Here is a 374,999-nt window from a genome sequence, read left to right as displayed (position 1 = left end):
GGCGGACTCCACTCGAACAATAAAAGAAAACTATTGAATATTCATGATTGTTGGCGCACATCGACATGACCCTGTGCAAAAGGGTGATGTGCGAACCGCTATCTGCGGTTATACCCGGCCTGGATCGCTGGATCCCGATCGGGACCGCGGATCATAGCCTAAACTGAGCCAGAGATCTTCTGTTTCTCACAGATTCTTCCCGATTTATCCACAGGAAGATCCGGAACCGGGTAAGTGTAAACGATCCTGGCGCGAGTGCCCCGCGATTTAGTCCGCATATTGGAAAAATTAATGAGCACAGACAATTTATTGCTTAAATGATCTAACGAAGATCCGGGACGATCCTTGCGCTTTGTTGGCGAGGCCGTATAATCCTCGACCCGGCGCGTGATGCTCATCTTCCTGCGTCGTCCGTTGCTCATTTTCCACGCGAAAACGTGCGGAAATACGCGGGAAATAAGGAAAGAGAATTGACTCCGGAGTGTACAATTATTACAATCCGGCCTCTTTAATCACCCACGCTGAGGCGTTAGTCGTTCGAAACTCGTTCGGGTATACGCAAAAGTCAGTGAATTTATTCAAGTTTAGGTAGAAATCGCCATGAAACGCACTTTTCAACCGTCTGTACTGAAGCGCAACCGTTCTCACGGCTTCCGTGCTCGTATGGCTACTAAAAATGGTCGTCAGGTTCTGGCACGTCGTCGTGCTAAAGGCCGCGCTCGTCTGACCGTTTCCAAGTAATAAAGCTAACCCCTGAGTGGTTAAGCTAGCATTTCCCAGGGAGTTACGTTTGTTAACTCCCGCTCATTTCACTTTCGTCTTCCAGCAGCCATTACGGGCTGGCACGCCGCAAATCACCATCCTCGGCCGCCAAAATTCGCTGGGGCATCCCCGCATCGGTCTCACAGTCGCCAAGAAAAACGTTAAGCGTGCGCATGAACGCAATCGGATTAAACGTCTGACGCGTGAAAGCTTCCGTTTACGTCAGCACGAACTGCCTTCTATGGATTTCGTGGTGGTGGCTAAAAAAGGGGTTGCCGACCTCGATAACCGTGCTCTCTCGGAAGCGTTGGAAAAATTATGGCGCCGCCACTGTCGCCTGGCTCACGGGTCCTGATAGCCCTCATTCGGGTCTATCAACGCCTGATTAGTCCGCTACTCGGGCCGCACTGCCGTTTCACACCAACATGCTCAAGCTACGGAATTGAGGCATTGCGCAGGTTTGGAGTGATAAAAGGCAGTTGGTTGACGGTGAAACGCGTATTAAAATGCCACCCTTTACACCCCGGTGGAGACGACCCCGTCCCCCCAGGACCCTTTGATACCAGAGAACACTAACGATGGATTCGCAACGCAATCTTCTTATCATCGCTTTGTTGTTCGTGTCTTTCATGATCTGGCAGGCATGGGAGCAGGATAAAAATCCTCAACCCCAGCAGCAGACCACGCAGACTACGACCACCGCAGCGGGTAGCGCCGCCGACCAGGGCGTACCGGCCAGTGGCCAGGGGAAACAGATTACGGTTAAGACCGATGTGCTTGAGCTGACAATCAACACCCGTGGTGGTGATGTTGAGCAGGCACTGCTGTTGACCTACCCGAAAGAGCTGAAGTCTTCCGAACCGTTCCAGTTACTGGAAACCACGCCTGAGTTTATCTACCAGGCGCAAAGCGGCCTGACCGGTCGTGATGGCCCGGATAACCCGGCTAACGGTGCGCGTCCACTGTATAACGTCGAGAACGACACCTTTGTGCTGGCTGATGGTCAGAACGAACTCGTTATTCCGATGACTTACACCGACGCCGCAGGCAACACGTTCACCAAAACCTTCACCCTGAAACGCGGTGAGTATGCAGTGAACGTGGGCTACAGCGTACAGAACGCCAGTGCGAAACCGCTGGAACTGTCGACCTTTGGCCAGCTGAAGCAGTCCATCAATCTGCCGTCTCACCGTGACACCGGAAGCAGCAACTTTGCGCTGCATACCTTCCGTGGCGCGGCGTACTCCACGCCAGACGCGAAGTATGAGAAATACAAATTCGACACCATTGCCGATAACGAAAACCTGAACGTCAGCGCTAAAGGCGGTTGGGTGGCAATGCTGCAGCAGTATTTCGCTACTGCGTGGGTGCCAAATAACGACGGTACCAACAACTTCTATACCGCGAACCTGGGTAACGGTCTTGCAGCCATCGGCTACAAATCCCAGCCGGTTCTGGTTCAGCCGGGTCAAACCGGTAAGATGGCAAGCACCCTGTGGGTCGGCCCGGAAATTCAGGACAAAATGGCCGCTGTTGCGCCGCACCTGGATCTGACCGTCGATTACGGCTGGTTGTGGTTCATCTCTCAGCCGCTGTTCAAGCTGCTGAAGTTCATCCACAGCTTCCTGGGTAACTGGGGCTTCTCCATCATCGTTATCACCTTCATCGTTCGTGGCATCATGTACCCGCTGACTAAAGCGCAGTACACCTCCATGGCGAAGATGCGTATGCTGCAGCCGAAGATTGCGGCGATGCGTGAGCGTCTGGGCGATGACAAACAGCGTCAGAGCCAGGAAATGATGGCCCTGTATAAAGCAGAGAAAGTAAATCCACTGGGTGGTTGCTTCCCGCTGCTGATTCAGATGCCAATCTTCCTTGCGCTGTACTACATGCTGATGGGCTCCGTTGAGCTGCGCCATGCGCCGTTCGCACTGTGGATCCACGACCTGTCTGCACAGGACCCGTACTACATCCTGCCGATCCTGATGGGCGTGACGATGTTCTTCATCCAGAAGATGTCGCCAACCACCGTGACCGACCCGATGCAGCAGAAGATCATGACCTTTATGCCGGTCATCTTCACCGTGTTCTTCCTGTGGTTCCCGTCAGGTCTGGTGCTGTACTATATCGTCAGCAACCTGGTGACCATCATCCAGCAGCAGCTGATTTACCGTGGTCTGGAAAAACGTGGCCTGCATAGCCGCGAAAAGAAAAAGTCCTGATCCGTTAAGTTAACGCTAAAATAAGGGCGGTCGATTGACCGCCTTTTTTATTTGTATTGAACGAGAGCAACCATGAGCCATAACGACACTATCGTCGCCCAGGCAACCCCACCGGGACGCGGTGGTGTAGGCATTCTGCGTATCTCCGGCCTGAAGGCACGCGAGGTGGCCGAAGCGGTACTGGGTAAGCTGCCAAAGCCGCGCTATGCTGATTACCTGCCGTTTAAAGATACCGACGGCACGCCGCTGGACCAGGGCATTGCGCTGTGGTTCCCCGGCCCGAACTCCTTTACCGGCGAAGACGTGCTCGAGCTGCAGGGCCACGGCGGCCCGGTCATCCTCGACCTGCTGTTAAAACGTATTCTGACCCTGCCAGGCCTGCGCATTGCGAAACCTGGCGAATTCTCCGAGCGTGCCTTCCTCAACGACAAGCTCGACCTGGCGCAGGCCGAGGCGATTGCTGACCTGATCGACGCCAGCTCTGAACAGGCGGCCCGCTCCGCCCTGAACTCGCTGCAGGGGGCATTCTCCGCGCGCGTGAATCATCTTGTGGAAGCACTTACTCACCTGCGCATCTACGTCGAAGCGGCTATCGACTTCCCGGATGAGGAGATCGACTTCCTCTCTGACGGCAAAATCGAAGCCCAGCTCAACCAGGTAATGAGCGATCTCGACGCCGTGCGTGCCGAAGCACGTCAGGGCAGCCTGCTGCGTGAAGGGATGAAGGTAGTGATTGCCGGTCGCCCTAACGCCGGGAAATCGAGCCTGCTGAACGCCCTGGCGGGCCGTGAAGCGGCGATCGTGACCGACATTGCCGGAACCACCCGCGACGTGCTGCGCGAGCATATTCATATCGACGGGATGCCGCTGCACATCATCGATACCGCCGGTCTGCGTGATGCCAGCGACGAAGTTGAGCGCATCGGCATCGAGCGCGCCTGGCAAGAGATTGAGCAGGCTGACCGCGTGCTGTTTATGGTGGACGGCACCACCACCGACGCCGTTGACCCGGCTGACATCTGGCCGGACTTTATCGCCCGCCTGCCGGCTAAGCTGCCAATCACCGTGGTGCGTAACAAAGCAGACGTAACGGGCGAAACGCTGGGCATCAGCGATGTGAATGGTCACTCACTTATTCGCCTGTCGGCGCGTACCGGTGAGGGCGTGGACGACCTGCGTAACCACCTCAAACAGAGCATGGGTTTTGACACCAGCATGGAAGGCGGCTTCCTGGCGCGTCGTCGTCACCTGCAGGCGCTGGAAGAGGCGGCAAACCACCTTGTTCAGGGTAAAGCGCAGCTGATTGGCGCGTGGGCGGGTGAACTGCTGGCGGAAGAGCTGCGCCTGGCGCAGCAAAATCTGAGCGAGATCACCGGGGAGTTTACGTCGGACGATCTGCTGGGAAGGATCTTCTCAAGCTTCTGTATTGGTAAATAACTACCGCTGATTAATGGTGATTTCCTCCTGGGAAATCACCATTGTCCAAATGGCAACTCGCCTAATTCCCTGTCACCCCCTATCCTGCTTGCCTGCATCTATGGGGGATTTATGGCTCGTTTTCTGTTTTGTAGTTTTGCGCTGGTTCTGCTTTATCCATCTGGCATTGATATGTATCTGGTGGGATTACCGCACATCGCCCGCGACCTGGGGGCCAGCGAAGCGCAGCTGCACATCGCGTTTTCGGCCTACCTCGCGGGGATGGCGTCGTCGATGGTTTTTGCCGGAAAGATAGCGGACAAGGCAGGCCGTCAGCCTGTCGCCATAACGGGCGCCATCATTTTTGCCCTGGCATCGCTTCTCTGCTCGCAGGCAGAGAACAGCACCTTGTTCCTTGCTGGTCGGTTTATCCAGGGGACTGGCGCGGGCGGTTGCTACGTCGTCGCCTTTGCGATTTTGCGCGATACCTTAAGCGCCCAGCGTCGCGCTAAGGTGCTGTCGATGCTGAACGGCATTACCTGCATCATACCGGTGCTGGCTCCGGTCGTGGGCTATCTGATCATGCTGAAATTCCCGTGGCAGAGCCTGTTCTGGACCATGGCGGCCATGGGCGCGCTGGTATTTGTCCTGTCGATCGCCGTGCTGAAAGAGACCCATCCCGGATCGCAGAAAACCGGTCATACCCCAACAATCCACCCCGCCGAGAAGCTGCTTAACCGCTTCTTCCTCAGCCGTCTGGCCGTGACGACGTTAAGCGTGGCGGTGATCCTGACCTATGTAAACGTTTCCCCGGTTTTACTGATGGAGACCATGGGCTTCGACCGCGGCGAGTATTCTACCGTGATGGCGTTAACCGCAATGGTGAGTATGGCAGTCTCGTTTTCTACGCCTTTTGCGCTGAACGTCTTTCGCCAGCGCACGCTGATGCTGACCTCACAGGTTTTATTCCTTATTGCAGGCGTTATCCTGGCGACCACCAGCTCACATGCGGTGATGCTGGTGGGGATTACCCTCATTTGCGCGGGGTTCTCGGTTGGCTTTGGCGTGGCGATGAGTCAGGCGCTCGGTCCGTTCTCGCTTCGGGCTGGCGTGGCAAGCTCGGCGCTGGGTATCGCGCAGGTCTGCGGCTCGTCCCTGTGGATATGGCTGGCGGCAGTTATCGGACTTAACGCCCTCAATATGCTGATCGGGATTCTGATTGGCTGTAGCATGCTCTGCATCATCTTACTTATGGCCATTCAGCCCGCGGCGCACTATGAAGAAGCCCATCAGCAGTCTCGATCTTAACCTGTTGCTTTGCCTGCAGCTTTTGCTGCAGGAGCGCAGCGTCACCAAAGCGGCGAAGCGGATGAACGTGACGCCGTCGGCAGTGAGTAAATCACTGGCTAAACTGCGTGACTGGTTCGACGACCCGCTGTTTGTCAAAACGCCGTTAGGGCTGCTGCCGACGCCGCTGACGGTAAGCCTGGAGCAGGATCTTGCCGACTGGATGCAAATCGGCAACCAGATCCTCGATAAATTCCACCATGACTCCCCTGGCGGGCTGACGTTCGTGCTGGCCGCCGAAACGCCGCTGATGCTGATCCGCTTTAATGCCCTGCTGGAGCAGGTGAACCAGCGCTATCCACAGGCTACGGTGAAGATGCGCCACTGGGATTACGACTCGCTGGACGCTATTACGCGTGGAGAGGTGGATCTGGGCTTTACCGGACGCGAAACGCATCCGCGTTCTCGCGAGCTGCTGAAGCTGTTGCCGTGGTTTATCGACTACGAGATCCTGTTCAGCGACCGTCCGTGCGTGTATCTGCGTGAGGATCACCCCGCGCTTCAGGATGAATGGAATCTCGACACCTTCCTGCGCTATCCGCATATCAGTATCTTCTGGGAACGCAGCGACACCTGGGCGCTGGACGAAGTGCTAAAGGAGATGGGTCGAGAGAGAAATATTGCCATGTGCGTGCCGGGCTTTGAGCAGTCGATGTTTATGGCAGCGCAGCCCGGGCATAACTATATCGCCAGGGCTCCGCACTACTGCCACTACTACAATCAACTCCACCAGCGGAAGCTGATCGCGCTGCCCATTCCCATTGACGAAGTGCAGGCTGAAAAGCTCACCGTTCCCTTCACGCTAATCTGGCATAAACGGAACAGCCATAATCCGAAAATCCTCTGGTTGCGGGAGACCATCAAGGCGCTGTACGGTGCGAGCGATCCAATTTTTGCCTAAGAAAATGTAAAGTTCGGTCCTAAGGCTTCTCTTACTCCCATTTACTGATTAAAACAGGAGTCAAGTTAAGCGATAATCATGTAACCGTTTAACCGATTACGACCATTATCAAGGAGCGAACAATGGCTACGCACTTTGCAAGAGGGATACTTACAGAAGGACGTCTCGTATCGGCCAGACTATCTTCATCCTGCCACAGTGAAGCACTCACTCTCCCGGAACACCGCAGGACGCGCTTTTTAGCGTCCCGGGCGCTTCTCGCGGAACTGCTGTTTATGCTGTACGGCACCACCGAACTGCCGGACATCATTACCCAACCAGAAGGCCGCCCGGTCTTTGCCGACCCGGAGCTCCCGCGATTTTCCATTGCCTACACGGGCAATATCATTGGCGTCGCGCTGGCCACCGAAGGGGATTGCGGGCTGGATATGGAACTTCAGCGCGCGACGCGAGGCTTCCACGGCGCAAACCCGCACGATGACTACCCGCTCTCAAGCAACGAACAGCTGTGGGTGCGCAACCAGAACGATCCTATCGAGGCCAGAGCCCAGCTCATCACCCTGCGCCAGAGCATTCGCAAGCTCTGCGGCTGCGCGTCAGACGACGCCAGTCTGCTGCAGCTGCTGCCAGGCTCCGGACGCCTGCGTGCCGCCAAAGCCACGCTGGTAGAGGCGCTCAGTGACGCAGAGGATGTGCTCATTTGGTCTATTGCGGTGACCCCCGCCATCGAACGCATGAAAATCTGGGAATTTGACAGTCAACAGGGATGGCGTAGCCTTCCTGATGTGCCCGAGCGCGCCAACGAGCCCGCCGCACGCCTGATGCGTTTAACCAGTTTACCGGCAGAAAAAGCATATACCCTTAGCTGATCCAATCAGGGTCATCATGATGAAACAGGAGTAATCATGTCTGATACGTTGAAAGTAGTTACGTTACTGGGAAGCCTGCGCAAAGGTTCGTTTAACGGGATGGTTGCCCGCACGCTGCCGCAGCTGGCACCGGCAGGTATGGAAATTAGCGCCCTGCCGTCTATTGGCGATATTCCGCTCTATGATGCAGACGTGCAGCAGGAAGAGGGTTTCCCGCAGAGCGTTGAGGCGCTGGCAGAGCAGATTCGCCAGGCCGACGGCGTGGTCATCGTCACGCCGGAGTATAACTACTCGGTTCCGGGTGGCCTGAAAAACGCCATTGACTGGTTGTCCCGTCTCCCGGAGCAGCCGCTCGCGGGTAAACCGGTGCTGATCCAGACCAGTTCGATGGGCGCCATTGGCGGCGCGCGCTGCCAGTATCATCTGCGTCAGATCCTGGTCTTCCTGGATGCGATGGTAATGAACAAGCCGGAATTTATGGGCGGAGTGATTCAGAACAAGGTCGACCCGCAGACGGGTGAAGTGGTGGATCAAAGCACGCGCGACCATCTCTCTGGCCAGCTGACGGCGTTTGGGGATTATATTAAGCGGGTTAAAGCCTGATAAAAAAGCCCGGTGGCGCTAGCGCTTACCGGGCCTACACTAGTCAGTAGGTCAGGTAAGCGAAGCGCCACCTGACACCACAAACCGCACCTTAGTGCGCGTCAATAAACACAATCTTCAGCACAAACAGCAGCGCCACAATGATGACGCACGGGCTGAGGTCGCGGAAGCGGCCGGTACCGATCTTCATTACGCAGTAAGAGATAAAGCCGAGCGCGATACCTTCGGTAATCGAGAAGCTGAATGGCATCATCACGGCGGTAATAAACGCCGGCACCGCTTCGGTTAAGTCATCCCACTTCACGCGCGACAGGCTGGAGGTCATCAGCACCCCCACGTAGATCAGCGCGCCCGCAGCCGCATACGGTGGCACCATGCCCGCCAGCGGAGAGAGGAAGATCACCAGCAGGAAAAGAATCCCCACCACCACCGCCGTCAGACCGGTGCGGCCACCTACGGACACGCCGGAAGAGGATTCAATGTAAGCGGTAACAGACGAGGTCCCGATAAAAGCACCGGTAACCGAAGAAATACTGTCCACAAACAGCGCCTGCTTCATGCGCGGGAATTTCCCTTTCTCATCTGCCAGACCCGCTTTGTCGGTCACGCCAATCAGCGTACCGGAGGAGTCAAACAGGTTGACCAGCATAAAGGAGAAAATCACGCCCGCCAGACCCAGGTTCAGGGAGCCCGCCAGATCGACATGACCAATCACGGTAGAGACGCTCGGCGGCGCAGAGACGATACCGTTATAGTGAACGTCGCCCAGCATCCAGCCCAGCAGCGTGGTGACCACGATAGACACCAGCACCGCCGCGTGAATATTGCGGGAAGCCAGGATCGCGATAATGAAGAAGCCCAGCACGCCCAGCAGCACGTTATGAGAGGTCAGGTGACCGATGCTCACCAGCGTATCCGGGTTCGCCACGATGACGCCGGCGTTTTTCAGACCCATCATACCGATGAACAGACCAATACCGCTGGTGATGCCCACGCGCAGGCTGACAGGAATGTTAGCAATCATCCAGTAACGCACGCGGAAAATGGTCAGCAGCAGCAGGCCAACCGCGCCCCAGAAGATCGCGCCCATGCCAACCTGCCACGGCAGGCCCATCGCCTGAACGACCACGAACGCGAAGAACGCATTCAGACCCATTGCCGGTGCCAGCGCAACCGGCAGGTTAGCGAACACGCCCATCAGTATGCTGCCAAGGGCGGCAATCAGACAGGTGGTCACGAAGACGGCGCTGGTATCCATGCCAGCAACGCCCAGAATTTGTGGGTTAACAAAAACGATATAAACCATCGTCAGGAAGGTGGTGAAACCGGCGATCACTTCGGTGCGTGCCGTTGTGCCGTGCTCGCGCAGTTTAAACACGCGCTCAAGCAGACCCTGACCAGATGTCTGGGTTGTGTGTTGTTGACTCATCATCAATTTCCGAACAAGGAGGGAAAATTCGTCGCTATCCTATACCAAAATGCGACAATAGTGGCGGTTATGAGATACTTTTTTCATTGATTTTGCTTATACGGCAACGATTGCGTCTCGTTAAACTGCCGTACGTAAACGTTAAACTTGTTAAAAGGGAAAGGCATGTCCGGAATTGAAGCGGTATTTTTCGACTGCGACGGAACGCTGGTCGACAGTGAGGTCATTTGTTCCCGCGCGTATGTCACCATGTTCCAGGAGTTTGGCATTACGCTGGAACTCGAAGAGGTGTTTAAACGCTTTAAGGGCGTAAAGCTCTACGAGATCATCGACATCATTAACCAGGAACACGGTGTGGATCTGGCGAAAGCCGATCTGGAACCGGTATACCGCGCCGAGGTCGCACGCCTGTTCGACTCCGAGCTGGAAGTTATCGCCGGGGCTAACGCGTTGCTGGATGCGATGACGGTGCCAATCTGCGTGGTCTCTAACGGCCCGGTCAGCAAAATGCAGCATTCGCTGGGCAAGCTCGAGATGTTGCACCATTTCCCGGAAAAGCTGTTCAGCGGCTACGATATCCAGCGCTGGAAGCCCGACCCGGCGCTGATGTTCCATGCGGCAAAAGCGATGAACGTTAATGTAGAAAACTGCATTCTGGTGGACGACTCGTCTGCGGGCGCGCAGTCTGGGATTGATGCGCGGATGGAGGTGTTTTACTTCTGCGCCGACCCGCACAACAAGCCGATCGATCATCCTAAAGTGACGACGTTTACCGATCTGGCGCAATTGCCAGAGTTGTGGAAAGCGCGCGGTTGGGATATTACGCGTTAAACCGATCCCTCCCCGGGCGGGGAGGGTGAAAGCTTACCTGAAAAGTTTTTGCACAAACTCAGCATAGGCCGGACGCCAGACGTCCATTTCGTGATTCAGGCCAGGGTACATTTTGTAGTCAAATTTGATGCCCTGTTTTTCCAGCTCCGCCTTCAGGCCGGCAATATCTTTGCCGGTCACCGAATCGCGCTCTCCCACGACAACGGTAAAGTTATGCAGCTGGCGGTTAATCGCCTCCGGGTGCGTGAATCGTGCAGCCACGCCAGCGTCAGGCACGGTTGTGGTGGTGACGCCGCTGAACGTTCCCAGCCAGCCGAAGCTTTCCGGATGGTTCATACCGGACACCAGCGCCTGATAGCCGCCCTGTGACAATCCCGCCAGCGCCCGACCGTCAGCATCTTTACGCACGTTGAAGCGCGTATCCACCAGCGGAATAATTTCGCTCATCAGCTCACGGTCTGCGGCTTTCGCATTGAGTGGATAGAAGGATTTCCGTCGTTCTGCGGGCGGGAAGCTCTCGGGAATGGCCTCAGCGCTCTCCGTCTCCGTGTCGGGTACGACCACCAGCATCGGTTTGATTTTTCCCTCAGCCATCAGGTTATCCATGATTTGCGGCAGACGGACCTGGTCGATTGCCGAGAGTCCGGTATCGCCAAAACCATGGTAGAAGTAGAGCACCGGTAAGGGTTCTCCCGTACCGTTATAGCCTGGAGGTGACCAGACATAAACGCGGCGCTCTGAATTAAGCGATGGCGAGTGCCAGGTCAGCGTCGTCAGATCGCCGTGCGGTATCGGACGATCGTCAAGAATACTGCCGGGGACCAGAATCAGGCTGGTGTTCACCTGTCGCTGAGGTTTTTGATAGCGGCTGCCCGTGTCGACCGAGCGAAAACCATCAATGTCGTAATAATATTCGTAGAGATTCGGGGTCATCGGCTCGCTTTTCCATGACCAGACGCCGTGGTTATCTTTCGTCATATCATGGGAAATCTGGCTTTCGGGCATCGAACCCGTCACCACGGAAACCCGCTTTGCGCCAGGTGCAAACAGGCGAAAAGTGATGCTTTTATCCGCATTGACCTGCGTCACATAGTGGCTGACCGGAGTAGTCTGGTCAGGTGTCACCGGCAACGGTGCGGCAATAACGTCTGCCCCAGTACCGATCCCAATGCTGATGGCCACTGCCAGGCACGCTAATGATTTTTTCATATACCATCCTTTGCTGTTTTCGTCTCACGTTAGCGCGTTTCGGACGTCAGGCAACGGATGGAGGAGAAGAGTGTGATTTCGATAGAAATAATAACGCCGGTGAGTACCGGCGTTATTATCAGATGACAGGATTACTCTTTCGGATCTTTCCCCGCCAGCAGCTTGTCCAGCTCGTCGCCGCCCACGTGACGGAAGTCCTGACCTTTCACGAAGTAGAAAATGTATTCGCAAATGTTCTGGCAGCGGTCACCGATACGCTCGATAGAGCGCGCGCAGAACAGGGCCGTCAGCACGCTTGGGATCGTACGTGAATCTTCCATCATATAGGTCATCAGCTGGCGCACGATACCTTCATACTCCTGGTCGACCTTCTTGTCTTCACGGTAGATACGCACCGCTTCGTCAAGATCCATACGCGCAAAGGCATCCAGCACGTCGTGCAGCATCTGCACGGTGTGACGGCCCAGCGACTCGAGGCTCACCAGCAGCGGCTGGTGCTGCTGAGAGAACTTCTCCAGCGCGGTGCGGCAGATTTTATCCGCAACGTCACCAATACGTTCCAGCTCGGCGATGGTTTTGATGATTGCCATCACCAGACGCAGGTCGCTCGCCGTCGGCTGACGTTTCGCGATAATGCGCACGCAGGCTTCGTCGATAGCCACTTCCATCATGTTGACGTTTTTGTCGCCTTCAATGACGCGCTTCGCCAGCTCGCTGTCCTGGTTGTGCATTGCCGTAATCGCATCAGAAAGCTGCTGCTCGACCATGCCGCCCATGGTCATCACCTGGGTGCGAATACTTTCCAGCTCTGCGTTGAACTGGCCGGAAATGTGTTTATTAAGATTGAGGTTGTCCATGGTTTCTCCACATGCACTAAGGCAAATCAACCGTAGCGGCCAGTAATATAATCTTCGGTTTGTTTCTTCGCGGGCTTAGTGAACAGATCGTCCGTGTTGCTGAACTCAATCAATTCACCCAGGTACATAAACGCCGTGTGATCGGAACAACGCGCAGCCTGCTGCATGTTGTGGGTCACGATAACCACGGTGTAATCCTGCTTCAGCTCGGTGATCAGTTCTTCAATACGACCGGTTGAAATCGGGTCCAGCGCTGAACACGGCTCATCCAGCAGCAACACTTCCGGGCGAATCGCAATACCGCGTGCAATGCACAGACGCTGCTGCTGACCACCGGAGAGAGAGTACCCGCTCTGGTGTAACTTATCTTTGGTTTCGTTCCATAATGCGGCCTTGGTCAACGCCCACTGCACGCGCTCGTCCATATCGGCACGGGAGAGCTTTTCAAACAGGCGCACGCCAAACGCAATGTTGTCATAAATCGACATCGGGAACGGCGTCGGTTTCTGGAACACCATCCCCACTTTGGCGCGCAGCAGAGCGATATCCTGAGCCTGGGTCAGAATATTTTCGCCGTCCAGGATGATTTCACCTTCAGCACGCTGCTCCGGATAGAGCGAATACATTTTGTTAAAGGTACGCAGCAGCGTGGATTTACCACAGCCGGACGGACCGATAAATGCCGTGACCTGGTTCTTCGCGATATCCAGGTTGATGTTCTTCAGGGCATGGAATTTGCCGTAGTAGAAGTTCAAATCACGAACCTGAATCTTACCCGGGGCAGTATCAACCATACTCATTGACTCATTTCCTCATTCGGCGCCGCGAGCTGCCGCGCCGTAAAAAATTAACCGTGTTTCTTCTTCGCGAAAATGACGCGCGCCAGAATGTTCAGCAACAGTACGCAAAGGGTAATGATCAGCACCCCGGCCCAGGCCAGCTGCTGCCATTCCGCGAAGGGGCTCATCGCAAACTTAAAGATCGTCACCGGCAGGTTGGCGATCGGCTGCATCATGTCCGTGCTCCAGAACTGGTTGGAGAGTGACGTAAACAGCAGCGGCGCCGTTTCACCTGCGATACGCGCAACCGCCAGCAGGATACCGGTCATGATTCCGGAGATGGACGCTTTGAGCGTAATCGCAGAGATCATCTTCCACTTCGGCGTACCCAGCGCATAAGCCGCTTCACGCAGGCTGTCCGGCACCAGTTTCAGCATGTTCTCGGTGGTACGAATAACAATCGGCACCTGCAGCAGCGCAAGTGCAATCACACCCGCCCAGCCGGAGAAGTGTTCCATTTGCGCCACCACCACGGTGTAAACAAACAGACCTACCACGATAGACGGGGCTGAGAGCAGAATGTCGTTAATGAAGCGAATAACTTCCGCCAGCCAGGATTTACGACCGTATTCCGCCAGGTAAATACCCGCCATGATGCCCAGCGGCGTACCAAACACCGTCGCCCACAGGATCAGCAACCCGCTGCCCGCCAGGGCATTCGCCAGGCCACCACCCGCCGTATTCGGCGGCGGGGTCATTTCGGTGAACAGCGCCAGTGACATCCCGTCAATCCCGCGCACGATGGTTGAGAACAGGATCCAGACCAGCCAGAACAGACCGAACGCCATCGTCGCCATTGAGAGCGTCAGCGCAATGCGGTTTTTTATGCGGCGTCTGGCCTGCATTTTGCGGCGGGACTCCGCCAGCTCAGCGGTAGCTTGCATTTCGAGAGTTGCCATTAGCGTGCCCCCTCATTTTTAGCGAGGCGCATAATCATCAGCTTGGAAATCGCCAGAACGATGAAGGTGATAACGAACAGAATCAGCCCCAGCTCCATCAGTGCCGCGACGTGCAGGCCCGATTCCGCTTCGGCAAATTCATTCGCCAGCGCAGAGGTAATACTGTTACCCGGCATATAGAGCGATGCGCTGTCGAGCTGATAGGTGTTGCCGATAATAAAGGTCACCGCCATGGTTTCACCCAGCGCACGGCCTAATCCCAGCATCACGCCCCCGATCACCCCGTTTTTGGTGAACGGAAGGACAATGCGCCAGATAACTTCCCAGGTGGTGCAGCCGATGCCGTAGGCTGACTCTTTCATCATCACCGGCGTTTGTTCGAAGACATCGCGCATGACCGCCGCAATGTACGGAATAATCATGATGGCGAGGATCACACCAGCCGCCAGAATACCGATACCGAACGCCGGGCCAGAGAACAGGGCCCCCACAAACGGAATGGCGGAAAGCACGTTACCGACCGGCTCCTGGAAGTACGTTGCGAACAGCGGCGCAAAGATAAACAGGCCCCACATGCCGTATACGATACTCGGGATAGCCGCCAGCAGTTCGATGGCGATCCCCAGCGGACGACGAAGCCAGCCAGGCGCCAGCTCCGTCAGGAACAGGGCAATACCAAAGCTTACCGGTACCGCAATCAGCAGGGCGATAAACGAGGTCACCAGCGTGCCGTAAATTGGCACCAGCGCACCGTAGATATCGTTCGGCGCATCCCACTCTTTGGTCCACAGGAAGGAGAAACCGAATTTCTGGATGCTCGGCCAGGAGGAGAAAATCAGAGACACGATAATGCCGCCCAGCAGCAATAGCACAATCAGCGCAGCCAGTTTTACCAGCGCGCTGAAAATCATGTCACCTTTTTTACCCGGAGGGTTAAATGCAGGCTTGGTTGCAGCCATAAATCACTCTTCTGTTAAACGCGTTTACGAAATCGCCGGGTGGCGCTTACGCTTACCCGGCCTACAGTCGGAACCGTAGGGCGGGTAAGCGTAAGCGCCACCCGCCATTTTCGTCAGAATGCTAAATTAATACAATGCTTTACCGCTGCTGTCTTTCACGTTGGTTTTCCATGCAGCGCGAATCTGCTCAACCACGTTGTCCGGCAGGGTGGCGTAATCCAGGGCGTTAGCCTGTTTGCCGCCGTTTTTGTACGCCCAGTCGAAGAACTTCAGCACTTCAGCGCCCTGCTCAGGTTTCTTCTGCTCTTTGTGAACCAGGATGAAGGTGGTAGAGGTGATTGGCCATGCACCTTCGCCCTTCTGGTTAGTCAGGTCCTGCGCGAAGGATTTGCTCCAGTCAGCGCCTTTTGCGGCATTAGCAAAGTTCTCTTCGGTCGGGCTAACCGGTTTGCCATCGGCTGAAACCAGTTTGGTGTAGGACAGGTTGTTCTGCTTAGCGTACGCATACTCTACGTAGCCAATTGAGCCCGGCAGACGCTGTACGAACGCAGCGATACCGTCGTTACCTTTACCGCCCAGACCGGTTGGCCAGTTAACGGTAGAGCCGGAACCGACTTTAGATTTCCACTCTTCGTTCACTTTCGCCAGGTAGCTGGTGAACACGAAAGAGGTACCGGAACCGTCAGCACGACGAACCACAGCGATATTCTGCGAAGGCAGCTTAACGCCCGGGTTCAGTTTGGTGATGGCTTCGTCATCCCATTTTTTGATTTTACCCAGGTAGATGTCACCCAGGGTTTTGCCGTCCAGCACCAGCTCGCCTGACTTCAGGCCAGGGATGTTAACGGCCAGCACAACGCCGCCGATCACGGTCGGGAACTGGAACAGGCCTTCCTGATTCAGTTTTTCATCAGACAGAGGGGCATCTGACGCACCGAAATCTACGGTATTAGCGGTAATTTGTTTTACGCCACCGGAGGAGCCGATACCCTGATAGTTAACCTTGTTGCCGGTTTCTTTCTGGTAGGTATCCGCCCATTTGGCATACACCGGCGCAGGGAAGGTTGCACCAGCGCCAGTCAGGCTTGCTTCTGCAAAAACAGAGAACGCGCTCAGAGATAAGGTCGCGGCGACAACAGTTGCGACAGTGGTACGCATAACTTTCATAATGTCTCCTGCAAGATTTTCGTAAATCGTTGTTTAGTGGCTACGATGAGCAAAATAGGACAAACAGGTGACAGATAAATGTACGAATTATGACAGTTTTATGACAGCGGAAATTTAACTTAAAAATTCGCAAAACAATGCTTAATTTTCATCGTGTTAGCCAGTTTTATGACAGGGCGTTTTCAGAAATATTTTCTTTATGTGACACTGAAAAAATAGCTGAAGATGACAAATTGTCATCAATAAAAACGTGAAGGAATTGATTAAAAACAAACCGGGCGGGGTAAAAAAGCTCCACCCGAAGGTGGAGCCTGAAGGGGTTATTCTACGGTGACAGACTTCGCCAGGTTACGCGGCTGGTCAACGTCGGTGCCTTTGATCAGCGCCACGTGATAGGCCAGCAACTGCAGCGGAACGGTGTAGAAGATTGGCGCAATCACCTCTTCCACATGCGGCATCTCGATGATGTGCATGTTGTCGTTGCTGACAAAACCGGCATCTTTATCGGCGAAGACGTACAGGACACCGCCGCGGGCGCGCACTTCTTCGATGTTAGATTTCAGTTTCTCCAGCAGTTCGTTGTTAGGAGCCACAACGATGACCGGCATATCGGCGTCAATCAGCGCCAGCGGGCCGTGTTTCAGCTCGCCTGCCGCATAGGCTTCTGCGTGAATGTAGGAGATCTCTTTCAGCTTCAGCGCGCCTTCCAGCGCAATTGGATACTGATCGCCACGACCCAGGAACAGGGCGTGATGTTTGTCAGAGAAATCCTCCGCCAGCGCTTCAATGCGTTTGTCCTGAGACAGCATCTGCTCAATACGGCTCGGCAGCGCCTGCAGACCATGAACGATGTCATGCTCAACAGAGGCGTCTTCACCTTTCAGACGCGCCAGCTTCGCCACCAGCATCAGCAGTACGGTCAGCTGGGTGGTAAACGCTTTGGTGGAGGCCACGCCGATTTCGGTGCCCGCTTTGGTCATCAGCGCCAGATCGGATTCACGCACCAGCGAGGAGCCCGGAACGTTACAGATAGCCAGAGAGCCCAGGTAACCCAGCTCTTTTGAGAGACGCAGCGCGGCAAGGGTATCCGCCGTTTCACCAGACTGGGAAAGGGTGATCATCAGGCTGTTACGACGCACCGCGGATTTGCGATAGCGGAATTCAGATGCGATTTCGACGTCGCACGGCACGCCCGCCAGGGATTCAAACCAGTAGCGAGAGACCATACCGGAGTTGTAGGAGGTGCCGCAGGCCACGATCTGAATATGCTCAACCTTGCCGAGCAGTTCGTTCGCGTTTGCACCCAGCTCGCTCAGATCCACTTCACCGTGACTAATGCGCCCGGTGAGGGTGTTTTTGATGGCGTTTGGCTGCTCGTAAATCTCTTTCTGCATGTAGTGACGGTAAGCGCCTTTGTCACCCGCGTCGTACTGCAGGTTAGATTCGATCTCCTGGCGTTTAACCTGCTCGCCTTTGGTATCGAATACGGTCACGCTGCGGCGGGTCACTTCGGCAATATCCCCCTCTTCCAGGAAGATAAAGCGACGTGTCACCGGCAGGAGCGCCAGCTGGTCAGAGGCGATAAAGTTTTCACCCATTCCCAGACCGATAACCATTGGACTACCGGAACGCGCGGCCAGCAGCGTGGACGGATCGCGTGAGTCCATGATCACCGTACCGTACGCACCGCGCAGCTGAGGGATAGCGCGCAGCACTGCGTCACGCAGCGTGCCGCCCTGCTCCAGCTCCCAGTGCACCAGGTGAGCAATCACTTCGGTGTCAGTTTCAGAGACAAAGGTGTAGCCGCGCGCTTTCAGTTCTTCGCGCAGCGGTTCGTGGTTTTCGATAATGCCGTTATGCACCACCACGATGTGTTCAGACACATGCGGGTGTGCGTTACCTTCAGACGGTTCGCCATGCGTCGCCCAGCGGGTGTGCGCAATACCGGTACCACCGTGCAGCGGATGTTCTTCCGCGGCCTGGGCCAGCATCTGCACTTTACCGAGACGGCGCAGACGGGTCATATGACCTTCTGCATCGACGACAGCCAGACCGGCAGAGTCGTAACCACGGTATTCCAGACGACGTAAACCTTCGAGAAGGATTTCAGCAATATCACGCTGCGCAACTGCGCCAACAATTCCACACATAGTTTTAGATTCCGAATTTAGGCATGATGCCTGCGTTGTCGCTGACCTGTATTTGCCCTTTCCGGGCGCCCCGAGCCTTGTAGAGAGTGGGGTTATTTTTATGGGTACTGCTTGTGGGGGGAGGATTATATTATCCTCTCACCCCGGCCCTCTCCCCAAAGGGGCGAGGGAGAAAAACACCGCACCGAACGATCCCCTCTCCCTTTGGGGAGAGGGTTAGGGTGAGGGGAAAATCCGTTACTTTTTCTTCACCGGGCGTTTCCAGCCCTGCTTATTTATCTGCGGCACACGGCTTAATACCAGCTCGTTCTCGGCCACATCGCGCGTGACGGTCGTCCCGGCAGCAATCGTTACGCCGTTACCCACGGTAACAGGCGCTACCAGTTGGGTGTCGGAACCGACGAATACATCATCACCGATGATGGTTTTAAACTTATTCGCGCCGTCATAGTTACAGGTAATGGTCCCTGCACCAATATTCACGTTGTCGCCAATTTCCGCATCGCCCAGATAGGTTAAATGGCCCGCTTTGGAACCTTTACCCAGACGCGCTTTTTTCATTTCAACGAAGTTGCCCACGTGAGCGCCTTCCAGCAGCTCAGCGCCAGGACGCAGACGCGCAAACGGGCCGATGGTACAAGCCGCGTCCAGGCGGGCATCTTCGACCACGCTGTACGGGCTGATTTCGCAATCATCACCGATGATGCTGTTTTTAATCACGCAGCCGGTACCAATTTTGACGCGGTTCCCTAACGTCACGTTCCCTTCAACGATAACGTTAGTATCAATTTCAACGTCACGCCCGTGAGATAACGAGCCACGCAGGTCGAATCGAGCCGGATCGCGCAGCATCACGCCCGCCAGCAGCAGTTTTTCTGCCTGCTCGGACTGGTAAATTCGCTCGAGACGGGAGAGCTGCAGACGGTTATTAACGCCGTCCGTTTCGCTGATGCGCGCCGGATGAACGGCGGCAATTTCACGACCTTCGTGATGCGCCATCGCAATGATATCGGTGATGTAGTATTCACCCTGCGCATTGTTGTTGTTGAGCTTCGACAGCCAGCGCTTCATGTCTGCGCCGTTGGCAATCAGGATACCGGTGTTGATCTCCGGAATCTGACGCTGTTCATCGCTGGCATCTTTATGCTCAACAATCCCGGTTACCTTGCCGTTTTCACGCGTAATGCGGCCATACCCACTCGGATCGTCCAGCACAACGGTTAACAAGCCGATGCCGCCCTGCGGTTTGGCTTCACGCAGGCGGGTCAGCGTTTCCACGGAAATCAGCGGGACGTCGCCGTAGAGCATCAGGATATCTTCGTCATCGGCAAAGAACGGCGCTGCCTGCTGCATCGCATGTCCGGTACCCAGCTGTTCAGCCTGAAGCACCCAGTTGAGGTTGTCATCACTCAGCGTCTTTTTAAGCAGATCGCCACCGTGGCCGTAAACCAGATGTACCTGACGGGCGCCCAGTTCATTAGCGGCATCAATGACATGCTGCACCATCGGCTTTCCTGCCAGGGTGTGCAGCACCTTAGGAAGATCGGAATACATGCGGGTGCCTTTACCAGCGGCAAGGATGACCACGCTCATCGTATTGTTCAACATACGCGTCCTGACTGTAATTTAAGTGAGAAGTAAAAACGTTTGATGCTTAAAATTCTACATCTTTTTCATCATGAATTAAGCGCCAAAAAAAAAAGCCAGCCTGGGATCCAGACTGGCTTTTGTGCTTTTCAAGCCGGTGTTACATCGCTTTTTTGGTCAACTCGATAACGCGCAGTTTCGCGATCGCTTTGGCCAGTTCCGCAGACGCCTGAGCGTAATCCACGTCACCATGAGAGCTGCTAATGTGCTCTTCAGCCTTACGCTTCGATTCCAGGGCTCGCGCTTCGTCGAGATCCTGGCCACGAATAGCGGTATCGGCCAGAACGGTCACACTGCCAGGCTGCACTTCAAGAATGCCGCCGGACAGATAGATAAACTCTTCGTGACCGAACTGTTTAACGATGCGGATCATACCAGGCTTAATGGCGGTGAGCAGCGGTGCGTGACCCGGGAAAATACCCAGTTCACCTTCACTACCCGTTACCTGGATTTTCTCGACCAGACCAGAGAACATTTGTTGCTCTGCGCTGACGACGTCCAGGTGGTAAGTCATTGCCATATCACCCTCCGATTAAGGCGTTAAAGTTTTTTGGCTTTTTCCACGGCTTCGTCGATGGAACCAACCATGTAGAACGCCTGCTCTGGCAGGTGATCGTATTCGCCTTCCATGATGCCTTTAAAGCCACGGATGGTGTCTTTCAGGGAAACGTATTTACCCGGAGAACCGGTGAATACTTCCGCAACGAAGAACGGCTGGGACAGGAAGCGCTGGATCTTACGCGCACGTGCTACCACCAGTTTATCTTCTTCAGACAGTTCATCCATACCCAGGATGGCGATGATGTCTTTCAGTTCCTGGTAACGCTGCAGCAGGGACTGTACGCCACGCGCGGTGTCGTAGTGTTCCTGACCCACAACCAGTGGATCCAGCTGACGGCTGGTGGAGTCCAGCGGGTCAACGGCTGGGTAGATACCCAGAGACGCGATCTGACGGCTCAGTACCACGGTTGCATCTAAGTGCGCAAAGGTGGTGGCTGGAGATGGGTCAGTCAAGTCATCCGCAGGTACGTATACCGCCTGAACGGAGGTGATAGAACCGGTTTTGGTAGAGGTGATACGTTCCTGAAGAACACCCATCTCTTCCGCCAGCGTAGGCTGATAACCTACCGCTGAAGGCATACGACCCAGCAGTGCTGATACTTCAGTACCGGCCAGGGTGTAACGGTAGATGTTATCGACGAACAGCAGAACGTCACGGCCTTCGTCACGGAACTTCTCAGCCATGGTCAGGCCGGTCAGCGCAACGCGCAGACGGTTTCCTGGTGGCTCGTTCATCTGACCGTAAACCAGGGATACTTTGTCCAGAACGTTGGAGTCAGTCATTTCGTGGTAGAAGTCGTTACCCTCACGAGTACGTTCACCCACGCCCGCAAACACGGAGTAACCGGAGTGCTCGATCGCGATGTTACGGATCAGCTCCATCATGTTTACGGTTTTACCTACACCCGCACCACCGAACAGACCAACTTTACCGCCCTTCGCAAACGGACACATCAGGTCGATAACTTTGATGCCGGTTTCCAGCAGTTCCTGAGAGCTGGACAGCTCTTCGTAGGAAGGTGCCGCGCGGTGGATAGCCCAACGCTCTTCTTCACCGATGTCGCCTTTCATGTCGATTGGTTGACCCAATACGTTCATGATACGACCCAGTGTTGCTTTACCTACCGGGACTTCGATCGGGTGCTCAAGGTCTTTTACTTCCAGACCACGACGCAGACCGTCGGAAGAACCCATCGCGATGGTACGCACGATACCGCCGCCGAGCTGCTGCTGAACTTCCAGCACCAGGCTCTCGTTACCATTCTGTACCTCAAGCGCGTCGTACACGCGTGGTACGGCGTCCTGAGGGAACTCGACGTCCACCACGGCGCCGATTACCTGGACAATCTTTCCAGTAGCCATCTTGAATCCTCTACGTAATTCGTAAACCTGGTTAAACCGCGGCGGCCCCCGAGACGATCTCGGTGAGTTCCTGAGTAATGCTGGCCTGACGAGCTTTGTTGTAAACCAACTGCAGCTCTTTAATCAGGCTGCCGCCATTATCGGTCGCGGCTTTCATCGCCACCATTCGTGCGGCCTGCTCGCTGGCCAGGTTTTCTACAACGCCCTGATAAACCTGTGATTCAACGTAACGACGCAGCAGGGTATCCAGCAGCGGTTTCGGATCGGGTTCATACAGGTAATCCCAGGCTTTTTGTTTCAGCTCGTCATCTTCTGATGCCGGTAACGGCAGCATCTGAGTGAGCGTTGGAACCTGAGACATGGTGTTAATGAATTTGTTGCTGACAACGTACAGTCTGTCCAGACGGCCTTCATCATAAGCCTGCAACATCACTTTAACCGGGCCGATCAGTTCGGACAGGGACGGGTTATCACCCATACCGGTCACCTGAGCGACAATGTTGCCGCCCACGGAGTTAAAGAAAGACACGCCCTTAGAGCCGATCATTGCGATATCGCACTGAACGCCTTTCTCGGACCATGCTTTCATATCCGCCAGCAGTTTTTTGAACAGGTTAATGTTCAAGCCGCCACACAGACCACGGTCGGTCGACACCACCAGGTAGCCCACGCGCTTAACGTCGCGTTCTTCCAGGTAAGGGTGCTTATATTCCAGATTACCGTTCGCAAGGTGACCAATCACTTTGCGCATGGTTTCTGCATAAGGACGGCTGGCCGCCATGCGATCCTGCGATTTACGCATTTTGGAAGCGGCGACCATCTCCATCGCTTTAGTGATCTTTTGCGTGTTCTGGACGCTTGCGATCTTACTACGTATCTCTTTTGCGCCGGCCATGAGCTTCTCCTCAATGCCAGGCGGCTTGTCCTGAGACAAGCCGCCGGACGATTACCAGGATTGGGTTGCTTTGAAGGAATCGAGGATAGCTTTCAGCTTGCCTTCGATTTCGTCGTTATAGCCACCGGTCTGGTTGATCTCTTGCATCAGCGGAGCGTGATCACGGTCGACGTAAGCCAGCAGAGCGGCTTCGAAGCTACCGATTTTCGCCAGTTCCACATCTTCGAGGTAACCGCGTTCAGCCGCGAACAGTACCAGGCCCTGCTGAGCAACAGACATTGGAGCGTACTGTTTCTGCTTCAGCAGCTCGGTCACTTTCTGACCGTGGCTCAGCTGTTTACGGGTTGCTTCATCCAGATCGGATGCGAACTGAGAGAACGCAGCCAGTTCACGATACTGTGCCAGCGCGGTACGGATACCACCGGACAGTTTCTTGATGATCTTGGTCTGAGCAGCACCACCAACACGGGATACGGAGATACCCGGGTTAACTGCCGGACGAATACCGGAGTTAAACAGGTTGGTTTCCAGGAAGATCTGACCATCGGTAATGGAGATTACGTTGGTCGGAACGAACGCAGAAACGTCACCCGCCTGGGTTTCAATGATCGGCAGAGCGGTCAGAGAGCCCGTTTTACCCTTCACTTCACCTTTGGTGAAGTTCTCGACATATTCCGCATTAACGCGGGAAGCACGCTCCAGCAGACGAGAGTGGAGGTAGAATACGTCGCCAGGGAACGCTTCACGTCCAGGTGGACGACGGAGCAGCAGGGAAACCTGACGATAAGCAACAGCCTGTTTAGACAGGTCATCGTATACGATCAGCGCATCTTCACCGCGGTCACGGAAGTATTCGCCCATTGCGCAACCTGCGTATGGTGCCAGGTATTGCAGTGCAGCAGATTCAGAAGCAGTTGCTACCACAACGATGGTGTTAGACAGTGCACCGTGCTCTTCCAGTTTACGAACCACGTTAGAAATGGTGGACGCTTTCTGGCCGATGGCCACGTACACACATTTGATACCGGAGTCACGCTGGTTGATGATGGCGTCGATAGCCATTGCGGTTTTACCGGTCTGACGGTCACCGATGATCAGTTCACGCTGACCACGACCGATTGGGATCATGGCATCAACGGACTTATAACCTGTCTGAACAGGCTGATCTACGGACTGACGGTCGATAACGCCTGGTGCGATAACTTCGATTGGGGAGAAGCCATCGTGCTCAACCGGACCTTTACCGTCGATTGGCGCACCCAGGGTGTTAACAACGCGACCCAGCAGGCCACGGCCAACCGGCACTTCCAGAATACGGCCAGTACACTTAACCTTCATGCCTTCGGCGAGGTCAGCGTATGGACCCATCACAACTGCACCTACGGAGTCGCGCTCCAGGTTCAGTGCGATAGCGTAACGGTTACCCGGCAGGGAAATCATCTCACCCTGCATACAATCGGCCAGGCCGTGGATGCGGATAACACCGTCACTTACAGAAACAATAGTACCTTCGTTGTGAGCTTCACTCACAACATTGAACTGAGCAATGCGCTGCTTGATCAGTTCGCTGATTTCGGTGGAATTCAGTTGCATGCTCCAGTCCCCTTAAGACTGCAAGACGTCTGCAAGGCGTTCAAGACGGCCGCGTACGCTACCATCAATGACCATATCACCCGAACGGATGATTACGCCTGCCATTACAGACTTATCGATTTTGCAATTCAGCTTAACTTTGCGTGACAGACGTTTTTCCATCGCGGCGGTGATTTTCGCAAGCTGTTCATTACTCAGTTCAGTCGCAGAAGTCACTTCGACTTCGGCAGTAGCTTCACTCAGCGCACGTAAGTGCTCAAACTGCTCGAGAACATCCGGGAGCACACGGAGACGACCATTTTCAGCCATGACCTTAATCAGGTTCTGGCCATTGGCATCCAGTTGCTCTCCGCACACGGCGATAAACGACGCGGCGAGGGTATCAGGCGCTAAAGCACCAGACAGCAACTCGGCCATTTGTTCGTTTTTCGTCACCTCAGCGGCAAACGCCAGCATATCCTGCCAGCGATCGACATTTTGGTGTTCGACAGCAAAGTCAAAAGCTGCTTTGGCGTAGGGGCGAGCTACCGTAACAAATTCAGACATCAGCCCCTCCCTCCTTACAGTTCAGCGACAAGTTTGTCCACGATGTCGCTGTTAGCAGCTTCATCCACGGAACGTTCGATGATCTTCTCGGCGCCAGCAACAGCCAGAATCGCAACCTGCTTACGCAGTTCTTCGCGAGCACGTTTACGCTCGGCATCAATTTCAGCCTGAGCTTGTGTCACGATCTTAGTACGTTCCTGTTCTGCTTCAGCTTTGGCTTCGTCCAGGATCTGCGAACGGCGTTTGTTAGCCTGTTCGATGATAACCTGAGCTTCCGCTTTCGCTTTTTTCAGCTGGTCTGTCGCGTTGGCCTGTGCAAGGTCCAAATCTTTCTTAGCGCGTTCTGCAGAAGCCAGACCGTCAGCAATTTCTTTCTGACGTTTTTCGATGGCAGCCATTAAAGGCGGCCATACATACTTCATGCAGAACCAGACAAAGAGAATAAACGCGATGGCCTGGCCGAGGATTGTTGCGTTCATGTTCACAGCACAATACCTCTTTAATTTCTGTGGCTTAGGGTTTTAAAACTACTACTACGCGACAGCAAACATCACGTACAGACCCAGACCTACAGCGATCATTGGGATAGCATCCACCAGACCCATAACGATAAAGAACTGAGTACGCAGCAGAGGAATCAGATCAGGTTGACGCGCTGCGCCTTCCAGGAATTTGCCCCCGAGGATGCCGATACCGATCGCAGCACCGATAGCCGCCAGACCCATCATCACAGCGGCAGCCATGTACAGCAGATCCATATTCAGGTTTTCCATGACAGTCTCCAGTTTGTTTCAATTAAAACGTAGTAGTGTTGGTAAAAAATCAGTGCTCTTCAGACGCCATCGACAGATAGACGATCGTCAGAACCATGAAGATAAAGGCTTGCAGCGTAATGATCAGGATGTGGAAAATGGCCCATGGCACATTCAGAATCCACTGTGACCACCACGGCAGAAGACCCGCGATCAGAATGAAAATCAGCTCACCCGCATACATGTTGCCGAACAGTCGCAGACCCAGTGAAACAGGTTTGGACAGCAGGCTAACGCCTTCCAGGATCAGGTTGACCGGAATAAACGCCCAGTGGTTGAACGGCTGCAAGGTAAGCTCTTTCACAAAGCCGCTTACGCCTTTCATTTTGATGCTGTAGAAAAGAATCAGGATAAACACGCCCAGCGCCATCGACAGGGTGATGTTCACGTCAGCAGACGGTACAACACGCAGCGCAGGCAGGCCGAAGATGTGCTCGCCGATAAACGGCAGCAGATCGATTGGCAGCAGGTCCATCAGGTTCATCAGGAAGACCCAAACGAACACGGTCAGGGCCAGCGGAGCAATCAGCTTGCTCTTACCATGGTACATGTCTTTGACGCTGCCATGGACGAAGCCGATGATCATTTCGATGAAGGTCTGGAATTTCCCTGGTACACCGCTGGTCGCTCTTTTAGCAACACCGCGGAACATGGCCAGGAACAGAAGACCCAAAACCACCGAGAAGAACATGGAGTCGATGTTGATCGTCCAGAAGGTGGCCGGGGGGTTATGTGGATCCACCAGCGAGAATGTACGCAGGTCCAGCTGAAGGTTATTCAGATGGTGACCTATGTAATCCTGCGGCGTCATATTTTCTGAAGCCATGATGCCTTTTACCCTTTGTTATTGATTACAGCTGGAGCCAGAACTTGTACCACCAGCACCAAAACCCACGTTGCTATCAGCGGCATGAAGACCACTTTCAAAACCGCCAGCGCCATCACCAGTAGAGCAAAGGTCAGCAACACCTTACACACTTCGCCGAGGGCGAAGGACCAGGCCACGCGGCCTTTGGCGGGTGTATGCGCCTGATGACGCCAGGCAAAAATCATAAACAACACGTTTGGCAGCACAACCGCCAAACCCCCACACACGGCGGAGATGCCCCAGAAGGGGTCTTTGAGGCTAAACAGCAGTCCACTTGCTATCACAGCCAGAAACTGAATGAACAGAAGCTTACGAGCAACGTTTCTACTCAAGAGCGACACAGACATCACGTTTTTACTCCTGCTCCCTTCGAGGTATGCCGCGTGTCGTATAAAACGTCCTTTAAGGCTCAGAGTCAAGCATCAAAAAGCGGTCAAATTATACGGTGCGCACCCGTGATTTCAAACATTAAGTAGCGAAAAGGTGAATAAATGTTTAAATATTTTTCCCCACCGCTATTTTTTAACTTTCGCTGAAAGCGCAAACCTTCGACCAAAACTGCAAACAGCGCGAAAACGTTGACGATAAAGCGTGCACGAGATCACAAAACACACATTTGCGATAAGGTTGTATTTATCAAAGACGCAAATCGCATAATTTTATCTTTATGAAATTAAAAGCAAAACGTCGTAACTATTTTCAAAACAGCCCGGTACACAATAAAAACCTTTTATTGACATTCTTAATAAATAATTAACATTACGTTCTGGTTGCTGCTTCCCACTTTTAGCAGACTTATATTTTCACAGATGACTATCTTCACGGTAAATAACAGGCGCTACGTTAACCGTAAGAAAAACCTTAGTGAAAAAGAGGTTAAAAGCTCACCGGTAAAACCCCGGTAGTTGTGCTGTTTTTTAACATGGTAAGAACAGCACAAATTCCACATTTTTTATTAAATTTTTAAAAATTGTTTGGCTTAATTATCACCAGATGGCGTTCCCCATCGAGCTGAGGAATGTTTAATTTCTCGATGGATTCAACAACAAAACCGTCCGGAAGCTGTTCAATTTCATCGCCTGGCAGCTGCCCTTTCAGCGCATAAAAGCGGCCATTCTCTGCGGGTAAATGCTTACACCAGCTCACCATATCATTGAGTGAAGCAAACGCGCGGCTGATAACACCGTCAAACGGCGGCTCCGCCGGGAACTCCTCAACCCTGCTCTGCACGGGTGTGATGTTCTCAAGCTTCAGCTCATGCTGCACCTGACGTAAAAAGCGTACGCGTTTGCCAAGGCTGTCCAGCAGCGTGAAATGACTCTCAGGGCGAACAATCGACAGCGGAACGCCCGGCAGACCAGGGCCCGTCCCCACGTCGATAAAACGCTCACCTTTCAGATACGGCGCAACCACGATGCTATCGAGAATATGGCGAATCAGCATCTCGTTGGGGTCGCGTACCGACGTCAGGTTGTACGCTTTGTTCCATTTGTTCAGCATATCGACATAGGCCACCAGCTGATTTTTCTGGTGATCGGTGAGCGAAATACCTGCCTGATCCAGCAGACGAGAGAGTTTATTGAGCACGGTGGGTACCTGTTTAGAGATTTTTCGCCCGGTGGCGCTGCCGCTTACCGGGCCTACGAATAAGTAGGGCGGGTCAGCGAAGCGCCACCCGCCAAAAACAATGTCAATTACGCGCTGCGGCGCAGCATACCTTGCTTTTTCAGCCAAACCAGCAGGATCGAAATGGCCGCAGGGGTAACGCCCGAGATACGGGACGCCTGGCCAATCGACACCGGTTTATGATCGTTCAGCTTGGCGATCACTTCGTTGGAAAGACCCGTGACCTGACGGTAGTCCAGCATTTCCGGCAGCAGCGTGTTTTCGTTGCGCTGCTGTTTTTCAATCTCATCCTGCTGACGCGCGATGTAGCCTTCGTATTTCACCTGGATCTCAACCTGCTCTGCCGCTTCAGCGTCTTCCAGGCCCGGCGCGAATGCGCTCAGTTTCACCAGATTCTCATAGGTAACTTCAGGGCGACGCAGCAAATCTTCACCGCTGGCTTCACGCGAGAGCGGCGCAGTTAAGTGAGCGTTCACTTCAGCAGCAGTTTCCGCCTGAGGATTCACCCATGTCGTTTTCAGGCGCTGACGTTCCTGTTCAATACGCTCCAGCTTCTCGTTGAAGCGTGCCCAGCGCTCGTCATCGACCAGACCCAGCTCACGCCCCATTTCGGTCAGACGCAGATCGGCGTTATCTTCGCGCAGCATCAGGCGATATTCCGCGCGAGAGGTAAACATGCGGTACGGCTCTTTGGTACCCAGGGTGCAGAGATCGTCAACCAGCACGCCCAGATACGCCTGAGAACGGCCTGGCGCCCAGCCCTCTTTCTCGGCTGAGAAACGTGCGGCGTTCAGACCGGCAAGCAGGCCCTGAGCAGCCGCTTCTTCGTAACCGGTGGTGCCGTTAATCTGACCCGCGAAGAACAGACCGTTGATGAATTTGCTCTCGAGGGTCGGCTTCAGGTCACGCGGATCGAAGAAATCGTACTCAATAGCGTAGCCAGGGCGAACGATTTTCGCGTTCTCCATCCCCTGCATTGAGCGAACAATTTGCATCTGCACGTCGAACGGCAGGCTGGTGGAGATGCCGTTCGGGTAAATTTCGTTTGAGGTCAGCCCTTCCGGCTCCAGGAAGATCTGGTGCTGGTTACGATCGGCAAAGCGCATCACTTTGTCTTCGATCGACGGACAGTAGCGTGGTCCGATCCCTTCGATCACCCCTGCGTACATTGGGCTACGATCGAGGTTATTGCGGATCACGTCATGGGTTTTCTCGTTGGTGTGCGTGATGTAGCACGGCACCTGCTGCGGATGCTGCGCCGCATTGCCCAAAAACGAGAAGACCGGCATTGGGTTATCGCCGTGCTGTTGCGCCAGCACGCTGAAATCAATGGTGCGCGCATCAATACGCGGAGGCGTGCCTGTTTTCAGGCGGCTAACGCGTAGCGGCAGTTCGCGCAGACGGCGAGACAGTGGAATAGACGGCGGATCGCCAGCGCGGCCACCGCTGTAGTTATCCAGACCGATATGAATTTTTCCGTCCAGGAATGTCCCGACGGTCAGCACAACCGCTTTTGCGCGGAACTTGAGACCCATCTGGGTCACGGCACCCACGACGCGATCGTTCTCGACGATAAGATCTTCAACAGCCTGCTGGAAGATCATCAGGTTCGGTTGGTTCTCCAGCGCAGTGCGCACAGCCTGGCGGTAAAGCACGCGGTCTGCCTGTGCACGGGTCGCACGAACAGCAGGCCCTTTACTCGCGTTTAGTATCCTAAACTGGATGCCTGCATGATCGATCGCTTTCGCCATCAGGCCGCCAAGTGCATCCACTTCTTTTACCAGGTGTCCTTTCCCAATGCCGCCAATCGCCGGATTACAGGACATTTGTCCCAGCGTGTCGATATTGTGTGTCAAAAGTAGGGTCTGTTGACCCATACGCGCTGCGGCCATTGCGGCCTCAGTGCCTGCATGACCCCCGCCAATGATGATGACGTCAAAAGGATCCTGATAAAACATGGTGGTCTGCCTCGCGTAAAGCGGTATGAAAATGGATTGAAGCCCGGGCCGTGGATTCTACTCAACTTTAGTCTTTCGAGAAAGCATTGGGATCCTGGGCTATTAAAAAGAAGATCTTTTTATTTAGAGATCTGTTCTATTGTGATCTCTTATTAGGATCGCGAACCTGTGTGGATAAGTCCGATCTCATAAAGAAGATCATACGGTTAGAAAGGATCGTTTGCTGTGAATGATCGGTGATCCTGGGCAGTATAAGCTGGGATCAGATCGCGACTTTATACACAGGGAAAAAACTAAACAACAGTTGTTCTTTGGATAACTACGGGTTAATACGAGCTTTTAACCAGAGTTATCCACATCTGTTCGCGCGATCTTTAATCGATTTTGAGTAAATTTTTCCATTCCGCGACCCAGATCTCGGCCGGATCCTCCGGAATGTCATGATCGAGGATGTTGATCTTGAGCGTTTCACCCAGCTGTTTTGCTCCGCAAGAGGTGACAGCGGCTTCGACTTTCTCTATTGCCCCGCAAAAGGTGTCATATTCGCGGCTGCCGATCCCCACTGCGCCAAAACGGACGTTTGACAGGTCGGGCTGCTGTTCCAGCAGTTCGTCATATAAAGGTTGCAGATTATCCGGCAGATCGCCCGCGCCGTGCGTGGAGGTGATCAGCAGCCAGACCCCGTCAGTCGGGAGATCTTCAAGCAACGGGCCGTGCAGGGTTTGTGTGGAAAAGCCCGCCTCTTCCAGCTTTTCAGCCAGATGTTCCGCTACGTATTCCGCACCGCCAAGGGTGCTGCCGCTGATAAGGGTTATGTCCGCCATTGATCGCTCGCCCAGATAAAGAGACGGCCATTGTACGCTGTGAACGAGCTGGGATCTACCTGTGGAAAATGTGGGAATGAATTTGCCCGATCACGGGCGGATGGTACGCATGATCGGGTTTTGCAGGGAGATCAGTGTCTCGGTGGACTGAATTTCATCGATTGTTTGGATCTTGTTGATAAGTACCTGCTGGAGGGCGTCGATGGATCGGCACATGACCTTAATAAAGATGCTGTAGTGCCCGGTGGTGTAGTACGCCTCGGTGACTTCATCCAGCGCGTTCAGCTTCGCCAGGGCGGAGGGGTAGTCTTTAGCGCTTTTTAGAATGATGCCGATGAAGCAGCAGACGTCGTAACCCAGCTGCTTAGGACTGACGTCAATGCGCGCGCCGGTAATGATCCCCGCCTGCTTCATCTTCTCTACGCGAACGTGAATGGTTCCCGGGCTGACGCCAAACTGTTTCGCCAGTTCGGCGTAGGCGGTACGGGCATTGGCCATTAAAGCCTCCAGAATGCCGCGGTCGAGATTGTCGATCTGATAATTTTCCATAGCTTTTTCTTATGAAGATTAATGAATCACTCTATTCTAGCGTCTAATTTTATCGAATCAAAAGTGAAGGCGGCTTTTTGTTGATAGGTTATTGAATCAGGTGCCATTTCTGTTGCTTAATCAATACCAACAGGACGCAGGAGTATAAATAATGAAAACCGCTTACATCGCAAAACAACGCCAGATCAGTTTCGTTAAATCCCATTTTTCCCGCCAGCTGGAAGACAAGCTGGGTCTGATTGAAGTTCAGGCACCTATTCTCAGCCGCGTGGGTGATGGGACGCAGGATAACCTCTCTGGATGCGAAAAAGCGGTACAGGTAAAAGTGAAAACACTGCCAGACGCCCAGTTCGAAGTGGTTCACTCCCTTGCGAAATGGAAGCGCCAAACCCTGGGACAACACGACTTCAGTGCGGGCGAAGGGCTCTACACGCACATGAAAGCCCTTCGCCCCGACGAAGACCGCCTGTCTCCAATTCACTCCGTTTACGTTGACCAGTGGGACTGGGAGCGCGTAATGGGGGATGGCGAGCGTCACGTGTGTACGCTGAAAGCTACCGTTGAGGCGATCTACGCCGGGATCAAAGCTACCGAAGCAGCAGTAAGCAAAGAGTTTGGTCTGGCACCGTTCCTGCCGGAAACGATCCACTTTGTGCACAGCCAGGAGTTGCTGAGCCGTTTCCCGGATCTGGATGCCAAAGGTCGTGAACGTGCGATCGCCAAAGAGCTGGGGGCAGTGTTCCTGATGGGTATCGGCGGCAAGCTGTCTGATGGCAAACGCCACGACGTTCGTGCACCGGATTATGATGACTGGAGCACGCCGGGCGAGCGCGACTATGCCGGTCTGAACGGCGATATTCTGGTCTGGAACCCGGTACTGGAAGACGCATTCGAACTTTCTTCTATGGGGATCCGCGTGGATGCTGACGCGCTGAAGCGCCAGCTGGCGGTCACCGGTGATGAAGATCGTCTCAAACTTGAGTGGCATCAGGCGCTGCTGCGCGGGGAAATGCCGCAGACCATCGGCGGCGGTATCGGCCAGTCCCGCCTGACCATGCTGCTGCTTCAGCTGCCGCATATCGGCCAGGTTCAGTGTGGTGTCTGGCCGCAGCAGGTGCGCGAAAGCGTTGGCTCTCTTCTGTAATTAACGCTGCCAGCGTCTGAGCAGGCGGCTACGCAACCCGGTATCAAAGCGCCAGATATGATCGAAGATGCGCATGATGCCGGGTTTTCCATGGGCGGACATCGCCACCGCATGGAAACGGTGCTGATGCACCCGCTGCAGCTCCTTCACTTTATTGACTACGTCGTCCGGCAGCCGCTGGGCAATAAAATCAGAAATCACCACCGCATCAGCGTCGTACCAGTCGCCCCCCTGCATCCGCTCAACGATGCTGCGAAAACAGCTGGCCAGATCGGTACCGCCGCGAAAACGCTGGCTTAAAAAGCGGATCGCCTGTTCGAGCCCCTGCTGGTTGGTTAGCTCATAGCCCACCACTTCGCTGGAAAAGAGCATGATGAAGCAGCGACGGCGATCGGCGAGCGCCACGCGCATCAGCGCCAGGCAGAACGCCTTCGCACACTGTTCGTTAAACCCGCCCATCGATCCGGACGTATCCACGCAAACAATGAATGGCCCGCGCGGCTGTTCATCAAAATCCTGATTAATAACCGGCCGCTGGCTGAGCTTCTCGCGCCAGGCTTCGCCGTGCAGTCGGTAGGTGAGGAGCTGCTTTTCCACCAGTCGACGGTAAAACTCATATTCCAGCTCGGTCATCCCGAGCGTGCTCAGCTCCGTGGGCAGCAGGCGCAAAATGTCATCGCTCTGCTGGATCCCGTCGACCTGTTCGGGCACGGTAGCCGGTTCACGCACCAGGGTGCGGAAGGTTTCCATTGGGGCATCTTTCTTTGGGACCGACTTTGCCTCCCTTGATCGCCCCAATTGTTCTGCAAGCTTCATCAGCTCAGGCTGCTGCGCCAGAAAATCGCCGTACTTGACGATCAGCTGATAATCCCCGCGGCGAATCTGGCCGGCGCTCATGTCCCAGAGACGCCCTGCGGCGTTCTCATTTTCCACCAGCACCTGTTCGAGCTGGCCGCTTAAGGTCATGCGCTCCTGAACTTCACTGAGCAGCTGTTCGCGCTCTTCATCCAGCAGCTGCTGGTTTAGCGTCGTGGCCTGAACCACCAGGCTCAGGCGCCAGCGCTGTAGAAAGAGGGTATGCAATGCGGGGGTAAACGTGGCGTTATCCGTGACCAGCGCCCGGGCCTGGCTGGCAAACGGAGAGTGGACCTTGTCGAGCAGCGTCAGTGTTTGCGGAAGCTGGACGATAAACTGCGAGGTGGAGAGCCGCTGGCACTGCTGATAGCAGGTCACCTCGTCCGTTAACTCCGGCGGAACCTCGGTCTCTTTGAACCGCTGACGCAGATTTTCCCGCCAGCGCGGCAGATCGTCCGTCATCGCTTTTTTAAGCTTCGGGAATTTTTCAAAGAAGGCTGCCAGCTGCGGCGAAGCCAGAAGGGTTATGACCACCTCTTCGATCAACCCTTCTTCGCTGACGGCCAGCATAACGTTAAGTGTATCCAGGGTTAGCATTGACGCGCCTGTTTGATCTGTGCGCTTACATCCTGCAGGCTGGCTTCGATACGACCTAACCAGTCGCTATGAATAAAGAGGCATTTTTGCTGCTCGCTGAAGCGCGTGTGCTGCTGGTGCCATTCCGTATCCAGCGCTTCCAGCTGCTGCTTGATCTCTTCCGGCACGCTATCCGAAGCGGTTCCCGGAAGCGCAAGGCGCGAGCCCTGCAGGCTTACGTCGCGGATCACCAGGTGCTGGCTGCTGTCCACTTCCATATTCAGCGGCTGCGCGAAGCCGATGCCGTTGAGCTTTCCACGGATCTCACCGCCCTTGTCCAGCCACTGCGCCAGCGCCTCGCGCTCAATGGTAACGTGCACCACCTGCATATCGTGAAGTTTGAGCGGCTGCTGGAGCAACAGCGTCAGCGTCGGGCCAGTCAGTTCAGCGGGCAGTTCATAGTGCGGTTTGCGGGCGAACATGCCTCCCAGGCGATTCACTTTCAGCGCGGTTTTATCGCTTTGCTGCTGCTGGAGCTGGATGCGCCGCTGGGCAATCGCCCCCAGCTGGTTGAGCATCGCTTGCTGCCCCCAGGCGTGTCCGGTCATCAAAACGTCAAGCTGCTGCTGCATCAGGTTCATGCCTTCCGCGTCGTGCCAGAGGCAGTCTTTCAGCAGGATCAGATCGATTGGCGCTACGGCATCGCGCCCGCTGAACAGGGCGCTGGCCTGCAGCAGGCGGATCGCCTTTTTCCAGCGGCGATCGGAGACATAGGGCGCAGAGGGGAGCAGATCGAGCTGCTGGCGCAGTTGATAGATCAGCTCGAAGACCGCGTCCGGCAGTTTGATTTTGCCAATATCCTGCTGCCACTGGTGATACTCCTCATCCGTGACCTGCAGCGAAGCGGATACCGGGTTTTCACTTTCATCCTGCTGGCTGACCAGCATAGAGCGGAAGTTGGATTTATCCTGTACTTTGTCCAGCCACAGGCGGATCAGCATGCGGTCATACAGCGCTTCCAGGCTGCTGTCGGCTTCAGGCAGTTCGTTTGACGCGGCCACCAGCAGGCGCATCGGGATTTTCTCTTCGCTGGCGCCGTTGCGGAAGCGCCGTTCGTTTATCGCCGTGAGCAGGGTGTTCAGAATAGCCGGCCCCGCTTTCCAGATCTCATCGAGAAAAACAATCTCTGCCTCAGGCAAATATCCCGCCGTCAAACGCTCATAGCGCCCTTCGTCTTTCAGCGCCTGAATAGATAGCGGGCCAAAAACTTCTTCAGGGGTAGAAAACCGGGTCATGAGGTATTCGAAGGCGCGGGCGTTCTGAAACGCAAACTTTAACCTGCGGGCAATCAGGCTTTTGGCAATACCCGGTGGGCCCAGCAAAAATACGCTTTCACCGCTCAACGCCGCCAGTAAACAGAGGCGAATGGCGTGGCTGCGCTCGAAAAGGCCTTTTTCCAGCGCGCTGCTGAGGCGGGAAATTCTTTCTGCTAATAAATGTGAGTGAGCCATAATAGTTTTGCATCCTTTCGCCGTCGTGGCGGCCAATTGAAGCGAGTATAGACGTTTCAGTCAGGGCTGGTAATAGACTGAAGTGCGGCGCAATTTTCTTTGCGCTACATTAATGCGGTTGCATTTAGGGGTACGATTTTGCAATGAATCGTGCATACTGTGCGCTTTTTGTGGGCCAAGGGACTAGGCACACATTTGTTATTTAAACGAAAAGACTAGTCTATGAGCACTGATAATAAGCAATCATTACCCGCAATAACGCTTGCGGCGATCGGGGTTGTCTACGGTGATATCGGCACCAGCCCGCTTTATACGCTTCGTGAATGTCTGTCCGGCCAGTTTGGCTTTGGTGTTGAACGCGATGCCGTGTTTGGCTTCCTGTCACTCATCTTCTGGCTGCTGATCCTGGTGGTTTCCGTTAAATATCTCTCTTTCGTGATGCGTGCTGATAACGCGGGCGAAGGCGGTATCCTGACCCTGATGTCCCTGGCAGGGCGCAATACCTCAGCCAGAATGACGTCCGTGCTAGTCATTATCGGCCTGATTGGCGGCAGCTTCTTCTATGGGGAAGTGGTGATAACGCCTGCTATTTCGGTGCTCTCGGCGATAGAGGGGCTGGAGATTATTGCCCCGCAGCTTGATTCCTGGGTTGTTCCTCTGGCCATTATTGTCCTGACGCTGCTGTTTATGATCCAGAAGCACGGTACTGGGCTGGTGGGCAAACTGTTTGCACCGATTATGCTGGCCTGGTTCCTGATCCTCGCGGCGCTTGGCTTGCGCAGCATTATCGCGAACCCGGAAGTGCTCCACGCGCTGAACCCTTACTGGGCAGTGCATTTCTTCCTTGAATACAAAGTGGTTTCCTTCGTGGCGCTGGGTGCGGTCGTGCTCTCCATCACCGGGGTTGAAGCGCTGTATGCTGATATGGGGCACTTCGGGAAACTGCCTATCCGCGTGGCATGGTTTATTGTGGTGCTGCCGTCGCTGGTGCTGAACTACTTTGGTCAGGGCGCGCTGTTGCTCAAAAGCCCGGAAGCGATTAAGAACCCGTTCTTCCTGCTGGCGCCTGACTGGGCGCTGGTGCCGATGCTGATTCTGGCAACGCTGGCGACCGTTATTGCCTCCCAGGCGGTGATTTCCGGCGTGTTCTCTCTGACGCGCCAGGCCGTGCGTCTGGGTTACCTCTCACCGATGCGCATCATCCATACCTCTGAGATGGAGTCGGGCCAGATCTACATCCCGTTCATTAACTGGCTGCTCTATTTCGCTGTTGTCATTGTTATCGTCAGCTTCGAGCACTCCAGCAACCTGGCGGCGGCGTACGGCATTGCGGTAACCGGTACGATGGTGCTGACATCGCTTCTCTCCACCACGGTGGCGTACCGAAACTGGCACTGGAATAAATTCCTCGTGGCGATGATTCTGGTGGGCTTCCTGTATATCGACGTGCCGCTGTTCTCGGCGAACCTCGACAAAATTGTCTCCGGGGGCTGGCTGCCGCTGACGCTGGGTCTGGTGATGTTTATCGTCATGACCACATGGAAAAGCGAGCGTTTCCGCCTGCTGCGCCGCATGCATGAGCACGGTAATTCTCTCGAGGCGATGATAGCGTCTCTTGAGAAATCACCGCCGGTCCGCGTGCCCGGCACCGCGGTGTATATGTCTCGTGCCCTGAACGTGATCCCGTTTGCGCTGATGCATAACCTCAAGCACAACAAGGTTCTGCATGAACGCGTCATTCTGCTGACGCTGCGCACCGAAGATGCGCCGTATGTTCACAACGTGCGACGCGTGCAAATCGAGCAGCTGTCGCCGACATTCTGGCGCGTGGTGGCGAGCTACGGCTGGCGTGAAACGCCAAACGTGGAAGAGGTGTTCCACCGCTGCGGTCTGGAAGGGCTGAGCTGCCGGATGATGGAGACGTCATTCTTTATGTCCCACGAGTCGCTGATTATCGGCAAGCGCCCGTGGTATCTGCGCCTGCGCGGCAAGCTGTACCTTATCCTGCAGCGTAACGCCCTGCGCGCGCCTGACCAGTTTGAGATCCCGCCTAACCGCGTGATTGAGCTGGGGACGCAGGTCGAGATTTAAGTCTTTGTGCGGCCTGATGCCCTCACCCCGACCCTCTCCCACAGGGAGAGGGCGCAAACATAAAAAACGGTAACCTTAGGGTTACCGTTTTGCATTTACCTCCACTCCATTTCACTTAGCGAAACGTTTCGACGTCGATCACAAATCTGTTACGCCATGGTGGTTTTCTGAACATTCTTGAGATTAAACTGACATCAGCGAAACGTTTCGCTAGTGGAGCAAGAAAATGAAGAAAGGCACGGTACTCAACTCAGAAATCTCATCGGTTATTTCCCGTCTTGGGCATACCGATACGCTGGTGGTTTGCGATGCAGGCTTACCGGTTCCGCGCAGCACAACCCGTATCGATATGGCGTTAACGCAGGGTGTTCCTTCGTTTATGCAGGTACTGGACGTGGTGACCGCGGAGATGCAGGTTGAGGCGGCCATTCTCGCAGCGGAAATCAAACAACATAATCCGCAACTCCACGAAACGTTGCTCAGCCACCTTGAGCAGCTGCAACAACACCAGGGAAATACCATAGAAATTCGTTACACAACGCACGAACAATTCAAACAACAAACCGCAGACAGTCAGGCGGTGATTCGCAGCGGGGAGTGTTCCCCGTATGCGAATATTATTCTCTGTGCTGGCGTCACCTTCTGAGGCCATCATGGACGCATTACTGCAACTCAAAGGGATCGATAAGTCGTTCCCGGGCGTAAAAGCCCTCTCCGGCGCGGCGCTGAACGTCTACTCCGGGCGCGTGATGGCGCTGGTGGGTGAGAACGGCGCCGGCAAATCCACCATGATGAAAGTGCTGACCGGTATCTATCAACGCGATGCCGGCTCACTCGTCTGGCTGGGTAAAGAGACCACCTTCAACGGCCCGAAATCTTCTCAGGAAGCCGGTATCGGCATTATCCACCAGGAGCTCAACCTGATCCCGCAGCTCACCATTGCGGAGAACATCTTCCTGGGCCGCGAGTTCGTAAACCGGTTCGGCAAAATCGACTGGAAAACCATGTATGCCGAAGCGGACAAGCTGCTGGCGAAGCTGAACCTGCGCTTTAAGAGCGACCGCCTGGTCGGCGATCTCTCGATTGGCGATCAGCAGATGGTGGAAATCGCGAAGGTGCTGAGCTTTGAGTCGAAGGTCATCATTATGGATGAACCGACCGACGCCCTGACCGATACCGAAACCGAATCCCTGTTCCGCGTCATACGCGAGCTGAAATCGCAGGGGCGTGGGATTGTCTATATCTCTCACCGCATGAAAGAGATCTTCGAGATTTGCGATGACGTTACCGTCTTCCGCGACGGGCAGTTTATTGCCGAGCGCGAAGTGGCCACGCTGACAGAAGATACGCTCATCGAAATGATGGTGGGACGTAAGCTTGAAGATCAATACCCGCACCTGGACAAAGCGCCGGGTGAGATCCGCCTGAAGGTGGATAATCTCTGCGGTCCGGGTGTGAACGACGTGACCTTTACCCTGCGCCAGGGCGAGATCCTGGGCGTGGCGGGCCTGATGGGCGCCGGCCGTACCGAGCTGATGAAGGTGCTTTATGGCGCGCTGCCGCGCACCAGCGGGTATGTCACCCTCGACGGTCATGAAGTGGTGACTCGATCGCCGCAGGATGGCCTCGCAAACGGCATCGTCTATATCTCCGAAGACCGCAAGCGCGACGGCTTAGTGCTCGGGATGTCGGTAAAAGAGAACATGTCGCTTACCGCGCTGCGCTATTTCAGCCATAGCGGCGGTACCCTGAAACACAAGGACGAACAGCAGGCGGTCAGCGATTTTATCCGCCTCTTTAACGTCAAAACCCCGTCGATGGAGCAGGCCATCGGCCTGTTGTCCGGCGGTAATCAGCAGAAAGTGGCTATTGCGCGCGGGCTGATGACGCGCCCGAAAGTCCTGATCCTTGATGAGCCAACCCGCGGCGTGGACGTCGGGGCCAAGAAAGAGATCTACCAGCTGATTAACCAGTTCAAGGCCGACGGTCTGAGCATCATTCTGGTCTCTTCCGAGATGCCAGAAGTATTAGGCATGAGCGATCGCATTATCGTCATGCATGAAGGGCATCTCGGCGGTGAATTCACTCGCGAGCAGGCCACCCAGGAAGTTCTGATGGCTGCCGCTGTGGGCAAGCTTAATCGCGTGAATCAGGAGTAAGAAGATGACTACCCAGGCTGTTTCTGGTCGCCGCTATTTCACAAAGGCATGGCTGATGGAACAAAAATCGCTGATTGCCCTGCTGGTGCTGATCGCGATTGTATCGACCATGAGCCCGAACTTTTTCACCGTTAATAACCTGTTCAACATCCTGCAGCAGACTTCCGTAAACGCAATTATGGCGGTCGGGATGACGCTGGTGATTTTGACCTCAGGTATCGATCTGTCCGTCGGTTCCCTGCTGGCGCTCACCGGTGCGATCGCCGCTTCAATTGTAGGAATTGAGGTCAACGCGCTGGTGGCCGTGGCCGCTGCGCTGGCTGCCGGGGCAGCAATCGGTGCCGTGACCGGGGTCATTGTAGCGAAAGGCCGCGTTCAGGCGTTCATCGCGACGCTGGTGATGATGCTGTTGCTGCGCGGCGTGACCATGGTTTATACCAACGGCAGCCCGGTGAACACGGGCTTTACCGACAACGCCGATCTGTTTGGCTGGTTCGGTATCGGTCGTCCGCTGGGTGTCCCGACGCCGGTCTGGATCATGGCTATCGTCTTCCTGGCGGCGTGGTACATGCTGCATCACACCCGTCTGGGTCGTTATATCTATGCGCTGGGCGGTAACGAAGCGGCAACGCGCCTGTCCGGGATTAGCGTTAATAAAGTCAAAATTATCGTTTACTCGCTGTGCGGTCTGCTGGCGTCTCTGGCGGGCATTATCGAAGTGGCGCGCCTCTCCTCCGCGCAGCCAACGGCGGGTACGGGTTATGAGCTGGATGCCATTGCGGCAGTGGTTCTGGGCGGTACGAGTCTTGCGGGCGGTAAAGGTCGCATTGTTGGGACATTGATCGGCGCACTGATTCTCGGTTTCCTGAATAATGGTTTGAATTTATTAGGTGTTTCCTCCTATTACCAGATGATCGTTAAGGCAGTGGTGATTTTGCTGGCGGTACTGGTAGACAACAAAAAACAGTAACTGACGACACTACAGGACATCTTAGATATGAACATGAAAAAACTGGCTACCCTGGTTTCTGCTGTCGCGCTGAGCGCAACCGTAAGTGCTAACGCCATGGCGAAAGACACCATCGCGCTGGTTGTCTCTACCCTGAACAACCCGTTCTTCGTCTCCCTGAAGGACGGTGCGCAGAAAGAAGCGGACAAGCTGGGCTACAACCTGGTGGTACTGGATTCACAGAACAACCCGGCGAAAGAGCTGGCTAACGTTCAGGACTTAACCGTTCGTGGTACCAAAATTCTGCTGATCAACCCAACCGACTCTGACGCCGTCGGTAACGCCGTTAAAATGGCAAACCAGGCGAAGATCCCGGTAATCACCCTGGACCGTCAGGCAACGAAAGGCGAAGTCGTGAGCCACATTGCGTCTGATAACGTGCTGGGCGGCAAAATCGCCGGTGATTACATCGCGAAGAAAGCAGGCGAAGGCGCGAAAGTTATCGAACTGCAGGGCATTGCCGGTACGTCTGCAGCCCGCGAGCGTGGCGAAGGCTTCCAGCAGGCAGTGGCGGCGCACAAATTCAACGTGCTGGCGAGCCAGCCGGCAGACTTCGACCGTACTAAAGGTCTGAACGTCATGCAGAACCTGCTGACCGCACACCCAGACGTGCAGGCTGTGTTCGCACAGAACGACGAAATGGCGCTGGGCGCGCTGCGTGCCCTGCAGACTGCAGGTAAATCTGATGTGATGGTTGTCGGATTTGACGGCACGCCGGATGGTGAAAAAGCGGTAAATGATGGCAAACTGGCTGCGACCATCGCTCAGCTGCCTGAGCAGATTGGCGCGACTGGCGTCGAAACTGCCGACAAAGTGCTGAAGGGCGAAAAAGTTCAGGCCAAATACCCTGTTGACCTGAAGCTGGTTATTAAGCAGTAAAAGGCGATTCAGGCAGTCGCTGGCTGCCTGAGGGACACCAATAAAGAAAAGTGTGGCATACGCCACCGGGTAACACCGGTGGCGCTCTCAGATGGACAACCCAACCATGAAAACCGCAGGCAACCTTGTCGTCCTTGGCAGCATCAATGCCGATCACATTCTTAACCTTGAATCGTTCCCGACGCCGGGCGAAACCGTCACGGGTAACCAGTATCAGGTGGCATTCGGCGGTAAAGGTGCTAACCAGGCCGTCGCCGCCGGGCGCAGCGGGGCAAATATCGCGTTTATCGCCTGCACGGGGGATGACGATACCGGTGAGCGAGTGCGCAAACAGCTCGCCAGCGATAACATTGATATCGCGCCGGTCAGCGTTGTTGCAGGGGAATCGACTGGCGTGGCGCTGATTTTCGTCAACGCGGAAGGTGAGAATGTCATCGGTATTCATGCTGGCGCCAACGCCGCATTAACTACCGAGCGTGTTGAAGCACAGCGTGAGTGTATTGCGAATGCCGAAGCGCTACTGATGCAGCTTGAATCCCCGGTCGAAAGCGTGCTGGCCGCTGCCAAAATTGCGCATCAAAATCACACCACCGTCGTACTTAATCCTGCCCCTGCCCGTGTATTATCAGACGAATTGCTGGCGCTGGTGGACATCATCACGCCTAATGAAACCGAAGCCGAAAAGTTGACGGGCATTCGTGTTGAAAATGATGACGACGCGGCGCGTGCGGCAAAAGCGCTGCACGATAAAGGCATCGGTACCGTGATTATCACCCTGGGCAGCCGCGGGGTGTGGGCAAGCGTAAACGGTGAAGGCCGTCGTGTGCCGGGCTTTAAGGTGAAGGCGATTGATACCATCGCGGCGGGAGATACCTTCAATGGTGCTCTGGTGACCGCGCTGCTGGAAGGCAAGAGAATGGATGATGCGATCCGCTTCGCGCACGCAGCCGCGGCGATTGCGGTGACGCGCAAAGGTGCCCAGCCTTCCGTTCCGTGGCGTAAAGAGATCGATGAATTCTTAAGTCAGCAGGGGTAACGCTTGGCCACAATGAAAGATGTCGCCCGCCTGGCGGGTGTTTCTACCTCGACAGTCTCTCACGTGATTAATAACGACCGCTTCGTCAGCGAGGCGATTCGGGAGAAGGTCGAAGCGGCAGTTAAAGATCTCAACTATGCGCCGTCGGCGCTGGCGCGCAGCCTCAAGCTGAACCAGACGCGCACCATCGGCATGCTCATCACCGCCAGTACTAACCCCTTTTATTCTGAGCTGGTTCGCGGCGTAGAGCGCAGCTGCTTCGAGCGTGGTTACAGCCTGGTGCTGTGCAATACCGAAGGGGATGAGCAGCGCATGAACCGTAACCTGGAAACGCTGATGCAAAAACGCGTCGACGGGTTACTGCTGCTCTGCACCGAAACGCATCAGCCCTCAAAAGAGATTATTCAGCGCTACCCTTCTATTCCTACGGTGATGATGGACTGGGCGCCCTTCGACGGCACCAGCGATCTTATTCAGGATAACTCCCTGCTGGGCGGGGACATGGCAACCCAGTATCTGATCGATAAAGGCTATACCCGTATCGCCTGCATTACCGGTCCGCTGGATAAAACTCCCGCGCGTTTGCGTCTGGAGGGATATCTGTCGGCGATGGCGCGGGCGGGGCTTGCCATTCCTGAAGGCTACCGTATTACGGGTGATTTTGAATTTCACGGTGGCTTTGAGGCGATGCAGACATTACTGGAGCAAGCGCAGCGTCCACAGGCCGTATTTATTGGCAACGATGCGATGGCGTTTGGTGCCTATCAGGCGTTGTACCAGGCAGGCCTGCGCGTGCCGGACGATATGGCGGTGATCGGCTACGATGATATCGAACTGGCAAGCTACATGACGCCGCCGCTGACCACCATCCATCAGCCGAAGGATGAACTGGGCGAGCTGGCCGTCGATGTACTGATCCACCGTATGGCGCAGCCCACGCTTCAGCAGCAACGTCTGCAGCTTACTCCTGTTCTGATGGAACGGGGTTCGGTTTAGACTTTGCTTTATGGCGTTCTTTGATCAGGTTGCGCCCATCTTTCGGTTTTAACAGCATAAAGACCAGCGCTGAAACCACGGTGAGCGCACCCATGGTGATAAAGGTATAGTGGAACTGCTCAACGGTATTCGCGCTGTCAAAACCCTCATAAAATCGCAGCACCGCTGCACTCACGGCAACCCCTAAACTGATCGACAGCTGTTGCGTTACCGCCAGCACGCTGTTGCCGCTACTGGCGTTCTCGTCAGTCAGATCGGCGAGGGTGATGGTGTTCATCGATGTGAACTGCGTCGACATCGCCATGCCCAGAACAAATAGCGGCAGGATCAGCATCCAGACGGGAAGCGAGGCGGATTGCAGCGAGAACTGCGCAATCATCAGACCGATAAAGACCGTCACGCCAACCAGCGTCTTACGATACCCAAACCAGCGCAGCACTTGCGTAACGGTTGATTTGGCCAGAATCGAGCCCATCGCCGTGGGCGCCATCATGCAGCCAGCAATCAGGGCCGGGTAGCCGAAACCCACCTGCAGCATTAGCGGCATCAGGAACGGTACACAACCCGTCCCCAGACGTGACGCAATGTTGCCCGCAATCCCGACGGAAAACGTTCGGGTGTTAAAGAGCCCGAGGGAGATTAACGGCGTCGGGTGACGGCGCGCGTGACGTATATAAAGAAGGAACAGCAGAATTCCGCTGAGGATGACGGACAGGGCCAGCCATGTCGCCACGATTTTCTCACCGAACAATTCCATCCCGCTGGAGAACAGAACCAGGCTCAGGCCAAACAGGAAAAAGCCGCCCATGTCAAAGCTGCGCCTTGGCGTGGTGAAGTTCGGCATATATTTGCGGGCGTACAGCAGCCCCGCAACGCCAATCGGAATATTAATCAGGAAGATCCAGTGCCAGCTTGCCCAGGTAACAAACACGCCACCGAGTACCGGGCCAAGTATCGGGCCGACCAGACCCGGCATGGTGACGAAGTTAAGCACGGGAAGCAGTTCGCTTCTGGGGTAGGCTCGCAGCAATGCAAGACGCGCCACGGGCATCATCATCGCGCCGCCAATGCCCTGTAGTACGCGGAAGATAACCAGCTCCGTCAGGGATGAGGAGAGCGCACAGGCCAGCGAACCGAGCGTAAAGAGCGTCACGGCCAGCATGAAAACTCTGCGGGTGCCGAAGCGGTCGGCCAGCCAGCCGCTGACCGGGATTAACATCGCGACCGTCAGGGTGTAGCTGATGATGGCGGACTGCATCGCCAGCGGGGAACGGTTAAGGCTTTGCGCAATAGCGGGAAGCGCTGTGTTGAGGATGGTGGCATCCAGTGCCTGCATAAAAAACGCCATGGCTGCAATCCACGGCAATCCGGCCATGCTGCGCGCTTTTTTCGTTGTCATTTATTTACCTGCTGGTGGTTTGGTGCGGCCAGCAATGCCTGGCACGCATTCAGGGCTCGCTGCCCGTCGCTTTCCTGAATGGCATCCACTATCGCCTGATGCATATCCAGTTTTACCACTTCGTCTTGTGTAATAGAGGTAAAGTAGGTGTGGTAGACCGAATGGAATAAAGAGGCAAAAGAGGTGAGGAACGGATTGGCGCTCATCATATAGATGTGTTCATGCCAGGCCATATCGACTTCAACCCAGCGTTCACGGTTGAAGTGTTTTTTCAGGAACACCATCTCTTCCATCAACGCGTTAAGCTGCGCTTTCTGCTCTGCCGTACCAAGCGTGGCGGCGAGAAGACATGCCTGTGGTTCAAGGCTGCTGCGCATTACCAGAAAGTGATCGACGACCTGATGAAAGTTATCTTCCGTCATCCACCAGGAGAGCAGCTCCTGATCGAGAAAATTCCAGTTACTCTGGGGCATCACGCGTGTGCCAATACGAGGGCGTGGAAGCACCATACCTTTTGCCGTTAGGGTTTTGACCGCTTCGCGCACGGCGGTACGGCTCACCCCAAACTGCTCACCCAGCTCTATTTCACCCGGCAGGATGCTGCCCGGGGCATATTTTCCCGCTAAAATCCGCTGAGCCAGCTTTTCTGCCAGCACATACGACAGGTTTTTTTGGGCGGCCAGCTGTTGTGCGCTTAATGGCATCGCTTTTATTCCTTAATGATTCATGCTGATAATTATGCCATCTCATATGTGATTGTGGTTGCAGATACATCAAATAGAACAATTTGTAGCTTGATCTCACCGCTATTGGTGAAAAAAAACACGGATAGAAACTTTTTTTAAATTTCCTCTTGTCACACCGGAATAACTCCCTATAATGCGCCTCCACTGACACGGAACAACGGCACACACGCCGCCGGGTCAGCAGAGAAAAGCGAAAATAAACGCTTGACTCTGAAGCGGGAAGGCGTAATATGCACACCCCGCGCCGCAGCGAAAAGCGAAGCGGCACTGCTCTTTAACAATTTATCAGACAATCTGTGTGGGCACTCAAAGTGACATGGATTCTTAATGTCTTCGGACAATAAATGAATACCAAGTCTCTGAGTGAACATACGTAATTCATTACGAAGTTTAATTCACGAGCATCAAACTTAAATTGAAGAGTTTGATCATGGCTCAGATTGAACGCTGGCGGCAGGCCTAACACATGCAAGTCGAGCGGTAACACAGGGAGCTTGCTCCTGGGTGACGAGCGGCGGACGGGTGAGTAATGTCTGGGAAACTGCCTGATGGAGGGGGATAACTACTGGAAACGGTAGCTAATACCGCATAACGTCGCAAGACCAAAGAGGGGGACCTTCGGGCCTCTTGCCATCAGATGTGCCCAGATGGGATTAGCTAGTAGGTGGGGTAACGGCTCACCTAGGCGACGATCCCTAGCTGGTCTGAGAGGATGACCAGCCACACTGGAACTGAGACACGGTCCAGACTCCTACGGGAGGCAGCAGTGGGGAATATTGCACAATGGGCGCAAGCCTGATGCAGCCATGCCGCGTGTATGAAGAAGGCCTTCGGGTTGTAAAGTACTTTCAGCGGGGAGGAAGGCGATAAGGTTAATAACCTTGTCGATTGACGTTACCCGCAGAAGAAGCACCGGCTAACTCCGTGCCAGCAGCCGCGGTAATACGGAGGGTGCAAGCGTTAATCGGAATTACTGGGCGTAAAGCGCACGCAGGCGGTCTGTCAAGTCGGATGTGAAATCCCCGGGCTCAACCTGGGAACTGCATTCGAAACTGGCAGGCTAGAGTCTTGTAGAGGGGGGTAGAATTCCAGGTGTAGCGGTGAAATGCGTAGAGATCTGGAGGAATACCGGTGGCGAAGGCGGCCCCCTGGACAAAGACTGACGCTCAGGTGCGAAAGCGTGGGGAGCAAACAGGATTAGATACCCTGGTAGTCCACGCCGTAAACGATGTCGACTTGGAGGTTGTGCCCTTGAGGCGTGGCTTCCGGAGCTAACGCGTTAAGTCGACCGCCTGGGGAGTACGGCCGCAAGGTTAAAACTCAAATGAATTGACGGGGGCCCGCACAAGCGGTGGAGCATGTGGTTTAATTCGATGCAACGCGAAGAACCTTACCTACTCTTGACATCCAGAGAACTTTCCAGAGATGGATTGGTGCCTTCGGGAACTCTGAGACAGGTGCTGCATGGCTGTCGTCAGCTCGTGTTGTGAAATGTTGGGTTAAGTCCCGCAACGAGCGCAACCCTTATCCTTTGTTGCCAGCGGTCCGGCCGGGAACTCAAAGGAGACTGCCAGTGATAAACTGGAGGAAGGTGGGGATGACGTCAAGTCATCATGGCCCTTACGAGTAGGGCTACACACGTGCTACAATGGCGCATACAAAGAGAAGCGACCTCGCGAGAGCAAGCGGACCTCATAAAGTGCGTCGTAGTCCGGATTGGAGTCTGCAACTCGACTCCATGAAGTCGGAATCGCTAGTAATCGTAGATCAGAATGCTACGGTGAATACGTTCCCGGGCCTTGTACACACCGCCCGTCACACCATGGGAGTGGGTTGCAAAAGAAGTAGGTAGCTTAACCTTCGGGAGGGCGCTTACCACTTTGTGATTCATGACTGGGGTGAAGTCGTAACAAGGTAACCGTAGGGGAACCTGCGGTTGGATCACCTCCTTACCTTAAAGAACCTGCCTTTGTAGTGCTCACACAGATTGTCTGATGAAAAGTAAATAGCAAGGCGTCTTGCGATTGAGACTTCAGTGTCCCCTTCGTCTAGAGGCCCAGGACACCGCCCTTTCACGGCGGTAACAGGGGTTCGAATCCCCTAGGGGACGCCACTTGCTGGTTCGTGAGTGAAAGTCACCTGCCTTAATATCTCAAAACTCATCTTCGGGTGACGTTTGAGATATTTGCTCTTTAAAAATCTGGATCAAGCTGAAAATTGAAACGACACACATGTTATGTGTGTTCGAGTCTCTCAAATTTTCGCAAGTCGACGGTGAATCGAAAGAAACATCTTCGGGTTGTGAGGTTAAGCGACTAAGCGTACACGGTGGATGCCCTGGCAGTCAGAGGCGATGAAGGACGTGCTAATCTGCGAAAAGCGCCGGCGAGGTGATATGAACCTTTGACCCGGCGATGTCCGAATGGGGAAACCCAGTGCAATTCGTTGCACTATCGTTAACTGAATACATAGGTTAACGAGGCGAACCGGGGGAACTGAAACATCTAAGTACCCCGAGGAAAAGAAATCAACCGAGATTCCCCCAGTAGCGGCGAGCGAACGGGGAGCAGCCCAGAGTCTGAATCAGCTTGTGTGTTAGTGGAACGGTCTGGAAAGTCCGGCGATACAGGGTGACAGCCCCGTACACGAAAGCACACAGGTTGTGAACTCGAAGAGTAGGGCGGGACACGTGGTATCCTGTCTGAATATGGGGGGACCATCCTCCAAGGCTAAATACTCCTGACTGACCGATAGTGAACCAGTACCGTGAGGGAAAGGCGAAAAGAACCCCGGCGAGGGGAGTGAAAAAGAACCTGAAACCGTGTACGTACAAGCAGTGGGAGCACCTTCGTGGTGTGACTGCGTACCTTTTGTATAATGGGTCAGCGACTTATATTCTGTAGCAAGGTTAACCGTATAGGGGAGCCGAAGGGAAACCGAGTCTTAACTGGGCGTTAAGTTGCAGGGTATAGACCCGAAACCCGGTGATCTAGCCATGGGCAGGTTGAAGGTTGGGTAACACTAACTGGAGGACCGAACCGACTAATGTTGAAAAATTAGCGGATGACTTGTGGCTGGGGGTGAAAGGCCAATCAAACCGGGAGATAGCTGGTTCTCCCCGAAAGCTATTTAGGTAGCGCCTCGTGAACTCATCTTCGGGGGTAGAGCACTGTTTCGGCTAGGGGGCCATCCCGGCTTACCAACCCGATGCAAACTACGAATACCGAAGAATGTTATCACGGGAGACACACGGCGGGTGCTAACGTCCGTCGTGAAGAGGGAAACAACCCAGACCGCCAGCTAAGGTCCCAAAGTCATGGTTAAGTGGGAAACGATGTGGGAAGGCACAGACAGCCAGGATGTTGGCTTAGAAGCAGCCATCATTTAAAGAAAGCGTAATAGCTCACTGGTCGAGTCGGCCTGCGCGGAAGATGTAACGGGGCTAAACCATGCACCGAAGCTGCGGCAGCGACGCTTATGCGTTGTTGGGTAGGGGAGCGTTCTGTAAGCCGTTGAAGGTGTGCTGTGAGGCATGCTGGAGGTATCAGAAGTGCGAATGCTGACATAAGTAACGATAAAGCGGGTGAAAAGCCCGCTCGCCGGAAGACCAAGGGTTCCTGTCCAACGTTAATCGGGGCAGGGTGAGTCGACCCCTAAGGCGAGGCCGAAAGGCGTAGTCGATGGGAAACAGGTTAATATTCCTGTACTTGGTGTTACTGCGAAGGGGGGACGGAGAAGGCTATGTTAGCCGGGCGACGGTTGTCCCGGTTTAAGCATGTAGGCGGAACGATTAGGTAAATCCGGTCGTTTATTAACGCTGAGGTGTGATGACGAGGCACTACGGTGCTGAAGTAACAAATGCCCTGCTTCCAGGAAAAGCCTCTAAGCATCAGGTAACATCAAATCGTACCCCAAACCGACACAGGTGGTCAGGTAGAGAATACCAAGGCGCTTGAGAGAACTCGGGTGAAGGAACTAGGCAAAATGGTGCCGTAACTTCGGGAGAAGGCACGCTGATATGTAGGTGAAGCCCCTGCGGGTGGAGCTGAAATCAGTCGAAGATACCAGCTGGCTGCAACTGTTTATTAAAAACACAGCACTGTGCAAACACGAAAGTGGACGTATACGGTGTGACGCCTGCCCGGTGCCGGAAGGTTAATTGATGGGGTTAGCGGCAACGCGAAGCTCTTGATCGAAGCCCCGGTAAACGGCGGCCGTAACTATAACGGTCCTAAGGTAGCGAAATTCCTTGTCGGGTAAGTTCCGACCTGCACGAATGGCGTAATGATGGCCAGGCTGTCTCCACCCGAGACTCAGTGAAATTGAACTCGCTGTGAAGATGCAGTGTACCCGCGGCAAGACGGAAAGACCCCGTGAACCTTTACTATAGCTTGACACTGAACACTGGTCCTTGATGTGTAGGATAGGTGGGAGGCTTTGAAGCGTGGACGCCAGTCTGCGTGGAGCCGCCCTTGAAATACCACCCTTTAATGGCTGGTGTTCTAACGTAGACCCGTGATCCGGGTTGCGGACAGTGTCTGGTGGGTAGTTTGACTGGGGCGGTCTCCTCCCAAAGAGTAACGGAGGAGCACGAAGGTTAGCTAATCCTGGTCGGACATCAGGAGGTTAGTGCAATGGCATAAGCTAGCTTGACTGCGAGAGTGACGGCTCGAGCAGGTGCGAAAGCAGGTCATAGTGATCCGGTGGTTCTGAATGGAAGGGCCATCGCTCAACGGATAAAAGGTACTCCGGGGATAACAGGCTGATACCGCCCAAGAGTTCATATCGACGGCGGTGTTTGGCACCTCGATGTCGGCTCATCACATCCTGGGGCTGAAGTAGGTCCCAAGGGTATGGCTGTTCGCCATTTAAAGTGGTACGCGAGCTGGGTTTAGAACGTCGTGAGACAGTTCGGTCCCTATCTGCCGTGGGCGCTGGAGAATTGAGGGGGGCTGCTCCTAGTACGAGAGGACCGGAGTGGACGCATCACTGGTGTTCGGGTTGTCATGCCAATGGCACTGCCCGGTAGCTAAATGCGGAAAAGATAAGTGCTGAAAGCATCTAAGCACGAAACTTGCCCCGAGATGAGTTCTCCCTGACTCCTTGAGAGTCCTGAAGGAACGTTGAAGACTACGACGTTGATAGGTCGGGTGTGTAAGCGCAGCGATGCGTTGAGCTAACCGATACTAATGAACCGTGAGGCTTAACCTTACAACGCCGAAGGTGTTTTGGCGGATGAGACACGATATTTTCAGCTCTGATACAGATTTAACAGAATTTGCCTGGCGGCTTTAGCGCGGTGGTCCCACCTGACCCCATGCCGAACTCAGAAGTGAAACGCCGTAGCGCCGATGGTAGTGTGGGGTCTCCCCATGTGAGAGTAGGGAACTGCCAGGCATCAATTAAGTAGAGAGGCCATCCGCAAGGATGGCCTTTTTGCGTTTTTGAACCACCGAATTTTGTAGGCCGGGTAAGGCAAAGCCGCCATCCGGCAAGTCAGACCGCACTCCACGCCACAATAAACTCCGCAATCCCATCCACATCATTTAAATCCAGCAGCGGAACTTCAAGCGACAGCACAACATCACTGGCTACGGCAATCACGTGCTCATCAAGTGCTAACTCGCTGACATCATGCCCGGCATCGCTTCGGAACAGTAGGATCTTAGGCACGGCCTCATGCTTAAAACCCTCAACCAGCACCAGATCCAGCGTGGAATGATCCATCCGGCTAACCAGATAAGCCAGATCCAGCGGTGCCTCATCCGGCGTTTCTGTCATTAATGCCCAGCGCTGAGTACTTGCCACCATCGTTTGCGCGGCACCCGCTTTACGCAACTCATAGCTATCTTTGCCCGGATTATCGATATCCATATTATGGTGGGTGTGCTTGATCAACCCGGGACGAATACCTCTGGCACAAAGGGAAGGAATGAGCTTCTTCAGCAGCGTGGTTTTCCCGGTCCCGCTCCAGGCGGAAATGGCTACAACAGGTATCATCTTTTCTCCTGCATCATCTGCAAATCTTCACTTGTATTCACGTTCATGAACGCTGGTTTCAAATCGCTAAAATCAACGGAATGGCCGCCAGATTCGCGCATAAAGACCATCACCCTGCGCTCTCCCGCAGCCAGATACGCCTGCAGGGCCGGCGCTAACGATCGGTGCATCAACGCGATAGCAGGATGGTCACGCTCGCCGTCATGTACCCAAACCACAGGCGCTGCGCCACGGAGCAGTAACAAACGCTCGACAAGGCAGGACGGAATAAACGGCGTATCGCAGGGGCAGAACATAAACCACTCTCCGTGAGACTGTTGCATAACCGAAAGCATACCGGCAAGCGGTCCCGGGTAATTCTCAAGGCTATCCTGATAAACGGCGTACCCGCTGCGCTGGTAAGTGCCAATATGCCTGTTCGCACTGATGACCATTGTCGTCACCTGGCCTGCAAGCGTATCAGCGACGCATTGCCATAAGGGTTTGCCGTTAAGGAGTTGCAGCCCCTTATCTTTTCCCCCCATACGCGTTGCTCTGCCACCCGCCAGAACCACGCCGATGATTTCCAGACCCCGATTCACGAATATCGCCTCTTTTATTGTGGGATTGACCCTGCTAACGTGTCACTCTAAATGAAAGGAGCACCACCATGAAATGTAAACGTCTGAATGAAGTTATTGAACTCCTCCAGCCCGCCTGGCAAAAAGAGCCAGAGCTGAATCTGATGCAATTTTTACAGAAACTGGCGAAAGAGTCAGGTTTTGACGGCGAACTGGCAGACCTTTCTGACGACATCCTGATCTACCACCTCAAAATGCGTGACTCTGCCAAAGATGCTGTTATTCCTGGTATTCAGAAAGATTATGAGGAAGATTTTAAGACCGCATTATTGCGCGCCCGAGGCGTAATTAAAGAGTAAAAGCTTGTAAGCGGCGGCACCGAAATCGCCACAAGATGATATCCTGAATCATTCGTATAATTTCCGGATGATCGGATGAACGACCAGGCTTTTACTTTCCAGACATTACACCCTGACACCATTATGGATGCCCTGTTTGAACAGGGCATTCGCGTGGATTCCGGGCTAACGCCGTTAAACAGCTACGAAAACCGCGTCTATCAATTTCAGGATGAGGATCGTCAGCGCTTCGTCGTAAAGTTCTATCGTCCTGAACGCTGGTCCGCAGAACAAATTCAGGAAGAGCATCAGTTTGCTCACGATCTGCTGGATGATGATGTCCCCGTTGCCGCACCGCTAAAATTCAATAACCAGACGCTCCTCACGCACGAAGGGTTTTATTACGCGGTATTCCCGAGTCTGGGTGGTCGCCAGTTTGAGGCGGATAATATCGATCAAATGGAGTGGGTGGCTCGCTATCTGGGACGTATACACCAGACGGGACGCAAAAAAGCCTTTACTGCCCGCCCGACTATCGGGATTCAGGAATACCTTCTTGAACCGCGTGAAATATTTGAAACGTCTGCAATGATTCCCAATGCGCTGAAGGGAGATTTCCTCAGCGCCACCGATAAGCTGATTGCTGCGGTTAAAACCTGCTGGCGCGATGATATTTCCGTTTTGCGCCTGCATGGCGATTGTCACGCCGGCAATATTCTCTGGCGCGATGGCCCACTGTTTGTCGATCTCGATGATGCGCGTATGGGCCCAGCGGTTCAGGATCTGTGGATGCTGCTCAATGGCGACAAAGCCGAGCAACGCATGCAGCTTGAAACCATTATTGAAGCCTACGAAGAATTTAGCCCGTTTAATTCAGACGAAATTGCCCTGATTGAGCCTTTACGTGCTATGCGTTTTGTTTATTATCTCGCATGGTTAATCAGGCGTTGGGACGATCCCGCATTTCCTCGAAATTTCCCGTGGCTTACCGGAGAGGATTACTGGCGTAGCCAGATATCTACATTTACTGAGCAGGTCAAGGTTCTTCAGGAGCCCCCTCTGCAATTAACGCCGATGTATTAATTAGACACACCCAGGAGAGAGTTAATCATGAAAAAAATTTGGCTGGCGCTGGCAGGTATGATTCTGGCATTTAGCGCTTCTGCGGCGCAGTTTACCGACGGCAAACAGTACATCACGCTGGATAAGCCTGTCGCTGGCGAGCCACAGGTTCTGGAGTTCTTCTCGTTCTATTGCCCACACTGCTACCAGTTCGAGCAGGTACTGCATGTTTCTGACAACGTGAAGAAAAAGCTGCCGGAAGGCACCAAAATGACCAAGTACCACGTTGAGTTCCTGGGCCCATTGGGTAAAGACCTGACTCAGGCGTGGGCGGTAGCTATCGCGCTGGGCGTTGAAGATAAGGTAACGTCCCCAATGTTTGAAGCCGTGCAGAAAACCCAGACCGTTCAGACCACTGCGGATATCCGTAAAGTGTTCGTAGATGCCGGCGTGAAAGGTGAAGATTATGACGCGGCATGGAACAGCTTTGTGGTGAAGTCACTGGTGGCTCAGCAGGAAAAAGCGGCGGCTGACCTGCAGCTGCAGGGCGTTCCGGCAATGTTTGTTAATGGCAAATACCAGCTGAACATGCAGGGCATGGACACCAGCAGCATGGATATCTTTGTACAGCAGTACGCCGATACCGTGAAATACCTGGTTGAGAAGAAGTAATTTCGCTGATGTAAAAACGCCGGTCACTGACCGGCGTTTTTGTATGAAGATTTAATGCTGTCTATCTGTTCGTCTTTCTCTTTCCAGAGCGCATTAAGCCACTGCTGGAAACGACGCTTGAAATTCTTATCGTTAACATAGTCGCCATGCAGTCCGGCATCTATCGGGACCAGATCGACACGCACAACAATGCGCGTCAGTTTGCCGCTGAGCATATCGAAGAACGGCGTCCTATCGTTTTCCGGATAGCAGAGCGTGACGTTAAGGAGCTTATCGAACTGCGTGCCCAGCACATTAAGCGCCATCGCAATGCCCGCGGCCTTTGGCGGCAGCAGGTTCTGATAAGGGGAACGAGTTTGTTGGTGCTTCTCCTGCGTAAACCGGGAGCCTTCTACAAAGTTCACGATGGTGGTTGGATGCGCGCGAAACTTTTCGCAGGAACGGCGTGTGGTCTCCACATCTTTACCGCGACGCTCCGGATGACGAATCAAGTAGCTCCGTGAATAGCGTTTCATAAACGGCATATCCAGCGCCCAGCAGGCCAGGCCGATAAAAGGTACCCAGGCGAGCTGCTGTTTCAGGAAGTATTTGTTCATCGGGATGTGTTTGCGGAAAAGCACACACAACACCACGATATCAGCCCAGCTGTGGTGATTGCAGATCAGCAGATACCAGTTTTTTTTGTTGAGGCTCTCCAGCCCTTTGATATCCCACTTCAGATGCGGGTTCAGGCACAACAGGATCGCCAGTCCTTCACACCAGCAGTACATCATGAAGTTACAAAATGCGGACACGGCTCGCCACACCGCGGGTACAGGCAGCAGCAGTTTAACGAGCCCGGCGATAATGATCGGCACAGAACAGGCGAAAGTCACCAGGATAGTTAAAATGATGCTTAACAGTAATGTTATTGCAGCGAGCAATCTCGACATGATGAGCTTTTTCAAATGGTTAGCTGTAAGTGGGCAGCCGGCTATTCGGCGCTGGGCGCTGATTTTATCAGAAAACAGACAAAGTAATGGGGCTTTCACGTGAGGAACTGGTGGCTTTTCCTCTGTCGCAGAAGATTTCTCTGTGATTCTGCGCTAATCAAGGCTTATATCCACATAGACTAAATTGCCACCAGTTGACCATATAGAGAAGATCTCACAGCATAACAATATGATAATTAAGATCTAAATATTAACGCCTATATGTTTTTAGCGTCTGTTATTCATATGAATTGAAAATATACACAAACTTATCCACAGTTTTAATTTTGCGAGCGATCCTCACGATCGCAAAATCTTTTCCGGTATCTGGTGCTAATAACTGATGTTTTCATCCTTATGTGGCATCCTTTACGCATAAATTGATTAAAGGCACGGACATTATGGTTCAGATCCCAGAAAACCCTCTTATTCTCGTCGATGGCTCTTCTTACCTGTATCGGGCGTATCATGCGTTTCCTCCTCTGACCAACAGCGCAGGAGAACCTACCGGCGCAATGTACGGCGTGCTGAATATGCTTCGCAGCCTTATTCTTCAGTATCAGCCAACCCATGCGGCAGTCGTTTTTGATGCGAAAGGCAAAACGTTCCGCGACGAGTTGTTTGAGCATTACAAATCCCACCGTCCGCCAATGCCTGACGATCTGCGAGCGCAGATTGAGCCGCTGCACGCCATGGTGAAGGCGATGGGCCTGCCGCTGCTGGCCGTCTCTGGCGTCGAAGCCGATGACGTCATCGGCACGCTGGCGCGTGAAGCTGAAAAAATGGGCCGACCGGTACTGATCAGCACCGGCGATAAAGATATGGCTCAGCTGGTGACGCCGGGTATCACCCTGATTAACACCATGACGAACACCATTCTGGGGCCTGAAGAGGTGGTTACAAAGTATGGCGTGCCGCCTGAACTGATTATCGACTTCCTCGCGTTGATGGGTGACTCCTCGGATAACATCCCTGGCGTGCCGGGCGTTGGTGAAAAAACCGCGCAAGCTCTGCTTCAGGGGCTGGGCGGGCTGGATACGTTATATGCGGAATCGGATAAAATCGCCGGGCTCACCTTCCGTGGTGCAAAAACCATGGCCGGAAAACTGGAAGAAAACAAAGAGGTGGCTTATCTCTCTTATAAGCTGGCAACCATCAAAACCGACGTTGAACTGGAGCTGGGCTGTGAACAGCTGGAGGTACAACAGCCTTCCGCTGACGATCTGCTGACCCTGTTTAAGAAATACGAATTTAAGCGCTGGATCACTGACGTAGAAGCCGGTAAATGGCTGCAGGCAAAAGGGGCTAAACCGGCTGCAAAGCCGAAAGAGACAATTGTTGTTGATGCAGAAGAGCAGGCGGAAGAAGAAGCCGTGGCGCTTTCCTTCGACAACTACGAAACCATTCTTGACGAGTCGCAGCTGATTGCGTGGATCGAGAAGCTGAAAAAAGCGCCGGTCTTTGCCTTTGATACCGAAACCGACAGTCTTGATAACATCTCTGCCAATATGGTGGGCCTCTCCTTTGCCACTGAGCCCGGTCTTGCGGCCTATGTGCCCGTCGCGCACGATTACCTGGATGCGCCGGAACAGCTCTCCCGTGAGCGCGTGCTTGAGCTGCTGAAGCCGATCCTGGAAGACGAGAAGGCGCTGAAGGTCGGGCAAAATCTCAAGTACGACCGCGGCATTTTGCAGAACTACGGCATTGAACTGCGCGGGATTGCCTTCGACACTATGCTCGAATCCTACATTCTGGACAGCGTCGCGGGCCGTCATGATATGGATTCCTTATCTGACCGCTGGCTCAAGCACAAAACGATCACGTTTGAAGAGATTGCCGGTAAAGGGAAAAATCAGCTTACCTTTAACCAGATTGCTCTCGAAGAGGCAGGGCGCTACGCGGCGGAAGATGCTGATGTCACGCTGCAGCTGCACCTGAAGATGTGGCCAAAACTGCAGAAGCATGAAGGACCGCTGAACGTGTTCCAGCATATCGAGATGCCGCTGGTTCCCGTACTGTCCCGCATCGAACGCAACGGCGTGAAGATCGATCCAACGGTGCTGCATAACCACTCCGGTGAGCTCGCCCAGCGTCTGACCGAGCTTGAGCAAAAAGCGCATGAGCTTGCCGGCGAGCCGTTTAACCTCTCTTCGCCGAAGCAGCTGCAAACCATTCTGTTTGAAAAGCAGGGTATCAAGCCGCTGAAGAAAACCCCTGGCGGCGCACCGTCAACTTCTGAAGAGGTGCTGGAAGAGCTGGCGCTGGATTACCCGCTGCCAAAAGTGATTCTGCAGTACCGTGGCCTCGCGAAGCTGAAGTCTACCTACACCGACAAGCTCCCGCTGATGATCAACCCGAAAACAGGCCGCGTGCATACCTCATATCATCAGGCTGTAGCGGCGACGGGGCGTCTCTCGTCAACCGATCCAAACCTGCAGAACATCCCGGTACGTAACGAAGAAGGCCGCCGTATTCGTCAGGCTTTTATTGCGCCCGATGACTACCTGATTGTCTCGGCTGACTACTCGCAAATTGAGCTACGCATTATGGCGCATCTCTCCCGCGACAAAGGTTTGCTGACGGCCTTCGCAGAAGGGAAGGATATCCACCGGGCGACCGCGGCGGAAGTTTTCGGTTTGCCGCTGGACAGCGTGACGAACGAACAGCGCCGCAGCGCTAAAGCGATCAACTTCGGCTTAATTTACGGCATGAGCGCGTTTGGCCTTTCGCGCCAGCTCAATATTCCGCGCAAAGAGTCGCAAAAGTATATGGACCTCTACTTCGAACGCTATCCGGGCGTGCTGGAATACATGGAGCGCACCCGCGCGCAGGCGAAGGAGAAAGGTTACGTTGAAACCCTTGATGGCCGCCGTCTCTACTTGCCGGACATCAAATCCAGCAACGCGGCGCGACGCGCTGGCGCAGAGCGTGCGGCGATCAACGCCCCGATGCAGGGTACCGCGGCGGACATTATCAAGCGCGCAATGATCGCCGTTGATGCCTGGCTAGAAAAAGAGAAGCCTCGCGTGAAAATGATCATGCAGGTACACGATGAACTGGTATTCGAAGTGCACAAAGACGATCTCGACGTCGTATCGAAAAAGATCCACGAACTGATGGAAAGCAGCATGACGCTGGACGTGCCGTTGCTGGTGGAAGTGGGAAGTGGTGAAAACTGGGATCAGGCTCACTAACGCTTCTGCGAAGAACGCGCGTTTTATGTAAGTTTGCAACATAACAACGCGCGTTTTGTGACGATCATTAGAATTCCCTATGTAAAGAATGAAAAAAAACTACAAAAAGTGCTTTTTCTGCAGCACAAAAAGGGGTAGAGTTATCGACGTAGGGTACAGAGGTAAGATGTTCTATCTTTCAGACCTTTTACTTCACGTAATCGGATTTGGCTGAATATTTTAGCCGCCCCAGTCAGTAATGACTGGGGCGTTTTTTATTGCGGCAAAGAAAAAATCAGGGCAAAAAAAAGCGCGGCCATCGCCGCGCTCGGTATTACTCTTCTTCCGCTTCCGTTGCGGGTTCCAGCTCGTTAAACCAGGTATCGAGCTTCTGACGCAGCTTGTCCACGCCCTGCTTTTTCAGCGAGGAGAACGGCTCAACCTGCACATCACCGTTGAACGCCAGTACTGCTTCGCGAACCATATTCACCTGCGCTTTACGCGCACCGCTTGCCAGCTTATCGGCTTTTGTCAGCAGCACCAGCACGGCGATATCGCTTGCTACCGCCCAGTCGATCATCTGCTGATCCAGATCTTTAAGGGGATGGCGAATATCCATCAACACCACCAGACCTTTCAGGCACAGGCGCTTTTCCAGGTATTCACCCAGCGCACGCTGCCATTTGATTTTCATCTCTTCCGGTACCTGTGCGTAACCGTATCCCGGTAAGTCGACAAGGCGTTTGCCTTCTGCCACTTCAAACAGGTTAATCAGCTGGGTACGGCCAGGTGTTTTTGAGGTACGCGCCAGGCTCTTCTGATTGGTCAGCGTATTCAGGGCGCTGGATTTCCCCGCATTGGAGCGGCCAGCAAAGGCCACTTCAATGCCGGTATCAGAAGGAAGGTGGCGAATATCGGGCGCACTGGTGACAAAATGCGTCTGTTGGTAGTTCCAGGTAGTCACGTGGTCGTCTCCAAAATCGTAATCTGAGGGAGATTATACCCGAATGCAGGCAAAAGGCTTTCTGATTACATATGACCTGTAGGCTAAAGCCCCAAACGGTGTGAGAGATCGGCCAGAGATGCTATGGGAGATTTCAGAGAATTCGCAGGCGTTAAAAAATGCAAACTGTTTTAAATCATGAGTTTATTCCCGGGTAATTATCTGAAAATCTCTTTTTATACTGTTTCGTTGCTTGTTAGTTTATGCGAACAAGGTAAAGTGTGCGTCAGGGCGAGGAAGCCATCAGGAAATCGACTTAAGGATTAGGGTCAGGAGCGCCAGGAGGCGAAGACGCAGGATTGTCAGGATGACCAGCGCCTGGAGGCGTTTTAACAGGAAATGGAACCGTATCACGGACGGTATTAGCCAAGGGATAAACAGGGTTTGTTGTTGGCAAACACGGATTGTCTGACCCGCTAAGGGTTGTGAGTCAGGAAAAAAGGCGACAGATTGCTCTGTCGCCTTTTTTCTTTGCTTGCTTTCTGCTAGATTTCGCCGCAATTCTATACTGAAGAAAACGACTTAAAGATAAAACATCATGAAAAAACCAACCTCCGCTGCGGGTGCGAAACGCCCTGCAAAAGCACGCCGCAAAACGCGCGAAGAACTGAACCAGGAAGCGCGCGATCGTAAACGCGATAAAAAACATCGCGGTCATGCTGCGGGTAGCCGTGCCAGCGGCGTTGGTGCAGCGGGCGCTTCTGCAAAAGGCAAACAGCAGAAAGATCCTCGTATCGGCAGTAAAACTCCCATTCCACTGGGCGTGACAGACACCCCGGTCACTAAGCAGCACAAACCAAAGAGCGAGAAACCTATGCTTTCACCGCAGGCTGAGCTGGATTTGCTGGAGAACGATGAGCGCCTGGACGCGCTGCTGGAACGTCTTGAAGAGGGTGAAACCCTGACCGCCGAAGAGCAGTCATGGGTTGATGCCAAACTGGATCGCATCGATGAACTGATGCAGAAGCTGGGCCTGTCATACGACGATGACGAAGATGAAGAAGAAGAAGACGAAAAGCAGGAAGATATGATGCGTCTTCTGAAGGGTGGAAACTAACATTTGCACCCGGCAGGCACGATAGTCCTGCTTATAACCCTTCCGGTTATATGTTATCTGGTGTGGTTATTCGTTAAACTACGGCGGTTGTCGCGGCGACAGAAGTGGCTGCGCACCCGAGTGATGGTCCGCAATAGGGCCGGAACGGGCCGCCGTATACGAACGCGACACCAACGGAAGGAGTGAGCATGTCAGTACCATCTATCGACTGGGATTTGGCCCTAATCCAGAAATATAACTATTCCGGGCCGCGTTATACGTCATACCCCACCGCGCTGGAGTTCTCCGATGCCTTCGGTGAGGATGATTTTCAGCAGGCTGTCGCGCGCTATCCTGAGCGTCCGCTGTCTCTCTACGTCCATATTCCGTTCTGCCACAAGCTCTGCTACTTCTGCGGCTGCAATAAAATCGTTACCCGTCAGCAGCATAAAGCCGACCAGTATCTTGATGCGCTCGAACAAGAAATAGTGCATCGCGCGCCGCTGTTTGCTGGCCGTCACGTCAGCCAGCTTCACTGGGGTGGCGGCACGCCAACCTATCTGAATAAAGCACAAATAAGCCGCCTGATGACCTTGCTGCGCGGCAATTTCAGTTTTAACGACGACGCTGAAATCTCGATCGAGGTCGATCCGCGTGAAATTGAGCTGGATGTGCTGGATCATTTACGTGCAGAGGGCTTCAATCGCCTGAGCATGGGCGTGCAGGACTTCAACAAAGAGGTCCAGCGTCTGGTGAACCGCGAGCAGGACGAAGAATTTATCTTTGCCTTACTCAACCATGCGCGTGAAATTGGCTTCACCTCGACCAATATCGATCTGATCTATGGCCTGCCAAAGCAGACGCCGGAAAGCTTCGCCTTCACGCTGAAGCGCGTGGCCGAACTTAACCCTGACCGCCTGAGCGTCTTTAACTATGCGCATCTGCCGACGCTCTTTGCCGCTCAGCGTAAAATCAAAGATGCCGACCTTCCTTCTGCCCAACAGAAGCTGGATATCCTGCAGGAAACCATTTCCTCGCTGACCGAGACCGGCTATCAGTTTATCGGTATGGATCATTTTGCCCGTCCTGATGACGAGCTGGCCATTGCCCAGCGTGAAGGGGTACTGCACCGTAACTTCCAGGGCTACACGACCCAGGGCGATACCGATTTACTGGGGATGGGCGTCTCCGCTATCAGCATGATTGGCGACTGTTACGCGCAGAACCAGAAAGAGCTGAAGCTCTACTATCAGCAGGTTGATGACACAGGTAACGCGCTGTGGCGCGGCATTGCGTTAACGCGCGACGACTGCATCCGTCGGGACGTGATTAAGGCGCTTATCTGCAACTTCCGTCTCGATTTCAGTGATGTGGAAGCGCAGTGGGGTCTGCACTTCAGCGATTATTTTGCAGAAGACCTGAAGCTCCTGGCGCCGCTGGCGAAAGACGGGCTGGTGGATGTATCGGAGAGTGCGATTGAGGTCACGCCGAAAGGGCGTCTGTTGATTCGTAACATCTGCATGTGCTTTGATGCCTACCTGCGGCAGAAAGCGCGTTTGCAGCAGTTCTCGCGGGTCATTTAAGCCGCATTGATGAAAACGTAGGCCGGGTAAGGCGTAGCCGCCACCCGGCTTTTACGTTCAACTCGCTAGCTAAACAGCCCGACCAGCGCCGCACATAGCACGGCCGCAACGGCGGTTTGTGGCGTGTGGCTTTCAGCGGCTCCGCTAGAGAGCATATTCACTAATGTTTCCAGCATGATGTTCACCCTCAATTTCCGGGCACGATCATACAAAACTTAACGGAACAGTAAAGCGCAAAATAACACCACTTTGCGCTCAATTAATAATCTTTACGCTGCGGTAAAGGTCACTCCATTCCCAGCTCTTTAAGCTTGCGCGTCAGGGTATTACGTCCCCATCCCAGCAGGCGGGCGGCTTCCTGCTTATGACCCTGAGTATGACGAAGCGCGGTGGTTAATAACGTACGCTCCATCTCAGGCTGAGCTTCAGACAGCAGGTTTTGATGACCGGAACGCAGCGCACGGTCGGCCCACTGCGCCAGCAGCGTCGCCCAGCTGTCCGGCAGCGTGTGCCCGGTACTGCTTTCAGGCGCGGTCGCTTCAAACAGCTCGGCCGGTAAATCCTGAATCAACACTTCCTGTCCGGCGGCCATCACGGTTAACCAGCGGCAGGTGTTTTCCAGCTGACGTACGTTGCCCGGCCACGCCAGACGCGTCAGAGCCGCATCGGTTTCCGGGTGAAGCTGTTTGGCTTCCACACCGAGCTCCCGGGCAGCCACCTGCAGGAAATGACGCGCCAGGCGAGGGATATCTTCACGGCGTTCACGCAGCGGCGGCAGATGAACGCGAATCACGTTTAGGCGATGGAATAAATCCTCGCGGAATTTTCCCTCCTGCACGCGTTGCTCCAGGTTCTGGTGGGTCGCAGCGATAATGCGCACGTCCACCTTCACTGGCGCATAGCCGCCCACGCGATAAAACTGCCCGTCGGCCAGCACGCGCAGCAGTCGGGTCTGGACATCCAGCGGCATATCGCCGATCTCATCCAGGAACAGCGTGCCGCCATCAGCCTGTTCGAACCGCCCCTGGCGAATGGTATTTGCCCCGGTAAACGCCCCTTTTTCATGACCGAACAGTTCCGATTCAATCAAATCCTTCGGGATAGCCGCCATATTCAGGGCGATGAAGGGCGCTTTAGCCCGCGGGCTGTGGCGATGCAATGCATGTGCCACAAGCTCTTTACCGGTTCCCGATTCACCGTTAATCAATACGCTGATGGACGAGCGGGACAAGCGGCCAATAATGCGAAACACATCCTGCATTGCCGGCGCTTCGCCGATGATGTCAGTCGTTGGCCCAAAATCGGGCGCGTGGCGCGGCTGTTGCTGCTCCTGATAATGGCTAATCGCGCGCTCAACCAGCGCCACCGCTTCGTCAATATCAAACGGTTTGGGCAGGTAATCGAACGCCCCTTGCTGATAGGCACTCACTGCGGCATCCAGATCGGAATGTGCCGTCATTATGATGACCGGAAGCATAGGGTGGCGTTGTTTGATCTGCTTTAAAAGCGCCAGCCCGTCCATGCCCGGCATGCGAATATCCGACAGGAGAACATCCGGCGTTTTGGTGGTGAGTGCGTCGAGCACTTCGCTGCCGCTCTCAAACGTCGTGCAGCTTAATCCCGCCCCTGTGAGCGCGCGTTCAAGCACCCAACGGATGGAGCTATCGTCATCGACTACCCAGACTATCCCTCGTTGCATAAACGTCACCTTTATTTTTTAATCGGCAGGAAAACCGAAAACTCGGTATGTCCCGGCCAACTGGTAAATTCAATTTTGCCAGAGTGTTGATCGATCAAACTGCGGGCAATGGATAAGCCCAGGCCGGTCCCGCCTTCGCGACCGCTTACCATCGGATAGAACAGGGTGTCCTGCAGATGCGATGGAATACCAGGCCCGTTATCCTCGACGTCGATTCGGGCCGCCAGGCGATAGCGCACGCCGTGTAACGTGAGCTGGAAGGCGGTGCGGGTGCGTAAAATAATCTCGCCCCCTTCCGGCCCCAGCGCCTGCAGCGCGTTGCGCACAATATTCAACAGGACCTGCTCGATCTGATCCGGGTCATGCGCCAGTTCCGGCAGGCTTGGGTCGTAATCACGTACCAGCGTGACGTTCTCCGGCAGCTCCATCGAGACGAGCTTCACCACCCGTTCGGCCACTTTATGGATGCTTTCTGTGACATGCATTCCCGGCTGCTGCGGCCCGAGAAGGCGGTCAACCAGATTACGCAGACGGTCCGCCTGCTCAATGATGACGTTGGTGTACTCCGCCAGAGCAGGGTCGGGCAGCGCCTTGGTCAGAAGCTGCGCCGCGCCGCGTAACCCACCCAGCGGGTTTTTGATTTCATGTGCCAGACCGCGCACCAGGTCTCGGGCGGCAATTTGCTGCGCATGCTGAAGCTGCTCCTGGCTCAGTCGACGCTGATTATCCATCGGCGCCATCTCAAGCAGGATCATACCTTCGGGAAGACGCTGCGCGGTCAGCGACAGGATATGCGAGCGCCCGTCGATCACCAGCGTCACTTCGTTATCCGTGAACCCTTGACCCGCCTGCAAACTTTCCTGCATCAGGCCAATATTCAGCGAAAAATAGCTCAGGAGTTCCGGAAGCGGGGTGCCAAACAGTTTGCGTGCGCTTTGGGCAAGCAACTGCTGCGCCGCCGGGTTGGCGTAATGCACCGCCAGTTCGTCATCGACCAGCAAGATGCTGTTAATCAAAGAATTGAGGATCTGCCCAGCATCGGGCAGCGTGCCAGTTGCCATTCAGCAGTCTCCTGGAGTCGTTTGCACTAATTTAGTGCAGTATAGCGTTTTCGGCGTAAAAAGCGCGTGAGATCAGGTTGTTGGTGGAGAAAAAAGCCCATCCGGAGATGGGCTAAAAGTTTCCACGGCAACTACTCCCGGCGCTTGTCACGCCGGGTAAAACAACTTTATTAAACGCTGTAGTACAGTTCGAACTCAACCGGGTGCGGAGTCATACGTACACGGTCGTTCTCTTCAGTACGCAGGGCGATGTAAGCGTCAATCGCTTCATCAGTGAACACGCCACCGGCAGTCAGGAACTCACGGTCTGCATCCAGAGCCTGGAGGGCTTCTTCCAGAGAGCCAGCAACCTGTGGGATCTCTTTCGCTTCTTCTGGCGGCAGGTCGTACAGGTTTTTGTCCATCGCTTCGCCTGGGTGGATCTTGTTTTTGATACCGTCCAGACCCGCCATCAGCAGTGCTGCGAAGCACAGGTATGGGTTAGCCGCTGGATCCGGGAAGCGCACTTCGATACGACGCGCTTTCGGAGAGGCAACAACCGGGATACGGATAGAAGCAGAACGGTTACGAGCAGAGTAGGCCAGCATCACTGGTGCTTCATAGCCCGGGACCAGACGCTTGTATGAGTTAGTGGTAGGGTTCGCCAGGGCGTTGATCGCTTTAGCGTGTTTGATAACACCACCGATGTAGTGCAGCGCCTGCTCAGACAGACCCGCATACTTGTCGCCAGAGAACAGGTTGGTACCGTTCTTGGACAGAGACATGTGGCAGTGCATACCGGAACCGTTGTCGCCAAACATTGGTTTTGGCATGAAGGTTGCGGTTTTACCGAAACGGTGCGCAACGTTGTGCACAACGTATTTGTAGATCTGAATCTCATCCGCTTTTTTGGTCATGGTGTTGAAGCGAGTTGCGATTTCGTTCTGGCCAGCGGTCGCCACTTCGTGGTGGTGAGCTTCAACAACCAGGCCCATCTCTTCCATGATCAGACACATGGTAGAACGGATGTCCTGTGAAGAATCGACCGGAGGAACCGGGAAGTAACCGCCTTTCACGCCAGGACGGTGACCTTTGTTACCACCTTCGTATTTGGTGGAAGAGTTCCATGCACCTTCGATGTCATCGATAGCCACGTGGGAACCAGAAATTGAAGCGCCGAAACGGATGTCGTCAAACAGGAAGAACTCTGGCTCTGGCCCGAACAGAACGGTGTCTGCGATGCCGGTAGAACGCAGGTACTCTTCAGCGCGTTTCGCGATAGAACGTGGGTCGCGGTCGTAACCCTGCAGAGTGCCTGGCTCGAGGATGTCGCAACGGATGATCAGTGTCGGTTCTTCGAAGAACGGGTCAATGAGCGCAGTGGTCGCATCTGGCATCAGAACCATGTCGGATTCGTTAATGCCTTTCCAGCCACCAATGGAGGAGCCGTCAAACATTTTGCCTTCTTCAAAGAATTCGGCGTTCACCTGATGAGCAGGGATTGTGACGTGCTGTTCTTTACCTTTGGTATCGGTGAAGCGCAGATCAACAAACTTCACTTCATGTTCGTTCAGCATCGTCAAAACGTGTTCAGCGGACATACTTAACTCTCCAGATTGGTCATTGTCGTCGTGGTAACGAGGTCTTCAATTTCTGTTTGTACTGGCTGTCGCCATGTTTTTTTTATAAAGCGAAATCTGTGCCAACTTTTAAAACACCCCAAAAAGGCGTTATCATGCGCACCATAGTGCAAAAGGGCTGCACCACAATGGATTTGTTGCACCAGTATAGTGCTTCAATGTGAACATTGAGCACCATATTGGTGCAATTTACGTTAAAGTGCCCTTTTACCGCTCCGTGAAAGCGATCACAAAGCATCTCTGCAATACTTGTTTGCGGGGGATGTTTGTGATCCTGTTTTGTAGTGCGATTAATCCGTGTACAATAACGCGCTATTTCTAAATGCCTGAGGCAAAGTTGTGATCGAAAATTTGCGTAACATCGCCATCATCGCGCACGTTGACCATGGTAAAACTACCCTGGTTGATAAGCTGCTGCAGCAATCCGGTACGTTTGATGCTCGTGCCGAAACCCAAGAACGCGTGATGGACTCCAACGATTTGGAGAAAGAGCGTGGGATTACCATCCTCGCGAAAAACACCGCGATTAAATGGAATGACTACCGTATCAACATCGTTGATACCCCAGGGCACGCCGACTTCGGTGGTGAAGTTGAACGTGTAATGTCCATGGTAGACTCCGTTCTGCTGGTCGTTGACGCAATGGATGGCCCAATGCCACAGACGCGCTTCGTGACCAAAAAAGCATTTGCCCATGGTCTGAAGCCAATCGTTGTTATCAACAAAGTTGACCGCCCTGGCGCGCGTCCTGACTGGGTTGTTGACCAGGTATTCGACCTGTTCGTTAACCTGGACGCGACCGACGAGCAGCTGGACTTCCCTATCGTTTACGCGTCTGCGCTGAACGGTATCGCAGGTCTGGACCACGAAGACATGGCTGAAGACATGACCCCGCTGTACCAGGCGATTGTTGACCGTGTTCCTGCGCCAAACGTCGATCTCGACGGCACCCTGCAGATGCAGATCTCTCAGCTCGACTACAACAACTACGTTGGCGTAATCGGCATTGGTCGTATCAAGCGCGGTAAAGTGAAGCCTAACCAGCAGGTCACTATCATCGATAGCGAAGGCAAAACCCGTAACGGTAAAGTAGGCAAAGTGCTGACTCACCTGGGTCTTGAGCGTATCGAGAGCGATGTGGCAGAAGCGGGCGACATCATCGCTATCACCGGTCTGGGTGAACTGAACATCTCCGACACCATCTGCGATCCGCAGAACGTCGAAGCGCTGCCAGCCCTGTCCGTTGATGAACCAACCGTATCGATGTTCTTCAACGTCAACACCTCTCCGTTCTGTGGTAAAGAAGGTAAGTTCGTTACCTCTCGTCAGATCCTTGACCGCCTGAACAAAGAGCTGGTGCACAACGTTGCGCTGCGCGTTGAAGAAACCCAGGACGCTGATGCGTTCCGCGTTTCTGGTCGTGGTGAGCTGCACCTGTCTGTTCTGATCGAAAACATGCGTCGTGAAGGTTTCGAAATGGCGGTTTCCCGTCCGAAAGTTATCTTCCGCGAAATCGACGGCCGTAAACAAGAGCCGTTCGAAAACGTGACGCTGGACGTTGAAGAGCAGCACCAGGGTTCTGTAATGCAGGCACTGGGCGAGCGTAAAGGCGACCTGAAAAACATGAATCCAGATGGCAAAGGCCGCGTACGTCTCGACTACGTGATCCCAAGCCGTGGTCTGATCGGCTTCCGTTCAGAGTTCATGACCATGACCTCTGGTACCGGTCTGCTGTACTCCACCTTCAGCCACTATGACGACGTTCGTCCGGGCGAAGTAGGCCAGCGTAACAACGGCGTGCTGATCTCCAACGGTCAGGGTAAAGCGGTTGCGTTTGCGCTGTTCGGTCTGCAGGATCGCGGTAAGCTGTTCCTGGGTCACGGTGCTGAAGTTTATGAAGGCCAGATCATCGGTATTCACAGCCGTTCTAACGACCTGACTGTAAACTGCCTGACCGGTAAGAAACTGACCAACATGCGTGCGTCCGGTACTGACGAAGCAACGGTTCTGGTTCCACCTATCAAGATGACCCTGGAGCAAGCTCTGGAATTCATCGATGACGACGAACTGGTAGAAGTGACTCCTCAGTCAATTCGTATCCGTAAACGTCACCTGACCGAGAACGATCGTAAACGTGCAATGCGCGGTGCGAAAGAAGAGTAATACGGTCAATCCGTAGTAAAAAAAGCCGCTGATATCAGCGGCTTTTTTGTTGTTATTTGAAGCTGTATTTCACCCCCAGCATTCCCTGCGTCTCGCTGAAGCCTTTATCGCCGACCTGCTGAGCCATGTTGCCCCAGACGCTAAGCTGCGGCGTGATCTGTCCCTCCACACCCGTTTTAAGCTCACCGATGTTGCGCGTACCGCGCATCTCGTTGCTGACGTCATCCATGCGGATGCGCGTGGTCTGAGTATTGTGGATCCAGTTCGCCTCGATGAACGGCTGGAAGGTACGGGATTTATCGTCGTCAATCGCGTTATGCCCGCTGATGTAGGCCTTCACGCCGAGACGGGTCATCAGGTTTCCCTGGGTTTCGTCTTTCACCCGCGTGCCGTTGCGTTCGCGATGGTCGTCAGCCTGCACGTCCATCCACACCACCTGTGCTTTTGGCTGGAGCCAGTAGCTGTTGCGACCGCTTTCGCCCACCTTGAAGCTATATCCCGCTTCGACAGAGGCGGTTACCCCACTTGAGCGATAACTTTCCGTGGCCTGATCCTGCCCCATGACCTTGTTATCGAACCAGTTATACAGCATCCAGCTATCAACGTAGGTGCCGCTTTTATCCGCTTCGTTTGCATACCAGGTTCCGTACAGGCCTACGCTATAGCCATTAACTTCGCCACGCGAGTGGTATCCGGTCAGGCTGGAAACGCTCCGGCTCTGGCTGTTGCCGTAGCCGGCCATCAGGCCAAGATGCCAGCGATCCAGACCGTCGGAACTCCATTGCGCCACATCTCCCCCTATCTGGAGCACGTAGCGATTGGCAGTGGTCTTTAACTGGCCGCTGCCGTCTTTAAACCGCGTATGGCCACCGACGTTACGCATCCACAGGCTTGTTACTTTTTGCTCACCCGTCAGGATGTCGGTGTACTGCGTTTCACCCAGACGATCGTGCAGACGGGTCATAAACAGCGTATTTGCCGCATAGCTGTTCGCCTGATAGCTGCCAAATTCCGGACGATACTGATGCTCGCTTTTCGGTGGCGCAGCAGGCGGTACCGGTTCCTGCGGTGGAACAACCGGGTCAACCGGTGGGTCTACGGGGTCGACCGGCGGAATCACCGGGTCAACCGGTGGGTCAACGGGATCGACCGGTGGAATTACCGGGTCAACCGGTGGGTCTACCGGGTCAACTGGCGGGTCAACAGGGTCAACTGGCGGGTCAACAGGGTCGACTGGCGGGTCAACAGGGTCAACTGGTGGGTCAACAGGATCGTCCGGTGGGTCAACGGGCTCAGCCAGGCTGGTCAGGAACCAGTTTTTACCTTTTTGCACAACGTTATAGTCATAACCCCCTGCCACGATACGGCTGGTCTTTGCGAACGTCCCGTCAGAGTTGCCGCCAACGCTGACAATCTCAATCCCTTCTACGGTTTGTGCGCCGGTACCGCCAATGTTGTTCACTTCCACCCCGGTATGACCGGAAGTATTCCCTTCAACGATCAGCTTGTCCGTTTCAGAAGTATCGTCAAACAGCACGGTATTGAAAACCAACTTGCCGCCGTTGCCGATGTAATCATCGTTGATGGTCAGGGTTTGCCAGGTTGCATTTTCGGGATGCTGGAAATTAATCGTGCCGCCCGCATTCAGCGTCAGGCTGGTCAGCGTGGAGCTGTCGCGCATATTCCATACGGCATCATTCATCGTAAGTGCGATGACACCGCTGCCTGCGGCATTGCTCTCAATGAAGGACGCTCCGTTCCACAATGAGTTGTCATTCATTGTCAGCGTAATGGCGCTGTTTTGTGCCGGTAGCGTGCTGGTGGCCGCGATGCCGCCCGCGGAGAGAATATCGCCGTTGAGGATGAATTTGCCACCAGCGGATGCATCAATAACCCCGCCATTACCTGCGTTCAGGGCATAGCTGCCGCTGTCGCGCTGGCCAGCGGTGGTAATGGTTGCGCCACCCGCCAGCGTTATCACGCCGCGTGACCAGGCGTAGAGCCCGTGCGGGGCCTGCGCGGAGCTGCTTGTTTTAGCGCTGCTGTTTACCGCAATAGTGGCATTATCACCAAGGTTTACCGCACCGGTGTAGGCATAGACACCATGCGCGCTGGCGCCGTTGGTGGTAATGCTGGCGCCCTCATCAAGGTTGATGGTCGATGAGCCGGTTGAATAGATCCCGGAGGCGCTATTCTGGTCAGTAATAATGGCCGCGTTTTTTCCTAGCTCAATTTTTGACGCAGAACCCGCATACAGGCCGTAGGCCGATGCGCCGAACGTTTCAATGGTTGCCTCATCACCCAGACGGACATAAGAGCCGCTCTGGTTGGTGCGGATCCCCTCGGCGTAGGTGCCCCGCGTAACAATATGCGCACGATCGCCGACGATAACGTTATTTTTGGCCTTCGATGCGTCATTTAGTGCATAGGCGCTAATCCCGCGACCGGTGCTGCCGGTGGTTTCGATGTAGAGATCGTCGCCCACATAAATATTGGCGGAGCCGAGAGAGCCCTGGCTGAAGGAGCTATACCCGGCATTAATGCCGTCGCCGCTTTGGCCATTGACGTAGATGTGTGTGCGATCGCCGGTAATGATAAACACCGGATTGTCCGGCGTGTTCATACCATGGGTACGAATGCCGTCGACATCTTTACCATTATTGGCGGCCACTTTTGACTGGGTGCGAATAGTCAGATCGTCACCAAATATTACGCCCGGGCTGCCGGACGTGGAGTTCTGAATAACGGTAATGGAATGCTCGAAGGCTTCCGCCCCTGGCCCTTCGAGCGTGATCCCATCTCCGTAGATCGGGATATTACCCGGGCTGTACTGATAGACATAGTTAGGATCGGTGGTATTTTTGCTAAAGTTCGCATTTGCCGTTGCCGGTATTAGCGCCTGTATTTCTGCAGGCAAATCCGTTACCGCTCCGGAGGTTGGTAAATTAGCAAAATCTATTACCGCAGCATGTACGGCGAATAGCGCTGACGATAACGCCAGCGAAATCGCAACCGCGACAGGTGAGTGTTTCATTAAATATGGCATAACTGCCCCTTTCTTTCAGGCGTAAAACATCCTCCACACTATTAAATGTGGGTATGTTAAGAAGTTAATATTACAAAATAGAAACGAGAAGTTTATGAATACTGGTCCCTAATTTCCTCTCTAGTCGAACTTTATGAACATAAATTTGTTTCACATTAATGCTGTTTGTTTTTATTATCTCCTGAAGGCACTCGCCTGACATAAATCGGTTAAGCAACATGAATTCGACAGCATTCAAGGTACTTCTTCGCCTGTTGTCTACACGTCTACCGGAAAAAAGATAGTTTATCTTTTCCTGTAATTTAACGTCATTATCGTCAAAATATACAATTCCCTTTATTTCACTGTATTGTGCGATAAAGTAATTAGCCAGTGCCTCCATTTTTCGGTCCGTAATAATAACAATGTTCATGTTAGTTATCGCCAGACGTTCAATCCATTGCGGATCTGCAAGCACACGCAGGTTGTATATCGAAAAATCTACAAAAATAAACCCGCGTGATAAGTGATTATTGTTTCTTCGCAATATCTTATCTTGTACTGCTATTTCTAAAAAATGATTACCAACCGGCCAAACGGCAAACGAGGCGTTGTCACAGTATTGTGATCGTACTGCGTTATCTGGAAATAACTGACAGGACAATTCACAGCTTATACAGCGGACAACATTTTGTGACGATGATATCATCAAGTCCACTCCTGTCTTATTTTCATTTTCAATATTTCACTACCGTTCAAATGTGTCAATCTTGAAACATATACAGCGCTCTTGTCTTGTTTGTGAAAAATAGCTTCAGGGAAAATAAATTCCTGGTGGCATCTATTTTGATAGGCCGTCGCCATAGCAAACAAACAAAAGATCGTAGCAGTATTCCAGGAATATCCCACAATCCATTAAGACTATTCTGCAAAGAAAATCCGGGAAGAAAAATCCGGAAATGGCACAAATAGCTAAAGAATCGTTTCGTAAATCTACATAAGCGTCAGTCTTTTCCCTGGTGGTGCCCCAATATAAGTATTTGGCCTGGTGAAGTGTAATGAAATCTTATTAGATCGTTTTAGATGAGGTGAATCTAAGAAAAATCACTTATAACCAATTGAAATTTAATGCTTTATTTTTAATCTTAAATTAGATGATGTCGCACCATGATCTTCTCTGGCCTATATTGTTGTTAAATATAAGTATGCCCTTTGAGCGGATGGCGTTAAATCTTGTTATTGCAGAGGAAAAGAAAGCTGTATCGCATTAACAAGCTGGTTGAGTATGACGCGGATAATAAAACCCTGGTCAATCATATTTCCGGGCGCTTGATACCATTGCAGCTATCATCAGAAAGCGCGCGGATTAAATAACGATCGCATTGTTAAAACCTTTGCGGATGCGGCGGACGAGGCTGATATCAACGCCACGCTGCCGGGCTTTTATCACACGCCGTAAAAATCAATCGCACACCTTCGACCGCGCGCATAGTCAAATCTCTTTATTCCCGCTACAGTTACTTCTCCACGGCGAGCAGGAGATAAACATGCTTTATATCTTTGATTTAGGAAACGTAATCGTCGATATCGATTTTAATCGGGTGCTGGGCGCATGGAGCGATTTTAGCCGTGTCCCGCTGGCGACATTGAAGCAGAGTTTCGCGATGGGCGAGACCTTCCATCAGCATGAACGCGGCGAGATTAGCGATGAAGAATTCGCTGAACGTTTCTGCCAGGAGATGGATCTCCCGTTAAGTTACGAGCAGTTTTCACACGGCTGGCAGGCGGTATTTGTCGCCATACGACCGGACGTGATCGACATCATGCATAAACTTCGCGAGCAGGGGCATCGGGTGGTCGTCCTGTCGAATACCAACCGCCTGCACACCACCTTCTGGCCTGAGGAGTACCCTGAAGTTAAGGCCGCGGCAGATAAGATCTATCTTTCGCAGGAGATGGGTATGCGTAAACCTGAAGCCCGGATCTATCAGGCTGTTCTCGACGCAGAAGGTTTTACCGCGGCCGATGCGGTCTTTTTCGACGACAATGCCGATAATATAGAGGGAGCTAATCAGTTGGGCATCACGTCAATTCTGGTGACCGGAAAAGAGACGATACCAAACTACTTTGCGAAGCAGTTATGCTAAAAACCGTTCATCAAAAAGCCACGCATCATACTCGCCCGCTGAGGGCCTGGCTGAAGCTGCTCTGGCACCGCATTGATGAGGACAACATGACCACGCTGGCGGGTAACCTCGCCTACGTGTCGTTGCTCTCGTTAGTGCCGCTGGTGGCCGTTATCTTTGCCCTGTTTTCCGCTTTTCCAATGTTTGCGGACGTCAGCCTGCAGCTTCGCCATTTTGTCTTCGCAAATTTTATCCCTGCAACCGGGGATGTCATCCAGAACTACATTGAGCAGTTTGTCGCCAACTCCAGCAAGATGACGGCAGTGGGGGCATGCGGTCTTATCGTCACTGCGCTGTTGTTGATGTACGCCATCGATAACGCGCTGAACACCATCTGGCGGAGTAAAAAGACACGGCCAAAGGTCTATTCCTTTGCCGTGTACTGGATGATCCTCACGCTGGGGCCGCTGCTGGCCGGAGCCAGCCTGGCAATCAGTTCTTATTTGCTTTCCCTGCGCTGGGCGAGTGATTTAAACGGCGTTATTGATAATGGGCTCCGCATTTTTCCGCTGATCCTGTCGTGGCTCTCGTTCTGGCTGCTCTATAGCGTCGTGCCGACCACGCGCGTGCCTAACCGCGATGCGGTCGTGGGGGCGCTGGTGGCGGCATTGCTCTTTGAGCTGGGCAAAAAAGGGTTTGCCCTCTACATCACCATGTTCCCGTCCTATCAGCTGATATACGGCGTGCTGGCGGTGATCCCCATTTTGTTTGTCTGGGTCTACTGGACCTGGTGTATCGTCTTGCTTGGTGCTGAAATAACTGTCACTCTCGGTGTATACCGCGAACTTAAAAAAGCAGCAGCAGCTGAAAAACAACAAGAAGCAGACCAACCATGATTGCATTGATACAGCGCGTAACCCGTGCCAGCGTCACCGTGGAGGGAGAGGTGACGGGTGAAATTGGCCCAGGACTTTTGGTGTTGTTAGGTGTCGAAAAGGATGATGACGAACAGAAAGCCAACCGCTTGTGCGAGCGCGTGCTGGGCTACCGTATTTTCAGCGATGCGGAAGGCAAGATGAACCTGAACGTCCAGCAGGCGGGCGGCAGCGTGCTGGTGGTTTCCCAGTTTACGCTGGCTGCGGATACCGAGCGCGGTATGCGCCCGAGTTTTTCTAAAGGCGCCGCGCCGGATCGTGCAGAAGAACTTTATGAATACTTTGTTGAGCGTTGTCGCCAGCAGGAAATGAATACGCAAACCGGACGATTCGCTGCAGATATGCAGGTATCGCTGGTGAACGATGGCCCCGTCACATTCTGGCTCCAGGTATGAGCCAACTGGCGGCGTGGCCGCGGGTAACAAGAGAGAGTACAGCTATGTATCACCTTCGAGTACCGCAAACGGAAGAAGAGTTAGAAGCTTATTACCAGTTCCGCTGGGAAATGCTACGCAAGCCATTACATCAGCCAAAAGGGTCTGAACGCGACGCCTGGGACGCGATGGCCCACCATCAGATGGTGATGGACGAAGAGGGCAACCTCGTCGCCGTCGGGCGTTTGTATATCAACGCCGATAACGAAGCCTCGATTCGCTTTATGGCGGTTCATCCCTCCGTGCAGGACAAAGGTCTGGGGACGCTTATGGCGATGACCCTGGAATCCGTCGCTCGCCAGGAAGGCGTTAAGCGCGTCACCTGTAGCGCCCGCGAAGATGCCGTCGAGTTCTTTGCCAAGCTCGGTTTTGTGAACCAGGGGGAGATCACGACTCCGCAAACCACCCCGATTCGTCATTTTTTGATGATCAAACCCATCGCCACGCTGGATGATATTCTCCATCGCGCTGACTGGTGCGGACAGCTGCAGCAGGCCTGGTATCAGCACATTCCGCTCAGCGAAAAAATGGGCGTGCGTATTCAGCAGTATACCGGACAAAAATTTATTACCACCATGCCGGAAACCGGCAATCAGAACCCTCACCATACGCTTTTTGCCGGCAGCCTGTTCTCGCTGGCCACGCTTACCGGCTGGGGGCTTATCTGGCTAATGCTTCGCGAGCGCCATCTGGGCGGCACGATCATTCTTGCCGACGCTCATATTCGCTATAGCGCACCGATTAGCGGCAAGCCGAGCGCCGTGGCCGACCTGGGTTCACTGGGTGGCGATCTCGACCGCCTGGCTCGCGGTCGCAAAGCCCGCGTCCAGATGCAGGTAGAACTGTTTGGCGATAAAACGCCGGGCGCGGTGTTTGAAGGCACCTATATCGTTCTTCCGGCGAAGCCCTTTGGCGCGTATGAAGAAGGTGGGAACGAGGAAGAGTAATCTCTTCAGCGTTATCGCCGGGCGGAGCTTATCCGCCAGGCGATGTCCCGCATCACATCTCGCGCTGACTGGCTAATTCCACCAAGCTGGAAAAAACCATGTATGACCCCCAGCCATCGCTGAGCGGTACACCTCACCTCCTGCTCTGCCAGATACTGGTACAACATTTCTCCCTCATCGCAGAGCGGATCGTACTCGGCGGTAATAATGTGCACCGGCGGAAGACCGTTAAAATCATTCCGCCACAGCGGGCTGGCTTCGGGATGCTGACGGTCGGTGTCTGCGAGATACATTTCATATCCGCTGAGCAGGGTATCGCGAGTAATTACGTAATCCTGGCCATTAAGGGTATAGCTTTCAAAACTGGCTGTAGCGTCGAGCATGGGGTAGATAAGAATGAGCTGGGCCGGGTTCCAGAGGCCTTTGGCCTTAATGCGCAGAGCCGTCACCAGCGCCAGATGCCCCCCTGCGCTGTCTCCGCAAAGGGTGATGCGGTTTTTGTTCACGCCAAATACTGCTGCATTTTGCCAGACAAGCGCTGCCGCTCGTTCTGCGTCGTCATGCGCAGCAGGGAACGTATGCTCGGGTGCCAGTCTGTACTGAACCGCTATGACCCGGCAGTTACCGTAAAACGCCAGCTGGCGGAGCTGGTTATCATGGGTTTCAAACCCTCCGCTGACAAAGCATCCGCCGTGATAATAGAGGGCACCGGGTAACGTTTCGGTGGCATTGAGAGGCGAATAAATCTGAAAGGTGAGATCATCAATGACGCGCGTTTCAACCTGGACGCGAGCTTCTTTTTTCCCGGCAAGTACCGTACTGGCAATATACCCTTTTCTTCGGACATCAATATTCTGGTCACGCGAAGAGGGCTTTCCTGCATCAATAAAGTCCTTAACTAACTGCGCGATCCCGTTTTCCAGAGCCATAATAACGTTCTTTTTAGCTGTATGAATGTACAGTTATAGCCTGGTTTCATGCGTAAGAAAACAACAAATTTTGTGAAGTCAGGGATCTGGAAAGCGGCTCGCAGAAAAGAATATTACCCAATGAAACAAATGGATAATTTCTCTGAAGCCCAATAACGTAACTCGCACAGAGTACGTCATTGACGTACGTTGAACACTTGTTACTATAAGTCAATGGCGTATAATTTATGTTATTCATTGAAACGGATATCTTCACAGAAGACGTCAAAGCGCTACTGGATGATGACGAATACCATAAACTTCAGGTTTTCCTTGCAACGCAGCCTGATTATGGCGATGTGATCCAGCATACAGGCGGTTTACGAAAAATTCGCTGGCTTGCCAAAGGGAGAGGAAAACGCGGGGGCGTACGCGTTATCTATTTTCACCGTACGTGTGAGTTTGAAATTAGGCTGCTGCTCATCTATCGCAAAGGAATCAAAGATGACCTGTCAGCAAGCGAGAAAGCCATTCTGAAAAAGATGATTGAGAGGTGGTAAATGGATAAGGCGCTGTTTGAGCGGTTAACCCAAAGCATGGCGCAAATGAATGAAATCGACGAGGGCAAACGTGAGCCATCGCGCACCTTTCAAATCGATGCGATTAAAATTAAAGAAATTCGTCAGGCATCCGGTTTATCACAGAGTAAATTCGCGAATCTCATCTCTGTCAGTGTTGATACGTTGCGTAACTGGGAGCAGGGCAGACGTTCGCCTACGGGGCCGGCTAAAGCGCTGTTACGTGCTATTGCCAACGATCCTCAGCATGTCATCTCTGCTCTCTCACAGTAACCAGCCCGGCTCCAGAAAGGTTTACCGGGCATTTAGAGAAATTACTCCCCTTCACCCGGGAACAGGAACGGGTTGATAGAGCTGCGGGCAAAGCCCTCCTGCTCCATTTTCGCGTCTAGGATCAGCGAGGCGAGATCGTCAGCGACCGCTTCAACTTTCGGGTCTTTTTCCTGATAGAGAATCTTCAGGTAGGTCCCGCAGTCACCGCAGCTTTCGGCTTTCACCGCCGCTTCTTCGTTTTCCAGCGACCAGTAGTTCAGATCGCGGGTCTGCTCGCAGTTGCTGCACTTGATGCGCACCACGTGCCACTCGGTTTCACACAGGTTGCAGTGCAGGTAGCGCAGCCCCTGAGTGGTGCCGATTTGCACCATGCTGGAGACCGGCATTGAGCCACATACCGGGCAGAACTGGCGTGCTTCACCGTATTCGGCGCGGGCTTTCCCGGGGATCAGGCTGGCCATTTGCGCCCAGTAAAGCGACAGCGCAGCCCAGATAAACGGTGCTTTATCGCTGCTGACCAGCGAGAAGTCGGACGCAAACAGCGCGCTCGCCATCTCTTCCAGCTCCTGCTCGGACGCTTTTTCCAGATTCTCGATGACCGCCAGCGCGGTGCCGCTCATCTCGGGCTTCAGCTCGGCAATCAGCGAATTCAGCAGCTTGTGCCAGTGCTTGTCGCGCGGCAGGACGTGAATATCCAGCGGCGGCTTGCCCTGCGCATTGGCTTCTTTGATGCGTGCGGTCAGATCCATTTGCAGCGGGTGGTCGTACAGCACCACTTCCTGCGCGTGGGCGACCAGCGCGGCAAAACGCAGAAAATCGCCCAGCGGGTTGTTCTCTGCCAGCTCGCGCAGACGCTCTGCGCGGCGGTTGTAGAGGTTCTTGAGTCTGGGGAATAACAACGGCGGAATATAATCCGCCGTGCGTTTCTCGCTCGACCCCAGCTCATCTTGCGGGATTATGCGAATACTCATTCAGATGACTTTTCCTGTTTCTGGCGGACCTCACGGTACCAGCGCGGGTGATGTTTCTTCGCCCACGTGCTGGTTACCCATCCTTCCACCATCGCGGTAATGGTGCCTTTCACCCAGAGGGCGGCGTAAATATGCACCATGATAACCACAATTAACGCCACTGCGGCAAATGAATGCAGCATCAGCGCGAATCGGATCACCGGGATTGAGAAAGCAGGCGCAAAGTACGGACGCCAGATGATCACGCCGCTGACCAGCAACAGGACCAGGAAGATAATCGCCGCCCAGAATACGCATTTCTGGCCGAAGTTATAACGCCCGGTGTCACCTACTTCCTCGTTGACGACGATCTTACGAATATTCTTCGCCCAAAAGATATCATCCCGATTGATTAGGTTATGGTGCCAGTAGCGGAAAAACATGATGATGAACGACGCGAACATGATGACGCCCACAAACGGGTGCAGGATACGCGCCAGCTGTGGTGTCCCCATGATCTGCATCAGCCAGTTGAAGGAGGGGAAGAAGAACCCCAGCCCGCTTATCGCCGCCAGCATGAAGCAAAAGGCGGTGACCCAGTGGTTGATACGTTCCGGTGCGGTGTAGCGCACGATGGTGTCACGTTTTCTCATTTGCGCACCTCGTCTTTCTCTTCATGCAGGTTGTCGTCTTCCTCTTCCGCACGGTTCGGACCAACGCCGACGTAGTGGAAGATGCTCGCTGCGAAGGTGGCAGCAAAACCTACCGCTGCCAGCGGTTTCCAGATGCCTTTCCAGAACTTCACGGTGGCGCTGATTTCCGGGTTCTCCGGCAGGCCGTGATACAGGTTCGGCTTGTCGGCGTGGTGCAGCACGTACATTACGTGCGTACCGCCAACACCGGCCGGATCGTACAGGCCCGCGTTGTCGTAACCACGGGTTTTCAGCTCGCCCACGCGCTCTGCCGCCAGCGTTTTCATATCCTCTTTGGAGCCAAAGTGGATAGCGCCGGTTGGACAGGTCTTCACGCACGCTGGCTCCTGGCCGACGGTTACGCGGTCTACGCACAGCGTACATTTGTAGACGCGGTTGTCTTCCGGGTTCAGGCGCGGTACGTCGAACGGACAGCCCGCAATGCAGTAGCCGCAGCCGATGCACTGTTCGGACTGGAAGTCGACGATGCCGTTAGCATACTGAATGATAGCCCCTTCTGACGGACACGCCTTCAGGCAGCCCGGATCCGCGCAGTGCATACAGCCGTCTTTGCGGATAAGCCATTCCAGCTTGTCGTTCTGCTCCACTTCGGAGAAACGCATCACCGTCCAGGACTTGGCGGTCAGGTCAGCCGGGTTGTCGTACACCCCGACGTTGTGACCGACTTCGTCACGGAGGTCGTTCCACTCTGAGCAGGCCACCTGACAGGCTTTACAGCCGATACAGGTGGTCACGTCGATGAGCTTCGCCACTTCCTGCTGATGGTCCCGCGCCTGAGGCGCGGGCGTGAAACTGTTTGTCGCGGAACGACGGATAATGTCCTGAGATTGATAAGCCATAAGTCGTCTCCGTTACACCTTTTCCACGTTCACGAGGAAGGCCTTAAACTCCGGCGTCTGCGTGTTCGCATCGCCGACGAACGGCGTCAGGGTGTTCGCAATGAACCCTTTCTTCGCCACGCCCTCATAGCCCCAGTGAATAGGAATACCAATGGTATCCACCTGCTGGCCATGAACGTTCAGCGTGCGAATACGCTTGGTCACCACCGCCTTGGCTTTGATATAGCCGCGGTTAGAGGAGACCTTCACGGTATCGCCATGAGCGATGCCGAGCTTGCCCGCCAGCTTCTCGCCGATCTCCACAAACTGTTCCGGCTGCGCGATGGCGTTAAGCAGCGCGTGCTTGGTCCAGTAGTGGAAGTGTTCGGTCAGACGGTAGGTGGTACCCACGTACGGGAACTTGTCTTTTTTACCCAGCGCGTCGAAATCGCCCTTGAAGATACGGGCTGCCGGGTTAGAGACCACATTCGGGTGCAGCGGGTTGGTGCCCAGCGGCGTCTCAAATGGCTCGTAGTGTTCCGGGAACGGCCCTTCCGCCATCTTATCGATAGCAAACAGGCGCCCCATCCCTTCAGGCTGCATGATAAACGGCCCAACGTCGCTGCCAGGTGCGGCAGTGCTGTAGTCCGGAATATCCACGCCGCCCCATTTGGCGCCGTCCCACTTCAGTAGCTGACGCTTCGGATCCCACGGGTTGCCCTGCGGGTCAGCGGATGCGCGGTTATAGAGGATACGGCGGTTGAGCGGCCACGCCCATGCCCAGCCCAGCGTATTGCCGAGGCCCGACGGGTCGGCGTTATCGCGGTTGGCCATCTGGTTGCCTTTCGGCGTCCAGCTACCGGCGAAGATCCAGCAGCCGCTGGAGGTTGTGCCGTCATCGCGCAGGTGCGCGAAGGTGCTGAGCTGATCGCCTTTCTTCGCCAGCACGGTGCCGGTGGCCGGGTCGATAACGTCCGCCAGCGCCTTACCGTTGCTCTCCATCGCCACTTCTTCCGGCGCTGGGTTTTCTGGCGTCGAATAGTTCCAGGTCATGTTCAGAACCGGTTCCGGGTTCGCGCCGCCTTCAGCCGCATACATCTTACGCAGGCGTAAGAAGATACCGGCCAGGATCTCGCCGTCGTTCATGGCGATGCCCGGGGCGTCCGCACCTTTCCAGTGCCACTGCAGCCAACGTCCGGAGTTGACGATAGAACCGTTCTCTTCTGCGAAGCAGGTCGATGGCAGACGGAACACTTCGGTCTGAATCTTCGAAGGATCGACGTCGTTCGATTCACCATGGTTCTGCCAGAAGGTCGAGGTCTCGGTATTGAGCGGGTCAATCGTCACCAGGAACTTCAGTTTCGACAGGGACTCAACAACCTTGTTCTTGTTCGGGAACGAGGCAACCGGGTTAAAGCCCTGGCACAGATAGCCGTTCACTTTGCCCTGATGCATCATCTCGAAATACTGCAGAACGTCGTAACCTTTATCCCACTTCGGCAGCCAGTCAAAGCCCCAGCTGTTTTCCGCTGTCGCTTTGTCACCGAAGAAGGCTTTCATCATCGAGACGAAGAACTTCGGATAGTTGCCCCAGTAGTTCACCTGGCCTTCGAGCAGCGGCTTAGGCGTGCTGGCCGTCAGGTAGGTTTGCAGGTCGGTCTGTTTCTCGCTTGGCAGGTTCATATAGCCCGGCAGGCTTTGAGACAGCAGGCCGAGGTCGGTCAGACCCTGAATGTTGGAGTGACCGCGCAGGGCGTTCACGCCGCCGCCTGCCATCCCCATGTTGCCGAGCAGCAGTTGCACCATCGCCATGGTACGGATGTTCTGCGCGCCGATGGAGTGTTGCGTCCAGCCGAGGGCATACAGGAACGACGCGGTTTTGTCTTTGGCGCTGGTTTCAGCGATAAGCTCGCACACCTTCAGGAAGTCCGCCTTCGGCGTACCACAGATGTTTTCGACAACTTCCGGCGTATAGCGGGAAACGTGCTCTTTCAGCAGGTTCCACACGCAGCGCGGATGTTGCAGGGTGGTATCACGCTTCGCAAAGCCTTTCTCATCCAGCTCGTAGTTCCAGCTGGTTTTGTCGTATTTGCGTTTTTCGGCGTCGTAACCGCTGAACAGACCATCTTCGAAGTGGTAATCCTCACGCACGATCAGGCTGGCGTTGGTATAGGCTTCGGTGTACTCGCGGTTATATTTTTCGTTGGTCATCAGGTACAGCAATACGCCTGACAGGAAAGTGATGTCAGTACCTGAACGAATAGGGGTGTAGAAATCCGCCACTGACGCCGTACGCGTAAAGCGGGGATCGATCACAATCAGTTTCGCACCGTTGTGGATTTTGGCTTCCATCGCCCAGCGGAACCCGACAGGGTGCGCTTCAGCGGCGTTACCGCCCATCACCACAATGAGGTTGGCGTTCTTGATGTCGACCCAGTGGTTGGTCATCGCACCGCGACCAAATGTTGGAGCAAGACTTGCTACCGTTGGTCCGTGTCAGACACGCGCCTGGTTGTCGACCGCGAGCATACCGAGTGCGCGCGTGAATTTCTGGGTTAAATAACCGGTTTCGTTGCTGGAAGCAGAGGCACACAGCATCCCGGTGGAGAGCCAGCGGTTGACCGTAACGCCATCGGCGTTCTTCTCAACAAAGTTGGCATCGCGGTCTTCTTTAATATGTTTTGCGATGCGATCAAACGCCTCTTCCCAGCTGATTTGCTGCCATTTGTCGGAGCCAGGCGCGCGATACTCAGGGAATTTGAGGCGGCTTTCGGAGTGGATAAAGTCCACCAGACCAGCCCCTTTCGGGCACAATGCGCCGCGGTTGACCGGATGATCCGGGTCGCCTTCGATATGGAAAATAGACGCTTTGGCGTTTTTAGCACCGTCGCCGAGGCTATACATCAACAGCCCGCAACCGACAGAGCAGTACGTACAGGTATTACGGGTTTCACGGGTGCGCAGCAGTTTATACTGCCGCGTTTCCGCCAGCGCTACGCCGGGCGCAAAGCCCAGTGCCGCTGCCGTGGTGCCTGCCATACCGCCAGCGCAGATCTTAAAGAACTGCCTTCTGCTGACCTGCATGGGTCACTCCTTGTTTCGACATTGCTTACATATGTAGTTTTGACTTCACGGCTGAAAAATGACCGCAAAGGAAAAAATTTGCGTTAATCCCTCAATTCCACGAGGGATATCATCAGAATACCACAATGTCGGTACAGCTGTTCTAATGGCGTTAATACAAAGTGAACGTATTATCACCATGTTGATTATAAAGTGTGATATCGATCACATTAATAGCTCGGCATGTTAAAGCGGTGTAGCGGGCGTCAGGTTGCACCCCTTCTAAATGAGTAGGAGAATGGTTGTCGAAAAGTTGATCCATACTATGCGTAACGCCTGTAGTTTGTGCTGCAATAGCAGGCTCGCTTCCGTGGTTGTTCAGGAATACCGCTGTGTCTAAACAAAACCGTGCTCACCATCCGTCACCCCTGCCTGCCGGCATTGTGGAATTGTCTGTACACAGGCCTCCGCACATTACCCATGCCACACCTGATTATCTGGCGGAAGAAGTGCCCGTTGCGCTCGTTTACAACGGCATCTCGCATGTGGTGATGATGGCTTCGCCGAAAGATCTTGAACTGTTCGCGATAGGGTTCTCCCTTTCGGAAGGCATCATCGAGCAGCCACAGGAGATCTACAGCATGGACGTGGTGCAGGCATGCAACGGCCTTGAAGTGCAAATCGAACTCTCCAGCCGCCGCTTTATGGGATTAAAAGAGCGCCGCCGGGCGCTGGCCGGGCGCACCGGCTGCGGCGTCTGCGGCGTTGAGCAGCTCAACGATATTGGTAAGCCTCTTGTACCTCTGCCGTTTACTCAGACCTTCAATCTGGCGAACCTCAACCATGCGCTTGAGCACCTCAACGACGTACAGCCCATCGGCCAGCTGAGCGGCTGCACGCACGCGGCAGCGTGGGTATTGCCGTCGGGCGATATCGCCGGGGGACATGAGGACGTTGGCCGCCACGTGGCGCTGGATAAGTTGCTCGGCCGCCGCGCGCGTGAAAGTGACGTCTGGCAGCAGGGGGCAGCGCTCGTTTCCAGCCGGGCCAGCTATGAGATGGTGCAAAAATCGGCGATGTGCGGGGTAGAGATCCTGTTTGCCGTGTCGGCGGCAACCACGCTGGCGGTGGAGGTGGCGGAGCGCTGCAACCTGACGCTGGTGGGCTTCTGCAAGCCGGGAAGGGCGACAATATATACCCATCCTCAGCGATTAATAGTTAATCAGTAATTTTGAATGATAATAGCAAATCCTTCCGCTTTTAGTTGTTCACGATGAGGTCTAGTATTTATCTCATCAAGGCACGGTGCCTTACCTAAACAACTTAATGAAAGGGTTTAAATCATGAAAAGCATCAAAACTTTTGTCGCTGTAATCGCTCTGGCTGCTTCTTTCGGTTCTTTTGCCGCGCAGACCGTGACCGCAACCGCATCCACCATTGACGGTGCAGAAGCGAAAATCGCGGCCCAGGCTCAGGAAGCAGGTGCATCATCGTACAAAATTACCCAGGCATTCAGCGGTAACCGCGTACACATGACCGCTGAACTGACCAAATAAGCTGTCATACCGTCGAAAGAGCGCCCCCGGGGCGCTTTTTTAGTTTATGCCCGCCAGACGCAGCAGCGCCGTCACCACCGCCGCCGCAACGATCACCACAATTAACGGCATCTTCCGCCAGGCCAAAAACACCGCAAACGCCACGCCCAGCACCCGCGCCATCCCGGCGAAATGTTCGCCTTCATAAAATGTGGTCGCCAGCGCCACCGAAAACAGCAATACCGTTGCCGCATCTGACAGCAGCGCCTGTGAACGCTCTGACAATGCCAGCCTGCTGCCCAGTTTCGCCCCGCCGAGGCGCATCAAATACGTTCCCGCAGACAGGATCGCGATGCCGAGAATAAAGACCGTCATGTTTTCCATTATTTTTTCCTCGCGGCAAGACCCAGTAAGGAGAGCAGCACCGGCAAGCCCACCGGTGCAAACGGCACGGCGGCCAGCGACAATACGGCACCGCTGCAGGCGCGGATTAGCGTGGTGCGGTTTTTAAACGCAGGCACCACTAACGCCAGCAAAATGGCGGGAAATACCGCATCCAGCCCTATGGTTTCTGGGTCTGGCAGCAATTTGCCGACCATGGCGCCTAGCAGCGCGCCCAGCGGCCAGATGATTGCCACGCCCAAACCGCACAGCCAGTAGGCCGCTTTACGCTGTTCTGGGGTTTTCTGCGACAGGCCGAACACTACGCTTTCATCGTTCATGATGTGGCAGCCCAAAAAGCTCAGGCCGCGCTTGCCCACCAGTTCCCGCACCGTCACGCCGAACGGCACGTGGCGGGCGTTCACCAGTAATCCGGCTGCAGCTGCGGCTAGCGGGTTCCCACCGCTCGCCACGATGCCGATAAACATAAATTCCGATGCGCCCGCCAGAACGGTAAGGGAGAGCACAAACGGCACCCACAGCGGGAAACCGTAGGCCATCGCCAGCGAGCCGTAGGACATCCCGACTACGCCCACCGCGAGGCAAACCAGGATGATTGCTTTGATCGTGTCGCCTTTCAGGCAGGAGAGATGATGCTTCATACAATTTTAGCCATATCGAACGTGTATCCATTATAATGAACGCAACAGAGACGTTTTTCAAGGCGAACGATTCGTTCGATTTATAGAACAAAAAGGGCCGTTTTATGACGCAGCCAATCAGCGTGATCGCTAAAAGCCTGGTGCGAGAACGCCTGCGAACCGGGCTTTCACTGGCGGAAATTGCCCGTCGTGCCGGGATCGCCAAATCCACGCTTTCCCAACTGGAGTCCGGTAACGGTAACCCGAGCCTGGAGACGCTGTGGTCGCTTTGCGTGGCGCTGGATATCCCTTTCGCCCGCCTGCTGGAACCACAGCAGACGACAACACAGGTCATCCGCCGTGGAGAGGGAACGAAGGTCGTTGCCGGGCAGGCTAACTATGAAGCTATTTTGCTGGCGGCGTGTCCGCCGGGCGCGCGGCGCGACATCTATCTGCTGCTCACCCAGCCGGGCGCAGATCGTATATCCCAGCCGCATCCGCCGGGGTCCGTTGAACATATTATTGTGACGCAGGGGCGCGCGTTAGTCGGCCTGATCGACGCAGCGGAAGAACTCGGCCCGGGAGATTACATCTGTTATCCCGCCGACCTGCCGCATATCTTTAAGGCGCTGGAGCCGGATACGCACGCGCTGCTGGTGGCGGAACAGAACTAACAGAGATACGGAAAATCATGTCGCTTAAAGCCATTGCCAAAGAACTGGGGCTGTCAGTCACCACCGTCAGCCGCGCACTCAACGGATATGACGACGTCTCCGCCGAGACGCGCGCCCGCGTGGAGGCAGAGGCGCAGCGCCGTGGCTACCGACCTAACACCTTCGCCCGCCGCCTCAAGATGGGCAAAATCGACGCCGTCGGGCTGGTGTTCCCCGTGCATCCCGTTCCGCTCAATAATAGCGTTTTTATGGACATGGTCGGCGAAATTAGCCACGAACTGGCGCGACATGAGATCGATTTACTGCTGATTGCCGATGATGATTTGGCCGATAAGCACAGCTACATGCGCATGGTGCAGAGCCGCCGCGTGGATGCGCTGATCGTAGCGCACACGCTGGACCACGATCCGCGTCTTGAGCAGCTTCAGGCCGCCGGTTTTCCTTTCCTGGCGCTCGGGCGCAGCCACCTCCCGCAGCCGTACGCGTGGTTTGACTTCGACAACTACGCCGGTACGCATCAGGCTACCCGCTGGCTGATCGAGAAAGGCCATCAGCGCATCGCGCTGCTGGGTGAAAGCAACAATCAGGCGTTTATTACCCAGCGTCGTCAGGGCTTTCTCGATGCCCTGCGAGAAGCCGGGCTTTCCAGCGAATGGCTGCGCGCAATGCCGCCGTCGCGCCGCGTGGGGTATGCCACCACCAAAGAGCTTCTCGCTCTGCCGCAGCCGCCCACGGCCATCATTACCGACTGCAATACCCACGGCGACGGCGCGGCGATGGCGCTGGCGCAGATGGGGCGCTTATCCGGCGACAACGCCGTTTCGCTGGTGGTCTACGACGGCCTGCCGCAGGACAGCATTGTCGATATCGACGTAGCGTCAGTCATACAGTCCACCCGTCAGGGCGTCGGAAAACAGATTGCCAATATGGTGCGCCAGCTGATTAACGGCGACGATATCGAGCAGCTTCAGGTGCTCTGGCAGCCTGAATTCTCTCCGGGTCAGACGGCCTAAACCCACTAAAATTCCAAACCCGATCACAGAACCGAAACGTTTTGGTTTGTATCCGAAACGTTTCGGATCAACACTCAGGACATCCCGACGACAGGAGATGTCTGATGCAAGATTCCATTTTTCGACTCGAAAGCAATACGGTAGACGTGGTGGTTAAAACCCACCCGTTCGCCGAAATTCTCTACTGGGGGCCGCACCTTCAGCACTTTTCGCCACACGATGTGCTGAGCATTGCGCGCCCGGTGGCGAACGGCAGGCTGGATGTCGATTCTCCGGTCACGCTGATGGCGGAGCTGGGGCACGGCCTGTTTGGCTCGCCGGGCATTGAGGGGCATCGTCAGGGGCTGGACGGTTCCCCGGTGTTCAAAACTACGCAGGTGCAGCAGGCGTTAAACACCCTGACGATTACCGCTGAAGATGCACATGCGGGTCTGCGCCTGACCAGCGAGCTGGCGCTGGATGCCAGCGGCGTGCTGGTCGTGCGTCACGGCCTGACCAATCTGAAAGCGCTGCCGTGGCAGGTGGACCGTTTCGCCGTCACGCTGCCAGTGGCCGAACGCGCGCAGGAGGTGATGGCCTTCCACGGACGCTGGATCAGAGAATTTCAGCCGCACCGCGTCAGGCTTGAACATGACAGCTTCGTGATTGAAAACCGCCGGGGTAAAACCTCCCACGAGCACTTCCCGGCGCTGATTGCCGGTACGTCGTCGTTTAGCGAAATGCAGGGCGACGTCTGGGGCGTGCATCTGGGCTGGAGCGGCAACCATCGCCTGCGCGCGGAAGCGAAAACCGATGGTCGTCGCTACCTGCAGGCTGAAGCGCTCTACCTGCCGGGAGAGATGGCGGTTGAAGAGGGCAACACGCTCTGGACGCCGCGCCTGTATGCCAGCTACTCCACGCGGGGCCTGAACGGCATGAGCCAGCAGTTCCACCGCTACCTGCGCGATAACGTTATCCGCTTCCCGGACGACAAACCGCGCCCGGTGCACCTCAATACCTGGGAAGGGATCTACTTCAATCACGACCCGGACTACATCATGCGCATGGCCGACGAGGCCGCGGCGCTTGGGGTGGAACGCTTTATTATCGACGACGGCTGGTTCAAAGGCCGCAACGACGACCATGCCGCGCTGGGCGACTGGTATCTGGACGAAAAAAAATACCCGAACGGCCTGACGCCGGTGATCGACCACGTCAAACGGCTCGGCATGGAGTTTGGCATCTGGGTTGAGCCCGAGATGATCAACCCGGATTCCGAGCTGTACCGCGCGCACCCTGACTGGGTGCTGGCGCTGCCGGGCTACGCCCGGGCGACCGGGCGTCATCAGCTGGTGCTCAATCTGAACATTCCGGAAGCCTTTGACTACCTCGTGGAGCGCATGAGCTGGCTGCTGGGCGAGCACGCGGTCGACTACGTGAAGTGGGACATGAACCGCGAGCTGGTGCAGCCGGGACACAAGGGTAAAGCCGCCGCCGATGCGCAGACACGCCAGTTTTACCGCCTGCTGGACGTGCTGGGCGAGCGCTTCCCGCACATTGAGTTTGAATCCTGCTCGTCGGGCGGCGGGCGTATTGATTACGAAGTGCTGACCCGCAGCCACCGCTTCTGGGCGTCCGACAACAACGACGCGCTGGAGCGGAACACCATCCAGCGCGGCATGAGCTACTTCTTCCCGCCGGAGGTGATGGGCGCGCATATCGGTCATCATAAATGCCACGCCACCTTCCGCCAGCATAGCATCCAGTTTCGCGGGCTGACGGCCCTGTTTGGCCATATGGGGCTGGAGCTGGATCCGCTTACCGTCGATGAAGATGAACGCGAAGGCTATCGGCACTACGCCGCGCTGCACAAGCAGTGGCGCGAGGTGATCCACCATGGTACCCAGTGGCGTATTGATATGCCGGACGCTACCACCCTGGCACAGGGTATTGTGAGCAAAGACAAAGCGCAGGGGCTGTTTATGGTCAGCCAGCTTGCGATGCCGGATTACACCCTGATGATGCCGCTGCGCATGCCGGGGTTAAACGCCAGCGCGCAGTACCGCATCACGCTGCTCGATCACCCGAACATCCAGATTACGGGTGAGGGTGGACACACCATGCGCAAGCTGCCTTCGTGGATGGAAGCGCCGCAAACGGTGAGCGGCGAGTGGCTGATGCAGGCGGGTATTGCGCTGCCGATTCTGGATCCGGAGACCGCCATTTTGATTGGCGTCGAACGCGTGTAAGGTTGAAGGGCCGGGCAGCCGGCCCTCCGTTGAGGATAAAAATAATGAACACAACAACCTGTACCCACAAAGACAACCCTAACTTCTGGATCTTCGGGCTGTTCTTCTTTCTCTACTTCTTCATTATGGCCACCTGCTTTCCGTTCCTGCCGATCTGGCTGTCGGACATCATCGGCCTGAATAAAACCCATACCGGGATTGTCTTCTCCTGCATCTCGCTGTCGGCCATCGCCTTCCAGCCGGTGCTGGGCGTAATTTCGGACAAGCTTGGGCTGAAAAAACACCTGCTGTGGATCATCGCGGTGCTGCTGTTTCTGTTCGCGCCGTTCTTCCTGTACGTCTTCGCGCCGCTGCTGAAAACCAATATCTGGCTGGGCGCGCTGAGCGGCGGGCTGTATATCGGCTTTGTCTTCTCGGCGGGATCGGGGGCAATTGAGGCCTACATCGAGCGCGTGAGCCGCAACAGCTTCTTCGAATACGGCAAGGCGCGCATGTTCGGCTGTCTCGGCTGGGGGCTGTGCGCCTCAACGGGCGGCATCCTTTTTGGCATCGATCCGTCGTACGTTTTCTGGATGGGCTCGGGAGCAGCGCTGTTGCTGATGCTGCTGCTGGTCGTTGCGAAGCCGAAGCCCAACCAGACGGCGCAGGTAATGAACGCCCTGGGCGCAAACCAGCCGCAGATCACTGCCAAAACCGTGTTCAACCTGTTCCGCCAGCGCAGAATGTGGATGTTCATTCTGTACGTGATTGGCGTGGCCTGCGTGTATGACGTTTTTGACCAGCAGTTTGCCACCTTCTTTAAAACCTTCTTCGCTACGCCGCAGGAAGGCACCCGCGCCTTTGGCTTTGCCACCACGGCGGGGGAAATCTGTAACGCCATCATCATGTTCTGCTCGCCGTGGATCATTAACCGCATCGGCGCGAAAAACACGCTGCTGATCGCCGGGGTGATTATGGCGACGCGCATTATCGGCTCGTCGTTCGCCACCACCGCCGTGGAGGTGATTGCCCTCAAGATGCTGCACGCGCTGGAGGTCCCGTTCCTGCTGGTGGGCGCATTCAAGTACATTACGGGCGTGTTTGATACGCGGCTTTCGGCCACCATCTACCTGATTGGCTTCCAGTTTGCCAAACAGTCGGCGGCGATTTTTCTCTCCGCCTTTGCCGGGAATATGTATGACCGGATCGGCTTCCAGGAGACGTACCTGATGCTGGGCTGCTTCGTGCTGGCGATTACGGTGGTGTCGGCGTTTACGCTGAGTGGCAGGCGGGAGATTGCTGCCGCCTCGGGGGCAGCAGCGTTAACACATCAGTCCAGGTAAAACACCTCTTCCAGCTCCGCACTCACCGGGCTGTTATCCGGGTTCGACGGCATAACGTCACCCATATGCTTCCACCAGCGCTGGCAGACGTCGGTATTCGCTACCGCGTTCCAGCGCTCCTCCGATTCAATCTCCACGGTTGCAAACAGCAGGTTGCGGGCTTTGTCGAGATAGATGGCGTAGTGGTGCGCGCCGTGGGCTTTCAGCACCTTTTCCAGCTCGGGCCAAATCGGATTGTGGCGACGCGCGTACTCCTCGTGCGCATTCGGGTTCACCTGCATCACAAACGCTTTGCGGATCATAGGGCCTCCAGATAGAGCTCGCGAACTTCCTCACGGCTGGCGGGGCGCGGATTGCATGGCGCACAGGGATCGGCGAGGGCTTTATCCAGCCAGCCTTCAATATCGGCTTTGGTCACGCCGAGCTGGCTGAAGCCCGCAGGGATGCCGACGCGAGCGCTCAGGTCGCGAATCGCCTGAATGGCGGACATGCTGGCCGCGTCATCACTCATGCCGCGGGTGTCTACGCCCATCGCCTGCGCCACGCGGGCGAAGCGGACGACCGCGTTCGGGCGGTTAAAGTTTTCAACGATCGGCAGCAGGATAGCGTTGCACACGCCGTGCGGCAGGTTGTGCGTCGCGCCCGGCTGGTGCGCCAAAGCATGCACAAGGCCGAGACCCGCACTGTTAAACGCCATGCCCGCCAGATACTGACCAAACGCCATTTGCTCGCGCGCTTCAAGGTTATGACCGTTGTTGACCGCTTCCGGCAGCCACAGGTTGATCAGGCGAATCGCTTCCAGCGCGTTGGCATCAGTCAGCGGGTGCGCGCCAACGGACACGTAGGCTTCAATGGCGTGGGTCAAGGCATCCATACCGGTTGCGGCGGTCACGGAGGCAGGAATATCCAGCATGACGCTGGCATCGTCCACGGCGATATCCGGGATGATGTTCGGGTCAATAATCACCTCTTTCACCTGACGCGCGGAGTCGATGATTACCGCGTTGCTGGTCATCTCCGCTGCCGTGCCTGCGGTGGTGTTGATCGCCACCAGCGGCACGCCCGCATTTTTCACCTTGCCGACGCCGGAATAATCGGTTGACGGGCCGGGGTTGGCGGTGAGGATTTTAATCGCCTTGGCGGTATCAATTGGGCTGCCGCCGCCGAAGGCGATAATGTAATCACACGCGGCTTCCCGGTATGCCGCGAAACCCTTCTGTACCAGCGCCTCCGTTGGGTTGGGAAAGACCGCGTCAAACAGCTGATATGACATCTGGTGCGCATCCAGCGCGGTAAACAGACCGTCCAGCAGGCCCAGCTTTACCAGCTGACCGTCGGTGACAATCAGCGCTTTGCCCCACCGTTTGTTCGCCACCAGGTTGACCATGTCGCCAATAGCGCCCGCGCCGTGCAGGCTGATTTTTGGAAGTGCCAACATAAAGCTCATGATAATTCTCCTTAACTATCGCCCGTACCGTCCGGTCAGCGAGGGTTTATGCATATATTTCCAGCGCTGACCGGAGCGGGGTTACGCCGAAACGCTTGCCGAGCGCAATAAGCTCTTCACGGGTAATGGTTTGCTTCATACCGCCCATGGAGTACACCCTCACCAGCACTTCCGCTGATTTCTCGGCGGTGTCGATCAGGCCGAAGGTTTCATCAAGCGTAGGGCCGCTGCCGAACACGCCGTGGAACGGCCACAGCACCAGCGAATGTTTTTGCATATCCCGGGCGGTTGCCTGGCCGATTTCGTCGGTACCCGGTACCATCCAGGGCAGAATGCCTACGCCGTCCGGGAACACCACCAGACACTCGGTACTGCCTTCCCATAGCTTGCGGGTGATGAAATCGGAGCTGTTTTCCAGCACGTAGGTCAGGGCGATCAGGTTGGTGGCGTGGCAGTGCATAATGACGCGGTCTTTGCCGTTAGTTGCCTTGATGCGCTCGCAGTGGGAGAGGAAGTGCGCCGGCAGTTCGGAGGTGGGCACCGCCTCGTCGGTCAGGCCCCACAGGATGTGATAGCCCGCGCCGTCGCTGTCCACCTTCACCACGCCGAGGTTGGCCGCTGGATCGAGCTGGACGTTACGGAAGAACTTACCGGAACCGGTGACGATAAACGGCGTGTTGGCGAGTAGCGGCATCGGCTGGCTCAGCGCGATATAGCGCGGCTTCTGGTGGAAATCGGCCGCGAACGGTTCGATATCCGCGTCGTCCAGGCGCAGCGTCAGGTTGCCGCCGTTGCGCTCGTCCCAGCCCTTCAGCCAGGCGTCGGAGGTGGCTTTGATCATGCCCTGGACGAACCAGGAATTGGAGATGGTCTGCATACTATGGTTCCTTTGAAGATGCCGGGTGGCGCTACGCTTACCCGGCCTACTCTTACCTGTAGGCCCGGCAAGCGAAGCGCCGCCGGGCAATGTTTTTTACTGACGCGCGACGAGAACGTCTTTCTCATACGCCCGCACGTTGTCCAGCCACTGGCTGCCTGCCGGCGCGTCGTGACGCTGGCAGTACATCTCCCACACCGCCTGCCACGGCAGGGATTTTTGCTCTTCCAGCAGCGCCAGGCGCGCGGTGTAGTCGCCGTTTGCTTCCAGCTGTTTCAGCGCCGCGACAGGCTCCAGCAGCGCGCGCAGCAGGGCTTTTTTCATGTTGCGGGTGCCGATCACCCATGCCGCGATGCGGTTAATGGAGGCATCGAAGAAGTCGAGGCCAATGTGCACGCGGTCAAAGAGGTCGTGACGGATGATTTCGCTGGCAATCGCCTGGGTTTCGTCATCCAGCAGCACCACGTGGTCGCTGTCCCAGCGCACCGGACGGCTGACGTGCAGCAGCAGACGCGGTACGAAGAGCATGGCGGCGGAGATTTTGTCGGAGATCACCTCAGTCGGATGGAAGTGGCCGGCATCCAGGCACAGCGCGGTCTGGCGGCTGGTGGCGTAACCCATATAGAACTCGTTTGAGCCGACGGTGTAGCTCTCCGCGCCGATGCCGAACAGCTTGCTCTCCACCGCGTCGATGTGGTGCGCCGGATCCAGTTTTTCGCTGATGGCCTCATCCAGCGCGGCCAGCAAGCGCTGACGCGGGGCCAGGCGGTCGACGGTGATGTCCTTCATGCCGTCCGGGATCCAGATGTTCATTACCGACGGCGTGCCAAGCTGCTCGCCAAACCAGGCCGAGACGCGGCGGCTGGCTTTTACGTGGTCGATCCAGAACTGACGGATTTCGTCGTTGGCATGCGCGAGGGTAAAACCGTCCGCGCTCAGCGGGTGCGAGAAGCAGGAGGGGTTAAAGTCCAGGCCCAGCTTGTTGGCTTTCGCCCATTCAACCCAGTTTTTGAAGTGTTCCGGTTTGATCTCGTTACGCGCCACCGGTTCGTCGGACTCCAGATAGATCGCGTGCAGGTTCAGGCGTTTTGGCCCCGGGATCAGGCTCAGGGCCAGCTCCAGGTCGGCACGCAGTTCGGTAGCGTTGCGCGCTTTGCCCGGGTAGTTACCCGTCGCCTGAATGCCGCCCGTCAGAGAGCCGCCTGGGTTCTCGAAACCGGCGACGTCATCGCCCTGCCAGCAGTGCATGGAGACCGGCAAACGGTCGAGCTGGCGCAGCGCCGCTTCGACATCTACGCCGACGGCGGCGAAACGCTGTTTAGCCAGGTCCCAGGCTTGTTGAAGGTGAGTAGTCATGCGCAAAGCTCCTTAGTCAGTCGTTTTTGCTGAAACTGCGCCCGGTAGCGGGCAATTTCATGGCAGGGATTAGGGATGAAGGTGGTCAGGCGGGTATTCGCGGTGACCACCGAACGGAATTCGTCGACGTCTGAAAGTTCGTCCAGAGTCATTAGCTGAATACCGATGTTGCCGAGCGTCGAAGCCTCCACTGGACCTGCCACCACGGTGATACCGCAGGCATCGGCGCAGAGCTGGTTCAGCAGATGGTTCTGGCAGCCGCCGCCCACGATATGCAGTTGGCTGAACGGTTTGCCGCGAAGGCTCGCCAGCTCGCTCAGGACATCCGCGTAGAGTAGGGCGAGGCTGTCAAAAATGCAGCGCGCCAGCTCGGCAGGACTGGAGGGCACCGGCTGCCCTGCTTCGAAACAGGCGGCCTGGATTTCGGCGCTCATATGCACCGGGTTAATAAAGCGGTCGTCGTTCGGGTTGATCAGGAACGTACAGGCCTTCAGCTTTTCGGTTTCTGCGATAAGCGCAGGCAGGTCGGAAATGTGCTGCTCTTTCAGTATCCGCTGGAGCAGCCAGAGACCCATGATGTTCTTCAGCACGCGGTAGCGTCCTTCGGCACCGCCTTCGTTAGTGATGTTCGCCGCCAGAGCGGCGTCGCTGGTGTAAGGCGTTTTGCTCTCAAAGCCCATCAGCGACCAGGTGCCGGAAGAGAGGTAGGCCGCGTCTTTACTGGCCAGCGGGGATGCAATCACCGCGCTGGCGGTATCGTGACTGGCGACGGCAACCACCGGGATTTCATTCCCCTGCGGGCAAATCCAGTAACCGATCACATTCCCCGGATGGGTCGGCGCGCCGAACCAGGAAGGCGAGGCGCCCGTCCAGGCCAGCAGGTGTTCATCCCAGCTATCGGTGTTGATGTTGACCAGCTGCGTGGTGGTGGCGTTGGTGTATTCCCAGTTCATGTTGCCGGTCAGCCTGTAGCTTAAGTAGTCCGGGATCAGCAGCGCGTGCGCCACCTTTTTGACCAGCTCCGGCTGCTGCTTAACCAGCGCGCGCAGCTGATACAGCGTGTTAAACGGCAGAAACTGTATGCCGCTGCGGCCATAAATGTTTTCCTTGCCAAGCTGTGCGATGGCGTGCGCCATCAGCCCATCGGTGCGGCTGTCGCGATACGAGACGGGCAAGCCAATGCGTTCGCCGTGGCTGTCGAGCAGAACGTAGTCCACGCCCCAGGTATCAATACCGATGCTGTCGATGCGTATGCCGTCGTTGCAGACGTTGTTCAGCCCGGTGCGGATCTCCGCTTCCAGGGCATCAATATCCCAGGTATCAAAACCGTCCTGTTTTTGCAGGCAGTTGGCGAAACGGTGCATTTCGCGAAGCGTAAATGTGCGCTCGCTGCAGTCCCAGGTGGCGAGCATTACGCGGCCGCTGGATGCGCCTAAATCGACAGCCACACAATGGCGAAAAGTCATGGTCAGGTCCCTTCTTAAGTCATTGGTGCTGAGTGTAAAAAAGGGAAGAAAAGACCACCTTCTCATCACTGACAGCACAAATCTCGCGCTGGCAAGAAAGCAAAGATGAACGTGAGGGAGTTCACAATTTCCAGTCATGGCGGGGTTTTAGGGCAATGTGACGCTGACCGCATTTCCCGATTTTTTCGTCTGTTTCTTGAAAAACGGACAGCTTTTGCGACGTTTGCTGTCAAAAATTTAAGGTGAGTACGGAAGGCCTTAATTACTATTTTGAGAACTTTTCTCATTGGTGGGAGCCGTTATGACCGTACTGCACAGCGTCGATTTTTTCCCGTCGGGAACGTCTCCGGTGGCGATTGAGCCACGGCTCCCGCAGGCTGCGTTTCCTGAACATCATCATGATTTTCATGAAATTGTGATTGTCGAGCATGGAACGGGCATTCATGTCTTCAACGGCCAGCCGTACACCATCAGCGGCGGTATGGTGTGCTTCGTGCGCGACCACGACAGGCATTTGTATGAACATACCGATAACCTGTGCCTCACCAACGTGCTCTATCGTTCGCCGGACGCGTTCCAGTTTCTGTCGGGGTTAAACAAGCTACTGCCCCAGGAGCAGGATGGACACTACCCGTCTCACTGGCGGGTGAATCAGTCCACGTTGCAGCAGGTGCGTCAGTTGGTGAATCAAATGGAGCAGAGCGAGGACGGGCAGGAGACACATGCCATTGCCACCCGCGAGCTGCTGTTTATGCAGCTGCTGGTTCTGCTGCGTCGCAGCAGCCTGGTGGAAGGGCTGGCAAATAACGACGCGCGGCTGAACCAGTTGATGGCCTGGCTGGAGGACCATTTCGCTGAGGACGTATGCTGGGAAGCGCTGGCGGATGATTTTTCGCTGTCGTTACGCACGCTCCATCGTCAGCTGAAGCAGTACACCGGGCTCACGCCGCAGCGCTACCTCAACCGCCTGCGCCTGATCAAAGCGCGTCACCTTTTACGTCACACCGACGAAAGCGTCACGGATATCGCCTATCGCTGCGGTTTCGGCGACAGTAATCACTTTTCGACGCTTTTTCGCCGCGAGTTTAGCTGGTCGCCGCGCGATATCCGTCAGGGGAAGGATGCTTCGCTCCAGTAACGCGAAGGCAATCACCGTTTTATTGCCGTAAAAAGGCTAATAATGTCCGGTTATTCACCGTAGAGGTTGTGGTGTGGCCGCTCAGTTAATACTTCGCAAAGATGATTTTTTTGCCACCGCGAGCCAGGCCGTCGCGGTGGCCGACCGCTATCCGCAAAATGTCTTTGCCGAGCATACCCACGAGTTTTGCGAGCTGGTGCTGGTGTGGCGCGGCAACGGCTTACACATCCTTAACGACCGGCCCTACCGCATCACGCGTGGCGATCTGTTTTACATCCGCGCCGAAGACAAACACGCTTACGCCTCGGTTAACGATCTGGTGTTGCAGAACGTTATCTATTGCCCGGACAGGTTCAAACTGAATGTCGACTGGGCGGCCCATATCCCCGGTTTTCTCAATACCAGAGGCGAACCCCACTGGCGCTTAAGCAGCAACGGCATGGCTCACGTGCGCCAGACGATCTCCCAGATGGAGCAGGAAAGCCAGAAGCACGATCCGGTGGCAAATCCGATGGCGGAACTGCTGTTCGCCCAGCTGGTCATGACCCTCAAACGCCATCGTTACGCTACCGATAACCCCTCCGCAACCGTCCAGGAAGCGCTGCTGGACAAGCTGATCGCCCGGCTTGCGGGCAGCCTGAACAAAAGTTTCGTGCTGGAAAAGTTCTGCGAGCAGGAGCAGTGCAGCGAGCGCGCGCTGCGCCAGCAGTTCCGCACCCAGACGGGGATGACGGTGAACCACTATCTGCGCCAGCTGCGCATCTGCCACGCCCAGTACCTGTTGCAGCATACTGAGCTGATGGTGAGCGAAGTGGCGATGCGCTGCGGATTTGAGGACAGTAATTACTTTTCGGTGGTGTTTAACCGCGAGGTGGGGATGACGCCGGTTCAGTGGCGTCATCGCAGTCGAAAGGCGGCGTAGTCAGCTCGCCATGCCGAGGCCGACAATATTCGCGGCAATGATGATCACCACGCAGCCCAGGCTTAGAACGCCCACCGGACGACGCCCGGCGTTATTCCACTCCTTCAGTACCAGCCCAACCAGTCCGCCACACAGTACGTAGAAGCTCATGTGCAGCATCCAGCTTATGTAGTCGTACTGCGGTGGAATGCTGGCGTGGCCCCAGGCGTAGAAAAAGAACTGCAGATACCACATGAGGCCGCCCAGCATCGACAGCAGCACATTGGTGATGATTAAAGATTTTGCCAGTGAGAAATCGGCTTTTACCGACAAATCCTTCACTTTTGCCAGACGAATGAAGCAGAAGCCGAGGTTGACCAGCGCGCCGCCGCCCATGATGACAACGTAGCTTGGCAGTGCCACGTACAGCGGGTCGACGCCCAGCGCGGCGGCCGCTTCGTGCATGGGCTTCGCGGCGTTCATGGCGAACGACATTCCCGCCGAGAAGATGCCGCACATCACTGCCAGCAGCAGTCCTTTCTTTAGATTAAAGTCTTCGGCTTTGATGCCCATCTTGCGCTCTTTCAACTGACCCGCGCGGGTGACGATACCCACGCCGATCACCGCGACGAGCACGCCCAGCAGCGTCATCTGCCCGCCTTTGGTGTTGATCAATACGTCAACATTGCCGTTAAGAATGGGCGTCATCAGCGTGCCAACGATCAGCGTAATGCCAATCGCGATGCCGATACCCATCGACATCCCGAGATAGCGCATGGTCAGGCCGTAGTTGATGTTGCCGATGCCCCACATCGCGCCGAACAGAAACACCGGCAGCAAGGTGGAGGCATTGAAGGAGGTGAAATAGCCCCAGAAATCCGGGAGCAGCATGGCGCTAATGGTCCACGGCAAAATCAGCCAGGACACGGTACCGCCAACCGACCACATGGTTTCCCACGACCACCCTTTCACCTTTTTGAACGGGGCATAGAAACAGGCTGCACTGGCCGCGCCTATTAAATGCCAGAAGATACCCATCGTAATCGCATGATTCATTTTTACGTCCTCATCGTTTTTATAGCCGGTGGCTTCCCCCCGACTTGATGAGTGTAAAAATTAGGCGGTTCAGGAACCTTCAGAAGGTTGCCGCGCTTTTGTTCTGGATGGCAATCAGCACGTTAACCGGGTGAGCAGACTCACAATTTTGTGATTAGACAAAACCTGAATAACCTTATAAAAACTACGGCATTGATAATCATTTTCAATATCATTTAATTAACTATAATGAACCAACTGCTTACGCGGCATTAACAGCTGTGCCGCCCGACAATAATGGAGAGGATTATGAGTTATACACTGCCATCCCTGCCGTATGCCTACGACGCACTGGAACCGCATTTCGACAAGCAGACGATGGAAATCCATCACACTAAACACCACCAGACCTATGTGAACAACGCGAACGCCGCGCTGGAAAGCCTGCCAGAGTTCGCTAACCTGTCTGCTGAAGAACTGATCACCAAGCTGGACCAGCTGCCAGCGGACAAGAAAACCGTTCTGCGCAACAACGCTGGCGGTCACGCTAACCACAGCCTGTTCTGGAAAGGCCTGAAAACCGGTACCACTCTGCAGGGCGACCTGAAAGCGGCTATCGAGCGCGACTTCGGTTCCGTTGACAACTTCAAAGCGGAATTCGAAAAAGCCGCTGCAACCCGTTTCGGCTCTGGCTGGGCGTGGCTGGTACTGAAAGGTGACAAACTGGCGGTGGTTTCTACCGCTAACCAGGACTCCCCGCTGATGGGTGAAGCGATCTCTGGCGCATCCGGTTTCCCAATCCTGGGTCTGGACGTGTGGGAACACGCTTACTACCTGAAATTCCAGAACCGTCGCCCGGACTACATCAAAGCCTTCTGGGACGTGGTGAACTGGGACGAAGCAGCAGCGCGTTTCGCCGCTAAAAAATAAGGTTGCATTGACGCCTGTGAGAAGCGAGTCTGATGACTCGCTTTTTTTGTATCTGCAGAAAGGAGCAGCGATGCATTATCCGGTGAATGTATTTACAGGCAAGGTAAGGGAATACGACGGCAGCCGCCCGAGCGCCATCGCCAAAATTCAGGTCGACGGTGAGCTGACGCTAACCGACCTCGGGCTTGCCGGTGACGAGCAGGCCGAAAAGAAAATCCACGGCGGGCCAGAGCGCGCGCTGTGCCACTACCCGCGCGAACACTATCAGCACTGGAGAACCGAGTTCCCCGAGCAGGCTGATCTCTTCGTCGCCCCCGCGTTTGGCGAGAACCTCTCCACCGAAGGGCTGACCGAAAAGAACGTGTTTATTGGTGATATCTACCGCTGGGGCGATGCCCTGATTCAGGTGACGCAGCCGCGCTCCCCGTGCTTCAAGCTCAACTTCCATTTCGGCATTCAGGATATGTCCGAGCAGCTGCAAAGCACGGGTAAAACAGGCTGGCTGTACCGCGTGGTGCTGGCAGGGCAGGTATCAGCGGATGCACCGCTGGTGCTGGCATCGCGCCTGAGCGATGTCTCCGTGTATGAGGCCTGCGCGATTGCCTGGCATATGCCGTTCGACGACGAGCAGTATCACCGCCTGCTGTCGGCGGCTGGATTGTCGACAAGCTGGACGAGAACGATGCAGAAGCGGCGCTTAAGCGGCAAGATTGAGGATAATTCGCGGAGATTGTGGGGGAAATAGTCCCCGTAGAGAGTAGGCCGGGTAAGGCGAAGCCGCCACCCGGCATTTTTGCCCCTGCGCCTGTTATTGCCCGGTGGCGCTGCGCTTACCGGGCCTACAATACAGTGCCAGAGGGAAACTACGAACGCTTATACAGCGGCAGCCACAGCGTTAACCGCAATCCGCCCAGCGGGCTGTCGTCGGCTTTGACCCAGCCGCGGTGCTGCTGCATGGCGGTTTCAACAATCGCCAGACCTAGCCCCGTACCGCCAGACTCGCGGTCGCGCGCCTCGTCGGTGCGGTAGAACGGACGGAAAATCTGCTCGCGATCTTCCGGGCTCACGCCAGGACCATCATCATCGACAATGACCGTAATCCCGTCTTTATCCACCGAAAACGCCACTTCAATCTTCGTATGCGAGTAGCGCAGGGCGTTACGCACGATATTCTCCAGCGCGCTTTCCAGCGTGTTGGGGTTACCGTACAGCGGCCATGGCCCCGGCGGGAAGTTGACGGTGAACGATTTGCCCATCTGTTCCGCTTCGAACGCCGCGTTATCCAGCACTTCATGCCACAGATGATTGGCTTTCACCGTTTCGCTGACCAGCGCGTTTTTCTGCTGGTTGCGCGACATGACGAGCAGGTCGTTGATCATGCTGTCCAGGCGGTGAGCTTCCGTTTCAATACGCTCCAGCTCCTTGCTCTCACCGCTGCGGCGACGCAGTAGCGCGGTGCCGAGCTGTAAGCGCGTGAGCGGGGTGCGCAGCTCGTGCGAGATATCCGACAGCAGGCGTTGCTGCGCCGTCATCATGCGATCGAGCGCGCTCACCATCTGGTTAAAACTGGTCCCGGCGGCCAGGAACTCCTGCGGTCCGGCTTCCAGTTCAGGATGCTGTCGCAAGTTACCCTGAGCCACCTCGTCAGCGGCGTTTTTCAGCTTACGCGCCGGTTTTGCCAGGCTCCACGCCAGCCATAACAGCAGCGGCGAGCTGACCAGCATGGTAACAATCAGCAGCAGAAGCGGACGGTCAAACAGCAGGTTGATAAAATCGGACTGGGAGTTGCTCGCCGGGCGGATCAGGTAGAGCTGATAATTATCCTCCCCGTCCCTGACGGAGAAAGGCCCCACCATCTCTACGCGGCCATATTTCTTCTTCTGGGGGTGATCGGCGTTATCCGCCTGGCCAATGAAGTTGCGGATGATTTGCATCTCGTTGCGATCGGCCCCAATCACGCGGCCTTCGCTGGTGACCAGCAAAAGACGTTGCCCGGGCGGCGCCCACTTGTCGATAGCGCGAAACAGCCTGCGCCACCACATCAAATCGTTCGGCGGATCGTTTGCCAGCTCGGCTTCCACGTGCTGCTCGATCATCACGCCCTGACGTTGCTCGCTGTCGAGAAGCTCCGTCATCTGGCGTGAGTCGAGTTTTGGCAACATCAGTACGAGCATTAAAACCAGTGCCAGCGTCAGCCAGAAGATGGCGAAGATGCGGGCGGTTAAGCTTCCTATCATGAAGCGGAAACCATCAGATAACCGCGACCACGCAGGGTTTTAAACCATGGGTGACCGTCTTTACGCTCCGGCAGCTTACGGCGCAGGTTAGAGATGTGCATGTCGATGGCGCGGTCAAACGGGGTGAGGCGTTTGCCCAGCACTTCCTGACTTAAATGTTCACGCGATACCACCTGGCCGAGATGCTGCGCCAGCAGATAAAGCAGGGTGAACTCCGTGCCGGTGAGTTCCAGCGTCTGACCATCGAAGCTCGCTTCCTGGCGGCCCGGGTTCAGGCTCAGGGAGTCAACTTCAAGGGTGGGTGAGCTGTTGTCGGTATTTTGCTGCTGCTCGCTCCAGTGGGAACGTCGCAGGATAGCGCGAATACGGGCAACCAGTTCACGGTCGTTAAACGGCTTGGGTAAATAGTCATCCGCGCCCAGCTCAAGGCCAAGTACGCGGTCAAGTTCGCTGCCGCGCGCGGTCAGCATGATAACGGGAGTCTGGTGTGTCTGGCGAAGCTCTTTCAACGTATCGATACCGTTCTTCTTTGGCATCATCACGTCGAGCAAAAGTAAATCGATGCTGTCGTCAAGGAGACTCAGCGCCTGCTCGCCATCATGGGCAACCAGAACGTTGAAACCTTCCATGTCGAGCAACTCCTTTAAAAGGGATGTGAGCTCTCGGTCATCATCAACTAACAGGATTTTATTCATTGTTTAAATACCTCCGAGGCAGAAATTACGACATCAAGGCTGTCTAATCCATGACTTTACGTTGTTTTACACCCCCTGACGCATGTTTGCAGCCTGAATCGTAGACTGTCTCTCGTTGAATCGCGACACGAAAGATTTTGGGAGCAAGTGATGCGCAAAGTTACCGCTGCCGTCATGGCCTCAACGCTGGCGTTCAGTGCGTTTAGCCAGGCTGCTGTAGCTATCATCAGCGATAACGGTTCCTCAAAAGAGGACACAACGCAGCACAGTAGCCAAAGCCATATGTTTGACGGCATAAGTTTAACCGAACATCAGCGTCAACAGATGCGAGATCTGATGCAGAGGGCAAGACATGACCAGCCCCCTGTTAATGTTAGCGAAATGGAGACAATGCATCGCCTTGTCACCGCAGAAAATTTTGACGAAAGCGCAGTTCGCGCTCAGGCCGAAAAAATGGCACAGGAACAGATTGCTCGCCAGGTAGAGATGGCGAAGGTCCGCAACCAGATGTTCCACCTGCTAACGCCCGAGCAGCAAGCGGTTTTGAATACCAAACATCAGCAGCGAATGGACCAGCTGCGTGAGGTTGCACGGATGCAGCGAAGCTCAGAAACGACGTTTTTCAGTAGCAATAGCAGTACCCGTAGTAACCAGTAAACCCTGTTTTCCTTGCCATAGACACCATCCCTGTCTTCCCCCACATGATGTGGGGGTTTTTTTTGCCCCGCATTCTGATTTGTTAACCGTTTATTCATCCTAAGACTCCCCGTGCTTCCGTTATACTAGCGGCATGACATGACAGGAGCGTTTATGAATCAATCCTATGGAAGACTGGTAAGCCGGGCTGCGATGGCCGCGACGATAATGGCGTCGTGCTTGCTGGTCATCAAGGTTTTCGCATGGTGGTATACCGGCTCGGTCAGTATTCTGGCTGCGCTGGTGGACTCGCTGGTGGACATTGCCGCCTCGTTGACCAACCTGCTGGTGGTGCGTTACTCGCTGCAGCCGGCAGATGAAGAGCACACGTTTGGGCACGGTAAAGCGGAGTCGCTGGCCGCGCTGGCGCAAAGTATGTTCATTTCCGGTTCTGCGCTGTTCCTGTTTTTAACCGGCATTCAGCATCTCGTCTCGCCGACTCCGATGAAGGATCCCGGCGTGGGTGTGATTGTGACCATCGTTGCACTTATATGCACACTTGTTCTGGTAACGTTCCAGCGCTGGGTTGTTCGCAAAACGCAAAGTCAGGCCGTACGGGCGGATATGCTTCATTATCAATCTGATGTTATGATGAATGGGGCTATTCTTATTGCGCTCGGTCTGGCCTGGTATGGCTGGCATCGGGCCGATGCGTTGTTTGCGTTAGGGATTGGTATCTATATTTTATATAGCGCCCTGAGGATGGGGTACGAAGCGGTGCAATCACTGCTTGACCGCGCCCTCCCGGACTCGGAACGCAATGAAATTTTTTCTATCGTGACCTCCTGGCCCGGCGTCAGCGGTGCACACGATCTTCGAACGCGGCAGTCAGGGCCGACCCGCTTTATTCAGATTCATATTGAAATGGAAGACAACCTGCCACTGGTTCAGGCTCACGTTATTGCTGAGCAGGTCGAGCAGGCGATTTTGCAGCGTTTTCCTGGTTCAGACGTCATCATTCACCAGGATCCCTGCTCGGTTGTACCCGGACATGTTGGGCTTTCGTAATTCGTTGTAAAAAAGTGAGCCAGGCCAGCATTTTGTGTATAAATTACCGCCATTTGGTCTGACCTGAATCAATTCAGCTGGAAGGGATTGATATACTATTTGCAGTATTCGTTGGTCGATAAGTTTCTTCCGGCAACAGATTTCAATTTTGCATTCCTAAGTTCAGAGGTAGTCATGATTAAGAAAATCGGTGTGTTGACAAGCGGCGGTGATGCGCCGGGCATGAACGCGGCAATCCGTGGTGTTGTCCGTGCAGCGCTGACGGAAGGCCTGGAAGTTTTTGGCGTTTATGACGGTTATCTGGGCCTGTATGAAGATCGTATGGTTCAGCTAGACCGCTACAGCGTGTCTGACATGATCAACCGTGGCGGTACTTTCCTCGGTTCTGCGCGCTTCCCGGAATTCCGTGATGAACACGTTCGTGAAGTGGCTATCGAAAACATGAAAAAACGCGGCCTGGATGCCCTGGTGGTTATCGGTGGTGACGGCTCCTATATGGGCGCAAAACGTCTGACCGAAATGGGCTTCCCGTGCATCGGCCTGCCAGGTACTATCGACAACGACATCAAAGGCACTGACTACACGATCGGCTTCTTTACTGCGCTGGGTACCGTTGTTGAAGCGATTGACCGTCTGCGTGACACCTCGTCTTCTCACCAGCGTATCTCCATCGTAGAAGTGATGGGCCGTTACTGCGGCGACCTGACTCTGGCGGCAGCCATTGCGGGCGGCTGTGAGTTTATCGTCGTGCCAGAAGTCGAATTTAGCCGTGAAGATCTGGTGGCTGAAATCAAAGCGGGCATCGCGAAAGGTAAAAAACACGCGATCGTGGCTATCACCGAGCACATCTGTGACGTTGACGAACTGGCGAAGTACATCGAAGCGGAAACCAAGCGCGAAACCCGCGCAACCGTTCTGGGTCACATCCAGCGTGGCGGTTCTCCAGGCCCTTATGACCGTATCCTGGCATCCCGTATGGGCGCGTACGCTATCGATCTGCTGCTGCAGGGCCACGGTGGCCGCTGCGTCGGTATTCAAAACGAAAAACTGGTTCACCATGACATCATCGACGCCATTGAAAACATGAAGCGTCCGTTTAAAGGTGACTGGCTGGACTGCGCTAAAAAACTGTACTGATCGGCGTTTGTATTGTGCCGGGTGGCGGCTTCGCCTTACCCGGCCTACAAAAGCACGGTTCGTAGGCCCGGTAAGCGAAGCGCCACCGGGCTTTTTTGTTCGCAGAGTTTGTCTTTTTATTCCTCAAAGTTATAGCCAATCTTTTTTTATTCTTTAATCCTCGATTCGCTTTCTGGCACGCTGCATTCATCAAAACACTACATAAGAGAGCTGGGCGATGAATAAATGGGGCGTGGGTTTTACATTATTGCTGGCATCGACCAGCGTTCTGGCTAAGGACATCCAGTTACTGAACGTGTCATACGACCCGACGCGTGAACTGTACGAGCAATACAACAAAGCGTTTGCGGCACACTGGAAGCAGGAAACCGGCGATAATGTCGTGGTTCGCCAGTCTCACGGTGGTTCTGGCAAGCAGGCGACCTCCGTCATCAACGGTATTGAAGCCGACGTGGTGACCCTGGCGCTGGCCTACGATGTTGACGCTATCGCCGAGCGTGGCCGCATCGACAAAAACTGGATCAAACGCCTGCCGGATAACTCCGCGCCATACACCTCGACCATTGTTTTCCTGGTGCGTAAAGGCAACCCGAAACAGATCCATGACTGGAACGACCTGATTAAACCTGGCGTGTCAGTTATCACGCCTAATCCGAAAAGCTCTGGCGGCGCTCGCTGGAACTACCTGGGCGCGTGGGGCTACGCGCTGCATCACAACAATGGCGACCAGGCCAAAGCGCAGGAATTCGTGAAAGCGCTGTATAAAAACGTTGAGGTGCTGGACTCCGGCGCGCGTGGCGCCACCAACACCTTCGTCGAGCGCGGGATTGGCGACGTGCTGATCGCATGGGAAAACGAAGCCCTGCTGGCTACCAACGAGCTGGGTAAAGACAAGTTTGAGATTGTGACCCCAAGCGAATCTATTCTGGCTGAGCCGACCGTCTCTGTAGTCGATAAAGTGGTTGAGAAGAAAGACACCAAAGCGGTAGCTGAAGCGTACCTGAAGTATCTCTACTCGCCAGAAGGCCAGGAAATTGCGGCGAAGAACTTCTATCGCCCACGCGATCCGGCAGTTGCGAAGAAATACGAAAGCGTCTTCCCTAAACTGAAGCTCTTCACCATTGATGACGAGTTCGGCGGCTGGACGAAAGCGCAGAAAGAGCACTTCTCTAACGGCGGCACTTTCGACCAGATTAGCCAGCGCTAACCATTAGCCAATGATACGGTAACCCGGCGTGAGAAATCCGCCGGGTTTTTTATTTGGTCATCATTTTGCGTTACTCTTTTGCCTCTATTGAAAACAGGGAACGCGTTGTGAAGAAAATTATCGTATTGATCCTGATTGCCCTTGCCGCTGGCGGCGTGTACTGGATGAAGGCGGGTAATCCGAATGCGTTGCGACATATCGTTCTCGACCAGTGTGTGCCGAATCAAATCCAGAACCGTAACCCGGCGCCGTGTGCGCAGGTGAAAACGGATGCAGGCTACGTGGTGTTTAAAGACCGCAACGGGCCGCTGCAGTATCTGCTGATGCCAACCTACCGCATCAACGGCACCGAAAGCCCGCTTTTGACCGAATCACATACGCCGAATTTTTTCTGGCTGGCCTGGCAGTCGCGAAGCTTTATGACGTTGAAGCGTGGCTCCGAGGTCCCTGACAGCGCCATTTCGCTGACGATCAACTCCCCGACGGGCCGTACGCAAAATCATTTTCATATTCATATCTCCTGCCTGCGCCCGGACGTGCGTGAGAAGCTCAATGCGGCTCAGGGAGAAATCACCACCCAGTGGCTACCGTTCCCGGGCGGGCTGGAAGGGCATGAGTATCTTGCTCGTCGGGTGACGGAGAATGAACTGGTCCAGCGCAGCCCGTTTATGATGCTGGCAGAAGAGCTGCCGGAAGCGCGCGACCATATGGGGCGTTTCGCGCTGGCGATGGCGCAGCAGTCGGACGGCTCGTTTGTGTTGCTGGCAACCGAGCGCAACCTGCTGATGCTGAACCGCGCGTCGGCTGAGGAATTGCAGGATCATCAATGCGATATCCTGAAGTGACCCCACTATAAATAGCGTTTACTCGTCCTGCCTGTCGCCGTAGACTTGCTGAAAAATTCTACAGGAGACAGGTATGTCGCTCTGGTTAACGTATCCTCTGCTGCTGCCCTCACTGATCGTTGGCGTTACCATCGTGCTGTGGGCGACGTCGCTATTGCCGGAATTTATCACCGCGCTGCTGTTCTTCACGGCGGCGATGACCGCGAAAATTGCCCCGCCGGAGACGGTCTTCGGCGGATTTGCCTCGTCGGCCTTCTGGCTGGTCTTCAGCGGCTTTGTGCTCGGCGTGGCGATACGTAAAACCGGACTGGCGGACAGGGCCGCCCGGGCGTTGTCCGCAAAGCTCACCGACTCCTGGGTATTGATGGTGGCGAGCGTGGTGCTGCTGAGCTACGCGCTGGCGTTTGTGATGCCGTCGAATATGGGACGTATTGCGCTGCTGATGCCGATTGTCGCCGCGATGGCTAAACGTGCCGGTATCCCTGACGGCTCCCGCGCCTGGTTTGGTCTGGCGCTGGCGGTGGGGTTCGGGACTTTCCAGCTCTCGGCGACGATCCTGCCTGCTAACGTCCCTAATCTGGTGATGAGCGGTGCGGCGGAAGGTTCGTACGGCATCCATCTGAACTATGTCCCGTATCTGCTGCTGCACACGCCGGTGCTGGGTATTCTCAAAGGCCTGATCCTGATCGGCCTGATCTGCTGGCTTTTTCCCGGCAGCCCAAGACCGCCGAAGGAACTAGCACCGTCTGAACCCATGGGCCGGGATGAAAAGCGTCTTGCCTGGCTGCTGGCGGTGGTGCTGGGAATGTGGGTGACGGAGAGCTGGCACGGCATGGGGCCCGCGTGGACGGGGCTGGCGGCATCGGTCATCGTTATGCTGCCGCGCATTGGATTCATTACCGGAGAGGAGTTTTCTGCGGGGGTGAATATGCGTACCTGTATCTATGTTGCAGGTATTCTTGGGCTGGCGACTGTCGTGACGCAAACCGGTATCGGAACGGCGGTGGGTGAGGCGTTGCTCCGCATTATGCCGCTGGATGCAGACAGACCGTTCACCAGTTTCCTGGCGCTGACCGGTATCACCACAGCGCTCAACTTCATTATGACCGCCAACGGCGTTCCGGCGCTGTATACCACTCTGGCACAGAGTTTTTCGGATGCGACCGGCTTCCCGCTGCTGTCGGTGATCATGATCCAGGTGCTGGGCTATTCCACGCCGCTGCTGCCGTATCAGGCGTCGCCGATTGTTGTAGCGATGGGCTTAGGGAAGGTGCCTGCAAAGGCGGGGATGGTACTCTGTCTGGCGCTGGCGATTGCAACGTATCTGGTGCTGCTGCCGCTGGATTATTTGTGGTTTAGCGTTTTAGGTCGTTTGTAGCGATTTTGTAGGGCGGGTAAGCGCAAGCGCCACCCGCCACAACAGCATTACGCCTGCTTAGCCGCTTCTGCTGCTTTCACGATCACCGCGAAAGCGTCAGCTTTCAGGGATGCACCGCCAACCAGCGCGCCATCGATGTCTGGCTGGGTGAACAGCTCAGCAGCGTTGGAAGCGTTAACGGAACCGCCGTACTGGATGATGACCTGCTCAGCCACTTTCGCGTCTGCTTTAGCAATGTGATCGCGGATGAATTTGTGAACCGCCTGCGCCTGTGCTGGGGTTGCAGATTTGCCGGTACCGATCGCCCAGACTGGCTCGTATGCGATAACCGCGCCTTCGAACGCCGCCGCGCCCTGGGTTTTCAGCACCGCGTCGATCTGACGTGCGCACACTTCTTCGGTTTTGCCTGCTTCGTTTTCTGCTTCGGTTTCACCGATGCACAGAACCGGGATCAGACCCTGCTCTTTCAGCACGGCGAATTTCTTCGCGATGAACTCGTCGGATTCTTTGTGGTAGGTGCGACGCTCGGAGTGGCCGATGATGATGTATTTCGCGCCGATATCTTTCAGCATTTCAGCGGAGGTTTCACCGGTGAACGCGCCAGACAGGTTAACGTCAACGTTCTGCGCGCCCAGAATGATGTGGCTGCCGTCAGCGGCGCGTTTAGCCAGATCCAGGTACATATCCGGCGGAGCGATAGCAACCGCGCAGCCGGTCACGCCAGCCAGCTCTTTACGCAGGTTCGCAACCAGTTCGTTTACCATGTGGCGGCTGCCGTTCAGTTTCCAGTTACCCATCACTAAAGGATGTCGCATTTCAATTCTCCACGCTAAATAAGCGAATTAAGGAATATGGCCACCCTGACGGGCAGCATGGTCTGTGAATCAGTATAGAGATTTTCCCTCGAAAGGCTTTGCTTTTTGTCATTAATTCGCCCCGCCGAGAGTGTCAGATAGTGCCAGCTTAATCGGTTCAACAGCGAAGGTCAGTCCTTTTTCGCCGTTGTCCGCCACAACATAGCGGATCGCGCCTTCGGTATCGGCGTAGTAACGCTTATTTTTACCGGCGGTAAGGAGCTTTTGCAGCTTCTGCTGGCTTTGTTTTTTTGTCAGCGCAGGGGTAAAAGCCTGCAGCACTGCGCTCATATACTCCATTGCTTTCGCCTTAGCGGCCTTCTGCTCGGGGCCTTGTATCGGCAGCCAGGTGATTTGCATGCTTTTGATTTTTAGCGTACCGCGCTCGAGCGCCGTGGAAGCATACAGATTCTCGTTAATCTTGCTTGCCGCGCGGGTCAGGGTAGGGGTATCCCGGGAGCCATCAATGGCGCGAAATTCATCCAGCGGCAGCGTTGGATTGACCTGATTGAAGGTTTCACGAAACTGGCTAATGGACTGATCGAACGACGGCGCGCCCGCCAGCAGATACGGTGCTGTGGTCGGGGTAGTGGTTTCGGCGGCGTGCAGGGGAAAACCCGCGCTGAGCACCGCTAAACACAGGTAAAGAGAACGTGCCGAACTTTTCATCAACATTGCCCCTGGCCGTAAGTGCTCATGATTAAAACGATATCTGGTCGGCTTGTCAAAAGGTCACAACTCCAGGGTAAAATGCGCGCTATACGATAATAAGGAACCTTACATGACCATACAGCAGTGGCTGTTTTCATTCAAAGGGCGTATTGGACGCCGTGATTTCTGGATCTGGATGGTGACGTGGGTTGTCGCCATGCTGCTTCTGTTTTTCGTTGCTTACAATGCCTGGCTGAGCACGCAAACGGCGGCCTTCGCGCTGGTCTGCCTGCTATGGCCAACGGCCGCCGTCGTGGTGAAACGTCTGCACGATCGCGGTCGTTCCGGCGCATGGGCATTTCTGATTATTCTGGCGTGGATGCTGGTGGCAGGAAACTGGGCAATGCTTCCGTCCATCCTGCCGTGGGTCGTGGGCAGGCTACTGCCGTCGGTCATCTTCGTGATGATGATTGTCGATCTGGGCGCGTTTATCGGCACCCAGAGCGAAAACAAATACGGTAAAGATACCGTTGAGGTGAAGTACCGCTGATCACCAGTAGTGTTCGGCGGTCATATGGCCCGGCCGGCGGCGAAGATGTTTCGTCATCTGCCGGGTATCCTTCAGAAGCTGCTGCGTGTCCCGCACCATCTGCGGGTTGCCACACAGCATGACGTGGCTGGTTTCAGCGTTTAACGGCAATCCAACAGCCTCTTCCAGAGCGCCGCTCTCAATAAGCGCCGGCACGCGACCGGTAAGCGTTCCTGCTACGGTTTCACGGCTGACCACCGTCTGAATCTTTAACTTTCCGCCGTACTGCTGTTCCAGCGCCTGCATCTGCGGCAGGTAGCTCAGGTCTGCGGCGTAGCGCGCAGCGTGAACCAGCACGATGTTTTTAAAACGCTCCAGGTCTTTGCCGTACTGCAAAATAGAGAGATAAGGGCCGATGGCCGTACCGGTTGCCAGCATCCAGAGCGTGTCACAATCTGGGATCTCTTCGAGCACAAAGAAGCCTGCTGCTTCGCTTACAATTTGCACATCGTCGCCGGGCTTAAGCGCGGCAAGGCGCGGGCTGAGTTTGCCGTCCGGAACGGTAACCAGATAGAACTCGAGGTCCGGGTTATCAGGTGCGTTTACGTAAGAGTAGGCGCGCTGTACGCGCTCGCCGTCGACGTCCAGCCCCAGCTTCGCAAATTGCCCAGCTTTAAACGGGTGGACGGGAGCATGTACGGTGAGACTAAATAGCGCATCGGTCCAAAACTGTATCTTTGTGACTTTACCTGTTACCCAGTCCGCCATGATCTTCTCCTGTGCTGTTTCTCTGTTCTATCTTCCGTACTTGTGGTGACAATTTCCAGCCCGTCAGGGCCGGAAAGCTCTATCGATCAAACGGTTTTACAGAATGTGCGTCTGCACGTCCGGATCTTTACGGTCGAGATAGTGAATAGACTGGATGCGGCGAATAGTGCGCGATTTACCGCGGATCAGCAGCGTTTCAGTGGTGGCCATATTGCCCTTGCGGGTGATGCCGTCCAGCAGATCGCCTTTGGTGATGCCGGTGGCCGAGAAGACAACGTTATCGCTACGGGCCATCTCGTCCAGCGCGAGAACTTTATTGGCCTCAATACCCATCGCTTCGCAGCGTGCTAGCTCATTTTCCCCGATGCGGCGGTTCTCTTCGCTGTCACCTTTCACCTCATGGCGGGGCAGCAGACGGGCCTGCATATCGCCATCCAGCGCGCGGATCACGGCTGCTGATACCACACCTTCCGGCGCACCGCCGATGCCGTACAGCACATCCACTTCGCTGTCCGGCATGCAGGTCAAAATGGAGGCGGCAACGTCACCATCCGGAATGGCAAACACCCGCACGCCGAGCTTTTGCATCTGCGCGATGGTGGCGTCGTGGCGCGGTTTGGCCAGAATAGTCACGGTGAGTTCGCTAAGGGATTTGCCCAGGGCTTTGGCGATATTGCGCAGGTTCTCTTCCAGCGGCAGGCTGAGGTCGATTGCGCCCTTCGCGCCAGGACCGACAATCAGCTTTTCCATATACATATCCGGCGCGTTGAGGAAGCAGCCTTTATCGCCTACGGCCAGCACAGCGAGGGCATTGGCCTGACCCATCGCCGTCATTCGGGTGCCTTCGATCGGGTCGACGGCAATATCCACGGCATCGCCATTGCCGGTACCGACTTTTTCACCGATATAGAGCATTGGCGCTTCGTCGATCTCGCCTTCGCCGATCACGATGGTGCCGTCGATGTTGACCTGGTTAAGCACAATGCGCATGGCATGGACGGCGGCGCCGTCTGCGGTATTTTTGTCACCACGACCCAGCCATTTATAGCCTGCGAGGGCAGCTGCTTCGGTGACGCGGGAAAACTCGATAGCAAGTTCACGTTTCATGAGGTACTCGTGCAATCAAAAGGAATTGCACGAAGTTTATCACAGAGTGGGGAGGGGCGAGGGGCCCGGTGCGGTCCGGGCCCCTAACCCTGACCCTCTCCCCAGGGGAGAGGGAATATATGGTTACTCGTCGTGCTCTTCCCACGCCAGGGCGCGTTTCACCGCTTTCTTCCAGCCGCTGTAGCGGAAGTTGCGCTCGGTGGTTTCGATGCCAGGGCGGAATTCGCGTTCGATCACCGCTTTTTCCTGCAGCTCGTCCAGATTCTGCCAGAAGCCTACCGCCAGACCGGCAAGATACGCCGCACCCAGCGCCGTCACTTCGCGCACTTCAGGGCGCTCAACACGGGTGCCCAGAATGTCGGACTGGAACTGCATCAGGAAGTTGTTCGCGACCGCGCCGCCGTCCACGCGCAGGGCGTGCAGACGAATGCCGGAGTCAGCCTGCATCGCTTCCAGCACGTCGCGCGTCTGATAGGCGATAGATTCCAGAGTGGCGCGAATAATGTGGTTAGAGTTCACACCACGCGTCAGGCCGAAAATCGCGCCGCGTGCATACGGATCCCAGTACGGTGCGCCCAGACCGGTGAACGCAGGCACCACGTACACGCCGTTGGTGTCTTTCACTTTGGTCGCGAAGTATTCAGAGTCGAACGCATCGCTGATCAGCTTCATCTCGTCACGCAGCCACTGGATAGACGCACCGGCCATGAACACCGCACCTTCCAGGGCATAGTTCACTTCGCCGCGCGGGCCGCAGGCGATGGTGGTCAGCAGGCCGTTTTCTGATTTCACCGCTTTCTCGCCGGTGTTCATCAGCATAAAGCAGCCGGTGCCGTAGGTATTCTTCGCCATCCCTTCTTTGACGCACAGCTGGCCGAAAAGCGCCGCCTGCTGGTCACCGGCGATGCCGGCGATAGGAATACGCGTACCGCCTTTACCCCCGATGTTGGTCTGGCCGTATACCTCTGAAGATTTGCGCACTTCAGGCAGCATCGCGCGTGGAATATCCAGCGCGTCCAGCATCTTGTCATCCCACTCCAGGGTGTTGATGTTGAACAGCATGGTACGCGAGGCGTTGGTGTAGTCGGTGACGTGAACGCGTCCCTGAGTCATCTTCCAGATAAGCCAGGTGTCAACGGTACCGAACAGCAGCTCGCCGCGCTTAGCACGCTCACGAGAACCTTCCACGTGGTCGAGGATCCACTTCACTTTGGTGCCGGAGAAATACGGGTCAATCACCAGGCCTGTTGCGCTACGGATATAATCTTCCATGCCCTCGCGCTTCAGTTTTTCGCAAATTTCTGAGGTACGGCGGCACTGCCAGACGATGGCGTTGTAAATAGGTTTACCGGTTTCGCGCTCCCAGACGACGGTGGTCTCTCGCTGGTTGGTAATACCAATGGCGGCAATTTCGTCGGAACTGATATCGGCCTTCGCCAGCACTTCGACCAGCGTGGAGCTTTGTGACGCCCAGATCTCCATCGGGTCGTGTTCTACCCAGCCTGGACGAGGATAAATTTGTTCAAATTCGCGCTGTGACACGCTGACGATGTTCGCGTCATGATCCATTACGACAGCGCGGGAGCTGGTAGTGCCCTGGTCGAGTGCAACGATATATTTTTTTTCGGTCATGGTATGTGTCCCGTAGTCAGATTACAGCGAAGCTTTTTGTTGTGCGGTAGAAGTCGTTTCCTTCTCCTCTTCCACACAGGTGTCGCACGGTAAGTGGCGACCAATTAATTTGCGATAGCCAAATGCACCCAGTGCCGCCCCTACGATTGGCCCGAAAAGCGGTACCAGGAAGTAAGGAATATCTTTGCCACCGGTGAAGGCCACGTCGCCCCATCCAGCAAAGAAGGCGAAGGTTTTTGGACCCAGGTCACGCGCCGGGTTCATCGCAAACCCTGTTAACGGGCCCATGGACGCACCAATGACGGCGATCAGCAGGCCAATCAGCAATGGCGCCAGCGGGCCACGCGGAATGCCGTTGCCATCATCGCCCAGTGCCATAATGACGCCCATCAGAATAGCGGTAATCACCATTTCAACTGCGAACGCCTGCACAAAATTGATATGCGGGTTTGGATAGGTTGAGAAGATACCTGCCAGATCCAGACTTTCGACGCTGCCGCGCACCATATGATGCGTCTGTTCGAAGTCGATGAAAAGATTGTAATAAAGCCCGTAAACTAACGCCGCTGCGCAAAACGCGCCGGCAAACTGAGAAATAATGAAAGGAACAACTTTGCGTCCGTCGAAGCACGCGAACAGCCACAGTGCGATAGTCACCGCCGGGTTAAGATGTGCACCGGAAACCCCTGCAGTCAGGTAGATGGCCATCGCCACGCCCAGACCCCAGATGATACTGATTTCCCACTGACCAAAACTGGCACCCGCCACTTTCAGTGCAGCGACACAGCCCACTCCGAAGAATATCAGCAACCCGGTACCAAGGAACTCGGCAATGCACTGGCCTTTTAAGGTTGATGTCTGACTCATAATCGGAATCCTGAAGAGATTGATGTTTATTGTTAGCATGGCCGCCCGTGACAGCCACGATGTCCTGTAGACATAGTGTTAATTTATCGTTAACGAGCAAAAACGAGAAATATCGAAATCAAAATGTGTGGTCTGCGTCAATAAAATGAGCGTTTTCGCGCCATAAAGCACATTTTTGCATCAGCGCTGGAATGTGAGCTGAATCATTTCATTAACGAATGAGTTAACAATTTAGGGGTATATGACGCGAACGCACCAGGACCAGACCTAAAAGTGTTGCAAACCGCGATCTGCGCGGCGTGTCGCTGGACACAGAGCGCCGCGCTCCATACAATCGACGGTATATGTCGTGCGCGTTTATGTTAAAGCGTCGCCTTGCAATTCAGGAGAGGTAGCATCATGTCTTTAGAAGTGTTTGAGAAACTGGAATCGAAAGTACAGCAGGCGATTGACACCATCACCCTGCTGCAGATGGAAATTGAAGAGCTGAAAGAGAAGAACAACAGCCTGGCGCAGGAAGTTCAGAACGCTCAGCACGGCCGCGAAGAACTGGAGCGCGAAAACAACCAGCTGCGCGAACAGCAGAACGGCTGGCAGGATCGTCTGCAGGCGCTGCTGGGACGTATGGAAGAAGTCTGATCCCCTCAGGGATGACTAAGTAGGCCGGGTAAGGCGAAGCCGCCACCCGGCTTTTTTATGGTTATTGCACGCTGATTTCAACCATAAAAAAGGCCGCCCGAGGCGGCCTTAACGCTACTTGTCCTGCGCTGTCATAGCATAAGCAATAAACCCACTCGGTTCATCACTCTTTACCACGAGTACGCTGGCGACAATGAACGCGATACATAAATAGCGTTTCATTATGCGGTCCCTGCAGCTAACCGCTCCACCGTTCACCACCGGTGATAAGTCAGTGGACACAAGTCCGGTTAAAGGTTGCTTTACGGTTGTGAATACACCTTTCCCTGGACCGATGCCCATGTGCGAGATGGCGGAAAGGGACGATGCATCATAATGAGCAACAGTAGCGTAGTTAAGGCCTTCAGAGGAAATTAGGAATTTATAAAGGGTCGACGGGGGTTACCAGAGGGATGAACCAGGGTAAGATAAAAATCCTGGTTAAAGGTTGCAAGATAACCCAACGGACCGCGAATCCTAAGGGACAAAAAAACCGCCACATTGCTGTTGGCGGTTTTTTTATGGTTCACGCTGACTGTTCTACTACTCAATATCCAGCGGATCTTCAGAAAGAATAATCCCGGTGTTATCGGCGTAGAGATGGTCCCCGGAGAAGAAGGTCACGCCGCCGAAGTTAACGCGCACGTCGCTTTCGCCGATGCCGTCGCCTGCTGCGCCTACCGGTATGGCCGCGATGGCCTGAATCCCGATATCCAGTTCCTCCAGATCGTCCACCTGGCGCACGGAACCGTACACCACAAGGCCTTCCCACTCATTCTGGACGGCAATGCCGGCCAGTTCCGCATCAATTAATGCACGGCGCACGGAACCGCCGCCGTCGACCACCAGAACGCGGCCGCGTCCGTTCTGTTCGAGCAGATCGTACAGCAACCCGTTGTCCTCGAAACATTTCACCGTGACGATTTGACCGCCAAACGACGACCGTCCACCAAAGTTGGAGAACAGCGGTTCAACGACGTTGACATCTTCCTGGTAGATGTCACAGAGCTCGGAGGTATCGTATTTCATAGGTTTAACGCTCGGTTGCTGCGAATGTGTTCAGTATATCGTGCGAAATGCGTTGTTGGCAAAATCATCAATTGTTAATTGATATTTGTCAGCTAACTGAGCGTCTGGCTTAAAACAATCCCGATGACGAACAACAGGTTAGTCAGCAGGGCGCCTTTTACCGTTCGCTCCAGCATCGGTGGCATGGCTGCCGGGCTGAGCTCACGCATCACAAAGCGGGCCTGTTTCACCAGCAGCGGCGCGGCAAGCACAAACAGCCACCCCCACAAACTCTGCAGGGAAATCAGGTTAAACAGCGCCAGGCAGACCAGCGCGCCAATGAGCAGGCAGGCATGGTAGCGACGCGCATTCACCGGACCCAGACGAACCGCCAGGGTGTTTTTGCCGTTCTCACGATCGCTGTCGATATCGCGCAGGTTGTTGATGTTGAGCACCGCTGTCGCCAGCAGACCGCAGGCGGTCGCGGGCAGGAACAGGGCAGGGATCACCGTATGCGCCTGTAAGTACCAGCTGCCCATCACGCTCAGCCAGCCGAAGAACACCAGTACGGAAATATCCCCGAGTCCAATATAACCGTAGGGGCGAGTACCAACGGTGTAAGTGATGGCCGCGATAATGGCCAATAAACCCAACACCAGGAAGCCAATAAAATCGCTGGTGGTCTTAGACGCAACCGTCACCAGCGCCAGGCCGGACACGCAGATCAGCACCACGGTGATAATCAGCGCGCGTTTCATCTGCGCCTGGGTAATTACACCTTTCTGCATCCCGCGCAGCGGCCCTATACGATCGGGCTTGTCGCTGCCTTTCACCGCGTCGCCGTAGTCGTTGGCGAGATTGGAGAGGATTTGCAGCAGGCCTGCGGTAATCAATGCCAGCGCGGCGACCAGCGGATCAAAATAACCCTGCCACCAGGCAAGCGCCGTACCGACGATAATCGCGGCAAAGGCCAGAGGAAGGGTTTTAGGGCGCAGACTTTCGAGCCACGCCTGAGTACGGCTGATGTCAGTCATAAGTATTTAGCCAATAAAAATGGGGGCATTAGCCCCCATTAAACGTGATGAGAATCCAGTAACCGCGATTATAGGATAAAACGGCTCAGATCTTCATCTGCCACTAACGCATCCAGATGTTTACTCACATATTCTGCGTCAATGGTAACGGTTTGACCGTTCAGGTCGCTCGCATCATAAGAGATATCTTCCACCAGGCGTTCCAGAACGGTGTGCAGACGACGCGCACCGATGTTCTCGGTGGTTTCGTTCACCTGCCATGCGGCCTGAGCGATACGTTTGATGCCGTCTTCGGTGAACTCAAGGTTCACGCCTTCGGTCGCCATCAGCGCTTTGTACTGAACGGTAGCAGAGGCGTTTGGCTCGGTCAGGATACGTTCGAAATCTTCGGTTGTCAGCGCCTGCAGCTCAACGCGGATTGGCAGACGCCCCTGCAGCTCAGGGATCAGATCTGACGGGCTGGCAACCTGGAACGCGCCTGAAGCGATAAACAGGATGTGGTCCGTTTTCACCATGCCGTGCTTGGTAGAGACGGTGCAGCCTTCAACCAGCGGCAGCAGGTCGCGCTGAACGCCTTCGCGAGACACATCCGGGCCGGAGCTGTTGCCGCCGCGCTTACAAATTTTGTCGATTTCGTCAATAAACACGATGCCGTGCTGCTCAACCGCGTCGATAGCGTCCTGCTTCAGCTCTTCCGGGTTTACCAGCTTCGCCGCTTCTTCTTCAATCAGCAGCTTCATCGCGTCTTTGATTTTCAGCTTACGCGCTTTCTGCTTCTGGCCGCCCAGGTTCTGGAACATGGACTGCAGCTGGCTGGTCATCTCTTCCATTCCCGGAGGCGCCATGATTTCCACACCCATTGGCGCGGCAGCGAGATCGATCTCAATCTCTTTATCATCCAGCTGGCCTTCACGCAGCTTTTTGCGGAACGCCTGACGTGCGGCAGACGGTTCCGCCTGCTGCTCAGCCTGACCCCAGTTGTTTTTTGCTGGTGGGATCAGCACGTCGAGAATGCGCTCTTCGGCCATCTCTTCCGCGCGATAGCGGTTTTTCTCAATCGCCTGGACGCGCACCATTTTGATCGCCGAGTCGGTCAGATCGCGGATGATGGAGTCCACTTCTTTACCCACATAGCCCACTTCGGTGAACTTGGTGGCTTCAACTTTGATGAACGGTGCGTTAGCCAGTTTGGCCAGACGACGGGCAATTTCGGTTTTACCGACGCCGGTCGGGCCGATCATCAGAATGTTTTTCGGCGTGACTTCGTGGCGCAGCTCTTCGTCAAGCTGCATACGGCGCCAGCGGTTACGCAGAGCGATAGCCACGGAACGCTTCGCGTTATCCTGGCCGATAATGTGTTTGTTCAGTTCGCTGACAATTTCGCGTGGGGTCATTTCAGACATGGGAGATCCTTACGCTTTGGAGGTCAATTCTTCGATGGTGTGGTTGTGGTTGGTATAGATGCAGATATCACCTGCAATATCCAACGCCTTCACCGCGATATCACGCGCGTTCATGTCGGTGTTTTCCAACAGCGCGCGGGCTGCAGCCTGGGCATAAGGGCCGCCAGAGCCGATGGCAATCAGGTCATTTTCCGGCTGAATCACGTCACCGTTGCCGGTGATGATCAGCGATGCCGTTTCATCGGCTACCGCCAGCAGCGCTTCGAGCTTGCGCAGCATGCGGTCGGTACGCCAGTCTTTTGCCAGCTCAACGGCGGCTTTCACCAGATGACCCTGGTGCATTTCCAGTTTGCGTTCAAACAGTTCAAACAGCGTGAAGGCATCAGCCGTGCCGCCTGCAAAACCGGCGATCACCTTGTCGTTGTAGAGACGACGCACTTTCTTCACGTTGCCTTTCATGACGGTATTACCCAGCGTGGCCTGGCCATCACCGGCGATTACCACATGGCCGTTACGGCGTACACTTACTATTGTTGTCACGAGCAGACCCCCTGGTTACAGAATCGGGAAACAGAAGCCCTGAGCCTGTGCTCAGGGCTGAATTAAATGATAGATGGGGGGGAATTTGGGGGTTTCAACCCCCGGAGGCGAGTCGAATACAGTTTGTGTGACCGGCAATTTTCAAACGAGAAATGGTGCCATCGGCATTTTCTTTGCCTTTGACCGGACCAATCACCACGCGATTCCAGCCGTTATTGGTGGTAATACGCGAATCAAACCCTTCAAAGGCCAGCTGTGCACGCACCGTTTCCGCCTGCTCGGCGCCTTTGAACGAACCGCACTGCACCATCCAGCGGCGTTCGTCTTTTTTCTCTGCCGTCTGCTTCGGCGCCTCGGTCTCTTTAGTGACCGGCGCGGCCTGCTGCGTTTTCGGCTGCTGCGCGGCGGTATGCGCTGGCGTCTGCAGCAGATCCTGATACGGCTGAGCCGCTTGTTTTTGCGGCTGCGCTTTTGGCTGCTGCTGAACAGGCTGGGACTGCGCCGTTCGCGTCTGCTGCTGGTATGGCTGTTCCGTTACCCGCGGCTGTGCTTTTGGCTGCTGCACCGGCTGGGTTTGCGCCCACTGTTGCTGTTGCTTCTGTTGCTGCTGAATTTGCTGTTGCGCCTGACGTCGCTGCAGCGTTTGCTGGCGCTGTTCCGGCGTCTGCTCATTCCACGGCACTTCGTTCAGCTGCGTAGGCTGCTGGCGCATATCGGCCTGCATTTGTGCCAGCAGCTGACGCTGCTCATCCGTCAGCTGATTTGCATTCTGCACTTCACCACCCGCAGAAGGTTCGGTTGGCGCACGGACCCCAGGCTGACGGCTTTCCAGCTCTTTGATATAGCGCCAGCGCTCTTCAGGCTTCGGAGGTAGGCCATTTCCGGCCACTTTGCTGGCCTGAAGCGCCTCAGACTCTTCTTTTTTATGGTGCGTGATAAAGTACAGGCCACCAATAAAGGCGACGACTACAGCCGCAGCAATAGCGACCATTGCTGGCGAGACAGCAGGCAGGTTACGTTGCTTTTTCCTTGAGCTACTCTTTTTGCGTCGCGAAGGTGCCGGCTGGCCGCGACGTACATAATCTCGTTGTGCCACTATCGTTTCGCTGTATTTATTCGTTCGTCAGTCCGCCATGTTACTTAAGCGGCGGGGCTTTGACCAGATAAGGGTGTCCTAAAGACGTTTACTTTAAGTCAATGCCTGGGTAGAGCCGCGGACAATCAGTTCGCAGTCCAGCAACCGCGAACCGCTGCTAACTGTTTGACCGTGAAGCTGATCCAACAAAAGCAGCATCGCTTCACGGCCGATTTGATAGCGCGGCTGAGCGACCGTTGAGAGCGGCGGATCGCAAAATTCTGAAAGCGAAATATTATCGAATCCGATGATCGATAAATCTTTCGGGATCCGCAGGCCGCGGCGTTTGGCATACGATAATGCGCCCAACGCCATCACGTCGCTGTGACAAAATACGGCGGTTGGCGGTTCAGGCAGGTCCAGAAGCTTTTCCAGCGCCTGTCCACCGGCTGCGAAGGTAAAGTCTCCGCGCGCAATGTAATGCGGATCGACCGTAGCGCCGGTACGGCGCAGCGCCTGAACGTATCCCTGCAGGCGGTAGTGACACAGCGGCATCTCTTCCGGCCCGGCAATGCAGCCTATACGCTTGTGCCCCAGCTCCTGGAGATAGTTTACGGCGTTGAACGCGGCGGTGAGGTTATCAATATGGACGGTCGGCAGCTCCAGCTCTGGCGCGAACTCGTTGGCCATTACCATAGGCGGTAAATTACGCTGCTCTTCGATGCTGGCATCAAACGGCAGGCGCGATCCAAGCAGCAGCATGCCGTCGATCTGCTTGGTGATAATGAGGTCGATAAAGGTTTTTTCCTGCTGGTTCTGATGGGCACAATCGCCAATCAGCACCAGGTAGCCTTGCTCCGCGGCCGTCACTTCGATACCGCGAATGATCTCGCTGAAGAACGGATCGCAGATGTCCGGCACAATCACCAGGATAGTGCGCGATTCATTGCGCTTCACGTTACGCCCCATCGCCTGCGGGAAGTAACCCACTTCCAGCGCTGCCTGCTCAACCTTGTTACGGGTCGCCTGGGAGACTTTGTCCGGGTTCATTAATGCGCGGGACACGGTTGCCGTAGAGACTTGTGCTTTCTCGGCAACGTCTTTCATGGTCGCTGTGGCAACCTCTTTCCTGGACTTCAACGTCTTCTCCTCGCCTGAACACCGAACTTCTGCCATCACCATTTTTACAGATAGTTAATGGAATCGGTTACAGAATTTTCATAAAAAGTGTGAGGAGCGTTAAATTTTTCGATCCGTCTTCAACCTTCGATGGGATCAACGTCCAGCACCCACTTCACTTTTCGCGCTTCGGGCAGGGTATTAATCAGTACCAGCGCGCCGCTGACGATGTGCTGAAGACGAACGCGAGAGGGGTGCTGAAGCAAAATTTGCCAGCGGAAGCGTCCGCCGCGCTTTGGTGCCAGCGCTGGCACCGGGCCCAAAATCCACAGCTGGTTATCCACCAGCGGGCTGGCCTGCAGGAGATTTCTCAGCTGCTGCAGGAAAAGCGGCGCCTGCTGGTTGTTATGATCTTCCGCGCGGATGATAACGTGGCTGGTCCACGGCGGCAGTTGCATCGTCTGTCGCTCGGCCAGCGCCTGCTCGGCAAAGGCGTCATAGCCTTTATGCAGCAGGGTTTGCAGCAGCGGGTGTTCCGGGTGGTGCGTTTGCAGCACAACTTCACCCTGTTTGCCGGCGCGTCCCGCACGTCCTGCCACCTGGGTATAAAGCTGAGCGAAGCGTTCGGCTGAGCGGAAATCCGCAGAGAACAGCGCGCCATCCACGTCCAGCAGAGCGACCAGCGTCACGTCCGGGAAGTGGTGCCCTTTGGCCAGCATCTGGGTGCCAATCAAAATGCGCGCCCCGCCGCGATGCACTTCCGCCAGCTGCTGTTCCAGCGCCCCTTTGCGGCTGGTGGTGTCCCTGTCGATTCGGGACAGGGGCACGTCGGGGAAGAAGGGCGCAAGGGCCTGTTCCAGCTGCTCCGTTCCCAGCCCGACCGGCACAATATGCGTTGAACCACATGACGGGCACTGGCGCGGCACCGGGCGCTGGCTGTCGCAGTGGTGGCAGCGCAGATGACGCTGGGCCTGGTGGAAGGTGTAGTAATGGTCACAGCGCGGGCACTCGGCAATCCAGCCGCAGTCGTGGCACAGCAGGGCGGGCGCAAATCCGCGGCGGTTAAGGAACAGGATGACCTGGTTCCCCGCCTGCAAATGCTGGCGCATGCGGGTAATAAGCGCGGGCGCTAACCCCGCCTGAACCTGCTGACCTTTCAGATCCAGCACGTGCTGAATGGCCGGACGGGCATTCCCCGCCCGACGCGTCAGGCGAAGCATATGGTATTTACGCTGGCGCACGTTGTGCAGCGTTTCGAGCGCTGGCGTGGCGGAGCCGAGAATAATAGGAATTTGCTCGCTGTGGGCGCGATAAACAGCCAGATCGCGGGCGTGATAGCGCCAGCCTTCCTGCTGTTTATAGGAGCTGTCGTGCTCTTCGTCGATCACGATAACGCCAAGGTTTTTAAACGGCGTAAACAGCGACGAGCGGGTGCCGATCACAATCGCCGCTTCGCCGTTCTTCGCTTTCAGCCAGGCGCTGAGACGTTCGCTGTCGTTCAGGCCGGAGTGCAGTACCTCAACGGGCGCGTTAAAGCGTTCGCGAAAGCGAGCGATGGTTTGCGGCGTCAGGCCAATTTCCGGCACCATCACCAGCGCCTGTTTGCCCTGTGCGAGCACGTTTTCCAGTACGCTCAGGTAGACTTCGGTCTTGCCTGAACCGGTGACCCCCGCCAGCAGCCAGGCAGAGAAATGATCGGAGGCGCTATGAATCGCGCCGACGGCGGTGGCCTGCTCGGTATTCAGACGCAGGCGATCCCCTGAAACGGAGAAACTCTCCCGCCAGTCGTAAAGGGCAGGTGCTTCGCTTGCCAGTTCGCTTAGCCCTTTCTTTCTTAAGGCCTGGAGCGCCGTTTCGCTGACCTCGAGCTCATCAACCTGATGGCGCCAGATTTTCCCCTGACGCAGGGCCGCCAGCGCCTGCTGCTGTTTCTGGGAGCGCTTCAGGCTGTTGATGTCGACCGCCTGACCCTGCTCGGTCGCAAACCAGTACCACATTGGCGCATGGCTGGCACTTTTGCCCTGGCGCAGCATGATCGGCAGGGCATGGAACAGGACGTCGCCAATCGGGTGATGATAATAATCCGCCGCCCACAGCAGCAGTCGCCAGGTGCTGGTGGAGTAAACCGGCTCGCTGTCCAGCACCTCAACGACCGACTTCAGTTCGTTAAGCGGCAGTTCGCTCTTATCGCTGACGGAGACAACAATCCCCACGCGCTGCTGTTTGCCAAACGGCACGGTCACGCGACAGCCCGCTTTGGCGCTCATGCTGTCAGGCAGCAGATAGTCAAAGGTGCGGGGAAGCGGAACGGGCAGGGCAACGTGAGCGACGGGCATCGAATCTTCCTGACTTGAAAAGTGGCGCGTTAGTATACACATTAGTGAAAGCGGCGTGCGGATCAGTTTGCATACGTTGGTCAAATTCTGTATGATTCGCCGCCTTTGGTGTACTTTACGCCAAAGAACTTACAATCAACATCGCGTGGTGTCTGGCGTTAGGGCTGGAAGAGCGACGCGGCCTTAACTGAGGTTCTCCCATGAAAAAAGATATTCACCCGAAATACGAAATGATTACTGCAAACTGTTCTTGCGGTAACTCTATCCAGATCCGCTCTACCGTGGGTCACGATCTGAACCTGGACGTGTGCGGCAAATGCCACCCGTTCTACACTGGTAAGCAGCGTGATGTTGCAACCGGTGGCCGTGTTGACCGCTTCAACAAGCGTTTCAGCATCCCGGGCGCTAAATAAGTTTCCCGAAAAAAAGGCACCGCAAGGTGCCTTTTTTGTATCCGCTTATCAGTATTCCCACGTCTCCGGGTCAATACCCAGTTCACGCATGATCACCTTCGCCTCTTCCGGGATTTCGTCACTACGCTCTTTGCGCAGATCGTCATCGTTTGGCAACGGTTGACCGGTAAACGCATGCAGAAACGCTTCGCACAGCAGTTCGCTGTTGGTTGCGTGGCGCAGGTTGTTCACCTGACGACGCGTACGTTCATCGGTGAGGATCTTCAACACCTTCAGAGGAATGGAAACCGTAATTTTCTTTACTTGCTCACTCTTCTTACCGTGCTCAGCGTATGGGCTGATATATTCGCCGCTCCATTCAGCCATGAGATACCTTTAATCCTCTCAGTCATTTATCTAAAGGTGCAAAACCTGTAACCACCCGTTTTGAACCGCAATCTTGCCTAGTTTACCGTAGAGACGATACCGTGGCACGGATATTGCCGCTGCAGCGTGCACTAAAGCATATAATTTTAACGGCTATTTGCGCATTGCTCAATCTATACGCAAAGAAGTTTAGATGTCCAGATGTATTGACGTCCATACTTTCAATGTTTACTCTGGTGCCTGACTTTTCACCTCATTCGCCAGGAAGCCCTCACCATGACGCGTAAACAGGCCACTATTGCAGTGCGTAGCGGATTAAATGATGACGAGCAGTACGGCTGCGTTGTCCCGCCGATTCATCTTTCCAGTACCTATAATTTCACCGGATTTAATGAACCCCGCGCGCATGATTACTCGCGTCGTGGCAACCCTACGCGTGACGTGACCCAGCGCGCGCTGGCGGAGCTGGAAGGTGGCGCAGGTGCAGTATTAACCAATACGGGAATGTCCGCCATTCACCTGGTGACTACAGTGTTCCTGAAGCCGGGTGACCTGCTGGTTGCGCCGCACGATTGCTACGGCGGCAGCTATCGTCTGTTTGATAGCCTGGCGAAACGCGGCTGCTATCGCGTGCTGTTTGTCGATCAAAACGACGAACAGGCGCTGAAACAGGCGCTGGCAGAGAAGCCGAAGCTGGTGCTGGTGGAAAGTCCAAGCAATCCATTGTTGCGCGTTGTCGATATTGCGAAAATTTGTCGGCTCGCAAGGGATGCGGGAGCGATAAGTGTAGTGGATAATACGTTCCTCAGTCCGGCCCTTCAGAACCCACTCGCACTGGGTGCCGATCTGGTATTGCATTCATGCACAAAATATCTGAACGGCCATTCTGACGTGGTCGCGGGCGTGGTGATTGCCAAAGATCCTGACGTTGTCACCGAACTGGCATGGTGGGCGAATAACATTGGCGTCACCGCCGGGGCCTTCGACAGCTATCTGCTGTTACGCGGCATTCGCACGCTGTCGCCGCGCATGGACGTGGCGCAGCGCAATGCCCAGGCGATTGTCGATTTCCTGAAAAAGCAGCCGCTGGTGAAGAAGCTCTATCACCCGTCGCTGCCTGAAAACCAGGGGCACGAGATTGCCGCGCGCCAGCAGAAGGGATTTGGCGCGATGTTAAGTTTTGAACTGGACGGTGACGAGCAAACGCTGCGTCGCTTCCTGAGCGGGCTGTCATTGTTTACGCTGGCGGAATCCTTAGGTGGGGTTGAAAGCTTGATCTCCCACGCCGCGACCATGACGCACGCAGGTATGGCACCCGAAGCACGTGCCGCCGCCGGTATTTCTGAGACGCTGCTGCGAATCTCAACCGGTATTGAAGATTCTGAAGATTTAATTGCCGATCTGGAAAATGGCTTCCGGGTCGCAGCCAAGGGGTAATCATGAGTGTGATAGCGCAGGCAGGGGCGAAGGGTCGTCAGCTGCACAAGTTTGGTGGTAGTAGTCTTGCTGATGTGAAATGTTACCTGCGCGTTGCAGGGATCATGACAGAGTATTCGCAGCCGGGGGACATGATGGTTGTCTCTGCGGCAGGCAGCACCACCAACCAGTTGATTAGCTGGCTCAAACTGAGCCAGACCGATCGCCTTTCTGCGCATCAGGTGCAACAGTCCTTACGTCGTTACCAGAGCGAGCTGATTGCCGGCCTGCTGCCTGCGGACGTGGCGGACGGGCTGATCAGCGCCTTTACCCATGACCTTGAGCGTCTGGCGGCTCTGCTGGACAGCGGAATTACCGATGCGGTGTATGCCGAAGTGGTGGGCCACGGTGAAGTGTGGTCCGCGCGCCTGATGGCCGCCGTTCTGCAACATCTGGGTGTCGACGCAGCCTGGCTCGACGCGCGCGATTTCCTGCGCGCCGAACGCGCCGCGCAGCCGCAGGTGGATGAAGGCTTGTCCTACCCGCTGCTGCAACAGCTGCTGGTGCAGCACCCGGGCAAACGCATTGTGGTGACCGGCTTTATCAGCCGCAGCAACGCGGGTGAAACCGTGCTGCTGGGCCGTAACGGCTCCGACTACTCGGCAACGCAAATTGGTGCCCTGGCGGGCGTGTCCCGCGTCACCATCTGGAGCGACGTGGCCGGTGTTTACAGCGCGGACCCGCGTAAAGTGAAGGATGCCTGCCTGCTGCCGCTGCTGCGCCTGGATGAAGCCAGCGAGCTGGCGCGTCTGGCCGCACCGGTGCTGCACGCGCGCACGCTGCAGCCGGTTTCCGGTAGCGATATCGACCTGCAACTGCGCTGTAGCTATACCCCGGATCAGGGCTCCACGCGCATTGAGCGCGTGCTGGCGTCCGGTACCGGGGCGCGTATTGTCACCAGCCACGACGACATCTGCCTGATTGAGTTCCAGGTCCCTGCGGGTCAGGACTTCAAACTGGCGCATAAAGACATCGACCTGGTATTAAAGCGTGCCCAGGTGCGTCCGCTGGCGGTTGGCGTGCATAACGATCGCCAGCTGCTGCAGTTCTGCTATACCGCTGAAGTGGCGGACAGCGCGCTGAAAATCCTGGATGAAGCGGGCCTGCCGGGCGAGCTTCGCCTGCGTCAGGGGCTGGCGCTGGTGGCAATGGTGGGTGCGGGCGTCACCCGTAATCCGCTGCACTGCCACCGCTTCTGGCAGCAGCTGAAAGGCCAGCCGGTCGAGTTTACCTGGCAGTCGGAAGAGGGCATCAGCCTGGTCGCCGTCCTGCGCAAAGGGCCAACCGAGAGCCTGATTCAGGGTCTGCATACCTCTCTGTTCCGCGCGGAAAAACGCATCGGACTGGTGCTGTTTGGTAAAGGCAATATCGGTTCCCGCTGGCTGGAGCTGTTTGCCCGCGAACAGGTCACGCTCTCGGCGCGTACCGGGTTTGAATTCATTCTCGCGGGCGTCGTGGACAGCCGCCGCAGCCTGCTGAACTACGAAGGACTGGACGCGAGCCGCGCGCTTGCCTTCTTCAATGATGAAGCCGTCGAGCAGGATGAAGAGTCGCTGTTCCTGTGGATGCGTGCGCACCCGTATGACGATCTGGTGGTGCTGGACGTCACCGCCAGTGAACAGCTTGCCGATCAGTATCTTGATTTCGCGAGCCACGGTTTCCACGTCATCAGCGCCAATAAGCTGGCGGGCGCCAGCAGCACCGATAAATACCGCCAGATCCACGACGCGTTTGAAAAAACAGGGCGCCACTGGCTGTACAACGCTACCGTTGGCGCGGGCCTGCCGGTGAACCATACGGTGCGCGACCTCATTGAGAGCGGCGACAGCATTCTGGCGCTGAGCGGTATTTTCTCCGGCACGCTCTCCTGGCTGTTCCTGCAGTTTGACGGCACCGTACCGTTTACTGACCTGGTGGATCAGGCATGGCAGCAGGGCTTAACGGAACCCGATCCGCGCGTTGACCTCTCAGGTAAAGACGTCATGCGTAAGCTGGTGATCCTGGCGCGTGAAGCCGGTTATGACATCGAACCGGATGCCGTCCGCGTCGAATCGCTGGTCCCTGCCGGCTGTGAAGAGGGTTCTGTGGACCATTTCTTTGAAAATGGTGAAGAGCTTAACGAGCAGATGGTGCAGCGTCTGGAAGCGGCTAATGAAATGGGGCTGGTACTGCGCTACGTGGCGCGTTTCGAGGCGAACGGAAAAGCGCGAGTCGGCGTCGAGGCGGTGCGTCCTGAACATCCGCTGGCGGCGCTGCTGCCGTGCGATAACGTTTTCGCCATCGAAAGCCGCTGGTATCGCGATAACCCGCTGGTGATCCGTGGTCCTGGCGCGGGGCGCGACGTCACAGCGGGGGCGATCCAGTCCGACATCAACCGTCTGGCTAAGCTACTGTAACCTCTGTATTTCCCTCTCCCTGTGGGAGAGGGTTAGGGTGAGGGCATCAGACCGCACTCACCCCCATCATGAATTCCCTTCATCTTCCCTGAGCAAACCTCACCGTTATTGTTGATTATTTATGTTGACGTCCCTCCGCTTTTCCGTCATTTTTACATCTGGACGTCTAAACGTATAGAAGTTCACAACACAACAAACAACGACACGCGATAGATAGAGGTAAGGTATGAGCTTTTTTCACGCCAACCAGCGGGAAGCACTGAATCAGAGCCTGGCTGAGGTAAACGGCCAGATTAACGTCTCTTTTGAATTTTTCCCGCCGCGCACCAGTGAAATGGAGCAAACCCTGTGGAGCTCTATCGATCGTCTCAGCAGCCTGAAACCGAAGTTTGTCTCCGTGACGTACGGGGCTAACTCCGGCGAGCGTGACCGTACGCACAGCATCATTAAAGGCATTAAAGATCGTACCGGCCTGGAAGCGGCGCCGCACCTCACCTGTATCGACGCCACTCGCGACGAGCTGCGCGCCATTGCCCAGGATTACTGGAACAACGGCATCCGCCATATTGTTGCGCTGCGCGGTGACCTGCCGCCGGGTAGCGGCAAGCCGGATATGTATGCAACCGATCTGGTCGCGCTGCTGAAGGATGTGGCCGACTTTGATATCTCCGTTGCCGCTTATCCTGAAGTTCATCCGGAAGCGAAAAGTGCCCAGGCCGATCTGCTTAACCTGAAGCGTAAAGTGGACGCCGGCGCGAACCGTGCCATTACCCAGTTCTTCTTTGATGTGGAAAGCTACCTGCGCTTTCGTGACCGCTGCGTCTCCGCGGGCATCGACGTTGAAATCATCCCGGGGATCCTGCCGGTCTCTAACTTCAAACAGGCAAAGAAATTTGCCGATATGACCAACGTGCGCATCCCGCTGTGGATGTCCAAAATGTACGAAGGGCTGGACGATGACCCGGAAACCCGCAAGCTGGTGGGGGCCAATATCGCGATGGACATGGTGAAGATCTTAAGCCGCGAAGGCGTGAAAGACTTCCACTTCTATACGCTGAACCGCGCGGAGATGAGTTACGCCATTTGTCATACGCTCGGCGTGCGCCCGGCGTAATGAGCATAAAGCCCTCAAAAATATGAGGGTTTTTTAGTCAGATAAAAAGTTAAAAGGTATTAGCTATCGAATCTGTGGATTAATTCAACTATATCTTATTGCTAGTGGTGTATATCGTAACGGTAACACTGTAAAAGGGAGCATAGCGATGAGCACGTCAGACGAGACCAATAAAGCGGCATCAGTCGGCAAATGCCCGTTCCACCAGGGCGGCGTCGATCACAGCGCGGGTGCAGGTACAGGCAGCCGTGACTGGTGGCCAAAACAACTCCGCATCGATCTTCTTAACCAACATTCCAACCGTTCTAACCCTCTGGGTGAAGACTTCGACTACCGCAAAGAATTTAGCAAACTCGATTACTCTGCCCTTAAAGGCGACCTCAAAGCACTTTTAACCGACTCTCAACCGTGGTGGCCTGCCGACTGGGGCAGCTATGCGGGCCTGTTTATCCGTATGGCCTGGCACGGCGCGGGTACCTATCGCTCCGTTGACGGGCGCGGTGGGGCAGGACGCGGTCAACAGCGCTTTGCGCCGCTGAACTCCTGGCCGGATAACGTTAGCCTCGATAAAGCGCGCCGTCTGCTGTGGCCCATCAAGAAAAAATACGGACAAAAAATCTCCTGGGCTGACCTGTTCATCCTCGCGGGTAACGTGGCGCTGGAGAACTCTGGCTTCCGCACCTTTGGTTTTGGTGCCGGGCGTGAAGACGTCTGGGAACCGGATCTCGACGTAAACTGGGGCGATGAAAAAGCCTGGCTGACCCATCGTGACCCGGAAGCGCTGGCGAAGCGCCCTCTGGCCGCCACCGAAATGGGGCTGATTTACGTTAACCCGGAAGGACCAAACGCCAGCGGTGAACCGCTGTCAGCGGCAGCGGCGATTCGCGCCACCTTCGGCAACATGGGCATGAACGACGAAGAAACCGTGGCGCTGATTGCCGGTGGTCACACCCTCGGCAAAACCCACGGCGCGGGTGAAGCCACCCACGTTGGCACCGACCCGGAAGCCTCACCGATTGAAGCGCAGGGCCTTGGCTGGGCCAGCACGCACGGCACGGGCGTTGGTGCTGACGCCATTACCTCCGGCCTGGAAGTTATCTGGTCCCAAACCCCGACCCAGTGGAGCAATTACTTCTTCGAGAACCTGTTCAAATTTGAATGGGTGCAGACCCGCAGCCCGGCAGGCGCGATTCAGTTTGAAGCCGTGGATGCACCGGAAATCATGCCTGACCCGTTCGACCCGTCGAAAAAACGTAAGCCAACGATGCTGGTTACCGACCTGACGCTGCGTTTTGACCCGGAATTCGAAAAGATTTCCCGCCGTTTCCTGAACGACCCGCAGGCCTTCAACGAAGCCTTCGCGCGCGCGTGGTTCAAACTGACCCACCGCGATATGGGACCTAAATCGCGTTACCTCGGTCCGGAAGTGCCGAAAGAAGATCTGATCTGGCAGGATCCGCTGCCGGAGGCGGTATTCAATCCGACCAAAGAGGACATTGAAAGCCTGAAGGCGGAAATTGCGGCATCCGGCCTGTCCGTCAGCGAGCTGGTTTCCGTTGCCTGGGCGTCAGCGTCAACCTTCCGCGGTGGCGATAAGCGTGGCGGCGCCAACGGTGCGCGTCTGGCGCTGGCCCCTCAGCGTGACTGGGACGTGAACGCCGCAGCGGTGCGCGCGCTGCCAGCTCTGGAAGCTATCCAGCGCACCACCAACAAAGCCTCCCTGGCCGATATCATCGTGCTGGCGGGCGTGGTAGGCGTAGAGCAAGCCGCGAAAGCTGCGGGCGTGTACGTCACCGTACCGTTCACGCCGGGCCGTGTGGATGCCCGTCAGGATCAAACGGATATCGAGATGTTTAACCTGCTCGAGCCGGTTGCCGATGGCTTCCGCAACTACCGTGCGCAGGTGGATGTGTCCACGACGGAATCTCTGCTGATTGATAAAGCCCAGCAGCTGACGCTGACCGCACCCGAGCTGACGGTGCTGATCGGTGGCCTGCGCGCGTTGGGGGCTAATTTCGACGGCAGTAAGAACGGTGTGTTCACTGACCGCGAAGGTGTGCTGAGCAATGATTTCTTCGTGAACCTGCTGGACATGAATACCCAGTGGAAGGCGACCGATGAATCAAATGAACTGTTTGCCGGAAGCGATCGCGCCAGCGGTGAAGTGAAATATACCGCCACCCGCGCCGATCTGGTCTTCGGTTCTAACGCCGTCCTGCGCGCGCTGGCGGAGGTTTATGCCAGTGATGATGCGCACGAGAAGTTCGTCCGCGACTTCGTTGCAGCATGGGCGAGGGTGATGGATCTGGACCGGTTTGACGTGAAGTAACCATTGTGCCGGGTGGCGGTTACGCCTTACCCGGCCTACGGGCAAAAAAATCCCCGTCGATGCGGGGATTTTTATTCATGCTATTTACTCCCACTCCTGCAAAAATCGCTGTCCGTACTGATCGGCCACCAGCAGCGCCGCATAGACCTGATCCGGCGTGACGCCGCCAGGCATATTATGGATGGTTTCTCCTTGTGCACAGGACGCTTCGGCAATCAGACGCATTTTGGCCGGAATGTCTTCTTTGATGTTCAGCTGCGCCAGCGTAATGGGCAGCCCAACGCTGTGGCAAAGCGCCGCGACGGTCTCTATTTCTTCTACCGGCGCATTTTCCAGCACCAGCTGCGTCAGCGTACCAAACGCCACTTTTTCGCCGTGATAGAAATGATGCGCGTCTGGCACGGCCGTCATACCGTTATGAATAGCATGCGCCGCGGCCAGCCCGCCGCTCTCAAAGCCGACGCCGCTGAGATAGGTGTTGGCTTCGATAATGCGTTCCAGCGCCGGTGTGACCACGTGCTGTTCCGCTGCCAGCATCGCTTTTTCCCCCTCTTCAACCAGCGTGTTGTAGCACAGCTCGGCGAGCGCTAATGCCGCCTGAGTGCATTTACCACCGGCCATGGTGGTTGCGCCGCTGCGCGAGCAGGCGCGTGCTTCAAACCAGGTCGCCAGCGCATCGCCAATCCCGGCGGCAAGCAGACGTGCAGGCGCACCCGCCACCACTTTCGTATCCACAATGACCATGTTCGGGTTGTGCGGCAGCATCAGGTAGCGATCGAACTCGCCGCTGTCCGTGTAGATAACGGAAAGGGCGCTGCACGGCGCATCGGTGGACGCGATCGTCGGCGCAATCGCGACGGGCACGTCCATGAAGTGGGCCAGCGCTTTAGCGGTATCCAGCGTTTTACCGCCCCCGATGCCCAGTACCGCCATGCAGTCGGCGCCGTCAGCGAGTTTTTTCAGTCGATCGATTTCATTTTGTGAACATTCGCCGCCAAACGGCGCGATTTCGGCATGCAGCTCTGCTTTTTTAAAGCTTTGTCGCAAGGTTTCTTCGGCAAAACCCAGTACAAACTTATCGCCGACGACCAGCCAGCGTTGTGCCAGGGGTTTCAGATAGTCGCCGAGACGGGTAAGCACATCAGCGCCCTGGATATATTTCCCCGGCGATTGAATGATACGGTCCATAACAGTTCTCCCTTACAGGTTGAGGTTACCAAACGCGTTTTTCCAGTCCTGCTCGAACTTCTCTATGGCTGACTCTACCGCTGGGGTGCCGAGCATTTGTTGCGCTACGTCTAAAGGAAGCGTGATTGCCTCACATCCCGCGAGCAGACAGTCCAGCGCCTGACGCGGTGTTTTGAAGCTGGCGGCCAGCACTTTGCTGTCCGGTGCGTGCAGCTCCAGCAGGGACTGCAGCTCCTGGACCATGCGGATGCCGTCACCGCCCTGAGCGTCGACGCGGTTGACATACGGCGCGACATATTGCGTCCCCGCCAGTGCGGCGAGTAAGCCCTGCGCAGCGCTGTAAACGGCGGTTCCCAGCGTGGTTATCCCCTCTTTTTTCAACTCTTTAATCGCGATAAGCCCCTGAGCGGTAACCGGGATTTTGACCACGATATCCGGTACGGCGTTACTCAGGCGCTTGGCTTCCGCCACCATACCTTCTGCATCGCGGCTCAGGGTTTGCGCAAACAGCGTGCCTTCCGGCCCGATGGCTTTTTGCAGGCGCGGCAGCACGTCCCAGATGGATTCGCGGCTGGCAGCGACGATGCTTGGGTTGGTGGTGACACCCGCAATAGGGAAGATGCGGGCCAGACGTTCTACTTCTGCCACGTTGGCGGTATCCAGGTACAGTTCCATTATTTTTCCTTAAGTCAGAAAGGTTAAATAAAGGATAAGGCCCGGCCAGGCGCGGCCGATACAGGTCAATTTTGCCAAATACTGGACAAATGTATTCTGCTTAACGAAGTGCGATGCCGATCACAGTGCTAGTTTTTGGCGATCAGCTGGCTGTGGTACTGGCGGCGATATTCGGAAGGGGAGCGTTCGGTGTGTTTGCGAAAGAGACGGCAGAAATAGTTGCTATCCATAAACCCGCACCGCGCCGCAATATCCTTAATTTTTAAATCGTATCTCTTGAGCAGCTGGCGAGCGTGTTCCAGACGCGTCTGCGTCAGGTATTCATTGAACCCGACGTTTCCGGTCTTCTGAAACAGGTGAGAGAGATAGTTAGGGGAAATATAAAACGCCTCGGCAACGGAATCCCGGGTCAGCGCTGAGGCATGATGTTCGTCAATAAAGCGACGAACGGCTTCGAAGAGCGCACGGCTGCGGCTATCAGTGTGGATCTCGCTGCCAAGCAGATCGCGGCAGTGGCTAAGTAGACTTAACACTACCAGCCTGGCCGTGTCCTGCTCGGTCGGCTGCATGTGCAGCTCGTTGAGCGTTTGCAGGAGAAACGCGCCCGTTCGGGGGCCTCGCCTGGCGACCTGCAGCTGTTGTAAAAGGACGTTGCTCCGATGGAGCTCAAGCGTCAGCTGCTGTTTACCGAAGCTTATTCTGAGAATGTTTGAAGAATGAAGCGGGACGTGCCCGGATGTGGAAAAGAATGCCTCGCAGCGGGTTTCCAGGATAACCGAGAGACAAGGTGATGTTCGGATGTTCTTCCCGGCAGGCGCGACAAAGTGCACCTGATACAGGGGTAATGCGCCGTTAATTAGCGCCGTCAGGATTTGCCTAACATCGTGGTGCATGACGTGGATACCGCGGTATTGCCGGGTGGCGCTAACGCTTACCCGGCCTACCTGTCGTAGGCCCGCGCAAGCGTAGCGCCGCCGGGCATAAAGCCTTAGCCGGTGTTACGCATACCCGCCGCAACGCCCGCAATCGTCACCATCAGCGCCTGTTCAACGCGAGGATCCGGCTCTTTCCCTTCTTCTTCCGCCAGGCGAGAACGGTGCAGCAGTTCTGCCTGCAGAACGTTCAGCGGGTCGGTGTAGATGTTGCGCAGCTGGATAGACTCGGCAATCCACGGCAGGTCTTCCATCAGGTGTGAGTCGTTGGCGATATCCAGCACCACTTTGATGTCGCCTTGCAGCAGTTCGCGCAGCTCTTTACCCAGCGCCCACAGCTCAGGTTTCACCAGACGCTGATCGTAGTATTCCGCCAGCCACAGGTCAGCTTTCGAGAAGACCATCTCAAGCATGCCCAGGCGGGTAGAGAAGAACGGCCAGTCGCGGCACATGGTTTCCAGTTCATTTTGCTTGCCGTCTTCCACCACTTTTTGCAGCGCCGCACCTGCACCCAGCCAGGCGGGCAGCATCAGGCGGTTCTGTGTCCAGGCGAAGATCCACGGGATCGCACGCAGAGACTCTACGCCACCGGTCGGGCGGCGTTTGGCCGGACGTGAGCCCAACGGCAGTTTACCCAGCTCCTGCTCAGGCGTTGCCGAGCGGAAGTAAGGCACGAAATCTTTGTTCTCTCGCACGTAGCCGCGGTACAGATCGCAGGAGATATCCGACAGCTCGTCCATGATGCGACACCAGGAGTCTTTCGGTTCCGGCGGCGGCAGCAGGTTCGCTTCCAGAATGGCGCTGGTATAAAGCGACAGGCTGCTGATGGTCACTTCCGGCAGGCCATACTTGAAGCGGATCATCTCGCCCTGCTCGGTAACGCGCAGGCCGCCTTTCAGGCTTCCCGGCGGCTGCGACAGCAGAGCCGCGTGAGCTGGCGCGCCGCCACGGCCAATTGAGCCACCGCGTCCGTGGAACAGGGTTAGCTCAATACCGGCTTTCTCGCAGGTTTTGATTAGTGCATCCTGCGCCTGATACTGCGCCCAGGATGCCGCCATTACGCCCGCATCTTTTGCGGAGTCGGAATAGCCAATCATTACCATCTGTTTGCCCTGAATAAAGCCGCGATACCAGTCGATGTTCAGCAGCTGGGTCATGACGTCGTTGGCATTGTTCAGGTCGTCGAGGGTCTCAAACAGCGGTGCGACTGGCAGGGCATAGTCGATACCGGCTTCTTTCAGCAGAAGGTGAACGCCCAGCACGTCGGACGGGGTTTTCGCCATGGAGATCACGTAGGCGGCCACCGATCCTTTCGGCGCGTCCACGATCGCTTTACATGTGTTGAGCACCTCGCGGGTGTCGTTGCTTGGCTCCCAGTTGCGCGGCAGCAGAGGGCGCTTGGAGTTCAGCTCGCGGATCAGGAAGGCCTGTTTGTCGGCTTCGGACCAGCTTTCATAATCGCCGATGCCGAGATAGCGGGTCAGCTCGCCCAGGGCTTCGGTATGGCGGGTACTTTCCTGACGCACGTCGATACGCACCAGCGGCACGCCAAAACACTTCACGCGACGCAGGGTGTCGAGCAGTTCGCCGTTGGCGATGATGCCCATCCCGCAGGCCTGCAGCGATTTATAACAAGCGTAGAGCGGCTCCCAGAGCTGTTCGTTCTGGCTGAGCAGGCCTTCTGGTTTTGGCAGGCGCTGGCCTTTCAGGCGCGCTTCCAGCCAGGCCTGAGTTGCCATCAGCTGACCGCGCAGTTTCTTCATCAGGAAACGGTACGGCTCGCTGGCGCCTTCTTCTCCGGCCAGCGCGCGCAGTTCCGGCGTCGCTTCAACCATCGACAGCTCGGAGATCAGCACCTGAATGTCCTTCAGGAACAGGTCAGTCGCTTTCCAACGGCTTAGCAGCAGGACGTGACGGGTGATTTCGGCGGTGACATTCGGGTTGCCGTCGCGGTCGCCGCCCATCCAGGAGGTGAAACGTACCGGAACAAAGTCGACCGGCAGGCGGTAGCCCAGGTTCTCTTCCAACTGCTCGTTCAGCTCGCGCAGGTAGTTAGGCACCCCTTCCCACAGGCTGTTTTCCACCACCGCAAAGCCCCATTTGGCTTCGTCGACCGGGCTTGGGCGGTGCTTACGAATTTCATCGGTGTGCCAGGACTGGGCAATCAGCTGGCGCAGACGGCGCATCAGCTGGTTGCGTTCGTAGTCGGCAATGTCTTTATTATCCAACTGCTTGAGGCAGTTGTTCACTTCCACCATTTTGTGGATCAGGGTGCGACGGGTGATCTCGGTTGGGTGAGCGGTCAGTACCAGCTCCAGCGAAAGAGACTCCACCGCTTTTTTGATGGTGGCTTCGTTGAGGTCTGGCTGGTCTTTCAGTTTACGAAGGGTGCGGGCAATGACTTCCGGGTTGCTGGCCGCTTCGCCGTTTGGCGAAATGCTGTGGTATTGCTCAGCGGTATTTGCCAGGTTCAGGAACTGGCTGAATGCGCGTGCAACAGGCAGCAGCTCGTCGTTAGAGAGATTCTGCAAGGTGGTGAGCAGCTCCTGACGACTGGCCTCGTTACCTGAACGGGAAGATTTAGACAGCTTGCGGATGGTTTCAACGCGGTCGAGGATGTTCTCCCCCAACGCGTCTTTGATGGTATCTCCAAGCACTTTGCCGAGCATACTGACATTACTACGCAACGCGGAATATTGTTCGTTCATAAAAACCCAGTCACCCCATCATTTTTGTTTATGCCCAATCGAAAATCTTTTGGACATTATTTTGTCATCTCCCTTTATAAAGCCACGTAAAACCCCCGTCGTCAATTGCTGCGAAAACGGTTCAGCAAACGAATAAATGTGGGCAATTTACGAAATTTAATTCGCTTCGCGTCAGATAAGAGATGCTTATGGGAATGTGACGGAGATCATGCGATTTGTTGCCCTCACCCTAACCCTCTCCCACAGGGAGAGGGGACTCTTCGGTGCGGTTTTAATGCCAACAGAAGTGATGCACGACCTGGGTAATCAGTTCGCGGGTAGGCTTGATGAAGCGGGTTTCCAGATATTCGTCCGGCTGGTGCGCCTGGTTGATCGAACCGGGGCCAAGGACCAGCGTCGGACAAAGCGTCTGAATAAACGGCGCTTCGGTGCAGTAGTTCACCACGTCGGTTTTCTCGCCGAGCAGCTTTTCCACCACTTCGACCAGCTGATGATCCGGCGGGCATTCATAACCCGGGATCGGCGGGTGCAGTTCGGAGACCGTCAGACGGCCCGGCCAGCGCTCGCTCACCGGGGCCAGCGCTTCATTCAGCAGGCCGTCGAGATCGCTCAGGGTCATGCCCGGCAGCGGGCGGATATCCATGTGCAGTTCGCAGCAGGCGCAGATACGGTTGGAGGCATCGCCGCCGTGCAGGCTGCCGAGGTTCAGGGTCGGATACGGCACGGTGAACGCGTCGTAGTGGTAACGCTCTTTCAGGTCGTCGCGCAGGGTCATGATACGACCGATGGCGTCATGCATCAGCTCAATGGCGTTGACGCCGCGTGCCGGATCGCTGGAGTGGCCGGACTGGCCCAGGACGCGCACTGCGGTAGAGATATGGCCTTTATGCGCGCGAATCGGCTGCAGAGACGTTGGCTCGCCGATGATGGCGCAATCCGGGCGAATCGACGTATTTTCAGAGAAGTAGCGCGCGCCCGCCATGCTGGTCTCTTCATCGGCAGTCGCCAGGATGTAGAGCGGCTTTTTCAGCTTTGTCACGTCCACATCGCGCAGGGCGTCGAGAATAAAGGCGAAGAAGCCTTTCATGTCGGCGGTGCCCAGACCGTAAAGCTTGTTGTCATGCTCGGTCAGGGTGAACGGGTCGCGCGTCCAGCGGCCATCGTCAAACGGCACGGTGTCGGTATGACCGGCAAGCAGCAGGCCGCCCGCACCGGTTCCGGTGCTGGCGAGCAGGTTAAATTTGTGGCGTGTTCCGGGGACGGGCTGAACCTCAACGTTAAACCCAAGATCGCTGAACCAACCCGCCAGCAGATTGATTAAAGACTCATTGCTCTGATCCAGCGCTTCTTCCGTTGCGCTGATGGACGGTGTGGCAATCAGGGCGCGGTAAATCTCGATAAATGGTGGTAAGTTCATTTTCATTGTTGACACACCTTAGGTCGTGATAGTATCAATATTCATGCAATAAATGTGAATAAAAATACATTATCGTTGAGCATAAAGGAACCCGATGTTGAATACGCTGATTGTAGGCGCTAGCGGTTATGCGGGCGCAGAGCTTGTAAGCTACGTAAATCGTCACCCTCATATGACCATAACCGCTTTGACTGTGTCAGCGCAAAGCAATGATGCGGGAAAGTTAATTTCCGATTTGCATCCGCAGCTTAAGGGCATGGTTGATCTGCCTTTGCAGCCTATGTCTGACATCAGCGAGTTCACCGACGGCGTCGACGTGGTGTTTTTAGCTACCGCGCACGAGGTCAGTCACGACCTGGCGCCGCAGTTCCTGGCCGCCGGCTGCGTGGTGTTCGACCTCTCAGGCGCGTTCCGTGTTAACGACGGCGCGTTTTACGAAAAATATTACGGCTTCACCCATCAGCATCCGGAGCTGCTTGAAAAAGCGGTGTACGGCCTGGCGGAGTGGAGCGCTGACAGACTGAAAGAAGCGGATCTGATTGCTGTCCCGGGCTGCTACCCGACGGCGGCACAGCTTTCGCTGAAACCACTGATCGACGCCGGGCTGCTGGATCTGAACCAGTGGCCGGTGATCAACGCCACCAGCGGCGTGAGCGGAGCAGGGCGCAAGGCCGCCATCTCCAACAGCTTCTGCGAAGTGAGCCTTAAGCCGTATGGCGTGTTTAATCATCGCCATCATCCTGAAATTACCACCCATCTGGGCGCGGACGTGATTTTCACGCCGCATCTGGGCAGCTTCCCGCGTGGGATCCTCGAAACCATTACCTGCCGCCTGAAGCCTGGCGTGACCAAAGAGCAGGTGAGCGAGGCCTTCACGCAGGCGTACGCGGATAAACCGCTGGTGCGTCTGTACGACAAAGGCGTGCCGGCGCTGAAAAACGTGGTCGGCCTGCCATTCTGCGATATCGGCTTTGCCGTGCAGGGCGAGCACCTGATTGTGGTGGCCGCAGAAGATAACTTACTCAAAGGCGCTGCCGCACAGGCAATGCAGTGTGCAAATATTCGTTTCGGTTTCCCGGAAACGCAGGCTCTTATTTAAGGTGTGATGATGAACCCATTAATTATCAAACTCGGTGGTGTACTGCTGGACAGCGAAGAAGCGCTGGAGCGTCTGTTTACCGCGCTGGTTAACTATCGCGAATCACATCAACGTCCGCTGGTGATTGTCCACGGCGGCGGCTGCGTGGTGGATGAGCTGATGAAAGGGCTCAACCTGCCGGTGAAAAAGAAAAACGGCCTGCGCGTGACGCCTGCCGACCAGATTGACATCATCACCGGGGCGCTGGCGGGTACGGCGAATAAAACCCTGTTGTCCTGGGCGAAGAAACACCACATCGCGTCCGTTGGCCTCTATCTGGGCGATGGCGACAGCGTAAAAGTGACCCAGCTCGACGAAGAGCTCGGCCATGTTGGACTGGCGCAGCCGGGTTCGCCTAAGCTGATTAACACGCTCCTGGAAGGTGGTTTCCTGCCGGTGGTGAGCTCTATCGGCGTAACTGAAGAGGGCGCGCTGATGAACGTCAACGCTGACCAGGCGGCGACTGCCCTGGCGGCAACGCTGGGTGCGGATCTGATCCTGCTCTCCGACGTGAGCGGCATTCTGGACGGTAAAGGTCAGCGCATTGCTGAAATGACCGCGGAAAAAGCCGAGCAGCTGATTGCTCAGGGCATTATCACCGACGGCATGATCGTCAAAGTGAATGCGGCGCTGGATGCCGCACGCGCGCTTGGCCGCCCGGTTGATATCGCCTCATGGCGTCACGCGGAGCAGCTCCCGGCGCTGTTTAACGGCACGCCGATTGGCACGCGTATTTTAGCGTAATCGATTTAATGTTTTGTAGGCCCGGTAAGCGCAGCGCCACCGGGCAATGAAATTCAAAGATATTAAGGAAGCATGTTATGGCACTTTGGGGTGGGCGTTTTACACAGGCAGCGGATCAGCGGTTCAAGCAGTTCAACGACTCTTTGCGCTTCGACTACCGCCTGGCCGAACAGGATATCGTCGGCTCTGTGGCCTGGTCCAAAGCGCTGGTGACGGTGGGCGTACTGACCGCAGACGAACAATTGCAGCTGGAAGAAGCGCTGAACAATCTGCTGGAAGAGGTGCGTCTTAACCCGCAGCAGATCCTCGAAAGCGATGCTGAAGATATTCACAGCTGGGTGGAAGGCAAGCTGATCGACAAAGTCGGTCAGCTGGGTAAAAAGCTGCACACCGGCCGTAGCCGTAACGACCAGGTCGCCACCGACCTGAAGCTATGGTGTAAAGATACCGTTGGCGAACTGCTGACGGCCAACCGTCAATTGCAGAGCGCGCTGGTGGAGACCGCACAGAACAACCAGGACGCGGTGATGCCGGGTTATACCCATCTGCAGCGCGCGCAGCCCGTGACTTTTGCGCACTGGTGTCTGGCCTACGTTGAGATGCTGGCGCGTGACGAAAGCCGCCTGCAGGATACCCTGAAGCGTCTGGACGTGAGCCCGCTGGGCAGCGGCGCGCTGGCCGGTACGGCGTATGAAATTGACCGTGAACAGCTGGCAGGCTGGCTGGGCTTTGCCTCCGCGACCCGTAACAGCCTGGACAGCGTCTCTGACCGCGACCACGTGCTGGAGCTGCTCTCAAACGCGTCTATCGGCATGGTCCACCTGTCGCGCTTTGCTGAAGACCTGATCTTCTTTAACTCTGGCGAAGCCGGTTTCGTCGAGCTGTCCGATCGCGTGACCTCCGGCTCTTCCCTGATGCCGCAGAAGAAAAACCCGGACGCGCTGGAGCTGATCCGCGGTAAGTGTGGCCGCGTGCAGGGCGCGCTGACCGGCATGATGATGACCCTGAAAGGGCTGCCGCTGGCGTACAACAAAGACATGCAGGAAGACAAAGAAGGGCTGTTTGACGCGCTCGACACCTGGCTGGACTGTCTGCATATGGGCGCGCTGGTGCTGGACGGCATTCAGGTGAAGCGTCCGCGCTGCCAGGAAGCGGCCCAGCAGGGCTATGCGAACTCTACCGAACTGGCGGATTATCTGGTAGCGAAAGGTGTACCGTTCCGTGAAGCGCACCATATTGTAGGCGAAGCGGTGGTTGAAGCCATTCGCCAGGGTAAACCGCTGGAGGATCTGCCGCTTGCCGGCCTGCAGAAATTCAGTGCGGTTATCGGGGATGATGTGTATCCGATTCTGGCGCTGCAGTCATGCCTGGACAAGCGTGCGGCGAAAGGCGGCGTGTCGCCTAAGCAGGTGGCGCAGGCGATTGCGGATGCGAAAAACCGGTTGGTTTGAACCGTGCGGGCTGGTGCCCTCACCCCGGCCCTCTCCCACGGGGAGAGGGAGAAAAACAGAGCCTGGCTTAGTGCCAGGTTTTTTTACGCAAAAAAAAAGCGGACCACGGGGTCCGCAAAAGTTCACGTTGGCTTTAGTTGTTCGAGTTTTGAGAGAAACTCGCTGACGGTGCGGGGACGTCAAGGGTCAAACACGTGCCGCCTCGTCTATGTGGCGTATTATTCAACAGAATGCTTGATAGGGATAATCGTTCGTTGCTATGCTATCTATCGCCATGAACTATCGTGGCGACGGAGGATGAATAATGAATATTCGTGATCTTGAATACCTGGTAGCGTTAGCCGAGCATCGTCACTTTCGCCGCGCGGCAGATTCCTGCCACGTCAGCCAGCCCACGCTGAGCGGTCAGATCCGCAAGCTGGAAGACGAACTGGGCGTGATGCTGCTGGAGCGCACCAGTCGTAAGGTTCTGTTCACACAGGCAGGTCTGCTGCTGGTGGATCAGGCGCGCACCGTGCTGCGCGAGGTCAAAGTGCTCAAGGAAATGGCAAGCCAGCAGGGGGAGGCGATGTCCGGCCCGCTGCATATCGGCCTGATCCCAACCGTTGGCCCGTACCTGTTGCCGCACATCATCCCGATGCTGCACCAGACGTTTCCGAAACTCGAAATGTACCTGCATGAAGCGCAAACGCATCAGCTGCTGGCGCAGTTAGATAGCGGCAAGCTCGACTGCGCCATTCTGGCGCTGGTGAAAGAGAGCGAAGCCTTTATTGAAGTGCCGCTGTTCGATGAGCCGATGATGCTGGCGATCTATGAAGATCACCCGTGGGCGAACCGCGATCGCGTGCCGATGGCCGATCTGGCCGGTGAAAAGCTGCTGATGCTGGAAGATGGCCACTGCCTGCGCGATCAGGCGATGGGCTTCTGCTTCGAAGCGGGTGCGGATGAGGATACCCATTTCCGCGCAACCAGCCTGGAAACGCTGCGTAATATGGTCGCGGCGGGAAGCGGAATTACGCTGCTGCCTGCGCTGGCCGTGCCGCGCGAGCGTAAGCGTGATGGCGTGGTCTATCTGCCGTGCATTAAGCCGGAGCCGCGTCGCACCATTGGCCTCGTTTATCGTCCGGGTTCACCGCTGCGCAGCCGCTATGAGCAGCTGGCAGAGGCCATCCGTGGTTCGATGGATGGCCATTTTGACAGCGCGTTAAAACAGGCGGTTTAAGCCGTTCAGCGCAGCTACCCGGTAGGCTTCCGCCATGGTCGGGTAGTTAAAGGTGGTGTTAACGAAGTACTCGATGGTGTTACCACCGCCTTTCTGCTCCATGATTGCCTGGCCGATATGAATGATTTCCGCGGCGCGTTCACCAAAGCAGTGAATCCCGAGGATCTCTTTCGTCTCGCGATGGAACAGGATCTTCAGCGTACCCACGCTCATCCCCACGATTTGCGCCCGCGCCAGATGTTTAAACTGCGCACGTCCCACCTCGTAAGGCACCTTCATTGCCGTCAGCTGCTGCTCGGTTTTCCCGACAGAACTGATTTCCGGGATGGTATAAATGCCCGTCGGGATATCTTCAATAAGATGCGCCGTTGCTTCGCCTTTCACCAGCGCCTGAGCGGCAATACGGCCCTGATCGTAAGCGGCTGAGGCCAGGCTCGGGTAGCCAATCACGTCGCCGACCGCGTAAACGTGCGGCAGCGCGGTCTGGTACATGCTGTTGACCTTCAGCTGACCGCGGCTGTCGGTCTCAAGCCCGATATTTTCCAGCTGCAGCGAATCGGTGTTGCCGGTACGGCCGTTGGCATACAACAGGCAGTCGGCTTTCAGCTTCTTACCGGACTTCAGGTGCATGATCACGCCGTCGTCGCAGCCTTCAATCTTCTCGTACTCTTCGTTGTGGCGAATCACCACGCCGCTGTTCCAGAAATGGTAGGAGAGGGAGTCTGACATCTCCTGATCGAGGAATGCCAGCAGGCGGTCGCGGGTGTTAATCAGGTCAACTTTGACCTCCATTCCGCGGAAGATCGACGCATATTCGCAACCAATGACCCCCGCGCCATAAATAATGACGTGGCGGGGTTCATGGTGCAGGCTGAGAATGGAGTCGCTGTCGTAGACGCGCGGGTGCGAGAAGTCCACGTCGGCCGGATGGTACGGGCGCGAACCGCAGGCAATCACAAATTTTTCAGCGGTGAGGGTTTCAACGGAACCGTCGTGGCATTCGAGCGCCAGCGTGTGTTCATCCACAAAATGCGCGTTGCCCTGCAAAATTTCACAGTGGTTACGCTCATAAAACCCCTGACGCATACGCGTCTGCTGGTTAATGACGGTATCCGCGTGATTCAGGATGTCAGCAAAGGATGAACGAAGAAGTCGGGAGTGGTCGCTGTAAAGAGGGTTCTGGTTAAATTCGATAATGCGGCTAACGGCGTGGCGGAGGGCTTTGGAAGGGATGGTGCCCCAGTGGGTGCAACCGCCGCCGACATTATGGTAGCGCTCAATGACCGCTACTCTGGCTCCCTGTTTCACCAGACCCATAGCAGCACCTTCGCCGCCGGGGCCGGAACCAATAACTATTGCGTCGTAATCGTAGGAATGTGGCATGGCAAGGCTTACCTGTTCTTATACATAAAAGCAACAGAATCATAACATCATTGCCGGAGTAACCCAATTATCGTTGTGCTTTTTTCCGGCAGTGGAGCACAAACCGTACGTAAACAATCATTCACAAAGCTGAACAAACAGATTAATTTTATTCTCTGGTATAGTGCCATCAGGCCTTTGGAAGGATTCAATTATTGTGATGGGCGTTAGAGCACAACAAAAAGAGAAAACCCGGCGTTCGCTGGTGGAAGCCGCATTCAGTCAACTGAGTGCTGAGCGGAGTTTTGCCAGTTTGAGCCTGCGCGAAGTCGCACGCGAGGCCGGGATTGCGCCAACGTCCTTCTATCGTCATTTCCGTGATGTGGATGAACTGGGCCTGACCATGGTCGACGAAAGCGGCCTGATGCTGCGCCAGCTGATGCGCCAGGCGCGTCAGCGAATTGCAAAAGGAGGCAGCGTGATCCGCACCTCCGTCTCGACCTTTATGGAATTTATCGGCAATAACCCCAACGCATTTCGTCTGCTTCTGCGCGAACGTTCGGGCACATCGGCGGCGTTTCGTGCCGCCGTCGCGCGTGAAATTCAGCACTTCATCGCGGAACTTGCCGACTATCTTGAACTCGAAAACCATATGCCGCGTGCGTTCACTGAAGCACAGGCGGAGGCGATGGTGACGATTGTTTTCAGCGCGGGTGCCGAAGCGCTGGATGTCAGCATTGAACAACGCAAGCAGCTCGAAGAGCGACTGGTATTACAGCTCAGGATGATCTCCAAAGGCGCGTACTACTGGTATCGCCGTGAACAAGAGAAACTGGCACATCAAACCGAAGAGTGAAGGTGAGTAATGAAACAGTCAGGTCAGGATAAAGGGACGCTGTTGCTGGCATTGATCGCTGGCTTATCCATTAACGGTACGTTTGCCGCTATTTTTAGCTCAATCGTTCCGTTTTCGATTTTCCCGCTTATTGCGCTGGTGCTGACGGTTTACTGCCTGCATCAACGTTACCTGAACCGCACCATGCCGGTGGGGTTACCGGGACTGGCCGCAGCCTGCTTTATTCTGGGTGTCTTGCTGTATAGCACTGTAGTGCGCGCGGAGTATCCGGATATCGGCTCTAACTTCCTGCCTGCGGTACTGTCTGTGGCGCTGGTGTTCTGGATTGGCTCGCGCATGCGTAACCGCAAAAGCCAGTTATCAGAGTAGAGGGTTTTGTCATTGTAGGCCGGATAAGCGAAGCGCCATCCGGCTTTTTGGCAGGTGGCGCTTCGCTTACCTGCCCTACAGGGCCTGGATCATTTTGCCGTGAGCAGTACACCGCACTCCATATGGTGCGTATACGGGAACTGATCGAACAGTGCCAGGCGTTCAACCTTGTGCGTCTGGCCTAACGTTTCCAGATTCTTGCACAGCGTCTCCGGATTACAGGAGATATACAAAATACGCGGGTACGCCTGCACCATCTTCTCGGTTTCGCTGTCCAGGCCACTGCGCGGCGGGTCGACAAAAATCGTCTCACACTGGTAGCTTTTCAAATCGATCCCTTCCAGTCGGTTAAACGCCCGCACGCCGTTCATGGCCTGGGTAAACTCTTCAGCGGCCATACGAATGATCTGCACGTTATCGATATGGTTGGCGGCAATGTTGTACTGCGCGGCGGCCACCGACGGCTTGGCGATTTCCGTGGCCAGCACGCGATCGAAGTTACGCGCCAGCGCCAGCGAGAAGTTGCCGTTACCGCAGTAGAGTTCAAGCAGGTCGCCCGTTGACCCTTCCGTTGCCTTCAGCGCCCACTCCAGCATTTGCACGTTCATCGCGGCGTTCGGCTGGGTGAAGCTGTTCTCGACCTGACGATACACCATCTCTTTACCCGCTACTGGCAGGCGCTCGTCGATGTAGTCCTGGTCGAGCATGATTTTGGTTTTTGTTGCGCGGCCAATCAGGTGAACGTTGATGTTCTGCGCACGCAGCGCATCGCGCAGCGCTTCCGCCTGCTCACGCCACTCGTCGTTCAGCGCTTTGTGATACAGCAGGGAAACAATCGCCTGGTTGCTTTGCGTGGTCAGATAGTCAATCTGGAATAGCTTGTGGCGCAGCACAGGGTTATTGCGCACGCCTTCCATCATCAGCGTCATGAGCTGGTTGATTAATTCACTTGCCGCCGGGAAGCTGTCCACGCGGATGCGGGATTTCGTCTGCTGATCGAAAATGATGTGATACAGGTCATCCCCGTCATGCCAGATGCGGAATTCGGCACGCATGCGGTAATGGCTGACAGGGGAGCGGAACACCTCGGGAACGGGCGCGTTGAACGGCGTCATCATACTTTGCAGGCGGACAACTTTCTCTGCCAGCTGCGCGTCGTACTGTTCTGTCGGGAGGTGTTCGGGGGTCATGATACGTCCTGAGTGATAAAGAATTACGCGGGGATTGTAGGCATTGTTCAGGGGATGTCCAGATTTAATGGCTAATAGCTGTCTGGACATCTATACGTGTCTAATTGTAGCATTCTGTTTCCGGTCTCATGAGAGTGAAAAGGGAATCCAGTGTAAATCTGGAGCTGACGCGCAGCGGTAAAGACTGGCGGGATGAGCGTTGTAGACACTGTGAAAATGGGAAGTCTTCATCCTTTTAAAGCCACCTAGCCCGAAGACCTGCCGGGATCACGTCGCATTTGGTTTCATCATCGCGTGCTATCGATGAGGCCTGCGGCATCCTTCTTATATTGTGGATGCTTTAACAATGATTAAAAAAGTATCGCTGTTGACGGCGTTGTCCGTCACGGCATTTTCGGGCTGGGCGCAGGATAGCGCAGACTCGTTGGTGGTGACGGCAAATCGTTTTGAACAACCTGAAAAATCTATTCTGGCGGCAACCTCCGTTGTCACACGTGCCGATATTGACCGCTGGCAGTCAACCTCTGTTCTGGATGTCATGCGCCGCCTGCCGGGTGTGGATACCGCACAAAACGGCGGAATGGGACAGTCTTCTTCACTCTTTATTCGCGGCACAAACTCCAGCCATGTTCTTATCCTCGTCGACGGGATCCGCCTTAATCAGGCGGGCGTTACGGGATCGTCCGATCTCAGCCAGTTCCCTATCGCGCTGGTGCAGCGTATCGAATACATTCGTGGCCCGCGTTCGGCGGTGTATGGCTCCGATGCGATTGGTGGCGTGGTGAATATCATTACCACCCGCGCCAAGGACGGTACGACTCTGAATGCAGGCGTAGGCTCGCACGGTTACCAAAATTATGGCGGCAGTACTCAGCAGACGCTGGGTGACGCCACGCGCGTGACGCTGGCAGGGGATTACACGTATACCAAAGGCTTTGACGTGGTGGCGGACGGTAACAACGGCGGCGTTCCGCAAACCGATCGTGACGGCTACATGAATAAAACGATCTACGGTGCGCTGGAGCATGCGTTCTCCGATCAATGGAGCGGCTTCGTTCGCGGGTATGGCTACAGCAACCGTACTGCCTATGACGCTTATTACAGTCCAGGCGCGCTGGTTGATACCCGCCAGCTATATAGCCAGACCTGGGATGCCGGACTGCGCTTCAACGAAGATATCTTCCATTCGCAATTGCTTTCCAGTTACAGCCACAGTAAGGATTTTAACTACGATCCGCATCTTGGTCGTTATGATTCCACGGCGACGCTGGATGAAATCAAACAGTACAACGTTCAGTGGACAAACTCTGTGGACGTGGGCCACGGTAATATCGGCGCGGGTATCGACTGGCAGAAGCAGAGTACAGAACCTAACACCAACTATGTGTCGAATGCCTACGACATTCGCAACACGGGCGTCTACCTGACCGGGTTGCAGCAGTTTGGTGACGTCACTCTGGAAGGGGCGGTTCGCAGCGACGACAACTCTCAGTTTGGACGTCATGGCACCTGGCAGAGTAGTGCGGCCTGGGAGTTTATTGACGGTTATCGTTTCATTGCTTCTTATGGCACGGCCTATAAAGCACCGAATCAGGGGCAACTCTACGGAATTTACGGTAATGACCGTCTTGATCCTGAAGAGAGCAAGCAGTGGGAAGGCGCGTTTGAAGGCCTGACGGCAGGCGTGAGCTGGCGGATATCCGGCTATCGTAATGACGTTGATAATCTTATCGACTTCAACAATAACCTCCAGGCGTATTACAACGTCGGCAAAGCGCGTATTAAAGGTATCGAAGCTACCGCGTCGTTTGATACGGGCCCGGTCATGCATACTGTGGGTTATGACTATGTTGATGCACGCAATGCGGCAACCAACCAGCTACTGGATCGTCGCGCTAAGCAGCAGGTGAAGTATCAGCTTGATACGCAAATTTATGATTTTGACTGGAGCCTGACTTATCACTATCTGGGAACGCGGTACGATACCGACTTCGGTACCTGGCCGAGTCAGAAAGTGAAAATGGGCGGCGTTAGCCTGTGGGATGTCGCAGTTTCGTATCCTGTCACCTCACACCTCACAGTTCGTGGTAAAATAGCCAACCTGTTCGATAAAGATTACGAGACAGTTTATGGCTACCAAACTGCAGGACGGGAATACACCTTGTCTGGCAGCTACACCTTCTAATCCGCGTCCCACCGTGCTGGTGTTTGATTCCGGCGTCGGTGGGCTTTCGGTCTATGATGAGATTCGGCATCTCCTGCCGGATCTCCATTACATCTACGCCTTCGATAACGTCGCTTTTCCCTATGGGGAAAAGAGCGAAGACTTTATTGTTGAGCGTGTGGTTGAAATCGTCACTGCGGTACAAAAGCGCTATCCCCTTGCGTTGGCCGTCATCGCCTGTAATACGGCGAGCACCGTCTCCCTTCCTGCCCTGCGTGAAAAATTCCCGTTCCCGGTTGTGGGCGTTGTTCCGGCAATAAAGCCCGCTGCCCGCCTGACGGCGAACGGTATTGTGGGTTTGCTGGCAACGCGGGGTACGGTAAAGCGTCCTTATACCCGCGAGCTGATCGACCGTTTTGCTAACGAATGCCAGATTGCGATGCTCGGCTCGGCCGAGCTGGTGGAGATGGCCGAAGCGAAGCTGCATGGAAAGGCGGTATCACTCGACGAGTTGCGTCGTATTCTTCGTCCATGGCTGCGGATGCCGGAACCACCGGATACCGTTGTGCTGGGCTGCACCCACTTCCCGCTATTACAGGAAGAACTGTTAGAGGTTCTGCCGGAGGGGACGCGCCTGGTAGATTCGGGGGCGGCTATCGCCCGTCGTACGGCCTGGCTGCTGGAACACGAAGCGCCGGATGCAAAATCTGCCGATGAGAATATCGCTTTTTGTATGGCAATCACCAAAGAGACCGAGCAACTTTTACCCGTTTTACGCCGTTATGGCTTTGAAACGCTCGAAAAACTAGCGCTGTAGCACGGTTTTGAGCAAAAAAGAGACGGTTGAACGTTTTTTTTAAAAGAGGGGTTGTCAACGTCTGAGAACTCCCTATAATGCGCCTCCACTGACACGGAACAACGGCTTACAGGCCGCCGGGTTAGCGGGGTTCAGAGATGAACGCCAACAGAGAAAAGCGAAAATAATCACTTGACTCTGAATGAGGAAAACGTAATATACGGGACCTCGCAACGGTGAGCTGAAAGCCGCGTTGCAACTGCTCTTTAACAATTTATCAGACAATCTGTGTGGGCACTCAAAGTGACATGGATTCTTAATGTCTTCGGACAATAAATGAATACCAAGTCTCTGAGTGAACATACGTAATTCATTACGAAGTTTAATTCACGAGCATCAAACTTAAATTGAAGAGTTTGATCATGGCTCAGATTGAACGCTGGCGGCAGGCCTAACACATGCAAGTCGAGCGGTAACACAGGGAGCTTGCTCCTGGGTGACGAGCGGCGGACGGGTGAGTAATGTCTGGGAAACTGCCTGATGGAGGGGGATAACTACTGGAAACGGTAGCTAATACCGCATAACGTCGCAAGACCAAAGAGGGGGACCTTCGGGCCTCTTGCCATCAGATGTGCCCAGATGGGATTAGCTAGTAGGTGGGGTAACGGCTCACCTAGGCGACGATCCCTAGCTGGTCTGAGAGGATGACCAGCCACACTGGAACTGAGACACGGTCCAGACTCCTACGGGAGGCAGCAGTGGGGAATATTGCACAATGGGCGCAAGCCTGATGCAGCCATGCCGCGTGTATGAAGAAGGCCTTCGGGTTGTAAAGTACTTTCAGCGGGGAGGAAGGCGATAAGGTTAATAACCTTGTCGATTGACGTTACCCGCAGAAGAAGCACCGGCTAACTCCGTGCCAGCAGCCGCGGTAATACGGAGGGTGCAAGCGTTAATCGGAATTACTGGGCGTAAAGCGCACGCAGGCGGTCTGTCAAGTCGGATGTGAAATCCCCGGGCTCAACCTGGGAACTGCATTCGAAACTGGCAGGCTAGAGTCTTGTAGAGGGGGGTAGAATTCCAGGTGTAGCGGTGAAATGCGTAGAGATCTGGAGGAATACCGGTGGCGAAGGCGGCCCCCTGGATAAAGACTGACGCTCAGGTGCGAAAGCGTGGGGAGCAAACAGGATTAGATACCCTGGTAGTCCACGCCGTAAACGATGTCGACTTGGAGGTTGTGCCCTTGAGGCGTGGCTTCCGGAGCTAACGCGTTAAGTCGACCGCCTGGGGAGTACGGCCGCAAGGTTAAAACTCAAATGAATTGACGGGGGCCCGCACAAGCGGTGGAGCATGTGGTTTAATTCGATGCAACGCGAAGAACCTTACCTACTCTTGACATCCAGAGAACTTAGCAGAGATGCTTTGGTGCCTTCGGGAACTCTGAGACAGGTGCTGCATGGCTGTCGTCAGCTCGTGTTGTGAAATGTTGGGTTAAGTCCCGCAACGAGCGCAACCCTTATCCTTTGTTGCCAGCGGTTCGGCCGGGAACTCAAAGGAGACTGCCAGTGATAAACTGGAGGAAGGTGGGGATGACGTCAAGTCATCATGGCCCTTACGAGTAGGGCTACACACGTGCTACAATGGCGCATACAAAGAGAAGCGACCTCGCGAGAGCAAGCGGACCTCATAAAGTGCGTCGTAGTCCGGATTGGAGTCTGCAACTCGACTCCATGAAGTCGGAATCGCTAGTAATCGTAGATCAGAATGCTACGGTGAATACGTTCCCGGGCCTTGTACACACCGCCCGTCACACCATGGGAGTGGGTTGCAAAAGAAGTAGGTAGCTTAACCTTCGGGAGGGCGCTTACCACTTTGTGATTCATGACTGGGGTGAAGTCGTAACAAGGTAACCGTAGGGGAACCTGCGGTTGGATCACCTCCTTACCTTAAAGAACCTGCCTTTGTAGTGCTCACACAGATTGTCTGATGAAAAACAGCAGTAAAAATCTCTGCAGGCTTGTAGCTCAGGTGGTTAGAGCGCACCCCTGATAAGGGTGAGGTCGGTGGTTCAAGTCCACTCAGGCCTACCAAACTCCTTTTAAAGGATGAGCGGTACAGAGATTGCAAAACGATGGGGCTATAGCTCAGCTGGGAGAGCGCCTGCTTTGCACGCAGGAGGTCTGCGGTTCGATCCCGCATAGCTCCACCATCTTTTACTGCGAACACAAGAAAACTTCAGAGTGAACCTGAAAAGGTGCACTGCGAAGTTTTGCTCTTTAAAAATCTGGATCAAGCTGAAAATTGAAACGACACATCTTTAATGGTGTGTTCGAGTCTCTCAAATTTTCGCAAGTCGACGATGAATCGAAAGAAACATCTTCGGGTTGTGAGGTTAAGCGACTAAGCGTACACGGTGGATGCCCTGGCAGTCAGAGGCGATGAAGGACGTGCTAATCTGCGAAAAGCGCCGGCGAGGTGATATGAACCTTTGACCCGGCGATGTCCGAATGGGGAAACCCAGTGCAATTCGTTGCACTATCGTTAACTGAATACATAGGTTAACGAGGCGAACCGGGGGAACTGAAACATCTAAGTACCCCGAGGAAAAGAAATCAACCGAGATTCCCCCAGTAGCGGCGAGCGAACGGGGAGCAGCCCAGAGTCTGAATCAGCTTGTGTGTTAGTGGAACGGTCTGGAAAGTCCGGCGATACAGGGTGACAGCCCCGTACACGAAAGCACACAGGTTGTGAACTCGAAGAGTAGGGCGGGACACGTGGTATCCTGTCTGAATATGGGGGGACCATCCTCCAAGGCTAAATACTCCTGACTGACCGATAGTGAACCAGTACCGTGAGGGAAAGGCGAAAAGAACCCCGGCGAGGGGAGTGAAAAAGAACCTGAAACCGTGTACGTACAAGCAGTGGGAGCACCTTCGTGGTGTGACTGCGTACCTTTTGTATAATGGGTCAGCGACTTATATTCTGTAGCAAGGTTAACCGTATAGGGGAGCCGAAGGGAAACCGAGTCTTAACTGGGCGTTAAGTTGCAGGGTATAGACCCGAAACCCGGTGATCTAGCCATGGGCAGGTTGAAGGTTGGGTAACACTAACTGGAGGACCGAACCGACTAATGTTGAAAAATTAGCGGATGACTTGTGGCTGGGGGTGAAAGGCCAATCAAACCGGGAGATAGCTGGTTCTCCCCGAAAGCTATTTAGGTAGCGCCTCGTGAATTCATCTTCGGGGGTAGAGCACTGTTTCGGCTAGGGGGCCATCCCGGCTTACCAACCCGATGCAAACTACGAATACCGAAGAATGTTATCACGGGAGACACACGGCGGGTGCTAACGTCCGTCGTGAAGAGGGAAACAACCCAGACCGCCAGCTAAGGTCCCAAAGTCATGGTTAAGTGGGAAACGATGTGGGAAGGCACAGACAGCCAGGATGTTGGCTTAGAAGCAGCCATCATTTAAAGAAAGCGTAATAGCTCACTGGTCGAGTCGGCCTGCGCGGAAGATGTAACGGGGCTAAACCATGCACCGAAGCTGCGGCAGCGACACTATGTGTTGTTGGGTAGGGGAGCGTTCTGTAAGCCGTTGAAGGTGTGCTGTGAGGCATGCTGGAGGTATCAGAAGTGCGAATGCTGACATAAGTAACGATAAAGCGGGTGAAAAGCCCGCTCGCCGGAAGACCAAGGGTTCCTGTCCAACGTTAATCGGGGCAGGGTGAGTCGACCCCTAAGGCGAGGCCGAAAGGCGTAGTCGATGGGAAACAGGTTAATATTCCTGTACTTGGTGTTACTGCGAAGGGGGGACGGAGAAGGCTATGTTAGCCGGGCGACGGTTGTCCCGGTTTAAGCATGTAGGCGGGAGTTTTAGGTAAATCCGGAACTCTTTTAACGCTGAGGTGTGATGACGAGGCACTACGGTGCTGAAGTAACAAATGCCCTGCTTCCAGGAAAAGCCTCTAAGCATCAGGTAACATCAAATCGTACCCCAAACCGACACAGGTGGTCAGGTAGAGAATACCAAGGCGCTTGAGAGAACTCGGGTGAAGGAACTAGGCAAAATGGTGCCGTAACTTCGGGAGAAGGCACGCTGATATGTAGGTGAAGCCCCTGCGGGTGGAGCTGAAATCAGTCGAAGATACCAGCTGGCTGCAACTGTTTATTAAAAACACAGCACTGTGCAAACACGAAAGTGGACGTATACGGTGTGACGCCTGCCCGGTGCCGGAAGGTTAATTGATGGGGTTAGCGGTAACGCGAAGCTCTTGATCGAAGCCCCGGTAAACGGCGGCCGTAACTATAACGGTCCTAAGGTAGCGAAATTCCTTGTCGGGTAAGTTCCGACCTGCACGAATGGCGTAATGATGGCCAGGCTGTCTCCACCCGAGACTCAGTGAAATTGAACTCGCTGTGAAGATGCAGTGTACCCGCGGCAAGACGGAAAGACCCCGTGAACCTTTACTATAGCTTGACACTGAACACTGGTCCTTGATGTGTAGGATAGGTGGGAGGCTTTGAAGCGTGGACGCCAGTCTGCGTGGAGCCGACCTTGAAATACCACCCTTTAATGGCTGGTGTTCTAACGTAGACCCGTGATCCGGGTTGCGGACAGTGTCTGGTGGGTAGTTTGACTGGGGCGGTCTCCTCCCAAAGAGTAACGGAGGAGCACGAAGGTTAGCTAATCCTGGTCGGACATCAGGAGGTTAGTGCAATGGCATAAGCTAGCTTGACTGCGAGAGTGACGGCTCGAGCAGGTGCGAAAGCAGGTCATAGTGATCCGGTGGTTCTGAATGGAAGGGCCATCGCTCAACGGATAAAAGGTACTCCGGGGATAACAGGCTGATACCGCCCAAGAGTTCATATCGACGGCGGTGTTTGGCACCTCGATGTCGGCTCATCACATCCTGGGGCTGAAGTAGGTCCCAAGGGTATGGCTGTTCGCCATTTAAAGTGGTACGCGAGCTGGGTTTAGAACGTCGTGAGACAGTTCGGTCCCTATCTGCCGTGGGCGCTGGAGAATTGAGGGGGGCTGCTCCTAGTACGAGAGGACCGGAGTGGACGCATCACTGGTGTTCGGGTTGTCATGCCAATGGCACTGCCCGGTAGCTAAATGCGGAAAAGATAAGTGCTGAAAGCATCTAAGCACGAAACTTGCCCCGAGATGAGTTCTCCCTGACTCCTTGAGAGTCCTGAAGGAACGTTGAAGACTACGACGTTGATAGGTCGGGTGTGTAAGCGCAGCGATGCGTTGAGCTAACCGATACTAATGAACCGTGAGGCTTAACCTTACAACGCCGAAGGTGTTTTGGCGGATGAGACACGATATTTTCAGCTCTGATACAGATTTAACAGAATTTGCCTGGCGGCTTTAGCGCGGTGGTCCCACCTGACCCCATGCCGAACTCAGAAGTGAAACGCCGTAGCGCCGATGGTAGTGTGGGGTCTCCCCATGTGAGAGTAGGGAACTGCCAGGCATCAAATTAAGTAGTAAGCCGGTGCATAAATCCGGTGGTTACAAGCAGTCTTCGGTGGAGCGGTAGTTCAGTCGGTTAGAATACCTGCCTGTCACGCAGGGGGTCGCGGGTTCGAGTCCCGTCCGTTCCGCCACTTATTAAAACATTAAGCCTGCCTAATTGGCAGGCTTAATGGCAAAAAACTTTAGGGGCGTAGCTCAGTTGGTAGAGCACCGGTCTCCAAAACCGGGTGTCGCGAGTTCGAGTCTCTCCGCCCCTGCCATATATAATCCTTTGCTTCGGCAAAGGATTTTTTTTGCCTGAAATACTGTAACCCCCCTCTTCTAAATTTTCAGCCAGCATCTCTGCTGGCTGATGTATCAATCCATGACATTGATTTTTAACAGATCTTTTATCTGCGATTGTTTATCACTATTTTGCAGCCAAATCGCATACAGCGGCCTGGTAAGCGTGGTTGAATCCATCACGGTATGCAGCCCGGCTTTAGTATCGGCCCAGCGAACAGGTAACCAGGTACAACCCTTCAACAAGGACAGCTGCTGACAGGCGATCTCCGCAGAGCTGGTCGTTAACTGTGGGACATCATCAGGGGCAATCAATCCCGTCTCATGCTGCTGAAAATCGGGCCCCCATTCCAGGCGCAAATAGGTCAGGTCACTCTTCATCATTGAAGGTTCAGAAGCATAGAGAGCCAGGCCAAACTGGCCAATAATCTGGCTGCTGAATTCATCCATCTTTGGGGCCTCGGTCGTGATCAAAAGATCAAGCTGGCGCTCATGAAGTTGCTTAACCAGCGACTGCCGTTGCGCAATTCTGGCTTCAAATTGCAAATGACCATGAGAATGATACAGCCGCGTAAGCCACTGACTTAGCATACATTCCCACAGGGAAGCACTGGCCCCTATCGAAAACTCATTGTGCCTGGACGTATGTGCAACCTCTTTGCGTGCTGCCTGCCAGGTATTCATCAGCGTTTCTGCGTACGGGAGCAGTTTCTCACCGGCAGGCGTTAAGCGGATGTTGTTGCGATGGCGGGTAAAAAGATTCACACCCAGTTGATTTTCCAGCTGTCGAATACGAAAACTGACCGCTGACTGCGTCAGGTAAAGGGCTTCAGCTGCTCGCCCAAAGTGGCGTGTTCTGCTCACTTCAAGGAAAGTTTTTAGCAATTCCGTATCCACATCTTTCTCCGCAAAATTATTTGTCGTTATGATTTAAATGTTTTGTTTTACACTCTGTCAAGCGTAACTAATACTCCGCGCCATAAATAGCTCGGCCAAAGAATTAGGAGCGTGTAGGATGGCGGAAAGCTTTACGACGACTAATCGTTTTTTCGACAATAAACATTATCCGCGCGGGTTCTCTCGTCACGGCGATTTCACCATCAAAGAGGCGCAGCTGCTTGAGCGTCATGGTTATGCCTTTAACGAGCTGGATCTGGGTAAACGTGAGCCTGCAACTGAAGATGAAAAGCAGTTTGTCTCCGTGTGCCGTGGTGAGCGTGAGCCACAATCTGAAGCAGAACGTGTATGGATCAAGTACATGGCGCGCATTAAGCGTCCAAAGCGTTTCCATACGCTGTCTGGCGGTAAGCCGCAGATGGAAGGTGCAGAAGATTACACCGAGTCTGACGACTAATAAAAAAGGGGCTACGGCCCCTTTTTTACGCCAGTAACTTTTGCAGGTGCACAAGCAAACGATCGATAGCCCGATAGCTCAACGCTTCCTGCAGATGTTGTCTCTCAATTTCATGGCACTTTTGCACATCGGCGATAGTACGGGCCACTTTTAAGAGGCGCTGCCACGCGCGAATAGAGAGCCCAAAACGCGTCAACGTTTCTTCCAGCCACTTTGCGTCCTCACCCTTTAGCTGGCAAAACTGCCGGATCTCAGCATTATCCAGGCGGGCATTCAGTTTATTTTGCCGCATATACTGCCGGGCCTGAGCAGCGATAACCCTGTCGCGAACCTCTACTGTACTCTCCCCTCTGACACTGCTCTGGCTGAGCAGGCCGGGAGGAGGTAAAGGGATCTCCAGAGATAAATCGAAACGATCCAGGAAAGGGCCCGATAACTTCCCCAGATATCGCAGCGTCTGTTCTGGCGTACAGCGGTTGTGATTCCCCTGATAATGCCCCGATGGGCTGGGGTTCATTGCCGCAACCAGCTGAAACCGCGCGGGATAGCTTATTTTGGCTCTGGTACGTGAGATATGGATCTCACCGGATTCGATGGGCTCCCTTAGGGCATCCAGCACGCGCCGCTCAAACTCAGGAAGCTCATCAAGAAACAGAATACCGTTATGTGCCAGTGAGATCTCTCCCGGCCCCGGGATAGAGCCTCCCCCAACCATGGCCGTCAGTGAAGCGCTGTGATGCGGAGAGCGGAAAGGGCGACGACGCCACTGCTTTTGCAACGACACTGAACTCACCAGACTCAATATCGCAGCGCTTTCCAGTGCTTCATGGTTGTTGAGTGGAGGGAGTAACCCATTCAGCCTGCTCGCCAGCATTGTTTTTCCTGTACCCGGCGGACCAATAAGCAACAGGTTATGCCCGCCGGCGGCGGTGATCTCCAGCGCTCGCTTTCCCTGCTCCTGACCGATGATATCGCTGAGATCGTCGGGACTTTCAGGAATGATATCTTCCGCTTCCTCGGGCTCTGACAACGCATGTCGCCCTTCAAGGTGCGCACAAACCTCCTGCAAATGCCCGGCTATAAGGCATCCTTTCTCGGCTATCAGGCTCACTTCAGCACCATTTTCATTGGCAAGAATGATTTCTCTACCGGCATGAATGGCTTCCAGCGCACCTGAGATGGCGCCAGGAACGCCTCTCAATGCACCTGTAAGCGCCAGTTCACCGATGAACTCATACGAGCCTAGCCTGGACGTATTAAGCTGGTCAGAGGCCGCGAGAAGCGCAATAGCGATAGGTAAATCATATCGCCCTCCCTCTTTTGGCAGATCCGCAGGTGCGAGGTTGATAGTGATCTTCTTCGCCGGGAAGGTATAACCGCTATTGATAATAGCGCTGCGGACCCGGTCCCTGGCTTCTTTCACCGTTGTCTCCGGCAAGCCGACAAGCGTCAATCCAGGGAGTCCGTTACTCAGATGAACCTCTACGGAAATAAGCGGTGCTTTTACTCCAATAGCCGCGCGGGTATAAACAACTGACAGTGACATAAGCACCTCCTCGGGGCTTGACTATGCCAGTGTCGTTTTCGCATATTTAGTGCGATTTTTGTGATTTACTGCGGCTATTCCAGACTTTTAGCGGCAATATGTAATCATTTCCTCTTAATGGAAGCCTCATCGCAGAAAAAAATTGCTCGTTTTGATGCCTCCTGTACGCCAAAAAAAATGAAAAATATTCACCATCTATTTTTTTCATATAAGACAATGATTTTTAAAGATATGCTTCGCAAGCTAACCAAAGTGGTCATAAATAAATCTTGTGTTTGATTTAAAAACTGTGATAACTCTTTAGGTATTCCTTCGAACAAGATGCAAATAGAACTGAAAATGACAGCCCTTCTACGAGTGATTAGCCTGGTCGTGATTAGCGTGGTGGTGATTATTATCCCACCGTGCGGGGCTGCACTTGGACGAGGAAAGGCTTAGAAATCAAGCCTTAACGAACTAAGACCCCCGCACCGAAAGGTCCGGGGGTTTTTTTATGATTAAAAAACGCAAATGAGGAGCAGAGAATGAAGACTAGCACAAAATTCTGTTTCTCCCGATTTATGACGGGGAACTAACTATGAATGGGGCACAGTGGGTAGTACATGCGTTGCGCGCGCAGGGAGTCGAAACAGTATTCGGTTATCCAGGTGGCGCAATTATGCCGATTTACGATGCACTGTATGACGGCGGCGTGGAGCACCTGTTGTGCCGACACGAGCAGGGCGCAGCGATGGCGGCGATCGGTTATGCGCGCGCCACCGGTAAAACCGGCGTTTGCATGGCCACCTCCGGCCCCGGGGCAACTAACCTGATCACCGGCCTGGCTGATGCGTTGCTGGATTCCGTTCCCGTTGTTGCCATCACCGGTCAGGTTGCGTCTTCGTTCATCGGTACCGATGCTTTCCAGGAAGTCGACGTACTCGGCTTATCGCTGGCCTGCACCAAACACAGCTTCCTCGTCCAGTCTCTGGAAGAATTGCCGCGCGTAATGGCTGAAGCATTTGAGGTTGCGAGCTCTGGCCGCCCCGGCCCGGTTCTGGTTGATATCCCGAAAGATATCCAGGTAGCTCTCGGCGATCTGGAACCGCACTTCTCCACCGTTGAAAGCGATGATGCGTTTCCGCATGCGGAAGTTGAAGAGGCGCGTCAGATGATATCGCAGGCGAAACAGCCAATGCTGTACGTCGGCGGTGGCGTAGGCATGGCGCAGGCCGTTCCCGCCCTGCGTGAATTTATCGCGGTGACGCAAATGCCTGCCACCTGCACGTTGAAAGGTCTGGGTGCCGTAGACGCGAACTACCCATACTATCTGGGCATGCTGGGGATGCACGGCACTAAAGCGGCAAACCTGGCGGTGCAGGAGTGCGATCTGCTCATCGCCGTAGGCGCCCGTTTTGACGATCGCGTTACCGGCAAGCTGAATACCTTCGCGCCGAATGCCAAAGTGATCCATATGGATATCGACCCGGCGGAAATGAACAAATTGCGTCAGGTGCATGTCGCCTTGCAGGGCGATCTGAATGCGCTGTTACCGGCATTGCAGCAGCCCCTGGATATCAACGCGTGGCGTCAGCACGCCGCAGACATGCGCGCTGAACACGCATGGCGTTACGACCATCCTGGCGATGCCATCTACGCACCGCTGCTGTTGAAGCAGTTGTCCGACCGTAAACCGGCAGACAGCGTGGTGACGACGGATGTGGGGCAACACCAGATGTGGTCAGCGCAGCACATGACCTACACCCGCCCGGAAAATTTCATCACCTCCAGCGGATTAGGCACGATGGGCTTCGGCTTACCTGCTGCCGTTGGCGCGCAGGTTGCCCGCCCGAACGATACGGTTATCTGTATCTCCGGTGACGGCTCCTTCATGATGAACGTGCAGGAGCTGGGCACCGTGAAGCGCAAGCAGTTACCGCTGAAAATCGTGTTGCTCGATAACCAGCGTTTAGGGATGGTTCGCCAGTGGCAGCAGCTGTTTTTCCAGGAGCGTTACAGCGAAACCACCCTCACCGATAACCCCGATTTCCTCATGTTGGCCAATGCGTTTGGTATCCCCGGCCAGCACATCACCCGTAAAGACCAGGTTGAAGCGGCACTCGACACCATGCTGTCAAGCGAAGGGCCTTACCTGCTTCATGTCTCAATCGACGAGCTTGAGAATGTCTGGCCGTTGGTACCGCCAGGTGCCAGTAACTCACAAATGCTGGAGAAATTATCATGATGCAACATCAGGTTGCCGTGCAGGCTCGCTTCAACCCGGAAACATTAGAACGCGTTTTGCGCGTGGTCCGTCATCGTGGCTTTCAGATTTGCTCTATGAATATGGAGACGGCCACCGATGCGCAAAACATCAGTATCGAATTAACCGTTGCCAGCCCGCGCCCGGTCGACTTACTGTTTAGTCAGTTATCAAAGCTGGTAGACGTTGCCCATGTTGCCATCTGCCAGAGCACAACCACATCACAACAAATCCGCGCTTAAGCGTGACAGGAAGAGAAAATGACGACAAAAAAAGCTGATTACATTTGGTTCAACGGTGAGATGGTTCGCTGGGAGGACGCGAAGGTCCACGTGATGTCCCACGCGCTCCACTACGGTACTTCAGTCTTTGAAGGGATCCGTTGCTACGATTCTCACAAAGGGCCAGTGGTGTTCCGTCATCGTGAACACATGCAGCGTCTGCATGACTCAGCCAAAATTTATCGTTTCCCGGTTTCTCAGAGCGTTGAAGAGCTGATGGAAGCCTGCCGCGAGGTGATTCGCAAGAACAACCTGACCAGCGCCTATATTCGTCCGCTGGTCTTCGTGGGTGACGTCGGTATGGGCGTTAACCCGCCAGCCGGTTACAACACCGATGTGATCATTGCCGCGTTCCCGTGGGGTGCCTACCTGGGTGCAGAAGCTCTGGAGCAGGGGATCGACGCAATGGTCTCTTCCTGGAACCGCGTTGCGCCAAATACTATTCCAACCGCCGCTAAAGCGGGCGGTAACTACCTCTCTTCCCTGCTGGTCGGTAGCGAAGCGCGCCGTCACGGCTACCAGGAAGGTATCGCGCTCGATGTGAATGGCTACATCTCCGAAGGTGCAGGTGAAAACCTGTTTGAAGTGAAAGACGGCATTCTGTTCACGCCGCCATTCACCTCGTCCGCGCTGCCGGGCATCACCCGTGACGCCATCATCAAGCTGGCGAAAGATCTGGGTATTGAAGTGCGCGAGCAGGTGCTGTCCCGCGAATCCCTGTATCTGGCCGATGAAGTGTTCATGTCCGGTACCGCAGCTGAAATCACGCCGGTGCGCAGCGTAGACGGCATTCAGGTGGGTGAAGGCCGCTGTGGCCCGGTTACCAAACGCATTCAGCAAGCCTTCTTCGGCCTCTTTACGGGCGAAACAGAAGACAAATACGGCTGGTTGGATCAGGTTAATCACTAAATATAAATTTGGGACGGCACGCACCGTCCCATTGAATAGTCAGACGGGAGTAAATAAAGCATGCCTAAGTATCGTTCAGCCACCACCACCCACGGCCGTAATATGGCGGGTGCCCGCGCACTGTGGCGCGCCACCGGAATGACCGACGCCGATTTCGGCAAGCCGATTATCGCCGTGGTGAACTCCTTCACCCAGTTTGTACCGGGCCACGTGCACCTGCGCGATCTCGGTAAGCTGGTTGCCGAGCAAATCGAAGCCTCCGGCGGCGTGGCGAAAGAGTTCAACACCATTGCGGTGGATGACGGTATCGCGATGGGTCACGGGGGCATGCTCTATTCACTGCCGTCGCGCGAGCTGATCGCCGACTCGGTTGAGTACATGGTTAACGCCCACTGCGCTGATGCGATGGTCTGTATCTCCAACTGCGATAAAATCACCCCGGGGATGCTGATGGCCTCCCTGCGCCTGAACATTCCGGTGATCTTCGTTTCCGGTGGTCCGATGGAAGCAGGTAAAACCAAGCTTTCCGACAAAATCATCAAGCTCGACCTGGTCGATGCGATGATCCAGGGCGCGGACCCGAAAGTCTCTGACGAGCAGAGCGACCAGGTTGAGCGCTCCGCGTGTCCGACCTGCGGCTCCTGTTCCGGGATGTTCACCGCCAACTCCATGAACTGCCTGACTGAAGCGCTGGGCCTGTCCCAGCCTGGCAACGGCTCGCTGCTGGCGACCCACGCAGACCGTAAGCAGCTGTTCCTCAACGCCGGTAAACGCATCGTTGAGCTGACTAAACGCTACTACGAGCAGGACGACGCCAGCGCGCTGCCGCGCAATATCGCCAGCAAAGCGGCGTTTGAAAATGCGATGACGCTGGATATCGCCATGGGCGGCTCCACCAACACCGTTCTGCACCTGCTGGCCGCCGCGCAGGAAGCCGAAATCGACTTCACCATGAGCGACATCGACAAGCTGTCCCGTAAAGTGCCGCAGCTGTGTAAAGTCGCGCCGAGTACCCAGAAATATCATATGGAAGACGTGCACCGCGCGGGCGGCGTGCTGGGTATTCTTGGCGAGCTGGATCGCGCCGGGCTGCTGAACCGTGACGTGAAAAACGTGCTCGGCCTGACGCTGCCGGAGTCGCTGGACCAATACGACGTGATGCTGACCAAAGACGACGCGGTGAAAAAGATGTTCCGCGCGGGCCCGGCGGGCATTCGCACCACTCAGGCGTTCTCCCAGGACTGTCGCTGGGACACCCTGGACGACGACCGCGCCGAAGGCTGCATCCGCTCTCTTGAACACGCCTACAGCAAAGACGGCGGTCTGGCCGTTCTGTACGGTAACTTTGCCGAAAACGGCTGTATCGTGAAAACCGCAGGCGTGGATGACAGCATCCTGAAATTCACCGGCCCGGCAAAAGTGTACGAAAGCCAGGACGACGCGGTGGATGCTATCCTCGGTGGCAAAGTGGTAGAAGGCGACGTGGTTGTCATCCGCTACGAAGGGCCAAAGGGCGGCCCCGGCATGCAGGAGATGCTCTACCCAACCACCTTCCTGAAATCGATGGGCCTCGGTAAAGCCTGCGCGCTGATCACCGACGGTCGTTTCTCCGGTGGGACCTCCGGTCTCTCCATCGGCCACGTCTCGCCAGAAGCGGCAAGCGGCGGCAACATCGCCATCATCGAAGATGGCGACCTGATCGAAATCGACATTCCGAATCGGGGTATTCAGCTGAAGCTGAGCGACCAGGAAATTGCGGCCCGTCGTGAAGCGCAGGAAGCGCGCGGCGACAAAGCCTGGACGCCGAAAGATCGCCAGCGCGAAGTCTCCTTCGCCCTGCGTGCTTACGCGAGCCTTGCCACCAGTGCAGATAAAGGCGCGGTGCGCGATAAATCTAAACTTGGGGGCTAATGATGGCCGAGTCGCAACCCTTATCCGCCGCCCCTGAGGGGGCGGAATATCTCCGGGCGGTGCTGCGCGCGCCGGTCTATGAAGCCGTGCAGGTCACGCCCCTGCAGAAAATGGAAAAACTCTCTTCGCGCCTCGATAATGTGATTCTGGTGAAGCGCGAAGACCGCCAGCCGGTGCACAGCTTCAAGCTGCGCGGAGCCTACGCGATGATGGCCGGGCTGACCGACGAGCAAAAAGCGCGCGGCGTGATTACCGCCTCGGCGGGCAACCACGCCCAGGGCGTTGCGTTCTCGTCTGCCCGTCTGGGGCTGAAGGCGCTGATCGTGATGCCGGTCGCCACGGCGGATATCAAGGTCGATGCGGTGCGCGGTTTTGGCGGTGAAGTGCTGCTTCACGGCGCCAATTTTGACGAAGCGAAAGCCAAAGCGATCGAGCTGGCGCAGCAGCAGGGTTTTACCTGGGTGCCGCCGTTCGATCATCCGATGGTGATTGCCGGTCAGGGTACGCTGGCGCTTGAGCTGCTGCAGCAGGACGCTCATCTCGACCGCGTATTCGTTCCGGTTGGCGGTGGCGGCCTTGCGGCAGGTGTCGCGGTGCTGATCAAGCAGCTGATGCCGCAGATCAAAGTCATTGCCGTGGAAGCGGAAGACTCTGCCTGCCTGAAGGCGGCGCTGGATGCGGGTCATCCGGTAGACCTGCCGCGCGTCGGGCTGTTTGCTGAAGGCGTGGCGGTAAAACGCATCGGCGATGAAACCTTCCGCCTCTGCCAGGAGTATCTTGACGATATTGTCACCGTAGACAGCGACGCTATCTGCGCGGCGATGAAGGATCTGTTCGAGGATGTGCGTGCGGTGGCGGAACCGTCCGGCGCGCTGGCGCTGGCGGGGATGAAAAAATACATCGCCCAGCACAACATTCGCGGCGAGCGTCTGGCGCACGTGCTTTCAGGGGCTAACGTCAACTTCCACGGCCTGCGCTACGTTTCCGAGCGGTGCGAGCTGGGGGAACAGCGTGAAGCGCTGCTGGCGGTGACCATTCCGGAAGAGAAGGGCAGCTTCCTCAAGTTCTGCCAGCTGCTGGGCGGCCGTTCTGTCACGGAATTCAACTACCGTTTCGCCGATGCGAAAGACGCCTGCATTTTTGTCGGCGTGCGTTTAAGCCGTGGCCTGGAGGAGCGTAAAGAGATCCTTAGCCTGCTGCACAACGGTGGCTATAGCGTGGTGGATCTTTCCGACGATGAGATGGCGAAGCTGCACGTGCGCTACATGGTAGGCGGCCGCCCCTCGAAGCCGCTCCAGGAACGCCTGTTCAGCTTTGAGTTCCCGGAATCACCGGGTGCGTTGCTCAAGTTCCTGCATACGCTGGGCACCCACTGGAACATTTCCCTGTTCCACTACCGCAGCCACGGCACTGATTACGGCCGCGTGCTGGCGGCGTTCGAATTGGGCGAGCACGAGCCTGATTTTGAAACGCGGTTGAACGAACTGGGCTATGAGTGTCACGATGAAACCCATAACCCGGCGTTCCGTTTCTTCCTGGCAGGCTAAGCGTAGCGCCACTCGGCTTTAATGGTTCGGCAATATCTTCCAGAACGCATCAATAAGCGGCTCATGCAGCCGCTTTTTTTGTGCGCATACGCCAAGTTCGAACGGCGTCTTCTCGTCGCTGCGATCGAGAATCATCACGCGATTGCGCACCGGCTCCGGGCTGTTTTCCAGCACCACTTCCGGCAGCAGCGCCACGCCGCAGCCGAGCGCCACCATCGACACCATCGCCTCATGGCCGCTGACCGTGGCGTAAATCGACGGGTTGCTGATTTTCTGCCGACGGAACCACAGCTCGATGCGTCGACGTACCGGTCCCTGATCGGCCATGATAAACGGCACCGCCGACCAGTCCGGCTTTTCCACCGATACCTGATTACGCACCGGGCAGGGCAGGGCCGGCGCGATCAGCACCACCGCCAGATTCTCCAGCATGGAGAACGCCACTGCGCCCGGCAGAGTTTCGGGTTTCCCGGCAATGGCGAGATCCGCCTCGCCCGTGACCACTTTTTCCATTGCGTCGGCGGCATCGCCGGTGGTGAGTTTAATTTCAACCGACGGGTGTGCCGCGCGGAAGCGGTCAAGAATGGGCGGCAGATGGCTATAGGCGGCGGTCACGGAGCAGAAAATATGCAGTTCACCGGAGAGTGATGGCCCCTGCTGATCGATAGAGTGCCGCAGCTGCTGATACTGCAGCAACGTCTGCTGGGCAAAAATGCGCAGTTCTTCCCCCGCTTCCGTGAGCGTAACGGTGCGGTTATCACGCACGAACAGCGGCTGGCCGAGGTCTTCCTCAAGGCGCTGGATCTGGCGTGAAAGCGTGGAAGGACTCACGTGCATCGCCCGGGCGCTGCGGCCAAAATGGCGGCTTTCCGCCAGGTGCAGGAACATTTTCAGATCGCGTAAATCCACCGACTCCACTCCCTCTTTTTACATTGCAAAAATTGCAATATGACGTTGTGAATATATCAATTTCCGCAATAAATTTCCTGTTGTAATGTGGGTACATTCTCGCTGAAACGCGAACCGAACAATAAGACACACAACATCACGAGGTATCACCCATGGCTAACTACTTTAATACACTGAACTTGCGCCAGCAGCTGGCGCAGCTGGGCAAATGCCGCTTCATGGCGCGCGACGAATTTGCCGATGGCGCGAGCTACCTTCAGGGTAAAAAAGTGGTCATCGTCGGCTGTGGCGCACAGGGTCTGAACCAGGGCCTGAACATTCGTGACTCCGGTCTGGATATCTCCTACGCTCTGCGCAAAGAAGCGATTGCTGAGAAGCGTGCCTCCTGGCGTAAAGCGACCGAAAACGGCTTCAAAGTGGGCACCTACGAAGAGCTGATCCCGCAGGCGGATCTGGTGGTTAACCTGACGCCAGACAAACAGCACTCTGACGTTGTGCGTTCCGTACAGCCGTTGATGAAAGACGGCGCGGCGCTGGGTTACTCCCACGGCTTCAACATCGTTGAAGTGGGCGAGCAGATCCGTAAAGACATCACCGTAGTGATGGTGGCACCGAAATGTCCGGGTACGGAAGTGCGTGAAGAGTACAAGCGTGGCTTCGGCGTTCCGACCCTGATCGCCGTTCACCCGGAAAATGATCCGAAAGGCGAAGGTATGGCCATTGCCAAAGCATGGGCAGCGGCGACCGGCGGCCACCGTGCGGGTGTACTGGAATCTTCCTTCGTTGCCGAAGTGAAATCTGACCTGATGGGCGAGCAAACCATTCTGTGCGGCATGCTGCAGGCGGGCTCTCTGCTGTGCTTCGACAAGCTGGTGGCAGAAGGTACCGACCCGGCCTATGCGGAAAAACTGATTCAGTTCGGCTGGGAAACCATCACCGAAGCGCTGAAGCAGGGCGGCATCACCCTGATGATGGACCGTCTGTCCAACCCGGCGAAACTGCGTGCTTACGCGCTGTCCGAACAGCTGAAAACCATCATGGCGCCGCTGTTCCAGAAACACATGGACGACATTATCTCCGGCGAGTTCTCTTCCGGCATGATGGCTGACTGGGCTAACGACGATAAGAAACTGCTGACCTGGCGTGAAGAGACCGGTAAAACCGCGTTCGAAACCGCACCGCAGTACGAAGGTAAAATCGGCGAGCAGGAGTACTTCGATAAAGGCGTACTGATGATCGCGATGGTGAAAGCAGGCGTTGAGCTGGCGTTCGAAACCATGGTGGATTCCGGCATCATCGAAGAATCTGCGTACTATGAATCGCTGCACGAGCTGCCGCTGATCGCGAACACCATCGCCCGTAAGCGTCTGTATGAAATGAACGTGGTTATCTCTGATACCGCAGAATACGGTAACTACCTGTTCTCTTACGCCTGCGTACCGCTGCTGAAAGAGTTTATGACCACCCTGCAGACCGGCGATCTGGGCAAGGCAATTGCGGAAGGTGCCGTGGATAACGCGCAGCTGCGCGATGTGAACGAAGCAATTCGCGGCCACCAGATCGAGAAAGTGGGTCACAAACTGCGCGGTTACATGACCGATATGAAGCGTATTGCAGTAGCGGGTTAACAACCTTGTCGGGTGGCGCTTCGCTTACCCGACCTACAAAACCGTAAGATGTAGGCCGGGTAAGGCGCAGCCGCCACCCGGCTTTTTTATTTGCGATACAGCACTTTGATAATATGGTATCCGAACTGGGTATGCAGCGGGCCGGTTGGCTCCAGTACCGGGCAGGAGAACACCACTTTATCGAACGCCGGAACCATCTGGCCCTGGCGGAATTCACCCAGGTCACCGCCGCGTTTGCCTGACGGGCAGATGGAGTGCTTCTTCGCCAGCTTACCGAAGTCGGCACCGTTTTTAATCTGCTCCAGAAGATCTAAAGCCAGTTTCTCTTCTTTAACGAGGATATGCACTGCTGCTGCTGTTTTTGCCATGATCGTACCTTGAATAGGTTGAAATAAATTGGGGCGCAATATATCACGCGTCAGCGGCGATAAAGCACCTTAATGATATGGTAGCCAAATTTGGTTTTTACCGGGCCGTAGGGCTTCAGCAGAGGGCAGCTAAAGACCGCCTGATCGAACGGGCCGACCATCGCACCTTGTTGAAATTCTCCGAGATCCCCTCCATTGCGCCCGGACGGGCATTTAGAATAACGCTTTGCCAGATGATCAAAGCTGATGCCGCGTTCGAGCTTGGTCAGGATCTCCTGAGCCAGTTTCTCTTCTTTTACCAGAATATGCAGGGCTGCTGCGGTCTTTTTCATGGTTCTGCTCTACGGGTTAATCGCGATTTCTCCACTTTATCATTAGCCGGTAAATCTGCGTCCGGCTTTCTGCTACAATCCACACCCCGTTCGAAGATTGAGCAACATTCCCATGCGTTTAAACCCTGGACAACAACAAGCGGTCGAATTCGTTACTGGACCATGCCTGGTGCTGGCAGGGGCCGGTTCGGGTAAAACCCGCGTAATCACCAACAAAATTGCGCACCTGATCCGCGGCTGTGGCTATCAGGCCCGGCACATTGCGGCAGTGACCTTTACCAATAAAGCGGCGCGTGAGATGAAAGAGCGTGTCGGCCAGACGCTGGGGCGTAAAGAGGCGCGCGGCCTGATGATCTCAACTTTCCACACGCTGGGGCTGGATATTATCAAACGCGAATATGCGGCCCTGGGAATGAAGTCCAACTTCTCGCTCTTCGATGACACCGACCAGGTGGCGCTGCTCAAAGAGCTCACCGAGGGACTGATCGAAGACGATAAGGTGCTATTGCAGCAGCTGATCTCGACGATCTCCAACTGGAAAAACGATCTGATGACGCCGGCCCAGGCCGCGGCGATCGCCAAAGGCGAACGGGATCGGATCTTCGCCCACTGCTATGGTCTGTACGATGCGCATATGAAAGCGTGTAACGTGCTGGACTTTGACGACCTGATCCTGCTGCCCACGCTGCTGCTGCAGCGCAATGAAGAGGTGCGCGAGCGCTGGCAGAATAAAATCCGCTACCTGCTGGTGGATGAATATCAGGATACCAACACCAGCCAGTACGAGCTGGTGAAGCTGCTGGTGGGGCAGCGCGCGCGTTTCACCGTGGTTGGCGATGACGACCAGTCAATTTACTCCTGGCGCGGCGCGCGCCCGCAAAACCTGGTACTGCTGAGCAAAGATTTTCCGGCGCTGCAGGTGATTAAGCTCGAGCAGAACTACCGCTCATCGGGGCGCATCCTGAAGGCGGCAAATATCCTGATCGCCAACAACCCGCACGTGTTTGAGAAGCGCCTGTTCTCCGAGCTGGGTTACGGGACGGAGCTGAAAGTCCTCAGCGCCAACAATGAAGAGCATGAAGCGGAGCGCGTCACGGGCGAACTTATTGCTCACCACTTCGTCAATAAAACCGAATATAAGGATTACGCGATCCTCTATCGCGGTAATCACCAGTCGCGCGTCTTTGAAAAGATGCTGATGCAGAACCGCATTCCGTACAAAATTTCCGGCGGCACCTCGTTCTTCTCTCGGCCTGAAATCAAAGACCTGCTGGCCTATCTGCGCGTACTCACTAACCCGGACGACGACAGCGCGTTTCTGCGCATTGTGAATACGCCAAAACGTGAGATTGGCCCGGCGACGCTGCAAAAGCTCGGGGAATGGGCAATGACGCGTAACAAAAGCTTGTTCACCGCCAGCTTCGACATGGGGCTGAGCCAGACCTTAAGCGGACGCGGATATGATTCGTTAACGCGATTCACCCACTGGCTTGGCGAAGTGCAGCGGCTGGCAGAGCGCGAACCGATTGCCGCCGTACGGGATCTGATCCACGGCATCGACTACGAGTCGTGGCTATACGAAACCTCGGCCAGCCCTAAAGCGGCTGAGATGCGCATGAAAAACGTTAACCAGCTCTTTAGCTGGATGACTGAAATGCTGGAAGGTTCTGAAATCGACGAGCCCATGACCCTGACGCAGGTGGTCACCCGCTTTACCCTGCGCGATATGATGGAGCGCGGCGAGAGCGAAGAAGAGGCCGATCAGGTTCAGCTGATGACGCTGCATGCGTCCAAAGGTCTGGAATTCCCGTATGTGTATCTGGTCGGCATGGAAGAGGGATTATTACCGCACCAGAGCAGCATTGATGAAGACAACGTCGACGAGGAGCGCCGTCTGGCCTATGTGGGGATCACCCGGGCGCAGAAAGAGCTGACGTTCACGCTGTGTAAAGAGCGCCGTCAGTACGGTGAACTGGTGCGCCCGGAGCCGAGCCGTTTCCTGCTGGAACTGCCGCAGGATGACCTGATCTGGGAACAGGAGCGCAAAGTGATTACCGCTGAAGAGCGTATGCACAAGGGGCAGGCTAACGTGGCGAATATTCGCGCCATGCTGGCAAAAGCCAAAGAGAAAGGATAAGTCCGGAGGGACTTGTAGGCCGGGTAAGCGCAGCGCCACCCGGCATTTTTCACTATCTTACTTTACTTCTAACACCCAGTGCACATAGCTTTGCCACTGGCACTCCTGCTCGATCATCTCTGCCCCAAGCGGGTGATGTTCAATCCAGTGTTCCGGCAGCGTCAGAGACAGTTTTTCGTCATCGGCAACCAGGCTGATAGCAGGGAGCAAATCATCGCGACGACGGCTGGCAAACAGGATGGCCAGGCGCAGCAGGCGGCACATGTGCTCGGCCACGCGCGGCGGTACGGCGTTTTGCTGATGCAAAGAGGAGAGATCAACGGCATTGGTCTGGTTCAGCAGCAGCGTTGCCAGCAATTTTTTCTGCGCGGGCGTATAGCCCGGTAAATCAAGATTACGCACCAGATACGCTGCGTGAGCAGGGGCCTGCTTAAAATCTATGCTTAATCCCACTTCGTGTAGCGCACAGGCGCTCAGCAACAAATCGCGGCTCAGATGGTCGAGATTCCAGACGTTAGCGACCTGATCGGCGAAGCGTGACGCCAGCTGCGCCACGCGTCCGGCCTGCTCGATATCAACCAGAAAGCGGCGCTGCACGTTGCGCAGGGTGCGGCTGCGAATGTCTTGATCGACCGACAGATGCAACATCCCATAGACCAGGCCTTCGCGCAGCGCGCCGCCAGCCAGCGTCATACAGGTAATGTTGAGCTCGGTGAAAATCGCAATCAGAATGGCCAGCCCGCTCGGGAAGACCAGCGCGCGTTCAAGCGTCAGACCTTCAATTTCAAGCTCTTCCAGCCGTCCGCACTGAATGGCGCGCTGTTTAAGCTGCTGAAGTTTGGCAAGCGTAATCCGCTCGTCCATTCCCTGCGCCATCATGATTTCCTGCAGGGCCTGCACGGTCCCCGACGCGCCCACGCAGACTTTCCAGCCGTGATAGCGCAGTTCATCCATGACGGGACGTAACACCTCGCGCGCGGCATTTTCTGCCTCGTCGAAGTTCTCTTTACCCAGATTTCGGTCAGCAAAGTAGCGCTCAAGCCAGGTCACGCAGCCCATCGAGAGGCTGAATAGCGACGTCGCCTGCGCGCCGGTGCCGGTAACCAGTTCTGTGCTGGCACCGCCGATATCCACGACCAGGCGGCGATCGTCACCCCCCGTGGTGTGCGCCACGCCCTGATAAATCAGGCGAGCTTCTTCTTCACCGCTGATAACCTGAACCGGACAGCCCAGAATTTCCTGCGCTCTGGCAATGAAATCTACGGCGTTGACCGCCAGTCGGAGCGTCGCGGTGGCGACGACGGTGATTTGGGCATGAGGGATATCCTGCAGACGCTCAGCAAAGAGTCGCAGGCACTGCCAGCCACGTTCCATGGCTTCAGGTGAGAGGTAATTGTCGCTGCTCAGGCCCGCCGCGAGGCGGACCTTGCGCTTAATGCGCGTCAGCGTTTGTATGCTTCCTGCCACCTCGCGCACAACCAGCATATGAAAACTATTCGAACCGAGATCGATTGCTGCATAAAGCGAGGTGGAGCTGAGCATATTTTCTTAACCTGAACGACGACGATTACGCGGTGCGCCGCCTGAACGACGCGGACCATTGCCGGAGCGTGGGCGGGTAAGACGCTTAGGCGGCGGCAGTTCGCTTAACAGCGCTTCCGGGTTGTATTTGCTCTGCGGAATAGAGTGACCGATGTAAGTCTCAATGGCTGGAAGATTCAGCGCATACTCTTCACACGCAAGGCTAATAGAGTGACCGCTTGCGCCCGCACGACCGGTACGACCGATACGGTGTACATAGTCTTCGCAGTCGTCTGGCAGGTCATAGTTAAACACATGCGTCACGGCTGGAATGTGCAAACCACGTGCTGCCACGTCGGTTGCGACCAGAATATCGAGATCGCCACGGGTGAACTCTTCGAGAATACGCAGGCGTTTTTTCTGCGCCACGTCGCCGGTCAACAGGCCAACACGGTGACCGTCTGCAGCCAGATGGCCCCAGATGTCTTCACAACGGTGTTTGGTGTTTGCGAAGATAATGGCGCGGTCTGGCCACTCTTCTTCAATCAGCGTTTGCAGCAGACGCATTTTCTCTTCATTAGAAGGATAGAAGAGCTCTTCTTTAATGCGGTGACCCGTTTTCTGCTCAGGTTCCACTTCTACATATTCGGCGTTGTTCATCTGTTCGAACGCCAGTTCGCGAACGCGGTACGAGAGGGTTGCAGAGAACAGCATATTCAGACGCTGATTAGCCGGAGGCATACGGCGGAACAGCCAGCGGATGTCTTTAATGAAGCCCAGATCGTACATGCGGTCAGCTTCATCAAGCACCACAACCTGGATTGCGCCGAGGTTAATGTGGTTCTGTTTGGCGTAATCAATAAGACGGCCGGTGGTACCGATCAGGATATCCACACCGCTTTCCAGCACTTTCAGCTGCTTATCGTAGCCATCGCCGCCATAGGCCAGGCCAAGCTTCAGGCCGGTAGCCTGCGCCAGGGGTTCAGCGTCTGCGTGGATCTGTACCGCCAGTTCTCGCGTCGGGGCCATAATTAGCGCGCGCGGCTGGTTAACTTTGCGGTCTGCAATCGCTGGGTGAGAAAGTAAATAATGAAACGTTGACGTCAAAAACGCCATCGTTTTGCCGGTACCGGTTTGCGCCTGCCCGGCAACATCGCGACCGGCCAGCGTCAGCGGCAGCGCGAGGGCCTGAATGGGCGTGCAGTTATGAAACCCTTTATTTTCAAGGGCTTCGATTACCTTTGCGTGCAGGGCGAAGTCGGAAAACTTCTGTTCTGTTAAATGTGTTTTGCTCATAGTGTGGTAGAATATCAGCTTACTATTGCTTTACGAAAGCGTATCCGGTGAAATAAAGTCAACCTTTAGTTGGTTAATGCGACATCAACACGTCGTTGGTGGAGACAAAACCAACGTACCAGGCTTATTCCTGTGGAGTTATATATGAGCGATAAAATTATTCACCTGACTGACGACAGTTTTGACACGGACGTACTTAAGGCTGACGGGCTGATCCTCGTCGATTTCTGGGCTGAATGGTGTGGTCCTTGCAAAATGATCGCCCCGATTCTGGATGAGATCGCCGACGAATATCAGGGCAAACTGACCGTTGCCAAGCTGAACATCGACCAGAACCCGGGCACCGCGCCAAAATACGGTATCCGCGGCATCCCGACCCTGCTGCTGTTCAAAAACGGCGAAGTGGCGGCGACCAAAGTGGGCGCGCTGTCCAAAGGTCAACTGAAAGAGTTCCTGGACGCTAACCTGGCGTAAGGTTTCTCCGCTGTGCGTCCAGAGCATCTGGCTAAATGATGTGGAACTCTGGACGCCCGGCTGAAGTCGTGCTAAGTTAGCTATGACTTCGTTTTAAACATATCTTGTTGTTTGAATCTTGTTTTACCCGATACTTCCCGTTGTTGACATAAACAGTGCGTGAAGTGGCTAAATTCCGGGCTTGTCACTCAATCCGTCTTGTCGTTTCAGTTCTGCGTTCTTTCCCTGTGACCAGACAGCGAACAGACATGAGGTGATGGCCGCTAAACAGGCATGGATGACCCTGCCATACCATTCACAACATTAAGTTCGAGAATCACCCCGAGTTTAAGAACCCACACCATTATGAATCTTACCGAATTAAAGAATACGCCGGTTTCTGAGCTGATCACTCTCGGCGAAAATATGGGGCTGGAAAACCAGGCTCGTATGCGCAAGCAGGACATCATTTTCGCCATCCTGAAGCAGCACGCTAAGAGTGGCGAAGATATCTTTGGCGACGGTGTGCTGGAGATATTGCAAGACGGATTTGGTTTCCTCCGCTCTGCAGACAGCTCCTACCTCGCCGGCCCTGACGACATCTACGTATCCCCCAGCCAAATCCGCCGTTTCAACCTCCGCACTGGTGACACCATTTCAGGTAAGATTCGTCCTCCTAAAGAGGGTGAACGCTACTTTGCGCTGTTGAAAGTTAACGAAGTTAACTACGACAAACCGGAAAATTCGCGCAATAAGATCCTGTTCGAGAACTTGACGCCACTGCACGCAAACTCTCGTCTGCGCATGGAGCGTGGTAACGGTTCTACCGAAGACTTAACCGCTCGCGTTCTGGATCTGGCTTCTCCAATTGGTCGTGGTCAGCGTGGTCTGATTGTAGCGCCGCCAAAAGCGGGTAAAACCATGCTGCTGCAGAACATTGCGCAGAGCATCGCCTACAACCACCCAGACTGCGTGCTGATGGTGCTGCTGATTGACGAACGTCCGGAAGAAGTGACCGAGATGCAGCGTCTGGTTAAAGGTGAAGTTGTCGCTTCTACCTTTGATGAACCGGCATCACGCCACGTTCAGGTAGCAGAAATGGTTATCGAGAAGGCAAAACGCCTGGTTGAGCACAAGAAAGACGTGATCATCCTGCTCGACTCCATTACGCGTCTGGCGCGTGCCTACAACACCGTTGTCCCGGCTTCTGGTAAAGTGCTGACCGGTGGTGTGGATGCTAACGCCCTGCATCGTCCGAAACGCTTCTTCGGTGCGGCACGTAACGTGGAAGAGGGCGGCAGCCTGACCATCATCGCGACGGCGCTGATCGATACCGGTTCCAAAATGGACGAAGTCATTTACGAAGAGTTTAAAGGTACAGGCAACATGGAACTGCATCTCTCTCGTAAAATTGCTGAGAAACGCGTCTTCCCGGCAATCGACTACAACCGTTCCGGTACCCGTAAAGAAGAGCTGCTCACCACACAGGAAGAGCTGCAGAAAATGTGGATCCTGCGCAAAATCATCCATCCAATGGGTGAAATTGACGCGATGGAGTTCCTCATTAACAAACTGGCGATGACCAAAACAAACGACGATTTCTTCGACATGATGAAACGCTCGTAACGCAAATAAAGCCAGTGAACGCCACGTTTTTACGTGGCGTTTTTCTTTTATGGACTATACGCTAGTACCACCTACTCCCAATTTTGACCGGTCGGTGCGACAATAGGGTCGTTTATACAGTCAAAGAAATAATTGATTGAAAAATATACAAAGGGAGTTGTGAGAAGCCACCTTTATTACTTCTGAGGCGGTGGCTTCATGGTTATACTTCCGGGACTAACATTTGTTGAGAGCAATCCATTGTGAATCTACTCACCGTTGTGACTGAGCTAATCAGTATTTTTTTATTCACAACCTGTTTTTTGTTCATCGCGCGCAAGGTGGCAAAACGAATAGGGCTGGTGGATAAACCTAATTTTCGTAAACGTCATCAGGGACTTATTCCTCTGGTTGGAGGGATTTCTGTTTACGCTGGTATCTGTTTCACGTTTGGTATTGCGGATTATTATATCCCACACGCAGCCCTTTATCTTGCCTGTGCGGGTGTCCTCGTACTCGTAGGGGCACTTGATGACCGATTCGATATCGCGGTAAAAATACGCGCCACCGTTCAGGCGGCAATTGGCGTAGTGATGATGCTTGTGGGCGGCCTGTATCTGAGAAGCCTGGGCTATGTGTTTGGTCCCTGGGAGTTAGTCCTGGGGCCATTTGGCTTCTTCCTGACGCTCTTTGCCGTCTGGGCGGCAATCAATGCTTTCAACATGGTGGACGGTATTGACGGCCTGCTTGGTGGATTGTCTTCCGTCTCGTTCGCCGCAATCGGCATTATTTTGTGGTTTGATGGTCAGTACAGCCTGGCAATGTGGTGTTTCGCCATGATTGCCGCGATCCTGCCTTATATCCTCTTAAACCTCGGTGCGCTGGGGCGTCGCTATAAAGTCTTCATGGGTGACGCGGGCAGTACGTTGATCGGTTTTACCGTGATCTGGATTTTGCTCGAAACCACACAGGGTAAAACTCACCCGATCAGTCCCGTCACAGCATTATGGATCATTGCCATTCCGTTAATGGATATGGTGGCGATTATGTATCGCCGTCTGCGAAAAGGGATGAGTCCTTTCTCTCCCGATCGTCAGCATATTCATCATCTCATCATGCGCGCGGGGTTCACTTCTCGTCAGGCGTTTGTTCTGATCACCCTGGCCGCTGCTATTCTCGCTGCTATTGGCGTCGCTGCAGAATATGCCCATTTTATTCCTGAATGGGTAATGTTGGTATTATTCTTGCTAGCATTTTTCCTGTACGGCTATTGCATTAAGCGCGCATGGAAAGTAGCGCGATTCATTAAACGTCTGAAACGCAGGATGCGTCGTAATAATGACAAAAATACAACATTAACTAAGTAAAACCGGGACTATGATGACTCAACCGTTGGCGGGAGCGAAATCAGTGGTAACTGAGAATGAACTGGATATTCGGGGTTTGTTTCGCGTGTTATGGGCAGGCAAACTTTGGATTGCGGGGATCGCGCTTGGGTTTGCACTGTTAGCGCTGGCCTACACCTTCTTTGCAAAACAGGAATGGAGTGCCACGGCAATTACAGACCGACCAACGGTTAACATGCTAGGCGGGTTTTATTCCCAGCAGCAGTTCCTGCGTAATCTGGATATCAAGGCGAATCTGGCGACCCCCGATCAGGCTTCCGTTATGGATGAAGCCTATAAAGAATTTGTGATGCAACTGGCCTCCTGGGACACGCGTCGCGACTTCTGGTCCCAGACGGATTATTACAAGCAACGCATGGTGGGTAACAGCAAGGTTGATGCCGCGCTGTTGGACGATCTGATTAACAATATTCAGTTTATGCCGGGCGATGCGTTGCGTAACGTGAATGACAGCGTCAAGCTAATTGCAGAAACCGCGCCGGATGCCAACAACCTGTTGCGCCAGTATGTTGCGTTTGCCAGCCAGCGTGCCGCAAGCCATCTTAACGAAGAGCTTAAGGGGGCCTGGGCAGCCCGTACCATCCAGATGAAAGCGCAGGTAAAACGCCAGGAAGAGGTAGCGAAAGCTATTTTCGCTCGCCGTGTACACAATATTGAGCAGGCGCTGAAAATCGCGGAACAGCACAATATTTCCCGCAGCGAGACGGATGTTCCGGCAGATGAGCTACCTGACTCTGAAATGTTCCTTCTTGGGCGCCCTATGCTGCAGGCACGTCTGGAAAATCTTCAGGCCGTTGGCCCCGATTTTGACCTCGACTACGATCAAAACCGCGCCATGCTCACTACCCTGAATGTTGGCCCAACGATGGACCCGCGTTTTCAGACCTATCGTTATTTGCGAACGCCTGAAGAGCCTGTAAAACGCGATAGTCCGCGTCGTGCATTCCTGATGATTATGTGGGGGATTGTAGGCGCACTGACGGGCGCTGGCGTGGCGTTAACGCGTCGTCGCACAAACTAAGAACGCCGTCTACGATGAAGGCTACGGCCTTCCTCGCCTAATCGAAGAGAATCGATGTGAAAGTACTTACCGTATTTGGCACCAGGCCGGAGGCCATTAAGATGGCACCTCTGGTTCATGCGCTGGCCAGCGATCCTGATATTGAAGCGAAAGTGTGCGTCACTGCCCAACACCGTGAGATGCTCGATCAGGTCTTAACGCTCTTTTCCATCGTCCCGGACTACGATCTTAATATTATGAAGCCGGGGCAAGGGTTGACGGAGATCACCTGCCGCATTCTGCAAGAGCTCAAGCCGATCCTGGAGTCATTCAAGCCTGACGTGGTGCTGGTCCACGGCGATACCACCACCACCGTGGCGACAAGTCTGGCCGCGTTTTATCAGCGTATTCCCGTTGGACATGTTGAGGCGGGACTACGCACCGGTAACCTTTACTCGCCGTGGCCGGAAGAAGCCAACCGCACGCTCACCGGGCATCTGGCGATGTACCACTTTGCACCCACGGAAAACTCGCGTCAGAATCTGCTGCGTGAAAATATCGCCGATAACAAAATCTTTGTGACGGGCAATACGGTTATTGATGCGTTAATTTGGGTTCGTGACCGCGTTCTGGCAAATAGCTCCCTTCAGCAAGACCTCGCTGCCCGCTATCCATTCCTGCACAACGGCAAAAAAACCATCCTGGTCACTGGCCACCGTCGCGAAAGCTTTGGCCGGGGTTTTGAGCAAATCTGCCATGCGCTGGCTGAAATTGCCGCGCAGAATGAAGATGTGCAGATTGTCTATCCGGTGCATCTCAACCCTAACGTCAGCGAGCCGGTTAACCGCATTCTGGGCCATGTCGACAATGTTCTGCTGATTGAACCGCAGGACTACATGCCGTTTGTCTGGCTGATGAACCATGCCTGGCTGATCCTCACCGATTCCGGCGGAATTCAGGAAGAAGCGCCGTCCCTCGGTAAGCCGGTACTGGTGATGCGTGAAACGACCGAACGTCCGGAAGCCGTCAAAGCGGGAACCGTGCGCCTGGTCGGAACCAACACACAGTTGATTGTCGAAGAGGTCACGCGCCTCCTGCACGACGATGAAGCGTATCAGGTGATGAGCCGAGCCCATAATCCTTACGGAGACGGGCAGGCTTGTGGCCGTGTTTTGCATGCACTTAAAAACAATCGAGTATCGCTATGAGTTTTACTACCATCTCTGTCATTGGTCTTGGCTACATCGGCTTGCCCACCGCGGCGGCGTTTGCCTCTCGTCAAAAACAGGTTGTCGGTGTGGATATCAACGCCCGCGCGGTGGAAACCATTAACCGTGGCGAAATTCATATTGTGGAGCCCGATCTTGACCGTGTGGTGAAAGAGGCGGTGGAAGGAGGCTTCCTGCGTGCCAGCACGACGCCTGTTGAAGCAGATGCGTACCTGATTGCCGTTCCAACGCCCTTTAAAGGCGACCATGAGCCTGACATGGCCTTCGTCGAGGCGGCGGCGAAATCCATTGCACCTGTGCTGAAGAAAGGGGCGCTGGTGATTCTGGAGTCGACCTCTCCCGTCGGTGCCACCGAGCAGATGGCGCAGTGGCTGGCCGAAGCGCGCCCTGATTTACGCTTCCCGCAGCAGGCGGGCGGGCAGGCTGATATCAATATCGCCTACTGTCCGGAGCGCGTGCTGCCGGGCCAGGTTATGGTCGAGCTGATTAAAAACGACCGCGTCATTGGCGGCATGACGCCAGTCTGTTCCGAACGTGCCAGCGCGCTGTACAAGATTTTCCTCGAAGGCGAATGCGTGGTGACAAACTCCCGCACCGCTGAGATGTGCAAGCTGACGGAAAACAGCTTCCGCGACGTCAATATCGCCTTCGCGAATGAACTGTCACTGATCTGCGCCGATCAGGGGATTAACGTCTGGGAGCTGATCGGCCTGGCGAATCGCCATCCGCGTGTGAACATTCTCCAGCCAGGCCCGGGCGTGGGCGGGCACTGTATCGCCGTCGACCCGTGGTTTATCGTGGCGCAAAATCCGGCGCAGGCTCGTCTGATCCGCACCGCGCGTGAAGTGAACGACAGCAAACCTCACTGGGTGCTCAATCAGGTAAAAGCCACGTTAGCGGATTGTCTGGCGGAGAGCGGCAAGCGCGCCAGCGAGCTGAAAATTGCCTGCTTTGGTCTGGCATTTAAACCAAACATTGACGACCTGCGCGAAAGTCCTGCAATGGAAATTGCTGAGATGATTGCCGAGTGGCACAAGGGCGAAACGCTGGTGGTCGAGCCAAACATTCATGAACTGCCGGCAAAACTGGCGGGGCACTGCACGCTGACGGCGCTGAACGATGCGCTGGCGACGGCAGATGTGCTGGTGCTGCTGGTGGATCATAAAGAATTTAAAGCGACGTCCGGGGATGCCGTTCGTCAGCAGTATATTGTGGATACCAAAGGCGTCTGGCGTTGAACAGCCTGAATGGGGTACTCGAGTCCCTGCAGTGGGAGAGTGCCTTTTTCGGCCTGCCGTCGGCCATCGTGCGCCTGCGCGATGATGCGCCGGTACTGACTGAATCTGAGCTGACCGCCTGGCAACGGGTGCAGGTTAAGATCCCGGCGGACCGTGCTGACCTGCTCGATGCGCTCCAGCACCACGGTTTTCAGCTGGTTGAAGGCGAGATAGACCTTTCCATTACTATTACCCGGCACGATGCGTCCGGCGCGGAAATTGCAACGGAACAGGATATCCCCGTGCTCCGTCAGATGGCGGCTCAGGCATTTGCGCAGAGCCGCTTTCGCGCGCCCTGGTACGCACCTGACGATAGTGGACGTTTCTACGCCCAGTGGGTGGAAAATGCGGTTAAAGGCACGTTCGACCATGTCTGCCTGGTTTTTCGCGCTGCGGACGGTCAAATTCAGGGATTTGTCTCGCTGCGTAAGCTCAACGAGCGCGAGGCGCGTATTGGCTTATTAGCCGGGCGCGGTATGGGCGAGAAACTGATGCAGGCGGCGCTACACTGGGCGCAGCAGCAACAGCTTGTGACGCTGCGGGTGGCGACCCAGGTGGGCAACACCGCCGCGCTTAAACGTTATATTGCGAGTGGTGCCAACATCGACGCCACCGCCTACTGGTTATACAGGTGACAAGATGATTCCATTTAACGCACCACCCGTCGTCGGAACTGAACTGGACTATATGCAGTCTGCCATGGGCAGCGGCAAGCTCTGCGGTGACGGCGGTTTTACCCGTCGCTGTCAGCAGTGGATGGAGCAGCGTTTTCACAGTGCCAAAGTGCTGCTGACTCCGTCCTGTACGGCGTCGCTGGAAATGGCGGCCCTGCTGCTGGATATCCAGCCCGGCGATGAAGTGATTATGCCGAGCTATACCTTCGTCTCCACAGCGAATGCGTTTGTCCTGCGCGGGGCAAAAATCGTCTTTGTGGATATCCGCCCGGATACCATGAACATTGATGAGACGCTGATTGAAGCGGCGATCACCGACAAAACGCGAGCGATTGTACCGGTTCACTACGCGGGCGTGGCCTGTGAAATGGACGCCATCATGGCGATCGCCAAAAAACATAACCTGTTTGTGGTTGAAGATGCCGCGCAGGGTGTGATGTCCACCTACAAGGGACGCGCGCTGGGTACCATCGGCCATATCGGCTGCTTTAGCTTCCACGAAACCAAAAACTACACCGCGGGTGGAGAAGGCGGCGCGACGCTGATTAACGATCGCGCGCTGGTTGAACGTGCGGAAGTGATCCGCGAAAAAGGGACCAACCGCAGCCAGTTCTTCCGTGGCCAGGTAGATAAGTACACCTGGCGCGATATTGGCTCAAGCTATCTGATGGCGGACCTGCAGGCAGCGTACCTGTGGGCGCAGCTGGAAGCGGCGGAGCGTATCAACCTTCAGCGTCTTTCCCTGTGGCAAACGTATTACGATGCGCTTGAGCCTCTGGCAAAAGCCGGGCGTATTGAACTGCCAACCATCCCGGCAGACTGCGTCCATAATGCGCACATGTTCTACATCAAGCTGTGCGATAACGACGACCGCAGCCAGCTGATCGCCTGGCTGAAAGAAGCCGAAATTATGGCGGTGTTCCACTATATCCCGCTGCACTCCAGTCCGGCCGGAGAAGCGTTTGGCACGTTTGCGGGTGAAGATCGCTACACTACCAAAGAAAGTGAGCGTTTGCTTCGCCTGCCGCTGTTCTACAACCTCGCGCCAGTTAACCAGCGTACGGTGATCAATACCCTTCTGAGCTATTTCGGCTGATATGTCTCTGGCAAAAGCATCGGTGTGGACTGCCGCGTCCACACTTGTAAAAATTGGCGCCGGTCTGCTGGTCGTCAAGCTGTTGGCCGTCTCATTTGGCCCCTCCGGCGTGGGGCTGGCGGGTAATTTCCGCCAGCTTGTCACCGTCCTTGGCGTGCTGGCGGGTGCCGGTATCTTCAACGGCGTGACCAAATACGTTTCTCAGTACCGTGATGACGCGGCTCAGCTTCGCAGGGTGGTGGGCACCTCTTCGGCGATGGTCACGGGTTTTTCGACCCTGATGGCGATTGTCTTTCTTCTGGCGGCGGCCCCCATCAGCCAGGGCTTGTTCGGGCACACCCATTATCAGGGGCTGGTGCGTCTGGTTGCGTTGGTTCAGATGGGCATTGCCTGGGCTAACCTGCTGCTGGCGCTGATGAAAGGTTTTCGCGACGCGGCCGGGAACGCCCTTGCGTTAATCCTGGGCAGCGTCATCGGCATGATTGCCTACTACTTCTGCTATCGCCTCGGTGGCTATGAAGGCGCGCTGCTCGGCCTGGCGCTGGTACCGGCGCTGGTCGTTATTCCCGCGGCGCTGATGCTGATGCGTCGGGGCGTCATCCCGCTGAGCTACCTAAAACCGCAATGGGATAAGGTCCTTGCCAGCCAGCTGGGTAAATTTACCCTGATGGCGCTCATCACCTCCGTTACGCTGCCCGTGGCCTACGTGATGATGCGAAACCTGCTGGCGGCGCATTACAGCTGGGATGAAGTCGGGATCTGGCAGGGCGTAAGCAGCATTTCCGACGCCTACCTCCAGTTTATTACGGCTTCCTTTAGCGTTTATTTGCTGCCAACATTATCGCGTCTGACGTCCAGGCAGGATATTACCCGTGAGATTTTCCGATCGCTGCGCTTCGTGTTGCCAGCGGTTGCAGCTGCCAGCTTTACCGTCTGGTTATTGCGTGATGTCGCCATCTGGCTGCTGTTCTCGGCGAAGTTCACCGCCATGCGCGATCTGTTTGCCTGGCAGCTGGTTGGCGATGTGCTGAAAGTGGGTGCTTACGTTTTCGGCTATCTGGTGATTGCAAAAGCGTCCCTGCGGCTGTATATCCTGGCGGAAATTAGCCAGTTTGCATTGCTGACCTCGTTCTCGCACTGGCTGATACCCGCATACGGTGCGCTGGGGGCGGCTCAGGCCTACATGGCAACCTATATCGTTTATTTCGCTGCCTGTTGCGGCGTATTTTTATTGTGGCGTAAACGCGCATGACTGCACTGATTCACATCCTGGGATCGGATATCCCACACCATAACCAGACCGTTTTGCGGTTCTTCAACGACGAGCTGGCATCGGGTAATCCTGATGCGCGCGAGTTTATGGTTACAGGTCAGGATAAGGGCCTGAGCGCCGCATTTCCGGCGCTGAAGATGAGCTTCTGGCCGGATAAGGCCGCGCTGGCGAAGGCAGTTATTGCCAAAGCCAAAGCGGATCGTGACCAGCGATTTTTCTTCCACGGGCAGTTTAATACCGGCCTGTGGCTGGGACTCCTCAGCGGGGGGATCAAGCCTTCCCAGTGTAGCTGGCATATCTGGGGCGCCGATCTCTACGAAGTCTCCCGCGGCTGGAAATTCCGTCTTTTCTATCCGCTGCGCCGTATGGCACAGGGAAGGGTGGGCTGCGTTTTTGCTACCCGTGGCGATCTCAACTATTTTGCGAAGCAGCACCCAAACGTGCGCGGCGAACTACTCTATTTCCCGACCCGCATGGATCCGGCGCTGAACGCCATGGCGAATGACTCCACGGTGCGTGAAGGCAAGCTGACGATCCTGGTGGGGAACTCCGGCGATCGCAGTAACGAACATGTCGCGGCGCTCAGGGCGGTGCATCAGCAGTTTGGCGATACGGTAAACGTGGTGGTGCCGATGGGCTATCCCGCCAACAATGACGCCTACATTGATGAGGTTCGCCAGCAGGGGCTCGCCTTATTCAGCGCGGATAACTTGAATATTCTGCGGGATAAGCTGGAATTTGATGAATACCTTACGCTGCTGAGAAAATGCGACCTCGGCTATTTCATCTTTGCCCGTCAGCAGGGCATTGGCACACTGTGCCTGCTGATTCAGGCGGGGATCCCCTGCGTGCTCAACCGTGACAACCCGTTCTGGCAGGATATGGCCGAACAGCATCTTCCGGTGCTGTTCACTACCGATGTGCTCAATGAAGAGGTTGTTCGGGAAGCACAGCGGCAGCTGGCGCTGGTGGATAAAAACTCCATCGACTTCTTTAGCCCGAATTACCTCACGCCGTGGCACCGTGCGCTGCGTATCGCTGCAGGAGACAACGCATGAGCCAGTTGCAATTCAGCGGTTTGCTGGTCGTTTGGCTTCTGAGCGCCCTGTTTATCGCCACGCTCACCTGGTTTGAGTTCCGCCGCGTGCGTTTCAACTTTAACGTGTTCTTCTCGCTATTGTTTCTGCTGACGTTCTTTTTCGGTTTCCCGTTGACCAGCATTCTGGTCTTCCGTTTTGACGTGAGCGTCGCGCCGCCGGAAATTCTCCTCCAGGCGCTTCTGGCGGCGACCTGCTTCTATGCGGTGTACTACGTCACCTATAAAACGCGTCTGCGTTCAGCGCACGCCGACGCGCCGCGCCGGGCGCTTTTTACCATGAACCGGGTGGAGACCCATCTGACGTGGGTGATGCTGATGACGATTGCCCTGGTCAGTGTCGGCATCTTCTTCATGCATAACGGCTTCCTGCTTTTTAAGCTTCACTCCTACAGCCAGATTTTTTCTGCTGAAGTCTCGGGCGTGGCGCTTAAGCGGTTCTTCTACTTCTTCATCCCGGCGATGCTGGTGATCTTCTTCCTGCGCCAGGACAGCAAAGCGTGGCTCTTCTTCCTGGTCAGTACCGTCGCGTTTGGCATCCTGACCTACATGATTGTGGGCGGTACGCGCGCCAACATCATCATCGCCTTTGCCATCTTCCTGTTTATCGGCATCATCCGCGGCTGGATCTCGCTGTGGATGCTGGTTGCGGCAGGGGTGTTTGGCATTGTGGGGATGTTCTGGCTGGCGCTGAAGCGGTATGGAATGAACGTGGCGGGTGATGAGGCGTTTTACACGTTCCTCTACCTCACGCGCGATACGTTCTCGCCGTGGGAAAACCTGGCACTGCTGCTGCAAAACTACGACAAGATTGATTTCCAGGGGCTGGCGCCGATTGTTCGCGACTTCTACGTCTTTATCCCTTCCTGGCTATGGCCGGACCGGCCTGGCGTGGTGCTAAATACGGCGAACTACTTTACCTGGGAAGTGCTGAACAACCATTCCGGTCTGGCAATCTCGCCTACGCTTATCGGTTCACTGGTGGTGATGGGCGGGGCGTGGTTCATTCTGCCTGGAGCGGTTGCCGTGGGGTTGATCATAAAGTGGTTCGACTGGCTTTACCTGCGTGGCAACGAAGAGACCAACCGCTATAAAGCAGCCATTTTGCACAGCTTCTGCTTTGGTGCCATTTTCAATATGATCGTTCTGGCGCGCGAAGGACTGGACTCGTTCGTTTCGCGCGTGGTCTTCTTCATGGTGGTTTTCGGCCTCTGCCTGCTACTGGCCAAACTGTTGTACTGGCTGTTTGACAGCGCAGGGCTTGTGCACAAGCGCGAGCGGCAGGGCAGCACGACGCTGTCGCAAGTCTGAGTAAGGATAGTAATGACTGATAACATTTCTGCACCGCGCTATGCGCTACGTGGTCTGCAGCTTATTGGCTGGCGCAACATGCAGCACGCGCTGGATTTTCTGTTCGCCGACGGCCAGATGAAATCCGGCACGCTGGTCGCCATCAATGCGGAAAAGATGCTGGCCGTAGAAGATAACGCCGAAGTCAAAAGCCTGATCGGCGCGGCTGAATTCAAATACGCGGACGGGATCAGTGTGGTCCGCTCTCTCCGTAAAAAGTATCCTGACGCTAATGTTTCCCGCGTAGCGGGTGCCGATCTCTGGGAGCAGCTCATGGCTCGCGCAGGCGCGCAGGGCACGCCAGTGTTCCTGATTGGCGGGAAGCCGGAGATACTGGCCCAGACCGAGGAGAAACTTCGTCGTCAATGGAATGTTAATATTGTCGGCAGCCAGGATGGTTACTTCAAACCTGAAGAACGGCAGGCTCTGTTTGAGCGCGTTCGCGACAGCGGGGCGAAAATTGTCACCGTGGCGATGGGTTCCCCGCGCCAGGAGATCCTGATGCGTGACTGCCGTCAGGTTTGTCCGGACGCTCTCTACATGGGCGTCGGCGGCACGTACGACGTCTTTACCGGCCACGTTAAGCGCGCGCCGAAGGTTTGGCAAAATCTGGGGCTGGAGTGGCTGTACCGCCTGTTATCGCAACCGACGCGCCTTAAACGACAGATCCGACTGCTACGCTACCTCGCCTGGCATTACACCGGGAAAATGTAATCAAAATGTAGCGCGATATGCTATTCGCGCTGCAACTCGCCTGCAAAACTGCTGATAATCTGTGCAATGCATTCATTTTTTTAATGCATCGTTTGCCATTTGGCAGATTTTAAGAAACCATTCGCTCCGTATTTTAGTACCCCTAAAAAACAATACCCGGCCTTAAGCCGGGAAACCGCAAACACAATCGAGGATCTATGGCAGAGAAAAAACCGGAGCTACAGCGTGGGCTGGAAGCTCGTCATATAGAACTGATAGCGCTGGGCGGCACTATCGGCGTGGGCCTGTTTATGGGCTCGGCAAGCACGCTCAAATGGGCAGGCCCTTCCGTATTACTGGCGTACATTATTGCCGGGCTGTTTGTTTTCTTCATCATGCGCTCCATGGGCGAAATGCTCTTCCTGGAGCCGGTAACCGGCTCCTTTGCCGTTTACGCGCATCGCTATATGAGCCCGTTCTTCGGCTATCTGACGGCCTGGTCATACTGGTTCATGTGGATGGCGGTGGGCATCTCGGAGATCACCGCGATAGGGGTCTACGTTCAGTTCTGGTTCCCGGATATGGTCCAGTGGATACCCGCGCTGATTGCCGTGGGGCTGGTGGCCCTGGCAAACCTGGCTGCCGTGCGTCTTTACGGTGAAATCGAGTTCTGGTTCGCAATGATCAAAGTCACCACCATTATCGTGATGATTGTCGTCGGCCTGGGCGTGATTTTCTTCGGCTTTGGCAACGGTGGACACGCTATCGGCTTTGGCAACCTGACCGAAAACGGCGGCTTCTTCGCCGGCGGCTGGAAGGGCTTCCTGACGGCGTTGTGTATCGTTGTGGCCTCGTATCAGGGCGTAGAGCTGATCGGCATTACCGCCGGTGAAGCGAAAAACCCGCAGGTTACGCTGCGTAGCGCGGTGGGCAAAGTGCTGTGGCGTATCCTGATTTTCTACGTGGGCGCGATCTTCGTCATCGTGACTATCTTCCCGTGGAATGAAATTGGCACGACGGGTAGCCCGTTTGTATTAACCTTCGCCAAAATTGGCATCACGGCGGCGGCGGGTATCATCAACTTTGTGGTCCTGACGGCAGCGCTGTCAGGCTGTAACAGCGGGATGTACAGCTGCGGGCGGATGCTTTATGCACTTTCAAAGAATAACCAGCTGCCTTCGGCGATGAGTAAAGTCTCACGTGCAGGCGTGCCGGTGGCTGGTGTGGCGGTCTCCATTGCTATCCTGCTGGTTGGCTCCTGCCTGAATTACATCATCCCTAATCCGCAGCGCGTGTTCGTTTATGTCTATAGCGCCAGCGTACTGCCGGGCATGGTGCCGTGGTTTGTGATCCTCATCAGCCAGCTGCGTTTCCGTCATGCGCATAAAAAGGCGATTGAAAGCCATCCGTTCCGCTCCATTCTGTTCCCCTATGCGAACTATTTGACGATGGCGTTCCTGATTTGCGTATTAATCGGGATGTACTTTAATGAAGATACCCGCATGTCGCTGTTTGTCGGGGTGATCTTCCTGGCGGCCGTGACGGCTGCTTATAAGCTTTTTGGCCTGGGTCGCCGTGCCACCACGCAGAAAGTGGAGGAATAAGCGGCAAAATGTGCAAACCATAACCAAACGCGCATTTTTTTCAAAAAAGCACTAGACAGCGGGGACGGAGGTACGTAATATCCAGCCCCGCAACGGCGCTAAGCGCCCGTAGCTCAGCTGGATAGAGCGCTGCCCTCCGGAGGCAGAGGTCTCAGGTTCGAATCCTGTCGGGCGCACCATTAACCCGGTGCTGGAGCTGCGGTGGTCTGAGAAGTAGTCAGTACCGCGTGAAAGAATACAGTGGTGGCTATAGCTCAGTTGGTAGAGCCCTGGATTGTGATTCCAGTTGTCGTGGGTTCGAATCCCATTAGCCACCCCATTATTTGAAAGAGTTGTGAATTGCGAAGGTGGCGGAATTGGTAGACGCGCTAGCTTCAGGTGTTAGTGTCCTTTGGATGTGGGGGTTCGAGTCCCCCCCCTCGCACCACGACTTTTTAAATGTATTGAACTAAAAATTCAAAAAAGCAGTACATCGGCGAGTAGCGCAGCTTGGTAGCGCAACTGGTTTGGGACCAGTGGGTCGGAGGTTCGAATCCTCTCTCGCCGACCAATTTTGAACCCCGCTTCGGCGGGGTTTTTTGTTTTCTGCCACTTTTTCACACTTGTAGTCATTCCCCGACAGCGTCCTGTTTCATTGTCGCGATTCAGCGACATATAATTACTTGAAAATAAACATATTTATTATCCATGGGTTTTGCTGTCTCCTCCTGGCGACATATTTCTGCATTGACCGATATGTTGTAGCGATTAAGACGGCGCCCAACAGCATAATTTCCTTTTATCTTAAAATGTTGCGTCATGTAAAACTTCTGGATGTCATGTTGGCACGTTACGTGCAATAATATACGCGTAGATGCTCATTCCATCTCTTATGTTCGCCTTAGTGCCTCATAAACTCAGGAATGACGCAGAGCCATTTACGGTGCTTATCGTCCACTGACAGATGTCGCTTCGGCCTCATCAGACACCATGGACATAACGTTGAGTGAAGCACCAAATATGTTGTCTTACAGACCTGTTTTAACGCCTGCTTTTATAGCAGGCGTTTTTTTATGTCTTATTCCCGATACCCACGCATGATCAGGGCGACCAACAGCAGGGCGGCTGACGAGACCGTATAGAGCGCCAGCACTGAGCCAAGCCCAACTGCCACCATCGCTGTAATGCCGGTGAAAAGAGAGGCGCTGAGCGTTTGCCAGCGCCAGGCTTTACCGCTGGCCGACGCGGTTTGCGTGATATGAAAACTGCTCAGTACGCCAAACGTGCCGGCCGCGAAGAGAACGTTCGAGGCTAAGTGCGCGATAAAAACCATCCCCAGCGCACATGCCATCCACCCGGACAATAATGGCAGCATTCCATAAGCGGCCAGAAAGATACCGAGACAAACGATGATTCGCGGCGTGTGACCGGCAAAGCGCGTCAGGCTCTCTTTTTTTAGCAGCATGGGGCCGCAAAGTTGTCCCATGCTCCTTGCGAAAAGCAGAGGCAGAGCAAGGCCCGCCGCATCCTGAGGATGGAGCTGCTGCGCCAGAGCCGGAAGTAGCGCCATAGCCGGTGAGCCGACGGCCGCCAGCGCCGGCAGAATGAGCAGGCTGCGCTTTTGCCGAACGGTCAACGTCCGCCAGCGCAGTGGCGCGGGGGCTGCCTCTTCTCCGGGGAGCGGTAGCAATGGCGCAGAAAACCGGCGTCCAGCCAGCCACAGCAGCAACAGCGACCCGAGAAAGCTGGCGGCATCAATAGCCAGCAAGGTAAACACGGAGGTCTGCTTGAACAGCATCACGCCGAGTCCGGTACCCAATAACACCTGAGAAGCAAAAATCATATTTTCCAGACAGGTCGCAGCAGGCAGCTCTGCTTCGCTAAGTCCGCGCTTAAAGAGCATTGTCAGCGCGGGCCAGCTCATCCCGCTGAGCAGCGCTTCGGTGGATTGCACGGCGAGTAGCGAGGCAATGCTGTGATAACCCGCACCGAGAAGAGGGAAGAGCAGGGCGAGCAATCCCAGCCCCTCGGTCAGTATCAGCAGGGATAGCGGAGAATAGCGCGAGCACAGCTTTTCGCCGATCGCGCTGCCGATGAATCCCGGAACCGTAGCGAAAAGAAAAGCGAGGGTTAGCAGGGCGGGCGAGGCCGACCACGCTAACAGTAAACCAAATACCACGACCTGGGTTAAACCATTTCCCAGCGAAGAGAATATAAAAGCACAGGCAAGCAGGCGCAGCCAGCGGTGGCAGCGCAGCGCTTCAATAAGCGCATACAAAAGCGAGTTCATGAAGATTTCCTTTCAAAAACGATTTAATCCACGCTGCAGAAAGTGCGCGTGTGTGAAAAAAGGTTAATGAAAAGACATCGTTACATTGGCGGGTTCGTTTACAGATGTGGGTGTAAAGAATGTAGCAGGAGAAAGGCGATAAAAAAAGGAGGCCGTCTGGCCTCCTTTTTATTTATTGCGGGTTACCGTTATTTTGCAGCGTCAGCAACAGCCCATCGCGGCGCATGGCGGCTGCCTCTTCCGGCTTATGCTGCTTGTCCAGCGTATCGGCAAGCCACGCGTAGTCAAAGGCATCAGGACGCTGCTTCAGCGCCGCGCGGAAGGCGAGGCTCGCCTCCTGCCATTCACCGTGCTTCATCAGCGACTGACCGAGCGTGCTCCACAGCAGCGGGCGGTCGCCGACGGTTTTAATCTGCTGACGCAGCACTTTCTCGACTTGCTCAGGGTTGTTGGTTTTCAGGCGCGGGATCACCATCACCAGACGATCGTCGTACTGGCGCTTCAGGCCGTCGAGAAGGATCTCCTGTGCGGTGTCGTGATCGTCACATTCAATCAGATGTTCCGCCATCGCCACCTGCAGAGGGATCTGCTGGCGCGTTTTACGGCTCTGATTCTTCCACCACGTTTTCAGACCGTCGCTGCCCAGATCGGCGCGCGCCTGATCCATCAGGCCAATCCACGCCAGGCGCTGAAGCTCATCACGATGTTCATCATCACCGACCTCGGCCTTCGCCATCGACGGAATGATGTCCAGCAGCGAGCCCCACGCGCCGGTACGAATATAGGCCTGCTCGGCAAGACGCAGCACTTCCGGATGGCGTGGCGCGACTTCCAGCAGGCGGTCAATACCGTGGCGAGCCGCGTGATCTTCATTGCGCGCCAGCTGCAGACGAACGCGCGTAATTTCCACCGGAATCGGGTCGCCATGCGCCAGCTCTGCCGCCCGATCCAGGTGCTGATTGGCGCGGGCTTCGTCACCGCGCTGCTGCGCCGCTTCGGCAGCCAGCAGATAGTTCACCACCGGCTGTTCGGCATGATCGGCGTTTTTCGACATCAGCTTTTCAACCTGCTGATAGTCACCCTCTGCAAGCTTAAGCAGCGCCTGTTCGGTCTGTTTGCGGGCGCGGCGACGCTTGCGGCCAACGAACCAGCCGCGCGTATGGGCACCGGTGCGGAAAATACGACGCAGGATCCACTCGAGAGCAAACAGCACCACCACGCCGAGGATCAGAATGATCGCCAGACCCGTTACGCTGGTTTCAATGTTGTAGTTATCGGTCTGGATCAGGACGTAGCCCTGATGACCGGCAAGCATTGGCCCCAGGACGATCCCGGCGATCAGCAGGATAAAGAGTAAGAGGACTTTTAGCATCGTTACTCTCCCTGCGGCGCGCTTTCAGGCGCGGGTGCGGAAGCAGGAGCGGCTGCCGCTCCGCCCGTCTGCTCTGCCGGTACGCCCGGCTGCGCCAGAAGATTACGCACGCGCGTCTGCATCAGCTTCTCCAGAATCGGCTGGCTTTCCAGCTTATCCGGCACGTTCATGGTGATGTTCTGCTGGCTCAGTTTATCAATGTCTTCGAGGAAGGCGGTGGTCGTCGCATCATCGGTGTTGTAGTAAGCGCGTACCCACGTTGAGACGTTATCCAGCGCCTGCTTGTAGGTCTCTTCCTGATGACGCGGCACGGCCTGTGCCGCTACCAGCAGACGGGAACGAATGTTTTCCCGCAGATAGATATCCTGATTCGGCGCCAGCAGCGGTACGGCGGTTTCGTCGCGGCGGCGGATGGTGATAAAGCTGTCCATAAAGTTTTGCCAGCTTTTTTGCAGGTTCACGCGCCATTCGCTAAGGGAGGTGGAAAGCTCGGTGCCGTCGGAGTCCATCGGGGAGTCGTCGTCGTTATTATCCGCCAACTGCAGGTTATCAATCTGATTCGAAAGCTGGTTCACTTTAAGGATGATGCCGTCGTAGTCCACCTGTGAGACGGCGGAGAGGCTGGCGATGTCTTCGGTGATCGCACGACGTGCGGTGATGAGGCTTGGGTCGTTCATGTCTGCCAGGCTTGCATCAGCGCTTTTCAGCAGCGCGGCGGCAGTGGTGACGTCCTGATCGCTCCAGAGCTTGCGTCCGGCGAGCTTCACCAGAAAGTCAGCCTGCGAGAGCAGCCAGGTTTTGGCATCGGTGCCGGAAATCGTGGCGACTTTCTGCTGCACTTCGCCCAGCTGTTTGGTCAGTTCTTCCTGTTTGCTGTTCGCATCGGCAAGCGCGGTGGCCTGCTGTTTAATCACGGTTTCCAGCTCGGTTTTTTGCGTCTCCTGCGCTTTTTGCAGGGCAGTGAGCTGATTCACCAGCGCATCGCTGGTGGACGTCTGGTTAGCACCCTGTTGCTTCACCAAACCGTACAGGCCAACACCTGCTGCCAGCGCAATGGCGATGGCAATCGCGCTCAGCGTGAGGCTCGTTTTGTTGCTGCCGTTTTTCTTCTCAGCGGTTTTCTCAGTCGTCTCTGGCTGTGGCGTTGTCTCCACAGTCTCCCTGGTCTCTTCAACCACGGCGGAGGATTTATCGTGTTCCGTCATTATGGCTTCCCATTTGAGAGTTATTGTAATGCGCGCAGCAGCGCATCGTTGTCAGCGTTATCAGCGATCCGAATATCATGCCAGCCCAGCTCCCGGGCCTGGTTCGCCAGACGCTCACTGACGACCAGAAGCCGACAGTGGAGTAACCAGTTTTCACGATACCATTGCGGCACAAGTGACCAGAGCTGCTGGAGCATTTCACCGCTGGTCACGACCAGGGTCGTAATGCCGCGCGTATGCCAGCGCATCGCCTCTTCTGCACCGTCGTAATGTTTTGCACAACGCTGGTAGCACTCGCAGAACGTGACGTTAGCCCCGCGCTCGCGTAGCGTTTCACCCAACAGTTCGCGCCCGCCGTTACCGCGTAAAATCAGCGCACGTTTTCCGGCAATGGTTTGTAATTCAGGTAATTGTAGCAAGACTTCACTGATTTCCCGATCTAACGGGTAACGAACATCCGCGCCGCTTACGGTATGCAACGCCAGCGCCGTTGTACGGCCAATCGCGAAATAGCGCGGTGCGGTTGGCCAGGACAGCCCCTGCTGTTGCAGCTGCGCGTGGGCAAATTCCACGGCATGTTGCGACAGTGCAAACAGCAGGTCGCCTTCCTGAAGGGTATTCATCTGGTCGGCAAGCGCAGAGAGCTCCCGACCCGGGGAGAATTCAATGAGCGGAAAACTCCAGGCCACCTGCCCCAGTGCGCGCAGACGGCTCACTAACTGCTCTCCTGCGGGAGAAGGGCGGGTGACGAGAATACTCATGCAGGGGGTTCTCCATTATAAACGTCAGCCAGAATCTCGCGGGCACCGTTATCCAGTAACTCTTCTGCCAGCGAAACGCCAAGCTGTTCGGCATCTTGCGCTTTACCGCGACGCTCGCCGCGCACCATCTGCGAACCGTCCGGGGCACCCACCAGCGCGCGCAGCCACAGTTCGCCATTCGTCAATTCAGCATAGCTGCCAATCGGAACCTGGCATCCCCCTTCGAGGCGGGTATTCATAGCACGCTCGGCTTTAACGCGGGTAGCGGTCTCGTCATGGTTCAGCGGCGCCAGGAGTTCGCGGGTACGCGTATCGTCCAGACGGCACTCAATGCCAACGGCACCCTGGCCAACGGCCGGCAGCGACAGCTCTGGCGGTAACGCCACGCGAATGCGTTCCTCTAGCCCCAGACGTTTCAGGCCTGCAACAGCGAGAATAATGGCATCGTAATCGCCGTTATCCAGCTTGCCCAGACGCGTGCCGACGTTCCCGCGCAGCGAGCGAATGATCAGGTCAGGACGACGCTCCGCCAGCTGACACTGACGGCGTAAACTGGACGTGCCAACCACGCTACCCTCAGGCAGCGCATCGAGCGAGTCGTAGTGGTTAGAGACAAATGCGTCACGCGGATCTTCTCGCTCGCAGATGGTCACCAGCCCCAGCCCATCCGGGAACTCGACGGGCACGTCTTTCATCGAATGTACGGCGATATCGGCGCGGTTCTCAAGCAATGCCAGTTCCAGTTCTTTGACAAACAGGCCTTTACCGCCCACTTTCGCCAGCGGCGTATCCAGGATCACGTCACCGCGCGTGACCATTGGCACCAGTTCGACGCGCAATCCACTGTGGCAGGCTTCGAGGCGCTGCTTAACATAATGTGCCTGCCAGAGCGCGAGAGGGCTTTGGCGTGTGGCAATTCTCAAAACATTGTCTAACATGCTTGTTACCGTCATTATCAATCGCTAACCATCCTAACATTGTTGACTCTGGGATGGCAGTTTTACGGTTGATGAAGCGTGAGAGGGACAAGGCGGCGTATTCGTCGGCCATAGCCGTATTCAGGAATTTACACGTACAGAACGGTGCTACACTTGTATGTAGCGCATCTTTCTTTACGGTCAACCGGCAAGGTGTTAAATTGATCACGTTTTAGACCATTTTTTCGTCGGTACCACCATAATGATAAGGGCGAAAAAGGGTAACGGTTATCTTTTTGAAATACTGCGGGCCCGCTGTTATTCGTGTTTTGAATAGCTTGCGCCACCCGGAAACATCAGGCGATACGTCTTGTACCTCTATATTGAGACTCTGAAACAGAGACTGGATGCCATAAATCAACTGCGTGTGGATCGCGCGCTTGCTGCCATGGGCCCTGCTTTCCAGCAGGTATACAGTCTGCTGCCGACATTATTGCACTATCACCATCCGCTAATGCCCGGCTACCTTGACGGTAACGTTCCCCAGGGCATTTGCCTTTTCACGCCTGATGAAACCCAACAGCACTATCTGAACGAGCTTGAGCTCTATCGCGGCATGCCGCCACAGGAGTCCCCGAAAGGTGAACTGCCGATTACCGGCGTTTACTCTATGGGGAGTACCTCATCGGTAGGGCAAAGCTGTTCTTCAGACCTGGATATCTGGGTCTGTCATCAATCCTGGCTCGATAACGAAGAGCGTCAGCTTCTGCAGCGTAAATGCAGCCTGCTGGAAAGCTGGGCGGCGTCGCTTGGCGTGGAAGTGAGCTTCTTCCTGATTGATGAAAACCGTTTCCGCCATAATGAAAGCGGCAGTCTGGGTGGTGAGGACTGCGGCTCGACCCAGCACATCCTGTTGCTGGATGAATTTTACCGTACGGCCGTTCGCCTGGCCGGGAAGCGTATTCTGTGGAACATGGTCCCGTGCGATGAAGAAGAGCATTACGACGATTACGTCATGTCGCTCTATTCGCAGGGCGTACTGACGCCAAACGAATGGCTGGACCTCGGCGGCCTGAGCTCTTTGTCAGCGGAAGAGTACTTTGGCGCAAGCCTCTGGCAGCTTTATAAGAGTATCGACTCGCCGTACAAAGCGGTGCTGAAAACGCTGCTGCTGGAAGCCTATTCCTGGGAATACCCAACACCACGCCTGCTGGCGAAAGATATCAAGCAGCGTCTGCACGATGGGGAGATCGTCTCCTTCGGGCTGGACGCCTACTGCATGATGCTGGAGCGCGTGACCGAATACCTGAAAGCCATTGACGACACCACGCGTCTTGACCTGGTGCGTCGATGTTTCTATCTCAAAGTGTGTGAGAAATTGAGCCGCGAGCGCGCCTGCGTGGGCTGGCGTCGTGAAGTGGTCAGTCAGTTAGTGAAAGAGTGGGGATGGGACGAAGCGCGTCTGTCCATGCTCGATAACCGGGCCAACTGGAAAATCGATCAGGTGCGTGAAGCGCACAACGAACTGCTCGATGCGATGATGCAAAGCTACCGTAACCTGATCCGCTTTGCGCGCCGTAACAACCTCAGCGTTTCCGCCAGCCCGCAGGATATCGGGGTGTTGACCCGTAAGCTGTACGCCGCGTTTGAAGCGCTGCCGGGTAAAGTTACCCTGGTTAACCCGCAGATTTCGCCTGACCTGTCAGAACCGAATCTGACCTTTATCTATGTCCCGCCGGGTCGCGCGAACCGCACCGGATGGTATCTTTACAACCGTGCGCCAAGCATGGATTCAATTATCAGCCATCAGCCGCTGGAATATAACCGCTATCTGAACAAGCTGGTGGCCTGGGCCTGGTTTAACGGCCTGCTGACCTCGCGCACGCGCCTGTTTATCAAAGGCAACGAGGTGGTTGATCTCGCTAAGCTGCAGGAGATGGTGGCGGATGTTTCACACCACTTCCCGCTGCGTTTGCCTGCGCCAACGCCGAAGGCGCTCTACAGCCCGTGTGAGATTCGTCATCTGGCGATCATTGTTAACCTGGAGTACGACCCGACGGCGGCCTTCCGCAATCAGGTGGTCCATTTTGACTTCCGCAAGCTGGACGTCTTTAGCTTTGGCGAGCAGCAAAATTGCCTGGTGGGCAGCGTGGATCTGCTTTACCGCAACTCGTGGAACGAAGTGCGTACCCTGCACTTCAACGGCGAGCAGGCGATGATCGAAGCGCTGAAAACCATTCTCGGCAAGATGCATCAGGATGCCGCGCCGCCGGACAGCGTGGAAGTGTTCTGCTATAGCCAGCACCTGCGCGGTTTAATCCGTACCCGCGTGCAGCAGCTGGTTTCAGAGTGTATTGAACTGCGTCTCTCCAGCACACGTCAGGAAACCGGACGCTTTAAAGCGCTGCGCGTCTCCGGCCAGACCTGGGGCCTGTTCTTCGAACGTCTCAACGTGTCGGTACAGAAGCTGGAAAATGCCATCGAGTTCTACGGCGCGATTTCGCACAACAAGCTGCATGGCCTGTCGGTGCAGGTGGAAACCAACCACGTTAAGCTGCCGCAGGTGGTGGACGGCTTTGCCAGTGAAGGGATTATTCAGTTCTTCTTCGAAGAGTCGGGCGACGATGCCGGTTTCAACATCTACATTCTGGATGAGACCAACCGCGCCGAGGTGTATCACCATTGTGAAGGCAGTAAAGAGGAGCTGGTGCGCGACGTCAGCCGCTTCTACTCCTCTTCCCATGACCGTTTCACCTACGGCTCAAGCTTTATCAACTTTAACCTGCCGCAGTTCTACCAGATTGTGAACGTCGACGGTCGTACGCAGGTGATTCCGTTCCGGACCCAGGCCGTCACGCCTGTCGCGCCTGCAAATCAGGACACCGCGCCACTGCTGCAGCAGTATTTCTCCTGAGCCTTTTCGCCGGGTGGCGCTGACGCTTACCCGGCCTACGGTCCGAGCCGTTGTAGGCCCGGTAAGGCGTAGCCGCCACCGGGCAACAAAACTACCTGAAACTCACTTTCTCACCCGCCTGCGCGGTCGCCGCCTGTTCCAGCAGATCCCAGAACGTGACGCCGCTGCGGTCGCAAACCCACTCCCCGTCTTTCAGATCGAAATGATAGCCGCCCTGTTTGGCGGCCAGCCATACCTGGTGAAGCGGCTCCTGGCGGTTAATAATAATTTTGCTGCCATTTTCGAAGCTCAGGGTCAGAATACCGCCGTTGATTTCACAATCGATATCGCTGTCGCCGTCCCAGTCGTCAAGACGCTCTTCGATGGTCATCCACAGGTTGTCGGCAAGGCGATGGAATTCACTGTCGTTCATGGTTTTGTTCCTGTTTTTCGTGATGCCGGCAGTATAACCCTAAATAAATCCCGTTGCAGGAAAGCGGCAAACTCTTGCTTTTGTGTCTTCTCCTGCGATGATAGAAACAGATTTGAACTTACGGGCAACTTTATAATGAAAAACGCTTTCCGAACGCTTGCCGTTCTCATCACGCTGTTTAGCCTGACTGGCTGCGGACTGAAGGGACCCCTGTACTTCCCGCCAGCGGATAAAACCGCGCCGCCGCCGACGAAACCTGTGAACAGCGGCATTGAGTCATCTACGCCAGATACTAACGATCGTGGCAACAACGGTGGTCCGACTCAGGTAAATCTCTGACGACAACGTTCTGTACCCGCGCAATGGAGCAAATGATGCAGTTCTCTAAAATGCATGGCCTTGGCAACGATTTTATGGTCGTCGACGCGGTAACGCAGAATGTGTTTTTCTCCCCGGAACTGATCCGTCGCCTGGCGGATCGGCATCTGGGCGTGGGGTTCGATCAGCTGCTGGTGGTTGAGCCACCGTACGATCCCGACCTCGATTTCCATTACCGCATATTTAACGCGGACGGCAGCGAGGTGAATCAGTGCGGCAACGGCGCACGCTGTTTCGCCCGCTTTGTTCGCCTGAAAGGGCTGACCAACAAGCGTGATATTCGCGTCAGCACGGCCAATGGCCGCATGGTGCTCAGCGTCACCGACGATGAGCTGGTGCGCGTGAACATGGGCGAGCCGAACTTCGAGCCCTCCGTCGTGCCGTTTCGCGCAAACAAAGCGGAAAAGACCTATATTATGCGTGCGGCCGAGCAGACAGTATTGTGCGGCGTCGTCTCCATGGGTAACCCGCACTGCGTGATTCAGGTTGATGATGTGGAAACTGCCGCCGTCGAAACGCTCGGCCCGGTGCTGGAAAGCCACGAACGTTTCCCGGAGCGCGCGAACATCGGTTTTATGCAGGTGGTGAAGCGCGAGCACATCCGCCTGCGGGTTTACGAGCGCGGCGCGGGCGAGACGCAGGCCTGCGGAAGCGGTGCCTGTGCGGCAGTGGCCGTGGGCATCTCTAAGGGGTTACTGGCTGAAGAAGTTCGCGTGGAGTTACCGGGCGGTCGGCTTGATATCGCCTGGAAAGGACCGGGTCATCCACTGTATATGACTGGCCCGGCGGCACATGTCTATGACGGGTTTATCCATCTATGAAACAACCAGGGGAAGAACTGCAGGAAACAGTGACGGAGCTGGACGACAGAGCTGTTGTTGATTATCTGCTGCGCAATCCTGAGTTTTTTATTCGCAATGCACGCGTCGTCGAAGAGATGCGTGTGCCGCATCCGGTTCGCGGAACCGTGTCGCTGGTCGAATGGCACATGGCGCGCTCGCGCAACCACATTAATCAGCTTGAAGAGAACATGACGCTGCTGATGGAACAGGCTAGCACTAACGAAAGCCTGTTCTATCGTTTGCTGCATCTGCAGGCGCGTCTGGCGTCGGCGCACAGTCTCGAAGAATTCCTCAGCCGCTTCCATCGCTGGGCGCGCGAGCTTGGGCTGGCGGGCGCAACGATCCGTCTTTTCCCTGACCGCTGGCGCATTGGCGCACCGTCGGGGTTTACTCATCTGGCAATTAGCCGTCAGGCGTTTGAACCGTTACGCATACAGCGTCTGGGCCATGAGCATCACTACCTGGGGCCATTGAACGGACCTGAACTGCTGGTGGTGTTACCCGAAGCTAAAGCGATAGGCTCGGTAGCGATGTCGCTGATGGGGCGCGATGGCGATCTGGGTGTGATGTTATTTACCAGCCGAGACGCACATCACTATGAGCAAGGGCAAGCCACGCACCTGCTGCAGGAGATTGCCCTGATGCTGCCTGAGCTGCTGGAGCGTTGGATTGAGCGCGTATGACGGACGCACTGCTCGCCACTGACGTCTCGCGCTTTCTGCGCTATCTGGGCGTGGAGCGTCAGCTTAGCCCCATTACCCTGCTCAACTACCAGCGTCAGCTTGATGCCATCATGCAGATTGCCGACGAAATCGGCCTGAAAAGCTGGCAACACTGTGACGCTGCGACGGTTCGCGGGTTTGTCGTGCGTAGCCGTAGAAAAGGATTAGGCCCGGCAAGCCTGGCGCTCAGGCTCTCTGCGCTGCGCAGCTTCTTCGACTGGCTGGTCAGTCAGGGAGGCTTAAAAGCCAACCCGGCAAAGGGGATCGCCACGCCGAAAGCGCCGCGCCATCTGCCTAAAAATATCGACGTCGACGACGTAAACCGCCTGCTGGATATCGACCTAAACGATCCGCTGGCCGTGCGCGACCGCGCGATGCTGGAGGTGATGTACGGCGCCGGGCTGCGTCTTTCAGAGCTGGTTAATCTTGATTTAAAACACCTCGACCTGGACACCGGTGAAGTGTGGGTCATGGGCAAGGGCAGCAAAGAGCGCCGCCTGCCGATTGGCCGCAATGCGGTATCCTGGATTGAGCACTGGCTTGACCTGCGCGGGCTGTTTGGCGCAGAAGAGGACGCGCTGTTCCTGTCGAAACTCGGTAAGCGGATCTCGGCGCGTAACGTGCAGAAGCGCTTTGCAGAGTGGGGCATTAAGCAGGGGCTGAACAGCCACGTTCACCCGCACAAGCTGCGTCACTCCTTTGCGACACACATGCTTGAGTCGAGCGGCGATCTGCGCGGCGTGCAGGAGCTGCTTGGCCACGCGAATCTGTCGACCACTCAAATCTATACCCACTTAGACTTCCAACACCTTGCCTCGGTGTATGACGCGGCGCATCCACGCGCCAAACGGGGGAAATAATGCGTTTTTACCGCCCACTCGGTCAGATTTCAGCCCTGACGTTTGACCTTGATGACACCCTATATGACAACCGCGAAGTGATCCTGCGTACCGAGCAGGAGTCGCTGGCGTTTGTCCAGAACTACCATCCCGCGCTGAAGACGATGCAGAACAAGGATTTCCAGACGCTGCGTCAGTCCCTGCGGGAGACCGAGCCGGACATTTACCACGATGTGACCGAATGGCGTCGTCGCGCGGTTGAGCAGGCGATGCTCAACGTGGGTCTGAGCGCGCAGGATGCGGCCATTGGGGCCGAAGCGGCAATGGAAAACTTCGCCAAATGGCGCAGCCGTATCGACGTGCCGCAGGAGACTCACGACACGCTGGCGAAGCTTGCCGAAAAGTGGCCGCTGGTGGCCATCACCAATGGCAATGCCCAGCCTGAGCTTTTTGGTCTCGGCGATTACTTTGAATTTGTGCTGCGTGCCGGTCCCCACGGACGCTCCAAGCCGTTTAGCGATATGTACCATCTGGCAGCGGAAAAACTGAACCTGCCGCTGGGTGAAATTCTGCACGTGGGGGATGATCTCACCACTGACGTGGCCGGTGCCATTCGCTGCGGCATGCAGGCCTGCTGGATCAAGCCGGAAAACGCCGACCTGATGATCGCCTCCGATAGCCGTCTTCTGCCACACGTGGAAATTTCGCGGTTGGCATCCCTCACGACGCTGATATAATCATCAATTGTTCTGTATAAATTAACAGGGTTTTGGCGAATGCTATTCGCCTGCCCGACATGACGTGACGGTGCCAATGGACGTTTCTTACCTGCTCGACAGCCTTAATGACAAACAGCGTGACGCGGTTGCCGCCTCGCGCACCAACATGCTGGTGCTGGCAGGGGCGGGCAGTGGTAAGACGCGCGTGCTGGTTCACCGTATCGCCTGGCTGCAGAGCGTGGAAAACTGCTCACCGTACTCCATCATGGCGGTCACGTTTACCAACAAGGCGGCGGCGGAGATGCGCCACCGTATCGCCCAGCTGATGGGCACCAGCCAGGGCGGCATGTGGGTTGGCACCTTCCACGGCCTGGCGCACCGCCTGCTGCGCGCGCACCATATGGACGCCAACCTGCCGCAGGATTTCCAGATCCTCGACAGCGAAGACCAGCTCCGTTTGCTGAAGCGCCTGATCAAGGCGATGAACCTCGACGAGAAGCAGTGGCCGCCGCGTCAGGCGATGTGGTACATCAACGGTCAGAAAGACGAGGGGCTACGCCCGCACCATATTCAAAGCTTCGGCAATCCGGTCGAGCAGACCTGGCAGAACGTTTATAAGGCCTATCAGGAAGCGTGCGATCGCGCCGGTCTGGTGGATTTCGCCGAGCTGCTGCTGCGTGCCCACGAGCTGTGGCTGAATAAGCCGCACATCCTGCAGCACTACCGCGAACGCTTTACCAATATCCTGGTGGACGAATTCCAGGATACCAACAACATCCAGTACGCGTGGATCCGCCTGCTGGCCGGCGATACCGGCAAGGTGATGATCGTGGGCGACGACGACCAGTCTATTTACGGCTGGCGCGGAGCGCAGGTGGAAAACATCCAGCGCTTCCTGACCGATTTCCCTGGCGCTCAGACCATCCGTCTGGAGCAGAACTACCGCTCAACCAGCAATATCCTGAGCGCGGCCAACGCCCTGATTGAAAACAACAACGGGCGTCTGGGGAAAAAGCTGTGGACCGACGGCGTCGACGGCGAACCCATTTCGATTTACTGCGCCTTCAACGAACTCGACGAAGCCCGCTTCGTGGTGAACCGCATCAAAACCTGGCAGGACAACGGCGGCGCGCTTGAGCAGTGTGCCATTCTCTATCGCAGCAACGCCCAGTCGCGCGTGCTGGAAGAGGCGCTGCTGCAGGTGAGCATGCCGTACCGCATTTATGGCGGCATGCGCTTCTTCGAACGTCAGGAAATCAAAGATGCGCTCTCGTATCTGCGCCTGATTGCAAACCGTAACGACGACGCGGCATTTGAGCGCGTGGTCAACACGCCAACCCGCGGCATTGGTGATCGCACGCTGGACGTGGTGCGTCAGGCCTCTCGCGATCGTCAGCTCACGCTGTGGCAGGCGTGCCGCGAGCTGCTGCAGGAAAAAGCCCTCGCCGGCCGCGCCGCCAGCGCGCTGCAGCGCTTCCTCGAACTGATTGACGCGCTGGCGCAGGAAACGGCCGACATGCCGCTGCACGTGCAGACCGACCGGGTGATTAAAGACTCCGGTCTGAGAACCATGTACGAGCAGGAAAAAGGTGAGAAAGGCCAGACCCGTATTGAGAACTTAGAGGAACTGGTCACGGCAACGCGCCAGTTCAGCTACAACGAAGAAGACGAAGACCTGATGCCGCTGCAGGCATTTCTCTCTCACGCCGCGCTGGAAGCGGGAGAAGGGCAGGCGGATACCTGGCAGGATGCGGTTCAGCTCATGACCCTGCACTCTGCCAAAGGTCTGGAGTTCCCGCAGGTGTTTATCGTGGGTATGGAAGAGGGGATGTTCCCGAGCCAGATGTCGCTGGATGAAGGCGGACGTCTGGAAGAGGAGCGCCGTCTGGCCTATGTGGGCGTGACGCGAGCGATGCAAAAACTCACGCTGACCTACGCCGAAACCCGCCGTCTGTACGGTAAAGAGGTCTATCACCGTCCGTCGCGCTTTATCGGTGAACTGCCGGAAGAGTGCGTGGAAGAGGTGCGTCTGCGTGCGAGCATCAGCCGTCCGGTCAGCCATCAGCGCATGGGCTCGCCGATTGCGGAAACCGACACCGGCTACAAGCTGGGCCAGCGCGTGCGCCATTCGAAGTTTGGCGAAGGTACCATTGTGAATCTGGAAGGCAGCGGCGAGCACAGCCGCCTGCAGGTGGCGTTCCAGGGGCAGGGGATCAAATGGCTGGTGGCGGCCTATGCGAAGCTGGAAACAGTCTAACATTCAGAAAAATATCATTATTTTGTAATAATCTGCTAGCCTTATACATTGAAGGTCAATTAATGCCCTTCAGCGTTCCGTTGCGTGTTGACGCCACAGTTATAGCTGGCGTAACATGCGCGCACGATTACGCTAAGAGGACATTCGCCTTGGACACACCCAGTAGATACTGGCTCAATTCCCTGTCATCCAGGAACAACTCCTAAGGCTATCTCCCCTTGCTGATGGCCTTAGTGGTTGTCAGCGACCTGCACTATTCCCGTCGCGCTGAGTCAGGCTGTTTAATGGTCTGAAACCCAATTTGTTTCTGTGTGCCCACCGAACTGTCCGATATTTTTTGCATTGGGAGTCCCGGTCATGTTGAGCGCATTTCAACTCGAAAATAACCGACTGACTCGGCTTGAAGCCGAAGAGTCACAGCCCCTCATTGATGCCGTATGGGTGGATCTGGTCGAGCCGGACGACGATGAACGCCTGCGCGTACAATCTGAGCTGGGACAAAGCCTGGCGACACGCCCGGAACTGGAAGACATCGAAGCATCTGCACGTTTTTTTGAAGACGAAGACGGTCTGCATATTCACTCCTTCTTCTTCTTTGAAGATGCTGAAGACCACGCGGGTAACTCCACCGTGGCGTTTACCATTCGCGACGGCCGCCTGTTTACCCTGCGCGAGCGCGAACTGCCTGCGTTTCGTCTCTACCGCATGCGCGCCCGCAGCCAGGCGATGGTGGACGGTAACGCCTACGAATTGCTGCTCGACCTGTTCGAGACCAAAATTGAACAGCTGGCGGACGAAATTGAAAACATCTACAGCGATCTGGAAAAGCTGAGCCGCGTGATCATGGAAGGGCATCAGGGCGATGAGTACGACGAAGCGCTCTCCACGCTGGCGGAGCTGGAAGATATCGGCTGGAAGGTGCGTTTGTGCCTGATGGATACCCAGCGCGCGCTGAACTTCCTGGTGCGCAAGGCGCGTCTGCCGGGCGGTCAGCTGGAGCAGGCGCGGGAGATCCTGCGCGATATCGAATCCCTGCTGCCGCACAACGAATCCCTGTTCCAGAAGGTCAACTTCCTGATGCAGGCGGCGATGGGCTTTATCAACATCGAGCAGAACCGCATCATCAAGATCTTCTCGGTGGTTTCTGTGGTGTTCCTGCCGCCGACGCTGGTGGCCTCCAGCTACGGGATGAACTTTGAGTTTATGCCGGAGCTGAAGTGGAGCTTTGGCTACCCGGGGGCGATAATCTTTATGATCCTCGCCGGGCTGGCGCCGTATCTCTATTTCAAGCGCAGGAACTGGCTGTAAAAATCTGGCGGGTGGCGCTGCGCTTACCCGCCCTACAAAACACCTACATTCCTTTGCGGGCCCTGCGCTGGGTATAAATGGCATCGGCAACGAAAATCGCCAGCGCTACCCAGATAAAGGCAAACGTCACCATCTTATCCGCGCCCGGCACTTCGCCGTAAAACACCACCGCCAGCAGGAACATCAGCGTCGGGCCAATGTACTGGAAGAAGCCCAGCGTGGAGAGACGCAGGCGCGTCGCCGCCCCGGTGAAGCACAGCAGAGGAATGGTGGTCACCACGCCCGCGGCCATCAGCATCAGGTTCAATGACCACGGGTTGCTGCCCATATGGCTGGTGGCGCTGTCGGCGATGCCAAACAGATAAATTGCCGCCACCGGCAGCAGCCACAGGGTTTCAAACAGCATCCCGGTTTGGGCTTCTACCGCAATCTTCTTACGCACCAGGCCGTAGAAGGCAAAGCTGAACGCCAGGCCGAGGGCAATAATCGGCAGCGAGCCGAAGGTCCACAGCTGCACCAGCACGCCGCAGAAGGCCAAAATGACGGCCACCCACTGCATCCGACGGAAGCGCTCGCCGAGGAAAATCATCCCCAGAACGATATTCACCAGCGGGTTAATGAAGTACCCCAGGCTCGCTTCGAGCATGTGATGGTTATTCACAGCCCAGATAAACAGCAGCCAGTTACCGCCAATCAGCACGGCAGAGAGCGCCAGCAGGAAAATCTTCTTCGGGGTTTGCAGCAGCGTTTTGACGCCGGACCACTGACGGCTGAGGCTCATCAGCGCAATCATAAAGAAGAACGACCAGATGACGCGGTGAGTAAGGATCTCATCGGCCGGAACGTAGGCGATAAGCTTGAAATACGCCGGGGCGATACCCCAAATAAAATAAGCGGCAAGGGCGAGTAAAACGCCCTGCCGCGTCTGTTTAGCATCCATCGGGAAAATCCGTTACAAAAAAGTGAATTAATTTTACCCGATTTTGCTGCCTCAACCCACCATATAAGTGGCGGTTGCGCTGGCGATATAAACCTGTTCTTCGTTGTGTAACTCAACGCGCGCCACGGCCACTTTGTTGCCCGCGCGCAGCAGGCTGCTGCTACAGGTGAAGCGATTTCCGCGTCCAGGACGAAGATAGTCGACGCGTAAATCAATGGTGCCCATGCGCGCCAGCCGCTGGCGGAGTTCGTCTTCATTAATGGTGTCATGGCGGGTCAGCGTACTGCCCACGCAGACCAGGCCAGCCGCGACGTCCAGCGCAGAGGCAATCACGCCGCCGTGCAAAATACTTTGCGCCCAGTTACCCACCATCATCGGCTGGTTGTTAAAACTCAGCTGGGCAAAGTCTTTCTCGTAACGCTCCAGCTCGAGTCCCAGCGCGCGGTTAAACGGCATATGGTAAACAAAAATCTCGCCCACGAGTTTTAACACTTCTTCGGCGGTAAGCATGGCTGACATGAGGCATCACATCCTTATTGTTAATGAAATGTTGATTTTATGCCTCGGCAATAAGGAATTCCACTTTCAGAAACGAGGATGCAGCAGTTGTCGCAGAAGTATGTAGAATGTTCGCCACATAACTATTCAAGTACTTTTACTCTTTTGCAGGAGAACACCACCGATGCGGACGTATCTGGCCTGGTTACTGGCGGCGGTTGCGCTGCCCCTCACAGCATATGCGCAGGAAGCGACGATCAAAGAGGTGCATGATAAACCTGCCGTTCACGGCAGCATTATCGCGAACCTTCTTCAGGAGCATGACAACCCGTTCACGCTCTATCCGTACGACACCAACTACGTGATTTACACCCAGACCAGCGATCTCAACAAAGAGGCGATAAGCTCCTATAACTGGTCTGATAATGCGCGTAAAGATGAGGTGAAGTTCCAGCTCAGCCTCGCCTTCCCGTTCTGGCGCGGCATTCTGGGGCCGAACTCGGTTCTTGGTGCGTCTTACACGCAGAAATCCTGGTGGCAGCTCTCTAACAGCGGGGAGTCCTCGCCGTTCCGTGAAACGAACTACGAGCCGCAGCTGTTCCTCGGTTTTGCAACGGATTATGAATTTGCCGGATGGACGTTGCGTGATGTCGAAGTGGGCTTTAACCATGATTCCAACGGCCGTTCCGACCCGACTTCCCGTAGCTGGAACCGCGCCTATACGCGCCTGATGGCGCAGAACGGTAACTGGATGGTGGAGGTGAAGCCGTGGTATGTGGTCGGCAGCACTGATGACAACCCGGACATCACCAAATACATGGGATACTACCAGCTAAAAGTCGGCTATCAGCTGGGTGATGCCGTGCTGAGTGCAAAAGGTCAATACAACTGGAATACCGGCTACGGCGGCGCGGAAGTGGGCTTAAGCTATCCTGTGACGAAGCACGTTCGTATCTATACGCAAGTATACAGCGGTTACGGCGAGTCGCTTATCGACTACAACTTCAACCAGACCCGCGTCGGCGTGGGCGTGATGCTGAACGATATTCTCTAGGCAGCTCGAATGTTTTTGCGTTAAACGTTGAAGTTTCTCTCTCAGGCGCTGAAAATAGCGCCTGTTTTATTTTTCGCATATGGGGTTAATGTGGCGCAGGCGGAAGTATTGAATCAGGAGTCGCTGGCTAAACAGGTTTTGCATGAAACCTTTGGCTACCAGCAGTTCCGCCCTGGCCAGGAAACCATCATTGAAACGGTGCTGGAAGGTCGCGATTGCCTGGTGGTGATGCCGACCGGCGGCGGTAAATCCCTCTGCTATCAGGTGCCCGCGTTGGTGCTTAACGGCCTGACGGTCGTGGTATCGCCCCTGATTTCTCTGATGAAAGACCAGGTTGACCAGCTGCTCGCCAACGGCGTGTCGGCGGCCTGTCTTAACTCGACGCAAACCCGCGAGCAGCAGCAAGAGGTGATGGCCGGGTGCCGCACCGGGCAAATTCGCCTGCTGTATATCGCGCCGGAACGCCTGATGCTGGATAACTTCCTCGACCATCTCGCGCACTGGAACCCGGTCCTGCTGGCGGTAGATGAAGCGCACTGTATCTCCCAGTGGGGGCACGATTTCCGCCCGGAATATGCTGCGCTCGGCCAGCTGCGTCAGCGCTTCCCCGAGCTGCCGTTTATGGCGCTTACCGCCACGGCAGATGACACCACCCGTCTGGATATTGTTCGCCTGCTGGGGCTGAACGACCCCTATATTCAGGTCAGCAGCTTCGACCGCCCCAACATCCGCTACATGCTGATGGAAAAATTCAAGCCGCTGGATCAGCTCTTACGCTACGTGCAGGAGCAGCGCGGCAAGTCCGGCATCATCTACTGCAACAGCCGAGCGAAGGTGGAAGACACTGCCGCGCGTCTGCAAAACCGTGGCTTTAGCGCGGCGGCCTATCATGCCGGGTTAGAGAACCACATCCGTGCCGACGTGCAGGAGAAATTCCAGCGCGATGACCTGCAAATCGTGGTGGCGACGGTAGCGTTCGGCATGGGGATAAACAAGCCCAACGTGCGCTTTGTGGTGCACTTCGACATTCCGCGCAATATCGAATCCTACTATCAGGAAACCGGCCGTGCCGGGCGTGACGGTCTGCCAGCGGAAGCGATGCTGTTTTACGATCCGGCCGACATGGCATGGCTGCGCCGCTGCCTGGAGGAAAAACCGCAGGGACAGCTGCAGGATATCGAACGCCACAAGCTCAACGCGATGGGCGCGTTTGCCGAAGCGCAAACCTGCCGTCGTCTGGTGCTGCTCAACTACTTTGGTGAAGGGCGACAGGAGCCGTGTGGCAACTGCGATATCTGCCTGGATCCGCCGAAACAGTACGATGGCCTGATGGACGCGCGTAAGGCGCTCTCGACCATTTACCGTGTTAACCAGCGCTTCGGGATGGGCTACGTGGTGGAAGTGCTGCGCGGTGCCAATAACCAGCGTATCCGCGATATGGGCCACGACAAGCTGCCCGTCTACGGTATTGGCAAGGACCAGAGCCACGAGCACTGGGTCAGCATTATTCGTCAGCTGATTCACCTCGGCTTTGCCACACAGAACATTGCTCAGCACTCCGCGCTGCAGCTGACCGAAGCGGCGCGTCCGGTCCTGCGCGGTGACGTTGAACTGAAGCTCGCCGTGCCGCGCGTTATCGCCCTGAAGCCGCGGGTGATGCAAAAATCGTACGGCGGCAACTACGACCGCAAGCTGTTTGCCAAACTGCGCAAGCTGCGTAAAGCCATTGCCGATGAAGAGAACATCCCGCCTTACGTGGTGTTCAACGACGCGACGCTCATCGAGATGGCCGAACAGATGCCGCTCAGCGCCAGCGAAATGCTCAGCGTCAACGGCGTCGGTACGCGCAAGCTGGAGCGCTTCGGGAAGGAGTTTATGGCCCTCATCCGCTCTCATGCCGACGGTGATGATGAGGAGTAGTCAGCCGGGCAAAAAAGTGTCAGGATGATGACTCACTGAATTATTTCCCTGCGAGCGAATTATGTTGATGCTATTTCTCACCGTGGCGTTAGTGCACATCGTTGCGCTGATGAGCCCGGGCCCGGACTTTTTCTTCGTGTCACAAACGGCCGTCAGCCGCTCCCGTAAAGAGGCCATGATGGGCGTGCTCGGTATTACCATGGGCGTTATGGTCTGGGCCGCGGTCGCGCTGCTTGGCCTGAACCTGATTCTGGCGAAGATGGCCTGGCTACATAACATCATTATGGTTGGCGGTGGCCTGTACCTGTGCTGGATGGGCTACCAGATGCTGCGCGGCGCGCTGAAAAAAGAAGAGAAAAAACCGGAAGAGCCAAAGGTTGAGCTGGCAACGGGCGGCCGCAGCTTTGTGAAAGGGCTGCTGACCAACCTGGCAAACCCGAAAGCCATTATCTATTTCGGCTCGGTGTTCTCGCTGTTTGTCGGGGATAACGTCGGCGCGGGCGCGCGCTGGGGTATCTTCCTGCTGATCGTCGTTGAGACCTTTGCGTGGTTCACCGTGGTGGCAAGCCTGTTTGCCTTACCGGCAATGCGCCGTGGCTATCAGCGCATCGCGAAGTGGATTGACGGCTTCGCCGGCGCGCTGTTCGCCGGCTTCGGCATTCATCTCATTATTTCTCGCTAAGCATGACGCGCTGACGCAAGCAGCGCGCCAACCAGCATAAACAGCGAACCAAAGACTTTATTCAGGGCCTTCATCTGCTTAGGCCCTTTAATCCACGCCGCAATCCGCTGCGCCAGGGTCGCGTAACCAATCATCACGATGATATCGACGATAATGGTGGTCGCACCCAGCACCACGTACTGCATCACCTGGGGCTGATGTGGCACGATAAACTGCGGGAACAGCGCGGCGAGGAAGACGATGCTTTTTGGGTTGGTGAGGTTGACGAACACCGCGCGCTTAAACAGATGGCCGCGGTTTTGCGTCTGAGCGAGCGTATTCAGGTTGATGGAGCCCGCCGCGCGCCACTGCTGAATACCCAGCCAGATCAGATACGCTGCACCGGCCCATTTCAGTATCTCAAAAGCCAGTACCGAGCGGGAGAACAGGGTGCCCAGGCCAATTCCGACCAGGACGATGTGAATGCCCAGCCCGGCCTGCAAACCGGCAATCGACGCTGCCGCACCGCGATAGCCGTGGTTGATGGAGGTGGTCATGGTGTTAATGGCGCCCGAGCCCGGTGAAAGGCTAAGGATGATGGATGTCAGCAGGTAAGCGAACCACCACTCGAAGGTCATTTGAAACTCCCGAATCGTCTGTTTTTATGCCACAATACGCTATTGTTGAGTCATTTTGTGACCGGTTACGAAAAAACGATATTCCTTGGCTTACGTGAGTGGAAACCCGATGTTTCAGCAGAAAAAGGACTGGGAAACACGAGAAAACGCATTTGCTGCTTTCTCCATGGGGCCGCTGACCGATTTCTGGCGCCAGCGTGAGGAAGATGAGTTTACGGGCGTCGGTGATATACCGGTACGCTTTGTGCGTTTTCACGATAAGAAAAATGACCGGGTCATCGTAGTCTGTCCCGGGCGTATCGAGAGCTACATCAAATACGCCGAACTGGCCTATGACCTGTTCCATCTGGGCTTCGATGTGTTGATTATCGATCACCGCGGGCAGGGGCTTTCGGGCCGCTTGTTATCGGATACGCATCGCGGCCATGTGGATAGCTTCAGCGATTACGTCGACGATCTCGCCGCGTTCTGGCAGCAGGAGGTCGAGCCTGGCCCATGGCGGAAGCGCTATATTCTGGCGCACTCAATGGGCGGTGCGATTTCAACGCTGTTTTTACAGCGTCACGAGCACCAGTGCGACGCCATTGCGCTCACCGCGCCGATGTACGGCATCGTCATGCGCTTTCCGGACTGGATGGTGCGCCATATTCTCGACTGGGCTGAGGGCCATCAGCGCATTCGTGAAGGTTACGCCATCGGCACCGGGCGCTGGCGGGCATTGCCGTTTGCGATGAACGTGCTGACCCACAGCCGACAGCGCTATCGTCGTAACCTGCGTTTTTATGCCGATGAACCGCGCCTGCGCGTGGGTGGCCCGACATATCACTGGGTGCGGGAAGGGATCCTTGCCGGTGAGCAGGTTCTGGCGGGCGTCGCGAATGATGACACGCCAACGCTCCTGATTCAGGCTGAAGAAGAGCGTGTGGTGGATAACCGCATGCATGACCGCTTTTGCGAACTCCGCGCTGCCGCCGGGCACCCTTGTGAAGGGGGAAAACCGTTGGTCATCAACGGCGCGTACCATGAGATCCTTTTTGAAAAGGACGCTATGCGCTCAGTCGCGCTTAACGCCATCGTCGAGTTTTTCGACCAGCATAACTGATTTTCTATTGAGGTTAAATTTCCCTATGTACCAGGTTGTTGCATCTGATTTAGATGGCACGCTGCTTTCTCCCGACCACACCCTGTCGCCTTACGCGAAAGAGACCTTAAAGCTGCTGACCGCCCGGGGCGTGAACTTCGTGTTTGCCACCGGCCGCCACCACGTAGACGTAGGGCAGATCCGCGATAATCTTGAAATCAAATCGTACATGATCACCTCTAACGGTGCGCGCGTGCATGATACCGACGGCAACCTGATCTTTACCCATAACCTGGATCGCGATATTGCCGCCGATCTGTTCGGGGTCGTGCATAACAACCCGAACATCGTCACCAACGTTTACCGCGACGACGACTGGTTCATGAACCGCCACCGCCCGGAAGAGATGCGCTTCTTCAAGGAAGCCGTATTCCAGTACTCACTGTACGAGCCGGGTCTGCTGGAGCCGGAAGGGATCAGCAAGGTGTTCTTCACCTGCGTAAACCATGAGGAATTGCTGCCGCTGGAGCAGGCGATCAACGCGCGCTGGGGCGATCGCGTCAACGTGAGTTTCTCAACGCTGACCTGTCTGGAAGTGATGGCCGGGGGCGTCTCCAAAGGCCACGCGCTGGAAGCCGTCGCGAAACGTCTGGGCTTCGAGCTGAAAGACTGTATCGCCTTTGGTGACGGCATGAACGACGCCGAAATGCTTTCGATGGCGGGCAAAGGCTGCATTATGGAGAATGCGCACCAGCGCCTGAAAGACCTGCACCCGGAGCTGGAAGTGATCGGCACCAACGGCGAAAACGCGGTACCGAAATATCTGCGCAAGCTGTTCCTTGAATAATCTTCATTTGGTTATATATTGCTCAGTTGTCAACTGAAGAGTTCGCTACAATGCCTGTCCTTCTTTCTGAGAGACAAGCATTGTGGCGCTACTCATTATCACCACTATCCTGTGGGCCTTCTCCTTTAGCCTGATTGGCGAATACCTTGCCGGTTCGGTCGACAGCTACTTCTCGGTGCTGATGCGCGTGGGGCTGGCAGCGCTGGTGTTCCTGCCGTTTCTGCGTACGCGCGGGCAATCGTTGAAAACGATCGTGCTGTATATGCTGGTGGGGGCGATGCAGCTCGGCATCATGTATCTGTTTAGCTTCCGGGCTTACGTCTACCTGTCCGTCTCTGAATTCCTGCTGTTCACCGTGCTTACGCCGCTCTATATCACGTTGATCTACGATTTGCTCAGCAAGCGCCGCCTGCGCTGGGGATATCTTTTAAGTGCGGCGCTGGCGGTGCTTGGGGCGGCGATTATTCGCTATGACAAGGTAAGCGATCACTTCTGGACTGGGCTGATGTTCGTCCAGCTCGCCAATATCAGCTTCGCCATCGGCATGGTGGGATACAAACGGCTGATGGAGACCCGTCCGATGCCGCAGCACAACGCGTTCGCCTGGTTCTATATGGGGGCCGCGATTGTCGCGGTGGTGGCGTGGTTTATGCTCGGCAACCCGCAAAAACTGCCGACTACCACCGTGCAGTGGAGCGTTCTGGTCTGGCTGGGCGTGGTGGCTTCCGGGCTGGGATACTTCATGTGGAACTACGGCGCTACGCAGGTAGACGCCGGTACGCTGGGGATCATGAACAACGTGCATGTCCCGGCAGGACTACTAGTCAACCTCGCCATCTGGCAGCAACAGCCGCACTGGCCGAGCTTCATTATTGGGGGAACGGTGATCCTGGCTTCGCTGTGGGTCCATCGACGCTGGGTCGCTCCGCGCTCCGCACAAACGGAAGATGGTCGCACGCGTGGTTCCGCGCTGAGCGAATAAACGCCTCCGTAATCGGCTGACGCTGCTCGCCATCGCGCACGGCGGCGTACAGCCTGCTCCACAGTCCTTCACCCAGGGTTTTGGTGACCACCAGACCCTGGCGTTCAAAACTCTCCACCACCCAGTGCGGCAATGCCGCGATGCCCATTCTTGCCGCCACCATCTGAATCAACAGCAGGGTGTTATCCACGCTTTTCAGCTGCGGGCTAATGCCTGCCGGCTGCAGGAAGTGACGCCAGATATCCAGACGACTGCGCTGAACCGGGTAAATCAGCAGCGTTTCTGTCGCCAGATCTTCCGGCGTGATGCGCGTTTTAGCTGCCAGCGGATGGTCCGGCGCCAGCACCAGGCGCACTTCATAATCAAACATCGGCGAATAGTGCAGGCCGCTGCGCGGCAGTATGTCGGAGGTCATGACCAGATCCAGCTCGCCCTGCTGGAGCGAGGGCTGCGGGTCGAACGTCACGCCGGATTTAAAGTCCATCTCTACCTGCGGCCACTTCTGGCGGAAGTTCTCAAGCGCGGGGGTCAGCCATTGAATACAGCTGTGGCATTCAATGGCGATACGCAGCTTGGTCTGCTGCGGTTCGTTACACGCCTGCAGCGCGCTGGCGATCTGCGGCAGCACCTGATTCGCCAGCTGCAGCAGGATCTCGCCCTGAGGCGTAAAGCGCAGCGGCTGGCTCTTACGCACAAAAAGACGAAATCCAAGGCGCTGTTCCAGATCGCTGAACTGGTGAGAAAGGGCGGACTGGGTCTGGTGCAGCGTGGCTGCCGCCGCCGCGAGCGAGCCGCAGTTCCGCAACGCTTGTAGCGTTTTCAGGTGTTTTATCTCGATCATGAAAGTCCTTCACTTCGCCATGAACATTTTGCGCTTGAGGAATATACAGTACCTGCCAATTATAGATGTGTAAACATCTGGACGTCTAAATAACGAATTTCACAAGGGGCATACCATGACAATCCGCAATCACACTCTCGGTTTCCCTCGCGTTGGCCTGCGTCGCGAGCTGAAAAAAGCGCAAGAAAGCTACTGGGCGGGTAACGCCACCCGTGAAGAACTGCTGGCGGTGGGACGCGAGCTGCGCGCCCGTCACTGGGATCAGCAAAAACAGGCGGGCATTGACCTGCTGCCGGTGGGCGATTTCGCCTGGTACGACCATGTTCTGACGACCAGCCTGCTGCTTGGCAACGTGCCGGCTCGTCATCAGAACAAAGATGGATCGGTAGATATCGATACCCTGTTCCGCATCGGCCGTGGCCGTGCGCCGACGGGTGAGCCAGCGGCAGCGGCGGAAATGACCAAGTGGTTTAACACCAACTATCACTATATGGTGCCGGAATTCGTAAAAGGCCAGCAGTTCAGGCTGACCTGGACGCAGCTTCTGGATGAAGTGGACGAAGCGCTGGCGCTGGGCCACCAGGTGAAACCGGTGCTGCTTGGGCCGGTAACGTACCTGTGGCTGGGTAAAGTGAAGGGCGAGCAGTTTGACCGACTCAGCCTGCTGAAGGATATTCTGCCGGTCTACAAACAGGTGCTGATTGAGCTGGGCAAGCGCGGCATTCAGTGGGTGCAAATCGACGAACCCGCGCTGGTGCTTGAACTGCCGCAGGCGTGGCTCGATGCCTTCAAACCGGCGTATGACGCGCTTACCGGTCAGGTAAAACTCCTGCTGACCACCTATTTCGATGGCGTGACGCCGAACCTGAAGACCATTACCGCGCTGCCGGTTCAGGGCCTGCACGTTGACCTCGTACACGGTAAAGACGATGTCGCGGAGCTGCACAAGCGGCTGCCTGCGGACTGGCTGCTCTCCGCTGGTCTGATCAACGGCCGTAACGTCTGGCGCGCCGATCTCACCGAGAAATATGCCCAGATTAAGGACATCGTCGGTAAGCGTGAGCTTTGGGTAGCATCTTCCTGTTCGCTGCTGCACAGCCCGATCGATCTGAGCGTGGAAACGCGTCTGGATGCCGAAGTAAAAAGCTGGTTTGCCTTCGCGCTGCAAAAATGTGAAGAGCTGGCCCTGCTGCGCGACGCGCTCAACAGCGGCGACACGGCGGCGATTTCCGAATGGAGCGCACCGATTCAGGCGCGCCGTCATTCGGCTCGCGTGCATAACCCGGCGGTGGAAAAACGCCTGGCGGCCATCACCGCCCAGGACAGCCAGCGTCAGAGCGCGTATGAGGTGCGCGCCGAAGCGCAGCGCGCCCGCTTCAACCTGCCCGCGTGGCCGACCACTACAATTGGTTCCTTCCCGCAGACCACCGAGATCCGCGGCCTGCGTCTGGACTTCAAAAAGGGCAATCTGGATGCGAATCACTACCGCACCGGTATCGCTGAACACATCAAACAGGCGATTATCGAGCAGGAACGTCTGGGTCTGGACGTGCTGGTGCACGGTGAGGCCGAGCGTAACGACATGGTGGAATACTTCGGTGAACATCTGGACGGTTTCGTATTTACCCAGAACGGCTGGGTGCAGAGCTACGGCTCCCGCTGCGTGAAGCCACCGGTGGTTATCGGTGACGTCAGCCGCCCGGAAGCGATCACCGTGGAGTGGGCGAAATACGCGCAGTCCCTGACGGACAAGCCGGTGAAAGGAATGCTCACCGGTCCGGTAACGATTCTTTGCTGGTCTTTCCCGCGTGAAGACGTGACCCGTGAAACCATCGCGAAGCAAATTGCGCTGGCGCTGCGTGACGAAGTGGCGGATCTCGAAGCCGCAGGCATTGGCATCATCCAGATTGACGAACCGGCGCTGCGCGAAGGCTTGCCGCTGCGTCGCAGCGACTGGGATGCGTATTTACAGTGGGGCGTGGAAGCGTTCCGCATCAACGCCGCGGTCGCGAAGGACGACACGCAGATCCACACCCACATGTGTTACTGCGAATTTAACGACATCATGGATTCGATTGCCGCGCTGGACGCTGACGTGATCACCATCGAGACCTCGCGTTCAGACATGGAGCTGCTGGAGTCGTTTGAAGAGTTCGACTATCCGAATGAGATTGGGCCGGGCGTGTACGACATTCACTCCCCGAACGTGCCGAGCGTGGAGTGGATTGAAGCCCTGCTGAAAAAAGCGGCTCAGCGCATTCCAGCAGAGCGCCTGTGGGTAAACCCGGACTGCGGACTGAAAACCCGCGGCTGGCCGGAAACCCGCGCGGCGCTGGCCAACATGGTGAAGGCGGCGCAGAACTTGCGTCAGGCGTAACGGATCTGCATTGCCGGGTGGCACCCGGCCTACCTGAAGGCCCGGTAAGGCGTAACTGCCACCGGGCTTTTTTTACGCTTTTTCCCCGCCGTACTGGCTAAACCACGCCAGCATCCGCTGCCAGCCATCTTTGGCTGATTCCGCGTGATAGCTCGGACGATAATCGGCGTTAAACGCATGTCCGGCATCCGGGTACACCACAATCTCCGCCTTCGCATTGGCCGCGCGGAGCGCATGGCGCATGGTCTCTACCGAATCCAGCGAAATACCGGTGTCCTGACCGCCGTACAGCCCTAACACCGGGGCATTTAACTCAGTGGCGATATCCACGGGATGTTTCGGTGAATTCAGCGTCTTTTCACCCACCAGTTTGCCGTACCAGGCGACAGCGGCTTTGAGCTGCGGGTTATGTGCGGCATACAGCCAGCTAATGCGACCGCCCCAGCAGAAACCGGTGACCAGCAGACGGTGTGGATCGCCCCCGTTGCGCGCCGCCCAGCTGGCAACGTGGTCGAGATCGGCCAGCACCTGTGCGTCAGGAACCTTGCTGACCAGGTTGCTGAGCAGCGTGGGAATATCGCTGTAGTCGTTCGGATCGCCCTGACGGAAGTAGAGCTCTGGAGCAACGGCCAGATACCCTTCCAGCGCCAGCCGGCGGCAGAGGTCGCGAATGTGTTCGTGAACGCCAAAAATCTCCTGAATCACAATCACGATGGGCAGCGGGCCGTCTGCCGATTTTGGCCGTGCGTGATAAGCAGGCATATTCTCCCCCTGCGAGGGAATGGAGGTCTCACCCGCCGTAATTTCCGCTTCTGGCGTCGACACGATGGTTGAAGCATGTGGGGCCGCAGCAGGTGCAAAACCGGTTTTTTCAGTCATGGCATTCTCCGTACCAATGAGTTAGCGCAAAGGTAAATATAGACACCAGGTTAACAACTCACAGTGCCTTAAACGGTCTATCTTTTGTGCAGCACATGACGATATAACTTGTTAATGTGATGTAAATCACTTTTTTATGGAAATTTAATGCAATCATTTTCATTCATGGTGAGTTGCGTCACGAAATTATCCTTACTGCTTCTGTAAAGTACCGTTTTACTTCTTCTGACTAACCGACCCACAGAGGAGTCACCTATGTCTAAGTCTGATGTTTTTCATCTCGGCCTCACCAAAAACGATTTACAAGGGGCTACGCTCGCAATCGTCCCTGGCGACCCTGAGCGTGTGGAAAAGATCGCCGCGCTGATGGATAAGCCGGTCAAGCTGGCAGCCCATCGCGAATTCACCACCTGGCGTGCAGAGCTGGATGGTAAAGCCGTGATCGTGTGTTCTACCGGTATCGGTGGACCGTCTACTTCAATTGCTGTTGAAGAACTGGCGCAACTGGGCATTCGTACTTTCCTGCGTATCGGTACCACCGGCGCTATTCAGCCGCACATCAACGTGGGCGACGTGCTGGTCACGACCGCGTCCGTACGTCTGGACGGAGCAAGCCTGCACTTTGCGCCGATGGAATTCCCGGCAGTAGCAGACTTTGAATGTACTACTGCGCTGGTTGAAGCCGCGAAATCCGTGGGCGCGACTACCCACGTGGGCGTAACCGCCTCTTCCGATACCTTCTACCCGGGCCAGGAGCGTTACGACACCTTCTCCGGCCGCGTCGTTAGCCGTTTCAAAGGCTCAATGGAAGAGTGGCAGTCCATGGGCGTGATGAACTACGAAATGGAATCTGCAACGCTGCTGACCATGTGCGCAAGCCAGGGTCTGCGTGCCGGTATGGTGGCGGGCGTTATCGTCAACCGTACCCAGCAGGAAATCCCGAACGCCGAAACCATGAAGCAGACTGAAAGTCATGCGGTGAAAATCGTGGTTGAAGCCGCGCGTCGCCTGATCTAGTCCTCTCCTTTCGAAATCAAAGGCCGACACGTTCGGCCTTTGTTTTTTTGCGTAGCGCCTCGCAGGAAAACCCTTTCAAACTGGACGTTTATACAGCACAATCCTATTTTGTGCGGGTAATACGTTGATGCAGGGGGCATTGTGGATATCTCAGTCCTGGTATATGCGGTGATTGCGCTGGCGGGTGTGGCAATAGGCTGGCTCATTTCCAGCTATCAGCATGCGCAGCAGAAGGCCGATCAATTGGCAGAGCGCGAAGAGATAGTCGCCGATTTAAGCGCGGCAAAGCAGCAGCTTGCGCTGAGCGAACACTGGCGTGATGAGTGTGAGCTGCTCAACAACGAGCTGCGTAATCTGCGCGATATCAACACCTCGCTGGAGGCCGATCTCCGCGAAGTGACCACCCGCCTTGAATCCACGCAACTGCATGCGGAAGACAAAATCCGCCAGATGATCAACAGCGAGCAGCGCCTCAGCGAACAGTTTGAGAACCTCGCCAACCGTATTTTCGAGCACAGCAACCGTCGCGTTGACGAACAGAACCGCCAGAGTCTGAACAGCCTGCTGACGCCGCTGCGCGAACAGCTGGACGGTTTTCGCCGCCAGGTGCAGGACAGCTTTGGTCAGGAAGCCCGCGAGCGCCACACGCTGGCGCATGAGATTCGCAATCTTCAGCAACTGAATGCGCAAATGGCGCAGGAAGCGGTCAACCTGACCCGTGCCCTTAAAGGTGATAACAAAACCCAGGGCAATTGGGGAGAAGTGGTACTGACCCGCGTACTGGAAGCCTCTGGCCTGCGGGAAGGCTATGAATACGAAACGCAGGTGAGTATCGAAAACGATGCCCGCTCGCGTATGCAGCCGGATGTAATAGTGCGGCTGCCGCAGGGTAAAGATGTGGTGATTGACGCCAAAATGACGCTGGTGGCGTATGAGCGCTACTTTAATGCGGAAGATGACTATACGCGTGAGTCTGCCCTGCAGGAGCACATTGCCTCGGTGCGTAACCACATTCGCCTGCTCGGCAGAAAAGATTATCAGCAACTGCCAGGCCTGCGCTCGCTGGACTATGTTCTGATGTTTATCCCGGTTGAGCCCGCGTTTCTGCTGGCACTCGACAGACAGCCTGAGCTGATCACCGAAGCGCTCAAAAACAACATTATGCTGGTCAGCCCTACCACGCTGCTGGTGGCCTTGCGCACTATTGCCAACCTCTGGCGCTATGAGCACCAGAGCCGCAACGCGCAGCAGATTGCCGAACGCGCCAGCAAGCTGTACGACAAAATGCGCCTCTTCGTGGACGACATGTCTTCGGTCGGGCAGAGCCTGGACCGTGCGCAGGATAACTACCGTCAGGCGATGAAAAAACTCGCCTCCGGCCGTGGCAATCTTCTGGTGCAGGCAGAAGCATTCCGCAGCCTGGGAGTAGAGGTTAAACGCGAGATTAATCCGGAATTGGTCGAACAGGCCATCGCCCAGGACGAAGAGTTTCGCCTGCGTGAAGGTGCGGACGAACAAAAGACAAACAGTGAAGACAACACCTTAGCGGCGGATTTATCACTCGAAGAGCCTCCCGCGCGTTTCTTTCGCGGTGGTTGAAACGTAGGGCAATTGCGCCCAATCTGTTACACTTCACGAACATTTTACTGATAAGCAGGCTCTGAGATGGTTGACGATTCACAAGACACAACGCACTTTGGCTTTCAGACTGTCGCCAAAGCGCAGAAAGCTGACATGGTGGCCCACGTATTTCATTCCGTGGCGGCGAAGTACGATGTGATGAATGACCTGATGTCGTTCGGTATTCATCGCTTGTGGAAGCGCTTCACCATTGACTGTAGCGGCGTGCGTCGTGGACAAACTGTGCTGGACTTAGCCGGCGGTACGGGCGATTTAACCGCGAAATTCTCCCGTCTGGTGGGCGAAACCGGTCGGGTTGTTCTCGCAGATATCAATGACTCCATGCTGAAAATGGGACGCGAAAAGCTGCGTAACATCGGCGTGGTGGGGAATGTGGAATATGTGCAGGCAAACGCCGAAGCGCTGCCGTTCCCGGACAACACCTTCGACTGCATCACTATCTCCTTCGGTCTGCGTAACGTTACCGATAAAGAAAAAGCGCTGCGTTCCATGTATCGCGTGCTGAAGCCGGGTGGACGCCTGCTGGTGCTCGAGTTCTCTAAACCCATTATTGAGCCGCTGAGCAAAGCTTACGACGCCTATTCCTTCCACGTGCTGCCGCGCATCGGCGAGCTGGTGGCCAACGACGCGGAAAGCTATCGCTATCTGGCGGAGTCTATCCGTATGCACCCGGATCAGGACACATTAAAAGCCATGATGCAGGACGCGGAATTTGAGAACGTTGAATATTTCAACCTGACGGCGGGTGTCGTCGCGCTGCATCGCGGTTACAAATTCTGAGTGGAGGTGTCCCGTGCCCTTTAAACCCTTAGTCTCCGCAGGCATCGAGAATGTACTGAACGCTTTTCTGTATCGCGCTCCGGCGCTGAAAGCCGCACGTCAGCGGCTGAGCGGGAAGGTATTACGTATTGTTTTAAAAGAGTTCTCGACGCCGCTTGTGCTGGTCTTCAGCGAGCGCCAGCTTGACGTTCTGGGGGAGTGGGAAGGTGAAGCCGACTGCTCGGTCATCACTCACATGAGCGTGCTGCCAAAACTGCGCGATCGCCAGCAATTAACGGCGCTTATCCGCAGCGGTGAGCTGGAAGTGGAAGGCGATATCCAGGTCGTGCAGAACTTCGTTGCGCTCACCGATCTGGCTGAGTTTGACCCGGCAGAACTGCTCGCACCCTTTATCGGCGACATTGCCGCCGAGGGCATCGGGAAAGTCCTTCATGGCGGCGCATCCTTCGCGCGCAAAAGCTTTCAACGTCAGCAACGCTATGCGGCGGAAGTGCTGACGGAGGAGTGGCGAATGGCGCCCGGATCGCTGGAAGTTGCGTGGTTTGCGGAAGAAACCGCTGCTGTTGAACGTGCGGTTGATGCGTTAACCAAACGGCTGGAAAAACTGGAGGGCAAATGACGCCTGGTGAAATTCGGCGCCTCTATTTCATTATTCGCACCTTTTTGAGCTACGGGCTCGACGAGCTTATCCCCAAAATGCGTATCACGCTGCCGCTTCGTATCTGGCGGCGGATGCTGTTCTGGATGCCCAATCGTCATAAAGGTCAGCCGCTGGGCGAGCGTCTGCGCCTGGCGCTGCAGGAGCTGGGGCCGGTGTGGATTAAGTTCGGGCAGATGCTCTCGACCCGTCGCGATCTCTTCCCGCCTCTGATTGCTGATGAGCTCGCGATGCTGCAGGATCGCGTCGCACCGTTTGACGGCGCGCGCGCGAAAAAGCAAATTGAAGAGGCGATGGGAAATATTCCCGTCGAGACCTGGTTTGACGATTTCGACATTCAGCCACTGGCGTCGGCCTCTATCGCGCAGGTGCACACCGCGCGTCTGAAAGAAAACGGCAAAGAAGTCGTTATTAAAGTCATTCGTCCGGACATCCTGCCCGTCATCAAAGCAGACATGAAGCTGATTTATCGTCTGGCGCGCTGGGTGCCGCGTCTGCTGCCGGACGGGCGCCGTCTGCGTCCGATGGAAGTGGTGCGGGAATATGAAAAAACGCTGATTGACGAGCTTAACCTCCTGCGCGAGTCGGCAAACGCCATTCAGCTGCGTCGCAACTTTGAAAACAGCCCGATGCTTTATGTACCTGAAGTCTATTCTGACTACTGCAGCCAGAACATGATGGTAATGGAGCGCATCTACGGTATTCCCGTCTCCGATGTGGTGGCCCTGGAAAAACAGGGAACGAACATGAAGCTGTTGGCCGAACGTGGCGTACAGGTCTTCTTTACCCAGGTATTCCGCGACAGCTTCTTCCACGCGGACATGCACCCGGGCAATATCTTCGTGAGCTACGAGCACCCTGAAGATCCGAAGTATATTGGTATCGACTGCGGGATTGTGGGGTCGCTGAATAAAGAAGATAAACGCTATCTGGCTGAGAACTTCATCGCTTTCTTCAACCGCGACTACCGTAAGGTGGCCGAGCTGCACGTCGATTCCGGCTGGGTGCCGCCGGACACCAACGTCGAAGAATTCGAGTTTGCGATCCGAACCGTTTGCGAACCGATTTTTGAAAAACCGCTGGCGGAAATCTCCTTCGGGCACGTGCTGTTAAACCTGTTCAACACCGCTCGCCGCTTTAATATGGAAGTCCAGCCGCAGCTAGTTTTACTTCAGAAAACATTACTTTACGTTGAGGGTGTAGGCCGACAGCTCTATCCTCAGTTAGACTTGTGGAAGACCGCGAAACCTTTCCTTGAATCCTGGATTAAGGATCAGGTTGGCATTCCGGCGCTGGTGCGCTCGCTGAAGGAGAAAGGCCCGTTCTGGATAGAGAAAATGCCTGAAATTCCTGAACTGGTTTATGACAGTTTGCGTCAGAGCAAGAACCTTCAGCACAGTATGGATAAAATCGCCCGCGAGCTTCAGTCCAGCCGCGTTCGTCAGGGACAGTCACGCTATCTCTTTGGGATTGGCGCAACGCTGCTGCTGAGCGGTACGCTGCTGCTGATCAACCGCCCGGACTGGCAGATGATGCCCGCCTGGCTGATGGCTGGCGGGGCTGTTGTCTGGCTGGCCGGCTGGCGAAAAACGCGCTGAGTTCATCGCCTTCGACGGGTCGCATACGTATAATGCGACCTGACTAATTAATCATCTATCCCTGAGGAACATGTATGGGTGGTATCAGTATCTGGCAATTGTTGATCATTGCCGTCATCGTCGTGCTGCTGTTTGGCACCAAAAAGCTCGGTTCTATTGGTTCCGATCTGGGCGCGTCTATCAAAGGCTTCAAGAAAGCGATGAGCGATGATGAGAGTAAGCAGGATAAAACCAGCCAGGACGCTGACTTTACTGCTAAATCCATCTCCGACAAGCAAGAAGAAGCCAAAAAGGAAGACGCTAAAAGCCACGATAAAGAGCAGGTGTAAGCCGTGTTCGACATTGGTTTTAGTGAGCTGCTGCTGGTCTTTGTGATTGGTCTGATCGTGTTGGGGCCGCAGCGTCTGCCGGTGGCAGTGAAAACCGTTGCGGGCTGGGTGCGTGCGCTGAGATCGCTGGCATCGACCGTTCAGAATGAGCTGGCGCAGGAGCTTAAGCTGCAGGAATTTCAGGAAAGCCTGAAAAAGGTTGAGAAGGCGAGCATGGATAACCTGACGCCGGAACTGAAAGCCTCAATGGATGAACTGCGTGAAGCGGCGGAATCCATGAAGCGCTCCTACAGCGTTAACGATCCTGAAAAAGCGAGCGATGAAGCGAACACCATCCATAACCCGGTGGTGAAGGGCAGCGAGGAGCAGCGTGAGGGCGTAACGCCAGCCAGCGCTGAACATCAGGCTGCTGCGCCGGAACAGACGCCGCAGGAAACTGAAGTGAAAAAACAGGCGCAGCCGGAAGACCCCGCGATAAAAGTGGCAGAGGCGAAGCCCGCCGCACCTGTTTCCGAATCATCCCCCTCGTCGAGTGATAAAGCGTAAACATGGCTGTAGATGATACTCAACCGCTCATTACGCACCTCATTGAGCTGCGTAAGCGCCTGTTAAACTGCATTATTGCGGTTCTCGTTATTTTTCTATGCCTGGTCTATTTCGCCAACGATATCTACCAGGTTGTCTCTGCACCGTTGATCAAGCAGATGCCGCTGGGCGCAACGATGATTGCGACGGACGTGGCCTCTCCGTTCTTTACCCCCATCAAGCTTACCTTTTGGGTATCGCTGATTGCCTCTGCGCCGGTCATTCTGTATCAGGTCTGGGCATTTGTGGCGCCGGCCTTGTACAAGCATGAACGCAAGCTGGTGATCCCGCTGCTGGTCTCCAGCTCCCTGCTGTTCTATATCGGCATGGCGTTTGCCTATTTTGTTGTCTTCCCGCTGGCCTTCGGCTTCCTCACGCACACCGCGCCGGAAGGGGTTCAGGTGTCGACGGATATCGCCAGCTACCTCAGTTTTGTCATGGCGCTGTTTATGGCGTTCGGCGTGGCATTTGAAGTGCCGGTGGCCATTGTGCTGCTTTGCTGGGTAGGGGTAACCACGCCGGATGACCTGCGTAAGAAGCGTCCGTATATCCTGGTAGGCGCATTTGTGGTCGGTATGCTGCTGACGCCGCCAGATGTGTTCTCGCAAACGCTGCTGGCCATACCGATGTACTGCCTGTTTGAAGTCGGCGTATTCTTCTCGCGTTTCTACGTGGGTAAAGGACGTCGAACGGATGATGAAGACGATACGTCCGACAAGACTACTGAAGATTAAAACCAGCCGCCCGTCAGGGCGGTTGTTATATGGGGATTAGTATGTTTGATATCGGACTCAACCTGACCAGCCCGCAGTTTGCGAAAGATCGCGATGAGGTGGTTGCGCGTGCATTTGCGGCTGGGGTGAAAGGACTGCTGCTTACGGGGACCAACCTGCATGAAAGCGAGCAGGCGCAGCAGCTGGCGCAACGCTACGATCGCTGTTGGTCTACCGCTGGCGTGCATCCTCATGACAGCAGCCAGTGGACCCCGGACAGTAGCGAAACCCTGCACAGGCTGGCGAAGATGCCAGACGTTGTGGCTATCGGTGAATGCGGTCTCGATTTCAACCGTAACTTTTCTACGCCTGAAGAGCAGGAAAAGGCGTTCACTGCCCAGCTTGCACTGGCGGCAGAGCTTGAAATGCCCGTATTTATGCACTGCCGCGACGCGCATGAGCGTTTCCTGGCGCTGCTGGATCCGTGGCTGAATAAACTGCCCGGCGCGGTGCTGCACTGCTTCACTGGTTCTCGCCAGGAGGCGCTGGATTGCCTGAAGCGAGGGCTTTATCTGGGCATTACCGGCTGGGTTTGCGATGAGCGCCGCGGGCTTGAGCTTCGGGAACTGTTACCCGCGATCCCGGCTGACCGGCTGCTTTTTGAAACCGATGCGCCTTATCTGCTGCCGCGCGATATGAAACCCAAACCGGCATCGCGGCGAAATGAGCCCGCCTGGCTGGGGCACATTGTTGAGAGCGTAGCGAAGTGGCGCGGAGAGGATCCGCACTGGCTTTCCGCGCAGACGGATGACAACGTGCGTAATTTGTTCGGGATAGGTTTTTAAACTTTGCGGAAGTCGGTGTTTTTAACGCTCTGAAGCACCTGCTTGTTCAGCAGGTTGAGCAACAGCATGGAGCGGGCTTCACCGTCCGGCTCGGCAAAAATTGCCTGCAGGCCTTCAAAAGCGCCTTCCGTAATGACAACGCAATCGCCCGTGTAAGGCGTTTCCGGGTCGGTGATCCCTTCAGGCTGTTGATAAACTGACAGCTGGTGAATAACCGTCGACGGAACCGTTGCCGGATGGGCACCAAAACGAACAAAGTGGCTGACGCCGCGCGTGGCGCTGATAGTGGTGGTATGGATCACCTCCGGGTCGAACTCCACGAACAGGTAGTTCGGGAATAACGGCTCACTCACGGTTGTGCGCTTCCCGCGCTGCATCTTTTCAAGCGTGATCACGGGCGTCAGGCAATTCACAGACTGACGTTCAAGATGTTCCTGCGCGCGCTGAAGTTGCCCGCGTTTGCAATACAGTAAATACCAGGCCTGCATAATCACTCTTTCCCTTAGTTCGGGGCGCAAGCATATCAAAACCCTGGCGGGATCGCTAAGTTGATTATAATGGGGGAAAACGCAACAGAACGCATAAGTTCACGCTTGTTTAACAAAATTACAGCATCAAGCAGTCTTACGCCGTATAATGAAGCGCTTACAGAGAGGCCATGATTAACTGCATGAAATACCAAGATCTCCGCGACTTCCTGACGCTGCTGGAAAAGCAGGGTGAACTCAAACGCATTACACTTCCTGTTGATCCTTATCTGGAGATGACAGAAATAGCTGACCGCACCCTGCGTGCCGGTGGCCCCGCATTACTGTTTGAAAATCCGAAAGGTTACTCAATGCCGGTGCTGTGCAACCTGTTTGGGACACCGCGTCGTGTCGCACTGGGGATGGGGCAGGAGGACGTCACGGCGCTGCGCGAAGTGGGTAAACTGCTGGCGTTTCTGAAAGAGCCGGAGCCACCGAAAGGCTTCCGCGATCTGTTCGACAAACTGCCGCAGTTTAAGCAGGTACTGAACATGCCTACCAAACGCCTGCGCGGCGCGCCGTGCCAGCAGAAAGTGCTGGAAGGCGATGCGGTTGATTTGACTAAAATCCCTATTATGCAGTGCTGGCCTGAAGATGCCGCTCCGCTGATCACCTGGGGGCTCACCGTGACGCGCGGCCCGCACAAAGAGCGCCAGAATCTGGGTATTTACCGCCAGCAGTTGATTGGCAAGAATAAGCTCATCATGCGCTGGCTGTCGCATCGCGGCGGCGCGCTGGATTTCCAGGAGTGGTGCGCTGCGCATCCTGGTGAACGTTTCCCGGTTTCAGTTGCGCTAGGTGCCGATCCGGCCACCATTCTCGGGGCGGTAACGCCCGTACCCGATACGCTCTCTGAATATGCGTTTGCAGGCCTGCTGCGCGGGACCAAAACGGAAGTCGTGAAGTGTATCTCTAACGATCTTGAAGTTCCGGCCAGTGCCGAAATTGTGCTGGAAGGTTACATTGAGCAGGGTGAACTGGCACCGGAAGGTCCCTACGGTGACCACACCGGCTATTACAACGAAGTGGATAACTTCCCGGTGTTTACCGTGACGCACATTACGCAGCGTGAAGATGCGATTTATCACTCCACGTATACCGGACGTCCACCGGACGAACCCGCGGTACTGGGCGTGGCGCTGAATGAAGTGTTTGTGCCGATCCTGCAAAAACAGTTCCCGGAAATCGTAGATTTCTATCTGCCGCCTGAAGGATGCTCGTATCGCATGGCGGTGGTCACGATGAAGAAACAGTATCCTGGCCACGCTAAACGCGTAATGATGGGCGTATGGTCTTTCCTGCGCCAGTTTATGTATACCAAATTTGTTATTGTCTGCGATGATGACGTTAACGCCCGCGACTGGAATGACGTCATTTGGGCCATTACCACGCGAATGGACCCGGCGCGTGATACGGTGTTAGTCGAAAACACGCCGATAGATTACCTGGATTTTGCCTCGCCGGTTTCCGGACTTGGCTCAAAAATGGGACTGGATGCCACAAATAAATGGCCCGGCGAAACCGACCGTGAATGGGGTCGCCCGATCAAAAAAGATCCTGCCGTGACCGCGCGAATTGACGCGATCTGGGACGAACTGGCCATAATGAGTAACGGTAAGCCTGAATCTGACCGTTAAGCCCTATAGACTTCCCGACAGAGAGAGCGAATGACAACCTTAAGCTGTAAAGTGACCTCGGTAGATGCCATCACCGACACCGTATATCGCGTCCGTTTAGTGCCAGAAGCGCCATTCTCTTTCCGCGCTGGTCAGTACTTAATGGTTGTGATGGATGAGCGTGATAAGCGTCCTTTCTCTATGGCCTCAACGCCAGCGGAGCAGGAATTTATTGAGCTTCATATTGGTGCGTCAGAGCTTAACCTGTATGCGATGGCGGTGATGGATCGGATCCTGAAGGAACGCGAAATCGTGGTGGATATTCCACACGGTGAGGCGTGGCTGCGCGATGACGAAGACCGTCCACTGATCCTCATCGCTGGCGGCACTGGCTTCTCGTATGTGCGCTCTATTCTGTTGACCGCCCTGGCGCGTAATCCGGACCGTGATATCACCATTTACTGGGGTGGCCGCGAAGAGAAACATCTGTATGACCTTTCTGAGCTGGAAGCGCTGAGCGTAACCCATCCTAACCTGCGCATTGAGCCGGTGGTTGAGCAGCCGGAAGAGGGCTGGCGTGGGCGTAGCGGAACGGTGCTGACGGCGGTACTGCAGGATCATGGCACGCTGGCAGGGCACGACATCTATATCGCTGGCCGTTTTGAGATGGCGAAAATTGCCCGCGACCTGTTCTGTAACGAACGTGACGCGCGTGAAGACCGTCTGTTCGGCGATGCGTTTGCCTTCATTTAAATAAAAAACCCGCCCCTGACAGGCGGGAAGAACGGCAACTAAACTCTTTCTCAACGCCCGTGAAGCCAGTGGCGGTGAGATACCTCTCGTAGGCCGGGAAAGCGCAGCGCCTCCCGGCAAAAGCCCGATGGCGCGATGCTTATCGGGCCTACGTTATAGCCTTACACTCTCTCAAACACTGTCGCGATACCCTGACCCAGCCCGATACACATCGTTGCCAGACCAAACTGGGCATCTTTGCGTTCCATCAGGTTAATCAGCGTGGTGCTGATACGCGCCCCGGAGCAGCCCAGCGGGTGACCGAGGGCGATCGCGCCGCCGTTGAGGTTAATCTTCTCGTCGATCTGCTCCATCAGCCCCAGATCTTTAATGCACGGCAGGATCTGCGCAGCGAACGCTTCGTTCATCTCAAACAGGTCGATGTCGCTGGCGGTTAATCCCGCTTTTTTCAGCGCCAGCTTCGACGCCGGAACCGGGCCGTAGCCCATGATCGAAGGGTCGCAGCCCACGACCGCCATCGAACGCACGCGGGCGCGAGGCGTTAACCCCAGCTCGCGAGCGCGGCTTTCGCTCATCACCAGCATCGCGGCGGCACCGTCGGACAGCGCCGACGAGGTACCTGCCGTGACCGTCCCAGTGACCGGATCAAACGCAGGGCGCAGGGTGGAAAGCGCTTCTATGGTGGTTTCCGGGCGGATCACTTCGTCGTAGCTGAACTGCTTCAGAACGCCGTCAGCATCGTGGCCGCCGGTAGGGATGATCTCGTTTTTAAAGGCGCCGGACTGCGTTGCAGCCCATGCGCGAGCGTGAGAGCGGGCGGCGAAGGTATCCTGCATTTCACGGCTAATGCCATGGAGGCGGGAGAGCATCTCAGCGGTGAGGCCCATCATCCCTGCCGCTTTCGCCACGTTACGGCTCATACCCGGGTGGAAATCGACCCCGTGGCTCATCGGTACGTGACCCATATGCTCCACGCCGCCGACCAGGCAGGCCTGGGCATCGCCGGTCATGATCATACGTGCCGCGTCGTGCAGCGCCTGCATGGATGAACCACACAGGCGGTTAACGGTGACGGCCGGAACCGAATGCGGGATTTCCGCCAGCAGCGACGCGTTACGGGCAATGTTGAAGCCCTGCTCCAGGGTCTGCTGCACGCAGCCCCAGTAAATATCGTCGAGCGCAGCAGGATCCAGCGCCGGATTACGCGCCAGCAGGCTACGCATCAGATGCGCGGAGAGATCTTCCGCACGCACGTTACGGAATGCACCGCCTTTTGAACGGCCCATCGGGGTGCGAATCGCATCAACAATGACAACCTTTTCCATTGTGACTCCTTAAGCCGTTTTCAGCTCGCCAACCGGACGGGCTGGCTCAACTGCTGGATAGTAGGGTTCGTTATGGCGCGCTTTGTTGCGCAGCCCTTCCGGCACCTCATAAAGCGGGCCGAGGTGCTGATACTGCTGAGCCATATCGAGATAGCGGGCGCTGCCGAGAGTATCCAGCCAGCGGAACGTGCCGCCGTGGAACGGAGGGAAGCCCAGGCCGTACACCAGCGCCATGTCGGCTTCTGCCGGGCTGGCGATGATGTCTTCTTCGAGGCAACGCACCACTTCGTTGATCATCGGGATCATCATGCGGGCAATGATTTCATCGTCGGTGAAGTCGCGCTTCGGCTGACTGACGTCGGCCAGCAGGCCATCCACCACGGCATCTTCTTCTTTCTTCGGTTTGCCTTTGCTGTCTTCTTTATAGCGCCAGAAGCCCAGGCCGTTTTTCTGACCGAAGCGGTTGGCGTCGAACAGGGCGTCAATCGCGTCGCGATAATCTTTCTGCATGCGCTGCGGGAAGCCCGCCGCCATGACTGCCTGAGCGTGGTGGGCGGTATCAATGCCGACCACATCCAGCAGATACGCCGGGCCCATTGGCCAGCCGAACTGTTTTTCCATCACTTTGTCGATTTTGCGGAAGTCCGCGCCGTCGCGCAGCAGCTGGCTGAAACCGGCGAAGTAAGGGAACAGGACGCGGTTGACGAAGAAGCCCGGGCAGTCGTTCACCACGATCGGCGTTTTACCCATCTTGCTCGCCCACGCCACCACTTTAGCAATGGTTTCGTCAGAGGTTTTTTCCCCGCGGATCACCTCGACCAGCGGCATACGGTGTACCGGGTTGAAGAAGTGCATCCCGCAGAAGTTTTCCGGACGCTTCAGCACGCTCGCCAGTTCGCTGATTGGAATGGTCGAGGTGTTAGACGCCAGCACCGTGCCAGGACGCACCTTGTCTTCCGTTTCCGCCAGCACCGCTTTTTTGACTTTCGGGTTTTCAACTACGGCTTCAACGACTACGTCCACGCGGTCGAAACCGGTGTATTCCAGCGTTGGCTGGATCGTTGAGATCACTCCGGAGAGCTTAAGTCCGTCAATTTTGCCGCGTTCCAGCTGTTTATTCAGCAGCTTGGCCGCTTCGGTCATACCCAGCGTCAGTGATTTCTCGCTGATGTCTTTCATCACTACCGGCACGCCTTTCCAGGCCGACTGGTAGGCGATGCCGCCACCCATAATGCCGGCGCCGAGTACCGCCGCGTGTTTTGGCGTCTCAACGTTTTTGGTCAGCTGTTTGGCTTTTCCTTTCACGAACTGATCGTTGAGGAAGATACCGACCAGCGCACGGGCTTCATTGGTGTGCGCCAGCGGAACAAAGCTCTGGTTTTCAAGCTTCAGCGCGTCGTCGCGACCAAGGCGGGCGGCTGCTTCGATGGTTTTTACCGCGGTGATGGGCGCAGGATAGTGTTTACCTGCCGTCTGCATCACCATGCCTTTGGCGATGGTGAAGCTCATGGTGGCTTCAATCTTCCTGAGTTTTAACGGTTCCAGCTTCGGCTGGCGTTTCGCTTTCCAGTCGAGATCGCCGTTAATCGCCTGACGTAAAATGGCGACAGCGCCTTCAACAAGCTTCTCTGGTTTAACGACGCCGTCGACCAGGCCGATTTTCTGCGCCTGTTCTGCACCGACGTCTTTACCTGCGGCAATGATCTCAAGTGCGCTGTCGGCACCCAGCATGCGCGGCATACGCACGGAGCCGCCAAAGCCCGGCATGATACCCAGCTTCGTTTCCGGCAGGCCAATGCGCAGGTCCGGCGTCGCCAGACGGTAATCCGTGGCTAACACGCATTCGCAGCCACCGCCCAGCGCGTAGCCGTTAACGGCGGAAATGGTCGGGACAGGTAGATCTTCCAGACGGTTAAAGACGCTGTTCGCAAAGTGCAGCCACTGGCTCAGCTGTTCTTCAGGCACCAGGAAGAGCGAGAGGAATTCGGTGATATCGGCACCGACAATAAAGGCCGCTTTGTTCGAGCGCAGCAGCAGCCCTTTTAATTCAGGTTGTTTTTCAAGTACATCCAGCGCCTGGCCAAGACTGGCCACCGTCGCGGTATCAAGCTTGTTCACTGAGCCGGGGGCATCGAACACCAGTTCGGCAATGCCATCTTCCAGCCAGTTGAGGTACAGGGTGTCGCCTTTGTAAAGCATGTCAGTCTCCTGAATCCATCAAGTGGATCTGGTCATACCAGATGAGTCGGAGTGTGGGATTTATGTTAATAAAATGCAAATTACTCATTAAGAAATTGCTGCATTGATCACGGTCGGTGGAAATCACGCAGCCGGAGTGAGGTGTGCTAAGATGCGATGACTTGAGGTCAAAAAAACGAAAGGAAGAATGATGGACTCACTGGCTTCGCTTTATAAAAATCATATCGTTACCCTACAGGAACGTACCCGCGATGTACTGGCCCGCTTTAAGCTGGATGCGCTGTTGATCCACTCTGGCGAGCTGATGAATACCTTTCTCGACGATCACGCTTACCCGTTTAAGGTGAACCCGCAGTTTAAAGCCTGGGTGCCGGTGACTCAGGTTCCAAATTGCTGGCTGCTGGTCGATGGCGTGAATAAGCCGAAACTGTGGTTCTACCTGCCGGTTGATTACTGGCACAACGTTGAGCCGTTGCCGACCTCTTTCTGGACGGAAGAAGTGGATGTCATTGCGTTGCCAAAAGCCGACGGCATTGGCAGCCAGCTGCCAGCCGCGCGCGGCAACATCGCCTATATTGGCCCTGTTCCGGAGCGTGCGCTGGGCCTGGATATTCCTGCAGACAAACTCAACCCGAAAGGGGTTCTGGATTACCTGCACTATAACCGCGCGTATAAAACCGACTACGAACTGTACTGCATGCGTGAAGCGCAAAAAACGGCGGTGAACGGCCACCGCGCCGCGCACGAAGCGTTCCAGTCGGGTATGAGCGAGTTCGACATCAACCTGGCTTACCTGACCGCGACAGGCCACCGCGATACCGACGTGCCGTACAGCAATATTGTTGCGCTAAACGAGCATGCTTCCGTCCTGCATTACACCAAACTCGATCACCATGTGCCATCTGAGATGCGCAGCTTCCTGCTTGACGCAGGCGCCGAGTACAACGGTTACGCGGCAGACCTGACGCGTACCTGGGCGGCGAATGCGGATACCGATTTCGCGCAGCTCATTAAAGACGTGAACGATGAACAGCTGGCGCTTATTGGCACCATGAAGGCGGGCACCAGCTATGTGGATTACCACATCCAGTTCCATCAGCGCATCGCGAAGCTGCTGCGTAAGCATCAGATTGTGAAAGACATGAGCGAAGAGGCGATGGTCGAGAACGATCTGACCGGGCCATTTATGCCGCACGGTATTGGTCACCCGCTGGGCCTGCAGGTTCACGACGTTGCGGGCTTTATGCAGGATGATACCGGTACGCATCTGGCGGCACCGTCTAAGTATCCTTACCTGCGCTGCACCCGTATTCTTGAGCCGCGTATGGTGCTGACGATTGAACCGGGGATCTACTTTATCGAATCCCTGCTGGCGCCGTGGCGTGAAGGTCAGTTCAGCAAGCACTTCAACTGGGAAAAAATTGACGCGCTTAAGCCGTTTGGCGGGATTCGCATCGAAGATAACGTTGTGGTTCATGAAAACGGTATCGAGAACATGACGCGAGACCAGAAGCTGGCCTGATGGAAAGCTGGCTGATACCGGCTGAACCGGTCACCTTTGTTGAGGAAATCAAGAAAAGCCGCTTTATTACGCTGCTGGCGCATACCGACTGCGTAGAGGCGGCAAAAGCGTTTGTCGAGTCCGTCCGGGCTGAGCATCCTGACGCACGCCACCACTGCGTGGCGTGGGTGGCAGGGCCGCCGGACGATTCGCAGCAATTGGGGTTTTCCGACGACGGTGAACCGGCAGGAACGGCCGGTAAACCCATGCTCTCCCAGCTGATGGGCAGCGGTGTGGGTGAAATTACCGCCGTGGTGGTGCGCTACTACGGCGGCATTTTATTAGGTACGGGTGGGCTGGTTAAAGCGTATGGCGGAGGGGTTCAGCAGGCGCTGAATATACTCATAACCACCCGCAAAACGCCGCTCACCGAATATACTTTACTGTGTGATTACGCCCAGTTATCCGGCATCGAAACGTTGCTGAAGCAGTTTAACGGTGTCATCGCACACAGTGAATATCAGGCAATGGTGCAATTACGCGTGGCGCTTCCTCAGGCGGAACTGGCTGCTTTTTCAGCAAAACTGGCTGATTTTAGTCGTGGTTCGTTGCAATTGCTGCCGATTGAAGAATAATCCCCACCTCACTTTTGAATACCAAAGGAAGCGGCAGAGATGCATTTTCGTGCCATAACCCGAATCGTTGGACTGCTGGTCATACTCTTTTCCGGGACGATGATTCTCCCTGGACTGGTGGCGCTTATCTACCGGGATGGCGCGGGGCGGGCATTTACCCAGACCTTCTTTGTCGCGCTGGCGATTGGCTCGCTGCTGTGGTGGCCAAACCGTCGTCAGAAAGGTGAGCTGAAATCTCGCGAGGGCTTTCTGATTGTGGTCCTGTTCTGGACGGTACTGGGAAGTGTCGGTTCGCTGCCCTTTATCTTCTCTGAACAGCCTAACCTGAGCATCACGGATGCCTTTTTTGAATCGTTCTCGGGTTTAACGACGACCGGGGCGACGACGCTGGTGGGCCTGGATTCGCTACCGCACGCGATTCTCTTTTATCGCCAGATGCTGCAGTGGTTCGGTGGTATGGGGATCATCGTCCTGGCCGTGGCCATCCTGCCTATTCTGGGCGTCGGTGGTATGCAGCTCTATCGCGCCGAAATGCCCGGACCGCTGAAAGACAACAAAATGCGGCCTCGCATTGCCGAGACGGCGAAAACCCTGTGGCTGATTTATGTCTTGCTGACGGTCGCCTGTGCGCTGGCGCTGTGGTTCGCCGGGATGCCTGCTTTTGATGCTATAGGGCACAGCTTTGCGACGATTGCCATCGGCGGGTTCTCCACCCACGATGCCAGCGTGGGCTACTTCGACAGCCCAACGATCAATACCATCATTGCGATTTTCCTGCTGATCTCCGGCTGTAACTATGGTCTGCACTTCTCTTTACTGAGCGGGCGCAGCCTGAAGGTGTACTGGCGCGATCCGGAGTTCCGCATGTTTATTGGTGTCCAGCTTACGCTGGTCATCATCTGTACCCTGGTGCTGTGGTTCCACGACGTTTATAACTCGGCGCTGACGACCCTAAACCAGGCGTTCTTCCAGGTGGTATCGATGGCGACGACCGCCGGGTTTACCACGGACAGCATTGCGCGCTGGCCGCTGTTCCTGCCGGTGCTCCTGCTGTGTTCCGCGTTTATCGGCGGCTGTGCGGGCTCCACGGGCGGTGGCCTGAAGGTGATTCGTATTCTGCTGCTGTTCAAGCAGGGCAACCGTGAGCTAAAACGTCTGGTTCACCCGAACGCGGTCTACAGCATCAAACTGGGTAACCGCGCGCTGCCGGAACGTATCCTCGAAGCGGTGTGGGGGTTCTTCTCTGCGTATGCGCTGGTCTTTATCGTCAGTATGCTGGCGATTATCGCGACGGGGGTGGATGATTTCTCCGCCTTTGCGTCCGTCGTAGCAACATTGAACAACCTCGGGCCTGGTCTGGGGGTTGTGGCGGATAACTTTGCCAGCATGAACCCGGTCGCGAAATGGATCCTCATCGCCAATATGCTGTTTGGTCGTCTTGAGGTCTTTACGCTGCTGGTGCTGTTCACCCCTACATTCTGGCGCGAGTAAGGAGCCGTTGATGAAAACACTGATTCTTTTCTCTACCCGAGACGGACAAACGCGTGAGATTGCCGCGTATCTGGCATCGGAATTAAAAGAGCTGGGTATTTACTCGGATGTGGTAAACCTGAATCGTGCAGAGCAGATTGCCTGGCAGGATTACGACCGCGTGGTGATTGGCGCGTCAATTCGTTACGGGCATTTCCATCCTGCGCTGGATCGCTTTGTGAAAAAGCACACGGCGGTGCTCAGCAAATTGCCCGGTGCGTTTTACTCGGTCAATCTGGTCGCGCGTAAAGCAGAGAAGCGTACGCCGCAGACCAACAGCTACACGCGCAAGTTTTTACTCAGCTCGCCGTGGCAGCCAGACCTGTGCGCCGTTTTTGCCGGCGCGCTGCGCTACCCTCGCTATCGCTGGTATGACCGCTTCATGATCCGCCTGATTATGAAAATGACGGGGGGCGAAACCGATACGCGTAAAGAAGTGGTTTATACCGACTGGTCGCAGGTGGCCAGTTTCGCTCGGGAAATCGCGCATTTAACGGGCAATTCGCGACTTAAATAAGCGTTAAGTTTGAAAAGTGAGCGAACGAAAAGTTTTTTGTATTTTGTGCTTGTCACGCCAGAATAACTCCCTATAATGCGCCTCCACTGACACGGAACAACGGCACACACGCCGCCGGGTCAGCAGAGAAAAGCAAAAATAAATGCTTGACTCTGAAGCGGGAAAGCGTAATATGCACACCCCGCGCCGCAGCGAAAAGCGAAGCGGCACTGCTCTTTAACAATTTATCAGACAATCTGTGTGGGCACTCAAAGTGACATGGATTCTTAATGTCTTCGGACAATAAATGAATACCAAGTCTCTGAGTGAACATACGTAATTCATTACGAAGTTTAATTCACGAGCATCAAACTTAAATTGAAGAGTTTGATCATGGCTCAGATTGAACGCTGGCGGCAGGCCTAACACATGCAAGTCGAGCGGTAACACAGGGAGCTTGCTCCTGGGTGACGAGCGGCGGACGGGTGAGTAATGTCTGGGAAACTGCCTGATGGAGGGGGATAACTACTGGAAACGGTAGCTAATACCGCATAACGTCGCAAGACCAAAGAGGGGGACCTTCGGGCCTCTTGCCATCAGATGTGCCCAGATGGGATTAGCTAGTAGGTGGGGTAACGGCTCACCTAGGCGACGATCCCTAGCTGGTCTGAGAGGATGACCAGCCACACTGGAACTGAGACACGGTCCAGACTCCTACGGGAGGCAGCAGTGGGGAATATTGCACAATGGGCGCAAGCCTGATGCAGCCATGCCGCGTGTATGAAGAAGGCCTTCGGGTTGTAAAGTACTTTCAGCGGGGAGGAAGGTGTTGAGGTTAATAACCTCAGCAATTGACGTTACCCGCAGAAGAAGCACCGGCTAACTCCGTGCCAGCAGCCGCGGTAATACGGAGGGTGCAAGCGTTAATCGGAATTACTGGGCGTAAAGCGCACGCAGGCGGTCTGTCAAGTCGGATGTGAAATCCCCGGGCTCAACCTGGGAACTGCATTCGAAACTGGCAGGCTAGAGTCTTGTAGAGGGGGGTAGAATTCCAGGTGTAGCGGTGAAATGCGTAGAGATCTGGAGGAATACCGGTGGCGAAGGCGGCCCCCTGGACAAAGACTGACGCTCAGGTGCGAAAGCGTGGGGAGCAAACAGGATTAGATACCCTGGTAGTCCACGCCGTAAACGATGTCGACTTGGAGGTTGTGCCCTTGAGGCGTGGCTTCCGGAGCTAACGCGTTAAGTCGACCGCCTGGGGAGTACGGCCGCAAGGTTAAAACTCAAATGAATTGACGGGGGCCCGCACAAGCGGTGGAGCATGTGGTTTAATTCGATGCAACGCGAAGAACCTTACCTACTCTTGACATCCAGAGAACTTTCCAGAGATGGATTGGTGCCTTCGGGAACTCTGAGACAGGTGCTGCATGGCTGTCGTCAGCTCGTGTTGTGAAATGTTGGGTTAAGTCCCGCAACGAGCGCAACCCTTATCCTTTGTTGCCAGCGGTCCGGCCGGGAACTCAAAGGAGACTGCCAGTGATAAACTGGAGGAAGGTGGGGATGACGTCAAGTCATCATGGCCCTTACGAGTAGGGCTACACACGTGCTACAATGGCGCATACAAAGAGAAGCGACCTCGCGAGAGCAAGCGGACCTCATAAAGTGCGTCGTAGTCCGGATTGGAGTCTGCAACTCGACTCCATGAAGTCGGAATCGCTAGTAATCGTAGATCAGAATGCTACGGTGAATACGTTCCCGGGCCTTGTACACACCGCCCGTCACACCATGGGAGTGGGTTGCAAAAGAAGTAGGTAGCTTAACCTTCGGGAGGGCGCTTACCACTTTGTGATTCATGACTGGGGTGAAGTCGTAACAAGGTAACCGTAGGGGAACCTGCGGTTGGATCACCTCCTTACCTTAAAGAACCTGCCTTTGTAGTGCTCACACAGATTGTCTGATGAAAAACAGCAGTAAAAATCTCTGCAGGCTTGTAGCTCAGGTGGTTAGAGCGCACCCCTGATAAGGGTGAGGTCGGTGGTTCAAGTCCACTCAGGCCTACCAAACTCCTTTTAAAGGATGAGCGGTACAGAGATTAAAAACGATGGGGCTATAGCTCAGCTGGGAGAGCGCCTGCTTTGCACGCAGGAGGTCTGCGGTTCGATCCCGCATAGCTCCACCATCTTTTACTGCGAACACAAGAAAACTTCAGAGTGAACCTGAAAAGGTGCACTGCGAAGTTTTGCTCTTTAAAAATCTGGATCAAGCTGAAAATTGAAACGACACACATGTTATGTGTGTTCGAGTCTCTCAAATTTTCGCAAGTCGATGGTGAATCGAAAGAAACATCTTCGGGTTGTGAGGTTAAGCGACTAAGCGTACACGGTGGATGCCCTGGCAGTCAGAGGCGATGAAGGACGTGCTAATCTGCGAAAAGCGCCGGCGAGGTGATATGAACCTTTGACCCGGCGATGTCCGAATGGGGAAACCCAGTGTGTTCCGACACACTATCGTTAACTGAATACATAGGTTAACGAGGCGAACCGGGGGAACTGAAACATCTAAGTACCCCGAGGAAAAGAAATCAACCGAGATTCCCCCAGTAGCGGCGAGCGAACGGGGAGCAGCCCAGAGTCTGAATCAGCTTGTGTGTTAGTGGAAGCGTCTGGAAAGTCGCACGGTACAGGGTGACAGTCCCGTACACGAAAGCACACAGGTTGTGAACTCGAAGAGTAGGGCGGGACACGTGGTATCCTGTCTGAATATGGGGGGACCATCCTCCAAGGCTAAATACTCCTGACTGACCGATAGTGAACCAGTACCGTGAGGGAAAGGCGAAAAGAACCCCGGCGAGGGGAGTGAAAAAGAACCTGAAACCGTGTACGTACAAGCAGTGGGAGCACCTTCGTGGTGTGACTGCGTACCTTTTGTATAATGGGTCAGCGACTTATATTCTGTAGCAAGGTTAACCGTATAGGGGAGCCGAAGGGAAACCGAGTCTTAACTGGGCGTTAAGTTGCAGGGTATAGACCCGAAACCCGGTGATCTAGCCATGGGCAGGTTGAAGGTTGGGTAACACTAACTGGAGGACCGAACCGACTAATGTTGAAAAATTAGCGGATGACTTGTGGCTGGGGGTGAAAGGCCAATCAAACCGGGAGATAGCTGGTTCTCCCCGAAAGCTATTTAGGTAGCGCCTCGTGAACTCATCTTCGGGGGTAGAGCACTGTTTCGGCTAGGGGGCCATCCCGGCTTACCAACCCGATGCAAACTACGAATACCGAAGAATGTTATCACGGGAGACACACGGCGGGTGCTAACGTCCGTCGTGAAGAGGGAAACAACCCAGACCGCCAGCTAAGGTCCCAAAGTCATGGTTAAGTGGGAAACGATGTGGGAAGGCACAGACAGCCAGGATGTTGGCTTAGAAGCAGCCATCATTTAAAGAAAGCGTAATAGCTCACTGGTCGAGTCGGCCTGCGCGGAAGATGTAACGGGGCTAAACCATGCACCGAAGCTGCGGCAGCGACACTATGTGTTGTTGGGTAGGGGAGCGTTCTGTAAGCCGTTGAAGGTGTGCTGTGAGGCATGCTGGAGGTATCAGAAGTGCGAATGCTGACATAAGTAACGATAAAGCGGGTGAAAAGCCCGCTCGCCGGAAGACCAAGGGTTCCTGTCCAACGTTAATCGGGGCAGGGTGAGTCGACCCCTAAGGCGAGGCCGAAAGGCGTAGTCGATGGGAAACAGGTTAATATTCCTGTACTTGGTGTTACTGCGAAGGGGGGACGGAGAAGGCTATGTTAGCCGGGCGACGGTTGTCCCGGTTTAAGCATGTAGGCGGGAGTTTTAGGTAAATCCGGAACTCTTTTAACGCTGAGGTGTGATGACGAGGCACTACGGTGCTGAAGTAACAAATGCCCTGCTTCCAGGAAAAGCCTCTAAGCATCAGGTAACATCAAATCGTACCCCAAACCGACACAGGTGGTCAGGTAGAGAATACCAAGGCGCTTGAGAGAACTCGGGTGAAGGAACTAGGCAAAATGGTGCCGTAACTTCGGGAGAAGGCACGCTGATATGTAGGTGAAGCCCCTGCGGGTGGAGCTGAAATCAGTCGAAGATACCAGCTGGCTGCAACTGTTTATTAAAAACACAGCACTGTGCAAACACGAAAGTGGACGTATACGGTGTGACGCCTGCCCGGTGCCGGAAGGTTAATTGATGGGGTTAGCGGCAACGCGAAGCTCTTGATCGAAGCCCCGGTAAACGGCGGCCGTAACTATAACGGTCCTAAGGTAGCGAAATTCCTTGTCGGGTAAGTTCCGACCTGCACGAATGGCGTAATGATGGCCAGGCTGTCTCCACCCGAGACTCAGTGAAATTGAACTCGCTGTGAAGATGCAGTGTACCCGCGGCAAGACGGAAAGACCCCGTGAACCTTTACTATAGCTTGACACTGAACACTGGTCCTTGATGTGTAGGATAGGTGGGAGGCTTTGAAGCGTGGACGCCAGTCTGCGTGGAGCCGCCCTTGAAATACCACCCTTTAATGGCTGGTGTTCTAACGTAGACCCGTGATCCGGGTTGCGGACAGTGTCTGGTGGGTAGTTTGACTGGGGCGGTCTCCTCCCAAAGAGTAACGGAGGAGCACGAAGGTTAGCTAATCCTGGTCGGACATCAGGAGGTTAGTGCAATGGCATAAGCTAGCTTGACTGCGAGAGTGACGGCTCGAGCAGGTGCGAAAGCAGGTCATAGTGATCCGGTGGTTCTGAATGGAAGGGCCATCGCTCAACGGATAAAAGGTACTCCGGGGATAACAGGCTGATACCGCCCAAGAGTTCATATCGACGGCGGTGTTTGGCACCTCGATGTCGGCTCATCACATCCTGGGGCTGAAGTAGGTCCCAAGGGTATGGCTGTTCGCCATTTAAAGTGGTACGCGAGCTGGGTTTAGAACGTCGTGAGACAGTTCGGTCCCTATCTGCCGTGGGCGCTGGAGAATTGAGGGGGGCTGCTCCTAGTACGAGAGGACCGGAGTGGACGCATCACTGGTGTTCGGGTTGTCATGCCAATGGCACTGCCCGGTAGCTAAATGCGGAAAAGATAAGTGCTGAAAGCATCTAAGCACGAAACTTGCCCCGAGATGAGTTCTCCCTGACTCCTTGAGAGTCCTGAAGGAACGTTGAAGACTACGACGTTGATAGGTCGGGTGTGTAAGCGCAGCGATGCGTTGAGCTAACCGATACTAATGAACCGTGAGGCTTAACCTTACAACGCCGAAGCTGTTTCGGCGGTGAGAGACAGATATTTTCAGCTCTGATACAGATTAACAGAATTTGCCTGGCGGCTTTAGCGCGGTGGTCCCACCTGACCCCATGCCGAACTCAGAAGTGAAACGCCGTAGCGCCGATGGTAGTGTGGGGTCTCCCCATGTGAGAGTAGGGAACTGCCAGGCATCAAATAAGTAGAGAGGCCATCCGCAAGGATGGCCTTTTTGCGTTTCTACGCTGCACAAACTAATCCCCCAATCCCCTGCTTATACGGTAAACTACCTGCGTTTTTGCATCAGGATAGCGTCTATGAACCACTCCCTTAAGCCCTGGAATACCTTTGGCATTCAACGGAATGCTAAGAACATTGTACGTGCCGAAACCGCACAGCAGTTGCTGAACGCATGGCAAAGCGCAACAGAAAATAATGAACCTGTACTGATTCTGGGCGAAGGAAGTAATGTCCTGTTTCTTGAAGATTTTTCGGGAACGGTGATCGTTAACCGCATCATGGGAATTGATGTGGAAGAGCGTACCGATAGCTGGCACCTGCACGTGGGGGCCGGAGAAAACTGGCATCATCTGGTGCAATTTACCCTCGAAAAAGGGATGCCGGGGCTGGAAAATCTCGCGCTTATTCCTGGCTGCGCCGGATCGTCACCTATTCAAAACATCGGTGCCTACGGTATTGAACTGAAACACGTCTGTGAATATGTCGACTGCATCGAACTGGCGACCGGAACGGCTAAGCGTTTAACGGCTGAACAGTGCCGTTTTGGCTATCGTGACAGTATCTTCAAACATGAATATCAGGATCGCTACGCGATCGTTGCCGTGGGGCTGCGTCTGTCAAAGAACTGGCAGCCCGTGCTGACCTACGGTGATTTAACGCGTCTCGATCCGGCTACCGTGACCCCCCGCGACGTTTTTGACTCGGTTTGCCATATGCGGATGACCAAACTTCCCGATCCAAAAATCAACGGAAATGCAGGAAGCTTCTTCAAAAACCCGGTTATCAGCAGCGAAAATGCACAAGTCCTTCTTGAAGGATGGCCAGCTGCGCCACATTACCCTCAGGCGGATGGCAGCGTGAAGCTGGCTGCGGGATGGCTTATCGATCAATGTCAGCTAAAAGGCACGTCTGTCGGAGGTGCTGCCGTTCATCAGCAGCAGGCCCTGGTACTGATTAATCAGCGCGATGCGACCAGCGATGATGTTGTACAGCTGGCACATGATGTTCGCCAGCGCGTGGGCGAAAAGTTTAACGTCTGGCTGGAGCCGGAAGTCCGCTTCATTGGCCGCACTGGTGAAGTCAATGCCGTGGAGGCCATCGCGTGAAAGACAATACCATCCCTTTAACCCTGATTAGCATCCTCGCTGACGGTGAGTTTCATTCTGGCGAGCAGTTGGGTGAGCAGCTAGGCATGAGCCGCGCCGGCATCAATAAACATATTCAGACGCTCCGCGACTGGGGTGTCGATGTGTTCACGGTACCCGGAAAAGGGTACAGCCTGCCGGAACCTATTCAATTGCTGAATGAAGAAGCGATCCGCAGCCAGATTGGACAGGGCAATGTTGCGGTGCTGCCTGTGATTGATTCTACGAACCAGTATCTGCTGGATCGCCTGCCTGAGTTGAAATCCGGCGATGCCTGTGTTGCAGAATATCAGCAAGCCGGGCGTGGCCGTCGCGGCCGCAAATGGTTCTCGCCATTTGGCGCTAACCTTTATCTTTCCATGTACTGGCGACTCGATCAGGGCCCGGCCGCTGCCATTGGCCTGAGCCTGGTCATCGGCATTGTCATGGCGGAAGTGCTGCACGACCTGGGTGCGGATAAAGTGCGCGTAAAATGGCCGAACGATCTGTATCTGAACGATCGTAAACTTGCCGGTATTCTTGTCGAACTGACGGGAAAAACCGGTGATGCGGCGCAAATCGTTATTGGTGCGGGCCTGAATATGGTCATGCGCAATGTTCAAAATGATGTGGTGAATCAGGCCTGGACTAACCTTCAGGAGGCGGGCATCGTCATCGATCGTAACACCCTCGCCGTACGTATGATTAAAGAGTTGCGCAGCTCGCTCACGCTTTTTGAACAGGAAGGGCTGGCACCGTTCCTGTCTCGTTGGGAAAAGCTGGATAACTTTATTAACCGTCCGGTGAAATTGCTGATTGGTGATAAAGAGATCTACGGGACTTCCCGCGGTATTGACGCTCAGGGCGCGCTGCTTCTGGAGCAGGGTGGCGCGATCAAACCCTGGGTAGGCGGTGAGATTTCACTGCGAAGTGCCGAATAACCGGATTGAGTGAATGATGCGAAAACCCGTCTGCGCGACGCTGGCTGTGATGATGAGCGTGCTTTTTTCTCCTCTCTCGCAGGCGGGTCAGGCCTGGGAAAGTTACAAAGCACGCTTTTTCAAACCGGAAGGCCGCATTGTCGATACCGGCAATGGCGGCGTTTCGCATACGGAAGGCCAGGGTTTTGCCATGCTGATGGCGGTGGCCAATGACGATAAAGCCACGTTCGATAAGCTCTGGCAATGGACAGCCAGCCAGCTGAAGAACAAAGAGAACGGCCTGTTTTACTGGCGTTATAACCCCGCAGAGACCAACCCGGTCGCCGACAAAAACAACGCCGCAGATGGCGATGTGCTGATTGCCTGGGCGTTGTTAAAAGCGGATGCCCGCTGGCATGACAAACGCTACAGCGCTGAATCGGATGCGATTACAAAAGCCCTGATTGACCACAGCGTAATCCGCTATGCGGGTTACCGCGTGATGCTGCCCGGCGCCCAGGGATTTAAGCTTGAGGGTGAAGTAGTCCTTAATCCTTCCTATTTTGTGTTTCCGGCGTGGCAGGCCTTTGCCGGGCGTAGTCATTTACCGGTCTGGCATGAGTTGATTAAGGATGGGAAACACCTGCTGGGCAAAATGGGCTCGGGCAAAGCTAATCTGCCCGCTGACTGGGTTTCACTGACATCAGGCGGCAAGCTGGCGCCGGCCACAGGCTGGCCACCGAGGATGAGCTATGACGCGATTCGTATTCCGTTGTACGTGGCCTGGTCTGATAAACAAAGCCCGTTGCTGACGCCGTGGAAAGCCTGGTTTGGTCAGTTCCCTCGGGAGCAAACGCCCGCCTGGGTTAACGTCACGACCAACGAATATGCGCCCTACATGATGGAAGGCGGCCTGCTGGCGGTACGCGATTTAACGATGGGAGAGTCTTCCGGAGACCCCGAGATCACGTCTAAGGACGACTACTACTCGGCAAGTCTGAAAATGCTGGTGTGGATTTCAGCGCAATAATAACGCACTGACTATTCCCTCTCCCCAATGGGGAGAGGGTTAGGGTGAGGGGCCTTACTGCGGATACGGTACCCAATCCCCGCCGTTCAGGCGAACGTACGGTTTATTCTGATACTGAATCACCACCGCGTTGGCGTTCTCGGAGACTTCTGCCGTTTGCGGCAGTTTGCTGGTGAGCTGATCCCAGTTCACGCTGTCTTCTACAAACAGCTTCCCGTCTACGGCACGGGCAACCAGTTCTGAGATCGCCAGATAGCTGGTTGGCTGAGCGATCTCAATCGGTGCGCCCTGATGCGGTGCTTTCATACCAAAGAATTTAATGCCTGCAGGCACGTTGGTAATCGATGGGCTTGGGATATCACGCAGGCCTGAAACCTGCATTCTGTCGCCTTTCAGCGCGCCACCGTGCTCAGGTACCACAACCACCATCACTTTACGGCCTGATTTTTCCAGCTCCGTGAAGAATGCGTCCAGCTCGTCAAAGAGCTTCTGCGCACGCACTTTATAATCCGCTGTTTTGCTCACGCCCGGGAAGTGGTTACCGTCGTGAAGAGGCAGGGTGTTAAAGAACGTCGCGCTGCGTGGGTTATTGTCTTTTTCGATGGTCTGCAGCCAGCGCTGCAGTACGGCGGTATCGTCATAAACGGGCGAGCCGTCGAAGCCCAGCAGAGAGACCGGCAGCCCGGTTTGATCCATCAGCGGCGCCTGCATACCCCCTTCTTCGCGCACCTCTTTCAGGAAGTTACCGAACTGGCCGTTATGCCCCAGCATCAGATGCTGCGTAAAGCCCAGCTTTGAGAGGTTATCGAACAGATAACACTGGTTGCCGGCTGGCTGATACAAATTCTTGTGCGATGGCTGACCGCAGCTAGCACGCAGCAGACGAATGGCCGCCGGTCCGCTGTACGAGGTGGCAGAGTTGAAATCTTTAAACTGAATGTCGAAATGCGACCACAGCGGGTGCGACATTAACCCGGCGGCGTCTACGTCCGCCCAGGAGAGGGAACAGATGTTAATCACCAGCAGCTCAAACGGCTGAGCATCCGCCGGCAGCGCGTCCGGGAATTTCGTCTGTCGCTTGTCTTCCGCGGCGTAGAAACTGGAGAGCCAGGCGTTCAGGTTTGTTGAAGTCGGCGGTGCAGTTTGAGTTGGGATATCGCCCACCACGGGCGTATCGCCTGCCGTCGTAACGGTTGCCGCTGCACTTCCCCCGGTGGTGGTCACCGTGCTGGTTGGCTGACCAGCAGGCCACAGCGAAAAGTTTGGACCCGCCAGCGTCAGCACGTTAAGCCAGATCATAATCGCGACGACAAACACCGTGACGCGGATCCACTGTGACAGGAACAGCCAGGCAACCAGCAGCACAAAGACCGCGCCTATCATCTGCCAGTTAATAAAGCGCTCAGCCAGGTCAAGCATATAGTCTGCACTGAAGCCTGCCACCTGCGAGCCCTGGCTCATAATGCTGTCCGGCCCCGGTAGCCAGGTATCATGCCAGAACAGCGCAAAGCCGAGAGGGATGGCTACCCAGTGGCGTAAGCGATGCAGCCTGATATTCGGCAGAGGCATCAGCAGGAAGGCCATAAACACCAGGTTGAGAAGGGGATGGAAATTCAGATAGCCTGCCCACAGCAGACCAAACTTCACCAGAAAGTAGAAGTTCCAGCCGGATAGGCCGCGCCAGTATTGCCAGAGCGGCGAGGGTGACGAAGCGGTATAGGTAGAATTAGTCATGTTTACGGTCTGCCTTGACGTGTGATGCCCGTGTCAGAGTTCCGGCTGGTTTCACGTAGCGAGGTTTTACAAACAGCACTCTGGCCGTATCGCGGATACGGCGTATGGAATGGCGTGCATAGTAGCCAAGCGGGAAAAAGATCAGCGCACAGAAGATAACCAGTTGAATGATATCGCTGATATTCATGATGGTGCGTTCTCCGCGTTGTCTGTTAATAAGCGAAGGGGCTCCGGCACCCGACGCCAGACGTGTCCATCATGTCTGGCATTGAGGATAGGTTTGACATCGCTCGTCATCGTAAGCGGTTTAGCCCATTGTTCAGGCTGGAGCGCGCGCATCTGCACCAGCTCCGCGCTGATAGAATTATCTTCAAACCAAATCATACGGTTTGAGAAAATATCCCCGGTAGGCAGGGGGAAGATGTGGTTAAGCGCCGTATCGAGATCGTTGACCCGGCAGAAGGACAAAAACAGCACCAGCCGATTGTCGCCAATGGTCATGATGTCCCCGGTACGGTTTGGGCGACACAGGGTGAGAGCCTGTTCAACGCGAATACCCGGCACAGGGCGCAGGGCAACCATAACCCCTTTTCCGTCAGCGGGAAGGAGCGTGTTGTTCATCATGTTCCCAACGGCGTCGCAGAAGGTATCCCATTTTTGGTATCCGCGCAGCTTCATCGGCTGCGTCATGGAGAGCAGCGTGGAAATATCTTCCGGTACGTGACGGCTAAACTGCTGGCCCTGAACGCTTTCGATAAGCGTCAGGCAGCGCGACAGCGGGGCATTCCATGGAATAACCATATTGGCACCGCAGCCCAGAAGCAGGCGCTCATCGGTGGCGCGCAGGCTGGTATTATTTTCGCGCACGATAATTTTTAACGCGCTACCGCGCTGGCGGCGTAAGGTGTGGATTTGCCTTGCCAGCGTCTCAATCTGGTTATTCTGCATCAACGAGAAAATAAGCGTTGCCGCCTGGGTTGTGCGGGCTTCATGGAAGAGGGCTTCGTTAGTGTCAAACAGTGACCAGTTTTCCGACAGGGCGGGCGCGCCCTCTAACACTGCAATATGGCTCAGGATGCGTTTTTCATCACTGCGCGGTTGCACCACGGTTTCTTCCTGCTGCGCCAGGTGCCACTCGCCCTCAATCTGTTTCAGCGTAAGCTGTTGCCTGGCACTCACACCTTTTTCATTACACCAGAACGCAATATCGTAGAGATAGCTGCCCACCTGGTCACGCACGCTTGCCAGACCGAACAGGGAGCGATATTCGCCCATTAAAAGTGAAAACAGCTTGTCATTATTACTGCCGGGATTGACTATCAATAGCGTGCAATTTTGAAATTTTGCCCATTTATTGATTTTTTCCAGCCACGGCAACAGTTTTTCAGCAGGGATATTTTGCAGAACGTTATTTGCACATTTCAGGATCACTAGATAGTGATCCGGATCAATAGTGCACTGAACATCGCGGGACAAAAAGTATAGACTATCGGCTTCCGATGTCATGGAAAATAATCGCACCGTCTGGGGGCCGCGGTCACTTTCAAGCGTGATAATTTTCTTCGGATCTTCACCCATGCTAATGACGGCCACGCGGGAATCCTTATCCTGAGCAGCAATTGTCTGGTTTACCAGACTGATAGCATCTTCATTACGGTCCGTATTAATCCACCAGACTCCTCCGACTGGCATGTGGCTCAATTCGTCCCATAATGACTGGATGCCAATAGAAAATATGGAGTCCACGGTGTCCCTCTTTTCGTCTAATTTATCTGTATCTCAGTTTACTAGCGAAAGCGTAGAAATAAACCTAACATTGAAATTAAAGAACATCAGATTTAGCATGTAAATGAAATTTGTCAGGGCAGGAAGCCCCGCAACTTCTTTAGCGTGCGATTTTCCTCAAAGGGATGGAAAAAGAATGGATAATAACGAACCCGGAACCCCAGTCGACTCGACCCTGGGCTATACATTCCAAAATGATTTTCTGGCGCTGACGCAGGCCTTTTCTTTACCTGAAATAGATTACACCGATATTTCCCAGAGGGAACAGTTGGCCGCGGCTATTAAACGCTGGCCGTTATTAGCTGAATTCGCCCATCAACAATAAGGGAGCCATTGATGGCCATACTCGGATTACAGGGCGTCCGTGGCGGTGTGGGTACCACATCTGTTACCGCGGCGCTGGCGTGGTCATTACAGCTTTTAGGTGAATCGGTGCTGGTTATTGACGCCTGCGCCGATAATTTGCTGCGTATGTCGTTTAATGTCGACTTTACCCGCGAAGAGGGCTGGGCCCGCGCGCTGCTTGATGATAAAGACTGGCGGGATGCCGGTATGCGTTATACCTCCCAGCTTGATCTACTGCCGTTTGGCCAACTGTCCACCTCAGAACGTGAGAATGAAGCCGCATATCAGCGCCTGTTTTCGCAGTTCACGCTTGCGCTGCAAAGCCTGAAAGAAAAGGGGCAGTATAAGTGGATCCTGCTGGATCTGCCGCACGGCGCCGGCACGCTGACCCGACAGCTTATCGCACAGTGCGACCATGTCCTCTCGATCGTCAACGTCGATGCAAACTGCCATATCCGCCTGCATCAGCAAGGATTACCGCAAAACGGCCATATCCTGATTAACGATTTACGCATTGGCAGCCAGATCCAGGACGATCTGTATCAGGTGTGGCTGCAAAGCCAGCGCCGCCTGCTTCCTGTTGTCATTCATCGTGATGAAGGCATGGCTGAATGCCTTGCGTCTAAGCAACCGCTCGGCGAATACCGCAGCGACTCACTGGCGGCAGAAGAGATCCTGACGCTGGCTAACTGGTGTCTGCTGAACTTCTCCAGCGGGGCGGAGCGTGCAGGGAGCGCTGTATGAGTCGTCTCGCCAGCTGGTTACTCATCCCACCGGTCAGTTCGCGCTTGAGCGAACGTTACCGGCATTTCCGCCGGCATGGTGCTTCGGCATTTAGCGCCGCGCTCGGCTGTTTCTGGATGATTCTGGCCTGGATGTTCATTCCACTCGAACACCCACGCTGGCAGCGCATACGTGCACGGCACAGTGAATTATATCCGCATATTAATCCCGACCGGCCGCGGCCTTTGGATCCGGCGCGCTATCTCATTCAGGCCATCTGGCTGGTGGCCACTTCCTCCCGCTCGGAGAAAAAAACGCCGCACTGGCGCAGCTTCTCCCGCGTGCAGCAGCTACGTGAACGCTACCATCAGTGGCTGGACAGGCTGCCCAGCAGCGTAAGCGATAAAACCAGCCATCTGGATAACCATAAAGAGCTCGGGCATCTCCACCCGGGCTTGCGGCGTTTTATTCTCGGCGTCATCGTCGTGTTCTCGCTCATCCTGGCGCTGGTCTGTATTACGCAACCCTTTAACCCGCTGGCGCAGTTCACCTTCCTGATCCTGCTGTGGGGCGTGGCGCTGCTGGTTCGCCGTATTCCGGGCCGCTTCTCGGCGCTGATGCTGATTGTGCTGTCGTTGACCGTCTCCTGTCGCTACATCTGGTGGCGTTATACCTCCACCCTGAACTGGGACGATCCGGTCAGCCTGGTGTGCGGCCTGGTGCTGCTGTTTGCTGAAACCTACGCCTGGATTGTGCTGGTGCTGGGCTATTTCCAGGTCATTTGGCCGCTCAACCGCCAGCCGGTTCCGCTGCCGAAAGACACCACGCAGTGGCCGACCGTCGATCTCTTCGTGCCGACCTACAACGAAGACCTGAGCGTGGTAAAGAACACTATCTATGCCGCGCTGGGCATCGACTGGCCAAAGGATAAACTTAAAGTCTGGATCCTGGATGACGGCAACCGACCGGCGTTTCGCCAGTTTGCAGAGGAGGTTGGCGTCGAGTACATCGCCCGTCCGACTCACGAGCACGCTAAAGCCGGGAACATCAACAACGCGCTGAAGTATGCCAAAGGGGAGTTTGTCTCGATCTTTGACTGTGACCACGTGCCGACGCGCTCGTTCCTGCAGATGACCATGGGCTGGTTCCTGAAAGAAAAAGAGCTGGCGATGATGCAGACGCCGCACCACTTCTTCTCGCCGGATCCGTTTGAACGTAACCTTGGCCGTTTCCGTAAAACCCCGAACGAAGGCACGCTGTTCTACGGCCTGGTGCAGGACGGTAACGACATGTGGGATGCCACCTTCTTCTGCGGCTCCTGTGCGGTTATCCGCCGTAAACCGCTGGATGAAATTGGCGGTATTGCCGTTGAAACGGTGACGGAAGATGCGCATACCTCTCTGCGCCTGCACCGTCGTGGCTATACCTCCGCCTATATGCGTATTCCTCAGGCCGCCGGTCTGGCAACGGAGTCACTGTCGGCGCACATTGGTCAGCGTATTCGCTGGGCGCGCGGCATGGTGCAGATTTTCCGTCTCGATAACCCGCTGATAGGGAAAGGACTCAAGCTGGCGCAGCGTCTTTGCTACGTCAACGCCATGTTCCACTTCTTATCCGGTATCCCGCGGCTGATCTTCCTGACCGCGCCGCTGGCGTTCCTGCTCCTTCACGCCTATATCATTTACGCCCCGGCGCTGATGATTGCGCTGTTTGTTCTGCCTCACATGATCCACGCGAGCCTGACGAACTCGAAGATTCAGGGTAAATACCGCCACTCCTTCTGGAGTGAAATCTACGAAACGGTGCTGGCCTGGTACATCGCGCCGCCGACGATGGTGGCGCTGATTAACCCGCACAAAGGTAAATTTAACGTCACCGCGAAGGGCGGTCTGGTGGAAGAGGAGTACGTCGACTGGGTGATCTCCCGTCCGTATATCTTCCTGGTACTGCTGAATATTGTGGGCGTCATCGCCGGTATCTGGCGTTACTTCTACGGCCCGGAAAACGAGATCCTCACCGTATTCGTGAGTATGGCCTGGGTCTTCTACAACCTGATCATCCTCGGTGGCGCGGTGGCGGTATCGGTGGAGAGCAAACAGGTTCGTCGCGCGCATCGCGTTGAAATCTGCATGCCTGCGGCGATTGCCCGTGAAGATGGACATCTCTTCTCCTGTACCGTGCACGACTTCTCTGACGGCGGTCTGGGAATCAAAATCAACGGCCAGGCGAAGGTGCTGGAAGGGCAGAAAGTGAACCTGCTGCTTAAGCGCGGTCAGCAGGAGTACGTCTTCCCGACGCAGGTCGTTCGTGTGGCGGGCAATGAAGTTGGTCTGCAGCTGATGCCGTTGACCAAAAAGCAACATATTGATTTTGTGCAGTGTACGTTTGCCCGCGCGGACACGTGGGCTCTCTGGCAGGACAGCTTCCCGGAAGATAAACCACTGGAAAGCCTGCTGGATATTCTGAAGCTGGGGTTCCGTGGCTATCGTCACCTTGCAGAATTTGCCCCGTCGTCGGTGAAATTAATTTTCCGGTCACTTACTTCGCTGGTTTCCTGGGTCGTGTCGTTCATTCCTCGTCGTCCTGAGCGAGATGAGGCGAAGCAGGCGGACCCGGTTATGGCTCAACAATGATGATAACGCGATGAAAACAAAACTTTCCTGGTTATGTGCAGTGGCAATGGGGATGAATGCGTTCCCCGCAACAATGGCTAACGCGGCACCTGATAACGCAGCGGCAACGCCTGCGCCAACGGTACCTGTCGTCGCGCAAGCAACCGATCCGGTTGTCACTGCGGCACCTGGTCAAACAGAAAACATCATGCCGAACCAGCCAACGGAGGGGAATACCCTGCCGGCAGACAGCCAGGTCGTCGGGCAGGTGATGCCGGGTGTTCGGGGCGCGAATGCGCCCGTCGTCGCGGACAACGCGCCGTCGCGGGACGTGAAGCTGACCTTCGCGCAAATTGCACCGCCTCCGGGCAGCATGGTGCTGCGCGGCATCAATCCTAACGGCGGCATTGAATTTGGCATGCGCAGCGATGAGGTCGTCTCTAATGCGATGCTGAACCTTGAATACACCCCGTCGCCATCGCTGTTGCCGACGCAGTCTCAGCTGAAGGTTTACCTGAATGACGAGCTGATGGACGTTCTGCCGGTCACGAAAGAGCAGCTCGGTAAGAAAACGCAGGCGCAGGTGCCGATCAACCCGCTGTTCATCACCGACTTTAACCGTATCCGCCTGGAGTTTGTCGGTCATTACCGCGATGTCTGCGAAAACCCTGCCAGCAACACGCTGTGGATGGACGTCGGGCGTAACTCCTCGCTGCAGATGACCTACCAGTCGCTGGCGCTGAAAAACGATCTCTCGGCCTTCCCGGTTCCGTTCTTCGACCCACGTGATAACCGTCCGCTTACTCTGCCGATGGTGTTTGCGTCGTCCCCGGACGTGACCGAGCAGCTGGCGGCCACCATTGTGGCCTCCTGGTTTGGCTCCCGCGCCGGCTGGCGTGGTCAGAGCTTCCCGGCGATGTATGACAAACTGCCGGACAGAAATGCAATTGTGTTTGCGACCAACGCGAAGCGCCCGGCCTTCCTGCGCGATCATCCGGACGTCAAAGCGCCAACCGTGGAAATGATAAGCCATCCGGAAAACCCGTACGTGAAGCTGCTGGTGGTCTTTGGTCGTGACGATAAAGATCTGGTGCAGGCCGCAAAAGCGATTGCCCAGGGCAACGTTCTTTTCCGCGGCAACAGCGTCGTGGTGGATGAGGTCAAGCCGCTGCTGGCCCGTAAACCTTACGATGCGCCAAACTGGGTGCGTACCGACCGTGCGGTGACATTTGGCGAGCTGAAAACCTATGAGGAACAGCTGCAGGCGACGGGTCTCGAGCCCGCACCGATTAGCCTGTCGCTGAATCTGCCGCCGGATCTCTATCTGCTGCGTACCAACGGCATTGATATCAACCTGAACTACCGTTATACCGCGCCAGCCACCAAAGACAGCTCGCGCATGGATATCAGCCTGAACAACCAGTTCCTGCAGTCGTTCAGCCTGCAAAGCACACAGGATACTAACCGCCTGATGCTCCGCCTGCCGGTGCTGCAGGGTCTGCTGGACGGTAAAACGGATGTCTCTATCCCGGCTCTGAAACTTGGCGCAATAAATCAGCTGCGCTTTGACTTCCAGTACATGAACCCGATGCCTGGCGGTTCGGCGGAAAACTGCATCACCTTCCAGCCGGTGCAGAACCACGTCGTGATTGGCGATGAGTCGACCATCGACTTCTCGAAGTACTACCACTTCCTGGCGATGCCGGATCTGCGCGCCTTTGCCAATGCGGGCTTCCCGTTCAGCCGCATGGCCGATCTCTCTGAGTCCATCGTTGTGATGCCAAAAGCGCCAAGCGAAGGGCAGGTGACAACCCTGCTGGACACCATGGCGACCGTTGGCGGGCAGACAGGCTTGCCGGCAATTAACGTCACGTTGACGGACGATGGCAGCCAGATTCAGAACAAAGACGCTGATGTTCTGGTGATCGGTAGCATCCCGGACAAGCTGAAGGATGACAAACGCATCGATCTGCTGGTGAAAGCGGCCCAGTCCTGGGTTAACACGCCGCTGCGCCAGACCGAGTTCCCGAGCATCATGCCGGATGTGAACGATCGTCAGGCCAGCGCGCAGACGACCGTAACGTCTCAGGGGGCAATGGCTGCGGTGGTGGGCTTCCAGTCCCCTTACAACGACCAGCGCAGCGTGGTGGCTCTCCTTGCGGACAGCCCGCGCGGGTACGAACTGCTTAATACGGCCATGAACGACAGCGGTAAACGTGCCGCGATGTTTGGCTCTGTGTCGGTGATCCGCGAGTCCGGCGTCAATAGCCTGCGCGTGGGCGATGTGTACTACGTCGGCCATCTGCCGTGGTTCGAACGCCTGTGGTATGCGCTGTCTAACCATCCGGTTCTGCTGGCTATCCTGGCGGCGGTCAGTGTGGTCTTGCTGGCATGGGTACTGTGGCGTCTGCTGCGAATCATCAGCCGTCGTCGTCTGAACCCGGATGAGTAAGATGTGATGAAAGCCTTTCGCTGGTGTGCATTAGCAGCGTTGATACTGGCGGCGCTCCCTCTTCGCGCCGCCTGTAACTGGCCTGCCTGGGAGCAGTTTAAAAAGGATTACATCAGCGAGGGCGGGCGCGTCATCGATCCCAGCGACACGCGCAAAATAACGACCTCTGAAGGGCAAAGCTACGCCTTGTTCTTTGCCCTGGCGGCAAACGATCGCAACGCGTTTGACCAGCTGCTGACCTGGACGCGCGATAATCTTGCCGGCGGTAATCTCAACGATCGTCTGCCAGCCTGGCTCTGGGGTCAGAAAGACAAAGAAACGTGGGCGGTGATTGATACCAACTCCGCCTCCGACGCCGATGTCTGGATCGCCTGGTCACTGCTCGAAGCGGGTCGGCTGTGGAAACACCCGGATTATACCCGCACGGGTAAGGCGCTGCTTAAGCGCATTGCCGGCGAGGAAGTGGTGAAAGTCCCGGGGCTCGGCGCAATGCTGCTTCCCGGTAAAGTCGGTTTTGCCGATGAACACGCCTGGCGCTTTAATCCCAGCTATCTTCCTCCGCAGCTGGCGCGTTATTTCACGCGCTTTGGTGCTCCGTGGCCCCAGATTCGTGAAACCAATCTGCGCCTGCTGCTGGAGAGTGCGCCAAAAGGTTTTTCGCCGGACTGGGTGCAGTATCAGCAAAACAGAGGCTGGCGGTTACAGCAGGATAAATCGCTGGTGGGGGGCTACGACGCCATCCGCGTTTATCTCTGGGTGGGAATGATGAGTGATAAAGATCCTCAGAAGGCCCCGCTGCTGGCGCGCTTCCAGCCCATGGCGGCAATGACGATGAAACGGGGTGTGCCGCCTGAGAAAATGGATGTGGCGAGTGGAAAACACACGGGTAACGGCCCGGTCGGTTTCTCTGCCGCCATGCTGCCTTTTTTACAACAGCGCGATGCCCAGGCCGTTCAGCGCCAGCGCGTTGCAGACCATTTTCCCGATAATAACGCCTATTACAGTTACGTACTGACTCTCTTTGGTCAGGGATGGGATCAGCATCGTTTTCGCTTCACCACTAAAGGTGAATTAATACCGGATTGGGGCCAGGAATGCGCAAGTTCACAGTAAATCTACTCAGTTTATCGCTTGGCCTGGCGCTTATGCCGTGGGCCCAGGCCGCCAACTCACCGCAGCAGAAACAGCTGCTGGAGCAGGTTCGTCTGGGTGAATCGACACAGCGTGAGGATTTGGTTCGTCAGTCGCTCTATCGCCTTGAGCTGATTGATCCGAACAACCCTGACGTGATTGCCGCACGCTTCCGCTATCTGCTGCGTCAGGGCGATAACGCCGGTGCGCAAAAAGAGCTGGATCGTCTGAAAGGGATCGCCCCGGGCTCGAGCGCGTACCAGTCCTCGCGCAATACGATGCTGCTTTCCACTCCGGACGGCCGCCAGCAGCTACAGCAGGCGCGATTGCTCGCCACAACGGGACACACGCAGGAGGCGATTGCCGCCTACGACAAGCTGTTTGACGGCAATCCGCCGGGCGGCGACGTGGCGACGGAATACTGGAACGTCGTGGCGAAAGATCCTGCCCGCCGCAGTGCGGCCATCAATCAGCTCAAGAAAATAAATACCAGCAGCCCCGGCAACACGCAGCTGCAGGCGACGCTCTCCCAGCTTCTGTTCCAGAGCGGACGCCGTGATGAAGGCTTTGCTGTGCTACAGGAGATGTCCCGGTCCACCAATGGCCGCAGTCAGGCGTCTGATATGTGGTATGACCAAATCAAAGACCAGCCTGCCAGCAGCGCCAGCGTCAGCGCGCTGCAAAAATACCTGAGCGTGTTCAGCGACGGTGATAGCGTCGCGGCGGCGCGTGCCCAGCTTGAAGCGCAGCAAAAACAGCTCGCTGACCCGGCGTTCCGCGCGAAGGCGGAAGGGCTGGCGGCGGTTGATGCCGGACAGGGGAGCAAGGCGGTGGCGGAGCTGCAAAAAGCCGTCAGCGCCAACCATGCCGACAGTGAAGCGGTGGGTGCCCTTGGACAGGCTTACTCCCAGAAAGGTGACCGCGCCCGCGCGGTGGCACAGTTTGAAAAGGCAATTGCCCTCGATCCGCAAAGCGATAACCGGGGAAAATGGGACAGTTTGCTGAAGGTTAACCGCTACTGGCTGCTGATCCAGCAGGGCGATGCGGCGCTGAAGGCGAATAACCCGGCCCAGGCGGAGCGTTACTATCAGCAGGCACGCAATATCGACAATACCGACAGCTATGCCGTGCTGGGGCTCGGAGATGCCGCTGCGGCACGCAAAGATAACGACGCGGCGGAGCGCTATTATCGCCAGGCGTTGCGTATGGACAGCGGCAACAGCAATGCGGTCCGCGGTCTGGCCGGGATTTACCGCGCGCAGTCACCGGAGAAGGCCTCGCAGTTTATCCAGTCTCTCTCCGCCAGCCAGCGCCGCAGCATTGATGATATTGAACGTAGCCTGACCAACGAGCAGCTGTCCGCCCAGGCAGAACAACTGGAGAATCAGGGGAAATACGCGCAGGCTGCCGACATTCAGCGTCGTCGTCTGGCGCTCTCTCCCGGCGACGTGTGGATAACGTATCGCCTCTCGCGCGATCTCTACAGCGCGGGCCAGCGCAGCCAGGCTGATACTCTGATGCGTCAGCTTGCCAGCCAGAAACCAACCGATCCGGATCAGGTTTACGCCAACGGGCTGTATCTTTCCGGTAACGATCAGGACCGGGCAGCGCTGGCGCATCTGGACACGCTGCCGCGCAGCCAGTGGAACGGCAATATCCAGGAGCTTGCCGACCGCCTGCAAAGCAATCAGGTGCTGGAAACCGCCAACCGTCTGCGCGACAGCGGCAAAGAGCAGGAGGCGGAGAATCTCCTTCGCCAGCAGCCAGCCTCTACCCGTATCGACCTCACGCTGGCGGACTGGGCGCAGCAGCGTGGCGATCTGGACGCGGCGAAAACAGCCTACAGCACCGTGCTTCAGCGCGAGCCGCAGAACGAAGACGCAATCCTCGGCCTGACCGAAATCTACAGTGCGCAAGGTAACAAGGATGCCGCGCGCGCGGAGCTGGCGAAGCTGCCCGCCGCGCAAAACGGTCAGCCGCTGTCGCTCAATATGCAGCGCCGGATCGCGATGGCGCAGGCAGGCCTGGGCGATTCCGCCGCCGCAGAGCAGACCTTCAACAAAATTATTCCGCAGGCTAAATCGCAGCCCGCCTCCATGGAAAACGCGCTGGTGCTGCGTGATGCCGCGCGTTTCCAGGCGCAAAATGGCCAGCCACAGCAGGCGCTGGAAACCTATAAAGATGCGATGGTGTCGACAGGCATTACGACGACGCGTCCGGCTGATAACGACAGTTTCACCCGCTTGACGCGTAACGATGAAAAAGACGACTGGCTGAAGCGCGGCGTGCGCAGCGACGCCGGTGACCTGTACCGTCAGCAGGATGTTAACGTCACGCTGCAGCACGATTACTGGGGCTCCAGCGGCACGGGCGGGTATTCTGACCTGAAAGCGCATACCACCATGCTGCAGGTTGATGCGCCGCTCTCTGATGGACGGATGTTCTTCCGCAGCGATCTGGTCAATATGGATGCCGGTTCGTTTGCCACCCGTAACGGCACCTACGATCCCAAGTGGGGTACCTGTGCCGAAACGCCGTGCAGCGGCAACACTCATCAGTCAGACAATGGCGCGAGCGTCGCCGTCGGCTGGCAGAACAAAACCTGGGCATGGGATATCGGCACCACGCCGATGGGCTTTGACGTCGTTGACGTGGTGGGGGGCGTAAGCTACAGCAGCGATTTAGGGCCTATCGGCTATACCGTTAACGCCCATCGCCGGCCAATCTCCAGCTCTCTGCTGGCCTTTGCCGGGCAAAAAGATACCAATACCGGCACCACGTGGGGCGGCGTGCGCGCCACCGGCGGCGGCGTAAGCATGAGCTACGACAAAGGGGAGGCGCACGGCGTCTGGTCAAGCCTGAATGCGGAAACGCTGACGGGTAAAAATGTGGAGGATAACTGGCGCGTTCGCTGGATGACGGGTTACTACTACAAGCTCATTAATAAAAACAATGAGCGCCTGACGGTCGGCGTCTCCAATATGCTCTGGCACTACGACAAGGACCTGAGCGGCTATACCCTGGGTCAGGGCGGTTATTACAGCCCGCAGGAATATGTCTCCTTCGCGCTGCCGGTGACCTGGCGTAAACGTACGGAGAACTGGTCCTGGGAGCTGGGGGGATCCGTGTCCTGGTCCCACTCGAAAACCAAAGACGAACTGCGCTACCCGGACCAGAGCCTGATCCCGACCGATGAACCTGGCCGCTATACCGACCGCGGCGCGATGGAAACCGGCAGCAGTTCCTCAGGCACGGGTTACACCGCGCGAGCCATCATCGAACGTCGGGTGACCTCCAACTGGTTTGTCGGCATGGGCGTGGATATTCAGGAAGCGAAGGACTATACCCCAAGCCATGCGCTGATCTATGTACGCTACTCTGCCGCAGGCTGGCAGGGCGATATGGACTTACCGCCGCAGCCGCTCATCCCTTACGCGGACTGGTAATCGGATTTTACTTAATCCATTTGTAAGTCTCTCTTAATAGCGCAGCAATCGGGTATACTCAGGCGCGCCGGGTTTACACCCTGGTGCGCCCCTGCGCTTCGAGTTTTGTGGAGAGTCATTTTGCGTGTTAGCCGTTCTTTAACGATCAAACAGATGGCGATGGTGTCAGCCGTCACAATGCTGTTTGTACTGCTCTTCTGCGTAATTTTGCTGTTTCATTCCGTACAGCAGAATCGCTATAACACGGCTTCGCAGTTAGAAAGTATCGCCCGCTCGGTGCGCGGCCCGCTTTCTGCCTCTATCCTGAAAGGGGATATTCCCGAAGCGGAAACCATCTTAAAACGCATTCAGCCGGCCGGTATTGTTAGCCGGGCCGACGTCGTACTGCCCAACCAGTTTCAGGCGCTGCGGATGAGCTTTATCCCGGAGCGTCCCGTCCCGATGATGGTGATGCGCCTGTTTGAATTGCCGGTACAAATTTCGCTTCCCGTCTATTCGCTTGAACGTCCTGCTAATCCGCAGCCGCTGGCCTACCTGGTATTACAGGCGGACTCATACCGCATGTATAAATTCGTCATGAGCTGGGTGGTTACGTTAGTGACCACTTGCTTACTTATGACGCTTATTCTCAGCGTGGCGCTAACCTGGTGCATTAACCGGCTGATTGTTCATCCGCTGCGCCATATTGCCCGGGAGCTGAACACGCTTTCACCACAGGACCATATGGGCCATCAGCTTACGCTGCCTCGCCTTCATCATGATGATGAAATTGGTATGCTGGTGCGCAGCTATAACCTTAATCAGCAGCGTATCCAGCGTCAGCAGGATGAGCTAAGCAGCAGCGCCACGCGCTTTCCGGTGTCGGAGCTTCCGAATAAAGCCTTCCTGATGGCGATGCTGGAGCAGACCGTTGCCCGGCAGCAAACCACGGCGCTGATGGCGATCGCCTGTGAAACCCTGCAGGACACGGCGGGCGTGCTCAAGGAGAGCCAGCGCGAAATGCTGCTGCTGACCCTCGTGGAAAAAGTGAAGTCTGTCCTTGCCCCGCGCATGGTGCTGACCCAGGTCAGCGGTTACGACCTGGTGGTAATTGCCAACGGCGTGAAAGAGCCATGGCATGCGATCACATTAGGTCAGCAAGTACTCACTGTCATTAATGAGCGGCTGCCTATTCAGGGCATCCAACTGCGTCCGAGCGCCAGTATCGGTATTGCCATGTACTATGGCGATTTAACGGCAGAGCAGCTTTATCATCGCGCGTTCTCGGCGGCGTTCACCGCCCGGCGCAAAGGCAAAAATCAGATCCAGTTCTTCGACCCGGAACAGATGGAAAAGGCGCAGCAGCGCCTGACGGAAGAGAGCGACATCCTGACCGCGCTGGATAACCGCCAGTTTGCCCTCTGGCTACAGCCGCAGGTGAATTTGCTGACGGGAGAGGTGAAAAGCGCCGAGGCGCTGCTGCGCGTGCAGCAGCCGGATGGTTCATGGGAGCTGCCGGAGGGGCTGATCGATCGCATTGAGTCCTGCGGTCTGATGGTCACCGTCGGCTACTGGGTGCTGGAAGAGACGTGCCGTCAGCTTGCCGCCTGGCAGGAGCGCGGCGTAACGCTGCCCCTGTCGGTCAATTTGTCTGCCCTGCAGCTTATGCACCCGACCATGGTTTCAGAGATGCTGGAGCTGATCCATCGTTACCGCATCAAGCCTGATACATTGACCCTGGAAGTCACAGAGAGCCGGCGCATTGACGATCCGAATGAAGCGGTTGCGATTCTGAAGCCTCTGCGTAACGCCGGCATTCGCATTGCGCTGGACGATTTTGGCATGGGATACGCCGGGCTGCGCCAGCTTCAGCACATGAAAACCCTGCCGGTAGATGTGTTAAAAATTGATAAAGCGTTTGTCGACGGCCTGCCGGGCGACAGCAGCATGGTGCAGGCGATTATCCAGATGGCGCGCAGCCTCAACCTGCATCTTATTGCCGAGGGCATTGAAACTGAAGCACAGCGCAGCTGGCTGGCAGAGGCGGGCGTGGAGAGCGGACAGGGCTTCCTTTTTGCACCTGCTGTGCCTTCGGATGTCTTTGAAGAACGATACCTTTCTGGCGCTGACAATCGCGCAAATGTGTAATTTTGTTGCTGGCTTGTGCGAGCCAGCTCAAAGTTCTTAACATTTGTGTTTCAAATTTGAACTGAGTTTATTTCTGTCCTGTTATGTGGGTGTTATTTTAAAGCCGCAGGTTAACCATAACCTTACAAAGCCTGTGGTTTTTCTTCCCAAGGACACCTTATGAAAACCTCACTCTTCAAAAGTCTTTACTTCCAGGTCCTGACAGCCATCGCCATCGGTATTCTGCTGGGTCACTATTACCCCGAGCTGGGCGCACAAATGAAACCGCTTGGCGACGCGTTCGTTAAGCTCATTAAAATGGTCATCGCCCCGGTGATCTTCTGTACCGTCGTGACGGGCATCGCTGGCATGGAAAGCATGAAGGCGGTAGGCCGTACCGGTGCAGTGGCGCTTCTCTATTTTGAAGTGGTCAGTACCCTTGCGCTGATTATCGGTCTGATCATCGTCAACGTGGTGCAGCCGGGCGCGGGTATGAATGTAGACCCGTCAACGCTGGATGCCAAAGCGGTTGCGGTTTATGCCGAACAGGCGAAGGATCAGGGCGTGGTGGCCTTCCTGCTGGACGTGATACCGGGCAGCGTCATCGGCGCGTTCGCCAGCGGTAACATCCTGCAGGTGCTGCTGTTCGCCGTGATGTTTGGCTTTGCCCTGCACCGTCTGGGCAGCAAAGGCCAGCTTATCTTTAATGTGATCGAAAGCTTCTCGCAGGTGATCTTCGGCATCATCAATATGATCATGCGCCTGGCGCCGATTGGGGCCTTCGGTGCGATGGCCTTTACCATCGGGAAATATGGCGTCGGTACGCTGGTGCAGCTGGGTCAGCTGATTATCTGCTTCTATATCACCTGTATCCTCTTTGTGGTGGTGGTGCTGGGCTCCATTGCCCGCGCGACAGGCTTCAACATTTTCAAATTTATCCGCTACATTCGCGAAGAGCTGCTGATTGTTCTGGGGACGTCCTCTTCAGAATCGGCGCTGCCGCGCATGCTCGATAAGATGGAAAAGCTGGGGTGCCGTAAATCGGTGGTCGGGCTGGTGATCCCGACGGGCTACTCCTTTAACCTTGATGGTACCTCGATCTACCTGACGATGGCGGCCGTGTTTATCGCGCAGGCGACCAACAGCCATATGGATATTTTCCATCAGATTACCCTGCTGGTGGTGCTCCTGCTCTCCTCTAAAGGTGCGGCTGGCGTGACGGGCAGCGGCTTTATCGTGCTGGCGGCTACCATCTCTGCAGTGGGTCACCTGCCGGTGGCGGGTCTGGCGCTGATTCTGGGTATTGACCGCTTCATGTCCGAGGCGCGTGCGTTAACCAACCTGGTGGGTAACGGCGTGGCAACGGTAGTGGTGGCGAAATGGGTGAAAGAGCTGGATCACAAAAAGCTCGACGATACTCTGAATAATCGTCCAACTGACAGCAAAAATCCTGGTTTATCCTCTTAATCTTGTCACAAATGCCCGTATTCCCTTGTCGGGATGCGGGCTCCTGCGCATAATAACTGTTCGTACCTGTCATAATTCGACAAGATTTTTTTTGGGTATATTTCACTTCTGACCGTGACGTTTTGCCGAACGCGCGGTCTAATCGACGTGTTTTCATCGTCATCTTTAAGAGTGAAGCGCGTCGCGAGACACTCTTTTTTAACCAGGAATGTTGATCAGGGGTTCACATGCAGGGCACAAAAATTCGACTCTTAACCGGCGGTTTGCTGATGATGGCAGCAGCCAGTTATGTGCAGGCAGATGCGCTCCAGCCAGACCCGGCCTGGCAACAAGGGACATTAGCGAACGGTTTTCAGTGGCAGGTGTTAGCCACTCCGCAACGTCCCAGCGACCGTATTGAAATCCGTCTGTCTGTTAATACCGGCTCCCTCACGGAAAGCACCCAGCAAACCGGTTTTAGCCACTTTATTCCCCGGCTGGCGCTCACTCAGAGCGGCAGCCTGCAAGCAGTTCAGGTGCGTTCGCTTTGGCAACAGGCCATCGATCCGAAACGCCCACTCCCACCGGCTGTTGTCTCGTATGACTACACCATGTTTAACCTGAGCCTGCCTAATAACCGTAACGATCTGCTTAAAGAAGCGCTGACGTATCTCTCCGATGCCTCTGGCAACCTGGCGATTACCCCGGATACCGTCAACTACGCGTTGAGCAACAGTGACATGGTGGCGACTTGGCCTGGAGACACCAAAGAGGGCTGGTGGCGCTACCGCCTGAAAGGCTCGACGTTACTGGGACACGATCCGGCCGAACCGCTGAAACAGCCAGTGGACGCCGAACAGGTAAAATCGTACTACCAGAAATGGTACACCCCGGACGCAATGACGCTGATCGTGGTGGGCAACGTGGACAGCCGCGCGGTAATTGAGCAGATCAACAAAGCGTTTGGCGATCTGAAAGGCAAGCGTGAATCGCCGGCGCCTGTTCCAACGCTCTCCCCGCTGCGTGCAGAGCCGGTCAGCATTATGACGGACACCGTGCGTCAGGACCGACTCTCCGTGATGTGGGATACCGCCTGGCAGCCAATTCGTGAGTCCGCGGCGCTGTTGCGCTACTGGCGTGCCGATCTGGCCCGTGAAGCGCTGTTCTGGCACGTTCAGCAGACGCTCAGTAAGAACAATATGAAGAATATCGGGCTTGGCTTTGACTGCCGCGTGCTGTTCCAGCGTGCGCAATGCGCGATTAACGTTGAATCGCCGGGCGATAAGCTGAATGCGAATCTGGGTGTGGTCGCGAAAGAGCTGGCAAAAGTGCGTAAAGAGGGGCTTTCCGAAGAGGAGTTCAACGCCCTTCTGGCGCAGAAAAAACTCGAGCTTCAGAAGCTGTTTGCGACCTACGCTCGTGCCGATACCGACATTCTGATCAGCCAGCGTATTCGATCCCTGCAGAATCAGGTGGTGGATATTGCGCCGGAACAGTACCAGAAGCTTCGTCAGGACTTCCTGAACGGTCTGACCGTCGATATGCTCAATCAGGACCTCCGTCAGCAGCTGTCGCAGGAGATGGCGTTGATCCTCCTGCAACCGAAGGGCGAGCCGGAATATGACATGAAGGAACTTCAGACGACCTGGGATTCCATTATGGCGACCACTCCGCAGCCGGCGCAGGCCGCCACGGCTGATGATTTACACCCGGATGCGACGGATATTCCGCAGGGGCAGTAATGTTTACATATTCCCTCTCCCTGTGGGAGAGGGGTTAGGGTGAGGGCATCAGCCCGCACCTTACTTAAACAGGCATCGCCTCACGCGGAATAATCGCCCCGCGATACTGAATAACGGTGCTGGCCGTCAGGTGCCCACGCCGTGCCGCCGCTTCCGGGGTTCCACCCGTCAGGCGTACCGCCAGATAGCCCGCGCTGAATGAATCACCTGCCGCCGTGGTATCAATCACTTTCTCTTTGGCAAGCTTCACCGCCGGGACGTCAACCACCGCTTCACCCGCCACCGCAACCAGGCACGACTCCGCACCGCGCTTGATCACCACTTCGCTTACGCCAGCCGCCTGCGTGCGCGCAATCACTTCATCAACCGGCTTCTCACCCCACAGGGCGTCTTCATCGTCGAGCGTCAGGAACGCGATGTCGGTGCATTGCAGCATCTGCTGATAGACCTGCTGCGTCTCTTCGCGGCTGGCCCACAGGCGTGGACGGTAGTTATTATCGAAAATGACCTTCCCGCCGTTCGCGCGGCATTCGCGCAGCAGCGAGAGCAGTTTTTCACGGCTGGTAGGGCTCAGGATCGCCAGGCTGATCCCGCTCAGATAGAGATAATCAAATGTCGCCAGCGTTTCGCAGATGGCAGCGGCAGCGTCGCTCTCCAGCCAGAATTTGGCCGCGGCTTCGTTACGCCAGTAATAAAACGTGCGTTCGCCGGTGCTGTCGGTTTCGATGTAGTAAAGCCCCGGGAGGCGGTTTTCCATCCGCTGAATCAGCGATGTTTCAACGCGTTCACTCTGCCAGGCCTCGAGCATTTGCTGGCTGAAGCTGTCCGTGCCCAGGGCGGTAACGTAGTTCACGGTGAGCGCCTCAGGCGCAACCTGACGGGCAATATAAACGGACGTGTTTAACGTATCGCCACCAAATCCGCGGCTGACTTCCGCGCCTTTTTGTGACAGCTCAATCATGCATTCGCCAATCACGGCAATTTTTTTAGACATAGTCGTGAACCTGAACAGAGTAATTTTCGGTAGTGTGCGCTGGGTGAATTAACTGGTCAACTATATTAAAACAACGTTCCATTATTTTATTTGAGCCAGCGCGTGTTCCTGCCCCTTTCTGTCATCTTAATTTCATTTTCACGGTGAATTGAACATAAAGTTCTCAATTGCCGCGCCGATAATCCTGTGACGAGTCCAGAAAGGCTATCCCAACAACAGGACATCTGAAATGAAGTCAGAGCAGGTTATCCAGCGGCTGAGCACTACGCCTGAGGCAAGTATTGAGAACTTGCAGGAGCATCGCTACTGGCTGCAATGTGAGCGTGCGTACACTTATCAGCCGATCTACCGAACAGACGGTCGACTGATGGCCATCGAAATTTTGACCGTTGTGACGCACCCATCAAACCCTTCTCAGCGTATCGCGCCGGATCGCTATTTTGCCGAAGTGGCCGTTCGCCAGCGTCTGGATGTGCTGGAAGAGCAGCTCCGTATGCTGGCGACGAAGCAGCCCTTTTTCGAACAGCACGATATCCTCGCCTCGGTCAACGTCGATGGTCCAACCCTGCTGGCGCTGCGTCAGAATGCGAAATTACAGGAGCTGATCGCGACCCTGCCGTGGATGCGCTTTGAGCTGGTGGAGCATGTCCGTCTGCCGCAGGATTCCTCGTTTGCGTCGATGTGCGAATTTGGCCCGCTGTGGCTGGATGACTTTGGCACCGGCATGGCGAACTTCTCCGCCCTGAGTGAAGTGCGTTACGACTACATTAAAGTGGCCCGCGATCTGTTCATTATGCTGCGTCAAACCCCTGAAGGGCGGAATCTCTTCACGCTGCTATTACAGCTGATGAACCGCTATTGCCAGGGCGTGATTGTTGAAGGCGTGGAAACGCTGGAAGAGTGGCGTGATGTACAAAACTCCCCCGCCGCGGCGGCACAAGGCTATTTCCTCTCTCGCCCGGTACCCATGGATCGCCTCGAAAGCGTGATAACAACGCTCTGATAAGCCCGCTTCCCTTTGTCTGGACTATAGTTTTACAGGACAGGTCATCAGGAAAGGGGATAAAAATGACTAAAACAACCAGGGTAATCTCCTGGACAGCAGGGATTTTCTTGTTGTTGATCGCGATCGTGATCATCATTATTGCGACGTTTGACTGGAACCGCCTTAAGCCGACCATCAACCAGAAAGTCTCAACCGAACTGAATCGTCCCTTCGCCATACGCGGTGATTTAGGGGTGGTATGGGAACGCCAGAAAGAGGAGCGAGGCTGGCGAAGCTGGATCCCCTGGCCGCACGTTCATGCCGACGACATTATTCTCGGCAACCCGCCGGATATCCCGGAAGTGACCATGGTTCACCTCCCTCGCGTTGAAGCCACGCTGGCCCCGCTCGCGCTCTTCACCAAAACGGTCTATCTGCCGTGGATCAAACTTCAGAAGCCCGATGCGCGCCTGATCCGCCTCTCAGAAAAAAACAATAACTGGACGTTTAACCTCGCCAGCGACGGCGAAAAAGATCCGCATGCCCAGCCTTCCTCCTGGTCATTCCGTCTCGACAACATTCTGTTCGATCGCGGACGGATCGCTATCGACGATAAAGTCAGCAAGGCGGATGTAGAGATCCTGGTCGATCCGCTGGGCAAGCCGCTGCCGTTTAGCGAGGTCACGGGCACCAAAGCGAAGGGCGACACGGCAAGCGTGGGTGACTATGTCTTCGGCCTGACGGCAAAAGGGCGTTACAACGGCCAGCCGCTGAGCGGAAAGGGGAAAATGGGCGGCATGCTGGCGCTGCGGAGCGAAGGCACGCCGTTCCCGGTGCAGGCAGACTTCCGTTCCGGGAATACCCGCGTGGCGTTCGTGGGGACGGTCAACGACCCGATGAACATGGGCGGCGTCGACCTGCGGCTCAAATTTGCCGGTGATTCACTGGGCGAGCTGTACGATCTGACCGGTGTGCTGCTGCCGGATACCCCGCCGTTCGAAACGGACGGGCATCTGGTCGCCAAAATCAACACCGAAAAATCCTCTGTTTTTGACTACCGGGATTTTAACGGCCGCATCGGCGACAGCGACATTCACGGCTCGCTGACGTACACCACCGGAAAACCGCGCCCTAAACTGGAAGGGGATGTCGAGTCCCGTCAGCTGCGGCTGGCCGACCTGGGCCCGCTGATCGGCGTCGATTCCGGTAAAGGTACGAAGTCAAAAGAGGTGAAGAAAGATATCCAGCCGGCCGGGAAAGTGCTGCCCTATGACCGCTTTGAGACCGATAAGTGGGACGTGATGGATGCGGACGTGCGCTTCAAAGGCGGAAAAATTGAACATGGCAGTACGCTGCCGATCAGCAATCTTTCGACCCATATCCTTCTCAAAAATGCCGACCTGCGCCTGCAGCCGCTGAAGTTTGGCATGGCGGGCGGGACAATTTCCTCGAACATTCACCTCGAAGGCGATAAAAAGCCAATGCAGGGGCGAGCCGAAATTAAGGCTCGCAGGCTCAAGCTGAAAGAACTGATGCCCAACGTGGAGCTGATGCAGAAAACCCTCGGTGAAATGAACGGCGATGCCGACATTCGCGGCGTGGGCAATTCCGTGGCGGCCCTGCTGGGAAGCAGTAACGGCAACCTGAAGCTGCTGATGAACGACGGTCTGGTGAGCCGCAACCTGATGGAGATCCTGGGCCTGAACGTGGGTAACTACGTTATCGGGCAAATCTTCGGTGACGATGAGGTGCGGGTGAACTGTGCGGCAGCCAATCTTGATCTGGTTAACGGCGTGGCGCGTCCGCAGATTTTCGCCTTCGACACGGAAAACGCGGTCATTAACGTGACCGGTACCGCCAGCATGGCTTCGGAGCAGCTTGATTTGACGATTGACCCGGAAAGTAAGGGGATCCGTATCATCACCCTGCGCTCGCCGCTTTACGTGCGCGGAACGTTCAAAAATCCGCAGGCGGGCGTGAAGCCTGGCCCGCTGATTGCTCGCGGCGCGGTGGCAGCAGCCCTTGCGACGCTGGTCACCCCGGCCGCAGCGCTGCTGGCGTTGATTTCACCGTCAGAAGGCGAAGCGAACCAGTGTCGGAATATTTTGTCGCAGATGAAGAAGTAAGGTGCGGTCTGTTATTGCCGGGTGGCGCTGCGCTTACCCGGCCTACATTTGAATCGTAGGCAGGGTAAGGCGTAGCCGCCACCCGGCATTAGCTTACAGAGCCTGATGCTTAGTCTCATGCGTCAGCAGCAGCGCAATCAGCGTCAGCGCCGCCATGGCCGCCAGATAGACGCCTACATAGAACAGACCGTAGTTCGCCTGCAGCCAGGTGGCGATATATGGCGCAACGGACGCGCCCAGGATAGACGAGACGTTGTAAGAGAAAGAGGCACCCGTATAACGGACTTCCGTCGGGAACAGCTCTGGCAGCAGCGCACCCATCGGACCGAAGGTCAGCCCCATCAGGCTCAGGCCAATCAGCAGATAGGCCATGACCAGCGCCGGGCTACCTGAACCCAGCAGCGGTGGGAAGACGAACAGAGCAAACAGAATGATGAGCGTGGTGATCGCAATCATGCTCGCGCGACGGCCAAATTTATCCGCCAGCAGACCCGCAATCGGTACCATCACGCCAAAGCCAATCACCGCCATCATCAGCATCCACAGCACTTCGTTACGCGGCAGCCCCAGCCCAACCGGCGCGGCGGCGGTACTGAAGGTCATGGAGTAAACCGTCATGATGTAGAACAGCGTGTAGGTTGCCAGCATGATAAACGTGCCCAGCACGGTCACGCGGACGTGTTTGGTCAGCAGCGTGCCCAGCGGCACTTTCACCTGTTTTTTCGCCGCGGCAACTTTCGCGAAGACAGGGGTCTCATGCAGAGAAACGCGGACGTACAGGCCAATCAGCACCAGTACGGCTGAGAAGACAAACGGGATACGCCAGCCCCAGTTCATAAACTGTTCATCCGTCAGCAGCCAGGAGAGCAGCAGGAACGTCCCGTTCGCAAAGAAGAAGCCAATCGGTGCGCCAAGCTGCGGGAATGAACCATACAGCGCGCGCTTGCGCGCCGGGGCGTTCTCGGTCGCCAGCAGCGCCGCGCCACCCCATTCACCGCCCAGGCCCAGACCCTGACCAAAACGCGCCAGCGCCAGCAGGACCGGTGCCAGAATACCGATGGTTTCATAGGTTGGCAGCAGGCCGATGGCCACGGTGGAAATTCCCATGGTCAGCAGCGAAGCAACCAGCGTCACTTTACGGCCAACGCGATCGCCAAAGTGACCAAAGACCGCTGAACCAATCGGGCGCGCCACAAACGCGATAGCAAAGGTGGCCAGAGACTGCAGCGTGGCCGCCGTCGGGTCACCCTGCGGGAAGAAGATATGCGGGAAGACGATGACCGCAGCGGTGGCATAAATATAAAAGTCGAAGAACTCAATGGCGGTGCCAATCAGCGATGCGACGACAACTTTATTGCGCGAGTTTACCGGAACGTTTTCCGTTCCTGAGTCGAGTGTGGTGGCTGTTGCTTGCATAATATTTTCTTATTTTTGTCGAACGAAAGGCCATATTACGCACAGCAAAAGCGACATTTCAATCTGTAACAAAGCCGCGCGCTGGCGATAAAAGCAACAAAAAGCGGATAATTTTCAGGCCAGCCAAAACTCGTCTATGAAATGCTTCACAGTTTTCTAATATCAGTCAATAAAACTGGTTTTCGGTTAAATAAAAGTTACGAGCTGGATTTATATGCTGAAATGATGAATCGGGCTGAAATTTCAGCCCGAGAGAGGGGTTACCGGTGCGTTTTGCCCGGCATCCGTGGGTCATCTTTGTACTCGGCAGTGGCAATCCACGCCGCGCAGAACAAGGTCAGACGCGCGAAGAAATAGAAGAACGCCATCAACCCCAGCACCGAGCCAAACGCCGCGCCGGAAGGGGATTTCACCAGTGACGGCAGAGTGTAGGTCATCACGATTTTGATGACTTCAAAGCCGATCGCCGCAATCAACGTGCCGCGGATCAGCGCCTTCTTACGCGGGCGATGGCGGGGCAATCGCCAGAAGATCCAGAAGAACAGCAGGTAGTTGGCGAAGATGGAAATGGCCAGCCCAATGCCGCGCCAGGCAGGCTTCAGCCACTCGATGTAATCAAGATAGAGCGCAGAGATAATCATCTGCTGCGCCGAGCCCGCCACCGAGGTAATGGAGAGCGTCACGATGAGGGCGACCAGCAGGCCAATCAGCGAAATAAAGTCGCGGAGATACTTAACCCAAATTTTCTCCTGGTCCTGCGGCTTACGCTCCCAGACATCGCGCGACTGGGCGCGAATGGCCTCGCGCAGGTTGCCCATCCAGTTAACGCCGGAGTAAAGGGCAATCAGCAAACCGACGATCCCGACCGTGGTACGCTGCTGAACGGCGGTATTGATGGTGCTTTTGAGCGTGCTGGCAAGAGTCGGGTCACTGACGTTATTCAGGATCTTCGTGAAGATATCCTGCAGTAGCGTCGGGTGGGACGCGAGCACAAAACCGGCCGCCGCAAATGACACCATCAGGATCGGAATCATCGACAGGAAGGAAAAATAGGTAATTGCAGCGCCAAACTGGTTCCCCATACGGTCATTAAAGCGCTCGGTCGCGCGGATCAGATGCGCCACCATGGGAAACTGCTGAATTCTCTCGGCTATGCCGGTGACGGTTCCCAGCGCTTTGCTGGCGGTGCCAGGCGATTTGGCCTCTTCTGGCTCGGTTTCCATCTTTTTGATGGGATCATACTCTAAATGTTGGGTGGGTCGTTGCGGGTTGTTTTCCGGCGTCACGCGTCTTTTCCTTTTCGTTTGGCTGGATGTTATTGAATTATAGCTTGCGACTAGTCCACGTAAGCTTTTGTGAGTTCAGTAAGCCACTCCATGAACAGATGTACCCGGCGGGAGAGGTTGCGGCGGTGTGGATAAATCAGGGAAACCGGCATTGGCTCTGCCCGATATTGCGAGAGGATCTCAACCAGTTTCTTCGCGCGCAGAGAATCACGCACGCCCACGCGCGGAACCTGAATGATGCCCAGCCCGGCAAGGCAGGCAGCTTGGTAGGTCTCCGTGCTGTTAACGGTTAATACCCCGCCCGTTTTTATCCACTGTGTCGTACTGCCGTTATAAAATTCAAAGCCCTGCGGGCGGCTTCCCAGCGTGGCGGCGTAATGAATAACGGCGTGGGAGCCTAAATCGTCCAGCGTTTCCGGGTAGCCAAAACGCGCCAGATAGTCCGGACTGGCGCAGTTAATCACCGACAGCTTGCCCAGCGGGCGGGCGATAAGCCCCGAATCCTTCAGCGTGCCGACGCGCACCACGCAGTCAAATCCTTCGCGGATAACATCCACCAGGCGATCGCTGCTGCTGAGCTCCAGCTCAATGCCCGGATAGTGCTGCAAAAAAGCAGGCAGTTTGGGGATGACTAAATTTCGAGCAACGCCAACGGGCATATCCACGCGGAGCCGTCCGCTGATGCTGGAGGGGTCGTGCTGAAACATACCGTCGAGTTCATCAAGGTTTGCCAGCAGATCTTTTGCCCGTTCGTAATAGACCATGCCGTCCTGCGTCAGGCTGACGCGCCGCGTGGTGCGGTGCAATAGCTGGGTGCCCAGCCGGTTTTCCAGGGCCTGAATTTGCCGTGAAACGCTGCCTTTCGGCAGGGTTAATGTTTCTGCCGCGCGCGAAAAACTCTCCAGTTCCGCGACGCGGACAAACAGCTGCATTGCGTGAATTTTATCCATAGACGAAGCTCATTGTTGTTTCTGTTGAAACAGTGAAGCGTTTTAACCCCTCTTTATTGATTTTCTATCACCTAATAAGCTCTTTCTCAATCTCCATAACAGCCAAAACGAGGTTTATGATGACTGAACGTATCGCATTAGTGACGGGTGGTAGCCGTGGTCTGGGTAAAAACGCTGCTTTAAAGCTGGCGGCAGACGGCACGGGAATTGTCCTCACCTACAACCGTAGCCAGCAGGAAGCGCTGGAAGTCGTGCAACAAATTCAGGAAAAAGGCGTTAACGCGGCGGCATTACAGCTCAACGTCGGGGATATTTCCCGTTTTGACCATTTTGCCTGCCAGCTTCAGGAAACCCTGAAGACGGTCTGGCAGCGTGAAAACTTTGATTATTTATTAAACAATGCCGGAACGGGATTATACGCGCCCTATGCCGACACCACGGAAGCCCAGTTCGATGAGGCATTAAACATCCATTTCAAGGGGCCCTTCTTCCTGACGCAGCGCCTGTTGCCCTTGCTGGCCGACGGTGGGCGGATCCTCAACGTCTCCAGCGGGCTGGCCCGTTTTACCCAGCCGGGCTCAGGGACCTATGCGGCCATGAAGGGGGCAATGGAAGTGCTGACGCGTTACCAGGCGAAAGAGCTGGGCGCGCGCGGGATCGCCGTCAATATCATCGCGCCCGGTGCGATAGAAACGGACTTTGGCGGCGGACGCGTTCGCGACAATGCGGAGCTGAATCAGATGCTGGCCGCGCAGACGGCGCTGGGACGAGTGGGGCTGCCGGACGATATTGGCGATGCCGTTGCGGCGCTGCTCAGCGATAAACTGGGCTGGATGAACGCGCAGCGCATTGAGGTGTCAGGTGGTATGTTCCTGTGATGCCTGGGCTTAAGGGGAAGGATCCTCTTAAGGAAATCCTTAAGGTGAATGTGTCTAAATACTGACAGATATAAAGAACCCGGCGGGATTTGTAACGTCTCCGTTCGTTGAGTTTTTTCTTAAAAAATGCCTCTGTAGAATCCCCCTTCGCTATTCTCAGAGGGAGAAAAACGATGCGAGTAATCATGTTTGACAGGCAGTCAATATTTATTCATGGAGCGATACACAGTCTGCAGAAGCTCATTCCGGAAATAAATATGACAGGGACCTGTCAGACAGAAGATTTATGGGCTCAGGTATCCGCTTCGCCGGCTGCTATCGTCCTGATTGACGGGAATGTCATTCAGAACGAGGAGACAGCGTGGTTGGAAGCGCTCATGCATCGCTTTCCGGCGATCCGCGTGGTGATGGTGTTAGCGAAAAAAGAGGCCAGATGGGTGGAGCAATTGCGGCAGCGAAACGTCATGGCCATTATTCCCCGAAACGCCAGCCCCGAGCGCTTTTCCGCCGTGCTGGACTCGGTGTCCCGAGGGATGGTCTGTTTTCCGGGAGAGTGGGTCAAACAGCCGTCGTCGCCGCAGGCGCTATCAGCGTTAAGCGAGCGCCAGCGGGAGGTGCTGAAACTGCTGGCGGCGGGGGAGTCAAACAAAGAGATTGGACGCAATCTCAACATCAGTGCCGCCACGGTAAAAGCGCACCTCGAGGCGCTTTTCCGGCGGCTGGACGTGAAAAACAGAACGCAGGCTGCCATGTTCTATACCCGGGCGATGGCCTGAAAGTTCGCTTTCTGGAGTGAAGGTACCTCTCCAGAACTGAATATCATCATTACCAGCGCGTCATGCTGCTGTTGGGTTAATGGGCGTGTACACATTTCCCGCAGCAGCGTCTCACACAGCTGAATATCTTCCTGGAGTAAATATTCCGCCTGCAGGGGAGTAATAAGGCCGCGGAATTTTTCCCTCTCGCGAATCTCATGTCCATAGCCGATAACCCACAATCCGTTTTCGTCACGGTATTTCTCCAGCGAAAGACCCTGATGTTTTTTAATTAACGCAATGGCGGCAGAAGATATTTTCAGCGTATGACCTTTCATATTCGTTTCCTCTTAAGTCGCGACACTGTAGAGGAAACGATTTACGATAAATATCCGCCAAATGGCTGTTGATCAGGAATTGTTATTCAGATATTCCTGCCGTAATAAACCAAATAACCAGTCATTATGCCAGCGCCCCGCGAGGAAATAGCTCTCACGTAATTCCCCTTCCAGGCAAAAGTGGGCTTTTTCCAGCAGACGTCTTGAGGCGACATTCCCCGCCGTGACGGTGGCGGTGAGTCGGCGTATACCTCCCTCTTCAAAGGCATAGCGGCAAAGCGCCTGCAGGGATTCAAAGCCGTAGCCTTTTCCCTGTGCCTCGGGTGCGAAAAGAAAACCGACCTCAGCGCAATCCTCCTCCCGATGAATATACCCGGTAACCCCCAGCGGAGCACGGGATAGGGCATCACGGACAACGAGACACAGCCAGTGCGCGCTGCCTGGCGTCCAGGGTGTCAGACGAGCATCAAACGCCTCGCGAATGGCGGCAACGGGGCGGTCTTCCGCCACAAAGCGCATGACGTCAGGGTGCTGCTGCAACGCCAGAAAAAAGGGCCAGTCCTGTTCCTGCAGAGGCGAGCAGTGAAGGCGAGGGGTGATTAAAACAGGCATTCAGATTCTCCTGACACTTTTTAAATGATTTTAGGGTTGTCACTTTATTTCAACAGAAAGTCAGGTATGGTTAACCTCGTATAAATAAAAAGAAAAAAGGCCGTCACGTGCCCATTTCGATGTTTTCGTTGTCACTTAAGGTAAATAATGACCCTCAGCACATCACATCATATTCGCGAACAGTTCGAACACTGTCTGGCGGTCATTCGCCATGCGTCGGTGGAAATTTTGCTTCTTCTGAATGTACATGCTTCTGAGGGCAAAGATCCACGCTGGTTCCTGGAACAGCTGGACAGCGCGCGATTAGCCCTGGGGGGCTGGGGAGCCGTTGCGAAGAAGCTCAACCTTAATGATGCCGAGATGTCGGAATTTACGCTCCAGCTGCGCCTGCTGCAGCAGCGCGTGCCGCAATATGAAAGCGGACAGGACGTGAGTGAAAACCAGCTTATTGCGGCGATGCGGTTTGTGACCGCGCTGGAACATCTCCGCCTGCAGCAGCCGCTGTTGACATATAGCACGGACCTGGCACCGGGAAGCGAGCTTCAGCAGCAGCAGGCGCAAAAGCAGGTCCGCGCGATAGAGCTCATGATCAAAGGGCTCATCCAGCAGGCCTGGCCCGATCAGGTGCGGCTGAACAACCATCTGAAGACCCTGTTTAACGCTGACCGCGTAAGGCGCTGGCTTAAACTCGGCGAGATCAACGACGTCCTGAGCGGCATGATGTTCAGTGAACTGGCGCAGTTGCTGGTGGATAAAAAAGAGTTCAGCCGCTATTACGCTTCGCTTTTCAGCGATCCGTCCATGCTGACGCTGCTGGTTGAACCGCGTAAAACCCTGCAAACCTTCCTCGATGACATTCGGCAAATTCGCAACAACATTACCGTTCAGAAAACGTTAAGTTCGGCGCAAGTTCAGCTGTTGGATAACTACTACACGCAGATCGCGCGGCCGGTTCAACGCGCGTTTGAAGAGGGGAGAACGCGCGTCAATCCGGCCGGATTCATGGCGGTGGATGCCAGCGAGTTACACACTTTCTGGGAAAAGGCGCAGAAAATGGATCGGGTCACCGGCGGGGATCTGTTTGAGGTTCGTGACACTATTGAAAAGCCGACCCAGCGCGCGCCGCGCACGCCCGAGCAACGCGAGCAGCTCATTTCCGGTGCGTTATGGGGGGCGGTTGGCGTCATGGTGATTGCCATCGTGGCGGGGGGATTCTGGCTGGTGACCAGCAGCAAACCGCAGCCTGCGGCCGTCAGTGCAGCAGAAGCGCCTCCTCCACAGGAAATGCGCGAGACGCCTTCCTCGCGCGAGACGCTAACGCGGATGGGGGTGACCTGGGACGAGAATAACTTCCGCTCGGCCATTAACCGCAACGATACCCGCGTGGCGCAGCTCTTTTTGCAGGGCGGGATGGACTGGAAACTCTCCTGGACCGAAGAGGCGATGTCGGCAGGCTATGACGATGTGCTGGAGCTGATGTTACGCTACCGGCAGAACATGGTGGAAGAGAAGCCTTGTCGCCGCTTCATCAACACGCTCAGCCACGCCATGTCGAACGGCGAGTCTCTGACCTCGGTTCGTAAAGAGTATCTTAAAGCCTTCTGCACCGTGCCTGCCGTGGTCAAACGCCAGCAGCACGATCTCGACATGGCAACCCGCCGCGTGCAGTCGCAGCCGGATGCCACGACGAAAAAATGGCAGTCCATTCAGTCTGCCATTTATGAGGTGATCCGCTAAATTTTTCCCCTCACCCCAATCAAGGCTCCCCATACAGCCCAATCAGCCGGCGCACCACGCCGTTGGTCCAGCCGAAGCCATCCTGAAGCGGGTACTCACCCCCGCCCCCTTCGCGCGGCGTACTGCTGGCGATGTGGTACTTCTCAATCAGCTTATGGTGCGTCTTATAAAAATGGTTCACCGTATGCAGCCAGCTCCAGGCGATCTCATCCCCCAGCGAGTCATTGCCGTACTGCTTGAATCCCTGGATCGCCATCCACTGCAGCGGCGCCCAGCCGTTGGGTTTATCCCACTGCTCGCCGGTTTCGTATTCGGTAGCCAGAATTCCGCCCGGCGTCAGCAGCCGCGCTTTGACCGCATCCGACAAGCGCTCGGCCTGCTCGTGGGTCGCCATGCCAACGTACAGCGGCACAATGCTGGCGGCAGAAAACAGGGCCAGCTCTTCGCGTCGCCAGTCGTAATCTCGGTAGCAGCCGCTCTCCTCATCCCACAGATAGCGGTTCACCGCCTCGCGGCGATCGCTGGCTTTCTGGCGGAACAGGTCGGCCGTCTCTTTATCCCCTTTCGACGCTGAGATGTTGGCGATGGCGCTTTCCAGCTTGAACAGGAAGGCGTTCAAATCGATGGGGATAAACTGCGTCGTGCGGATACTGGCGAGCCGCGACGGATCGCGCAGCCAGCGGGACGAGTAATCCCAGCCTGACGCCGCGCCCGCGCGCAGGTCGCGATACACCTCATTGGGCGGACGACCAGAGTGGCGGGCGGTTTCCACGTCCTCAATCCACGATTCGTCGCGCGGGGTGTCACGGTCGTCCCAGTAGCGGTTAAGCAATGAACCGTCCGGCATACGCACGGCGCTGCGATAAGCCTGGTTAAGCAGCAGCGATTCCGCGCCATCCATCCAGAAGGCGTACTCCATTTTGAGGTGATCCAGATAGCGTTTCGCACCGCGCACGCCGTCCTCCTCAAACAGCTCCACCATCAGCGCAAAGACCGGTGGCTGAGAGCGGCTGAGATAATAGGTACGGTTGCCGTTGGGGATATGCCCGTAGCGCTCGATAAGCCACGCGAAGTTATCCGCCATACACTTCAGCAGATCGTTGCGCCCGCTCTCCGCCAGACCCAGCATGGAGAAATAGGAATCCCAGTAGTAGGTCTCGCTGAATCGCCCGCCGGGGACGATATAGGCCTGGGGCAGCGCCAGCAGAGAAGACCAGGGAATATGGTCCTGCGGCTCGCGCGTCAGCACCGGCCACAGATTATCAATGTGCTCTTTCAGGGAGAGGCCCGGGTCGGAGACATATTCTGTGCTGTACGTTTCCGGCATCCAGAAGTGGTTCTCCACAAACTGGCGCAGGTCGAAATCCCGGTGGCGTCTGACCTTGCGATAGCGGATCAGGATGTCCAGCGGGTCCATCTTCGGCGCGCAGTCGGGGAAGGTTTTACTGTCCGCAAACAGCCGCGACGACTGCACGTGTTCAAACAGTTCAAGATAGCGGTCTGCGGGCGTCAGCGCATCCGACGCGGGCAGCCCTTCAATCATTTCCGGTTCCGGCTCCGCCTCGATCATCTCATCCAGTTTTAACTCGCAGGGATCGGTCTCGTAGCGCAGCTCTTCTGCAATCTCGAACTCGATGTTCTCGGTAGCCTGTAGTTTCTGGTTGAACATGGTGATAAGGACCTCCGGTTGTGCGTTCTAAAGACAGGTTTATCCGGGCGTCTTATAAGCGTAGACATTCGCTTCGGTAGATGGGGAGGGATATGTGCGGTAGATCACTATTTTCGGAGCATTCGTTTTGCAACGATTTATGAATGTTAAAAAAAATGCCCCTCAAGAGAGGGGCATCAGGATTAACGCATGGTCACAAACTCTTCCGCCGCCGTCGGGTGAATCGCCACCGTGTTGTCGAAGTCTTTCTTCGTTGCGCCCATCTTCAGCGCCACGGCAAAGCCCTGCAGGATCTCGTCCATGCCGAAGCCAATGCCGTGGATGCCGACAATTTTCTCGTCCGGACCCACGCAGACCAGCTTCATGCGGCACGGCTGGCGGTGAGAGGTGACGGCGGTATACATCGCGGTGAAGGCCGATTTATACACTTTCACCTGGTCGTCGCCATACTGCTCGCGCGCCTGCGGCTCGGTTAAGCCGACGGTGCCGATTGGCGGGTGACTGAAGACAACGGTCGGGATAAGGTTGTAATCCAGATGCTCGTCCGGCTTGTTGTTGAACAGGCGCTCGGAGAGACGACGGCCCGCCGCAACGGCTACCGGGGTCAGCTCAACCGCACCGGTGTTATCGCCGACCGCATAAATGCCCGGTACGCTGGTATTCTGGAATTTATCGACGACGATATAGCCTTTTTCGTCGGTTTTCACGCCGGTCACGCCGAGGTTGAAGTTATCGTTCGCAGGTTCACGGCCAATCGCCCAGATCAGGCAATCGACGGTCTGGCTGCGGCCATCTTCCAGCTCCAGGGTCAGGCTGCCGTCTGCATTTTTCACGACCGCTTTTGGCACGGCGTGGGTGTGCAGGGTTGGGCCTTCGGCGTTCATTACTTCAACCAGCGTATCGACGATCAGCGGGTCAAAGCTGCGCAGCGGTGCGTGTTTACGCACGAACAGGTGCGCTTCCGCCCCCAGGCCGTTAATCACGCCGGCCAGTTCTACCGCAATGTAGCCCGCGCCAACAACGGCAACGCGTTTTGGCAGGGCAGGCAGTTCAAAGAAGCCGTCGGAGTCGATGCCGTATTCCACGCCCGGGATGTTCGGGTGGCTCGGACGACCGCCGGTGGCGATCAGAATGTGATCGGCGGTGATTGTCTCGCCGTTCACTTCGATCGTTTTGGCGTCCACAAAGCGGGCGAAACCGTGGATAACGTCGACGTTATTTTTACCCAGGACGTTGTCGTATGAGGTGTGAATACGGTCGATGTAGGCGGTACGGCTGGCGATCAGTTTGTCCCAGTCGAAGTGGTTGATGGTAGTGTCAAAGCCGTAGTCCGGGCCATACATATGGATAGCTTCACGGATTTGCGCCGCATGCCACATCACTTTCTTCGGTACACAACCCACGTTCACGCAGGTGCCGCCCAGCGCTTTTGCTTCAATCAGCGCGCACTTCTGGCCGTACATGGCCGCGCGGTTGATGGAGGCGATGCCGCCGCTGCCGCCGCCGATTGCGATGTAGTCATAATGCTTAGTCATAGCTGTTATCCTTAATCGTGAATTGCCGCGATTGTATACCTGAAATCAATAGTTTCCACCGATGGCTGCGATTACTCCGGCACGATCCAACTGACGGTGGCGTGACCAGTGCCGGCTGGCACCAGCTTTTTATGCAGCCACGGCAGCACGTTGTTCATCTGCGCTTCAAGCTTCCACGGCGGGTTGATGACGATCATGCCCGAGGCGGTCATGCCGCGCTGGTCGCTGTCCGGGCGTACCGCCAGCTCGATCTGCAGGATTTTGCGGATGCCGGTCGCTTCCAGGTCTTTGATCATACGTTTGATTTGCGCGCGCAGGACCACCGGATACCACAGGGCGTATGTCCCGGTGGCGAAGCGCTTGTAGCCTTCGTGGATGCCGGTCACCACCGCCTGATAGTCGGTTTTGATTTCGTACGGCGGGTCGATCAGCACCAGCCCACGGCGTGAAACCGGCGGCAGCTTGGCTTTCAGCTGCTGGTAGCCGTCGGCTTTTTCCACGCGGGCGCGGCCGTCTTTCTGGAATTCGGAACGCAGCAGCGGGAAATCGCTCGGGTGCAGCTCGGTCAGCTGGAGGCTGTCCTGCTCGCGCAGCAGCTGGCGTGCAATCAGCGGTGATCCCGGGTAGTAGCGCAGCTGACCGTTGCGGTTGAAGTGGTTCACCACGCCGATATAGGGCTCCAGCTCCGCAGGCAGGTCGTCCTGCTGCCAGATGCGGGCGATCCCTTCAAGGTATTCACCGGTGCGCTCGGCATGCTCGCCGCTCAGCTGATAACGGCCCGCGCCCGCGTGGGTGTCCAGATAGAGAAACGGCTTCTCTTTCTCTTTGAGCGATTCGATGATCAGGCTCTGAACGGTGTGTTTAAGGACGTCGGCGTGGTTGCCTGCGTGGAAGCTGTGGCGATAACTGAGCATGGGTAATGATTTTCCGCTGAATTGACGATTTGCCACAGTTTACAGCAGAACGGCGCAGATTACCCGCAGGCCCGGTAAGCGGGGCCATTGAAATCCTCTACACTTAACCCCATTCTAGATCCCATATGCACAGCGCCGGATGCGCGCTTCATTCATCAAATTCAACAGGACAGCGTTTATGACCAATCCATTACTGACGCCTTTTTCGTTGCCACCGTTTTCTAAAATCCTCCCTGAGCATGTGGTTCCAGCCGTTACGCAATCGCTGGACAACTGCCGTGCGGCGGTAGAAAGCGTGGTCGCGCAGGGCGCGCCGTACACCTGGGAAAATCTGTGTCAGCCGCTGGCCGAAGTGGATGACGTTCTGGGGCGTATCTTCTCCCCGGTGAGCCACCTGAACTCGGTAAAAAACAGCCCGGAACTGCGCGAAGCCTACGAACAAACCCTGCCGCTGCTCTCTGAGTACAGCACCTGGGTCGGTCAGCACGAAGGGCTCTACAAGGCGTATCGCGACCTGCGCGACGGCGACCACTATGCCGAACTGAATACCGCGCAGAAAAAATCCGTCGATAACGCCCTGCGTGATTTCGAGCTTTCCGGGATTGGCCTGCCAAAAGAGAAGCAGACCCGCTACGGTGAAATTGCCGCGCGCCTGTCCGAACTGGGCAACCAGTACAGTAACAACGTGCTCGACGCCACCATGGGCTGGACGAAGCTGATTACCGACGAAGCGGAGCTGGCAGGTATGCCCGAAAGCGCGCTGGCGGCGGCAAAAGCGCAGGCCGAAGCGAAAGAGCAGGAAGGCTTCCTGTTAACGCTGGACATCCCAAGCTACCTGCCGGTGATGACCTACTGCGACAACCAGGCCCTGCGCGAAGAGATGTACCGCGCGTACAGCACCCGCGCTTCCGATCAGGGGCCGAATGCCGGTAAGTGGGACAACAGCCCGGTGATGGCGGAAATCCTCGCCCTGCGCCACGAGCTAGCGCAGCTGCTGGGCTTTGAAAACTACGCCGACAAATCTCTCGCCACCAAAATGGCGGAAAACCCGCAGCAGGTGCTCGACTTCCTGACGGATCTCGCGAAACGCGCCCGTCCGCAGGGTGAAAAAGAGCTGGCCCAGCTGCGCGCCTTCGCGAAAGCGGAGTTCGGCGTAGACGAGCTGCAGCCGTGGGATATCGCCTACTTCAGCGAAAAACAGAAGCAGCACCTCTACAGCATCAGCGACGAGCAGCTGCGCCCGTACTTCCCGGAAAACAAAGCCGTTAACGGCCTGTTTGAAGTGGTAAAACGCATCTATGGCATCACCGCGAAAGAGCGTACCGATATCGACGTCTGGCACCCGGACGTGCGCTTCTTCGAGCTGTATGACGAGAAAAACGAACTGCGCGGCAGCTTCTACCTCGATCTCTACGCCCGTGAGAACAAGCGCGGCGGGGCGTGGATGGATGACTGCGTCGGCCAGATGCGTAAAGCCGATGGATCTTTGCAAAAGCCGGTTGCTTACCTGACCTGTAACTTCAACCGCCCGGTGAGCGGCAAGCCTGCGCTGTTTACCCACGACGAAGTGATCACCCTGTTCCACGAGTTCGGTCACGGTCTGCACCATATGCTGACCCGCATCGAAACTGCAGGCGTGGCCGGCATCAGCGGCGTGCCGTGGGATGCGGTCGAGCTGCCGAGCCAGTTTATGGAAAACTGGTGCTGGGAGCCGGACGCGCTGGCGTTTATCTCCGGTCACTATGAAACCGGCGAACCGCTGCCGAAAGAGCTGCTCGATAAAATGCTGGCGGCCAAGAACTACCAGGCGGCGATGTTTATCCTGCGTCAGCTGGAGTTCGGCCTGTTTGACTTCCGCCTGCACGCCGAGTTTAGCCCGGAGCAGGGGGCGAAAATCCTTGAAACCCTGGCCGAGATTAAAAAGCAGGTCGCCGTGATCCCAGGGCCAACCTGGGGCCGCTTCCCGCATGCCTTCAGCCACATTTTCGCAGGCGGCTATGCGGCGGGTTACTACAGCTATCTGTGGGCCGACGTGCTGGCGGCAGACGCTTTCTCTCGCTTCGAAGAGGAGGGGATCTTCAACCGCGAAACCGGCCAGTCGTTCCTCGACAACATCCTGACCCGAGGCGGTTCTGAAGAGCCAATGGTGCTGTTCAAACGCTTCCGCGGCCGCGAGCCTCAGCTGGATGCGATGCTTGAGCATTACGGGATCAAAGGCTGATTGTTACGTGAAGATCTGCTTAGTAGATGAAACAGGCGCCGGAGACGGCGCCTTATCTGTTCTGGCGGCCCGCTGGGGGCTGGAGCACGATGAAGAAAACCCGATGGCGCTGGTGATGACTACAGCGCATCTCGAATTACGCAAGCGCGACGAACCGAAGCTCGGCGGGATTTTTGTCGATTTTGTCGGCGGCGCCATGGCGCACCGACGCAAGTTTGGCGGCGGTCGCGGTGAGGCTGTTGCCAAAGCGGTCGGCATCAAAGGGAGCTACCTCCCGGACGTGGTCGATGCCACGGCGGGGCTGGGGCGCGATGCGTTTGTGCTGGCGTCTGTCGGCTGCCGCGTGCGGATGCTGGAGCGCAACCCGGTGGTGGCTGCACTGCTCGATGATGGCCTGACCCGTGGCTACGCGGACCCGGAAATCGGCCCGTGGCTGGAGGAGCGGCTGCAGCTGATCCACGCCTCCAGCCTGACGGCGCTGACCGATATCACCCCGCGCCCGCAGGTTGTTTATCTCGACCCGATGTTCCCGCATAAGCAGAAAAGCGCGCTGGTGAAAAAAGAGATGCGGGTGTTTCAGTCGCTGGTGGGGCCGGATTTAGATGCAGACGGCCTGCTGGAGCCGGCTCGTCAGCTCGCGACGAAGCGGGTGGTGGTGAAGCGCCCTGACTATGCGCCGCCGCTGGCGGACGTTGCCACGACCAATGCGGTGACCACCAAAGGGCACCGGTTTGATATTTATTCGGGTACGCCGGAATAAAAAAAGCCGGGTGGAGGCTTCGCCTTACCCGGCCTACGTTCTCGATCTATTCCCTCTCCCTATGGGAGAGGGTTAGGGTGAGGGGCATTTAATGCACTTACTCGTCTTCTTCATCACGCAGTGGAACAATCAGCATATCCACGTGAACGGTGTTAATCAGCTGGCGCGCTGAAGACATCAGCTTGCTCCAGAAGTCCTGATGGTGACCGCAAACCACCAGATCCATATCGTATTTCTTAATCGCATCCACAAGTACCTGACCCAGGTCACCGCTGCCGCTCAGGGTTTCGGTGATAGGGTAACCCGCGTTGGTGGACAGCTCGCTCAGGGCGTGGTGCGTCTCTTCGGAGATGCGTTTCTGCATATCGCCAAGATTCACGTCGATCAGACCGGTATAGAGGTCGGAGTAATTCACATCAACGTGGATCAGCGAAACTTTCGCGTTGTAGGGGCGTGCCATGGATACCGCTTTATCAACCAGCACTTTGCTCTCCGGAGAGAGGTCTACCGCGATGAGAATGTGTTTGTAAGCCATAGTGTTACTCCTTCCTTAAGTTATCGATGACTAAATGCGAATGCCGTCGTCTGATACATTCATTACGGCCCAGTTAAACATATTTTTCAAGCTTTGGTGTTGATAACGATTAACCTTGTGGCAAAAAAATTAACGGATCTCCTACACTATTTAATGAGCCGTTCGGATATTAAAACGCGAACCGGATCGACTTTTAGTCATTCTTTCACTGAACTGTCTGTCAGGGCATTGGGGTGCGGTAGCTCAGGAGCCTTGCTTCATGGGCGGACGCCGGGGAGGATGTATGATTAGCACCGTCGCATTGTTTTGGGCGTTATGCGTAGTTTGCATAGTGAATATGGCGCGCTACTTCTCATCGTTACGTGCGCTGTTAGTGGTACTTCGTGGTTGCGATCCGTTGCTTTATCAGTATGTGGACGGTGGAGGTTTCTTCACCTCGCATGGACAGCCCAGCAAACAGATGCGCCTGGTGGGATACATCTACTACCAGCGCTACCGCGATCATCACGATGAAGAGTTTATCCGTCGTTGCGAGCGCCTGCGTCGTCAGTTCATTTTGACCAGCGCCCTGTGCGGGCTGGTCGTGGTCAGTATGATTGCATTGATGATTTGGCACTGAGTATAAAAAAAGCGGGTCAGTTTCCTGACCCGCTTTTTTGTCGCACTCAGCCGGTTAGATCAGCTTCAGCGAGATCCAGTACAAACCGCCAGAGAGCAGAATGGATGCCGGAAGGGTGAACACCCAGGCCATCAGAATGTTGGTCACGGTTTTGCGCTGCAGGCCGCCACCGTCAACAATCATGGTACCTGCCACGGACGAGGAGAGTACGTGGGTCGTTGAGACCGGCATACCGGTATAGCTTGCCAGACCGATAGACACCGCCGCCGTCATCTGCGCGGACATACCCTGCGCATAGGTCATGCCTTTCTTACCGATCTTCTCGCCGATGGTGGTCGCCACGCGACGCCAGCCAATCATCGTACCGATACCCAGCGCCAGCGCGACGGCCATGATGATCCAGATTGGCGCGTACTCAATGGTGTTGAGCATATCGCCTTTCAGTTTCTTCAGGAGACGCTGGTCGTCAGCATTCACGTCAGGCAGTTTCGCCACTTTATCCGTCACATCAGAGATGCACAGCATAATGCGACGCAGCTGGCCACGCTGCTCAACGGACAGTTTGTCATAGCTTTCGATATTGCCCAGCATGCCTTTCGCACGTTCCAGCGCGTTAATCGCGTTTGCCGGATGGCAGTGGAACTCGCCTGGTGCAGTCGTGGCACCCGCTTCCGGAGAAGGGATTAACTGGTCAACGCCGGTCGCCTTCTTCAGCAGTTCGGGATGCTGCTGGAAGTAGGTTTCGACGTTGTTCACCGCATCACGGGTACGGGTGATTTCGTAGCCAGAGGCATTCATGTTGACCACGAATCCTGCCGGTGCGACGCCAATCAGTACCAGCATCACCAGACCAATGCCTTTCTGACCATCGTTCGCGCCGTGTGAGAAAGCCACGCCGATAGCGGAAATGATCAGAGCAATACGCGTCCAGAATGGCGGCTTTTTCTTGCCGTCTTTCTTTTCACGCTCTGCTGGCGTCAGGTGAATACGGGAGCGTTTTTTGGTGTTGCTCCAGTAACGACGCAGGATGAAGATCAGCCCGCCAGCCACCACCAGACCCACAATAGGGGAGACGATGAGTGAGGCAAAGATCCCCAGTACTTTCGGGATATTTAACGCATCAACAACCGATGTACCGGTCATCAGGGCGTTTGTTAACCCGATACCGATAATCGCGCCGATGAGAGTGTGAGAACTGGATGCAGGCAGGCCGAAATACCAGGTACCGAGGTTCCAGATAATTGCAGCAAGCAGCATTGAGAACACCATAGCGAGGCCATGGCCAGAACTAACGTTAAGCAGCAGATCCGTTGGCAGCATATGCACGATGGCATACGCAACGCTCAGTCCGCCCAGGAGGACACCAAAAAAGTTAAATACCGCCGCCATAACAACCGCAAGTTGCGATCGCATTGCGCGGGTGTAAATAACCGTTGCTACTGCGTTTGCAGTGTCGTGGAAGCCGTTGATCGCTTCGTAAAACAGTACAAAAACCAGAGCAAGCAATAATAAAAGCCCGGTATGTAAATCCAGGCCGGCAAACAAATGTAGCATAGGACGTTACGCCATTTTGAGGACATGAACGCGGCGCATTATCCAGGACAAATGCACGGCGGGCAAAGTGAAATATAGACTTTTTTTGACATACCACCTGATTTGGGAAAAGTGCCTGAAAGGTTATTCTTTAAATTTCAATGGAATGGCTTTGTAATATCTTTTTACGCTGGTGTGACCACAGAGGAAACTTTACAATCCGAGGCAGTTAACAAAGAGGATTTTGACGTGGAAAGGTTTGATGCCGTGGTAATTGGCGCCGGTGCGGCGGGTATGTTTTGTGCGGCGATGGCCGGACAGGCGGGTCGTCGTGTGCTGTTGCTGGATAACGGTAAAAAGCCAGGTCGTAAGATCCTGATGTCCGGCGGCGGGCGCTGCAACTTTACTAACCTGTATGTTGAGCCCGCGGCCTATCTGAGCCAGAACCGTCATTTTTGCAAATCGGCGCTGGCGCGTTACACCCAGTGGGATTTTATCGATCTTGTCGGTAAGCACGGCATCGCGTGGCATGAGAAGACGCTGGGCCAGCTGTTCTGCGACGACTCCGCGCAGCAGATTGTCGATATGCTGGTGGCCGAGTGCGAAAAGGGCGGTGTGGTGATGCGCCTGCGCACGGAGGTGCTGGAGGTCACGCGCGACGAGCAGGGCTACACGCTGCAGCTCAACGGTGAAAGTGTCAGTGCCGATAACCTGGTGATCGCCAGCGGCGGACTTTCCATGCCGGGGCTGGGCGCTTCCCCGTTCGGCTATAAGATTGCCGAGCAGTTTGGCCTGAAGGTTCTGCCGACCCGCGCCGGTCTGGTGCCGTTTACGCTGCATAAACCGCTGCTCGAACAGCTCCAGACGCTTTCCGGGGTGTCTGTTCCGTCAGTCATTACCGCTGAAGACGGTACGGTGTTCCGCGAAAACCTGCTCTTTACCCATCGCGGCCTCTCCGGCCCGGCGGTACTGCAAATTTCCAGCTACTGGCAGCCGGGGGAGTTTGTCACGGTTAACCTGCTCCCCGATTGCGATCTGGACGCGTTCATCAACGAGCAGCGCGCGGCGCACCCTAATCAAAGCCTGAAAAACACGCTGGCAATGCAGTTGCCGAAACGTCTGGTGGAATGTTTACAGGCGCTGGGGCAGATCCCGGATGCGTCGCTCAAGCAGCTTAACAGCCGCGAGCAGGAGACGCTGGTCGAGACGCTGACAAACTGGCGCGTGCAGCCAAACGGCACCGAAGGCTACCGCACGGCGGAAGTGACGCTGGGTGGGGTGGATACGCATGAACTCTCTTCCCGCACCATGGAAGCCCGCAACGTGCCGGGGCTCTATTTTATTGGCGAAGTGATGGACGTTACCGGCTGGCTCGGCGGGTACAACTTCCAGTGGGCATGGGCAAGCGCCTGGGCCTGCGCACAGGCGCTGGCAGAGAAATAATCACGCAACGCAATTATTGCACCAACTTTTCCTCTCCACTCAACTAAGCTTCGACCAGGTGCCCCGCCGCGTTCGTGGGGCCATATCCCTTTTGGTCAGAGCACGCGTCATGCAGCTACTCAGTATTATTATTTTGCTTACCCTTACCGTGGTGATTCATTCGCTGTGGATGTTCGGGGTATTGAAATTCATTACGTTAGAAGTCGATTCTGCGGTTCGTATTGTTTTACGTAATGTCGGCATCGTTATCTCCATGATCTTCGCCCATCTTCTTGAGGCAGGGCTGTTTGCTGCGTTTTATTTTGTCATTGACGCGTTTAAGGACTGGAACACCAGTTTCTACTTTTCGCTGGTCAGTTACGCCACGGTGGGATACGGCGATGTCACGTTACCCCAACACTGGCGGCTTATCGGCGGGGTGGAAGGGCTGGTGGGCGCGTTGATGGTCGGCTGGTCTGTGGCGGTTCTGGTGGCGGTGCTGCAGCGTTTGCGCGGCATGAGCGCCTAAACGGCAGATGCGCGATCCCCGCCTGGTAAGGTAAAGTACACTCCTCTTTACGCAGCCGACAGGGCTGCGGCTTTGAGGGTGAAAAGGCTGATTAACAGTCCACCCTTTTCTGTTCCTGGTTTACGCCAGTTTGCATGGTGTTGTGTTTTGTCTGCCAAAAGGGTTTTGTATGTCTGCTGCTCATCTCGGTTTCCCGACTGAAACCGTTGTTGTCTTTGTCGTGATGGCCGTTGGGGCGATGTTTATCGACCTCTTTATGCATCGTCACGATAAACCGATCTCGCTGAAAAGCGCCGCGATGTGGTCCCTCTTTTGGGTCATGATGGCGATGGCGTTCGCCGGGTTCCTGTATGTTCACCACGGCGCAGAGATGGCGAGCCTGTTCCTCACCGGCTACGCGCTGGAAGAGGTGCTTTCCGTCGATAACCTGTTTGTGATGATGGCGATTTTTGCCTGGTTCGGCGTGCCGGATAAGTATCGCCACCGCGTGCTCTACTGGGGCGTGCTGGGTGCGATAGTGTTCCGCGGCATCTTTGTGGCGATTGGTACAAGCCTGTTGAGTCTGGGGCCTTACGTAGAAGTGATCTTCGCGCTGGTCGTCGGCTGGACGGCGGTGATGATGCTCAAACGCAACGAAGAGAGTGACGAAGTGGAAGACTACTCGAGCCATCTCGCTTATCGCCTGGTGAAACGCTTCTATCCTGTCTGGCCGAAAATCAGCAGCAATGCCTTTATTCTGACGCAGAAAGAGGTGGATGCGGAGCTCGAAAAACCGGAAAACCAGGACGTGACGGTGGGACGCGTTAAGAAGGCGAAGCGCTATGCGACGCCGCTGCTGCTTTGCGTGGCCGTCGTCGAGCTCTCTGATGTGATGTTCGCGTTTGACTCCGTACCGGCCATTATTGCCGTGAGCCGCGAGCCGCTGATTATCTACAGCGCCATGATGTTCGCCATTCTCGGCCTGCGTACGCTCTACTTTGTTCTGGAAGCGCTGAAGCAGTATCTGGTGCACCTCGAAAAAGCCGTCGTGCTGCTGCTGTTCTTCGTGGCGTTCAAGCTGGGATTAAATGCCACCGATCACTTCTGGCATCACGGTTACAACATTGGCGCCACGGCAAGCCTGTTTGTCGTGCTCGGCGTGCTGGCGCTGGGGATTATTGCGAGCGTGATGTTCCCGGGGAAACGTGAGGCTTGATGTACCGCCCGGTGGCGCTTCGCTTACCGGGCCTACGGTTCGAATGTAGGCCCGGTAAGGCGCAGCCGCCACCCGGCAAAAGGCTACTTGATGGGTGAATTCCGGCGCTTGCGCGGGTGATGGAAATGCCGCCAGTGTGGATCCTGCGCGGCTGCCAGCAGTTCGTGGTCGCCGCGGGTGTCGCCCCAGGCGCGCAGGTGATAGGCGTTCAGATCGCCATACACCTTTTCCAGTCTTGCCACTTTCTGGGCGCAGCGGCAGTTATTGCCCGTAATGCGCCCCGTCAGCTTGCCGTCTTTCACTTCCAGCTGCGTGCCAATCAGCTTAATGCCCAGCTTGTCGGCCCACGGCTGGAGCACCAGCGCCGGAGACGCGGAACAGATGGTCACTTCCGCACCGGAATTCACCTCTGCGGCGACGGCCATCACGCCCTCCGGACGCATTAGTTTGCTCCAGTATTTTTCGCAAAACGCCTCTGCCTGCTGGCGTAGCCAGTGTTCATCCACGCCCGTCAGGAACGTTTTAATCAGCACTTCCTTCAGCTCATCGCGCGTCAGCTTGCGACGCACGCAGTGGAGCGTGGGCAGCGCCATACGCACCAGACGACCCGCGAAGTAACGTTTACCAAAGGCAAAACGCAGGAAAGGAATAAAGCTGTCGTGGTGGGTTAATGTCCCGTCAAAGTCAAAGACAGAGAGCACGTTGGATTTCGCCACCGTCTCGTCGGCAATCATGTTGGTCATAAATACGTCTTAGCTGAAATACACATTCTGTGGATCAGTTTACCTGCTTTACCTGGACAGTCCTTACATCACAACCATTTTTTTCTCGATCTTGCGATCTCAACGTGAGTCCATTTTTGGTCCCGATAAAGATTGGTGAAGAAATGAACTGTCTATATTATCGCCACATCGCAAGATATTTAGAGGGCCCATTGTCCCTCACAGGTAAGGATAAATTCACTCACAGACTCTCTTTTGATATGACGTTCAGATCGCTTATTTCAATCCTCACGTTAAGTTTTGCTTCGTTCTCTGCATTAAGTTTTCAACTGCCTGCGTCGATGTTATCGATGAACAGCGAGCTGGCGGTATCCCCGGCGAAGACTGCGCTGGTGCACCAGGAAATGGGGCCGCTACGCTCCCGAATTCTTGACCAATACCAGAAATGGAAGGGAACCCAGTACCAGTGGGGCGGAACCACGCAACGTGGGGTGGACTGTTCCGCCCTCATGCAGCATCTGTTCAGCGATGCTGCGCACCTTGATTTACCGCGCACGACGAGCGAGCAAATCCATCGCGGTGTGCAGGTGGCACAATACCGCCTGAGGCCCGGAGACCTGGTCTTCTTCCAGACCGGTCCGCACCGCAAGCACGTCGGCGTTTATATTGGTGATAGCCAGTTTATTCAAGCCTCAAGCAGCCAGGGCGTAACGGTTTCAACCCTGACTGACAGCTACTGGCAGGAACACTTCATCACCGCCCGCCGCATAGCAGGCGCTGCAGCCTGACGGATCAGATGATGTCATCCACGACGCCGCCATCGACGCGCAACGCCGCGCCCGAGGTGGCGGAGGCCTGGGTCGAACAGACATAAATCACCATATTGGCCACCTCTTCAACCGTAGCCGCGCGCTGGATAACCGAGCTGGGGCGGTTGGCCATCACAAACTCTTTCGCCAGCTGCTCCAGCGATTTGCCGGTTTTTTCGATTTCATCCTTCATCATTTCCGCGAAACCGTCAGACATCGTTGGCCCCGGCAATACGCTGTTGACCGTCACCCCGCTTCCCGCCACGAACTTCGCCAGCCCGCGCGCCAGCGAGAGCTGCGCCGTTTTGGTCACCCCGTAGTGGATCATATCCGCCGGGATATTGCAGGCCGACTCGGAGGAAATAAACACCACGCGTCCCCAGCCTTTCTGCACCATGCCCGGCAGCAGGGCGCGGGAGAGGCGCACGCCGGACATGACGTTGGTCTGCCAGTAACGTTCCCAGGTTTCATCGTCGGTGGCATAGAAATCCTGCGGGCCGTAAATCCCGGCGTTGTTGACCAGGATATCGACATTATTCGCAACCTTCAGAAGCGACTCGACCCCTTCGGCCGTGCTGAGATCGGCAATCGCGGCACGCACCTGCACGCCGGGCACCACCTGCTGGAGCTGTTGAATGCCCTTATTCACCGATTCCGTGCTGCGGCCATTGACGATCACTTCCGCACCGCTCTCTGCCAGACCTCTGGCAATGGCGAAGCCGATCCCGCTGGTTGAGGCGGTTACCAGCGCCACTTTTCCCGCAAAGTCGATTTTCATCATCTGCTCCTTATCGTTTTAACGCTCGGACCTTAAAGCGTAGCAGGTGAGGATGAGGGCTCCTGGCTAAAAAGCCGCAACAGCGCCTCTACCTGCTCATCCAGCGGGGCGAGGGAGCGCTTAACGATGAGGTGAAGCGGCGTTGCCCTGCGCGCGCCGTGGCTCAGCGGCAGCCGCTTCAGCACGCCTTGATCCAGCAGGGTCTGGATGCGTTCCTCCGGCAGCCAGCCATACCCGACCTGAGAGACAACGGCTTCAATGGCGGCATCGATGGTGGAAAACGTCCACGACTCGCCGGCCGCGCGCGCGGCCGTCTGGTTGTCCGCAATTTGGATGAGCGGCCACGGGCGCAGCATGTCGTCGTTAAGCGGCGCGTCGAGCTGAAAGAGGGGATGCTGGTGATGCGCCACGGCAACAAAGTCGATATTCATCAGCCATTCGCCGAGGCCGGTCACGTCCTGGCGGCGGGTTAAGACCATCACATCGGCTTCGTCATTAATGGCATCGGCGCGGGACGTTTCCAGCACTTCGGTGAGACGCACCTGGGTTTGCGGATACCGCTGCTGGAACTGACGCAGAATGGCAAACAGGCGTCGACGCGGGAAAACCGTGTCTACCACCAGATCCAGCCGCGTGCGCATCCCGTTGCGAAGGGTCCCGGCGCGCGTCTCGACGTATGAAAACGCCTTCAGCAGCGGTTTAACCTGGTTGAGAAGGAGCTCCCCGGCGGGCGTTAATACTGCTCGTCGCCCCTCCGGTACCAGCAGCGCCACGCCGAGCCGCTCCTGCAGCAGCGACAGGTTATAGCTGACCGAGGACTGGCTGCGGTGGGTCTCTTCCGCGGCTTTGGCGAAGCTGCCCGCCTCCACCACTTTCGCCAGTAAAGACCATTGTTCGAGAGTCGTCTTATGCATGATTTATCTAAAATTTGGATGGATTTGATTAAAACATAGCGTTATTCATTCATTTTTTGAAGGGGTACGATCGTCTCATCAAAACAAAGGAGACATTTTATGAACACCTTCGACAAACACGACTTAAGCGGCTTTATTGGTAAACACCTTGTTTATACCTACGATAACGGCTGGAATTACGAGATTTATGTAAAAAATGAGACCACGCTTGATTACCGTATTCACAGCGGTCTTGTGGCCAACCGTTGGGTGAAAGATCAGCAGGCTTACATCGTGCGGGTAGGGGAAAGCATCTATAAAATTTCCTGGACCGAGCCAACCGGTACCGACGTCAGCCTGATCGTGAACCTGGGCGACAAACTGTTCCACGGCACCATCTTCTTCCCGCGTTGGGTCATGAACAACCCGGAAAAAACAGTCTGCTTCCAGAACGACCACATTCCGCTGATGAACAGCTATCGCGATGCAGGCCCCGCGTATCCAACTGAGGTCATTGATGAATTTGCAACAATCACCTTTGTACGCGACTGCGGTGCAAATAATGAAAGCGTCATCGCCTGCGCGGCCAGCGAGTTACCAAAAAACTTTCCAGATAACTTAAAATAAGCGCGACAATTAACTAAAAAGAAAAGTTCCCGGCTATTCCATACTATTTTGGAATAGCCGGGATTTTTTTTGTTTGTTTATGGTTGGTTTAAATCAATTCATTTCAAAATGTTGCAGATGATCACATTAAAAAAAATTCATATTTATTTAACTTGTTGTTTTTAAACTATCTGCTAGTTGTTTTATAACGTTGTAAATGTTGTCTTAATTTTTTCCTAAGAAAAGAAAGCTACTTTGAGACGAGTTTATGGTTCGTTGAAATAAACGGGCTGGCATTTGGTTAATATCAAAAACGTGCCATTTTTATTGCAAGGAAATTAATAATGAGTGATTTTCTGCCTTTTTCGCGACCGTCGATGGGCGCTGAGGAAATTGCGGCCATTCAGGACGTTTTGATGTCGGGCTGGATCACTACAGGGCCTAAGAATCAGGAACTTGAAGAGGCATTCTGTCAACTTACCGGGAATCAACACGCGATTGCTGTCTGTTCAGCCACCGCGGGAATGCACGTTACGCTGATGGCGCTGGATATTGGCCCGGGCGATGAAGTCATTACCCCCTCGCAAACCTGGGTCTCCACGCTAAATATGATCGTTTTGCTGGGCGCAACGCCGGTCATGATTGATGTGGATAAAGATACGTTGATGGTGACGCCACAAGCCGTTGAAGCCGCTATTTCTCCACGTACCAAAGTCATTATTCCCGTTCATTACGCCGGCGCGCCGTGTGAAATTGACGCTATCCATGCCATTGGTGAACGTCACGGTATTCCGGTAATTGAAGATGCGGCCCATGCCGCCGGAACGTATTACAAGAACCGCCATGTGGGCTGGAAAGGGACGGCGATTTTCTCCTTCCACGCCATTAAAAATATGACCTGCGCAGAAGGCGGCTTAGTGGTTACGGATAATGCCGAGCTTGCTGCGCGGATCCGCAGTCTGAAATTCCACGGTCTGGGCGTGGATGCCTATGACCGCCAGACGCACGGTCGTGCGCCGCAGGCGGAAGTGATCGCGCCGGGCTATAAATACAACCTGGCGGATATCAATGCCGCGCTGGCGCTGGTGCAGTTGGGCAAACTGAAAGAGGCCAACAAGCGCCGCCAGGACATTGCTGAACGCTACCTGCGAGAGCTTGCCGATACTCCGTTCCAGCCGCTGACTATTCCGTCATGGCCGCACGTTCACGCCTGGCACCTGTTTATTATTCGCGTTGATGAAGCGCGCTGCGGAATTTCCCGCGACAGCCTGATGGCGGCCCTGAAAGAGAAAGGCATCGGCACCGGCCTCCATTTCCGCGCGGCCCACACGCAAAAATACTACCGCGAGCGTTTTCCTGATGTATCGCTCCCGAATTCTGAATGGAATAGCGCGCGTATTTGTTCTCTCCCTCTTTTCCCGGATATGACTCATGACGACACAACCCGCGTCATTACCGCACTCCATCAGCTTGCAGGACATTGATATGTTCAGTGCACCGCCCGTACAAAAAGTTTCCGTGGTCATCCCGGTTTATAACGAGCAGGAGAGCCTGCCCGAACTGATCCGCCGCACAACGGCCGCCTGCGACACGATGGGCAAGGCTTACGAAATTCTGCTGGTGGATGACGGCAGCAGCGATAATTCCGCGCTGATGCTGACCGAAGCCGCACAGGCCGAAGGCAGCCATATTGTTGCGGTGCTGCTCAACCGTAACTACGGCCAGCACTCGGCGATTATGGCGGGGTTTAGCCACGTCACGGGCGATTTGGTCATCACTCTGGACGCTGACCTGCAAAACCCGCCGGAAGAGATCCCGCGCCTGGTTGCCAAAGCCGATGAAGGCTACGACGTGGTCGGCACGGTGCGTCAAAACCGTCAGGACAGTCTGTTCCGTAAGCTGGCTTCGCGGACCATCAACCGTCTTATTCAGCGCACAACCGGTAAAGCGATGGGCGATTACGGCTGCATGCTGCGCGCCTACCGCCGCCATATTATCGACGCCATGCTTCACTGCCATGAACGCAGCACCTTTATTCCGATCCTCGCCAACACCTTTGCCCGTAAGGCAACGGAAATTCCGGTTCTGCACGCCGAGCGCGAGCACGGGGAGTCGAAGTACAGCTTTATGCGTCTCATCAACCTGATGTATGACCTCATCACCTGCCTGACCACCACGCCGCTGCGTCTGCTGAGTGTTTTCGGCAGCATCATCGCCGTGGCCGGGTTTGCGCTGTCCGTTCTGCTGGTCGTGCTGCGACTGGTCTTTGGCCCGCAGTGGGCGGCGGAAGGGGTCTTTATGCTGTTTGCCGTGCTGTTTATGTTCATCGGCGCCCAGTTTGTCGGGATGGGGCTCCTCGGTGAATACATTGGCCGAATTTATAACGATGTTCGCGCGCGTCCGCGCTACTTTATTCAACGTGTTGTCCGTCAGGAACACAAAGCATCTCAAGAGGAAATTCACCCATGAAAGCTGTCGTATTTGCGTATCACGATATGGGGTGCACGGGCACGCTGGCCCTGCTGGAAGCGGGCTATGATATTGCTGCAATCTTTACCCATCCGGACGCGGCCGGAGAAAATAACTTTTTCGGCTCCGTGGCGCGTATCGCCGCCGAGCGTGGGATTCCGGTTTATGCGCCGGACGACGTCAACCACCCGCTGTGGGTGGAGCGCATCCGCGCGCTCGCGCCGGATATGATCTTCTCGTTCTACTATCGCAACCTGCTTTCCGACGAGATCTTAGGTCTGGCTGCAAAAGGGGCCTTTAATCTTCATGGCTCTCTGCTGCCTGCCTACCGTGGCCGCGCCCCGCTGAACTGGGTGCTGGTAAACGGTGAAGCGGAAACGGGCGTGACGCTGCACCGCATGGTGCGCCGCGCGGATGCGGGCGCTATCGTGGCACAGCAGAAGGTCGCTATTGATGCAGACGAAACCGCGCTGCAGCTGCATCAAAAGCTGAATGCGACGGCGCAGACGCTGCTGCGTGATGCGCTTCCCTCCATCCTCAGCGGCACCTTCAGCGAAGCCGCGCAGGATGAGAGCAAGGCAAGCTGCTTTGGCCGCCGCACGCCGGAAGATGGCCGTCTGGACTGGAACAAGCCGGCTCGCCAGCTGCACAACCTGGTGCGTGCCGTGACCGATCCGTGGCCAGGCGCGTACAGCTTCGCGGGCGTCAGCAAATTTATCGTCTGGAAATCTCGCGTGCGTGATGACATCCCGGCCGCTAAACCGGGCACCGTCGTCTCTGTCTCTCCGCTGATTGTGAGCTGCGGCGAACAGGCGCTGGAGATCGTCACCGGGCAAACCGACAACGGCCTGTACGTTCAGGGTACCCAGCTGGCGCAGTCTCTGGGTCTGGTAGCAGGGGCGCTGATCACCAGCGCGCCGGTGGTTGCTATCAAACGCCGCACCCGCGTGCTGATCCTCGGCGTGAACGGCTTTATCGGTAACCATCTGACCGAACGCCTGCTCAAAGACGATAACTATGAAATCTATGGCCTGGATATCGGCGCGGATGCCATCAGCCGTTTCCTCGACAACCCGCGTTTCCACTTCGTGGAAGGGGATATCAGCATCCACTCTGAATGGATCGAGTACCACATTAAAAAATGTGACGTGGTGCTGCCGCTGGTCGCCATTGCGACGCCAATCGAGTACACCCGTAACCCGCTGCGCGTGTTCGAGCTGGACTTCGAAGAGAACCTGAAGATCATTCGCGACTGCGTGAAATACGACAAGCGCATCATCTTCCCGTCCACCTCTGAAGTGTACGGCATGTGTACCGATAAAAACTTCGATGAAGACACCTCCAACCTGGTGGTCGGGCCGATCAACAAACAGCGCTGGATTTACTCGGTTTCCAAGCAGCTGCTGGACCGCGTGATTTGGGCCTACGGCGAGAAAGAAGGGCTGCGCTTTACCCTGTTCCGTCCGTTCAACTGGATGGGCCCTCGTCTGGATAACCTGAACGCGGCGCGTATCGGTAGCTCCCGCGCCATCACCCAGCTGATCCTGAACCTGGTAGAAGGCTCTCCTATTAAGCTTATCGAAGGCGGTAAGCAGAAACGCTGCTTTACGGATATCAGCGATGGTATCGAAGCCCTGTTCCGCATCATCGAAAACAAAGATAACCGCTGCAACGGTGAAATCATCAACATCGGTAACCCGGAAAACGAAGCGAGCATTCGCGAGCTGGCAGAGATGCTGCTGGCCAGCTTTGAGCGCCATCCGCTGCGCGATAAGTTCCCGCCGTTTGCCGGTTTCCGCGAAGTGGAAAGCAGCAGCTACTACGGCAAAGGATATCAGGACGTTGAGCACCGTAAGCCAAGCATTCGCAATGCGAAGCGCTGCCTGAACTGGACGCCGACGGTGAAGATGGAGCAGACCATCGATGAAACGCTCGATTTCTTCCTGCGCACCGTGGAGCTCTCGGATCAGGCCTCATGAGAAAAGTCGGTTTACGCATTGATGTCGATACCTTCAGGGGAACGCGTGACGGCGTACCCAAACTGCTGGAACTGCTGAGCAAGCACGGTGTGCGTTCCAGCATTTTCTTCAGCGTGGGGCCTGACAACATGGGACGCCATTTATGGCGTCTGGTTAAACCGGCGTTTCTGTTCAAAATGCTGCGCTCGCGCGCAGCATCCCTCTACGGCTGGGATATTTTGCTGGCCGGCACCGCATGGCCCGGCAGGCGCATCGGCGCGGGTAATGAGGCCGTTATCCGAGAGGCGGCGCAGCACCACGAGATTGGCCTGCATGCCTGGGATCACCATGCCTGGCAGGCCTGGGCTGGCGTCTGGGACATCCCGCGCCTGTCCCGTGAGGTCGAGCGCGGGATGCTGGAGCTGGAGGCCATTACCGGCCAGCCCGTGCGCTGCTCCGCCGTGGCAGGATGGCGTGCGGATCAACGCGTCGTGAAAGCCAAAGAAGCATTCGCGTTTCGCTACAACAGCGATTGTCGTGGAACCGGGCCCTTTTTGCCGCTTTTAGGGGACAATCGCTACGGTACGGTGCAAATTCCGGTCACGCTTCCTACCTGGGATGAAGTCGTCGGGCGCGAGGTGAACGCTGAGGGTTTCAATCGCTATATTCTGGACTGCATCCATCGTGACGCCGGTACGCCGGTCTATACCATCCATGCAGAGGTGGAAGGAATTGCGTATCAGCACGATTTCGATGCGCTGCTGACGATGGCCGCTCAGGAGGGCATTGAATTCTGCCCGTTGAGCGAGCTGCTGCCAGACGACCTCAGCACCCTGCCCGTGGGCAAGGTGGTACGTAATGAACTGGCTGGTCGGGAAGGCTGGCTTGGCTATCAACAAACCGTGAGTTCGGCCCCATGAAAACAGCCCGTTATGGCTTAGCGCTTCTCGCACTGTTTATCGTTTACTACCTTATTCCCGTCGATATCCGCCTGCTGTGGCAGCCTGATGAAACGCGCTATGCGGAAATCAGTCGCGAAATGCTGGCATCCGGAGACTGGGTGGTCCCGCATTTTATGGGGCTGCGTTACTTTGAAAAACCGATTGCCGGCTACTGGATCAACAGTATCGGGCAACTCCTGTTTGGCCATACGAACCTTGCCGTGCGCGCCGGGTCCATATTCTCGACCGGGTTAACGGCGCTGCTGGTTATCTGGATGGCCTGGCGTCTCTGGCGGGATAAGCGGACGGCCATTTTCTCCGGCCTTATCTTCCTGACCCTGTTCCTGGTGTATGGCATTGGGACCTATGCGGTGCTGGATCCCATCATCACCCTGTGGCTGGTGGCGGCGATGTGCAGCTTCTGGCTGGCCTCACAGGCCCAAACCGTTGCCGGAAAAGCGGGTGGCTATGTGCTGCTTGGGCTGGCGTGCGGGATGGGGGTGATGACCAAAGGCTTCCTGGCGCTGGCGGTACCGGTGATTGGCGTGCTGCCATGGGTGATTGCCCAGAAGCGCTGGAAAGAGGTGCTGATATTTGGCTGGCTTGCGATCCTGAGCTGCGTGCTGATTGTCCTGCCGTGGGCGCTGGCCATTGCGCAGCGTGAGCCTGACTTCTGGCGTTACTTCTTCTGGGTTGAGCATATTCAGCGTTTTGCCCAGAGCGACGCGCAGCATAAAGCTCCGTTCTGGTATTACCTGCCGTTCCTGATTGCGGGCAGCCTGCCGTGGCTGGCGCTGCTGCCCGGCGCGTTTCGTCTCGGCTGGAATGACAGGCAAAACGCCGGTGGCGGGTTCTACCTGCTGGGGTGGGTGGTGATGCCGCTGCTGTTCTTCAGCATCGCCAAAGGCAAGCTGCCGACCTATATCCTGCCGTGCTTTGCCCCGCTGGCTATCCTGATGGCACGCTATGCCTGCCTTGCGGCGGAAAAAGGCGCCAGAGCGTTGCGCATTAACGGCGGAATTAACCTGGCGTTTGGCGTCATCGGCGTGATAGCGGCGCTGGTGGTCTCGCCGTGGGGGCTGTCTAAGCACCCGGTCTGGACGTCGGTGGAACTGTATAAAGTCTTCTGTGCGGTGGTGGCGTTCCTCATCTGGGCCGCGGTAGGCTGGTTTACGTTCAGGCAGAGCCAGCAGCGCTGGTGGCTGGCTGCCTTGTGTCCTGCGGGCCTGGCGCTGCTGATAGGCTTTGCCATTCCTAACCTGGTGGTGGATTCCAAACAGCCGCAGTCGCTTGTCGATACCGTGCGCGAGCCGCTTCAGGACAGCCGATTTGTGCTGGCCAATAACGTTGGCCTGGCCGCTGGTCTGGCGTGGGAGCTGAAGCGTAGTGACATCACGCTGTTTGGTCAGAGTGGCGAACTGCGCTACGGGCTGGATTATCCCGACGTGAAAGATCGTTTTGTCGGTAAAGATGACTTCGCGCAGTGGCTGGCGGAGCATCGTCAGCAGGGACGCGTATCGCTGGTTATCCTGCTGTCAAAACGCGATGACCTTTCGCGGGCGAATCTGCCTGAACCGGACAGCCTGTATATCCAGGGTCGTCTGGCCTACCTGCAGTATCTGCCGAAGTGATGACCTGGATCTGGCTGATACTGGCAAGCCTGCTGAGCTGCGCGGGGCAGCTGTGCCAGAAGCAAGCCACCCGTCCGGCGAAAGCCGGGCGGCGTGGCGCGCATATCGCGCTGTGGCTTGGACTCGCACTGCTGGCGCTGGGCAGCGGGATGCTGGTCTGGCTGGTGGTGCTGCAACGCCTGCCCGTTGGCATAGCCTACCCTATGCTGAGCCTCAATTTTGTCTGGGTGACGCTGGCGGCGAAAGCATTCTGGCGTGAGAACGTCGCGCCGCATCACTGGCTGGGGGTTGGGTTTATCATCATTGGGATTATTGTGCTGGGAGGGAGTCTGTGAAAGGAGCGTTCTGGGCGTTATGCAGCGTGCTGTTAGTCAGCGCCGCGCAGCTGCTGCTGCGAAGCGCCATGCAGGCTCTGCCGTCCGTAAACGATATCCCGGGGTTTATCTCTGCACTGTGGCACTTCTCGTCCGGAACCGGCGCGCTGCTGCTGGGGTTGATAGGGTACGTGGCCTCGATGGGCTGCTGGTATCTGGCGCTGCATCGAATGGCGCTCAGCAAAGCGTACGCCCTGCTGAGCCTCAGTTATATTCTGGTGTGGGGCGCCGCGATCCTGCTGCCAGGCTGGGGGGAGCGCTTCTCCTGGCACGGGCTGGTGGGCGTCGGGTTTATTATTCTGGGTGTGCTGGTGATTTTTCTGCCCCGAACGTCCCAAAGTGAATAATCGACTCGGTGGTCAGGGTATAAGGGGTCGACGTACAGACCGCCAGGCTCAGCGAGCCTACCTGTAACTGGCTGACCGCGTGTGTCTGCGCCGTGCTGTCAATGCTGACAATCTGCCAGGCACTGCCGCCACGCTGTTTCACAATCGCCTCTTTCCGCGTCCAGATCCGCCAGAACGCGGAAAGCTGTTCCTCCGGGGCGGCTCGCTCCAGCTCATCGTGCTCTGTCATGCTGAAGACGGCATTGGCCAGCGCCTGCCAGTTTTGCCGGGGCCGAATCACTTCAATATCGCAACCGACTTCGCCTTCATCGCTCATCAGTAAGGCGATATCGTCACCGCTGTGGCTCAGGTTAAACCACAGCGGATCCCCCTTCGCAAAGGCCGGTTTTCCTTGCTCGCCGTAGATGATGTCGGGGAGCGGGAGAGGGGATAACGTTCTGGCGAGCAGCGTCCTGCCTGCCAGCCAGGAGGCACGTCGGGCACCCTGAGGTGCTCTGTCTGCGAGCGTTGACGCCAGCGGGTCCGCGCAAAGGGTGGAGATTTTTCCCAGTACAAACTGGTACATAGTTACGCCCAGCGTTTAATGATAATCGAGGTGTTGATGCCGCCAAACGCGAAGTTATTGCTTTGCAGATACTCGCAGTCAATCTGGCGGGCTTCTCCCATAATATAATCTAAAGCACCGCATTGCTCATCCGGTTGCTTTAAATTGAGCGTCGGGGCAAACCAGCCTTCACGCATCATCTGCACGCTCATCCACGCTTCCAGCGCGCCGCAGGCCCCTAACGTGTGGCCAAAATAGCTCTTCAGCGAAGAGATGGGCACCCTTTCGCCATAGATGGCAGCCGTGGCCTGGCTTTCGGCAATATCGCCGCGATCGGTGGCGGTACCATGGGCGGAAATATACCCTATGTCCGTGGCGCTTAAGCCCGCCATCGCCAGCGATTGCTCCATGCAAATCTGCATGGTTTCACGCTGTGGCTGGGTGATATGCGCCGCATCGCAGTTGGTGGCAAAGCCCACGATTTCGCCATAGATGGTCGCCCCGCGCGCTCTGGCGTGCTCCAGCTCTTCCAGAATAATCGTGGCGGCCCCTTCACCAATGACCAGGCCATCGCGCTCTGTATCGAACGGTGACGGCGTGGTTTTCGGCGCGTCGTTGCGCTGGCTGGTGGCGAACAGCGTATCAAATACCGCCGCTTCTGATGGACAAAGCTCCTCGGCTCCCCCGGCGACCATGACGGTTTGATAGCCGTGGCGAATGGCTTCCCAGGCGTAACCAATTGCCTGGCTGCCGGAGGTACAGGCGCTCGACGTGGGAATGACGCGCCCCCGCAGACCAAAGAACAGCCCGGTATTGACCGCAGTAGTGTGCGGCATCATCTGCACGTAGGTGGTGCCGGTGATGTTATTGGTGTGTTTTTCCATAAGCATGGAGGCGAAGTCGCTGACCGGCCCCGTGCTGCCCGTTGACGATCCGTAGGCGATGCCGGTTTGACCCTGGGTGAGCACCGCGTCATCGATCAATCCCGCCTGCTCAAGCGCCCGTTCGGTGGCGCGGGTGGAGAGCAGCGACACGCGGCCCATGGCGCGAATGCGCTTACGGGTATAGTGTGCCGGGAGGGTGAAATCCTCGATGGGTGCGGCCAGCAGCGTTTGCAGGCCATCATACTCCCGCCACTCATTCATGGTGCGCACGGCGTTTTCGTAGCCGAGCAGCCGCTGTGAAATGGACAGCCAGTCCTCGCCAAAGGCGGTCACGCCCCCCATCCCCGTAATCACCACCCGACGCGTCATAGCATCCCCCCGTTGATCGAGATAACCTGGCGAGTCACGTAGCCTGCCCGGTCCGACATCAGATAGCTCGCCAGCCCGGCCACCTCGTCTGCCTGGCCCATACGCTGCATAGGGATCATGGACATGGCCTCTTTCAGCGCGGCCTCTTCCATCTCGATCATGCCGGTATCAATCAGCCCGGGTGCGATGCAGTTCACGGTGATTTTGCGCTTTGCCAGCTCAATGGCCAGGGCCTTGGTGGCGCCGATAATACCGGCTTTGGCGGCGCTGTAGTTTACCTGTCCACGGTTGCCCATCACGCCCGAAACGGATGACAGGGTGATAATTCGCCCGCCTTTGCGGGTGCTTATCATCGGCATAATGCAGGGGTGAATGACGTTATAAAAACTGTCGAGGTTGGTGTGGATGACGCTGTCCCAGTCCTCTTCGCTGAGTGCCGGAAACGCGCCATCGCGGGCAATCCCGGCATTACTGACCACGCCATACCACGCGCCAAACGTACTGATTTCCTGTTCCAGAACCTCACGGCACTGCTCGCGATTGCCCACGTCAAACGTAAGCAAACGGCCCGTTCCACCGGCCTGAATAATCTCATCCAGCGTCTCTCTGGCGCCGTCAGCATCACGATGGTAATGCACGCCCACGGAGAAACCGTCGGCCGCAAGCTGACGGGCGATTGCGCGGCCAATGCCTTTGCTGGCACCGGTGACCAGTACGGAACGTGTCATGATGGAGCTCCCTGAGTGAAAAGTGAGGTTAATTCTTCCTCGCTGGGCTGGAAGGTATTCACGCGGCCCGTGGCAAGAGGGACGTTATCTGCCTGAATGATGCATTCAAAGCTGCCAAAACGTTCATCCTGCATCAGGCGTTCGATGGAAATGGTCAACGCGGTACCGGCGGCAAAGCGTCCTGCACCGCAGACCAGCTCGCGCGCGCCCAGCACCATGCCAAGTGCGCTGTGGGGCAGGCCTTTCTGCAGCCGTTGCCATTCCGACCAGACGCCCACGGTCTGGGCCATCAGTTCCAGCGCAAACCAGCCAGGCAGATCGCCGTCAGCGTTCAGGAAAGGGGCAAGCACACCGTGCCCGTCGACCGTGACGCTGCACGCCGCGCCGCTGTCGGTAATATTCTCAACGCGCTCCAGCAGCATCATGGGCGCGTCGTGAGGAAGGTAGTCGCTGGGGGATAAATAGCTCATGACACTCTCCCCAGCAGCAGGCTGGCGTTGTTACCGCCGAAGGCGAATGAGTTCGATAAAATCACCGGTTTTTTCAGCGCGACGCTCCCGTGCAGTAAGCCGCAGGGCGGCAGCGTGTCGTCTGGCGCGTAGCGGGCAAAATCCTGAGGCGGCAGCGGCAGGTCACGGGTCAGGATCAGCCAGCTTAACGCCGCTTCGGTGACCCCGGCCGCGCCAAGCGTATGGCCGGTAAGATGTTTGGTGGAGCTGCACGGTACCCGGTCGCCAAAGAGGGCGTTAATCACGGTCGCCTCTATCCGATCGTTAAGAGGGGTAGCGGTGCCGTGCAGGTTGATATAGCCCACGTCATCCGCCGTCATTCCCGCCTCATTCAGCGCCTGGGTAATGGCGCGAAGGGCGCCTTCCCCCTGCGGATGTGGGGCAGAGATATGGTAAGCATCGCTCGATTCCCCCGCGCCCAGCAGCGCAACCCGATCCGGTTCGCGGGTCAGCACCATTAATCCCGCCGCTTCACCGATAGTGATCCCCCGGCGGTCGCGGCCAAACGGTTCGCATCGCGTGGATGAGAGCGACTCAAGGCTGTTGAATCCGTTGACCGGCATCCGACTTAAGCTATCTGCGCCGCCAACAATCGCCACGTCCACCAGTCCTGCGTCGATCAGACGCTGCCCGCTGATAATCGCCCGGGCGCTGGAGGAGCATGCTGTCGAGATGGTATACGCCGGACCGTCCAGCTGCAGCCAGTCGGCCAGGAAGCGGGAGGGGTCGCCCAGCTCCTGCTGCGGATACTGCCATTGTGGGCTGGGTTCTCCGTTCAGGGAAAGGCGCACGTACTCATCGCCTTCATCCAGCCCGGAGGTGCTGGTGCCGAGCACTATCGCCACGCGGTCGCGACCCACGTGCGCAATGGCTGCCTCGACGGCGGGCTGAATTTGCGCCAGCGCGGCCAGCAAAAGCTGATTGTTACGGCTGCGGTGCGCTGACAGGCTATCCGGTATTGACGGCAGTTCACCCTCAACACCGCCCAGCACGGCGTCGGGCAACCCCTGTAGCCACCCGGCGCGAGGACGCATACCGGGAGCTACCCCGGCGTTCAGGTTTGCCGCGATCTCGTCGGCCGAGTTGCCCAGCGCGTTGACCATGCCAACCGCGGAAATGTAAATCATCTCAGTCACCCAGATATTGAATGGTGATGTGGTATTTAAAAACGTGCTGCTCGATGCTGATCGGCTCGCGCTTACCGTTGCGCTGCAGGTAGACAATCTCGGTCACCAGCTTGCCGTCGGGGTTACGCAGTTCGCGTCGGGTGTCAGTATCGTTTAGCGTCCAGCCTTTCGGCAACTGCGGCTGCCAGGCGCTGAGCGGCCAGTGGCTGAGCATCACATCCGCCAGCACCTGGCTGGCGGGCGGCAGCTGCGGCATAACGACAGACTGCTCGGTATGGATCCCGGTGCTGTCATAGGTCGCGAGGAACAGGCGGATCCCAACCGAGGAGAGCCCGGCCAGCGTCACCTTTTGCCCGTCAGCGTTCAGCAGAACCAGCAGCGACTGGGTCTGACCGTTAAACCGGCCGGTCAGTAACTGCTGTGAGCGGATAGCCGGGGTAATGCCGGGCGGCGGCAGCGTGACTTTGGTTCCCGGCTGGAGCCAGGCCTGCGGGCGCGTCCCTTCAGTATCGGTCGAATGGCTGCAGCCTGCCAGCAGCAGCGCCGCGGCCAGCGCGGCGGCGCGGTAAAAAGCGTTCATTATCCTTTTCTCTCGTTCTTAACCGGCATCGCCAGCGGAGCCAGCAGGAAGGCAGTAAAAATACCGCTTACCAGCACGATACCAAAGCTGCTGATGGCCTGCGTCGCGCTGAACACCAGCATGCCCAGCGTCAGCAGCGTGGTCATCATCGCGAGGGTGATGGCCAGCATCGACGTCAGCGGCGTGCCGCGCGGGTTGCTGAAAAACAGCGTGTAGTTGATGCCGATGCCGAGTACCAGCACCAGCGCCAGCAGTGAAAACAGATTAACCGAATGCCCGGCGACGGCCAGCGCCGCCAGTCCGCAGCTGAGCGACAGCACCGAGGGCACGAGGCTAATAAGCCCCCGGCGCCAGCCAAGGCGAATTAGCGCGCCGCAGGCAATCACCGCCAGCGCCACGGCTAGCAGCCCCGTCAGCAGCGTGCGGTAGAGGGCAAACAGGCTGTCAAAGCTTGCCTTGCGATCGACCCAGGCAACCCCGTTATGGCGGGCGGCCAGCTCGCTGAGTGCCGCGCTGTTTTTGACGCCGTCCACCGGGACGAGCACGCCACTTTCGCCACCTGGCAGGGTCAGCCAGAGCAGACGCCAGCCTTCGCTGGCAGGGCTGGCAAGCCACGCGTCCACGCTGACAGGCATGGCTGTCAGATTCGGTGAGACGGCATTCAGCCCCGCCTTGTGCAGCGCGTTCGTGACCGCAGGCGCGGCGTTGTGCAACAGCGCAAGATCGCTTTTTTGACGCGCCATCGAGTTCAGCGGCAGGGTTCGCCAGCCTGCAAGCTCACCCATTTTTTGCGCCTGCTCCAGCGCCGGGGTGAAGGCCTCCAGCCGCTCCAGCGTTTGCTGGGCCGACGCGCCGTAAACCACAAACCACTTCTGATCGACGCTCTGGCCGGTCATGGCGGTAATGGTCTTCTCCTGCGCCAGAATCGCTTTCGGGAGCGCCTGCAGCTGGGCAATATCGTCGTCTACCTTCAGGGTGCTGATCCCTGCTGCGGAAAGGAGCGCCAGCGTGACGGGCAGGCCAACGGCCAGCGTTTTTTTACGTTGCCAGGCGGCCAGCCAGCGCGACAGTAATCCCCTGGCCGGAACCGGGCGCACCGGCAAACCGCGGCACAGCCAGGGGTACCAGAAGATCACCGTCAGACAGGACGCGCTCAGACCCACGGCGGCAAACAGCGCCATCTGGCGGATCCCGGGGAAGGGGGCGAGCATCATAATCAGGTACGCCACGACGGTCGTCAGGAGCGCCAGCAGCAGGGCATGACGCACTTTGTCCAGGCTTTGCCACGGCGAACTTTCGCTACCGTGCACCATCCGCTCGGTCAGGTAGTAGAGGGTGTAATCTGCCGAAATACCGATGATGCTCATGCTCATTACCAGCGTCATCAGGTGCAGCTCTCCATACAGCAGCAGGGTGGCGACCGTGCCCGCCAGCGCGCCGACGGCAATCGAGATGGCGCACAGCAGCAGCGGCCGCAGGGAGCGAAACGTCGCCACAATCAGCAGGAGCACGCCCAGAAGGGTGGTGACGCCGAGCGTTGAAATATCTCGTTTGGCCTGCTGGCTGGCGTAATCGCTGTAAAAGACGGTGCCGCGAGACAGCAGCTGCGCCTGCGGATAGCGCGCTTTTAGCTTCCCCTCCAGCGCCTTAAGGGTGGTTACCAGCCGGTGGGTTTGCTGCATATCGAACGACGAGCCCGCCAGTTCGCCGTGCAGCAGATACCAGGTATTCCCTGCCTCATCTTTAGTGACCAGCCAGCCGTCCATCAGCCGCATTTTCTGGCCGTTTTGCGCGAGGGCGAGTTGCGAGCCGCGCATCAGCATCAGCGGATCGTTTTGCAGCTCCTTGCCGTTCACGCCGGAAAAGGCCGAGTAGAGCTGGGATAAAATCCACTGCGCCTGCGCTTCGCCGCCGTTTTGCAGGCGGGCGCGTGCGGCCGGATCGATCAGGCCATTTCGATGCTGCCAGAAGAATTCTCCCCAGGCTTTTTGCCCGGCGGCGTCCATCGGGCCTTTGACCTCGCTGAGCGAGCCGCTGCTTTGCAGCAGCTCCAGCCATTGCTGCGCCACGCGCGGGTCCGGATCCTTGCCGGGGCTGACCAGCCAGACCAGCTGGCGGTCGAGCCGCTGCATAAACCCGTCGTTAAGCGCCGGAGGAATGGCCCCCAGGGTCTGTTTCGGCAGCATGGCCAGCACGCTGCTGTTCAGGCGCGCGCCGGGCAGCAGCGACAGCAGCACGCCCAGCAGAATCAGGCATACCGTGGCCCACAGCAGCGCCGGGCGGAGGGATTTACGGTGCGGCAAAGCGCTGGCGTTCTTCATCGGTCAGGCTGGCGGGCGTCAGTTGGTGGCGGGTGAGGGTGATATCCGTGCGGTCGCCCTGCTTGTCGTTGAGACGAACAGATTCCAGATACGTTGCACCGCCCAAATCGAGGGTAGCGAAAATCTTGTCCAGCGGCGTCGTTTTTGGGGTCAGCACCAGCGACCAGCGGCCTTCTCCCAGGTCTTTAAAATCGATGCGGAAGTTGTCTTCCAGCACCTTGCGTTCGGCCTGGAATAACGCCCGCAGCAGGTGGTTGAACTGGAACATCTGCGGATTATTGTCGGCGGTAATGGTCTGCGGCGGCTGGCCGTTGATCGCCTGAACCATCCGTTTGTCGTCCAGCAGCAGCGTCATGGGGAACGGGGCTTTTTGATCCCACAGCAGGCCGCTATCGCGGGCGATCAGCATCTCGCCCTGCGAACGCAGCGGCTGCGGCATATCTTTAATGGTGCGAACCTGCTCGAAGTGCGCCCGCACCACGGGTTGCTCTGTGAACCGCTGCTGTAGTTCATCCAGCGTCACGGCGCTGACCAGCGGGCTGATCGTCAGAGCCAGCAAAAGCAACCATTTCATGGCGTCACTCCCATTCGTTCAAACAGTATTGCCGGGCTTACGAAGCACATCTCACGGGTGGCTTCATCTACCGCCACCTGGATGGTGTAGCCGGTGGTGGTCCGTTTACCGGTCTGTGCGTCGAAAATTTGATAGGCAATCCGCAGGCGGTTTTCATACTCTTCAACGTGCGCGCGGACGCGAATGCGTTGCTCAAACGTCACCGCATCGCGGTATTTCACACGCGTATCGACAACCGGCCAGACGTAGCCCGAGGCCTTCATCTGGCGATAGCCATAGTCAAACTGATTGAGCAGCGCCTCGCGGGCGATCTCAAAGTAGCGGAAATAGTTGCCGTGCCAGACTACGCCCATCATGTCGACGTCGTGGAACGGGACGGTTAACTCAACTTCCGTCGTAAAGCGGGGATCGGTCAGCACCCTTTACTCCTTCTCGGCGATCTCGGGCAGCTGCCAGAAATCGAAAAAATTAAACCAGTCGAGCGGCGACAGCAGGGCGTAATGCTCCAGCCGCTGCGCGTAGCGATCGACAGTCTGCTGCAGCGCCTGCTGGCGTTCACCGCGCGGCAGGAGCAGCGGGTCGGCAAACGGTTCACAGTGCAGGGTAAGCTTCCCCTGCTGGCTGAGGGCAAAAATCAGCACCACCGGACAGCGTAAAATGGAGGCCAGGATAAATGGTCCCTGCGGGAACGGCGCGGGCTGGCCCATAAAATCGCTCCAGACCACGCGCCAGCTGCCGCCGCGCTGTGGCGTGACGGCGATACGATCGCCCACGATGGCTACCCACTCTCCGCCATCCAGTTTTTCTTTGAGCAGGATAGCGGTCTCCGGGCCGATGTCGGTGACGGGCATCAGGTGAATGCCCGCCTGCGGAGCCATCTCCTCCATGATCTGCTTAAAGCGCTGGGCGTTATCGCTAAAGACCAGCGCGTTGATGGTTTTCCCCCCTTCACGCTGGGCCAGCGCCCGGCAGGCTTCCACATCGCCAAGATGCGAAGCCAGCAGCAGTTTGCCCTGAGGATCGTCCAGCCCCAGCGCCTCGCTGGCACCCGGCGCAAACGCCAGATCGCGATGAAGGTGCATCTCCCCGCGCCAGCTGGCCACTTTATTCAGCATGGCCTGGCCAAAACGCAGGAAGTGGAAAAAGCTGTGCAGCCGGGGCGGCTGAGGGATCTGCCGCTGGGCCATAACCTGCTTAACGCGCCTCAGCCATTGCCGCGACGCCTGACGCGCTGAACGGGCGCTTAGCCAGTAAACGGCCGTGACCGGCCACAGCAGGAAGGTGAAGGCCCTGCGCCCAAGCAGCTGCCAGACGCGTAGCATCAGGCGCATTCCCCACAGCCCTTTGACTTCCCGCTGTTGCGCCCAGTGCTGCGGGCGACGGCGCATCAGCAGGGAAGGGATGCGCGGCAGCATGCCCAGGAACAGACGGGTATGCATCAGCGAGATGCGCAGGTTGTCTTTTAGCGCATCGAAGTGGGATAGACCGTCTGGCGGGTAGGTGACGCGGGTGGGCAGAAAATAGCTCGGATTGCCCTGCCAGTAGAGACGGACCATCACTTCCGTATCAAAGTCCATCCGCTTGCCGAGCGGCGTCCGTGCAGCAAGCTGCATAGTCGGCGCAATCGGGTAGACCCGAAAGCCGCACATGCTGTCTTTCAGCTGCAGGGACAGGGTTTCAATCCAGACCCAGACGTGGGTTATCCAGCGTCCGTAGAGGCGCGCGCGTGGAATGGAGTCATCGTAAACGGGCTGACCGGAAATCAGTGCATCAGGGTGACGCTGCGCAAGCGCCAGAAAGCGGGGGATATCTTCAATCGCGTGCTGACCGTCGGCGTCCACCTGGATCGCATGGCTGAAGCCCCGCTCTGCGCAGGCCTGCAGTCCCGCCATCACCGCCGCGCCTTTGCCGCTGTTTTTCGCCAGACGCAGTAGCGTGACCTGAGGATACTGCTCCGCCAGGTGCGCAAGCGCGCGGCCCGTGCTCTCTTCGCTGCCGTCGTCCACCACCAGGCACGGGAGGTCAAACGGCGCCAGGCGTGAGAGCACCGCTGGCATCATCGCCCCGTGGTTGTAGCACGGGATCAGCACGCAGGGACGGAAGGTTACTGACATAGGCGAATCTTCCCGCTGCTGGCGGTATGGCGTTCGTCACCGGCATGGCGCTGGTAGCTGAAGGTCAGCATCTGGCGTTCGGGCTGCCAGGCCAGGATCAGCGTCACCGTGTTGTCCGGCAAAAGCGGGGCAGCAAACTTCACATTCTGAATGCTGTGAAAACGGTAGCCCGGTGCCAGCAGGGTGGTGGCGTAATGCATCACCCAGTCGAGTTGTGCAACGCCCGGAAGCAGCGGCTGGACGGCAAAATGCCCCTTAAACCAGAGCAGGTCAGGATCGAGATAAAGGGTTATCTCCAGATGCTCCGGATGGGTCTGGCGGCGTTCAATTTCATGGGGTTTCATGAAACAGCTCCTGTAGCTGAGCATAAACACGCTTGTTCATGCTGTTGACCGGGATTTCATCGACAATCCGCCAGTAGCGGGGCACGGCAACCGGTTCAAGGCAGGGGCGAAGCGCGCGACGCCAGGCGGATTCCTGCGCATTTTTACCCACGTTATCTCTGTGCAAACGCGCCGCGTCGCTGAGCACCAGCAGCACGCCAATACTCTGGCGTCCCCCACGCGTGACCGCCAGCGCGACGGCGTCGCAGATGCCGTCCAGCGCCAGCAACCGCTGCTCGATCTCATCGAGCGAAACGCGTTTATCCTCAATTTTGACTATCCGATCTCGGCGCCCGACGAGGGTGAACTGCCCGTCCGCCGTGAAATGGAGAATATCATTTAGCACCTCCCCCTTCGGCTCGTGGATCAGCGGCGACGTCACGCGATCGCCGTGGAACGTCACGCCGGGGAACGGCTGCCAGAGCGTCGTCTCTTCCTGACGGTGACGCCAGCCCATCACTCCCGTTTCGGTGCTGCCGTAGATTTCAACCGGCCAGACGTTGAGCCAGCCCTGAAACGCGGTGATATCCCGCCAGGGCAGTACGCCCCCCGCGGAGAAGAGCAGGGCAACAGGGGGCGCCGCCAGTGCCGTATCCAGCCGCCTGAGGAACGCCGGGCTGCTGATGAAAAGATAGCGTTTATCGTGGGGCAGGGCCGAGAGCTGCTCGGCATAGTTAAGCAGGCGGGCATGCACCGGCAGGCCGAGCGCCATGGGTAAGACGACGCGAAACGTCAGGCCATACAGGTGATGCAGCACCACGGAAGCCACGACGCTACAGCCCGCCAGCCGCTCGCCAAACCGCTCGGCGAGTAAACAGGCTTCACGATCCAGACTGATAATCGGCTTAATGACCCGCTGCGGCGAGCCGGTGGAGCCAGAGGTGAAAAGCTCGATAGCGCGCGTATCGTCAATGGCGGGCAGGGGAGAAAAGGCGTTGTCTGTCCGCGGCGTGGAAACCACCAGCCGCTGGCGCCCCGAAAAGTCGAGCGTGGCGTCGCTCAGAACGCCGCTGAACATGGCCCGCTGTTCGTTAAGCTGCGCAGCCCGGCTGTGGCCGGGGAGCACGGGCGTTTTACCCGCATGCAGCGTCGCCAGCAGGGCGACGATAAAAAGGTAGCCGTTTTCAAAGCAGAGCGCCCAGCGTTCGCCCTCCTCCTGACGCAGCATCTCGACCAGCTGAGTCACATCGTGGCGCAGGTCGCCGAGCGTCCAGACTCGTTCGTCGAGCCAGGCGATCGGCGCGTCTTCTGGACGCGGGGCATTTAGCCACTGGCTAAGAGGAAGAGGTTTACGCATCGTTCTCTCTTTTCATTACCCGCTGGCGCACCAGCCACTCGGAGGCCATCAGCGTTCCCATCAGGATGTAGGCAATTACCCCGTTCCACAGCGTCCACAGGCGCATGTCGGCGTACAGCACGGTAAACAGCGCGATTGCCCCGTTGCCGATAAAAAAGCCGCACCAGACTTGAGTGACCTTGCGGGTGTAGCGAACCCCTGCCGGCGACAGATGGGGTTCACGTATCCGCGCCAGCCGTTCTACCATCGGCATGGTTGTCCATAGCGACCCCCCAAACACCAACAGCATCACCAGATTGACGACCACCGGATAAAACAGTACCCACTGGTGAGCGTGCAGAAGCGCGCTCGCCATGCACAGCACCACCCCGGCCAGGGTTACGCTCAGGAGCACGTAGCGCAGAGGACCGCGATGCCGGCGCGCCTGATATAAACGCAGCAGTAGCGCCAGCGCCATGACGGGCAATATCCACTGCAAACGGTGGCTTGCAAGGCCATAGCCAATCAAAAACGGCCATGCCAGCAGCATCAGACCCGTCAGTATCGGGATGAGCGGAAGGGAAGGCACGTCAGGCTTCGCGCTGGAGCTGTTCCACAACGTCCACGATGTCCTGAACGGTACGCACCGCTTTGAAGGTTTCAGGTTTAATTTTATGACCCGTTTTCTTCTGCAGGTTAACCACCATGTCGACGGCATCAATGCTGTCGAGATCCAGATCTTCGTAAAGCCGGGCTTGTGGTGTGATGTCCTCAGGGTCGAGTTCAAACAGCTTAATAAGAAGCGCAGAGACTTCCTGATAAATCGTTTCTTGTTCTGTCATAGCGGGTCATTCTCAGGCGCGTTGTTGATGGATAAAAGCAGCGAGCGTGGCGACGGAATAGAAGTGCTGACGCATCTCGTCACTTTCGGCAGAAAGCACTACGCCGTACTGATTTTTCACGGCCAGCCCCAGCTCCAGGGCATCAATAGAGTCCAGACCCAGTCCGTCGCCAAACAGCGGAGCGTCGGTATCGATATCCTCTGGGGTAAGTTCTTCCAGATTCAGCGTAGAGATAATGAGATTCTTAACTTCAAGGTAGAGCGCTTGCATCTTTCATTCCTGACAAAGATTGAAGACCGGATGTTAATTGCTGCTGCATATGCCGGTTTAACTGCCTTGCCGCCAGCGCAGGTTCATGCTGGCTTGCATCGTAAAAATCATGAATGTTGATGCGTTCGCGAACATCCACGGTAAAAACAGGTTTTTTGGGCGGCACATTGTACCAGCGACTCTGTTTATCCAGCATGCGTTCGCTGCAGTGGATCACCACCACGCGCAGGGAGCGGTTGCAACGAACGGCGATATTCGCCGCTCCCCGCTGCAGGGTAATGGCTTCGCCCACGCGGGTGCGGGTGCCTTCCGGAAAGATAAGCAGAGTCTCCCCCTGCGCCAGGCGCTGCTGGCTGGCACGAAGCAGCGTTTCTGCTTCGCTGTTGATCAGGTAGTCGGCTGAGCGGATCACGCCGCTGACAAAGGGGTTACGCAGCAGCGCGCTTTTCACCAGACAGTCGGTTTCGTTCATGACCGACGCGAGGATCACATAGTCCAGCAGCGAAGGGTGGTTCGCTATCACCAGGCAGCCGCGCTCGGCGCGCAGAACGTCCAGGTTAGTAAAGCGGTAATCCAGTACGCCAGTCCCGCGAACGACCGCCAGGAACAGCCGAAAGCTGGCGGAAATGCTGCGTCGCGCCAGCCGGCGGCGCTTCGCGCGATCGCGCTGGAAAACCAGCAGCAGGTTAAACCAGACCAGCGACAGCAGCAGCCCGCCGAGGCCAAACAGCGCGAAGCAGAATCCGGTCATCAGCATGCGCCATAACCGATCGAGACGGGACAGGAACCGGCTCATTAGCGCGTCCACTGCCACTGCAAACGCTCGCCCGCAAGGGCAAATTGCTGCGCGTCGCTCAGATAATGTCGAAGGAACTGCAGGCTTTGCGGCAGCGCCGGCTCTTCACCTGCGCTTGCGGGGCGGGTTTCACAGCAGAGCGTGTCTCCGGCTTCAATCACTAGCGCAAGGGCGTAAGGCCAGACGGGCATCTGCGGCGGGAGTGCGGTTTGATAAAACTCGGGCAGTACGCCGTCAAAATCAACCAGCAAAATGCGGGCGTAGCCCGCGTGGAGCAAGCTCAACACTTCGCACAAACTTTGCTGGAAAGTGTCCATACCGGCGGAGACCGAGGATGAGACAATCGGCTGACCCGCGGTAATCGTGAGATTGCCTACCGCGGCATTGTGGACGGACATCGCAAAATCGGTGGGGGAGACGGGTTGCTTCGTCGCCAGCGCGTGCAGAATACGATAGTTGCGTTCAAGTTCGCCATGGCGACTGCTGTAGACCACGGCATCAATACGATGTTTGCGAAGCATCGCAAGGCCGATGTCGACCGCCAGCTTGCTGCCTGAATTGAGGCGGCGGGCGGTCATCATCGGCAGTTCGGTCGGTTTCGCAAGCGGCGCGGCGGGATCGATGGCTTCGGACTGGCGCGACCATGCCTGCCATGCATCGGCATCGCTGAGTCCTGGCGCTCTTGCCTGCCAGTCGATAATAGAGAGTGTGAATTTCATCTAAGCGCGTCCGCGATAAACCTGTTTCTGTAATGTTTTCTTCGCAAGCGCGATGTTTCAGCGTACATCGTACAGTGTTGTCGCAGGCTTGCGAATAACGTTTCTCCTAAAAATTTCCCGTAGAGTAATGTTCCGTTCTACCCCAGACGCTTAACCCGGAAGCCGGCTTTTAGGTCTGCCTGGCCCCAGCAGAATGGCCAGCTTGCTGCCGCCTTTGGTGGTCTCCATCCAGATCTTACACACGCTGGTCAGAGGGACCGAGAGCAGCATGCCGACCGGGCCCAGCAGCCATCCCCAAACCAGTAAGGATAAAAACACCACCAGCGTCGACATGCCGAGCCGGTGTCCCATCATGCGCGGCTCAAGAATATTGCCCAGCACCATGTGCACCACGAGGAACAGCGCGCCGACTAGCATGCATTCGTAGAAACCGTTAAACAGAAACGCCTGAATCATCGGCGGTACGGCAGAGAGCACCGCGCCAATATTCGGCACGTAGTTCAGCAGAAAGGCCAGCACGCCCCACATCAGCGCGAACTGTACGTCCATCAGCATCAGCCCCAGCCAGACAATGACCCCGGTCCATACGCTCAGGAGCGTTTTCAGCGCCAGATATTTGGAAACGCCCTTCAGCGCCCGGTGTAAGCCGGCAATGTGAATTTGTGGATTATTCAGCGCAAAGCGCAGCTTATAGGGAACGTGGCGCACTTCGAACAGCATAAACACCACCGTCATGACCAGCAGAAGAATGCTGGCCATCGCGCCGGAAAGCCCCGTCATCAAGGTGGTGGCGTAGGTCATGACCTTCTCTGAATCCATCCGGCGCAGCATCCGTTCGGGTGAGATATGCAGATTAAGGAAGGGCACCATCTCCTGCAGCGCCACGATCTTCCGCGTCAGCTCTTTGTTGTACTGCGGCAGCATCGTTGAGAACTCGCTCAGCGAGGCCGCCAGCACGCCGAAAAGCGCCGTCAGGGCAATCAGCATGACGATAACTACGATGGTGATCGCCACCGGTCGGCTGATGCCCCGGCGTAAAAACCAGGTGACCAGGGGATTAAGCACAATGGCAAAAAAGAGCGCCAGCAGGAGCTGAACAATAATGTCGGCGGCAGAATGGATACCCGCAAGAATAACCACCAGACAGGCGAGTTTTAATAAGATGTGGAGTCCTGCTTTGTCGGACGGATTAGGAGTCATGCGCGTTCCTTAGTGTGATGACCCGGTAAGTGTAGTGCCCGGGCTTCGCTTCGTCTGGATCCGTTAATCTGAAAGTCGGTGCTGATTTTCTTATTGTGGCGTGGTAATAGTGAAACACTGTTGCAAAAAATCAGGTAGAACCCCATGCCCGAACCTGCCGCTGAACCGGCACTGAGCGGACTGCGCCTCAATCTGCGCATCGTTTCCGTCGTTATTTTCAACTTTGCCAGCTATCTGACCATTGGCCTGCCGCTGGCGGTCTTGCCGGGCTATGTCCATGACGTCATGGGCTTTAGCGCCTTCTGGGCGGGGCTGGTGATTAGCCTGCAGTATTTCGCAACGCTCCTGAGCCGCCCGCATGCCGGGCGCTACGCGGACGCGTTCGGTCCAAAAAGCATCGTGGTAGTCGGGCTGTGCGGCTGTTTCCTCAGCGGCCTGAGCTACCTGCTGGCTGCCACAACCAGCCACTGGCCGCTGGTCAGCCTGGTGCTGCTCTGCCTGGGGCGCGTTATCCTGGGTATTGGTCAAAGCCTAGCGGGAACCGGGTCAACGCTGTGGGGCGTGGGGGTAGTCGGCGCGCCGCACATTGGCCGGGTGATCTCCTGGAACGGTATTGTTACCTACGGCGCGATGGCGCTCGGTGCGCCGCTCGGCGTGGTCTGCTATGCGTTTGGCGGCCTGTACGGGCTGGCTATCACCATTATGGCGGTCGCGCTTCTGGCGATCCTCTTTGCGCTGCCGCGCCCGAAGGTGAAGGCCAGCAAGGGCAAGCCGCTGCCGTTTCGGGCGGTGCTGGGGCGCGTCTGGCCGTACGGTATGGCGCTGGCGCTGGCGACCACCGGCTTCGGTGTCATTGCGACCTTCATTACCCTGTTCTACGACGCCAAAGGCTGGGACGGCGCAGCCTTTGCGCTAACCCTGTTCAGCTGCGCCTTTGTGGGCGCGCGTTTACTTTTCCCTAACGGTATCAACCGCCTGGGCGGGCTGAATGTGGCGATGATCTGTTTTGCGGTCGAGATTGTCGGGCTGCTGTTGACCGGCATCGCCGTGGTGCCGTGGGTCGCGAAAGTGGGCGTCTTCCTCGCGGGGGCGGGTTTTTCACTGGTCTTCCCGGCGCTGGGCGTGGTGGCGGTCAAAGCCGTGCCGCAGCAGAACCAGGGGGCGGCGCTGGCGACCTATACGGTCTTTATGGATATGTCTTTAGGGATTACCGGCCCGCTGGCGGGGCTGGTGATGAGCTGGGCAGGGGTTCCGGTTATCTATCTTGCCGCGGCGGGCCTGGTGGTTATCGCCCTGATGCTGACGTGGCGGCTAAAAAAATGGCCCCCGGTGCAGGCAACGGAGGCCACGTCATCATCGTGAAGACTTACTGGATCACGATGGTATTAATGATGTTTTCAGCAGCCGTCTGCGCTTTCTGCTGATCTTCCGCTGGCAGGGTGATCTGCAGGGTCAGCAGTTTGTTATCAACCTTGCCCAGCACCACGGAAGAGTAGGCGGTCTGGCCTTTAGCGGAGATGATGCTGTCCAGCTGCTGCAGCGTGTGGCCTTTCAGTTCGATGGACTTATTGGTAACCACCTGCAGCTGTGGATCGCGGCCGCGCTGCTGATCTTCCAGACGTTTGGACAGTACGGCCAGGTCTTCGCTGGTGTCGTCGCCCACAATCACAATGACCGCTTTCTGCCCGGTTGCGTCGGAGTAAACGTGCATATTGTTTGCCTGGGTGCCCAGCTTGCCGCTCTGGTCAGTCATATCGGCTGGCAGAGAGAAACTGAGTTTGCCATCCATCAGATTCACCGGCTGACCGGTCGCATTGCTCTCTGCGGATGCGCCCTGAGCAGGCGTTTTCGTGTCGCTGTTATCACAGGCTGCAAGACCCACAACCAGCAGGCCAATCCCGACATATTTAACCAGATTGCGCATTGACTTCTTCCTTTCGATAAACGGCCATAACGGCTCATTCGATCATCTTATCACAACTGATAAAGCGAACCCTTAACCAGCCTGCAATGCCGTGATTTCAGATTTATCTGCCAGCCTTTTCAGCAGCATATTCAGCAGCACGCCGTACATAGGCAGGAAGAAGACAATGCTGATGAGCACCTTGAAGCAGTAGTCAACCAGCGCGATTTCCATCCAGTGTTCGGCCATAAACGCGTCCGGGCTGCGCCAGAAGGCGATGAAGAAGAAGGCCAGCGTATCGCTCACGTTACCGAACAGCGTCGAGGCAGTGGGCGCCATCCACCAGCGATGGTTCTGACGCAGGCGGTTAAACACGTGCACGTCGAGGATCTGCCCCAGCGCGTAGGCCATAAAGCTCGCCGCGGCGATACGGGCAACAAACAGGTTGAAGTGGGTTAACGCCTCGAAGCCCTGCCAGCTTCCCATATAAAACAGGGAGGACACCACGTACGAGATGAACAGCGCCGGAAGCATGACGGCAAAAATAATGCGGCGGGCCAGCGGTGCGCCAAAAATACGTACGGTTAAATCCGTGGCGAGGAAAATAAACGGAAAACTGAACGCGCCCCAGGTGGTGTGAAAACCAAAAATGGAGATGGGGAGCTGCACCAGATAGTTACTGGAGGTAATCACCAGCAGGTGAAAAAGGGAAAGCCAGAACAACGCTTTTACGCGCTGCGATTCAGAAAACTGCGTCATATTGTGACCTTTTTATACGTTGGGGTGAGGGAACCCAATAAAAACCGCAGCATGATACTGCTTTGGCAGGACATTGCAATGGTTAGTTTTTACGCAATCGTTAACCTGGTTTGCATTGACTGCAACGGGGCGTAAACTACAGCCGTTTTTACCTGACCGAGAAGATCATGACCGACCTGTTTTCCAGCCCAGACCACACCCTTGATGCCCAGGGCCTTCGCTGCCCGGAACCGGTAATGATGGTACGTAAAACCGTGCGCAACATGCAGACCGGTGAAACGCTGCTGATCGTCGCTGACGACCCGGCCACCACGCGCGATATCCCCGGTTTTTGTACCTTTATGGAGCATGAGCTGGTGGCCCAGCAAACCGACGCGCTGCCGTACCGGTATTTGATTCGTAAGGGTTAGATGGGCTGTCCTCTGCGGCCTGATGCCCTCACCCCGGCCCTCTCCCACAGGGAGAGGGAGCAAACACTAAAAATGGCCACGTAGTGGCCATTTTGCTTTTACCTAGCCCTTCATCCATGCCCGGATCCCGTCCAGGAACATCTGCGTCGCCATCATCACCAGAATCAGCCCCATCAGACGCTCCAGCGCGTTTACCCCTTTCTCCCCGAGCAGGCGCAGGAACAGCGACGACTGCAGCAGGATAATAAATGTCCCGCCCCAGGCAATCAGCAGGGCAATCACCAGATGGCTCATCTGATTCGGATACTGATGCGACAGTAGCATCAGCGTGGCCAGAATGGTCGGCCCGGCAACGAGGGGAATCGCCAGCGGCACAATAAACGGCTCTTCACCCGCGGGCAGGCCGCTGCTGCTGCCTTCCGCGCTCGGGAAAATCATCTTAATCGCAATCAGGAACAGAATAATCCCGCCGGAAATCGACACGGTTTCGGCACGCAGGTTCAGGAACGCGAGGATTTTTTCCCCCGCAAACAGGAAGATAAACATCACCAGCAGGGCGATAAGCAGCTCGCGGATCATGATCGCCCGGCGGCGCTTCGGCTCGGTGTGCTTCAGCACCGACATGAAGATTGGCAGGTTGCCCAGCGGATCCATTATCAGGATCAATAAAACCGCGGCGGAAATGATTTCACTCATGTAAATTATCCCTGAAACTCTCTATGGTTATTATGATGATTAGCTGTATTTCTGATTGCCGGGCAATCATCGATTAATTTCGCTTGCGACTTTGGCAGCATTTTGTAATGTGAAGCATATCCCAGTTCAATACTGGCTTGCACAAACAGCACACACCCTCAGCAGGAAAAAAATGCTATGAAAAACGTTGGTTTTATCGGCTGGCGCGGTATGGTCGGCTCTGTACTCATGCAACGCATGGTTGAAGAGCGCGATTTCGACGCTATCCGCCCGGTCTTCTTCTCCACTTCCCAGCTCGGCCAGGCTGCTCCGTCCTTTGGTGGTACCACAGGCACGTTGCAGGATGCGTACGATCTGGAAGCGCTGAAGGCACTCGACATTATTGTCACCTGCCAGGGCGGCGATTATACCAACGAAATCTATCCAAAGCTGCGTGAAAGCGGCTGGCAGGGCTACTGGATTGACGCGGCCTCTTCGCTGCGTATGAAAGACGATGCCATCATCATTCTCGACCCGGTTAACCAGGGCGTCATTACCGACGGCCTGAACAACGGCGTGAAAACCTTTGTCGGCGGCAACTGTACCGTCAGCCTGATGCTGATGTCGCTGGGCGGCCTGTTCGCGCAGGACCTGGTGGAGTGGGTCTCCGTGGCGACCTACCAGGCGGCGTCCGGCGGCGGCGCGCGTCATATGCGCGAGCTGCTGACCCAGATGGGCCAGCTGCACCAGAGCGTCGCGACCGAGCTGGCAAACCCGGCGTCCGCGATTCTGGATATCGAGCGTAAAGTCACTCAGCTGACCCGCAGCGGCGAGCTGCCGGTGGATAACTTTGGCGTACCGCTGGCCGGTGGTCTGATCCCGTGGATCGACAAACAGCTGGATAACGGCCAGACCCGCGAAGAGTGGAAGGGCCAGGCCGAGACCAACAAAATTCTCGCGACCGCGAACACCATTCCGGTTGACGGCCTGTGCGTGCGCATCGGCGCGCTGCGCTGCCACAGCCAGGCCTTCACCATTAAACTGAAAAAAGATGTGTCTATTCCGACCGTGGAAGAGCTGCTGGCCGCGCACAACCCGTGGGCGAAAGTGGTGCCAAACGATCGCGATATCACCATGCGCGAACTGACCCCTGCGGCCGTTACCGGCACGCTGACCACGCCGGTTGGCCGTCTGCGTAAGCTGAACATGGGGCCGGAGTATCTCTCCGCGTTCACCGTGGGTGACCAGCTCTTATGGGGCGCGGCAGAACCGCTGCGCCGCATGCTGCGCCAGCTAGCGTAATAATTTGTTAACTACGAGGGGGTGATTTTCACCCCCTTTTTTTGCGTACTACATGGAGTAAAACGCATATGTCTTATTTTTATCAGGAGTCGTGTAGAGCGTTGGCTATGCTTTAAGGAAGAGTCATTTCTTACCTGAGGTTAGGACGGGCTGACAGGATGCCCGTTCAGGTCACATTAAAGTCGTCCCAGGCGCTAAAAAAGGACGACATAAAAAAACAGGATGAATACCATGTCCGATCGTGTGGATAGAGACGTGATTAATGCGCTTATTGCGGGTCATTTTGCCGACCCCTTTTCCGTGCTTGGGATGCATCATACTGAGGCTGGTCTGGAAGTTCGGGCATTGTTACCGGATGCCACCGAAGTGTGGGTCATTGAACCCAAAACCGGCCGCAAGGTGGGTAATCTGGAATGCCTCGATTCACGTGGCTTCTTCTCCGGGGTAATGCCCCGTCGTAAAAACCCCTTTCGTTACCAGCTCGCCGTCATCTGGCACGGCCAGCAAAACCTGATTGACGACCCCTATAGTTTTGGCCCGCTCTTAAAAGAGATGGACGCCTGGCTGCTGTCTGAAGGGACCCACCTGCGACCTTATGAAACGCTGGGTGCCCATGCGGACACGATGGACGGTATCACCGGCACGCGGTTTGCCGTGTGGGCGCCAAATGCCCAGCGCGTCTCCGTTGTCGGACAGTTCAACTACTGGGACGGGCGCCGTCACCCGATGCGCCTGCGCCGCGAAACCGGCATCTGGGAGCTGTTTATCCCCGGGGCGCACAACGGGCAGCTCTATAAGTTCGAGATGATCGACGCCAACGGCAAGCTGCGCATTAAATCCGACCCTTATGCCTTTGAAGCGCAGATGCGCCCGGAGACCGCGTCGCTGATCTGCGGCCTACCGGAGAAAGTCGTCCAGACGGAGGAACGCAAGCAGGCCAACCGCTTTGATGCCCCGATCTCCGTTTATGAGGTCCATCTCGGCTCATGGCGTCGCCACACCGATAACAACTTCTGGCTGAGCTACCGGGAGCTGGCCGACCAGCTTGTTCCATACGCCAAATGGATGGGCTTTACCCACCTTGAGCTGCTGCCGGTCAATGAACACCCGTTCGACGGCAGCTGGGGCTATCAGCCCACCGGGCTGTATGCGCCGACGCGCCGCTTCGGCACGCGCGATGACTTCCGCTACTTCATTGATGCCGCACACGCCGCCGGGCTGAACGTGATCCTCGACTGGGTGCCGGGTCACTTCCCGTCGGATGATTTTGCGCTGGCAGAGTTTGACGGCACCAAGCTGTACGAGCACAGCGACCCGCGCGAAGGCTATCACCAGGACTGGAATACGCTGATCTACAACTACGGTCGCCGTGAAGTGTCGAACTACCTGGTCGGGAACGCGCTGTACTGGATCGAGCGCTTCGGCATTGATGCCCTGCGCGTGGATGCGGTGGCGTCGATGATCTACCGCGACTACAGCCGCAAAGAGGGCGAGTGGATCCCGAACGAGTTTGGTGGCCGTGAAAACCTGGAAGCGATTGAGTTTCTGCGCAGCACCAACCGCATTATCGGTGAGCAGGTCGACGGTGCCGTCACCATGGCGGAAGAGTCCACTGATTTCCCCGGCGTCTCCCGTCCGCCGTCAATGGGGGGACTGGGCTTCTGGTACAAGTGGAACCTCGGCTGGATGCACGACACGCTCGACTACATGAAGCTCGATCCGGTTTATCGCCAGTACCATCACGACAAGCTGACGTTCGGGCTGCTCTACAACTACACCGAAAACTTCATGCTGCCGCTGTCCCACGACGAAGTGGTGCACGGCAAGAAATCCATTCTCGACCGCATGCCGGGCGACGCGTGGCAGAAGTTTGCCAACCTGCGCGCCTACTACGGCTGGATGTTTGCTTTCCCGGGCAAAAAACTGCTGTTTATGGGCAACGAGTTCGCCCAGGGACGCGAGTGGAACCACGATACCAGCCTCGACTGGCATCTGCTGGAGGGCGGCGACAACTGGCACCACGGGGTGCAGCGTCTGGTCCGGGACCTGAACCTGACCTATCGCCATCACAAAGCGCTGCACGAGCTGGACTTCGATCCGTACGGCTTTGAGTGGCTGGTGGTGGATGACCACGAGCGCTCGGTGTTTGTCTTTGTGCGCCGTGACAAAGCGGGTAACGAGATTATCGTCGCCAGCAACTTCACGCCGGTGCCGCGCCAGCACTATCGCTTTGGCATTAACCAGCCGGGTAAATGGCGCGAAATCCTCAATACCGACTCCATGCATTACCACGGCAGCAATGCCGGTAACGGCGGGCTGGTACAGAGCGATGCCGTCGAAAGCCACGGGCGGCCCAACTCCCTGAGCCTGACGCTGCCGCCGCTTAGCACTATCTGGCTGGTGCGGGAGGGCGAATGACGCAGCTCACGGCAGGTAAACCCGAACCGCTCGGGGCGAGCTTTGACGGAAAGGGGGTGAACTTCACCCTCTTTTCCGCTCACGCGGAGCGGGTGGAACTGTGCGTGTTTGACGGGGAAGGTAACGAGCACCGTTACGATTTACCGGCGCGCACGGGGGAGACCTGGCACGGCTACCTGGCCGGAGGACGGCCGGGGATGCACTACGGTTTTCGCGTTCACGGTCCCTGGGACCCCGCGCAGGGCCATTGGTTTAACCCGGCGAAGCTGCTGATTGACCCGTGCGCGCACCGCGTGGACGGCGAGTTTAAAGACGACCCGCTGTTCCACGTGGGCTACGGCGAGCCCGACCACCGCGACAGCGCGCCCGTCGTGCCAAAAGGCGTGGTGGTGAACGATCTCTACGACTGGGAAGACGATGCCCCGCCGCGCACGCCGTGGGGAAATACCGTCATTTATGAAGCTCACGTCAAAGGGCTGACGTACCTGCACCCGTCGATCCCCAAAGAGATGCGCGGCACCTACAAGGCGCTCGGACATCCGACGATGGTCGCCTACCTGAAACACCTCGGCATCACCGCCCTGGAGCTGCTGCCCGTGGCGCATTTCGCCAGCGAGCCTCGTCTGCAGCGACTGGGGCTGAGCAACTACTGGGGCTACAACCCGCTGGCCATGTTCGCGCTCGAACCCCGCTATGCCGTCCATCCGGAGAAGGCGCGGGACGAGTTTCGCGATGCGGTAAAGGCGCTCCACGCGGCGGGTATTGAGGTCATTCTGGACGTGGTGCTGAACCACAGCGCAGAAAGCGATCTCGATGGACCAACGCTCTCCATGCGCGGAATTGATAACCGTAGCTATTATTGGATCAGGCAGGATGGCGATTACGAGAACTGGACCGGCTGCGGCAACACGCTCAATCTCAGCCATCCGGCGGTCACGCATTTTGCTTATGAATGCCTGAAATACTGGGTAGAAACGTTCCACGTCGACGGTTTTCGTTTCGACCTGGCGCCCGTGATGGGGCGCACGCCGGCGTTTAGCCAGCAGGCGCCGCTGTTTGAGGCGATAAAAAACTGCCCGGTGCTCTCGCAGGTGAAGCTCATCGCGGAGCCGTGGGACATCGGCGACGGCGGTTATCAGGTCGGGAATTTCCCGCCGCTGTTTGCCGAGTGGAACGATCACTATCGCGATGCCGTGCGCCGCTTCTGGCTGGAGCGGAATCTGTCGCTGGGGGAATTTGCCGGACGCTTTGCCGCATCCAGCGATCTCTTTAAGCGTGACGGTAAACGCCCGTCGGCCACCGTCAATCTGTTAACGGCGCACGACGGTTTTACGCTCCGGGACTGCGTTTGTTTCAATCAGAAACACAATGAGGCAAACGGCGAGGAGAATCGCGATGGCACTAACAATAACCATAGCTTTAATCATGGTATAGAAGGGTTAGGCGGAAGTCTGGACGTTATCGAGCGGCGACGCGCCAGCGTTCATGCGCTGCTGACAACGCTTTTGTTGTCGCAGGGCACGCCGATGCTGCTGGCGGGCGACGAGCACGGCCACAGCCAGCACGGTAACAACAATGCGTATTGCCAGGACAACACCTTAACCTGGCTCGACTGGGGAGAAGCGAACAGCGGGTTGATCCACTTCACCGCGGCGCTGATCCATCTTCGCCAGCAGATTCCTGCGCTGACCGCCGACCGCTGGTGGGAAGAGGGTGACGGGAACGTCCGCTGGCTGAATCAAGACGCGCAACCGCTAAGCGCGCAAGAGTGGCAACACGGCGTACCGCGCCTGCAAATCCTGCTCTCGGATAAGTGGCTGGTCACGCTGAACGCGACGGATGACGTCGCAGAGATTGTTTTACCTGACGGGGAATGGCGCGCCGTTCCCCCCTTTGCCGGAGCGGATAATCCGGTAGTAATGGCTGTCTGGCACGGGCCTGCGCACGGAGTGTGCGTATTCCAAAGATGATAAAAAAGGAGTTAGTCATGGTTAGATTAGAGAAAAACGATCCCTTAATGTTGGCACGCCAGCTACCATTAAAAACGGTTGCCCTGATACTTGCGGGCGGGCGTGGTACCCGTCTGAAAGATTTGACCATCAAGCGCGCCAAGCCGGCTGTTCACTTTGGTGGTAAGTTCCGCATTATTGACTTTGCGCTCTCCAACTGCCTGAACTCAGGTATTCGCCGCATTGGCGTCATTACGCAGTATCAGTCGCACACGCTGGTTCAGCATATTCAGCGCGGCTGGTCATTCTTCAGCGAAGAGATGAACGAGTTTGTCGATCTCCTTCCTGCGCAGCAGCGCGTTCACGGCGAAAACTGGTATCGCGGGACGGCAGATGCGGTCACGCAGAACCTCGATATCATTCGTCGCTATAGCGCGGAATACATCGTGATCCTCGCCGGGGACCACATCTACAAGCAAGATTACTCCCATATGCTCATCGACCACGTCGAAAAAGGGGCACGCTGCACCGTGGCGTGTCTGCCGGTGCCCGTTGCGGAAGCGACGGCGTTTGGCGTCATGCACGTGGATGCGGACGACAAAATTATCGACTTCGTTGAAAAACCGGCTAACCCACCAACCATGCCGGGAGACGACACCAAATCGCTCGCCAGCATGGGGATCTATGTCTTTGATGCAGACTATCTTTATGAGCTGCTGGAAGACGACGACAAAGACGAAAATTCCAGCCACGACTTCGGTAAAGACATCATTCCGAAAATCACCAAAGCTGGCATGGCGTATGCACATCCTTTCCCGCTGTCCTGCGTGCAGTCAGACCCGAATGCGGAACCTTACTGGCGCGACGTGGGAACGCTGGAAGCGTACTGGAAAGCAAACCTCGATCTGGCATCGGTTACGCCTGAGCTGGACATGTACGACCAGAACTGGCCGATTCGTACCCATATGGAATCGCTACCGCCGGCCAAATTCGTTCAGGACCGCTCCGGCAGCCACGGTATGACGCTGAACTCGCTGGTGTCCGGCGGGTGCATTATTTCAGGCTCGGTGGTGGTGCAGTCGGTACTGTTCCCCCGCGTGCGGATAAATTCATTCTGTAATATCGATTCGGCAGTCTTATTGCCGGATGTCTGGGTAGGGCGCTCGTGTCGTCTGCGTCGCTGCGTTATCGATCGTGCCTGCGTCATCCCTGAAGGGATGGTCATTGGCGAGAACGCGGAAGAAGACGCGCGTCGTTTCTACCGTTCGGAAGAGGGGATCGTGTTAGTCACACGGGAAATGTTGCGGAAGCTGCAGATCAAACAGGAGCGATGATGCAGGTTTTACACGTATGTTCTGAGATGTTCCCGTTGTTAAAAACGGGCGGTCTGGCAGATGTCCTTGGTGCATTACCGGCGGCGCAAATCGCCGGAGGAGTGGATACCCGAGTTCTGCTGCCCGCCTTCCCGGATATTCGGCGCGGTATTCCCGATGCAAAAGTCGTGTCGCGTCGTGAGACCTTCGCCGGACGCATCACCCTGCTGTTTGGACATTACAATGGCGTAGGGATTTACCTGATCGACGCGCCGCACTTATACGACCGACCGGGCAGCCCGTATCACGATACGAACCTGTTCGCCTATACCGACAACGTGCTGCGCTTTGCGCTGCTTGGCTGGGTCGGGGCAGAAATGGCGACGGGGCTGGATCCGTTCTGGCGCCCGGACGTGGTGCACGCGCACGACTGGCACGCCGGTCTTGCCCCGGCGTATCTCGCCGCGCGCGGCCACCCGGCCAAATCCGTCTTTACCGTGCATAACCTGGCGTATCAGGGCATGTACTATGCCCATCACATGAATGACATCGATCTGCCATGGTCGTTCTATAACATGCACGGGCTGGAGTTTAACGGGCAAATTTCGTTCCTGAAAGCGGGCCTGTACTACGCCGATCACATCACGGCGGTGAGCCCAACCTACGCCCGCGAAATTACCCAGCCGGAGTTTGGCTACGGTATGGAAGGCCTGCTGCAGCAGCGCCATCGCGAAGGGCGCCTGTCGGGTATTTTGAACGGCGTGGATGAACAGATCTGGAGCCCGGAAACCGATCTTCTGCTGGCGGCGCGCTACGGTCGTGATTCCGTGGAGGACAAAGCGGAAAACAAACGCCAGCTGCAGATTGCGATGGGCCTGAAGGTTAACGACAAAGTGCCGCTGTTTGCGGTAGTGAGCCGCCTGACCAGCCAGAAAGGGCTGGATCTGGTGCTGGAGGCGCTGCCCGGTTTACTGGAACAGGGCGGACAGCTGGCCCTGCTCGGTGCGGGCGACCCGGTGCTGCAGGAAGGTTTCCTTGCCGCCGCCGCGGAACATCCTGGCCAGGTGGGCGTGCAGATTGGTTACCACGAGGCGTTTTCGCACCGCATTATGGGCGGCGCAGACGTCATCCTGGTGCCAAGCCGTTTCGAACCCTGCGGCCTGACGCAGCTTTACGGCCTGAAATACGGCACCCTGCCGCTGGTACGCCGCACGGGCGGGCTGGCGGATACCGTATCCGATAGCTCTCTGGAAAACCTGGCGGACGGTATCGCCAGCGGGTTTGTCTTCGAGGACAGTAATGCCTGGTCGCTGCTTCGGGCGATTCGGCGTGCTTTCGTCTTGTGGTCCCGTCCATCGCTGTGGCGTTACGTTCAACGTCAGGCGATGTCCATGGACTTTAGCTGGCACGTCGCGGCGCAATCATACCGCGATCTCTATCAACGCTTGATGTAACGAGGCGAAGTTACTGATATGAACGCTCCATTTAGCTACTCTTCACCCACGCTCAGCGTTGAGGCGTTAAAGCACTCCATCGCCTACAAGCTGATGTTCACCATCGGGAAAGATCCGGTTATTGCCAACAAGCACGAGTGGCTGAACGCCACCCTGTTTGCGGTGCGCGACCGTTTAGTGGAACGCTGGCTGCGCTCAAACCGCGCCCAGCTCTCGCAGGAAACGCGTCAGGTTTACTACCTGTCGATGGAATTTTTGATTGGCCGCACGCTGTCCAATGCGCTGTTGTCGCTCGGTATTTATGACGACGTCAAAACCGCACTGGAAGAGATGGGGTTAGATTTAGAAGAACTGATCGACGAAGAGAACGACCCGGGCCTCGGTAACGGCGGTCTGGGGCGTCTTGCCGCCTGCTTCCTCGACTCGCTGGCGACGCTGGCGCTGCCGGGCCGCGGCTACGGTATTCGCTACGACTACGGCATGTTCAAACAGAACATCGTCGACGGGCGTCAGAAAGAGTCCCCGGACTACTGGCTGGAGTACGGTAACCCGTGGGAGTTTAAACGTCACAACACGCGTTACAAGGTGCGCTTTGGCGGGCGTATTCAGCAGGAAGGGAAAAAATCCCGCTGGGTGGAAACCGAAGAGATCCTGGCCGTGGCCTACGACCAGATTATTCCCGGTTACGACACCGATGCCACCAACACGCTGCGCCTGTGGAGCGCTCAGGCCAGTAGCGAAATCAACCTCGGTAAATTCAACCAGGGTGACTACTTTGCGGCGGTGGAAGATAAAAACCACTCCGAGAACGTGTCCCGCGTGCTGTACCCGGACGACTCGACCTATTCCGGCCGCGAGCTGCGCCTGCGTCAGGAGTATTTCCTCGTCTCCTCGACGATTCAGGATATCCTCAGCCGCCACCATCAGCTGCACAAAACCTACGCCAACCTGGCGGAGAAAACCGCGATTCACCTTAACGACACCCACCCGGTGCTCTCCATTCCGGAGCTGATGCGCCTGCTCATCGACGAGCATAAGTTCAGCTGGGATGACGCGTTTGAAGTGACCTGTCAGGTGTTCTCCTACACTAACCACACGCTGATGAGCGAAGCGCTGGAAACGTGGCCAGTGGATATGCTCGGCAAAATCCTGCCGCGCCATCTGCAGATTATCTTTGAGATTAACGACTACTTCCTCAAGACCCTGCAGGAGCAGTACCCGAACGATACCGGCCTGCTGAGCCGGGCGTCCATCATCGATGAATCGAACGGTCGCCGCGTGCGCATGGCCTGGCTGGCGGTGGTGATCAGCCATAAGGTAAACGGGGTGTCTGAACTCCACTCGAACCTGATGGTGCAGTCGCTGTTTGCGGACTTCGCGAAGATCTTCCCGACGCGCTTCTGCAACGTGACAAACGGCGTTACGCCGCGCCGCTGGCTGGCGCTGGCCAACCAGCCGCTGTCTGAGGTGCTGGACGAGAATATCGGCCGCACCTGGCGTACCGATTTGAGCCAGCTGAGCGAGCTTGAACAGCACATCGATTTCCCGACGGTGAATAAAGCCGTGCGCGAAGCCAAGCTGCTGAACAAAAAGCGCCTGGCGGTCTGGCTGGCGATGCACCTCAACGTGGTGGCAAACCCGAAAGCGCTGTTCGACGTGCAGATCAAACGCATTCACGAATACAAGCGTCAGCTGATGAACGTGCTGCACGTGATCACCCACTACAACCGCATCAAGGCCGATCCTACGGCGGAATGGGTGCCGCGCGTGAAGATCTTTGCCGGCAAGGCGGCCTCCGCCTACTACATGGCGAAGCACATTATTCATCTCATCAACGACGTGGCGAAGGTGGTTAACCAGGACCCGGAGATTGGCGACAAGCTGAAGGTGGTGTTTATCCCGAACTACAGCGTCAGCCTGGCGCAGCTGATCATCCCGGCGGCGGATCTCTCCGAGCAGATTTCCACGGCGGGTACGGAAGCGTCCGGCACCAGCAACATGAAGTTTGCCCTTAACGGCGCCCTGACCATCGGCACGCTGGACGGGGCGAACGTCGAGATGCTGGAGCATGTGGGGGAAGAAAATATCTTTATCTTCGGTAATACGACGGAAGAGGTGGAGGCGCTGCGCAGGAAAGGCTACTCGCCGCGTCAATATTACGAAGAGGATGAGGAGTTACGCCAGGTGCTGACGCAGATCGCAACCGGCGTGTTTAGCCCTGACGAGCCGAGCCGCTATCGCGATCTGGTGGACTCGCTGATTAACTTTGGCGATCACTATCAGGTGCTGGCGGATTATCGCAGCTACGTGGACTGTCAGGATAAGGTGGACGATCTGTACCGTCAGCAGGAGAAGTGGACCAGTGCCGCGATGTATAACATTGCCAATATGGGCTATTTCTCGTCCGACAGGACCATCAAGGAGTATGCCGATACGATCTGGCATATTGATCCGGTGAGGTTGTAAAAACAAAGCCGGGTGGCGGCTACGCCTTACCCGGCCTACTCGATCCCGTAGGCCCGGTAAGCGGTAGCGCCACCGGGCTTTTTTTCGCATCAAGACGCCAACGACAGCTCACGCTTCCCCGCGTTCTGCAGCAACCACTGCGCCACGCGGGACTGCTGCTCGGCGTTGAGCCACATCCCTTCTTTGGTACGACGCCAGATTGCATCGTCCAGGCGACGAACCCATTCGTGTTCGACCAGATAGCGCAGTTCGGCTTCGTACAGCTCGTGGCCGAAATGTTCGCCCAGATCCGCAATCTCTTTTGCATCGCCCAGCAACAGCTCGGTATTGCTGCCGTAGGTGCGGGCATAGTGACGCGCCATTCCTTCGGTGATGAACGGGAAGCGACGACGCAGCTTCGCGGCGTAATCATCGCGGTTATCGCCGATATCACCGCCGGGCAGTACCGCGCCTTTGGTCCATGCCGGGCCAATGCCTTTGTAGTACGGCGCCAGTTTCTCCAGCGCGTGCTCGGCCAGCTTGCGGTAGGTGGTGAGCTTGCCGCCAAACACCGACAGCAGCGGCGCCTGGCCGTCCACGTCGTGAATATCGAGCGTATAGTCGCGGGTGATGGCCTGCGGGGAATCCGATTCGTCGTCGCACAGCGGACGCACGCCGGAGTAGGTCCAGACCACGTCATCGCGCGACAGCTGTTTCTTAAAGTGCGCGTTATAGACTTTGAGCAGGTAATTCACTTCGCTCTCGTCGATTTCGACGTTTTTCGGATCGCCTTTGTACTCCACGTCGGTGGTGCCGATGATCGAGAACTCGTCCATCCACGGGATCACAAACACGATGCGCTTGTCTTCGTTCTGCAGAATGTAGGCCTGTTTCTGCGTATGCACGCGCGGCACCACAATATGGCTGCCTTTGATCAGGCGAATGCCGTACGGCGAAGGCAGATGCATGCCGTCGTCAAAGAACTGCTTCACCCACGGACCGGTGGCGTTCACCAGGCCGCGCGCTTTCCAGCTGAACTTCTCGCCGGTATCGATATCTTCCGCTTCGACAATCCACAGGCCGTTTTCACGACGGGCAGCGGTCGCGCGGGTGCGGGTTTTCACCTCGCCGCCTTTCTTCTCGACCATCTGCGCATTGGCCAGCACCAGGCGGGCATCGTCCACCCAGCAGTCGGAATATTCGAAACCGCGCACGATTTCAGGCTTAAGGACCGATTCTGAGCCAAAACGCAAACCGGTCGACCCCGGCAGGCTGGTGCGTTTACCCAGATGATCGTACATAAACAGACCGATTCGGATCATCCACGCCGGACGCAGATGCGGGCGATGGGGCAGGCGGAAGCGCATCGGAATAGCCAGATGCGGCGCCATTTTCAGCAGCACTTCACGTTCGGCCAGTGCTTCACTGACCAGGCGGAATTCGTAGTGTTCCAGGTAGCGCAGGCCACCGTGAATCAGTTTGGAGCTGGCGGACGACGTCGCGCAGGCGAGATCGTTAGCTTCCAGCATCAGCACGGATAATCCGCGTCCTGCGGCGTCGACCGCAATACCGGCACCGTTGATGCCACCGCCTATCACAATCAGATCTTTGGTTTCCATAACACCCTCACGCACTTTCGTTAAAGCTCAGAAATGTTCGATATCGCTCATAATAGCAAAGGAACGCGCTTTTGGTAACATCAAAAAAACAATTTAGAGTGATATGGATAACATAATGGCGTTTACCCGCCGCCAGGACGTACACTACGGGGTAAAATAGTGCGACTAACTTTTCTCCCTCTCCCCGTGGGAGAGGGCTGGGGTGAGGGCATCAGAGCGCACCCAACCTGAACAACAGAAAGAGAACACCATGGATCAGTTTGAATGTATTAACGTAGAAGAAGCCCACCAGAAGATGCACCAGGGAAAAGCGGTGCTGGTGGACATCCGCGACCCGCAGAGTTTTGCGATGGGTCACACGCCAGGCGCGTTCCATCTCACCAACGACACGCTGGGCGCGTTTATGCGCGATAACGACTTCGAGACGCCGGTGATGGTCATGTGCTACCACGGCAACAGCAGCAAAGGCGCGGCGCAGTATCTGCTTCAGCAGGGCTATGACGCGGTATACAGCGTCGACGGCGGTTTCGATGCCTGGCATCGTCATTTCCCGGCAGAAGTGGAATACGCTTTTGAGCGCTGATCCCGCTATACTGTCCCCTTTTGTGTGGAAATAAGCGACCGCTGCCCATGTTGATGATCACCTCTTTTACCAACCCGCGCGTCGCCCAGGCGTTTGTCGACTATATGGCGACGCAGGGCGTTATTCTGACCATCCAGCAACATCATCAGACCGACGTCTGGCTGGCCGACGAGAGCCAGGCCGGGCGGGTAAACGAGGAGCTGGCGCGTTTTCTTGAGAACCCCGGCGACCCGCGCTATCTGGCGGCAAGCTGGCAGTCCGGCCAGACGGACACCGGGCTGCACTACAGCCGTTTTCCTTTCCTTGCCACCATCCGCGAGCGCGCGGGCCCGTTTACGCTGCTGCTGATGGCCGCCTGCATCATCGTCTTTATTATTATGAACGTGGTGGGCGACCAGAGCGTGTTGATTGCCCTGGCGTGGCCGTATGACCCGTCTCTAGAGTTTGACGTCTGGCGCTACTTTACCCACGCGCTGATGCACTTCTCGGTGATGCATATCCTCTTTAACCTGCTCTGGTGGTGGTATCTCGGCGGCGCCGTTGAGAAGCGTCTGGGGAGCGGCAAGCTGATCGTTATCACCATTATTAGCGCCCTGCTGAGCGGTTACGTGCAGCACAAATTTAGCGGCCCGTGGTTTGGCGGGTTGTCCGGCGTCGTGTATGCCCTGATGGGCTATGTCTGGCTTCGCGGGGAACGCGACCCGGAAAGCGGCATCTATCTGCAGCGCGGATTAATAACCTTTGCGTTAATATGGCTGATTGCCGGATGGTTTGATCTGTTTGGTATGTCTATCGCCAATGGTGCGCACGTCACCGGGCTGGCCATCGGGCTGGCGATGGCCTTTGCCGACACGCTCCATGCGCGAAAACGAACATAATTCTCAGGGATAATTGATGAAACAAACACAACGCCATGACGCCATCATCGAACTGGTAAAAAAACAGGGATACGTCAGCACCGAAGAGCTGGTTGAGCAGTTTGCCGTCAGCCCGCAAACCATCCGTCGTGACCTGAACGACCTGGCCGATCAAAACCGCATTCTGCGCCACCACGGCGGCGCGGCGCTGCCGTCCAGCTCGGTCAATACTTCCTGGCACGACCGTAAAGCCACGCAGACGGCAGAGAAAGAGCGCATCGCCCGCAAGGTCGCCAGCCAGATCCCAAACGGGGCGACGCTGTTTATTGATATCGGCACCACGCCGGAAGCGGTCGCCCATGCGCTGCTGGATCACGAGAACCTGCGCGTGGTGACCAACAACCTGAACGTGGCCAACACCCTGATGCAGAAAGACGATTTCCGCATCATTCTCGCAGGCGGCGAACTGCGCAGCCGCGACGGCGGAATTATTGGCGAAGCGACCCTCGACTTCATTTCTCAGTTCCGCCTCGACTTCGGCATTCTGGGGATCAGCGGCATCGACAGCGATGGCTCGCTGCTGGAGTTTGATTACCACGAGGTGCGCACCAAGCGCGCGATTATTGAAAACTCACGCCACGTGATGTTGGTGGTAGACCATTCCAAGTTTGGCCGTAACGCGATGGTCAACATGGGCAGCATCAGCATGGTGGATGCGGTCTATACCGACGTGATGCCGCCGGCGGGCGTTATGCAGGTGATTAAAGATAATAATTTGCAGCTGGAACTGTGCTAACGGTTGTGTCGGGTGGCGCTGCGCTTACCCGACCTACAAAACCCGTAGGCCCGTGCAAGCGTAGCGCCGCCGGGCAATGAATTACACGCCGTACCCCATCATCTTCAAAAGCTGCTGCGCATGCTGCACCGCATCCTGACGATGCGCCACGCCCAGCTTCTGATACAGGTTGCGGATATGCGTTTTGATGGTGGTGGCCGCCACCGCCAGCTCGCCGGCAATCTGCTCATTGCTGTAGCCCGAATAGATCAGCCCCAGAACCTGCCATTCGCGCTGGGTGAGCGGGCTGGTGCGGATAAGCTCCGGCACTTCCGGGTGGTTCAGCAGACGTTCAACGAAGTTCTCATCGAAATGCGCAAACTTGTGGCGATGGTGCTGGTTAATCTCGCGCAGAATGCGCTGGGCGCGATGCTGATCCAGTTCCGGCAGCGTATTGAGCTGAATAAGCTGACGCAGCTGCTGCGCCATCACTTCACCTTCAATCACAAAGTGGCTGATAAACCCGGTGCGGTTAGCCAGCTGCAGCGCTTCCAGCAGCACGCGCTGCGCGTCGTTTTTACGGCCCGCCTGCCAGTAAAGCTGGTTAAGCAGCAGCAGGTTGCGGTTCAGGTCGCTCATCAGGCGCAGGCTGCGCGCGTTCTCGTTCAGCTCTTCCAGCACAATCTCTGCGGGCTCTAAATCACCGAGCAGGATCTGCGCGCGGGCGATGTTGCGCCACTGGCTCTGCAGGAAGTGGTTGTTGGCAAACTCCGGTTTTGGCGTCTGACGCAGCCAGTTGGCGGCGGATTTTTTGTCGCCGGTCATCTGCCAGTAAATCACCCGGACCTTATCGGCGTTCGAGACCCAGTCGCTATGATACTGACCGTTGCCGAGCAGGTTTTCCAGGCGGTTAAGATGGTTGCGGGCGTTATCGAGATCGCCGCGCGCCAGCGAGCACTGCACCAGCAGCGCCAGGCACTGTAGCTGCTGCTGCGGCTGGAAGCCGGAGAGGACGTTTACACCCTGACGGGCGCAGCTTTCGGCTTCATCCAGACGCGACCAGGCCCACAGTAGCTGAGCGCGAATACGCAGCAGGAACTCGTGCATCGGCAGCTGTTCCAGATGCTGTTCACGAATCAGCTGGAACGCCTTTTCCTGGTTTTCCCAGGCGGCCTGCAGGAAGCCCTGAGCGAACAAAATTTCGCTTTGCTGGATCAGGCTCCACAGCGCGTAGTGCCAGACATCATGGCGACGCGCCATCTGTTCGGTTTGCTGCATCAGCGACAGGGAGCGCGTCAGCTCGCCTTTGCAGTGCAGCACTTCGCCGTGTACCGACGTGGCAACAATCCGGCTGTAGAAGTTGGCGAGCGGCAGTTCATCCAGCGCGACCATCGCCAGGCGTTCAGCCTCGTCCGGGTCGCCGTCGTTAATCGCCACCTGGGCCCGCAGGGCGTTAAATTCACCGTGCAGGGGCGTATCCATGTTGCTTTCCATCTCCTGCTCCGCGCGGGCCAGCAGGGTGTTCACTTCGCTGTAGCGGTGCTGGCTCTGCATGAGCCAGGCCTGAAGCAGGACCAGGCGCGGGTTCTCCAGCAGGCTTTCCCACGGCAGCGCTTTGAGGGACTCTTCAAGCAGGGTCAGCTCGCTGTGGTTAAACAGGCCCCACGCGTGGTTGAGAAGGATATCGCGCAGCATGCTGGCGTCGCCGGCGGCCAGCGCGTGGTGAATGGCCTCGCTCGGGAAGCCCTGTGCCATCCAGCTTTCGGCGGCGGCGCGGTGGATTTCCGGCAGTTCAACCGCCAGCTCCCACTGACAGCGCTGGCGCAGGAAGCTACCAAACAGCGGGTGATAGCTAAACCACTCGCCCGGGTCATCCATGCGCGTCAGGAAGAGGCCCTGACGTTCAATCTCTTCGAGCTGCAGCTGACCGTTTTCACACCCCGTCACGCGCACGATCAGCGCATCGTTCATGGAGCGCAGCAGCGAGCTTTTCAGCAGGAAATTGCGGGTCGACGGATCGACGCTGTCCAGTACTTCATCCACCAGGTAATCCGACAGGTGGCTGGCGTTGATGCCGGCCAGGCGACGCGCAGACTGATGCGCCGGGCTGTTGTTTTGTCGGGCTGAAAGAGCGATGAGCTGCAGTGCCGTGGCCCAGCCGGCGACGTCATCGCACAGGCGGCTGCTTTCGGCGGCCTCAATCGGTGATGTCAGGCGGCAGTCAAAGAACTGCTTCGCTTCCTGGTGGGTAAAGGCCAGCTGCTGGCTGCCCACCTCAAGAAGCTGGTCGCGCACGCGCAGGTTGGCAATGCCCAGCTGCGGCAGGTTGCGGGACAGCACCACTAAGGTCAGGTTTTCCGGCTGATGGCGCAGGAAGAAGCGCATCGATTCATGAATAACCGGGTTAGTGATGAGATGGTAATCATCAATCACCACGTACAGCGGGCGATGCCATTCGGCCAGTTCGATAAACAGCTGAGAGAAAAGGGAGGACAGGCTGGCGTACTGGCGCTTTTGCACCATCACCTCACTGGCGACGCAGTGTCCATTGGTTGCCTGCTGAATAGCGGCAATCAGATAGCTGGCAAAGCGCTCCTGCTGGTTATCGCCCTCGTCAAGGGAGTACCAGCCAAGATCGCTTTTACCTGCGGCCCATTGCGAAATGAGCGTTGTTTTTCCATAACCTGCAGGGCTCGTAACCAGCGCCAGTCGGAAATTATGCGCGCCGGAAAGTTTAGCCAACAGACGCTCGCGGACCACGGTATGGTCAAGGCGAACCGGGCGACTTAATTTAGACGGAATCAACATAGGTTTCACTTCACTGTGGGGAACGAGAGATTTTATTTTTTTTGCGCTTCGTAATTAATGGATATAAGGTCGGCCAATAAGTTAACTATTGCAAGTTATGTCTGGATTTGGTGGCTCTGAATTTGCACTCTGTCACAAAACATTCAGACAGATGATGGAACTTTCTGGAAAGGTCTTTGACGCCCCGTCAATGCTGGCTTGTATGGCTGTGCTGCGGCTGCGCTGAAACTGGTTTCAGAAAGGGATAGTGACATCAAATTTAATATACTCCGGGTAAAGTTAAGGGAGATTAATAATCTCCTTAGTTATTACCCGATTGCAGAAATATTATTCTACGTAAGTAATCATTTCAGCGCGTTTTAATTTCACCCGAAACCGCATTTCATTTCTTTGACATTCTCCGCGGTTACTTTTTTATCTTCAGGGCACACTCGAACTATGCTCTGAGAGTGGCCTCGATCACACTTTTATGCTCATCCCCGCTACTCCTCCCTGTCTAATCCCCTGCGGGAGGAGGAAGAGGTGAAATGAGCCAGGCACACTAGCGCCAACTTGTGTTTTCTTTCTAAAGGATGCCGATCCCCTATGTCACAGCCTACCTTCAACAAAGCTCAATTCCAGGCTGCCCTGACGCGTCAGTGGCAGCGTTTTGGCCTTCATGCTGCAAACGAAATGACGCCTCACCAGTGGTGGCAGGCAGTGAGCGGTGCGCTCGCAGAGCAGCTGGATGCTCAACCTCTGGCAAAACCGGTAAAAGGCCAGCGCCATGTAAACTACATTTCAATGGAGTTCCTGATTGGCCGTCTGACGGGCAACAACCTGTTGAACCTCGGCTGGTATCAGGAGGTGGGTGATGTGCTGAAAGAGCACGATATTAATCTGACCGACCTGCTGGAAGAAGAGATTGACCCCGCGCTGGGCAACGGTGGTCTGGGGCGTCTGGCGGCCTGTTTCCTTGACTCCATGGCAACCGTCGGCCAGTCGGCGATCGGCTATGGCCTGAACTATCAGTACGGCCTGTTCCGTCAGTCATTTGCCGATGGCCATCAGATGGAAGCGCCGGACGACTGGCATCGCAACACTTACCCGTGGTTCCGCCATAACGCGCAGCTGGATGTGCAGGTCGGCATTGGCGGAAAAGTCACGAAGCAGGGCCTCTGGGAACCGGCGTTCACCATTACCGGCGAAGCCTGGGACCTGCCGGTGCTCGGCTACCGTAACGGCGTGGCGCAGCCGCTGCGCCTGTGGCAGGCGAAGCATGCGCATCCCTTTAACCTGACCAAATTCAACGACGGGGATTTCCTGCGCGCCGAGCAGCAGGGCATCGATGCCGAGAAGCTGACCAAAGTGCTCTACCCGAACGACAACCATCTGGCGGGTAAAAAGCTGCGTCTGATGCAGCAGTACTTCCAGTGCGCCTGCTCCGTGGCGGACATTCTGCGTCGCCATCACCTGGCGGGCCGCAAGCTGTCGCAGCTGCCGGACTTCGAAGTGATTCAGCTCAACGACACGCACCCGACCATTGCCATCCCAGAGCTGCTGCGCGTGCTGATCGACGAGCATCAGCTGAGCTGGGATGACGCCTGGGCCATCACCAGCCGCACCTTCGCCTACACCAACCACACCCTGATGCCGGAAGCGCTGGAGTGCTGGGATGAGAAGCTGGTGAAAGCGCTGCTGCCGCGCCACATGCAGATCGTCAACAAGATTAACGACCAGTTTAAAAAACTGGTGGATAAAACCTGGCCGGGCGACAAAGCGGTCTGGGCGAAGCTGGCGGTGGTGCACGATAAGCAGGTGCGCATGGCGAACATGTGCGTTGTCAGCGGCTTTGCCGTTAACGGCGTGGCCGCGCTGCACTCGGACCTGGTGGTGAAAGATCTCTTCCCGGAATACCACCAGCTGTGGCCGACTAAATTCCACAACGTGACCAACGGCATCACGCCGCGTCGCTGGATCAAGCAGTGCAACCCGCTGCTGGCCGGTCTGCTGGACAAAACCCTAAATAAAGAGTGGGCCAACGATCTGGACCAGCTGATCAACCTGGAAAAATACGCTGATGACGCGAAGTTCCGCGAGCAGTACCGCGCCATCAAACGGGAAAACAAAGTTCACCTGGCGGCGTTTGTGAAAGCGCGTACCGGGATTGAGATCAACCCGAATGCGATCTTCGATATTCAGATCAAGCGCCTGCACGAATACAAACGCCAGCACCTGAACCTGCTGCACATTCTGGCACTGTACAAAGAGATCCGTGAGAATCCGCAGGCCGACCGCGTGCCGCGCGTGTTCCTGTTCGGCGCGAAGGCGGCTCCGGGCTACTACCTGGCGAAAAACATCATCCTCGCCATTAATAAAGTGGCGGCGGCGATCAACAATGATCCGAAAGTAGGCGACAAGCTGAAGGTGGTGTTCCTGCCGGATTATTGCGTCTCTGCGGCTGAAATGCTGATCCCGGCGGCGGATATCTCCGAGCAGATCTCGACCGCAGGGAAAGAAGCCTCCGGTACCGGCAACATGAAGCTGGCGCTGAACGGCGCGCTGACCGTCGGCACGCTCGACGGGGCCAACGTCGAAATCGCCGAGAAGGTGGGTGAAGAGAATATCTTTATCTTCGGCCACACCGTAGAAGAGGTGAAAGCCATTAAGGCCAAAGGCTACGATCCGGTGAAATGGCGTAAGAAAGACAAAGTGCTCGATGCGGTACTGAAAGAGCTGGAAAGCGGTAAATACAGCGACGGCGACAAGCACGCGTTTGACCAGATGCTGCACAGCATGGACAAACACGGCGGTGACCCGTATCTGGTGATGGCCGATTTCACGGCCTACGTTGAAGCGCAAAAACAGGTCGACGTGCTGTATCGCGACCAGGAAGCGTGGACCCGGGCGTGCATTCTGAATACTGCCCGCTGCGGTATGTTCAGCTCTGACCGCTCAATCCGTGATTATCAGGCCCGTATCTGGCAGGCAAAACGCTAAGGAAGCGCGATGGAGAGTAAACGTCTGGACAGCGCCGCGCAGGCGGCGGGGATCAGCCTCAGTTACATTAATGCTCACGGCAAACCGCAGTCTATTGGCGCCGACACCAAAAGACGTTTGCTGGATGCCATGCACAAAACCGACGCGAAAGCGTCGGCTGCGCCGGTCCCGAACGTGAAGGTTTTCACCTCGGGTAAAAAGATGCCGCTGGCGGTGGAAGGGCGTGGCGAGTTTAACTGGCTGCTCACCACCGAAGACGGCCAGCAGCACAAAGGCCACGCCACCGGCGGCAAAACCCTTAACCTTCCGGCGAAGCTGCCGGAGGGCTACCACACCTTAACGCTCACCCAGGATGATCAGCGTTTTCACTGCCGGGTGATCGTCGCGCCAAAACGCTGCTATGAGCCGCAGGCGTTGCTTGAGGGCAAAAAGCTGTGGGGCGCCTGCGTGCAGCTCTACACCCTGCGTTCCGAAAGCAACTGGGGCATTGGTGATTTTGGCGATCTGAAAAAGATGCTGGCCTCTGTGGGGGAGCGCGGCGGCGCGTTTATCGGCCTCAATCCGATCCACGCGCTTTATCCGGCTAACCCGGAGAGTGCCAGCCCGTATAGCCCGTCATCCCGCCGCTGGCTGAACGTGATTTACATCGACGTTAATGCGTTAGACGACTTCACAAACAGCAAAGAGGCACAGGCGTGGTGGAACCTCAGCACCACGCAGCAGGCGCTGAAGCAGGCGCGCGACGCGGACTGGGTGGACTATTCTACCGTCACGGCGCTGAAAATGGCCGCGCTGCGCCTGGCGTGGAAAGGCTTTTCGCAGCGCGATGACGAGCAGATGGCCGCGTTCCGCCAGTTTGTCACGCAAGAGGGCGAGAGCCTGTACTGGCAGGCGGCATTTGATGCGCTGCACGCGTATCAGGTGAAAGAGGACGAAATGCGCTGGGGCTGGCCGGTCTGGCCTGAAGCGTATCAATCCGTCGACACGCCGGAAGTGAAAGCGTTCTGTAAAAAATACGCGGATGAAGTGGACTTCTACCTGTGGCTGCAGTGGCTGGCGTACAGCCAGTTTGCCGCCTGCTGGCAGGTGAGCCAGGGCTATAAGATGCCTGTAGGCCTGTATCGCGACCTGGCCGTCGGCGTGGCCGAGGGCGGCGCGGAAACCTGGTGCGACCGTGAACTCTACTGCCTGAAGGCGTCCGTCGGCGCGCCGCCGGATATCCTGGGCCCGCTCGGCCAGAATTGGGGCCTGCCGCCGATGGATCCGCACGTGATGGCGGCGCGCGCGTACGAGCCGTTTATCGACCTGCTGCGCGCCAACATGCAGAACTGCGGCGCGCTGCGTATTGACCACGTGATGTCCGTGCTGCGCCTGTGGTGGATCCCGTACGGTGAAACGGCGGATCACGGGGCGTACGTGCAGTATCCGGTTGACGATCTGCTGTCGATCCTGGCGCTGGAAAGCAAGCGTCATCAGTGCATGGTGATCGGTGAAGATCTCGGCACCGTGCCGGTGGAAATTGTCAGCAAGCTCCGCGACAGCGGCGTTTACTCCTATAAAGTGCTCTATTTTGAAAACGACCATGAGAAAACCTTCCGCGCGCCGAAAGCGTACCCTGAACAGTCAATGGCAGTCGCGACGACGCATGACCTTCCTACGCTTCGTGGCTATTGGGAAAGCGGCGATCTAACCCTTGGCAAAACGCTGGGCCTGTATCCTGATGAAGAGGTCCTGCGCGGTCTGTATCAGGATCGTGAGCTCTCCAAACAGGGGCTGCTGGATGCGCTGCACAAGCAGGGCTGCCTGCCGAAACGTGCCGGGCATAAGGCGTCGCTGATGTCCATGACCTCCACGCTTAACCGTGGTTTGCAGCGCTACATTGCTGACAGCAACAGTGCCCTGCTGGGCCTGCAGCCGGAAGACTGGATTGATATGGCGGAACCGGTCAACATCCCGGGCACCAGCTATCAGTACAAGAACTGGCGCCGCAAGCTGTCCATCACGCTTGAGACGATGTTTGCCGATGACGGGGTGAACAGGCTGATTAAGGATTTGGACAAGCGGCGAAAAGCAGCCGCGAAGAAGTGATAAAAAAACCCGCCAGTGGCGGGTTTTTTATTATCCGGTAGCGCTCATGTAGGTCGGGTAAGGCGAAGCCGCCACCCGACTTATGGCATCAAACCACCATATTCAACAGCAGAACCCCGACCAGACCGCACACCGAAATAATGGTTTCCAGCGCGGACCACGACTTGATGGTTTCACCGATGGTCAGGTTGAAGTACTCCTTGAACAGCCAGAAGCCCGGATCGTTTACGTGAGAGAAAATCACGCTACCGGAACCCACCGCGATAACCATCAGCTCAGGGCTCACGCCTGTCGTGGCAATCAGCGGGGCAACGATGCCGCCTGCGGTGATCGCCGCAACGGTCGCGGAGCCCAGCGCAATACGCAGCACCGCGGCGATAGACCAGGCCATCAGGAGCGGTGACACGTTGGTTTCGTGCATCATGGCCGCGATGTATTTGTCCACGCCGCTGTCGACCAGAACCTGCTTGAACGCACCGCCGCCGCCGATGATCAGGAGCATCATGGCAATGATTTTGATGGACGAGGTCAGCGTGTCGTTGATCTGATCCATTGAACGACCGCGGTTCAGACCGAAGGTGAACATCGCGATCAGGACCGCAATCAGGGTCGCCATAACCGGGTCACCCAGGAACTCGGCGACTGACAGGAACGGATGACCTTTAGGCAGGATCATCTCCGCCACGGCGCGCATCGCCATCAGAATAACCGGTACCAGAGAAGTCCAGACGCTGACGCCAAAGCCAGGCATCTCTTCTTCGGTGAAGGTTTTCGCGCTGTACAGACCTTCAGGAATCGGCTTATCAATGCCTTTCAGGAAGCGGGCATAGACCGGGCCTGCCAGGATTACCGTTGGGATTGCCAGAATCGTACCGAACAGCAGGGTTTTACCCATATCTGCGTGGAAAATGGTGGCGATAGCGGTTGGGCCCGGGTGCGGCGGCAGGAAGCCGTGGGTAACGGACAGCGCCGCAGCCATTGGCACACCGACGAACAGCAGCGGGATGTTAGCCGCGGCGGCGATGGTGAACACCAGCGGCAGCATCAGCACGAAGCCCACTTCATAGAACAGCGCAAAACCGACGGTAAAACCGGTTAACACCACTGCCCACTGAATGTTCTTTTTGCCAAATTTTTCGATAAGCGTGGTGGCAATACGCTGCGCCCCCCCGCAGTCCGCCAGCATTTTGCCGAGCATAGCGCCGAAGCCCATGATCAACGCCAGGCTGCCGAGCGTGCCGCCGACGCCGGCTTTAATCGAGCTGATAACTTTAACCAGCGGCATCCCTTGCATCAGACCGACTGCAAGTGCCACCAGAACCAGAGCGATAAATCCGTTCATTTTGAAACGGATCATCAAGAGCAGTAATAACACAACACCGATAGCAACGATGACTAATGGCATGATTTACCTGGCCTTTGAATTGTTATGGGTAACGTCATTGTTTCAACGACAAATTCCGATTGTCCCAACTGGGAACAGAGCGTTAACGGCACTCATACTGGTGCCTTCGAAACCATTAAGTTTAGTCGGCTGTTATAAGGATGCTGAGTGCCCACGAGAATGATACGGGTAACATGACGCGATTGAGAATCACCCTGGGGGGCTAAATTTGAATTATGAGACGCAGGTCAACATATAGAGGGGGAGCGGCGGGAAAACAAAAGCCGGGTGGCGGCTTCGCCTTACCCGGCCTACGATTCGGATGCAGTAACTGTTTTGTAGGCCCGGTAAGCGCAGCGCCACCGGGCAATACAGACGGGCACTGAATTAGTAGTAAGAGTGCTCGCCGCGCTGGTGTTCGGTCAGGTCGCGCACGCCTTTCAGTTCCGGGAATTCGTTCAGCAGCTGCTTCTCGATCCCTTCTTTCAGGGTCACATCCACCATGGAACAGCCGTTACAACCGCCGCCGAACTGCAGGATCGCCAGACCGTCTTCCGTGATTTCCATCAGGGAAACACGGCCGCCGTGTCCCGCCAGCTGCGGGTTGATCTGGGATTGCAGCAGATACTCAACGCGCTCCATCAGTGGGGCATCGTCAGACACTTTACGCATTTTCGCGTTTGGCGCTTTCAGGGTCAGCTGAGAACCCAGCTGATCGGTGACGAAGTCGATCTCCGCATCTTCAAGATACGGTGCGCTCAGCTCATCAACGTAGGCGGTGAGCTGTTCAAATTTAAGGGCAGTGTCGGTGGCTTCCACAGCGTCCGGAGGACAATAAGAAACACCACATTCTGCATTCGGAGTGCCTGGATTAATCACAAACACGCGGATCTGCGTCCCTTCTTCCTGATTTGCCAGCAGTTTGGCAAAGTGCGCTTGTGCAGAATCGGAAATACGGATCATAGCTTTGGCCTAATAGTTGACTAAATTACCTGGGTATAATCATACGCCCATTGAAGAAGGGCTACAAGGTACGGCACAGACACCATACCTGAACCGACGCGGCGCCGCTTCGCAAAAGCAGTCGGGAAAGTTCAGCAACGGTACTGCCCGTGGTGACGACATCATCCACAATCGCGATATGGAGACCGTCGACCGGCAATTCAAGGCGAAAGGCATTTTTGAGGTTTCTTTTGCGAAGCCGGGCGCTGAGCTGGTGCTGAATGGCGGTGGCGTGGACGCGCGTAAGCGCGCTGGCGTCATACCGACAGCCGAGCCAGTGGGCGAGGGGGCGGCAGATCAGATCGCTCTGGTTATAGCCGCGCCGCCAGTGTCGGCGTCGGTATAAGGGCACATTCATCACCCTGTCGATTTTCGGTAGTCCCCGGTGACGACGCGCCTGCAAAACCGCCAGCAATAGCAGGCGGGCAAGGGGCTGTGCCAGGGAACTCTGGCCGGAAAATTTCAGCGCGTGAATAAGCCTGCTCAGCGGCGGAACATAATCATCCACGGCCACCAGCGCGCTCCACGGTGGGGATTTTTTCAGGCAACGGCCGCAGGGCAGAACGGGGTTCGTGGCCGGTAAACCACACTGTGGGCAGGTCGCGATTCGCCCTTCCAGCGATCGCGTGCAGACGGAGCAGATGCCCCATCCGCTGAGTGCAAGCGGCATTTGGCATAGCCAGCACGCGCCGGGCACTGTTAGCATGTGCAACCTCCATGTGAAAAAAGAGAACAGTAACTGATGAAGACGCTGTGGTGGCAGACTGCAGGGACAGGAAATTGCCATCTTGTGCTGCTGCACGGATGGGGCCTGAATGCAGAAGTATGGCATTGCATAAGTGAGGAACTTGCCTCGCATTTCACGCTGCATCTGGTGGACTTACCCGGTTTTGGCCGCAGCCGCGGTTTTGGGGCGATGTCGCTTGATGAGATGGCGCAACAGGTTCTGGACGCAGCGCCACAAAACGCCATCTGGCTCGGCTGGAGCCTGGGCGGGCTGGTGGCGAGCCAGATTGCGCTGTCGCAGCCCGAACGCGTGAAGGCGCTGGTGACCGTGGCGTCATCGCCATGTTTTAGCGCGCAAGAGGCGTGGCCGGGCATAAAGCCTGACGTGCTGGCGAGCTTCCAGCAGCAGCTGAGCGAGGATTTCCAGCGGACCGTAGAGCGCTTCCTCGCCCTGCAGACGATGGGCACGGAAACCGCGCGTCAGGATGCGAGAACGCTGAAGCAGACCGTGCTTTCCCTGCCGATGCCGGACGTAGAGGTGCTTAACGGCGGGCTGGAGATCCTGAAAACCGTTGACCTGCGCGAGCCGCTGGCCTCGCTGGCAGTGCCGCACCTGCGCATCTATGGCTACCTCGACGGCCTTGTGCCGCGCAAAGTGGTGCCGCTCCTGGATGCGCTCTGGCCGGACAGCAAATCGCAGGTCATTGCCAAAGCCGCGCATGCCCCGTTTATCTCTCATCCGGCGAAGTTTTGTTCAGCGCTCATTGCGTTAAGTCAACGTTTCGACTGATTATTTTCCATCCAGCCTGGAAAAAGTAACACACCGCAACCATACTCCAGTTGTCGTTGCGGTTGTTCTGCCTACGATAATCAAAACAACAATCCTATGGAGAGTCAGGCTATGAAACTTGTTACAGGTATTGTCACTTCTCTGGTTATTGGGTCACTTTCATTTGGCGCCTTTGCGGCAAAAGAGTTGGAAAAAGATAAAGTTGCAGGAATGAATCTGACCACAGTTGGTGAGATTTCTACGTCTGACACCACCGCGCCGATGGATGCAAGAGCAGAGCTGTCGAAGAAAGCGGATGAGCTGGGTGGGACGTACTACGTTGTTACCAGTGCTGAAAAGCAGACCAAAAACGTGCGCGCAACGGCGGACGTGTATAAGTAATACGATAAAGCCGGGCATCAGTGCCCGGCTTTATTAGCGCAGTGACCACCACTCCCTGAGGCAGGCTTTGCCTTCCGGACAGCTTTTACAACTGCCGGAGAGGCAACCGTCCGCGTCTTCCTGAATCCGCACGGCTTTCCCCATCGCTTCAAGCCTTTCCAGCATGGCATCGATCATCGGCTGCGGCGTATGCAGGGTGAGGCTTAATTGTTTGGCCTCCATCCGCCCCTGTAGCGCCAGCAGGTCACGAACCTGAATCAACGATGCCATTGCGTGCTCCTCAGTGACAGTCGCCCGCCGGGCTGCTGCAGCAGGTCGCGGCGGTTTTACGATTAGCCAGCAGGTCGATATCGACGCGGCTGCGCGCGCGCCGCAGCAGGCCGAGAACGATCGCGTTAAACAGAACCACCGCGAGGATGCAGACCAGGCTGTAGCGCGGGTGCTGGCTGAAGTTAACGGTCTGATAGAAGAGCGTCGCCAGCGAGTACGCAATGTTTAACCCCCACAGGATGGAGAAGCCCATCCAGCCGCGGCTGGACTCGCGGGCAATCGCCCCCATCACTGAGATGCACGGAATGTAGAGCAGAACAAAGATGAGGTAGCTATAGGCCGCGGACGCGCTGCCAAATTTCTCGCTCATCACACCCATGGCACCCGTCGCCATTTCACCGTCGCCTTTGCTGGCTTCAATCGGGTTGGCCAGCACGCTCAGGCTGAAGGTGTCCTTCAGGCTCTGCCAGGTTTCCTCTACGGCACCCAGCAGTTCATGACCGAGATGAAACTCTGCCGGATTAAATTCCTGCTCCTGAATGTTCTCTGCGGTGTAGAGCGTGTTCAGAGTGCCGACAACCACCTCTTTCGCCATCGCGCCGGTGAACAGCCCGACGGTTGCCTGCCAGTTATCCTCATGCACGCCAATCGGTTTGAAGACCGGGGTGATGACGCGGCTGACGGAGGCAAGGGCCGAGTTGTTGATGTTATCTGCCGCCTGCCCGCTGAGGGTGAAGCTGTTCAGCGCGCTCAGGAAAATACTGACGATGACAATCACCTTACCGGCGCGCAGCACAAAGCCTTTCAGGCGCTGCCAGGTCTGGATCACCAGGCTTTTCAGGTGCGGCACGTGATACACCGGCAGCTCCATCACAAACGGCGAGGCTTCACCGCGCATGATCGTGTGTTTCAGCATTAAGCCGGTCAGGATCGCCATCACGATGCCCAGCACATACAGCGAGAAGACCGCCAGCGCGCCCTGCTGACCAAAGAAAGCGGCGGCAAAGACGGCAAAGATCGCCAGACGGGCGCCGCAGGACATAAATGGCGCCATCATGATGGTCATCAGACGCTCGCGCGGCGCATCAAGCGTGCGTGCGCCCATCACCGACGGGACGTTACAGCCGAAGCCGACAATCAGCGGGACGAAGGATTTACCCGGCAGGCCCAGCGCCTGCATCAGACGGTCCATCACGAACGCGGCGCGCGCCATGTAGCCGGAGTCTTCCAGGAACGAGAGGAACAGATACATCATGCCGATCTGCGGCACCAGCGGCAGAACGGTGTTGATACCGCCGCCGAGCCCCTGTGCGAGGAAGATGGTTAGCCATTCCGGGAAGTGCAGGGTGTAACCCACCCACTGAATTCCGTGCACGAAGACCGCCACGGAACCGGCATCGAAAATGGGCTGGAGTGCGCCACCGATGTTAATGGCGAGCAGGAACATCACGTACATTACCAGCAGGAAGACGGGCAGGCCGAGGAAGCGGTTAAGCACGACCTTATCCACCGCAGCCGTAAAGCGGCTGGGTTCTGCCGTGAGGGCGTTACTGACCACGTCGCAGATCGAGGCGATGGCCTGGTAGCGCGCATCGGCGATGTGCAGCGCCGGGTCGTCCAGCTCGTCGCGAAGGCGGGCTATCGTTACGTCCAGTTTATCAGCTGCATGCCCGGCGTAAGCGCGGCTATAGATATCGCCTTCCAGCATCTGCAGACCGAGCCACAAACGCTGTTTCGCAGGCATGCTGTTGTCCATCTCCTGCGCCAGCATATTGGCTTCGCGCAGGAGGGGCTTCGCATAATGCACCAGCTCAACGTCGCGATTGCCCGCGTGGCGATCGATGGCCAGCTTCAGCGCATCAATCCCGCGAGCGCGCGTCGAGACCAGCGGAACGACCGGGCACCCGAGGCGCGCGGAGAGGGCATCGACGTCGATGCGCAGCTTTTGTTTCTCCGCAATGTCGAGCATGTTGAGCGCCACGATGCAGGGGATCCCCAGCTCCAGCAGCTGCAGCGTCAGATAAAGGTTACGCTCGAGGTTGGAAGCATCGACCACGTTGATCAGCAGGTCCGCGTCGCCGCCAAGAATATAGTGACAGGCAATTTGCTCATCGAGCGAGGTTTGCGACGAAATGGTGGTTAAGGAATAGGTGCCGGGGAGGTCAACCAGCGTGACCTGGTTGTCGGTCGTCGTGAACTGGCCTTCTTTACGCTCGACCGTTACGCCGGCCCAGTTACCTACGCGCTGGCGGGCCCCCGTCAGCTGGTTAAAAAGCGTGGTCTTGCCGGAATTAGGATTGCCAATTAAGCCAATAGTTAACTTTTTCATTTTTTTAGACTCACTGAAACCGCTGGCTTGTTATCGGGATAAGGCTTCGACTTCAATTAATGCGAGGTCTTTCTTACGCAGTACCAGATTCACGCGGCGGGTTTCGATATGAACCGGATCGCCGAGCGGCGCCACGCGTACCACCTGAAATGACGAGCCGGGCAGCATGCCCAGTGACAGCAGCTTCTGCCGATAGGCAGGGCTAATTTCGCGGGTAAAACCGGTAATCTTCCATGCACTGTCTGGAGTGAATTGCATAATGCCTGATTCCACGAAAGGTTAAATTATCTACTATGGGATGATAATGAGAATAGTTTTTATCAGCAATATTAAAACTGTGACGGAATGTTGTTTGCGGTATTAATTTACGGCCTGTTTGACCTTGCTCAATATTTGCTGAAATGAAGGGAAAACGAAAAGGGGATTATTTGTTAACGGGGTGATAATTAGTGGTTTAAATATGGCTGTGCAATCGGTTTCATATATTACGGCACAATAATATTCCCTCTCCCCTGTGGGGAGAGGGTTAGGGTGAGGGTTTAGCGTTTCTTACCCATCGCTGCCGCCAGCGCATCCATCATCGCGCTGTTGCCTGCTGGCTGGGCATCGCGTCCGCGCGGTTTCGCGGCTTTAGCGGCCGGGCGCTGCTGCTCGCGGCCACCGCCATTGCCGCCACGGCGCGCGTTGGTGTCGCCTGGCTGCTCGTCCAGACGCATGGTCAGGGCGATACGCTTGCGCTGCAGATCCACTTCCAGCACTTTAACCTTCACGATGTCGCCCGCTTTGACCACGGTGTGTGGGTCTTCAACGAACTTGTCGGCAAGGGATGAGATATGCACCAGGCCATCCTGATGCACGCCGATATCCACAAACGCGCCAAAGTTGGTAACGTTCGTTACCGCGCCTTCCAGCACCATGCCCGGCAGCAGATCGTTCATGGTTTCGATGCCGTCGGCAAAGGTCGCCGTTTTGAACTCAGGACGCGGATCGCGGCCCGGTTTTTCCAGCTCTTTGATAATGTCGGTGACGGTTGGCACGCCAAATTTATCGTCGGTGAAATCCACGGCTTTCAGGTTGCGCAGGGCGCTGTTGTCGCCCATCAGGTCTTTCAGCGCCTGCTGGGTGGCGGCCAGAATGCGTTCTACCACCGGGTACGCTTCCGGGTGAACGGTGGAGGCATCCAGCGGGTTATCACCGTGGTTGATGCGCAGGAAACCCGCGCACTGCTCAAACGCTTTTGGTCCGAGACGGCTTACCTTCAGCAGCTGCTGGCGGTTCTGGAACTGGCCGTTCTCATCGCGCCAGGCGACGATGTTCTGCGCCATCATGCGCGTTAAGCCCGCCACGCGGGTCAGCAGAGGAACGGAAGCGGTGTTCAGGTCAACGCCGACGGCGTTTACGCAGTCTTCCACGACCGCATCCAGCTTGCGCGCCAGCTGAGTCTGGCTCACGTCGTGCTGATACTGGCCCACACCGATGGATTTCGGGTCGATCTTCACCAGTTCCGCCAGCGGATCCTGCAGGCGGCGAGCGATAGAGACCGCACCGCGCAGGGAAACGTCCAGGTCCGGGAACTCCTGCGCCGCCAGCTCTGACGCGGAATAGACGGACGCCCCCGCTTCGCTGACGATCACTTTCTGCGCCGTCACTTTCGGGAACTGCTTCTGCACGTCGAGGTAGAAACGTTCGGTTTCGCGGGACGCCGTACCGTTGCCGATGGCGACCAGCTCCACGTTGTACTTCTCGCACAGCGCGGCCACCACGACGGCCGCTTTCGCTGCCTGTCCGGTGTGCGGATAGATGGTGTCGGTAGCCACCAGCTTGCCGGTGCCGTCAACCACGGCCACCTTCACGCCGGTGCGCAGGCCCGGATCGAGACCCATGGTGGCGCGCAGGCCGGCAGGGGCGGCCATCAGCAGATCGTGCAGGTTACGGGCGAAGACGTTAATCGCTTCATCTTCAGCGCGCTCGCGCACGGTGCCCATCAGCTCGGTTTCCAGGTGCATCAGCACCTTGATGCGCCAGGTCCAGCTCACCACGCCTTTGCGCCAGCTGTCTGCCGGGGCGTTGTTCAGGCGCAGGCCAAGATGGTCGATGATGATCTGCTCGCAGTGGCTCTCTTTCGGCGGCTCGTCAAACTGCGGGTCGGCGTTCAGGGAGAGCTGCAGCACGCCTTCGTTGCGGCCTCGGAACATCGCGAGTGCGCGGTGAGAAGGGGTGGTAGAAATCGGTTCGTGGTGATCGAAGTAGTCGCGGAATTTCGCGCCCTCTTCCTCTTTGCCCGCAACGACGGTAGAGACGATGTGTGCGTTCTTCCACAGGTAATCACGCACTTTGGCGAGCAGGGCAGCGTCTTCGGCGAAGCGCTCCATCAGAATGTAGCGTGCGCCATCGAGTGCGGCCTTGGTGTCCGCAACGCCTTTGTCAGCGTCGATAAATTTCGCCGCTTCGGTTTCCGGATCGTGTGACGGCGCGTTCCACAGCAGGTCTGCCAGCGGCTCAAGACCCGCTTCAATCGCAATCTGCCCGCGCGTGCGGCGCTTCGGCTTGTATGGCAGATAGAGGTCTTCGAGTTCGGTTTTGCTCAGGGTGCCGTTAATGGCGCTTTCCAGCTCGCCGGTCAGCTTGCCCTGTTCGCCGATGGATTTGAGGATCGCCTGACGACGTTCTTCCAGCTCGCGCAGATAACCCAGACGGGTCTCCAGGTTACGCAGCTGCGTGTCATCCAGACCGCCGGTGACTTCCTTACGATAGCGCGCAATAAACGGCACGGTGTTCCCTTCATCAAGCAGGCGAACGGCAGCTTCTACCTGTTCGGCTCTGGCCTGAATATCACCCGCAATAATGCGGCAGAGCGAATCTTTCATCATGGCTTTATCATCTGTTGAGTCGAAAAAATCAGGGGATAGTTATACGGGCTGACACGGCAAAATGCCAGCCGGGGAGGGCGCTCTCGGACTATTTAACGTACTCGATTTCGTTCACGTACCAGCTGGCTTCACCGGAAGGGGTCTGAACGACGGCCAGGTCGCCCACTTCCTTTTTCAGCAGCGCGCGGGCCATCGGGGAGTCAATGGAGATGTAATCCTTACGGCCAAAAATTTCATCGTAGCCGACAATGCGAAAACGCAGGGTGTCGCCGTTGTCGTTTTCAATCTCAACCCACGCGCCGAAGAACACTTTACCCTCCTGCTGCGGGGAGTAATCGACAATTTTAAGGTTCTCAAGACATTTGGTCAGATAGCGTACCCGGCGGTCAATCTCACGCAGCCGCTTTTTGTTGTACTGGTAGTCAGCATTTTCGCTGCGATCGCCCAGGCTTGCCGCCCAGGTAACCTTTTTGGTCACTTCAGGACGCTCTTCGCGCCACAGGTAATCCATCTCTTTTTTGAGTTTTTCGTACCCTTCGCGGGTGATCAGGGGCGTTTTCATTGGGTGACCTTCAGACTCGACATCATTGCAAACCTTGCGCACATTACGTATCACATAGCGTAACAGACAGCGTTAATAATGATTTATGTGATGAAATGTGCAGATAAGCTGCTGTTAAATATGCTTTGTAACAATTTCGACTAGAATTTATACCAGAATTAGCTGGTCGAACACGTGCACTTTTTTAGAATACGCTGTTATTAGACTATCCGAACCTTTGGGAGTACACACAATGCAAGAGAACTACAAAATTCTGGTCGTGGATGACGACATGCGCCTGCGTGCGCTGCTGGAGCGTTATCTGACCGAGCAGGGCTTCCAGGTTCGTAGCGTCGCGAACGCTGAGCAGATGGACCGTCTGCTGACCCGTGAATCTTTCCACCTGATGGTTCTCGACCTGATGCTGCCTGGCGAAGACGGGCTCTCTATCTGTCGCCGTCTGCGCAGCCAGAGCAACCCGATGCCGATCATCATGGTGACGGCGAAGGGCGAGGAAGTTGACCGTATCGTTGGCCTCGAAATCGGCGCGGATGACTACATTCCAAAACCGTTTAACCCGCGTGAACTGCTGGCGCGTATTCGCGCCGTGCTGCGTCGTCAGGCGAACGAACTGCCTGGCGCACCGTCGCAGGAAGAAGCCGTTATCGCATTCGGTAAGTTCAAGCTGAATCTCGGCACCCGCGAGATGTTCCGTGAAGACGAGCCTATGCCGCTCACCAGCGGCGAGTTTGCGGTACTGAAGGCGCTGGTCAGCCACCCGCGTGAACCGCTTTCCCGTGACAAGCTGATGAATCTGGCGCGTGGCCGCGAATATTCCGCAATGGAGCGCTCCATCGACGTGCAGATCTCCCGTCTGCGCCGCATGGTGGAAGAAGATCCGGCGCATCCTCGTTATATTCAGACCGTTTGGGGTCTGGGCTACGTATTCGTCCCGGACGGCTCTAAAGCATGAGGCGAATGCGCTTCTCGCCGCGAAGCTCGTTTGCCCGTACCCTGTTACTGATCGTCACCTTGCTGTTCGTCAGCCTGGTGACGACCTACCTGGTCGTGTTGAACTTTGCGATTCTGCCGAGCCTCCAGCAGTTTAATAAGGTCCTGGCATACGAAGTCCGTATGCTGATGACCGATAAGCTGCAGCTGGAAGACGGCACGCAGCTGGTTGTTCCCCCGGCGTTTCGTCGTGAAATCTACCGTGAGCTGGGCATTTCGCTCTACTCCAACGAAGCGGCAGAAGACGCGGGCCTGCGCTGGGCGCAGCACTACGAATTTCTCAGCCAGCAGATGGCGCAGCAGCTGGGCGGCCCAACGGAAGTGCGCGTTGAGGTAAACAAAAGCTCGCCTGTCGTCTGGCTGAAAACCTGGCTGTCACCCAACATCTGGGTGCGGGTTCCGCTGACCGAAATCCATCAGGGCGATTTCTCGCCGCTGTTCCGCTATACCCTGGCGATTATGCTGCTGGCGATAGGCGGTGCCTGGCTGTTTATTCGTATACAGAACCGACCGCTGGTCGACCTGGAGCACGCTGCGCTGCAGGTCGGTAAAGGGATTATACCTCCTCCGCTGCGCGAGTATGGCGCCTCGGAGGTCCGTTCGGTAACGCGTGCGTTTAACCATATGGCGGCAGGTGTGAAGCAGCTGGCGGATGACCGTACGCTGCTGATGGCGGGGGTTAGCCATGACCTGCGCACGCCGCTCACGCGTATTCGCCTGGCGACGGAGATGATGGGGGAAGAGGACGGTTACCTTGCCGAGTCCATTAACAAGGACATCGAAGAGTGTAACGCCATCATCGAGCAGTTTATTGACTACCTGCGCACCGGGCAGGAGATGCCGATGGAGATGGCCGATCTGAACGCGGTGCTGGGCGAAGTGGTGGCTGCGGAAAGTGGCTATGAACGTGAAATTGATACTGACCTTCAGGCGGGCGAAATTCAGGTGCGCATGCACCCGCTCTCCATTAAGCGCGCGGTGGCGAACATGGTGGTCAACGCGGCGCGCTACGGCAATGGCTGGATTAAGGTCAGCAGCGGGTCTGAACTCAACCGCGCCTGGTTCCAGGTGGAAGACGATGGCCCGGGGATTAAGCCCGAGCAGCGTAAGCATCTGTTCCAGCCGTTTGTGCGCGGCGACAGCGCGCGTAGCACCAGCGGTACAGGCTTAGGCCTGGCGATTGTGCAGCGTATTGTGGATAACCATAACGGGTTGCTGGAGATTGGTACCAGCGAGCGGGGTGGTTTGAGCATACGCGCCTGGTTGCCGGTGCCGGTCACGCGGGGGCAGGTGAAAGAGGGTTAAAAAAGGGTGGCTTTTGCCACCCTTTTTCGTAGGTCGGGTAAGGCGAAGCCGCCACCCGACAAGGTACGGTCTTTGCGGCCTGATGCCCTCACCCCGACCCTCTCCCACAGGGAGAGGGAGAAGGGCTACAGCTTCGGTCCAGCACTCACCAGCGCTTCACCTGCCGGGGTATCGGTATACTTCTCGAAGTTTTCAATAAACAGCTTCGCCAGCGATTCCGCTTTCTCGCGCCACTGCTCCGGCGAACCGTACGTATTGCGCGGGTCGAGGATATGCGTATCCACGCCCGGCAGCGACGTTGGGATGGCCAGGTCAAACATCGGCAGCGTGAAGGTTTCGGCGTCGTCCAGAGAACCATCCAGAATGGCGTCGATAATCGCGCGGGTATCTTTGATGGAGATACGTTTGCCAGTGCCGTTCCAGCCGGTGTTCACCAGGTATGCCTGCGCGCCGGATGCCTGCATGCGTTTCACCAGTACTTCAGCGTACTGCGTCGGGTGCAGCGACAGGAAGGCCGCACCGAAGCAGGCGGAGAAGGTCGGAGTTGGCTCCGTCACGCCGCGCTCGGTACCCGCCAGCTTCGCGGTGAAGCCGGAGAGGAAGTGGTACTGCGTCTGGCTGGCGGTCAGGCGAGATACCGGAGGCAGCACGCCGAACGCATCTGCCGTCAGGAAAATGACCTTCGTGGCATGGCCCGCTTTTGACACCGGCTTGACGATATTGTCGATGTGGTAGATCGGGTAAGAGACGCGGGTGTTTTCCGTTTTCGACGCATCGTCGAAGTCGATAGAGCCGTCGGCACGCACGGTGACGTTTTCCAGCAGCGCGTCGCGACGGATGGCGTGGAAGATATCCGGCTCGGCCTCTTCGGACAGGCGAATGGTCTTCGCGTAGCAGCCGCCTTCAAAGTTGAATACGCCGTCGTCATCCCAGCCGTGTTCGTCATCGCCAATCAGACGACGTTTTGGATCGGTGGACAGCGTAGTTTTCCCGGTGCCGGAAAGGCCAAAGAACACCGCCACGTCGCCTTTTTCCCCGACGTTCGCCGAGCAGTGCATAGAGGCGATGCCCCGCAGCGGCAGCAGGTAGTTCATAACGGAGAACATCCCTTTCTTCATTTCGCCGCCGTACCAGGTACCGCCGATCAGCTGGATACGCTCGGTCAGGTTGAAGGCAACAAAGTTTTCGGAGTTCAGACCCTGCTCTTTCCACTGTGGGTTCGTGCATTTTGCGCCGTTCATCACGATGAAATCAGGGGTAAAATCCTGCAGCTCTTCGTCGGTTGGACGAATGAACATGTTCTTCACGAAATGCGCCTGCCAGGCCACTTCGGTAATAAAGCGTACGGAAAGACGGGTGTCGGCGTTAGCGCCGCAGAAAGCGTCGACAATGAACAGACGCTTGCCGGAAAGTTGATGGGTGACGAGCCCTTTCAGGTGCTGCCAGGTTTCCGGAGAGAGCGGTTTGTTGTCGTTCTTCCCTTTGCCCTTGTCAGCCCACCACAGCGTATCGCGGGTGGTTTCGTCTCGGACGATATACTTATCTTTCGGCGAACGACCGGTAAAGATACCGGTATCGACGGCGATAGCACCAAGATTCGTCAACACACCGCGCTCGTATCCCTCCAGTGCTGGATTGAGCTCTTCCTGATACAGCGTATCGTAGTCGGGGTTGTAGACGATTTCCTGGACGTCGTGAATACCATAAGCCTTGAGATCTTGCGGGGTTAAACCAGTAACACGCATATCACTGCTCCTTAGCCAATATGTACTGCCTGAAATTGTAGGGTTTTTCTGAGGTTGTTAACCGCGACGGGGCTCATAGATTTACGCATCTGGACAAAACCCTTACTAACGGAAAACGCTGCGACTCCAGTCACAGTGCAGGCGGATTATCGCAGGAATCGCTTTTTGGTTGGGGAAAATGTTCCGAAAAGGTTAAAGGCTGGTGATTTTATCGGAGAGAATGTGAATGTAATCGCATACACGTAAGAAAATTACGTAAGAGTTACATTGTGAAAACGATTCAGCTTTTGGGGGGTGTTTTACCCTCACCCTAACCCTCTCCCGGAGGGAGAGGGAACTGTATAAGGGTAACGGACAGCGGGGATCAGTGAACCTGCGGGTCCGCCGGGGAGGCGTTGTTACGGATCTCAGCGATATCCATCGAATTGAACACGTAGTGCGTACCGCAGTAGTCACAGTGCATGTCAATTTCGCCATCTTCCGCCATGATGCTGTCGATCTCTTCGTCCGGCAGGGTTTTCAGTGCGCCAGCGCAGCGCTCGCGTGAGCAGGTGCACTTAAATTCCACGGACTGCGGGTCGTAGACGGTCACTTCTTCTTCGTGGTACAGACGCCACAGCACGTCGGTCGCCGACAGGTTGAACAACTCTTCCGCCTTGATGGTTTCGGTCAGCGTTGCCAGGTGCTCAAAATCATTGGTCTGTGCGTCCTGCGCAGGCAGAACCTGGAGCAGCATGCCGCCCGCAGCAGGCTGGCCGTCCACTTCACCGGTGCGGATAAACAGACGCGTTGGCAGCTGTTCAGAACGCATGAAGTAATCTTCCAGACAGGCCGCCAGGGTATCGCCTTCCAGACCCACCACGCCCTGATAGCGTTCACCTTCTTCCGGGGAGATGGTGATCACCAGGTAGCCATTACCCACCAGCGTTTTGAGGTCTGCATTTTCAGGCACGTCGCCCTGAACGCGCGCCACGCCGCGCATCTGCTGCTGGTTATTGCCGTTGATTACCGCCAGCGTCATCGGCCCGTCACCCTGCAGCTGCACGGTGATATCACCGGCAAATTTCAGCGTCGCCGTCAGCAGGCTGGTGGCAACCAGCAGTTCGCCCAACAGGGTCTTCACCGGCAGCGGGTAGTTGTGGTTTTCCAGAATCTGTTTCCAGGTTTCGGATACGGTGACCAGCTCGCCGCGCACGGCGAATTGTTCAAACAGATAGCGGTGTAATTGGTCGTGTTGGGCCATAATAGTCTCTCGTGCAGGTGAGGCTTACTCGGTCTCACCGTGTTTAAATTTCATCAGATCGCGGCGCTCTTTTTTATCCGGCCGCCGGTCCGGGTGGGGCATAGTCAGCGCGTTCATTTTGCGCGCCAGCGCGGTCTTCTCGCGCTTTTCAATGCTTTCCGCCGTCTCTTCATACAGCTGTACGGCTTCTGCTGCGGGCCGTCGTTGTTCGGTAATGGCTTTGATTACTACCGTACGCTCATCGTTGCCCTGACGCAGCGTTAAGGTGGCATTCAGCTCAACCAGCTTGCTTGGCTTGCTGCGCTGGCCGTTGTAATGCACTTTACCGCCGTCAACCATCTCGCGGGCAAGGGCGCGGGTTTTATAAAAACGCGCTGCCCACAGCCATTTATCCAGTCTTACCCCGTCAGAGGGTTTTTCTTTCATGGCGTCTCCTTCACGGTCAGTGAGGGGATCATCTGGCGATAGTCATTCAGTCCCGGATGGCGCAGATAGCTCTTTTCAGCCAGGCCCGAGTCAGGATTGGTAACGCCCAGACAGTAGCGAATGCCAAACTTAGCCGCGGAATCCAGAATGGGTTCACTGTCATCAATGAACAGCGTGCGTTCTGGCTGCAAACCCGTCTCTTCCTTCACCGCATGCCACAAACGCTGATCCTCTTTCGGATAACCAAATGTGTGGGTGGAAAGTAATAAATCAAGGTGCGACGCAAGCCCCGTATGCTCCAGCTTCACGGCCAGGTTATGTGGATGCGCGTTGGTCAGCAAAATGCGGCGCTTGCCGCTCGCTTTCAGCGCATCCAGGAACGGAACCGTATCCTCGCGCAAAACGGCGCGTGGGCCCTGGGCGGTGGTCATGGCGCAAATGTCCAGACCGAGGCGTTCGCTCCAGTAGTCAAGACAGTACCAGTTTAGCGTATGTTGCACGGCGCTATATTGCGAACGAATGAATGCCTGTGCTTCTGCCGGGGAGATACCCTGTTGCTCGCCATAGGTCTCAGGAACCAGCTTTTGCCAGAAGTAGTTATCAAAGGCGAGATCGAGCAGCGTGCCGTCCATATCCAGCAGAACGGTATCAACCTCCTGCCAGGCGATATCAAGATGCATAAGGGGAACTCCAGCCAGAAGAAACGTGCGCGACAGGGTAGCACATCTTGTCGCGCAACGACGTTATCAGATCAGGCTCTCAGAGGAGGGGATCAGCTTCGGATTGAGGCAGTTTTCGTAATACTGCTGAATTTCGGCAAGCCGCGTGCGCGAGCGCTGGTAGCGGCGCAGGGCCATAAAACCGTTCCAGAAAATGGCGACAAGCATCGCGATCATCAGCAGTGAGGTGCCGATGTAACGCCACAAACCTGCGCTATCCGGCATCCGGTGCAGGCCGATATGGCGAGTGCCGTTGGCGTCGGTATAAATACTCGTAACAATCCCTTCGGCGCTAAACGGCGTTTGCATCAGCATCTGCGCCAGGCGCTGGAATTGATTCCACTGTTCCTGCGCCGGGTAGTCATAAAGCGCTACCTGCGGATAAGGCTGATCGACCAGGTCGCTGCCTTCATCGCTGACTATCACAAACCCGCCCGGTGCCGGGCTGTTCAGCGCCTGAGCCGCACGGGTGGTTTCGCGCATCATGAACGGCGATGTCGAGGTGGCGACCAGGTTATCCAGCGATTCGGCGCTGACCGGGCGCAGCAGCACGTTTACGCCATCCAGGCGTCCCGCTTCGGCGCGCTTTACCAGCGAGTCCCAGTCTTTGCTGTTCCCCAGGTTGACCAGCGCATTCTTGAGGCGTATGCACTCATCCTGCGAGGCGCAGAGATCTTCTGTTTTCAGGACGATGTCACCAAAATCATCCAGCAGGACCATGCCTGATTTCTGAATGGCCGAGCGCAGGGCAGGGCTGACGCGCGAATCATCGTCCGGTTTCGGGTGCAGCTGGCGGTTCACCGTCTGGGTAAGGGCCGTGGCTTTATTCACCACTTCGGATTCCGGCAGCGGCAGCGGCGGTGCGTCGTTCCAGATAATTTGCGAGCAGTCGAACGGCATGAACGGCGAGTTCTGGCGCGTGTTCCACGCCCCTGGGGCGTGAATATTACACATGCCGGTACCCTTCAGGCGCAGCGTGTCCCCTACGCGCACACCGGCTTCATCCAGCTTGTTGACGCTGGTCGCTTCGATGGTTTGCGCCCCTTTGATCCACGAAAGGGTGAATTTGATGGGCATATCCAGCGGTACGAAAAGCAGCAGCATGACAAAGACCAGCGCTGCGCCTCCGGCAATGACCGTACTGCGTAGCCAGTGCTGAAGCGGGAAATTTTTCACTTCATCATGCAGGGATAAGAAGCGCCCCTGACGCACAACGTGGCGGTCAAGGTAGATATCAATATCGGTTTTCTGGCCTAAGTCCTGCGCAATCCACGGCTGCCAGTGGCGCGGGTAGATAAGGTCGATAATACCGAGCGAGATATTGTTGAGATGCTCCTGATCGTTTTCTCCGAACAGGCCCCAGCGCTTTGGCGTCCCGCGCAGGCAGTGGATCTCACGCAACGACGTTTTGGCTGGCGGGGCAAAGAGTCCCCAAAGCCCGCCTGCCAGCAGCAGCACCGCACCACCGGCCAGCCAGGGGACAAACACGTCCGGCGTCAGCAGGCAGATAAAAAAGAGCAGGAAGGCGGCGACGATCAGAACGGCTTCACGAATGCCGTCCGGGCGGCTCAGGGCGTACTCTTCATACGTCTCCTGGCGAATGTTCAGCAGTTCGATCTGCTCTGTCTCTTCGCCACGAATGGAGGCCTGCGTCGAACTCGCGCGCTCAAGCGCAAAACGCGGGGCTTCCTGAAGGTACTCATTCAGCGTGTGTCCATTAAGCGAGATAACGAGGGGCAGCGAATCGGTGTGAATCAGCTCAACGCTGTTTTCGTCATTAATGTATTGCTCCCAGGACGGGGGCAGGTGCACTTCAACGGAATCGAGGTAATAGCGCCATTTGTTGGGATCGTCGGTAGTTATGCCGTAGCGCGTGATGGAGCGCGTCACGCAGAGCACGGTATCGCTTTGCGTATTAAGCTTTAGCGCGACAGGCGCAGCGGTGGCCCCCGTCGGCCCAGGAGTTAACTGAGAACGGTTCAGAATTTCGAGATAGTTTTCAACCGCATCACGCTCGTCTTGCGTGAGTTTGCGCGTGGTCGCTCCCGCAAATGCATTTAAAAAGGGCAGACGATAACGGCGCTGTACGCGACGCCTGTACATCCACCCTGCAACCAACGCGCCGGCCAGCATAGCAGCGAGAACAATCAAAATGGTGCTCATGCTTTCCCCATCTTACTTATCTTACAGGTGTAGTCAGTAGCACCTTTCCATTGAACGAGAATCTGAGGTTGGCTATCGGCAAGTATGGAGTCGAACTTGAGCATTCTGAAGCGCATCCCAGTGACCGGTGATGATAGCAAAGCCTGTTATGGCGCGATATCAGCAAATTCCTGGAAACATTTCAACCTCTTGACTTTTGTTTTGAATTGAGGATTGATCCCTGCTACGTTGCATAAATGTAAATAAAGAACGATTGACATTGCCGAAACCGTGCGGCATATCGCACAATAACGCCAGTTCTCACTGCTAAGACCCATCACGATGAGCAAACCACTACAAAAACCCACCATTCTGAATGTTGAAACTGTCGCCAAATCGCGCCTGTTTAATGTCGAAAGCGTGGACCTGGAGTTCAGCAACGGTGTGCGTCGCGTTTATGAACGTATGCGCCCCTCTTCGCGCGAAGCGGTGATGATTGTTCCGATTGTCGACGATCATCTGATTTTGATCCGCGAATACGCTGTGGGAACGGAATCTTACGAGCTTGGGTTTTCAAAAGGGCTTATCGACCCGGGCGAAACCGTCTTTGAAGCGGCAAACCGCGAGCTGAAAGAAGAGGTGGGCTTTGGTGCGAACGAGCTTTCGTTCCTGAAAAAACTGAGCATGGCACCGTCCTATTTTTCCAGCAAAATGAATATCGTGGTGGCTGAAGATCTCTACCCTGAGTCGCTGGAAGGGGACGAGCCGGAGCCGCTGCCGCAGGTCCGCTGGCCGTTAGCGCATCTGATGGATCTGCTTGAAGACCCAGACTTTAATGAAGCGCGCAACGTGAGCGCGCTGTTCCTGGTCCGGGAGTGGCTGAAGGGTCAAGGGCGGCTGTAGGCCATAAAAAAAGCCGGGTGGCGGCTTCGCCTTACCCGGCCTACAATTCTTTGCCCGGTTTTACCGGGCATTTTTATGCTTAAAACAGCTCGTGCGTTTCGCCGTTATCAATAATCTCTGTACCCACCTCATGCACCGCCTGTGTGGTCGGCTGCGTGCCTTCGATGAAATACTCTTCGCGGCTATTGCCGCCGTTGGCGAGCTGGCCCGTGCTGCGGTCGATATTGACCGTCACCACGCCTGGCGGCGGCGTCAGCGGCTGCTCCGGTACGCCTTCAAGAACCGATTTCATGTAGGCATCCCAGGCCGGTTGCGCACTTTTCGCGCCGCCTTCGTAGCCGGAAATCTGATCTTTAATCGCGCCAGACGCTGTTGTACGGCCTAAATCACGGCGATGATCGTCGAAACCGATCCACACTGACGTTACCACGCCCGGACCGTAACCGGAGAACCACGCGTCTTTCGAGCTGTTGGTTGTCCCCGTTTTGCCGCCGATGTCATGGCGCTGCAAATCACGCCCTGCGCGCCAGCCGGTGCCCTGCCAGCCTGGTTCACCGAAGATGTTGGTGTTCAGCGCGCTCTTAATCAGAAACGACAGCGGCGTGTTGATCACGTGCGGGGCATATTCCTGCGCGCCAGTCTGTGCGACCAGCGCCTGGTTCGCCTGTTCCAGCTGCGGCTGCGGTACAACGCCGTTCGGCTGCTCCTGCGACACGGCAGGGTCTTCCATGTCCTTATTCTCAAGCACGTCAGATTTCGGCGTGTTGCCATAAATGACCGGAATATCGCAGTCAGGACAGGCAATTTTCGGCTTCGCCTCGAACAGCACGCCGCCCTGATCGTTCTCAATCTTACTGATGAAGTACGGGTCAATCAGGAAGCCGCCGTTGGCCATCACCGAGTATCCACGCGCGACCTGAAGCGGCGTAAAGGAGGCTGAGCCTAACGCCAGCGATTCGGTGCGAACGATGTTCTGCGCCGGGAAGCCGAAGCGCTGCAGATACTCTGCGGCATAGTCGACGCCCATCGCGCGCATGGCACGCACCATCACCACGTTTTTCGACTGTCCCAGGCCCTGACGAAGACGAATGGGGCCGGCATATTCCGCAGGGGAGTTCTTTGGCTGCCAGTCGGAACCCGCGCCGGCATCCCAGCGGGAGATAGGCACGTCGTTAAGGATGCTGGCAAGGGTCAGGCCCTTATCCATCGCCGCCGTATAGAGGAACGGTTTGATATTGGAACCGACCTGACGCAGCGCCTGGGTGGCGCGGTTAAATTTGCTCTGGTTGAAATCGAAGCCACCGACCAGAGCCATTACTGCGCCGTTCTGTGGATTGATAGAGACCAGGGCCGAGTTGACGTCCGGCACCTGTGCCAGCCACCAGGCATCACCGACCTTGCGCACCCAGATTTGTTGCCCGGTTTGTACTGCATCGGTCACTTTACGCGGGGTTGGGCCCTGCAGGGTATCCGAACGGTACGGACGCGCCCAGCGGATACCATCCATACGCAGGGAGACGGACGTACCGTCCGCGAGCGTCGCCACGGCTTCCTGAGGATCGGCCTGCGTCACCACGGCAGGAAGAAGCGGACCATAGGTTGGTAGCGCCTTCAGCGTACTGGTGATTTTTTTGCTGTCCCACGCGCTTTCGCCCACTTTCCAGAGCACGTTTGACGGACCGCGATAGCCGTGACGCATATCGTAGTCCATCACGTTATTGCGCACCGCTTCCTGAGCCGCCTGCTGCACCTTGCGGGTGACGGTGGTGTAAACGCGGTAGCCATCTTCATAGGCCTTATCGCCATAGCGGTTCACCATCTCCTGGCGAACCATTTCGGTCAGATAAGGGGCTGAGAAGGCAATCTCAGGGGCATGGTAGTTGGCGTCAATGACATCGCTGCGCGCCTGGTCGTACTCGCTCTGGCTGATATAGCCTTCGCTCAGCATACGTGACAGGACGACGTTGCGGCGCGCGGTGGCGCGATCGAGCGAGTAGAGCGGGTTAAACGTGGAAGGCGCTTTTGGCAGACCGGCGATGGTTGCCATTTCGCTTAAGGTGAGTTGCTCAACGGGCTTACCGAAGTACACCTGCGCTGCAGCCCCCACGCCATAGGCGCGGTAGCCCAGGTAGATTTTATTGAGGTACAGCTCAAGGATCTCGTTTTTGCTCAGCAGCTGCTCAATACGGATCGCAAGGAACACCTCTTTGATCTTACGGGTCAGCGTCTTTTCAGGGCTGAGGAAGAAGTTACGCGCCAGCTGCTGCGTAATGGTACTCGCCCCCTGAGAGGCATGACCAGAAAACAGCGCAATGCTCGCGGCACGGAAAATCCCCACCGGATCGACACCGTGGTGCTCGTAAAAACGGCTGTCCTCGGTGGCGATAAAGGCCTTCACCATGACAGGAGGAATTTGGTTTAAGGTCAGCGGGATACGGCGCTTCTCGCCATACTGCGCCATTAACTCGCCATCGGCGCTATAGACCTGCATCGGGATCTGGAGACGCACATCGCGAAGCGTGGCGACATCAGGCAACTGTGGCTCAATATATTTGTATAAACCGTAAATCGAGCCTGCTCCCAGCAGAATGCAACAGACTGCAAGGATGAATAAATACTTTACGAACTTCACCGGAGATTTCCCATTTGGTTTCACTTGGGCAGTTTCTAAACAATCGCGCGGTAGTATAAAGGCAAGCCTGATGCATTGATATAGCCGTCAAGGTGACGGGCGATAAGGAGATCGTGAAGCATGGCTTTCAAAACATGGCAAACGGGCGTTCATATTCAACAGGATAGGGTGCTGATCGTCGCGTTGGTCCGGGAGAAGTCGGGCTGGTGTTTGCGCCGCTGGTGGGCAATTCCTCTGGCCGAAGGCATCATTCGTGACGGCAAGATTTGTCAGCCAGAACAGCTGGTTGATGCGTTGCGCGACTGGCGGAAAACGTTGCCGCACTCTCACAGGGTGTTTCTCTCTTTCCCGGCCGCGCGCACCCTGCAAAGGTCGCTTCCCCGCCCGGCCATTGCGCTGCGCGACAGCGAGCAGCTCTCATGGCTTGGCGGGGCACTCTCGCGCGAGCTGGAGGTCTCTGCAGAGACGCTCCGTTTCGATTACGCGCAGGACACCTTCAGCAATACCTTTCACGTCACTGCGGCACAAAATAACGAGGTCGAAACGCTTCTGACGCTGGGGAAAACGCTGCGTTTGCGGCTGGTGACCATTACCCCGGATGCCAGCGCGCTGAAGAATCTTCTTCCTGCCGTGGCCCCGGCGCAGTGTGTCGCCTGGCGGGACGAGGAGCAGTGGCTCTGGGCAATGCGCCACCAGTGGGGCCGCCGCGTTGCCGCGGAAGCAGAAAACGTGGCTGAGCTGTCGGCGCTGCTGGCCCTTGGTCCGGATGACATCGCGCTGTTTGATAGCCGACGTGACCCGTGGGAAACCCTGGAACGCTGCCATGCCCCGTTACCGGAATGCGGCGCTGATTATACCGTTGCGCTGGCGCTGGCGATGAGTCAGGTGCCCGAATGAGCATCACGAACCTTCTGCCGTGGCGGCAGCAGCGGCGCGCGCGATACCTGCGTTTCTGGGGCGCGATGTTTTTCGGCACAGCGCTGGTGATGCTTATGGTCATTTTTTGTCTGCGGATGACCCATCTCATGCGCCTGCATGCCCTGCAAACGGATCTGGCGGGAACACAATCCGTGCAGCACGTGCTGGCCTCTCGCCAGAGGCTCGCTACACAAACGCAGATGCCTGCGCGTCAGCAACGCCAGTGGCAACCGGTGCTGGAAACACTTTCCAGCGCCATTCCTGCACAGGTCTGGCTGACGGAACTGCGCTATCAGCCGCCTGCGCTGATGCTGACCGGGTATGCCGCAACCCTGCCAGCCCTGTCCGCCCTGCATGATGCGCTTGGGAAAATCGCCGGTTTTACGCCCGGGACGGCGGGCGAGCTTCGGCAGGATAATCAGGGGCGCTGGATGTTTACCTTTCATCTTAAAAGCGAGGGATAACGCGTGAATACCCTGTTGGAACGCTGGTGCGAGAGTCGTTCCTGGATTCGGGTGCTCTGCTGGTACCTGGGGAGTCTCCTGGCAGCATTGGCCGCGTGGGGCATCTTGCTCAGACCGTTAGACCAGCAGTGTGCTGAACGACAACGCCAGCTTATCCAGGACGTAAGGGCAAACGCGGCGTTATGGCCTGCGGTCAGAAAGGCGCCGTTTCACCCGGAAATGACGGAAGTACGGGAGCTGACGCCGTTTTCACCGCTCGATTTTCAGGACAATGGCACGACGCTGGTTCACTGGAAGCCGCTGCCGAACGGAGGAGAACTGGCGCTGGAGGTTGAGTGGCCGGCGATCCCGGGGCTTTTTTCCCGGCTGGCGCAGCGGGACGTGCAGGTCGCAGCTTTCGCTATTTCGTCAGAAGGTAAGGCGCTACGCCTGCGGCTGGAGCTGAATCATGCGAAATAGCGCGCGATATTTGCTGGTTTGCTCAGTGTTGCTCTTAACAGGCATGCGCGATCCGTTTCGCCCGCCGGACGATCCTTGCGCCATTGGCGAACTGGCGCAATGGCACTATCGCGGCATGGTGGGAGGAGGTCAGGCTATTGGCATCTTACAGGATGGGCAAAAGCGCTGGTACCGCCTGAAAGCGTACGAACGCTTCCCGGCGGGCTGGCAGATAACAGCCATCAATGAATCTGAGCTGGTTGTTGATGTGGGTGATACCTGTGAACCCGTCCGATGGACGTGGCAACGAGAAGGAACGGATAAAAATGAATTTACGGATAATGCTGTGGCTGCTGGCGTTCAGCCATCCGCTGTGGGCCGCCGCGCCGAAGCCGGTCACGCTGGTGGTGGATGACGTCCCTGTGGTCCAGGTGCTGCAGGCGCTGGTCGCACAGGAGAGCCGTAATCTGGTGGTATCGCCTGATGTCAGCGGCACGCTTTCGCTCAATCTGACGCGCGTCCCCTGGCGGCAAGCGCTACAGACGGTTGTCTCCAGCGCCGGGCTCGTTTTGCGAGAGGAAGGGGGCATTTTTTATGTTCATACCGCAGCGTGGCAGCGTGAACAGCAGGAACGTTCTGAGCAGGAGCGGACGCGTCGACAGCTTGATGCACCGCTGGTCTCACAGAGCATCTCTTTTTCCTATGCCGATGCCGCAGACCTGCAAAAAGCCGCAGAAAAACTCCTGAGCCCAAAGGGGAGCTTATCCGTCGACAAACGTACCAACCGCCTGCTGATCCGGGATAACCAGACGGTGGTGGATACGCTCCAGCGCTGGGCCGCTCAGATGGATATTCCCGTCGAGCAGGTGGAGCTGGCTGCGCACATTGTGACCATTACTGAAAAAAGTCTGCGCGAGCTGGGGGTGAAGTGGAATCTCGCCGACGCCACCGACGCGGGCAAGGTCGGACAGCTCACGACGCTTGGCGGCGATCTTTCTGTGCCTGGCGCCACCAGCCACGTGGGTTTTAATATCGGGCGAATCAACGGTCGGCTGCTGGATCTGGAGCTGTCTGCGCTGGAGCAAAAACAGCAGGTCGATATCATCGCCAGCCCGCGGCTGCTGGCCTCGCATATGCAACCGGCCAGTATTAAGCAGGGCAGTGAAATTCCGTATCAGGTCTCAAGCGGTGAAAGCGGCGCGACCTCCGTTGAGTTCAAAGAGGCGGTATTGGGAATGGAGGTGACACCGGTGGTATTGCCGGGGGGACGCGTGCGCCTGAAATTACACATCAGCGAAAATATGCCAGGACAGGTGCTGCAGCAGGCTGACGGTGAAACGCTGGCTATCGACAAACAGGAGATAGAAACGCAGGTTGAGGTAAAAAATGGAGAAACGCTGGCGCTGGGCGGAATTTTTTCGCAGAAGAACAAAACCGGCACTGACAGCGTACCGGGGCTGGGTAGCATTCCCTGGATTGGGGCGCTTTTTCGCCATGACGGGAAAGATAACGAACGACGCGAGTTAGTGGTGTTTATTACACCACGTCTGGTCGCTATTCACTGACGGGTGACGATCTCCGCAATGATTTTGCATTCAGTTTGTTGCAGAAGTTTGACGTGGGGCATGAATTAGCATACAAGGAGTACCGATTTGAGTTGGACTTACGTCTTATTACCTTATGCGCCCGGCGCGGTGATTTAATCAGTTGCCAAACAAGCCGGAGTATTGAGATAATTTTTAGTCTGACTCTCGCTCTATTGCATATGAGGTTTCAGTTCATGTCCTGCTACGCTGGGTGTCTGCGAAGCGGGGATTACCATTAACGAATAGTCTTAGTAGTACCGATAAAATGGCAGAGAAACGCAATATCTTTCTGGTTGGGCCTATGGGTGCCGGCAAAAGCACTATTGGGCGTCAGTTAGCTCAACAACTCAATATGGAATTTTACGATTCTGATCAAGAGATTGAGAAACGAACCGGAGCTGATGTGGGCTGGGTTTTCGACGTAGAAGGCGAAGAAGGTTTCCGTGACCGAGAAGAAAAAGTGATCAACGAACTCACGGAAAAACAGGGCATCGTTCTGGCAACAGGCGGCGGCTCTGTGAAATCTCGCGAAACCCGCAACCGTCTCTCCGCCCGTGGCGTAGTGGTCTATCTTGAGACGACCATTGAGAAACAGCTGGCACGTACGCAGCGCGATAAAAAGCGCCCGTTGCTGCAGGTTGAAACGCCACCACGCGAAGTTCTGGAAGCGTTGGCCGATGAACGCAATCCGCTGTATGAAGAGATTGCCGATGTGACCATTCGTACTGACGATCAGAGCGCTAAAGTGGTTGCAAACCAGATTATTCATATGCTGGAAAGCAACTGATTCTGGCTTTATATACACTCGCCTGCGGGTAAAGCATTAAAGGTGGATGTCGCGTCATGGAGAGGATTACAGTTACTCTCGGGGAACGTAGTTACCCTATCACCATCGCGGCTGGTTTGTTTAACGATCCAGCTTCCTTTTTACCACTGAAAGCGGGTGATCAGGCGATGCTGGTCACCAATGAGACGCTGGCTCCGCTTTATCTCGACCGCGTGCGCCACCTGCTTGAGCAGGCGGGCGTTAAAGTCGACAGTGTGATTCTCCCCGATGGCGAGCAGTATAAAAGCCTGACGGTACTGGATACCGTCTTTACCGCATTGCTGCAAAAACCGCACGGTCGCGATACAACACTGCTTGCCCTGGGCGGCGGTGTTGTGGGCGATCTGACCGGCTTTGCGGCCGCAAGCTATCAACGTGGTGTCCGCTTTATTCAAATCCCGACCACGTTACTGTCTCAGGTCGACTCCTCTGTGGGTGGCAAAACGGCAGTCAACCATCCGCTCGGTAAAAACATGATTGGCGCGTTCTACCAGCCCGCATCGGTGGTGGTGGATCTCGACTGTCTGAAAACCCTGCCGAAGCGCGAGCTGGCTTCCGGTCTGGCGGAAGTGATCAAATACGGCATTATTCTGGATGGCGAGTTCTTTAACTGGCTTGAAGAGAATATGGATGCGTTGTTGCGCCTGGACGAGGCTAAACTGGCATACTGCATTCGTCGTTGCTGTGAGCTGAAAGCAGAAGTTGTCGCGGCAGACGAGCGTGAAACGGGCTTACGTGCTTTACTGAATCTTGGGCATACGTTTGGTCACGCGATTGAAGCCGAAATGGGTTACGGTAACTGGCTGCACGGTGAAGCCGTTGCGGCCGGAATGGTAATGGCTGCCCGCACCTCTGAACGTCTTGGACAGTTCAAGCCGGAAGAGACGGCACGCATCATTGCGCTGCTTGAGCGTGCAGGTTTGCCGGTAACCGGGCCGCAGGAGATGTCGGCGCAAGCGTATTTACCCCACATGATGCGCGATAAAAAAGTATTGGCAGGTGAGATGCGTCTTGTACTCCCGCTTGCAATAGGGAAGAGTGAAGTGCGCGGCGGAGTGCCGCACGATGTCGTTCTTGGCGCTATCGCTGATTGTCAGCAGGCGTAACAACTAGAAAGGTCAGGCCACTGTTGCAGGTGGTCGTTTAGCTTCAGGTGAAATGCAAAGTCGTTGGCATAAGCCTTTGAGTGGGGTGTTAAATGGATGAATTCAAACCAGAAGACGAGCTGAAACCCGATCCCAGCGATCGTCGTACTGGTCGTTCTCGTCAATCTTCAGAACGTGATAACGAGCCGCAGATCAACTTTGACGATGTTGATCTGGATGCAGACGATCGTCGCCCTTCGCGCAGCCGCAACGCGCACGAGGAGCGAGAAGAAGAGGATTATGAGTCCGAAGAAGATTCAATGGACGAACAGCCTGTAGAGCGTCGCCCGCGTAAACGTAAAAAAGCCGCTGCGCCAAAACCGGCTTCCCGCCAGTACATCATGATGGGCCTTGGCGTTTTGGTGCTTGTGCTGCTGATTGTCGGCATTGGCTCCGCGCTAAAAGCACCGTCAACGAACTCAACCGAGCAAACCGCTTCCGCCGAGAAGAGCATTAACCTTTCCGGTAACGATGCGTCCAATCAGGCGAATGGCGCACAGCCTGCACCGGGTACCACTTCTGCAGAGCAGACTGCTGGTAACACAACAACGCCGCAGGATGTTTCTCTGCCGCCCGTTTCCTCTACCCCTGCTCAGGGTCAGGCACCTGCTACGCCTGAAGGCCAGCAGCGCGTAGAAGTTCAGGGAGACCTGAACAATGCGCTGACGCAGCCGCAGAACCAGCAGCAGGTTGATAACGTCGTGGTTAACTCTACGCTGCCAACTGAACCTGCAACCGTTGCCCCGATTCGCGGCGGTAACGCTCAGCCGCAAACGGCCGCGACGGAAACCAAACCGCGCCAGACGCAAACTGCGACACGTCCTGAACGTAAGCAGGCGGTGATTGAGCCTAAGCGCGAAACTAAACCTCAGGCAGTGGTAAAAGCGCCTGAAGTGAAAGCCGTACCGGCACAGCCGAAACACACTGAAACGGCTGCGGTGAGCGAGCCTGCTAAAGCGCCAGTCACGCAGACTGCGCCGAAAGCAACGGCGACCACCACGGCACCGGCTGCTACGGCTGCGCCTGCCGCAACGGCAACAGCATCCAGCAGCGCGGCAGGTAAAACTGCAGGTAACGTCGGTTCGCTGAAGTCTGCGCCATCCAGCAACTACACGCTGCAGCTGAGCAGTTCGTCTAACTATGACAACCTCAACGGTTGGGCGAAGAAATCCAATCTGAAAAACTATGTTGTTTATCAGACGACCCGTAACGGTCAGCCGTGGTATGTGCTGGTCAGCGGTGTGTATGCTTCCAAAGATGAAGCAAAACGTGCCGTGGCGACGCTGCCAGCAGACGTGCAGGCGAAAAACCCGTGGGCGAAGCCGATTCATCAGGTTCAGGCCGATCTGAAGTAATGTTTAAAGCGCAGGATGCTGTCGGAGCTTTCTCCACAGCCGGAGAAGGTGTAATCAGTTAGTCAGCATGAAAAAAAATCGCGCTTTTCTGAAATGGGCAGGGGGGAAATACCCCCTGCTCGATGATATTAAAAAGCACCTGCCGAAAGGCGAGTGTCTTATCGAGCCTTTCGTGGGTGCGGGATCGGTGTTCCTGAACACCGATTTTTCTCGTTATATCCTGGCGGATATCAACAGCGACCTTATCAGCCTCTATAACATCGTTAAGCATCGTACCGATGAGTATGTCGCAGAGGCGCGTGCACTGTTTACGCCTGAGAACAATAACCCGGACGTTTACTACCAGTTCCGTGCGGAGTTTAACCAGAGTCAGGATCCGTTCCGCAGGGCGCTGCTGTTCCTCTATCTCAACCGTCATGGTTACAACGGCCTGTGCCGTTATAATCTTCGTGGGGAATTTAACGTGCCTTTTGGCCGCTATAAGCGTCCCTATTTCCCGCAGGACGAGCTGTATCACTTTGCCGAAAAAGCACAGCATGCCGAGTTTCACTGCCTCTCGTATGAAGAGTGTATGGAACTGGCAGGCGTAAACTCGGTGGTTTACTGCGATCCCCCTTACGCGCCGCTGTCGGCGACGGCGAACTTCACCGCCTATCACACCAACAGCTTCAGCCCGGCCGAACAGGCCCGTCTGGCGGAGATGGCGGAAAAGCTGGTCAGCAAAAGAATTCCGGTGTTAATTTCAAATCACGATACCCCTGATACACGCGAATGGTACAAAGCCGCGAAGCATTTTCAGGTTAAAGTGCGGCGTAGCATTAGCAGCAACGGCGGCACACGTAAAAAGGTGGACGAACTCCTGGCTCTTTATCGCCCCTGAGCCGTTTTGCCCGCCGG

The 374,999-nt window shown here is 56.1% G+C and carries 324 protein-coding genes, 11 tRNA genes, 9 rRNA genes and 1 riboswitch; of the genes, 197 read left to right on the top strand and 147 right to left on the bottom strand.

All coding sequences use genetic code 11. The features are described from left to right. The first annotated feature begins 600 nt into the window (after positions 1-600). The 9 genes from rpmH (at position 601) to ACWHWP_RS23755 (ending at position 8,120) form a co-directional block, all read left to right on the top strand. On the top strand, positions 601-741 hold the full coding sequence (gene rpmH / locus ACWHWP_RS23795) for a 50S ribosomal protein L34 (protein ID WP_000831330.1): 141 nt from the start codon (positions 601-603) through the stop codon (positions 739-741). A 16-nt stretch (positions 742-757) separates the two neighbouring features. Next, on the top strand, positions 758-1,117 hold the full coding sequence (gene rnpA, locus ACWHWP_RS23790; protein WP_032640303.1) for a ribonuclease P protein component: 360 nt from the start codon (positions 758-760) through the stop codon (positions 1,115-1,117). Continuing rightward, a complete protein-coding gene (gene yidD / locus ACWHWP_RS23785; protein WP_001307474.1) occupies positions 1,081-1,338 on the top strand; it encodes a membrane protein insertion efficiency factor YidD in 258 nt (85 codons plus the stop codon). The genes rnpA and yidD overlap by 37 nt, the downstream gene beginning before the upstream one ends. Positions 1,339-1,340: 2 nt before the next feature. Continuing rightward, a complete protein-coding gene (gene yidC, locus ACWHWP_RS23780; protein ID WP_059311592.1) occupies positions 1,341-2,984 on the top strand; it encodes a membrane protein insertase YidC in 1,644 nt (547 codons plus the stop codon). Positions 2,985-3,056: 72 nt separating this feature from the next. Beyond that, positions 3,057-4,421, top strand: coding sequence for a tRNA uridine-5-carboxymethylaminomethyl(34) synthesis GTPase MnmE (mnmE, locus tag ACWHWP_RS23775; RefSeq protein WP_042718022.1), 1,365 nt, complete (start codon positions 3,057-3,059; stop codon positions 4,419-4,421). A 111-nt stretch (positions 4,422-4,532) separates the two neighbouring features. Next, positions 4,533-5,708: an MdtL family multidrug efflux MFS transporter gene (locus ACWHWP_RS23770; protein ID WP_447856604.1), complete on the top strand. Its 1,176-nt coding sequence runs from the start codon at positions 4,533-4,535 to the stop codon at positions 5,706-5,708. After that, positions 5,677-6,648: an HTH-type transcriptional regulator YidZ gene (gene yidZ / locus ACWHWP_RS23765; protein WP_447856602.1), complete on the top strand. Its 972-nt coding sequence runs from the start codon at positions 5,677-5,679 to the stop codon at positions 6,646-6,648. The genes ACWHWP_RS23770 and yidZ overlap by 32 nt, the downstream gene beginning before the upstream one ends. Before the next feature lie 122 nt (positions 6,649-6,770). Next, positions 6,771-7,517, top strand: coding sequence for a 4'-phosphopantetheinyl transferase family protein (locus tag ACWHWP_RS23760; RefSeq protein WP_059311596.1), 747 nt, complete (start codon positions 6,771-6,773; stop codon positions 7,515-7,517). Positions 7,518-7,553: 36 nt separating this feature from the next. Next, positions 7,554-8,120 (top strand): NADPH-dependent FMN reductase, encoded by a 567-nt coding sequence (locus ACWHWP_RS23755; protein ID WP_023309798.1) that lies wholly within the window; start codon positions 7,554-7,556, stop codon positions 8,118-8,120. Positions 8,121-8,211: 91 nt separating this feature from the next. Here ACWHWP_RS23755 and adeP read toward each other — a convergent pair whose 3' ends face one another. Beyond that, a complete protein-coding gene (gene adeP, locus ACWHWP_RS23750) occupies positions 8,212-9,549 on the bottom strand; it encodes an adenine permease AdeP (protein WP_139154567.1) in 1,338 nt (445 codons plus the stop codon). Positions 9,550-9,714: 165 nt separating this feature from the next. Between adeP and yieH the strand changes: the two genes are divergently transcribed. Further along, complete coding sequence (yieH, locus tag ACWHWP_RS23745; RefSeq protein WP_447856599.1) at positions 9,715-10,380, top strand: 6-phosphogluconate phosphatase; 666 nt, start codon at positions 9,715-9,717, stop codon at positions 10,378-10,380. Positions 10,381-10,413: 33 nt separating this feature from the next. Here the strand turns inward: yieH and ACWHWP_RS23740 are convergent, their stop codons facing one another. The 21 genes from ACWHWP_RS23740 to asnC all read right to left on the bottom strand — a co-directional run bounded on the left by ACWHWP_RS23740 (position 10,414) and on the right by asnC (position 31,701). Further along, positions 10,414-11,589: an esterase gene (locus tag ACWHWP_RS23740; protein WP_447856597.1), complete on the bottom strand. Its 1,176-nt coding sequence runs from the start codon at positions 11,587-11,589 to the stop codon at positions 10,414-10,416. Positions 11,590-11,720: 131 nt separating this feature from the next. After that, the gene (gene phoU, locus ACWHWP_RS23735) at positions 11,721-12,446 is read right to left on the bottom strand and encodes a phosphate signaling complex protein PhoU (RefSeq protein ID WP_008500182.1); all 726 of its coding nucleotides are present in this window, start codon (positions 12,444-12,446) and stop codon (positions 11,721-11,723) included. 26 nt (positions 12,447-12,472) lie between these two features. Next, positions 12,473-13,246: a phosphate ABC transporter ATP-binding protein PstB gene (gene pstB / locus ACWHWP_RS23730; RefSeq protein ID WP_008500183.1), complete on the bottom strand. Its 774-nt coding sequence runs from the start codon at positions 13,244-13,246 to the stop codon at positions 12,473-12,475. Positions 13,247-13,293: 47 nt separating this feature from the next. Beyond that, positions 13,294-14,184, bottom strand: a complete 891-nt coding sequence (gene pstA, locus ACWHWP_RS23725) for a phosphate ABC transporter permease PstA (protein WP_059311600.1) — start codon at positions 14,182-14,184, stop codon at positions 13,294-13,296. After that, positions 14,184-15,143 (bottom strand): phosphate ABC transporter permease PstC, encoded by a 960-nt coding sequence (gene pstC / locus ACWHWP_RS23720; RefSeq protein WP_023309793.1) that lies wholly within the window; start codon positions 15,141-15,143, stop codon positions 14,184-14,186. Before pstC ends, pstA begins: the two co-directional genes overlap by 1 nt. A 126-nt stretch (positions 15,144-15,269) precedes the next feature. Continuing rightward, on the bottom strand, positions 15,270-16,310 hold the full coding sequence (pstS, locus tag ACWHWP_RS23715) for a phosphate ABC transporter substrate-binding protein PstS (protein ID WP_059311601.1): 1,041 nt from the start codon (positions 16,308-16,310) through the stop codon (positions 15,270-15,272). A 320-nt stretch (positions 16,311-16,630) separates the two neighbouring features. After that, entirely contained in the window at positions 16,631-18,460 is a 1,830-nt protein-coding gene (glmS, locus tag ACWHWP_RS23710; RefSeq protein WP_023309792.1) for a glutamine--fructose-6-phosphate transaminase (isomerizing), read from the bottom strand. A 237-nt stretch (positions 18,461-18,697) separates the two neighbouring features. Beyond that, positions 18,698-20,068, bottom strand: a complete 1,371-nt coding sequence (gene glmU, locus ACWHWP_RS23705; protein ID WP_063431035.1) for a bifunctional UDP-N-acetylglucosamine diphosphorylase/glucosamine-1-phosphate N-acetyltransferase GlmU — start codon at positions 20,066-20,068, stop codon at positions 18,698-18,700. Positions 20,069-20,207: 139 nt separating this feature from the next. Further along, on the bottom strand, positions 20,208-20,627 hold the full coding sequence (locus ACWHWP_RS23700) for a F0F1 ATP synthase subunit epsilon (RefSeq protein WP_006177560.1): 420 nt from the start codon (positions 20,625-20,627) through the stop codon (positions 20,208-20,210). A 20-nt stretch (positions 20,628-20,647) separates the two neighbouring features. Beyond that, positions 20,648-22,030 carry a F0F1 ATP synthase subunit beta gene (atpD, locus tag ACWHWP_RS23695; RefSeq protein ID WP_006177559.1) on the bottom strand — a complete coding sequence of 461 codons (1,383 nt, stop codon included), beginning with the start codon at positions 22,028-22,030 and terminating at the stop codon, positions 20,648-20,650. 31 nt (positions 22,031-22,061) lie between these two features. After that, entirely contained in the window at positions 22,062-22,925 is an 864-nt protein-coding gene (gene atpG, locus ACWHWP_RS23690) for a F0F1 ATP synthase subunit gamma (protein WP_008500191.1), read from the bottom strand. Positions 22,926-22,976: 51 nt separating this feature from the next. Then, entirely contained in the window at positions 22,977-24,518 is a 1,542-nt protein-coding gene (gene atpA, locus ACWHWP_RS23685) for a F0F1 ATP synthase subunit alpha (protein WP_003862367.1), read from the bottom strand. 12 nt (positions 24,519-24,530) lie between these two features. Continuing rightward, positions 24,531-25,064, bottom strand: coding sequence for a F0F1 ATP synthase subunit delta (gene atpH, locus ACWHWP_RS23680; RefSeq protein WP_047347410.1), 534 nt, complete (start codon positions 25,062-25,064; stop codon positions 24,531-24,533). A 14-nt stretch (positions 25,065-25,078) separates the two neighbouring features. After that, positions 25,079-25,549: a F0F1 ATP synthase subunit B gene (gene atpF, locus ACWHWP_RS23675; protein ID WP_014072436.1), complete on the bottom strand. Its 471-nt coding sequence runs from the start codon at positions 25,547-25,549 to the stop codon at positions 25,079-25,081. A gap of 48 nt (positions 25,550-25,597) precedes the next feature. Next, on the bottom strand, positions 25,598-25,837 hold the full coding sequence (gene atpE, locus ACWHWP_RS23670) for a F0F1 ATP synthase subunit C (RefSeq protein ID WP_000429386.1): 240 nt from the start codon (positions 25,835-25,837) through the stop codon (positions 25,598-25,600). A 49-nt stretch (positions 25,838-25,886) separates the two neighbouring features. After that, a complete protein-coding gene (gene atpB, locus ACWHWP_RS23665; RefSeq protein WP_023309789.1) occupies positions 25,887-26,702 on the bottom strand; it encodes a F0F1 ATP synthase subunit A in 816 nt (271 codons plus the stop codon). A gap of 8 nt (positions 26,703-26,710) precedes the next feature. Continuing rightward, complete coding sequence (gene atpI / locus ACWHWP_RS23660; RefSeq protein ID WP_008500194.1) at positions 26,711-27,091, bottom strand: F0F1 ATP synthase subunit I; 381 nt, start codon at positions 27,089-27,091, stop codon at positions 26,711-26,713. 616 nt (positions 27,092-27,707) lie between these two features. Beyond that, positions 27,708-28,331 carry a 16S rRNA (guanine(527)-N(7))-methyltransferase RsmG gene (rsmG, locus tag ACWHWP_RS23655; protein WP_047348154.1) on the bottom strand — a complete coding sequence of 208 codons (624 nt, stop codon included), beginning with the start codon at positions 28,329-28,331 and terminating at the stop codon, positions 27,708-27,710. A 107-nt stretch (positions 28,332-28,438) separates the two neighbouring features. Then, positions 28,439-30,328, bottom strand: coding sequence for a tRNA uridine-5-carboxymethylaminomethyl(34) synthesis enzyme MnmG (mnmG, locus tag ACWHWP_RS23650; RefSeq protein ID WP_447856591.1), 1,890 nt, complete (start codon positions 30,326-30,328; stop codon positions 28,439-28,441). A 374-nt stretch (positions 30,329-30,702) separates the two neighbouring features. Next, positions 30,703-31,152 carry an FMN-binding protein MioC gene (mioC, locus tag ACWHWP_RS23645; protein WP_447856590.1) on the bottom strand — a complete coding sequence of 150 codons (450 nt, stop codon included), beginning with the start codon at positions 31,150-31,152 and terminating at the stop codon, positions 30,703-30,705. A gap of 90 nt (positions 31,153-31,242) precedes the next feature. Further along, positions 31,243-31,701, bottom strand: a complete 459-nt coding sequence (gene asnC, locus ACWHWP_RS23640) for a transcriptional regulator AsnC (RefSeq protein ID WP_008500198.1) — start codon at positions 31,699-31,701, stop codon at positions 31,243-31,245. A 151-nt stretch (positions 31,702-31,852) separates the two neighbouring features. On the opposite strand from asnC, the gene asnA reads away from it, so the two are divergent. Then, entirely contained in the window at positions 31,853-32,845 is a 993-nt protein-coding gene (gene asnA, locus ACWHWP_RS23635) for an aspartate--ammonia ligase (RefSeq protein ID WP_447856589.1), read from the top strand. Here asnA and viaA read toward each other — a convergent pair whose 3' ends face one another. Together viaA and ravA are read right to left on the bottom strand one after the other, a co-directional pair. After that, positions 32,846-34,297, bottom strand: coding sequence for an ATPase RavA stimulator ViaA (viaA, locus tag ACWHWP_RS23630; RefSeq protein WP_447856587.1), 1,452 nt, complete (start codon positions 34,295-34,297; stop codon positions 32,846-32,848). After that, positions 34,291-35,787 (bottom strand): ATPase RavA, encoded by a 1,497-nt coding sequence (ravA, locus tag ACWHWP_RS23625; RefSeq protein ID WP_063431992.1) that lies wholly within the window; start codon positions 35,785-35,787, stop codon positions 34,291-34,293. Before ravA ends, viaA begins: the two co-directional genes overlap by 7 nt. 222 nt (positions 35,788-36,009) lie before the next feature. On the opposite strand from ravA, the gene kup reads away from it, so the two are divergent. The 7 genes from kup (at position 36,010) to rbsR (ending at position 43,957) form a co-directional block, all read left to right on the top strand. Further along, entirely contained in the window at positions 36,010-37,878 is a 1,869-nt protein-coding gene (gene kup / locus ACWHWP_RS23620) for a low affinity potassium transporter Kup (protein WP_447856585.1), read from the top strand. Positions 37,879-38,104: 226 nt separating this feature from the next. Beyond that, the gene (gene rbsD, locus ACWHWP_RS23615; RefSeq protein WP_008503495.1) at positions 38,105-38,524 is read left to right on the top strand and encodes a D-ribose pyranase; all 420 of its coding nucleotides are present in this window, start codon (positions 38,105-38,107) and stop codon (positions 38,522-38,524) included. 7 nt (positions 38,525-38,531) lie between these two features. Next, the gene (gene rbsA / locus ACWHWP_RS23610) at positions 38,532-40,037 is read left to right on the top strand and encodes a ribose ABC transporter ATP-binding protein RbsA (RefSeq protein ID WP_063957995.1); all 1,506 of its coding nucleotides are present in this window, start codon (positions 38,532-38,534) and stop codon (positions 40,035-40,037) included. 4 nt (positions 40,038-40,041) lie between these two features. Continuing rightward, positions 40,042-41,007: a ribose ABC transporter permease gene (gene rbsC, locus ACWHWP_RS23605; RefSeq protein WP_006808742.1), complete on the top strand. Its 966-nt coding sequence runs from the start codon at positions 40,042-40,044 to the stop codon at positions 41,005-41,007. Positions 41,008-41,034: 27 nt separating this feature from the next. Next, positions 41,035-41,925 carry a ribose ABC transporter substrate-binding protein RbsB gene (gene rbsB / locus ACWHWP_RS23600; RefSeq protein WP_010426610.1) on the top strand — a complete coding sequence of 297 codons (891 nt, stop codon included), beginning with the start codon at positions 41,035-41,037 and terminating at the stop codon, positions 41,923-41,925. Positions 41,926-42,031: 106 nt separating this feature from the next. Further along, entirely contained in the window at positions 42,032-42,961 is a 930-nt protein-coding gene (rbsK, locus tag ACWHWP_RS23595) for a ribokinase (RefSeq protein ID WP_063432000.1), read from the top strand. A gap of 3 nt (positions 42,962-42,964) precedes the next feature. Beyond that, positions 42,965-43,957 carry a ribose operon transcriptional repressor RbsR gene (gene rbsR, locus ACWHWP_RS23590; RefSeq protein ID WP_134348222.1) on the top strand — a complete coding sequence of 331 codons (993 nt, stop codon included), beginning with the start codon at positions 42,965-42,967 and terminating at the stop codon, positions 43,955-43,957. Here the strand turns inward: rbsR and mdtD are convergent. Both mdtD and ACWHWP_RS23580 read right to left on the bottom strand, forming a co-directional pair. Next, the gene (gene mdtD, locus ACWHWP_RS23585) at positions 43,923-45,356 is read right to left on the bottom strand and encodes a multidrug transporter subunit MdtD (protein WP_447856582.1); all 1,434 of its coding nucleotides are present in this window, start codon (positions 45,354-45,356) and stop codon (positions 43,923-43,925) included. The two genes, rbsR and mdtD, sit on opposite strands and share 35 nt — an antisense overlap. Next, the gene (locus tag ACWHWP_RS23580; RefSeq protein ID WP_059312415.1) at positions 45,353-46,060 is read right to left on the bottom strand and encodes a FadR/GntR family transcriptional regulator; all 708 of its coding nucleotides are present in this window, start codon (positions 46,058-46,060) and stop codon (positions 45,353-45,355) included. Before ACWHWP_RS23580 ends, mdtD begins: the two co-directional genes overlap by 4 nt. Before the next feature lie 454 nt (positions 46,061-46,514). Here ACWHWP_RS23580 and ACWHWP_RS23575 point away from each other — a divergent pair. The 4 genes from ACWHWP_RS23575 to rrf (ACWHWP_RS23560) all read left to right on the top strand — a co-directional run bounded on the left by ACWHWP_RS23575 (position 46,515) and on the right by rrf (ACWHWP_RS23560) (position 51,499). Beyond that, positions 46,515-48,054 (top strand): 16S ribosomal RNA (locus ACWHWP_RS23575). Between the two features lie 85 nt (positions 48,055-48,139). Continuing rightward, positions 48,140-48,215 (top strand) — tRNA-Glu (locus ACWHWP_RS23570). Positions 48,216-48,407: 192 nt separating this feature from the next. Beyond that, a 23S ribosomal RNA gene (locus ACWHWP_RS23565) occupies positions 48,408-51,313 on the top strand. A gap of 70 nt (positions 51,314-51,383) precedes the next feature. Then, positions 51,384-51,499: ribosomal RNA gene (gene rrf, locus ACWHWP_RS23560) — 5S ribosomal RNA — on the top strand. The 16S, 23S and 5S rRNA genes sit together here with 1 tRNA gene alongside, the layout of an rRNA operon. 99 nt (positions 51,500-51,598) lie before the next feature. Here rrf (ACWHWP_RS23560) and mobB read toward each other — a convergent pair. Together mobB and mobA are read right to left on the bottom strand one after the other, a co-directional pair. Beyond that, positions 51,599-52,102, bottom strand: a complete 504-nt coding sequence (gene mobB / locus ACWHWP_RS23555) for a molybdopterin-guanine dinucleotide biosynthesis protein MobB (protein ID WP_447856580.1) — start codon at positions 52,100-52,102, stop codon at positions 51,599-51,601. Beyond that, positions 52,099-52,683 carry a molybdenum cofactor guanylyltransferase MobA gene (mobA, locus tag ACWHWP_RS23550; RefSeq protein WP_447856579.1) on the bottom strand — a complete coding sequence of 195 codons (585 nt, stop codon included), beginning with the start codon at positions 52,681-52,683 and terminating at the stop codon, positions 52,099-52,101. Before mobA ends, mobB begins: the two co-directional genes overlap by 4 nt. 68 nt (positions 52,684-52,751) lie before the next feature. Between mobA and ACWHWP_RS23545 the strand changes: the two genes are divergently transcribed. The 3 genes from ACWHWP_RS23545 to dsbA all read left to right on the top strand — a co-directional run bounded on the left by ACWHWP_RS23545 (position 52,752) and on the right by dsbA (position 54,734). Continuing rightward, complete coding sequence (locus ACWHWP_RS23545; protein WP_003861904.1) at positions 52,752-53,021, top strand: YihD family protein; 270 nt, start codon at positions 52,752-52,754, stop codon at positions 53,019-53,021. A 75-nt stretch (positions 53,022-53,096) separates the two neighbouring features. Beyond that, positions 53,097-54,083, top strand: coding sequence for a serine/threonine protein kinase (locus ACWHWP_RS23540; protein WP_447856576.1), 987 nt, complete (start codon positions 53,097-53,099; stop codon positions 54,081-54,083). Positions 54,084-54,110: 27 nt separating this feature from the next. Next, on the top strand, positions 54,111-54,734 hold the full coding sequence (gene dsbA, locus ACWHWP_RS23535) for a thiol:disulfide interchange protein DsbA (RefSeq protein ID WP_047345540.1): 624 nt from the start codon (positions 54,111-54,113) through the stop codon (positions 54,732-54,734). 23 nt (positions 54,735-54,757) lie between these two features. Here the strand turns inward: dsbA and ACWHWP_RS23530 are convergent, their stop codons facing one another. Next, the gene (locus tag ACWHWP_RS23530) at positions 54,758-55,609 is read right to left on the bottom strand and encodes an acyltransferase (RefSeq protein ID WP_447856751.1); all 852 of its coding nucleotides are present in this window, start codon (positions 55,607-55,609) and stop codon (positions 54,758-54,760) included. Here ACWHWP_RS23530 and ACWHWP_RS23525 point away from each other — a divergent pair. The 3 genes from ACWHWP_RS23525 (at position 55,506) to ACWHWP_RS23515 (ending at position 59,113) form a co-directional block, all read left to right on the top strand. Next, a complete protein-coding gene (locus tag ACWHWP_RS23525) occupies positions 55,506-55,769 on the top strand; it encodes a hypothetical protein (protein ID WP_447856752.1) in 264 nt (87 codons plus the stop codon). The genes ACWHWP_RS23530 and ACWHWP_RS23525 overlap by 104 nt on opposite strands. Before the next feature lie 337 nt (positions 55,770-56,106). Beyond that, a complete protein-coding gene (polA, locus tag ACWHWP_RS23520; protein WP_447856574.1) occupies positions 56,107-58,899 on the top strand; it encodes a DNA polymerase I in 2,793 nt (930 codons plus the stop codon). A 166-nt stretch (positions 58,900-59,065) separates the two neighbouring features. Next, the gene (locus tag ACWHWP_RS23515) at positions 59,066-59,113 is read left to right on the top strand and encodes a spot 42 RNA, inhibition of DNA synthesis (RefSeq protein WP_071892919.1); all 48 of its coding nucleotides are present in this window, start codon (positions 59,066-59,068) and stop codon (positions 59,111-59,113) included. A 99-nt stretch (positions 59,114-59,212) separates the two neighbouring features. Here ACWHWP_RS23515 and yihA read toward each other — a convergent pair whose 3' ends face one another. After that, positions 59,213-59,842, bottom strand: coding sequence for a ribosome biogenesis GTP-binding protein YihA/YsxC (yihA, locus tag ACWHWP_RS23510; protein WP_063431212.1), 630 nt, complete (start codon positions 59,840-59,842; stop codon positions 59,213-59,215). A 577-nt stretch (positions 59,843-60,419) separates the two neighbouring features. On the opposite strand from yihA, the gene yihI reads away from it, so the two are divergent. Together yihI and hemN are read left to right on the top strand one after the other, a co-directional pair. After that, a complete protein-coding gene (gene yihI / locus ACWHWP_RS23505; protein ID WP_059311765.1) occupies positions 60,420-60,938 on the top strand; it encodes a Der GTPase-activating protein YihI in 519 nt (172 codons plus the stop codon). Between the two features lie 188 nt (positions 60,939-61,126). Further along, a complete protein-coding gene (gene hemN, locus ACWHWP_RS23500; RefSeq protein ID WP_447856572.1) occupies positions 61,127-62,500 on the top strand; it encodes an oxygen-independent coproporphyrinogen III oxidase in 1,374 nt (457 codons plus the stop codon). Between the two features lie 65 nt (positions 62,501-62,565). Here the strand turns inward: hemN and ACWHWP_RS23495 are convergent, their stop codons facing one another. The 4 genes from ACWHWP_RS23495 to glnA form a co-directional block, all read right to left on the bottom strand. Continuing rightward, the gene (locus ACWHWP_RS23495; RefSeq protein WP_032670298.1) at positions 62,566-62,676 is read right to left on the bottom strand and encodes a YshB family small membrane protein; all 111 of its coding nucleotides are present in this window, start codon (positions 62,674-62,676) and stop codon (positions 62,566-62,568) included. A gap of 110 nt (positions 62,677-62,786) precedes the next feature. Continuing rightward, entirely contained in the window at positions 62,787-64,199 is a 1,413-nt protein-coding gene (gene glnG / locus ACWHWP_RS23490) for a nitrogen regulation protein NR(I) (protein WP_063431208.1), read from the bottom strand. A gap of 11 nt (positions 64,200-64,210) precedes the next feature. Next, the gene (gene glnL / locus ACWHWP_RS23485; protein ID WP_014885760.1) at positions 64,211-65,260 is read right to left on the bottom strand and encodes a nitrogen regulation protein NR(II); all 1,050 of its coding nucleotides are present in this window, start codon (positions 65,258-65,260) and stop codon (positions 64,211-64,213) included. 170 nt (positions 65,261-65,430) lie between these two features. Then, positions 65,431-66,840, bottom strand: a complete 1,410-nt coding sequence (glnA, locus tag ACWHWP_RS23480; protein ID WP_023333896.1) for a glutamate--ammonia ligase — start codon at positions 66,838-66,840, stop codon at positions 65,431-65,433. Positions 66,841-67,218: 378 nt separating this feature from the next. Between glnA and typA the strand changes: the two genes are divergently transcribed. After that, a complete protein-coding gene (typA, locus tag ACWHWP_RS23475) occupies positions 67,219-69,042 on the top strand; it encodes a ribosome-dependent GTPase TypA (protein ID WP_023333895.1) in 1,824 nt (607 codons plus the stop codon). Positions 69,043-69,094: 52 nt separating this feature from the next. Here typA and ACWHWP_RS23470 read toward each other — a convergent pair whose 3' ends face one another. Both ACWHWP_RS23470 and ACWHWP_RS23465 read right to left on the bottom strand, forming a co-directional pair. Next, the gene (locus ACWHWP_RS23470; RefSeq protein WP_447856569.1) at positions 69,095-72,088 is read right to left on the bottom strand and encodes an autotransporter outer membrane beta-barrel domain-containing protein; all 2,994 of its coding nucleotides are present in this window, start codon (positions 72,086-72,088) and stop codon (positions 69,095-69,097) included. Positions 72,089-72,158: 70 nt separating this feature from the next. Then, complete coding sequence (locus tag ACWHWP_RS23465; RefSeq protein WP_063958127.1) at positions 72,159-72,776, bottom strand: hypothetical protein; 618 nt, start codon at positions 72,774-72,776, stop codon at positions 72,159-72,161. 838 nt (positions 72,777-73,614) lie between these two features. Here ACWHWP_RS23465 and yihX point away from each other — a divergent pair. The 4 genes from yihX to fabY are packed head-to-tail and all read left to right on the top strand — an operon-like array spanning position 73,615 to position 76,509. Further along, entirely contained in the window at positions 73,615-74,214 is a 600-nt protein-coding gene (yihX, locus tag ACWHWP_RS23460) for a glucose-1-phosphatase (protein WP_252000999.1), read from the top strand. Then, a complete protein-coding gene (locus ACWHWP_RS23455) occupies positions 74,208-75,089 on the top strand; it encodes a virulence factor BrkB family protein (protein ID WP_059311770.1) in 882 nt (293 codons plus the stop codon). The genes yihX and ACWHWP_RS23455 overlap by 7 nt, the downstream gene beginning before the upstream one ends. Continuing rightward, positions 75,086-75,523, top strand: a complete 438-nt coding sequence (gene dtd, locus ACWHWP_RS23450) for a D-aminoacyl-tRNA deacylase (RefSeq protein WP_047345532.1) — start codon at positions 75,086-75,088, stop codon at positions 75,521-75,523. Before ACWHWP_RS23455 ends, dtd begins: the two co-directional genes overlap by 4 nt. A 44-nt stretch (positions 75,524-75,567) precedes the next feature. Further along, the gene (gene fabY, locus ACWHWP_RS23445) at positions 75,568-76,509 is read left to right on the top strand and encodes a fatty acid biosynthesis protein FabY (protein ID WP_025759561.1); all 942 of its coding nucleotides are present in this window, start codon (positions 75,568-75,570) and stop codon (positions 76,507-76,509) included. 11 nt (positions 76,510-76,520) lie between these two features. Here the strand turns inward: fabY and ACWHWP_RS23440 are convergent, their stop codons facing one another. Continuing rightward, positions 76,521-77,438, bottom strand: a complete 918-nt coding sequence (locus ACWHWP_RS23440) for an alpha/beta hydrolase (protein ID WP_447856567.1) — start codon at positions 77,436-77,438, stop codon at positions 76,521-76,523. Positions 77,439-77,665: 227 nt separating this feature from the next. Between ACWHWP_RS23440 and ACWHWP_RS23435 the strand changes: the two genes are divergently transcribed. Both ACWHWP_RS23435 and nadS read left to right on the top strand, forming a co-directional pair. Continuing rightward, positions 77,666-77,977, top strand: coding sequence for a type II toxin-antitoxin system RelE/ParE family toxin (locus ACWHWP_RS23435; RefSeq protein WP_447856566.1), 312 nt, complete (start codon positions 77,666-77,668; stop codon positions 77,975-77,977). Then, a complete protein-coding gene (nadS, locus tag ACWHWP_RS23430; protein ID WP_447856565.1) occupies positions 77,978-78,268 on the top strand; it encodes a NadS family protein in 291 nt (96 codons plus the stop codon). It begins immediately after the preceding gene. Between the two features lie 41 nt (positions 78,269-78,309). Here the strand turns inward: nadS and fdhE are convergent, their stop codons facing one another. Genes fdhE through fdnG form a run of 4 tightly spaced genes read right to left on the bottom strand, consistent with a single transcriptional unit; the run spans position 78,310 to position 83,833 of the window. After that, positions 78,310-79,239: a formate dehydrogenase accessory protein FdhE gene (gene fdhE, locus ACWHWP_RS23425; protein ID WP_047345529.1), complete on the bottom strand. Its 930-nt coding sequence runs from the start codon at positions 79,237-79,239 to the stop codon at positions 78,310-78,312. After that, positions 79,236-79,871 carry a formate dehydrogenase cytochrome b556 subunit gene (fdoI, locus tag ACWHWP_RS23420; protein WP_008501832.1) on the bottom strand — a complete coding sequence of 212 codons (636 nt, stop codon included), beginning with the start codon at positions 79,869-79,871 and terminating at the stop codon, positions 79,236-79,238. Before fdoI ends, fdhE begins: the two co-directional genes overlap by 4 nt. Beyond that, entirely contained in the window at positions 79,868-80,770 is a 903-nt protein-coding gene (gene fdxH / locus ACWHWP_RS23415) for a formate dehydrogenase subunit beta (RefSeq protein WP_010436855.1), read from the bottom strand. Before fdxH ends, fdoI begins: the two co-directional genes overlap by 4 nt. A gap of 12 nt (positions 80,771-80,782) precedes the next feature. Continuing rightward, positions 80,783-83,833: a formate dehydrogenase-N subunit alpha gene (gene fdnG / locus ACWHWP_RS23410; RefSeq protein WP_123138606.1), complete on the bottom strand. Its 3,051-nt coding sequence runs from the start codon at positions 83,831-83,833 to the stop codon at positions 80,783-80,785. A 371-nt stretch (positions 83,834-84,204) separates the two neighbouring features. Here fdnG and fdhD point away from each other — a divergent pair, with 371 nt between their 5' ends. Both fdhD and ACWHWP_RS23400 read left to right on the top strand, forming a co-directional pair. Beyond that, positions 84,205-85,041, top strand: coding sequence for a formate dehydrogenase accessory sulfurtransferase FdhD (gene fdhD, locus ACWHWP_RS23405; RefSeq protein WP_447856564.1), 837 nt, complete (start codon positions 84,205-84,207; stop codon positions 85,039-85,041). A 114-nt stretch (positions 85,042-85,155) separates the two neighbouring features. After that, positions 85,156-85,368, top strand: coding sequence for a YdgH/BhsA/McbA family protein (locus ACWHWP_RS23400; RefSeq protein WP_047345526.1), 213 nt, complete (start codon positions 85,156-85,158; stop codon positions 85,366-85,368). A 39-nt stretch (positions 85,369-85,407) separates the two neighbouring features. On the opposite strand, the gene ACWHWP_RS23395 is transcribed toward ACWHWP_RS23400, so the two are convergent. After that, entirely contained in the window at positions 85,408-85,731 is a 324-nt protein-coding gene (locus ACWHWP_RS23395; protein ID WP_059311776.1) for an AzlD domain-containing protein, read from the bottom strand. Then, complete coding sequence (locus ACWHWP_RS23390; protein ID WP_010436869.1) at positions 85,731-86,390, bottom strand: AzlC family ABC transporter permease; 660 nt, start codon at positions 86,388-86,390, stop codon at positions 85,731-85,733. The genes ACWHWP_RS23395 and ACWHWP_RS23390 overlap by 1 nt, the downstream gene beginning before the upstream one ends. A gap of 104 nt (positions 86,391-86,494) precedes the next feature. Between ACWHWP_RS23390 and ACWHWP_RS23385 the strand changes: the two genes are divergently transcribed. The 4 genes from ACWHWP_RS23385 (at position 86,495) to ACWHWP_RS23370 (ending at position 91,606) form a co-directional block, all read left to right on the top strand. After that, positions 86,495-87,043, top strand: a complete 549-nt coding sequence (locus ACWHWP_RS23385; protein WP_010436871.1) for a helix-turn-helix domain-containing protein — start codon at positions 86,495-86,497, stop codon at positions 87,041-87,043. 17 nt (positions 87,044-87,060) lie between these two features. Then, a complete protein-coding gene (locus ACWHWP_RS23380) occupies positions 87,061-88,056 on the top strand; it encodes a LacI family DNA-binding transcriptional regulator (RefSeq protein ID WP_097535158.1) in 996 nt (331 codons plus the stop codon). A 104-nt stretch (positions 88,057-88,160) separates the two neighbouring features. Next, positions 88,161-90,284: an alpha-galactosidase gene (locus ACWHWP_RS23375; RefSeq protein ID WP_447856561.1), complete on the top strand. Its 2,124-nt coding sequence runs from the start codon at positions 88,161-88,163 to the stop codon at positions 90,282-90,284. Positions 90,285-90,328: 44 nt separating this feature from the next. Continuing rightward, entirely contained in the window at positions 90,329-91,606 is a 1,278-nt protein-coding gene (locus tag ACWHWP_RS23370) for an MFS transporter (protein WP_042716414.1), read from the top strand. Here the strand turns inward: ACWHWP_RS23370 and rhaM are convergent. From rhaM to rhaB, 5 genes are all read right to left on the bottom strand, one after another. After that, positions 91,594-91,908: an L-rhamnose mutarotase gene (gene rhaM, locus ACWHWP_RS23365; protein WP_059311781.1), complete on the bottom strand. Its 315-nt coding sequence runs from the start codon at positions 91,906-91,908 to the stop codon at positions 91,594-91,596. The genes ACWHWP_RS23370 and rhaM overlap by 13 nt on opposite strands. Then, a complete protein-coding gene (gene fucO, locus ACWHWP_RS23360) occupies positions 91,905-93,053 on the bottom strand; it encodes a lactaldehyde reductase (protein WP_447856559.1) in 1,149 nt (382 codons plus the stop codon). Before fucO ends, rhaM begins: the two co-directional genes overlap by 4 nt. A 46-nt stretch (positions 93,054-93,099) precedes the next feature. After that, a complete protein-coding gene (rhaD, locus tag ACWHWP_RS23355; protein WP_447856558.1) occupies positions 93,100-93,930 on the bottom strand; it encodes a rhamnulose-1-phosphate aldolase in 831 nt (276 codons plus the stop codon). A 96-nt stretch (positions 93,931-94,026) separates the two neighbouring features. Beyond that, positions 94,027-95,286, bottom strand: a complete 1,260-nt coding sequence (gene rhaA, locus ACWHWP_RS23350; RefSeq protein WP_447856556.1) for an L-rhamnose isomerase — start codon at positions 95,284-95,286, stop codon at positions 94,027-94,029. Further along, positions 95,283-96,752, bottom strand: a complete 1,470-nt coding sequence (gene rhaB, locus ACWHWP_RS23345; RefSeq protein ID WP_447856554.1) for a rhamnulokinase — start codon at positions 96,750-96,752, stop codon at positions 95,283-95,285. The genes rhaA and rhaB overlap by 4 nt, the downstream gene beginning before the upstream one ends. Before the next feature lie 301 nt (positions 96,753-97,053). On the opposite strand from rhaB, the gene rhaS reads away from it, so the two are divergent. Both rhaS and rhaR read left to right on the top strand, forming a co-directional pair. Further along, positions 97,054-97,890 carry an HTH-type transcriptional activator RhaS gene (rhaS, locus tag ACWHWP_RS23340; protein WP_047345518.1) on the top strand — a complete coding sequence of 279 codons (837 nt, stop codon included), beginning with the start codon at positions 97,054-97,056 and terminating at the stop codon, positions 97,888-97,890. 73 nt (positions 97,891-97,963) lie between these two features. Then, positions 97,964-98,812: an HTH-type transcriptional activator RhaR gene (rhaR, locus tag ACWHWP_RS23335; RefSeq protein ID WP_447856553.1), complete on the top strand. Its 849-nt coding sequence runs from the start codon at positions 97,964-97,966 to the stop codon at positions 98,810-98,812. On the opposite strand, the gene rhaT is transcribed toward rhaR, so the two are convergent. Next, positions 98,813-99,847 (bottom strand): L-rhamnose/proton symporter RhaT, encoded by a 1,035-nt coding sequence (gene rhaT / locus ACWHWP_RS23330; RefSeq protein WP_447856551.1) that lies wholly within the window; start codon positions 99,845-99,847, stop codon positions 98,813-98,815. A gap of 288 nt (positions 99,848-100,135) precedes the next feature. Between rhaT and sodA the strand changes: the two genes are divergently transcribed. Both sodA and yiiM read left to right on the top strand, forming a co-directional pair. After that, positions 100,136-100,756 (top strand): superoxide dismutase [Mn], encoded by a 621-nt coding sequence (gene sodA / locus ACWHWP_RS23325; protein WP_004203668.1) that lies wholly within the window; start codon positions 100,136-100,138, stop codon positions 100,754-100,756. A gap of 70 nt (positions 100,757-100,826) precedes the next feature. After that, entirely contained in the window at positions 100,827-101,501 is a 675-nt protein-coding gene (gene yiiM / locus ACWHWP_RS23320) for a 6-hydroxyaminopurine reductase (protein WP_063958114.1), read from the top strand. Between the two features lie 118 nt (positions 101,502-101,619). On the opposite strand, the gene cpxA is transcribed toward yiiM, so the two are convergent. Together cpxA and cpxR are read right to left on the bottom strand one after the other, a co-directional pair. Next, positions 101,620-102,993: an envelope stress sensor histidine kinase CpxA gene (gene cpxA, locus ACWHWP_RS23315; protein WP_023309731.1), complete on the bottom strand. Its 1,374-nt coding sequence runs from the start codon at positions 102,991-102,993 to the stop codon at positions 101,620-101,622. Then, positions 102,990-103,688, bottom strand: a complete 699-nt coding sequence (gene cpxR, locus ACWHWP_RS23310; protein WP_006179159.1) for an envelope stress response regulator transcription factor CpxR — start codon at positions 103,686-103,688, stop codon at positions 102,990-102,992. Before cpxR ends, cpxA begins: the two co-directional genes overlap by 4 nt. 150 nt (positions 103,689-103,838) lie before the next feature. Here cpxR and cpxP point away from each other — a divergent pair, with 150 nt between their 5' ends. From cpxP to ACWHWP_RS23280, 6 genes are all read left to right on the top strand, one after another. After that, a complete protein-coding gene (gene cpxP / locus ACWHWP_RS23305; protein ID WP_059311790.1) occupies positions 103,839-104,345 on the top strand; it encodes a cell-envelope stress modulator CpxP in 507 nt (168 codons plus the stop codon). Between the two features lie 153 nt (positions 104,346-104,498). Further along, complete coding sequence (gene fieF, locus ACWHWP_RS23300; RefSeq protein ID WP_047345514.1) at positions 104,499-105,392, top strand: CDF family cation-efflux transporter FieF; 894 nt, start codon at positions 104,499-104,501, stop codon at positions 105,390-105,392. Positions 105,393-105,566: 174 nt separating this feature from the next. Next, the gene (gene pfkA, locus ACWHWP_RS23295) at positions 105,567-106,529 is read left to right on the top strand and encodes a 6-phosphofructokinase (protein WP_023309696.1); all 963 of its coding nucleotides are present in this window, start codon (positions 105,567-105,569) and stop codon (positions 106,527-106,529) included. Between the two features lie 217 nt (positions 106,530-106,746). Continuing rightward, entirely contained in the window at positions 106,747-107,736 is a 990-nt protein-coding gene (locus tag ACWHWP_RS23290; RefSeq protein ID WP_023333864.1) for a sulfate ABC transporter substrate-binding protein, read from the top strand. A gap of 107 nt (positions 107,737-107,843) precedes the next feature. Further along, positions 107,844-108,581 carry a CDP-diacylglycerol diphosphatase gene (locus ACWHWP_RS23285; protein WP_447856547.1) on the top strand — a complete coding sequence of 246 codons (738 nt, stop codon included), beginning with the start codon at positions 107,844-107,846 and terminating at the stop codon, positions 108,579-108,581. Positions 108,582-108,654: 73 nt separating this feature from the next. Next, a complete protein-coding gene (locus tag ACWHWP_RS23280; protein WP_447856546.1) occupies positions 108,655-109,959 on the top strand; it encodes an SLC13 family permease in 1,305 nt (434 codons plus the stop codon). A 47-nt stretch (positions 109,960-110,006) separates the two neighbouring features. Here the strand turns inward: ACWHWP_RS23280 and tpiA are convergent, their stop codons facing one another. Then, positions 110,007-110,774: a triose-phosphate isomerase gene (tpiA, locus tag ACWHWP_RS23275; protein WP_003862019.1), complete on the bottom strand. Its 768-nt coding sequence runs from the start codon at positions 110,772-110,774 to the stop codon at positions 110,007-110,009. Between the two features lie 111 nt (positions 110,775-110,885). Beyond that, the gene (locus ACWHWP_RS23270) at positions 110,886-111,482 is read right to left on the bottom strand and encodes a DUF1454 family protein (protein WP_447856543.1); all 597 of its coding nucleotides are present in this window, start codon (positions 111,480-111,482) and stop codon (positions 110,886-110,888) included. Between the two features lie 112 nt (positions 111,483-111,594). Here ACWHWP_RS23270 and ACWHWP_RS23265 point away from each other — a divergent pair, with 112 nt between their 5' ends. Beyond that, on the top strand, positions 111,595-112,014 hold the full coding sequence (locus ACWHWP_RS23265) for a DUF805 domain-containing protein (RefSeq protein WP_023293600.1): 420 nt from the start codon (positions 111,595-111,597) through the stop codon (positions 112,012-112,014). Here ACWHWP_RS23265 and fpr read toward each other — a convergent pair whose 3' ends face one another. The 4 genes from fpr to ACWHWP_RS23245 form a co-directional block, all read right to left on the bottom strand. After that, positions 112,015-112,761, bottom strand: coding sequence for a ferredoxin--NADP(+) reductase (gene fpr / locus ACWHWP_RS23260; RefSeq protein ID WP_047345511.1), 747 nt, complete (start codon positions 112,759-112,761; stop codon positions 112,015-112,017). Between the two features lie 96 nt (positions 112,762-112,857). Next, positions 112,858-113,868, bottom strand: coding sequence for a class II fructose-bisphosphatase (gene glpX / locus ACWHWP_RS23255; RefSeq protein ID WP_059311794.1), 1,011 nt, complete (start codon positions 113,866-113,868; stop codon positions 112,858-112,860). A gap of 123 nt (positions 113,869-113,991) precedes the next feature. Next, positions 113,992-115,500 carry a glycerol kinase GlpK gene (gene glpK, locus ACWHWP_RS23250; protein WP_047345509.1) on the bottom strand — a complete coding sequence of 503 codons (1,509 nt, stop codon included), beginning with the start codon at positions 115,498-115,500 and terminating at the stop codon, positions 113,992-113,994. 21 nt (positions 115,501-115,521) lie between these two features. Further along, the gene (locus ACWHWP_RS23245) at positions 115,522-116,367 is read right to left on the bottom strand and encodes an MIP/aquaporin family protein (protein WP_010436934.1); all 846 of its coding nucleotides are present in this window, start codon (positions 116,365-116,367) and stop codon (positions 115,522-115,524) included. Between the two features lie 399 nt (positions 116,368-116,766). Here ACWHWP_RS23245 and zapB point away from each other — a divergent pair, with 399 nt between their 5' ends. Beyond that, positions 116,767-117,006, top strand: coding sequence for a septal ring assembly protein ZapB (gene zapB / locus ACWHWP_RS23240; protein WP_010436935.1), 240 nt, complete (start codon positions 116,767-116,769; stop codon positions 117,004-117,006). 582 nt (positions 117,007-117,588) lie between these two features. On the opposite strand, the gene rraA is transcribed toward zapB, so the two are convergent. From rraA to priA, 7 genes are all read right to left on the bottom strand, one after another. Next, positions 117,589-118,074: a ribonuclease E activity regulator RraA gene (rraA, locus tag ACWHWP_RS23235; RefSeq protein WP_025758826.1), complete on the bottom strand. Its 486-nt coding sequence runs from the start codon at positions 118,072-118,074 to the stop codon at positions 117,589-117,591. Between the two features lie 92 nt (positions 118,075-118,166). Next, entirely contained in the window at positions 118,167-119,087 is a 921-nt protein-coding gene (menA, locus tag ACWHWP_RS23230) for a 1,4-dihydroxy-2-naphthoate polyprenyltransferase (protein ID WP_023333855.1), read from the bottom strand. Positions 119,088-119,155: 68 nt separating this feature from the next. Continuing rightward, complete coding sequence (gene hslU, locus ACWHWP_RS23225) at positions 119,156-120,490, bottom strand: HslU--HslV peptidase ATPase subunit (RefSeq protein WP_023309685.1); 1,335 nt, start codon at positions 120,488-120,490, stop codon at positions 119,156-119,158. Between the two features lie 9 nt (positions 120,491-120,499). Further along, entirely contained in the window at positions 120,500-121,030 is a 531-nt protein-coding gene (gene hslV / locus ACWHWP_RS23220; protein ID WP_008501802.1) for an ATP-dependent protease subunit HslV, read from the bottom strand. A gap of 94 nt (positions 121,031-121,124) precedes the next feature. Continuing rightward, positions 121,125-122,126 (bottom strand): cell division protein FtsN, encoded by a 1,002-nt coding sequence (gene ftsN / locus ACWHWP_RS23215; RefSeq protein ID WP_059311796.1) that lies wholly within the window; start codon positions 122,124-122,126, stop codon positions 121,125-121,127. 93 nt (positions 122,127-122,219) lie between these two features. Then, positions 122,220-123,245, bottom strand: coding sequence for a DNA-binding transcriptional regulator CytR (cytR, locus tag ACWHWP_RS23210; protein ID WP_059311797.1), 1,026 nt, complete (start codon positions 123,243-123,245; stop codon positions 122,220-122,222). 119 nt (positions 123,246-123,364) lie between these two features. Continuing rightward, on the bottom strand, positions 123,365-125,560 hold the full coding sequence (gene priA, locus ACWHWP_RS23205; RefSeq protein ID WP_447856538.1) for a primosomal protein N': 2,196 nt from the start codon (positions 125,558-125,560) through the stop codon (positions 123,365-123,367). A gap of 200 nt (positions 125,561-125,760) precedes the next feature. On the opposite strand from priA, the gene rpmE reads away from it, so the two are divergent. Then, positions 125,761-125,973, top strand: coding sequence for a 50S ribosomal protein L31 (rpmE, locus tag ACWHWP_RS23200; RefSeq protein WP_003862040.1), 213 nt, complete (start codon positions 125,761-125,763; stop codon positions 125,971-125,973). Positions 125,974-126,021: 48 nt separating this feature from the next. Here the strand turns inward: rpmE and metJ are convergent, their stop codons facing one another. Further along, entirely contained in the window at positions 126,022-126,339 is a 318-nt protein-coding gene (metJ, locus tag ACWHWP_RS23195) for a met regulon transcriptional regulator MetJ (protein ID WP_003862042.1), read from the bottom strand. A 276-nt stretch (positions 126,340-126,615) separates the two neighbouring features. On the opposite strand from metJ, the gene metB reads away from it, so the two are divergent. From metB to katG, 4 genes are all read left to right on the top strand, one after another. Continuing rightward, a complete protein-coding gene (gene metB / locus ACWHWP_RS23190) occupies positions 126,616-127,776 on the top strand; it encodes a cystathionine gamma-synthase (protein WP_059312365.1) in 1,161 nt (386 codons plus the stop codon). A gap of 2 nt (positions 127,777-127,778) precedes the next feature. Next, positions 127,779-130,211, top strand: coding sequence for a bifunctional aspartate kinase/homoserine dehydrogenase II (locus ACWHWP_RS23185; protein WP_047345503.1), 2,433 nt, complete (start codon positions 127,779-127,781; stop codon positions 130,209-130,211). A gap of 226 nt (positions 130,212-130,437) precedes the next feature. Next, complete coding sequence (metF, locus tag ACWHWP_RS23180) at positions 130,438-131,325, top strand: methylenetetrahydrofolate reductase (RefSeq protein WP_059312366.1); 888 nt, start codon at positions 130,438-130,440, stop codon at positions 131,323-131,325. A gap of 148 nt (positions 131,326-131,473) precedes the next feature. Continuing rightward, positions 131,474-133,654, top strand: coding sequence for a catalase/peroxidase HPI (gene katG / locus ACWHWP_RS23175; protein ID WP_063429678.1), 2,181 nt, complete (start codon positions 131,474-131,476; stop codon positions 133,652-133,654). An 84-nt stretch (positions 133,655-133,738) separates the two neighbouring features. Here the strand turns inward: katG and gldA are convergent, their stop codons facing one another. From gldA to argE, 5 genes are all read right to left on the bottom strand, one after another. Continuing rightward, positions 133,739-134,842, bottom strand: coding sequence for a bifunctional L-1,2-propanediol dehydrogenase/glycerol dehydrogenase (gene gldA / locus ACWHWP_RS23170; RefSeq protein ID WP_059312368.1), 1,104 nt, complete (start codon positions 134,840-134,842; stop codon positions 133,739-133,741). Positions 134,843-134,854: 12 nt separating this feature from the next. Beyond that, entirely contained in the window at positions 134,855-135,517 is a 663-nt protein-coding gene (gene fsa / locus ACWHWP_RS23165; protein ID WP_447856534.1) for a fructose-6-phosphate aldolase, read from the bottom strand. Positions 135,518-135,645: 128 nt separating this feature from the next. Then, on the bottom strand, positions 135,646-136,410 hold the full coding sequence (locus ACWHWP_RS23160) for a helix-turn-helix transcriptional regulator (protein WP_063958108.1): 765 nt from the start codon (positions 136,408-136,410) through the stop codon (positions 135,646-135,648). Positions 136,411-136,505: 95 nt separating this feature from the next. Further along, on the bottom strand, positions 136,506-139,157 hold the full coding sequence (gene ppc, locus ACWHWP_RS23155) for a phosphoenolpyruvate carboxylase (RefSeq protein ID WP_047345498.1): 2,652 nt from the start codon (positions 139,155-139,157) through the stop codon (positions 136,506-136,508). A 271-nt stretch (positions 139,158-139,428) separates the two neighbouring features. Then, entirely contained in the window at positions 139,429-140,580 is a 1,152-nt protein-coding gene (gene argE, locus ACWHWP_RS23150) for an acetylornithine deacetylase (RefSeq protein WP_023309677.1), read from the bottom strand. Between the two features lie 88 nt (positions 140,581-140,668). On the opposite strand from argE, the gene argC reads away from it, so the two are divergent. The 4 genes from argC (at position 140,669) to oxyR (ending at position 145,129) form a co-directional block, all read left to right on the top strand. Next, positions 140,669-141,673, top strand: coding sequence for an N-acetyl-gamma-glutamyl-phosphate reductase (argC, locus tag ACWHWP_RS23145; RefSeq protein WP_447856531.1), 1,005 nt, complete (start codon positions 140,669-140,671; stop codon positions 141,671-141,673). Between the two features lie 6 nt (positions 141,674-141,679). Beyond that, positions 141,680-142,456 carry an acetylglutamate kinase gene (gene argB / locus ACWHWP_RS23140; protein ID WP_123138617.1) on the top strand — a complete coding sequence of 259 codons (777 nt, stop codon included), beginning with the start codon at positions 141,680-141,682 and terminating at the stop codon, positions 142,454-142,456. A 77-nt stretch (positions 142,457-142,533) separates the two neighbouring features. Continuing rightward, positions 142,534-143,907: an argininosuccinate lyase gene (argH, locus tag ACWHWP_RS23135; protein WP_447856529.1), complete on the top strand. Its 1,374-nt coding sequence runs from the start codon at positions 142,534-142,536 to the stop codon at positions 143,905-143,907. Between the two features lie 304 nt (positions 143,908-144,211). Further along, positions 144,212-145,129, top strand: a complete 918-nt coding sequence (oxyR, locus tag ACWHWP_RS23130) for a DNA-binding transcriptional regulator OxyR (RefSeq protein WP_023309664.1) — start codon at positions 144,212-144,214, stop codon at positions 145,127-145,129. Here the strand turns inward: oxyR and sthA are convergent. Further along, a complete protein-coding gene (sthA, locus tag ACWHWP_RS23125; RefSeq protein ID WP_063958106.1) occupies positions 145,112-146,512 on the bottom strand; it encodes a Si-specific NAD(P)(+) transhydrogenase in 1,401 nt (466 codons plus the stop codon). The two genes, oxyR and sthA, sit on opposite strands and share 18 nt — an antisense overlap. A 196-nt stretch (positions 146,513-146,708) precedes the next feature. Here sthA and fabR point away from each other — a divergent pair, with 196 nt between their 5' ends. Both fabR and ACWHWP_RS23115 read left to right on the top strand, forming a co-directional pair. Beyond that, a complete protein-coding gene (gene fabR / locus ACWHWP_RS23120; RefSeq protein ID WP_008501784.1) occupies positions 146,709-147,347 on the top strand; it encodes an HTH-type transcriptional repressor FabR in 639 nt (212 codons plus the stop codon). A 9-nt stretch (positions 147,348-147,356) separates the two neighbouring features. Then, positions 147,357-147,716, top strand: coding sequence for a YijD family membrane protein (locus ACWHWP_RS23115; protein ID WP_047345491.1), 360 nt, complete (start codon positions 147,357-147,359; stop codon positions 147,714-147,716). An 89-nt stretch (positions 147,717-147,805) separates the two neighbouring features. Here ACWHWP_RS23115 and trmA read toward each other — a convergent pair whose 3' ends face one another. Then, a complete protein-coding gene (gene trmA, locus ACWHWP_RS23110) occupies positions 147,806-148,906 on the bottom strand; it encodes a tRNA (uridine(54)-C5)-methyltransferase TrmA (protein ID WP_047345490.1) in 1,101 nt (366 codons plus the stop codon). A gap of 104 nt (positions 148,907-149,010) precedes the next feature. Beyond that, positions 149,011-149,186: riboswitch (cobalamin riboswitch) on the top strand. Between the two features lie 66 nt (positions 149,187-149,252). Here trmA and btuB point away from each other — a divergent pair. From btuB to ACWHWP_RS23065, 9 genes are all read left to right on the top strand, one after another. Further along, positions 149,253-151,091, top strand: coding sequence for a TonB-dependent vitamin B12 receptor BtuB (gene btuB, locus ACWHWP_RS23105; protein ID WP_447856526.1), 1,839 nt, complete (start codon positions 149,253-149,255; stop codon positions 151,089-151,091). Beyond that, complete coding sequence (murI, locus tag ACWHWP_RS23100; protein ID WP_447856524.1) at positions 151,036-151,887, top strand: glutamate racemase; 852 nt, start codon at positions 151,036-151,038, stop codon at positions 151,885-151,887. Before btuB ends, murI begins: the two co-directional genes overlap by 56 nt. Positions 151,888-152,270: 383 nt before the next feature. Further along, a 16S ribosomal RNA gene (locus ACWHWP_RS23095) occupies positions 152,271-153,810 on the top strand. A 69-nt stretch (positions 153,811-153,879) separates the two neighbouring features. Then, positions 153,880-153,956 (top strand) — tRNA-Ile (locus ACWHWP_RS23090). Positions 153,957-153,999: 43 nt separating this feature from the next. Beyond that, a tRNA-Ala gene (locus tag ACWHWP_RS23085) sits at positions 154,000-154,075 on the top strand. Positions 154,076-154,256: 181 nt separating this feature from the next. Beyond that, positions 154,257-157,161, top strand: a 23S ribosomal RNA gene (locus ACWHWP_RS23080). 70 nt (positions 157,162-157,231) lie between these two features. Further along, positions 157,232-157,347 (top strand): 5S ribosomal RNA (gene rrf / locus ACWHWP_RS23075). A 56-nt stretch (positions 157,348-157,403) separates the two neighbouring features. Next, positions 157,404-157,480: transfer RNA gene (locus ACWHWP_RS23070), tRNA-Asp, on the top strand. A 53-nt stretch (positions 157,481-157,533) separates the two neighbouring features. Then, a tRNA-Trp gene (locus ACWHWP_RS23065) sits at positions 157,534-157,609 on the top strand. Positions 157,610-157,706: 97 nt separating this feature from the next. Here ACWHWP_RS23065 and hdfR read toward each other — a convergent pair. After that, complete coding sequence (gene hdfR / locus ACWHWP_RS23060) at positions 157,707-158,528, bottom strand: HTH-type transcriptional regulator HdfR (protein ID WP_059311508.1); 822 nt, start codon at positions 158,526-158,528, stop codon at positions 157,707-157,709. Positions 158,529-158,646: 118 nt separating this feature from the next. Here hdfR and ACWHWP_RS23055 point away from each other — a divergent pair, with 118 nt between their 5' ends. Then, a complete protein-coding gene (locus ACWHWP_RS23055; protein WP_008501577.1) occupies positions 158,647-158,985 on the top strand; it encodes a DUF413 domain-containing protein in 339 nt (112 codons plus the stop codon). Positions 158,986-159,010: 25 nt separating this feature from the next. Here ACWHWP_RS23055 and ACWHWP_RS23050 read toward each other — a convergent pair whose 3' ends face one another. Then, positions 159,011-160,531 carry a YifB family Mg chelatase-like AAA ATPase gene (locus tag ACWHWP_RS23050; protein ID WP_063431719.1) on the bottom strand — a complete coding sequence of 507 codons (1,521 nt, stop codon included), beginning with the start codon at positions 160,529-160,531 and terminating at the stop codon, positions 159,011-159,013. Positions 160,532-160,870: 339 nt separating this feature from the next. Here ACWHWP_RS23050 and ilvL point away from each other — a divergent pair, with 339 nt between their 5' ends. The 7 genes from ilvL to ilvA all read left to right on the top strand — a co-directional run bounded on the left by ilvL (position 160,871) and on the right by ilvA (position 167,421). Further along, positions 160,871-160,969, top strand: coding sequence for an ilv operon leader peptide (gene ilvL / locus ACWHWP_RS23045; RefSeq protein ID WP_001311244.1), 99 nt, complete (start codon positions 160,871-160,873; stop codon positions 160,967-160,969). A gap of 86 nt (positions 160,970-161,055) precedes the next feature. Next, positions 161,056-161,106 (top strand): peptide IlvX, encoded by a 51-nt coding sequence (ilvX, locus tag ACWHWP_RS23040; protein ID WP_207389462.1) that lies wholly within the window; start codon positions 161,056-161,058, stop codon positions 161,104-161,106. Between the two features lie 2 nt (positions 161,107-161,108). Next, complete coding sequence (gene ilvG / locus ACWHWP_RS23035) at positions 161,109-162,755, top strand: acetolactate synthase 2 catalytic subunit (protein WP_059311510.1); 1,647 nt, start codon at positions 161,109-161,111, stop codon at positions 162,753-162,755. Beyond that, a complete protein-coding gene (gene ilvM, locus ACWHWP_RS23030) occupies positions 162,752-163,015 on the top strand; it encodes an acetolactate synthase 2 small subunit (RefSeq protein WP_003860184.1) in 264 nt (87 codons plus the stop codon). The genes ilvG and ilvM overlap by 4 nt, the downstream gene beginning before the upstream one ends. 18 nt (positions 163,016-163,033) lie before the next feature. Further along, positions 163,034-163,963 (top strand): branched-chain-amino-acid transaminase, encoded by a 930-nt coding sequence (gene ilvE / locus ACWHWP_RS23025; protein WP_059311512.1) that lies wholly within the window; start codon positions 163,034-163,036, stop codon positions 163,961-163,963. A gap of 60 nt (positions 163,964-164,023) precedes the next feature. Then, positions 164,024-165,874 carry a dihydroxy-acid dehydratase gene (ilvD, locus tag ACWHWP_RS23020; protein ID WP_047345484.1) on the top strand — a complete coding sequence of 617 codons (1,851 nt, stop codon included), beginning with the start codon at positions 164,024-164,026 and terminating at the stop codon, positions 165,872-165,874. A gap of 2 nt (positions 165,875-165,876) precedes the next feature. Continuing rightward, positions 165,877-167,421, top strand: a complete 1,545-nt coding sequence (gene ilvA, locus ACWHWP_RS23015) for a threonine ammonia-lyase, biosynthetic (protein ID WP_123138600.1) — start codon at positions 165,877-165,879, stop codon at positions 167,419-167,421. 18 nt (positions 167,422-167,439) lie between these two features. Here ilvA and ilvY read toward each other — a convergent pair whose 3' ends face one another. Further along, positions 167,440-168,330, bottom strand: a complete 891-nt coding sequence (gene ilvY, locus ACWHWP_RS23010; RefSeq protein ID WP_063958136.1) for an HTH-type transcriptional activator IlvY — start codon at positions 168,328-168,330, stop codon at positions 167,440-167,442. A gap of 152 nt (positions 168,331-168,482) precedes the next feature. Between ilvY and ilvC the strand changes: the two genes are divergently transcribed. After that, positions 168,483-169,958, top strand: coding sequence for a ketol-acid reductoisomerase (gene ilvC, locus ACWHWP_RS23005; RefSeq protein ID WP_447856521.1), 1,476 nt, complete (start codon positions 168,483-168,485; stop codon positions 169,956-169,958). A gap of 86 nt (positions 169,959-170,044) precedes the next feature. Here the strand turns inward: ilvC and ppiC (ACWHWP_RS23000) are convergent, their stop codons facing one another. Both ppiC (ACWHWP_RS23000) and ppiC (ACWHWP_RS22995) read right to left on the bottom strand, forming a co-directional pair. Further along, positions 170,045-170,326, bottom strand: coding sequence for a peptidylprolyl isomerase PpiC (gene ppiC / locus ACWHWP_RS23000; RefSeq protein ID WP_023309650.1), 282 nt, complete (start codon positions 170,324-170,326; stop codon positions 170,045-170,047). Positions 170,327-170,376: 50 nt separating this feature from the next. Further along, positions 170,377-170,658, bottom strand: a complete 282-nt coding sequence (gene ppiC / locus ACWHWP_RS22995) for a peptidylprolyl isomerase PpiC (protein ID WP_059311514.1) — start codon at positions 170,656-170,658, stop codon at positions 170,377-170,379. A 112-nt stretch (positions 170,659-170,770) separates the two neighbouring features. On the opposite strand from ppiC (ACWHWP_RS22995), the gene rep reads away from it, so the two are divergent. Beyond that, on the top strand, positions 170,771-172,795 hold the full coding sequence (gene rep / locus ACWHWP_RS22990; RefSeq protein WP_264440326.1) for a DNA helicase Rep: 2,025 nt from the start codon (positions 170,771-170,773) through the stop codon (positions 172,793-172,795). 57 nt (positions 172,796-172,852) lie between these two features. On the opposite strand, the gene gppA is transcribed toward rep, so the two are convergent. Further along, positions 172,853-174,337 carry a guanosine-5'-triphosphate,3'-diphosphate diphosphatase gene (gppA, locus tag ACWHWP_RS22985; protein ID WP_447856518.1) on the bottom strand — a complete coding sequence of 495 codons (1,485 nt, stop codon included), beginning with the start codon at positions 174,335-174,337 and terminating at the stop codon, positions 172,853-172,855. A 6-nt stretch (positions 174,338-174,343) separates the two neighbouring features. After that, positions 174,344-175,612: an ATP-dependent RNA helicase RhlB gene (gene rhlB, locus ACWHWP_RS22980; protein ID WP_047345477.1), complete on the bottom strand. Its 1,269-nt coding sequence runs from the start codon at positions 175,610-175,612 to the stop codon at positions 174,344-174,346. A 144-nt stretch (positions 175,613-175,756) separates the two neighbouring features. Between rhlB and trxA the strand changes: the two genes are divergently transcribed. The 17 genes from trxA (at position 175,757) to ACWHWP_RS22895 (ending at position 190,918) form a co-directional block, all read left to right on the top strand. Next, positions 175,757-176,086, top strand: a complete 330-nt coding sequence (gene trxA, locus ACWHWP_RS22975; RefSeq protein ID WP_006179218.1) for a thioredoxin TrxA — start codon at positions 175,757-175,759, stop codon at positions 176,084-176,086. 345 nt (positions 176,087-176,431) lie between these two features. Further along, on the top strand, positions 176,432-177,691 hold the full coding sequence (rho, locus tag ACWHWP_RS22970; RefSeq protein ID WP_001054528.1) for a transcription termination factor Rho: 1,260 nt from the start codon (positions 176,432-176,434) through the stop codon (positions 177,689-177,691). A 242-nt stretch (positions 177,692-177,933) separates the two neighbouring features. Then, positions 177,934-179,037, top strand: coding sequence for a UDP-N-acetylglucosamine--undecaprenyl-phosphate N-acetylglucosaminephosphotransferase (gene wecA, locus ACWHWP_RS22965; protein WP_047345476.1), 1,104 nt, complete (start codon positions 177,934-177,936; stop codon positions 179,035-179,037). 13 nt (positions 179,038-179,050) lie between these two features. Continuing rightward, positions 179,051-180,097 carry an ECA polysaccharide chain length modulation protein gene (gene wzzE / locus ACWHWP_RS22960; protein WP_047345475.1) on the top strand — a complete coding sequence of 349 codons (1,047 nt, stop codon included), beginning with the start codon at positions 179,051-179,053 and terminating at the stop codon, positions 180,095-180,097. Between the two features lie 56 nt (positions 180,098-180,153). Further along, positions 180,154-181,284 carry a non-hydrolyzing UDP-N-acetylglucosamine 2-epimerase gene (gene wecB, locus ACWHWP_RS22955; protein WP_447856515.1) on the top strand — a complete coding sequence of 377 codons (1,131 nt, stop codon included), beginning with the start codon at positions 180,154-180,156 and terminating at the stop codon, positions 181,282-181,284. Continuing rightward, a complete protein-coding gene (wecC, locus tag ACWHWP_RS22950; protein ID WP_447856513.1) occupies positions 181,281-182,543 on the top strand; it encodes a UDP-N-acetyl-D-mannosamine dehydrogenase in 1,263 nt (420 codons plus the stop codon). Before wecB ends, wecC begins: the two co-directional genes overlap by 4 nt. After that, positions 182,540-183,217 carry a dTDP-4-amino-4,6-dideoxy-D-galactose acyltransferase gene (gene rffC / locus ACWHWP_RS22945; RefSeq protein ID WP_447856511.1) on the top strand — a complete coding sequence of 226 codons (678 nt, stop codon included), beginning with the start codon at positions 182,540-182,542 and terminating at the stop codon, positions 183,215-183,217. Before wecC ends, rffC begins: the two co-directional genes overlap by 4 nt. A gap of 4 nt (positions 183,218-183,221) precedes the next feature. After that, the gene (rffA, locus tag ACWHWP_RS22940) at positions 183,222-184,352 is read left to right on the top strand and encodes a dTDP-4-amino-4,6-dideoxygalactose transaminase (protein ID WP_059311522.1); all 1,131 of its coding nucleotides are present in this window, start codon (positions 183,222-183,224) and stop codon (positions 184,350-184,352) included. Position 184,353: 1 nt separating this feature from the next. Beyond that, complete coding sequence (gene wzxE, locus ACWHWP_RS22935; RefSeq protein ID WP_059311523.1) at positions 184,354-185,604, top strand: lipid III flippase WzxE; 1,251 nt, start codon at positions 184,354-184,356, stop codon at positions 185,602-185,604. Continuing rightward, on the top strand, positions 185,601-186,683 hold the full coding sequence (locus tag ACWHWP_RS22930; RefSeq protein WP_059311524.1) for a TDP-N-acetylfucosamine:lipid II N-acetylfucosaminyltransferase: 1,083 nt from the start codon (positions 185,601-185,603) through the stop codon (positions 186,681-186,683). The genes wzxE and ACWHWP_RS22930 overlap by 4 nt, the downstream gene beginning before the upstream one ends. Then, positions 186,680-188,032, top strand: coding sequence for an ECA oligosaccharide polymerase (gene wzyE, locus ACWHWP_RS22925; protein WP_047345468.1), 1,353 nt, complete (start codon positions 186,680-186,682; stop codon positions 188,030-188,032). Before ACWHWP_RS22930 ends, wzyE begins: the two co-directional genes overlap by 4 nt. Before the next feature lie 12 nt (positions 188,033-188,044). Further along, positions 188,045-188,785: a lipopolysaccharide N-acetylmannosaminouronosyltransferase gene (gene wecG / locus ACWHWP_RS22920; protein ID WP_059311526.1), complete on the top strand. Its 741-nt coding sequence runs from the start codon at positions 188,045-188,047 to the stop codon at positions 188,783-188,785. Positions 188,786-188,982: 197 nt separating this feature from the next. Then, a complete protein-coding gene (gene thrP, locus ACWHWP_RS22915; RefSeq protein WP_059311527.1) occupies positions 188,983-190,368 on the top strand; it encodes a bifunctional threonine/serine APC transporter ThrP in 1,386 nt (461 codons plus the stop codon). A gap of 102 nt (positions 190,369-190,470) precedes the next feature. After that, a tRNA-Arg gene (locus tag ACWHWP_RS22910) sits at positions 190,471-190,547 on the top strand. Between the two features lie 64 nt (positions 190,548-190,611). Beyond that, positions 190,612-190,687: transfer RNA gene (locus ACWHWP_RS22905), tRNA-His, on the top strand. 22 nt (positions 190,688-190,709) lie between these two features. Further along, positions 190,710-190,795 (top strand) — tRNA-Leu (locus ACWHWP_RS22900). Positions 190,796-190,841: 46 nt separating this feature from the next. Continuing rightward, a tRNA-Pro gene (locus ACWHWP_RS22895) sits at positions 190,842-190,918 on the top strand. A 507-nt stretch (positions 190,919-191,425) separates the two neighbouring features. On the opposite strand, the gene ACWHWP_RS22890 is transcribed toward ACWHWP_RS22895, so the two are convergent. The 5 genes from ACWHWP_RS22890 to hemC form a co-directional block, all read right to left on the bottom strand. Further along, on the bottom strand, positions 191,426-192,637 hold the full coding sequence (locus tag ACWHWP_RS22890) for an MFS transporter (protein WP_447856508.1): 1,212 nt from the start codon (positions 192,635-192,637) through the stop codon (positions 191,426-191,428). A gap of 172 nt (positions 192,638-192,809) precedes the next feature. After that, positions 192,810-194,009 (bottom strand): protoheme IX biogenesis protein HemY, encoded by a 1,200-nt coding sequence (hemY, locus tag ACWHWP_RS22885; RefSeq protein WP_447856506.1) that lies wholly within the window; start codon positions 194,007-194,009, stop codon positions 192,810-192,812. 2 nt (positions 194,010-194,011) lie between these two features. After that, positions 194,012-195,214: a uroporphyrinogen-III C-methyltransferase gene (gene hemX, locus ACWHWP_RS22880; RefSeq protein ID WP_447856504.1), complete on the bottom strand. Its 1,203-nt coding sequence runs from the start codon at positions 195,212-195,214 to the stop codon at positions 194,012-194,014. Between the two features lie 20 nt (positions 195,215-195,234). Then, a complete protein-coding gene (hemD, locus tag ACWHWP_RS22875; RefSeq protein WP_059311531.1) occupies positions 195,235-195,975 on the bottom strand; it encodes a uroporphyrinogen-III synthase in 741 nt (246 codons plus the stop codon). Next, positions 195,972-196,913, bottom strand: coding sequence for a hydroxymethylbilane synthase (gene hemC, locus ACWHWP_RS22870; RefSeq protein ID WP_059311532.1), 942 nt, complete (start codon positions 196,911-196,913; stop codon positions 195,972-195,974). Before hemC ends, hemD begins: the two co-directional genes overlap by 4 nt. A 349-nt stretch (positions 196,914-197,262) precedes the next feature. Between hemC and cyaA the strand changes: the two genes are divergently transcribed. Next, on the top strand, positions 197,263-199,806 hold the full coding sequence (cyaA, locus tag ACWHWP_RS22865; protein WP_047345460.1) for a class I adenylate cyclase: 2,544 nt from the start codon (positions 197,263-197,265) through the stop codon (positions 199,804-199,806). A gap of 91 nt (positions 199,807-199,897) precedes the next feature. On the opposite strand, the gene cyaY is transcribed toward cyaA, so the two are convergent. Then, positions 199,898-200,218 carry an iron donor protein CyaY gene (gene cyaY, locus ACWHWP_RS22860; protein WP_059311533.1) on the bottom strand — a complete coding sequence of 107 codons (321 nt, stop codon included), beginning with the start codon at positions 200,216-200,218 and terminating at the stop codon, positions 199,898-199,900. A gap of 135 nt (positions 200,219-200,353) precedes the next feature. Here cyaY and lptM point away from each other — a divergent pair, with 135 nt between their 5' ends. The 8 genes from lptM to corA all read left to right on the top strand — a co-directional run bounded on the left by lptM (position 200,354) and on the right by corA (position 207,283). Next, positions 200,354-200,557, top strand: coding sequence for an LPS translocon maturation chaperone LptM (gene lptM / locus ACWHWP_RS22855; RefSeq protein WP_013099260.1), 204 nt, complete (start codon positions 200,354-200,356; stop codon positions 200,555-200,557). Positions 200,558-200,592: 35 nt separating this feature from the next. Further along, positions 200,593-201,417 carry a diaminopimelate epimerase gene (gene dapF, locus ACWHWP_RS22850; protein ID WP_447856748.1) on the top strand — a complete coding sequence of 275 codons (825 nt, stop codon included), beginning with the start codon at positions 200,593-200,595 and terminating at the stop codon, positions 201,415-201,417. Further along, positions 201,414-202,121 (top strand): DUF484 domain-containing protein, encoded by a 708-nt coding sequence (locus ACWHWP_RS22845; RefSeq protein WP_047345458.1) that lies wholly within the window; start codon positions 201,414-201,416, stop codon positions 202,119-202,121. Before dapF ends, ACWHWP_RS22845 begins: the two co-directional genes overlap by 4 nt. Next, entirely contained in the window at positions 202,118-203,020 is a 903-nt protein-coding gene (gene xerC, locus ACWHWP_RS22840) for a tyrosine recombinase XerC (protein ID WP_059311535.1), read from the top strand. The genes ACWHWP_RS22845 and xerC overlap by 4 nt, the downstream gene beginning before the upstream one ends. Then, entirely contained in the window at positions 203,020-203,736 is a 717-nt protein-coding gene (yigB, locus tag ACWHWP_RS22835) for a 5-amino-6-(5-phospho-D-ribitylamino)uracil phosphatase YigB (RefSeq protein WP_047345456.1), read from the top strand. The genes xerC and yigB overlap by 1 nt, the downstream gene beginning before the upstream one ends. 76 nt (positions 203,737-203,812) lie before the next feature. Beyond that, complete coding sequence (gene uvrD, locus ACWHWP_RS22830) at positions 203,813-205,975, top strand: DNA helicase II (protein ID WP_059311536.1); 2,163 nt, start codon at positions 203,813-203,815, stop codon at positions 205,973-205,975. Between the two features lie 149 nt (positions 205,976-206,124). Continuing rightward, positions 206,125-206,181 (top strand): YsgD/CorL family protein, encoded by a 57-nt coding sequence (gene ysgD, locus ACWHWP_RS22825; protein WP_212743980.1) that lies wholly within the window; start codon positions 206,125-206,127, stop codon positions 206,179-206,181. Between the two features lie 151 nt (positions 206,182-206,332). Next, positions 206,333-207,283, top strand: coding sequence for a magnesium/cobalt transporter CorA (gene corA / locus ACWHWP_RS22820; RefSeq protein ID WP_008501540.1), 951 nt, complete (start codon positions 206,333-206,335; stop codon positions 207,281-207,283). 43 nt (positions 207,284-207,326) lie between these two features. Here the strand turns inward: corA and rarD are convergent, their stop codons facing one another. Then, complete coding sequence (rarD, locus tag ACWHWP_RS22815; RefSeq protein WP_047345454.1) at positions 207,327-208,223, bottom strand: EamA family transporter RarD; 897 nt, start codon at positions 208,221-208,223, stop codon at positions 207,327-207,329. Between the two features lie 51 nt (positions 208,224-208,274). Continuing rightward, a complete protein-coding gene (gene yigI / locus ACWHWP_RS22810; RefSeq protein ID WP_032644790.1) occupies positions 208,275-208,742 on the bottom strand; it encodes an acyl-CoA thioesterase YigI in 468 nt (155 codons plus the stop codon). 163 nt (positions 208,743-208,905) lie between these two features. On the opposite strand from yigI, the gene pldA reads away from it, so the two are divergent. The 3 genes from pldA to rhtC all read left to right on the top strand — a co-directional run bounded on the left by pldA (position 208,906) and on the right by rhtC (position 212,377). Next, positions 208,906-209,775 (top strand): phospholipase A, encoded by an 870-nt coding sequence (pldA, locus tag ACWHWP_RS22805; protein ID WP_047345453.1) that lies wholly within the window; start codon positions 208,906-208,908, stop codon positions 209,773-209,775. Between the two features lie 90 nt (positions 209,776-209,865). After that, positions 209,866-211,695 carry an ATP-dependent DNA helicase RecQ gene (gene recQ, locus ACWHWP_RS22800; RefSeq protein ID WP_447856498.1) on the top strand — a complete coding sequence of 610 codons (1,830 nt, stop codon included), beginning with the start codon at positions 209,866-209,868 and terminating at the stop codon, positions 211,693-211,695. Positions 211,696-211,756: 61 nt separating this feature from the next. Then, entirely contained in the window at positions 211,757-212,377 is a 621-nt protein-coding gene (gene rhtC, locus ACWHWP_RS22795; protein WP_006179256.1) for a threonine export protein RhtC, read from the top strand. Here the strand turns inward: rhtC and rhtB are convergent. Beyond that, positions 212,374-212,994, bottom strand: a complete 621-nt coding sequence (gene rhtB, locus ACWHWP_RS22790) for a homoserine/homoserine lactone efflux protein (protein ID WP_063431778.1) — start codon at positions 212,992-212,994, stop codon at positions 212,374-212,376. The genes rhtC and rhtB overlap by 4 nt on opposite strands. Positions 212,995-213,103: 109 nt before the next feature. On the opposite strand from rhtB, the gene pldB reads away from it, so the two are divergent. The 3 genes from pldB to ACWHWP_RS22775 all read left to right on the top strand — a co-directional run bounded on the left by pldB (position 213,104) and on the right by ACWHWP_RS22775 (position 215,904). Continuing rightward, complete coding sequence (gene pldB, locus ACWHWP_RS22785) at positions 213,104-214,096, top strand: lysophospholipase L2 (RefSeq protein WP_447856495.1); 993 nt, start codon at positions 213,104-213,106, stop codon at positions 214,094-214,096. 25 nt (positions 214,097-214,121) lie between these two features. Further along, positions 214,122-214,922: a sugar/pyridoxal phosphate phosphatase YigL gene (gene yigL, locus ACWHWP_RS22780; protein ID WP_447856493.1), complete on the top strand. Its 801-nt coding sequence runs from the start codon at positions 214,122-214,124 to the stop codon at positions 214,920-214,922. Between the two features lie 82 nt (positions 214,923-215,004). Then, positions 215,005-215,904: a carboxylate/amino acid/amine transporter gene (locus ACWHWP_RS22775; protein WP_429057845.1), complete on the top strand. Its 900-nt coding sequence runs from the start codon at positions 215,005-215,007 to the stop codon at positions 215,902-215,904. On the opposite strand, the gene metR is transcribed toward ACWHWP_RS22775, so the two are convergent. Beyond that, positions 215,792-216,745: an HTH-type transcriptional regulator MetR gene (metR, locus tag ACWHWP_RS22770; protein ID WP_048339012.1), complete on the bottom strand. Its 954-nt coding sequence runs from the start codon at positions 216,743-216,745 to the stop codon at positions 215,792-215,794. The two genes, ACWHWP_RS22775 and metR, sit on opposite strands and share 113 nt — an antisense overlap. A gap of 115 nt (positions 216,746-216,860) precedes the next feature. Here metR and metE point away from each other — a divergent pair, with 115 nt between their 5' ends. Next, complete coding sequence (gene metE / locus ACWHWP_RS22765) at positions 216,861-219,122, top strand: 5-methyltetrahydropteroyltriglutamate--homocysteine S-methyltransferase (RefSeq protein ID WP_447856492.1); 2,262 nt, start codon at positions 216,861-216,863, stop codon at positions 219,120-219,122. Between the two features lie 72 nt (positions 219,123-219,194). Here the strand turns inward: metE and ACWHWP_RS22760 are convergent, their stop codons facing one another. After that, entirely contained in the window at positions 219,195-220,001 is an 807-nt protein-coding gene (locus ACWHWP_RS22760; protein ID WP_447856491.1) for a dienelactone hydrolase family protein, read from the bottom strand. 255 nt (positions 220,002-220,256) lie between these two features. Between ACWHWP_RS22760 and udp the strand changes: the two genes are divergently transcribed. The 9 genes from udp to tatD all read left to right on the top strand — a co-directional run bounded on the left by udp (position 220,257) and on the right by tatD (position 228,167). After that, on the top strand, positions 220,257-221,018 hold the full coding sequence (gene udp / locus ACWHWP_RS22755) for a uridine phosphorylase (RefSeq protein ID WP_003860792.1): 762 nt from the start codon (positions 220,257-220,259) through the stop codon (positions 221,016-221,018). Positions 221,019-221,159: 141 nt separating this feature from the next. Then, a complete protein-coding gene (gene rmuC / locus ACWHWP_RS22750; RefSeq protein ID WP_447856489.1) occupies positions 221,160-222,617 on the top strand; it encodes a DNA recombination protein RmuC in 1,458 nt (485 codons plus the stop codon). A 66-nt stretch (positions 222,618-222,683) separates the two neighbouring features. Beyond that, positions 222,684-223,439 (top strand): bifunctional demethylmenaquinone methyltransferase/2-methoxy-6-polyprenyl-1,4-benzoquinol methylase UbiE, encoded by a 756-nt coding sequence (gene ubiE / locus ACWHWP_RS22745; protein ID WP_008501525.1) that lies wholly within the window; start codon positions 222,684-222,686, stop codon positions 223,437-223,439. A gap of 13 nt (positions 223,440-223,452) precedes the next feature. After that, entirely contained in the window at positions 223,453-224,058 is a 606-nt protein-coding gene (ubiJ, locus tag ACWHWP_RS22740; protein WP_063431786.1) for a ubiquinone biosynthesis protein UbiJ, read from the top strand. Further along, positions 224,055-225,695: a ubiquinone biosynthesis regulatory protein kinase UbiB gene (gene ubiB, locus ACWHWP_RS22735; protein WP_447856487.1), complete on the top strand. Its 1,641-nt coding sequence runs from the start codon at positions 224,055-224,057 to the stop codon at positions 225,693-225,695. The genes ubiJ and ubiB overlap by 4 nt, the downstream gene beginning before the upstream one ends. A 74-nt stretch (positions 225,696-225,769) precedes the next feature. Then, positions 225,770-226,024, top strand: coding sequence for a Sec-independent protein translocase subunit TatA (gene tatA / locus ACWHWP_RS22730; RefSeq protein WP_047345440.1), 255 nt, complete (start codon positions 225,770-225,772; stop codon positions 226,022-226,024). A 3-nt stretch (positions 226,025-226,027) separates the two neighbouring features. Beyond that, entirely contained in the window at positions 226,028-226,570 is a 543-nt protein-coding gene (gene tatB, locus ACWHWP_RS22725) for a Sec-independent protein translocase protein TatB (RefSeq protein WP_047345439.1), read from the top strand. A gap of 2 nt (positions 226,571-226,572) precedes the next feature. Continuing rightward, positions 226,573-227,343, top strand: coding sequence for a Sec-independent protein translocase subunit TatC (tatC, locus tag ACWHWP_RS22720; protein ID WP_447856486.1), 771 nt, complete (start codon positions 226,573-226,575; stop codon positions 227,341-227,343). Positions 227,344-227,384: 41 nt separating this feature from the next. Continuing rightward, entirely contained in the window at positions 227,385-228,167 is a 783-nt protein-coding gene (gene tatD / locus ACWHWP_RS22715; RefSeq protein ID WP_059311546.1) for a 3'-5' ssDNA/RNA exonuclease TatD, read from the top strand. Here tatD and rfaH read toward each other — a convergent pair. Then, positions 228,164-228,655 (bottom strand): transcription/translation regulatory transformer protein RfaH, encoded by a 492-nt coding sequence (rfaH, locus tag ACWHWP_RS22710; RefSeq protein ID WP_059311547.1) that lies wholly within the window; start codon positions 228,653-228,655, stop codon positions 228,164-228,166. The genes tatD and rfaH overlap by 4 nt on opposite strands. 173 nt (positions 228,656-228,828) lie before the next feature. Here rfaH and ubiD point away from each other — a divergent pair, with 173 nt between their 5' ends. Both ubiD and fre read left to right on the top strand, forming a co-directional pair. Then, entirely contained in the window at positions 228,829-230,331 is a 1,503-nt protein-coding gene (ubiD, locus tag ACWHWP_RS22705) for a 4-hydroxy-3-polyprenylbenzoate decarboxylase (protein ID WP_447856746.1), read from the top strand. 30 nt (positions 230,332-230,361) lie between these two features. Beyond that, a complete protein-coding gene (fre, locus tag ACWHWP_RS22700; protein WP_032675626.1) occupies positions 230,362-231,063 on the top strand; it encodes an NAD(P)H-flavin reductase in 702 nt (233 codons plus the stop codon). Positions 231,064-231,224: 161 nt separating this feature from the next. On the opposite strand, the gene fadA is transcribed toward fre, so the two are convergent. Continuing rightward, the gene (gene fadA, locus ACWHWP_RS22695) at positions 231,225-232,388 is read right to left on the bottom strand and encodes an acetyl-CoA C-acyltransferase FadA (protein ID WP_447856485.1); all 1,164 of its coding nucleotides are present in this window, start codon (positions 232,386-232,388) and stop codon (positions 231,225-231,227) included. Positions 232,389-232,397: 9 nt separating this feature from the next. Next, complete coding sequence (fadB, locus tag ACWHWP_RS22690) at positions 232,398-234,587, bottom strand: fatty acid oxidation complex subunit alpha FadB (RefSeq protein ID WP_447856484.1); 2,190 nt, start codon at positions 234,585-234,587, stop codon at positions 232,398-232,400. Between the two features lie 190 nt (positions 234,588-234,777). Here fadB and pepQ point away from each other — a divergent pair, with 190 nt between their 5' ends. From pepQ to ACWHWP_RS22630, 12 genes are all read left to right on the top strand, one after another. After that, on the top strand, positions 234,778-236,109 hold the full coding sequence (gene pepQ / locus ACWHWP_RS22685; protein WP_447856744.1) for a Xaa-Pro dipeptidase: 1,332 nt from the start codon (positions 234,778-234,780) through the stop codon (positions 236,107-236,109). Next, the gene (locus tag ACWHWP_RS22680; RefSeq protein ID WP_447856482.1) at positions 236,109-236,723 is read left to right on the top strand and encodes an IMPACT family protein; all 615 of its coding nucleotides are present in this window, start codon (positions 236,109-236,111) and stop codon (positions 236,721-236,723) included. The genes pepQ and ACWHWP_RS22680 overlap by 1 nt, the downstream gene beginning before the upstream one ends. 39 nt (positions 236,724-236,762) lie before the next feature. After that, positions 236,763-238,214, top strand: a complete 1,452-nt coding sequence (trkH, locus tag ACWHWP_RS22675) for a Trk system potassium transporter TrkH (RefSeq protein WP_023309600.1) — start codon at positions 236,763-236,765, stop codon at positions 238,212-238,214. Between the two features lie 10 nt (positions 238,215-238,224). Continuing rightward, positions 238,225-238,770 carry a menaquinone-dependent protoporphyrinogen IX dehydrogenase gene (hemG, locus tag ACWHWP_RS22670; protein WP_047345430.1) on the top strand — a complete coding sequence of 182 codons (546 nt, stop codon included), beginning with the start codon at positions 238,225-238,227 and terminating at the stop codon, positions 238,768-238,770. Between the two features lie 354 nt (positions 238,771-239,124). Further along, positions 239,125-240,664, top strand: a 16S ribosomal RNA gene (locus ACWHWP_RS22665). Between the two features lie 69 nt (positions 240,665-240,733). After that, positions 240,734-240,810: transfer RNA gene (locus ACWHWP_RS22660), tRNA-Ile, on the top strand. 42 nt (positions 240,811-240,852) lie between these two features. Beyond that, positions 240,853-240,928: transfer RNA gene (locus ACWHWP_RS22655), tRNA-Ala, on the top strand. Between the two features lie 180 nt (positions 240,929-241,108). Beyond that, positions 241,109-244,013 (top strand): 23S ribosomal RNA (locus ACWHWP_RS22650). A gap of 69 nt (positions 244,014-244,082) precedes the next feature. Next, positions 244,083-244,198, top strand: a 5S ribosomal RNA gene (gene rrf / locus ACWHWP_RS22645). A gap of 124 nt (positions 244,199-244,322) precedes the next feature. Beyond that, entirely contained in the window at positions 244,323-245,351 is a 1,029-nt protein-coding gene (gene murB, locus ACWHWP_RS22640; protein WP_059311455.1) for a UDP-N-acetylmuramate dehydrogenase, read from the top strand. Next, complete coding sequence (birA, locus tag ACWHWP_RS22635; protein WP_059311454.1) at positions 245,348-246,310, top strand: bifunctional biotin--[acetyl-CoA-carboxylase] ligase/biotin operon repressor BirA; 963 nt, start codon at positions 245,348-245,350, stop codon at positions 246,308-246,310. Before murB ends, birA begins: the two co-directional genes overlap by 4 nt. A gap of 16 nt (positions 246,311-246,326) precedes the next feature. Beyond that, the gene (locus tag ACWHWP_RS22630) at positions 246,327-247,319 is read left to right on the top strand and encodes a glycosyl hydrolase family 8 (RefSeq protein ID WP_447856743.1); all 993 of its coding nucleotides are present in this window, start codon (positions 246,327-246,329) and stop codon (positions 247,317-247,319) included. Between the two features lie 54 nt (positions 247,320-247,373). Here ACWHWP_RS22630 and bcsG read toward each other — a convergent pair whose 3' ends face one another. The 3 genes from bcsG to bcsE are packed head-to-tail and all read right to left on the bottom strand — an operon-like array spanning position 247,374 to position 250,799. Beyond that, positions 247,374-249,053: a cellulose biosynthesis protein BcsG gene (gene bcsG, locus ACWHWP_RS22625; protein ID WP_447856478.1), complete on the bottom strand. Its 1,680-nt coding sequence runs from the start codon at positions 249,051-249,053 to the stop codon at positions 247,374-247,376. Continuing rightward, complete coding sequence (gene bcsF, locus ACWHWP_RS22620) at positions 249,046-249,243, bottom strand: cellulose biosynthesis protein BcsF (protein WP_047345648.1); 198 nt, start codon at positions 249,241-249,243, stop codon at positions 249,046-249,048. Before bcsF ends, bcsG begins: the two co-directional genes overlap by 8 nt. Continuing rightward, positions 249,237-250,799, bottom strand: a complete 1,563-nt coding sequence (bcsE, locus tag ACWHWP_RS22615) for a cellulose biosynthesis c-di-GMP-binding protein BcsE (protein ID WP_059311452.1) — start codon at positions 250,797-250,799, stop codon at positions 249,237-249,239. The genes bcsF and bcsE overlap by 7 nt, the downstream gene beginning before the upstream one ends. 175 nt (positions 250,800-250,974) lie before the next feature. On the opposite strand from bcsE, the gene bcsR reads away from it, so the two are divergent. From bcsR to ACWHWP_RS22570, 9 genes are all read left to right on the top strand, one after another. After that, the gene (gene bcsR / locus ACWHWP_RS22610) at positions 250,975-251,163 is read left to right on the top strand and encodes a cellulose biosynthesis protein BcsR (RefSeq protein ID WP_008503237.1); all 189 of its coding nucleotides are present in this window, start codon (positions 250,975-250,977) and stop codon (positions 251,161-251,163) included. An 11-nt stretch (positions 251,164-251,174) separates the two neighbouring features. Next, positions 251,175-251,927, top strand: a complete 753-nt coding sequence (gene bcsQ / locus ACWHWP_RS22605; RefSeq protein ID WP_059311451.1) for a cellulose biosynthesis protein BcsQ — start codon at positions 251,175-251,177, stop codon at positions 251,925-251,927. Next, positions 251,924-254,539 (top strand): UDP-forming cellulose synthase catalytic subunit, encoded by a 2,616-nt coding sequence (gene bcsA / locus ACWHWP_RS22600; protein WP_059311450.1) that lies wholly within the window; start codon positions 251,924-251,926, stop codon positions 254,537-254,539. The genes bcsQ and bcsA overlap by 4 nt, the downstream gene beginning before the upstream one ends. A 10-nt stretch (positions 254,540-254,549) precedes the next feature. Beyond that, complete coding sequence (gene bcsB / locus ACWHWP_RS22595; protein ID WP_447856475.1) at positions 254,550-256,970, top strand: cellulose biosynthesis cyclic di-GMP-binding regulatory protein BcsB; 2,421 nt, start codon at positions 254,550-254,552, stop codon at positions 256,968-256,970. A gap of 6 nt (positions 256,971-256,976) precedes the next feature. Next, entirely contained in the window at positions 256,977-258,083 is a 1,107-nt protein-coding gene (gene bcsZ / locus ACWHWP_RS22590) for a cellulose synthase complex periplasmic endoglucanase BcsZ (protein WP_447856741.1), read from the top strand. Next, positions 258,065-261,547: a cellulose synthase complex outer membrane protein BcsC gene (bcsC, locus tag ACWHWP_RS22585; RefSeq protein WP_447856473.1), complete on the top strand. Its 3,483-nt coding sequence runs from the start codon at positions 258,065-258,067 to the stop codon at positions 261,545-261,547. The genes bcsZ and bcsC overlap by 19 nt, the downstream gene beginning before the upstream one ends. A 120-nt stretch (positions 261,548-261,667) precedes the next feature. Continuing rightward, the gene (gene hmsP / locus ACWHWP_RS22580; RefSeq protein ID WP_059311446.1) at positions 261,668-263,674 is read left to right on the top strand and encodes a biofilm formation regulator HmsP; all 2,007 of its coding nucleotides are present in this window, start codon (positions 261,668-261,670) and stop codon (positions 263,672-263,674) included. 159 nt (positions 263,675-263,833) lie between these two features. Continuing rightward, a complete protein-coding gene (locus tag ACWHWP_RS22575) occupies positions 263,834-265,120 on the top strand; it encodes a dicarboxylate/amino acid:cation symporter (protein ID WP_059311445.1) in 1,287 nt (428 codons plus the stop codon). 227 nt (positions 265,121-265,347) lie between these two features. Continuing rightward, positions 265,348-266,841: a M16 family metallopeptidase gene (locus ACWHWP_RS22570; protein WP_059311444.1), complete on the top strand. Its 1,494-nt coding sequence runs from the start codon at positions 265,348-265,350 to the stop codon at positions 266,839-266,841. A gap of 64 nt (positions 266,842-266,905) precedes the next feature. On the opposite strand, the gene ACWHWP_RS22565 is transcribed toward ACWHWP_RS22570, so the two are convergent. Continuing rightward, positions 266,906-267,835, bottom strand: coding sequence for a 2-dehydro-3-deoxygluconokinase (locus ACWHWP_RS22565; protein ID WP_063430569.1), 930 nt, complete (start codon positions 267,833-267,835; stop codon positions 266,906-266,908). Between the two features lie 229 nt (positions 267,836-268,064). Between ACWHWP_RS22565 and pdeH the strand changes: the two genes are divergently transcribed. Continuing rightward, a complete protein-coding gene (pdeH, locus tag ACWHWP_RS22560) occupies positions 268,065-268,838 on the top strand; it encodes a cyclic-guanylate-specific phosphodiesterase (protein ID WP_047345658.1) in 774 nt (257 codons plus the stop codon). A 65-nt stretch (positions 268,839-268,903) separates the two neighbouring features. Next, on the top strand, positions 268,904-270,946 hold the full coding sequence (locus ACWHWP_RS22555) for an AsmA family protein (RefSeq protein ID WP_447856472.1): 2,043 nt from the start codon (positions 268,904-268,906) through the stop codon (positions 270,944-270,946). 93 nt (positions 270,947-271,039) lie between these two features. On the opposite strand, the gene ACWHWP_RS22550 is transcribed toward ACWHWP_RS22555, so the two are convergent. The 3 genes from ACWHWP_RS22550 to ACWHWP_RS22540 form a co-directional block, all read right to left on the bottom strand. Continuing rightward, positions 271,040-272,362, bottom strand: a complete 1,323-nt coding sequence (locus ACWHWP_RS22550) for an MFS transporter (RefSeq protein WP_059311441.1) — start codon at positions 272,360-272,362, stop codon at positions 271,040-271,042. 260 nt (positions 272,363-272,622) lie between these two features. Further along, complete coding sequence (gene yhjD, locus ACWHWP_RS22545; RefSeq protein WP_047345661.1) at positions 272,623-273,648, bottom strand: inner membrane protein YhjD; 1,026 nt, start codon at positions 273,646-273,648, stop codon at positions 272,623-272,625. Positions 273,649-273,698: 50 nt separating this feature from the next. After that, entirely contained in the window at positions 273,699-274,598 is a 900-nt protein-coding gene (locus ACWHWP_RS22540; protein WP_447856471.1) for a LysR family transcriptional regulator, read from the bottom strand. A 119-nt stretch (positions 274,599-274,717) separates the two neighbouring features. Here ACWHWP_RS22540 and ACWHWP_RS22535 point away from each other — a divergent pair, with 119 nt between their 5' ends. Both ACWHWP_RS22535 and ACWHWP_RS22530 read left to right on the top strand, forming a co-directional pair. Further along, entirely contained in the window at positions 274,718-275,476 is a 759-nt protein-coding gene (locus ACWHWP_RS22535) for an SDR family NAD(P)-dependent oxidoreductase (RefSeq protein ID WP_059311439.1), read from the top strand. Positions 275,477-275,649: 173 nt separating this feature from the next. Further along, positions 275,650-276,252, top strand: a complete 603-nt coding sequence (locus ACWHWP_RS22530) for a response regulator transcription factor (RefSeq protein WP_447856469.1) — start codon at positions 275,650-275,652, stop codon at positions 276,250-276,252. On the opposite strand, the gene ACWHWP_RS22525 is transcribed toward ACWHWP_RS22530, so the two are convergent. Further along, positions 276,231-276,569, bottom strand: a complete 339-nt coding sequence (locus tag ACWHWP_RS22525; RefSeq protein ID WP_447856467.1) for a lysozyme — start codon at positions 276,567-276,569, stop codon at positions 276,231-276,233. The genes ACWHWP_RS22530 and ACWHWP_RS22525 overlap by 22 nt on opposite strands. Before the next feature lie 72 nt (positions 276,570-276,641). Continuing rightward, positions 276,642-277,181: a GNAT family N-acetyltransferase gene (locus tag ACWHWP_RS22520; protein ID WP_059311436.1), complete on the bottom strand. Its 540-nt coding sequence runs from the start codon at positions 277,179-277,181 to the stop codon at positions 276,642-276,644. Positions 277,182-277,328: 147 nt separating this feature from the next. Between ACWHWP_RS22520 and ACWHWP_RS22515 the strand changes: the two genes are divergently transcribed. Next, positions 277,329-278,918, top strand: coding sequence for an STY4199 family HEPN domain-containing protein (locus tag ACWHWP_RS22515; protein ID WP_447856465.1), 1,590 nt, complete (start codon positions 277,329-277,331; stop codon positions 278,916-278,918). A gap of 19 nt (positions 278,919-278,937) precedes the next feature. Here ACWHWP_RS22515 and ACWHWP_RS22510 read toward each other — a convergent pair whose 3' ends face one another. The 3 genes from ACWHWP_RS22510 to ACWHWP_RS22500 all read right to left on the bottom strand — a co-directional run bounded on the left by ACWHWP_RS22510 (position 278,938) and on the right by ACWHWP_RS22500 (position 283,036). Beyond that, a complete protein-coding gene (locus ACWHWP_RS22510) occupies positions 278,938-280,587 on the bottom strand; it encodes an alpha,alpha-trehalase (RefSeq protein WP_059311434.1) in 1,650 nt (549 codons plus the stop codon). Between the two features lie 182 nt (positions 280,588-280,769). Continuing rightward, positions 280,770-282,122, bottom strand: coding sequence for a glutathione-disulfide reductase (gene gorA, locus ACWHWP_RS22505; RefSeq protein WP_063958017.1), 1,353 nt, complete (start codon positions 282,120-282,122; stop codon positions 280,770-280,772). Positions 282,123-282,193: 71 nt separating this feature from the next. After that, positions 282,194-283,036, bottom strand: coding sequence for a 23S rRNA (adenine(2030)-N(6))-methyltransferase RlmJ (locus ACWHWP_RS22500; protein WP_047345682.1), 843 nt, complete (start codon positions 283,034-283,036; stop codon positions 282,194-282,196). A 178-nt stretch (positions 283,037-283,214) separates the two neighbouring features. Here ACWHWP_RS22500 and prlC point away from each other — a divergent pair, with 178 nt between their 5' ends. After that, positions 283,215-285,257: an oligopeptidase A gene (gene prlC / locus ACWHWP_RS22495; protein ID WP_059311431.1), complete on the top strand. Its 2,043-nt coding sequence runs from the start codon at positions 283,215-283,217 to the stop codon at positions 285,255-285,257. Positions 285,258-285,264: 7 nt separating this feature from the next. Then, entirely contained in the window at positions 285,265-286,017 is a 753-nt protein-coding gene (rsmJ, locus tag ACWHWP_RS22490; RefSeq protein ID WP_063428571.1) for a 16S rRNA (guanine(1516)-N(2))-methyltransferase RsmJ, read from the top strand. A 97-nt stretch (positions 286,018-286,114) separates the two neighbouring features. On the opposite strand, the gene uspA is transcribed toward rsmJ, so the two are convergent. Then, positions 286,115-286,552 (bottom strand): universal stress protein UspA, encoded by a 438-nt coding sequence (gene uspA, locus ACWHWP_RS22485; protein WP_003861223.1) that lies wholly within the window; start codon positions 286,550-286,552, stop codon positions 286,115-286,117. A gap of 283 nt (positions 286,553-286,835) precedes the next feature. On the opposite strand from uspA, the gene uspB reads away from it, so the two are divergent. After that, positions 286,836-287,171 carry a universal stress protein UspB gene (gene uspB / locus ACWHWP_RS22480; RefSeq protein WP_003861224.1) on the top strand — a complete coding sequence of 112 codons (336 nt, stop codon included), beginning with the start codon at positions 286,836-286,838 and terminating at the stop codon, positions 287,169-287,171. A 54-nt stretch (positions 287,172-287,225) separates the two neighbouring features. Here uspB and pitA read toward each other — a convergent pair whose 3' ends face one another. After that, positions 287,226-288,725: an inorganic phosphate transporter PitA gene (gene pitA, locus ACWHWP_RS22475; protein WP_047345686.1), complete on the bottom strand. Its 1,500-nt coding sequence runs from the start codon at positions 288,723-288,725 to the stop codon at positions 287,226-287,228. Between the two features lie 228 nt (positions 288,726-288,953). Here pitA and ACWHWP_RS22470 point away from each other — a divergent pair, with 228 nt between their 5' ends. The 3 genes from ACWHWP_RS22470 to ACWHWP_RS22460 all read left to right on the top strand — a co-directional run bounded on the left by ACWHWP_RS22470 (position 288,954) and on the right by ACWHWP_RS22460 (position 291,850). Further along, positions 288,954-290,147 carry an NAD(P)/FAD-dependent oxidoreductase gene (locus ACWHWP_RS22470; RefSeq protein ID WP_447856464.1) on the top strand — a complete coding sequence of 398 codons (1,194 nt, stop codon included), beginning with the start codon at positions 288,954-288,956 and terminating at the stop codon, positions 290,145-290,147. Positions 290,148-290,256: 109 nt separating this feature from the next. Then, positions 290,257-290,655 (top strand): potassium channel family protein, encoded by a 399-nt coding sequence (locus ACWHWP_RS22465; RefSeq protein WP_047345691.1) that lies wholly within the window; start codon positions 290,257-290,259, stop codon positions 290,653-290,655. Positions 290,656-290,824: 169 nt separating this feature from the next. Further along, the gene (locus tag ACWHWP_RS22460; RefSeq protein ID WP_447856462.1) at positions 290,825-291,850 is read left to right on the top strand and encodes a TerC/Alx family metal homeostasis membrane protein; all 1,026 of its coding nucleotides are present in this window, start codon (positions 290,825-290,827) and stop codon (positions 291,848-291,850) included. 83 nt (positions 291,851-291,933) lie between these two features. Here the strand turns inward: ACWHWP_RS22460 and ACWHWP_RS22455 are convergent, their stop codons facing one another. Continuing rightward, on the bottom strand, positions 291,934-292,593 hold the full coding sequence (locus ACWHWP_RS22455; RefSeq protein WP_074164600.1) for an HAD family hydrolase: 660 nt from the start codon (positions 292,591-292,593) through the stop codon (positions 291,934-291,936). A gap of 320 nt (positions 292,594-292,913) precedes the next feature. On the opposite strand from ACWHWP_RS22455, the gene ACWHWP_RS22450 reads away from it, so the two are divergent. After that, positions 292,914-293,360: an NlpC/P60 family protein gene (locus ACWHWP_RS22450; RefSeq protein WP_447856460.1), complete on the top strand. Its 447-nt coding sequence runs from the start codon at positions 292,914-292,916 to the stop codon at positions 293,358-293,360. Between the two features lie 4 nt (positions 293,361-293,364). Here ACWHWP_RS22450 and ACWHWP_RS22445 read toward each other — a convergent pair whose 3' ends face one another. Continuing rightward, on the bottom strand, positions 293,365-294,159 hold the full coding sequence (locus ACWHWP_RS22445; protein WP_447856739.1) for an SDR family NAD(P)-dependent oxidoreductase: 795 nt from the start codon (positions 294,157-294,159) through the stop codon (positions 293,365-293,367). A gap of 32 nt (positions 294,160-294,191) precedes the next feature. Then, the gene (locus ACWHWP_RS22440) at positions 294,192-295,073 is read right to left on the bottom strand and encodes a LysR family transcriptional regulator (RefSeq protein WP_047345695.1); all 882 of its coding nucleotides are present in this window, start codon (positions 295,071-295,073) and stop codon (positions 294,192-294,194) included. Between the two features lie 99 nt (positions 295,074-295,172). Between ACWHWP_RS22440 and ACWHWP_RS22435 the strand changes: the two genes are divergently transcribed. The 8 genes from ACWHWP_RS22435 to arnF all read left to right on the top strand — a co-directional run bounded on the left by ACWHWP_RS22435 (position 295,173) and on the right by arnF (position 303,378). Continuing rightward, positions 295,173-295,679: a phenolic acid decarboxylase gene (locus ACWHWP_RS22435; protein WP_059311426.1), complete on the top strand. Its 507-nt coding sequence runs from the start codon at positions 295,173-295,175 to the stop codon at positions 295,677-295,679. Positions 295,680-296,002: 323 nt separating this feature from the next. Further along, positions 296,003-297,142, top strand: a complete 1,140-nt coding sequence (gene arnB, locus ACWHWP_RS22430; protein WP_447856457.1) for a UDP-4-amino-4-deoxy-L-arabinose aminotransferase — start codon at positions 296,003-296,005, stop codon at positions 297,140-297,142. A 1-nt stretch (position 297,143) separates the two neighbouring features. Then, positions 297,144-298,127 carry an undecaprenyl-phosphate 4-deoxy-4-formamido-L-arabinose transferase gene (arnC, locus tag ACWHWP_RS22425; RefSeq protein WP_059311425.1) on the top strand — a complete coding sequence of 328 codons (984 nt, stop codon included), beginning with the start codon at positions 297,144-297,146 and terminating at the stop codon, positions 298,125-298,127. Further along, positions 298,124-300,106 carry a bifunctional UDP-4-amino-4-deoxy-L-arabinose formyltransferase/UDP-glucuronic acid oxidase ArnA gene (gene arnA / locus ACWHWP_RS22420; RefSeq protein WP_447856455.1) on the top strand — a complete coding sequence of 661 codons (1,983 nt, stop codon included), beginning with the start codon at positions 298,124-298,126 and terminating at the stop codon, positions 300,104-300,106. Before arnC ends, arnA begins: the two co-directional genes overlap by 4 nt. Beyond that, on the top strand, positions 300,103-301,005 hold the full coding sequence (arnD, locus tag ACWHWP_RS22415) for a 4-deoxy-4-formamido-L-arabinose-phosphoundecaprenol deformylase (RefSeq protein ID WP_047345700.1): 903 nt from the start codon (positions 300,103-300,105) through the stop codon (positions 301,003-301,005). The genes arnA and arnD overlap by 4 nt, the downstream gene beginning before the upstream one ends. Next, positions 301,002-302,657, top strand: coding sequence for a lipid IV(A) 4-amino-4-deoxy-L-arabinosyltransferase (gene arnT / locus ACWHWP_RS22410; protein ID WP_063958025.1), 1,656 nt, complete (start codon positions 301,002-301,004; stop codon positions 302,655-302,657). The genes arnD and arnT overlap by 4 nt, the downstream gene beginning before the upstream one ends. Further along, positions 302,657-302,992 (top strand): 4-amino-4-deoxy-L-arabinose-phosphoundecaprenol flippase subunit ArnE, encoded by a 336-nt coding sequence (gene arnE, locus ACWHWP_RS22405; RefSeq protein ID WP_047345702.1) that lies wholly within the window; start codon positions 302,657-302,659, stop codon positions 302,990-302,992. The genes arnT and arnE overlap by 1 nt, the downstream gene beginning before the upstream one ends. Further along, complete coding sequence (gene arnF, locus ACWHWP_RS22400; RefSeq protein WP_447856453.1) at positions 302,989-303,378, top strand: 4-amino-4-deoxy-L-arabinose-phosphoundecaprenol flippase subunit ArnF; 390 nt, start codon at positions 302,989-302,991, stop codon at positions 303,376-303,378. The genes arnE and arnF overlap by 4 nt, the downstream gene beginning before the upstream one ends. Here arnF and acpT read toward each other — a convergent pair. The 18 genes from acpT to ACWHWP_RS22310 form a co-directional block, all read right to left on the bottom strand. Next, positions 303,326-303,943: a 4'-phosphopantetheinyl transferase AcpT gene (acpT, locus tag ACWHWP_RS22395; RefSeq protein ID WP_047345704.1), complete on the bottom strand. Its 618-nt coding sequence runs from the start codon at positions 303,941-303,943 to the stop codon at positions 303,326-303,328. The genes arnF and acpT overlap by 53 nt on opposite strands. Before the next feature lie 2 nt (positions 303,944-303,945). After that, a complete protein-coding gene (locus ACWHWP_RS22390) occupies positions 303,946-305,175 on the bottom strand; it encodes a beta-ketoacyl-ACP synthase (RefSeq protein ID WP_447856451.1) in 1,230 nt (409 codons plus the stop codon). Further along, positions 305,172-305,903: a 3-ketoacyl-ACP reductase FabG2 gene (locus tag ACWHWP_RS22385; RefSeq protein WP_059311419.1), complete on the bottom strand. Its 732-nt coding sequence runs from the start codon at positions 305,901-305,903 to the stop codon at positions 305,172-305,174. The genes ACWHWP_RS22390 and ACWHWP_RS22385 overlap by 4 nt, the downstream gene beginning before the upstream one ends. Then, on the bottom strand, positions 305,900-306,373 hold the full coding sequence (locus ACWHWP_RS22380) for an ApeP family dehydratase (RefSeq protein ID WP_059311418.1): 474 nt from the start codon (positions 306,371-306,373) through the stop codon (positions 305,900-305,902). Before ACWHWP_RS22380 ends, ACWHWP_RS22385 begins: the two co-directional genes overlap by 4 nt. Then, positions 306,370-307,539: a beta-ketoacyl-[acyl-carrier-protein] synthase family protein gene (locus ACWHWP_RS22375; protein WP_447856448.1), complete on the bottom strand. Its 1,170-nt coding sequence runs from the start codon at positions 307,537-307,539 to the stop codon at positions 306,370-306,372. The genes ACWHWP_RS22380 and ACWHWP_RS22375 overlap by 4 nt, the downstream gene beginning before the upstream one ends. Position 307,540: 1 nt before the next feature. After that, a complete protein-coding gene (locus ACWHWP_RS22370) occupies positions 307,541-308,119 on the bottom strand; it encodes a DUF3261 domain-containing protein (protein ID WP_447856446.1) in 579 nt (192 codons plus the stop codon). Continuing rightward, positions 308,119-310,440, bottom strand: coding sequence for an MMPL family transporter (locus ACWHWP_RS22365; RefSeq protein WP_447856444.1), 2,322 nt, complete (start codon positions 310,438-310,440; stop codon positions 308,119-308,121). Before ACWHWP_RS22365 ends, ACWHWP_RS22370 begins: the two co-directional genes overlap by 1 nt. Further along, complete coding sequence (locus ACWHWP_RS22360; protein WP_447856442.1) at positions 310,409-311,014, bottom strand: LolA family protein; 606 nt, start codon at positions 311,012-311,014, stop codon at positions 310,409-310,411. The genes ACWHWP_RS22365 and ACWHWP_RS22360 overlap by 32 nt, the downstream gene beginning before the upstream one ends. Then, a complete protein-coding gene (locus ACWHWP_RS22355) occupies positions 311,011-311,433 on the bottom strand; it encodes an acyl-CoA thioesterase (RefSeq protein WP_047345712.1) in 423 nt (140 codons plus the stop codon). Before ACWHWP_RS22355 ends, ACWHWP_RS22360 begins: the two co-directional genes overlap by 4 nt. Positions 311,434-311,436: 3 nt before the next feature. After that, the gene (locus ACWHWP_RS22350; RefSeq protein ID WP_447856439.1) at positions 311,437-313,128 is read right to left on the bottom strand and encodes a glycosyltransferase family 2 protein; all 1,692 of its coding nucleotides are present in this window, start codon (positions 313,126-313,128) and stop codon (positions 311,437-311,439) included. Further along, a complete protein-coding gene (locus tag ACWHWP_RS22345) occupies positions 313,119-313,472 on the bottom strand; it encodes an ApeI family dehydratase (protein WP_059311412.1) in 354 nt (117 codons plus the stop codon). Before ACWHWP_RS22345 ends, ACWHWP_RS22350 begins: the two co-directional genes overlap by 10 nt. Beyond that, positions 313,459-314,808, bottom strand: a complete 1,350-nt coding sequence (locus ACWHWP_RS22340; RefSeq protein ID WP_447856437.1) for an AMP-binding protein — start codon at positions 314,806-314,808, stop codon at positions 313,459-313,461. Before ACWHWP_RS22340 ends, ACWHWP_RS22345 begins: the two co-directional genes overlap by 14 nt. Further along, on the bottom strand, positions 314,801-315,406 hold the full coding sequence (locus ACWHWP_RS22335) for a hypothetical protein (RefSeq protein WP_447856435.1): 606 nt from the start codon (positions 315,404-315,406) through the stop codon (positions 314,801-314,803). The genes ACWHWP_RS22340 and ACWHWP_RS22335 overlap by 8 nt, the downstream gene beginning before the upstream one ends. After that, positions 315,378-315,629: an acyl carrier protein gene (locus tag ACWHWP_RS22330; protein WP_059311410.1), complete on the bottom strand. Its 252-nt coding sequence runs from the start codon at positions 315,627-315,629 to the stop codon at positions 315,378-315,380. The genes ACWHWP_RS22335 and ACWHWP_RS22330 overlap by 29 nt, the downstream gene beginning before the upstream one ends. A 12-nt stretch (positions 315,630-315,641) precedes the next feature. After that, the gene (locus ACWHWP_RS22325) at positions 315,642-315,899 is read right to left on the bottom strand and encodes a phosphopantetheine-binding protein (protein ID WP_047345717.1); all 258 of its coding nucleotides are present in this window, start codon (positions 315,897-315,899) and stop codon (positions 315,642-315,644) included. Continuing rightward, the gene (locus tag ACWHWP_RS22320) at positions 315,880-316,695 is read right to left on the bottom strand and encodes a lysophospholipid acyltransferase family protein (protein ID WP_447856433.1); all 816 of its coding nucleotides are present in this window, start codon (positions 316,693-316,695) and stop codon (positions 315,880-315,882) included. The genes ACWHWP_RS22325 and ACWHWP_RS22320 overlap by 20 nt, the downstream gene beginning before the upstream one ends. Further along, positions 316,695-317,414, bottom strand: a complete 720-nt coding sequence (locus ACWHWP_RS22315; protein ID WP_447856431.1) for a beta-ketoacyl synthase chain length factor — start codon at positions 317,412-317,414, stop codon at positions 316,695-316,697. The genes ACWHWP_RS22320 and ACWHWP_RS22315 overlap by 1 nt, the downstream gene beginning before the upstream one ends. A gap of 150 nt (positions 317,415-317,564) precedes the next feature. Then, positions 317,565-318,614 carry an AI-2E family transporter gene (locus tag ACWHWP_RS22310; RefSeq protein ID WP_059311407.1) on the bottom strand — a complete coding sequence of 350 codons (1,050 nt, stop codon included), beginning with the start codon at positions 318,612-318,614 and terminating at the stop codon, positions 317,565-317,567. 144 nt (positions 318,615-318,758) lie between these two features. Between ACWHWP_RS22310 and ACWHWP_RS22305 the strand changes: the two genes are divergently transcribed. Then, complete coding sequence (locus ACWHWP_RS22305) at positions 318,759-319,976, top strand: MFS transporter (RefSeq protein WP_059311406.1); 1,218 nt, start codon at positions 318,759-318,761, stop codon at positions 319,974-319,976. 4 nt (positions 319,977-319,980) lie between these two features. Here the strand turns inward: ACWHWP_RS22305 and ACWHWP_RS22300 are convergent, their stop codons facing one another. Beyond that, positions 319,981-320,538, bottom strand: a complete 558-nt coding sequence (locus ACWHWP_RS22300) for a DcrB family lipoprotein (RefSeq protein ID WP_023309515.1) — start codon at positions 320,536-320,538, stop codon at positions 319,981-319,983. Positions 320,539-320,610: 72 nt separating this feature from the next. Further along, positions 320,611-321,276 carry a 7-cyano-7-deazaguanine/7-aminomethyl-7-deazaguanine transporter gene (locus ACWHWP_RS22295; protein WP_047345723.1) on the bottom strand — a complete coding sequence of 222 codons (666 nt, stop codon included), beginning with the start codon at positions 321,274-321,276 and terminating at the stop codon, positions 320,611-320,613. A 167-nt stretch (positions 321,277-321,443) separates the two neighbouring features. Between ACWHWP_RS22295 and tusA the strand changes: the two genes are divergently transcribed. Continuing rightward, entirely contained in the window at positions 321,444-321,686 is a 243-nt protein-coding gene (gene tusA / locus ACWHWP_RS22290) for a sulfurtransferase TusA (RefSeq protein WP_025759645.1), read from the top strand. Positions 321,687-321,788: 102 nt separating this feature from the next. On the opposite strand, the gene yhgN is transcribed toward tusA, so the two are convergent. Next, the gene (yhgN, locus tag ACWHWP_RS22285) at positions 321,789-322,382 is read right to left on the bottom strand and encodes an NAAT family transporter YhgN (RefSeq protein WP_003861574.1); all 594 of its coding nucleotides are present in this window, start codon (positions 322,380-322,382) and stop codon (positions 321,789-321,791) included. A gap of 177 nt (positions 322,383-322,559) precedes the next feature. Between yhgN and asd the strand changes: the two genes are divergently transcribed. The 6 genes from asd to glgP all read left to right on the top strand — a co-directional run bounded on the left by asd (position 322,560) and on the right by glgP (position 333,263). Then, positions 322,560-323,663, top strand: a complete 1,104-nt coding sequence (asd, locus tag ACWHWP_RS22280; protein WP_033146834.1) for an aspartate-semialdehyde dehydrogenase — start codon at positions 322,560-322,562, stop codon at positions 323,661-323,663. Positions 323,664-323,894: 231 nt separating this feature from the next. After that, positions 323,895-326,081, top strand: a complete 2,187-nt coding sequence (gene glgB, locus ACWHWP_RS22275; protein ID WP_047345724.1) for a 1,4-alpha-glucan branching enzyme — start codon at positions 323,895-323,897, stop codon at positions 326,079-326,081. Further along, complete coding sequence (gene glgX, locus ACWHWP_RS22270) at positions 326,078-328,051, top strand: glycogen debranching protein GlgX (RefSeq protein WP_447856428.1); 1,974 nt, start codon at positions 326,078-326,080, stop codon at positions 328,049-328,051. Before glgB ends, glgX begins: the two co-directional genes overlap by 4 nt. Before the next feature lie 17 nt (positions 328,052-328,068). After that, a complete protein-coding gene (glgC, locus tag ACWHWP_RS22265) occupies positions 328,069-329,364 on the top strand; it encodes a glucose-1-phosphate adenylyltransferase (protein ID WP_023309510.1) in 1,296 nt (431 codons plus the stop codon). Then, entirely contained in the window at positions 329,364-330,797 is a 1,434-nt protein-coding gene (gene glgA / locus ACWHWP_RS22260) for a glycogen synthase GlgA (protein WP_059311218.1), read from the top strand. Before glgC ends, glgA begins: the two co-directional genes overlap by 1 nt. Positions 330,798-330,815: 18 nt before the next feature. Continuing rightward, a complete protein-coding gene (glgP, locus tag ACWHWP_RS22255) occupies positions 330,816-333,263 on the top strand; it encodes a glycogen phosphorylase (RefSeq protein WP_047345727.1) in 2,448 nt (815 codons plus the stop codon). Positions 333,264-333,352: 89 nt separating this feature from the next. Here the strand turns inward: glgP and glpD are convergent, their stop codons facing one another. Next, a complete protein-coding gene (gene glpD / locus ACWHWP_RS22250; protein ID WP_063431224.1) occupies positions 333,353-334,861 on the bottom strand; it encodes a glycerol-3-phosphate dehydrogenase in 1,509 nt (502 codons plus the stop codon). A 250-nt stretch (positions 334,862-335,111) separates the two neighbouring features. On the opposite strand from glpD, the gene glpE reads away from it, so the two are divergent. The 3 genes from glpE to ACWHWP_RS22235 are packed head-to-tail and all read left to right on the top strand — an operon-like array spanning position 335,112 to position 337,097. Next, positions 335,112-335,444, top strand: a complete 333-nt coding sequence (glpE, locus tag ACWHWP_RS22245) for a thiosulfate sulfurtransferase GlpE (RefSeq protein ID WP_006177908.1) — start codon at positions 335,112-335,114, stop codon at positions 335,442-335,444. Between the two features lie 47 nt (positions 335,445-335,491). Then, positions 335,492-336,322 (top strand): rhomboid family intramembrane serine protease GlpG, encoded by an 831-nt coding sequence (glpG, locus tag ACWHWP_RS22240; protein WP_447856425.1) that lies wholly within the window; start codon positions 335,492-335,494, stop codon positions 336,320-336,322. Positions 336,323-336,338: 16 nt separating this feature from the next. Then, positions 336,339-337,097, top strand: a complete 759-nt coding sequence (locus ACWHWP_RS22235) for a DeoR/GlpR family transcriptional regulator (protein ID WP_008503060.1) — start codon at positions 336,339-336,341, stop codon at positions 337,095-337,097. A gap of 81 nt (positions 337,098-337,178) precedes the next feature. Here the strand turns inward: ACWHWP_RS22235 and malT are convergent, their stop codons facing one another. After that, positions 337,179-339,884: an HTH-type transcriptional regulator MalT gene (gene malT, locus ACWHWP_RS22230; protein ID WP_047345730.1), complete on the bottom strand. Its 2,706-nt coding sequence runs from the start codon at positions 339,882-339,884 to the stop codon at positions 337,179-337,181. A 585-nt stretch (positions 339,885-340,469) separates the two neighbouring features. Between malT and malP the strand changes: the two genes are divergently transcribed. Together malP and malQ are read left to right on the top strand one after the other, a co-directional pair. Continuing rightward, the gene (gene malP / locus ACWHWP_RS22225; RefSeq protein WP_447856423.1) at positions 340,470-342,863 is read left to right on the top strand and encodes a maltodextrin phosphorylase; all 2,394 of its coding nucleotides are present in this window, start codon (positions 340,470-340,472) and stop codon (positions 342,861-342,863) included. Between the two features lie 9 nt (positions 342,864-342,872). Beyond that, positions 342,873-344,951: a 4-alpha-glucanotransferase gene (malQ, locus tag ACWHWP_RS22220; protein WP_447856421.1), complete on the top strand. Its 2,079-nt coding sequence runs from the start codon at positions 342,873-342,875 to the stop codon at positions 344,949-344,951. A gap of 88 nt (positions 344,952-345,039) precedes the next feature. On the opposite strand, the gene gntT is transcribed toward malQ, so the two are convergent. The 3 genes from gntT to gntX form a co-directional block, all read right to left on the bottom strand. Further along, positions 345,040-346,356, bottom strand: a complete 1,317-nt coding sequence (gntT, locus tag ACWHWP_RS22215; protein WP_047345733.1) for a gluconate transporter — start codon at positions 346,354-346,356, stop codon at positions 345,040-345,042. A gap of 366 nt (positions 346,357-346,722) precedes the next feature. Next, positions 346,723-347,298 carry a Fe-S biogenesis protein NfuA gene (gene nfuA, locus ACWHWP_RS22210; RefSeq protein ID WP_003861601.1) on the bottom strand — a complete coding sequence of 192 codons (576 nt, stop codon included), beginning with the start codon at positions 347,296-347,298 and terminating at the stop codon, positions 346,723-346,725. Positions 347,299-347,359: 61 nt separating this feature from the next. Continuing rightward, a complete protein-coding gene (gene gntX, locus ACWHWP_RS22205; protein WP_063431232.1) occupies positions 347,360-348,043 on the bottom strand; it encodes a DNA utilization protein GntX in 684 nt (227 codons plus the stop codon). Positions 348,044-348,079: 36 nt separating this feature from the next. Here gntX and bioH point away from each other — a divergent pair, with 36 nt between their 5' ends. Both bioH and ACWHWP_RS22195 read left to right on the top strand, forming a co-directional pair. Then, positions 348,080-348,853 (top strand): pimeloyl-ACP methyl ester esterase BioH, encoded by a 774-nt coding sequence (bioH, locus tag ACWHWP_RS22200; RefSeq protein WP_447856419.1) that lies wholly within the window; start codon positions 348,080-348,082, stop codon positions 348,851-348,853. Positions 348,854-348,964: 111 nt separating this feature from the next. Further along, complete coding sequence (locus tag ACWHWP_RS22195; protein ID WP_447856417.1) at positions 348,965-349,234, top strand: YdgH/BhsA/McbA-like domain containing protein; 270 nt, start codon at positions 348,965-348,967, stop codon at positions 349,232-349,234. Between the two features lie 33 nt (positions 349,235-349,267). On the opposite strand, the gene feoC is transcribed toward ACWHWP_RS22195, so the two are convergent. The 5 genes from feoC to greB all read right to left on the bottom strand — a co-directional run bounded on the left by feoC (position 349,268) and on the right by greB (position 355,265). Further along, a complete protein-coding gene (gene feoC / locus ACWHWP_RS22190) occupies positions 349,268-349,504 on the bottom strand; it encodes a [Fe-S]-dependent transcriptional repressor FeoC (RefSeq protein ID WP_059311224.1) in 237 nt (78 codons plus the stop codon). A 10-nt stretch (positions 349,505-349,514) separates the two neighbouring features. Then, positions 349,515-351,833 carry a Fe(2+) transporter permease subunit FeoB gene (gene feoB, locus ACWHWP_RS22185; protein ID WP_447856415.1) on the bottom strand — a complete coding sequence of 773 codons (2,319 nt, stop codon included), beginning with the start codon at positions 351,831-351,833 and terminating at the stop codon, positions 349,515-349,517. 30 nt (positions 351,834-351,863) lie between these two features. Beyond that, on the bottom strand, positions 351,864-352,091 hold the full coding sequence (feoA, locus tag ACWHWP_RS22180) for a ferrous iron transporter A (RefSeq protein WP_008503050.1): 228 nt from the start codon (positions 352,089-352,091) through the stop codon (positions 351,864-351,866). 281 nt (positions 352,092-352,372) lie between these two features. Beyond that, the gene (locus ACWHWP_RS22175; protein ID WP_063958045.1) at positions 352,373-354,703 is read right to left on the bottom strand and encodes a Tex family protein; all 2,331 of its coding nucleotides are present in this window, start codon (positions 354,701-354,703) and stop codon (positions 352,373-352,375) included. 88 nt (positions 354,704-354,791) lie between these two features. Beyond that, positions 354,792-355,265 carry a transcription elongation factor GreB gene (gene greB / locus ACWHWP_RS22170; RefSeq protein WP_059311227.1) on the bottom strand — a complete coding sequence of 158 codons (474 nt, stop codon included), beginning with the start codon at positions 355,263-355,265 and terminating at the stop codon, positions 354,792-354,794. Positions 355,266-355,497: 232 nt separating this feature from the next. On the opposite strand from greB, the gene ompR reads away from it, so the two are divergent. Then, the gene (gene ompR, locus ACWHWP_RS22165) at positions 355,498-356,217 is read left to right on the top strand and encodes an osmolarity response regulator transcription factor OmpR (protein ID WP_001157751.1); all 720 of its coding nucleotides are present in this window, start codon (positions 355,498-355,500) and stop codon (positions 356,215-356,217) included. Next, positions 356,214-357,560, top strand: a complete 1,347-nt coding sequence (gene envZ, locus ACWHWP_RS22160) for a two-component system sensor histidine kinase EnvZ (protein ID WP_029882169.1) — start codon at positions 356,214-356,216, stop codon at positions 357,558-357,560. The genes ompR and envZ overlap by 4 nt, the downstream gene beginning before the upstream one ends. A 125-nt stretch (positions 357,561-357,685) precedes the next feature. On the opposite strand, the gene pckA is transcribed toward envZ, so the two are convergent. The 5 genes from pckA to ACWHWP_RS22135 all read right to left on the bottom strand — a co-directional run bounded on the left by pckA (position 357,686) and on the right by ACWHWP_RS22135 (position 363,856). Further along, positions 357,686-359,305 carry a phosphoenolpyruvate carboxykinase (ATP) gene (gene pckA, locus ACWHWP_RS22155; RefSeq protein ID WP_047345740.1) on the bottom strand — a complete coding sequence of 540 codons (1,620 nt, stop codon included), beginning with the start codon at positions 359,303-359,305 and terminating at the stop codon, positions 357,686-357,688. 364 nt (positions 359,306-359,669) lie between these two features. Further along, entirely contained in the window at positions 359,670-360,548 is an 879-nt protein-coding gene (gene hslO, locus ACWHWP_RS22150) for an Hsp33 family molecular chaperone HslO (RefSeq protein ID WP_023309492.1), read from the bottom strand. 24 nt (positions 360,549-360,572) lie between these two features. Then, positions 360,573-360,974: a ribosome-associated heat shock protein Hsp15 gene (hslR, locus tag ACWHWP_RS22145; RefSeq protein WP_059311228.1), complete on the bottom strand. Its 402-nt coding sequence runs from the start codon at positions 360,972-360,974 to the stop codon at positions 360,573-360,575. Beyond that, positions 360,971-361,654, bottom strand: coding sequence for a GMP/IMP nucleotidase (gene yrfG, locus ACWHWP_RS22140; protein WP_047345742.1), 684 nt, complete (start codon positions 361,652-361,654; stop codon positions 360,971-360,973). The genes hslR and yrfG overlap by 4 nt, the downstream gene beginning before the upstream one ends. A gap of 66 nt (positions 361,655-361,720) precedes the next feature. Next, positions 361,721-363,856: an intracellular growth attenuator family protein gene (locus ACWHWP_RS22135; protein ID WP_059311229.1), complete on the bottom strand. Its 2,136-nt coding sequence runs from the start codon at positions 363,854-363,856 to the stop codon at positions 361,721-361,723. A gap of 321 nt (positions 363,857-364,177) precedes the next feature. Here ACWHWP_RS22135 and nudE point away from each other — a divergent pair, with 321 nt between their 5' ends. Then, the gene (nudE, locus tag ACWHWP_RS22130) at positions 364,178-364,738 is read left to right on the top strand and encodes an ADP compounds hydrolase NudE (RefSeq protein WP_008503041.1); all 561 of its coding nucleotides are present in this window, start codon (positions 364,178-364,180) and stop codon (positions 364,736-364,738) included. Positions 364,739-364,817: 79 nt separating this feature from the next. Here the strand turns inward: nudE and mrcA are convergent, their stop codons facing one another. Next, positions 364,818-367,370, bottom strand: a complete 2,553-nt coding sequence (mrcA, locus tag ACWHWP_RS22125) for a peptidoglycan glycosyltransferase/peptidoglycan DD-transpeptidase MrcA (protein ID WP_447856411.1) — start codon at positions 367,368-367,370, stop codon at positions 364,818-364,820. Between the two features lie 120 nt (positions 367,371-367,490). Between mrcA and ACWHWP_RS22120 the strand changes: the two genes are divergently transcribed. The 9 genes from ACWHWP_RS22120 to dam all read left to right on the top strand — a co-directional run bounded on the left by ACWHWP_RS22120 (position 367,491) and on the right by dam (position 374,982). Then, on the top strand, positions 367,491-368,267 hold the full coding sequence (locus tag ACWHWP_RS22120) for a DNA utilization protein HofM (protein WP_447856409.1): 777 nt from the start codon (positions 367,491-367,493) through the stop codon (positions 368,265-368,267). Continuing rightward, positions 368,264-368,752, top strand: a complete 489-nt coding sequence (locus ACWHWP_RS22115; protein ID WP_447856407.1) for a PilN domain-containing protein — start codon at positions 368,264-368,266, stop codon at positions 368,750-368,752. Before ACWHWP_RS22120 ends, ACWHWP_RS22115 begins: the two co-directional genes overlap by 4 nt. Before the next feature lie 3 nt (positions 368,753-368,755). Next, entirely contained in the window at positions 368,756-369,211 is a 456-nt protein-coding gene (locus ACWHWP_RS22110) for a HofO family protein (protein WP_447856405.1), read from the top strand. A gap of 25 nt (positions 369,212-369,236) precedes the next feature. Beyond that, complete coding sequence (locus ACWHWP_RS22105) at positions 369,237-369,605, top strand: HofP DNA utilization family protein (RefSeq protein ID WP_447856403.1); 369 nt, start codon at positions 369,237-369,239, stop codon at positions 369,603-369,605. Next, on the top strand, positions 369,532-370,755 hold the full coding sequence (hofQ, locus tag ACWHWP_RS22100; RefSeq protein ID WP_447856737.1) for a DNA uptake porin HofQ: 1,224 nt from the start codon (positions 369,532-369,534) through the stop codon (positions 370,753-370,755). Before ACWHWP_RS22105 ends, hofQ begins: the two co-directional genes overlap by 74 nt. A gap of 286 nt (positions 370,756-371,041) precedes the next feature. Beyond that, positions 371,042-371,563: a shikimate kinase AroK gene (aroK, locus tag ACWHWP_RS22095; RefSeq protein ID WP_003861630.1), complete on the top strand. Its 522-nt coding sequence runs from the start codon at positions 371,042-371,044 to the stop codon at positions 371,561-371,563. Between the two features lie 56 nt (positions 371,564-371,619). Next, the gene (gene aroB / locus ACWHWP_RS22090; protein WP_063958054.1) at positions 371,620-372,708 is read left to right on the top strand and encodes a 3-dehydroquinate synthase; all 1,089 of its coding nucleotides are present in this window, start codon (positions 371,620-371,622) and stop codon (positions 372,706-372,708) included. Positions 372,709-372,800: 92 nt separating this feature from the next. Then, entirely contained in the window at positions 372,801-374,102 is a 1,302-nt protein-coding gene (gene damX, locus ACWHWP_RS22085) for a cell division protein DamX (RefSeq protein ID WP_063430384.1), read from the top strand. A 67-nt stretch (positions 374,103-374,169) separates the two neighbouring features. Then, positions 374,170-374,982, top strand: coding sequence for an adenine-specific DNA-methyltransferase (gene dam, locus ACWHWP_RS22080; protein ID WP_047345751.1), 813 nt, complete (start codon positions 374,170-374,172; stop codon positions 374,980-374,982). Positions 374,983-374,999: the final 17 nt, after the last annotated feature.

This window comes from Enterobacter sp. WI-ESBL-E8, from assembly GCF_053364895.1.
Note: the sequence above shows the minus strand (reverse complement) of the source record. Positions and strands in the feature narration are given on the sequence as shown.

Coding starts and splice junctions, on each gene's coding strand:
- rpmH (WP_000831330.1), top strand. CDS start 601: ATGAAACGCACTTTTCAACCGTCTGTACTGAAGCGCAACCGTTCTCAC.
- yidD (WP_001307474.1), top strand. CDS start 1,081: ATGGCGCCGCCACTGTCGCCTGGCTCACGGGTCCTGATAGCCCTCATT.
- yidC (WP_059311592.1), top strand. CDS start 1,341: ATGGATTCGCAACGCAATCTTCTTATCATCGCTTTGTTGTTCGTGTCT.
- mnmE (WP_042718022.1), top strand. CDS start 3,057: ATGAGCCATAACGACACTATCGTCGCCCAGGCAACCCCACCGGGACGC.
- ACWHWP_RS23770 (WP_447856604.1), top strand. CDS start 4,533: ATGGCTCGTTTTCTGTTTTGTAGTTTTGCGCTGGTTCTGCTTTATCCA.
- yidZ (WP_447856602.1), top strand. CDS start 5,677: ATGAAGAAGCCCATCAGCAGTCTCGATCTTAACCTGTTGCTTTGCCTG.
- ACWHWP_RS23760 (WP_059311596.1), top strand. CDS start 6,771: ATGGCTACGCACTTTGCAAGAGGGATACTTACAGAAGGACGTCTCGTA.
- ACWHWP_RS23755 (WP_023309798.1), top strand. CDS start 7,554: ATGTCTGATACGTTGAAAGTAGTTACGTTACTGGGAAGCCTGCGCAAA.
- adeP (WP_139154567.1), bottom strand. CDS start 9,549: ATGAGTCAACAACACACAACCCAGACATCTGGTCAGGGTCTGCTTGAG.
- yieH (WP_447856599.1), top strand. CDS start 9,715: ATGTCCGGAATTGAAGCGGTATTTTTCGACTGCGACGGAACGCTGGTC.
- ACWHWP_RS23740 (WP_447856597.1), bottom strand. CDS start 11,589: ATGAAAAAATCATTAGCGTGCCTGGCAGTGGCCATCAGCATTGGGATC.
- phoU (WP_008500182.1), bottom strand. CDS start 12,446: ATGGACAACCTCAATCTTAATAAACACATTTCCGGCCAGTTCAACGCA.
- pstB (WP_008500183.1), bottom strand. CDS start 13,246: ATGAGTATGGTTGATACTGCCCCGGGTAAGATTCAGGTTCGTGATTTG.
- pstA (WP_059311600.1), bottom strand. CDS start 14,184: ATGGCAACTCTCGAAATGCAAGCTACCGCTGAGCTGGCGGAGTCCCGC.
- pstC (WP_023309793.1), bottom strand. CDS start 15,143: ATGGCTGCAACCAAGCCTGCATTTAACCCTCCGGGTAAAAAAGGTGAC.
- pstS (WP_059311601.1), bottom strand. CDS start 16,310: ATGAAAGTTATGCGTACCACTGTCGCAACTGTTGTCGCCGCGACCTTA.
- glmS (WP_023309792.1), bottom strand. CDS start 18,460: ATGTGTGGAATTGTTGGCGCAGTTGCGCAGCGTGATATTGCTGAAATC.
- glmU (WP_063431035.1), bottom strand. CDS start 20,068: ATGTTGAACAATACGATGAGCGTGGTCATCCTTGCCGCTGGTAAAGGC.
- ACWHWP_RS23700 (WP_006177560.1), bottom strand. CDS start 20,627: ATGGCAATGACTTACCACCTGGACGTCGTCAGCGCAGAGCAACAAATG.
- atpD (WP_006177559.1), bottom strand. CDS start 22,030: ATGGCTACTGGAAAGATTGTCCAGGTAATCGGCGCCGTGGTGGACGTC.
- atpG (WP_008500191.1), bottom strand. CDS start 22,925: ATGGCCGGCGCAAAAGAGATACGTAGTAAGATCGCAAGCGTCCAGAAC.
- atpA (WP_003862367.1), bottom strand. CDS start 24,518: ATGCAACTGAATTCCACCGAAATCAGCGAACTGATCAAGCAGCGCATT.
- atpH (WP_047347410.1), bottom strand. CDS start 25,064: ATGTCTGAATTTGTTACGGTAGCTCGCCCCTACGCCAAAGCAGCTTTT.
- atpE (WP_000429386.1), bottom strand. CDS start 25,837: ATGGAAAACCTGAATATGGATCTGCTGTACATGGCTGCCGCTGTGATG.
- atpB (WP_023309789.1), bottom strand. CDS start 26,702: ATGGCTTCAGAAAATATGACGCCGCAGGATTACATAGGTCACCATCTG.
- atpI (WP_008500194.1), bottom strand. CDS start 27,091: ATGTCTGTGTCGCTCTTGAGTAGAAACGTTGCTCGTAAGCTTCTGTTC.
- mnmG (WP_447856591.1), bottom strand. CDS start 30,328: ATGTTTTATCAGGATCCTTTTGACGTCATCATCATTGGCGGGGGTCAT.
- mioC (WP_447856590.1), bottom strand. CDS start 31,152: ATGGCGGACATAACCCTTATCAGCGGCAGCACCCTTGGCGGTGCGGAA.
- asnC (WP_008500198.1), bottom strand. CDS start 31,701: ATGGAAAATTATCAGATCGACAATCTCGACCGCGGCATTCTGGAGGCT.
- asnA (WP_447856589.1), top strand. CDS start 31,853: ATGAAAACCGCTTACATCGCAAAACAACGCCAGATCAGTTTCGTTAAA.
- viaA (WP_447856587.1), bottom strand. CDS start 34,297: ATGCTAACCCTGGATACACTTAACGTTATGCTGGCCGTCAGCGAAGAA.
- ravA (WP_063431992.1), bottom strand. CDS start 35,787: ATGGCTCACTCACATTTATTAGCAGAAAGAATTTCCCGCCTCAGCAGC.
- kup (WP_447856585.1), top strand. CDS start 36,010: ATGAGCACTGATAATAAGCAATCATTACCCGCAATAACGCTTGCGGCG.
- rbsD (WP_008503495.1), top strand. CDS start 38,105: ATGAAGAAAGGCACGGTACTCAACTCAGAAATCTCATCGGTTATTTCC.
- rbsA (WP_063957995.1), top strand. CDS start 38,532: ATGGACGCATTACTGCAACTCAAAGGGATCGATAAGTCGTTCCCGGGC.
- rbsC (WP_006808742.1), top strand. CDS start 40,042: ATGACTACCCAGGCTGTTTCTGGTCGCCGCTATTTCACAAAGGCATGG.
- rbsB (WP_010426610.1), top strand. CDS start 41,035: ATGAACATGAAAAAACTGGCTACCCTGGTTTCTGCTGTCGCGCTGAGC.
- rbsK (WP_063432000.1), top strand. CDS start 42,032: ATGAAAACCGCAGGCAACCTTGTCGTCCTTGGCAGCATCAATGCCGAT.
- mdtD (WP_447856582.1), bottom strand. CDS start 45,356: ATGACAACGAAAAAAGCGCGCAGCATGGCCGGATTGCCGTGGATTGCA.
- ACWHWP_RS23580 (WP_059312415.1), bottom strand. CDS start 46,060: ATGCCATTAAGCGCACAACAGCTGGCCGCCCAAAAAAACCTGTCGTAT.
- mobB (WP_447856580.1), bottom strand. CDS start 52,102: ATGATACCTGTTGTAGCCATTTCCGCCTGGAGCGGGACCGGGAAAACC.
- ACWHWP_RS23545 (WP_003861904.1), top strand. CDS start 52,752: ATGAAATGTAAACGTCTGAATGAAGTTATTGAACTCCTCCAGCCCGCC.
- ACWHWP_RS23540 (WP_447856576.1), top strand. CDS start 53,097: ATGAACGACCAGGCTTTTACTTTCCAGACATTACACCCTGACACCATT.
- dsbA (WP_047345540.1), top strand. CDS start 54,111: ATGAAAAAAATTTGGCTGGCGCTGGCAGGTATGATTCTGGCATTTAGC.
- ACWHWP_RS23525 (WP_447856752.1), top strand. CDS start 55,506: ATGAAGTTACAAAATGCGGACACGGCTCGCCACACCGCGGGTACAGGC.
- polA (WP_447856574.1), top strand. CDS start 56,107: ATGGTTCAGATCCCAGAAAACCCTCTTATTCTCGTCGATGGCTCTTCT.
- yihI (WP_059311765.1), top strand. CDS start 60,420: ATGAAAAAACCAACCTCCGCTGCGGGTGCGAAACGCCCTGCAAAAGCA.
- hemN (WP_447856572.1), top strand. CDS start 61,127: ATGTCAGTACCATCTATCGACTGGGATTTGGCCCTAATCCAGAAATAT.
- ACWHWP_RS23495 (WP_032670298.1), bottom strand. CDS start 62,676: ATGCTGGAAACATTAGTGAATATGCTCTCTAGCGGAGCCGCTGAAAGC.
- glnG (WP_063431208.1), bottom strand. CDS start 64,199: ATGCAACGAGGGATAGTCTGGGTAGTCGATGACGATAGCTCCATCCGT.
- glnL (WP_014885760.1), bottom strand. CDS start 65,260: ATGGCAACTGGCACGCTGCCCGATGCTGGGCAGATCCTCAATTCTTTG.
- glnA (WP_023333896.1), bottom strand. CDS start 66,840: ATGTCCGCTGAACACGTTTTGACGATGCTGAACGAACATGAAGTGAAG.
- ACWHWP_RS23470 (WP_447856569.1), bottom strand. CDS start 72,088: ATGCCATATTTAATGAAACACTCACCTGTCGCGGTTGCGATTTCGCTG.
- ACWHWP_RS23465 (WP_063958127.1), bottom strand. CDS start 72,776: ATGATATCATCGTCACAAAATGTTGTCCGCTGTATAAGCTGTGAATTG.
- yihX (WP_252000999.1), top strand. CDS start 73,615: ATGCTTTATATCTTTGATTTAGGAAACGTAATCGTCGATATCGATTTT.
- ACWHWP_RS23455 (WP_059311770.1), top strand. CDS start 74,208: ATGCTAAAAACCGTTCATCAAAAAGCCACGCATCATACTCGCCCGCTG.
- dtd (WP_047345532.1), top strand. CDS start 75,086: ATGATTGCATTGATACAGCGCGTAACCCGTGCCAGCGTCACCGTGGAG.
- fabY (WP_025759561.1), top strand. CDS start 75,568: ATGTATCACCTTCGAGTACCGCAAACGGAAGAAGAGTTAGAAGCTTAT.
- ACWHWP_RS23440 (WP_447856567.1), bottom strand. CDS start 77,438: ATGGCTCTGGAAAACGGGATCGCGCAGTTAGTTAAGGACTTTATTGAT.
- ACWHWP_RS23435 (WP_447856566.1), top strand. CDS start 77,666: ATGTTATTCATTGAAACGGATATCTTCACAGAAGACGTCAAAGCGCTA.
- nadS (WP_447856565.1), top strand. CDS start 77,978: ATGGATAAGGCGCTGTTTGAGCGGTTAACCCAAAGCATGGCGCAAATG.
- fdhE (WP_047345529.1), bottom strand. CDS start 79,239: ATGAGTATTCGCATAATCCCGCAAGATGAGCTGGGGTCGAGCGAGAAA.
- fdoI (WP_008501832.1), bottom strand. CDS start 79,871: ATGAGAAAACGTGACACCATCGTGCGCTACACCGCACCGGAACGTATC.
- fdxH (WP_010436855.1), bottom strand. CDS start 80,770: ATGGCTTATCAATCTCAGGACATTATCCGTCGTTCCGCGACAAACAGT.
- ACWHWP_RS23400 (WP_047345526.1), top strand. CDS start 85,156: ATGAAAAGCATCAAAACTTTTGTCGCTGTAATCGCTCTGGCTGCTTCT.
- ACWHWP_RS23395 (WP_059311776.1), bottom strand. CDS start 85,731: ATGGAAAACATGACGGTCTTTATTCTCGGCATCGCGATCCTGTCTGCG.
- ACWHWP_RS23390 (WP_010436869.1), bottom strand. CDS start 86,390: ATGAAGCATCATCTCTCCTGCCTGAAAGGCGACACGATCAAAGCAATC.
- ACWHWP_RS23385 (WP_010436871.1), top strand. CDS start 86,495: ATGACGCAGCCAATCAGCGTGATCGCTAAAAGCCTGGTGCGAGAACGC.
- ACWHWP_RS23380 (WP_097535158.1), top strand. CDS start 87,061: ATGTCGCTTAAAGCCATTGCCAAAGAACTGGGGCTGTCAGTCACCACC.
- ACWHWP_RS23375 (WP_447856561.1), top strand. CDS start 88,161: ATGCAAGATTCCATTTTTCGACTCGAAAGCAATACGGTAGACGTGGTG.
- ACWHWP_RS23370 (WP_042716414.1), top strand. CDS start 90,329: ATGAACACAACAACCTGTACCCACAAAGACAACCCTAACTTCTGGATC.
- rhaM (WP_059311781.1), bottom strand. CDS start 91,908: ATGATCCGCAAAGCGTTTGTGATGCAGGTGAACCCGAATGCGCACGAG.
- fucO (WP_447856559.1), bottom strand. CDS start 93,053: ATGAGCTTTATGTTGGCACTTCCAAAAATCAGCCTGCACGGCGCGGGC.
- rhaD (WP_447856558.1), bottom strand. CDS start 93,930: ATGCAGACCATCTCCAATTCCTGGTTCGTCCAGGGCATGATCAAAGCC.
- rhaA (WP_447856556.1), bottom strand. CDS start 95,286: ATGACTACTCACCTTCAACAAGCCTGGGACCTGGCTAAACAGCGTTTC.
- rhaB (WP_447856554.1), bottom strand. CDS start 96,752: ATGACTTTTCGCCATTGTGTGGCTGTCGATTTAGGCGCATCCAGCGGC.
- rhaS (WP_047345518.1), top strand. CDS start 97,054: ATGACCGTACTGCACAGCGTCGATTTTTTCCCGTCGGGAACGTCTCCG.
- rhaT (WP_447856551.1), bottom strand. CDS start 99,847: ATGAATCATGCGATTACGATGGGTATCTTCTGGCATTTAATAGGCGCG.
- sodA (WP_004203668.1), top strand. CDS start 100,136: ATGAGTTATACACTGCCATCCCTGCCGTATGCCTACGACGCACTGGAA.
- yiiM (WP_063958114.1), top strand. CDS start 100,827: ATGCATTATCCGGTGAATGTATTTACAGGCAAGGTAAGGGAATACGAC.
- cpxA (WP_023309731.1), bottom strand. CDS start 102,993: ATGATAGGAAGCTTAACCGCCCGCATCTTCGCCATCTTCTGGCTGACG.
- cpxR (WP_006179159.1), bottom strand. CDS start 103,688: ATGAATAAAATCCTGTTAGTTGATGATGACCGAGAGCTCACATCCCTT.
- cpxP (WP_059311790.1), top strand. CDS start 103,839: ATGCGCAAAGTTACCGCTGCCGTCATGGCCTCAACGCTGGCGTTCAGT.
- fieF (WP_047345514.1), top strand. CDS start 104,499: ATGAATCAATCCTATGGAAGACTGGTAAGCCGGGCTGCGATGGCCGCG.
- pfkA (WP_023309696.1), top strand. CDS start 105,567: ATGATTAAGAAAATCGGTGTGTTGACAAGCGGCGGTGATGCGCCGGGC.
- ACWHWP_RS23290 (WP_023333864.1), top strand. CDS start 106,747: ATGAATAAATGGGGCGTGGGTTTTACATTATTGCTGGCATCGACCAGC.
- ACWHWP_RS23280 (WP_447856546.1), top strand. CDS start 108,655: ATGTCGCTCTGGTTAACGTATCCTCTGCTGCTGCCCTCACTGATCGTT.
- tpiA (WP_003862019.1), bottom strand. CDS start 110,774: ATGCGACATCCTTTAGTGATGGGTAACTGGAAACTGAACGGCAGCCGC.
- ACWHWP_RS23270 (WP_447856543.1), bottom strand. CDS start 111,482: ATGAAAAGTTCGGCACGTTCTCTTTACCTGTGTTTAGCGGTGCTCAGC.
- ACWHWP_RS23265 (WP_023293600.1), top strand. CDS start 111,595: ATGACCATACAGCAGTGGCTGTTTTCATTCAAAGGGCGTATTGGACGC.
- fpr (WP_047345511.1), bottom strand. CDS start 112,761: ATGGCGGACTGGGTAACAGGTAAAGTCACAAAGATACAGTTTTGGACC.
- glpX (WP_059311794.1), bottom strand. CDS start 113,868: ATGAAACGTGAACTTGCTATCGAGTTTTCCCGCGTCACCGAAGCAGCT.
- glpK (WP_047345509.1), bottom strand. CDS start 115,500: ATGACCGAAAAAAAATATATCGTTGCACTCGACCAGGGCACTACCAGC.
- ACWHWP_RS23245 (WP_010436934.1), bottom strand. CDS start 116,367: ATGAGTCAGACATCAACCTTAAAAGGCCAGTGCATTGCCGAGTTCCTT.
- zapB (WP_010436935.1), top strand. CDS start 116,767: ATGTCTTTAGAAGTGTTTGAGAAACTGGAATCGAAAGTACAGCAGGCG.
- rraA (WP_025758826.1), bottom strand. CDS start 118,074: ATGAAATACGATACCTCCGAGCTCTGTGACATCTACCAGGAAGATGTC.
- menA (WP_023333855.1), bottom strand. CDS start 119,087: ATGACTGACATCAGCCGTACTCAGGCGTGGCTCGAAAGTCTGCGCCCT.
- hslU (WP_023309685.1), bottom strand. CDS start 120,490: ATGTCTGAAATGACCCCACGCGAAATTGTCAGCGAACTGAACAAACAC.
- priA (WP_447856538.1), bottom strand. CDS start 125,560: ATGCCCGTCGCTCACGTTGCCCTGCCCGTTCCGCTTCCCCGCACCTTT.
- rpmE (WP_003862040.1), top strand. CDS start 125,761: ATGAAAAAAGATATTCACCCGAAATACGAAATGATTACTGCAAACTGT.
- metJ (WP_003862042.1), bottom strand. CDS start 126,339: ATGGCTGAATGGAGCGGCGAATATATCAGCCCATACGCTGAGCACGGT.
- metB (WP_059312365.1), top strand. CDS start 126,616: ATGACGCGTAAACAGGCCACTATTGCAGTGCGTAGCGGATTAAATGAT.
- ACWHWP_RS23185 (WP_047345503.1), top strand. CDS start 127,779: ATGAGTGTGATAGCGCAGGCAGGGGCGAAGGGTCGTCAGCTGCACAAG.
- metF (WP_059312366.1), top strand. CDS start 130,438: ATGAGCTTTTTTCACGCCAACCAGCGGGAAGCACTGAATCAGAGCCTG.
- katG (WP_063429678.1), top strand. CDS start 131,474: ATGAGCACGTCAGACGAGACCAATAAAGCGGCATCAGTCGGCAAATGC.
- gldA (WP_059312368.1), bottom strand. CDS start 134,842: ATGGACCGTATCATTCAATCGCCGGGGAAATATATCCAGGGCGCTGAT.
- fsa (WP_447856534.1), bottom strand. CDS start 135,517: ATGGAACTGTACCTGGATACCGCCAACGTGGCAGAAGTAGAACGTCTG.
- ACWHWP_RS23160 (WP_063958108.1), bottom strand. CDS start 136,410: ATGCACCACGATGTTAGGCAAATCCTGACGGCGCTAATTAACGGCGCA.
- ppc (WP_047345498.1), bottom strand. CDS start 139,157: ATGAACGAACAATATTCCGCGTTGCGTAGTAATGTCAGTATGCTCGGC.
- argE (WP_023309677.1), bottom strand. CDS start 140,580: ATGAAAATGAACTTACCACCATTTATCGAGATTTACCGCGCCCTGATT.
- argC (WP_447856531.1), top strand. CDS start 140,669: ATGTTGAATACGCTGATTGTAGGCGCTAGCGGTTATGCGGGCGCAGAG.
- argB (WP_123138617.1), top strand. CDS start 141,680: ATGATGAACCCATTAATTATCAAACTCGGTGGTGTACTGCTGGACAGC.
- argH (WP_447856529.1), top strand. CDS start 142,534: ATGGCACTTTGGGGTGGGCGTTTTACACAGGCAGCGGATCAGCGGTTC.
- oxyR (WP_023309664.1), top strand. CDS start 144,212: ATGAATATTCGTGATCTTGAATACCTGGTAGCGTTAGCCGAGCATCGT.
- sthA (WP_063958106.1), bottom strand. CDS start 146,512: ATGCCACATTCCTACGATTACGACGCAATAGTTATTGGTTCCGGCCCC.
- ACWHWP_RS23115 (WP_047345491.1), top strand. CDS start 147,357: ATGAAACAGTCAGGTCAGGATAAAGGGACGCTGTTGCTGGCATTGATC.
- trmA (WP_047345490.1), bottom strand. CDS start 148,906: ATGACCCCCGAACACCTCCCGACAGAACAGTACGACGCGCAGCTGGCA.
- btuB (WP_447856526.1), top strand. CDS start 149,253: ATGATTAAAAAAGTATCGCTGTTGACGGCGTTGTCCGTCACGGCATTT.
- murI (WP_447856524.1), top strand. CDS start 151,036: ATGGCTACCAAACTGCAGGACGGGAATACACCTTGTCTGGCAGCTACA.
- ACWHWP_RS23055 (WP_008501577.1), top strand. CDS start 158,647: ATGGCGGAAAGCTTTACGACGACTAATCGTTTTTTCGACAATAAACAT.
- ACWHWP_RS23050 (WP_063431719.1), bottom strand. CDS start 160,531: ATGTCACTGTCAGTTGTTTATACCCGCGCGGCTATTGGAGTAAAAGCA.
- ilvL (WP_001311244.1), top strand. CDS start 160,871: ATGACAGCCCTTCTACGAGTGATTAGCCTGGTCGTGATTAGCGTGGTG.
- ilvG (WP_059311510.1), top strand. CDS start 161,109: ATGAATGGGGCACAGTGGGTAGTACATGCGTTGCGCGCGCAGGGAGTC.
- ilvM (WP_003860184.1), top strand. CDS start 162,752: ATGATGCAACATCAGGTTGCCGTGCAGGCTCGCTTCAACCCGGAAACA.
- ilvE (WP_059311512.1), top strand. CDS start 163,034: ATGACGACAAAAAAAGCTGATTACATTTGGTTCAACGGTGAGATGGTT.
- ilvD (WP_047345484.1), top strand. CDS start 164,024: ATGCCTAAGTATCGTTCAGCCACCACCACCCACGGCCGTAATATGGCG.
- ilvA (WP_123138600.1), top strand. CDS start 165,877: ATGGCCGAGTCGCAACCCTTATCCGCCGCCCCTGAGGGGGCGGAATAT.
- ilvC (WP_447856521.1), top strand. CDS start 168,483: ATGGCTAACTACTTTAATACACTGAACTTGCGCCAGCAGCTGGCGCAG.
- ppiC (WP_023309650.1), bottom strand. CDS start 170,326: ATGGCAAAAACAGCAGCAGCAGTGCATATCCTCGTTAAAGAAGAGAAA.
- ppiC (WP_059311514.1), bottom strand. CDS start 170,658: ATGAAAAAGACCGCAGCAGCCCTGCATATTCTGGTAAAAGAAGAGAAA.
- rep (WP_264440326.1), top strand. CDS start 170,771: ATGCGTTTAAACCCTGGACAACAACAAGCGGTCGAATTCGTTACTGGA.
- gppA (WP_447856518.1), bottom strand. CDS start 174,337: ATGCTCAGCTCCACCTCGCTTTATGCAGCAATCGATCTCGGTTCGAAT.
- rhlB (WP_047345477.1), bottom strand. CDS start 175,612: ATGAGCAAAACACATTTAACAGAACAGAAGTTTTCCGACTTCGCCCTG.
- trxA (WP_006179218.1), top strand. CDS start 175,757: ATGAGCGATAAAATTATTCACCTGACTGACGACAGTTTTGACACGGAC.
- rho (WP_001054528.1), top strand. CDS start 176,432: ATGAATCTTACCGAATTAAAGAATACGCCGGTTTCTGAGCTGATCACT.
- wzzE (WP_047345475.1), top strand. CDS start 179,051: ATGACTCAACCGTTGGCGGGAGCGAAATCAGTGGTAACTGAGAATGAA.
- wecC (WP_447856513.1), top strand. CDS start 181,281: ATGAGTTTTACTACCATCTCTGTCATTGGTCTTGGCTACATCGGCTTG.
- rffA (WP_059311522.1), top strand. CDS start 183,222: ATGATTCCATTTAACGCACCACCCGTCGTCGGAACTGAACTGGACTAT.
- wzxE (WP_059311523.1), top strand. CDS start 184,354: ATGTCTCTGGCAAAAGCATCGGTGTGGACTGCCGCGTCCACACTTGTA.
- ACWHWP_RS22930 (WP_059311524.1), top strand. CDS start 185,601: ATGACTGCACTGATTCACATCCTGGGATCGGATATCCCACACCATAAC.
- wzyE (WP_047345468.1), top strand. CDS start 186,680: ATGAGCCAGTTGCAATTCAGCGGTTTGCTGGTCGTTTGGCTTCTGAGC.
- wecG (WP_059311526.1), top strand. CDS start 188,045: ATGACTGATAACATTTCTGCACCGCGCTATGCGCTACGTGGTCTGCAG.
- thrP (WP_059311527.1), top strand. CDS start 188,983: ATGGCAGAGAAAAAACCGGAGCTACAGCGTGGGCTGGAAGCTCGTCAT.
- ACWHWP_RS22890 (WP_447856508.1), bottom strand. CDS start 192,637: ATGAACTCGCTTTTGTATGCGCTTATTGAAGCGCTGCGCTGCCACCGC.
- hemY (WP_447856506.1), bottom strand. CDS start 194,009: ATGCTAAAAGTCCTCTTACTCTTTATCCTGCTGATCGCCGGGATCGTC.
- hemX (WP_447856504.1), bottom strand. CDS start 195,214: ATGACGGAACACGATAAATCCTCCGCCGTGGTTGAAGAGACCAGGGAG.
- hemD (WP_059311531.1), bottom strand. CDS start 195,975: ATGAGTATTCTCGTCACCCGCCCTTCTCCCGCAGGAGAGCAGTTAGTG.
- hemC (WP_059311532.1), bottom strand. CDS start 196,913: ATGTTAGACAATGTTTTGAGAATTGCCACACGCCAAAGCCCTCTCGCG.
- cyaY (WP_059311533.1), bottom strand. CDS start 200,218: ATGAACGACAGTGAATTCCATCGCCTTGCCGACAACCTGTGGATGACC.
- lptM (WP_013099260.1), top strand. CDS start 200,354: ATGAAAAACGCTTTCCGAACGCTTGCCGTTCTCATCACGCTGTTTAGC.
- dapF (WP_447856748.1), top strand. CDS start 200,593: ATGCAGTTCTCTAAAATGCATGGCCTTGGCAACGATTTTATGGTCGTC.
- ACWHWP_RS22845 (WP_047345458.1), top strand. CDS start 201,414: ATGAAACAACCAGGGGAAGAACTGCAGGAAACAGTGACGGAGCTGGAC.
- xerC (WP_059311535.1), top strand. CDS start 202,118: ATGACGGACGCACTGCTCGCCACTGACGTCTCGCGCTTTCTGCGCTAT.
- yigB (WP_047345456.1), top strand. CDS start 203,020: ATGCGTTTTTACCGCCCACTCGGTCAGATTTCAGCCCTGACGTTTGAC.
- uvrD (WP_059311536.1), top strand. CDS start 203,813: ATGGACGTTTCTTACCTGCTCGACAGCCTTAATGACAAACAGCGTGAC.
- corA (WP_008501540.1), top strand. CDS start 206,333: ATGTTGAGCGCATTTCAACTCGAAAATAACCGACTGACTCGGCTTGAA.
- rarD (WP_047345454.1), bottom strand. CDS start 208,223: ATGGATGCTAAACAGACGCGGCAGGGCGTTTTACTCGCCCTTGCCGCT.
- yigI (WP_032644790.1), bottom strand. CDS start 208,742: ATGTCAGCCATGCTTACCGCCGAAGAAGTGTTAAAACTCGTGGGCGAG.
- pldA (WP_047345453.1), top strand. CDS start 208,906: ATGCGGACGTATCTGGCCTGGTTACTGGCGGCGGTTGCGCTGCCCCTC.
- rhtC (WP_006179256.1), top strand. CDS start 211,757: ATGTTGATGCTATTTCTCACCGTGGCGTTAGTGCACATCGTTGCGCTG.
- rhtB (WP_063431778.1), bottom strand. CDS start 212,994: ATGACCTTCGAGTGGTGGTTCGCTTACCTGCTGACATCCATCATCCTT.
- pldB (WP_447856495.1), top strand. CDS start 213,104: ATGTTTCAGCAGAAAAAGGACTGGGAAACACGAGAAAACGCATTTGCT.
- yigL (WP_447856493.1), top strand. CDS start 214,122: ATGTACCAGGTTGTTGCATCTGATTTAGATGGCACGCTGCTTTCTCCC.
- metR (WP_048339012.1), bottom strand. CDS start 216,745: ATGATCGAGATAAAACACCTGAAAACGCTACAAGCGTTGCGGAACTGC.
- metE (WP_447856492.1), top strand. CDS start 216,861: ATGACAATCCGCAATCACACTCTCGGTTTCCCTCGCGTTGGCCTGCGT.
- ACWHWP_RS22760 (WP_447856491.1), bottom strand. CDS start 220,001: ATGACTGAAAAAACCGGTTTTGCACCTGCTGCGGCCCCACATGCTTCA.
- udp (WP_003860792.1), top strand. CDS start 220,257: ATGTCTAAGTCTGATGTTTTTCATCTCGGCCTCACCAAAAACGATTTA.
- ubiE (WP_008501525.1), top strand. CDS start 222,684: ATGGTTGACGATTCACAAGACACAACGCACTTTGGCTTTCAGACTGTC.
- ubiB (WP_447856487.1), top strand. CDS start 224,055: ATGACGCCTGGTGAAATTCGGCGCCTCTATTTCATTATTCGCACCTTT.
- tatA (WP_047345440.1), top strand. CDS start 225,770: ATGGGTGGTATCAGTATCTGGCAATTGTTGATCATTGCCGTCATCGTC.
- tatC (WP_447856486.1), top strand. CDS start 226,573: ATGGCTGTAGATGATACTCAACCGCTCATTACGCACCTCATTGAGCTG.
- tatD (WP_059311546.1), top strand. CDS start 227,385: ATGTTTGATATCGGACTCAACCTGACCAGCCCGCAGTTTGCGAAAGAT.
- rfaH (WP_059311547.1), bottom strand. CDS start 228,655: ATGCAGGCCTGGTATTTACTGTATTGCAAACGCGGGCAACTTCAGCGC.
- fre (WP_032675626.1), top strand. CDS start 230,362: ATGACAACCTTAAGCTGTAAAGTGACCTCGGTAGATGCCATCACCGAC.
- fadA (WP_447856485.1), bottom strand. CDS start 232,388: ATGGAAAAGGTTGTCATTGTTGATGCGATTCGCACCCCGATGGGCCGT.
- fadB (WP_447856484.1), bottom strand. CDS start 234,587: ATGCTTTACAAAGGCGACACCCTGTACCTCAACTGGCTGGAAGATGGC.
- pepQ (WP_447856744.1), top strand. CDS start 234,778: ATGGACTCACTGGCTTCGCTTTATAAAAATCATATCGTTACCCTACAG.
- ACWHWP_RS22680 (WP_447856482.1), top strand. CDS start 236,109: ATGGAAAGCTGGCTGATACCGGCTGAACCGGTCACCTTTGTTGAGGAA.
- trkH (WP_023309600.1), top strand. CDS start 236,763: ATGCATTTTCGTGCCATAACCCGAATCGTTGGACTGCTGGTCATACTC.
- hemG (WP_047345430.1), top strand. CDS start 238,225: ATGAAAACACTGATTCTTTTCTCTACCCGAGACGGACAAACGCGTGAG.
- murB (WP_059311455.1), top strand. CDS start 244,323: ATGAACCACTCCCTTAAGCCCTGGAATACCTTTGGCATTCAACGGAAT.
- ACWHWP_RS22630 (WP_447856743.1), top strand. CDS start 246,327: ATGCGAAAACCCGTCTGCGCGACGCTGGCTGTGATGATGAGCGTGCTT.
- bcsG (WP_447856478.1), bottom strand. CDS start 249,053: ATGACTAATTCTACCTATACCGCTTCGTCACCCTCGCCGCTCTGGCAA.
- bcsR (WP_008503237.1), top strand. CDS start 250,975: ATGGATAATAACGAACCCGGAACCCCAGTCGACTCGACCCTGGGCTAT.
- bcsQ (WP_059311451.1), top strand. CDS start 251,175: ATGGCCATACTCGGATTACAGGGCGTCCGTGGCGGTGTGGGTACCACA.
- bcsA (WP_059311450.1), top strand. CDS start 251,924: ATGAGTCGTCTCGCCAGCTGGTTACTCATCCCACCGGTCAGTTCGCGC.
- bcsB (WP_447856475.1), top strand. CDS start 254,550: ATGAAAACAAAACTTTCCTGGTTATGTGCAGTGGCAATGGGGATGAAT.
- bcsZ (WP_447856741.1), top strand. CDS start 256,977: ATGAAAGCCTTTCGCTGGTGTGCATTAGCAGCGTTGATACTGGCGGCG.
- bcsC (WP_447856473.1), top strand. CDS start 258,065: ATGCGCAAGTTCACAGTAAATCTACTCAGTTTATCGCTTGGCCTGGCG.
- ACWHWP_RS22575 (WP_059311445.1), top strand. CDS start 263,834: ATGAAAACCTCACTCTTCAAAAGTCTTTACTTCCAGGTCCTGACAGCC.
- ACWHWP_RS22570 (WP_059311444.1), top strand. CDS start 265,348: ATGCAGGGCACAAAAATTCGACTCTTAACCGGCGGTTTGCTGATGATG.
- ACWHWP_RS22565 (WP_063430569.1), bottom strand. CDS start 267,835: ATGTCTAAAAAAATTGCCGTGATTGGCGAATGCATGATTGAGCTGTCA.
- pdeH (WP_047345658.1), top strand. CDS start 268,065: ATGAAGTCAGAGCAGGTTATCCAGCGGCTGAGCACTACGCCTGAGGCA.
- ACWHWP_RS22555 (WP_447856472.1), top strand. CDS start 268,904: ATGACTAAAACAACCAGGGTAATCTCCTGGACAGCAGGGATTTTCTTG.
- ACWHWP_RS22550 (WP_059311441.1), bottom strand. CDS start 272,362: ATGCAAGCAACAGCCACCACACTCGACTCAGGAACGGAAAACGTTCCG.
- ACWHWP_RS22540 (WP_447856471.1), bottom strand. CDS start 274,598: ATGGATAAAATTCACGCAATGCAGCTGTTTGTCCGCGTCGCGGAACTG.
- ACWHWP_RS22535 (WP_059311439.1), top strand. CDS start 274,718: ATGACTGAACGTATCGCATTAGTGACGGGTGGTAGCCGTGGTCTGGGT.
- ACWHWP_RS22530 (WP_447856469.1), top strand. CDS start 275,650: ATGCGAGTAATCATGTTTGACAGGCAGTCAATATTTATTCATGGAGCG.
- ACWHWP_RS22525 (WP_447856467.1), bottom strand. CDS start 276,569: ATGAAAGGTCATACGCTGAAAATATCTTCTGCCGCCATTGCGTTAATT.
- ACWHWP_RS22520 (WP_059311436.1), bottom strand. CDS start 277,181: ATGCCTGTTTTAATCACCCCTCGCCTTCACTGCTCGCCTCTGCAGGAA.
- ACWHWP_RS22515 (WP_447856465.1), top strand. CDS start 277,329: ATGACCCTCAGCACATCACATCATATTCGCGAACAGTTCGAACACTGT.
- ACWHWP_RS22510 (WP_059311434.1), bottom strand. CDS start 280,587: ATGTTCAACCAGAAACTACAGGCTACCGAGAACATCGAGTTCGAGATT.
- gorA (WP_063958017.1), bottom strand. CDS start 282,122: ATGACTAAGCATTATGACTACATCGCAATCGGCGGCGGCAGCGGCGGC.
- ACWHWP_RS22500 (WP_047345682.1), bottom strand. CDS start 283,036: ATGCTCAGTTATCGCCACAGCTTCCACGCAGGCAACCACGCCGACGTC.
- prlC (WP_059311431.1), top strand. CDS start 283,215: ATGACCAATCCATTACTGACGCCTTTTTCGTTGCCACCGTTTTCTAAA.
- uspA (WP_003861223.1), bottom strand. CDS start 286,552: ATGGCTTACAAACACATTCTCATCGCGGTAGACCTCTCTCCGGAGAGC.
- uspB (WP_003861224.1), top strand. CDS start 286,836: ATGATTAGCACCGTCGCATTGTTTTGGGCGTTATGCGTAGTTTGCATA.
- pitA (WP_047345686.1), bottom strand. CDS start 288,725: ATGCTACATTTGTTTGCCGGCCTGGATTTACATACCGGGCTTTTATTA.
- ACWHWP_RS22465 (WP_047345691.1), top strand. CDS start 290,257: ATGCAGCTACTCAGTATTATTATTTTGCTTACCCTTACCGTGGTGATT.
- ACWHWP_RS22460 (WP_447856462.1), top strand. CDS start 290,825: ATGTCTGCTGCTCATCTCGGTTTCCCGACTGAAACCGTTGTTGTCTTT.
- ACWHWP_RS22455 (WP_074164600.1), bottom strand. CDS start 292,593: ATGACCAACATGATTGCCGACGAGACGGTGGCGAAATCCAACGTGCTC.
- ACWHWP_RS22450 (WP_447856460.1), top strand. CDS start 292,914: ATGTTATCGATGAACAGCGAGCTGGCGGTATCCCCGGCGAAGACTGCG.
- ACWHWP_RS22445 (WP_447856739.1), bottom strand. CDS start 294,159: ATGAAAATCGACTTTGCGGGAAAAGTGGCGCTGGTAACCGCCTCAACC.
- ACWHWP_RS22440 (WP_047345695.1), bottom strand. CDS start 295,073: ATGCATAAGACGACTCTCGAACAATGGTCTTTACTGGCGAAAGTGGTG.
- ACWHWP_RS22435 (WP_059311426.1), top strand. CDS start 295,173: ATGAACACCTTCGACAAACACGACTTAAGCGGCTTTATTGGTAAACAC.
- arnB (WP_447856457.1), top strand. CDS start 296,003: ATGAGTGATTTTCTGCCTTTTTCGCGACCGTCGATGGGCGCTGAGGAA.
- arnC (WP_059311425.1), top strand. CDS start 297,144: ATGTTCAGTGCACCGCCCGTACAAAAAGTTTCCGTGGTCATCCCGGTT.
- arnA (WP_447856455.1), top strand. CDS start 298,124: ATGAAAGCTGTCGTATTTGCGTATCACGATATGGGGTGCACGGGCACG.
- arnD (WP_047345700.1), top strand. CDS start 300,103: ATGAGAAAAGTCGGTTTACGCATTGATGTCGATACCTTCAGGGGAACG.
- arnT (WP_063958025.1), top strand. CDS start 301,002: ATGAAAACAGCCCGTTATGGCTTAGCGCTTCTCGCACTGTTTATCGTT.
- arnE (WP_047345702.1), top strand. CDS start 302,657: ATGACCTGGATCTGGCTGATACTGGCAAGCCTGCTGAGCTGCGCGGGG.
- acpT (WP_047345704.1), bottom strand. CDS start 303,943: ATGTACCAGTTTGTACTGGGAAAAATCTCCACCCTTTGCGCGGACCCG.
- ACWHWP_RS22390 (WP_447856451.1), bottom strand. CDS start 305,175: ATGACGCGTCGGGTGGTGATTACGGGGATGGGGGGCGTGACCGCCTTT.
- ACWHWP_RS22385 (WP_059311419.1), bottom strand. CDS start 305,903: ATGACACGTTCCGTACTGGTCACCGGTGCCAGCAAAGGCATTGGCCGC.
- ACWHWP_RS22380 (WP_059311418.1), bottom strand. CDS start 306,373: ATGAGCTATTTATCCCCCAGCGACTACCTTCCTCACGACGCGCCCATG.
- ACWHWP_RS22375 (WP_447856448.1), bottom strand. CDS start 307,539: ATGATTTACATTTCCGCGGTTGGCATGGTCAACGCGCTGGGCAACTCG.
- ACWHWP_RS22370 (WP_447856446.1), bottom strand. CDS start 308,119: ATGAACGCTTTTTACCGCGCCGCCGCGCTGGCCGCGGCGCTGCTGCTG.
- ACWHWP_RS22365 (WP_447856444.1), bottom strand. CDS start 310,440: ATGAAGAACGCCAGCGCTTTGCCGCACCGTAAATCCCTCCGCCCGGCG.
- ACWHWP_RS22360 (WP_447856442.1), bottom strand. CDS start 311,014: ATGAAATGGTTGCTTTTGCTGGCTCTGACGATCAGCCCGCTGGTCAGC.
- ACWHWP_RS22350 (WP_447856439.1), bottom strand. CDS start 313,128: ATGTCAGTAACCTTCCGTCCCTGCGTGCTGATCCCGTGCTACAACCAC.
- ACWHWP_RS22345 (WP_059311412.1), bottom strand. CDS start 313,472: ATGAAACCCCATGAAATTGAACGCCGCCAGACCCATCCGGAGCATCTG.
- ACWHWP_RS22340 (WP_447856437.1), bottom strand. CDS start 314,808: ATGCGTAAACCTCTTCCTCTTAGCCAGTGGCTAAATGCCCCGCGTCCA.
- ACWHWP_RS22330 (WP_059311410.1), bottom strand. CDS start 315,629: ATGACAGAACAAGAAACGATTTATCAGGAAGTCTCTGCGCTTCTTATT.
- ACWHWP_RS22325 (WP_047345717.1), bottom strand. CDS start 315,899: ATGCAAGCGCTCTACCTTGAAGTTAAGAATCTCATTATCTCTACGCTG.
- ACWHWP_RS22320 (WP_447856433.1), bottom strand. CDS start 316,695: ATGAGCCGGTTCCTGTCCCGTCTCGATCGGTTATGGCGCATGCTGATG.
- ACWHWP_RS22315 (WP_447856431.1), bottom strand. CDS start 317,414: ATGAAATTCACACTCTCTATTATCGACTGGCAGGCAAGAGCGCCAGGA.
- ACWHWP_RS22310 (WP_059311407.1), bottom strand. CDS start 318,614: ATGACTCCTAATCCGTCCGACAAAGCAGGACTCCACATCTTATTAAAA.
- ACWHWP_RS22305 (WP_059311406.1), top strand. CDS start 318,759: ATGCCCGAACCTGCCGCTGAACCGGCACTGAGCGGACTGCGCCTCAAT.
- ACWHWP_RS22300 (WP_023309515.1), bottom strand. CDS start 320,538: ATGCGCAATCTGGTTAAATATGTCGGGATTGGCCTGCTGGTTGTGGGT.
- ACWHWP_RS22295 (WP_047345723.1), bottom strand. CDS start 321,276: ATGACGCAGTTTTCTGAATCGCAGCGCGTAAAAGCGTTGTTCTGGCTT.
- tusA (WP_025759645.1), top strand. CDS start 321,444: ATGACCGACCTGTTTTCCAGCCCAGACCACACCCTTGATGCCCAGGGC.
- yhgN (WP_003861574.1), bottom strand. CDS start 322,382: ATGAGTGAAATCATTTCCGCCGCGGTTTTATTGATCCTGATAATGGAT.
- asd (WP_033146834.1), top strand. CDS start 322,560: ATGAAAAACGTTGGTTTTATCGGCTGGCGCGGTATGGTCGGCTCTGTA.
- glgB (WP_047345724.1), top strand. CDS start 323,895: ATGTCCGATCGTGTGGATAGAGACGTGATTAATGCGCTTATTGCGGGT.
- glgX (WP_447856428.1), top strand. CDS start 326,078: ATGACGCAGCTCACGGCAGGTAAACCCGAACCGCTCGGGGCGAGCTTT.
- glgC (WP_023309510.1), top strand. CDS start 328,069: ATGGTTAGATTAGAGAAAAACGATCCCTTAATGTTGGCACGCCAGCTA.
- glgA (WP_059311218.1), top strand. CDS start 329,364: ATGCAGGTTTTACACGTATGTTCTGAGATGTTCCCGTTGTTAAAAACG.
- glgP (WP_047345727.1), top strand. CDS start 330,816: ATGAACGCTCCATTTAGCTACTCTTCACCCACGCTCAGCGTTGAGGCG.
- glpD (WP_063431224.1), bottom strand. CDS start 334,861: ATGGAAACCAAAGATCTGATTGTGATAGGCGGTGGCATCAACGGTGCC.
- glpE (WP_006177908.1), top strand. CDS start 335,112: ATGGATCAGTTTGAATGTATTAACGTAGAAGAAGCCCACCAGAAGATG.
- glpG (WP_447856425.1), top strand. CDS start 335,492: ATGTTGATGATCACCTCTTTTACCAACCCGCGCGTCGCCCAGGCGTTT.
- ACWHWP_RS22235 (WP_008503060.1), top strand. CDS start 336,339: ATGAAACAAACACAACGCCATGACGCCATCATCGAACTGGTAAAAAAA.
- malT (WP_047345730.1), bottom strand. CDS start 339,884: ATGTTGATTCCGTCTAAATTAAGTCGCCCGGTTCGCCTTGACCATACC.
- malP (WP_447856423.1), top strand. CDS start 340,470: ATGTCACAGCCTACCTTCAACAAAGCTCAATTCCAGGCTGCCCTGACG.
- malQ (WP_447856421.1), top strand. CDS start 342,873: ATGGAGAGTAAACGTCTGGACAGCGCCGCGCAGGCGGCGGGGATCAGC.
- gntT (WP_047345733.1), bottom strand. CDS start 346,356: ATGCCATTAGTCATCGTTGCTATCGGTGTTGTGTTATTACTGCTCTTG.
- nfuA (WP_003861601.1), bottom strand. CDS start 347,298: ATGATCCGTATTTCCGATTCTGCACAAGCGCACTTTGCCAAACTGCTG.
- gntX (WP_063431232.1), bottom strand. CDS start 348,043: ATGCTAACAGTGCCCGGCGCGTGCTGGCTATGCCAAATGCCGCTTGCA.
- bioH (WP_447856419.1), top strand. CDS start 348,080: ATGAAGACGCTGTGGTGGCAGACTGCAGGGACAGGAAATTGCCATCTT.
- ACWHWP_RS22195 (WP_447856417.1), top strand. CDS start 348,965: ATGAAACTTGTTACAGGTATTGTCACTTCTCTGGTTATTGGGTCACTT.
- feoC (WP_059311224.1), bottom strand. CDS start 349,504: ATGGCATCGTTGATTCAGGTTCGTGACCTGCTGGCGCTACAGGGGCGG.
- feoB (WP_447856415.1), bottom strand. CDS start 351,833: ATGAAAAAGTTAACTATTGGCTTAATTGGCAATCCTAATTCCGGCAAG.
- feoA (WP_008503050.1), bottom strand. CDS start 352,091: ATGCAATTCACTCCAGACAGTGCATGGAAGATTACCGGTTTTACCCGC.
- ACWHWP_RS22175 (WP_063958045.1), bottom strand. CDS start 354,703: ATGATGAAAGATTCGCTCTGCCGCATTATTGCGGGTGATATTCAGGCC.
- greB (WP_059311227.1), bottom strand. CDS start 355,265: ATGAAAACGCCCCTGATCACCCGCGAAGGGTACGAAAAACTCAAAAAA.
- ompR (WP_001157751.1), top strand. CDS start 355,498: ATGCAAGAGAACTACAAAATTCTGGTCGTGGATGACGACATGCGCCTG.
- envZ (WP_029882169.1), top strand. CDS start 356,214: ATGAGGCGAATGCGCTTCTCGCCGCGAAGCTCGTTTGCCCGTACCCTG.
- pckA (WP_047345740.1), bottom strand. CDS start 359,305: ATGCGTGTTACTGGTTTAACCCCGCAAGATCTCAAGGCTTATGGTATT.
- hslO (WP_023309492.1), bottom strand. CDS start 360,548: ATGGCCCAACACGACCAATTACACCGCTATCTGTTTGAACAATTCGCC.
- hslR (WP_059311228.1), bottom strand. CDS start 360,974: ATGAAAGAAAAACCCTCTGACGGGGTAAGACTGGATAAATGGCTGTGG.
- yrfG (WP_047345742.1), bottom strand. CDS start 361,654: ATGCATCTTGATATCGCCTGGCAGGAGGTTGATACCGTTCTGCTGGAT.
- ACWHWP_RS22135 (WP_059311229.1), bottom strand. CDS start 363,856: ATGAGCACCATTTTGATTGTTCTCGCTGCTATGCTGGCCGGCGCGTTG.
- nudE (WP_008503041.1), top strand. CDS start 364,178: ATGAGCAAACCACTACAAAAACCCACCATTCTGAATGTTGAAACTGTC.
- ACWHWP_RS22120 (WP_447856409.1), top strand. CDS start 367,491: ATGGCTTTCAAAACATGGCAAACGGGCGTTCATATTCAACAGGATAGG.
- ACWHWP_RS22115 (WP_447856407.1), top strand. CDS start 368,264: ATGAGCATCACGAACCTTCTGCCGTGGCGGCAGCAGCGGCGCGCGCGA.
- hofQ (WP_447856737.1), top strand. CDS start 369,532: ATGCTGTGGCTGCTGGCGTTCAGCCATCCGCTGTGGGCCGCCGCGCCG.
- aroK (WP_003861630.1), top strand. CDS start 371,042: ATGGCAGAGAAACGCAATATCTTTCTGGTTGGGCCTATGGGTGCCGGC.
- aroB (WP_063958054.1), top strand. CDS start 371,620: ATGGAGAGGATTACAGTTACTCTCGGGGAACGTAGTTACCCTATCACC.
- damX (WP_063430384.1), top strand. CDS start 372,801: ATGGATGAATTCAAACCAGAAGACGAGCTGAAACCCGATCCCAGCGAT.
- dam (WP_047345751.1), top strand. CDS start 374,170: ATGAAAAAAAATCGCGCTTTTCTGAAATGGGCAGGGGGGAAATACCCC.